Origin of the sequence: Planococcus dechangensis, assembly GCF_042654465.1 — a bacterium.
GTDB classification, from domain to species: Bacteria; Bacillota; Bacilli; order Bacillales_A; family Planococcaceae; genus Planococcus; species Planococcus dechangensis.
The window spans coordinates 56102-390330 of sequence record NZ_JBHSGL010000002.1 but is presented as its reverse complement, the minus strand read 5'-3'; the positions used below and the strand labels follow the sequence as shown (position 1 = coordinate 390330).

347 protein-coding genes, 7 tRNA genes, 1 rRNA gene, 1 pseudogene, 7 riboswitches and 2 other annotated features (1 of these 365 cut by a window edge) are annotated in these 334229 nt (G+C 48.9%); of the genes and pseudogenes, 270 read left to right on the top strand and 86 right to left on the bottom strand.

From position 1 onward, the window contains the following. From rrf to ACFO5U_RS02465, 22 genes are all read left to right on the top strand, one after another. A 5S ribosomal RNA gene (rrf, locus tag ACFO5U_RS02570) occupies positions 1-98 on the top strand; the annotation flags it as partial. A gap of 42 nt (positions 99-140) precedes the next feature. Then, a tRNA-Thr gene (locus ACFO5U_RS02565) sits at positions 141-213 on the top strand. Positions 214-246: 33 nt separating this feature from the next. Then, a tRNA-Glu gene (locus ACFO5U_RS02560) sits at positions 247-321 on the top strand. Positions 322-327: 6 nt separating this feature from the next. Beyond that, a tRNA-Val gene (locus ACFO5U_RS02555) sits at positions 328-403 on the top strand. Between the two features lie 28 nt (positions 404-431). After that, positions 432-515: transfer RNA gene (locus ACFO5U_RS02550), tRNA-Tyr, on the top strand. 14 nt (positions 516-529) lie between these two features. Beyond that, a tRNA-Gln gene (locus tag ACFO5U_RS02545) sits at positions 530-604 on the top strand. A gap of 10 nt (positions 605-614) precedes the next feature. Continuing rightward, positions 615-687 (top strand) — tRNA-Lys (locus tag ACFO5U_RS02540). A 31-nt stretch (positions 688-718) separates the two neighbouring features. Next, a tRNA-Ala gene (locus ACFO5U_RS02535) sits at positions 719-791 on the top strand. Positions 792-974: 183 nt separating this feature from the next. Continuing rightward, positions 975-1541 (top strand): GNAT family N-acetyltransferase, encoded by a 567-nt coding sequence (locus tag ACFO5U_RS02530; RefSeq protein ID WP_377276415.1) that lies wholly within the window; start codon positions 975-977, stop codon positions 1539-1541. Between the two features lie 67 nt (positions 1542-1608). Then, positions 1609-2517, top strand: a complete 909-nt coding sequence (gene rocF / locus ACFO5U_RS02525; RefSeq protein WP_377276414.1) for an arginase — start codon at positions 1609-1611, stop codon at positions 2515-2517. Between the two features lie 268 nt (positions 2518-2785). Further along, positions 2786-3349 (top strand): RNA polymerase sigma factor SigW, encoded by a 564-nt coding sequence (gene sigW / locus ACFO5U_RS02520; protein ID WP_377276412.1) that lies wholly within the window; start codon positions 2786-2788, stop codon positions 3347-3349. Between the two features lie 12 nt (positions 3350-3361). Next, the gene (locus tag ACFO5U_RS02515) at positions 3362-3997 is read left to right on the top strand and encodes a zf-HC2 domain-containing protein (RefSeq protein ID WP_377276438.1); all 636 of its coding nucleotides are present in this window, start codon (positions 3362-3364) and stop codon (positions 3995-3997) included. A gap of 100 nt (positions 3998-4097) precedes the next feature. Further along, a complete protein-coding gene (cdaA, locus tag ACFO5U_RS02510; RefSeq protein ID WP_377276410.1) occupies positions 4098-4934 on the top strand; it encodes a diadenylate cyclase CdaA in 837 nt (278 codons plus the stop codon). Next, complete coding sequence (locus tag ACFO5U_RS02505; protein WP_377276408.1) at positions 4927-5931, top strand: CdaR family protein; 1005 nt, start codon at positions 4927-4929, stop codon at positions 5929-5931. The genes cdaA and ACFO5U_RS02505 overlap by 8 nt, the downstream gene beginning before the upstream one ends. A 73-nt stretch (positions 5932-6004) precedes the next feature. Further along, positions 6005-7354, top strand: coding sequence for a phosphoglucosamine mutase (glmM, locus tag ACFO5U_RS02500; RefSeq protein ID WP_377276406.1), 1350 nt, complete (start codon positions 6005-6007; stop codon positions 7352-7354). Between the two features lie 1147 nt (positions 7355-8501). Beyond that, positions 8502-10304 (top strand): glutamine--fructose-6-phosphate transaminase (isomerizing), encoded by a 1803-nt coding sequence (glmS, locus tag ACFO5U_RS02495; protein WP_377276404.1) that lies wholly within the window; start codon positions 8502-8504, stop codon positions 10302-10304. A gap of 143 nt (positions 10305-10447) precedes the next feature. Further along, positions 10448-11320: an AraC family transcriptional regulator gene (locus ACFO5U_RS02490; RefSeq protein WP_377276402.1), complete on the top strand. Its 873-nt coding sequence runs from the start codon at positions 10448-10450 to the stop codon at positions 11318-11320. A gap of 146 nt (positions 11321-11466) precedes the next feature. After that, entirely contained in the window at positions 11467-12039 is a 573-nt protein-coding gene (locus tag ACFO5U_RS02485; RefSeq protein WP_377276400.1) for an NADPH-dependent FMN reductase, read from the top strand. A 216-nt stretch (positions 12040-12255) separates the two neighbouring features. After that, positions 12256-13086 carry a YitT family protein gene (locus ACFO5U_RS02480; protein ID WP_377276436.1) on the top strand — a complete coding sequence of 277 codons (831 nt, stop codon included), beginning with the start codon at positions 12256-12258 and terminating at the stop codon, positions 13084-13086. A gap of 20 nt (positions 13087-13106) precedes the next feature. Then, positions 13107-13496 (top strand): VOC family protein, encoded by a 390-nt coding sequence (locus ACFO5U_RS02475; RefSeq protein WP_377276398.1) that lies wholly within the window; start codon positions 13107-13109, stop codon positions 13494-13496. 234 nt (positions 13497-13730) lie between these two features. Beyond that, on the top strand, positions 13731-14714 hold the full coding sequence (locus ACFO5U_RS02470) for a ring-cleaving dioxygenase (RefSeq protein ID WP_377276396.1): 984 nt from the start codon (positions 13731-13733) through the stop codon (positions 14712-14714). Between the two features lie 13 nt (positions 14715-14727). Continuing rightward, positions 14728-15324, top strand: a complete 597-nt coding sequence (locus tag ACFO5U_RS02465; RefSeq protein WP_377276394.1) for an NADPH-dependent FMN reductase — start codon at positions 14728-14730, stop codon at positions 15322-15324. Between the two features lie 79 nt (positions 15325-15403). On the opposite strand, the gene ACFO5U_RS02460 is transcribed toward ACFO5U_RS02465, so the two are convergent. Further along, on the bottom strand, positions 15404-16447 hold the full coding sequence (locus ACFO5U_RS02460; RefSeq protein ID WP_377276392.1) for a hemolysin family protein: 1044 nt from the start codon (positions 16445-16447) through the stop codon (positions 15404-15406). Positions 16448-16813: 366 nt separating this feature from the next. On the opposite strand from ACFO5U_RS02460, the gene ACFO5U_RS02455 reads away from it, so the two are divergent. Both ACFO5U_RS02455 and abc-f read left to right on the top strand, forming a co-directional pair. Continuing rightward, entirely contained in the window at positions 16814-17575 is a 762-nt protein-coding gene (locus tag ACFO5U_RS02455) for a TerC family protein (RefSeq protein ID WP_377276390.1), read from the top strand. Between the two features lie 301 nt (positions 17576-17876). Beyond that, on the top strand, positions 17877-19517 hold the full coding sequence (gene abc-f, locus ACFO5U_RS02450; RefSeq protein ID WP_377276388.1) for a ribosomal protection-like ABC-F family protein: 1641 nt from the start codon (positions 17877-17879) through the stop codon (positions 19515-19517). A gap of 54 nt (positions 19518-19571) precedes the next feature. On the opposite strand, the gene ACFO5U_RS02445 is transcribed toward abc-f, so the two are convergent. The 4 genes from ACFO5U_RS02445 to ACFO5U_RS02430 all read right to left on the bottom strand — a co-directional run bounded on the left by ACFO5U_RS02445 (position 19572) and on the right by ACFO5U_RS02430 (position 23451). Beyond that, positions 19572-20243 (bottom strand): ABC transporter ATP-binding protein, encoded by a 672-nt coding sequence (locus tag ACFO5U_RS02445; protein WP_377276386.1) that lies wholly within the window; start codon positions 20241-20243, stop codon positions 19572-19574. Continuing rightward, positions 20240-21280 (bottom strand): ABC transporter permease, encoded by a 1041-nt coding sequence (locus ACFO5U_RS02440; RefSeq protein ID WP_377276384.1) that lies wholly within the window; start codon positions 21278-21280, stop codon positions 20240-20242. The genes ACFO5U_RS02445 and ACFO5U_RS02440 overlap by 4 nt, the downstream gene beginning before the upstream one ends. Positions 21281-21400: 120 nt before the next feature. Beyond that, complete coding sequence (locus ACFO5U_RS02435) at positions 21401-22780, bottom strand: sensor histidine kinase (RefSeq protein ID WP_377276382.1); 1380 nt, start codon at positions 22778-22780, stop codon at positions 21401-21403. Then, positions 22777-23451, bottom strand: a complete 675-nt coding sequence (locus ACFO5U_RS02430) for a response regulator transcription factor (RefSeq protein ID WP_377276380.1) — start codon at positions 23449-23451, stop codon at positions 22777-22779. The genes ACFO5U_RS02435 and ACFO5U_RS02430 overlap by 4 nt, the downstream gene beginning before the upstream one ends. Before the next feature lie 140 nt (positions 23452-23591). Here ACFO5U_RS02430 and ACFO5U_RS02425 point away from each other — a divergent pair, with 140 nt between their 5' ends. From ACFO5U_RS02425 to ACFO5U_RS02415, 3 genes are read left to right on the top strand one after another with little or no spacing between them, the layout of a single operon-like run. Continuing rightward, complete coding sequence (locus ACFO5U_RS02425) at positions 23592-24062, top strand: HIT family protein (RefSeq protein ID WP_377276378.1); 471 nt, start codon at positions 23592-23594, stop codon at positions 24060-24062. Positions 24063-24097: 35 nt separating this feature from the next. Continuing rightward, complete coding sequence (locus ACFO5U_RS02420) at positions 24098-24547, top strand: PaaI family thioesterase (protein ID WP_377276376.1); 450 nt, start codon at positions 24098-24100, stop codon at positions 24545-24547. 28 nt (positions 24548-24575) lie between these two features. Then, positions 24576-24944, top strand: a complete 369-nt coding sequence (locus tag ACFO5U_RS02415; protein ID WP_377276374.1) for an iron chaperone — start codon at positions 24576-24578, stop codon at positions 24942-24944. Between the two features lie 126 nt (positions 24945-25070). On the opposite strand, the gene ACFO5U_RS02410 is transcribed toward ACFO5U_RS02415, so the two are convergent. Further along, positions 25071-26069: an EAL domain-containing protein gene (locus ACFO5U_RS02410; protein WP_377276372.1), complete on the bottom strand. Its 999-nt coding sequence runs from the start codon at positions 26067-26069 to the stop codon at positions 25071-25073. Positions 26070-26288: 219 nt separating this feature from the next. Here ACFO5U_RS02410 and ACFO5U_RS02405 point away from each other — a divergent pair, with 219 nt between their 5' ends. The 7 genes from ACFO5U_RS02405 (at position 26289) to csrA (ending at position 31973) form a co-directional block, all read left to right on the top strand. Next, on the top strand, positions 26289-26750 hold the full coding sequence (locus ACFO5U_RS02405; RefSeq protein WP_377276370.1) for a DinB family protein: 462 nt from the start codon (positions 26289-26291) through the stop codon (positions 26748-26750). 143 nt (positions 26751-26893) lie between these two features. Then, entirely contained in the window at positions 26894-27721 is an 828-nt protein-coding gene (locus tag ACFO5U_RS02400; RefSeq protein ID WP_377276368.1) for an STAS domain-containing protein, read from the top strand. Positions 27722-27967: 246 nt separating this feature from the next. Beyond that, on the top strand, positions 27968-29113 hold the full coding sequence (locus tag ACFO5U_RS02395; RefSeq protein WP_377276366.1) for a GAF and HD-GYP domain-containing protein: 1146 nt from the start codon (positions 27968-27970) through the stop codon (positions 29111-29113). Continuing rightward, positions 29110-29454 carry a DUF3307 domain-containing protein gene (locus ACFO5U_RS02390; protein WP_377276364.1) on the top strand — a complete coding sequence of 115 codons (345 nt, stop codon included), beginning with the start codon at positions 29110-29112 and terminating at the stop codon, positions 29452-29454. Before ACFO5U_RS02395 ends, ACFO5U_RS02390 begins: the two co-directional genes overlap by 4 nt. Positions 29455-29466: 12 nt before the next feature. Continuing rightward, positions 29467-31272, top strand: a complete 1806-nt coding sequence (locus ACFO5U_RS02385) for an adenylate/guanylate cyclase domain-containing protein (protein WP_377276362.1) — start codon at positions 29467-29469, stop codon at positions 31270-31272. Positions 31273-31301: 29 nt separating this feature from the next. After that, positions 31302-31748, top strand: coding sequence for a flagellar assembly protein FliW (fliW, locus tag ACFO5U_RS02380; RefSeq protein ID WP_377276360.1), 447 nt, complete (start codon positions 31302-31304; stop codon positions 31746-31748). 3 nt (positions 31749-31751) lie between these two features. Further along, positions 31752-31973, top strand: a complete 222-nt coding sequence (gene csrA / locus ACFO5U_RS02375) for a carbon storage regulator CsrA (protein WP_377276358.1) — start codon at positions 31752-31754, stop codon at positions 31971-31973. A 311-nt stretch (positions 31974-32284) separates the two neighbouring features. Here the strand turns inward: csrA and ACFO5U_RS02370 are convergent, their stop codons facing one another. After that, positions 32285-32734 (bottom strand): PH domain-containing protein, encoded by a 450-nt coding sequence (locus ACFO5U_RS02370; RefSeq protein WP_377276356.1) that lies wholly within the window; start codon positions 32732-32734, stop codon positions 32285-32287. Positions 32735-32925: 191 nt separating this feature from the next. Between ACFO5U_RS02370 and ACFO5U_RS02365 the strand changes: the two genes are divergently transcribed. The 15 genes from ACFO5U_RS02365 to flgL all read left to right on the top strand — a co-directional run bounded on the left by ACFO5U_RS02365 (position 32926) and on the right by flgL (position 43659). Further along, the gene (locus ACFO5U_RS02365; RefSeq protein ID WP_377276354.1) at positions 32926-33651 is read left to right on the top strand and encodes a flagellin N-terminal helical domain-containing protein; all 726 of its coding nucleotides are present in this window, start codon (positions 32926-32928) and stop codon (positions 33649-33651) included. Positions 33652-33972: 321 nt separating this feature from the next. Continuing rightward, entirely contained in the window at positions 33973-34107 is a 135-nt protein-coding gene (locus ACFO5U_RS02360) for a flagellin (protein ID WP_377276352.1), read from the top strand. A gap of 441 nt (positions 34108-34548) precedes the next feature. Beyond that, positions 34549-34725 carry a YjfB family protein gene (locus ACFO5U_RS02355; RefSeq protein ID WP_377276350.1) on the top strand — a complete coding sequence of 59 codons (177 nt, stop codon included), beginning with the start codon at positions 34549-34551 and terminating at the stop codon, positions 34723-34725. 183 nt (positions 34726-34908) lie between these two features. Next, a complete protein-coding gene (locus ACFO5U_RS02350; protein ID WP_377276348.1) occupies positions 34909-35622 on the top strand; it encodes a glucosaminidase domain-containing protein in 714 nt (237 codons plus the stop codon). Between the two features lie 162 nt (positions 35623-35784). Continuing rightward, positions 35785-37278 (top strand): flagellar filament capping protein FliD, encoded by a 1494-nt coding sequence (fliD, locus tag ACFO5U_RS02345; RefSeq protein WP_377276346.1) that lies wholly within the window; start codon positions 35785-35787, stop codon positions 37276-37278. Further along, positions 37278-37658, top strand: coding sequence for a flagellar protein FliT (fliT, locus tag ACFO5U_RS02340; protein ID WP_377276344.1), 381 nt, complete (start codon positions 37278-37280; stop codon positions 37656-37658). Before fliD ends, fliT begins: the two co-directional genes overlap by 1 nt. Before the next feature lie 15 nt (positions 37659-37673). Further along, on the top strand, positions 37674-38048 hold the full coding sequence (gene fliS / locus ACFO5U_RS02335; RefSeq protein ID WP_377276342.1) for a flagellar export chaperone FliS: 375 nt from the start codon (positions 37674-37676) through the stop codon (positions 38046-38048). Positions 38049-38254: 206 nt separating this feature from the next. Next, entirely contained in the window at positions 38255-39052 is a 798-nt protein-coding gene (gene motA / locus ACFO5U_RS02330; protein WP_377276340.1) for a flagellar motor stator protein MotA, read from the top strand. Beyond that, positions 39042-39806, top strand: a complete 765-nt coding sequence (gene motB / locus ACFO5U_RS02325) for a flagellar motor protein MotB (RefSeq protein ID WP_377276338.1) — start codon at positions 39042-39044, stop codon at positions 39804-39806. Before motA ends, motB begins: the two co-directional genes overlap by 11 nt. A 10-nt stretch (positions 39807-39816) precedes the next feature. Then, positions 39817-40233, top strand: coding sequence for a flagellar basal body-associated FliL family protein (locus ACFO5U_RS02320; RefSeq protein WP_377276336.1), 417 nt, complete (start codon positions 39817-39819; stop codon positions 40231-40233). A 60-nt stretch (positions 40234-40293) separates the two neighbouring features. Further along, on the top strand, positions 40294-40722 hold the full coding sequence (locus ACFO5U_RS02315; protein ID WP_377276334.1) for a flagellar protein: 429 nt from the start codon (positions 40294-40296) through the stop codon (positions 40720-40722). Between the two features lie 18 nt (positions 40723-40740). After that, a complete protein-coding gene (flgM, locus tag ACFO5U_RS02310) occupies positions 40741-41013 on the top strand; it encodes a flagellar biosynthesis anti-sigma factor FlgM (protein ID WP_377276332.1) in 273 nt (90 codons plus the stop codon). A 40-nt stretch (positions 41014-41053) separates the two neighbouring features. Next, complete coding sequence (locus ACFO5U_RS02305; protein WP_377276435.1) at positions 41054-41530, top strand: flagellar protein FlgN; 477 nt, start codon at positions 41054-41056, stop codon at positions 41528-41530. Positions 41531-41556: 26 nt separating this feature from the next. After that, the gene (gene flgK / locus ACFO5U_RS02300) at positions 41557-42756 is read left to right on the top strand and encodes a flagellar hook-associated protein FlgK (protein WP_377276330.1); all 1200 of its coding nucleotides are present in this window, start codon (positions 41557-41559) and stop codon (positions 42754-42756) included. A gap of 24 nt (positions 42757-42780) precedes the next feature. Further along, positions 42781-43659: a flagellar hook-associated protein FlgL gene (gene flgL, locus ACFO5U_RS02295; RefSeq protein WP_377276328.1), complete on the top strand. Its 879-nt coding sequence runs from the start codon at positions 42781-42783 to the stop codon at positions 43657-43659. 198 nt (positions 43660-43857) lie between these two features. Here flgL and ACFO5U_RS02290 read toward each other — a convergent pair whose 3' ends face one another. Both ACFO5U_RS02290 and ACFO5U_RS02285 read right to left on the bottom strand, forming a co-directional pair. Then, entirely contained in the window at positions 43858-44667 is an 810-nt protein-coding gene (locus tag ACFO5U_RS02290; RefSeq protein ID WP_377276326.1) for a flagellar hook-basal body protein, read from the bottom strand. Between the two features lie 13 nt (positions 44668-44680). Beyond that, the gene (locus ACFO5U_RS02285; RefSeq protein ID WP_377276324.1) at positions 44681-45481 is read right to left on the bottom strand and encodes a flagellar hook-basal body protein; all 801 of its coding nucleotides are present in this window, start codon (positions 45479-45481) and stop codon (positions 44681-44683) included. A 215-nt stretch (positions 45482-45696) separates the two neighbouring features. After that, positions 45697-45783: riboswitch (cyclic di-GMP riboswitch) on the top strand. 84 nt (positions 45784-45867) lie between these two features. Between ACFO5U_RS02285 and flgB the strand changes: the two genes are divergently transcribed. The 26 genes from flgB to ACFO5U_RS02155 all read left to right on the top strand — a co-directional run bounded on the left by flgB (position 45868) and on the right by ACFO5U_RS02155 (position 66861). Then, the gene (flgB, locus tag ACFO5U_RS02280; protein ID WP_377276322.1) at positions 45868-46260 is read left to right on the top strand and encodes a flagellar basal body rod protein FlgB; all 393 of its coding nucleotides are present in this window, start codon (positions 45868-45870) and stop codon (positions 46258-46260) included. 5 nt (positions 46261-46265) lie between these two features. Beyond that, on the top strand, positions 46266-46718 hold the full coding sequence (flgC, locus tag ACFO5U_RS02275; protein ID WP_377276321.1) for a flagellar basal body rod protein FlgC: 453 nt from the start codon (positions 46266-46268) through the stop codon (positions 46716-46718). A 25-nt stretch (positions 46719-46743) separates the two neighbouring features. Beyond that, a complete protein-coding gene (fliE, locus tag ACFO5U_RS02270; RefSeq protein ID WP_377276319.1) occupies positions 46744-47040 on the top strand; it encodes a flagellar hook-basal body complex protein FliE in 297 nt (98 codons plus the stop codon). 22 nt (positions 47041-47062) lie between these two features. Then, positions 47063-48703, top strand: a complete 1641-nt coding sequence (gene fliF, locus ACFO5U_RS02265) for a flagellar basal-body MS-ring/collar protein FliF (RefSeq protein WP_377276317.1) — start codon at positions 47063-47065, stop codon at positions 48701-48703. A gap of 11 nt (positions 48704-48714) precedes the next feature. Beyond that, entirely contained in the window at positions 48715-49728 is a 1014-nt protein-coding gene (gene fliG, locus ACFO5U_RS02260; RefSeq protein WP_377276315.1) for a flagellar motor switch protein FliG, read from the top strand. Further along, positions 49721-50512 (top strand): FliH/SctL family protein, encoded by a 792-nt coding sequence (locus ACFO5U_RS02255; protein ID WP_377276313.1) that lies wholly within the window; start codon positions 49721-49723, stop codon positions 50510-50512. The genes fliG and ACFO5U_RS02255 overlap by 8 nt, the downstream gene beginning before the upstream one ends. Continuing rightward, positions 50493-51818: a flagellar protein export ATPase FliI gene (fliI, locus tag ACFO5U_RS02250; protein WP_377276311.1), complete on the top strand. Its 1326-nt coding sequence runs from the start codon at positions 50493-50495 to the stop codon at positions 51816-51818. The genes ACFO5U_RS02255 and fliI overlap by 20 nt, the downstream gene beginning before the upstream one ends. Continuing rightward, positions 51815-52276, top strand: a complete 462-nt coding sequence (gene fliJ, locus ACFO5U_RS02245) for a flagellar export protein FliJ (RefSeq protein WP_377276309.1) — start codon at positions 51815-51817, stop codon at positions 52274-52276. Before fliI ends, fliJ begins: the two co-directional genes overlap by 4 nt. Beyond that, positions 52273-53529 (top strand): flagellar hook-length control protein FliK, encoded by a 1257-nt coding sequence (locus ACFO5U_RS02240; RefSeq protein WP_377276307.1) that lies wholly within the window; start codon positions 52273-52275, stop codon positions 53527-53529. The genes fliJ and ACFO5U_RS02240 overlap by 4 nt, the downstream gene beginning before the upstream one ends. A 16-nt stretch (positions 53530-53545) precedes the next feature. Next, positions 53546-54007: a flagellar hook capping FlgD N-terminal domain-containing protein gene (locus ACFO5U_RS02235; protein WP_377276305.1), complete on the top strand. Its 462-nt coding sequence runs from the start codon at positions 53546-53548 to the stop codon at positions 54005-54007. A 32-nt stretch (positions 54008-54039) separates the two neighbouring features. Continuing rightward, a complete protein-coding gene (locus ACFO5U_RS02230; protein ID WP_377276303.1) occupies positions 54040-54822 on the top strand; it encodes a flagellar hook-basal body complex protein in 783 nt (260 codons plus the stop codon). Positions 54823-54850: 28 nt separating this feature from the next. Then, the gene (locus ACFO5U_RS02225) at positions 54851-55066 is read left to right on the top strand and encodes a flagellar FlbD family protein (RefSeq protein WP_377276301.1); all 216 of its coding nucleotides are present in this window, start codon (positions 54851-54853) and stop codon (positions 55064-55066) included. Between the two features lie 11 nt (positions 55067-55077). Then, positions 55078-56022, top strand: coding sequence for a flagellar motor switch protein FliM (fliM, locus tag ACFO5U_RS02220; protein WP_377276299.1), 945 nt, complete (start codon positions 55078-55080; stop codon positions 56020-56022). Further along, positions 56012-57064 carry a flagellar motor switch protein FliN gene (gene fliN, locus ACFO5U_RS02215; protein WP_377276297.1) on the top strand — a complete coding sequence of 351 codons (1053 nt, stop codon included), beginning with the start codon at positions 56012-56014 and terminating at the stop codon, positions 57062-57064. The genes fliM and fliN overlap by 11 nt, the downstream gene beginning before the upstream one ends. A gap of 25 nt (positions 57065-57089) precedes the next feature. Then, complete coding sequence (locus ACFO5U_RS02210; protein ID WP_377276295.1) at positions 57090-57698, top strand: flagellar biosynthetic protein FliO; 609 nt, start codon at positions 57090-57092, stop codon at positions 57696-57698. Beyond that, on the top strand, positions 57698-58381 hold the full coding sequence (gene fliP, locus ACFO5U_RS02205; protein ID WP_377276293.1) for a flagellar type III secretion system pore protein FliP: 684 nt from the start codon (positions 57698-57700) through the stop codon (positions 58379-58381). Before ACFO5U_RS02210 ends, fliP begins: the two co-directional genes overlap by 1 nt. Positions 58382-58398: 17 nt before the next feature. Further along, positions 58399-58668, top strand: coding sequence for a flagellar biosynthesis protein FliQ (gene fliQ / locus ACFO5U_RS02200; protein WP_377276291.1), 270 nt, complete (start codon positions 58399-58401; stop codon positions 58666-58668). 6 nt (positions 58669-58674) lie between these two features. Further along, the gene (fliR, locus tag ACFO5U_RS02195) at positions 58675-59454 is read left to right on the top strand and encodes a flagellar biosynthetic protein FliR (RefSeq protein WP_377276289.1); all 780 of its coding nucleotides are present in this window, start codon (positions 58675-58677) and stop codon (positions 59452-59454) included. A gap of 1 nt (position 59455) precedes the next feature. Beyond that, on the top strand, positions 59456-60547 hold the full coding sequence (gene flhB, locus ACFO5U_RS02190; protein WP_377276288.1) for a flagellar biosynthesis protein FlhB: 1092 nt from the start codon (positions 59456-59458) through the stop codon (positions 60545-60547). A 233-nt stretch (positions 60548-60780) separates the two neighbouring features. Beyond that, positions 60781-62820: a flagellar biosynthesis protein FlhA gene (gene flhA, locus ACFO5U_RS02185; RefSeq protein WP_377276286.1), complete on the top strand. Its 2040-nt coding sequence runs from the start codon at positions 60781-60783 to the stop codon at positions 62818-62820. Beyond that, positions 62817-63926: a flagellar biosynthesis protein FlhF gene (gene flhF / locus ACFO5U_RS02180; protein WP_377276285.1), complete on the top strand. Its 1110-nt coding sequence runs from the start codon at positions 62817-62819 to the stop codon at positions 63924-63926. The genes flhA and flhF overlap by 4 nt, the downstream gene beginning before the upstream one ends. Continuing rightward, positions 63919-64776, top strand: a complete 858-nt coding sequence (locus tag ACFO5U_RS02175; RefSeq protein WP_377276283.1) for a MinD/ParA family protein — start codon at positions 63919-63921, stop codon at positions 64774-64776. Before flhF ends, ACFO5U_RS02175 begins: the two co-directional genes overlap by 8 nt. Before the next feature lie 27 nt (positions 64777-64803). Continuing rightward, positions 64804-65562 carry a FliA/WhiG family RNA polymerase sigma factor gene (locus ACFO5U_RS02170; protein ID WP_377276281.1) on the top strand — a complete coding sequence of 253 codons (759 nt, stop codon included), beginning with the start codon at positions 64804-64806 and terminating at the stop codon, positions 65560-65562. 23 nt (positions 65563-65585) lie between these two features. Beyond that, positions 65586-65999 carry a DUF6115 domain-containing protein gene (locus ACFO5U_RS02165; protein WP_377276280.1) on the top strand — a complete coding sequence of 138 codons (414 nt, stop codon included), beginning with the start codon at positions 65586-65588 and terminating at the stop codon, positions 65997-65999. A gap of 49 nt (positions 66000-66048) precedes the next feature. Further along, positions 66049-66483 (top strand): YaaR family protein, encoded by a 435-nt coding sequence (locus ACFO5U_RS02160; protein WP_377276279.1) that lies wholly within the window; start codon positions 66049-66051, stop codon positions 66481-66483. A 27-nt stretch (positions 66484-66510) separates the two neighbouring features. Then, positions 66511-66861: a PilZ domain-containing protein gene (locus tag ACFO5U_RS02155; protein ID WP_377276277.1), complete on the top strand. Its 351-nt coding sequence runs from the start codon at positions 66511-66513 to the stop codon at positions 66859-66861. Between the two features lie 109 nt (positions 66862-66970). Here ACFO5U_RS02155 and ACFO5U_RS02150 read toward each other — a convergent pair whose 3' ends face one another. The 4 genes from ACFO5U_RS02150 to ACFO5U_RS02135 are packed head-to-tail and all read right to left on the bottom strand — an operon-like array spanning position 66971 to position 70021. After that, complete coding sequence (locus ACFO5U_RS02150; RefSeq protein ID WP_377276275.1) at positions 66971-67504, bottom strand: 1,2-dihydroxy-3-keto-5-methylthiopentene dioxygenase; 534 nt, start codon at positions 67502-67504, stop codon at positions 66971-66973. Positions 67505-67524: 20 nt separating this feature from the next. Continuing rightward, positions 67525-68139 carry a methylthioribulose 1-phosphate dehydratase gene (locus ACFO5U_RS02145; protein WP_377276273.1) on the bottom strand — a complete coding sequence of 205 codons (615 nt, stop codon included), beginning with the start codon at positions 68137-68139 and terminating at the stop codon, positions 67525-67527. Beyond that, positions 68136-68801: a 2-hydroxy-3-keto-5-methylthiopentenyl-1-phosphate phosphatase gene (locus tag ACFO5U_RS02140; RefSeq protein ID WP_377276271.1), complete on the bottom strand. Its 666-nt coding sequence runs from the start codon at positions 68799-68801 to the stop codon at positions 68136-68138. Before ACFO5U_RS02140 ends, ACFO5U_RS02145 begins: the two co-directional genes overlap by 4 nt. Continuing rightward, the gene (locus ACFO5U_RS02135) at positions 68798-70021 is read right to left on the bottom strand and encodes a 2,3-diketo-5-methylthiopentyl-1-phosphate enolase (protein ID WP_377276269.1); all 1224 of its coding nucleotides are present in this window, start codon (positions 70019-70021) and stop codon (positions 68798-68800) included. The genes ACFO5U_RS02140 and ACFO5U_RS02135 overlap by 4 nt, the downstream gene beginning before the upstream one ends. A 70-nt stretch (positions 70022-70091) precedes the next feature. Further along, positions 70092-70205, bottom strand: a riboswitch (SAM riboswitch). A 316-nt stretch (positions 70206-70521) separates the two neighbouring features. Continuing rightward, a riboswitch (SAM riboswitch) is annotated at positions 70522-70675 on the top strand. A 78-nt stretch (positions 70676-70753) separates the two neighbouring features. Here ACFO5U_RS02135 and mtnK point away from each other — a divergent pair. From mtnK to ACFO5U_RS02090, 9 genes are all read left to right on the top strand, one after another. Next, positions 70754-71944 (top strand): S-methyl-5-thioribose kinase, encoded by a 1191-nt coding sequence (mtnK, locus tag ACFO5U_RS02130; RefSeq protein WP_377276267.1) that lies wholly within the window; start codon positions 70754-70756, stop codon positions 71942-71944. After that, a complete protein-coding gene (mtnA, locus tag ACFO5U_RS02125) occupies positions 71941-73002 on the top strand; it encodes an S-methyl-5-thioribose-1-phosphate isomerase (RefSeq protein ID WP_377276265.1) in 1062 nt (353 codons plus the stop codon). The genes mtnK and mtnA overlap by 4 nt, the downstream gene beginning before the upstream one ends. After that, entirely contained in the window at positions 72999-74081 is a 1083-nt protein-coding gene (locus tag ACFO5U_RS02120) for a sugar ABC transporter substrate-binding protein (protein WP_377276264.1), read from the top strand. Before mtnA ends, ACFO5U_RS02120 begins: the two co-directional genes overlap by 4 nt. Positions 74082-74121: 40 nt before the next feature. Next, the gene (locus ACFO5U_RS02115) at positions 74122-75630 is read left to right on the top strand and encodes a sugar ABC transporter ATP-binding protein (protein ID WP_377276262.1); all 1509 of its coding nucleotides are present in this window, start codon (positions 74122-74124) and stop codon (positions 75628-75630) included. Next, positions 75602-76633, top strand: coding sequence for an ABC transporter permease (locus tag ACFO5U_RS02110; protein WP_377276260.1), 1032 nt, complete (start codon positions 75602-75604; stop codon positions 76631-76633). The genes ACFO5U_RS02115 and ACFO5U_RS02110 overlap by 29 nt, the downstream gene beginning before the upstream one ends. Before the next feature lie 94 nt (positions 76634-76727). Further along, positions 76728-77486, top strand: a complete 759-nt coding sequence (locus ACFO5U_RS02105; protein WP_377276258.1) for a hypothetical protein — start codon at positions 76728-76730, stop codon at positions 77484-77486. 21 nt (positions 77487-77507) lie between these two features. After that, on the top strand, positions 77508-77978 hold the full coding sequence (locus tag ACFO5U_RS02100) for a GNAT family N-acetyltransferase (protein WP_377276256.1): 471 nt from the start codon (positions 77508-77510) through the stop codon (positions 77976-77978). Continuing rightward, positions 77968-78594, top strand: coding sequence for an NUDIX hydrolase (locus ACFO5U_RS02095; RefSeq protein ID WP_377276254.1), 627 nt, complete (start codon positions 77968-77970; stop codon positions 78592-78594). The genes ACFO5U_RS02100 and ACFO5U_RS02095 overlap by 11 nt, the downstream gene beginning before the upstream one ends. Beyond that, positions 78591-79265 (top strand): haloacid dehalogenase type II, encoded by a 675-nt coding sequence (locus tag ACFO5U_RS02090; protein ID WP_377276252.1) that lies wholly within the window; start codon positions 78591-78593, stop codon positions 79263-79265. Before ACFO5U_RS02095 ends, ACFO5U_RS02090 begins: the two co-directional genes overlap by 4 nt. Before the next feature lie 101 nt (positions 79266-79366). On the opposite strand, the gene ACFO5U_RS02085 is transcribed toward ACFO5U_RS02090, so the two are convergent. The 4 genes from ACFO5U_RS02085 to ACFO5U_RS02070 form a co-directional block, all read right to left on the bottom strand. Next, entirely contained in the window at positions 79367-80137 is a 771-nt protein-coding gene (locus ACFO5U_RS02085; RefSeq protein ID WP_377276250.1) for a LamB/YcsF family protein, read from the bottom strand. Positions 80138-80139: 2 nt separating this feature from the next. Then, positions 80140-81114: a 5-oxoprolinase subunit C family protein gene (locus ACFO5U_RS02080; RefSeq protein WP_377276248.1), complete on the bottom strand. Its 975-nt coding sequence runs from the start codon at positions 81112-81114 to the stop codon at positions 80140-80142. After that, entirely contained in the window at positions 81098-81796 is a 699-nt protein-coding gene (gene pxpB, locus ACFO5U_RS02075) for a 5-oxoprolinase subunit PxpB (protein ID WP_377276246.1), read from the bottom strand. Before pxpB ends, ACFO5U_RS02080 begins: the two co-directional genes overlap by 17 nt. Positions 81797-81952: 156 nt before the next feature. Continuing rightward, positions 81953-82798: a transporter substrate-binding domain-containing protein gene (locus ACFO5U_RS02070; RefSeq protein ID WP_377276244.1), complete on the bottom strand. Its 846-nt coding sequence runs from the start codon at positions 82796-82798 to the stop codon at positions 81953-81955. 178 nt (positions 82799-82976) lie between these two features. Between ACFO5U_RS02070 and ACFO5U_RS02065 the strand changes: the two are divergent. The 4 genes and pseudogenes from ACFO5U_RS02065 to ACFO5U_RS02050 all read left to right on the top strand — a co-directional run. After that, a pseudogene (locus tag ACFO5U_RS02065) lies at positions 82977-83156 on the top strand (TetR/AcrR family transcriptional regulator); the annotation flags it as partial. A 12-nt stretch (positions 83157-83168) separates the two neighbouring features. Beyond that, positions 83169-83627, top strand: a complete 459-nt coding sequence (locus ACFO5U_RS02060) for a TetR/AcrR family transcriptional regulator (RefSeq protein WP_377276243.1) — start codon at positions 83169-83171, stop codon at positions 83625-83627. Further along, a complete protein-coding gene (locus ACFO5U_RS02055) occupies positions 83624-84529 on the top strand; it encodes an ABC transporter ATP-binding protein (protein ID WP_377276242.1) in 906 nt (301 codons plus the stop codon). The genes ACFO5U_RS02060 and ACFO5U_RS02055 overlap by 4 nt, the downstream gene beginning before the upstream one ends. Further along, entirely contained in the window at positions 84529-86130 is a 1602-nt protein-coding gene (locus ACFO5U_RS02050) for an ABC transporter permease (RefSeq protein ID WP_377276240.1), read from the top strand. Before ACFO5U_RS02055 ends, ACFO5U_RS02050 begins: the two co-directional genes overlap by 1 nt. A gap of 121 nt (positions 86131-86251) precedes the next feature. On the opposite strand, the gene ACFO5U_RS02045 is transcribed toward ACFO5U_RS02050, so the two are convergent. Then, entirely contained in the window at positions 86252-86941 is a 690-nt protein-coding gene (locus tag ACFO5U_RS02045) for an LrgB family protein (protein WP_377276238.1), read from the bottom strand. 2 nt (positions 86942-86943) lie between these two features. Beyond that, complete coding sequence (locus ACFO5U_RS02040) at positions 86944-87318, bottom strand: CidA/LrgA family protein (RefSeq protein ID WP_377276236.1); 375 nt, start codon at positions 87316-87318, stop codon at positions 86944-86946. Positions 87319-87653: 335 nt separating this feature from the next. Between ACFO5U_RS02040 and brnQ the strand changes: the two genes are divergently transcribed. Then, on the top strand, positions 87654-89024 hold the full coding sequence (brnQ, locus tag ACFO5U_RS02035) for a branched-chain amino acid transport system II carrier protein (protein WP_377276234.1): 1371 nt from the start codon (positions 87654-87656) through the stop codon (positions 89022-89024). A 50-nt stretch (positions 89025-89074) separates the two neighbouring features. Here the strand turns inward: brnQ and ACFO5U_RS02030 are convergent, their stop codons facing one another. Next, positions 89075-89737 (bottom strand): GntR family transcriptional regulator, encoded by a 663-nt coding sequence (locus tag ACFO5U_RS02030; protein WP_377276233.1) that lies wholly within the window; start codon positions 89735-89737, stop codon positions 89075-89077. A 163-nt stretch (positions 89738-89900) separates the two neighbouring features. Here ACFO5U_RS02030 and ACFO5U_RS02025 point away from each other — a divergent pair, with 163 nt between their 5' ends. Then, positions 89901-90260 carry a SpoIIAA family protein gene (locus tag ACFO5U_RS02025; RefSeq protein ID WP_377276231.1) on the top strand — a complete coding sequence of 120 codons (360 nt, stop codon included), beginning with the start codon at positions 89901-89903 and terminating at the stop codon, positions 90258-90260. Positions 90261-90266: 6 nt separating this feature from the next. Next, entirely contained in the window at positions 90267-90623 is a 357-nt protein-coding gene (locus tag ACFO5U_RS02020; protein WP_377276230.1) for a SpoIIAA family protein, read from the top strand. Positions 90624-91508: 885 nt separating this feature from the next. Here the strand turns inward: ACFO5U_RS02020 and ACFO5U_RS02015 are convergent. Further along, a complete protein-coding gene (locus tag ACFO5U_RS02015; protein ID WP_377276228.1) occupies positions 91509-91712 on the bottom strand; it encodes a hypothetical protein in 204 nt (67 codons plus the stop codon). A gap of 121 nt (positions 91713-91833) precedes the next feature. Here ACFO5U_RS02015 and ACFO5U_RS02010 point away from each other — a divergent pair, with 121 nt between their 5' ends. The 6 genes from ACFO5U_RS02010 to ACFO5U_RS01985 all read left to right on the top strand — a co-directional run bounded on the left by ACFO5U_RS02010 (position 91834) and on the right by ACFO5U_RS01985 (position 98780). Beyond that, complete coding sequence (locus tag ACFO5U_RS02010; RefSeq protein WP_377276226.1) at positions 91834-93024, top strand: class I SAM-dependent rRNA methyltransferase; 1191 nt, start codon at positions 91834-91836, stop codon at positions 93022-93024. A gap of 117 nt (positions 93025-93141) precedes the next feature. After that, a complete protein-coding gene (locus ACFO5U_RS02005) occupies positions 93142-94383 on the top strand; it encodes an MFS transporter (protein ID WP_377276224.1) in 1242 nt (413 codons plus the stop codon). Positions 94384-94416: 33 nt separating this feature from the next. Then, positions 94417-96156 (top strand): ABC transporter ATP-binding protein, encoded by a 1740-nt coding sequence (locus tag ACFO5U_RS02000; RefSeq protein ID WP_377276222.1) that lies wholly within the window; start codon positions 94417-94419, stop codon positions 96154-96156. A 61-nt stretch (positions 96157-96217) separates the two neighbouring features. Next, on the top strand, positions 96218-96979 hold the full coding sequence (locus tag ACFO5U_RS01995) for a MerR family transcriptional regulator (protein ID WP_377276220.1): 762 nt from the start codon (positions 96218-96220) through the stop codon (positions 96977-96979). Between the two features lie 91 nt (positions 96980-97070). Beyond that, positions 97071-97832, top strand: coding sequence for an endonuclease/exonuclease/phosphatase family protein (locus ACFO5U_RS01990; RefSeq protein WP_377276218.1), 762 nt, complete (start codon positions 97071-97073; stop codon positions 97830-97832). Between the two features lie 96 nt (positions 97833-97928). Beyond that, entirely contained in the window at positions 97929-98780 is an 852-nt protein-coding gene (locus ACFO5U_RS01985) for an endonuclease/exonuclease/phosphatase family protein (RefSeq protein ID WP_377276216.1), read from the top strand. A gap of 52 nt (positions 98781-98832) precedes the next feature. Here the strand turns inward: ACFO5U_RS01985 and ACFO5U_RS01980 are convergent, their stop codons facing one another. The 3 genes from ACFO5U_RS01980 to ACFO5U_RS01970 form a co-directional block, all read right to left on the bottom strand. Continuing rightward, complete coding sequence (locus ACFO5U_RS01980) at positions 98833-99465, bottom strand: queuosine precursor transporter (protein ID WP_377276214.1); 633 nt, start codon at positions 99463-99465, stop codon at positions 98833-98835. 12 nt (positions 99466-99477) lie between these two features. Continuing rightward, positions 99478-99972 carry a preQ(1) synthase gene (queF, locus tag ACFO5U_RS01975; RefSeq protein ID WP_377276212.1) on the bottom strand — a complete coding sequence of 165 codons (495 nt, stop codon included), beginning with the start codon at positions 99970-99972 and terminating at the stop codon, positions 99478-99480. A gap of 96 nt (positions 99973-100068) precedes the next feature. Beyond that, a riboswitch (PreQ1 riboswitch) is annotated at positions 100069-100116 on the bottom strand. 1289 nt (positions 100117-101405) lie between these two features. After that, positions 101406-102734 (bottom strand): cytochrome P450, encoded by a 1329-nt coding sequence (locus ACFO5U_RS01970; RefSeq protein ID WP_377276210.1) that lies wholly within the window; start codon positions 102732-102734, stop codon positions 101406-101408. Positions 102735-102942: 208 nt separating this feature from the next. Here ACFO5U_RS01970 and ACFO5U_RS01965 point away from each other — a divergent pair, with 208 nt between their 5' ends. The 4 genes from ACFO5U_RS01965 (at position 102943) to ACFO5U_RS01950 (ending at position 105362) form a co-directional block, all read left to right on the top strand. Then, on the top strand, positions 102943-103875 hold the full coding sequence (locus tag ACFO5U_RS01965; protein ID WP_377276209.1) for an aminoglycoside phosphotransferase family protein: 933 nt from the start codon (positions 102943-102945) through the stop codon (positions 103873-103875). A gap of 74 nt (positions 103876-103949) precedes the next feature. Then, entirely contained in the window at positions 103950-104498 is a 549-nt protein-coding gene (locus tag ACFO5U_RS01960; RefSeq protein WP_377276208.1) for a TraR/DksA C4-type zinc finger protein, read from the top strand. A gap of 56 nt (positions 104499-104554) precedes the next feature. Next, positions 104555-104920: a nuclear transport factor 2 family protein gene (locus tag ACFO5U_RS01955; protein ID WP_377276206.1), complete on the top strand. Its 366-nt coding sequence runs from the start codon at positions 104555-104557 to the stop codon at positions 104918-104920. Between the two features lie 40 nt (positions 104921-104960). Continuing rightward, on the top strand, positions 104961-105362 hold the full coding sequence (locus ACFO5U_RS01950; RefSeq protein ID WP_377276204.1) for a thiol-disulfide oxidoreductase DCC family protein: 402 nt from the start codon (positions 104961-104963) through the stop codon (positions 105360-105362). Positions 105363-105424: 62 nt separating this feature from the next. On the opposite strand, the gene ACFO5U_RS01945 is transcribed toward ACFO5U_RS01950, so the two are convergent. Further along, on the bottom strand, positions 105425-106618 hold the full coding sequence (locus tag ACFO5U_RS01945) for a DUF3238 domain-containing protein (RefSeq protein ID WP_377276203.1): 1194 nt from the start codon (positions 106616-106618) through the stop codon (positions 105425-105427). Positions 106619-106894: 276 nt separating this feature from the next. Here ACFO5U_RS01945 and ACFO5U_RS01940 point away from each other — a divergent pair, with 276 nt between their 5' ends. Then, positions 106895-107653, top strand: a complete 759-nt coding sequence (locus ACFO5U_RS01940; RefSeq protein WP_377276201.1) for an STAS domain-containing protein — start codon at positions 106895-106897, stop codon at positions 107651-107653. Positions 107654-107700: 47 nt separating this feature from the next. Here ACFO5U_RS01940 and ACFO5U_RS01935 read toward each other — a convergent pair whose 3' ends face one another. Continuing rightward, positions 107701-108201, bottom strand: a complete 501-nt coding sequence (locus tag ACFO5U_RS01935; RefSeq protein WP_377276199.1) for a metallophosphoesterase family protein — start codon at positions 108199-108201, stop codon at positions 107701-107703. Positions 108202-108327: 126 nt separating this feature from the next. Here ACFO5U_RS01935 and ACFO5U_RS01930 point away from each other — a divergent pair, with 126 nt between their 5' ends. The 3 genes from ACFO5U_RS01930 to ACFO5U_RS01920 all read left to right on the top strand — a co-directional run bounded on the left by ACFO5U_RS01930 (position 108328) and on the right by ACFO5U_RS01920 (position 110048). Then, positions 108328-108603 (top strand): hypothetical protein, encoded by a 276-nt coding sequence (locus tag ACFO5U_RS01930; protein ID WP_377276198.1) that lies wholly within the window; start codon positions 108328-108330, stop codon positions 108601-108603. A 38-nt stretch (positions 108604-108641) separates the two neighbouring features. Next, positions 108642-109175: a dihydrofolate reductase family protein gene (locus tag ACFO5U_RS01925; protein ID WP_377276196.1), complete on the top strand. Its 534-nt coding sequence runs from the start codon at positions 108642-108644 to the stop codon at positions 109173-109175. Between the two features lie 249 nt (positions 109176-109424). Continuing rightward, the gene (locus ACFO5U_RS01920; RefSeq protein ID WP_377276195.1) at positions 109425-110048 is read left to right on the top strand and encodes a cell wall hydrolase; all 624 of its coding nucleotides are present in this window, start codon (positions 109425-109427) and stop codon (positions 110046-110048) included. 302 nt (positions 110049-110350) lie between these two features. Here ACFO5U_RS01920 and ACFO5U_RS01915 read toward each other — a convergent pair whose 3' ends face one another. The 3 genes from ACFO5U_RS01915 to ACFO5U_RS01905 are packed head-to-tail and all read right to left on the bottom strand — an operon-like array spanning position 110351 to position 113314. Then, on the bottom strand, positions 110351-111160 hold the full coding sequence (locus ACFO5U_RS01915) for a carbohydrate ABC transporter permease (protein WP_377276193.1): 810 nt from the start codon (positions 111158-111160) through the stop codon (positions 110351-110353). Between the two features lie 17 nt (positions 111161-111177). Beyond that, positions 111178-112053, bottom strand: a complete 876-nt coding sequence (locus tag ACFO5U_RS01910; protein WP_377276192.1) for a carbohydrate ABC transporter permease — start codon at positions 112051-112053, stop codon at positions 111178-111180. Between the two features lie 7 nt (positions 112054-112060). Next, positions 112061-113314, bottom strand: coding sequence for an ABC transporter substrate-binding protein (locus tag ACFO5U_RS01905; RefSeq protein ID WP_377276190.1), 1254 nt, complete (start codon positions 113312-113314; stop codon positions 112061-112063). A 200-nt stretch (positions 113315-113514) separates the two neighbouring features. Beyond that, positions 113515-113716, top strand: a binding site (T-box leader). Between the two features lie 101 nt (positions 113717-113817). Here ACFO5U_RS01905 and trpE point away from each other — a divergent pair. Both trpE and ACFO5U_RS01895 read left to right on the top strand, forming a co-directional pair. Next, the gene (gene trpE / locus ACFO5U_RS01900; protein ID WP_377276188.1) at positions 113818-115170 is read left to right on the top strand and encodes an anthranilate synthase component I; all 1353 of its coding nucleotides are present in this window, start codon (positions 113818-113820) and stop codon (positions 115168-115170) included. Continuing rightward, positions 115167-115775 carry an anthranilate synthase component II gene (locus ACFO5U_RS01895; RefSeq protein ID WP_377276186.1) on the top strand — a complete coding sequence of 203 codons (609 nt, stop codon included), beginning with the start codon at positions 115167-115169 and terminating at the stop codon, positions 115773-115775. The genes trpE and ACFO5U_RS01895 overlap by 4 nt, the downstream gene beginning before the upstream one ends. 45 nt (positions 115776-115820) lie before the next feature. On the opposite strand, the gene ACFO5U_RS01890 is transcribed toward ACFO5U_RS01895, so the two are convergent. From ACFO5U_RS01890 to ACFO5U_RS01875, 4 genes are all read right to left on the bottom strand, one after another. Further along, positions 115821-116675, bottom strand: a complete 855-nt coding sequence (locus ACFO5U_RS01890; RefSeq protein WP_377276185.1) for a dimethylarginine dimethylaminohydrolase family protein — start codon at positions 116673-116675, stop codon at positions 115821-115823. A gap of 121 nt (positions 116676-116796) precedes the next feature. Further along, on the bottom strand, positions 116797-118020 hold the full coding sequence (locus ACFO5U_RS01885; protein WP_377276183.1) for a cation:proton antiporter: 1224 nt from the start codon (positions 118018-118020) through the stop codon (positions 116797-116799). Between the two features lie 158 nt (positions 118021-118178). After that, the gene (locus ACFO5U_RS01880; protein ID WP_377276181.1) at positions 118179-118556 is read right to left on the bottom strand and encodes a nucleotide excision repair endonuclease; all 378 of its coding nucleotides are present in this window, start codon (positions 118554-118556) and stop codon (positions 118179-118181) included. A 70-nt stretch (positions 118557-118626) separates the two neighbouring features. Beyond that, entirely contained in the window at positions 118627-119271 is a 645-nt protein-coding gene (locus ACFO5U_RS01875; protein WP_377276179.1) for an SDR family oxidoreductase, read from the bottom strand. 130 nt (positions 119272-119401) lie between these two features. Here ACFO5U_RS01875 and ACFO5U_RS01870 point away from each other — a divergent pair, with 130 nt between their 5' ends. Beyond that, positions 119402-119686 (top strand): DUF6509 family protein, encoded by a 285-nt coding sequence (locus ACFO5U_RS01870; protein WP_377276177.1) that lies wholly within the window; start codon positions 119402-119404, stop codon positions 119684-119686. A 66-nt stretch (positions 119687-119752) separates the two neighbouring features. Here ACFO5U_RS01870 and ACFO5U_RS01865 read toward each other — a convergent pair whose 3' ends face one another. Further along, complete coding sequence (locus ACFO5U_RS01865; protein ID WP_377276175.1) at positions 119753-120496, bottom strand: SurA N-terminal domain-containing protein; 744 nt, start codon at positions 120494-120496, stop codon at positions 119753-119755. A 230-nt stretch (positions 120497-120726) separates the two neighbouring features. Here ACFO5U_RS01865 and hisC point away from each other — a divergent pair, with 230 nt between their 5' ends. From hisC to ACFO5U_RS01830, 7 genes are all read left to right on the top strand, one after another. Continuing rightward, positions 120727-121830 (top strand): histidinol-phosphate transaminase, encoded by a 1104-nt coding sequence (gene hisC / locus ACFO5U_RS01860; RefSeq protein WP_377276173.1) that lies wholly within the window; start codon positions 120727-120729, stop codon positions 121828-121830. Between the two features lie 147 nt (positions 121831-121977). Further along, a complete protein-coding gene (locus ACFO5U_RS01855; protein WP_377276171.1) occupies positions 121978-122886 on the top strand; it encodes an NAD(P)/FAD-dependent oxidoreductase in 909 nt (302 codons plus the stop codon). Between the two features lie 71 nt (positions 122887-122957). After that, positions 122958-123257 (top strand): hypothetical protein, encoded by a 300-nt coding sequence (locus ACFO5U_RS01850; RefSeq protein ID WP_377276170.1) that lies wholly within the window; start codon positions 122958-122960, stop codon positions 123255-123257. A gap of 62 nt (positions 123258-123319) precedes the next feature. Then, positions 123320-123502, top strand: coding sequence for a hypothetical protein (locus tag ACFO5U_RS01845; protein ID WP_377276168.1), 183 nt, complete (start codon positions 123320-123322; stop codon positions 123500-123502). Continuing rightward, a complete protein-coding gene (locus tag ACFO5U_RS01840; RefSeq protein ID WP_377276167.1) occupies positions 123495-123863 on the top strand; it encodes a nuclear transport factor 2 family protein in 369 nt (122 codons plus the stop codon). The genes ACFO5U_RS01845 and ACFO5U_RS01840 overlap by 8 nt, the downstream gene beginning before the upstream one ends. Positions 123864-124100: 237 nt before the next feature. Then, a complete protein-coding gene (locus ACFO5U_RS01835; protein WP_377276165.1) occupies positions 124101-124832 on the top strand; it encodes an ABC transporter ATP-binding protein in 732 nt (243 codons plus the stop codon). After that, a complete protein-coding gene (locus ACFO5U_RS01830; RefSeq protein WP_377276163.1) occupies positions 124829-125578 on the top strand; it encodes an ABC transporter permease in 750 nt (249 codons plus the stop codon). The genes ACFO5U_RS01835 and ACFO5U_RS01830 overlap by 4 nt, the downstream gene beginning before the upstream one ends. A 36-nt stretch (positions 125579-125614) precedes the next feature. Here the strand turns inward: ACFO5U_RS01830 and ACFO5U_RS01825 are convergent, their stop codons facing one another. Beyond that, on the bottom strand, positions 125615-126685 hold the full coding sequence (locus tag ACFO5U_RS01825) for a saccharopine dehydrogenase family protein (RefSeq protein WP_377276161.1): 1071 nt from the start codon (positions 126683-126685) through the stop codon (positions 125615-125617). A gap of 177 nt (positions 126686-126862) precedes the next feature. Between ACFO5U_RS01825 and ACFO5U_RS01820 the strand changes: the two genes are divergently transcribed. Beyond that, a complete protein-coding gene (locus ACFO5U_RS01820; RefSeq protein WP_377276159.1) occupies positions 126863-127852 on the top strand; it encodes a S8 family peptidase in 990 nt (329 codons plus the stop codon). A 55-nt stretch (positions 127853-127907) separates the two neighbouring features. On the opposite strand, the gene ACFO5U_RS01815 is transcribed toward ACFO5U_RS01820, so the two are convergent. Continuing rightward, complete coding sequence (locus ACFO5U_RS01815; protein ID WP_377276158.1) at positions 127908-128114, bottom strand: hypothetical protein; 207 nt, start codon at positions 128112-128114, stop codon at positions 127908-127910. Between the two features lie 253 nt (positions 128115-128367). Between ACFO5U_RS01815 and coaW the strand changes: the two genes are divergently transcribed. After that, positions 128368-129171 (top strand): type II pantothenate kinase, encoded by an 804-nt coding sequence (gene coaW, locus ACFO5U_RS01810; protein ID WP_377276156.1) that lies wholly within the window; start codon positions 128368-128370, stop codon positions 129169-129171. 37 nt (positions 129172-129208) lie between these two features. Here the strand turns inward: coaW and ACFO5U_RS01805 are convergent, their stop codons facing one another. Then, a complete protein-coding gene (locus ACFO5U_RS01805; protein ID WP_377276433.1) occupies positions 129209-129766 on the bottom strand; it encodes a nitroreductase family protein in 558 nt (185 codons plus the stop codon). 139 nt (positions 129767-129905) lie between these two features. On the opposite strand from ACFO5U_RS01805, the gene ACFO5U_RS01800 reads away from it, so the two are divergent. Then, the gene (locus ACFO5U_RS01800; RefSeq protein ID WP_377276155.1) at positions 129906-131303 is read left to right on the top strand and encodes a protoporphyrinogen oxidase; all 1398 of its coding nucleotides are present in this window, start codon (positions 129906-129908) and stop codon (positions 131301-131303) included. A gap of 124 nt (positions 131304-131427) precedes the next feature. On the opposite strand, the gene ACFO5U_RS01795 is transcribed toward ACFO5U_RS01800, so the two are convergent. After that, complete coding sequence (locus ACFO5U_RS01795) at positions 131428-132501, bottom strand: C40 family peptidase (protein ID WP_377276153.1); 1074 nt, start codon at positions 132499-132501, stop codon at positions 131428-131430. 301 nt (positions 132502-132802) lie between these two features. Between ACFO5U_RS01795 and ACFO5U_RS01790 the strand changes: the two genes are divergently transcribed. From ACFO5U_RS01790 to ACFO5U_RS01780, 3 genes are all read left to right on the top strand, one after another. After that, complete coding sequence (locus tag ACFO5U_RS01790) at positions 132803-134359, top strand: fatty acid--CoA ligase (protein ID WP_377276151.1); 1557 nt, start codon at positions 132803-132805, stop codon at positions 134357-134359. 27 nt (positions 134360-134386) lie between these two features. Then, positions 134387-134788, top strand: a complete 402-nt coding sequence (locus ACFO5U_RS01785; protein ID WP_377276149.1) for a hotdog fold thioesterase — start codon at positions 134387-134389, stop codon at positions 134786-134788. A gap of 146 nt (positions 134789-134934) precedes the next feature. Then, positions 134935-135489: a TetR/AcrR family transcriptional regulator gene (locus ACFO5U_RS01780; protein WP_377276147.1), complete on the top strand. Its 555-nt coding sequence runs from the start codon at positions 134935-134937 to the stop codon at positions 135487-135489. 44 nt (positions 135490-135533) lie between these two features. On the opposite strand, the gene ACFO5U_RS01775 is transcribed toward ACFO5U_RS01780, so the two are convergent. Beyond that, complete coding sequence (locus tag ACFO5U_RS01775; RefSeq protein ID WP_377276145.1) at positions 135534-136037, bottom strand: methylated-DNA--[protein]-cysteine S-methyltransferase; 504 nt, start codon at positions 136035-136037, stop codon at positions 135534-135536. 128 nt (positions 136038-136165) lie between these two features. On the opposite strand from ACFO5U_RS01775, the gene ACFO5U_RS01770 reads away from it, so the two are divergent. The 10 genes from ACFO5U_RS01770 to ACFO5U_RS01725 all read left to right on the top strand — a co-directional run bounded on the left by ACFO5U_RS01770 (position 136166) and on the right by ACFO5U_RS01725 (position 145200). Then, on the top strand, positions 136166-136309 hold the full coding sequence (locus ACFO5U_RS01770) for a hypothetical protein (protein ID WP_377276143.1): 144 nt from the start codon (positions 136166-136168) through the stop codon (positions 136307-136309). 115 nt (positions 136310-136424) lie between these two features. Further along, positions 136425-137363 carry a hypothetical protein gene (locus ACFO5U_RS01765; RefSeq protein ID WP_377276141.1) on the top strand — a complete coding sequence of 313 codons (939 nt, stop codon included), beginning with the start codon at positions 136425-136427 and terminating at the stop codon, positions 137361-137363. Positions 137364-137490: 127 nt separating this feature from the next. Next, positions 137491-139155: a formate--tetrahydrofolate ligase gene (locus tag ACFO5U_RS01760; RefSeq protein WP_377276431.1), complete on the top strand. Its 1665-nt coding sequence runs from the start codon at positions 137491-137493 to the stop codon at positions 139153-139155. Then, positions 139155-139376, top strand: a complete 222-nt coding sequence (locus ACFO5U_RS01755; protein WP_377276139.1) for a hypothetical protein — start codon at positions 139155-139157, stop codon at positions 139374-139376. Before ACFO5U_RS01760 ends, ACFO5U_RS01755 begins: the two co-directional genes overlap by 1 nt. 130 nt (positions 139377-139506) lie before the next feature. Further along, positions 139507-140799, top strand: coding sequence for a DUF4139 domain-containing protein (locus tag ACFO5U_RS01750; protein ID WP_377276137.1), 1293 nt, complete (start codon positions 139507-139509; stop codon positions 140797-140799). Between the two features lie 18 nt (positions 140800-140817). Then, positions 140818-141315, top strand: coding sequence for a TspO/MBR family protein (locus ACFO5U_RS01745; protein ID WP_377276135.1), 498 nt, complete (start codon positions 140818-140820; stop codon positions 141313-141315). 216 nt (positions 141316-141531) lie between these two features. Then, the gene (locus ACFO5U_RS01740; protein ID WP_377276133.1) at positions 141532-142503 is read left to right on the top strand and encodes a proline dehydrogenase family protein; all 972 of its coding nucleotides are present in this window, start codon (positions 141532-141534) and stop codon (positions 142501-142503) included. 62 nt (positions 142504-142565) lie between these two features. Further along, positions 142566-142988 carry an acyl-CoA thioesterase gene (locus ACFO5U_RS01735; protein ID WP_377276131.1) on the top strand — a complete coding sequence of 141 codons (423 nt, stop codon included), beginning with the start codon at positions 142566-142568 and terminating at the stop codon, positions 142986-142988. Positions 142989-143040: 52 nt separating this feature from the next. Next, positions 143041-143142: riboswitch (purine riboswitch) on the top strand. Positions 143143-143284: 142 nt separating this feature from the next. Then, entirely contained in the window at positions 143285-143872 is a 588-nt protein-coding gene (locus tag ACFO5U_RS01730; RefSeq protein WP_377276129.1) for a xanthine phosphoribosyltransferase, read from the top strand. After that, on the top strand, positions 143869-145200 hold the full coding sequence (locus ACFO5U_RS01725; RefSeq protein WP_377276128.1) for a nucleobase:cation symporter-2 family protein: 1332 nt from the start codon (positions 143869-143871) through the stop codon (positions 145198-145200). Before ACFO5U_RS01730 ends, ACFO5U_RS01725 begins: the two co-directional genes overlap by 4 nt. 45 nt (positions 145201-145245) lie before the next feature. On the opposite strand, the gene ACFO5U_RS01720 is transcribed toward ACFO5U_RS01725, so the two are convergent. Continuing rightward, positions 145246-146241: an alpha/beta hydrolase gene (locus ACFO5U_RS01720; RefSeq protein ID WP_377276126.1), complete on the bottom strand. Its 996-nt coding sequence runs from the start codon at positions 146239-146241 to the stop codon at positions 145246-145248. Positions 146242-146444: 203 nt separating this feature from the next. Here ACFO5U_RS01720 and ACFO5U_RS01715 point away from each other — a divergent pair, with 203 nt between their 5' ends. Both ACFO5U_RS01715 and ACFO5U_RS01710 read left to right on the top strand, forming a co-directional pair. After that, on the top strand, positions 146445-147182 hold the full coding sequence (locus ACFO5U_RS01715; RefSeq protein WP_377276124.1) for a hypothetical protein: 738 nt from the start codon (positions 146445-146447) through the stop codon (positions 147180-147182). Positions 147183-147250: 68 nt separating this feature from the next. Next, positions 147251-148189 (top strand): ring-cleaving dioxygenase, encoded by a 939-nt coding sequence (locus ACFO5U_RS01710; protein WP_377276122.1) that lies wholly within the window; start codon positions 147251-147253, stop codon positions 148187-148189. A 52-nt stretch (positions 148190-148241) separates the two neighbouring features. Here the strand turns inward: ACFO5U_RS01710 and ACFO5U_RS01705 are convergent, their stop codons facing one another. Continuing rightward, positions 148242-149153, bottom strand: a complete 912-nt coding sequence (locus ACFO5U_RS01705; protein WP_377276121.1) for a proline dehydrogenase family protein — start codon at positions 149151-149153, stop codon at positions 148242-148244. A 375-nt stretch (positions 149154-149528) separates the two neighbouring features. On the opposite strand from ACFO5U_RS01705, the gene ACFO5U_RS01700 reads away from it, so the two are divergent. Together ACFO5U_RS01700 and ACFO5U_RS01695 are read left to right on the top strand one after the other, a co-directional pair. Then, on the top strand, positions 149529-150944 hold the full coding sequence (locus ACFO5U_RS01700; RefSeq protein ID WP_377276119.1) for a hypothetical protein: 1416 nt from the start codon (positions 149529-149531) through the stop codon (positions 150942-150944). 109 nt (positions 150945-151053) lie between these two features. Further along, positions 151054-152355 carry an acetamidase/formamidase family protein gene (locus tag ACFO5U_RS01695; protein WP_377276118.1) on the top strand — a complete coding sequence of 434 codons (1302 nt, stop codon included), beginning with the start codon at positions 151054-151056 and terminating at the stop codon, positions 152353-152355. A gap of 55 nt (positions 152356-152410) precedes the next feature. Here the strand turns inward: ACFO5U_RS01695 and ACFO5U_RS01690 are convergent, their stop codons facing one another. Next, complete coding sequence (locus ACFO5U_RS01690; RefSeq protein ID WP_377276116.1) at positions 152411-152965, bottom strand: shikimate kinase; 555 nt, start codon at positions 152963-152965, stop codon at positions 152411-152413. 138 nt (positions 152966-153103) lie between these two features. Here ACFO5U_RS01690 and ACFO5U_RS01685 point away from each other — a divergent pair, with 138 nt between their 5' ends. Beyond that, complete coding sequence (locus ACFO5U_RS01685; protein WP_377276114.1) at positions 153104-154141, top strand: lactonase family protein; 1038 nt, start codon at positions 153104-153106, stop codon at positions 154139-154141. 25 nt (positions 154142-154166) lie between these two features. Here the strand turns inward: ACFO5U_RS01685 and ACFO5U_RS01680 are convergent, their stop codons facing one another. Next, complete coding sequence (locus tag ACFO5U_RS01680; protein ID WP_377276113.1) at positions 154167-154496, bottom strand: hypothetical protein; 330 nt, start codon at positions 154494-154496, stop codon at positions 154167-154169. After that, a complete protein-coding gene (locus ACFO5U_RS01675; protein WP_377276111.1) occupies positions 154493-155083 on the bottom strand; it encodes an SCO family protein in 591 nt (196 codons plus the stop codon). Before ACFO5U_RS01675 ends, ACFO5U_RS01680 begins: the two co-directional genes overlap by 4 nt. Before the next feature lie 218 nt (positions 155084-155301). Between ACFO5U_RS01675 and glgB the strand changes: the two genes are divergently transcribed. From glgB to ACFO5U_RS01635, 8 genes are all read left to right on the top strand, one after another. Continuing rightward, on the top strand, positions 155302-157185 hold the full coding sequence (gene glgB / locus ACFO5U_RS01670) for a 1,4-alpha-glucan branching protein GlgB (RefSeq protein WP_377276109.1): 1884 nt from the start codon (positions 155302-155304) through the stop codon (positions 157183-157185). Beyond that, positions 157182-158327, top strand: a complete 1146-nt coding sequence (locus ACFO5U_RS01665; protein ID WP_377276107.1) for a glucose-1-phosphate adenylyltransferase — start codon at positions 157182-157184, stop codon at positions 158325-158327. Before glgB ends, ACFO5U_RS01665 begins: the two co-directional genes overlap by 4 nt. Beyond that, positions 158327-159349: a GlgC family sugar phosphate nucleotidyltransferase gene (locus tag ACFO5U_RS01660; RefSeq protein WP_377276105.1), complete on the top strand. Its 1023-nt coding sequence runs from the start codon at positions 158327-158329 to the stop codon at positions 159347-159349. Before ACFO5U_RS01665 ends, ACFO5U_RS01660 begins: the two co-directional genes overlap by 1 nt. Continuing rightward, positions 159346-160764, top strand: coding sequence for a glycogen synthase GlgA (glgA, locus tag ACFO5U_RS01655; protein WP_377276104.1), 1419 nt, complete (start codon positions 159346-159348; stop codon positions 160762-160764). Before ACFO5U_RS01660 ends, glgA begins: the two co-directional genes overlap by 4 nt. 16 nt (positions 160765-160780) lie before the next feature. Continuing rightward, the gene (locus ACFO5U_RS01650) at positions 160781-163165 is read left to right on the top strand and encodes a glycogen/starch/alpha-glucan phosphorylase (RefSeq protein ID WP_377276102.1); all 2385 of its coding nucleotides are present in this window, start codon (positions 160781-160783) and stop codon (positions 163163-163165) included. A gap of 20 nt (positions 163166-163185) precedes the next feature. Next, positions 163186-163995: an SDR family oxidoreductase gene (locus ACFO5U_RS01645; protein ID WP_377276100.1), complete on the top strand. Its 810-nt coding sequence runs from the start codon at positions 163186-163188 to the stop codon at positions 163993-163995. Between the two features lie 84 nt (positions 163996-164079). Continuing rightward, a complete protein-coding gene (locus tag ACFO5U_RS01640; protein WP_377276098.1) occupies positions 164080-165189 on the top strand; it encodes an MBL fold metallo-hydrolase in 1110 nt (369 codons plus the stop codon). 4 nt (positions 165190-165193) lie between these two features. Further along, positions 165194-165457 carry a DUF3006 domain-containing protein gene (locus tag ACFO5U_RS01635; RefSeq protein WP_377276096.1) on the top strand — a complete coding sequence of 88 codons (264 nt, stop codon included), beginning with the start codon at positions 165194-165196 and terminating at the stop codon, positions 165455-165457. 41 nt (positions 165458-165498) lie between these two features. Here the strand turns inward: ACFO5U_RS01635 and ACFO5U_RS01630 are convergent, their stop codons facing one another. The 3 genes from ACFO5U_RS01630 to ACFO5U_RS01620 form a co-directional block, all read right to left on the bottom strand. Next, complete coding sequence (locus tag ACFO5U_RS01630; protein ID WP_377276095.1) at positions 165499-165795, bottom strand: DUF3219 family protein; 297 nt, start codon at positions 165793-165795, stop codon at positions 165499-165501. Positions 165796-165897: 102 nt separating this feature from the next. Continuing rightward, positions 165898-166983, bottom strand: coding sequence for a YkvI family membrane protein (locus ACFO5U_RS01625; RefSeq protein ID WP_377276093.1), 1086 nt, complete (start codon positions 166981-166983; stop codon positions 165898-165900). 231 nt (positions 166984-167214) lie between these two features. Further along, positions 167215-167547 carry a YflT domain-containing protein gene (locus ACFO5U_RS01620; RefSeq protein ID WP_377276091.1) on the bottom strand — a complete coding sequence of 111 codons (333 nt, stop codon included), beginning with the start codon at positions 167545-167547 and terminating at the stop codon, positions 167215-167217. 117 nt (positions 167548-167664) lie between these two features. On the opposite strand from ACFO5U_RS01620, the gene ACFO5U_RS01615 reads away from it, so the two are divergent. The 4 genes from ACFO5U_RS01615 (at position 167665) to ACFO5U_RS01600 (ending at position 171208) form a co-directional block, all read left to right on the top strand. Beyond that, the gene (locus tag ACFO5U_RS01615; RefSeq protein WP_377276090.1) at positions 167665-168399 is read left to right on the top strand and encodes an MBL fold metallo-hydrolase; all 735 of its coding nucleotides are present in this window, start codon (positions 167665-167667) and stop codon (positions 168397-168399) included. A gap of 77 nt (positions 168400-168476) precedes the next feature. Then, entirely contained in the window at positions 168477-169493 is a 1017-nt protein-coding gene (locus ACFO5U_RS01610) for an LLM class flavin-dependent oxidoreductase (protein ID WP_377276088.1), read from the top strand. An 85-nt stretch (positions 169494-169578) separates the two neighbouring features. Continuing rightward, positions 169579-169848 carry a hypothetical protein gene (locus ACFO5U_RS01605; protein WP_377276086.1) on the top strand — a complete coding sequence of 90 codons (270 nt, stop codon included), beginning with the start codon at positions 169579-169581 and terminating at the stop codon, positions 169846-169848. Positions 169849-169918: 70 nt separating this feature from the next. Beyond that, complete coding sequence (locus ACFO5U_RS01600; RefSeq protein ID WP_377276084.1) at positions 169919-171208, top strand: purine/pyrimidine permease; 1290 nt, start codon at positions 169919-169921, stop codon at positions 171206-171208. 42 nt (positions 171209-171250) lie between these two features. Here ACFO5U_RS01600 and pepF read toward each other — a convergent pair whose 3' ends face one another. After that, positions 171251-173065, bottom strand: a complete 1815-nt coding sequence (gene pepF / locus ACFO5U_RS01595; RefSeq protein WP_377276082.1) for an oligoendopeptidase F — start codon at positions 173063-173065, stop codon at positions 171251-171253. Positions 173066-173720: 655 nt separating this feature from the next. Between pepF and ACFO5U_RS01590 the strand changes: the two genes are divergently transcribed. The 3 genes from ACFO5U_RS01590 (at position 173721) to ACFO5U_RS01580 (ending at position 175646) form a co-directional block, all read left to right on the top strand. Then, on the top strand, positions 173721-174200 hold the full coding sequence (locus ACFO5U_RS01590) for a PaaI family thioesterase (RefSeq protein WP_377276080.1): 480 nt from the start codon (positions 173721-173723) through the stop codon (positions 174198-174200). Between the two features lie 125 nt (positions 174201-174325). Beyond that, positions 174326-175276 (top strand): ATP-grasp domain-containing protein, encoded by a 951-nt coding sequence (locus ACFO5U_RS01585; RefSeq protein ID WP_377276078.1) that lies wholly within the window; start codon positions 174326-174328, stop codon positions 175274-175276. 160 nt (positions 175277-175436) lie between these two features. After that, a complete protein-coding gene (locus ACFO5U_RS01580; protein WP_377276076.1) occupies positions 175437-175646 on the top strand; it encodes a hypothetical protein in 210 nt (69 codons plus the stop codon). Between the two features lies 1 nt (position 175647). On the opposite strand, the gene ACFO5U_RS01575 is transcribed toward ACFO5U_RS01580, so the two are convergent. Continuing rightward, complete coding sequence (locus ACFO5U_RS01575) at positions 175648-175956, bottom strand: hypothetical protein (RefSeq protein WP_377276075.1); 309 nt, start codon at positions 175954-175956, stop codon at positions 175648-175650. Between the two features lie 128 nt (positions 175957-176084). Between ACFO5U_RS01575 and ACFO5U_RS01570 the strand changes: the two genes are divergently transcribed. After that, complete coding sequence (locus tag ACFO5U_RS01570; protein WP_377276073.1) at positions 176085-176762, top strand: hypothetical protein; 678 nt, start codon at positions 176085-176087, stop codon at positions 176760-176762. 52 nt (positions 176763-176814) lie between these two features. Here the strand turns inward: ACFO5U_RS01570 and ACFO5U_RS01565 are convergent, their stop codons facing one another. Beyond that, complete coding sequence (locus ACFO5U_RS01565; protein ID WP_377276071.1) at positions 176815-177084, bottom strand: GNAT family N-acetyltransferase; 270 nt, start codon at positions 177082-177084, stop codon at positions 176815-176817. Between the two features lie 97 nt (positions 177085-177181). On the opposite strand from ACFO5U_RS01565, the gene ACFO5U_RS01560 reads away from it, so the two are divergent. After that, positions 177182-178114 (top strand): catalase family peroxidase, encoded by a 933-nt coding sequence (locus ACFO5U_RS01560; RefSeq protein ID WP_377276070.1) that lies wholly within the window; start codon positions 177182-177184, stop codon positions 178112-178114. A gap of 15 nt (positions 178115-178129) precedes the next feature. Here ACFO5U_RS01560 and ACFO5U_RS01555 read toward each other — a convergent pair whose 3' ends face one another. The 3 genes from ACFO5U_RS01555 to ACFO5U_RS01545 form a co-directional block, all read right to left on the bottom strand. Next, a complete protein-coding gene (locus tag ACFO5U_RS01555) occupies positions 178130-179509 on the bottom strand; it encodes a Glu/Leu/Phe/Val family dehydrogenase (protein WP_377276069.1) in 1380 nt (459 codons plus the stop codon). A 98-nt stretch (positions 179510-179607) separates the two neighbouring features. Further along, positions 179608-181098 carry a glycine betaine uptake BCCT transporter gene (locus tag ACFO5U_RS01550; protein WP_377276067.1) on the bottom strand — a complete coding sequence of 497 codons (1491 nt, stop codon included), beginning with the start codon at positions 181096-181098 and terminating at the stop codon, positions 179608-179610. Between the two features lie 480 nt (positions 181099-181578). Continuing rightward, positions 181579-182142, bottom strand: a complete 564-nt coding sequence (locus tag ACFO5U_RS01545) for an SLOG family protein (RefSeq protein ID WP_377276066.1) — start codon at positions 182140-182142, stop codon at positions 181579-181581. Positions 182143-182258: 116 nt separating this feature from the next. Between ACFO5U_RS01545 and ACFO5U_RS01540 the strand changes: the two genes are divergently transcribed. The 11 genes from ACFO5U_RS01540 (at position 182259) to ACFO5U_RS01490 (ending at position 193389) form a co-directional block, all read left to right on the top strand. Beyond that, entirely contained in the window at positions 182259-183215 is a 957-nt protein-coding gene (locus ACFO5U_RS01540; protein WP_377276064.1) for a threonine ammonia-lyase, read from the top strand. 151 nt (positions 183216-183366) lie between these two features. Continuing rightward, positions 183367-184140, top strand: a complete 774-nt coding sequence (locus ACFO5U_RS01535; RefSeq protein WP_377276062.1) for an SDR family oxidoreductase — start codon at positions 183367-183369, stop codon at positions 184138-184140. A gap of 42 nt (positions 184141-184182) precedes the next feature. After that, entirely contained in the window at positions 184183-185940 is a 1758-nt protein-coding gene (locus ACFO5U_RS01530; protein WP_377276061.1) for an acyl-CoA dehydrogenase family protein, read from the top strand. 12 nt (positions 185941-185952) lie between these two features. Further along, positions 185953-186927 (top strand): quinone oxidoreductase family protein, encoded by a 975-nt coding sequence (locus ACFO5U_RS01525; protein WP_377276060.1) that lies wholly within the window; start codon positions 185953-185955, stop codon positions 186925-186927. Beyond that, entirely contained in the window at positions 186924-187919 is a 996-nt protein-coding gene (locus ACFO5U_RS01520; RefSeq protein WP_377276058.1) for an MBL fold metallo-hydrolase, read from the top strand. Before ACFO5U_RS01525 ends, ACFO5U_RS01520 begins: the two co-directional genes overlap by 4 nt. Continuing rightward, on the top strand, positions 187916-188842 hold the full coding sequence (locus tag ACFO5U_RS01515; RefSeq protein WP_377276056.1) for a ketopantoate reductase family protein: 927 nt from the start codon (positions 187916-187918) through the stop codon (positions 188840-188842). Before ACFO5U_RS01520 ends, ACFO5U_RS01515 begins: the two co-directional genes overlap by 4 nt. Positions 188843-188933: 91 nt before the next feature. Next, the gene (locus ACFO5U_RS01510) at positions 188934-190676 is read left to right on the top strand and encodes a carbon starvation CstA family protein (RefSeq protein WP_377276055.1); all 1743 of its coding nucleotides are present in this window, start codon (positions 188934-188936) and stop codon (positions 190674-190676) included. Positions 190677-190800: 124 nt separating this feature from the next. After that, on the top strand, positions 190801-191064 hold the full coding sequence (locus tag ACFO5U_RS01505) for a cory-CC-star protein (protein ID WP_101189361.1): 264 nt from the start codon (positions 190801-190803) through the stop codon (positions 191062-191064). A gap of 24 nt (positions 191065-191088) precedes the next feature. Beyond that, positions 191089-192021 (top strand): ArsA family ATPase, encoded by a 933-nt coding sequence (locus ACFO5U_RS01500; protein ID WP_377276052.1) that lies wholly within the window; start codon positions 191089-191091, stop codon positions 192019-192021. Positions 192022-192027: 6 nt separating this feature from the next. Beyond that, positions 192028-193011 (top strand): zinc-binding dehydrogenase, encoded by a 984-nt coding sequence (locus tag ACFO5U_RS01495; protein WP_377276050.1) that lies wholly within the window; start codon positions 192028-192030, stop codon positions 193009-193011. A gap of 69 nt (positions 193012-193080) precedes the next feature. Further along, complete coding sequence (locus ACFO5U_RS01490; RefSeq protein WP_377276049.1) at positions 193081-193389, top strand: magnetosome magnetite crystal formation protein family; 309 nt, start codon at positions 193081-193083, stop codon at positions 193387-193389. Positions 193390-194473: 1084 nt separating this feature from the next. Here the strand turns inward: ACFO5U_RS01490 and ACFO5U_RS01485 are convergent. Continuing rightward, positions 194474-194914, bottom strand: a complete 441-nt coding sequence (locus ACFO5U_RS01485) for a YtoQ family protein (RefSeq protein WP_377276047.1) — start codon at positions 194912-194914, stop codon at positions 194474-194476. Positions 194915-194985: 71 nt separating this feature from the next. Next, positions 194986-195207, bottom strand: a complete 222-nt coding sequence (locus tag ACFO5U_RS01480) for a transcriptional regulator (RefSeq protein ID WP_377276045.1) — start codon at positions 195205-195207, stop codon at positions 194986-194988. Positions 195208-195336: 129 nt separating this feature from the next. Here ACFO5U_RS01480 and ACFO5U_RS01475 point away from each other — a divergent pair, with 129 nt between their 5' ends. The 4 genes from ACFO5U_RS01475 (at position 195337) to ACFO5U_RS01460 (ending at position 201320) form a co-directional block, all read left to right on the top strand. Further along, positions 195337-196500, top strand: a complete 1164-nt coding sequence (locus tag ACFO5U_RS01475; protein WP_377276044.1) for an exonuclease SbcCD subunit D — start codon at positions 195337-195339, stop codon at positions 196498-196500. Further along, positions 196497-199586 (top strand): SbcC/MukB-like Walker B domain-containing protein, encoded by a 3090-nt coding sequence (locus ACFO5U_RS01470; protein WP_377276043.1) that lies wholly within the window; start codon positions 196497-196499, stop codon positions 199584-199586. Before ACFO5U_RS01475 ends, ACFO5U_RS01470 begins: the two co-directional genes overlap by 4 nt. A gap of 105 nt (positions 199587-199691) precedes the next feature. Then, entirely contained in the window at positions 199692-199901 is a 210-nt protein-coding gene (locus ACFO5U_RS01465; RefSeq protein WP_377276041.1) for a hypothetical protein, read from the top strand. Between the two features lie 150 nt (positions 199902-200051). Next, entirely contained in the window at positions 200052-201320 is a 1269-nt protein-coding gene (locus tag ACFO5U_RS01460) for an acetyl-CoA hydrolase/transferase family protein (protein ID WP_377276039.1), read from the top strand. A gap of 50 nt (positions 201321-201370) precedes the next feature. Here ACFO5U_RS01460 and ACFO5U_RS01455 read toward each other — a convergent pair whose 3' ends face one another. Continuing rightward, positions 201371-202141, bottom strand: a complete 771-nt coding sequence (locus tag ACFO5U_RS01455) for a 2-keto-4-pentenoate hydratase (RefSeq protein WP_377276037.1) — start codon at positions 202139-202141, stop codon at positions 201371-201373. A gap of 136 nt (positions 202142-202277) precedes the next feature. Here ACFO5U_RS01455 and ACFO5U_RS01450 point away from each other — a divergent pair, with 136 nt between their 5' ends. Next, positions 202278-203114, top strand: a complete 837-nt coding sequence (locus ACFO5U_RS01450; protein ID WP_377276035.1) for an STAS domain-containing protein — start codon at positions 202278-202280, stop codon at positions 203112-203114. Between the two features lie 45 nt (positions 203115-203159). Here ACFO5U_RS01450 and trhA read toward each other — a convergent pair whose 3' ends face one another. Further along, entirely contained in the window at positions 203160-203807 is a 648-nt protein-coding gene (trhA, locus tag ACFO5U_RS01445) for a PAQR family membrane homeostasis protein TrhA (RefSeq protein WP_377276034.1), read from the bottom strand. Positions 203808-203936: 129 nt separating this feature from the next. Between trhA and ACFO5U_RS01440 the strand changes: the two genes are divergently transcribed. From ACFO5U_RS01440 to ACFO5U_RS01405, 8 genes are all read left to right on the top strand, one after another. Then, positions 203937-204518 carry a DUF1836 domain-containing protein gene (locus ACFO5U_RS01440; protein ID WP_377276033.1) on the top strand — a complete coding sequence of 194 codons (582 nt, stop codon included), beginning with the start codon at positions 203937-203939 and terminating at the stop codon, positions 204516-204518. Continuing rightward, on the top strand, positions 204499-204933 hold the full coding sequence (locus ACFO5U_RS01435) for a YaiI/YqxD family protein (protein WP_377276031.1): 435 nt from the start codon (positions 204499-204501) through the stop codon (positions 204931-204933). The genes ACFO5U_RS01440 and ACFO5U_RS01435 overlap by 20 nt, the downstream gene beginning before the upstream one ends. Before the next feature lie 133 nt (positions 204934-205066). Next, a complete protein-coding gene (locus tag ACFO5U_RS01430) occupies positions 205067-205768 on the top strand; it encodes a type 1 glutamine amidotransferase domain-containing protein (RefSeq protein WP_377276029.1) in 702 nt (233 codons plus the stop codon). Positions 205769-205992: 224 nt separating this feature from the next. After that, a complete protein-coding gene (locus ACFO5U_RS01425; protein ID WP_377276027.1) occupies positions 205993-206274 on the top strand; it encodes a hypothetical protein in 282 nt (93 codons plus the stop codon). Between the two features lie 96 nt (positions 206275-206370). After that, entirely contained in the window at positions 206371-207450 is a 1080-nt protein-coding gene (locus ACFO5U_RS01420; RefSeq protein WP_377276025.1) for an AI-2E family transporter, read from the top strand. A gap of 128 nt (positions 207451-207578) precedes the next feature. Beyond that, a complete protein-coding gene (locus tag ACFO5U_RS01415; protein ID WP_377276023.1) occupies positions 207579-208364 on the top strand; it encodes a transporter substrate-binding domain-containing protein in 786 nt (261 codons plus the stop codon). Positions 208365-208419: 55 nt separating this feature from the next. After that, on the top strand, positions 208420-209064 hold the full coding sequence (locus tag ACFO5U_RS01410; protein ID WP_377276022.1) for an amino acid ABC transporter permease: 645 nt from the start codon (positions 208420-208422) through the stop codon (positions 209062-209064). Then, positions 209061-209789 (top strand): amino acid ABC transporter ATP-binding protein, encoded by a 729-nt coding sequence (locus tag ACFO5U_RS01405; RefSeq protein ID WP_377276021.1) that lies wholly within the window; start codon positions 209061-209063, stop codon positions 209787-209789. The genes ACFO5U_RS01410 and ACFO5U_RS01405 overlap by 4 nt, the downstream gene beginning before the upstream one ends. Positions 209790-210149: 360 nt before the next feature. Here the strand turns inward: ACFO5U_RS01405 and ACFO5U_RS01400 are convergent, their stop codons facing one another. Next, positions 210150-210590, bottom strand: coding sequence for a peptidylprolyl isomerase (locus ACFO5U_RS01400; protein WP_377276019.1), 441 nt, complete (start codon positions 210588-210590; stop codon positions 210150-210152). 75 nt (positions 210591-210665) lie between these two features. Beyond that, positions 210666-211457: an SDR family oxidoreductase gene (locus tag ACFO5U_RS01395; protein ID WP_377276017.1), complete on the bottom strand. Its 792-nt coding sequence runs from the start codon at positions 211455-211457 to the stop codon at positions 210666-210668. A gap of 155 nt (positions 211458-211612) precedes the next feature. On the opposite strand from ACFO5U_RS01395, the gene ACFO5U_RS01390 reads away from it, so the two are divergent. Further along, positions 211613-212599, top strand: coding sequence for an NAD(P)/FAD-dependent oxidoreductase (locus tag ACFO5U_RS01390; protein WP_377276015.1), 987 nt, complete (start codon positions 211613-211615; stop codon positions 212597-212599). Positions 212600-212658: 59 nt separating this feature from the next. Here ACFO5U_RS01390 and ACFO5U_RS01385 read toward each other — a convergent pair whose 3' ends face one another. Beyond that, positions 212659-214164, bottom strand: coding sequence for a BCCT family transporter (locus tag ACFO5U_RS01385; RefSeq protein ID WP_377276013.1), 1506 nt, complete (start codon positions 214162-214164; stop codon positions 212659-212661). Between the two features lie 310 nt (positions 214165-214474). Here ACFO5U_RS01385 and ACFO5U_RS01380 point away from each other — a divergent pair, with 310 nt between their 5' ends. The 10 genes from ACFO5U_RS01380 to ACFO5U_RS01335 all read left to right on the top strand — a co-directional run bounded on the left by ACFO5U_RS01380 (position 214475) and on the right by ACFO5U_RS01335 (position 222002). Beyond that, positions 214475-215308 (top strand): LysM peptidoglycan-binding domain-containing protein, encoded by an 834-nt coding sequence (locus tag ACFO5U_RS01380; RefSeq protein ID WP_377276011.1) that lies wholly within the window; start codon positions 214475-214477, stop codon positions 215306-215308. A gap of 188 nt (positions 215309-215496) precedes the next feature. Beyond that, positions 215497-216252: a gluconate 2-dehydrogenase subunit 3 family protein gene (locus ACFO5U_RS01375; RefSeq protein WP_377276009.1), complete on the top strand. Its 756-nt coding sequence runs from the start codon at positions 215497-215499 to the stop codon at positions 216250-216252. Positions 216253-216268: 16 nt separating this feature from the next. Continuing rightward, positions 216269-217981: a GMC family oxidoreductase gene (locus ACFO5U_RS01370; protein WP_377276007.1), complete on the top strand. Its 1713-nt coding sequence runs from the start codon at positions 216269-216271 to the stop codon at positions 217979-217981. Between the two features lie 19 nt (positions 217982-218000). Beyond that, positions 218001-218216 (top strand): twin-arginine translocase TatA/TatE family subunit, encoded by a 216-nt coding sequence (gene tatA / locus ACFO5U_RS01365; RefSeq protein WP_377276005.1) that lies wholly within the window; start codon positions 218001-218003, stop codon positions 218214-218216. A 10-nt stretch (positions 218217-218226) separates the two neighbouring features. Continuing rightward, entirely contained in the window at positions 218227-219105 is an 879-nt protein-coding gene (gene tatC / locus ACFO5U_RS01360; protein WP_377276003.1) for a twin-arginine translocase subunit TatC, read from the top strand. Between the two features lie 83 nt (positions 219106-219188). Beyond that, positions 219189-219650: a GNAT family N-acetyltransferase gene (locus ACFO5U_RS01355; protein ID WP_377276429.1), complete on the top strand. Its 462-nt coding sequence runs from the start codon at positions 219189-219191 to the stop codon at positions 219648-219650. Between the two features lie 142 nt (positions 219651-219792). Beyond that, complete coding sequence (locus ACFO5U_RS01350; protein ID WP_377276001.1) at positions 219793-220299, top strand: GrpB family protein; 507 nt, start codon at positions 219793-219795, stop codon at positions 220297-220299. After that, a complete protein-coding gene (locus ACFO5U_RS01345; RefSeq protein WP_377275999.1) occupies positions 220299-220712 on the top strand; it encodes an NUDIX hydrolase in 414 nt (137 codons plus the stop codon). The genes ACFO5U_RS01350 and ACFO5U_RS01345 overlap by 1 nt, the downstream gene beginning before the upstream one ends. Before the next feature lie 61 nt (positions 220713-220773). After that, positions 220774-220947, top strand: coding sequence for a hypothetical protein (locus ACFO5U_RS01340; RefSeq protein ID WP_377275997.1), 174 nt, complete (start codon positions 220774-220776; stop codon positions 220945-220947). A gap of 104 nt (positions 220948-221051) precedes the next feature. After that, positions 221052-222002 carry a magnesium transporter CorA family protein gene (locus ACFO5U_RS01335; protein WP_377275995.1) on the top strand — a complete coding sequence of 317 codons (951 nt, stop codon included), beginning with the start codon at positions 221052-221054 and terminating at the stop codon, positions 222000-222002. Between the two features lie 15 nt (positions 222003-222017). Here ACFO5U_RS01335 and ACFO5U_RS01330 read toward each other — a convergent pair whose 3' ends face one another. Both ACFO5U_RS01330 and ACFO5U_RS01325 read right to left on the bottom strand, forming a co-directional pair. After that, positions 222018-222329 (bottom strand): hypothetical protein, encoded by a 312-nt coding sequence (locus ACFO5U_RS01330; RefSeq protein WP_377275993.1) that lies wholly within the window; start codon positions 222327-222329, stop codon positions 222018-222020. A gap of 110 nt (positions 222330-222439) precedes the next feature. Further along, positions 222440-222772 (bottom strand): winged helix-turn-helix transcriptional regulator, encoded by a 333-nt coding sequence (locus ACFO5U_RS01325; protein ID WP_377275991.1) that lies wholly within the window; start codon positions 222770-222772, stop codon positions 222440-222442. A gap of 126 nt (positions 222773-222898) precedes the next feature. On the opposite strand from ACFO5U_RS01325, the gene ACFO5U_RS01320 reads away from it, so the two are divergent. After that, entirely contained in the window at positions 222899-223747 is an 849-nt protein-coding gene (locus tag ACFO5U_RS01320; RefSeq protein WP_377275989.1) for a VOC family protein, read from the top strand. Positions 223748-223783: 36 nt separating this feature from the next. On the opposite strand, the gene ACFO5U_RS01315 is transcribed toward ACFO5U_RS01320, so the two are convergent. Further along, entirely contained in the window at positions 223784-224029 is a 246-nt protein-coding gene (locus tag ACFO5U_RS01315; RefSeq protein ID WP_377275987.1) for a hypothetical protein, read from the bottom strand. A 126-nt stretch (positions 224030-224155) separates the two neighbouring features. On the opposite strand from ACFO5U_RS01315, the gene ACFO5U_RS01310 reads away from it, so the two are divergent. The 3 genes from ACFO5U_RS01310 to ACFO5U_RS01300 all read left to right on the top strand — a co-directional run bounded on the left by ACFO5U_RS01310 (position 224156) and on the right by ACFO5U_RS01300 (position 227420). Then, positions 224156-225223 carry an NAD(P)H-dependent flavin oxidoreductase gene (locus ACFO5U_RS01310; RefSeq protein WP_377275985.1) on the top strand — a complete coding sequence of 356 codons (1068 nt, stop codon included), beginning with the start codon at positions 224156-224158 and terminating at the stop codon, positions 225221-225223. 70 nt (positions 225224-225293) lie between these two features. Beyond that, positions 225294-226139 (top strand): DUF368 domain-containing protein, encoded by an 846-nt coding sequence (locus ACFO5U_RS01305; protein WP_377275981.1) that lies wholly within the window; start codon positions 225294-225296, stop codon positions 226137-226139. A gap of 147 nt (positions 226140-226286) precedes the next feature. Continuing rightward, positions 226287-227420 (top strand): CAP domain-containing protein, encoded by a 1134-nt coding sequence (locus ACFO5U_RS01300; RefSeq protein WP_377275980.1) that lies wholly within the window; start codon positions 226287-226289, stop codon positions 227418-227420. A gap of 46 nt (positions 227421-227466) precedes the next feature. On the opposite strand, the gene ACFO5U_RS01295 is transcribed toward ACFO5U_RS01300, so the two are convergent. Beyond that, positions 227467-228297 carry an undecaprenyl-diphosphate phosphatase gene (locus ACFO5U_RS01295; RefSeq protein ID WP_377275979.1) on the bottom strand — a complete coding sequence of 277 codons (831 nt, stop codon included), beginning with the start codon at positions 228295-228297 and terminating at the stop codon, positions 227467-227469. Positions 228298-228443: 146 nt separating this feature from the next. Between ACFO5U_RS01295 and ACFO5U_RS01290 the strand changes: the two genes are divergently transcribed. The 6 genes from ACFO5U_RS01290 (at position 228444) to ACFO5U_RS01265 (ending at position 235498) form a co-directional block, all read left to right on the top strand. After that, the gene (locus tag ACFO5U_RS01290) at positions 228444-229523 is read left to right on the top strand and encodes an AI-2E family transporter (RefSeq protein ID WP_377275977.1); all 1080 of its coding nucleotides are present in this window, start codon (positions 228444-228446) and stop codon (positions 229521-229523) included. 104 nt (positions 229524-229627) lie between these two features. After that, complete coding sequence (locus ACFO5U_RS01285; protein WP_377275975.1) at positions 229628-230071, top strand: MarR family winged helix-turn-helix transcriptional regulator; 444 nt, start codon at positions 229628-229630, stop codon at positions 230069-230071. A 3-nt stretch (positions 230072-230074) separates the two neighbouring features. Then, entirely contained in the window at positions 230075-232696 is a 2622-nt protein-coding gene (locus ACFO5U_RS01280; RefSeq protein WP_377275973.1) for an MMPL family transporter, read from the top strand. A gap of 116 nt (positions 232697-232812) precedes the next feature. Continuing rightward, on the top strand, positions 232813-233265 hold the full coding sequence (locus ACFO5U_RS01275) for a hypothetical protein (RefSeq protein WP_377276427.1): 453 nt from the start codon (positions 232813-232815) through the stop codon (positions 233263-233265). Next, positions 233265-233717: a GNAT family N-acetyltransferase gene (locus ACFO5U_RS01270; protein ID WP_377275971.1), complete on the top strand. Its 453-nt coding sequence runs from the start codon at positions 233265-233267 to the stop codon at positions 233715-233717. Before ACFO5U_RS01275 ends, ACFO5U_RS01270 begins: the two co-directional genes overlap by 1 nt. A 131-nt stretch (positions 233718-233848) precedes the next feature. Beyond that, positions 233849-235498, top strand: coding sequence for a serine hydrolase (locus tag ACFO5U_RS01265; RefSeq protein WP_377275969.1), 1650 nt, complete (start codon positions 233849-233851; stop codon positions 235496-235498). A gap of 1243 nt (positions 235499-236741) precedes the next feature. Here the strand turns inward: ACFO5U_RS01265 and ACFO5U_RS01260 are convergent. Beyond that, on the bottom strand, positions 236742-236942 hold the full coding sequence (locus tag ACFO5U_RS01260; RefSeq protein ID WP_058381906.1) for a cold-shock protein: 201 nt from the start codon (positions 236940-236942) through the stop codon (positions 236742-236744). A gap of 215 nt (positions 236943-237157) precedes the next feature. Between ACFO5U_RS01260 and ACFO5U_RS01255 the strand changes: the two genes are divergently transcribed. The 8 genes from ACFO5U_RS01255 to ACFO5U_RS01220 all read left to right on the top strand — a co-directional run bounded on the left by ACFO5U_RS01255 (position 237158) and on the right by ACFO5U_RS01220 (position 245723). After that, on the top strand, positions 237158-237679 hold the full coding sequence (locus ACFO5U_RS01255) for a P-loop NTPase family protein (RefSeq protein WP_377275967.1): 522 nt from the start codon (positions 237158-237160) through the stop codon (positions 237677-237679). 151 nt (positions 237680-237830) lie between these two features. After that, positions 237831-238487: a hypothetical protein gene (locus ACFO5U_RS01250; protein ID WP_377276425.1), complete on the top strand. Its 657-nt coding sequence runs from the start codon at positions 237831-237833 to the stop codon at positions 238485-238487. Between the two features lie 102 nt (positions 238488-238589). Beyond that, the gene (locus tag ACFO5U_RS01245; RefSeq protein WP_377275965.1) at positions 238590-240089 is read left to right on the top strand and encodes a UDP-N-acetylmuramoyl-L-alanyl-D-glutamate--2,6-diaminopimelate ligase; all 1500 of its coding nucleotides are present in this window, start codon (positions 238590-238592) and stop codon (positions 240087-240089) included. A gap of 82 nt (positions 240090-240171) precedes the next feature. Further along, positions 240172-241554 carry a class II fumarate hydratase gene (fumC, locus tag ACFO5U_RS01240; protein WP_377275963.1) on the top strand — a complete coding sequence of 461 codons (1383 nt, stop codon included), beginning with the start codon at positions 240172-240174 and terminating at the stop codon, positions 241552-241554. Positions 241555-241984: 430 nt separating this feature from the next. Then, positions 241985-242647, top strand: a complete 663-nt coding sequence (locus ACFO5U_RS01235) for a Dph6-related ATP pyrophosphatase (RefSeq protein WP_377275961.1) — start codon at positions 241985-241987, stop codon at positions 242645-242647. Positions 242648-242653: 6 nt separating this feature from the next. Next, positions 242654-243649, top strand: a complete 996-nt coding sequence (locus tag ACFO5U_RS01230) for a GNAT family N-acetyltransferase (protein ID WP_377275960.1) — start codon at positions 242654-242656, stop codon at positions 243647-243649. Positions 243650-243975: 326 nt separating this feature from the next. After that, positions 243976-244395, top strand: a complete 420-nt coding sequence (locus ACFO5U_RS01225; RefSeq protein WP_377275958.1) for a universal stress protein — start codon at positions 243976-243978, stop codon at positions 244393-244395. A 62-nt stretch (positions 244396-244457) separates the two neighbouring features. Further along, positions 244458-245723 carry an MFS transporter gene (locus ACFO5U_RS01220; RefSeq protein ID WP_377275956.1) on the top strand — a complete coding sequence of 422 codons (1266 nt, stop codon included), beginning with the start codon at positions 244458-244460 and terminating at the stop codon, positions 245721-245723. Positions 245724-245754: 31 nt separating this feature from the next. Here ACFO5U_RS01220 and ACFO5U_RS01215 read toward each other — a convergent pair whose 3' ends face one another. Further along, complete coding sequence (locus tag ACFO5U_RS01215) at positions 245755-246297, bottom strand: recombinase family protein (protein WP_377275954.1); 543 nt, start codon at positions 246295-246297, stop codon at positions 245755-245757. A 168-nt stretch (positions 246298-246465) separates the two neighbouring features. Between ACFO5U_RS01215 and ACFO5U_RS01210 the strand changes: the two genes are divergently transcribed. Beyond that, positions 246466-247926: a SulP family inorganic anion transporter gene (locus ACFO5U_RS01210; RefSeq protein ID WP_377275953.1), complete on the top strand. Its 1461-nt coding sequence runs from the start codon at positions 246466-246468 to the stop codon at positions 247924-247926. Positions 247927-248199: 273 nt separating this feature from the next. Here ACFO5U_RS01210 and ftsW read toward each other — a convergent pair whose 3' ends face one another. The 3 genes from ftsW to ACFO5U_RS01195 are packed head-to-tail and all read right to left on the bottom strand — an operon-like array spanning position 248200 to position 251162. Beyond that, positions 248200-249330, bottom strand: coding sequence for a putative lipid II flippase FtsW (gene ftsW / locus ACFO5U_RS01205; protein WP_377275951.1), 1131 nt, complete (start codon positions 249328-249330; stop codon positions 248200-248202). Between the two features lies 1 nt (position 249331). Beyond that, positions 249332-250516, bottom strand: a complete 1185-nt coding sequence (rodA, locus tag ACFO5U_RS01200) for a rod shape-determining protein RodA (RefSeq protein ID WP_377275949.1) — start codon at positions 250514-250516, stop codon at positions 249332-249334. A 34-nt stretch (positions 250517-250550) separates the two neighbouring features. Then, positions 250551-251162, bottom strand: coding sequence for a DUF1232 domain-containing protein (locus tag ACFO5U_RS01195; protein WP_377275947.1), 612 nt, complete (start codon positions 251160-251162; stop codon positions 250551-250553). 225 nt (positions 251163-251387) lie between these two features. On the opposite strand from ACFO5U_RS01195, the gene ACFO5U_RS01190 reads away from it, so the two are divergent. From ACFO5U_RS01190 to ACFO5U_RS01170, 5 genes are all read left to right on the top strand, one after another. Beyond that, positions 251388-251741: an ArsR/SmtB family transcription factor gene (locus tag ACFO5U_RS01190; RefSeq protein ID WP_377275945.1), complete on the top strand. Its 354-nt coding sequence runs from the start codon at positions 251388-251390 to the stop codon at positions 251739-251741. An 80-nt stretch (positions 251742-251821) separates the two neighbouring features. Then, positions 251822-253444 (top strand): Na/Pi cotransporter family protein, encoded by a 1623-nt coding sequence (locus ACFO5U_RS01185; RefSeq protein ID WP_377275943.1) that lies wholly within the window; start codon positions 251822-251824, stop codon positions 253442-253444. Between the two features lie 204 nt (positions 253445-253648). Beyond that, the gene (locus ACFO5U_RS01180; protein WP_377275941.1) at positions 253649-256813 is read left to right on the top strand and encodes a hypothetical protein; all 3165 of its coding nucleotides are present in this window, start codon (positions 253649-253651) and stop codon (positions 256811-256813) included. Positions 256814-257520: 707 nt separating this feature from the next. Further along, positions 257521-258477: a siderophore ABC transporter substrate-binding protein gene (locus ACFO5U_RS01175; RefSeq protein WP_377275939.1), complete on the top strand. Its 957-nt coding sequence runs from the start codon at positions 257521-257523 to the stop codon at positions 258475-258477. Positions 258478-258534: 57 nt separating this feature from the next. Next, positions 258535-259167, top strand: coding sequence for an O-methyltransferase (locus tag ACFO5U_RS01170; RefSeq protein ID WP_377275937.1), 633 nt, complete (start codon positions 258535-258537; stop codon positions 259165-259167). Positions 259168-259242: 75 nt separating this feature from the next. Here the strand turns inward: ACFO5U_RS01170 and ACFO5U_RS01165 are convergent, their stop codons facing one another. Beyond that, the gene (locus tag ACFO5U_RS01165) at positions 259243-259986 is read right to left on the bottom strand and encodes an alpha/beta hydrolase (protein WP_377275935.1); all 744 of its coding nucleotides are present in this window, start codon (positions 259984-259986) and stop codon (positions 259243-259245) included. A gap of 123 nt (positions 259987-260109) precedes the next feature. Here ACFO5U_RS01165 and ACFO5U_RS01160 point away from each other — a divergent pair, with 123 nt between their 5' ends. The 11 genes from ACFO5U_RS01160 (at position 260110) to ACFO5U_RS01110 (ending at position 269199) form a co-directional block, all read left to right on the top strand. Next, entirely contained in the window at positions 260110-260508 is a 399-nt protein-coding gene (locus ACFO5U_RS01160; RefSeq protein ID WP_377275933.1) for a PaaI family thioesterase, read from the top strand. A gap of 147 nt (positions 260509-260655) precedes the next feature. Next, positions 260656-261135 (top strand): MarR family winged helix-turn-helix transcriptional regulator, encoded by a 480-nt coding sequence (locus ACFO5U_RS01155; RefSeq protein WP_377275931.1) that lies wholly within the window; start codon positions 260656-260658, stop codon positions 261133-261135. Continuing rightward, positions 261132-262115 carry a ring-cleaving dioxygenase gene (locus ACFO5U_RS01150; protein WP_377275930.1) on the top strand — a complete coding sequence of 328 codons (984 nt, stop codon included), beginning with the start codon at positions 261132-261134 and terminating at the stop codon, positions 262113-262115. The genes ACFO5U_RS01155 and ACFO5U_RS01150 overlap by 4 nt, the downstream gene beginning before the upstream one ends. A gap of 146 nt (positions 262116-262261) precedes the next feature. Next, positions 262262-262561: a TIGR04104 family putative zinc finger protein gene (locus tag ACFO5U_RS01145; RefSeq protein ID WP_377275928.1), complete on the top strand. Its 300-nt coding sequence runs from the start codon at positions 262262-262264 to the stop codon at positions 262559-262561. A gap of 92 nt (positions 262562-262653) precedes the next feature. Continuing rightward, positions 262654-262784, top strand: a riboswitch (FMN riboswitch). 107 nt (positions 262785-262891) lie between these two features. Beyond that, a riboswitch (FMN riboswitch) is annotated at positions 262892-263022 on the top strand. A gap of 97 nt (positions 263023-263119) precedes the next feature. Continuing rightward, positions 263120-264205 carry a bifunctional diaminohydroxyphosphoribosylaminopyrimidine deaminase/5-amino-6-(5-phosphoribosylamino)uracil reductase RibD gene (gene ribD / locus ACFO5U_RS01140; RefSeq protein ID WP_377275926.1) on the top strand — a complete coding sequence of 362 codons (1086 nt, stop codon included), beginning with the start codon at positions 263120-263122 and terminating at the stop codon, positions 264203-264205. Positions 264206-264210: 5 nt separating this feature from the next. Then, positions 264211-264846 (top strand): riboflavin synthase, encoded by a 636-nt coding sequence (gene ribE, locus ACFO5U_RS01135; protein ID WP_377275925.1) that lies wholly within the window; start codon positions 264211-264213, stop codon positions 264844-264846. Positions 264847-264861: 15 nt separating this feature from the next. Then, positions 264862-266052, top strand: a complete 1191-nt coding sequence (locus ACFO5U_RS01130) for a bifunctional 3,4-dihydroxy-2-butanone-4-phosphate synthase/GTP cyclohydrolase II (RefSeq protein ID WP_377275923.1) — start codon at positions 264862-264864, stop codon at positions 266050-266052. A 13-nt stretch (positions 266053-266065) separates the two neighbouring features. After that, a complete protein-coding gene (gene ribH / locus ACFO5U_RS01125) occupies positions 266066-266533 on the top strand; it encodes a 6,7-dimethyl-8-ribityllumazine synthase (protein WP_377275921.1) in 468 nt (155 codons plus the stop codon). A gap of 407 nt (positions 266534-266940) precedes the next feature. Next, positions 266941-267126 carry a hypothetical protein gene (locus tag ACFO5U_RS01120; RefSeq protein WP_377275919.1) on the top strand — a complete coding sequence of 62 codons (186 nt, stop codon included), beginning with the start codon at positions 266941-266943 and terminating at the stop codon, positions 267124-267126. A 50-nt stretch (positions 267127-267176) separates the two neighbouring features. After that, positions 267177-267455 carry a DUF4212 domain-containing protein gene (locus ACFO5U_RS01115; protein WP_377275918.1) on the top strand — a complete coding sequence of 93 codons (279 nt, stop codon included), beginning with the start codon at positions 267177-267179 and terminating at the stop codon, positions 267453-267455. A gap of 64 nt (positions 267456-267519) precedes the next feature. Then, complete coding sequence (locus tag ACFO5U_RS01110; protein WP_377275916.1) at positions 267520-269199, top strand: sodium:solute symporter family protein; 1680 nt, start codon at positions 267520-267522, stop codon at positions 269197-269199. 99 nt (positions 269200-269298) lie between these two features. On the opposite strand, the gene ACFO5U_RS01105 is transcribed toward ACFO5U_RS01110, so the two are convergent. After that, positions 269299-270345, bottom strand: coding sequence for a GtrA family protein (locus tag ACFO5U_RS01105; RefSeq protein ID WP_377275914.1), 1047 nt, complete (start codon positions 270343-270345; stop codon positions 269299-269301). Positions 270346-270500: 155 nt separating this feature from the next. Beyond that, on the bottom strand, positions 270501-271058 hold the full coding sequence (locus ACFO5U_RS01100; protein WP_377275912.1) for a M15 family metallopeptidase: 558 nt from the start codon (positions 271056-271058) through the stop codon (positions 270501-270503). A 102-nt stretch (positions 271059-271160) separates the two neighbouring features. Between ACFO5U_RS01100 and nfsA the strand changes: the two genes are divergently transcribed. Together nfsA and ACFO5U_RS01090 are read left to right on the top strand one after the other, a co-directional pair. After that, entirely contained in the window at positions 271161-271892 is a 732-nt protein-coding gene (nfsA, locus tag ACFO5U_RS01095) for an oxygen-insensitive NADPH nitroreductase (protein ID WP_377275910.1), read from the top strand. A gap of 46 nt (positions 271893-271938) precedes the next feature. Then, positions 271939-272553 (top strand): NAD(P)-dependent oxidoreductase, encoded by a 615-nt coding sequence (locus tag ACFO5U_RS01090; RefSeq protein WP_377276423.1) that lies wholly within the window; start codon positions 271939-271941, stop codon positions 272551-272553. A gap of 44 nt (positions 272554-272597) precedes the next feature. Here the strand turns inward: ACFO5U_RS01090 and ACFO5U_RS01085 are convergent, their stop codons facing one another. Together ACFO5U_RS01085 and ACFO5U_RS01080 are read right to left on the bottom strand one after the other, a co-directional pair. After that, a complete protein-coding gene (locus ACFO5U_RS01085; protein ID WP_377275908.1) occupies positions 272598-273542 on the bottom strand; it encodes an ABC transporter permease in 945 nt (314 codons plus the stop codon). Then, on the bottom strand, positions 273520-274443 hold the full coding sequence (locus ACFO5U_RS01080) for an ABC transporter ATP-binding protein (RefSeq protein WP_377275906.1): 924 nt from the start codon (positions 274441-274443) through the stop codon (positions 273520-273522). The genes ACFO5U_RS01085 and ACFO5U_RS01080 overlap by 23 nt, the downstream gene beginning before the upstream one ends. A 145-nt stretch (positions 274444-274588) precedes the next feature. Here ACFO5U_RS01080 and ACFO5U_RS01075 point away from each other — a divergent pair, with 145 nt between their 5' ends. Then, positions 274589-275008: a hypothetical protein gene (locus ACFO5U_RS01075; protein ID WP_377275905.1), complete on the top strand. Its 420-nt coding sequence runs from the start codon at positions 274589-274591 to the stop codon at positions 275006-275008. Positions 275009-275431: 423 nt separating this feature from the next. Here the strand turns inward: ACFO5U_RS01075 and ACFO5U_RS01070 are convergent, their stop codons facing one another. Together ACFO5U_RS01070 and ACFO5U_RS01065 are read right to left on the bottom strand one after the other, a co-directional pair. Further along, positions 275432-275686, bottom strand: a complete 255-nt coding sequence (locus ACFO5U_RS01070; RefSeq protein WP_377275904.1) for a hypothetical protein — start codon at positions 275684-275686, stop codon at positions 275432-275434. Continuing rightward, entirely contained in the window at positions 275683-276840 is a 1158-nt protein-coding gene (locus ACFO5U_RS01065; protein ID WP_377275902.1) for a class I SAM-dependent methyltransferase, read from the bottom strand. Before ACFO5U_RS01065 ends, ACFO5U_RS01070 begins: the two co-directional genes overlap by 4 nt. 151 nt (positions 276841-276991) lie before the next feature. Between ACFO5U_RS01065 and ACFO5U_RS01060 the strand changes: the two genes are divergently transcribed. The 4 genes from ACFO5U_RS01060 to cydC all read left to right on the top strand — a co-directional run bounded on the left by ACFO5U_RS01060 (position 276992) and on the right by cydC (position 283416). Next, positions 276992-278632: an AMP-binding protein gene (locus tag ACFO5U_RS01060; RefSeq protein WP_377275900.1), complete on the top strand. Its 1641-nt coding sequence runs from the start codon at positions 276992-276994 to the stop codon at positions 278630-278632. 179 nt (positions 278633-278811) lie between these two features. After that, positions 278812-279426, top strand: coding sequence for an NAD(P)H:quinone oxidoreductase (gene wrbA, locus ACFO5U_RS01055; RefSeq protein ID WP_377275898.1), 615 nt, complete (start codon positions 278812-278814; stop codon positions 279424-279426). A 569-nt stretch (positions 279427-279995) separates the two neighbouring features. After that, positions 279996-281720, top strand: a complete 1725-nt coding sequence (gene cydD, locus ACFO5U_RS01050) for a thiol reductant ABC exporter subunit CydD (RefSeq protein ID WP_377275896.1) — start codon at positions 279996-279998, stop codon at positions 281718-281720. Further along, the gene (gene cydC, locus ACFO5U_RS01045; RefSeq protein ID WP_377275895.1) at positions 281713-283416 is read left to right on the top strand and encodes a thiol reductant ABC exporter subunit CydC; all 1704 of its coding nucleotides are present in this window, start codon (positions 281713-281715) and stop codon (positions 283414-283416) included. Before cydD ends, cydC begins: the two co-directional genes overlap by 8 nt. 62 nt (positions 283417-283478) lie before the next feature. Here the strand turns inward: cydC and ACFO5U_RS01040 are convergent, their stop codons facing one another. Further along, positions 283479-283709 (bottom strand): hypothetical protein, encoded by a 231-nt coding sequence (locus ACFO5U_RS01040; RefSeq protein ID WP_377275893.1) that lies wholly within the window; start codon positions 283707-283709, stop codon positions 283479-283481. Positions 283710-283902: 193 nt separating this feature from the next. Here ACFO5U_RS01040 and desA point away from each other — a divergent pair, with 193 nt between their 5' ends. The 3 genes from desA to ACFO5U_RS01025 all read left to right on the top strand — a co-directional run bounded on the left by desA (position 283903) and on the right by ACFO5U_RS01025 (position 286805). Continuing rightward, a complete protein-coding gene (gene desA / locus ACFO5U_RS01035; RefSeq protein WP_377275891.1) occupies positions 283903-284922 on the top strand; it encodes a Delta(5) desaturase DesA in 1020 nt (339 codons plus the stop codon). A gap of 159 nt (positions 284923-285081) precedes the next feature. Next, the gene (locus tag ACFO5U_RS01030; RefSeq protein ID WP_377275889.1) at positions 285082-286218 is read left to right on the top strand and encodes a sensor histidine kinase; all 1137 of its coding nucleotides are present in this window, start codon (positions 285082-285084) and stop codon (positions 286216-286218) included. Further along, positions 286215-286805, top strand: a complete 591-nt coding sequence (locus ACFO5U_RS01025; protein ID WP_377275887.1) for a response regulator — start codon at positions 286215-286217, stop codon at positions 286803-286805. The genes ACFO5U_RS01030 and ACFO5U_RS01025 overlap by 4 nt, the downstream gene beginning before the upstream one ends. 56 nt (positions 286806-286861) lie before the next feature. On the opposite strand, the gene ACFO5U_RS01020 is transcribed toward ACFO5U_RS01025, so the two are convergent. Further along, complete coding sequence (locus tag ACFO5U_RS01020) at positions 286862-287224, bottom strand: DUF2188 domain-containing protein (protein ID WP_377275885.1); 363 nt, start codon at positions 287222-287224, stop codon at positions 286862-286864. A gap of 109 nt (positions 287225-287333) precedes the next feature. Between ACFO5U_RS01020 and putP the strand changes: the two genes are divergently transcribed. After that, entirely contained in the window at positions 287334-288857 is a 1524-nt protein-coding gene (gene putP, locus ACFO5U_RS01015) for a sodium/proline symporter PutP (RefSeq protein ID WP_377275884.1), read from the top strand. Positions 288858-288925: 68 nt separating this feature from the next. Here putP and ACFO5U_RS01010 read toward each other — a convergent pair whose 3' ends face one another. Together ACFO5U_RS01010 and ACFO5U_RS01005 are read right to left on the bottom strand one after the other, a co-directional pair. Beyond that, a complete protein-coding gene (locus ACFO5U_RS01010; RefSeq protein WP_377275882.1) occupies positions 288926-289357 on the bottom strand; it encodes a VOC family protein in 432 nt (143 codons plus the stop codon). A gap of 248 nt (positions 289358-289605) precedes the next feature. After that, positions 289606-291156, bottom strand: coding sequence for a BCCT family transporter (locus ACFO5U_RS01005; RefSeq protein ID WP_377275880.1), 1551 nt, complete (start codon positions 291154-291156; stop codon positions 289606-289608). 197 nt (positions 291157-291353) lie between these two features. On the opposite strand from ACFO5U_RS01005, the gene ACFO5U_RS01000 reads away from it, so the two are divergent. The 7 genes from ACFO5U_RS01000 to ACFO5U_RS00970 all read left to right on the top strand — a co-directional run bounded on the left by ACFO5U_RS01000 (position 291354) and on the right by ACFO5U_RS00970 (position 299281). Next, a complete protein-coding gene (locus ACFO5U_RS01000; RefSeq protein WP_377275878.1) occupies positions 291354-292067 on the top strand; it encodes a VOC family protein in 714 nt (237 codons plus the stop codon). Positions 292068-292141: 74 nt separating this feature from the next. Then, positions 292142-293413, top strand: a complete 1272-nt coding sequence (hflX, locus tag ACFO5U_RS00995) for a GTPase HflX (RefSeq protein ID WP_377275876.1) — start codon at positions 292142-292144, stop codon at positions 293411-293413. A gap of 154 nt (positions 293414-293567) precedes the next feature. After that, positions 293568-294443 carry a DUF6612 family protein gene (locus ACFO5U_RS00990; protein WP_377275874.1) on the top strand — a complete coding sequence of 292 codons (876 nt, stop codon included), beginning with the start codon at positions 293568-293570 and terminating at the stop codon, positions 294441-294443. Between the two features lie 1416 nt (positions 294444-295859). Continuing rightward, positions 295860-296810, top strand: a complete 951-nt coding sequence (locus ACFO5U_RS00985) for an ABC transporter permease (protein WP_377275872.1) — start codon at positions 295860-295862, stop codon at positions 296808-296810. After that, positions 296803-297753: an iron chelate uptake ABC transporter family permease subunit gene (locus ACFO5U_RS00980; protein WP_377275870.1), complete on the top strand. Its 951-nt coding sequence runs from the start codon at positions 296803-296805 to the stop codon at positions 297751-297753. The genes ACFO5U_RS00985 and ACFO5U_RS00980 overlap by 8 nt, the downstream gene beginning before the upstream one ends. Beyond that, entirely contained in the window at positions 297750-298511 is a 762-nt protein-coding gene (locus tag ACFO5U_RS00975) for an iron ABC transporter ATP-binding protein (protein WP_377275868.1), read from the top strand. Before ACFO5U_RS00980 ends, ACFO5U_RS00975 begins: the two co-directional genes overlap by 4 nt. A 149-nt stretch (positions 298512-298660) precedes the next feature. Further along, the gene (locus tag ACFO5U_RS00970) at positions 298661-299281 is read left to right on the top strand and encodes a phosphatase PAP2 family protein (RefSeq protein WP_465264059.1); all 621 of its coding nucleotides are present in this window, start codon (positions 298661-298663) and stop codon (positions 299279-299281) included. A 101-nt stretch (positions 299282-299382) separates the two neighbouring features. Here the strand turns inward: ACFO5U_RS00970 and ACFO5U_RS00965 are convergent, their stop codons facing one another. Together ACFO5U_RS00965 and ACFO5U_RS00960 are read right to left on the bottom strand one after the other, a co-directional pair. Continuing rightward, positions 299383-300666 carry an ammonium transporter gene (locus ACFO5U_RS00965; protein ID WP_377275865.1) on the bottom strand — a complete coding sequence of 428 codons (1284 nt, stop codon included), beginning with the start codon at positions 300664-300666 and terminating at the stop codon, positions 299383-299385. Positions 300667-300678: 12 nt separating this feature from the next. Next, a complete protein-coding gene (locus tag ACFO5U_RS00960) occupies positions 300679-301020 on the bottom strand; it encodes a P-II family nitrogen regulator (protein ID WP_370668016.1) in 342 nt (113 codons plus the stop codon). A gap of 192 nt (positions 301021-301212) precedes the next feature. Here ACFO5U_RS00960 and ACFO5U_RS00955 point away from each other — a divergent pair, with 192 nt between their 5' ends. The 20 genes from ACFO5U_RS00955 (at position 301213) to ACFO5U_RS00860 (ending at position 320712) form a co-directional block, all read left to right on the top strand. Next, positions 301213-301851 carry a uracil-DNA glycosylase gene (locus tag ACFO5U_RS00955; protein WP_377275863.1) on the top strand — a complete coding sequence of 213 codons (639 nt, stop codon included), beginning with the start codon at positions 301213-301215 and terminating at the stop codon, positions 301849-301851. Between the two features lie 105 nt (positions 301852-301956). After that, positions 301957-302766 (top strand): zinc transporter ZupT, encoded by an 810-nt coding sequence (gene zupT / locus ACFO5U_RS00950; RefSeq protein ID WP_377275861.1) that lies wholly within the window; start codon positions 301957-301959, stop codon positions 302764-302766. 53 nt (positions 302767-302819) lie between these two features. After that, positions 302820-303764, top strand: a complete 945-nt coding sequence (locus tag ACFO5U_RS00945) for a DUF4003 family protein (protein ID WP_377275860.1) — start codon at positions 302820-302822, stop codon at positions 303762-303764. Positions 303765-303850: 86 nt separating this feature from the next. Beyond that, positions 303851-305068: an MFS transporter gene (locus tag ACFO5U_RS00940; protein ID WP_377275858.1), complete on the top strand. Its 1218-nt coding sequence runs from the start codon at positions 303851-303853 to the stop codon at positions 305066-305068. Between the two features lie 120 nt (positions 305069-305188). After that, positions 305189-306043, top strand: a complete 855-nt coding sequence (locus ACFO5U_RS00935; RefSeq protein WP_377275856.1) for a GNAT family N-acetyltransferase — start codon at positions 305189-305191, stop codon at positions 306041-306043. 53 nt (positions 306044-306096) lie between these two features. Next, a complete protein-coding gene (locus ACFO5U_RS00930; RefSeq protein ID WP_377275854.1) occupies positions 306097-307065 on the top strand; it encodes an ABC transporter ATP-binding protein in 969 nt (322 codons plus the stop codon). After that, positions 307062-307700, top strand: a complete 639-nt coding sequence (locus ACFO5U_RS00925; RefSeq protein WP_377275852.1) for an ABC transporter permease — start codon at positions 307062-307064, stop codon at positions 307698-307700. Before ACFO5U_RS00930 ends, ACFO5U_RS00925 begins: the two co-directional genes overlap by 4 nt. A gap of 85 nt (positions 307701-307785) precedes the next feature. Then, positions 307786-308679: a glycine betaine ABC transporter substrate-binding protein gene (locus tag ACFO5U_RS00920; protein ID WP_377275851.1), complete on the top strand. Its 894-nt coding sequence runs from the start codon at positions 307786-307788 to the stop codon at positions 308677-308679. 173 nt (positions 308680-308852) lie between these two features. Then, entirely contained in the window at positions 308853-310004 is a 1152-nt protein-coding gene (locus ACFO5U_RS00915; RefSeq protein WP_377275849.1) for a thiolase family protein, read from the top strand. A 28-nt stretch (positions 310005-310032) separates the two neighbouring features. Continuing rightward, entirely contained in the window at positions 310033-310803 is a 771-nt protein-coding gene (locus ACFO5U_RS00910; RefSeq protein WP_377275847.1) for a 3-hydroxyacyl-CoA dehydrogenase, read from the top strand. A gap of 25 nt (positions 310804-310828) precedes the next feature. Further along, positions 310829-311977: an acyl-CoA dehydrogenase family protein gene (locus ACFO5U_RS00905; protein ID WP_377275845.1), complete on the top strand. Its 1149-nt coding sequence runs from the start codon at positions 310829-310831 to the stop codon at positions 311975-311977. Then, positions 311978-312976 carry a CaiB/BaiF CoA transferase family protein gene (locus ACFO5U_RS00900; RefSeq protein WP_377275844.1) on the top strand — a complete coding sequence of 333 codons (999 nt, stop codon included), beginning with the start codon at positions 311978-311980 and terminating at the stop codon, positions 312974-312976. It begins immediately after the preceding gene. Positions 312977-313106: 130 nt separating this feature from the next. Then, positions 313107-313335, top strand: a binding site (T-box leader). 63 nt (positions 313336-313398) lie between these two features. Continuing rightward, positions 313399-314391: an anthranilate phosphoribosyltransferase gene (gene trpD / locus ACFO5U_RS00895; protein ID WP_377275842.1), complete on the top strand. Its 993-nt coding sequence runs from the start codon at positions 313399-313401 to the stop codon at positions 314389-314391. After that, positions 314388-315161 (top strand): indole-3-glycerol phosphate synthase TrpC, encoded by a 774-nt coding sequence (gene trpC / locus ACFO5U_RS00890; protein ID WP_377275840.1) that lies wholly within the window; start codon positions 314388-314390, stop codon positions 315159-315161. Before trpD ends, trpC begins: the two co-directional genes overlap by 4 nt. Continuing rightward, a complete protein-coding gene (gene trpB, locus ACFO5U_RS00885) occupies positions 315158-316966 on the top strand; it encodes a tryptophan synthase subunit beta (RefSeq protein WP_377275838.1) in 1809 nt (602 codons plus the stop codon). Before trpC ends, trpB begins: the two co-directional genes overlap by 4 nt. After that, the gene (trpA, locus tag ACFO5U_RS00880) at positions 316963-317733 is read left to right on the top strand and encodes a tryptophan synthase subunit alpha (protein WP_377275836.1); all 771 of its coding nucleotides are present in this window, start codon (positions 316963-316965) and stop codon (positions 317731-317733) included. The genes trpB and trpA overlap by 4 nt, the downstream gene beginning before the upstream one ends. Before the next feature lie 21 nt (positions 317734-317754). Then, complete coding sequence (locus ACFO5U_RS00875; protein ID WP_377275834.1) at positions 317755-318348, top strand: DNA-3-methyladenine glycosylase; 594 nt, start codon at positions 317755-317757, stop codon at positions 318346-318348. 70 nt (positions 318349-318418) lie between these two features. After that, complete coding sequence (locus ACFO5U_RS00870) at positions 318419-318937, top strand: type 1 glutamine amidotransferase domain-containing protein (RefSeq protein ID WP_377275832.1); 519 nt, start codon at positions 318419-318421, stop codon at positions 318935-318937. A 134-nt stretch (positions 318938-319071) separates the two neighbouring features. Continuing rightward, positions 319072-319401 carry an ArsR/SmtB family transcription factor gene (locus ACFO5U_RS00865; RefSeq protein WP_377275830.1) on the top strand — a complete coding sequence of 110 codons (330 nt, stop codon included), beginning with the start codon at positions 319072-319074 and terminating at the stop codon, positions 319399-319401. Between the two features lie 15 nt (positions 319402-319416). Next, complete coding sequence (locus ACFO5U_RS00860; protein ID WP_377275828.1) at positions 319417-320712, top strand: arsenic transporter; 1296 nt, start codon at positions 319417-319419, stop codon at positions 320710-320712. A 53-nt stretch (positions 320713-320765) separates the two neighbouring features. Here ACFO5U_RS00860 and ACFO5U_RS00855 read toward each other — a convergent pair whose 3' ends face one another. Continuing rightward, a complete protein-coding gene (locus tag ACFO5U_RS00855) occupies positions 320766-321572 on the bottom strand; it encodes a GNAT family N-acetyltransferase (protein ID WP_377275827.1) in 807 nt (268 codons plus the stop codon). Positions 321573-321794: 222 nt separating this feature from the next. Here ACFO5U_RS00855 and ACFO5U_RS00850 point away from each other — a divergent pair, with 222 nt between their 5' ends. The 4 genes from ACFO5U_RS00850 to ACFO5U_RS00835 all read left to right on the top strand — a co-directional run bounded on the left by ACFO5U_RS00850 (position 321795) and on the right by ACFO5U_RS00835 (position 326443). Beyond that, positions 321795-322721, top strand: coding sequence for a manganese-dependent inorganic pyrophosphatase (locus ACFO5U_RS00850; protein WP_377275825.1), 927 nt, complete (start codon positions 321795-321797; stop codon positions 322719-322721). Positions 322722-322831: 110 nt separating this feature from the next. Beyond that, the gene (locus ACFO5U_RS00845; protein WP_377275823.1) at positions 322832-323542 is read left to right on the top strand and encodes a DsbA family oxidoreductase; all 711 of its coding nucleotides are present in this window, start codon (positions 322832-322834) and stop codon (positions 323540-323542) included. Between the two features lie 96 nt (positions 323543-323638). Continuing rightward, complete coding sequence (locus tag ACFO5U_RS00840; protein ID WP_377275821.1) at positions 323639-324277, top strand: FMN-dependent NADH-azoreductase; 639 nt, start codon at positions 323639-323641, stop codon at positions 324275-324277. Between the two features lie 612 nt (positions 324278-324889). Next, on the top strand, positions 324890-326443 hold the full coding sequence (locus ACFO5U_RS00835) for an FAD-dependent oxidoreductase (protein ID WP_377275819.1): 1554 nt from the start codon (positions 324890-324892) through the stop codon (positions 326441-326443). Positions 326444-326524: 81 nt separating this feature from the next. On the opposite strand, the gene ACFO5U_RS00830 is transcribed toward ACFO5U_RS00835, so the two are convergent. Next, entirely contained in the window at positions 326525-327049 is a 525-nt protein-coding gene (locus tag ACFO5U_RS00830; RefSeq protein WP_377275817.1) for a YceI family protein, read from the bottom strand. Positions 327050-327251: 202 nt separating this feature from the next. Here ACFO5U_RS00830 and murB point away from each other — a divergent pair, with 202 nt between their 5' ends. From murB to ACFO5U_RS00805, 5 genes are all read left to right on the top strand, one after another. Next, complete coding sequence (gene murB / locus ACFO5U_RS00825) at positions 327252-328169, top strand: UDP-N-acetylmuramate dehydrogenase (RefSeq protein ID WP_377275815.1); 918 nt, start codon at positions 327252-327254, stop codon at positions 328167-328169. Between the two features lie 101 nt (positions 328170-328270). Beyond that, the gene (locus tag ACFO5U_RS00820; RefSeq protein ID WP_377276421.1) at positions 328271-329746 is read left to right on the top strand and encodes a potassium/proton antiporter; all 1476 of its coding nucleotides are present in this window, start codon (positions 328271-328273) and stop codon (positions 329744-329746) included. Positions 329747-329832: 86 nt separating this feature from the next. Further along, positions 329833-332187 (top strand): penicillin acylase family protein, encoded by a 2355-nt coding sequence (locus ACFO5U_RS00815; RefSeq protein WP_377275813.1) that lies wholly within the window; start codon positions 329833-329835, stop codon positions 332185-332187. A 32-nt stretch (positions 332188-332219) separates the two neighbouring features. Further along, positions 332220-332570 carry a fluoride efflux transporter FluC gene (locus ACFO5U_RS00810; RefSeq protein WP_377275812.1) on the top strand — a complete coding sequence of 117 codons (351 nt, stop codon included), beginning with the start codon at positions 332220-332222 and terminating at the stop codon, positions 332568-332570. Further along, on the top strand, positions 332567-332908 hold the full coding sequence (locus ACFO5U_RS00805; RefSeq protein WP_377275810.1) for a fluoride efflux transporter FluC: 342 nt from the start codon (positions 332567-332569) through the stop codon (positions 332906-332908). The genes ACFO5U_RS00810 and ACFO5U_RS00805 overlap by 4 nt, the downstream gene beginning before the upstream one ends. 47 nt (positions 332909-332955) lie before the next feature. Here ACFO5U_RS00805 and ACFO5U_RS00800 read toward each other — a convergent pair whose 3' ends face one another. Continuing rightward, entirely contained in the window at positions 332956-333942 is a 987-nt protein-coding gene (locus ACFO5U_RS00800; protein ID WP_377276419.1) for a P1 family peptidase, read from the bottom strand. 97 nt (positions 333943-334039) lie between these two features. After that, a protein-coding gene (locus ACFO5U_RS00795) for a universal stress protein (protein ID WP_377275808.1) crosses the window boundary here: on the bottom strand, positions 334040-334229 show its 3' end. 230 nt of this gene lie beyond the right edge of the window; the window shows 190 of its 420 coding nt (coding positions 231-420); its start codon lies beyond the right edge, outside the window; the stop codon is at positions 334040-334042.

Sequence of the window (334229 nt, the reverse complement as noted above, 5' to 3'; positions counted from 1 at the left end):
GAGGCCACACCCGTTCCCATCCCGAACACGGAAGTTAAGCTCTTTTGCGCCGATGGTAGTTGGGGGTCTCCCCCTGTGAGAGTAGGACGTCGCTGGGCACTTTATTTTTTTTGTTATACTGAGATTTCTTTTTTTACCTTGCTTCCATAGCTCAGTAGGTAGAGTGCTTCCATGGTAAGGAAGAGGTCACCGGTTCGAATCCGGTTGGAAGCTTTTGATTTTAAAGTTTCTTTCTATCTTTAGTATGGCCCCTTGGTCAAGCGGTTAAGACACCGCCCTTTCACGGCGGTAACACGGGTTCGAATCCCGTAGGGGTCACCATTATACGGAGGATTAGCTCAGCTGGGAGAGCATCTGCCTTACAAGCAGAGGGTCGGCGGTTCGATCCCGTCATCCTCCACCATGTGTTGTTTTTTTCATAATCGAATATCGGTGGGGTAGCGAAGTGGCTAAACGCGGCGGACTGTAAATCCGCTCCTTCGGGTTCGGCAGTTCGAATCTGCCCCCCACCACCAGTTTTTTTCTTTTTTGGGGTATAGCCAAGCGGTAAGGCAACGGGTTTTGATCCCGTCATGCCCTGGTTCGAATCCAGGTACCCCAGCCATTTTTATTACGAGCCATTAGCTCAGTTGGTAGAGCATCTGACTTTTAATCAGAGGGTCGAAGGTTCGAATCCTTCATGGCTCATTTCATTTTATTTTTTGCGCATATTTAGCGCGGGGCCTTAGCTCAGCTGGGAGAGCGCGACGCTGGCAGCGTCGAGGTCAGGGGTTCGAGCCCCCTAGGCTCCATTGTTCCATGTGCAATCCATGTGTAAAAATCCCGTATCCATTCAATTGGATACGGGATTTTTTTATCGCATTAATTTTATGAAATGAGTAACAGTCGGCAAATCATAGATTAATGGACAGATTTAGCAAAGATAGCGCTCTGTGTGTATGCACTGGTATACTGCAAATAAGGAGGGGACGATTATGTATATTGAACAGCGTAAAATTCGGCTTCGCTTATTGAAACGGGAGGATTTTGACGCCTTATGGGCTCTTCATACACCTGGGATTTTCGAGCATATGCTGACAAAAGTGGCGCGTTTTGAAGATATGGAAGCGTGGTTAACATCGGCGATGAATCAATCCAATGTGCTGGTGTTTGCAGTGGAAAACCCGGAAACCGGAGAAATTGTCGGAACGACGCGCATTTATGCGATTGATGAAGCGAATAAAAGCTGCGAAATCGGCGCAACGTTCTATAGCGAGAAAGCGCAGCGAACACATGTCAACACAGCGGTCAAGCATGCCCTTCTCGGGTATTGTTTTGAAGAGCGCGATATGATCCGTGTCCAGTTTAAAACAGATGCAGAGAATATTCGTTCCCAGCAGTCGATTGAACGGATCGGCGCAGTGAAAGAAGGCTATTTGCGCAATGAGCGGATCCGTTCAACGGGCGAGCCGCGCGATGCAATCGTCTACTCCATCATTGACCGGGAATGGCCGGAAGTGAAAAAATCCCTTGAAGAGAAAATGAATAAATATTCGGAATAATGTTAGGTTGAGCCAAGAGAACCTTAGGGAGTACAATGAATGTATCTTACTTAGGGGGTATAAAATCATGAATAAATTAAACGTATCTATTATCGGTGTACCGATGGACCATGGCCAAATGCGCCGTGGCGTCGACATGGGGCCAAGCGCTATCCGCTATGCCGGTGTAGTTGAACGCATTGAAGAGCTCGGCCATTCGGTGACGGATGAAGGCGATATCCAAATCCGAAAAGCGGATGGCAAAGTGGATGTAAACACCAATTTGCGCAATATGGATGTTATTACTGAAGCGACTGAAGCGCTTGGGGAAACGGTTTCAGGCGTCGCTAAAGCAGGCAACTTCCCGTTGGTGCTCGGTGGCGACCATAGCATCGCGATCGGTACACTTGCGGGCATTTCAGAGCATTACGAGAACTTGGGCGTCATCTGGTATGATGCGCATGCAGATATGAATACTAGCGAAACTTCGCCATCAGGCAATATCCACGGCATGCCGCTTGCAGCGAGCTTCGGCCATGGCCACGAGAAGCTGACGAACATCCGCGGCTATACACCGAAAGTGAAGCCTGAGAACATTGTTATCATCGGCGCACGTTCCGTCGACCCAGGCGAGCGCGAGTTGATCAAAGAGCGTGGCATTAAAGTATTCAGCATGCACGAGATCGATAAAATGGGCATGGACCATGTCATGCAGGAGTCGATCCGCTACTTGCGTGAAGAACGCAAAACAGACGGTGTCCATTTGTCGCTTGACCTCGATGGCATCGATCCGATGTACACACCAGGCGTCGGCACACCGGTTCCAGGCGGCATCAGCTACCGGGAAAGCCATTTGGCGATGGAAATGCTATTCGATGCTGGACTCATTACGTCAGCAGAATTTGTCGAAGTAAACCCGATCCTCGATGAAAAGAATCGCACAGCAGATGTGGCGGTCGCATTGATCGGTTCATTGCTTGGCGAAAAATTGGTATAAAGATGTAGGCTGTCCGGAAATTCCGGACAGCTTTTTCTATTGGAAGGAGATGTATAAGGGATTAGGGAGAAGGGTGCAGGACTGCTGAACAATGAAGTGCATGATTTTTACCAGCGGGCTAAAAAACTGATGAATTCGGCAGAATAGCTGGAAATTGACTGGTTTTTTCTGGGTATGGTTTGATACGATAGAAGAAGAGAAAAAATGAAACCTTTACGCAATTGAACCGTATATAAATGACAGCCGCATGGCGGAGGGAAATGAGATCATGGATGCGTTAGTCAATAAACGAATAAAACGAGTCATGAAGGGCGACCAAGACGCATTTGCCGAAATCGTGGAGCTGTACCAGCATCAATTGTTCCAGATTTGTTACCGCATGCTTGGCAATCGGCACGAGGCGGAAGATATCGCACAAGAAGCATTCACGCGTGCCTACGTGAATATTCACACCTTCGACCAAAACCGGAAATTCTCCACCTGGCTTTACCGCATTGCGACCAATTTGTGCATCGACCGGATCCGTAAAAAGAAACCGGATTTCCATCTAGATGCCGAAGTGAGAGGCACGGAAGGCTTGAATATGTATTCGAAGATTGCCAATGAAGAAGAGCTTCCGGAAGAAGAATTGATGCGCATGGAAGTACAAGAGCGGGTGCAATATGAGATAAGCCGCTTGCCGGATAAGTACCGTGCAGCGATTGTGTTAAAATATATCGAGGAATTGCCGCTGGCTGAAATCAGCGAAATCCTGGATTTGCCGCTTGGTACGGTTAAAACGCGGATCCACCGCGGGCGCGAAGCACTTCGCAAGCAGTTGAGCAATTTGTAGGAGGCGAGCATGATGAATGCGTGTCCGGAAAAAGTCATTCGCATGATGGACGATTACCTGGACGGGGAAATCAGTCCATCGGAAGAAAAGGAACTGAAAGATTACTTGCAGAGCTGCAGCGACTGCAGAAAAATATATCAAGAACTCACGAAGACGATCGCCTTTGTGCAAAGCGCTTCGCATGTCCAGGCGCCGGCAGGATTTGTCGAGAAGACGATGGCAAGCTTACCGAAAGAGCCGCAGCGCGCTGGCATCAAGCGCTTTATGCGACATCACCCGGTAATGATTGCGGCGGCGTTGTTCGTCATATTGATGAGTGCAGCGATGATGTCGAGCTTCAGCGACGATCAGCAGTTTGCTTTTACCAAGCAGGAGCACCTGGTTGTAGAAGGCGAAACGGTTGTAGTCCCTGCAGGTCAAACAGTTGTCGGTGATATCACAATCCGCAATGGGGATTTGCGTGTGGATGGTGAGCTCAAAGGCAATGCGACGATCGTCAACGGGCAGTATATGGCTTCAAGCGGAGTCATCAATGGGGAAGTCGAGGAAATCGATCAAGTATTCGAGTGGTTGTGGTACACCATCAAAGGAACATTCCGTGATGCGGTCAGCTTTTTTGGCGGCAGTGACCAATCAAACGATATGTAAAGCCTATCCTTAAGTGGATAGGCTTTTTCCATGCGGGCAGATGCCTCCGGATATGGTATACTAAAAACCATATGTACATGGAGAAAAGCGAGGGTTGCAGATGCCTTTTTTGGAAAACTTCAACGACCTGACGCCGCTGGAGATGGCTGGGAATCTCATCGACATCTTATTGGTCTGGTTCGTTATTTACAAATTAATTACTGTCATCAAGGGAACGAAGGCTGTCCAATTATTGAAAGGAATCTTCTTTATCATCATTGCGCGTCTTGTGACCCAGGCGCTGAACCTGGAAACACTCGGTTGGATCATGCAGCAAGTGCTCGAATGGGGCTTTCTTGCCATCATCATCATTTTCCAGCCTGAACTGAGACGTGCACTCGAACAGCTAGGGCGCGGAAAATTGTTCTCGAGCAGTACGCTTAATGAAGAATCCGAGCGCAACCGTTTGATCGAAGCAATGAGCAAATCGGTCAGTTATATGGCGAAGCGCCGCATCGGGGCACTCATTTCGATCGAGCGGGAAACCGGGCTTAGCGAATACATAGAGACGGGGATTCCGATGAATTCGGATCTCACCTCGGAATTGATGATCAATCTGTTCATTCCGAATACACCGCTGCACGACGGCGCGGTGATCGTCCAGAAAAACCGCATTGCCGCGGCTGCTTGCTATTTGCCGCTGTCCGAAAGCCCGTTCATCTCGAAAGAGCTTGGCACGCGTCATAGGGCAGCACTCGGTATCAGTGAAGTGACCGATGCCATCACGATTGTTGTATCGGAAGAAACCGGCGCCATCAGCTTGACGGCGAACGGCGACTTGCACCGCAATTTGTCGCTCGAAGACTTTGAAGTGAAGCTGCGCCGCATTTGGTTCGGTGCAGAACAGCAGCAGACGGCAACTTCCTGGTGGAATTGGAGGGGGAAAAAGAATGGATAAGATGATGGACAATCCGTGGTTTCTACGGATTATGGCATTGTTCCTGGCCTTTCTGCTCTTCTTTTCTGTCCAGGCGGAAAACAATAGTACAACTACGACTGAAACAGGAAGAGTCTCAGAAATGATCGAGGACGTGGAGCTGCAAGTCTATTACGACGACAGCTTAATGGTCAGTGGTGTGCCGGAAACGGTCGACCTGTATTTAAGCGGTCCGGCGAGCATCATCCAAACGACGCGTCAGCTGGACGATTATACTCTATTCATTGATTTGCGCAGCCTGCCTTTAGGCGAACATCAAGTGCCAATCCAGACGGAGAACTTATCGGAGCAACTGAGCGCCCGTGTCGATCCGGCGTTTGTGAATATCGTGCTCGAGGAGCGGGTCTCGCAAGAGTTCGAGATCGATGCAGAAATGAACGAACGCTTGCTAGCTGAAGGCTTTGTCTTGGACGGTTTGGAAGTAGAGCCGGATACAGTCACTGTCACAGGCCCTCAAAGCGTCATTGGCGCCATCAGCTTTGTTAAAGCGACTGTTACAGGAGAGCCGGGCATTAACGAGTCATTCACCGCAGAGGCCCGTGTAAGGGTTCTCGCAGAAGATTTGACGAAGCTCGATAATGTGACGATCGAACCGGAGTCTGTTGAAGTGGATGTGACTGTCGAAGAATATAGCCGCGAACTGCCGGTGCGTATCGAAGCGAACGGCGAACCGCTTTCCGGCATCACCATCAATTCGTGGACGCCTTCTAGTGAGCAGGTCCGTGTATTCGGGCCGCGCAGCGTGCTCGATGCAATGGAGGAATATGTCGTTGAAGTCGAGGCGAACAGCATCACAGCAGAAGACACGACTGTAACGGTAGAGTTGCCGATTCCGTCCGGGGCTTCTGGTGTATCACCGGGAGAAATGCAGCTGGAAGCTGATATTTCAGTAGATGAATCGGCTATTGTGCCTGATGAACTGGAAAATCCGGAAATCGTGGACAATGATAGTGAATGAATAAATTAGCTAAAAATGGTAGGTTAGGTTAATATAAACAAATCAGAATACAGTGATTGAAGGAGCGAAAAGAATGGGAAAATATTTTGGGACCGATGGAGTACGAGGGGTAGCGAATACCGAGCTGACGCCGGAATTGGCGTTTAGACTTGGGCGCTTTGGCGGCTACGTCTTGACGAAAAGCTCGAAAGAAAAACCGAAAGTGCTGGTAGGGCGTGATACACGCATTTCTGGAGAAATGCTTGAGCACGCACTTGCAGCAGGGCTTTTATCAGTCGGTGCAGAAGTGATGCGCCTTGGCGTCATCAGCACACCAGGAGTATCATATTTAACGCGCGTCATGAGTGCAGAAGCAGGCGTCATGATTTCTGCTTCTCATAACCCGATGGCAGATAACGGCATTAAGTTTTTCGGATCGGACGGCTTTAAATTGTCGGATGATCAGGAAGCGGAAATCGAAGCATTGCTTGATGCAGAAACGGATGACCTTCCGCGCCCAACAGGCGGCGATCTTGGCAGCATTACGGATTATTTCGAAGGCGGCCAAAAATACTTGCAATACTTGAAGCAGACAGTGGATGAAGAATTCGATGGCATCCATGTCGCGCTGGACTGTGCCCACGGTGCCACCTCCACGCTTGCAACTCATGTATTTGCCGACCTTGATGCCGATATCAGCTCGATGGGTGCTTCGCCGAACGGCTTGAACATCAATGACGGCGTCGGTTCAACGCATCCCGAAGCGCTGGCGAAACTGGTCACGGAAAAAGGCGCCGATATCGGCTTGGCCTTCGACGGCGACGGCGACCGCTTGATCGCAGTGGATGAAAAAGGGAACATCGTCGATGGCGATCAGATCATGTACATTTGTGCGAAGCATCTGAAGTCGGAAGGGCGTTTGAAAAAAGACACGGTCGTCTCGACGATCATGAGCAATATGGGCTTTTACAAAGCGCTTGAAGCGAATGGCATGCAGAGCGTGAAAACCGCTGTCGGCGACCGCTACGTAGTAGAGGAAATGAAGAAAAACGAATATAATTTGGGCGGCGAGCAGTCTGGCCATATTATTTTCCTGGATTACAATACGACAGGCGACGGCTTATTGTCAGGACTTCAATTAGTGAACATCATGAAGATCACCGGCAAGAAGTTGTCTGAGCTGGCGAATGAAATGACGGTCTTCCCGCAGAAACTGGTGAATATCCGCGTGACAGATAAACATGCAGTGACGGACAACGCGGTTGTCGCAGCGAAGATTGCGGAAGTGGAACAGGAGATGAACGGCAACGGCCGTGTCCTCGTGCGTCCTTCTGGAACAGAGCCATTGGTGCGTGTCATGGTGGAAGCTGTTTCAGTTGAAGCTTGTGAAGACTATGTAGAGCGCATTGCAGCAGTCGTGCGCGAAGAGATGGGCATGAAATAAATAAGATGGAGGCCGGAGCGGATGCTCTGGCCTTTTTTTGTGGACAATCGTATGCAAAGTTGAGAATAGATAAGCTGTGTGTGAAGGTTGCGCTTCAAGAGGACGCTTTCTGAGGGGGCCGGCTTCAGCCGCTTCCCTCGCTAACGCTCAGTCCAGGGTCTTCAGCTCGTCCTGATCCCTCCAGAGTCGCCTTTTTCCGCTCCACCTCTAGTTTAGAGAGGAAATGAAGTTCTTCCAACATTGATGCAACTGTGAAAAGCTTTAATGAGCTTGAGTTTTTTAAATTGTATTGCTGACAAAGCCCTCATAAATATCAAGTCCGGCTAAGCGTCTCAACTTGCGGATGCACCCGGTTAATAGCGATATAGCTTCGCCACGTAATGTCCAATGAAATCTCAAAGCCGAACCGCGCACACGGGCTAGCCGAAGCAATGAGACAAATGCTCTTCTTGGCTCATTGCGGGAGGCATGCCCAAAGCGGGAGGCAGCTGTTTGACGATGAGAGGGTCGATGAAAGCTTCTGCTCATTCGCTTGTCCGACTCACTCCACAATCTTTTCATTAGCGGAAACCTTTCCGGTTATTTCTCGTCATTTCAAGGGGCTGCGCCGTCAAAAGTTTATCAAGGAGTTCAAAAAGATAGGTTGCGGAACTTTTGGTGAAAACATCTTGTAAACAGGTACTGCAAAGTAGGCATGCTTGCCCTTATCGCTTTCGTTGACTGGAGAAATTTGAATGGAATTGAAAGAAGTTAGAAAACATGAGGAGCAATGAACCATCTGCTGGAAGATGACTGTGTGGATTGTCCTAAGTATAGCTATGCGTTGATTGACGGAATTGTTCGCAGCGGTTATGATTAGAGGGTCGGTTTAAACCGGTGCAAAAGGGGGATAGAGGTAAGTGCGAAGGAAACCAATTATAGCGCCTGTACTGAAGAACTCGGACGGACCAGTCAGTCTTCAGTAGACGAGGAGGAGGAGTATCGAGATTTCGGCGGATACCTCCCGGCCGCGAAGCCCGGTCGTTATGTCCAAGCTTAAAACAGTCGAGTGATCGATTGGACAACAAGCTTGGACGGGCTCATGAAAGTGTTTGCGAACGCAGCGGACACTTATTTTGACATTTATGAAATTGGAGGAATTTAAATTATGTGTGGAATTGTCGGGTATATCGGGGAGCAGGATTCAAAAGAGATTTTATTAAAAGGCTTGGAGCGTTTGGAATACCGTGGATATGATTCAGCGGGTATTGCAGTGCGCAACGGCGATGGCATCAAAGTATTCAAAGAAAAAGGCCGCATTGCCGATCTTCGCGGAGTAGTAGAAGAAAGCACGACAGGAAATACGGGAATCGGGCATACACGCTGGGCGACACACGGCAAGCCGAGCAAAGTCAATGCGCACCCGCATCAAAACACATCGGACCGTTTTACAATTGTCCACAACGGCGTCATCGAAAACTATCACCACATCCAGCGCGATTATTTGGGCGATGTGGAAATGGAGTCGGATACAGATACAGAAATCATCGTTCAATTAATCGGTAAATTTGTTGAAAATGGCCAGACGACGCAAGAAGCATTCAGCGAAGCGTTGAAATTGATGAAAGGCTCTTACGCAATCGCTTTGCTCGATGCCGATGAAGAACAGACGATTTATGTTGCGAAAAACAAGAGCCCGCTTTTGGTTGGTCTTGGCGACAGCTTTAACGTCGTGGCATCGGACGCGATGGCAATGTTGCAAGTAACGGACCAATTTGTTGAATTGATGGATAAAGAAGTCGTTATCGTCAAAAAAGATAGCGTCCAGATCTTGACGCTTGAAGGCGAAGAAGTGACGCGTGAGCCGTTCAAAGCAGAAATCGACATGAGCGATATCGATAAAGGGACTTATCCGCATTACATGCTCAAAGAAATCGACGAGCAGCCAGCAGTGATGCGTAAAATCATCCAAGCCTATCAGGACGAGAACGATCAATTGACGATCGATTCTTCAATTTTGGATGCACTTGAGTCTGCGGACCGTCTATACATCATCGCAGCGGGTACGAGCTACCATGCAGGATTGATCGGCAAGGAATACTTGGAGAAAATGGCGGGCATTCCGGTAGAAGTACATGTTGCCAGCGAATTCGGCTACAACATGCCGCTTCTTTCTGAAAAGCCGTTGTTCATCTTTATTTCCCAGTCCGGCGAAACAGCGGACAGCCGCCAAGTTTTGGTGCGCATCAAAGAATTGGGCCACTCATCACTAACGGTCACAAACGTAGCCGGCTCGACACTTTCACGTGAAGCCGACCATACGCTCTTGCTGTATGCAGGACCTGAAATTGCGGTCGCATCAACAAAAGCATACACGGCACAATTGGCTGTCTTGGCTATTTTGGCATCCGTCACAGCGGAACGCCGCGGCCGTGAGATCGGCTTCGACTTGATCCAGGAAATGGGCATTGTCGCAAACGCTATCCAAGCGCAAGTCGATATGAAAGAAGAACTGGAAAAATTGGCGGCAGACTTCCTGTCGACTACACGCAATTGCTTCTTCATCGGCCGCTTGATGGATTATTTCGTCGGTCTTGAAGGCGCATTGAAACTGAAAGAGATTTCTTACATCCAAGCAGAAGGCTTTGCCGGGGGAGAACTCAAGCACGGTACAATCGCTTTGATCGAAGAAGGCACACCGGTTATCGCGCTTGCGACGCAAGAGTCGGTCAACTTGAACATCCGCGGAAACGTCAAGGAAGTGGCGGCACGCGGTGCGCACACATGCATCATTTCGATGGAAGGCTTGAACGAAGAAGGCGACAGCCACGTCTTGCCGAAAGTCCACGAATTGTTGACGCCGATCGTTTCGGTCATCCCGCTTCAGTTGATCAGCTATTATGCTGCACTGCACCGCGATTGTGACGTCGATAAGCCGCGTAACTTGGCAAAATCCGTAACAGTTGAATAATCGATAAGCCAAACCCCGCATTCGTGCGGGGTTTTTTTATATTTTCCGGGGAATGTCCGGGCATCCGCCAAAAGCCGCATCGTTTATGTCGGATGGGGAAAGAAGCGGCCGTTTATAATGAAAGCAGGAAGGAGGCAGGGAGTATGTTAAAGCAGATGAACGAGGCGCTTGCCTATATTGAAGCGCATTTGGATGGGGAGATCGATGAAGGGGAACTGGAGCGGATTGCCGGCACATCCATTTATCATTTTCGCCGGATGTTTTCTTTCCTGTCAGGATTCACATTAGGCGAGTATATCCGAAAGCGCCGGCTGTCCAATGCGGTATCGGATTTACACGGTGGCATGGGCGTAATGGAGGCAGCGTTAACATATGGCTATGATTCCGCTGATGGATTTTCGCGCGCCTTCAAGGAATGGTCAGGGATCAGTCCTTCAGCAGTCCAAAAAAGCGGCATGCTGAAGTCGTTTCCGAAATTGTCTTTCCAATTAACTGTACAAGGAGGAGTAGAAATGGAATACCGAATCGAAGAAAAACAAGCTTTTAATATAGTCGGCAAGAAAAAACGGGTGGCGATTCAATTTGAAGGAGAAAATAAGGAAATCGCGGCGCTTGCGAACAGCATCACCGCTGAACAACGAGAAGAAATGCGCAGCTATGCAAATATGGAACCGCAGCAAATAGTTAATGCATCGTTCAATTTTGATGAAGGCCGAATGGATGAAAAAGGCGCTTTGGATCATATGCTAGGTTTTTTGACGACAAAAAATGAAGAGCCAGGAAACGGCCTCGATAAAATACAGGTGCCCGCACTCACTTGGGCGGTTTTTACAGCACAAGGGGAATTCCCTCGGGTCATGCAGGAGACTTGGGGGAAAATCGTCTCCGAATGGTTGCCATCGTCCGGCTATGAACTGGCCGAAGCACCGGAAATTTCATTTACCGGCGATTTGTCGGACCCTGCTCATGTGAAAAGCGAGATTTGGATGGCAGTGAAAAAGCCAAACCAAGGATGATGAGGAAATAAGCAATATTGAAGAATACATGAAGAAAGAATATTCAATCTTTTGTTTGTAAAAAATTATATTTTCTCCTATGATGAAAGAACATCGAGATCTGCATACATGCGGCATGGAAGATTCATCATAAGGGAGGCGGAGTTATGACGAAAATCGGCATCATTACAGGGAGCACACGGCCAGGGCGCAACAGTCCGCAAGTAGCAGAATGGGTTAAAGGGATCGCAGACAAACGAGGGGATGCCCATTATGAAATCGTAGACTTGGCGGAATTCAATTTGCCGATGTATGCAGAGCCGGTTTCAGCGGCGTACAGCCAGGATTACCAGACGCCTGAAGCGATTCCATGGGCGAAGAAAATCGCGGAGTTGGATGGCTATGTATTCATTTGCCCGGAATACAACCGCGGCGTCACATCGGCACTGAAGAATGCCATCGATTATTTGTATCTCGAGTGGAACAATAAAGCGGCGGGAATTGTCAGCTACGGTTCTGCGGGCGGCGTTCGTGCAGCGGAATCGCTGCGCATTACTCTGGCGGAACTTCAAGTCGCTTCAGTCCGCGCCCACCCGGCGATGTCCTTGTTTACGGATTTCGTAAAAATGAGCGAATTCAATCCTGCTGGCGTCCACGAAAAATCGGTCAATGCCATGCTCGAACAAGTCAATGCGTGGACGAATGCATTGGAGCCTTTACGAAAGAAAAAAAATGAATAAAACTGCAATTCCGAATCCTGAGTGGTGGACGCAAGTAACAGCGTCCGCATTCAGGATTTTATATTGAGGAAAAGTAACCCGTCGTTTTTGGGCTATTCTTTCAACCCGAATGAAAGAAAGTGTATGATTGGAAGGGGAAGTACATCGTTTAGCGGGAAAAGAGGAAGTTGAGTGGGAACGATAACAGAAAAAAGAACGAGCAGACGGGTTAATAAAATGCTTCGCGCGATTGCGGTCGTCATCGGCGGATTCATTACTGCGTATGGATTAGAGGCTGTGTTGATTCCGAATAATGTATCGGATGGCGGCGTGACAGGGCTGAGCATTGTCGGATCCCAATTGACAGGCGTACAGCTCGGAATTTTGATCGGCTTGTTGAATATTCCGTTCGTCTATTTGGGCTACAAACAAATCGGAAGAAGTTTCGCGATTTATTCGGTCATCGGCATTGCGGCACTGGCGTATGGCACAACGATCATGCACCATATTCCGCCGATTGTTGAAGGGGATTCGCTGCTCGTAACGGTAGTTGGAGGCATCATCATCGGTTTCGGCATGGGGCTTGCGTTGCGTAACGGCGGTGCATTGGATGGCATCGATATGCTGGCGGTATTGCTGTCGAGGAAATTGCCGTTCGGCACGAGCGACTTGATTTTATTCCTGAACTTATTCGTCTTTATCATCGTGTCGACTGTTTTCGGATTGCAGGGCGCGTTCTTGTCGGGGATCGCTTATTTTATTGCCTCCAAAGTGATCCATATGGTGGAGGAAGGCTTGAGCGGTTCGAAGACGTATAAAATTATCACGAGTGAACCTGAGAATATGGTCGAGACGATCCGCGACCGTTTGGGGCGCAGTGCTACATACAATTTGGTCAAAGGGGCGTATACCAATGAAGAGTATAAGGAAATCACGTGCATCATCAACCGCCTCGAAGACAGCAAGATGAAAGAAATCATTTACGAAATCGACCCGCAGGCATTTGTGGCGGTGTATGACGTCGCTGAAGTAAAAGGCGGCAATTTTAAAAAGCGCGATATCCATTAATGACACCGGGGGGATACGATATGATTATCGGATTGCATCATGTACAAATTACCATTCCAAAAGGAGCGGAAGCCGAAGGGAAGGCGTTCTATTGTGAAGTGCTCGGCTTGTCGGAGATTGATAAACCGGACGCTTTGAAAGGAAGAGGAGGCTTTTGGCTGTCAGTCGGCAATCAGGAAGTGCATGTCGGGACTGAAGACGGCTTCGACCGTTTTGCGACAAAAGCGCATTTGGCGTATCAAGTGGAAGACGTCGGTTACTGGCGCGAACGGCTGGAATCTCAGGGCGTCGAACTTCTGGAAGCGGTGCCGATTCCAGGATTTGTGCGTTTCGAATTCCGGGATCCGTTCGGCAATCGTGTGGAAATGATTTCAGTATCCACAGGTGTTGGAGACAAAAATCAAGTTTAGCAATTGTAATCTATGGAGGCCGGCCGATCTTGGCTGGCTTTTTTAATCGGAAAATATAATAGAAACGAAAAGCTTGACGGCAAAAATGAGCCATGGTATTATTATCTCGAATTAAAAATAAATTAATTCAAAGTAAATGAGGGATAAAACTTCATAGCAAAAGTAGATGTTTTTTATTTTTTTAATTATATATCTCGAATTCAAGATAATAACATTCAAAAGGAGCAGATAAAAATGAATGAATTAAAAGGCCTTCACCATGTCACTGCGATTACGAGCAGCGCAGAAAAGAATTATGAGTTTTTCACCTATGTGCTTGGCATGAGGCTCGTGAAGAAAACCGTCAACCAGGACGATATCCAAACTTACCACCTGTTTTTCGCAGATGACAAAGGGTCAGCAGGAACCGATATGACTTTCTTCGATTTCCCCGGAAGTGCAAAAGGCACGCACGGCACAAACGAAATCTACAAGACAGCGTTCCGCGTGCCGACAGACCAAGCGCTCGATTACTGGGTGAAACGTTTTGACAAATATGAAGTCAGCCATAAAGGGATTAAGGAAGTATTCGGCAAGAAGACCTTGTCGTTCAGTGATTTCGATGACCAGCAGTACATGCTCATTTCAGATGAACGAAATGAAGGAGTTGCATCTGGCACGCCATGGCAAAACGGTCCTGTACCACTCGAATATGCGATTACAGGACTCGGACCGGTCCATATCCGTGTCGCGCAGTTCGATAATTTAAAGCAAATACTTGAGACGGCATTGCTCATGCGCGAAATCGACAAGCAAGGTTCATTCCATTTGTTTGAAATGGGCGAAGGCGGGAACGGCGCACAAGTGATCGTCGAGCATAACGTATTGCTGCCGCCGGGTCGCCAAGGCTATGGAACCGTCCATCACGCGGCATTCCGTGTGTACGATACGAACGCTTTGCATGAATGGATCGACCGGATGAACGGTTTTGGCTTTAATACATCAGGCTATGTCGACCGCTTCTTCTTTGAATCACTTTACGCACGCGTCGCAGCAGGTGTGTTGTTTGAATGGGCAACAGATGGCCCTGGATTCCTAGGCGATGAACCGTACGAGACGGTCGGTGAAAAACTTTCCTTGCCGCCGTTTTTGGAAGTGAAGCGCGAGCAGATCGAATCAAAAGTGCGCCCGATTGACACTGTCCGCAGCACCAAGACATTCGACAAAGAGTATTTATAAGGAGCTGGATGGAATGGGATTTTTCAATAAACTATTTGGAGCAGAAAAAGAGGAGGAAACAACAATGACAAAACTGAACATCGGAATCATCTTAGGATCTACACGTGAAGGGCGCTTAAGCCCTCAAGTCGGCAACTGGGTCAAGCAATTGGCAGACGCGCGCGGTGACGCGAACTATACAATTATCGATATCGCGGACTATAAATTGCCGCTGCTCGGTGAAAACGGCAATGACGCATCAGGTGCTGCCGGTTGGTCGGAAGCGGTCGCCAAACAAGATGGCTTTGTTTTCATCACACAGGAATACAACCACTCGATCACCGGCTCGCTGAAAAACGCGCTCGATTATTTGCGCGAAGAGTGGAACAATAAAGCGGCTGGCATCGTCTCCTACGGTTCGGTCGGAGGAGCGCGCGCAGCGGAACATTTGCGCGGCATTCTCGGAGAGCTGATGGTCGCAGATGTCCGCGTTCATCCGGCATTGTCTTTGTTCACTGATTTCGAAAATGGTGCGGAACTGAAAGCTGCACCGGTTCAAGCCGATTCGGTCAATCAAATGCTGGACCAAGTGATTCCTTGGGCGACGGCATTGAAGACGATCCGCCAATAAGCGTAGGGTTTTACAATAATTTAATCGTTTAAAAATGGTGAAAAAGCTAATCGGAAACGATTAGCTTTTTTTTGCTGAATCAGCCGCGTGCGTCTTCACTCTGGATGTCGCCGACCAGTTCTTCCAGCAAGTCTTCCAACGTAATCATGCCGGAGGTGCCAGCGTATTCATCGAGCACGATCGCCAAATGGTTGTGGCTTTTCTGCATTTCCAGGAACACTTCATCGATTGCACGCTTTTCAAAAACGAAATGGGGCGCCCTCATGATTTTGCGTATATCGAAGGCTTGCCGCTGCGGATTTTCCCTGTAGCGGAACAAGTCTTTAATATGGAGTGTGCCGATTATATGGTCGGTATCTTTTTCATAAACCGGAAATTTGCTGAAAGGATAGTCGGTGACGAGCTGCACGACTTTCTCCAATGGGTCGTTGATGGAAATGGCGATCATGTCCGTGCGATGGACCATGACTTCTTCGACGATCTTGTCATTGAATTCAAAAGCTTGGGTGATGATGAAGCGCTCCATTTCTTCGATTGTGCCTTTTTCTTTGCCGGCATCGAGCATCAAGCGAATTTCTTCTTCGGTTTCTTCCGGCACAGGCTGATGCGGGTCGATGCCGAATAGGCGGATGACCCCGTTGGTTGACCATGACAGGATTTTGACAAAGGGGCTGGCGACAAATGCCAACAAGCGCAGCGGATGGATAAAAGCCATGGCGATCGGCTCGGGCTTTTGAAGAGCTAAGCGTTTTGGTACCAATTCGCCGAAAACGAGCGTGAAATAGGAAAGCACGAACGTGATTAAAATTAGCGAGCTGACTTGAACGATGGCTGGCGAAACGGGAAGCTCGGTCCCTTGGACATACAGCGACAGTTCGTCGGCAAAGCTGTCTGCCGCAAATGCGCTGGCCAAAAAGCCTGCCAGTGTAATGCCGATCTGGATGGTCGCGAGAAACTGGCTTGGCTGCGCCAACATGTCGTCAATCAGCTTGGCTTTTTTGTTTCCGGCAGCTGCCGATTTCTTGATTTTGTGGTCGTTCAAGGAAATCAATGCGATTTCAGACGCTGCAAACAAAGCATTAATGAAAATCAGGATAATCAAAATGCCCAGTGCCCATCCCATAAGTCCAGCTCCTTTACTAATCTATATTCACCAGTCAGAAAAAAAAGGTTGCGGCAATGTGGAAAGTTCCCAGTTTATCTACGTCTAGTTTAGCTTAAAGGAGGCCCGAGTGCTTTAGAAACTAGGCTTGGAATTTTCGATATATTATAGTAGCTTTTTAATTTTTCTGTGCTATACTTTTTTTAACAACTCAATAGACCTTGACATCACGTCAAAGGGGAGTAGCTATGGGGAAACCTATTTCACAGTCGTCATCACATGGACACGGTCCATCGGTTGTGATAGCAAAATCATTTTGCTTAGCAAGACCTTTGCCTTCTATAGGCAGAGGTCTTTTTTGTTGCCAAAAATTAGGGGGTTTTCCATATGGAAGCTATTTTATTGGAGTATTTATGGGTGTTGCTCGTACTTATTGCACTCGAAGGGTTGTTGGCTGCAGACAATGCAGTCGTCATGGCGGTCATGGTCAAACACTTACCGAAAGCACAGCAGAAAAAAGCTTTGTTCTACGGATTGTTCGGCGCATTCATTTTCCGCTTTGCAGCATTATTCATGATCACCTTGCTTGTCGACGTCTGGCAGATTCAGGCACTCGGGGCAGCGTACTTATTGTTTATCGCGTTCAAGCATATTTACGATCAACGAAAAGGCAAAGAGCATACGATCGAGCCGGAAGCGACAAAAGGTTCTGGTTTCTGGATGACGGTGTTGAAAGTGGAAATGGCGGATATCGCGTTTGCGGTCGATTCGATGCTCGCAGCAGTCGCGCTCGCGATCACCTTGCCGCATCTCGGCTCAATGGAAGTGGGCGGCATCAACGGCGGCCAGTTCGCCGTAATGCTGACCGGTGGATTGGTCGGGCTTGTCATCATGCGTTTTGCGGCGCATAAATTCGTTAAGCTGCTATCGGATTACCCGCAGCTCGAGACAACGGCGTTCGTCATTGTCGGCTGGGTCGGCGTGAAACTGACCGTATTGACTCTTGGGCACGAAGGCGTCGCCATTTTGCCGCACGATTTCGCTCATTCGACCGAATGGAAATTGATTTTCTGGGGCGTGCTGCTGACGATTGTTGCAGTGGGCGCGGTTATCAGCATCAAGAAAAAACGCGAGCAATCTGTCGCATAATCTATACGAAGAAAGAGAGCGGTTGTTGCAACGCTCTCTTTTGCATGATAAAATCAACTCAATTCTGAAATGAAACGAGCTGATGGGTGGACGATGGACAACTAACCTATTTTTAGTCATTTGAAATAACTAATTTCGAAGACCGAAACATAGGATTAGTCTGGCCATTTCACCTACTCGATGCCCCCAAGGAGCAATCGCTCTTTTGACGTATCTTTTAATGATCTGACTAATCCTTCCAAATCTTGATTTGGGAGGATTTTTCTATTCTCCCTGTCAACATAACAAGGAGTGGTTCTGTATGACGGAACTGATGAAATTAAACAAGGTGTCAGTAGAAATCGACCAACAGCCGCTGTTTGAAGAGCTGACAGCAAATATTGCGCGCGGCGACCGCATCGGCATCATCGGTAAAAACGGCGCTGGCAAAACGACTGTGCTGAAACTATTGAGCGGCGAGATCGCACCGGCAAGCGGGTACATCGAACAAAGCGCACCGGACCTTGGGATCAAAACAGGCGAGCAAGAAACGCAATGGCACGAATTTGAAGAAGTGACGACAGCTGAAGAGGCGCTGCTGCGCAAATGGCAGGTGCCGGTACGGGACTTTGCCCACTTGAGCGGGGGTGAAAAGCTGAAAGCACGTCTCGCGAAAGGCTTGGCACAGCCGGCGGATATTCTGCTATTGGACGAACCGACCAATCATCTGGACGCAAACAGCATGGAATATTTACGCGAAGAACTTCTGTCTTATATGGGAGCGGTCGTCATCGTTTCGCATGACCGCGCGTTTCTCGACCAGGTGGCGACAAAAATTTGGGCAATCGAAAACGGAACTGTGCACAGCTATCACGGTACTTACAGCGGTTATATGAAATTTCGCGAACAGCAGCGCAAGAGCCAGCAGCGGGCGTATGACAAACAGCAAAAACGCACCGAGCAAATCGAACGTCAGATGGCACAGCTGTCCGGATGGGCGGAGTCCGCGCATGCCAATTCCACAAAGCAGGAAGGCTTCAAGGAATATTACCGCGTGAAAGCCAAGCGCATGGATGCCCAAGTGAAATCAAAACAAAAGCGCCTGGAAAGGGAGCTGGAGAAGGAAAATATCGGTGCTGTCAAACCGGAATACGCAGTGGAATTCGCTTTCCGTGCCAATCCGAAAGTCGGCAAACGTTTTTTGGAAGTGAAAAATGCGGGCAAATGGTTTGACGGAGCGTCGCTGTTTCAAGGGGCATCGTTTACTGTCCAGCACGGCGAAAAGCTGGCGTTGGTAAGCCCGAACGGAAGCGGAAAGACGACGTTTTTGAAGATGCTGACAGGTGAAGAACCGGTGACGGAAGGGGAAATCTGGATGTCGCCGTCTGCTTCTATAGGTTATTTGACGCAAGATGTTTTTGACTTGCCGCTCGACAAGGCGCCTGCGGAACTGTTCGAGCAGGAAAACTTCGAACAGCGTGGCCGCGTGCAGAACCTGCTCAAGCATTTGGGTTTCCAAGCGGCTCAATGGTCCGAGCCGATCCGTGAGATGAGCATGGGCGAGCGGGTCAAATGCAAATTGATGAAATTCATTTTGGAGGACAAGGACGTTTTATTGCTCGATGAGCCGACCAATCATTTGGATTTGCCGTCGCGTGAACAATTGGAAGCGACTTTGGCGGAATACAAAGGCACATTGTTGGTCGTGTCTCACGACCGCTACCTGCTTGATAAAGCGACAGAGGGCAAGCTCCTCTTCGAAGGCCGCACGATCCGCAAGCAGCTTGGCGAAAAAGCGCCAGCCGAGCCGGCAAGCAATGCAGCGGAACTGCGGCTCAAGCTGGAGACGGAGCGTCAAGCGGTGCTCGGCAAGCTTAGTTTTATGCAGCCGAAAGATAAAGGCTACGCGGAACTTGACCGACGCTTTGTGGAATTGACCGAGCGGCTAAGGGAACTGGATTAAAAAGGATCATCCAAATGGATGCTATAGAAAAAAGAAGGCTGCGGCCTTCTTTTTTTATGCCAAGCGTCCGTCTTTCATGGAAATGATGCGGTCTGCGTAGGTGAGCATGTCTTCGTCATGGGTGACGATCAATGTGGAGATATTCAATGTTTTGGTGAGGCTTTGCAGCAATTTCATCACTTCGTGCGATTTGATTGAATCAAGGCTTGCGGTCGGTTCGTCCGCAAACAATAGTTTTGGCTGGTGGACGATGGCGCGTGCGATGGCAATGCGTTGCTTTTCACCGCCTGACATCGAGGCGGGGTAGGCGTTTTTCCGGTGGCCCATGCCGACCGAATCGAGTATTTTGGTCGCTTCTTCGCGCCGTTGTTTTTTCGAAAGCGCAGATTTGGCTGTTTCGAGCATGAGCAGCAATTGCTCTTCGGCGGTTAAAAATGGCACGAGGTGGGCAGCTTGGAACACGAATCCGAACGAACCCGCACGGATTTCGCGGATCTCTTCTTGGCTCATCGCACTCAAATCTTGTCCATTAAAATGAATTTCACCGGATGATGGCGATTGAAGCCCTGCCGCAATGGTTAGCAGCGTGCTTTTCCCGGAGCCCGATGCGCCGACGAGTGCGGTGATTTCACCTTCAGCGAGCGATAAGTCGATGCCTTTTAAAACTTCCTCTGAGACTTCACCGGTTTTGAAGGTTTTCTTGATAGCTTGTGTTGAAAAAATCATGCGGATCCCTCTCCTTGTTGAATGGCTTGAAGCGGTTTGACTTTGTGAATTTGAATGCCTGAAAGCGTAGCGCCGGCAAATCCGATGGCAAAGAACACCGCCGACAATTGAAATGTGATGCCGACCGGCAAATAAAACGGCATGCCGCCTGGTGCCAGGCTATGGAACAATTGGCTGATGGCAATCGATAAAGCGAGCGCGATTGCGGTAATGACGAACATTTGTGTCCAGATCATCCGGAACAAAGCGCTGGTCTTCACGCCGATCGCCTTTAAAATGCCGTACAAACCGAGCTTTTGGATGTTCATCATATAGAAGAAGATGGCGAACAGCATGCCGCTGATGATGACCAAAAACCAGACGATCATCGACAGCGATAATTGCTCTGCGTTATAGCTCGGCAAAGTGTTCAAGAACGCCTCATTGGAAAAGCTCTGCAAGCCGGCGATGGCAACGGGTTCTGCGGATTCTGGAACGAACAGCATTTGCATCTGTTCGGTCCGGTGCATCTCAGCGTAATTTTCGGGATGGATAAACGCGACAGGGGCGTGGCTGTATTTCGCGCCTCCCGTAAAGCCTGCCACGGTAAACTCACCGCTAAACTGGCTGTTGGTGAAGCGGTCGCCTTGCTGGATGCCTTCATCTTCGAGCGAGCTGTCGAGGATGATCTCGCCTTTTGAAACCTCAGGGAATTCGGCTGAATCGGTCGACGTAACGAATGCGACGCTTTGCTGTTCGTCCTGTTCATTCAATAAAAAGCCCATTTGGATGGAGAATGCGAAAGCGCCGTCGGTTTGCGACAGCACTTGTTCTTGTGAGTCTCCATCAATTGCCGACAAGGCATGGGTTTCTTTTGCCTCCGGTTCCATATAGATCTCACCGTCCGGCAAATTTTTGATTAAAGCGGCGTTGTCTTGTGACAAGCCATTCGCGAGTCCTGAGATGATAAAGGTCAACAAGCTGATCAAAAAGACGATTGAGCCGAGGATTATAAATTTCGTTTTGCTTTTCTTCATTTCTTTCCATGCTAAGTTCACGTGATTCGCCTCCGTTTTGGTATAGCTTTAGTGTATAGAGGCAAGATGAATGGAAGGTGAACGAGCGTTGACAATTCGGGTGAATGAAAAAAAGCCCACCAGTTGTGGAGGGCTTCGAGTCTAAATGGGTGGTGCGGCTGGAAGAATGACAGTCACGGTAGTGCCTACACCCGGTGTGCTGTCGAGTTCGATCCGGCCGCCGTGGAGTTCGATGATTTCTTTGGCGATCGATAGGCCAAGCCCAGAGCCTTTTTGGCCGCGGGTGCGGGCTTGGTCGGCTCGGTAAAAACGCTCGAAAGCATGTTTCGTCTCGTCCTCGGTCATGCCGATGCCGTGATCTCTCACCGTGACATGGACATGGCTCTCACTTTGCGTAAGGCTTATGTCGACCGAGCCGCCCTGTTTGCTGTATTTCACTGCATTGGTCAATAAGTTTTCCCAGACGGTTTGAAGCAGCACCGTGTTGCCTTTTGTATAGGCCGGGGTGAGCTGTGCGGAAAGCGCCAATTCCTTGTCGTCGAATGCATAGCGCAAATGGCTGAGCGTCGCGTGCAATTGTTCATGGAGCGCGACGGTCTCGAGCGGTTCCGGTGTTTCCTTGTCGACCGATGCCAAAGTGAGCAGCTGCGTCGTCAACAGCGATAGGCGCGCGGTCTCTTCGCGGATGATTTCGGCGTATTGCTGCTTGTCGGAATCAGGGATGTCCGGTTTTTCCAATAAGCCGAGATAGCTTTGGATCGTATGGAGCGGCGACTGGATATCGTGGGAGACGTTATGGACGAATTCCTTGCGCTTGACGGTCGACTGTTCAATGCGCGAGCGCATCAATAGGAACTGGTCGGCGAGACGGCCGATTTCATCCCGGCGGTCGATTGCGAGCGGCACATCGAACGTTTCCGTCGCCATCTTCTCGGTGGCCTCGGTCAGTTTCGTGATCGGCTGGATCAACAAACGCGCGACCAATAGCATGCCGAGAAAGCTCAGCAGCACGATTCCCACCGCCAAACCACCGAACAATAGATGCAGTTCCTGGAACAATAGTTCAATGTCGGGGCGCAGGAATAAAGCGTAAGGTTCGCCGCCGAGTGTCACCGGGACGCCGATGGAATTTTGCAGTTCATTGGCGAAAAATCCGGTGACGAACGTTTGACGCGGAAAATCTCGGATGCCGTTGAAGGTGTCTCCACCCAGCACGTGCTGAACGGTTTCTTGGGCAATCGTTTCATCGCGGAACTCACCGCCAAAGCGTGAGACATCACGGCCATCCGTCAAATACAATTGATAGCCGGCGATGCCGAGCACGTCGAGCGTATCTTCCACTTGGTTCGGCGGAAGGCTGTTCAAATGCCCGGCAAACGACTCGGCAATGGCGAGGTTTTTATCGTTATTGTCTTCTTTCAGGAACTGATGGTACAACGTGTTCATCGTGAAAAACGAAATGGCGCTGCTGATGAGCATCGTCAGGAACGTGAACCAGATGAATTTGACATACAGGCTCATGAGTCGGCCTCCAGTTTATAGCCGACGCCGCGCACCGTAATGATTTTGACATCCGGCGCAAATGGCTCGAGTCTCGTGCGCAGTCTTTTGATGTGGACATTGATGGTCTGTTCGTCCCCTTGGAAATCGAGCCCCCATACGCTTTCAATAATCGCGTCTCTCGTAAACACTTGGCGCGGCTTGGAGGCGAGCAGAGCGAGCAGTTCAAATTCCTTCAATGGAATGAGCAACAGGCCGTTCGGTGAGCGCAGTTCATAGCTTTTCAAGTCAATTGTCAAAGACCCTGCCGTAAGGGCATTGTTTTCAGGGTGATCGTATCGGCGCAAGATCGCTTTGACACGGAACAGCAATTCTTTGGACTCGAACGGTTTGACGAGGTAATCATCAGATCCGGCGAGAAATCCGCGTTCCTTGTCTTCGATATGGTGGCGTGCCGTCAGGAGAATGACCGGGATATCGTAGTCATTATGCAGGCGCTCCGTTAATTCAAAACCGTCGATTCCGGGCATCATGACATCAACAATCGCGAGGTTCACCGGTTGCTGTTCCAAGTGGGCGAGTGCCTGTTCACCGTTTTCAGCGGATATCACTTCGTAGCCGTTTTGCCGAAGCTCACCGGCGACAAACTTTAACATATGTAAATCGTCATCAACTGCGAGTATGCGGATCATCCGTAAAACCTCCTTGCTTATGACCATTATAGGACACTGCGTGAAAAGAGGTTAGATTTTCTTCCAATACACCTTGTATAATAGAAAGAAAGATCTGCAGCGCAATTAGGCATGAGGTGGATTGGGAAGGGGTCTAGAAGATGAGTGGAGTTGACCTACATAGAGAAAGCGATTGCTTAGGGTGCAAGTTGGCGAATGGTAAACTGCCGGTGCATATGGTATATGAAGATGAACGAGTGGCGTGTTTTCTGGACCACGACCCGTTTGGTGAAGGGCATGTGCTCATTTTGCCGAAAGCCCATTACCGCTTTATCGACGACATGGATGACGCGACGGCACTGGCAATGTTAAAGGCTTCGCAACTGATGAGCCGGGTCATCCGCGGGCTCTACACGCCGTTTGGCATCACGCAAGCGCAGAACGGCGGCGGGCCAGACGAGTTGACGCATTTTCATTTGCATCTCGTGCCAAGAGCGGAAGGCCAGCCTTTCGCCGCCTTCTATACAGATGATGAGTGGGATAATACGCATTTGAAAAGGAAGTTAGCGGAAACGAGAAATCAGCTAGCAGCGGGAGTTAATGGCCAACTTCCATCATTGCCCGGGAAATAATATGCGCTAAAAAACTTGAAGACAAAGGAGAACCTATGCGCAAACGAATCGACGAGCACGCACTCCATCAAAAGCATTACGCAGAAATCCGCGACACAGTATCAAATGATCCTTTTGCCCAGTCGCTCGGCATCCGTTTGACGAAGTTCGAAGAAACCTTGTCCGAGGCGGAACTCCTCGTGCAGCCCCATATGGTCAATGCATATGGCACCGTACATGGTGCCGTCATTTACGCACTTGCCGATCACGTGCTGTCGGTTGCGAGCAACGCCCACGGCAAAGCATCGGTCGGTTTGTCGACCAATGCCCAGTTTATCCAAGCGGCAAATCCAGGGGACCTGCTGACGGCGCGCGCCGTAGAGACGAAACGGAATTTCCGGGTCGGTTTTTACCGGGTTGATGTGCTGCGCGGCGAAGAGATAATGGCGACAGTCGATGCGGTGTCGTACAGGAAAGACCAATATTTCGTGGGGACAGAAGAATGAGCCCGATAACAAAAAGGAGGCGGAGGCCATGAATGAGTTTGTTGAATACTTATCGAAACTGGACGATCCGGATCACCGGGAGCGTGTAGAAGAGGTGTTGCAATGGGTGATGGAAACATACCCGCAGCTCGTTCCGCGAGTCGCTTGGAACCAACCGATGTTCACCGACCACGGCACGTTTATCATCGCGTTCAGCACCGCTAAAAAACACATGGCAGTCGCGCCGGAAACAGCTGCGATCGACCATTTTGCACAAGACATCAAAGCAGGCGGCCATTCGAGCACCAAGCAATTGATCCGCATGAGCTGGGACCGCCCTGTCGATTACGCATTGCTTGAAAAATTGATTGCATTCAATATCGAAGACAAAGCGGATATGACGAAGTTTTGGAGATGAATTGAAGGGTGATGTTAAGTGGGAGTTTGAATGTCTTCCCGTGATATTGACATAACAGGTGAGTAATAGCGGAGAAAACAACAAACCCCACCCTTTCCGTTTTGACGGAGAGGGCGGGGTTTGTTGTTAAACGGTTTTATATGCAAGCGGTGCGGCAGCCGGTTTGCCGAAATAATAGCCTTGGAACAATTCGTAACCTTGCGCTTTGAGCCACTGGAAATCTTCTTCGTTTTCAATGCCTTCAGCGAGCGGCGTGGAGCCGACGCCTTGTGCTTTTTTCAGGAAGCTTTGCGCCACGGCTTGTTTGGCCGTGTCAGTGGCGACGCCCTGGACGTATTGCATGTCCAGTTTCATGTAATGCGGTCGTAGTTCGGCGAGCACTTCTGCGGTACTATAGCCTTCACCTACGTCATCGAGTGCGTACTGGAAGCCTTTTGATTTGTAATAGCCGAGTATGCGCTTCAAATGTTCCAAATCATCGACTTTTTCGGACTCGACGACTTCAAAGACCAATTGTTTCGGGTCGACACCGGTTTCGTGCGCCAATTCAATCGTCGAGCGCAAGCAGAACTCCGGGGAGTAGATAGATGTCGGGATGAAATTGATGAATGCTTTTTCGCCGGATAATCTTGCGGCAGCACGTACGGCGGTCATGCGGCAAACCCGGTCGAGTGCATACAAGCGCCCGCGGCTTTTCGCTGCCGGGAAAATGGCGTTCGGGTAAATCATCTGTCCGTCGGCGTCATGGAAGCGCGCCAGCATTTCGTATGCATAAACAGCACCCGTGGCATCGACGATCGGCTGGTAATGGGAGACGATGCGCTCGTTTTGGATGACATCGTCAATCCATTCCATGTCGAATACTTGGTGCATCTGGCTGATCGGTTGGTAGCTTTGCTGGTTGATGCGGAACTCCGCAAGGTCGGTATCCAGCAAGTCTTGGCAAAAGCTCAAAAATTCGCGTGCGGCGAATTCGCCCATCCGCAAGCGCTTGTCTTTTTGCAAGACGTCCAAGCCTTGGCGTTCTAAATGATCTATAGCAATCGGGATAATCGAAAGGTTCAATTCACCGGTTAGGCGAATATCAAAAGTCAGTGCAGTAACAGAACAACCGTTGCAGTTCAAACATGTTCCTCCTAAAATTTGTGGTAATTAAAGTATATCGAACGTGACTAAATACACAAGAAAAATTTACAAGAATCATTTTTGGTAGTAAATACGATTGGAATTCATTATAAATTGGTTACTTATCTGATGCGAGCCGCCGGCAGGAGTGCAGAAGTTTTGCCTCGAAATGCCTATAAGCGCTATGATGGAAAGAGCAAATGATGGGGAGTGGATAGGATGAATGAAGACATAATGTTTCGGCAATGGAAAACGTGGCGCGGCATGATCATCAAACTGCTCGATAAAACGACCGAAGAACAAGCCGACCAAATGCCGGGGCCGTTTCGCAATTCGATCCGTTGGAACGCAGGCCATTTGGTGACGGGCATCGACAGTTTTGTCGCCAAGTCACTCGACACAAAACCGCTGTTGCCTGCGCGCTATGCGGAATTGTTCGCGAGCGGCACTTCGCCCGACAATTGGCAAGGGGATGTGCCGTCGCTTGAAGAACTCAAGCAAGTGCTGGCCGACCAGCCTGATCAGATCGAACACGCCACAGCCGGCAAGCTCAACAGCAAACTGCTTGAACCGTTTCTCGGGATGGAGACGCTTGGGGAAGTATTGGCGTTCATGATTGCGCATGATGCGCTTCACCTCGGGACGATGAGCGCCATCCGCAAGACGATCAAAACTCGATAAGCAGATGATAGCCCCGCCAGGAGTCATGGACGGGGCTTTATTACAGCGATATGTCATTGTCATTTCTATGGTTATATCGGCGTGCCTGATCTTATACAAAATGATATACTGAGAATAATTCATTGGAAAAGGTGGCAGGCAGAATGTCTTCATTTACGGAGTTTTGCGGTTATATCACAGCGAGCCCACGCATGCTCGCTGAACAAGTAGTAGACCGGGTGCTCGCGAAAGTGGAGCAGAGCATCCCGGCAGAAGAGAGGTTGCGTGCTGTGGAAATGTACGAGGAGCTGCTTAGCCATCTCGGCGAGACGATCGGCAATGAAACAGTTCTCGACGTGCCGGATGCATTGATCGAGTGGAGCAAGCAGAATGCTGAAATGCAAGCAAGCGGCAAAATTTCGGACATCGTCTTGCGCTATCCGCCGACACGCATCGTCATGGCGGAATTGTTCACCGAACTGAGCATCAAAGCAGGGCTCAGTCTGAAAGAAAATGCACGCGTCATCACGCATATCAACACCTTGCTCGATGTCAGCCTGAACGAAACCTTCTTTGCATTCGAGCGGCTCCAGGAAAAATACGAAGCGGAAATGCAAAGCGAACTCATTGCTTTATCGGCGCCGGTTGTCCCGGTGGCGGACGATGTCGTGGTCTTGCCGTTAATTGGCTATCTCGACAGCTACCGCGTCAACCACATTTTGACAAACGTCATCCCGCTCATAGCGGACATGCAAGTCAGCCACGTCATCACCGACTTTTCTGGCGTTTTGACAATCGACGACCAAACGGCACAAGCGATTCACCACATCGGCAGCACATTCAACTTAATGGGCATACACATCGCCATTGCAGGAATGCGCCCGGACTTGGTGCAGACCATCGTCCATTCTGGCATCGAGTTGTCATCTGCGGATGCCTATGCGACCGTCAAGCAAGCGCTGGAAAGTTTGGAGAAAATTGAATCACAATAAGTTGCGAACCGGGCCGGTGATAAGGCTCGGTTTTTTCTGTATATCAGTAAATATTTTAGAAAAACTGCCGATAATAGAAGTGGGATAGTTTAAACAAGAAGCTTAAAATAATGGATAACAAAATAAAAATGTAAATTATTTCATTTAAATACGTTTTGTCATATTGTACATTGCGTGATAATAAGCTATCGTTTTAACTAAATATTTTATCTTGTATTCGAAGTAAAAGATATGGCGGAGGCATTTATGGAAGATACCAAACAACTGGAACAGCGCATGCAAGAGCTCATGACTTTATGGGATGCGTCAAAACAACTCAACTCCCACCTGGAACTGGAGAAAGTATTCGACAATATTTTATGGCAAATGGTGCAAGTAATCGGCGCCGAAGCTGGGACACTGTGGGTAGCCGATACCGACGGAGCCAATTTACGCGCCGTCTCTGCCCACGGGCCAGCCGCATCGGAAATTTTGGATGTCGAGCTCCCGAAAGGCCAGGGTATTGTCTGGAAAGTGCTGGAGACCGGGCAGGCAGAGCGCATCGAAGACGCCGCAGAGCATCCGGACTGGAATCAACGCGTCGACCAACAGCTAGGATTTGTCACGCGTTCGCTTTTAACCGTGCCGTTGATGGTTAAGGATCAGCAGCTCGGTTCGCTGCAATTGCTCAACAAACAAGACGGCAAGTTTTTCACCGAACAGGATATGCGCCTGGCACAAGCTTTGGCACAGCAATCCGCACTCGCGCTTCACAATAGCCAAATGTACGACGAGCTGAACCGCATGCTCATCAGCATGATCCGCACCTTGGCAAGTGTGTTGGACGCACGGGATCCGTATACGGCCGGCCATTCCGAACGGGTGGCGGATTATTCCTTGTGGATCGCCCAGAAAATCGAGCTCGAGCAAAGCGAATGCGAAGAGCTGTATAAAGCGGCGCTGCTCCACGATATCGGCAAAATCGGCATTCGCGATGAACTGCTGCAAAAACCGGGACGCTTGTCGCAAGAGGAATTCGAGGCAATCCAAAAGCATACGACCATCGGCGCCGGCATATTGGCGAATATGGAACCGCGCCATGCGATGGAGCGCTCGGTCGAAACAGCGAAATCCCATCACGAGCGCATGGACGGCAGCGGTTATCCGGAAAGGCTGACAGGCGAAGCCATTCCGCTATTTGCGCGAATCGTCGGTGTGGCAGATGCGTTCGATGCGATGACCACAGCGCGTCCGTACAGCAAAGGACTAACGCAGCGTGAGGGTGCCGAAGAGCTGATGCGCTGCCGCGGCAGCTTGTTTGAAGACAGGATGGTCGATGCGATGATGTCGATTCTGGAAGAATGCGATTATGACACAAGCACGTATAAAACAGAGCGGAGATACCGGATATGAGCATGTTTGATTTTTTACTGCTGGGGCATTTGGTCGGCGACTTTTTGCTGCAGACGGCCTGGATGGCGAAACACAAAGCCACGAAATGGTTGCCGCTGTTGACGCACGTTACGGTCTATACCGCAGTGATCGCATTGTTCGGCTTGTTGGCAGGCGGCTTGTCCCTGTCAGCGATCGCTTTGATCTTCATCAGCCACGTCATCTTAGATAGACGCAGCTTTGTCCAGTTTTGGGTCAAGCGCGTTCAGATGACCACCGGGTCTGAAAGCAGGTGGCTGTCGATTGTGGCGGACCAGATTTTCCATTTATTGTTTCTGGCTTTGGCGATTGCGCTATCATAGGAGTGAATCTAGATGAAATTGAAACCAAAAAGCTATGTGCTTGAACAAGAATACCCGCTCGAGCGGGAAATGGCGTGGCAGTTGCTTGCCGATAACAATCGCATGAACGATGCAATCGGAATGTTTCCGGTGGCGTTTCAACCGGCAAAGACCGATGCGAACGGCGTGTTTTACCGGAAAGCGGCGGCCAAAGCGATGGGCTTTGTGCCGATGGAATGGCAGGAGTTTCCGTTCGAATGGCAAGAGCACGAGTTTTATACAGTCGAGCGGCGCTATTTGTCGGGCCCGCTTTTGTATTACGTGCTGAAGATTGAGCTTTTTGATGTACAAGAAGGTGCGCGAACGAAAATTCGGCTGACGGCGGAGTTCGCGCCGCGCAATGTGCTCGGCTATGCGGCGATCCAGACGACCGGGCTGCCGGCCGTCAAAAAAATCATGGGTTATTTGGACGGTTACGCAAAAGGTGGCGGTCTAACTGCCTCCGTGAAAAAGACGACCCCGAAAGTGAACTTTGGCGAGCTTGAGCGTTTGAGTGAAAAGCTCAACGTGTATCCGGTGAATCCGGAATTCACGGATTGCTTGGCCAGTTATTTGGCAGAAAGTGCCGACCAAGACGTGGCGGAAATCATGCCGAAACAACTGGCGAAACTGTGGGGAATGCCCCCAACTGAGGTGCTGAGAGGCTTATTATACGCAACGAAAACCGGCTTGCTGGACATGAGCTGGCACGTCATCTGCCCGAATTGCCGCGTATCAAAAGACGAACATCGCAGCCTGTCCGACCTCGAGCAGCAATTTCACTGTGATTTATGCGGCGTCGTGTATGATACGGAGTTCGACCAATCCGTCGAATTGCATTTTGCGGTTCATCCGACGATTCGCACAGCTTACGCAGAAGTGTATTGTGTGGGCGGCCCGGTCATCACGCCACACGTCAAAGCCCAGCAGATCATCGCATCAGGCGAGACGGCGGGCTTTGCTGCTGCGTCAGTCGAGAAGCCGCTGCGCTTGCGTGTGTTGCAGGCAAACGACCAAATAGCGGTCACACGCAGCGGCGCATTCCGTTATACACAAACCGGCTGGATTCAGGAGGCGGTCGATGCAGTAGGTTTTTCCGTCGCCAATGACAGCGATTCGGATATCGTCGTCGCACTCGAATACGCCGATTGGAGCGAAGACACGGTAACGGCGTCGAAAGTGACCGCCATGCAGGAATTCCGTGATTTGTTTTCATCGGAAGTGTTGGCACCGGGGCAGAAAATCGCCATCGGCCATGTGACGATCCTCTTTACCGATTTGAAAGGCTCAACCGCGCTGTACGAAGAAGCGGGAGACGCCAACGCTTACGGACGTGTGCGCAGTCATTTCGATTTTTTGACCGAACACATTAAGCAAAATTCCGGCAGCGTCGTCAAGACGATTGGCGACGCGGTCATGGCGGTGTTCTCAAAACCCGCAGACGGCGTCAAAGCAGCGCTCGCGATACAACAAAAACTAGACGCCTTTAACGAACAAACAAATGATACACTGCTACTAAGGCTCGGCCTGTTCAGCGGACCGGCGATCGCCGTCAACTCGAACGACCGGCTCGATTATTTCGGCCGAACGGTTAATTTGGCGGCGCGCGTGCAAGGCCAAGGCGACGCGGGCGAAGTGATCATCAGCGGAGCGCTTCTGGAGCAGCCGGACGTGGCGGCATTGCTCGCTTCTTCACAATTGTCCATCGAACCGTTCAGCGCTGAGTTAAAAGGCATCGAAGGCGAGCAAGCCTTGGTGCGTTTGCGCATGCAGGAAATCGCCCGTATAGAAGCAGGCTAAATCAAGTTTATAGAGAAAGGAAGTCAGCTATGAAAATCCATACAGACCAATTCGGCGAACTCGAACTCGCGGACGACCGTTTGCTCACATTCGAACGCGGCATCCCGGGATTTGAAGAGGAGACGAAATTCGTGCTCTTGCCGGCAGATCCATCAGGCGACTCGCCGTTCTTTTTCCTTCAATCAACGGAGCACGCGGCGATCAGTTTCTTTATGGCAGACCCATTCGTCTTTTTACCGGACTATGAAGTGAAGCTTGATGACGCTCTTACAGGGCAATTGAAGCTGGCAGATCCGTCCGATGCGATCGTGCTTGTGACCGTCACGCCGAATCAAAATATTGTGGAGGCGACAGCGAACTTGAAAGCGCCGGTCGTCATTAACAACAAGAAGCAGCTCGGCAAGCAGATTGTCCTCCAAAACCCGAACTACCAAGTGAAACATCCGCTGTTCCAACAAGCGGCAAGGCAGGTGTAAGCGATGCTCGTACTCGGACGCAAAGTCGGCGAATCGATCGTCATCGACGACAACATTGAAATCACCGTTACTTCTATCGAAGGCGACCTCATCAAACTAGGGATTTCCGCACCAAAAGAAATTCCGGTCCACCGGAAAGAGATTTACTTGGAGATCCAGGAAGAGAACAAGAGAGCTATCTCGAATGTGATTGATATTAGTGATTTCTTGAAAATGAAAAAATAAAACCTGAAGCGAGCTCGAACATGAGCTTGCTTCAGGTTTTTCAAACTATCAAGCAAAGCGTATTTTCCGAAGCTTATCGCTCGCTTTCCATGGGGCGGGAATCGAGCCTCCTCGATCGCTACGCTCACTGTGGGGTCTCTCAAACCCGCTATTCCCATAGGAGTCGAGCAAACGCTTCTCCAAATACTTAGACGTTTCTCGGTCTTTGGTGTAGTAAAAGTATCTATTTTCATAAATTAGCGTAAGTTATTAACTTATTCAACACACCGGAAGACCTGAGGGGGTATGCAGTTCGCTTCAGGTTTGTTGATTTACAGCAAGGAGCGATGAAACTTATCACGAGGCACCCGCTTCATTAATTCATCGAGGAATCGTCGTTGTTCGGCAGGAGAGATTTTGACGCTGTCCATGACAGCTTTGGGGTAAAAGATCTCGAGTGCGTCTCGTGAAGAAAGCATCCGCATTCCCGTAAGAATATCCGAAGTCGGTGAGATGAGCGAAATGTCCTCATACGCGATTTTTGTCCGCAGTGGCCCCGCCTTCACGAATATATGATCGTCACGGAATACATAGGAAATGCCGAGAATAAGCCATAACATAAAGGCGATAGTGCCGACGAAGATTGAAATGAGGATAGCGGCGGCAGAAAGTGGCATGTCATCATCGAAAAAGAATGGCCAAAAACAAGAAACAGCAATCAAGAGCGTCGCCGCGCCGTAAAGCATCAGAAATGGTCGGTCGATCTTGGAGCGGAATGTCACGGATAGTTCTTCCCTCCATCAAGGGATTACTACTAATACGCAAGAGAACAGAAGCGGCTTCAAAAAGTTTTTAGAATTTTTTTCAAAAAAGCTAAACATTTTAAAACGCCTACCGATAAATAGAGTGTAAGGCAGTCCAAACGGATTTGGGCGCTTGCAAAAACAAAAACATTACACGGAGGTAATACACAATGATTATCAATCACAATATCACAGCTCTAAACACTCACCGTCAGTTGAGCAGCGCAACTAATGCTCAAGCAAACAGCATGGAGAAATTGTCTTCAGGTCTTCGTATCAACAGCGCGAAAGACGACGCAGCTGGACTTTCAATCTCTGAAAAAATGCGCGGACAGATTCGCGGATTAGAGCAAGCTTCACGCAACTCGCAAGATGCAATTTCCATGATCCAAACTGCAGAAGGTGCATTGAACGAAACGCACGATATTCTTCAGCGCATGCGTGAACTTACTGTCCAAGCAGGTAACGATACGAACACTGCAGATGACCGTGAAGTAATCCAAGTTGAAATCGATGACTTAGTTGAGGAAATTGGGCGTATTGCTACAACTACTCAATTTAACGGACAGAACTTGTTGGATGGAACTGGTGGAGCATCTGGAGTTTTCACTTTCCAAATCGGGGCTAATACAGATCAACAGCTTGATGTGACTTTTGCTACAATGGATGCTGCTGGACTTGGAGTAGACGCACTTGATGTTAGTGATGCAGCGGCAGCTACTGCAGCTCTCACAACTCTTGACGATGCAATCAAACTAGTATCAGACGAGCGCTCTCAATTGGGTGCTAAACAAAACCGACTTGACCATACGACAAATAACTTGAACACATCAGCTGAAAACCTTACAGCAGCGGAATCACGTATCCGCGACGTTGATTATGCCGAAGCCGCGTAGGCGAGCAGAGGTACAGTCGTCCTAACTGGTAACGGTTAGAGATTACGACCGGGTGAATTGCTGGAAAGCCCTGATAGCTTTTATTGCCACAACGCAGTTGGAAACGGCAGACGTGACGGCTTGAGAAAATAAAAGATTGGGCAATCAGCAGCCAAGCTCCTGTCTCGAAAGAGTGGAGAAGGTTCAACGACTAGGATAGACCATCTAAGGCGAGAGCTATGGTGATGAAATCCGTAGGTGACGCAGTGTCCATCAGCACTGACCGATCCGAAGTGCCCGGCCCCTACTAGTTTAGAGGGTGAAGATATAGTCTAGTCATTTATGAAAGTAAATGTTCGCACGATGGCGAAAGAAATGATGGAACAAACAAAGAACTCGATTCTTGCACAAGCATCACAAGCGATGTTGGCTCAATCCAATCAAATCCCTCAAGCAGTTTTACAACTGTTGAGATAATTGATTCTAGGGCGTCTAACCGGGTAACGGGTTAGAGTATAACTGGGTGAATTGCTGGAACTTCCTAAAGCCCCATCAACCACAACGTAACTGGAAACGGTCGGCGTGATGGTCTGAAAATGACGGGGATGCACCAATGGATAATCAGCAGCCAAGCTCCTGTGAGGAAACTCTGGAGAAGGTTCAACGACTAGGATAGACCGTCTAAGGCGAAAAGCTATGGCGATGAAATCCGTAGGGCGGCAAGCGCCGTTCGAAGTGCCCAGCCCCTCGAGAATGAGGGTGAAGATATAGTCTATTCTATGATCGAAAGACATAGCGGCAAAGCAAGCCAACCAACAGCCACAAGCTGTTCTTCAACTACTTCGTTAATTTTAAGTTTGAAAAGGAGCCTGATTCTAGGCTCCTTTTTTATAAGCACGTTTACGAGGAGGAATTCAGATGGATATCGCAGCGTTATCGATGGCACTCAGCCAAATGAATGTTCGGCAAGAAGCGAGCGTTTCAATTATGAAGAAAGCGATGGATCAGTCCGAGACAAACAGCGCGAATGTCGTGAAGATGCTTGAGCAATCGGTTCAGCCGCATATTGGCGGTTCGCTAGATTTAAAAGGTTAAGACAACTCAAAAAACTTTCACAATGGAAGCTTCTTTTTCTTATACAGAAACGGTAAAAAGTCACAGATTCCATTCCAATTAAAACCTTCCTATCCCACCCTTACCCCCAATCCGCCTATTCTTTTTTCCAAAAGATTCTTGTAAACTAAACGAACAAATGGAAACGGAAGGTGTGGAAGAATTATGATGGGGCCGATCAATTCAAATTGGCTGTTTCAGTCGGCGATGAGTTCGCTTCAGCAGTCGACACCGATGAACGGAAGTGGATCCGCGAACAACCAAGCGTCAGGTATGGGAGGTCCGGGTTCGTTTTTGATGTTGTTGATGGCGGCGATGATGGAGAATGTCCAGCAGCCGCAAGGGCAAATGCAACAACAAGCACCAGCTAATGGATTGTCTTTCATGACACCAGGGAATTCCTATAACCCAGCTGTTGCGAACTTGACGATGGAGCATAAAGCCGTGGCGACAAGTGCTGCGGATAAAAGCGACTTGAAATTCCGTCCGGTACAGTTTTTGAAACTAGATGAGCAGCTCGCCGGGAAACTGAGCGGAGCGGCTGTGCATTTTATCGAAGCCGGAAAGAAATACGATATCGACCCGAAACTCCTGTCTGCGATTGCCGTGCATGAAACGGGAAATGGCACGTCACGTGCTGCGAATGAGAAAAACAATATCGCCGGCATGATGGGCAAAAACGGGCTGCGCAGCTACGAGACAGTGGCGGACAGCATTTACGATATGGCACGCAATTTGCGTCAAAATTACTTGAATCAAGGCAAAGAAAGCATCGCGCAAATCGGTGCGAAATATGCTCCCGTAGGCGCAGCGAACGATCCGACAGGACTCAACAACCACTGGACCACAGGCGTTCAGCGCTTTTACAATACTTTATAATCTTCAAAAGCCGATTCCCATATGGAGTCGGTTTTTTTATTTCTATGTCAAACTGGCGAACAGTTTTAACCTATATGTTAAAAAGATTCAATTTCCTGCTAAAAAAATCGCATATCTTGCCGATAGTAAGAGTAACAGGATTATGGAAATGGAGTGGATACTATGCGCGTAGGCGGATTAGCTTCAGGGATGGATACCGACTCCATCGTCAAACAAATGATGCAAATACAGAAAATGCCTTTGGATAAATTGATGCAGCAAAAAGTCTGGACCGAATGGCAGCAAGAAGCGACACGAAAGCAGAACCTAACGTTCTCGAATTTGCGCACGAGCGCGAGCAATTTGCGCCTGCAGTCGAGTTTTAATGCTTATAGCGCTCAAACAAGCGGATCCGGCAGCGCAAGCATCACAACGACGGCACAAGCAATGAACGGAACTTACGATGTACGCGTCAATTCACTCGCCACACCAGCGAAAATGACTTCCGGTGCACAGATTCTGAAAGCGAACGACCAACCGGCAAAATCGACCGACACAATCGGCGTCGCCGGGCAAATCACAGTACAAGGCACCACGGCAATCGAAGTGAGCATTACTGAAAACATGACCTATGCTGATGTCGCTAAAAAACTGCAGGACGCAACCGCAGGCAGTGAACCGGCATTGCGCGTCAATTTCGATAACACGACGTCGCGCTTTTTCATCACTTCCAAAGAACTGGGCGCCGCGCAGAACTTCACCATGAAGTTCACCAATGACGACGGCACAGACAATGTGGATCTGGGCCGCCAAATTACCGGCACCGCTCAAAGCTCCATCGCTTCGACTGTGGCGACAAACGGTTCGGTCACGATCGACGGCGTCACGGTCGACGGCTTGAAAACCGATAAGACGACCGTCAACGGTTTGACCATCCAATTGTTGAAAGTCGACGCGCCAGGTGCTTCAACGACAGTACGCGTCCAAGCCGATCCGTCCAAGCCGACGCAGATGATCAAAGACTTTGTTGACTCGTATAACAAAGCAATCGAAGACTTGCAAAAGCAGATCGTCGAGAAGCGTTATCCGAATTTCCAGCCGCTCTCTGATGACCAGAAAAAAGACATGAGCGAAAAAGAAATCGAATTATGGGAAGAAAAAGCGCGCAGCGGTCTGCTCCGCAACGACCCCGTCATGAAATCTGCCTTGCAGGATCTGCGGCGTGCGTTTATGGACCAGGTCGGAGGCGTTGCGCCAGGCAATTTGAACATGTTGTCGCAAATCGGCATCAATACCGGTGACTACCGCGAAGGCGGCAAGCTGTTTATTGATGAAGCGAAGTTGAGCGCGGCATTGACCGAAAAGCCGGATGAAGTGATGCAGCTGTTTACGGTCCGCAATGATGCCGGCAACGGCGTCGGCGCACGCGTCTACGATAAGCTTAACGACATCGTGCGGAGTTTAAGCGCACAAGCAGGCAGCCCGACGAGTTCGGTCGACAATAGCACGATGACCAAGAAGCTGCGCCGCATGGAATCGGAAATCACGCGTTGGCAGACCCGGCTAACCGGCATTGAAGATCGCTACTGGAGCCAGTTCACCGCCATGGAAAAAGCACTTAGTAAAATGAACTCACAAAGCGCCTGGATGCAGCAGAACTTATTCGGAGGCATGTAATGAACGAGAAAACCGACCTGTTAACTGAATTTCTGTCGCTGACAACAGCGATTTACACACAAGCAAGTTCCGTCGATTCGGACATGGAAAAAAACAATGTGGAACAGCTGGAAACCTTGCAGGATTTATTCGTTCAGCGCCAACAGACGATCGAAATCTTAGCCAGTCAAGCACCAGGCGAATGGAGCGCGGAACAACAGCATGTGATCGGGCAGATTCAGGTAATCGAAGTGGAATTGCAGCCGCTCATGGGCAAACTGCACGAGCAATTCTCCATCCAAATGAACCGCATCAGCCAAACCAAGCAAGCATCCGGCAAGTACGCCGGCGCTTACCGCCAAACTGCTAGCGGCGGTTCATTCATCGATCAGCGCAAGTAAGAAAGGGGAACCGAAATGGCCACGATCAATCCGTACGAAGCGTACCAGCAAAACTCCGTCATGACCGCAGCACCCGAAGAACTGACTTTGATGCTGTATAACGGCTGCTTGAAATTCATCAAACTCGCGAAAAAAGCGATGCAAGATAAACAATTTGAAGAAAAAAACAAAAATCTCCTGAAAGCCCAAAACATCATCCAGGAACTGCGCAGCACCTTGAACCCAGGGATCGCGCTGTCAAAAGAACTCGAACAGCTTTATGAATTCCAATACAACCGGCTGGTCGAAGCGAACATGAAAAATGACGCCACACTGCTCGACGCCACAATGGAAGACATAAAAGAACTGCGCAACACATGGAAGCAAGCAATGGTATTAGCCAAACAATGATTTATGTAAGCTGAACTGATTGTTTAGTTAATTAAGGAATTTATTGGAAATAAATATATTCGTTAAAGTTTATAACAATACGTATGGAGCAAACCCCCGGAGACTCCCGCGGGAAAGCGCAGCGGTTTTGCGGAATTTTTAAATAAGGAATTTATTTCTTCAACTTATAAAGTTCGAATGATTCAAAAGCGAAATGAGGTATGGACGTGGATAAGACATCTTGGTTAGGTATCATCATCGGCATGTTTGTGCTTATCGGCGGCATGGCGCTAAAAGGCTCGAGCCCGGTCGCCTTGTACAACCCGGCAGCACTCGTCATCATCTTTCTCGGCACGGCGGCATGCATTCTCATCGCCTTCCCGGCAGAAGAAGTCAAACGCATCCCGGGACTTTTCAAAGTTTTGTTCGGCGAGCAGAAAACGATGCCGATCAAAGAAATGATCCCAATGTTTACCGGCTGGGCGATGGTGGCCCGCAAAGAAGGCTTGCTGGCGCTAGAAGAGCGCGCAGAACAAGTTGAAGATCCGTTTTTGCAGCGCGGCTTGAAAATGGTCGTCGACGGGCAATCCCATGAGCATATCCGCGGCTTGATGGAAGAAGACATCGCGGCAATGGAAGACCGCCATGAACTCGGCGCGAAAATCTTCACGCAAGCGGGCACTTACGCACCGACACTTGGGGTATTGGGAGCGGTTATCGGGCTCGTTGCGGCACTCAGCCATTTAGATGATGTGGCATTGCTCGGGAAATCGATCTCGGCGGCCTTTATTGCCACATTGTTCGGGATTTTTACAGGTTATGTCTTATGGCATCCCTTTGCCAATAAACTCAAGCGCAAATCCGAACAGGAAGCGCGCACGAAACAAATTATGCTCGAGGGCCTGCTTGCCGTACAAGAAGGTTTGCCGGCGCGGACAGTGGAAGAAAAGCTTTTGACGTATTTGCCGGCGAAGGATCGTATACTCGAAGACGAACCAGAGAGTGGTGTTGGGGTTGAAGCGTAAAAAAAAGCATGAAGAACATGTCGATGAGTCGTGGCTCATCCCATATGCCGACATTTTGACGCTGCTTTTGGCGCTGTTTATCGTGTTGTTTGCAGCGAGTGAAGTGGACGCGCAAAAATTCAAAGCCATTTCCGAGTCGTTCAATATTGAACTTCAAGGCGGCACCGGCATACTTGACCAATCTGCGCCGGTTGAACTCGACAACAGTTCGCCGTTTGCGGAAATCGCCGAAGAAGGCGTGACCGAAGAATTGCTCGAAGAAGTACGGGCAGCGCGCGACCGCAAAGAATTGATGGAGTTTCAGGAAAAATTGGAATCCTATATCGCGGACAAAGGCTTGTCGCCGCGGCTTGAAACCGAATTGACCGACAAAGGCTTAATGCTGACGATCAACGAAGGCGTATTGTACCAGTCGGGCAGTGCCGATATTGACGAACAGGCGAATTTGATTGCAAGCGAATTGTCGGAGCTATTGGTCAGCGATCCGCCACGCATGATTTATATTGAAGGCCATACCGACAATGTGCCGACTGCCGGCGGGGAATTTGATTCGAACTGGGAACTCAGTTCAGCGCGCGCCATCAATTTCATGAAGATTTTGTTGGAAAACGGCGATTTGGATCCGCAGAAATTCAGCGCCACCGGTTATAGCGAATACCAGCCGATTGCATCGAACGACACCGCACAAGGGCGCGCAGAGAACAGGCGTGTCGAAGTGCTCATTTCTCCTTATCAGGAAGAAACCGAAGAGTAAGAGGTGGACCATGAAAAAAGTATTGATTGTTTTGTTGATCGCTTCACTTGTCGGTGCCGGCGGAGCGTTTTATTTTATCCAAAAAGAAGCGAAAGCTGATACGGATGCACCCCTTAGCGCAGAAGAAATTGCTGCGCTGAGCGTTAGCACCGAAGAAATCACCACCAATCTCGCGACCCCGTCTTCCTATGCTGTCGTCCAGTTCAATATTTTATTGGGCGATAAAAAAGCTAAAGAAGAAGTGGAGATGCGCCATCCGGAAGTGCGCGCTGCAGCGATTGCAACGGTCGCCGGCATGGAAAAAGAGGACTTGGTCGGCGCGGAAGGCATCAGTTCACTAGAAGCGCAGATGACCGAGCGGCTCCAGGAACTTGTAAGCGAAGGAACTGTTGAGCGTGTGCTCGTGACGGAATTTAAAGTGCAATAATCATAAATAACGCTAAACATTTACAACAACGAGCCGATAATAAGGTTATAGAGGAAACAGGTGATTAACTTGAGCAGCCCACAACTAGAAAATTGCCCCAGCTGCGGAGCGCTGTATTTACGTGATCAAATCGATTGTTGCCTTGACTGCTATCGTGAAAATGAAGCGGCATTTAAAAAAGTTGATGCGTTTCTGAAAAATCCGGAACACCGTAATGCTTCTATTGAAGATGTAAATGCATTCACCGGTGTCTCAGTGAATAAAGTTGTCGAGTTTTTGAAGGAGGGCCGCATTTTTGCTGCAGATTACCCGCTGTTGGGCTATCCGTGTGCACATTGCGAAACGCTCATCAGCCGGCAACTATTATGCGAAGGCTGCCAGCGTACATTCAGAAATGAAGTGCAAGCAATCTTGAATGATGCGCAACAGACGGAAACAGTGGACAAACGGCAGCTCGCTAACGCACAATATTGGAAGATGAAGAAATAACAAAGAGGCGGTGAAGGAATGAATATCGACAAAACGAATGGTTCTTCCTTTATACAATCCTATCAAAAGCAAATGCAGGTGACTCCGGCTGCGAAAGTGCGCCCGCTGCAACAAGAAGACCATCTGCAGATTTCAAGTGAGGCGAAGGCGATGTTCGAGAAAAACACGGAAGCGGATATCGCCCGGCAAGAGAAGGTCCAATTGCTGAAGGCGCAGGTCGCGTCAGGAGAATACCAAGTCGACAGTGGCAAAGTAGCTGACAAGCTCCATGAGTACTGGTTCGATAAATGAGAAATAAGCAGTGGGAAAAGAGGGAAGTCCGGTGCTGAAAATGATGACCGCGACACTTGATGAGTTGATCACGATTCAGCAGCAATTAATCCGTTATGCAGAACGCAAGCAAACGGTGCTGATCGAGCATAAGGTTGACGAGCTGACAGAATTAGTGAAAGAGGAAACGCGGCTTATCCGGCGCCTCGGCCAGCTCGAAGACGAGCGTCAGCGCTTGGTAACGGACGTACTCGAAGAACATCCCGGATTGAATTTCAGCCAGTTCGCCGATCAAATGTCGGATGAATCAGCCAAGCAAGCACTCAAGCAACAGCTGAAAACCTTGCAGCACTTGCTCGAGGAACTGCAGCAAAAAAATCGCCACAATGAAAAACTGGTGCTCGATTCGATGGGCTTCGTCCAGCAGATGATCGACCAGGTCACGGCCCCGAAACAGCAGCCGTTCAATTACCAGCCGCAATCGGGTGCTCAAAAACCACAGACAGATAATCGAGGCTTTTTCGATACGAAAGCATAAGCCTCAAGGGGAAAGCAGGGGATTACGTGTCAACTTTTCATGGATTGGAAATCGGCCGCCGCGGCTTGTCTGCCGGTCAGGCAAGCATTTCGGCGACGGGTCATAATATCGCGAACGCCAACACGAAAGGCTATTCGCGCCAACAAGTGAATACGAGTTCCTCGCCTTCTCTCGAGGTATGGACGGCAAAAGGCGCAGGCACCGGCCAGTTGGGCAGTGGGGTGTCGATCGATTCGATCATGCGTGTACGCGACAGCTTTCTCGACCAGCAATACCGGACCCATTCATCGGGGCTTTCGGAATGGCAAGCCAAAAGTGAAGCGCTTGGAAATGTGGAAACGATTTTCGGGGAGCCGGGGGATGCTGGGCTCAACGCATCGATGGACCGTCTGTGGAGCGCTTGGCAGGATCTTTCGAGTGACCCGCAAAATCCAGCGGCACAAGCCGTCGTGAAAGAACGGGCACAGGCATTTGCGGATGTCGCCAAGTCGATCGACCGGTCGCTTTCGGAGTTGACAGCTGAATTGAAAGAGCGCAGCATGGCAGCGGAAAGCGAAGCGAAAATTTTGCTTTCGCGGATTGCCGACTTGAACACCAGCATCGTCCGGACCGGGCCGCAAGCGAACGATTTGCGTGACGAACGGGATGTCGCTGTCGAAGAGCTGGCTAAGCTGATGGATATCAAAGTCAGTGAAAAGGCGGACGGCAGTTATGCGATTACAATAGCATCCGACAAAAGGGCACTCGGTGACGGAGAGTCGATTGAATTCGGTGCAGCAGCCGGGGGCAAGATCGGCGGCCTCGCACAAGCACTGGAGTCAGTCGAAAGTTACCAGCAGCAAATCGCCGGAACGGTCAGTGACTTTGCCAAAGCCAACGGCAATGTGTTCAACGGAACCGCAAATGGCCAGTTGGTTGTAGCAAAAGATGCGGTTCTGCAAATGCCGGAAGGGCTCGATGGAAACATGAAAAAGATTCAAGCCGATTTCCGCTCACTCGTCAGCGGGCTGGGCGCTAAAGCGCAAACGGCCGGATACGCCGTCTCGACGCAGCAGCAATTGCTGGTCTCGACGGAGAACCGCCGCCAGTCTGTAACGGGCGTCTCACTTGATGAGGAGATGGCGAACTTGGTGAAATATCAGCATGCCTACAATGCGGCGGCCCGTCTCGTATCGACGACCGACCAAATGCTCGATACGATCATTAACCGAATGGCAGCGCGTTGAGCCAGTAAACGGGGGACAAGACAAATGAGAGTGACACAACAAATGATGCATCAAAATTCCGTGCGCCATATGCAACAGAATTTGGGACGCTTTGAAAAAACCAATATGCAGGCGGCCAGCGGAAAAATGCTGCAGAAGCCTTCGGACGATCCGCAAGGTGTAGCCAAAGCAATGAGCTTGAAAAGCGCATTGTCTGCGAGCCAGCAGTTCGAACGCAATGTCGGAGAGGCCAAGTTGTGGCTCGACGAAACGGACCGCTCAGTCCAAGCGATGATCAATGTTACACAGCGCGTCCGCGAACTTGGTGTGCAAGGGGCAAACGGTTCTTTATCACCGGAAGATCGCCAAGTGATTGCCAGTGAAGTCGAAGTATTGAGCGAGCAGTTGCGCCAATTTGCCAACTCGAAAGTCGACGGCCATTATTTGTTCAACGGCGCCAACACAAAGCAGCAGCCATTCACGGCTCCAGCAGCTGGAGAAGCAGCGTTTTTCGGACAAGCTAAAACGGTGAAGCTCGGAGAAGGTTTGCAGCTGGAAGTCGGGGTCATGCCTGATGCGCTGATCGGCAAACAAGACGACGAAGGCAATTTGTTCCGCGTCGTCGAGCAGCTTGCTCAGAACTTGAAAACCGGCAGCGAAGTCAACCTCGCTGGAATCGACAGAGCGATGGAACGCCTGCTGACCGCAGCAGCGGAAAATGGCGCCCGCCAAAATCGTGTCGAAGCGACAGAAAATCGCCTGCTTGATGCCAAACTTTCTTTAGGCTCAGCGCTATCATCTATCGAAGATGTTGATTATGCTGAAATACTAATTAAATTAAAAAGTGAAGAAAGCATTTACCAAGCGAGCCTGTCATCTTCTGCGAAGATGCTGCAGCCGAGCTTGATGGATTTTCTTCGTTAAATCCACTGAAGCAGATGGCTGCCTTCGGTGGCTTTTTATACTATAGAAGGTTTTCAAGTGTTGGCTGCTATACTGCAAGTGACTTATCCATTGCGGAGCCACCGCCTCAAATTATCAGCAACTAGAAAAGCCGCAACACCAGTTGAACGACTGGTGTTGCGGCTTTTGTATTATTTCACAAAAATTTAGATGGAAAAATCAGGATTTCATCGAATTGACGAGACCCATCATGTCGTCGGCAAAGGAAATGGCTCGGCCTTGTGATTGCAACAGGCGCTGGGTAGCGATTAATTCGGTCATTTCGTCGGTCAGCTCGACGTTGGATGTTTCCAATGAGCCTTGCGCAATTGGGAAATCCACCAATTGCAGCGTGCCGTTTGTCAGCTGTTCCGCTTCAGTGCCTGGCAGGCGATAGCGATTATCGCCTGCTTTTTCCAATAACGCTGTCCGGTTTATTTGCGCAGTGCTCAGTTGAATCGTTTCAGAAGCTTGGTTGGGATAATTGATTGTCAAAACGCCGTTTGCCCCGATGACAATATCCTGGTACCCGGCGGCAATTGTAATCGGCGCATTGCCGGCGCCGAGCACCGCGTCGCCGCTCGCCGTGACGAGTGCGAGGCGGGCGCTTCCTGGAATCGGCTCGGTTTGGAACGAACCGTCTCTAGTGTAATAAGTGTTTTCGCCATCCGCCACGCGGAAATAGCCGTCCGGCGACTGAATCGCGAAATCAAGTTCACGGCCAGTTTCCTGGAACTGCCCTTGTGTATGGCGGGTAATGCCATGGGATAAAATCGCACCGCCTCCGATGCGCAAGCCGGGTGGGGTGCTGCGTCCGGCTTCACCCGTGCCGGCTTGCTTCGTGACGGTATGAAGCAAAGCATCGGCAAAATTGGCTTGTTGTTTTTTATAGCCCGTCGTATTAACGTTTGCGACATTATTAGAGATGATGTCGATTTTTTTCTGAAGTTCACTCATCGTGCTGCTTGCTGCGTTCATTTGAATGTTCATCTGCTGCTCCTTATCAGACCCGGCCGATTTCGTTAACTGCTTTTTCCATGCTGCGGTCATATGCCTGGATCACTTTTTGGTTGGATTCAAATCCTCGGTACGCCATCATCATATCGGTCATCGTGCGGGTCAAGTCGACATTGGATTGTTCGATAAAGCCTTGCTTGATGTAATTTCCTTCATCAGCAGCAAGTGCCGGCGCGTCCGCTTCCGCTCCTGCCCAGTTCAGCAGGTTATGGCCTTCTTTAACGAGTTGTGCGGGATCCGCCGTAGCGCCGATCCAAAGCTTCCCGCCATCCGTGCCGTCTTGCCTTGTAATTTGCCCATTTTCTTGGACAGTGAATCCGCTATCTTCGACTTGCACCGGTTGAAGATTTTCGCCGAGCACGCGCTGGCCGAAGCTGGTGGCGAGGAAGCCTTGTGCATCGACCGTGAATTGCCCGTTACGTGTATAGCGCACATCGCCATCGGCATTTTCCACCGCAAATAATAAACTGCCACGCTGACCGTCGGGGTCATCCGGTAAATTATCATCGACCAATGCGAAATCAGTCGAATGGCCGGTTTCCAGCAGAGGGCCTTGAAGAAACGATGGAATGGCTTCTTGAAGATAGACGCCGGTAGATAAGGTGCCGATCGGCGCAGGTTGATTGGTATTCATTGCCTTTATCAACTGTTCCGGAAATGACCGGATAGCACTATCGTCTTTTTTAAATCCAGGGGTGTTGGCGTTGGATAAATTATTGGTCAATACTTGCTGTTGCCTGTTTTGCGACATCATTCCTGAAGTTGCTGTATATAATCCGCGGAACATATTACCTACTCACCCTTTCAAATATAGTCTTAAGGACTATTCTTGCGAAAGCATATTTCTATTTTAGCAGAAAAACGAAGAATAATTGGAAAAAATAGTAGAATTTTTTTATAAAATAAAATATACAAAATAAATAAAGCATGATACTATACCGAGGTAATACAGAACAAAAATGATTCAAAAAGACGAGTTTAAAACAAAATATACCCATATCATAACGAAAATAGCAAACTTATTCGAAAGATAAGGACGCAAAACCACGGGTCTAAATGTCAGAGACATATGATCGCCGGGTTGCCGAAAGATGGTAGATTTGACTCAAATCCACCTTTTTCAAGGCGGATTTTTATTTTGGGGATAATTTACAGTAAAAGGGGCAGATGATCATGAATTTATTTCCGTCGAGCATTACACAAATGGAACAGGCACTGTCGACATCGACGCTCAAGCAGCGTGTGCATGCCGGCAATATCGCCAATGTCGACACCGCCAATTATAAAAGCAAGCAAGTGAATTTTCAGCAAGTGATGGCGCAAGCGAGTGCGTCGCGCATGAACAGCTACCGTACCGATCCACGCCATTTGGAATTCCAAAGCGGACAAGGCGCTTCACCGGTTACAGTCAACAACCATACGAAAATGACGCCGAACGGCAATAATGTCGACATGGATTATGAAATGGCAGAGCTCGCAAAAAATCAATTATGGTATAACGCCGTGACGGAGCGTGTGAACGGTAAGTTCTCCAGTTTGCGCTCGGTTATCAATGAAGGGAGATAAGGGCAATGTCTTTGTTTAATGGTCTGAATATTAGTGCATCAGGGCTGACCGTCAACCGCTTACGGATGGATGTCGTGTCTTCGAATATCGCCAACGCCAACACAAACCGCGCCCAACTAGTCGACGGGGAATGGATGCCGTATCGCCGCAAAACGGTGGAACTTTCTACTGCCGGCACTTCGCCATTCGCCAAGCATTTAACGGCTGCGATGGACAACCGGTCGGCAGGAGCAGGCGTGAAAGTTTCTGCCATACGGGAAGATCGGGCGCCGTTTCCGGTAACTTATGACCCTGAGCATCCGGACGCAGATGCGGAAGGGTATGTCCGCACACCAAACATCGACCCGATCCGAGAAATGGTCGATTTGATGTCGGCGACTCGCTCATATGAGGCCAATGTCACCGCAATGAACGCATCTAAAAGCATGTTTATGAAGGCGCTCGAAATCGGAAAATAACGAAGTTTAGTTGAGGAGGGGCAGCATGGAGAAAATTACACAGCTGCAGACACCATTTCTGCAAAATCAATTTTTGGAAAAAGTGCAACCGCAGCCAGTGGATGCTGGCTTTGGCGATATCTTTAAAAATGCATTGAAAGAAGTCAGCGCCGCGCAAAACGTGTCGGATAAAAAGACTGAACAACTATTGACGGGAGAAGTGCAAGACGTCCATGAAGTGATGATCGCTTCACAAAAAGCGAGCTTATCCTTGCAGATGACGATGCAAGTCCGCAATAAAGTGGTTGAAGCGTATCAAGAAGTGATGAGAATGCAAGTATGAGAAAAGTTAAGGTGTGCGTTCAATGAAAGAGAAGCTCGAATTGTATAAAACGAAAACACAAGAATCTTGGGGCAGTTTATCGAAATCGACGAAATGGCTGATGGCTGCTTCATTTTTCATCACGATGCTCGTATTGGGGCTTTTTATTTTCTTCAATAGCCAATCGGATATGTCTCCTCTGTATTCTAATTTGAGTCCTGCAGAAGCGGGAGAAATCAAAGCAGCTATTGAAAGCCAAGGAATTCCGGTGGAAGTGTCGACAGATGGCACGGTCATTTCCGTGCCGGAAGAGCAAGTGGCAGGCTTGAAGGTCAGCTTGGCGGCAGAAGGATTGCCGAAAAATGGCAACGTCACTTATGGCATATTCAGTGAAAACATGGGCCTCGGCATGACCGACCGACATTTTGATGTCGTCGAACGGGACGCGATGCAAAATGAGCTGGCGTATCTGATCAAGCAAATCGCCGGCGTTGCCGAGGCGAACGTGATGATTACCTTGCCGAAAGAAAATGTGTGGATTACCGACGAAGAACAAGTGTCGACGGCATCTATCGTCATCAAAAGTGATGGCACCTTGAATTTAGACCAAAAGCAAGTGAACGGGCTTTATCATTTAGTCAGTAAATCCGTTCCGAGCTTGCCGATGGAGCAAATTGTCATTATGGACCAAAACGGCCAAGTGTTCGACTTGCAGGATACCGGAGCACCGGATACCAATTTAACGATCTACCAACAAAACCGTGAAGTCCAGCAAGGCATCGAAAAAGATATCCAGCGCGAACTGCAGCAAATGCTCGGGCTATTGCTTGGGCAAGACAAAGTTGTCGTATCCGTTATGGCGAACATCGACTTTACGAAAGAAAAGCGCGAAGAGCAATTGGTCGAGCCAGTAAACATCGAAACTGGAGAAGGTATCGATATTAGCGTTGAACGCATTGTCGAAACTTACGCAAGTGAAGGCGTCGCGCTAGCGGATGATGCTGGCACCGGGGAATCGGAAATCGCCAATTTCCCGGCAGCTGATGGCACAGGAGTTAGTGAATCTGAGCGTACAGAAGAGCGCATCAACCGGGAAGTGAACCGCATCAGCCGGCAAATCGAGATGAGCCCGTACGTCATTGATGACATCACAATCAATGTTGGTGTCGAACCGCCGGTGCCGGACAATCCGGCAACCTTGACTGAACAGAACATGACCGATATCCGCAATTTATTGGCAAACACGATCAGCGCTTCACTAAGCATGAACGAATTCCGTCCGACACCGGCTGAACTCGATGAGCGCATTTCCATTTTCGCCACCGAATTCCAAGGCCGGCCGGAGTTGGTTGAAGAAGAGCCGGTAACGACGTTCTGGACAGGTGTTCCGCTACTTTGGGGTGTAGTGGCCGCAGTGGCCGTGATCTTGTTGACGGGAATCATTCTTTTCGTGATCAGAAGACGCAAAAAGCAGCAGGAAGAATTGGAAGCAGAGCTGGAGATGGATTATTTCGAGCGGATGGCAGCGAAAATGAAGCCTGCAGGAAACGAGCAAGAAGATGACATTGATTTGTCCGAATTTAATAGCCGGGCTAATCCGAAGCGCAAAACGATTGAAAAACTAGCAAAAGGGCGTCCAGATGATTTTACGAATTTATTGCGCTCGTGGATGGCGGACGATTAGGAGAGAGCTGAATGGTGGAACGCATAAAAGAATTAACGGGGATCCAAAAAGTGGCGGTGCTGCTGGTCGGGATGGGGCCCGACGTTTCAGTCGAAGTGTTCAAGCGCTTGTCTGAAAAGGAAATTGATCAATTGACGATGGAAATCTCCAATGTACGTCAATTGAAGAATAGCCAAACCGAACAGGTAGTGGATGAGTTTTACGAAATGGTGTTGGCACAAGATTATATGAACGAAGGCGGACTTAGCTACGCGCGCGACATTTTGGAAAAAGCGCTTGGCAAGGAAAAGGCGATCGACACGATCGGCCGTTTGTCGAACCGGCTTCAAGTAAAGCCGTTCAATTTCGCGAGACGCCTCGATCCGACCCGTATCGTCAATGTCCTGCAGCACGAACAAGCTCAGACCATTGCGCTGGTCTTGTCATATCTCGATGCGAAACAATCGTCCCAAATCTTGTCTCAGCTCCCGGCATCACAACAGGCGGAAGTGGCCAAACGGATTGCGTTGATGGAAAGCACGTCGCCGGATGTCATCCAGCAAGTCGAACAGATCCTCGAACGTAAACTATCCGCAAGCGGGTCGCAGGATTATACGGCGACAGGCGGCGTGGAAGCGATTGTCCGGGTATTGAACCAAGTCGACCGCGGAACCGAAAAGGCCATTTTGTCTGAACTCGAAAGCGGCAGTCCGGAACTTGTCGCAGAAATCAAAAAGCGCATGTTCGTCTTTGAAGATCTCGTCAAATTGGACGTGCGTTCGATTCAGCGCATCATCCGTGAAGTGAACGACCAGGATATGAGCTTTGCTTTGAAAGCGGCGAGCGATGAATTGAAAGAAAGTATTTTCAGCAATATGTCTTCCCGCCGCTCGGAATTGATCCGTGAAGAGATGGACGTCATGGGGCCAGTCAAACTGAAAGATGTGGAAACTGCCCAGACCGAAATCGTGGCATTGATCCGCCAGTTGGAAGAGAGCGGTGAAATTACCGTCACTCGCGAAGAGGGGGATGAAATGATTGTCTAAAATCATCCGCAGCAGCCCCGAACAAAGCGGCACAAAAATTATCCAGTTACGGAAAGTGGAAAGCCGGCGGCCGTTCGAAGCCCAAGCGGATCCGGACATCGAACAGTATGGGGCGCGTTTGAAGATGGAAGTGAGCGAACTCGAAGACCGGCTGCAAGCACTTCAAAAGCAACTGGAAGATGAGCAGCAGCAAGCGCACACCGAGCTGGAAATGTGGCGTGAACAACAGCGGCAACGAGCTGAAGAAGAAGCGCAACAACTCGCGAAAAGTGCTGCGCAAGAAGGATTTCAGACCGGATTCGAGCAAGGCCACCAACAAGCGGAAGCTGAGTTTCTCGAAAAGCGCGAACTGATGGAAGGCTTGATCGGTGCAACGTATGAGGAGCAGCAACGTATTATCCGAGGCTCTGAGCCTTTTCTATTGTCGCTCAGTACAGAAATTGCGCGGAAAATCATCCGCAATGAGTTGAAGCAAGACGAAGGCCAGTTATTATCGATCATCCATCACGCCCTCCGGCAAGTGGATGATGCGGAAGAAGTCGTTATTCACTTGGCACTCGAGGATTATCCGGCAGTGTTGCCGTTTGAAGACGAGCTGACCAGCTATATCCGTGCAGGCGCTACGCTTAAATTGATGCCGGTAGCGGGCCAGGCGCCATCCGGCTGCATGATCCACACGAAAAGCGGCTCGTATGACGCGACGGTAGATAGCCAAGTGGCTGAAATCAAAAAGCAATTGCTCATGTATTGTGAGGAGAAATCCAATGATGAAATTGAAAGATAGCGATTATTTGAGCTTGCTTGAAGAGATCGAGCCGGTGAAAAAACATGGCAAGGTCGTGCAAGTAATCGGGCTGACGATTGAAGCGCAAGGGCCGAACGCCAAACTTGGTGAGTTGTGTTTATTATATCCGAGCCGTTTTGACCCGCCGATCGAAGCGGAAGTGGTTGGCTTTAAAGAAAACAAAATCATGCTCATGCCGCTGCGTGATTTGGCGCAAGTCGGGCCGGGCTGTTTAGTTGTCGCGACCGGTGTTCCTTTGCAGATCAAAGTAGGGCCTGCGATTCTCGGGAAAATCTTGGACGGAACCGGCAAGCCGCTCGATGACAATAAATTGCCGAAAGGCTTAAAGAAATATTCCACGAACAATACACCGCCGAACCCGCTCAAGCGGCCGCGCATCGACAAGCCTTTGGAAGTCGGGGTGCGGGCAATCGACGGCCTGTTGACGGTCGGGCAAGGCCAGCGCATAGGCGTATTCGCCGGTAGCGGCGTCGGCAAAAGCACGCTCATGGGCATGATCGCCCGCAACACCGAAGCTGACGTCAATGTCATTGCGCTGATCGGCGAGCGCGGCCGCGAAGTGCGCGATTTTATCGAACGCGATCTCGGTCCGGAAGGCTTGAAGAATTCAGTCGTCATCGCGGCGACATCTGATCAGACGCCGATGCAGCGCATCAAAGGGGCATTGACGGCAACGGCCATCGCAGAGTATTTCCGCGACCAAGGAAAAAACGTCATGCTGATGATGGATTCCGTCACCCGTTTTGCCATGGCGCAGCGGGAAGTGGGCCTAGCAGTCGGCGAACCGCCGACCAGCAAAGGCTATACACCGAGTGTCTTCGCATTATTGCCGCGTTTGCTCGAGCGCTCCGGCACATCTGCCAAAGGGTCGATTACCGCATTTTACACAGTGCTCGTCGATGGCGACGATATGAACGAACCGATCGCCGACGCCGTGCGCGGAATTTTGGACGGCCACATTGTTCTTGACCGTAAACTTGCCCAAAAAGGCCAGTTCCCGGCGATCAACATCATGCAGAGCGTGAGCCGCGTCATGCATGAAGTGACAACGCGCGATCACCAACAAGCGGCAGGCGAACTGAAACGCTTACTGGCAGCTTACGATTCGGCCGAAGACTTGATCAATATCGGCGCTTATAAGAGCGGTGCGAATCACGAAATCGATGAAGCAATCCGTGCCTATCCGTTGATACGGGAATATTTGCAGCAAGATATTTACGAAAAGGCCGTCTTGACAGAAAGCGTTGACCGGCTGGCGCAACAATTTGGAGGTGTTAACCGATGACACGATTCAATTTCCGGTTTCAAAAAATTCTTGAACTAAAAGAAAATGAAACACAATTGGCGCAAGTAGAGATGGCTGAAGCTTTGAAACAAGAGCAGGCTGTGCGCGCACAGAGTAAAGCGCTCTACAGCAAAATCGAGCAAGTGGAACAAATGAAAAAATCAAAACAACAAAACGGCATCCCGATTTCAGAATTGCGCATGCTCGAAGAATACATCCATCAGCTATATGAGCAATCGTTTGCCGCGAACCGCGAAGTCGCGACGCACGAACGAAATGTCTCGAAAAGCCAAGACGCGTTAAAGGAAAAAGCCCGTGAAGAAAAAACCTGGGGCAGCTTGAAAGAGCAAAACTACGCAGCCCACCAAAAAGAACATCAAGCAGCAGAACAAAATTTCTTTGATGATTTGGCGGGGAGCCGTTTCTACCGGCTCGGCAAAACAGGTGGCGTACAGTGAATGTTTTGCAGTCCACTTTAGCGGTGCGAGCAGCAGCTCCACCAATGCTGTCAAAACAGTCCGATCATTCCGAAGTGGCCGCGCAGTTCGGGGAGTTGCTCGGCTCGCTGATCCCCGAACAACCGGATCAGCAAGCAAGCGAACAGCTGCCGCTTGCAGACATCACTTCCGCGCTCGCGCAATTGGCTGAGCTGCCTTCAGAACAATTGACCGAAAAACAAAAGGAATTGCAGTATGCGATTTTTCAACTGCTGGGTGACACGGACGGGGAACAGTTAGCAGCTGCAGTCAAAGAACACAGCTCGGATGAAAAAACGCAACAACGGCTATTGGCTTTGTTGGAACAAGTGAAATCGGTATTGCTTGCTACTAAAGAATTCGCGCAGCCGGGCCCATTTACGGGGGTCACGGAAAAAGAATTTCCTGCGGCTGAACAAACGCCCATAAAAGCTATGCGGCCGCTCGTTGAATTGCTTGAGCAGCTGGAACAGCCACTAGCGCTAACTGAGAAAATGATATTGCTGAAAGAATCGATTCCACAAAAGCCGGAAACGCGCCTTGCCTTTGCGCAAGCACCGCAAAGTTGGCTGCACATAACAACACGCGCAATGGCTGAAGCGGCTGACAAACCACTCGCACCGCTCGAGCAAGCAGAGCCTGCTTTGCCTGAACTCAACAGCAACATACAACCGGAACAACATGCTCAACCGGCAAAAGCAGAAATATTGCCTCAAGCGGCAATAATGCCCGCAAGCGTTCATGCAACCAAACCGGTGGACACCGCGGTTCGGCAAGTGCCGGTCCAAAAACTCGCGGATACGCTTTCTGAATGGATCGCCTCGCCTGCGCGTTTGTCTACAGCAGGCAATGAGACACGCTTGCGAATCAATATTTTTCCGGAACATCTGGGCCATTTAGAGATTTTAGTCAGTGTGGCTGGCGGCAAACTCACGGCCCAAATCACTGTAAGCCAAGGGGCCGCAAAAGAAGCGGTGGAGCTTCAGCTCAATCAATTGCGGTTATCGCTTGGGCAGCAGGGAGTTGAAATTGAACGGTTGGAAGTGCGGGAAGATCGCAGCCCGCAGGAATTCCAACAACAACCGCAGCGACGCGAACCCCGTTTCTCAAATCCTTCAGGAAGCGGCGGAGCTGGTTCCGGCAGTGGAGAACAGCTTGCGGATGACGTGGAACTGGCGAAACAACACACAAATAGACCTTCTGCAGCTACTGACCAAGTGAATTACACGGTTTAACAATAGGAGTGATCAAATGAATATCTCGGCAATGGGAGCGGCGACAGCGAATTCATCGGCGCAAGGTGCAGAAAAAAAGCCGAATGACTCGCTCGGGCAGGATGCTTTTTTAAAAATCCTCATCGCCCAATTAAAATATCAAGACCCGATGGAACCGCAAAAAGATGCGGAATTCATCGGCCAGATGGCGCAGTTCAGCAGCCTCGAACAATTGACGCAATTGAACAAGACGATGACCAATTTTGCAGGGGGCGGCGACAACGGTTCTCTTGCCGGGTCTGCACATTTGCTCGGGACGGAAGTCAGCTGGTCGGCGGATGGACAATCCGGCGCAGGCATTGTCAAAGCGGTCACGATGAAGAACGGTGAAATCATGGTCGAGCTAGAAGGCGGCGGCAAGAAAATCCCGTTATCCGCCATTGAGCGAATTGAACAGCAAGGCGAAAACAAAAACGAACAGGCGGCCGAGCAAGTCTAAACTTGCAGCCAGCTAAAAAGGGGAAATGACAAATGTTGCGTTCTATGTACTCCGGAATCTCCGGCATGAAAAACTTCCAAGTGAAATTGGATGTCATCGGTAACAATATTTCCAACGTCAATACAGTCGGATTCAAAAAAAGCACGATCACATTTCAGGATTTATTGAGCCAAAACATGTCCAATGGCGGGGCTAATCCGATGCAAGTCGGGCTAGGATCTACTGGTGCTTCACTCAACGTCAACCATAACGCGGGCTCTGCGATGTCTACTGGCGTCGGCACGGATCTGACGATTATGGGCGATGGCTTCTTCGTCGTACAAGACCCTGAAGCCCAGCCTGGAGAAGGACAATATTTGACGCGTGCTGGAAACTTCACAGTGACAGCAGCTGGAGATTTAGTGACGGCACAGGGCTATAACGTCCTAGGCTCTAATGGGCAAGCAATCAATATTGCCGGATACGACTCCTATGCGATCAACCGTCTGGGTGAAGTAATCGGCAAACAAGCGAACGGCAACGAAGTCACAGTGGCGAGTATCGGTATTTCCACTCCTGAAAATCCGTCTGGCCTCCGCAAATTCGGCGGTTCTTTATACCAAATGACAGCAATGGCAAGCCCGAATGGAATCAATATGCAAACCGCTGTACAGAAAAATACAGAAATCGGTTCAGGCATGTTGGAAATGTCCAACGTTGACTTAACGGAAGAGTTCACGGAAATGATCATCGCCCAGCGTGGTTTCCAAGCCAACTCACGGACCATCACCACTTCCGACGAAATATTGCAGGAAGTCGTGAACTTGAAGCGATGATGAACTTAGCTGAGCGGGGAGTGGTTGTATGATTCGCTTATCGCGGCTCAATCGCTCGGAAATCGTTTTGAATGCAGTTTATATTGAACGGGTAGAGGCGATGCCGGATACGGTCATCACATTGACGACTGGCAGAAAAGTGCATGTACTGGAGACTGTTGGCGAAGTGATCGACGAGGTGACTGCATATTACCGGGGCATCAACATCCTTCCCGCAATACATCTAGCGCCTACGGAAGAGTAAGGGGAGTCGGCATGGAAACAAATTTTTCGCAAAAAGGCTCGGAAGCCTCGAATAGCAAAAAGGTCCACACGTATGATTTCAAAAAAGCGTTGCGATTTTCGCAAGATCAAATCCGTACGCTTTCTCGGATTCATGAAAACTTTGCGCGTCTGTTAACTTCCTATTTTTCGACGCAACTGCGAACCTATGTGCAAATCACAGCAGAAAAAGTAGAGCAAGTATCGTACACAGAGTTTCTTCAGCAAGTGGAGAAAAAATCGATTCTCGGCGTTTTCGAAGCACAGCCGCTGACCGGCACCATGGTGATGAAGTTTTCGCCGGATGTGGCCTATGTCATGTTTGACAGATTACTTGGAGGTCAAGGCGATGTTTTACAGAAAAGCAGTGATTTGACCGAAATCGAAATCAGCGTCATCGACCGGATTTTCAGCAATTCCTTGAATTGTTTTCAAGAGGCATGGGGCTCGGTCATCGAACTAACGGCAGAGTTGAAGGAAATCGAAGTGAATCCCCAATTCCTGACGATGGCTTCACCAAACGAAACCGTTATTCTGGTGACGCTGCAGACGAAGGTCGGGGAAGTCGAAGGCGAAATCCAAATATGTTTACCACATCTTGTGCTTGAACAAGTGCTGCCGAAATTGTCTGCACGCCATTGGCTCGCCAACCAAAAAAAGGCGATTGAGCATCATGAAGTGGAAGCACTCGAGAAGCGCTTGCACGCAACGACCATGGATATTGCGGCCGTTCTCGGGCAAGTGACCGTCGATATCAAAGATTTTCTAGACTTGAAAACAGGCGACATTCTCCGTCTCGACGAAGCGGTGGATGCGCCAGTCAAACTGTATGTCGATCAAAAACAAAAATTTCTGGCGCAGCCAGGGATTTCAAAAGGCCGCTTGGCGGTTCAAATTACCGGGCTTTGTGCGGAAGGGACAGTTAGCGATGAAGGATGAACGTTTATCGCCTGAAGAAATTCAAGGCTTATTGAACTCGTCGGGCAACACAGCAGAGCCGCCCGCACTGAGCGAGAGTGAGCTGGTCGTGCTGAAGGAATTGTTTTGCACGGCACTCGGGGGCAGTGCTGCACTGCGCCATCCTTTGTTTCCAGCAACAGCCGCCATTACAGGCCCAACATGGACTGTCAAAAGCAAGGAAGTGTTGTTCACAGAGAACGAAACGCCTGTCTATATTGCACTCGGGGAATTCACCGGGCCAATAAAAATGCCGCAAATCGTCACGATGGACCAAGTAGCGGCTGATCAATTAGCCGCAGAACTGGGGAGTATCGAGCACAAGCCAACAGATTTGTTCGAGGATGTGCAGAACATGCTCACCCACCTATTCCACTCAGCTGCTGATGCATTATCGATGCTGACAGGTCAAGGGGCCGGGTATTCCTTATCGGGCATGGACATACTCGGGGCCGGGCAAACATTTCCGTTCACCCATTTCACGAAGGAACAATGGTTTGCCGAAGCGCTGTTTACATTGTCGCTTGGGGGCCATCAAAATGTATCGATCCGCATGTATTTACCGGCCGGCCCCTGTCGAGAGTTGGCCGAAGAGCTGGCCGGTTGTAAACGAGCGGAAGAAGCGGAGGAGACGCAAGCAATGGCATCAAATGAAAATCACGAAACGGGAAAAACCTCACAGCCGGAACGCACGGAACAAGCACCAACCGTCCAATCCGTCCAGTTTTCGAGCTTTGATGAAGTGGCGAGAGAGCAAACGGCGCCGAACAATTTGGACATGCTGCTCGATATTCCGTTGCAAGTGACAGTAGAGCTTGGCCGCACGAAACGGATGGTCAAGGAAATTCTTGAGATGTCCCAAGGTTCGATTGTCGAACTCGATAAGCTGGCAGGAGAGCCTGTAGACATCTTGATCAACAACAAACTCATCGCAGTCGGAGAAGTGGTCGTCATCGACGAGAACTTCGGCGTGCGCGTGACAGATATTTTAAGTACGGCAGAGCGCATTTCCAAATTGCGTTAATGCAAGGCGAAGGAGTACGGCAACTGTGAAGTTCAAAAAAATGGCTTATTTACTCATAGCGCTTGCGGCCTTTTGGTTGTTTGCCCCGTTGCCGGCATTCGCCGATACCGGCAATGTCGCCGACTGGCTAAAAGAAGGCCCAGCAAGTGAAGGGGCGCCGGAAGAGGCGGAGACAGCTCCGCCGCAAATCGAAGAGAAAAGTTTTGCAGCGATCATCGGCCAGCTGGTGTTCTATACCTTGCTCATCGCCGGCTTGATTTACGGCTTGATCAAATTTTTGGCAATGCGCCAAAGGGGCATTCAATCACACCGGGCTGTTCAGCTCATGGGAGGCACGCCGCTCGGCCAAAACAAATCTTTGCAGCTGGTCAAAGTGGGCGGCAGCTTTTATTTGATCGGGGTGGGCAATGAAGTGACGCTCATCAAGGAATTTTCGGAACAAGAGGAGATTGCGGCATTAGAAAGCGATTTGGAGCAACAGCTGCCGGCCGCTGCCGCATTGTTCGGCAAAACCGATAAAGTAAGCCCACAGTTCGCCAACTTCGAACAATACTTTTCCCGCAGCTTGAACAAACAAAAACAGCGGCGCTTATCATTCGGTGAGCAACAGCCGGAAGATAAGGAGAAGCGCTGATGTTCCCAGATTTACTGTTGGCCATTCCCGGCATCTCGCTCGATAATACAGATCCCGGCGATGTGTCGACCACACTGCAATTGTTATTGATGCTGACGGTGCTGTCGCTAGCTCCTGGCATTTTGATCATGATGACCAGCTTCACACGGATCATCATCGTCCTGAGTTTCGTCCGCACCGGGCTCGGCACACAGTCGATGCCGCCGAACCAAGTGTTGATCGGCTTGGCGTTGTTTTTGACTTTTTTCATCATGTCGCCGATTGCTATAGAAATGAACGATACGGCGCTGCAACCTTATTTGGATGAAGAATTGACACAAGAAGAAGCGCTCGATGCGGCGATTTTGCCGCTCAAGGAATTTATGGCGCAGCATACACGTGAAAAAGATTTAGCGCTGTTCTTCAAATATGCAGGACTCGAAAAGCCGGACAGCATTGAAGGCATTCCGCTCACTTCGCTCATCCCCGCATTTGCGCTCAGTGAGCTGAAGACAGCGTTTCAGATCGGCTTCATCATATTCATTCCGTTTCTGATTATCGATATGGTCGTCGCCAGCACGCTCATGGCCATGGGAATGATGATGCTGCCGCCGGTCATGATTTCACTGCCTTTTAAAATCCTATTATTCGTCCTGGTGGATGGATGGTATTTAATCATCGAATCGCTGCTTGTCAGCTTTTAGCGAGAGGAAGAATTCATGTGACGCCAGATATGGTCATCAAACTAGCAGAACAATCCATCTTCACCATCATTCTCATATCCGCCCCGTTATTGCTCATCGCACTGGGAGTGGGGTTATTGGTCAGTGTGTTCCAAGCCATGACCCAAATCCAGGAGCAAACTCTGGCATTCATCCCGAAAATACTGGCCGTTTTCTTGGCGCTCGTCTTTTTCGGCCCCTGGATGTTGACGATCCTTCTGGATTATACGCGCAATTTGTTTGAGCAGCTTCCGCGGTTTATTGGATAAGCCCAGATGTTGAATGACGTACTGGTTCTGCTGCCATTTTTCCTTCTCGTGCTCATCCGTTTGAGTGCATTTTTTCTCATTGCCCCTTTGTTTGCGATGAGGGGCGTGCCCAATCAATTCAAGATCGGCATCGCCGCTTTTCTGGCGCTGACAGCGACCACTGCTTGGGCGCCGGAGAGCGCACTTGTCATAGACGGAAGCTATACACTGTTGATTTTCAAAGAACTTGCCATCGGCCTTGCGCTTGGCTTCACGGCAGCGCTTTTACTCTATGCAGTGCAAATCGCCGGAGCATTCATCGACTTCCAGATGGGCTTTGCGATTGCCAATGTCTTGGATCCACAGACAGGTGCGCAAGTGCCGATCATCGGCCAATTCAAGTACACGCTTGCGCTCTTGTTTTTATTGACCGTCAATGGCCACCACATGATGCTCGACGGCATTATGCAAAGCTTGCGCCTGTTGCCGGCAGAAGAATTCCTATCGATTCCCCCGGAAGCGATCGCGCGCTTTATGACCAACCTATTTGTAGAGATGTTCATCATCGCCTTTCAGATCGCATTGCCGATTGTCGCCTCCTTGTTTTTGATTGATGTGGCGCTTGGAATCTTGGCGAAAACCGTGCCGCAGTTGAACATTTTTGCGGTCGGCCTGCCGCTGAAGATTTTTGTCGGCTTTATTCTCCTATTTTTGACGATGTCCGTCTTCTTCTATTTGTTACAAATTCTTTTTGAAAAAATGATGGTCAGCATGGGTGAGTTGATCAGCTTATTGGGGGGCGGATAGGATGACGCGCTATCCATTGAATCTGGATCTGCAATTTTTCGCTGCGGAAAAAACCGAAAAAGCGACGCCCCAAAAACGCCAGGAATCGCGCAAGAAAGGGCAAGTGGCGAAAAGCCCTGAAGTGGCAGCCGCGCTTATCATGCTCGGTGGTATTTTGTTGCTGAGCTTTCTCGGTGAATGGATGCTCGATCAATTATTGGCCATTTATCGCGTCAATTATATCCAATACATCAGTTGGGAGATTACGCCGGCGACCATTCGGCTCATGTTCGAGCAATTGGCCTTTGATGCGTTTTTGTTAATTGTGCCTATCATGATCATTGGCGCTGTCTTCGGCTTTCTAGGGAATTATATACAAGTAGGACCGCTTTTCACGGCAGAGCCATTGAAAATAAAACTCGAACGCCTCGATCCGATCAAAGGCGCCAAACGGATTTTCTCGGTTCGTGCCTTAGTGGAACTGGCGAAATCCTTATTGAAAATCGCCATCATCGGCGGTGCAGCGTTCGGCGTGCTTTGGCTCGGGCAAGAAGAGATTTTCTCGCTGTCCCGACAAAGTTTGCGTGATTCGCTCAGTATTGTCGGCGGACTCGTCGTCCAAATGGGGATGATCGCTTCCCTGATCTTGCTGGCGTTATCGGCGCTGGATTACCTGTATCAGAAATACGAATTCGAAAAAGGCATCCGGATGTCCAAGCAAGACATCAAAGATGAATTCAAAAAGGCGGAAGGCGATCCGTTGATCAAGCAGAAAATCAAAGAAAAGCAGCGTCAAATGAGTATGAACCGCATGATCCAGGACTTGCCGAACGCCGATGTCGTTATTACCAATCCGACGCATTATGCGATCGCCATCCAATACGATGCCGAAACGATGGAAGCGCCGAAGATCATTGCGATGGGAAAAGATTTCACCGCCCTCAAGATCAAAGAAAAAGCGAAAGAGCTCGGCATCGTGACGATGGAAAACAAACCGCTCGCCCGCTCGCTCTACGCACAAGTATCAATCGGCGACTCGGTGCCGGAAGAATTATTCCTCGCCGTCGCCGAAGTGCTCGCCTATATCTACGCATTGAAAGGGAAGCTTTCATAAGTTTTTATCAATGTGAATTCGCTGGTGGCGGACACTTTTTAAAAAGCGCAATGAAAGGATATTGAGCAAAATAGCGGAGACGCCTGTGGGAAAGCGAGACAGCCGAGACCCCGCAAGGAGCGAAGCGACTGAGGAGGCTTGGCGCTCGCCCACGGCAAGCGCAGCTATCTTGCGGAATATCCAGAATTAACGACTTACATAGCAAACCGCAACACGAAAGAGGAGGAAGTAGTTTGAAATTCAGAGATTATGCGATATTGGTATCGGTGATCATGATTGTCATCATGATGGTTATTCCGCTGCCGCCGCTGTTATTGGATATTTTAATCATGATCAATATCAGTTTGGCGCTGACCATCATCTTGGTGGCCATGAACACGCGGGAACCGTTGCAGTTCTCCATCTTTCCGACGCTCCTCCTACTGACGACCTTGTTCCGTCTCGGTTTGAACGTCTCGACGACTCGCTCGATTTTGACCAATCAAACCGGCGGGCAAGTGATTGAGACATTCGGGTCATTCGTTGTCGGGGGCAGTGCCATCATCGGAATCTTGGTGTTCCTCATTTTGGTCATCATCCAATTTCTCGTCATCACCAAAGGTTCGGAGCGGGTGGCGGAAGTCGCCGCCCGATTTACGCTTGATTCCATGCCCGGCAAACAAATGAGCATCGATGCCGATCTCGGAGCCGGCATGATTTCCGACCGTGAAGCCAAGACACGCCGTGAAAAAGTCAGCCAGGAAGCCGATTTCTACGGTGCGATGGATGGTGCGAGCAAGTTCGTCAAGGGCGATGCCATCGCCGGCATCATCATCACCATCATTAACATTATCGGTGGTTTGATGATCGGCGTCATCGTTCACGGCTTGCCGATCGGCGAGGCGGCACAATTGTTCACGCTATTGTCGATTGGAGACGGGCTCGTGAGCCAAATCCCGGCGTTGTTGATTTCGACAGCGATGGGGATTGTGGTGACGCGTGCAGTGTCGGATGGCAATCTTGGCTCCGACATCACACGCCAATTGTTCGCCTATCCAAAAATGCTTTACGTCGTCGCGGGCACATTGATGATGCTGGCATTTTTCACACCGATCAACCCGATGCTCATCATGCCGGTTGCGGGCGTCATTGCCTTTGCCGGATATAGGATGCAGAGGGCGCTGACGGCACAAGAAGCCGAGGACCCCCAAAGCGATCCGAACGAAAAAGAAACGGCTGAACTGAAAAGTCCGGAAAGCGTCACCGACTTGCTTCACGTCGACGCCATCGAATTTGAATTCGGCTACGGGCTGATTCCGATTGCCGATAAAAACCAAGGCGGGGATTTGCTCGACCGTGTCATTATGATCCGCCGGCAATGCGCGATGGAACTGGGCATCGTTGTGCCGGTCATCCGCATTCGAGACAATATCCAATTGCAACCGAATGAGTATGTCATCAAGGTCAAAGGCAACCGGGTAGCGCGCGGCGACATCATGCTCGACCATTATCTAGCGATGAGCCCCGGGGTGGAGGATGAAAACGTCATCGGAATCGATACGGTCGAGCCAGCGTTCGGAATGCCTGCGCTATGGGTCGATGAAGACATGAAAGAAGAAGCGGAGATGGCAGGCTATGCCATCGTCGATCCGCCGTCCGTTGTTTCGACACATTTGACCGAGGTCATCAAACGCCATGCACACGAGCTGGTCGGGCGCCAAGAAGTGAGGTCACTCGTGGAAAATATCCGCGAAACTTCGCCGGCGGTCGTTGAAGAGCTGATCCCGAACTTGATGAGCATCGGGGAAGTCCAAAAAGTGTTGATGAAACTATTAAAGGAAAAAGTATCGATCCGCAACCTGCTGGTCGTATTGGAAACTTTGGCCGATTACGCACCGCAGACGAAAGACGTCGATTTGCTGACGGAATATGTGCGCCAGGCACTCGCGAGGCAGATCACCCGCCAGTATGCGCCGGATAATGAGGCATTGAAAGTCATCACCGCAGGAGCAAGTTTGGAGAAAAAATTCGCCGACTCGGTCCACCGCACTGAACAAGGAAATTACCTATCGATCGACCCGGAATCATCCCAGACGATTTTCCAAAAGATTACCCAACAGGCAACGCAGCTGCAGCAGAGCGGCGTCCAGCCGATCTTGTTGACCTCACCGGCGATCCGCATTTATATGCGCCAATTCGTGGAACGTTTTGCGCCTGATTTGCCGGTGTTGTCCTACAACGAATTAGAACCTGATATCGAAATTCAAAGTGTTGGAGTCGTGAACATCCCATGAGATTAAAAACATACCGAGTGAAAACGATGACTGAAGCGATGGCGCTGATCAAGCAGCAGCTTGGGGACGATGCCCTTATCTTGAATACAAAAAAAATAAAAACCGGCGGCTTGTTCGGACTTTTCCAACAAGACCGCTTGGAAGTTACGGCAGCTATTGAAACGGCCGAAGAAGTTGCCCAAGAAGTAAAGCCGTCGGCTGGGACAGCGCCCGTTGCGGCGGTGAAAACAGCGACGCCAGTTCCCCCAAAAAACAAAGATGACATTATGGAAGAATTGCAAAGCTTGAAGCGCTTGATGATGCACGAGCTGCCCGAAGACCGCTTGCCGAAAAACTTGCGTCCGGTCCGCGACCAACTGATGCGTCAAGGTGTGGAAGAGGACGTGCAGACGGAACTGCTGACTCGGCTTTTGCCGAAAGCGGGCGACACTGAAAAGTTCACGGAGGAAACCTTCCACGCGGAAGTGGTCGGCTTTATCGAAGAACGCCAATTGGCAGCTAGTGAACGGATGCCCGCCATCGCCTGCTTTATCGGGCCGACGGGTGTAGGGAAGACGACGACCATCGCCAAAGTGGCCGCGGAACAATTGCTCGAGCATAAGCGCACAGTCGGTTTAATCACGGCGGATACCTACCGCATTGCGGCAGTGACGCAATTGAAAACCTATGGCGACATTCTCGAGGTGCCGGTCGAAGTTGTCGAATCGAGAGAACAATTGGCAAGTGCGCTGCAGTCACTAAATGCGTGCGACGTCATTTTAATCGATACGGCGGGACGCAATTATCAGCAACTGCAATATATTGAGGAACTGCAACAGCTCCTGCCCGAAGGCCAGCATATCCACACGACCTTGGTATTAAGCCTGACCGCGAAATTCGAGGACATGGTGCAGATTATCAAAAACTTCGAGATGCTGCCGATCGATGAGCTATTGCTGACCAAAAAAGACGAGACGGCTTCTGCGGGTGCCATTCTCAATTTATTGAACCGCTATCCGATTCCGCTGCGGCGCATCGCAACCGGACAGAACGTCCCCGATGATCTAGTAGCGGCGACGCCGGCGCGCATTGCCGATTACATTGTAGGGATACAGCGCCATGCGTGACCAAGCGGTACAGCTCCGGGAAAAGATGAATAAGAAACAAGCCAAGCCGGCCGCTAAGAATACGCGCGTGCTGGCGGTGACCAGCGGCAAAGGCGGTGTCGGTAAGTCGAATTTCACTCTGAATTTCGCCTTAGCGCTCATCGAACGAGGCAAATCGGTATTGATCATCGATGTGGATTTGGGGTTCGCCAATATTGATATTTTGTTTGGCCATGTACCGCGAAAAACGGTGGCCAATATGCTAGAAGAACAATTGTCTGTGCAGGAGGTAATCGAGACGGGCCCGCTCGGCTTGCAGTTGATTGCAGGAGGACAAGGCTTCTCGGGACTTCTTGAACTGGACGGCGAGAAAATGGCGCGCTTTATGGAAGAACTGGGAAGCCTGCAGGGACTGGTGGATTTTGTGCTGCTGGATACCGGTGCGGGATTGTCGGAAAATAATATGCGCTTTCTACTAGCAGCGGACGAGGTATTATTGGTGACGACCCCGGAACCGACATCCATCACCGACGCTTATTCCGTCGTCAAGATGATGCATGCGAAAGATTCGGAGCTTGCCATCCGGCTCGTCGTCAATCAATGCACCGACGGCAAGGAAGGACGGCAGGCAGCTGTGAATTTTGCAGAAGTTGCAGGGCGTTTCCTAGCTAAAGACATCCGTACGCTCGGCATTTTACCGGCAGATCCACTCGTGCCGCAATCAGTAAAAAAACAGCAAGCTTTTCTTTTGGCATATCCGAACTCGCTCGCAAGCAAAGCGCTGCGCCAGTTGGCGGGAGACTATCTAGAGATTCCGTCGCCTTTCAAAATCGGGTTAAAAGGATTCGTCATGAAATTATTCTTTAAATAGAAGCACAGCGGAAATGGGGTGGACAGCTTGGTCAATCAGAAATTGTCGGATGGAGAATTGCAGCAATGGGAAAACTGGCAGCAGCAACGGGATCAAGAGGCAGGGGATTACTTGGTCGCCAAATACTTGCCTTTGGTCGATTACGTGATTCAGCGCTTTCTGATCAACTTGCCGAAAACCGTCGACAAAGATGACGTTCGAAGCTATGCCTATGAAGGCTTGTTGGATGCACTCGATAAATTCAAGCCGGAAAAAGACTGGAAGTTCGAAACCTACGCTGCATGGAGAATCAAAGGAGCGATCATCGACGGCCTCCGGAAAAGTGATTGGTTGCCGCGCTCGCTCCGGGAAAAGGTGAAAAAGATCGAAAAAGCGTACGCCGAACTGGAGCAACAGCACGAAGAAAGTGTCAGCGATCAACAAGTGAGCGAATATCTTGGCATGACGACGGCTGAATTGAACCGGGCTGTCTCAGAAGCTGCTTTGTCAGCCATGTTGTCGATGGATGATGAAAACTTGAACTTGCAGGATCAAATGCCGCAGTCGGCAGCAGGCTCTCCTGATCGCCAGCTGACAGACCGGCTAATCAAAGAAGCATTGGCCAAAGCGATTGAGTCATTGCCGGAAAAAGAGAAACTGACTGTGTCTTTATGCTATTTCGAGGAAATGAAACTGACTGAAATTGCGGAAATTCTAGGGCTCAGCGTCTCCCGAATTTCACAATTGCATTCCAAGGCGATGCTGAGGCTGCATGCGGCGATCTTATCGGTTCACGAACATTATTAAAGAACAGAAGGCAGGGACAGCGCATGGCAAGTTTGCTTATAATAGTCAGCACCTTATTGTTGTTGATGAACATCAAATTGATGATGTCGAGGAAATGGATGATTGAAGAGGAATCCGAACGGCTGGAGGCAGCGATGGGGGAATTCGTCGAAGCTGTTGAACAGGAAAATGAGGCGCTTTACGACAAGTTGATGGAGCGGCTGCAGGAGACGGAAGCGAAACTAGAGCGCTTATCGAAGCCACAGCAGGAAACAACTGAGCCGCAAACGGCGCTTCATCTCGTCAGCAAACCTGAAGTGGAGGTGAGCCGCCGTGAAAAAATCCGCCAGCTCACTAAACAAGGATTTTCCACAGCCCATATTGCCAAGTTACTGGATGTGAAGATCGGGGAAGTGGAAGTTGCTGTCCAGATCGAGAAGAAAAGGCATATTCACTAAAATAAAACGTCAAATAGACCGTTAATGCGGGCTAACTGGAGGAACTCATATGCGCATAGATGCAACAAGGCCATTGGCTTCGGAACACCCGAATGCTGCAGCGGCCAAACCGGCCAGTGGCGCCTTTGCCCAAGCTATGAAGCAATCCCGTATCGAGCTGCGCCGCGATGCATTGGCGCCATTGTTCACGCATGTCGAAATCCAAGGCAGACGGCTTGCAGAACATCGGACATTGGAAAATCTGGTTGCTTATAAACAAGCTATCAAGCAGTTTCTAAGTGAATCGCTGCGCCACGGCATCCAATTGGCCGACCAGGCGCCGTCAGGATTTGGAAACAGTGCACCACCGCAGCAAATCATTAAAGTAATCGATGAAAAAGTGATTGCGCTTCAAGATCAATTGCTGGATAATGAAGTGGAATATATTGGGATACTGGATACGGTAGGGGAAATTAAAGGCTTGCTGCTTAATTTGTATATGTAACAGTAAAGGCAGAAAGGGAGAGACAACGTGGACGATAACCGCAGGGAATTTTTTCGGGTATCCTTTATCCGTGCCATCAGCGGAAAAGTGGTGGTGCCGGAACAAGAAGAAGTGCTCGTCGATATTGGCAATATGAGTGCGGGAGGATTGGTTTTTACTGCAAGCCTCGACTTTGCGCTTTATGAACAAGTGCTATGCAATTTTGAGTTGCTGGATGAAGAGTTTCAGCTAGAAGGGCGCATCGTACGGAAGCTGGTGAAAGAACCGTATTTTGAATACGGTGTGGAATTTAAGATCGGCCAACATATTTCCTCCAGGCTGTTCCAGCAATTGAATACATATCAAATCCGCAAACGCAAAAGTGTATTGAATGATTGAAACGCTTCTTTTTCAATAAATACTATTCTTTTCGATCAATCCAATGCCAAGCAACAGCAAAAAAGACATGCCCCCTTTAACAGGAGGCATGTCTTTTTTGCTTGTTTTGTTAGTTTTTGACGGTTTCGTCCTCGTAGACCGGAACCCATCCTTCCGTGGTGACGAAGATGCGCACGGCGACGACTTTGCGGTCTTCGGCGAGCGTGAAATAATGCGTGATGTTTTCCGGTACGGAAATCAAATCACCCGGAGTCAAATGGACTTCGAAAAAGCGTTGGTCTTTGCCTTGGATGATGAAGACGCCGTGGCCACTGACGATATAGCGCACTTCGTCATCTGTATGGATATGCTTGCGCTGGAAGTTTTTCAGCAGTTCATCGAGCTTCGGGTTCGAGTCGGACAAAGAGATGACGTCTGCTGCCTTGTAGCCGCGACGCGCCGAGATGTCATCGATTTCCGAACGGAATGCTTCAAGGATCTGTTCTTTTTCCTCGTCGCTCAAATCGAATTTCTCACGCAATGGCTCCGGCAATTTATTGATATCCCAATGCTCGTAGACGACTTCCTGGCTTTCGAGGAATACGGCAACCTCTTGTTGGGACTCAATCGTTTCGTCTGTTCCTTGGATTTTGATGATGGCCATGATAGATCTTCCTCTCTTGTTTAAGATTGCAATTGGCGGAGCGCCAACTGGTATTGGAATAGAAATTCACTTGCTTCTAGCAGTTTTTTTGCTTCAAAAGCATCTGTCCCCCACACGGTGATGCCGTGGTTGCGGATGAGGACAGCGCCTTTATCGGCGTTGACGAAGTTTCTGAACTCATCTGCAAGCTTTGGGATGTCGGCGTGGTTCGGGATGATCGGAATCGACAGTGTGGCATCTTGTTCCCATAAGCCGAACGCTTTGATGAGCTCCTGGCCTTGGAATTGGATGACTCCCTCATCACCATATAGTTCCGAGATGACGTTGTTGGCAACGGTATGGACGTGCAGGCTGCAGCCCGCTGATGTTTTTGAATAAATGGCTTGGTGCAGCAAAGTTTCGGCGGAAGGCTTGAGCGCGCTAGCTTGTGCGGGCTGTCCGTGTGCATCGACGAGCAGGAAATCTTCGTTTGTTTCCTTGTATTTGTCTTTGCCGCTGGCGGTGACGAGAAATTCAAGCGGCTCATCCGACACTTTAATCGCCAAATTGCCGCTCGTGCCCATGAACCAGTCGCGCGCGGCGAGTGCCCGTTTCACTTCGGCGAGCTCTTGCCAGCGGGTGTCGTAAGCGCTCATGAAATCACCCCTAGCTTGGCGTCGAGAATATCCGTCACGTCGTGGAAGCTTTCGAATGCTTCGTAGGCAATGCCGAGCTCCTCGCATTTGTCGACGAGGAAATCCCTGGCGATGACGAGATCCGCTTGCTTGGCGGCTTGCAGGTCGGTGATGGAGTCACCGATAACGATGCTCGTCGATGGCTCCGACATGATACGGCGCATGACGGACGGCTTGCAGCATCCGCAGCCTTGGCTGTCGCATTGGTCGTCGCATCCGTGCGGGAAATTAATGTGAATTGTATCGCCCGAGAAATCCGCTTCGTTGCAATAAATGCCAGCGAATGGACCGTATGGCTCGAGCAATGGGTAGATGAAAAAATCGATGCCGCCGCTAACGATATAGAGCGGAATATCATGGCGTTTCGTATAGGCGACGAAATCGGCGAAGCCTTCGCGGATTTCCGCTTGTTCGAGCGCATAGTTGATGATTTGTTGCTTGGTGGAAGACGGCAGCAAGGAAAACATTTGCTGGACGCCTTCGCGTATGGAAATTCGCTGATCTAAAATCTGATCTTTTATCGGCGCCCAACCCGGCGGATCGAACTCTTTCATAATGGCGATCAAATTATCGCGGGAAGTCACCGTTCCATCGAAGTCGCAAAATATTACTGGCTTGTTCATACGGTCTCACCCCATAGTACTAAAGCTTTTTGTAATTCTTCCTGTTGTTTGGCGGCTTCTGTTAAAGCCTGTCCTTGCAGTGCGGCGTCGATCGCTTGGCGGAACGCTTTGCCGCCGGCAGCAGCACCGTCCGGATGGCCGTGGACGCCGCCTCCAGCATTGATGATGCTATCGATGCCGTAATCTTCCAACAGCAGCGGCACAAGTGCCGGGTGGATGCCGGCGGATGGCACCGGGAAGCTGCGCTTTAATGGGCCGTCGCTGACCAGTTCACGCCCGAGCTGCAACGCTGTTTCTTTCTCGAGTGCCACACTGCCGTAAGGGGAGGGAAACAAGCTAAAGTCGGCCCCGGCCAAGCGTGTCAATTTGCCGAGTGCGAGCGCAGTGGAAACGCCGTAAAAATCGGATGAAGTATACGCTCCGCTGAACGCTGGATGCGCCATTAGCGGCAATGCTACTTCCGTATCTTCAGCCAGCTCCTGCAAGACGTCGAATCCGTAGGCATGGACATTAAACAGTAAAGCGTCCGCACCGAGTTCACGCGCCCGCCGCGCCTTATCTCGCAGGCTCGATGTCCGTCCGGATAAATTGACGGCATAGAGCGTGCGGTGGCCGGTTTCTGCGTATACTTCGTCTAATACATGACGCGCTGCGGCGATGCGCTGGTCAAACGGTGTCAGTGGATTGTCGAATAAAATTTCATCGTCTTTCACCAAATCGACGCCGCCGAGTGCCTGTTGGCGAAGCTGTGCCGATAAATAATCGAGATCGCGGCCGATGACGCCTTTGAAGATGCTCATGGCGAGCGGGCGCTCGCTGACGCCGAGCAATTCACGAATGCCGTCGATGCCAAAGCGTGGGCCCGGGAACTGGCGGAGCAAGGAATCTTCAAATTCCAAGTCGATCAATTTGATTTCGCCGTCGAGCGACAATTTACCGAAGACGGTTGTCAGAATAGCCGGCAGATCCGCTGAGAAATTGGCCGCCGGGTAATGGATTTTCAAATGGGCTTGAATGACGCCTGGACGTACGGGGTGGGTGATGTGCGAAAATTCTTCGACCGACACGACGCGCCCTTTATGTTGTTGCAATTGCTGTTGCTCGAGCAATGGCAGATCGGTCCACGATCCGACCGTCAGACCGAGTGCAATGGCTTCTGCTTTTTTTTCGAATGAACCGGCTTTGCCGAATAATTGATATGTCGCGATAACACCGCTCATGAATAACCCTCCTGCTTAGTGGACATAAAAAAACCTCTTCATAAACAAGAAGAGGTTAATGATTAACGCCTTCTTATTTCCCAGCCAATCAATTGCGTTGGCTGCAAGAATTAGCACCGTGTCCATCATTGGACCGGTTGCCGGGCTTCGTAGGGCTTGTCCCTCCACCTGCTCTGAATAAGAATAGAATATGGAATTGTGGGTGTTGCAAAGTAATTCTGATTATTTCATGATAGGCAGCATCTGTCAACGGACAATATCAAAAATATCTGAAAAATATCCTGACGTCATTTCGGGAAGTTTGTTCGTCCACTAATCGACGATCCAAGCAGTACGGCATATCAACGGAAGACCAAGTGGTGGGTTGGTTACATTGACAACCCGAGTAGCGGACTCGCCTTTAGCGGAAAGATTTTCATTTTTTCGAAATATTTTATTGACAATGAATTCAGAATCATGCTAGCATTCGTTTCAGAACTTCATAATGTTGCATAGTAGTACTCTTATCAAGAGCAGGCAGAGGGGAATGGCCCGATGACGCCCAGCAACCGACCGTAATACCGTTGTGAGACGGGGCGCTTTGGCGCCGGGATTTGATCCCCTTAAGGCACGGTGCTAATTCCATCAGAAATGTACATTTCTGAGAGATAAGAGGCATGGGATCTCTTATTCTGCGCCTCTTTCTTTCGGGAAAGAGGCTTTTTATTATTCTACAGAAAAGAGGCAAACCATATGACCATTACAGCACCGTCTACATATAAAGCACTGACTGAACAAGAAGCAATTGCGCTGGCACAGGAGTTGGAAGTCTTTGCGACATCCGCTTCTCTGTTATGCGAAGAAATCGGCGATGGCAACTTAAATTATGTATTCCGCATTAGCGATTCTGCCACTGGGCAAGGGCTCATCATCAAACAGGCCTTGCCTTATGCGAAAGTCGTCGGCGAAAGCTGGCCGCTGACGCTTCACCGCGCGACCATTGAAGCGAATGCCTTGAAGTTGCACGGCAAACTGGCGAAAGGCCGTGTGCCGGAAGTTTATGCGACGGATGCTGCGCTTGCTGTCACCGTCATGGAAGACTTATCGCAATTGACGATTTTACGCAACGGGTTGATCGACGCCAAGCATTACCCGAAGCTTGCGGAACATATCGGCGGTTATTTGGCGCACACCTTGTTCTACACGTCGGATTTCGGTTTGCATCCGTTTGAGAAAAAGCGGCTTGCGGCTGAGTTCTCCAATCCGGAGCTGTGCAAAATTACGGAAGACCTCATTTTCACCGACCCGTTTTTCGACCATGACACCAATGATTTCGAAGAGCCGCTGCGCGAAGCGGCACAGGAAATTTGGGACAACCAGCCGCTGAAATTCGAAGTGGCCAAACTGAAGCGCAGCTTTTTGACGGAAGCGGAAGCACTTTTACATGGCGATCTGCATACCGGCAGCATTTTCGTCGACGAACACGATACGAAGGTCATCGATCCGGAGTTCGCCTTCTACGGGCCGATTGGCTTTGATATCGGTTTGTTTCTCGCCAATTTGATCGTCCAGGCGATTACCCGCAGCGGCGAAGAACGTGAACTGATTGTGCAAGACATCACCCAAACGTGGCAAGTGTTCGAAGAGCAGTTTTCAAGCTTATGGGAAAGCGACGGAATCGAAACGTATAAAACGACGGCCGGCTACCGCGAATACGCCATCGAAAAAATCTTCCACGATGCGATTGGCTTTGCCGGATGTGAATTGATCCGCCGGACGATCGGCTTGGCGCATGTCCGCGACTTGGATGATATTGCAGATGAAGCGACACGAATCGACCGCAAGCGGCAAACCTTGAAAGCCGGTGAAACTTTGATTCAAACGCGCCGGAGCTATCAGTCCATTGCTGAGCTGGAAGCGGCGATTAAGGAGCTGAGCAAATGACCATTCCATTATCGGTCATCTGGAAAGATGAACAACTGGCCATTTTGGATCAGCGACTGCTTCCGCAGACGGTCCACTATGAAACGCTCGAGACTTTGGAACAAGTGCACGAAGCGATTTTCCAGCTGAAAGTGCGCGGAGCACCGGCGATCGGCATTGCCGCCGCTTATGGCTTGGCACTTGCGGCAAGGAGGCACCACACGATAGACATCGATTTATTCCGCCATTATGTAAAACAAGATGCAGCCTATCTTGTCGCCTCCCGCCCGACAGCGGTCAATCTGGCATGGGCGATCGGACGGTTAGTCAGTCGCATCGATCAGTCAAGAACAGTTGAGCAAGGAAAAGCGCAACTGATCGAAGAGGCGCAGCTGATCCGCGATGAAGACGAAGCGGCATGCCGCAGTATCGGCGAACATGCACTCGAGTTACTCGCAGAGAAAGAAAAAGTCATGACAATCTGCAATGCGGGATCGATCGCGACAGCCAAATACGGCACTGCACTCGCACCGTTTCATCTCGGCAAAGAGCGCGGCCGCGAGTTCGAAGTGTACGCATGCGAAACACGTCCGCTGTTCCAAGGGGCGCGCTTGACCGTTTGGGAATTGCAGCAGGCAGGAGTCGACGTCACGCTCATCACCGACAGCATGGCGGCACACACGATTGGCGCAAAAGGAATCGAAGCGATCATCGTCGGCGCGGACCGCATTACGGCAAACGGCGACACGGCTAATAAAATCGGCACACTCAATTTGGCGCTTCTCGCGCATGCATATGGCATCCCTTTTTATATAGCGGCCCCGGTGTCCACATTCGACCTCTCTCTTCAAACCGGCAGTTCTATCCCGATCGAAGAACGGGCGGCGGAAGAAGTGGCAGCGATCGGGACGCAACAAATCGCACCGGCCGGAACGAAAGTGTTCAATCCAGCTTTTGATGTCACACCGGCAAAGTATATTACGGCGATCATCACCGAACGCGGCGTCATCCGCCCGAATGATGAACAAACTATCGAGGCCCAGCTTTATGCGGTGCCATCAAAAGGAGAAACGATATGAAAAACAAATCAGCATGGTTCATTTTATTCGGATTAGTGTTCGCCATCTTGCTTTCAGGTTGTCAGCCCAAAGGGGAAGCGACCGCAGAAGAAACGGCTCCAGACGACCAGGAAGCGGCAGCGGACCATCCGCTTTCAGACAAGAAAGTCGCACTCATCATGCAGCAAAACCTCGGCACTTTTTCCGCGCAATACATTGCCGGCGTGGAAGAGCAGGTCGCCAAATTCGGCGGCAGCGTGACGGTCTTCACTTCAGACGGCGATCTCGCGAAAATGGCATCCAACTTGGATGCATCGATCAACCAAGGGTTTGATGCCATTCTGATCGACCACGGAACGAAAGAAGCCTTGAATCAAGGCGTAGAACGCGCAGTGGAACAGGGTATTCCAGTTGTCGCCTTTGATGCAGGCGTCGATGTCGACGGCGTGGTGTCGCTCGAACAGGGCGATCAGTTGATGGCGGAGTTGACGCTGGAAAAATTGGCTGCGGACCATGGTGGGGAAGCGAATATCGTCAAGATTTGGACAGCCGGTTTTGCGCCGATGGAACGCCGCCAAGTGGCATACGAACAGTTTCTCGCTGACAACCCAGGCATCCAGGAAGTGACGGCATTCGGTGCCGCGACACAAAACACGGCGCTCGATACACAAGCGCAGATGGAAGCGGTATTGAAACAATACCCTGAAGAAGGCGAGATTACAGCGGTGTGGGCAGCATGGGATGAATTTGCCAAAGGCGCAGTGCGTGCCATTGAACAAGCAGGGCGCACCGACATCAAAGTGTACAGCATCGATATGAGTGATGAAGATTTGCAGATGATCCAAAAAGACGGCAGTCCATGGGCTGCATCGGCTGCAGTTGACCCGGAGGATATCGGGCGCATCCAAGTGCGTTATGCATATCAATTGATCGGCGGGGAGACTCCGGAAGAGCAAGTGACACTCGAACCGATTTTCATCGATGCGGACAAACTGCCGGAGACAGCCGTGACGACAGAACAATTGGGCGAATACATCGAAGGCTGGGGCGCGAGTGAGCAAGGATACACACCCGCACTAGAAGAACTAGAAGGGCGCTGACGACGAGCGTTACTGATTTTCGGGGAGAGGAGGCGAGCGGATGGGCAGCCAGTTATTGGAGATGCGAGCGATCACGAAAAGTTTCGGTCCTGTCAAAGCCTTGGACGGAGCGGCATTTTCGCTGGAGCGCGGTGAAATTCATGCCTTGCTTGGCGTCAACGGCGCCGGCAAAAGTACATTGATCAAAGTGTTATCGGGCGTCTATCCGCAAGACGCCGGAAGCATCCGGCTAGATGGCACAGAACTCGGTTTCAATTCACCAAAAGCGGCGAAAAAGAACGGCATTTATTGTGTCTATCAGGAAGTCGATACAGCGCTCATTGCGGAGTTGAGCGTCGCTGAAAACATCTTGCTCGACAGCTTTGCAGCAGCCGGCCCCTTGTTTGTTTCCAAGCGGAAAATACAAGGACGAGCGCGGGAAGTGCTGTCGCGCCTCCAATCCGAACATATCGATGTGGAGCAGAAGGTATCGCAATTGAGCTTGGCGGACAAACAATTGGTGCTGATCGCCCGTGCGCTTGTCCATTCAGCGAAAGTCATTATTTTTGATGAACCGACTGCCCCGCTTTCGGTCTACGAAGCGGACAAACTGTTTTCGGTCATCCGCACGCTCAGCGCACAAGGCGTCGGCTGCATCTTCATCTCGCACCGCTTGCCGGAAGTATTCGAGCTGTGTAGCCGCATCACCATCATGCGCGACGGCCGCCATGTTGCTGCGTTCAATACAGCAGAAGCCGAACAGCAGCAAGTCGTCGAAGCGATGCTCGGGCGTGCACTGAGCCGTGAATTGCAGCACGTGGAACATGCCGTACAAGATACCTTGCTGAAAGTGGAAGCTTTGTCTGATAGAAGGAAACTGAAAGAGATTTCATTTACGGCAGCATCAGGTGAAGTCGTCGGCATCGTCGGGCTAGTGGGAGCGGGAAAAACCGAACTTGCCAAAGCGCTCTTCGGCGCCGCAGAAAACGTCTGCGGCAAAATCGCATTGGGCGGCCAATCGGTGCGCTTGAAGCATCCAGCTGACGCGATCAAATCCGGAATCGCGCTCATTCCCGAAGAACGGCGGAAAGAAGGGCTCTTCGTGCATGAATCGATTGAAACGAACGCCAGTTTTCCGAATTTGCGCAAGTTTTCTGGGCGTTTGTTCATGAAAAAAGCACAGGAACAGCAATTTGCCCAGTCGATTATTGAAAAACTGAAAGTCAAAACTTCCGATACGACAACACCGCTCATGCATTTGAGCGGCGGCAACCAGCAAAAAGTGGCGATCGGCAAATGGATGTCTTTGGATTCGCGCTTGTATTTGTTTGACGAACCAACAAAAGGCGTCGACATCGGAGCGAAGGTGGACATTTTCCATTTGATTCGCGAGCTGGCGGAAAGCGGGAAGTCCTGCTTATACTTCACGAGCGAAATACAAGAAGCGCTCGGCATCTCCGACCGCATTCTGGTCATGTGCGACGGCCGCATCGTCAAGGAATTAACAAGGGAACAAGCGACCCAGGAAAGGATTTTGTTATATGCAAGCGGTGGAGAAGAAGCTGTCTAAACAGCACACAACTCAAGAGAAAGTCATCGGATTTCTCTATAAATACGGAGCGATCGGTTTACTCGCGATCATCATTTTGTATTTCAGCTCCATTAGCAGCGCCTTTTTCAGCTATGGCAACTTCACCGACATCTTGCGTTCGATTTCCATCGTCACCTTGTTGGCGCTTGGGGTTACGTTCACTTTAGTTGTGGATGGTTTTGATCTCTCTGTCGGTTCAACGATGTCTCTGTCGACGGTGTTCACGGCTTCACTGATGGTCTGGTACGATCTGCCACTGTGGCTCGTTCTGTTGTTGCCGCTGGTGATCGGTGTGCTCGTCGGCTTGCTCAATAGTTTTCTGATCGTCATCATCGGCATTCCGGATTTACTGGCGACGCTTAGCATGATGTACATCGTCGCGGGGCTGCACCGGACGTATACGGAAGGCTATTCGATTTACAATTATATGCCGCTGACGTCTGGAGGCACAGCGCCTGGGGAGATGTCTTCTGCATTCTTGTGGATCGGGCAAGGGCATTTATTCGGTTTGCCGGTGCCGGTGTGGATCATGCTCGCTGTCGTTTTGGTCGCTTATGTGGTCCTCCAGCACACAAGATGGGGACGTGTGTTTTACATGACCGGAGGCAATCCGGAAGCGGCGACCTTATCGGGCGTCAATGTCAAGAAGGTCAAAACAATCGCTTATATCGTTTCCGGTGCACTGGCATCGATGGCGGGTATTTTGTTTACAGCACGCGTCGGCTCAGGTCAGATTGATGCAGGAGCGCCGCTGCTGATGGAAGCAGTGGCCGCGGTATTTGTCGGATACGCCGTACTTGGAGCCGGCAGGCCTAATGTGCTGGGCACGTTTTTCGGTGCAGCGGTGATCGGGATCTTGCTAAACGGGCTGACGATTCAGAACTTGCCTTATTATGCGTTCGACATCATTAAAGGCGGCGTGCTCGTCGCCGCATTGGCGGTAACCTATGTATACGCAAAAAGGCGATTCGCCAAAACTTAGCAAGGAAGGCTCTGGCCTTCCTTTTTTTCATGCAGGAATATAGATGTCTCGAATCGAAAGTAAAGGAAGATGGATGAGGAGAGGGGGTCGGGCGATGCGGGCTGGTGAAGATATCTTGGGTGTATGGCGGTGCTTTGACGGGCTGCCGATGGATAATTTAGTGAAGGCCTGGCATTACGAGCAGGCGGGTGTGAAAAAGCAGCGTAGCGTGGAAGAAATGCGCGAGCATCGCAAGGCATATGGGCTCGGTGGCAATTGCTTTGACCTCGCGTTGTGGTTGCTGACTGATTTTCGTGCGGCGGGTATCGAAGCCTATCCGATCGGGTCAAAACTTGGCACAGAACAAGGGCATGCAGCGGTGCTGGCCATTGATGAAAGCGGACGGCGTTTTTTATGTGACCTAGGGGACCAATGGATACAGCCGATTTTGGCGGAAACGCAAGATGAGGCATTTTTAGATGCGCCGCAACAAGGGTTTTTCCCCGGCGCGGCTGTTCAATTATCGGCTGAACCGGATGGATTGACCGTTATTTATCAGCGGCCGGGAGGCAAATTGTCGGTGCAGAAATATTCACTCGACCCCGTCGACTTATCAGAGTTTTGGCAGGCAGCAGAATATTCACAGCATCAGCTGGGCAAAACTCCGATGATTGAAGTGCGGGTTGCGCATGAAGGAGAATTGGCGCATTGGGAGTTCAACAGCTGGCAGAGTGAACTCAGCACAACGGCCGGCTTGATCAACGAAGAGCCTGCCCCGTCTTTGGATGCTTGGATTGAGCGCATTCACGCTCGCTCGGGTTATGACCGGGACATCGTGGAATTCGCGCTGGCATTTTACAAAAGCTTGGAATGAACAAGGCAAGGGGGAAAACGTATGAATACCAACTCGACTGCAAAAGAAATCCGGACAGAGCGGATGAAGCTCGTGCCGGTAACGGAGGAGTTATACCGTACGCTTTACGGCAGTTACGAACTGGGGCCGCATATCAGTCTGCATTTGCATGAGTTGAATCAGGATCCGCAGCTGCTTGGCTGGGGAGCGTGGATCGCTTTTGACGAAAGCGGCGCGCCGATAGGGGATATGGGGTTTAAAGGGCGATTCGATAAAGCCGGAAAAGTGGAAATCGGCTATAGCGTGAGCGACGATCGCCAAGGGTTGGGCTATGCGACAGAAGGCGTGAAAGGATTGATCGACTGGGCTTTTTCGTTTCCGGAAGTGCGCGAAGTGACGGCAGAATGTTATCAGGACAACGCCGCTTCGATCCGTGTGCTCGAGAAACTCGGCTTTGAACGGACGGCCCAAGCTGGCGATTTGGTTTTTTGGAGGTTGCGCGATGGCTATTGAAAAGATAGCGCATGTCGCAGAATCCGGTGCGCTTCTTGGCGTTGCAAGCCGTGAGGATATCCATGCCCGCGGCTTGTGGCATAATACTTTTCATTGCTGGGTGGTGACCCGTGAACTGGGTCGCCCATTAATCCATTTCCAATTGAGAAGCTCAGAGAAAACGGATTTTCCAGACCTTTTTGATATTACTGCAGCAGGCCATATCGCAGCAGATGAAGCGGTCGAAGACGGCGTCCGGGAAATCGAAGAGGAGCTTGGCTTATCGCTCAACCTTGCCGAACTCGCGCCGCTTGGAATCATCCATGACGAAATTTCGCTTCCTGGCTTCATCGACCGTGAACGTGCGCATGTCTATTTGTATCAAGCAACACAACTGGCGCTGGAGGAATACAGCCTGCAACAGCAGGAAGTGGCGGGCGTGGCGTCCGCTGAATTCCATGCATTTTTTGAACTCTGCACGAAGCGAGTCGAGCATATCCACATAAACGGTTTTTACGAAACGCCAACTGGCAGGAAAGTCTTCCGCAAGCGGATCGGCTTGTCTGATATGGTACCGCACGAAGCGGCATACTGGGAGCAAGTGGCGATTCGCATTCGAAAGGAATTGATGGCATGAACCACAAGGTAAAAGCATTGGTTTTTGATGTGTACGGCACATTGTTCGATGTCCATTCAGTTGCCGCAAAAGCACAAAGTTTATACGGAAGAAACGGCGCGGAACTCAGCCAGTTGTGGCGCAAAAAGCAATTGGAGTATTCCACCTTGCGCGAAGTCATGGGAACGTACAAGCCATTTTCCGAAGTGACGCGCGATGCCCTTGTTCATGCACTGCACGAACTGGGGCTGCCGACTGACCAAGCGCAGCAAGACGCGTTGATGGAAGAGTATAAAGCGCTGTCGTTATACGAGGAAGTGCCGGCGTTTTTAACAGAACATGGAGATAAGCGGCTCGCTGTCTTGTCCAATGGTTCTCGGGACATGCTCGAGCCATTGATTGCGGGATCTGCCATCCACGGGCAAATTACCGACATCTTCAGCGTCGACGATATCCGGAAATTTAAGCCCTCGCCTGCAGCGTATGAATATGCCCATGAGCAGCTCGGACTGGATCCGGGAGAAGTATTATTCTTGTCTTCTAACGGATGGGACATCGAAGGTGCGAAAAACATCGGATTTCAAACTGCCTGGGTCAACCGCAGCGGGCAAGCGAATGAAGAGCTCGACAATCGGCCTGATACCGTATGCGAAGATTTGAATGGTGTTTCGGAATGGTTGGAAAAACAATAACTTTACGTGAGTGTTGAGAAAAAACGCCTGCAACTGCACCGACTGGATTCGTTCCAGCCAAAGCAGTTGCAGGCGTTTTTTAGATTCAGCCAAACAAGGGGTTAGACAATTTTGTCGATGGGATGAATTTCGATGCCCGCTTCCTCCAATGAGATGGAGATGTGTCGTGCAAACTCTTTTGCTGTTTTGCCGTCTCCATGAATACAAATCGTGTCGGCTTTCAAGGCCGTCTCGCTTCCTGCCGTATTGATGACTTTTTGCTCTTTGACCATACGGATGACTTGATGGATCGCCTCTTGCGGATCGGTGATGAGTGCATTATCTTGGCTGCGCGGTGTAAGTGTTCCATCCGGTTGATAAGTTCGGTCGGAAAATACTTCGTTGGCAGTGCGCAAGCCGATCTTGCCACCGGCTTTGATGATTTCGCTACCTGATAATCCAAATAAAACAAGTTCGGGGTCAACTTTATAGACGGCTTCTGCAATGGCTTCAGAAATTTTTGCATCGGTCACGGCCATATTGTACATCGCTCCATGAGCTTTCACATGTTTCAAAGAGCCGCCTTCCGCTTTTACGAAACCATACAACGCGCCGATTTGGTAAATGATCAGGTCGTAAACTTCTTGAGGGCTTACGGCCATGTGGCGGCGCCCGAATCCGGCAAGGTCTTGAAAACCGGGATGAGCGCCGATGCCGACGTTTTTCTCAAGGGCAAGCTTGACGGTTTCGCGCATTGTTGTCGGGTCGCCTGCGTGAAAGCCACATGCGATGTTGGCGGAACTGACGTAATCGAGGATTATTTGGTCGTTGCCAAGCGTGTATGCGCCAAAGCTTTCTCCCATGTCACAATTCAAGTCTATTTTGTGGTTCATATCTATTCCTCCCGTTTTACTTGGATGGCGATTTTTAATCGTTGGATTTGCTGTTCTTGTTTGAGATAAAGCTGTTCGGCTTGATCCACGGTTATTTCGCGGAATTTCAGTGATTCGCCAGGCTTCAACTGACTGATCAGCGGCAAATCGACCGATGCGACTTGACCAATTTTCGGGTAGCCGCCGGTCGTTTGGCGGTCGGCGAGCAGGACAATCGGCTTGCCGTCTGCCGGCACTTGGACCGAACCGAACGCGACGGCTTCGGAAATCAATTCATTTGGCTTCTCGAGTTCAAGAGCAGGGCCTTCCAAACGGTAGCCCATGCGGTCTGAATCGACTGAGATGGTGAACGCTTCTTGGAAGATGTGCAGGCGGCTTTCTTCATTGAAAAGTAGGAACTGCCGGCCGGGAATCATCCGGATGACTGGCTGCGGATAGTAGCGAGCGGGGGGAATCAACCAGTCGGCTGTCTGGTCGTGCGAACGGACTAATGCGTCGAGACGCTCAGTGGACAGTGGAGTGATATGCAGTATGTCCCCATTTTTCAGTGCGCGCCCATTAAAGCCGGCAAGCCCTGCCCGTAAATACGTCGAGTAGCTGCCCATGACAGAAGGGACGTCGAAGCTGCCGGCAATGGCCAAGTAACTGCGGGCTCCTCGCTTTGGTTCACCGAAAGACAATATGCTGCCTTTTGGGACAAAGTGGCCGCGCCACATTCCAAGCGGCTGTCCATCGAGCGATGGCGACAAGTCACCGCCACAGATGGCGATAAAATGATCGGCTTCGAACTCAATGGTCGGTCCTGATAAAGCAATTTCCAAAGTCGGCGATGATTCAGCATTGCCGACCAACAAATTGGCGATGCGATGCGCAAACGGATCGGCGACACCGCTTGCAATGACACCGTAGCGCTGATAGCCGGTTCGTCCTAGGTCTTGGATGGATGTCTGCACTCCGCTTTTATGAATGTTCAGCATGTGACCTCGCCTCCTGTTCGCGGTAGTCGGCTTCAGTAATTTGCGTAAACCGGATCTTGTCGCCGGCGCGCAGCAAACTTGGAATTTCTTCGTTTGGGAGGAACAGGCGCAGCGGGGTGCGGCCGATCAATTGCCAACCGCCCGGTGTCTCTATCGGATAAACGCCTGTTTGTGTGCCGGCGATACCGACGCTGCGCTCAGGGATGCGCAGCCGCGGCGATTTTCTTCGCGGTGCGGCGATTTTTTCGGACATGCCGCCGATAAAAGGAAATCCGGGGGCAAAGCCGATCATGTGAACGCTATAAATGCCGGAGGTGTGAATGGCGATGACTTCATCTTCGGTCAAGCCGTTATGCTTCGCTACAAAGCCAAGATCCGGGCCGAACGTATCTCCGTAGCGGACCGGTATATCAATGGTGCGCGCAGCAGGCGCCTCGATCTCATCCAAATCAGCAAGCAGCAAGCGCAATTGTTGTTCAACTTGAGCGCGCCTGATTCGGCGCGGATCATAAAAAACGGTGACGGTCGTAAAAGCTGGGATAAATTCAATCATCCATTCCGGTGGATGGCTGTCCAATAATAATGTTAGTTTACGCACCGCTTGTTCGGTTTCTTTATCAATGATGGGCTTTGTTTCGATGACGATCGCGTGTTCACTCAAAGGGGAAAATGTGAATTCCAAAAGCTCACCTCATCTGCAGATTATTCTAAATAATTCTTTAGTATACTGCTTTTTTTTACTGAAATAAAGGTAAGGCGGATCAAGAGCCAATCGTTGAAATAAGGAAAAATCGCCGCAAACGAACCATTTTAACTGGCTGTCTGCGACGATAAGCATTTATTCTTCAATATCAATCGGTTCTGTTACATCGGCACCGGCGAAAAACTCGGCGGAAATGTCAGCGATGGTTCCGTCTTCGAGCATTTCCTCTATGACGCGGTTGACGTTCTCTACTAGTTCATCGTTGTCTTGGTTCATGACCATGCCGACTTCAGAAGGGCTGTACTTGATCGTCGGATGGATGACGATTTCGAGTTCAGGGAATGCTTCAATGGCAAGTGTCTGCAAATAATAATCGTTCAAAATAACATCTGTACGGCCGATTGCCACGTCGCGCAAATAAGTTTCGTTCGTAGCGTTGTCGTAGGTCACTTCTTCTGCACCGTATGAACGAGCGGTTTCCATATAGACGGAAGTCGAAGCGCCGGCGGCTTTTTTGCCTTCCAGATCTTCCAATGTCTCGATGCCTGACAGGTCGTCAGCACGGACGATAGCTGTGCCGTAAGAATATTTGAATGGGGTGGAAAACTGGAAATTTTCCTGGCGGCCTTCGTTGATCTCGATATCATTGGCGGCGATATCCACTTGGCCCGTCTGAACAGAAGTCAACATTTCGTCAAAGCCCAATTCCGTGAATTCGACTTCCAGCTCAAGGCGCTCTGCCGCTTCGCGCACGACTTCGACTTCAAAGCCGGTCAATTCGTCCGTGCCTTCCGCGCGGAATGAAGTCGGGTAAAGTGTACCGGACGTGGCAACGGTCAATATGCCTTCTTCTTGGATCTCGTCCCAGGCAGTGGTGCTGTCAGCAGTTTCTTCACTGTCGCTGCCGCAAGCGGACAAGGTCAGCGCAGCTGCAGCTCCAAGCGCGGCGACAGAAAACTTAGGTGTGAAATAATTAGTCAAAAGAAGTTCCTCCTGTCTTGTCATGTATATGTCAAAGATAGCACGGCAAGCGGTTTCAGGAAAGCACAGAAGCTGATTAATGGAAAGTTGGAATAATCAGACTTTTATATTGACCACATTGGTCGAAAGGTGTATATTTAAGTCGACCAGAGTGGTCCACCGATGCACCTGAAAGGAGCTGGAGACCATCATTACACGATTTGAAAGTTTAGAAGAAGACAAACAACGCACAATCCGTCAAGCGGCACTTGCTGAATTCGCCAGCCATGGCTACGCGAAAGCGTCGACCAACCGCATCGTTAAAGCAGCTGGCATCGGCAAAGGCATGCTGTTCTATTATTTCACCAGCAAGCAGGAGCTTTACGAGTATTTGGTGAAGTATAGCCTTGACTACATCCGCAGCCGTTTTTTGGATAAAGTGGATGCGAATGAACCCGATTTGATTGAACGGCTCACGCAACTCGCGCGTTTGAAAATGGAGGCTCAAATGAAAAATGAAGAAGTTTTCCGGTTCTCAGGCGTGTTTTTGCTCGAAACGGAAAACCGTTTGCCTGAACAGTTAGCGGGGGAGATAGAGAAAATGAAACAAGATGGCTATCGGCTGATGTATGAAGGCATCGACAAGAGCCGATTCCGGAAAGACGCCGATCCCGATAAAGTGTTTCATTTGATTCGTTGGGGAGTCGATGGGTATCAGCAGGAGTTGCTTGCGCGTCTTTCGGGACAAAAACTGGTGGACATCGATTTTGCCCCATATTGGGAGGAATTCTACGCATACTTGGCCATTTTGAAAATGAGCTTTTACGAAACGGAGGAGGATTCACGATGACAGTCGTCAAAACGCACGGGCTCAGCAAAAAATTCGGTGATTTCAAGGCACTCGATGGCGTGGATATCGAAGTGGAAGAAGGCGAAGTGTTCGGATTTATCGGACCTAACGGCGCAGGGAAATCGACGACTTTGCGTGTACTGCTCGGCATCTTGAAAGCTTCCGAAGGCAGTGCTGAAATTTTTGGGAAAGACGTCTGGAAGGATGCCGTCGATATCCATAAACGCGTTGCGTATGTGCCGGGGGATGTCAATTTATGGCCGAATCTGACAGGGGGCGAAGTGATTGATTTGTTCGGGAGGCTGCGCGGCGGATACGACAAATCTCGCCGTGATGAATTAATCCGCCGATTTGGCCTCGACCCGAGCAAGAAATGCCGCACCTATTCCAAAGGCAACCGCCAAAAAGTGGCGCTTATCGCAGCGTTTTCTGCCGATGCCGATTTGTATATTTTCGACGAACCGACATCCGGACTCGATCCGCTTATGGAGCGTGTCTTTGCCGAATATGTGCAAGAAGCGAAAATGCAGGGCAAGAGCATCTTATTGTCGAGCCATATCCTATCGGAAGTCGAAAAGTTGTGTGACCGTGTGGCGATCATCCGCAAAGGGCGCATCATTGAAACGGGAACACTCAAGGAAATGCGCCATTTGACCGGTTCCTTGATGTTTGTCGAAACCGAAAAACCGGTGCCGGAGCTGGACAAGCTGCCAGGCGTCCACCGCGTGGAAGCATTCGATGGCGGCTGGTCGTTTCAAGTGGATTCGTCTGAACTGGATGGAGTTATCCGTTATTTGAGCACATTCGGTATTAAACGGATGGAAAGCCGTCCGCCGACTTTGGAAGATTTGTTTATCCGCCATTACGAAGAGACGGAGACAGGAGCGGGAGGTGGCGTCTGATGAGCCAGCTTTTTGATCACACATGGAGTTTGATGCGTTTCATCCTGCGCCGCGACCGCGTCCGTTTACCGATTTGGATCTTGTCGTTTGTCTTTGTATCCGCAGGAATCGTTCTCGTGTTCGATAATTTATACGGAGATGATATCGAGCGGCAGGCCATTGCGGAAACGATGGAAAATCCGGCGATGGTCGCGATGGTCGGGCCCAATTACGGCGGGGCGGATTATACGACCGGCGCCATGACGGCCCATGAAATGCTGGTCATGACTGCGGCGATCGTCGCGTTGATGAACATCCTACTCGTGAGCCGCCATACGCGCGGTGACGAGGAGGAAGGACGGCTCGAGCTTGTTCGGGCACTGCCGGTCGGAAGGTTGTCCAGTTTGATGGCCTTGCTTCTTGTGCTGACGGGAGCCAATGCACTGCTTGCTGTTTTGACGGGGGTGTCGATGGCTGCGCTGCAAGTCGATAGCGTCGACCTGCACGGCTCGCTGGTATTCGGTGCCGCACTCGGTGCCACCGGAATATTTTTTGCTGCTATGACGGCCGTGTTTGCGCAGCTCACTCAAAATGCCCGCGCAACCACAGGGTTGTCGATTGCCGCTTTGCTAGTGTTTTACATGATTCGGGCGATTGGCGATGTCATGAGCGAACCGCTGGCACTCACTTCGCCACTCGGCTGGATTTTGAGGGCCAAGCCATTTGTGGAAAACCTATGGTGGCCGATTTTGCTGTCGGTCGGTTTGGCTATTACACTATCTTTTTTGGCACTGTATTTGAACAGCATCCGAGATCACGATTCCGGGTTCCTGCCGACCCGTGCTGGCCGCACTCAGGCTCCGGCAACGCTTCAAGGACCATTCGGGTTGGCTTGGCGCCTTCAGCGCACCGGCTTAATCGCATGGGCAGTCGCCTTGTTCATACTGGGTGTATCTTACGGTTCGGTGCTTGGTGAAATTGAACGCTTTTTTGAAAGCATCGACCTGTTCCAGCAATTGATTGTCGATCAGCAAGGATTCAGTTTGATCGAACTATTCATTCCAGTGCTGTCTTCAGTCATGGCAATCCTTGCCTCGATTCCGGCGATCATGGTGATGCTGAAAGTGAAAACAGAAGAAAAAAATGGCCGTCTAGAACACCTCATCGGCCGTGCCGTTTCGCGCTGGCGTATAGTGTTCAGCTATTGGCTGCTGGCTACTTTGACTGCCATGGTGATGTTGCTGTTCACGGGACTTGGGCTTGGATTGCTCGGGAATGCTGTAGTGGATGAAGCGATTCCGCTCGGCACATATATCGGTGCATCTTTCGTCTATTTGCCGGCGGTGCTGATCATGATCGGTGCGTCGCTGGTGTTCATCGGATTTATGCCGTCTTTTGCGAGCATAATCTGGATTTACCTCGGGTTCTCCTTTTTTGTCGTCTATCTCGGAGAGCTACTGCAATTGCCGGAATGGGTAGCGAAATTGACGCCGTATGGGCATATTCCAAGCATTCCGCTAGACGATGTGAACTATTGGCTGCTGGCGTTGCTAGTAGGCATTGCTATCGCGCTGGCTATTATAGGCGCGGTCGGTTTCCGCAGACGTGATTTGACCAATTGAATAACAAAGTGCCGAATCGAATGGACGGCCAATAGAAAATCCCTGGTGCTTATGCACCGGGGATTTTTTGTTGTGAGATCCTAGTAGAACGTGGCGTTTGCAGTGATCGAGCCGAATCGGTTTACATCAGCAGCCACGCTGCCAGAGGGCTGAGCAAGGCTCCGAGAACAGCGCTTAAAGTCATTGCGACAGAGCTCATCGAAGCGTCTTCCGGTCCGTATTCGAATGCTTTTGCCGTACCGAGTCCATGAGCGGAAGAACCGAGCCCAATGCCGCGCCCAATTGGGGAGTCGATGCCCAATAACTGCAATAAATAGGGTCCTAAAAGAATGCCGGTGAATCCAGCGACCATGACAAACACCGCGGCAAGTGAAGGGATGCCGCCGATCGTGGTGGCGACTTGCATCGCAACAGGGGTCGTCAGTGATTTCGGCAGCACCGTATAAATCAGCTCTTCGCTAAAGCCGAGCCAACGTGTAAACAATGTGCCGCTGACGAGACCGACGACTACACCAGCGACAATTCCGACGGCAATGGGCATTAAATTATCCTGCAGCAGTTTCCGGTGTTTATAGAGGGGAACGGCGAGAGCGACGACAGCCGGCCCGAGCAATGTAGCGATCCAGTCGCCTCCGGTCATATAAGTTTCGTAGGGAACATCAAACACGACCAGCACAAGAACGAGAGCGACAGTCGCTGTCAACACTGGATTCAAAGGTGTTTTGCGGAAGCGCAAATAAAAAAAGTTAGCGATGACGTAAACGACCACGGTCAATGCGGCAAAAAGAGCAGCAATTGGAGAAAACTCCATTGTTACATCTCCTCCTTCCGTGCAGAGCTGCGGTTTGCGATGGACTGACTAGCAAGCCCGGCCGCTGCCATCGTCAGCAGTGTACTGATGATGACGATAGGCAAAAGCAGCACGCCTTTTCCTGAAAACAATGGCCCGTACTCGACAACGCCGACGGTCGCGGGAATAAAATACAAGGACAGAAAACTTAATAAAAACGTCGCGCCTGCATCAATCCATTCGAGCGGATAAATTTTCAGCAATAAAACGGCAAATAATAGAAGAAAGCCGATGATGCTTCCAGGCATCGGCAAATTCAGTAAACTCTGAATGGCTTCGCCGATTAACAAAAAGCCATACAGCACTAGCAGCTGCAAAACAATACGTACAATCTTCATGGATACCTCCGCCTTCCGGTCATTTTGGGAAAACGATGGACGTCTTCATATATCTAGATATTGTACATCAATATTCTGGAAATGCGAGAGACAATTTCCGTCGGGACTTCCGGAAGAAATGACAGGAAAGGAAGAAAATGTTATAGCAAAAAAGCACTATAAGAAATGTTCTTTAAAGCGAAAGAGGAAATTTTCCGAAAATAACGTTTTATAGCTTGCATTTTTATTGGGATGTTGTATTATTACTTTATGCAATATATCGCACTTAATTATGCGCTTATAGTATTTGGAGATACAAAAGAATGATACTCATTAGAGTAAAGGAGATAGTAAGTATGGACAGCAAATTATCGATGAAAGCATATCTTATCATTGGGACAATGCTTTTTGCATTATTTTTTGGAGCGGGGAACTTAATCTTCCCGGCACAGCTCGGCCAATATGCAGGTGAGAACGTCTGGGTAGCAATGGCCGGATTTTTGACCACAGGTGTAGGTTTGCCGCTTCTCGGCATTCTGGCAATCGGCTTTTCGAAAAGCCGTGACCTGCAAGACTTGTCGAGCCGCGTACATCCAGTTTATGGCTTATTGTTTACAGCTGCGTTGTATTTGACGATCGGCCCGTTTTTCGCATTGCCGCGAACAGCGGCCGTTTCTTATGAAGTCGGCATTGTGCCGTTTCTCGGAGAAGGGTCGATGACAGCCGGATTGATTATCTTTTCGCTGGTCTTTTTTGCAGTGTCGTTCTTATTATCATTAAACCCGACTCAAATGGTCGAAAGCATCGGTAAATTTTTAGCGCCGGCAATTTTGCTGGTCCTCGGACTTTTGCTTGTCGCAGCATTTGTTTCTCCGATGGGAGAAGCAGGGGCGGCGCAAGAGGGATATTCGAGCGGTGCGTTTTTGACTGGTTTTACGGAAGGTTATAATACGATGGATGCGCTCGCGTCACTGGTCTTCGGCATCATTGTCATCTCCGCCGTACAGAAAATGGGCGTTACCTCATCTAGTGGGATATTGAAAGCTACACTCCGCAGCGGTGTGGTGGCTGCGGCCTTACTGGCGATTGTCTACACGGGAATCGCTTTCCTAGGCGCAACTAGCACGTCTCAGCTCGGGCTATTGGAAACAGGTGGGCCGGTACTGAGCGGCGCGTCCGCTCATTACTTCGGCACGTTCGGCGCATTGCTGCTGGCGGTGATCATCACATTGGCATGTCTTACGACTGCGGTCGGCCTGACTGTCGCCAATGCGGAATTCTTCCATAAGTTGACGCCGGGCATCAGCTACCGTACGTATGTCCTTATCTTCACGGTGTTCTCGCTTGTCGTGACCAATGCGGGACTTGCGAACATCATCACGTATTCGATTCCGGTCTTGATGTTCTTGTATCCGTTAGCGATTGTGTTGATTTTGCTGGCGTTCTTGTCTCCACTCTTCGGGCACGATCGTATTGTTTACGTATCGGCCATTGCGGTGACGTTCTTGATTGCCATTGTTGATGGACTGAAAACCTTGACTGGCTCACTCGGGGTGGCAAACCCTGCGTGGCTGCAAAGCATTATTGATGCATATGCCAATGTGTTGCCGCTTTACGGTGACGGTCTCGGATGGCTCGTTCCGGCACTCATCGCAATCGCCGTATCGGCAGCGGTGGTGCGGATTCGAAAAGGCGGAGAAGCGAAATCCCCAGCTTTCGACCGCTAACTAAAAAGCTGTTCCATGAAGTGCTTGTCGGCACTTTTGGAACAGCTTTTTTAAATGCCTTTGATTGTGGTCAGTTCTTCGATTGTCCGAACCCAGTTTGATTTCATCAAATGGGAGATCTTATCGCCATCGCCAGCTTTCAAAGTTTCGATGATTTCAATGTGCTCATCGTGGGAGCGCATCGTCAGGACAAGTGAATGGTGGAAAAATTGTCTGCGTACATGGGATTGAAGCTGTCCGAGCATCGAATCGATATATGGATTCCCTGCGGCATCGACAATGATTTGGTGGAATTCTTCGTCGATCTTCAAAGCTGAGAACGAATCGTTATTGCGTATCGCCCGTGCGAATTTCCGGTTGGTTTCTTCCAATAACCCGAAAATTTCCGGCGTTAAATTAGGAATGGCCAGTTCGCCGGCGAGTGCTTGCAGCACGGCGAGCGGAGGAAGAAGATCTTTGATGTCTTCAATATGGATATCCGTTACACGGGTGGCTTTGCCGGGGAACATTTCGATGAATCCTTGTACTTCCAAAAGTTGCAGGGCTTCACGGATTGGCGTTCGGCTCAGGTTAAGCGCTTCGGCAAGTTCCGTGTCGACCAACTTTTCCCCAGGCTGCAAAGTACCATCAATAATCCATTGCTGTAATTGATGATGGGCACTTGCTTTCGCGGACACGCGGACCGGGCGTGTGTGGTCTGTCGGGATAGGCATAGTAAATCTCCTTTCGAAATTATCTGACTCTATTATACACTAGTGAGGAAGATTAGAAAATGCAGAATGCGATATATCCAAGTTTGTGTCCAGACTAATTCAGTTTGAGGCCGTTAGAACAGGGAATAGCAAGACTAGCAGTAAATTTTAAGGAGGCGCCGCCATGCTAGAATTTGTCACAAGCAAAGATGAACAAACCCTCGCGCTAGAAGTCGAAGGAAAAGTGACCAAAGAAGACTTGGAGAAGTTCGACAATATCGTCTTCGAAAAATTTCGCAACGACCAAAAGTTCAATGTCTATGCGGTCATCGGCGATATCGATCGGCCTTCAGCAGGCGCTGTATTTCAAGAATTGGCAGTCGATGCCAAGCGCTGGAGCCAATACAATAAACTAGCAGTTGTCAGCGAACAGGATTGGCACGATAAACTGACCGGCATGATCGACAAGTTGCCAGGCGTCCAAGTGAAACATTTTCCGCTGGATCAAGCGGAGCAAGCTTGGGACTGGATAAAGGAGAGGTGAACAGAGATGTTGTCAATTGTACCGAGTAAAGATGAAGAAACGATTGCGATTGAAGTGGAAGGCCGCGCAAGCCAGGCGGATATTGAGAAACTTGATCACGTCATCCGCGATAAAGTAAACGACAAAGGGCATTTCAACATGTATGCGATCATTTACCAAGTGGAAGATTCGACTTTGTTCGAAGCGGCCGACGGTGCACAGATTGACCGTGAAAACTGGGGGCGCGCACGAAAGTTTGCCGTCATCAGCGAAAAGGATTGGACAAAGACTACCGAGAATTGGCAGAGCTTTGCAGGCGGACTGGAGACGCGCCATTTCAATCTAGACGAAATGAACGATGCATGGGACTGGATGCAAGAGTAAATGAGAGGCGTTCTGCTTTTTTGGCGGAACGCTTTTTTTGTTTTTTTATATAACGTAGACGTATGTTGGGTGAGATGTTCTTTGTCTTTTGATAAATAGGATGTAAGTAAAGTGTAGCAGACTTTTCAGTATACATTCATGCAGCTGATGCGACAGGACGTCGCGCATTTAACTGCATGAGAGGGGTATGTTTCAGACTTTTAAATTAAAATAGCTAGCGCTATTAGACTGCGCTGCAGGGGCACGCTTGCCGGGGGGCGGGCGTCGAACCCTCGCGGCAAGCCGCGTAGGTTTCGCCTGTCCCGCGCGGTCCCCCAGGCGTCGGCCCCTTGCGCTCCGTCTCTAGATTTAGAGTGGTTATAAAGTTTTTACAGCCTCTCACAATAGAGAGTAGCCATAATAGTGTTCTGTGGCAAAACGTCTTCTGTTCCATCACATGCGGTAATTTGAGGTGTGAAAATGTATTCATCACCCACTGAACAGGCAAAGTCGATATTCTGTTCAAGACGCTCCACCAAGGAAGCGATTCCCCAACCAGCGGACCAAACTACAAAGAAAGCACAATATTAACAGTCAAGTATCAAAGCAAAAGCAAAGCCGCCTAGCGCTCACGGGTGAGCCGATGCAGTGAGACAGGCGTTCTTCCTGGCTTGCTGCAAGAGGCCATCCCTAAGCAAGGCGGCGGCTTCTAACATGATGCCAGAAAAACGAGCGGCACAATTACACACATAATTTCCAGCAAGCTTCCTTCTGGCGCCAGAACAAAAAGTGTTACACTTCCACACCTAACTCCCAGCTCACTTTTCCGGTTCTGCTCGAAGGAAGCGATTTCGGTTCATTTTCTGCAAGCAGGTAAGAAAAAAGCGTCGCGAGGACGCTTTTTCTCTAGGCTTCTTCGATACGCTGCAGTTCGGCGCGGACGATGTGGAAGATGCTTAGGACGATGGTTTTTCCGTTGGCATCCTCTACAGGGAAGAAGCTGACGGCAACACCGGAGAAGTGATCTTCGAGCGCCCCTTCAACGCGGATGCCTTCAAGCATCTCCCCGTTCGTCAAGAGAATGTTATAAATGTGGAACTTCTTTTTCACGGCGGCTCCTCCTTTCTGTATCCATATCCATGAAATGGGCGGCTGAAAGTGGGCAGGCGAACAGATTTCCTTTACACTGATTATAATGCAAAATGCAGCAACATAGATAGGATGAGGAATTGTGAAAAACGAAATGACGGTCACTGTAAAAGATCAATTAAAAAATGAATTAGTGAAAGGCTCTCCGCTCATTACGAAAGAAGGCTTGAGGGGTGAGATCGATGCGCCGCAAGGGACCTTGCTACGTTTAGTGGATGAGGATGGGCAGTTTCTGGCCACCGGCTATTACGGCGAGCAAAACAAAGGTGTCGGTTGGGTGTTGACCCGCAACCAGGACGAAGCGATTGGCCAAGCCTTTATTGAACGCAAGTTTGAGACGGCCTTAAGCCGGCGCGAAGATTTTTTCAATAATCCTGAAACGACCGCTTTCCGTGTGTTCAACGGCGAGGGGGACGGTCTTGGCGGATTGACGATTGATTTTTACGCAGGATTTTACTTGCTGTCATGGTATAGCGAAGGCGTTTATTCGCTGCGAGATGAAGTGGTCGCGGCTCTGCAAAACGTAACAAACTGCATCGGAATCTATGAGAAAAAGCGTTTTGACACGAAAGGCCAATACATCGAAGATGATGATTATGTCGCGGGCGAGCGCGGAGAATTTCCGTTAATCGTCAAAGAAAACGGCATGAACTTTGCGGTGTATTTGAACGATGGTGCAATGACCGGGATTTTCCTCGATCAACGGGATGTCCGCCAAGCGATCCGCACAAAATACGCGGAAGGCAAGACGGTGCTCAATACCTTTTCTTATACAGGGGCATTCTCGGTTGCGGCAGCGCTTGGCGGTGCCGACAAGACGACCAGTGTGGATCTCGCGAAGCGCAGCTCAGCAAAAACCATTGAGCAATTCAGCATCAATGGCATTGATTTTGAGGAGCAGGACATTTTGGTGATGGACGTGTTCAATTATTTCAAATACGCCAAACGCAAAGGGCTGGCGTTTGATGTCGTCGTACTCGATCCACCGAGTTTTGCGCGCTCGAAGAAATTCATTTTCAGTGCAGCAAAAGATTATACCGGATTAATGAAGCAAGCGATCGACATCACCGCCCCGCAAGGATTGATCGTCGCGTCGACAAACAGTGCGTCGTTTAATATGAAGAAGTTCACGCACATGATTGAAAAGGCGTTTAAGGATACCGACCAGAAATATAAGATTGTGGAAACCTTTACGTTGCCGGCTGATTTTCACGTCGACCGGAGATATCAAGAAGGCGATTACTTGAAAGTGCTGTTTCTCCGCTTGCTGTAAGGCTCTTCATATAGAACGAAACGGAAGCGCGGATGGGCATTCAATTAAGAATGTGCATCTGCGTTTTTTGTCTGTTTACCGGAGTGAAAAGACTTGGTTTATAATGGTGTAATAAAGATGAAAAGTGAATCTGGAGGCGGCATGATGGCAAAAGCGATTTCTTCCGCTTCGCGCGCAGCGAATCCGGTTTATCCCGTGATGTTAGCGATCGGCGGAGTGCATTTACTAAACGACTCATTGCAGGCAGTAATTCCGGCGATGTTTCCGATTTTGGAGAAAGATCTCGGGCTGACGTTTACGCAGCTCGGCTTGATCGCATTTGCGCTCAATATGGTGGCGTCAGTTCTGCAGCCGGTCGTCGGGTTTATCAGTGATAAAAAACCGATGCCGTATGCGCTGCCGCTCGGCATGATTTTTTCGTTTATCGGCATTGCAGGATTAGCGTTCGCACCGGAATATTGGATTATTTTAGTGTCGGTCATTTTTCTCGGTTTCGGTTCGGCAATCTTCCACCCGGAAGGTTCACGGGTGTCGTATATGGCAGCCGGATCAAGGCGCGGTTTGTCGCAGTCAATCTATCAAGTCGGCGGCAATTCCGGACAAGCCTTGGCTCCGCTGATCAGTGCATTCATTCTTGTGCCGCTTGGGCAACAGGGGGCAGCGCTGTTTTTATTTGTAGCGGCTTTCGGGATTTTTGTCCTGACAAAAATCTCGGCTTGGTACAAAGCGCAATTAGAGCGAGACAAACTGGAAAAAGTGAAAAAAGTAATCTTGAATTCACTGCCGCCGTTGACGAAAAAGCAAGTCGGCACGGCCTTATCACTGTTGCTCTTGATCATTTTTGCGCGGACTTTTTACATAACAGCGATCACCAGTTTTTATATATTCCACTTAATGGATAATTATGGAGTGACAATCCAGCAAGGGCAGATGTTCATTTTCTTGTTTCTTGGCGTGGGCGCTTTCGGTACGTTTTTCGGCGGGCCGCTTGCCGATCGCATCGGGCGGAAATGGGTCATTATGGTATCGCTCATTGTGCCGATTCCACTTGCACTGGTGCTGCCTTATGTAGCGCTTCCGTTCGTAGCGGCAATTCTCGCTGTGCTCGGTTTTTTCCTCATGTTGAGTTTTTCGGTCATGGTCGTCTACGCGCAAGAACTTGTGCCGAGCAGAATCGGGACGATGTCCGGTTTAACGGTCGGTTTGGCATTTGGCATGGGCGCAATTGGTGCCGTTGTTATTGGGGTGTTGATGGACTCGATCGGTGTGCAAGAAACGATGATGGTGATTTCCGTTTTGCCGATTCTTGGGCTAGTCGGGCTCGCGTTGCCGAAAGACCGGAAAATTGCGGCTGCATAAGTAAGTGTAATTGGATAGATAGGAGATGGAGTAATGGAAGCCGTTCAGAAAAAAGAGGGAATTAAGCCGTTTTTCACGCTGCTCACCTCGATTCAAATACCGAAATGGGCGCTTGTGTTCGGTTTGGCGATGAGCCTTGTCACTACCATTGTCGGGTTGTTCGTGCCGCTTTTGACAAGGGAGTTGGTGGACGGATTTTCGGTGGAATCGTTGAGCGCGTCTTTAATTGCTGCGCTTGCGGCCGCATTTGTCGTGCAGGCGGTCATCAACGGCGTATCGATATACTTATTGAGCATGGTCGGTCAGCGCATCGTCGCAGGCTTGCGTGAGCGGATGTGGCTTCATTTGCTGCGCCTGCGCGTCAGTTATTTTGACCAGCACGCGAGCGGCCAAACCGTCAGCCGTGTCGTCAACGATACAGGCATCGTCAAAAACCTCATCACGGATCATTTCCCGAGTTTCGTCACCGGCATCATTACCATCATCGGTGCTGTCGCCATTCTCCTCATTCTCGACTGGAAAATGACCTTGATCATGATGATTGCCGTGCCGCTGACCATCGCGATCATGATTCCGTTAGGGCGGCAGATGGCGAAAATCTCACGCAACTTGCAAGACGAGACGGCTAATTTCACTGGGGACGTCCAGCAGACGCTGGGCGAAATCCGCTTGATGAAAGCATCTACTGCAGAACAAGTCGAGAAACAGCGTGGGCTTTTGGGCATCGATAAATTATATGGCCTTGGCATGAAAGAAGCGAAGGTATATGCGCTCATCGGCCCGCTTATGTATTTGGTCGTCATGGTCGTTATCGTAATGATTATCGGCTATGGCGGCATCCGTGTAGCCAATGGATCGATGACGACAGGCTCACTGGTCGCCTTTTTACTGTATTTGTTCCAAATTATCGTCCCACTCGCAACATTTGCGCGCTTTTTTACCGAGCTGCAAAAAGCAAAAGGGGCGACAGAACGCATCATCGACATTTTGGAATTGCCACAAGAAGAAGAGACGCCGGGTGCGGAAACGGATATTAGCGGCAAAACGTTGCGGTTAGAAAACGTCAGTTTCGCTTATGCAAACGGCGAGCCGGTGCTGCAAGGCGTGTCATTTGAAGCGCAGCCCGGTCAGATGATTGCATTTGCCGGGCCGAGCGGCGGCGGAAAGACGACTATATTTGGCTTGATCGAGCGGTTTTACGAGCCGACGGACGGTGCCATTACGATTGGGGGAGTGCCGATCAGCGAGGTGGCGATTGCCTCGTGGCGCGATCAAATCGGTTATGTGTCGCAGGAAAGCGCGATGATGGGCGGCACGATCCGCGCCAATCTCATCTACGGCTTGCCGATTGCACAACAGATTACAGATGAAGAGCTGTGGCAAGTAGCCCGCATGGCGTATGCCGAAGAATTTATTGCCGCATTTCCAGACGGGTTGGATACGCAAGTCGGCGAACGCGGCGTCAAGCTGTCGGGCGGACAGCGGCAACGCATTGCGATTGCTCGTGCCTTTTTGCGCGATCCAAAAATTTTAATGATGGATGAAGCGACGGCAAGTTTGGATAGCCAGTCGGAAGGAATCGTCCAGCAAGCACTTGGGCGTTTGATGCAAGGGCGCACGACATTGGTGATTGCACACCGCCTGTCGACGATCGTCGATGCCGATAAAATCGTCTTTATCGAAAACGGCCGTGTCACAGGTACCGGCAAGCATCGGGAACTGATCGATAAGCATCTATTGTACCGGGAATTCGCCGAACAGCAATTAACGTGAAGTATTGCTTGACCTTGACGCAGCGTCAAGGTTTACTGTGGAGCTATCAGGAGGTGAGGCCATGGGATACACTGTGCAGAAGTTGGCGTCGCTTGCAGGCGTCAGCGCCAGAACATTACGCTATTACGATCAGATCGGCTTATTAACTGCGCCAAAAAACGATTCCGGCTACAGGCTTTACGGGCCCGCGGAAGTGGACAGGCTGCAGCAGATTTTGTTTTACCGCGAACTCGGTTTCGGGCTCGGTGACATCGCTAAGCTATTGAATGATCCGCATTTCGATGAAGCGCAAGCCTTGTCCGAACATCGCAAGCAGCTGATTGATGAGCGCAGCCGGCTGGACCTCTTGATCCAAACTGTGGAAACGACGATTTCTGCTAAAAAAGGGGAGAGCGACATGAACGACCACGAAAAGTTCGAAGGATTCAAGCGCCAAATGGTCGACGACAACGAAACGAAATTCGGCGCAGAAGTGCGTGAAGCTTACGGCAATGAGCTGGTGGATGCATCGAACGCCAAAATGCTCAACATGACTGAACTGCAGTATCAGGCATTCCGCAAACTCGAGCAAGACATTTTAGACAAGCTCACCGCTGCTTTGCCACATGCCGACCCGGCAGGTGAAGCGGGGCAGGAGATCGCCGCTTTGCACCGGGAATGGCTGAGCTTCACTTGGGGCTCTTATAATCCCGAGGCGCACAAGGGGCTCGCAGAGATGTATGTTGCAGATGAACGGTTCACTGCGTATTACGACAAAGCGGGCGTCGGTGCTGCCCAATTTTTGCATGCGGCCATCGCAGTCTACACAGGAAAGTCATCATAGAAAACAGCTGGCCGCGGCCGGCTGTTTTTTCGTTGCGTCATGTTTCAGCCACTTTGCTCAGGGAATGCAGTAGAAAAAAGGGGGAACGGCTATGGCCTTGGAAACAATAAAAGTAATGAGTTTCAACATCGCATCCGGTCAGCGGTTTGATGGCGAGCTGGACCTTGAATTGACAGCTAAGGCGATTGAAGAAGGCGAGGTTGACGTCGTCGGCCTGCAGGAAGTGGACCGTAACTTCTCGGACCGCAGCGGCTTCGTGGACCAAGCGAAATGGCTATCGGAGCGGCTTGGGATGGAAATGGCTTACGGGCCGAATTTAATCCATCGCACGGGGAGCAAAGAGCAGTATGAACGCGAGTATGGCAACGCGACTTTAAGCCGTTATCCGATTTATTCATCGACCAACCATGATTTGAGTTCTGTCGAAGAACATCCCGAAGATTTTGAGCCGCGCGGGCTGTTGGAAACGGTGATTGACGCCGATGGTTTCCGTTTTTCGTTTTACAATACCCATTTAGCGCTGAGTGATGAGGAAGTAGAACGCAACTTAACGGAAATCTTGGCAATCACCGAAAATAATTCCTTGCCGAAAGTTTTGGTCGGCGACTTTAATGCTGCGCCAGAAAGTAAACATATCCAACGCTTTACGCAACATTTCCACACGGTGTTCGGCCACATGGGGCCTCACCCAGAAACGTATAAAAAGCAAGGCGACCACGGCAAGAAAATCGATTATATCTTCCATGAACCGCATTTTTCAGTCGAATATGCATGGACAGTGTCGAGCGAGGCTTCCGATCACGTCCCAATTGTGGCAAAACTCAAAAATTTACAAAACTCTAACAATTTTTAACCTATTTTTAACTTACAAAAGCGCCATCCTTGCTATAATTAGGAGAACAAATGCAACTGCCACTGATTCGTTTCATTATGAAAAGGAGAGGTTCGCATGCACAGCGAAGCCAACAGTAACAGACCAGTAGTTAAAGTGATGTCGTTCAATATTGCACACGGAATGGGTATGGACGGCAAAGTGGATTTGGAAAGAACCGCGCGCGTCATTGAAGAGTCGGGTGCCACGATTGTGGCATTGCAGGAAGTCGACCGTTATTTTTCAGACCGGAGTTTTTATATCGATCAGGTCGAATGGCTTGCTGAACGGCTCGGGATGTATGCTGCATACGGCGCCAATCTCAATCAGGCCTCGGATAACAATGAACGGCCGAACCGCCAATACGGCAATGCCACATTAAGCCTCTATCCGATCAAGTATGCAGAAAACCACTTTTTGACACAAGTCGTCACCGAAGTTTACAACAATGAACAACGCGGTGTGCTAGAGGCAGTTATTGAAGTGGATGGAACGTACCTCAAAGTATTAAACACTCATTTGTCGCTGAAAGATGAAGAGCTTGAAGTTAGTGTGCAGGAATTATTGGACATCTCCGGGAAAAGCCATTTTCCAAAAATCATTGCGGGCGATTTCAATGCGCCGCCGTCTCACCGGCATTTGCATTCCTTACACCGTTTGCTGACAGATGTCTTTTTGAAAGCGAAAAATGGCGATGCGAACACTTACCCATCTCCTTACGAAAACAATGAAACCGGTGAATCGTTCCGTCCGATGACAAGGATCGATTATATTTTTGCCGACCATGGATTCGAAGTGCATAGTGCGCAAACGATCGAAACGGCCGCATCGGATCATTTGCCGATTGCAGCGGAGCTTGCATGGACGAAGAAAAACAATCAGGCTGCTGTCTTACTGCCAGTTACACAGCCCTTTAATCAAAAAAACTAATATACGAAATGCCGCCATCCAGGAACGGATGGCGGCATTATTAGTTTTTAGGCTATTGAGCGAAGCTGTTTTGACTTGCAGTTTTCGATCGGCGTGCAAGTTTGACGAGCAAATAAACGAGCGGAGTATCGGCTGCTGCGACGGCCCACTTGAACAAATACTGCGTAAAAACCATCGCCACTAAGGCTGCGAGCGGCATCGTGCCGTAAAATGCGATGGTGATAAAAATGGCGGTGTCAACCAATTGGCTGACCATGGTCGACGCGTTATTACGCAGCCATAGCTTGGATTCGCCATTGCGTGCTTTCAACTTGTGGAATATGGTGACATCCAAGTTTTGGCTAATGAAATAAGATACCAGGCTTGCCAGCGTCACCCGAAACCCGGCGGAGAAAATCGATTCAAACGCTTCTTGGTCCGCGAAAAACGGCGCGGATGGCAAATGGATGGCGGAAAAGATGAACACCAATGCAGCGATTTGAGTGAAAAATCCAGCCATGACCGTCTGGCGCGCCGCTTCTTTGCCGTACACTTCGGCGATCGTATCGGTGATCGGGAATGTAAAGACGTAGACGATGACCGCAGCCGGCAGCACCGCCCATTCACTGATGGAGAACAACTTAACAGCAAGGATATTCGATAAAATGAGAAGACCGACAAAGGCGCCATTCAAATAAAGTAACATGAGCGGATCTCCTTAACGGTTGGTGATCGTTTCCGGGTTCATGTCGTGATTCATCATCCGGTACGTCGCCATTTCTTCGTATTTTGTGCCGGACTTGCCATAATTTGTATATGGATCGATCGACAAACCGCCGCGCGGGGTGAATTTGCCCCATACTTCGATATAGCGCGGGTCGAGCAATTCGATCAAGTCGTTCATGATGATGTTGACGACATCTTCATGGAAATCGCCGTGGTTGCGGAAGCTGAACAAATATAGCTTCAAGGCTTTGCTTTCGACGAGCTTTTTATCGGGGATGAAGCTCAAGTAAATCGTCGCGAAATCCGGCTGGCCGGTTTGCGGGCACAGCGAGGTGAACTCCGGGCAATTAAATTTAACGAAGTAGTCGCGCGTGTGGAGATTGTCGATCGCTTCTAGGATGCCTGGATCGTATTCGAATTTGTAGCGTGTGTTCTGGTTGCCGAGCAAAGACAAATGCTCGAGTGTATCTTCGTTTCTTCCTGCCATATGTGTGGCCTCCTTCAAAATGGCCGACTGGGGGAGAGCTATAAAAAATTCGGACAAACGAAAAGCCGAATCGCATGTGGATTCGGCTTGATTTCAAAATCCATAGTTTTTTATAGAGGGTGGAATGCTATGAACCTCTCCCGTTGCCGGGTTATTTAATTTCCTGCCTTATCGTATAAGATGGACGCGATTCTGTCAATTGTTGGTTTGTTGGAGCTTAGCATCTGCAAGTTGCGGATCATATAGTTAATAAGTTAAGACATGTGAAATGAAAAGAAGTGATTGAAAAAGCTTCCACTTTTCGACTGCGTTTCAGGAGGGCTGCTTGAGGCTCGCAGGATGCGAGTCATGCAACTGATGCGACAGGACGTCGCGCTTTCAGCTGCCCGGGTGTGGGGCGGGTGTTGAGCCAATGTGCGGCAAAGAGCATCGCACATTTGTCTCGCCAGCCCGCGCAGTCCCCCAGGCGTCGTCCCCTTCCACTCCGTCTCTAGTTTTAAAGTGGTGGATAATTTCTTTAATCCATTCAATGTCGAATGGAGAAAAGCATCCTACTTTGTAGCTCAAGTCATCTTGGCTATGAATAAAACCTAATTAGTTCTAATCCACTAACCAGATTTCTAGTTCAGGCACCAATTTGCTAGATACTGCGTCATAGGAAGCGATTCCCCCGCTAGCCGGCAACTCCATAAAGAAGCAGATCTAGCTACACGCACCCCAATCCATGAAATCTCTCAGCCGCCAAGCGCCACGGGTGAGCCGACGCCGGAAGACAGGCGTTCTTCCTGGCTTGCGGCAAGAGGCCAACCCAGAGCAGGGCGGCGACTACCAAAATCAAGCTCAATTAAAGAACAGGAACGATTCCACAAGCAAACCCTCGCTATCCTCACATTCGCCCGATCCGGGAAGCGATTCCCCCGCTAGCCGACAACTCCATAAAGAAGCAGATCTAGCTACGCGCACTCCAATCAATGAAATCTCCCAGCCGCCAAGCGCACACGGGTGAGCCGACGCCGGAAGACAGGCGTTCTTCCTGGCTTGCGGCAAGAGGCCAACCCAAAGCAGGGCGGCGACTACCAAAATCAAGCTCAATTAAAGAACAGGAACGATTCCACAAGCAAACCCTCGCTATCCTCACATTCGCCCGATCCGGGAAGCGATTCCCACACTAGCCGGAAACTTTATATAGAAGCAGATCTATCTACACGCACCCCAATCAATGAAATCTCCAAGCCGCCAAGCGCACACGGGTGAGCCGACGCCGTAAGACAAGCGTCCTTCTTGGCTTGCGGCAAGAGGCCAACCCGAAGCATGGCGGCGAATACTAAAATGAAGCTCAACTAATGAACAGGAACAATTTCACAAGAAAATCCTCGCTATCTTTTTTCCAGCAAATTAAAAAGGCTAGAGACAGAATCTCTAACCTTTCATTATCAATGGAACGGGCACCCTGATTGCACAGTTGTATTCTTCTGTTCATGATAGAACACATTGTCCGGGCGGGCTTTCACTTTCTTCACGTCTTTTAAAATCAAGCGGCTCTTCGGCATCGTCGGCATACGGGACATGTCGTAAGAGAGATCTTGTTCTGGAATGGTATAGTTCAAGTTTTCCGCAAAGTATTTGAAGAACGATTGCATGACCATGACAGTCATCCACTCACCTGCACAGCGGTGTCCGGTATGATGGTCGCCGCCGCCTTGCGGTACGAAGGAGAACGGGCTGCCATCCCATGTACTGAAGCGTTCCGGGATGAATTCGTCGGCGTTGTCCCAAGAATCCGGGTGGCGGTTTGTGCCAAACAAATCGAGGATGACGCGCATATCTTTTTTGAAATGAACGTCCTGCCATACGAAATCCTTTTTGACAATCGCTGCCATGACAGGCGCGAAAGGATAATAACGGCGCACTTCCTGCGCGAAGTTATGGCTGTAGTTGTCTTTATCCGCTTGTAGTTTGCCGCGTGTTTCCGGATGGTCGTTCATCGCCATGACACCGAAAACGATGAAATAGGCTGTCGCAATCATCGGGCGGTAAGCATTGTTCAAGTCGACCGCTGCGGTATTGAGGTCGAGCAATTTGCCATCAGGCGTGCGGTGATGGGCGATGATATAAGCTGCCGTGTAAGGCGGTGGATTGTATTCACCTTTGCGGATTTCTTTGATGATTTTCTTGAGCCACTCTTCATGGAGTTTGCGTGCTTTCATGCCTTCAAGATAGCGACCTTCTGTCAGCCCGAACGAATCGACCATGGTGACGAGCTCCCAAGTCCGTTGCTTGACCTCGCTTTCTTTCATTGGAAGGCCGGCCCAGTGAATCATGGAGCGGGTAAAGATTTCTTCAATCTCATCGAGCAAGACGACTTCGTCCATATGCTGCCATTGCTCCGCTTTTGCATCGAGTTCTTGAATCGCCATGCGCTTGGCGTCTTCCAAGCGCTCCGGCGTCATCATCGACAAGAACATGCGCTTTTGCTGATGATGGTCCTCGCCATCGCGTCCGTGGACTGCGCCTTTGCCGAACAAGGTCTGCTCAAGCGGCAGCGGAGCAGCTCCGCCGCGTTTAAAGAGATCGTTGTTGTAAAAGATTTCTGCGGCTTCCTCGCCGGCCATGCAGATGACTTTTTTGCCGAGCAAACGGGCTTCAAAAATATCTGAGCCGAGCTCTTTGCGGCGTCCTGGCAAGAAGTCGAACCCTTCGCCCATCAAGGACAAAGTATTATCCAGTTCTTTCGTTTTCGGTATCGGGTGCTTCACTTTCATGGATGTCAGCTCCTCTTGAATATATTCAATGCAGGAGAACTCTCCTGCTTGTCAATAAGGTCATTGTAAAAAACCATACCCTTCCACGGTTTTGATAAACGCCCTACATGCCTCTGGAATTATCAGAATAAGGCGTATCAAAAAGCTGGAGTAGGCGTTTTTTCATGGTACACTTAATGCAATAGATAGGCTGAAAGGAGCGTCAAGGATGACAGCAAACGTATTCGGCGGGTTGTCCCGCCAAGCACTCGACTGGGTTGAGTCGAACTGGCAAGGAGCAGTGCTTGAATATGCCAAGCCATTAGAAGGTGGGACTTCTTCACTGCTTTATGAAATTTTTGCGACGAAAGATGGGAAGCAGCATAGTGTCGTCTTGCGCCTTCACCATAAAGGGGAATGGCTGGACCAGGAGCCGGATTTGGCAAAGCACGAAGCGATGAGTTTGGAACTTGCAGCGGCGGCGGGAATTCCTGCGCCGCTTATAGTGGCGTTTGATGAAAGCGGTACCGCATGCGGCATGCCCGCTGTGTTGATGACTAAAGTTTCAGGCAGTGTCATCTTGCCACCCGCAAATGACCGCGCTTGGCTGGATGGACTTGCCAAAACTTTAGCTAATATTCATCGGCATGAAGCAAGCGGCTTTCCTTATGAATATTTCGCCTATAACGATGCCCGCCGGCTTGAGCGCCCGAAATGGTCACGCGTTGAAGGGGATTGGATGCGAGCTTTCTACATTGTCGCTGCAGGTGGCCCGCCGGCAGATTATCGCCTGATCCATCGCGATTACCATCCAGGCAATGTGCTGTGGGAGGATGGCCAAGTCAGCGCAGTCGTCGATTGGGCCAATGCTTGCCGTGGACCTGCAGGAGTAGATGTCGGGCATTGCCGCGTCAATTTGGCGCAATTGTATGGCACCCGAGTCGCCAATGAGTTTTTGTTGGCATATGAGTATTATGCAGGGCCTTCGTTCACCTACGATCCATATTGGGATTTATTGTCGCTCGTTGACACGCTGGACGGTTCGCCCGCCGTGTATCCGGGCTGGCAGGCGTTCGGAATGAGCGGCTTGTCTGATGAGCTGGTGCGCTTCCGCTTAGATGAATACTTGATGAGTTTGATGGAGCGCTTCGACGATTTCTAAACGGCACTGTGCAGGTTTGATTTCTCCCATTAAGGCAATATATATAGAAGCGAGTATTTAGAGGAGGAGTCATAATGACAGACCAACAAATGAAGCAATTAAAAGAGGAACTCGAATCCCAATTAAAGGCGATCGAGGGACGTTTGGAACATAAAGAAGAATTCGAGACCAGTGAATTATCCAACTACGATAATCACCCGGCCGACAATGCGACTGATTTGTATGACCAAGAACGAGGCATGGCGATGGATCATCTCAAAGAAGAAGAGCATGAGGACATCCTGGCTGCATTGAAGGCGATCGATGACGGCACTTACGGCAACTGCGCCGTATGCGGCAAGGAAATCCCCTTCGAGCGTCTGGAGGCATTGCCAACAGCCCTCACATGCATCGATCACGCGGACCATAGCTTGGACTTGGAAAGCCGCCCATCCGAGGAGGATATTCTTGGGTCATCGACGGACCGCCCGGTAAAGCCGGAAGACGACCGGATTCGTGATTATGACAATAGCTTTGAAGATGTGGAGAATTTCGGCTCTTCGGATGGCCCGCAAGACCAGCCCGGTGAAGACCAGGAAGATTTCTACAAAGACGATAAAGCAGATGATGATAACGAATTATAACAGTCCCGCCCCGGCAGTTGCTGGGGCTTTTGCATTTCTGGAAAGGGGGGAGAGCAGTGGAGAATGTGCGCGAGCAATTTCTATGTTTAGAAAAAAGCCATTTGTCGCCAGACGCTCGGCAATCAAACCAAAAAATCAGTGAAGTACTGGATGACGAGTTTTTCGAATTCGGCAGTTCCGGCGGCATAATCAAGCGTTCTGACTTTGATGAAGACGGTTCGCTGAATGATGATGAATACTATATTACAGACTTTGAGGTGCGTCCCCTTGGGCCTGAGGCGGTGTTGACTTTCTATCTATTGGAAAATCGGACAACCGCTACATGGAGCCATCGCAGCTCTGTATGGAAAAAGAGGCAGGGCGGCTGGAAACTGTATTTTCATCAAGGCACCAAAACGGATGGTTTCAACCTAAAGGAATAGGGAAAATAACATGTAAATGTGATTAAGAAGGAGTGCTATTATGGAGCATGCGATTATTTTATTCGATGGAGATTGCAACTTTTGCGATTCCAGCGTTCAATTCATCATCAATCATGACCCTGCAGGTTATTTCCAATTCGCTTCCCTGCAAAGCGAAATCGGGCAGGAACTGTCGAAAAAACACAATGTCCCGGAAGACGTCGATAGCCTTGTATTGATCCAAGACGGGCAAGCCTATGTAAAATCACAAGGAGCACTCATGATTTCCCATCATTTGACCGGACTCTGGAAGCTCGCATACCACCTGCAGCCATTCCCGCGCGTTGTTCGGGATGCCGCATATGACGTCATTGCGAAAAACCGCTATAAAGTCTTCGGCAAGCTCGACAGCTGCATGCTGCCGCCTCCACATATCCGCAAACGCTTTTTAGATCAAAATTAATTAAAGAAGAGCTGGCCCGAAATTCGGGCCAGCTCTTTTTTGCTCATATATCACGAAGAAAACTAGAGGAAATTCGAGATGCGCCAGTAGTGGGAGGCGATCGGATCGGCCATCCATGCCAAGCCTTCGGTTTCTGTCTGGTGGATTGGCTGCCAGATGCCGTCATCCCCAAGCTTCAAGTACACTTCGTGATTGGGGGCTTGGTCGTGCACACCGACAATGTCAAAAATTCCATTGCGGTAAAATTTGGCGGACATTTCGTAGTCAATGGTCGGCGATGGCGTTAGCGGGTTGCCGACGCTATGGGTGATGAGGATATTAGTCTTCTGGATAGTTTCAGCCGAAATTTCTGCATGGATGTCTTCGCTAGAGGCAACGTCGGCTTTACGGAACTTGCGCCGCCAATCATAAGCGATGCTAGTGCCGACGTCTTTATCAAAGTCGAATTCACTTTGTTCTTTGTTCAAATTGAGTATGCTGTTGGTTCGTGTGCGGTAATGTTTTGATTCAGGATCAAAGCCGCGGTTATCGCCTTGGAAATAGCGGTTAGGAGATGTCAGGTTCGGGTTGCTCAGTACATCGTCAGGCAAGAATGTCGAATAACGAACATGCCATTTCAGTTTCGGCGGTTCGCCGGCCTCTTTTTCAAGCAAATAATTCAATGGAGCGATTTTTTTCGTCATCCAGAATTTTTCCATTGCTGTTTCTTCTTTGGATGACTCTGTGTTTAAAATCCCAAAAGCTTTTGCTGCTAGCGATTTGACCGTGGTCAAACGGCCTTCGGTTTCCTCTACGGGCCGCTTGCCACGGATCCAATAGGTCAATTCACGGTCTGCGGGTGCATTGCGGTCTGTGTATTGGGTCTTGCTAGTGACAGTTTTAAGTTCGCCGTCGCAAAAGATCTCGTATTCCTCAATGCCCTCAATCACTCCCCATGCCAAGGTGACGCGATTTTCAGAGACAATGGTCGTCAAGGCGATTTGCTCGAGCTGATTGATGCTATCGGGATTGCGCTTTTCTGTTCCGGTCAATAGTTTGAGGGCTGGTACCCAAATACCATCCGGTGATTGCTGCTCGATGGAATAGCAGAACAATTCGCTAGGGCTCAGCCCTTCATCCCGAAATGCGTGTTGCGTTCCTGTATAAACCGTGTCACCGTCTTTTTTGACCCTGTACACTTCGCCTGTTGCTGTCCAAGCGAAGTGAATCATGCTATCGGATTGTTCCAGTAAGTCGATATCCAGTTTGCCACTCATTGCAGCACCTCCATTGCTCTTATTGTTACAGGTATACCCGCTTGCTGGAGGCTTCGAACATATAAGCGAGAAATGCGAAACATTTGTTACATAATTTATATATTTCAGATAATTAAGAAACGTTATAATAAACTTAGAGAAAAAAACAATCGGCTCCAGGAAGCTCAAACTGGACAAGAGGGGAGACGGCGGATGATGCAGGAAAAGCTCAGGAGTTTCGACGATTTCGATGAAGCAGCTTCATATATTCTCCAAATTCTTAGCAGGCAAGCAAATATGAACAGCCTCTACATCTCCAAGCAAGAAGCTGGCGTCAACAAAGTCTTCAAAGTGCACAATACAAAGCATCATTTAATCGACGAAGGGGACGTTTCTCCGATTTCTTGCACACTGTCGAGCTTGAGTATCGAGCACGGTGCGGAAGCATTGGTCATCGAACGTTTGGGTGCGCATGAACTGACCCGCTCGCTTGGCATTGTAGACGGATTTGAAGAAGGTTGTTTTATCGGGGTGCCAATTTTGTATAGAGACGGCACTGTGTACGGCAGCATTTGTGGACTTGACGACGGGCCATGCGACTTGCCGGAGGATTTACCGTGTGCGTTCGAGGCGCTCTCCGCGTTATCGACTTATGTATTAGAGCTCGAACGGGCAAATGGACAAATTGAAACCTTGGCTGCGCCGATGGTTCCGATCGTTGAAGATGTCGCAATTTTGCCGGTCATCGGTGAAATCAGCGCCTCACGTGCACGTGCCATTATCGATCAAGTGATGCACGCTTGTACAGAAAAAGGAGTAGAGGTATTGATAATTGATGTATCGGGAGTGTCGCAAATCAATTCGCAGGTCGGGGAGTATTTACTGAAGCTTGTCAACGTCTTGCGGCTGATTGGTGTCCAACCGGTTATTACCGGTATACAGCCTTATATGGCCATCAAAGTTCCTCATTTTGCGCAGGCACTGAAAGGAACAATGATAGAAGCGAATCTTGAAACGGCGCTCAAACGCCTCGGCTTCAGCTTTCAGAAAAAGTGAATAAAAAAGCCGCATCCTGATTTGACCAGGACGCGGCTTTTTTTCCATCATTGCTCTTTGTCGAAAAATACATGCTTGAGTTCCCAGGTGTCACCGATTTCCAATAAGCCGAAAGAATATTGGGGCGCCATGCGCTTGTCGGTCGGTGAACCTGGGTTGAATAATGTGACGCCTTCGGTTTCACGCATAAGCGGTTGATGGGAATGGCCGAAGACGATGATGTCTACCTTCTCGCCTTCAAAGCTATCGAGCGCACGTTGTTCAGTCGTTTTGCGCATGCCGTCTCCGTGGACGACGCCGATGGTCAACTCGCCGAACGAGAAAGTTTTTTTCCGCCCGAAGCGGTCGACGATATCCCACGGGTCGACATTGCCAGCCACGCCGTCCGTTTCGGCATAAGCCGATAGTTCATGGTAAACATCAAGCGTTTGCCAATCGCCTGCATGGATGATAAAGTCAGCCCCGTCACAGGCGTCAACTAGCGGCTGTGGGAGTTTTTTCGCGCGGTTTGGAATATGTGTATCAGATACGATGACTATTTTCTTCATCAAATCGCCTCCAGGAAGTTTTGTTTCACTTTACCAAACTCTTTCCCATTCGTCTAAAAGTTGTAAAGCTTAGGGCTGGGGAAAAAGGGGAAGATAGAATGAAAAGGTCAATTTGGAGGGATAAACATGGGCATCGACATGAAGAAATTTATTGCATCAGGGGCAGCACTCGGGGCAGGGCTGATCTTGTTGAAAGCTTACAACGGCAAGAAGCGCAATGTATGGGTATATGAAGACAGCGATATGCGCAATAGCCACGACATCGATCATGAAGAAAGCGTCAACGCACCATATGACCATGCAGAAGAAGGGCTCACACAATTGGATTCGATTTACCGATCTGAATGGCAAGCGAACGCATTTCCACAAACGAAAAAGCAATTGGAAGACCTGGAGTCCTGATTCGCTGATGAAAAAACAGTTGTAAGGAGGCGCGCCAAATGGATGAACGGAAAGTCGTCTGTTATATTGCGACAAGTTTAGATGGTTATATTGCAGATGTGGAAGAAACTCTGGATTGGCTGTTGCATGTGGAGATGGACGGAGACGGGGGCTATGGGGCTTTTATTGAAACGGTGGATGCGGTTGTTCTCGGAAGGCGCACATATGAATGGGTAATGGATTATGAAAATGACAACTTTCCTTATGTCGATCAGCAATCATATGTGGTCACATCCCGACCGGAAGCGTCAAAAGGCCGGCTGACTTTTACTTCTGAGGATCCAGCGAACTTAGTGAAACGGCTAAAACAACAAGCCGGCAACACCATTTGGCCAGTCGGCGGAAGCTTATTGCTAGATCGCTTGTTGCAAGAAGACCTGGTCGACGAATTTATCATTTCGGTGGCCCCCGTGACATTAGGAGACGGCATCCCGTTATTTCAAAAAACACAACGAAGGCTCGATTTCACACTAGAAAGCGTGACAAAGCATGGGCAAATGGCGCAAATGCATTATAAAAGGCACCGAACTTGATCAATAGCTTCAATCTCAGGCGAGCCATAAGCTCGTCTTTTTTGTTTTTTTAAAAATATTACAGCTGACAATTCCTTAATATTCCTTTTTTTAGGTCTAAAGAATTTTCAAAACATAGAAAGGCCTAGCGAGTTGATGGAAAAATTCGAAAACAAAGTAACTCTGTCATGTTGTTTTCAACTTTTTCCAACTATATACTTTAATAAAGAATCTATTGTCGATTCTTGCCAAAAGAAAAGGAGAGGAAGCATGAAAACATTTAAAATGCTCTTATTTAGTGTAGCAACCATTTTCTTTTTAACATTTTCTCATTCAGCTGTTTCTGCTCATTCGCCCGATCTGCATGAAGGCGTATCCGGAAACGATGTAAAGGAATTGCAAGTGAAATTGCAAAAACTAGGGTATTTCCAGGTGGCTCCAACAGGATACTATGGATCGATCACCAAAAATGCGGTAGTTCAGTTCCAACGTGATTTTGGAGTGAGCGCAACCGGCTTTACCGGTCCGCAAACCCGGGAAAAGATGAAACAAGTGGATATGATGGCGCGCACTGTATACGGGGAAGCCCGCGGTGAAAGATTTGAAGGGCAAGTCGCAGTGGCTGCAGTCATTAAAAATCGTGTGAAGTCCAACGCATTTCCAAACAGTACATACGGAGTCATTTTCCAGCGCAATGCGTTTACTGCCGTTAATGACGGCCAATACTGGTTGACGCCGAATGCTTCTGCTTACCGCGCTGTGCGGGAAGCAACAAAAGGGTCGGATCCATCAGCCGGAGCAACATATTACTACAACCCGGTTACAGCAACGAACCAATGGATCTTCACCCGCACGACAATCAAAAAAATCGGCAAGCACGTATTTGCCAAATAACATAAAAAAGCCTCCGGAATCGGAGGCTTTTTCCAGGCTGTCGAGAAACTCTTGGCAACCGTGTTTTCCGAAGCTTACCACTCGCTTTCCACGGGCGGGAATCGAGCCTCCTCATCCGCTTCGCGGCTTGCGGGGTCTCTCAAACCCGCTATTCCCGTTGGAGTCGAGCGGACGCTTCTTCAAACACTAGGATACTTCATTGATTTTTGATGTAGTAAAAGTAACTCCATCATAGAAACATAGAAGATTTTCTACTTAATTCAACACTCTGAAAAAAGCCTCCGGAATCGGAGGCTTTTTCTTTACCCTTTGACGGCACCAGCCGTAATCCCGGCGACAAAATAACGCTGTAGGAAGACGTAGGCGATGACCATCGGCGCTGAGGCAATGATGACGCCTGTAAAGAGCATCGGGTAATTGGTGGAATATTGCCCTTGGAACTCCAGCAGTGCGAGCGGCAAGGTTTTGTAAGCATTATCCGTGATGAACAGCAAGGGATACAATAAATCGTTCCAGTGCATAACGAACAGGAAGATTGCGGTAGCTGACAGTGACGGCAAGGACAAAGGAATGGCTACTTTCGCAAACATCATCCAATTGCCTGCCCCATCGATCGTCGAGGCTTCAAACAATTCTCTCGGCAAGGTTTTCATAAAGCCGGTCAAGATGAAGACGGCGATCGGCAAGGTCGTTGAAATATTGACCAGTATTAAGCCGAGCAGACTGTTGGTCAGGCCCAAATCCAGCATGAGCGAGTAGAGCGGCACCATAATGACTTGTGCGGGCACCATCATGCCGAGCGTGAACACGCCGAACAGCACATTGCCGATCCAATTGTTCATGCGGGTAATGCCGAACGCGATCATGGCCGCAAACAAAAGCGTCAGCGAGACTGAAAACAGCGTAACGATGGTACTGTTTACAAAATAGCCGGCCATCGTCTGTTCTTGGAAAATCGAGATATAGTTATCAAATTTAAAGCCGCCTTCGGGCAGGCCGAGTGGATTGCGGAATGTTTCCTGAAGCGTTTTAACAGACGTCAATAAGACGACCATTATGGGGATCAGGATCAGCAGTGCGTAGACGAGCAGTGAAAATTTCCTGAATAGCAAAGTTACCGCCCCCCTTTCTAGTAAGATACCCGATCTGAGCGTAATGCTTTAAATTGCAAATACGTAATCAAGGCGATAATGACCATGAAAATGACGGAAATCGATGAGGCATAGCCAAACTGATAGCTTCCAAAGGCCACTTGATAAATATAGGTGGCAATAATTTCTGTTGAGTTGTTCGGCCCGCCACCGGTCATCGCAAACACCAAATCGAACGCTTTGAACGATTGGATGGTCGTATAGGCAACGACGATTGTCGCAGAAGGCGCGAGGAGTGGCCATGTGACGCTTTTAAAGGTTTGCCATTTGTTGGCGCCTTCAATCTTTGCCACCTCATACAGCTCTTCAGGAATCGCCTGAAGGCCGGCTACAAAAATGATCAGCATCTGTCCTGCATGGAACCACACTTGTGTGACGGCCAACGAGTAGATGGCAATATTGGCGTTGCCGAGCCAGTTCTGGGCCAGGAAATCAAGTCCGACAAGCGACAGGATCTGGTTCAAGATCCCCATCGATGGGTCGTAGATGAATGCCCAGATAAACGCGACCGATACAGAGGAAAGAATGGTCGGGAAAAAATAAAGCGCGCGTAAAAATACGTTTGTTTTGGTGTTCTTGATGACGATCAGCGCGAAAGCGAGGGCCACCAATGTCTGGAATACGACGACCGTCAGCATGAATTTCAAGTTATTGCCGATCGCTTTGCGGAATATGGAGTCGCCGGTAAACGCGCGGCTGTAATTGTCGATGCCGACGAACTGGAACGCCGCACTTAAGCCATCCCAGTCCGTAAATGAATAGAACAAGGCGCTAACGGTTGGATAAAGAAAAAACAAGCTATAAAGAACAAGCCCCGGAAGAAAAAATAAATAAATGGATTTGGACGTTTTCATAAATCAGCTATTCCCTGTTTTCCTCTACAATTTGCTGTGCTGCTTCAGCCGCCGCCATTGGGTCTTCGCCGCCAAGAACGTTTTCGATCGAGCTGAGGACGGCACTTTCAATTTGGGCATTTGTAATTAGGAAGCGAGGCTGGAAGCGTGTCGTGCGTTCGTCGATCCAATAAGCGGTATTCTGCAACTCTTTGGATTCGTACTCGACGCCACTAACGGTCAAATGCTGTCCGGTTTCATTGGCGTATTTGGAAGCCACTTCCGGCTGGCTCAAATAGTCGATGAACGCTTTCGCTTGATCTTTCTTCTCTGAGTTGCTATTGACCGCAAGCATGAACGTTGCCGTATTGATGCCTTCATACGTCGCTTCGCTTTCTTCTACAGTAATCGGGGCGAGCAGGTCCAATTCAAGGTCCGGGTTCAAGGCCAAGAGGGAAGTCATATGATACGAGCCGGTTGCGATCATCGCGGCTTCTTCATTGGCTACCATCGCCATGGCGGAATCTTGATTGGTGCCGAGCGCATTGTCTTGGATATAGCCTTTATCTGCAAGAAGTTTAAAGTCTTCGAGCGTTTTGACCCACCATTCGTTCGTCAAAGATTCTTCACCGTTTTGAAGTTTTTCGAAAATGTCTTCATCAGGTGCGTTGTTCATCATCATGCTGTTCATAAATTGGTTCGGCCCGATGTCGGCGCCTGGGAAAGCAATCGGTGTAATATCGTTTTCCAACAATGTATCGGCCATTTCCTGGAACTCTGTCCAGCTTTTCGGCACTTCAAGTCCTAATTCATCGAACATGCCTTTGTTATAAACCGGCATATTAAAGACCAATTGGTATGGCAATGCATATTGCATGCCGTCACTTTGGCCGACAGTGATTAAGCTTTCATCAAAATTCGAGACAAATTCTTCTCCGCTCAAGTCTTCAAAAAAGCCTGCACGTGCAATTGACTCAAATTGCGCCCCTGGGAATGAAGTGAAGACATCGCCAGTCGATCCTTCTTGGAGCATGCGCTGTGCTGTCGCTTGATATTGGTCGGACGGATAAATATTTTGTTCTACGCGAATATCAGGATTAGCTTCCTCGAAATCGGCAATAATTTCATCAAGCACCGCTTTATCTTCTCCGCGCCAATGCATAAAGCTAATTTGTGTCGTGTCGCCATCCTCGGAAGAGCCTCCGCCGCTTTCGCCTGCACATGCGCCGAGTATGAGCCCGGCTCCCACTGCGCCTGCAGCTAGCCAAAGTTTCTGTTTCATCAATTCTGATACCCCCTTTGTATTTTTTACCATCCCTACATTATTATTTATAACCCAAAACAGCGCATAAATACAGAATAATCTAATTAAAGATTCTCTTTCAGTTGACAGAATGCCCTGAATTCCATAAGATGGTCACAAGCTTTAGATTGCGCGATGCCTGTAAATTCACGAGGCCGCGAACAATTAGCCCCCATTAATCCAAATCGTTGAGTAAGAAAAGTAACGCACAGATCGCTTCTGACAGAGAGCCGGTGGCAGCTGGAAACCGGTGTAGCATGTGCGCGAATGGACTTATGAGTGATTCTTCGAAAGAGGATCCGTCCGCCCCGCGTTACTGGGGTGCAAGTGGAAGCGTAGAGCTTCAAGATGAGGTGGCACCGCGGTCGATCCGTCCTCTGTACGAAATGATTTTATTTCGTGCAGGGGACTTTTTGTATTCCGTTTTAAAGGCACGAGCGGATCGGCAGCAGATGCCCACAAGAAAGAGGAGTTGAGCAGAGATGAGAAGAGACATGCAAATCCGCAAAGTAGAAGGAGATTCGTTGACGCCGATTATGGTGTTTAATAATTTGGAAGGTCCTTTTAAATGCTTGCTGGAAAGTTCGCTGAAAACGAGTGCCAGCGGCCGCTATTCATTTATCGGCGCAAATCCGTCAAAAGCGTTTATCGGCAAACAACAAAAACTCGAAGTGGTCGATTACCGCAGCGGCGAACGCTCGATGCAAACCGGGCGTCCGCTTGAGCTCATCAAAGAGCTCATGCCACAAGACGACAGAGATGTCGAAGGGCTGCCCTTTACAGGCGGTGCCATCGGTTATATCGGCTATGACGCCATTCAAGTCTATGAACCGGTCGAAAGTGCGCGCAAAGACAGCTTGAATATGCCGGACATTCACTTGCAGCTATACGAGACGATTGTCGTTTTCGACCATGTCCGCCACGATGTAACGGTCATCTCATTCGAAGGCCGGGCAGATGAAGTCGTCGCGCAGCTCGAGCAAACTAGTGAAAAAGAGCAGACCGACCAGCCGGAAACCTTGGCATTTCAGTCCGCAACAACAGCTGAGCGGTTCCGTGAGCAAGTCGAGCTTGCGAAAAAGGAAATCCGCAAAGGCGAGGTCTTCCAATTGGTGTTATCGCAGCGCTTGTCTGCCGATTACAAAGGCGATGCCTTTACGCTGTATCGGAAGCTGCGCAAGCAAAATCCATCTCCATACCAATTTTTCATCGATTTCGGCGACTATGCCGTAGTCGGGGCCTCGCCTGAAAGTTTGCTGACGATTCGTGGCGGTGAAATGGTTACCAATCCGATTGCCGGCACAAGAAAGCGCGGTAAAACGGAAGCCGAAGACACGGCGCTTGAAAAAGAGCTGCTGGCGGATGAAAAAGAGCGTGCTGAGCATCAGATGCTCGTCGACCTCAGCCGCAACGATGTCGGCCGCGTCGCCAAAATCGGTACGGTCGCAATTCCGAAATACATGGTCATCGAGAAATATCAGCACGTCATGCACATCGTCTCGGAAGTGACCGGAGAATTGGGTGTGGCGATGCATCCGCTTGATGCGCTCGTCTCCTGCCTCCCGGCGGGAACAGTGTCCGGTGCACCGAAAGTACGAGCTTTGCAGCTTATCCAGCAGTTCGAGGAAGAGCGTCGCGGCGTATACGGCGGGGCTGTCGGTTACCTTGCCTTCAATGGCAATCTAGACGTCGCTCTGGCTATCCGGACCTTTGTAGTGAAAGACGGTACGGTGCACGTCCAAGCGGGCGCAGGCATCGTCTATGATTCCGAGCCGCAAGCTGAATACGAAGAAACGCTCCACAAAGCACGTTCTTTGACGGAGGTGTTCGGATGATTCTCTTGATCGATCATTTTGATTCATTTACCTATAATATATATCAGTCAATCGCAGCACTCGGAGAACAAGTCGAAGTCGTCCGCTACGGTCAATTGAGCATCGAGGAAATCCGGGCGAAAAATCCAGAAGCCATCATTTTGTCGCCCGGCCCGGGACATCCGCGCGACGTGCCGGAATCGCTTGAGCTGATCCGCACAGGCTATCGCGATGTGCCGATTCTAGGCATTTGCCTAGGGCAGCAATTGCTCGGCGAAGCTTTTGGCGGAAACGTAACGGAAGCACCGGTCATTCGCCACGGAAAAGTGTCCGACCTCACTCATTGCGGGACGGATATATTTGCCGGCATGGCAAAAACCGTACCCGTGATGCGTTATCATTCGCTTGCACTGGAAAAGCCGTCTTTGCCGGAGTGCTTCGAGATTCAGGCCGAAGCGCTTGATGACGGTTCGATCATGGCGATCAAACATAAAGAATATCCGGTGTACGGACTGCAGTTTCATCCGGAGTCAATCGGCACGCCGGAAGGAGATCACATGATGGCGAGATTTATCGAGCTGGTCCGTGAAAACCGGCCGGCTAAACAATCCGCTGGAAACAAATAAACGACAGAAAAAGGCTGCCCACTCATGTGGGCAGCCTTTTTCTATTCAATCCCGTACTACCGGCATCGTACAGCAACGGAACGCGCCTCCGGATTTGATGATTTCCGAAAAGTCCACTTCGATGACAGCGAAACCATGATCCCGCAGTTGCGCATTGACTTTTTTGTTTTGCGGCTGGCTAAACAGGCGCCGGTTGCCGATCGATAATACGTTGGTACCGAGCTTGAACTGTTCGTCCGCATCGACGTGTATGAGTGTATAGCGCTTTTCGAGCATGGCGATGGTCTCGTCTTCAAGTGCTTCCGGGAAAATGAGCGCTTCTGTCGGAGACAGTACATTGAAAACGCAATCGAGGTGCAAGTATTTTTCTTTGAGATGAATAGGCATCACTTGGTAGTCCGGCACATGTCGTTGAAGCTCATGAATGGCTTCTTGGGATGTGCGGCTGCTGATACCGATATAAACGGTATCGCGATCGACTATGACATCGCCGCCTTCAATGCGGTGACCCGGCACGTGCTGAAACTGGATACGATGGTCGGTTAACCAGTTTTGCAAAACCTTCTCTTCTCCTTGCCGTACGCTTTCAGCCATTTCACTAATAAAGACGGTGTCTCCGATTGTAAAGCCGATATCTCGCGTGAATACTTGCTCCGGATACTGTTCAGCTGCTTCTAGGAAGGTCGTATTGACACCTGCTGCTGTCAGCGCGTCGACAAATACCGTATGTTGGCGGAGGGCTTCCGTTACGTCAATGTTTTCTTCTTTATAGCGTTTTTGCACATCATTGATCACATCAGTAATTTTCATAAAGCGTGGCGGGCACAGTAATACATGGCGCAAGGCATCATATTCACTGCGGCAATGGGCCGCTGGCAGTTGTTGGGCATCAGTCGACATAATGGGTTCCTCCAAAGAACATTATTTTACAGTTCTATTCCTTTTTCGCAACGACTCAAAACCTGAAAAAGCAAGAGTGGGCATATTTGTTTCACGGATAGCCGATTAAAGTCTTAGCTAGTCACTCTTCCGAAAAGCGGCGGACGGAAGGATCGGGGTGTGCAGCGACCCATTTGGACAATGGATAAATGAGCAGGCTCTGCAGCACAATTGACAAAATCACCGTACCAAATGCGATCGATAAAATATGTTCAAGCCCTTGTGCTTCCTGTGCTGCAAGGCCAAGTAGCAAGGATACAGCAACAGTTCCTTTGATGCCGGAAATGGTGATCAATAGCAGTTCGCTCCATTGAAAACGGCGTCGCCAGGTTGGGACTGTTTTTGCTGCTGCGGCGAGCAAGAGGAACCGTACCAGCAAGGTCAACAGGAATACCGTGATGATGATGGGCCACTGCTGCCATTGGATAAATGTTAAAAATTCCAAACCAATCAACAAGAAGATAAGGGCAATCAGCGCCGGTTCAACAACTTCCCAAAAACCGTCCAGGTGGTTTCTGTAAGCTTGTTCAAGCGACTCAGCACTTTTTTCAAGCTCATAGGACAAGGTTAAGCCGGCGGTTATAACCGCTAGTAGGCTAGCGAGATGAAGGTGTTCGGCGAAATAAAAGCTCGCATAGGCGAGCACGATGCTAAGCATCACTTGATAATGGCGGTCGTGGAGAAGGTGGATTGCTTTGGAAAACAGCCAGCCCAAAACGAGTCCGATTGCAGCGCCCCCCAGCACTTGCAGGAAAAAGTCACTCATGAAAACAAAGGGGTGGATGGCTTGCCCTGAAAAGAATAAAGCCGATGCGGCGGTGAACAAGGCGATGCTTGTCCCGTCACTGGCGAGCGATTCCCCTTCGACGAGCTCTTCAATTTGTTTATCTTGCCCACTTTTTTGCTGAACGGAAATCACCGTTACTGAATCGATCGGCATCAATAGCGCCGCCATCAATAAGGCACCGCCAAAAGAAAGCGAAACGAGTCCGATTGCGTGAATCGAGGAAGCCAATAAAAAGACACCGGCAATCAAGCCAACCGTACTGAGTACAACAATGAACCATTTATTCTTTTTCAAATGCTTCACGTCAAACTGATAAGCAGCCGTAAACAGCACCGCCGGCAAAAACCAGTCATGGATCAGTTCTTTAGAAGCCATGGTGCCTGAGAAAAAAGGCAGCAGCGATAAACAAATCCCGATAATCACCAGAACCATCGGAACCGGAAAGCGCTTTTTCTTTTTGTCGAGGGCAAACACTAAAAACCCAGTGAACAATAAAATGATGACGTGCAATAACTCCATAGAAAACCCTCCTCGGCAATAAAGCCATTAGTTGGGATTTTCCCGTTTTTCCTTGGGCTAAACGACAGCTGCAAACCAGGCGTGATAAATACGGTGCAATTTTTCCAATAATTTATGCGATAAAAAACGGACGCCCTGTTGGGGGCGTCCGTTTGATATTAGTCGCGATAAAAAACTTTATCGACATTGTATTTCGCTTGTCCGGTATTAATGAGGTAAGTCTCATAAATTTCCCGTTCCATCGGATCTTCTACGATGGAAACCGCAATGCGATGTACTTCATCGCGGTGGTTTTTCAAAGGCGATACATTGTCTTCAAAATGCTTTTTCACTCGTTGGCGCAGCTTGCGTGCTTTGCCGACGAACAATAATTCACCGCTATGGTTGAAAAATTGGATGATGCCGCCTTTGTCGCGAGGAATCTCATGCAAATCGATAAAACCGTACATCGGTTTAATAATCGCTTCGTCGCCTTTAACCTCTTGTTTGCGCTGAACGATGGTAATATCAGCTTTTGGTGGTTGAATATTAATCATGTTATCACGTCCTCTATTATCGTAAAGCTAGTCTACCATAGAAACGCCGTGAACGCCATCCGCCTCAGGGTTACAGGCGGTCGAGTTCTTGTGCAATTTCGGCTTCGCCTTGCAGGATTTCAAAGACTTTTCCGTAAGTGTTTTTGCGGTCGACGACTTCGGCGAGTGTTTTCGCGACGTCGGCACGCGGAATGGAACGGCCTTCGAAAGAGGTGAAATGTGCGTTTGCTTCTATATGGCCGGTTTTTTCTTCATCCGATAACGGACCTGGGCGCACGATTGTATAGTCGAGACCGCTTTGTTCGAGAAGGTCGTCCGCTGTGCGCTTTGCCACCAAATAAGGCTTCATGGCTTCTCCGCCAGCATCGGGATCGTCTGAACCGACCGATCCGAGTTGGACAAAACGTTTAACGCCTTTTTCCTTCGCGTACTCAGCCGCTTTAACAGAACCCCATAAATCGATGGTCAATGTTTTATCTGCGCCTGTTTTCGGACCGGAGCCTGCAGCGAAAATGACCGCATCCACATCTTCGAATGCATGGCTGAAATCCTTTTCCAAGTCGCCAAGGACTATTTTCTTCGCGCCGCGTTTTTCCATTTCTTCGCGCTGCTCTTCTTTGCGGATCATGGCTACCGCATCATGGCCTTTTTCCGTTAATTCTTTTACAATATTGCGGCCCACTTGGCCGTTTGCTCCGAGAACTAATACGTTCATTAAAATCCACTCCTAATATTATGTCTGTTCGTTGTTTTCCCGTATTTGTGCTGGCTAAACGCCAGTGAGTTGAGGCTGTGCTATCCAAATGGCCTTCGACAAGCTAAAATGGAACTATGGAGGTGTAATAATGGAAATCATAAATCATGAAGTTAGAAAATTGAATGACCCGACCGGAATCCTAGAAGGTGACCGCTACGAATACACCTTGGCAATCGAAGTCGAAGAAGACGATGAGCTATACCGTTCCGGCGGTTTGGAACTGCGTTTGATTCTGGCTGTAAATGAAGGGGAGGCGCGCATCGCTTCTTATCATTTCAACGATAAAGAAACCGAGCAGCCTTTGGATTTTGCTTTGGATGAAGAGGAAGAACAGGAAATCCTGGCGTTCTGCAAAGAGCGCACCGAAGCATAAACCGCAGGATTTCGGCATGGACGAATGAATATGAAAAAAACCCGCCGAAATCGGCGGGTTTTTGTATTAGATATTCACTTCAACTTCAGCGGCTTCGCGCAATTCTTCGACACGTGCAAAAGTCGCTTCTTGTGATTTCTGTTCTTCTAGCGATTGGCGGATGGTCGGTTCCATTTCTTCATAAGGCGGCGCTTCTTCTTCAGAGCTTTCAACGAAGCCATCATATGCGGTTTGAACTTCTTCGTCGGTTACTTCTGGAGTATCGATTTCTTCTGCCAAATAAGTTTCATAGACCAACTGCTCGCGTAATTGCTCTTCCATCTCTTCCATAGTAAATCCAGTTTCAGCCAAAGCTTCGTTCATCGCTTCTTCGTCTTCGAAATTGGCTTTCAACTCTTCCATACGCTCTTCAACAACCGCGTCATCTGCTTCATGTCCTTTTTCTTTTGCATCCTGCAACAGCACAGCATTGCCGATTACGACAGACATCGCTTCATCTTGGATCAATTGAAGATTCTCTTCTGTGGAAGGGTCTTGTCCTTGTGCGGCCAATGTAGATTCGAACTGGCGGGCAACGCTATTGTAGACTTTTCCTTGGATTTCTTCGCCGTTGACGACAGCAACTACCTCATCTTCAGCAGGCAAGTCGAGCGCCGATTCGGCTGGGGCAGCTTCTTCAGTTTCAGGTGCCTGTTCGGTCTCTGGCGCTTGCGTTTCTTCTCCTGCTGCGGGCTCTTCATTATCAGAACATGCGCCGAGCACTAGGGCGAGGGCGAATGGGGCAAATACAAACTTCATTTTTTTAATCATATGAAAAACTCCTCTTTCGTCAGTCTCGTTAAAGTAAACCACATTTACGGGAGGGTTTCAAATTGTAGGCCGTGGCCTTTTGCGCGAACTACATTTTCTGTAATAATGGAAGTTATTATTTTTTCTGATAAAAATGCTCGCGCATACAGAAAAATTGTACTTTAATGTTATGATTATTTTTGGCAACTACTATTCATTCAATAGAAAACAGATTAACGGAGGGCTTACATATGGCAAACTTGGAGAACATCAAAGCACGGAAAACCTTGGATCAAATCCAGCCTTATTCACCGGGGAAGCCGATTTGGGAAGTGCAGGAAGAGCTGGGCTTGGAGCGCGTCATCAAACTTGCTTCGAATGAAAACCCACTCGGCCCGTCCAAAAAGGCAGTAGAAGCGATCAAACAAGGTGTCCTTGGTCTGAACCGCTACCCGGATGCGGATGCAAGTGAATTGAAAAAAGCCATTGCAACGGAACATGGCGTTTCACCAACACAAGTCATCCCGACTAACGGGGCAGATGAATTGATTACGCTTATTTCGGAAGCGTTTCTCGAACAAGGCGATGAAATCGTTGTGCCGTACCCGTCATTCAGTGAATATGATTTCGGAGCGCACATCATGGGGGCGGAAGTAGTAAAAGTTCCATTTACAGATGATTTCGCGTTCGATGTGGATGCGATGATTTCAGCAGTCACTGACAAAACAAAAATCATCTACATCTGCTCTCCGAACAATCCGACAGGTACCTATATGAAAAAACAAGACGTTCAAAAATTATTGGACGCAGTCGGCGACACCCTGGTCGTTTTTGATGCGGCCTACAGCCACTATGCTGATGCTGAAGATTACACGGACGGTCTCGAATTTGTCCAAGCGGGATATCCGCTGCTGACCTTGAAAACTTTCTCGAAAATCTATGGCATCGCCGGCGTACGCGTCGGTTTCGGCATCGCTGCGGATTCGATCATCAAATCCATACTGAAAGTAAAAGAGCCGTTCAACGTTAATTCCTTGGCGCAGCTTGCTGCAACAGCGGCTGTTGGAGACCGGGAACACGTCACAGAGTCGCACGATGCGAATAGCCGTGGGCGCGAGTATTTGTACAATGCATTTGAAGAACTTGGCCTCAGCTATACAGAAAGCATGGCAAACTTCGTGCTGGTCAAATTAGGGGACGAAGGCGAAGCTTTGTACCATGATTTGATGAAAAAAGGCGTTATTGTCCGTTACGGAAAAGGATGGGGCCTTCCGGAATATGTGCGTGTATCGGTCGGTACAGAAGAAGAAAATGAGTTTTTCGTTCAAGCATTGCGTGAATTGATCCAAAAATAAAGTTCGCACTGTGAGGATTTGTGCGTGTAAGCCGTCTGGCTGGGTTATTCCCCGGCCAGGCGGCTTTTCTTTTTGCCTGCTGCTCTGTTTAACCCAGGAAAGCAGCGGGAAAGGGGAGGGAAAAGCAATTTGAAAAGGATGAATTCTATGATTTATGATTGTGCGATTATTGGAGGGGGACCGGCGGGCTTAAATGCTGCGCTGGTCCTTGGCCGCTCGAGAAGAAATACCGTCTTGTTCGATGACGACCATGGACGTAACCTGGTGACGCGGGAAGCCCATGGGTTTATTACGAGGGACGGCATTTGCCCGGAAGAGTTCAAGCAGCTGGCATTTGAGGATATTAGTAAATATCCGACGGTAAAGACAGAAAACGAGCGCATCGTCAAGGTCGACCAAATTTCCAAAACCCATTACGCATTGCAAACTGCCAGCGGCAAAACATTCCATAGCATCAAAATCATCATCGCCGTAGGCTTAAAAGAACAGTTGCCGAATGTGCCGGATATCGAGAAGTTCTATGGCACTAGTTTGTTCAGCTGCCCGTATTGCGATGGGTGGGAAATGCGCGATCAGCCGCTTGCGGTCATTGCGGACAAACAAGTATTTGCGATGGCGAAAAAAATTTACACGTGGAGTCGTGATTTAGCGATATTTACGAACGGCGAAGGACGCCTTGAAGATGAGGACAAGCAGAAGCTGCTCGCAAAAGGCATCCGGGTTTACGAGGATCCGATCGATGGGTTAGAAGGCGAGAACGGGGAGTTGCACGGCGTTCGGCTGGAGGACGGGACCTTAATCGACCGAAGCGGCGGGTTTGTTACGCCACTTTGGAGCCATGCCACTAACTTTGCTACGCAGCTCGGGTGCAAACAAAACTCACATGGCGGGATAATGACGGATGATTATGGGCGTACGAATGTCTGGAATGTCTACGCGGCCGGAGACGCTTCGCTCATCGTGCCTTCTCAGTTGATCATTGCAGCCGGAGAAGGCAGTGCGGCAGCGATCGGGGTATGCGGAGACTTGACGAATGAATATTTTGAGGACATGTAAGTTTCGTTTCAGTTGCACCGCATGCCTAAGATGCATTAGACTTTAGGAAAACAAGCCGGGAGGCGAACCGAATGGACTCGCAAAATCTATTGTCCTCGATCACTTATGTCGACACGGAACGTTCGATAGTAGCCGGCCAAATGAAAATCATCCACACCGAATATGAAATTTGCCTATATGCAGACAAATTGACCGCACAGACAACACAATTCAATTTGACGCACGTTTGGGATATCTCCTATAAAACCTTTTCGGATGATGCCAATCTCCTGTATCTCCATACGCATCGCGGCGTGTTGACGTACAAAGTTCCAAAAGATCCGGACCGTTTCGTCAAGACTTTCAAAAAACTGAAAAATGCCCATTACTGAGAAGCGAAAATTCCGCCTTCTCTTTTTTTTTCGAGTAAAATGGGAAGAAAGGGGGAATACAAATGGATAACGGATATGTAGTCGGATGGGGAACACTCGCATTGATCAATGCCGGATTGGCGCAAGGAAAAAATCGGAGCGGGCTCATGTGGTTTTTACTATCGCTCCTGCTAGGCCCCATTGCGACATTTATTTTGGTAGTGCTAGATAAGTTGGCAGAAGAAGGGAGCGGGCGTGATGATTGAACCGATCAAGCTAGCAGAACGCTTTACCGATTGCGTCAACAAGCAGGATGTTGAGGGCGTGTTATCGGTGACGGATCACAATGTCGAATTGATCAGTCCTGGAAAATCAGCTGCAGGTCACGAAACCCTTGCCGAATGGGTGAGAGAATCAGGGATTCAATTGACGACAGTCAGGCAATTCGCCAAAGGCAATCAAGTGATTTTTGAACAGCTCGCCAAAAAACAAGGACAGCACGGTGAAACCCACATTTTTAACTATTTTGAAATGGACGATAAGAAAATCCACCGCATCGGTCGCTTTGACGAACTCGATGAAGCGTTCGGAGAAAGTGGATTGAGCGACAGTGATCAAGTAGACTAAACAAATGCTCTCCTGGAAGTTCCCGCGTGGAATTTGTTGGAGAGCTTTTTGATGGCTCAAGTTCTTATTAATGATAATAATTATCGTTTAAAAAAGCTGTGAAAACGCATTAATTGATATGTATTCTCAATTATAATTAATTATTCTCAATTACTTGGTTCGGCATTAAAGTTGTGCTATGATATCCACATTATAATAATTATAAATAAGAAACTTGAGAATTTAGGAGGTGTGGGCATGAGCACCCAGTACAAACCTGCAATCCACTTTCAGCACGTGGACTTTCACATTGGAGATATAGAAATTTTAAAAGATATTACCGGTTCATTTCCACAAGGCCGAATCACCACTTTGGTAGGGCCTTCAGGCGCCGGGAAGTCGACACTGCTGAAATTATGCAATGGTCTTATTTCACCGGCAAGTGGGGAGATTTTCGTAAAGGATAAAGCGATCGGCGAATACGATCCGGTGGAACTGCGCCGCATGGTCGGAATGGCGTTACAGAGTGCGCCAATGATCAGCGGCACTGTATACGAAAACCTGAATTTGCCTTTGGAGCTGCAAGGGCAGCAATTGGCGAAAGAAGATGCGCTTGAATTGCTTGAAGATGTCGGCTTGAAAAGCGATCTTCTTGAGCGCAAAGTAAAAGACCTGTCAGGCGGGCAGCGGCAAAAGGTTTCCATCGCAAGAACACTCGTCAACAAGCCGGAGATTCTTTTGATGGATGAAATCACTTCTTCGCTCGACCGCGCTTCAAAGCTCGAGGTCGAGGAATTGATTAGCAAGATCAACCGGAAGTATAAGACAACAATTATCTGGATTACCCATAACCTGCAACAGGCGCTCGAAATCGGCGACTATACGTGGGTCATGATGGACGGCCAAGTGGTGGAGACAGGCGAAAGTTCGCTGCTTGAAGATCCAAAAGAACCGCGTGCCAAGGAATTCGTGAAAGGGGTGGTGTCATGAGTTATTGGGCTTTATCATTGACTCTCATCTTTGTCCTCATCCCGCTATTATTGTCGAAAACATTGAATTTAGGGCTCGGCCGCGATATGACGGTGGCAACAATCCGTTCAATTATCCAGCTGCTTGCGGTGGGATATGTGCTGAAATTCGTCTTCGACTCGGAGAGCTTGATTTACATCTTCTTGATGGTCGCGCTGATGATTGGCGCTGCAACCCAAAATGCGCAGAAAAAAGGAGCGGCCATCCAAGGCATTGCTTGGAAGATTGCCTCCACTTTGATTTTTGTAGAAGTGTTGACGCAAGGGATCTTGATCGGCTTTAACATCACGCCGGCCACCGCCCAATACATCATCCCGATCAGTGGCATGGTTATCGGCAACTCGATGGTGCTGTCGATCCTGTTCTTGAACCGTTTTACGGCAGAAGTCGAAGACCATCAAGACCAGACCGAATTGATCTTGTCGCTCGGCGGTACGCCGAAACAGGCCATTCACCGCCAATTGATCAATTCGATCAAGGCGAGCATGATTCCGACAATCGAGAGCCAGAAGACGGTCGGCCTCGTGCAGCTGCCGGGGATGATGAGCGGGCAGATCATCGCCGGTGCTGACCCGATACAAGCGGTGCAATTCCAGTTGCTCATCATGTTCCTATTATTGACCACAGCTGCTGTGACGAGCGTTTTCCTCGGGTATTTGTCGTATCCGACTTTGTTCAATAAACGCATGCAATTGTTAAAAGGCTGACGCAATGTCAGCCTTTTTGTTTTGGGCCCAATTTAATTAGTGAGTGGGTAATGGATAATAGCTGTCGATTTCAAAGCGACCGGAACCGGGCAGACTTTCAAGCAATTCAGGGCCAAAGAGCGCAGCGGGTGTCCAACTGCCGCCGGAAAAATCGCTTGTGAGTAGGCGTCCTGTCACTTCGAGTGCACCATAGACGGTCAAATCGTAAACGTTCGCGGTATCAATGCGGCAAGTTTTGACGACCCCGTCCGCATTTTTCGCTTCACCCCAAATATGGGCTGCGGTTGCGGCGCGCTCTTCCTTGTCGGGGCCTGCTACGCGCTGGTCAATGAGATTTAGCATGAGTTGTTTCACTTTTTCGGTAGATAATAAAGGCCCAGCTGCGTTCAGGAGTCGCGCGGCTTTGGCGGCCAATTTCGGCGTAGGAATCCATGTCGTGATGTTCGGTATTGCGGTCGTGTAATAAGCTGTAGCAACGTCGCCCCATGGAATTGCCATGGCTGATTTCTTTCCGCGCCCGAAGTCTATCATCCGCTGATGTTTGCCGATCGGCACCGGCGTCAAGCGACCGTTCTGGCGGATAACATTGCCACCGCCAAGTCCTTGCACCATCGTTTTGAATGTGCCGGGGGAGATGCCTGAATCCGAATCGAATCCAAGTGATAGTTCTGTAGCATCCGGCAAGGCTTGTTTCAGCTTCAATGCTGTGCAATCCGTCGGGATGATGTCAAAACCGACGCCCGAACAAAGAATGACATTTTTGCGCTGTGCTTCTTCGTGCATGGAATGGGTATAGTTGAATACGCTGATTTCTCCGGTGATATCCAAATAATGCGCTTCGGCTTCTAGGCAAGCCTGGATCATTGGCTTGCTCGTTTGTTCGAACGGGCCGGCACAGTGCAGCACGAGTCCGATTCCTTTCAAATGCTGTGCGGTGTCTTTACCGAGTTCAAATATGCGATAGTCGAGTTCCAATGATTCAGCCAGTGCTTGAACTTTTTCTTTGTTCCGCCCTGCTAACACGGGACTCATGCCGCGCCTTACTGCTTCTTGTGCAATCAATTTTCCGGTATAGCCAGTTGCTCCGTATAGCAGCCATGTTGTCATATGCTGAGCCTCCTCGATTTTTGGCATCTTTAACTTGTGTTCTTCAAGAAGCAGGAAATTCCTGTCTCTTTATTGAAAGTAATAAGAACAACTTTCCAGAAAAAAGCGAACAAACGTTTGATTTTGGTGCTACTATCACGTAAACTGAGTGAAACGATCTGAAGGAGGAATTCTTTTATGAAGAATATTCATTTGATCCCGTTTCGGGTAGAGCAAGTGACGGCTACACCTCCACACATTCCAGAAGGTGTGCGGATGATTCAGGCCCCAGAATTATGGGCCGGTGGCGAAAAAGGCAAGGGCAATGTTATCGCTGTATTGGACACAGGCTGCCAGACAGACCATCCGGATCTTGTGGAGCGGGTGATCGATGGACGCAATTTCACGCACGATGATGAGGGAAACCCGGAGCAGTTTAAAGATTACAATGGACATGGCACTCATGTAGCAGGAACGATTGCAGCTTCCTTGAGGGAAAATGAAGGGGTTGTGGGCGTGGCGCCTGAAGCAGACATGCTCATCGTAAAGGTATTGGACAAACAAGGCAGCGGAACTTACGAAGGAATCATTGCAGGGATTCATTACGCAATCGATTGGCGCGGCCCACAAGGTGAGAAAACGACCATCATGTCGATGTCACTCGGCGGTCCGGAAGACCATCCTGAGCTGTATGAAGCAATCAAACGGGCCGTGGATGCGGGCATCCCAGTCGTTTGTGCAGCAGGCAATGAAGGGGATGACATTCACGACACTGACGAGTTTGCTTACCCAGGCGCTTACGGGGAAGTCATCCAGGTCGGAGCTGTCGATTTCGATCGGCGCATTGCGCCATTCAGCAATACCAATAATGAAATTGATCTTGTAGCGCCAGGCATCGATATTTACTCGACCTATTTGGACAGCCAGTATGCAAGCTTATCCGGCACTTCGATGGCAACGCCTCACGTGTCTGGAGCTTTGGCACTGATCCGCAACATCTCAGAGCGCGACTTTGACCGCAAGCTGACAGAAGCGGAACTGTATGCACAGCTTGTGCGGCGCACCATTCCGCTCGGCTATCCGAAGACAGCGGAAGGCAACGGGCTTCTGGCGCTCGATATTTTGAATAAGTTCGAGCAATTGTTCAGGATTCTCGGCAATTCCTATGCAAACCGGTTGGACAGATAAGTCACAGCGATTCAAAAAACCCCCGGACGGGAAGTCCGGGGGTTTTCGTTGCATTTTAATCCATCACTAGTTCATCCGTTTTCCGCTGTTCTGCAATCCACCAATCAATGTAGGATTCATCGAACAGGATCATATCGCCATAAGGCCGGGCATGCGGAATCGTTCGTTCTGACAGGAGCTTTATTATCTGATCTTCTGTCATGGGGTAACTTTTATGCTCCAGATATTCGAGCAATTTCGGTATTCCCTGGATTTTCCCCATTTAATCACCTCCCACAAAAGCCTCCTTGCGATGCAAAGAAAATTCAGTACGAGTTATTAAACAGGCTCATAAAAAATCTTATTCCCAAAATGCTCATTGGTCAAACCTAAAATCAACTTTTTTTTTAGAAAGCATATTATCGGATTGCGGCAAACTCCTCCCGCTGAATGCGCTTATATGTTAGAATTTGCCCATATGAATAAAAAACCAATTCGTCATTAAATGTGTTTTTTAGAAGAGAAGGTGCAAATAGATGAAAGTCGGAATAGATGCGGGTGGGACACTGATCAAAGTGGCCTATGCCGATGGGGGAGCCACTCATTTTGCAAAATACCCGATTGCCGAAATCGGCCAAGTAGCGGAATGGATCAACGGGCTGCAAAATTGCGAAGTATGTTTAACGGGAGGCAAGTCGGGTGTATTGGTTTCCATGCTTGAAAAATCCGTCCAGGAAATGGTGGAATTCGAAGCAACTCATTTGGGGGTTCAAGTATTGCTAGAACGCATGGGGAGAACCGATGAAGCTTATTTGGTCACCAATGTCGGCACTGGCACATCGATCCATTGCGTGCAAGACAATGCGCAAGAACGGCTCGGCGGCACGGGCATCGGCGGCGGCACGTTGATCGGCTTGAGCCACCTGCTGACGGGGATCACAAGTTTTGACGAAATCGTTGAACACGCCAAGCGCGGCTCGCGTGAACGCATCGATTTGAAAGTAAAGCATATTTACGAAGGCAAAGAACCGCCGATTTCAGGAGAATTGACAGCGAGCAATTTTGGCCAGGACTTGTTTTCCATCTCCCACGAGCTGTCAAAAGAAGAGCTTCTTGCAACCGTTATCGGCTTGGTCGGGGAAACGGTGAGCACGGTCAGTGTTCATGCAGCACGCCAATGCCGCAGCTCGACAATCGTCTATATCGGTTCGTCGTTCATCGACAATGTTTTATTGAAAGAAGTGGTGACGAGCTATACCATCTTGCGCGGCTCGACGCCTTTGTTCCCGGATAACGGGGAATATTCAGGAGCGGTCGGTGCACTATCGGTCTTGAAATAGAAAAAGAGCATCGTCTTGATGCTCTTTTTCTTCGTGGTTATTGATCAATGATTTCCAGCTTTTCACGGATGTCTGTGCGTGCTTGTTTTTCGGGGACGTGAGCAGGGTATCCCATCATCATCGTGGCGACGATTTTTTCACCTGGGCCGACGCCGATCGCTTCGCGGAAGACCGGATCATAAATCCAGTCGTTCGAACGCCAAATCATGCCGATTCCGCGCTGCCAAGCAGCCAATTGGAAATTTTGCAGCATGGAACTAAGCGCGCCGTAATCTTCGTCCAAGCGTCGTTGGCGCGGGTCGACCGGCATGATCGCCACAAGGTGTAGCGGGATATCCCGGAAATATTGGGCTTTGTTCAATGCTTTTGGCGGAATCTCGCCATCTGAAGTTTTCATCGAATCGAGAAACGCCTGGACGAACTTTTCTTTGCCGGCGCCTGCATACAGCTGGAAACGCCAAGGTTCGTTCACTTTATGATTAGGCGCCCATTTCGCGATATTGAGCAGCTCGATGATTTCTTCAACATCGACAGTGTCAGTTTTGAATTTTTTGATCGATCTTCTTTCCATGATCAACTGATCAATCGGATTCATCAATTTGAACCTCTCCTATCTTTTAAATGCTTTCGGTTAAATCCTACCACGAATGGCAAAAATCGTGTTGAAAATGACATATTGTGGCCTTTGGAACGCGGGATTTCTTGATAAAATATATAGCAAGGAGTGATTCGGAATGAAAAAAGCTGTGGTTATTGGCGGAGGCATTACAGGCCTTTCGGCGATGCATTATTTAGAGCGCATGAAAAAGCAGCACAGGCTTGAGTTGGAATTGGAGCTCGTTGAAAAAGATGAACAATTGGGCGGCAAAATCCGCACGGTTCAAAAAGGCGGATTCACAATGGAAGTTGGTGCAGATTCCATCGTTGCACGCCATGCCAGCGTATTGCCGCTAGTGGAAGAACTTGGGCTTAATGAGCAGATGGTCTATAACGGAACAGGCATCTCCTATTTGTATACCGATAATCAATTGCATGCCATCCCTAAAGATACGGTGTTTGGCATTCCGATGGATCGGGAAGCGCTGTTCAGTTCGACGCTTGTGTCAGACGAAGGGAAACAAAGGGCTTTGAAAGACTTTGATACGGTGAATGACCGCTTTACAAAAGACAGCTCCATCGGCGAATTTCTCGAAGCATTTCTCGGCAAAGAACTTGTCGACCGCCAGATAGCGCCTGTGTTGTCAGGGGTTTATTCAGGATCGCTGCGTGAATTGACACTGGCATCGACATTGCCTTATTTGATCGATTATAAAAATGATCACGGCAGCATCATCAAAGGCTTCGAGGCAAACAAGAAGACTTTCCAAGGAGCGGCCAATAAAAAATTCATCTCGTTTGATAAAGGGATGACCGTATTGATTGACACTATGGAAGCGCAGCTCGAAACAGCGCGGATCCGCAAAGGCATAGAGACGACTGCCTTGGAGGAGCGGGAGGGGCGTTACACATTGAGCTATTCCGACGGGACGGCAAGCGAAGCAGATTATGTCGTGCTGGCGGTTCCGCATCAAGCAGCTCAAGCGCTGGTGAGTGATGAAACCTTGAACGGGGAATTCGATCAATTGCTGAATTCTTCGCTGATCAGCGTATACCTCGGATATGAACTTCCGGATGAGCAATTGCCGGAAGACGGGACAGGCTTTATCGTATCGGAAGGAAGCGACCTCGCCTGCAACGCTTGCACATGGACGAGCCGCAAGTGGCCGCATACTTCTGCGCAGCACAACTTATTAGTGCGATTGTTTTACAAGAGCTCGAACCCGGTATACAGCGAATTGCAAAATAGCCCGGACGCTGCAATCGCCAGTAAAGCAAAAGAAGACATTAAAAAAAGCCTAGGCATTGAAGCAGAGCCCTCGGTGATCGAAGTGACGCCATGGCACGAACTTATGCCGAACTATCACATGGGCCATAAAGCCGCCATCACATCGCTCGAAGCCCGTTTGGCGGGAGCTTATCCAGGCATTTACTTGGCCGGGTCTTCCTATTACGGTGTAGGAATCGGCGCCTGCATCCAAAACGGCAAAGACTTGGCGGAAAAAATTTCACAGGCAGTAGCCGCAGCACAATAAAAGCTTGCACGGATTTTCCGTGCAAGCTTTTTTATAGCCGAATATTTCTTTGCGCGAAATCTTCGGCTGTCATCAAATATCCGATGAAAGGCAAAAAGCCCCGGAGTGTCCCGGAGCTTTCTTTTTATCTCATAGCATTGAGGCGTTTAAAGCTGTCGAAATGCTTGCCCCAATAGCTATCGTTCAAATTGGTGATTTGGACGCGGTCTCCGCCGGCGTGGATGAAGCTATTGTTGCCGATGAAAATACCGACATGCGAGATGCCTGGGCGATATGTGTTCTTGAAGAACACAAGATCGCCCGGCTGCGGCGAGCTGACAGTGAATGAGCTTGCATAATAGCCGGTTGTGTTCGTGCGGGGGATCGTGATCCCAGCGCGGTTATAAACGTAGAACAGGTAACCGCTGCAGTCGAATCCGCTCGCTGTTGTTCCGCCCCAAGCATAAGGGACGCCAAGTTGTGACCTGGCGATGGAAATCACTTGGCCGGCTTTGGAGGCAACTGGTGCCGGATTGGAAACTTGCACAGGAGACGATGGTGAAACTTGCACAGGAGACGACGGTGAAACTGTCGCTCCGCCTTGCATTCTCAAGGTTTGTCCAACATGGATGGTGCTTGAATTCAAGTTGTTCCAGCTCATCAATTGAGCCACGGAAACATTATAGCTTCTGGAAATTTTGCTGAGCGTATCGCCGCCGACAACGCGGTATGTACTAGTCGCAGGAGCCGGTGCCGGTGCAGTTACGGTTGGAGCCGGTGTGGGTGCAGAGACGACGACTTGCGCAGTACCAGCTACTTTAAGCTTCTGGCCGGGGTGGATAGTGGATCCGCTAATATTATTCAACTGCTGGATTTTGGCTACAGTTGTTGAGTGGCTGCGTGCGATGCTGGATAAAGTATCTCCAGCTTTAATGGTATAGGTGCCTGTTTGTGCTGGGGCTGAAGCGGCTGGAGCAGAAGGTGTAGGTGCACTGGCGGCTGTAGATGAAGTCAAACGCAATACTTGGTTCGGATAGATGGCATCTGAATTTAATTTGTTCCAACTTTTCAAGCTTGCAACGGATACTTGGTTGGTAGACGCGACTTTCCATAATGTGTCGCCCGGTTTGATTGTATACGAACTGGCTTCTGTATCTGTAGCTCCAATAGCTAAAGACAATACCCCAGCCGTGATTGCCATCCCTATCAATTTCTTCATGCTCATTCCCCTTTTGTGGTCAGCGCCTGTAATATTCGTGCGCGGTTTTATCTAAGTGTATTCAGTTTCATAAATATAGGCAATAAGTTTTATATTACATTTGTGTTACAAAAACAAAAGTCTTAACAAAAAGTTTTATATTGGTTATAAAAACCTCAATGGAAATTATTTCTTTTCTATATTCACCAATGTGGTGAAATCGCTGCTCTATTAAAAGAATTGTTGAAATATTTGTTCTAATCTGACATCATTGAATCAGCAGTCTGGTGAACGCCCGTTCATTAAAGAGGAGGAAAAAACAATGTATGCAACACTTGGGAAGATATTCGACCATACCGTTTCCTTGCACCCTAACCGCGAAGCTTTAGTGGATTTACGTAGAAACAAGCGCTGGACGTACGCCGAGTGGCGGGAAGATGTACATCGCTTAGCAAATGCGTTGACGCAAGCAGGCATCACGAAAGGCGATCGTGTGTCTACTTATCTCTTTAATAATCATGAACTAGCGACGGCATTATTTGCCTGCGCTAAAATCGGCGCTATCTTCAATCCGATCAACTTCCGGCTGAAAGCGGAAGAACTAGCGTTTATATTGGAAGATGCCAAGCCGGAAGTGGTATTGTTCGAAGCCGTGCTAGATGGCGTGGTCGCAAATATAGCGCCGCAATTCCCAGCTATTCAGTTTTGGACTATCGATGAGAAAACGCCGGATTTCGCGAAAAATTATCATGAGCAAATCGAAGCAGCCCCTAGCGATGATCCTGGGGTCGAAGTGGATGAAATGGATACGTATGCGATTATGTATACAAGTGGAACGACAGGGCGACCGAAAGGGGTCATTCATAGGCACCGAAGTATGGCAGAACAGAGCATGATGTGCATCGCGATGCTTAATACGACGAAAAATGATATCGGTTTGGTGGCAGCGCCGATGTTCCACTGTGCGGAGCTGCACTGCAATATTATTCCACGCGTACAAGCAGGGGCATCGAGCATCATCATGCACCAATTCGATCCGTTTTTGGCAATTGATACGATTGAAAAAGAACGAGTGACGGTCATGTTTGCAGTACCGACGATGTGGAGCATGATCGCTGAAATCGACGGTGCTCAGCAAAAAGTCAGAAGCTTGACGCGCGGTCTTTACGGCGCAGCGCCAATGGCTCCAGTGCTTGTCAAACGTGTTAAAGAAGTATTAGGAATTGACCTGATCCAAGCGTACGGCCAGACAGAAATGGGCCCGGCAATTACATTTTTGCCGGAAGAAGATCAATTGACGAAAGCTGGATCTGCCGGACAGCCTGCTTATAACCATGAAATCCGCATCGTGCGGCCGAATGAAGATGGGCCATCGGAGCCGGAGGACATATTGGCGCCATTTGAAGTTGGTGAGATCATCGTCCGCGGCCCGAGCATGATGGCGGGGTACTTCCAGCGACAGGATGCCACAGAAAAAGCGCTTTATAAAGGCTGGTACCATTCCAGTGATTTAGGCTATATGGATGAGGATGGTTATTTATATGTCGCAGACCGAGTCGATGATATGATCATCAGCGGCGGTGAGAATATTTATCCGCGCGAAGTGGAAGACGTGCTCCACGGGCATGATAAGGTGCAGGATGTGGCGGTGCTCGGCATACCTGATGAAAAATGGGGCGAGTCGGTGTTGGCGTTTGTCGTGGCGAAAGATTCGTCGCTGACTGAACAGGACTTGGAAGAGTTTTGTATCAATAACGAAAATCTTGCCCGCTACAAGCGGCCGCGGACTTATCTTTTTGTGGAAGTACTGCCGCGCAATGCGAGCGGCAAAATACAAAAATTCCTGTTGCGTGAGCACTATAAAGAGTTGTCGTCTTGAACAGGCGCTGAGAAAAGAGGGAACACAATGGTTAATATGAAGCCACTGGAAGAAACCATCATGGGAGTGCTCGGGATTGAATTGACCGAGCAGTCGGACGAACGAATTGTCGCGACGATGCCTGTCCATGCAGCAACGCATCAACCCTTCGGACTATTGCACGGTGGTGCATCCGTCGTGCTCGCTGAGACGGTGGCAAGTTTCGGGACATGGCACGCGATCGACAAGGATAAGGAAATTGCGGTCGGACTGGAAATTAACGCCAATCATATTCGCGGAAAAAAAGAAGGCATTGTGACAGCTATCGGGACGCCACTTCACAAAGGGCGCACAACAATGATTTGGGACATCAAAATTGTCGATGAAGAAGAACGGCTTGTTTGCGTATCGCGCTGTACAGTCGCCATCGTTAAAAATCCAGCTGAGTGAATGAAAGGCCGTGCCTGAAATGAAGGCGCGGCCTTTTGTTCGTCTCCGTTTCAGGCCTGTCCGGAGCTGCTGTCATGCTATAATAGCCGTACATAATAGAAAGCCGGTTTTCAGAAAGGCAGTGACAGGGTTTGAAAAGGGAGATTATGCGGAAAAGTATCGCGTTATTTGTCGACAAAGGATATAGTGCGACATCCATACAAGATATTGTCGACGCTCTTAGCGTGACGAAGGGCTCTTTTTACTATCATTACAAAAGTAAAGAAGCGCTATTGATGGACATCCACCAGCAATATATTGATGAATTACTGACGCATCAGAAAGCAATCTTGCAAACCGATGCCGCAGCAACAGATAAATTGGCCGAGATCGTCCATTTACTGATCGGCGATATGGAAAAACAGGGACCGATTGCCAATGTCTATTTTCGCGAATTGCGGCATTTAAAAGAAGAGAACGCCCAAGTGATCCGTAAAAAAAGGGCCGAGTTTCGTGAACAGATCGAAGCGGTGCTGGCAGAAGGCATAGGCTGCGGAGAATTCCGCCGGGAGCTCAATCCGAAAATGATTGCTTTTGCGGTTCTTGGCGTAACCAATTGGAGCTATCAATGGTTCCAGCCGGGAGGAGATCTGTCGACTACTGAACTCGCCGAGTTGTATACCGATTTTATCCTTCACGGCATCCTGCCCCCTCAGAATTGAAAAAGCCCTCATCCGCCTGCGAGCGGATGAGGGCTTTTAGCTGTTCAGCGCTGTTCCATTTCCAATAGATGACGTTTTAATGGCATGCCGCCCCGAAAACCACTGACATCGCCGCTTTTACGGATTACGCGATGGCACGGGATGAAAATGAGCAGCGGATTGGCGCCGACAGCAGAACCTGCTGCGCGGACAGCTTGTGGCTTGCCGACGCTTGCAGCAAGCTCAGAATAGGAAATGGTTTGGCCGTGAGGGATTTGCTGCAAGGCTTGCCAAATCGCCTGCTGAAAATCGGTGCCTACTGTATCGAATGGCAAGGAAAAACTTGGTGGCGATCCCATTAGCAAATTTTCAAGAGACGCTGTGTAGTCTTTGAGTGCTTGCGGGTCATGGGAGAATTGGGCGCCCGGGAAGCGCTTTGTGCAATGGCGCTTGAGTTCGTCGAGCCCTTCTCCCGGAGAGCCGACATAACAAAGCCCGCGGCCGGTGCGGGCGAGCGCCAGCTGAAAGTCGTCTTGTCCGCCAAAAGCCCAGTGGATGGTTTCTGTCATCACAATCATCCTTCCGTATCTTTTGCCTTTATTATACGCGCGTTTCGACCGGATTTCAGCTGGCAGATTTCCTGTTTGAGCTTCTGGCGAACGGGAATACGAGGGATAAGACATAAGGAGGGATCTACATGGCAAGAGACAAAAACAAAGAAAGACTGGAAGAAGAGCGTCGCGAGCAAGAATTGCGTGAAGAACAACAGGCTTTTAAAGAAGATGCCGGAAACCTCGACGATCAGAATCGCATGACAGACACACAAAACCAGCAGAAATAAACCGTTCAGTACAACGAGCCTGCGCACTAGAGCAATCTGGTGGGCGGGCTTTTTTCACTATCCGTGCAGTCATGGTAGTATGATACATAATACTTTTAAAGAAAGAGTGGTTTTCATGTTTGACACCCTTGAACAATTGATGCAAGAAAAAAGTATAAGCAGCAAACGTTCGGTCGCGTGGAAAAAGATCAGCGAAGAAGAGCGTTTGTCGGAACGCTTCCTGACCGATAATGCCCGTCATGTATACTGGCAGCTTGTGTCGAAACATCAAGCTTTGTCGGAAGCGTTCATTCGACACAATAGCCAATTGCTGTACTGGGATGAGATTCTTCGCCATCAATCCGTGTCGGAACAGTTCTTGGAAGAATTTGCAGATTCCGCTAAATGGCAACCGGCACAAGAACAGCTATCTCCTAAGCAACTAAAAGCGGTCGAAACACATGAGCCGTTTGATGAAGGTGAATACTGGCGTATAGTTTCGGGGAAGAAATTATCGCCTCGTTTTATTGAACGCCATCAGGAGCAGTTGGACTGGGAAGTGCTCAGCAACAGCCAGGAATTGCCGATGTCGTTAATCAACCGTCATGCCGACAAAGTCGACTGGCTCGCTGTCACACGCGGCCAAACTTTGACCGAGCGCTTTATCGAGAAATTTAAGGGGCAAGTGGAATGGGGAACGATTTCATTTCATCAAGAGTTGTCGGAGCGCTTTATCAACCGCCACGGCGACAAGATGGCTGCCATTTCAGCAGAGCAGCCGCGCTCTCAGGCTTTTCTTTATATGCACTTGGAAAAAATGGATCCCGAAACGATTCTCGCATGCCAAAATATCGGCGAGGCAAAGCAATACGAAGCGTTTAAAGTGTACAGTATTTCCCGCAATAGCCGAAAAAAATACATCGTGGAATTCAATCAATACGACGGCCTGGACTTTCCTCGTTTTCTAAAGCTCGACGATGAAGGTTTATATGATTTATTGGAAGAGTATGGCCTAGAGGGGAATGTCGAAGAAGACTTCCCGGAACTCCTATTCATTGAAGAAATGCGCTTTTGATGGCGACGCACCTGAGAAATCAGGTGCGTTTTTGATTTGTCGGATGGATTGTGGCAACGTCAACCGGTTTGTGTTTTTTTGCAGCGGGGTTATAATGGGAAGAAAAATTGAAAGTTGGGGAAAATGCATGGCGATGACGGACTTGACGATTGCAAAACAGGCGGTTATCCGGCCGATTCAGGAAATTGCGCAGCAAGCAGGGATTGCGGATGATGCTTTAGAATTATACGGGAAAAATAAAGCGAAAATCGATATAACAAAATTGCCGAAAACGACTGCAAACGGCAAAGTCGTGCTCGTAACGGCGATTAGCCCGACACCGGCAGGCGAAGGTAAATCAACGGTCACAGTCGGCCTGGCCGATGCGCTAAAAAGAAGCGGAGAGTCGGTCATGGTGGCGCTGCGCGAACCTTCACTCGGACCGGTCATGGGCGTCAAAGGCGGCGCAACAGGCGGCGGCTTTGCCCAAGTGCTGCCGATGGAAGACATTAACCTCCATTTTACGGGTGATATCCACGCTATCACTTCGGCGAACAATGCACTCGCTGCATTGATCGACAATCATTTGCACCAAGGCAATCTATTGCGTATCGACCCGCGGCGCATCACGTGGAAGCGGGCTCTCGATATGAACGACCGGGCGCTGCGCCATGTGACGATCGGGCTTGGTGGCCCTGCTCAAGGCGTGCCGCGTGAAGACGGCTTCGATATCACAGTGGCTTCGGAAATCATGGCGGTGCTATGCCTCGCCACGTCGCGTTCGGATTTGAAAGAGCGCCTTGCGCGCATGGTCATCGGCTATACGTACGACCGCGAGCCGGTGACGGTCAGAGACCTAGAAGCCCAGGGGGCGCTTGCCCTACTCTTGAAAGAAGCATTCAAGCCGAATTTGGTGCAGACGATCGAAGGTACGCCGGCGATCATTCACGGAGGCCCGTTTGCCAACATCGCGCATGGCTGCAATTCCTTGATGGCGACCAATACGGCGAGAAGCTTGGCGGATGTCGTCGTCACGGAAGCGGGATTCGGCGCGGACCTTGGCGCCGAGAAATTCATGCACATCAAATCACGAAAAGGCGGCTTCCATCCGGATGCGGTCGTCATCGTTGCGACAGTGCGTGCGCTGAAAATGCACGGTGGTGTCGACAAGAAAGAACTTGGCGCAGAAGATGCAGATGCTGTGCGCCGAGGCATTGTCAATTTGGCGAAGCATGTAGAAACGATACGCCAGTTCGGCATTGAACCGGTCGTCGCATTGAACCGCTTCACGGCCGACAGCGATACAGAACTCGCCGAAGTGATAGAATGGGCAAAAGCGGAAGCGGTGGCCATTGCGCTGACGGAAGTATGGGCCAATGGCGGTGCCGGCGGGATGGAACTTGCAGAACTCGTCAAACGCCAACTCGACAAAGGGGCAGATTTCACTTATCTCTACGCTGAGGAAGATGCCGTTGAAGAAAAGCTGCGGACCATTGTCCAGAAAGTATACGGCGGTGCGGATGTCCAATTGTCGGACAAAGCACAGAAGCAATTGGCCGAGTTGAAGAAATACGGCTGGGACGCGCTGCCGATCTGCATGGCGAAGACTCAGTATTCTTTATCCGACCAGCCGAAACTGCTCGGGCGTCCGGAAGGGTTCACGGTGACGATCCGCGAATTGATTCCAAAACTCGGTGCAGGGTTCATTGTGTGCTTGACGGGTGACATCATGACAATGCCTGGGCTTCCGAAAGCTCCAGCTGCACTCAATATGGATGTGTCAGAAGACGGGCAAGCGCTCGGTTTGTTCTAATGAAAACGATGGTTCAAATTGTGGATTATGCAGAGCGGGGCCAATCGCTGTATATTCAGCTTGCTGTCACAGACGGTGAAACTGAAAAGCGCATTTCCGGCGAAGTACGCTTTCTCGGCGAATTGTTGTACGGCGAACTGGTTCATGACAAAAAGTCGCCGCTATCGGAGCAGGCACGCATGGATACGATTGCTTATTTAAAAGCCCATTTCGGAAGATGAATTCCGGAGGGGGCTTCTTTTATCTTTGGTGACTGAATATTCCATCTATATAGAGCGCATTTGCATTCGATGTGCTACTGTAAAAGAAATAATACAGGGTGGATAGCGATCCCAAAAAGGAGCGGTGGTCATGAAACTGCAGTCTACGCGGCGCCAGCAAAAAAACTTATCCGTGGCAGCTTATAACGGAGGATTTGCGCTAGTCCGGGAAATGAGGTATTTGAAATCGGAAGAAGCGATAGAAGAAGTGCAATTTTTGGACGTTGCCGAAAGAGTAGAGACAGATTCGATTGTCGTGAAGGGCCTGGAAATTCTGGAGCAGAATTACGATTATGACTTGGTCAGCAAAGGAAAGCTGTTGGAGCGTTACATTAACCAGAATGTCCGTGTACGCAATAGCGAAACGGGTGAGGAAATGGAGATGCGCTTGCTTAGTGTGGCGGAATGCATCATCGGCGAACGGGCCGATACAAAAGAAATCGTCATCGATCCTGCGGGAGAGCTGATCCTTCCGGCGTTACCGGAAGGACTGTTATTGAAACCTGCTCTTGTCTGGAAAATTGAGCCGGCCCTGCTGGATCAGGAAATTATTGTTTCATATTTAACGAAAAGCTTGGAATGGCACGCCCATTACACCTTGGAGCTTCGGGATAACGAGCTTCAGCTGTTCGGTTGGGTGAAAATCCTCAACCATAGCGGTGCGCATTATGAAAACGCGCAACTTGCGTTAGTCGCAGGGGATGTCCACCGTGAAGAGCTCATGCATAACGACGATTCACCGATTTTGTATTCGCGCATGCAATCGGCTCCGGTCGAAACGGAAGCATTGACGGACCGTTTTGTCTATCGGATCAATCGGCCGGTGACGGTAATGAACGAACAACTCAAGCAATTGTCGTTTTTATCGGTGACTGGAAGGGCGTTCAAACGGACTTATCATGTGCGCGCTGGTGATACCCATGCATCCGTCGAATTGGCGTTTCCGAATACGAAAGAAAACGGTTTGGGCATGCCGTTGCCGGAGGGGATCGTCAAAGTGTATGAATATGGGGATTCCGGTGAAGTGTTTTTCACAGGGGAGGATCAAATCGTCCATACAGCGACAGGTAAAACCGTACGAATCGAGATCGGCAAAACACTCGATATTCAAAGCGAAAGCTATGAAAAACTGCGCGAGAAGCATGGCGTCCACGAATACATTACTTATGTGTATAAGCTTGAAAACAGGAAACCGGACAATATCCGGATTTTCGTCAACCACTTTCTGTATGGCCAAGTGTGGGAGATGGAATCATCCAGCCACGACTACGAACGCAAAAACAATGCAGAACTGGAATTCATTGTGAATGTCCATTCCGATGCATCAGAGGAATTGGAGTTTACGTATAAAGTCGACAAGCGTGCTGAAACACGAGGCTATTAAAAAGGGGGAGGAAGCGTAATGGAAATTGCATCGGTTAACGGGCGGATCCACGCTAAAAATTTGGCTACGAGCATACTCATTCCAGTCGTCGGCGGTTCGATTGTTGGAGCGCTCGCAAACAGCAACACCCGGGAACAGTACAGGCGCTTAAAAAGCCCGTCGTTTGCGCCGCCCGGGTGGGTCTTCCCGGTCGTCTGGACGGGTCTTTATAAAATGATGGGCGTTGCGAAATACCGTGCACAAGAAAAAGCCAAAATCAGGGGGAACGAACAGGCCGTACTCGCTCCATATGAATTCCAACTCGGCTTGAACTTTTTATGGTCGTTCCTATTTTTTAAATGGGGTCTCCGCGGAACAGCGTTGTTGGAAATGGGAGCGCTTCTCGGAGCGATCATTTGGACGGCCTATCGATTTTATCAGGTGGATCATCTAGCCGCCGGGTTAATGGTACCGTATATCGTGTGGGTGGCGTTTGCGCTTGGGTTGAATTATTCATTCTGGCAGTTGAATAAATGATCGCCCGAAGTGTCGGAATCCCCAGTGATTTCGGCACTTTTGTCCATTTTTTGACCTGGTTTTAAAAAAGTATTTCAAACACTGCAAACTGTTAAAAAATTATGATGCATAGTGTTAGGAAAACGACTACAATGAAGGAAGTTGACAACGTTCGAGGCATGGCCTTTTTGGGACTGTTGAAATCAACGCAGTTGAATGGTAGCAGGAGGGAAATCAATGTTAAAAGATGTGTTTATCGGCTTGTCTCAAAACCGTCTCCTTACGGCTGCGGCCAAAAAGTACGGCTTGAAATTGGGTGCCCAAACCGTAGTGGCGGGGACCAATATTGAAGAGACCATTAAAAGTATCCGCAGCTTGAATGCGCAGGGAATCAGCGCGACTGTAGACAATTTGGGTGAATTCGTGTTCGAAAGGGAAGCGGCCCTCGAAGCGAAAACGAATATTATGGATATGATCGAAGCGATCCACAAAAACGGTGTCGATGCCCACATTTCCTTGAAACCGACGCAGCTCGGATTGGATATCGATTACGGATTCTGTCTGGAAAATTTGAAGGAAATTGTTGCACTCGCCCATAATTATCATATGCACATCAATATTGATATGGAAGATTATGGACATGTCCAGCCTTCATATGATCTTCTGAATGAACTTTCGAAGGACTACGATAATATCGGGACCGTCATTCAGGCATATTTCTTCCGTGCCATGGACGATTTGCAGGAACATAAAGACCTACGCTTGCGCATCGTCAAAGGCGCTTATAAAGAGCCGGCAGATGTGGCTTACCAGACGCGCGAAGAAATCGACGAAAACTTCATCAAACTGATTGAGTACCATTTGCTGAACGGCAAATTCACGTCGATCGCAACACATGACCACAACATCATCAATCATGTCGAAGCTTTCATCAAAGAGCATGACATTTCCTATGATAAATTTGAATTCCAGATGCTTTACGGCTTCCGCAAAGAATTGCAGCGCGAGCTTGCAGATAAAGGCTATAATTTCTGCACATACGTGCCGTTCGGCGATGACTGGTATGCATATTTCATGCGCCGTCTCGCAGAACGCCCACAAAACTTGAACCTTGTATTCAAGCAAGTGTTCACGAAAAAGAACAACATCGCCATCGGAGCGCTAGCCGGAGCATTTGTCCTCGGCCGTGCCACCAAAAAACGCAAGTAAGTAAAAGGCGTCTCTACTCGAGGCGCCTTTTTCTAATTCAGTACAAAGTAAGGAGTGGAAGCATGTACAAAACGATCATCACGCCGCGCGTATCCGAAACGGATGCGGTCGGGCATATCAATAACACGACGTTGCCGGTCTGGTTCGAAGCCGGGCGCAACCCACTTTTTGAATTGTTTACACCGGATCATGATTTTGCCAACTGGAAAATGGTCATCGTCAAAACGACGCTGGAATTTACCAAGCAAGTGTATTTCGGGAAAGATGCAGAAGTCCATACATGGATCGAACGTCTCGGGAACAGCAGCCTCGAGTTGTACGAGGAGTTATACCAAGAAGGCCGTCTATGCGCAAAAAACCGGGCCGTTTATGTCAATTTCAATATAGAAAAACAGCACAGCGAGCCGATTCCAGACGAGATCCGCGCTGAACTGAACAAGCATTTGCGTGACATAGACGAAAAACAATTGACAGATTCTGAATAGTTTTTTAATTAACGGGCCTCTTGAAAGGCCGTTTGGGCATGCTATAATAGGTCCATTCAAAAGAATATTCACTCATATAATAGCGGGGATATGGCCCGCAAGTTTCTACCGGTCCGCCGTAAACGGACTGACTATGAGAAGCAATGGAACGAAAAGAAACTGCCTATTTTTAGGGCGGCTTCCTTTTGCGTTTCCTTTCGGCGAAGCCCGGAGGACCTTGCTCCACTCATGGTTATGAATGGATGCGCGTCCTTCGGGCTTTTTTTCCGGGGGATGCGGGAAAAGGAGCGGAAAACATGAAGCAGTTGGAAGAGAAGATTATAGCGGATGGACGGGTTTTGTCCGAAGCCGTACTGAAAGTCGATTCGTTTTTAAACCACCAGATCGATCCGGTCTTGATGCAGGCGATTGGGGAAGAGTTCGCCTCCCGTTTTAAAGCAGCAGGAATCACCAAGATTTTGACGATTGAATCCTCAGGCATCGCGCCGGCGGTCATGACCGGCCTATCGCTTGGCGTTCCGATCGTATTCGCCAGAAAGCGCAAATCGCTGACTTTGAAGGATGGTTTATATACTGCGGATGTCCATTCATTTACCAAGAACGAAACGAATGAAATTTCCGTCTCCCGCGATTTTCTCGGGAAAAATGATGTCGTCATGATTCTCGACGATTTTCTCGCCAACGGACAGGCGGCGCTCGGATTGCTCGATATCGTCGAACAGGCCGGAGCCGAATGTGCAGGCATCGGCATCGTCATTGAAAAAGGATTTCAGCCCGGCGGGAAATTGCTGCGCGACAAAGGTGTCCGCGTGGAAACATTGGCGAATATTAAACGCATGGAACCAGGGCATGTCGAGTTTTATGGAGAGGTGCCGAACCGATGAAAAAAGCATTCGAAGAAGGCGCACTCGGGCTTCAACATGTACTGGCGATGTATGCGGGAGCGATTCTTGTTCCCCTGATCGTCGGGGCGGCGCTTGGATTGACATCGGAACAATTGACTTATCTCGTCTCAATCGATATTTTATTGTGCGGCGTAGCGACATTGCTGCAAATTTTCAATTCACGCTTTTTCGGAATCGGCTTGCCGGTTGTGCTCGGCTGTACATTTACTGCAGTCGGTCCGATGATCGCCATTGGCGGCCAGTACGGCATTTCCGCCATTTACGGATCGATTCTCGTCTCCGGGCTGTTCGTCATCCTTATTTCAGGATTTTTCGGAAGCCTCGTAAGGTTTTTCCCGCCGGTCGTGACCGGTTCTGTCGTCACTATCATCGGGATTACGCTCATACCGGTCGCCATCAATAATATGGGCGGCGGCCAAGGAGCGGCAGATTTCGGTTCGTTGTCCAATATCGCATTAGCGTTCGGGACCTTAGCATTCATTATTTTTCTTTATAAATTTACCCGCGGCTTTATGCGTGCGATATCCATTTTAGCTGGCTTGATTGCCGGAACGGTGGCAGCTGGATTCATGGGGAAGGTCGATTTTTCGCCCATTGGAGAAGCGTCGTATTTTCATATGGTGCAGCCTTTTTATTTCGGGATGCCAACATTCGAGTGGTCTGCGATTTTGACGATGATTCTGGTGGCGCTCGTATCGCTTGTTGAATCTACAGGTGTGTATTTCGCACTCGGCGACATCACGAAAAAAGAAATCAAAGAAAAAGATTTGGCAAAAGGCTACCGTTCGGAAGGACTTGCCATTTTCCTTGGGGGTATTTTCAATGCCTTCCCGTATACAGCCTATTCGCAAAACGTCGGCTTGATCCAAATGTCGGGCGTGAAATCGCGTAAAATCATCTTCATTGCGGCGATCATGCTAATCGTTCTCGGATTCGTTCCGAAAATCGGCGCCATGACGACGATCATCCCGACGCCGGTCCTTGGTGGGGCGATGATCGCAATGTTCGGCATGGTCATCGCACAAGGCATTAAAATGCTGAGCGGCGTCATTTCAGAATCGCAGGAAAACTCCATGATCGTCGCTTGCTCAGTGGGCATCGGTCTTGGCGTAACGGTCGTTCCGGAATTGTTCGCATTGCTTCCTGCAGGCGTCCAGATCTTGACGAGCAACGGCATCGTTGCCGGGAGCTTGACGGCGATCGGCTTGAACATCGTCTTTCATATGCTGCCTTCCCGCAACAAAAAGCGTGAGACGCAGGCCGTCCAACCACATCAGGCAGTCGCTTCTCATCTCATTAAACAATAATAGAAAAGCTGTCCCGTACGCCTAAACGGCTTACAGGACAGCTTTTTAGTTTTGCGGCTGGCTTTTTTCGCTCAGAAAATCAAGTGTTTTGCTGAGCGTTTCTTGTCCGTCGTTCGTATCTAGGGCATATTGATATTCGTGCTTTAAGTTTTTTCCCGTATCGCGGAAGAATACATCCGTGACATCAACGCCTTTTGAGCGCAAGCTATCAGAGAGTGCGACCGATTGCGGTTCGAGCGGGTCGGCATCGCCGGCTGAAATGAAGACATCAGGGTAATCCGCTGTCACGTGCTGGATGGTCGACATTTCGTGGATATTGCCGAATGCTTCAAAGCTTTCTGCACCGGTATAGGCGTTCAAGAAGAAATCAATGTTCGGAAATCCCGATTCGCGTACAGTTTGCATATCATACAAACCGCAAAACAAGATGGCGCCGCGCAATTGTTCCGAAGCAATTGCAGGGGCCAAATCCATCGTTTCAGCAAGGACGGGGTTGGATTGGATGGCGGCAAGCTGGCTGGCGATTTGGGCGCCGGCGGAATCACCACCGACGAAAATCCGCTCCATGTCACCGCCATATTGGGCTGAGACTTGCTGCAAAAACTTCAATGCCTCGTTCGCTTGAATAACAGGGCCTGGATATAATTGTCCAGGTGCTAGCGCATAGTCGATATTGGCGACCAAATAGCCGCCGTTCGCCAGCACCATGCCATAGTTTTGGCGGCTATCTTTGGAGCCTCCGATAAATCCGCCACCATGGATCCATAACACGACCGGCAACGGGCCGGTTGCATCTTTTGGATAGTAAAAGTCCATGAACGCATTGTCGGATTCGTGATAACGGACATCTTTCACCACTTCCACGTGGGAACTGACTTCCGCAATATTCGGAGGCGGGCTGTAAATGGCTGATCCAATGATTGGGGCGGCTGTTGGTGTTTCTACTATGACACGGTCTGCAATGACAAATCCTGCACAAACAAGCAATCCTGCTCCAAGCATACCGAGTATTTTTTTATTGAGCATTTTTTTCCGTTTCATGTTCCCCCACCCCTTTGTGCGGCAAATACGCCGGAGTTTCTAATAAGGTAAGTGCTATCTTATCACGTAGCCCATTGCGCCTCAAAACATAGCCTGTCATGAGACTGCAATGCAACTGTAAGGTGTAAAGGGTTCGCATAATGTTAAAGCGGGTATTTATACGAGAGGCCTGTTGGCTAGCAAAGCTTCTGAGGAGGGTTTCGATGTTTGGATTAAGTGATTTGGTAGCCTTAGTCATTTCTGCATTTATTATTTTACCTGTCGTTGTATTTATTCGAGAACTAGGCTATTTAATCGTCAGTTTCTTGCTAGGCGCTAAAAATCCGCGCTTGACGATCGGTTCAGGTCCGCGAATTTTTAAAGTCGGCATGTTTGATGTGAGAAAATACTATCATTTATATAGTTGGTTTGCCTATGATGATTTAAAAAGGCAAAGCAAATTCGCATATGTGTTGTTGTACGCAGGACCGATTTTAGCAAATATCATCGTGGCGCTCGTAGTCAACGCCATGCTCGCAAATGGATTATTGGACGATTACCGCACGTTTTGGGACCGTTTTGTATTTTATGGATTCTATTTTGTGTTATTCGATGCGATTCCGATGAAGACTGCGAATGGCATGCCGAATAATGGCATGATTATCTATGACATGCTGCGCTACGGCAGACGCACCGACCACAACGAAGAGCCGTTTTTGCCTTCGACCACACAAGTGGAAGAGCAGTATGAAGAGGAGATGGAAAAGGTAGAAGAACTAAAAGAGCAACAAAAAGAAGCGGTCGAAGATGATTCGGATTTTTCAGCGGCGCAGCAGGAGAAAGAGCTTCGAGAAAAAGCTAATATTGAAAGAAGTAAACGTAAAGACCAAAAAGAGTTGGAAGAAGCGGAAAAGTTGACGAAAAAACAGCGGAATGAGTGGAAGGACCAACGTCCGGACTGATTTGAGTCATTCAGGAAATGATTTCCATGATAAAATGGAGATATTAAAACATGAGGGAGAGAACAGCTATGGGCGAAAAATCAAAAGGCATACATCACATCACCGCTATAGTGGGAGAAGCTCAGGAAAACGCAGATTTCTACGCGGGTGTGCTCGGTATGCGGTTAGTCAAAAAAACGGTGAACTTTGACGATCCCGGCACTTATCACCTATATTTCGGCAACGACCAAGGCGCTCCCGGCACGATTATGACTTTCTTCCCTTGGGGCAAAGCTTATCAAGGAAAGATTGGCGACGGGCAAGTAGGGGTCACGGCTTTTGCGGTGCCGAAGGGCGCATTGGGGTTTTGGCGCCACCGCTTGGAAGCCCACAACGTTCCAGTGGATGAACAAGAGCGTTTCGGAGAGCGCTATCTGCGCTTTCCCGATCCTCACGGTCTCCAACTGGAGCTTGTTGAGCGCAGTGACGGAGACACAAGCGGCTGGACGGGTGATGGCATTACCGCTGAAACGGCGATAAAAGGCTTTGCCGGTGCTGTTCTCTTTACGGCAAATGCGCTGAAAACAGCTGAGCTGTTAGAAGAGGTTATCGGTTTCGCGCGGACAGAAGAGCACGGGGATTATATCCGCTTTATCTCTGATGGTGCAATCGGCAATGTACTGGACATCAAACAGAGCCGTGTTGGTGCCGGGCAGATGGGGGTTGGCACGGTCCACCACATCGCATTCCGTGCAGACGACGATGTGGACCAACTGGAGTGGAAAAACCGGGTGGAAGCTTACGGTTTGGGGGTCACGCCAGTGCAGGATCGGAATTATTTCCGTTCGATTTATTTCCGGGAATATGGCGATCTACTGTTTGAGATTGCGACCGATCCCCCTGGATTTGCCATTGACGAACACCATTCAGCGCTCGGGGAAGAACTGAAATTGCCGCAGCAATATGAGCAATACCGCAAGCGGCTATTGGCGGAGCTGCCGCCTGTATTTGCAAAGCCACTCAAATGACGAAAACAAAAAGCGGCTCAGGCGAAGATTGCCTGGGCTGCTTTATTTTGCATCATGAGGATTTTGAAACAGCGCCTTTTATGACCAGCTGTAAGTTTTGCGGGCGCTCGGCAAGCCTTCTCATGAAATAGCCATACCAATCTTCACCAAACGGGACGTACGATGTGACTTGATAATCGGCGGACAGTTTTTTCAACAGATCGGTACGGAACCCATAAAGCATTTGGAATTCGAAGCGGTCGGATGGGATGCCTTGTTCATCGGCATAAGCGATCGCCGCATCGATGATGTGGTGGTCATGTGTGGCGATGGAAGTGAACGCCGGCTGGTCAAGGCGCAGCTTGATCAGTTTCAGGAAGTTAGCGTCAATGTCTTCGATTGACTGCATCGCCACTTCTTCATGTTCTTGGTAGGCCCCTTTAACAAGGCGCAGCCTGACATCCTTCAATGCTTCCAAATCTTTTTCCGAACGGTATAAATAAGCTTGGATAACAGTCCCGACGCCGTCGAATTCTTTTCGTAAGGCGTGTAAGATGTCGAGCGTTGGCTGCAGCCGGTCGTAATTTTCCATATCCAGATTGACGAAAATATTATGTTCATCCGCTTCTTTGACAATGCGATGGATGTTTTCAAAACAGAACTGCTGATCAATATCCAGCCCGATCTGCGTTAACTTCACGGAAAGATGCGCATCGGTACCGGCAGTTGAGATGGTTTGAAGCGTTTCGATGATTTCAGTTGCTGCTTGCTGCGCTTCTTTGCGGCTTGTGACGAATTCACCGAGCCGGTCAATCGTCGCGGAAATGCCATTGTCGTTCAATTCCTGAACAGATGCCATCATATTTGGAATATCGGTTCCGGCGACGACTTTGGCAGCCCCAAGTTGAAAGCCCCATTTTTTTGCGCCGCTATTCAGTAGCCGATTATTGGATAATGCGATAAAAAAACTTCGTGTGATCCCCATTACAAGCCCTCCTGTTGAATAAAAAATCGATGATAATCCACCGAGTCGCAATGGTGGATCTATGCAGGAACTGCACACCCGAAATCGGCAATTGCCAAAATCTTATAGCAGGATCATTCTTCGCGTGGCTAGAGCAAATCGAATTCGTAAATGGAAATTATGTAGCTATTGAAATAGCTAGCTTCCTTATATACTCAACTTCCTCTTATTCGATGTCCGCAAACAAAATATCGAAAAAAAGTTTTTCTAAAAAATGAAAAAAAGACATATATATTAGAAATTGAAGCACATAAGCCGCAAGGGCAGCACAAAAGGTGTAAAATAGTGCGTATGTGAAAATGACAATTTGTCCATATTTGGAAGGAGGGCATGCAGATGAAGGCAATAGTCGCAAAAGGATTCACCTTGTCTGTGCTGATTTATGCCGTTCTTCATTTTATTCATTTCTTTGCTGCCAGCCCGCTGTCTGAAGCATTGCTGCCGATAGCTGGTTTTTTGAGTTTGGCGTTTGCTTTTGGGGTGTTGCCGCTGCGCAAACTGCAGTTGCAAATCTTTCTGGCTGTTACCGCAATCGGCGTCTTGGCAGCGACGAGTGAAAGCTTTGTGCAGGACCTGGCACTGGCGTTCGTGCAGATGAAAAGCTTGATCGCGCTGTTATTAATTGTGCCGATGATCAGCTGGGTGCTCAGGGAAGAGCCCTATATAGAAGAAATTATGAGCTTTGGCCATAAATGGCTGAATAAAAGCCAGACCTTTTACGTTGGCTTGATGGGGATGACCCAAATCATTTCCCATTTCTTGTTGTTCGGTGTCGTGCCGATGATGTACCGATTTATTGATTCGTTTCTGAAAGACTATAAAGACGAAGCCTGGGAAAATTACAAAGGCACCGCAATATTACGCGGCTTTGCATTGTCGACGATGTGGGTCATCAGCATTCCAAGTTTTATCTTTGCGGTCGTAGCACTCGACGCGACGCTTTGGAAATCGATGTTGCTTGGTCTCGCTGCAGCGATAGCCGGAACAATTCTATCCGTGGCGTTCGCCAAAGCTGAAGAAAAACGTTACGGCACTGATTTTTCAGCGGTACTCGCGAATGAGATTGATAAGGCGGTGGCGAATTCACGCAACCCTGGCCGTTGGAACAAAGATGTTGCCGAGTTTTCCTTTTTGTTCATTTCGCTGTTCGGGACGATTTTTGTTATACATGAATGGAGCGGCGTCGACTTCCTGGTCGTCATCCCGCTCGTCATTCTCGTCTGGACATTTTTGTATTTCCTAGTGAAAAAGAGAACGGGAAGCTACGCCATTCAAGCGGCGGCATATTATAAAGAAGGCGTCTCCAAACAAGCGCAGCAATTTAGCATTTTACTGTCCGCTGGTTTGCTTATTTATGCCCTGAACCAATCGGCTATGGGCAGCTATGTGATCGAATCGATGAATTACTTGACCGCTCACGTGCCATTTTTGAATTTGCTGTTTTTGATTCCGTTCATCGTCATCATTCTCGGCTTTATCGGACTTGGGCCGCTGCCGGTCATCGTTCTCGTCACTGGCGTTTTGGAGTCGGCGGTTCTGCCGTTTCCTCCGGAGCTTGTCGTGCTCGCAGTGACTTCAGGCAGTGTCATCTCGATCATCTTGTCGCCGTTTGTCATGCCGGTCATTATTTTAAGCAGCATCAACGGGCTTAACGGCATCCGCAACGGTTTGCGATTTAATTGGAAGTTCGCAGTCGCTTTCTATGTCATGACCCAAGTGTTTGTCCAAACTTTATTTATCTTCTCCAGTTAAAAACGCCCACAGAGCCTTACAGGTTCTGGGGCTTTTTTTGGCTCTTCATTGAAAGCATAGTATTTTTATCATATAATTTAGAAAATACAGAAAAAGAGGAGAATGCTGAATGCCTGAGAAAGCAGTCGATACCTTATTGGTCAACCGCTATGTCAATGGAGTGCTTGATCCTGAAAAGGAAATGCTCGGCCCTGTCAAAGATGGCGGGCATATAATCGCGCACACGGCACCAGGCTGTTGGGGACCGATGATCACTCCGTGCATCCGGGGAGGCCATGAAGTCACACAGCCTGTCTATGTCGAAGGTGCAGAGCCGGGTGATGCCATCGTCATCCGCATAAAGTCGGTGGAAGTGACCTCGCTTGCGACCGCATCCGGCAATGATAAGCCGATCGAAGGGCGCTTTCTCGGAGATCCGTTTGTCGCAGTGAAATGTCCAGGATGCGGCACCATGTATCCCGATACCGTCATCAAAGGCGTTGGAAGCGGCGCTATCCGCTGTGCAAATTGCGGCGAAGACGTCAGTCCATTCGAATTCACCAATGGCTATACGATGGCTTTCAGCGACCAAGGCAATGTCGGAATCACCGTATCGAAACAAGCGGCTGAACGGATTGCACAAAATGGCAAAGCATATATGAAAACGCCGGAGCATTCCGTACAAAATCCGATCGTCACTTTTGCGCCGCATGATTTGGTCGGCACCATCGCCCGCATGCGCCCGTTTCTCGGGCAACTCGGCACGACGCCTTCGCGTCCAACGCCGGACTCGCACAATGCGGGTGACTTTGGTTCGTTTTTGGTCGGGGCGCCTCACGAGTATACGAGTACGCAGGAAGAACTCGAAACGCATCGGACAGATGGCCATATGGATATTAGCCGCGTGCGCGCGGGAGCGGTGTTGCTATGCCCTGTCAAAGTAGGAGGCGGCGGCGTTTATTTAGGCGATATGCATGCGATGCAAGGTGACGGAGAAATCGCCGGGCATACTTCGGATGTTTCCGGTATCAGCCATTTGCAAGTGCATGTATTGAAGGGCCTCGGAAATGCCGGGCCAATCCTGTTCCCGAATGTTGAAGATTTACCGTATACGGCAAAACCGTTTACAGAAGCGGAGAAAGCGTCTGCCAAACAACTTGCGGAACGTTTTGGGATGGACAGCTTGGAAGAATCACTGCCGGTTTCTTTCATCGGTTCTGGGCCGACCTTGAATGATGCTACGGAAAACGGTTTGCAGCGTGCTGCCGATTTGTTCGGTGTTACAGTGCCTGAAATCATGAACCGCGCGACTGTCACGGGGTCGATCGAGATCGGCCGTCATCCTGGAGTTATCACGGTTACGTTTTTGGCGCCGGAAAGTTATTTGAAAAAAGCTGGCTTGTATGAATTGGCGAAAGCACAATACGGGTAAATGGAAAACCCCGCCATTCATCGGCTGAATGGCGGGGTTTTCACAAATAAAATCATTATTGCGGCGCGTGGATGTCCCATGACAGCTTTAGCGAGTCTGCTAAATATTCAGCTGCTTCTGGCGCTTCATAGTCGTCTACTTGAAACTGTGAGTGATTGGCTGAATAGATGATTTGGCGCTCGCGGAATAGCTGTTCCATCTCCTCGAGGGTCTTGTCTTTAAGGAGCGGGCGGTTCTCAGTAAGGATGTGGACGCGTTGTTTCCAAGAATCCCAAGAAATATCGAAGTGCAGCACGATGCCATTGGACAAGCAGATTTTGCGGTTTTCCTCTTGGAGAAAAGCTCCGCCGCCCAAAGAAATGACCAATAAGGGCTGTTGGGTGAATGCTCGAATCAATTCCCGCTCTTTTTCACGGAACGCTTTCTCTCCGTAAATACTGAAGATTTGGGGAATCGGCAAGCCGAATGCTTTTTCAATCTCTTCATCGATGTCGACAAAGTCTCGGCAAAGCCGGCGAGCCAATAATTTCCCGACTGTCGTTTTTCCAGCTCCCATAAAGCCGATGCACACGATACTTTTTTCACGGATGGACAAAGGAAATCTCAACACGACCACTCTCTTTCTGCTGTAAATTAAATCTCTTTCCACTTCACCACTGTAACGCACTGCATCGCTAAATTAAAGGGCTTGACCAAATTAAACAAATTGTCTCATGCGTGGCGCATGAAGCATAAAAGGGGGAATTGCATGACTAGTGCATACATATTGAGCGGCTCTTATGCAGCTGCCGAACAAGCAGGCATCACATTATGGGAACTGGAACTATCTTCAGGTGCTTTAACGAAAAAGGCTGCCATTGCCGGTGTTGAACGCCCGTCGTTTCTGGCTGTGCACCCCACAGGAAGAACTTTTGCTGCTGTCAGCGAAACCGGCAATGGCGAAGTGATCGCTTATTGGATCAACCCGCAATCGGGAGCCATTCAAGAGTTGAACCGTCAATCGGCCAACGGCGACCATCCGGCGCATGTGACAATCGACGAGGACGGACAATGGGCGCTGACGGTCACTTATTCCGGCGCGACTGTATCCGCCTATCCACTGCTCGCTGACGGGTCGCTCGGAGAGATGGCGGATTCCAAACGGCATGAAGGCACAGGAGCGGACACGGATCGCCAAGATGCCGCCCATCCGCATTCCATTTTCCAAATGCCTGGAACCAACCGCTTTTTCGTTTCTGATCTCGGCATGGATGCGATCATCCGCTACCGCCTCGATATGCATACAGGCAAGCTTGAACAGGAAGCGCTGGTGAAAACAGAGCCAGGGGCCGGGCCGAGGCATATGGCGTTCCACCCGAGCGCTTCTTTTGCCTACGGGGTGAATGAACTGAACTCGACAGTGTCTGTCTATAAGCTGGACGGCAATCAGCTTGAAGAAGTTCAAACACTGTCTACTGTGCCGGAAACCTTTAGCGGAAACAACACAGCAGCTGAAATCGTGGTGTCGGATGATGGGCAATTTGTTTACGTTTCAAATCGCGGGCATAACAGTCTAGCGGTTTTCGGGGTTGCTGAAGGTTTACTCAATGCGCTGGGGCATAGGGATGCAGGTGGAGCGGGGCCGCGGCATTTCACTTTGGTCAATAATAGCACTTGGATGATCATAGCGAATGAGCAATCCGGGACCATCTCTTCCAAAAAAATCGATGACAATGGAATGCCGGGTGAAACCGCCTATAGCGTACAAACGATCGAACCGGTGTGTGTGCGGCCGCTGAAATACTAATGGCAGAGCCGAAGCCCTGCCTATGTCACCAATCAGTTTGCGTTTTTGCCATCAGCCCGAGCTCTTTCATCAAACGGACGGCAGGGCTATCGTCATTGCTCTGGAATGCTTGTTCTGTACATTCGGAATGCGGCGGGTAGTTTAATTCCTGTGCGTGGCCAAGCGTCGACTCTTCCAAGAAATTGGTTGGCTCCGAATTCTCGAAACACGAAGGAGCAATATAGGTCCGGTGTGTATGTTCGAGCACAATGCGGGCTTCAGAAGACGGTTCGTTTTCCTGCGGCATAAAAAACCACACCACCGCAGCGCCAAGGACAAGGAGTAGAACGGCGATAAAAAGCCGGTTGCGTTTCATCCTTCCGCCTCCTCGAGCAGAATGGCGGCATCGCGCACAATATCATCGACCGGCGGGTTGAGGCCGTCATAATCTTTCATGATGACACCTTCATGGTTGACCAAGTAAAACGATGTGCCATGGATGACCTGTGATTCGTTCTCCGGCTTTTGTGCGATGGCTTTGAAGTTCTCCAGCGCAAAGTCAGCGATTTGCTGCTGCGAATAGCCAGTCAGCAAGTGCCAGCGGGATAGATCAACGTCGAAACTTTGTGCGTATGATTTCAAGGCTTCGGGGGTGTCAACGGTTGGATCCACGCTGAATGAAACGATTTCCACATCCAAGCCTTGTGACTGAAGCTCTTCTTGTACGCCTTTCATATTCGCCATCATCGGCAAACAGACGGTCGTGCAATTGGTGAAGACGAAATCAGCGAGCCAGACCTTTCCTTCCAGATCGCTCGATCCGAATTCCTCATTGTTATGGTCAGTAAATGAAAACTCTTCTGTCTCCCAATTTAATGGATTGTCAACACCTTGCCCGCAAGCGGATAAAAACACAGCGCCAATCAGCAAGAAGCTCAGTAATAAATAAGTTTGGGCTCGCAAAAAAACTCGCGTCCTTTCTTTAGTGAAACTAGTCTTACTTTAGCCTATTCCAAACAGCAGGCAGGAACAAGCGGTTTGTTTGGGGAAAATATGAAGACATTGCGACATTCGCTGGCGGTGTGGAATTTTTTAGGAGTTCCATAAGCTTAACAAGGATTTTACATTCTAAATGTAGAATAGAAACTAGACTTACGCTTTGGAAAAAGAGGAGGCGCTACATGGAATTTTTGTTAAGCACGTGGACTGATGAACGATTACAAGCTTTTCATGAAGGGCGACTGGTCGATGGTTATTTGTATTTCGGCGCACATGCCTCTGAATTAGAGACCAGCTTTTCCGTCTGGGCCCCTGATATCGCAGGCATTGATGTCGTCTGTGTGCATCCGGAAACCAAAGAAGTTTCCACATATCCACTCGAACAGCATCCAAACGACAACAGCATATGGGGAGTAAGCATCCCTAAAGACTTAACGGCTTGGCTCTATGAATATGCGCTCCGGACGGCAAAAGGCGAAGTGCTGTGGAAATCAGACCCGTATGCACGGCAAAGCGAGAAACGGCCGTTCACCAAATCGATCGTATCAGGGCTTGAGAAATACAATTGGCCGCTGGAGGTGCTGAAGCGCAAGCAAACGATAAACGACAATCATCTGGAACGCGCAATGGCTATCTATGAAGTGCATATCGGCACTTGGAGGCGCAAGGAAAACGGTGAATTTTATACGTACCGCGAGATTGCGGATGAATTGATTCCTTATGTCATCGACATGGGCTTCACGCATATCCAGATTTTGCCGATTACGGAGCATCCGCTCGATGAATCGTGGGGCTATCAGACGACGGGTTATTTTTCGCCGACAGGCCGCTATGGCTCTGCCGATGACTTGAAATATTTCGTCGAGGCTTGTACGCAACACGGGCTTGGCTTGTTCTTGGACTGGGTTCCGGGCCATTTTTGTGTTGACCAGCACGGCTTGGCGAATTTCAATGGCCAGCTGCTTTACGAGGAGCAACGGGAAGAACGCCGCATGAATCCGGATTGGGGCACTTTGAACTTTGATATCAACAAAGGCGAAGTGGTGAGTTTCATCTTGTCGAGCGCCCATTATTGGCTGGAGGAATTCAAGTTCGACGGCTACCGCATGGACGCACTGGTCAATTTATTGTTCATCCCGAACATCAAAGAGCGTCCGCATAACACGGAAGGGGCTGAGTTTCTTAAGAAGTTGACGTCCAGTTTGAAGATTCATTTTCCGGAGAAATTGCTCATTGCCGAAGATGCCTGGCATTATCCGAAAGTGACACACACCGTCGAAGATGGCGGCGTCGGCTTTGATTACAAATGGAATTTCGGTTGGATGCATGACACGCTCGAGTACATGAAAACGCCACCGGCAGAGCGATCGGAAGCCCATAGCAAAATGAATTTTTCAATGGTCTACCAATACGAAGAGCGCTATCAAGTGATTTTTTCACACGATACCGTAGCGGACGGCCGGAAATCCTTATTGAATAAACTACCGGGAACATTGCAAGAACAATTTCTTCAATTACGTTTGCTGCTTGGGTTTTGGATTGCGCATCCAGGCAAGAAATTATTGTTTATGGGCCAGGAGTTTGGCCATTTCGAAGAGTGGGAATTCCAGCCCGAACTGGATTGGGCATCCCTTGAAGATCCGGAACATAAACGGATATCCGATTTCATGAAGGAGTTGCTGGCATTTTATCGGAACGAAAAAGCGTTTTTCGAGCTTGATGATGAGCGCGACGGCTTTATGTGGCTCGATGCCGATAACCACGAACAGAGCGTGGCGACATTTGTCCGCAGAGGCTTTTTGCCGGAAGACGAATGCATCGTGCTGTGCAATTTTTCGGAGCGGCATTATGAAGACTTTCATGTCGGAGCGCCGCGAAAAGGCTGCTATGAAGAGATATTTTCCACCAATTCAGCACAGTTCGGCGGTACAGCTGCAGATTTGCAAGCAGTTGCAGAAACACTCGACGTTCCGTGCGACGGCCAGCATTTCTCATTGAAGCTTGATTTGCCGCCGTTCACGATGAGCATCTGGAAAAAAAGAAAAGATGGGAGTGACTTGTTGTGAATGAAAAAGTTGTCGCTATGCTACTCGCCGGTGGCCAAGGAAGCCGCCTCAAATCGTTGACTTATGATATCGCCAAACCCGCCATTCCGTATGGCGGAAAATACCGCATCATCGATTTCCCACTATCGAATTGCACCAACTCGGGAATCAGCACGGTCGGTGTGTTGACACAGTATCAGCCGCATGCGCTTCACCGCTATATCGGGCTCGGCACGCCTTGGGATTTGGACCGTCATCAAGGCGGCGTCACGATGCTGCCGCCTTACGCTGAAATCGACGGCATCAAATGGTATGCGGGAACGGCGAGTGCCATTTACCAAAACATCAATTTTTTGCAAAGTTGCGAGCCGGACTACGTACTCATTTTATCAGGAGACCATATCTATAAAATGGATTATGAAAAGCTCATAGAATACCATAAAGAAAAACAAGCCGATGTCACCATTTCCGTCTTGGAAGTGCCGTGGGAAGATGCGAGTCGTTTCGGACTTGTCGAGACTGATGAAGACATGAATGTGACAGAGTTTATCGAAAAGCCTGAAAACCCGACAAGCAATCTTGCGTCGATGGGCGTCTATGTATTTGATTGGAAAAAACTGGAGCGCTATTTGGAGGAAGACAACGAAATTGTCGAATCGTCACATGACTTCGGCAAAGATATATTGCCAAAAATGTTGTCGGACCATCAAAAGATGGTGGCATATCCATTCAAAGGCTACTGGAAAGATGTCGGGACGGTCGATAGTTTGTGGGAAGCCAATATGGATTTGCTCGATCCGTCAGCTGGACTCGTATTGCACGATTCAGCTTGGCGCATCTTCTCATCGAATCCCCAGCTGCCGCCTCAAGTCATTACAGAAACCGGCAAAGTGCAAGGGTCGATGGTCAATGAAGGCTGTGTCATCAGTGGAACGGTCAAACACTCGGTCATTTTCCAAAAGGTGAAGGTGGATAAAGATGCGCTTGTCGAAGACAGTGTGGTGATGAGCGGTGTCGAGGTCGGAGAAGGCGCTCATCTCACGCGTGTCATTGTTCCGCCGGACATTCACATACCAGCGGGCTACCGGTTAAACGATCCAGCTGAAGGCATCACGCTGTTGACGCAGGATCTCGTTGATTCTTGGAAGGAGAGTGGACAATAATGAGTTTGATGGCTGCAGTAGATGCTTCAGTGAAAGTTGCCGGGCTCCAAGATTTAACGCTTCATCGGTCGGTCTCGTCGATTCCATTTGCAGGGCGGTATCGGCTAATTGATTTTCCGCTATCCAATATCGTCAACGCGGACATTAATTCAGTCGGTATTTTCGCCTCAGCCCCTTTTGCTTCGTTGATCGATCATATCGGCGTCGGGAAAAGCTGGGACTTGGATCGCCGCAAGGAAGGCTTGTTCTTTTTGCCGACTAGCCACCAAAATGGCGGGATCGCCACGGTCGGTTCATTCCGTGATTTTGAAGAACATCTTCAGTTTTTTGAGAAAAGCCGTCAGACTCATGTAGTCGTCACGAGCAGCTTTGTTGTCGGCCAGTTGGATTACAAGGAAATGCTCGCCCATCATTTGGCTTCCGGGAAAGATATTACGGAAGCAGTCGGCGCAACCGGATCTTTGAAATCGTATATCCTTTCGCGCAAGCTGATGCTGGAGTTGATCCGCTCATACAGGGAAAAACGCATTCTTAGTGTAGAAGACTTGGTGAACTTGAAAAAAGCGCCATATACATATGGTGTGTATGAATATAAAGGGTATTTTGCCATTATCGACTCGGTTCAGCAATATTTTAAAGAATCACTTGGCCTGTTGGATGAAAATAACCGGCGCTTATTGTTTTTGCCCCAAGCTCCGATCTACACAAAAGTGAAAGATGAGCCACCGACCCGCTATCTTGACGGATCGAGCGTCTCGATGACGATGATCGCCAATGGTAGCACGATTTTGGGCAGTGTCAAAAATAGTGTCATCAGCCGGGCGGTCACGGTCGGGATCAACGCTAAGTTAGATAAATGCGTCATCATGCAGAAGTGCAATATAGAAGAAAACTGCGAACTCGCCTATGTCATTGCCGATAAAGATGTCCATATCGAAAAGGGTGTGCGATTGACCGGTACGCAGGAGCAGCCGATCGTGCTCCGGAAAGGCGAGCGGGTAACGAAGGAGGATTCCCGATGAAAATTGTGATGGCAGCTGCAGAATGCGCTCCTTTTGCCAAAGCGGGAGGTTTGGCTGATGTGATCGGGGCGCTGCCGAGGGAGTTGACGCGTCTTGGCCATGAGGTTCAAGTCATTCTCCCGAAATATAGTTTGATCCATGAGCGCTATCAGAAGCAGTTCGCATGGCAAGAGCAGTATCTGTTCGAGTTTAAAGGCGAACAGCAATACGGCGTATATGAATACGAAGCTCATGGAGTCCAGTTCTTATTCTTGGAAAATGATGCCTACTTCGAGCGCGACAGCATTTACGGGCCGGACGATGCCGAGCGCTATGCTTTCTTTAGCCGTGCGGTGCTCGATTTCTTGCTGCGTTCGAAAAAGCAGCCCGACGTGCTTCATGTCCACGATTGGCATACGGCCGTGATGCCGTTCCTATTAAAAGAAGATCCGCAGTATAGTGGACTCGCCACTCATGTGAAAACAGTGCTGACAATCCACAATCTCCAGTTCCAAGGCAATTTTTCAAAAGAGGTATTTTTGGAGCAATACGGCATGGATCCAGGTTATTTTGAAGAAGGGCACGTCGAATGGCGCGGCCAATTCAACTCTTTAAAGACGGGCATCGTATATGCCGACAAACTGACAACGGTCAGCCCGAATTACCGCAATGAAATTTTGACGGAAAACTACGGCGAAAACTTGGAAGGATTGCTGGCCGAGCGGGAATCCGATTTGCTCGGCATTCTGAACGGCATCGACATCGATGCGTACAACCCCGAAACCGATGAACTCATCGCCCAAACTTTCAGTGCCGACAATTTGTCGGGCAAACGGGCGAACAAGAGCGCTGTCCAAAAGCGTTGCGGGCTTCCTGAACAACCAGATGTCCCGTTATTGGTAATGGTGTCGCGCTTGTCTGGGCAAAAAGGAATTGATGTGCTGGAGCAAGTGTTGCCGGAGTTTTTGGAAGGCGATATGCAATTTGTGCTGCTCGGCTCAGGTGAAGCGCAATACGAAGAGTTTTTCCAGCGCTTGGAAGTGGATTACGCCGGGAAAGTGTCTGTCCATCTTGGATTTGATGAAGCATTTGCCCATCAACTGTACGCCGGAGCGGATATTTTCCTGATGCCCTCTCATTTTGAACCATGCGGCTTGAGCCAGTTGATTTCTATGCGCTACGGCACGATCCCCATTGCCAATCGGACGGGCGGGTTACGCGATACGGTTGACGAATACGATGAAGCGGCGCACAGCGGCACTGGCTTTTTGAGTGACTTCAAGCAAGGCGTCCCATTCGAGCGGGCGCTTTCAAAAGGACTATCATTCTATTATCAGCCGGAGCATTGGAACGCACTGGTCCAAAATGGCATGGCAAAAGATTGGTCTTGGTTCCGTTCGGCACGTGAGTACGAAAAATTATATACAAGCTTATGAAAAGGGTGTGTTGGGAATGTTTTACTCCAAAGAACAATTCAAAGAAGAATTTAACAGTCAACTAGTGAAAGAAAATGGGGATAAAACTGAGAGCACAGCCTATAAAATAATTGGTGATATGCTTCGTAAACAAGTAATGCATGACTGGGAAATCCAGCAAACGGTGCATCAGCAAAGCGGCGACAAACAATTGTATTATATTTCGATCGAGTTTTTGCTCGGACGTTTGCTCGGCCAGAATCTGCTCAACCTCGGCTTCTACGAAATGGCAGAGGAAGCACTTGGGGAGCTTGGCTATAAATTGTCCGAACTCGAAGAACTGGAACAAGAGCCGGGTCTTGGCAACGGCGGCCTGGGCCGGCTTGCGGCATGTTTCCTGGATTCCTTGGCTTCCACCGGTCTGCCGGGCCACGGATGCGGCATCCGCTACCGGGGTGGGCTTTTTACCCAGCATTTCATCAAAGGCTTCCAAGTGGAATTGCCGACCGACTGGATCAAGGAAGGCCAAGGAATTGAAGTGAGGCGTGAAGAACTCGCGCTTGAAATTCCTTTTTATGGAGAAGTGAGCATGAATGTGGAACAAGAAGGCGTCCGAACTGTTCATGAAAACGCAGTCTGGGTTAAAGCAGTGCCATATGATATGCCGATTGTCGGAGCTAAGGGCGGTACCATCAACACGCTGCGCCTATGGCAAGCGGAAACATCAGAACGCCCGCTGCCATACGGGCTCGGTTATTTGGTGCATGAACTGGAGACCGCCAAAATTTCCGATCGGCTATACCCTGATGACGCGCTCGATTCCGGGAAATTGCTGCGCTTGAAACAGCAGTATTTCCTATGCAGTGCTTCTATCCGGACGATACTTGCAACACGTAATTTTGAGATTGAGGAATTGCCGGAGAAAGTGGCGATTCAAATCAACGATACCCATCCGGCCTTAGCGGTCCCCGAATTAATGCGGGCATTATTGGACGATTATGGACTCGATTGGGATCAGGCTTGGGATTTGACGACGCGAACCATTTCCTACACGAACCATACGATTTTGGAAGAAGCAATGGAAAAATGGGAGAGCCGCCTTCTCAGCCAACTGCTTCCGAGGGTGTACTTGATTATTGAAGAAATCGACCGGCGTTTTAAAGCGGAATGGGCTTCGAAGAATTTCGATGAACATACCGCGCACAAACTGTCGATCATTGAGGGCGGCGTTGTAAAAATGGCCGTGCTGGCGGTCGTCGGCAGCCATAAAGTAAACGGAGTAGCGAAATTGCATACAGAGATTTTGAAAAAACGGGAAATGAAAGAACTGAACGAATATTTCCCGGGGAAATTCCATAATAAAACGAACGGCATCACGCATCGCCGTTGGCTGCTTGGCGCCAACCCTGAACTGTCATCGCTCATTACCGAAAACATTGGTTCCGAATGGATCCAGGAGCCCGACCACTTAAAGGAACTGGCGTATTTGGCGGACAGCCGGCCATTTTTGGAGTCATTCCAGGCAATCAAAAGACTGAAAAAAGATCAATTGATCCATCACCTCGAACGGGAACATAATGTCATCGTGGACACTGCATCGATTTTTGACATCCATATCAAACGAATCCATGGCTATAAGCGCCAGCTGATGAATATTTTGCACGTCCAGCAATTATACAAACGCATTAAAAATGATGCCAATTACCGGCCGTATCCGCGGACATTTTTGTTTGGCGGCAAAGCGGCGCCTAGCTATCATTTTGCCAAACAAGTCATCAAGCTGATCAATACCGTTGCCACGCGCGTCAACAATGACCCGGTCGCAAGGCGCCACCTGCATGTTGTTTTTGTCGAAGATTATAATGTCAGCCACGCAGAATACATGATTCCTGCAGCGGATATCAGTGAACAGATTTCCACTGCGTCCAAAGAAGCATCCGGAACGGGCAATATGAAGTTCATGATGAACGGGGCATTGACGCTCGGCACTTATGACGGCGCAAATGTTGAGATCTTCGATGCGGTCGGTGAAGAAAACGCCTTTGTTTTCGGTATGAGCTCGGAGGAAGTCATGCGCTTTGAACATGACGGCACCTATAATCCAATGGCGATTATCGAACAAGATGCAGGTATCCGGGAAACGCTTGAAGAACTCGCGCGCGGAGAATGGTCGGATGGGCCGCATAATTCCGATTTTATCGTCCGTCAGTTGACGAGTGAGCGTGATCCATACTTCATTTTGAAAGATTTGCCGGATTATGCCGCAGCCCATGAGCGTGTGCTCGATGCTTACAGCCGTCCGGTGGAATGGGCCGGCATGTGCGTGAAAAACATGGCCGCTTCAGGTGTATTCTCAAGTGACCGCACAATCCGTCAATATTCCGAAGATGTATGGGGATTGTCGAAAGTTCCAGCTAACTGAAACCGGCAGGAGGAATCGAAATGGTGCAAGAAAACTTCGATAACACTGACTTGCCAGAATACAAGGCAAGCGGCGCGTTAAAAGGCAAGGTAGCAATTGTGACGGGAGCGAGCAGCGGTATTGGTCAAGCGGTGGCCATCGCTTATGCGAAAGAAGGGGCGCGAGTGGTCATCGGCTATTTAGGTGATGATGAAGGCGCCGAAAAAACATTGCGTTTGATCAGTGAATACGGCGGCGAAGGGCGTGCGTTGAGTGGAGATCTCGGGGAATCAGCGAACTGCGACAAGCTCGTGCGCTTTGCACTCGACGAATTCGGCGCTTTGGATATCGTCGTCAACAATGCGGGTTATCAATACCCGCAAACTTCACCGCTGGATATAAGCGACGAACAATTGCTGAAAACTTTCGAGATTAAAGCGTTCGCGATGTTTTACTTGGTACGTGCCGCCTTGCCGCATTTAAAAAAAGGCTCACGCATCATCAATACCGCGTCTATCAACGCCTACAGGGGCCATTCGGATTTGATCGACTACTCTGGAGCGAACGGGGCGATGGTTGCAATGACCCGCTCGCTGGCCCGCCGCTTGGTGCGGGAAGAAATTGCGGTCAACGGCATTGCGCCCGGCCCGATTTGGACGCCGCTCATTACGAAAACTTTCGGGGAGCTGAATCCGAATGTCGGCGATGATTTTGGGGAAGACGTGCCGGCAGGGCGCCCCGGCCAGCCTTATGAGCTAGTGAAGGCTTATGTATTCTTGGCCGATCCCCAAAACTCCTATATGACCGGCCAGTTTTTGCATATAAACGGCGGCGACTATATGTCGACCTAAAAGCACGGGGAAACCCGTGCTTTTTTATATGAAATTTCCGCGTTGTTCATCGCTGTGGTAGAATTCCGGTAAGAGGTGGAAAGCATGAAAAGAATAATGTGGTTTGCTGTGTTGCTCGTACTGCTGCTGTCCGCTTGTGTGCCGCTTGGGGACAACGCGGAACCGCCGGCAAGCGAATCGACACAGCCCAAAACCGAACAGCCGTCAGCAGTCCAAGAGGACAAGGGCGCTGGGCTCGCCGTCCATTACATCGACGTCGGGCAAGGCTCTGCAGCTTATTTGGAATGGGATGGGTATTCGATGCTTATCGATGCGGGCGATTGGAATGCCAGTGATGTACTTGTCTATTTGGATAAACTGGAAGTCGAGAACATTGATATTGCTGTCGGCACCCATCCGGATGCAGACCATATCGGCCAATTGGGCCGCGTCATCGAAAATTATGATGTAGGGGAAGTATGGATGTCGGGAAATAGCAGTTCTTCGAATACCTTCATCCGTACCTTAGAAGCAATCGATGAAGCGGAAACCCCTTATGAGGAACCGCGCCGCGGCGACGTTTATGATATAGGGTCATTGGAAATCGAAGCGCTCCATCCCGGGCAGTTGAGCGGCGATTCTAACCGGGATTCTTTATCCTTCCGCATCAGCTACGGAGAGACGTCGTTTATCTTTACGGGCGATGCCGATATTCAGGCTGAGCAGGAGATGATCGATAGCGGATTAGAACTTGAAGCGGACGTTTTATTGATGGGGCATCACGGTTCAAATACGTCGACAGGGCAAGCGTTTTTGCAAGCCGTCCAGCCTGCTGTGGCGATTTACAGCGCCGGCGAAGGAAATTCCTATGGCCACCCGTATGCCGAGGTGCTCGCAGCCGCTGAAAATGCTGGGGCAGATGTTTACGGTACCGACGTCAACGGTACCATCATCGTCGAAACCGACGGCCAGGAATTTAGCGTAGAAACGACAAGGGAAGGCGTAGCTAAAGAAGGAAGCAACCGCTGCATCGATATCAATAAAGCGTCTTCTGCCGAACTTGCCGAACTCACAGGCATCGGTGCGGCATTGGCTGAAGCGATCATCGAGGAGCGGCCTTTTGAAAAGCTCGACGACTTGACGCGCGTCGATGGCATCGGTGAAGGAAAGCTCAAGGGGCTAAAAGATCAAGGACTAGCTTGTGTGGGGGAGTGAGCAGATGAAAGGTGTATTGGATCGTTTTGAAGATGGCGGCGTGGCCGTCATCATTGCAGAAGAAGCCGGGCGCGAATTCCATGTGCCGCTCCGCTACTTGCCGGAAGGCAGCAGGCGCGGCATGTGGTTCAGGCTGAGTCTAGACGAAGGGCGAGTCGTGGATATCGAAGCGGACGTCCCACAGACAAAAGAGCGCAATGAAAAAGCTGAAGAACTGATGATGCGGCTGCGCAGCAAAAACACAGGCAGCCGCTTTAAGCGGAATTGAAAAAGCGTATGGAAATTTTTCTCCATACGCTTTTCTTGTGCTTATTTTAAGTTGGAGGCGCGTTCGGTCAGCTCCAGGTGATATTCCGCTACTTCATTGCCTTTGTAGAGATTGGTCGTATCGGTGAAGTAATTGGAGATGGAAGCATCGAATTCGAGTTCTTTCTCCGGCAAGCCGACGCGGAAATTCATCTCATATAATAGAACAGCGATATCATGGTAGGCTTCGCTTGTCACTTTGAAATCGCAGGAAAGATGCCTGCGGCCATCTTCTAATTGATGCAGTTCGAGCTGGTCCGTTTCGATTTGGCGTCCGTTCAATTGAATGGTTTCAGTCATGTTCAATCCCCCGTTTCGTTTACTGGAAAGCCGGCTATTTGTAAAAGCCATCTTCTAAAAGCAATACATTCACGTTACCACGAAAAAAACACCAAAGCACAATCATGTGCTTTGGTGTCTGATTTTCTCTGCGCGTGTGGCTTCGCGCTTCGGTTTCTTGATATCGGCATAGATCAATGCCGCAACAAGGAACAGGCCTAAATAGCCGACGATCGGGTAGAACAGGCTGACGAGTTTCGTGAACCCGACAAAGCTTAGTACGTAAGCGACAACGCCGACGATGATGACGAAAATACGGAACTTCGCTGTCCCCATTTCGACAAAGCGTGCGGAGAACGAGAACAGCATGCTGACACCTGTATTGTAGATCATGCCGAACAATATGACCGACATGAAGATGCCGAGTGCGGGCGACAAGTCATTGGCGATTTGGAGCATTGGCATTTCTGCCGAGCCGACGACATCGACTTTAGAGAAAATCGCCAAATGGCTTAAGATGATCAAAATACCCAGACCAAGACCACCGAAAAAGCCGCCGCGTGCTGCAATCTTTTCATCTTTTTCCGTTCCGCCCATGACAATCGCCATCGAAGCGCCGACTGCAATGTTGAACGATACGTAGTTGATGGCAGAAAGCCACCAATTTCCGACAGCTGAAGCTTGTGCGTTAGCAGCTGATTCAAGTGCTGCAAATGAACCGTCCATTGTTACTAAGCTATAAGCTGCGAGGCCGACAACTGACAGAATCAAAAATGGCGTGATGCTGCCGATGATATTGATGACTTTTTGGACATTCAACATAATCGTCAAGATGATCAAAATGGCCATGACGGTGCTGCCAAGAGTAGCCGACCAACCGAATTGTTGCGAGAAAATCGAACCGGCTCCGGCGATCATGACGACACCTACGCCGAATAAAGTCAAAATGATGATGTAGTCGACAATCGTGCCAATTACACGGCCGCTGATACCGAAAATGGCTTCTTTATGGGACGTGGTGCGCATGCGGCTGCCGAGGCGCGTCAAGCTCATGCCGAGATAGGCAAAAAGTGCGGTGGCGATAACTGCTGCCACAGTCCCCATAATTCCAAAGCTAGTGAAATACTGCAGGATTTCCTGCCCGGAAGCAAAGCCGGCACCGACGATGATTCCGATGAAGGCGCTTCCCATTTTGATACTTTTAAACATCTTGCTCCCCCTCGTTTAGCGTGCAAATTTACTTATTTGAAAATTAACCTTTTTCAAATATAGCAAAAATGAAACGTTTTCACAAACGCATTATGAAAAACAAGAGTATTTTACTAGATAAATAGAAATGTCTCTATTCAGAATAGTGTTTTTAATATAACAATTCGTGTCTACTATTTAATAAAACTCCATAAAAAAACTCTGCGGGGTGTGACCCGCAGAGGTTTTCGTTTATTTGGAGTGGTCTTTGTTTGCGACAATGACCAATTTGCCTGTGTCGAGCACTTCTTCGTACTCTTCGGCTTCTTGTGTCGTTAGTCCTGCAGCAGCGAGTTTCGCTCGCAATTCATCGCCGCGTGAAGATGTCATGTTCTTCATGCTGTTCAGGAAGCCTTGTTCTTTCACTCCGACAGATTCCGTGTCGAGTGCTTTCGTGATGTCTTTCGTGCGTTTCGGGTCATGAGCGAAAATGTAGATGTCGTCATGTGTAAATCCTTGCGTTTCAAGCTTTTCAATTTCTGCTTTTGCTTGTACTGCGTTTTCAACTGATAGTTTAATTACCAAAACGAATCCCTCCAATATTTTCTACTTACTTCTGTATATACCACGTGTAGATACTCTTAAACTAACAGTGTTCATTTGAAATGATATACTGGGGAAAAACTAGAGGAGTGAATCCGTGTGAATATTACACCCATCGGCATTTGGGGCGGCTATCCGAATAAAAATGAAGCGACGTGTGCGTATTTGATCGAACAGGACGGATATCGCTGTCTTGTCGACTGTGGCAGCGGGGTCGTTGCTGCGGTTCAGAATTATACTGAACTGAAAGACATTGACGCAGTCATCATCAGCCATTACCATCCCGATCATGTGGCCGACATCGGTGTCTTGCAGCATGCCGCGATGGTCGGGATGCAGTTGAAAGAATGGGAAGTGCCGTTGCCGATTTATGCGCACGACCGCGACGCACAAGGATTTTCGGCGCTTTCTTATAAAGGCGTCACAGAAGGACGGGTGGTCCAAGCCAGTGACACACTCGAGCTAGGCCCGTTTCACGTGACATTTTGCGAAACCGACCATCCTGTTTATTGCCTGGCAATGCGCTTTACGAATGGACATAAAACTGCGGTGTTTACAGCAGATACCGCATGGAAAGACGAACTGGTCGATTTTTCGCAAAATGCCGATTTACTGGTAGCAGAATCCAATTTGTACGAAAAATACCTCGGCATCATCCAAGGCCATATGAGTGGGAGCCAAGCTGGGCAATTGGCGACGCAAGCTTCCGCCAAACAGCTGCTGCTGACCCATTTGCCCCAATACGGTGAACTGTCCGAAATCCTTACAGAAGCGAAGAAAACTTACAGTGGCGATGTGTCATTCGCTGAAATCGGCAAAAGCTATCAATTGTAGGTAAAGCAGATAGTTTGAATTTGAAGGAATTTCCTCCTATCCTTAAAGCATCCGAATGGATGAAAGGAAGTTGACCCATGACACAACAACACACGCTTTCGGTTTCCGTGCTGGACCTCGTTCCGGTGCGCCAAGGCCATACAGTACAACAAGCATTTGAAGATATGAAAGAGCTCGCGCAACATGCAGAACAGCTCGGCTATCAGCGGTTCTGGCTGTCTGAGCATCATAACACGCCGACGCTGGCGAGTTCTGCGACGTCGATTCTCATTTCGAAAGTGCTCGAAGCCACTGATACGATCGAAGTCGGCTCTGGCGGCATTATGTTGCCGAACCATACGCCGCTCGTCGTCGCCGAACAATTCGGTACGCTCGAGACGATGCATCCAGGGCGCGTTAATCTCGGTCTCGGCCGCGCGCCGGGCACCGATATGCAAACCGCCCGCGCGCTGCGACGGACGACACAGGAAACGGCATTCCAGTTTCCGGAAGACATCGAAGAACTGCAGCGTTATTTAGGGCCGGCAGAAGAACAGCATGCCGTCAAAGCACATCCGGGTGTCGGAACGGAAGTGCCGCTATTTATCCTCGGTTCGAGTACCTCGAGTGCTGTACTTGCCGCGAAGCTCGGCTTGCCGTATGCTTTCGCCGCCCATTTCGCCCCACAGCAGCTCGAATCGGCAATCGCCATTTACCGCAGCCGTTTTGAGCCTTCGGAAAAATGGCCCGAACCGTATGTTATCGCTTGCGTCAACGTCGTTGCGGCAGAAACCGCACAAGAGGCGGAACGATTGGCAACATCGGCGGAACAGTTTTATTTGAATGTTGTCCGCGGCACAAAAAATCCATTGATGCCGCCGGTCGACACAATGGATGGCCGCTGGAGCCACGCCGAAGAAGCGATGGTCAAATCGATGTCGCGTTATACATTCAAAGGCAATGCACAGCAGGTGGGCGAGGAAATCAGCCGTTTTGCAGGCCGCTTGCAGATCGATGAATTGATGGCTGTTTCCTATGTATACGATCAGGACAAGCGCAAACGCTCTTATGAAATCCTTAAGGATGCTGTATCGAACACCGTCCAATTGCCATGAAATGTTCACCGGAGAGACCGTAACTACTGATGAGGTTCATGTATAATACTATTGAAACTTGAAGTCTAAAGGTGGTAACAATTTTATGGAATTTCTCTATTTTCCTGAAGATAAATCAGAATATATTCCGGGGATCATCTCGATCATCATCATTTTCATCTTGTCGATCCTCATCGTTTGGCTGTTGATGAAAGCTTCGCGCAAGCAAGTGGACAGCTTGAATGACCAAGGCTACCCGATGGTTTACGACCGCGGCGAGACGCGTAAGAAACCCGGACAACAAGATGCAGCGGAAAATCCGAATACACCCCAGGAGCCGAATGAACCAAACGGCTCGCCAACGAAAAAGCCCTGATGCTTCAGGGCTTTTTCTCGTGCTGGCCGTGTATACTGGAAAAATACTTTAAATGAAAAGAGATGCACTTATGACTAAAAATTTAGCGGGCGGCGTACAGTGGGCGATCTTTTTGATCGCTTCTTCCATTGCTGCCCCAATCGCCATTGCAAATATTTTCGGCATGGATACAGCCGACACGGCGCTGTTTTTGCAGCGTACAATCTTTGTCCTCGGCATCGCTTGTTTGATTCAAGCGTTTATCGGCCACCGTTTGCCGATCAATGAAGGCCCGGCCGGATTGTGGTGGGGCGTATTCATCGTTTATGCCGGACTTGTCGGCGTGTTGTATTCGACGGCCGAAGAATCTTTGCAAGTGCTGCAAAGCGGCTTGCTCTATAGCGGGATTTTGTTCATCGTCTTCGCGGTGACGGGGCTTGTCGATAAGCTCAAACAGTTTTTCACTCCGACCATCACTTTCGTATACTTGCTGCTGCTTGTTTTGCAGATCAGTGAGTCAATCATGAAAGGGTTGTTCGGCATCGCTTCAGAAGGGGATTTGCTTGATGTGCGGGTGCTGTTGGCAGCGATTGCCGTCATATTGGCCACTTTTTACTTCATGTTTCACCGCTCAGCGTTCATCAGCCGGTATTCGGTCTTATTTTCGATCGCTTTCGGTTGGCTGTTGTTTTGGGCAATCGGCAAAGCGCCGAGCATTCCACAAACCGGTGGAGCCTGGATGACGTTTCCCGATATGCTTGTGTTTGGCCCGCTCGTGTTCGATGGAGGCATGTTCATCACCACGCTATTCTTGACGGTGCTGCTCATCGCTAATATGATGGCTTCGGTACGGGTCATGGAAAGCTTATTGAAAAACTCATTTTCCATTCAGGCAGAAGACCGCATGAAACAGGCATCGGTCGCATCCGGATTGAACCATTTGCTCGCCGGTTTGTTTTCGGCTGTCGGCCCGGTGCCGATTTCCGGTGCGGCTGGATTTGTCAGCGCGACGCGGACCCCGGGACTACGCCCGTTTATCGTAGGCGGTGTCATCGTCGCGTTCGTCAGTTTGTTTCCACAGTTGATGGCGGTACTCGCCGCTTTGCCGGCGCCGGTCGCATACGCTGTCATTTTTGCGATTTTCTCGAAGATGGTGGAGATGGCGTTCAATGAATTGGAGATGGAAGGCAACCGCAAACGTTCGTATAAGGTAGCGGCGTTCGGTTTAATGACAGGCGTCGGCTTGATGTTCATCCCGACCGACAGCATGGCTGAATTGCCATCAGCGGTTGCGGCGATTTTATCCAACGGATTGATCTCGGGCACGGTCATCGCGATCATCATCGAACAAGTGCTGATGCGCGTAAAGCGGTTGGCATAAAAAAATAGGCAGCAAAAGGAGTTTCCTTTTGCTGCCTGTTTGTTATTTTTGGCTGTCGATTTCTTCAGTCAAGCGCTCGAGTTCATTGATCAACTCGCCGATATAGGCGATGGTATCGCGTAGCGGTTGTTCTGTCGTAATGTCCACGCCGGCCATTTTAGCTAATTCCACAGGCGTTTTCGTGCCGCCTGCATTCAACACATCAATCCACTCGTCGACCGCCGGCTGGCCTTCTGCGAGGATGCGTTTGGACACTTGTGTGGAGATCGTCAAACCGGCGCTATACGTATATGGATAAAGCCCCATATAATAATGCGGCTGGCGCATCCACGTCAGTTCAGCGCCTTCGGTGATTTCCACATCGTCTCCCCAGAACTCTTCAAGCACGCCACGCTTCAGCGCATTAAGAGTGCCGGCATTGACGTTTTCGCCAGCATCGATCTTTTTGTACACTTCGCGCTGGTAAGCCGCTTCAAGCAAATGAGTGACGAAGTTATGGTAATACGTTCTCGCTACAATGGAAGAAATGACCCAGCGCTTGAATTTCGGATCTTCCGAACTCTTCAAGAGATGATTGGCCACGAGCATTTCGTTCATCGTCGAAGGTGCTTCGATAAAGTACAGTGAAGGGCGTGCATTGAACAAATTCTGTTCACGGTTCGCATGGTAGAAATGTCCGGCATGGCCCAGTTCATGGGCGAGGACAAACACTTCGTTCATGCGGCCGGTCCAAGAAATGAGGATATACGGGTGGTCGCCGTATGGGCTCGAACAGAAAGCACCAGTTGATTTTCCCTTGTTCTGGGCAAAATCGATCCAGCGTTCTTGATAAGAGCGTTCGACCATATCCAAATAATCCGGCCCCATGATTTTCAGCGATTCATTGATATACTGTTTTGATTCCTCGACCGTAATTTCCGGATCGTAGGACGGATCCAAGGAAATTTTCAAATCGGCAAAAGTCATTTTCTCCAAGCCGTGCGCTTTTTGCAGCAAGCGTGCATATTTGCGCATATGCGGCGCAAGTTCGGTTTTGATCAAATCGATTTGACGGTCATACAATGTACGATCGACTTCCTGATTGAATAGCAGGTAGTCGAAGATGTCTTCGTACCCACGCAAATCGGCTGTCGTTTTTTCGGTTTGCAATTGCATATCGTATGTTTTAGCCGTCGTATGTTGGTAGTCGCGCAGTTTGTCGGAAAACGCCTGGAAGGCGGCGCGACGAAGCTCGGTGTCGGTTTCCGCTTCCCAATCACCTTCAAATGATACGTAGCTGAGCGGATGAGACTTTCCGCCCGCTTCGAAATCAGGGAAGTTCATATCGACCATTTTCGTCGTATTGTAAAGTCCATAAGGCGCCTGGAAAACGGAAGAATAAGCAGCCAAGCTTTTTTCAGCAGCGGGATGCAGTTGATGCGGTTTTTTCTTCAGCAGTTTTTCCAAATAGCCTTTAAACTCTGTTGACTCGCCCATCGCTTGTTTCAAGGTTTCTTCGGGCAACTCCAATAGCTCGCTCGTCACAAATGCGAGGCGACTGCCGATTTTTGCGGCGAACGCGCTGTATTTCCCGGCACGCATTTGTGCTTCCGGATCGGTTTGGTCGGTGCTGTAGGACAAGCTCGCATAAGTACCGGGAGCAACCATTTTCTCGGCAAGTGCCAAATAGGCAGTCAACGCCTCGAGCGCAGTAGGGGCGTCGGTGATGTTGCCTTGGAATCGCTCTGCAAACGCAGCGGTTTCTTGGTCCAGTTGTTCCAAGGCGCTATCGAACGCTTGCGGGCTTTCCATCAAGCTATCGAGATTCCATGTTTCTTCTATTGATACTTCTGAACGCAACGGTAAGCTTTTAACCAATGTATTTTTCTCTCCTTTGTATTACGGATGTCGAACTAATTTTAAGTATAGAGCTCAAACAGCTAAAAGTAAAAAAAGTTTTAAAATAAATAAGAAAATTTTAAAAATTAGGTTTATTAAATTTGAAGCCGGGTATAGAATGATACAAGGCGGAATGACCGTCAGAAGATACGAACGGTTTTTACCGGAATCGCCTTCTGACGAGAAAATGCACAGCCTTGGCGGAAAATTTGCTTTACTGGCGATACAGCTCTTGTCAGGAACCAGATGAAAATGGTTCCACTCAAAACAAGTTTTCACAGTAACGGTTAGGTTTTTTGTGTAAGTGCAACTGAACGCCTGGCTGCAAAGTCTATTGATCACTGAGAAGTATATGTGAGAAATCCAAAGCCGGCCAGCGCCACTAAACTGCATAGGCGGGAGTATGATTCGCCAACATGTAAGTTTGTAGAAGAATTGAATAGAATTTTCCGCGTGCGAAAATCCTCCAAGGAATAAGCGGAGGACAGCAAAGAGAGAGCATGATCCGAGTAGTTGGGATCATGCTTTTTCTGTTGTCTCTTAATTTAAGCTAAAAGAAATTCGTGAAGCAGGCAGGCTTCCGGCAGGCAATGTGGAATGTAAAAAAAGACGACTGATAAGGGAGTGAGATCAATTGACCGAAACGATTGAACACGCAATCCAAGATGAGTATGCAGAAGATTTTGCCTGGTGCTATGGGTGCGGGAGGTTAAACGAAGACGGGCTTCAACTGCGCACCGGTTGGAAGGGAAATGACACCATCACATTGTACGAACCGAGAAAAGAACATACGGCCATCCCTGGTTTTGTCTACGGCGGCTTGTTGGCATCGCTTATTGATTGCCACGGGACGGGTTCAGCCTCATTGTTCCTGCACCGAAAAAATGGCCATGAACCTGGCAGCGGCGAAGAAACGCCGCGCTTTGTGACGGGTTCCTTGCATGTTGATTTCCTGAAGCCGACACCTCACGGAAAAACTTTAAAAGCGATCGGCAAAGTCGAGGAAATTCATCCGAAAAAATATAAAGTGATCGTCGAAGTGTTTGCTGAAGACATCAAAGTGGCTAACGGCGAAGTGGTTGCCGTACTTATGCCATCCACTTTCACCTCATGAAGAAAGCGCCGGTCATTCCGGTGTTTTTTTAATGGCTATTACTTTCAAAGTCTATAAGGCTTGTAGGGATTAAATGCATAAGGTATGCTCTATGTATTCAATGCTTAGGTGGAGGAGGAATTTCGATGACAGAAAAAGTATACGTCATTCATGAAAACGAAGAGTGGACTGTGCATTTATTCCGGCGTTTAGAAGAGCTGGAGGTACCTTATGAAGACTGGTTTACGGATAGAGGATCGATCGATTTGACAAGCGTCCCGCCGCAAGGGGTTTTCTATAATCGCATGAGTGCTTCTTCGCATACGCGAGGTCACCGCTTTGCGCCGGAAATGGCGGAAGCGAAGATTGCTTGGCTCGAACGCCACGGTCGGCGCGTCGTCAACGGCAGCCGCGCATTGCGCCTCGAAGTCAGCAAAGTGAATCAATACATGGCGCTGGATGCAGCTGGCATCCGGACGCCGAAAACGGTCGCCGTCAGCGGTAAAGAGCAGCTGCTTGGTGCAGCGGAAGCGTTCCGCTGCGAGTCGTTCATCACGAAACATAACCGCGCAGGAAAAGGGCTCGGCGTCCGCTTGTTCCATTCGATCGAAGCGCTGGAAGAATACGTCGGCGGCGATGAGTTCGACGCTTCTGTCGACGGCATCACATTGCTGCAGCAATATATTCAAGCGCCGGAACCGTTCATCACACGCTGTGAATTTGTCGGCGGCAAGTTTGTGTACGCGGTGCGCGTCGATACATCGGAAGGATTTGAATTATGCCCGGCGGATGCATGCCGCCTAGAAGACATCTCTTGCCCAGCCGACGGTGTATCCGAAACGCGGCCGAAGTTCCAAGTGGTTGAAGGCTTCAATGACCCGATTATCGCCAAATATGAACGCTTTCTCGCAGAAAACGGCATTGAAGTGGCCGGCATCGAATTTATCCAAAATGCTGGTGGTGAGCTCTTCACGTATGACGTCAATACCAATACCAATTATAATGCAGATGCGGAAGCAGCGAATGGAACATACGGCATGCTTGAACTGGCGAAGTATTTGAACAAACTGCGCCAACAAGATCGCGCGTTCGTTTAATGCGCAATGAATTCAATAAAAGGACGGAACGGCCGAGTGGGCTGTTCCGTCCTTTTTGTTTCCGCTATTTTCAAGCAGCACTAGCGCTGCCACGTTTACCTGCCGCTATTCAAGGGAACGGTTGGAAAAAGAGACTATTTGCTGAAGGGAGTGAAATGTGATGGAAAAGGAGACAAAAGAAACACCGGAAGCACAAGAGCGGACACCTTCTGAACCGGAAAGCGTAGTAGATGAGGAAAGCAAAGAGTTAAAAAAGGCTTCTAAATTTGATGGCATTTACAGCCGCGTTGCTTCGAACCGAATGGAGAATTTACGGACGACGCATATCGAGAACAAAGCGAAAGAGTTGGCGCGCAAAGGGAGACGTTAAGTCATGACTCTGCGTCGGGTTTAGGCAGCTTTTCCATTTCTTTGGCCACTTCAAACGCCAAATCATCATTGCCGAATGATTGGAGCACTTCGAGCAGGATGTCGCCGCCGATGTCGTATTCGAAAGCTTCGGTTTCTTCCATTGCGGTTTTCAGCAGCTGATTTTCAGCTTGTGACGGATATGCCGCCGTATAAAGTGCCAGCGGGTCGATTTTATGGTTGACGCACCATTGCACAAAGACGCGGACCATCGTTTCTTCATCTTGCTGGTATTTCTTGATGATGAAATCTTCACGGCTTTCGTATTCCATTCGGGTCACTCCTTTTACAGAATCTTGGGATGTTTTCACAATAGCAGATAAATCGTTCGGTTGCATGGACTTCCTGCATTGTTTGCTCTAAAATGGTCCATAGCACTGATAGTATCGGAGGGGAAAGAATGAAATTACTTCAAGTTCGAAAAGGCCAATTCGTCTATTATCAAAACGAATTGCACAAAGTTTATTCCGTCAAACCGCTCGCCAAAAAATCGGTCTTGATGTTCCGCGTCAAAGACATGGAGCAAGTGGCAAGCCGCGCGGAGGAAGTGACGTTTTACAAGCCGAAGCAAATGGATTCGTTCCTGTTCTTCGGGGAGCGTTACACATTGCGGGAGGATGTTCCGGCTGAAGAAGGCGGATATATCCTGATCGCCAAACCGGATCCGGATTATATGGATCATTATTCTTTGAACGAGTTCGAGAAAGTCGAGACGGTCGAAGGCAAGAACGTCATTACGTCGAGACAAAACACCGTGAAATCTAGAGAATTCTTTGTCATGACGCCGGGTGAAGAACAGGGCAGCAATGACATCGCATATTTCGACAAATCCAAAGTTTCGGAAGATCAAAAGCAGCGGGACGCGCAGCTTGCGGAAGACCTTCGCGACAAGAGTGCCATCCGTCCTTCCATCGGTGATGTCTATCTAAATCTAGATAATGCGGGGACAGCGATGATCGTCGCCATCATGGGCGAAGAAGTGACGCTTGGAACAGGCGATAAACTCACATTCCACGACCTTCATAAAGCGGATAACTGGAGCTATCTTTATAATGTAGCAGACGGGGATTTCCGATAAGAAAAATGGCAGCCATCCGGCTGCCATTTTTTGATTCCAACAAAACGCGTTTCTATTTGACCAGGACGTCTTGGTATTCTTCCGTCCGTTCGATTACTTTTTTGGCGTACGGACATTGCGGATCTACTGATTTGCCATCGTTACGGGCATGTTCGACCAATTGGCCGACGAGCTTCTTGCCCATACCTTTGCCGCTGAGTTCCGGTGCGACTTCGGTGTGGTCAATGGTCAATACATCCCCATTTTCTTGATAGCTGACAAAGCCGAGTTCATCAGAGCCATCCAGCAAGGTGATGCGGTTGTCTTGGTGTTGAAAATCCATTCCAGTTTCCTCCTTTATGGTAATTACTCTACAATTAAGTATTCCCGTTCTTTTCGATTGTATGCATAAAGGGTATGAAACAAACAGGAGGGATGATATGGAATCGAAAAAACTGGAACACCAGGCCGTCGATCGCATTGAAGACGTTTTCGGGGAACATACAGGATATCGTCGGGCCCATGCAAGAGGGGCAGGATGCAAAGGAGTTTTTCAAGGCAGTGGACAGGCGGCAAGGCTGACAGACGCAGCCCATTTTCAACAAGGGACAGTGCCTGTACTCGTGCGCTTTTCGCATTTTTCACCGGAACCGTCATGGACGGATGCAATGTCTCCGGTCAAAGGCATGGCGGTGCAGTTCGAACTCGGCCCGAAACAAGTGACGAATATCGTCTCGGTCACATCACCCGTGTTTTTCACCCGTTCACCGGAGCGGTTTCTGGAAATGCTCGAAGTGTCCAGATCGTTTCAGAAAGGCCTGCCGAAATTGGCCGAGCTGGCAGAGCTGATGACGGATTTTCCGGAAGTGCGTGCCATGTTGGCGAGCGTGCAGAAGATGACGGTCCCGGAAAGCTTTGCGACCGGCGTTTATCATTCCATCCATGCATTTTATTTTGAAAAAGGCAACGAGAGGCAAGCGGTCAAATACGTATTTGAACCAGAAAACGGAGCTGAAAAAATGTCATTGAAAGACATGAAAGATGTGCCATTCGGTTATTACGAAAACGAATTAGCTGAACGCATCGCGGGTGGATCAGTGTATTTCAAACTCTATGCCATTATCGGCGAACCGGATGATCCGACAGACGACCCGACGCGGGAATGGCCGAAAGAGCGTGAACGCGTGTATCTTGGGCGATTGCAAATTGAAACAGAAGACGATGAGGCGCAACAAGCGCTTTACGATCCGACTGTTATGACGGAGGGAATCGCCTGTTCGGACGATCCAATTTTGCAGTTCCGGCGCTCCGCGTACCGCTATTCACATGAAAAGCGCACGGCCGAAAACACAAAAGACAGCCCGCAGGATTGAGCGGGCTGTCTTTTGTTAATAGAGCATGCCTTGTTTATGAAGCACGGTCGATAAGCGGCGCACGGCATGGATAAAGCAATTCTCGCGAAGTGGATACGGATCTCCGAAATATTGCGGAAGAATCGTGTCCATTGTGTCTTTCATTTTTTCCAAAAGCAAACGGAACACTTCCGATTCTTCATGGTATTGCGTCTCGCGGCCTTGCAGCCATTCGAGGTAAGAGACGATGACACCGCCCGCATTCGCCAAAATGTCCGGAATGATGATGACGCCTTTATCGCTCAAGTAGGCGTCCGCATCGCGCGTGGTCGGTGCGTTGGCGCCTTCGACGATGATTTTCGCTTGGATATCCTGCATATTGTCTTTGTGAATTTGGTCTTCAAGTGCTGCCAAAATGAGCACATCGACAGGCAATGTCAATAATTCATCGCGTCCGCGAATTTCAGCCGTTACGCCAGCTTGCCCGAGCTGCTCTTGGTCAGTCGGCAAATCGCCCCGGTTGGTCGCGGTAAAGGCGATGAGAGTCGGGATATCGAGTCCTTCTTCATTATAAAGCGTGACATTGCGGTCGCTGACAGCAATGACCCGATTGTTCAAGGAATGGCATTGACTGGCTTCGAGAGCAGCTACAGAGCCGACATTCCCGAATCCTTGAACCGCCATTTTAAGTGGGCGTTCGGCGTGCGCTAATGCCGTTTGGGCAAACGGGTTGCCGGTCTCTTGAAGCGTTTGTTTATGTGCCAGCACATAATCGTGGATTAAATAGCGGAATGTGAAATAGACGCCTTTGCCGGTCGCTTCGCGACGCCCGAGCGAACCGCCATTGTCTACGCTTTTTCCTGTGAAACTGCCAAGATACGGTTTGCCATGGTGGATTTTCTTGTATTCGGCCATCATCCAATCCATCTCGCGTTCACCGGAGCCCATATCAGGGGCTGGAATGTCTTTGTCCGGGCCGATGACGTCCGCGAAATAGCGCACATACTTACGGGAGACGACATTCAGTTCTTTTTCACTGTAATTGCGCGGATTGATGACAATTCCGCCTTTGCCCCCGCCAAACGGCACTTGGTGCAAAGCGTTTTTCAAAGTCATCAAAAACGCCAAATTGACCACTTCTTCTTCGTTGACGCCTTCGTAAAAACGAATGCCGCCTTTATAAGGCCCTAAACTATCATTATGTTGGACGCGGTAGGCAGGAATGCGTTCAATCGTTCCATCTTCCCGTGGAACCCGTAAGAACGATTTGTGGATATTATTCGGCGTGGAGATAATGGCGCTTAACGAGGTGAACGCCTGCTCGCGCACCCCATCTGTCAAATCGGGCAGGAATTTTTTGTTTTCGTATAAGGCATCCAGCGAATCCTGGATGATTTGTTTTGTTTCTTCTTCCAATTCAAGCACCTCCAAAAGTCATTACTTCCCCTATACCCTTTCAGGACGTCAATATGCCCATAGAAAAAGCCCGCCATAAAATTATGGCGGGCGAGAAATTATTTTTTGCGTTGCATCAATTGATGTTCGGTGTTCAAAGCCTTGAACAATGCGATGACCATCAATATCATGACGAATGAAAACGGCAGCGCCGCGATGATGATGGTGTTCTGCACAGCCGTTAAGCCGCCGACCGACAATAGGATGGCGGCGACCATTGACTGGGCGATTCCCCATAAAATCTTAATTTGATTGCTCGGGAGCAACGAGCCTTTTGTCGACTGCATGCCGAGCACGAATGTCGCGGAGTCTGCAGACGTGATGAAGAATGTGCTGACAAGCAAAATGGCGATAATCGACATGATCATGCCGAGCGGCAAATTGCTAAATGTCGCAAACAAAGTTTGCTCCGTTGGGTAAGCAGTCAAATCAATGCCGCTTTTTTGCATATTGATGGCGGTCGTACCGAACGCGCCGAACCACAGTGAACCGAAAATGGTCGGGGCCAAGACGACACCGATCAAGAACTCACGGATGGTCCGCCCTTTGGAAACCCGAGCGATAAACATACTGACGAATGGCGCCCAGGAAATCCACCATGCCCAATAGAATATCGTCCAGCCGTCGAGCCAGCTGCGGTTTTCCGCATCAAGCGGGGCCGACTGAAAACTCAAGCCGATCAAGTTTTGGATATAAGCCCCGAACGTTTCCGTGAAGAGGTTCAAAATCAGGATTGTCGGCCCGAGAATGAGCACGAGGACCAGCAAAGTAATGGCGAGCACCATATTGGTGTTCGACAAATACTTGATGCCTTTATTCAATCCCGACCAAGCCGAGATGATGAACAGCAAGGTAACAACACCGATGATGACCATTTGTACCCAATATTCTTGAGGCGCACCGAACAGATAGGCAATCCCGCCGTTGATCTGCGCGGCCCCGAATCCGAGTGAAGTGGCAACACCGAATACTGTTGCGAAAACTGCCAAGACGTCCACCAATGTGCCGAGCGGGCCGTCCATGCGATCGCCGAACAACGGTCTGAGCGTCGTCGAGATCAGTGCCGGCTGCCCTTTGCGGAATTGGAAAAACGCTAGCGATAATGCGACCATACCGTACATGGCCCAAACGTGGATGCCCCAATGGTAATAGGTGCGCTGCAACGCTTCCTTGAATGCTTCATTGCTGCCTACTTCTGCTGTCGCGGGTTGAATGGCGAAATGCGATAGCGGTTCAGAAGCGCCGTAGAAGACCAGCCCGATTCCCATGCCTGCAGAGAACAGCATGGCAATCCATGTAAAGGTGGAGAATTCCGGGCGATCCGAGTCGCGGCCGAGGCGGATCTTACCGTAGGGGCTGACAATGATAACAATAACGAGAATCAACAGAAGTGCCATGATCGTTAAATAATACCAGCCGAATGCAGTGTTGATGTATGTGCGAATCGAGCTGGTAGCTTGTTCAAAGATTTGCGGGGCGATGACGCCGAAGCCCACAGTCAAAATGACGAGTGCGAATGCGATATAAAAAACCTTAGTTGCTTTGTTCATGGTTCCTCCTATGATGTTTTTTTAACATAGCTATTAAGGTTATAGGATGACGTATGAATAGTCAAATACATAGCTGAGGTGAAGGAGAGTTTTATATTCCTATATTGATCGCTAGAATCTGGATATTGGATAAAAAGCGTAGATAAAGTGAACAGAGCTAAAAAGTCTTTACCTCAATTCTAACCTCGTCCAGCGAAGTGATTTCCCAATCAGCGGACGAAACTTATCAAGTAAGCTCGATTTTAACCAGATAGAGCCAAAGGAAATGAAAAGCCCCCTAGCGTATACGGGTGAGCTAATGCAGTGAGGCAAGTGCTTTTCTTGCCTCACTGCAAGAAGCCAATCCAAAGCAAGGCGGCGAATCCAATCATGACGCTAAATCAATGAACCCCATTTTTCCGCACGCCGACGCCAGCTCACCTCCAATTCAACTAGACAAACCAAAACTGCCCTGAACAATTGTGTCAGGGCGGCTCCAGTTCACCAGTCATTCCACTCACTTTGCTGTTCTTCTTCCGCCACTATGCGAAGGTCGTCGCCGGAAATGATGAGGATCTCGTATTCGTTTTTCTCTGCATAACGCTCCGCTTCCTGTTTGATAAACTTCGGGGAGCCTTCCGTTTCTTCATCATAGACGAGCAGGATGCCGTCGGAATTGCGCAGGAAGAACTTGTTCTTCTCGACAAATTGCCAAGGCGCTTCATAAGGCTTGTTCGTCAAGCTGCGGTGAAAGTCAGCTTGGGATAACAGGAATTCGTATTTCTCCTGTTTTGTTTCGTTCCAGTTTTTCTCTTGATCCTCGAACGGCGTCAAGATGGCGAAATGCAATTGCGGAAACTCATCCTGTAACTCGATCACCACTTCCGCAGCCCAAGTCTCGACGCCGAGCTGTCCGCTCAAAATGACCCATTCGAGCCCTTCGTCTATGAGCACGCGGATTCGCGTTTCCAGCGCTTTTTTAATAAAGCGTACGCCGTCATGCTTATCATCGAAAATGCCCAGTTCATGTGGTTTATAGCCGGTGACGACTAAGCGTTTGAGCATAACGTCTCCTCCTTTATATAGAATCGATGTTCCCAGTTTACCGCATTTTGCCCGAAGATGGAGACTAGGCAGTTTGCTTTGAAATTATGATAGGATTTACAAAAAGGAGTGAGGCTATGGTCAAGCTGGAAAAGATTGAGCAGGCGCGGACGGTGATTCAAGAGGTGATTCATGAGACTCCGATTCTTCGAGTGCGTTCGCTAGAGGAATCGTGGAAACGCAAGGTTTGTTTTAAGGCGGAGCATTTGCAAAAAACCGGTTCATTCAAAATTCGGGGCGCGACCAATGCCGTGACTCATGCAGTAACACAAGGGGCGGAGTTGGTGACGGCCGCATCTTCCGGCAATCACGGTCAAGCCGTCGCTTACATCGCGTCCAAGCTCGGTATTTCATCGGTCATTGTGGTTCCGACAGATGCGAGCCCGGCGAAGGTGGCAGCAATTGAAGCATACGGCGGGCATGTGGAATACTGCGGGACGACCTCGGCGGAACGAATTCCAAGAGCGCAGCTTCTGGCAGAAGAACAAGGCGGCGTTTACATTCCACCTTACGACCATGAGGATGTCATCGCCGGACAAGGAACCATCGGGCTGGAAATTCTCGAGCAAGTGCCGGATGTGGAGATAATTGCTGTCCCGATTGGCGGCGGCGGATTAATTTCAGGAATCGTGACGGCGGTCAAGGCGAAGCGTCCGGACGTGTTGGTCGTTGGGGTGGAGCCGTCGCTCGCCAATGACACCGAGCTGTCTTTAAAAAACGGGGAAATCACGGCAATCGACCCGACGAAAACGATTGCGGATGGCTTGCGGACTTCGCAACCGGGCGATCTGACTTTCCCAATCGTGGCTAAGCTATTGGATGATTTGGTGACGGTGGAAGAACATGAAATCATCCAGGCGATGCGCGACCTAGCCGTGCGAGCCAAGCAATTGGTGGAACCGTCTGGCGCAGTGGCAGCAGCGGCTGTCATGGCCGGAAAAATAGGCGCTCCGGAACAGAAAATTGTGGCGGTGATTTCCGGCGGCAATATTGATTTAGCGCGATTAGCGTCGTTGCTTGCTGGAGATAAGTAGTCTTAAATGAGGAAAGATAGCTGGGCTCTCTTAAGAGGGTCCGGCTATTTATGGAGCGCTGTATTGCATATTTGCAATGAAAACGGTACCATAAAGTTTAAGTATTCTGAACATACCGACTGGTCAGTATAACAATCGAGGGGGAAAAATAATGCATGTAATGGAATTGTTCGATTTAACAGGCAAAACCGCGATTATCACTGGAGGCGGCAGAGGGCTTGGTGCACAAATTGCGGAAGGCTTCGCAGAAGCGGGTGCCAATGTCGTATTGTGTTCGCGGAAAGTGGAAGCGTGCCAAGAAGTCGCCCAACAGCTTGAAGGAAAAGGCGTCAAGACTTTAGCGCTTGCATGTGATGTGACCAATCCACAAGACGTTAAAAATGTAGTGGAGAAAACAGTTGCAACGTTCGGCACAATCGATATCCTCGTCAATAATTCCGGCGCATCATGGGGAGCGTCGGTATCGGACATGCCGCTCGAAGCATGGGAGAAAGTCATGGCGGTCAATGTCACTGGAACATTCCTTATGAGCCAAGCTGTCGGTGATGTGATGATTCCACAAAACAGCGGCAAGATCATCAATATCGCTTCAGTCGCCGGGCTTGGGGGCATCGATCCGCAGCTGATGGATGCGATCGGCTATAACACGAGCAAAGGAGCGGTCATTACATTTACAAAAGACTTGGCAGCAAAATGGGGCCGCCATAATATCAACGTCAACGCCATCGCTCCAGGATTCTTCCCGACGAAAATGTCGAAAGACGTGATGAAGCATGGCGAGCAAGGCTTGCTTGCGAGAACGCCGCTGAACCGCTTCGGAACAGACGAAGACTTAAAAGGCGCGGCGTTGTTCCTGGCGGCAAAGGCTTCGGATTATGTGACGGGTGACGTGGTAATGGTCGACGGCGGCATGCACGCCATGTAAAGAACAGATATGCAGATTCTAACAATAAAGGAGCTGGATAGCATGAAGGCGGAGGCGAATGTATACAAAGGTGCAGACTTTCTTGTCAAAAGCGCAGGACCGATCTTTGCACCCGAGCAGTTTAGCGATGAACATAAAATGATCGCGAAAACGGCGAGGCAGTTTTTACAGAAGGAAGTACACCCGCATAACGAGCGTCTGGAAAGCCAGGATTTTGAATTTGTCCAAGAACTCTTCCATAAAGCAGGGGAGCTAGGACTGCTCGCACATAGTATTCCTGAAGCGTACGGCGGGCTCGGGCTCGACAAAATTAGCAAAGGGCTGGTCGGGGAAGCGCTTGGTCCGGCGGGCGGCTACGGTGTGGCGCATTCGAACCATACATGCATCGCGACTTTGCCGATCACTTATTTCGGCACGCCCGAACAAAAAGAATACTACTTGCCGAAACTTGCAAGCGGAGAGTTTGTCGGCGCGTATTGCCTGACAGAACCGGGCGCAGGATCAGATGCACTGTCTGCCCAAACGACAGCCGTGTTGAACGAAGAAGGCACGCATTATGTATTAAACGGCACAAAAATGTACATTACCAACGCGGCCTTTTCGGATACATTCATCACTTACGCCAAAGTGGACGGCAAAGCGTTTACGGCGTTTATCGTCGAAAAAAAGCATCCGGGCTTGTCACTCGGGCCAGAAGAAAAGAAAATGGGCATCAAAGGATCGTCGACGCGCCCGGTCATTTTCGAAGACTGCGAAGTGCCAGTGGAAAACTTGCTGGGCGAGGTCGGGAAAGGCCATCTTGTGGCACTGAATGTGTTGAATCTCGGGCGCTTTAATTTGGGTTCAGCCTGCATGGGGGCAGCGAAATTCAGCTTATCGCTGGCGCTCGGCTACACGCAAGAGCGCCAGCAGTTTGGCCGTGCCATTGCAGAGTTTGCGGCGACGAAAGAAAAAGTGGCGTCCATGGCGCTGCGCATTTTCGCCTTGGAATCGCTGCAATACAGGACAGCCGGTTATTTGGAAGACGCGCTCGGCGGCTTGTACGAGTCACAAGACCACGCATTGATCGCAAAGCGGATGATGGAATACGCCACAGAATGCGCCATCTGCAAAGTGTACGGCTCGGAGACTTTGGATTTTGTGGCCGATGAGAGCTTGCAATTGTTCGGCGGCTACGGTTATATCCAGGAATACAAAATCGAGCAAGTGTACCGGGATTCGCGGATCAACCGCATATTCGAAGGGACAAACGAAGTGAACCGTTTGCTCATACCGGGTAATTTATTGAAGGCAGCAGCTAAAGGGACATTCGATTTGGAGGAAGCGTCAAAGCAGGCGTTTGCGGAAATGCAGTCGCCGCAAATTCCGTATATCGGGACGCTTGCCCGTGAGACAGAAGCGGTGCAGGCCATCCGGCGTGTTTTCCTCAGCTGTATGGGGCTCGCGGCTAAAGCCCATGGTGCCAAAATAGGCGAGGAGCAGGAGACGTTGATGAAGCTCGCAGACATTGCGATTACTTTGTATGCGGCCGAATCGGCAGTCGTGCGGGCACAGCAAGCGCAAGAAAACGGACAAGCAGCACTTAAAGTAGAGATGGCGCAAATGCTCATCGATGATTCCTTATTAGAAGTTGAAATGAAAGCGCGCCAGATCATTCAAGGAACTGCTGGCGGCGAGCAACTTGCATACTTCACGTCGGCAGTGACGGCTGAACTCGAACGCTTGCAGCGCGGCGGCACGATTGAGGCAAAACGCCGTTTGGCGGAAACGGTCTACGGGGCCGGACATTATATCAGTTGAGGGGGAAAAGAAATGAAAATCGTGAAATTCGAACAATACGGCGGCCCGGAAGTGCTTCATTACACCGATGCAGAACGTCCACAACCGAAGGACGGTGAAGTTCTCGTTGAAGTAAAGGCGGTCGGTGTCAATTATGCGGATACGGCGAGGCGTGAAGGGAAATACGTCGTGCCGACCAAATTGCCCTATGTGCCGGGATCGGAAGTGGCGGGTGTGGTCGTCGAGACAGGGTCTGGCGTGACCCGTTTTGAAAAAGGCGCGCGTGTCGTGGCATTGATTGAATCCTCGGGCTATGCGGAATACGTGGCTATTCCTGAGCAGATTTTAACGCCGGTACCGGAAGGCGTTAGTTTTGAAGAAGCTGTCGCCTTGCCTTTGCAAGGCTTGAGCGCTTATCACATTCTCAAAACGATGGGGCGCCTTGAGCCTGGCGAAACGGTGCTGATCCACGCGGCTGCAGGCGGCGTCGGCACCATTGCTGTCCAGCTCGCGAAAATATTCGGCGCCGGCAAAATTATCGCCACGGCAAGTACAGAAGAAAAGCTGTTCCATGCCGAGAAGATGGGGGCGACCCACTTGGTGAACTATAGCGAAGATGGATGGGTAGAGCGGATTAAAGAAATCACAGAAGGCAAAGGCGTCGATGTCGCACTCGAAATGGTCGGAGGCACAGTATTCAATGATACGCTGAAAACCTTAGCGCCATTTGGCCGTCTGGTCATTTTCGGAGCGGCAAGCGGGGAGCAGGCAACTTTTGCGCCCGGACAATTGATGAAGCGCAACCAATCGGTCATCGGCTTTTTCCTGCCGCAAATCATGCGCCATCCAGATTTATTCCAAAGGAGTTTTCAGGAGTTGCTCGAATACATGAATAGCGGTCAGTTGAAATTGACGATCGGCGGCACCTATCCGCTTGAGCAAGCGGCCGATGTACACAAACTGTTGCAAGGTAGGAAAACCATCGGCAAGCTGGTGCTGAAGCCATGACCAACGCACTCGAAAAAGCACAAGCGCAATCGGTGCTCGACGAGTTGGGGGTAAGGCTCGTCAGGCATAAATTGCCGTTTCGCTTGAACCATGTCAATTGCTTTCTGGCTGAAGGGGATGCTGGCTGGACAATCATCGACACCGGATTGAACAATGACGCTACAAGAGAGTTGTGGGATCATGAAATCGGCGATAACAGAGTAACGCATATATTGCTGACGCATTACCATCCGGATCATTTCGGCTATGCCGGCAGTTTGCAACAGAAGACTGGAGCGCGTGTTTCCATGAGTAAAACCGATGCAACAGCAGGCGTGAAGTCGTGGGACAATGAATTTTTACAACAATTGCCGGGCTATTATAGAGCGGCTGGCATTCCGCAAGCAGCTGCACAGGAAATGGCCGACAATACGAGAGATTTTCAACCGCTCATTTTTCCACTTCCGGAAGTAAATCATTATTTTGAAGAAGGGGAAACGGTCCGGATCGGGCACTTTGACTATGAAGTTTTATTCGTTCCTGGCCACTCGGATGGGATGGTATGTTTTTACCAGCGGGAGAAAAATGTGCTGTTGTCAGCGGACCATATTTTACCGCGCATTACCCCGAACATCTCGTATTGGTTCCACGGAGACCCGAATCCATTATTGACCTATATGACATCATTGAAAAAAGTACGGAAATTGGATGCAAGGTGGGTCATTCCGTCGCATGGTTCTCCGTTTCAAGGGGCTAACCGCCGCATCGATGAATTGCTCGCTCACCATGAAGAGCGCTTAGAGGCGACTTGGCAAATGCTCGAGCAGCCGTTAACGATTTTTGAAGTGCGCGAGCGCCTGTTCGACCGTCCGCTGACTGTTCATGAAATGCGTTTTGCCGTAGGCGAGACCTTGGCGCACCTTGAATACTTACGTGCCGATGGGCGCTGCACGAGAACGCAAGATAAAGGGCGCTGGATTTACAAAAAAGCAGAAAAGGACGTGACAGAATGAAAATGCTAATGGTAGGAGCAGGGGCAATCGGAGGCTATTTCGGTGCCCGTCTGCTTGAAAAAGGCGAGGATGTTACATTTTTGGTTAGAGAAGGACGCAAAGAAAAGATCGAGCGGCAAGGATTGAGCGTCAATAGCCGGCACGGAGACCTTCATCTCCAGCCGGCTCTTTTAACGAAAACGATGCATGCAGAGCCGTTTGAAGTCATCATTTTGACGACAAAAGCTTATCAGCTGGAGCAAGCGATTGAAGACATCCGTCCGTTTGTCGGCGAAGAAACGATGATCCTGCCGCTGCTGAACGGCATCGCGCATATTGATCAACTCGTTGCGGCTTTCGGCGAAGAAGCGGTCATCGGCGGCCTATGCTTTATCGAGTCTACAGTGGATGAGGATGGGGAGATTGTCCAGACAAGCCCGATCCATCAACTTGTCTATGGGGAACGCAGTGGGGAGCAGACAAAACGCATAGAAAAATTGAAATCACATTTCGATGGAACGATAGCTGATTTTGTTTTAAGCGGGAACATCAACCAGGATATGTGGCATAAATACATGTTTATCACGGCGATGTCGGGCATCACATCGCTCATGGAATCTCCGCTTGGCCCGATTCGCGAATTGCCTTCCGGCCAAACCGCCATCAAGACATTGCTTGAAGAACTCGAAGCGGCGATGACCGCGATGGAAGCACCGATTAAAAAAGGCATTGCGAGCATACAGCTCGACAAAATGAATAGCATGGACGCCAGCATGAAATCATCGATGCAGCGTGATATGGAGAAAGGGCAGGGAATCGAAGCGGATCATCTGCAAGGCTACCTGATCGAGAAAGCGCACGAAGCAAATGTCTCTGTACCGGTGTTGGAGACGGTTTACACCAAATTGAAGCTATATGAAGCAAACAGAAATGTAGCGAAATAAAAAACAGAACATTTACATTATTATATTCCTACTCTATGATTAAACAAGGAATGCAGAAATTTCTAAAAAAAGAAAAAGGGAGTTGGGAAATGTGAATGCAATTGCTTTAGCTGCTATGGGACTATTTATATTCGTTCTCGGATACCGGTTTTATTCCAAGTTTGTAGCAGAAAAAATATTCAAGCTCGATCCGAACTATGTCACACCAGCACACCGTTTTAAGGACGGCGTCGACTTTGTGCCGACCAATAAATTCGTCCTATGGGGGCATCACTTTACGTCAGTTGCAGGGGCTGCACCGATTCTCGGGCCAGCTATCGCCGTTTATTGGGGCTGGCTGCCGGCTGTATTGTGGGTTGTTTTCGGTACCGTTTTTGCAGCAGGGGTCCATGACTTCGGAACGCTCGCACTGTCGGTCCGCAACAAAGGCCAATCTGTCGGAACGCTTGCGCATCGCCTCATCGGCCAGCGCGGAAAGATTTTGTTCCTATTCATCATCTTGATTTTGGTTTTGATGGTCAATGCGGTATTCGCATGGGTTATCGCCAACTTGTTCATTTCCTACCCGGCAAGTGTCATTCCGGTCTTTATCCAGATTCCGCTCGCTATTTGGATCGGTTATGCTGCTTACAAGCGCAATATGAAAATGCTTATCCCTTCTTTGATAGCGCTTGCAGTCATGTACGGTGTAGCCGTTCTTTCCAGCCAAGTGGAATTTCTGCAAATTGACCTTGTCCGCTATATGGGCGGAGCAGAAGGAGCCGGGATATTTGGGCTCGGGGCCATTTCCAGCGCATTCTTTATCTGGATTGTCGTATTGATGGTTTACGTTTACATCGCATCTACATTGCCGGTTTGGAAACTTCTCCAGCCGCGTGATTTCATCAACTCCCACCAATTGATCGTTGGTCTTGCGATTTTGTATCTGGGGCTATTGTTCACAAACCCGGAAATTACAGCACCGGCCACAAACCCGGGGGCAGACGTTTCCTGGTTCCCATTGCTCTTTATCACCATCGCCTGTGGCGCGATTTCAGGTTTCCACGGGCTCGTTTCATCCGGAACATCTTCAAAGCAGCTTGATAAAGAAACCGATGCCCGTTTTGTCGGTTACTTGGGAGCTGTTGGTGAAGGGGTGCTTGCACTCATTTCGATCATCGCAGTCATTACGCTGTTCCCGAACCGCGAAGAGTTCAGCGCTTCATACAGCAGCTTTGCGGATGCAAGCGGCGGCGGTCTCGGAAACTTTATCGAAGGCGCAACAGTGCTTGCTTCTGGATTGTTGATTCCGGGATCTGTCGCATCGACAATCGTGTCGATCATCGTTGTTTCCTTTGCAGCAACAACTTTGGATACATCCGTACGCCTCATGCGTTATATCATTTCAGAGTTGGGCGTCGAATACAAAGTGCCTCAGCTGGAGAAAAAACACGTGGCGACGAGCATCGCTGTCCTTTCGAGCACAGCGCTTGTCATCTTGCCTGAAGGGCCGAACGGATTCGGTTCAGGCGGTTACTTATTATGGCCGCTATTCGGTACTGCCAACCAATTGCTTGCCGGAATCAGTTTGCTATTGATTTCGATCTGGCTCCGCAAGCTTGGGCGGAATTACATGATTACGATCATCCCGATGGTATTCTTGATGTTCATGACGCTATGGGCGATGTTCCAGCAAGTATTCCTGCAATGGGCTTGGTATAACGACCAGCCGAATACATTGCTCTTCGTCTTCGGTGCCATTATCTTCGTCTTTACGCTGTGGATCATCTTGACTGCTGCACAAGCGCTCATGAGCAAATCAAATCCTGGATTTTCAGACGAAGATTTGAAATAATAGCAGTAACGATAGACACCATTATTGCGCGTTCATCCACCGGACCGCTTATTATTATAGGAAGAAATGCCAAGGGATCATATTCATGTGATCCCTTGTACTTTTTTCAGAAAGAGGTGCTGTTATGCCGATCAGCGACAAACTGAAAAAACTAATCGACTGGTATGAGGCTGTGCTTGAACACCCGCACCGAACGGAAATTGCCCGGGAGCTCCGGAGCGAAGATGATTTATTTCTCTTGATGCTGTATTCGGAAATGCTTGGCATCCCGAACCCGGTCTATTACTACACGCTTGAGCTTTACCCATACATGATCGAAGAATTCCACGACTGGCATTTGCGTATGGGTATGGAAAAATCCCCGCTGTCAGGAATTCGCTGCTGTTAATCTTTAAGGAAACGAGGGAATCGGATGGACGTGTTATCGAAGAGCATTATTTTTGTCGGCGGCAAAGGCGGTGTTGGCAAATCAACATCCGCAGCTGCTATTGCGTGGCAGTCCGCAAAAGCTGGACACAGGACTTTGCTGGTCTCCACAGACCCTGCGCATAATGTCGGGGACATCTTCAACGAACAGATCGGCGGACGCACAAAAGAAATCGCCGAAAATTTATACGCGCTTGAAATCGATCCCGAAATCGAAACCGAAAATTATATCAAAGGCGTCAAAGAAAATATACGCGGTACGGTCCATACGAGCATGATGGAAGAAGTGAACCGCCAGCTCGATACGGCGAAAGCCTCTCCTGGTGCAGACGAGGCGGCGCTTTTTGACAAACTGATCCACATCATTCTCGAAGAACGCCAGCATTTCGATAAGCTCGTATTCGATACGGCGCCGACTGGGCATACGATTCGCCTATTGTCGCTGCCGGAACTGATGGGTGTGTGGATTGAAGGCTTGCTCGATAAGCGCCGCAAGACCAATGAGAACTATACCGCGCTGCTGAACGACGGCGAGCCTCGGGAAGACCCGATCTACGACGTCTTGCATGAACGCCAAGAACGCTTTTCGAAAGCGCGCGATATTTTATTGGACGCCAAGCAAACCGGTTTTGTCTTCGTGTTGAATCCGGAGCGCCTGCCAATTTTGGAGACCAAAAAAGCACTAGAACTGCTAGACAAATACCATCTTCACGTCAAGACTTTGATCGTCAACAAAGTGTTACCGGAAAAAGTGGAAGGCGCATTTTTCCAGGAACGCAAAAAGCATGAAACGAAATATATGGACATGATCAAGGAAACATTCCCGAAACAGCAGCTATTGTATATTCCGCTGTTTTCGCAAGACATCATCAGCAAAAAGCAATTGGAACAATTCAGCCAACATTTTCAGGAAGGGTGACGCAGTTTGAAAGCATTTGTTATGGAAGCAGGCCATTTTAAATCCAAGGATATGCCAGAACCGCAAGCGCAAAAAGGAGAAGTTGTGGTGAAGATCCGCGATGCCGGAATCAATCGCCGCGACCTCGGGCTTTTGAAGCGTTACGGCGATAACCCTGAAGCATTGATCATCGGCTCGGATGCGGCGGGTGTCGTCGAGTCGCTCGGTGAAGAAGTCACGGGCTTTGCGGTCGGCGATGAAGTGATCATCAACCCGGCGCTCCGTTGGGAAACAAACAGCGATGCACCGCCGGCCGGATTCGATATTTTAGGCATGCCAGACCACGGGACGTTTGCAGAGAAAATCGCCATTTCCGCAGAGCAACTGGAGAAAAAACCAGCACATCTTACTTGGGAAGAAGCGGGCGGCCTTGTACTGCCGGCCTTGACCGGTTACCGTGCATTGTTCACGAAGGGACAGTTGAAACAAGGCGATACCTTGTTCATTCCGGGTGCCGGAAGCGGGGTGGCGACATTCCTGATCCAGTTCGCGAAAAATGTCGGCGCGACCGTCATCGTCACATCGAGAAGCGAAGAAAAGCGCAAGCGTGCACTGGAAATCGGTGCCGACATGGCCATTCCGACCGATAGCGATTGGGAGAAAGAGCTAGAAGGCCAGACGATTGACCTGGTTATCGACAGCGTCGGCGGTGCAACGTTCAACCGCTCTTTGGAAGTATTGAAAAAAGGCGGACGCATCGTCATTTTCGGCGCCACGACTGCCGATAACGTCGATTTCAATTTGCGCAGCTTTTTCTATGGACAATATCAGCTGTTCGGCTCGACCATGGGCAGCCGCGAAGAATTGCGCGATATGATCAAGCATATTGAACAATACAAAACGCACCCCATCGTTGACCGTGCCTTTGATTTAGAGCAAGCCCATGAAGCGTTCGACTATTTGGCGGACGGCAAGCAGTTCGGTAAAGTTGTTTTGCGCGTTTCCGAATAAAGATTGAAACTTTTTTGATGGCCAGCCGTATATAAGGATATGAAAGTAATTTGACTGGAGGTTAACCTAATGGAGAATACAGGAATGAAAGTACTTGTCCACGCCAGTGCGTTTTTTGCTCCGTTTCTAGTGCCGGTGATTGTCTTTATCCTTGCGGCTGATCAGGAAGTGAAGAAGCTGTCGATTCAAGCTTTGCTGTTCCAATTGGTCATGGGCGCACTGATTTTCGTCTCGAGCCTGCTGACTGTCGTATTGATCGGGATTCCGATGTTGCTTGTGTTTGGCGCTATCGGCATCATCGTGCCGATCATGGCAATCATCAAAGCTTTGAACAACGAACCGTACGATTACCCAGTAGTCGGTTCTTGGTACCAATAATGGAATAAAAGCAGCATCACAAAACCCGCCGAGATTTTTCTCGGCGGGTTTTGTGTGGAATGGAGCATGTGAAGTGTGGAGGAATGATCAATTTCTGTTGAAGTAGAGTAGAGTCTCTAAATGTTTGTGCTATTAGACTATGCTTCAAGGAGCAAGCGTCGTCCCCGGTTTTAGAGTGGGAGATTGATCATACAGCTCCAACTAATGAAGAGTGAAGTTTATAGAAGTGAGTAGAAAAGCTTTCGCTTTTCGACTGCGTTGCAGGGGGCTGCTTGCCGTGGGGCGGGTGTTGAGCCAACGTGCCACAAAAGACGTGGCACGTTTGTCTCGCCAGCCCGCGCGGTCCCACAGACGTCAGCCCCCTTCCACTCCGTCTTTTAATTTTAGAGTGGAAGGTCGTTTCTTCGTTCTATTCAGCGAGAAGTGCAGAAATGTGTTATGCTTTGCAGCCTACTTCATGCAGATAAAAAATAGAGTGTCATTAGTTCTCGTCCGCTAAATAGAACAACAAGCTTTTGCTTCAACCACAGGCTTGTCAGATGCCTATCTCGGGAAGCGATTCCTCCACCAGCCGGCAACGGAATATAGAAGCAGATTTGCTTAAACAAGCTGTACACAATGAAATCTCCAAGCCGCCGAGCGTTAAGGGTGAGCCGACGCAATAAGACAGGTGCTCTTCCTGGCTTATTGCGGGAGGCCAACCCAAAGCCGGGCGGCGAATAGTAAGACGAAGCCCAAACCAAGGAACGAGAACATTTCCGCGCGATAACCCTCACTATCCCATCTACGCCGAACTTGGGAAGCGATTCCCCACCAGCCGGCAACGGAATATAGAAGCAGATTTGCTTAAACAAGCTGTACATAACGAAATCTCCAAGCCGCCTAGCGCCACGGGTGAGCCGACGCAATAAGACAGGTGCTCTTCCTGGCTTATTGCGGGAGGCCAACCCAAAGCCAGGCGGCGACTATCAAGACGAAGCCCAAACCAAGGAACGAGAACATTTCCGCGCGATAACCCTCACTATCTCGTCATTTAAATTCATGAACAATAAAAGTGCCACGGCCTAAGCCGCTGCACTTTTTGTTATTCAAAAATATAAGCCAAAGCTTTGATCGCCTGATCGCAGGTTTCGACGGTAGCATTCGCTTTTTGCGATAGCTCTTTTAGCGGATGGTGCAGTTTCTCCGGGCGGATGATGATGAGCGGCTTGCCGCTCGCTAAAGCAGCGCTTGCGTCCATTGCCGTGTTCCATTGCTTGTACTGTTCGCCGAATAAGGCGATGGTCAAGTCCGATTTTTCCATCAACACGCTCGTACGCAAATTATTGAAGCTCGAGGCAGCGGCGTCTTTGAAGATGGCGTTCGGCTGTTCGCCAAGGATTTCTTCACCGATATTGTCGGAGCGATCATGGTCTTCCATTGGGCCGACAAAATCGATCGGCAAATTGAGCGCCAAGGATTTCTTTTTGATTTCTTCACGCCATGTGCTGTGAATTTCGCCTGCAAGGTAAACGGTTAATCTCATTATACTCATCCTCCATTTTCCATTTCCTCTTAGTCTATCATAAAGAGAAAATTCAAACAGGGAGAGCGGCTTTAGACGATTTGGCGTTGTTTCGTCTGGAGGGGCATGAATGAAAGCACATGGCTGATTTTAAAATGGCGCTTTTCACGGCGCAAAAAGCAATACGCTTGAAACGAGTCTCCGCTGACTTTCAAGATTTTCACACGGCGTTTACTGATGGTACCGTCGTTTGCAATATACATCATTTCAATCATTTGCTGGTATTTGAATGCTTTCAATAGCTGTGCTTTCATTATAACCCTCCTCGAATAAGAACGTTTGTTCTCATTGTATACCGAACAGAGTAATGAAACAAGTGAAATGAATCGTGTATAATGGAACGAACGTATATTCTTTTGTGCAGGAAGAAAGGGGTTCTTTTCATGAAATTCATCCATACCGCCGACTGGCATCTGGGCAAACTAGTGCAGGGCGTACATATGACAGAAGACCAGCGATTTGTGCTGGATCAATTAATTAAAACAATCGAACAGGAGCGCCCGGATGCGCTCGTCATTGCAGGTGATTTATACGACCGCGCGGTGCCGCCGACAGAAGCGGTCCGTTTGCTGGACGATCTGCTCGCGAAAATCGTACTGGATTTGAATGTGCCGGTCATCGCCGTAGCAGGCAACCACGACAGTCCGGGGAGGCTTGATTTCGGAAGCCGGGCACTGAAGAATAATGGCCTCCATATCACCGGCCCGATCCGTGCAGAGTCCGAACCGGTTGTGCTAGTAGATGCAACAGGCGAAGTGCATTTTCATTTGGTGCCTTATACGGATCCGTCGATGGTGCGCCACGTGTTCGAAGATCCTGAAATCAGGACCCACGACGATGCGATGAAAGCAGTGACTGCACGCATTTCAGCTGATATGGATCCATCGGCGCGCCACGTATTCGTCGGTCATGCGTTCGTGACGCCCCGCGGTGAAGAAGAAGACAATACAAGTGATTCGGAACGGCCGCTCGCGATCGGCGGTGCAGAACACGTCAGCGCGCAGCATTTCCAACCGTTCCACTACACAGCGCTCGGCCATTTGCATAAAGCGCATTATGTATTGAATGAAACGATCCGTTATTCGGGGTCTCCGTTGAAATATTCGATTTCAGAAGAGCATCATCAAAAAGGATTCCATATCGTCGACTTGGCAGCAGATGGTTCAGTCGCTGTAGAAAAGCGCTTGTTCAGAGCAAAGCGCGATATGCGTTCGGTTGAAGGGACGATGGCAGAAATCCTGCAGCACGAAAGAAGTGAGGATTATGTGTTTGTCACTTTGCTCGATGAGAGGCCTGTGCTGTTCCCGATGGAAAAGGTGAGGTCGGTCTATCCAAATGCGATGCACGTACAACGTAAGACTTTTGCAAAAGAAGCAGGTGAATCTACACTCGGCTCGCGCCGGAAAATGGACCCGATGCAATTATTCCACGCATTTTACGAAGAAGTAAAAGGCGGTCAGCCAACGCAGGAAACGGCTGAACTGTTCGGCGAAGTGTTGCAGGAATTCCTGCAGGCGGACTCTGAGCGGGAAGAGGTGAAGTCATGAAGCCAATTAAACTAATATTGACCGCATTCGGGCCTTACCGCGACAGAGAAGAAATCAATTTCGAAGACCTAGAAGGCAACCGCCTGTTTGTCATTTCCGGCAGCACCGGTTCTGGCAAAACAAGCATTTTCGACGGTATTTGCTTCGCGCTCTATGGTTCAGCGAGCGGTTCGGACCGCAGCGAACCGAAAAACCTGCGCAGCGATTTCGCCAAGGATTCGCTCCACACTTCGGCAGAATTGATTTTTGAAGTGCACGGCACGACTTACCGCATCCTGCGGCAGATGAGCCATGTGAAAAAAGGCAATAAAAGCGCGACCGGTGAACGCTATGAATTTTTCGAAGTGACGGAGACGGGCGAAAAGCCTTGTGTCGAGCGGCAAATCGTCTCGGAGCTCAATCGCCGCATCGAGGAAATCCTCGGGCTGACCTTTTCCCAATTCAACCAAATCGTCATGCTGCCGCAAGGGGAATTCCGCAAGCTGTTGACATCTGAAACGGATAATAAGGAAGCGATTTTGCGGAAGATTTTCCGCACGGAGCCTTATCGTCTAGTTGCCGAGCGGCTCAAGCAGAAAAAAGACGAGGCGCAGGAACGCTTTAAAGCGCAACAGATGCTCTATAAAGAACAGGTGCAGGCGATTGCGGGCTCTTTGCCGCAGCGTGAATCGGCCCTTTCTGCCGTGTTTGCACAAGGTGATTTCCAGCGCAGCCAATTGCTCGAAGGGCTTAAAGAGGAAATCAGCCATTATAAAATGGAAAGTGAGAGATTGCAGGAGCGCTATCAGCAATCATACGATTTCCATCATAAAAAAATGGCCGAGTTCCACGAAGCAAAAGGCTGGAATGAGCGCTTTGACGAATTAGAAGCGAAAAAGTGCCATTTGCTGGAACTCGAACAACTACTTCCGACGGTCAAAGAATGGGAACAACAAGTCACAGCAGCCGATCAAGCAGGCATGATCACCGGTTTGGAGGAACAGCTGCTGGAACTTTCGGCCAACGAACGCAAAAAACGCGACGAGTTGGCTCAAGCCGAGACAGCTGAACGGCATGCGCTAGAACTGAAACAACAAGCCCGTCAAGCGATGAACGATGAAGAAAGCCGCCATGAACAGCGGCAGACTGCACAGCAAGCGCTACTCCGTTTGCATGATATGGAAGTAAGCGTAAAGGAACTCGAGCAGCAGCGTACAGCTGTCCAGCAATTGGAGAAAGCCGCCATTCACGCCAGAACGGCATTCCAAAGAATGGATGAACAAACAGCAAGCGCCGAGCAACAGCTGGCACAAACAAAATCATTGATTCAACAACTGGAAGAAAGCCTAGAGCATTTCGACGATAAGCGGGACCGCCAGAACCAGTTGGCCGAACAACAGCGCGTCTTGACGGAATATCTCCGAATGAAGCACAAGCTAGAAGGCTTGGCTGATCAGTCAGCAGTGGATAAGGACAGGTTTGAACAAGCGCTAAAAACCTATCAATCGATAGAACATGATTGGTTCGCCAACCAGGCGGCACTGCTCGCTTCGAAGCTGCACGACGGGGACGCGTGCCCGGTTTGCGGGAGCTTCGACCATCCAGCCAAACATACAGGCAATTCTGTAGCAGTGAACCAGGACGCATTGGAACAGGCCAAGCAAGTGTTGGCGCAAAGCGAACAGAAATTCCGCAAAACGGAAGCGGAAGTAGCCGCCCTTCAGGAGCAGGCGGCAGTGAAGCGCGAGGAACTGGACGGCATGTCGATAGCTGCTGTGCAAGCAGGCGCGCAATTGGAGAATATCCGCAATGAACGGGAATCATTGGATGGTGAACTTGAGCAATTGCAGTCCGATAAAGAGCGCCTACGAAAGCATAAGGTGAATTTCAGTGAACTGGAAGAACGACTATCCATTCTGAAGAAACAGCAGTCAGAAGCCCAGCACAGCGCCAATGAAAAACGCTCTGCTTACGAATCAGGGAAAGCAGTGCTGCAAAGCAAGCTCACAGCGATTCCCGAATCGCTCCGCGAACTGGGGGCTCTTCGAACAGAAATCACAACAGCGCAGCGTAAAAAAGAGCGTTTGGAAGCGGCTTGGCAACAAGCACAGGATGCCTTGCAAAAAGCCGAGCGGCAAGCATCAGAGTTGGCGGTGTCGCTTCGGTATGCGCAGCAGTCCGTGCAAGAATTGCAGGAAAAGCGCGGCCATGCAGAAAGCCGTTTCGAGGAAGCGCTCGTGAAATCCGCTTTCGCTTCGAAGGAAGCTTATCAACAAGCAAAACTCGAAGCGCCGCGTTACGAAGAACTAAAAGCGCACATCGAGCAGTACAAGCAAGACCGCCACACGACAGAACGGCAACTCGCAGAACTTGAAAGCTTGCTCGGCGATCGTGCGCGCATCGATGTGTCGGATGCGGAACAAGCGCTTGCCGAATTGAAAGCCGATTATGAAAAGGCACTCTCGGAACTGAATACATCCAAGGAATATAAGAAAAAAGTTCAGTCGTATTTTGATGCCGTTTCCGAGGCGTCTGTAAAAGAAGCAGCGGCGGAAGCGGAGTTCGCGCGCATCGTCGACCTTCACGATACGATCCGCGGTCAGAACGATTTAAAGCTATCGTTTGAACGCTATTTGCAGATTGAGTATTTGGAGCAGATTTTAGAAGCGGCCAATGAGCGGCTTAAGCATTTGTCGAATGGGCAGTTTTATTTGATGAGAAGCGACCGTCAGGAAGCACGCGGCAAACAAAGTGGCCTCGGCCTTGATGTATACGATGCTTATACAGGGCAAGCGCGTGATGTCAAAACGATGTCGGGGGGCGAGAAATTCAATGCGTCGCTGTGCCTCGCACTCGGCATGGCCGACGTCATCCAAAGCTTTGAAGGCAATGTTTCCATTGAAACGATGTTCATTGACGAAGGGTTCGGTTCACTCGATGAGGAATCCCTCAATAAAGCGATCGAAACTTTGATTGATTTGCAGCGCTCGGGCCGGATGATCGGGGTCATTTCGCATGTTCAGGAATTGAAAGCGGCGATTCCGGCAATTTTGGAAGTAGAAAAGACAAAAGAAGGCATTAGCCATACGCGCTTCCTATTGAAATGACGGGAAAAGTTTACAATTGCGCTAGAACGTGAATGATACAAGCAAAGCTTATTTTCAGCCGGTCTTGTAATCAAGGCAGATGAACGCCAAAAGGGGTTTTGACAGATGAAGAATTTCAGTTTCAAAGCCAGAATGATTTATTTCAGCATCATTACGCTGTTCAGCATCGGGTTTTTCGCGCTGCAATGGACCTCGGCTACGGAAGAAGGAGCAGGTTTCGGGTCGATGATGTTGCTCATGCTCTGGGGAATCATGACCTTGTTTGGCATTGGGGGATTGGTTTTCAGCTTGTGGGCACGTAAGAGCAATCAATGAAAAAAGCACCGCTGCAGTGGAGTCTTGGACTTTTCTGCAGCGGTGCTTTTGACTGAAAAAACAGAATAGCAATGGAAGTTTGCAAACTTAAGGATAGCGAAATCGTGTGATAGAGTGGAAAGAACAATAGAAAATCAGGAGTGAAGCGAGATGTCCAAACAACTGAGCCCGAAACAATTCATCGATTTGATCAAACCGAATGCAGATCTCATCATCCCGATCGCAAACGGCGAACCGATCCGCCTGCTCGATCTGTTAGAAGAACACGCGGCGCAATTGAACAATGTTAAAATCCACCAAATGCTGGCGCTTCGCGACCGCGCCTATATCCGAGGTGAACTCGAACAGCTGCGCCACGTCTCGTATTTTTTGAGCGGTGCTACTCGCCATGTCTATCAGCAAGCGAAGATGGACCTGGTGCCGAATAATTTCCATGAAATGCCGCGCTTACTGCAGAAGACGACGAATTTGTCGATGATCATGACGGTCGCATCCCCGATGGATGAACACGGCTATTTCACATTCGGCACACAAGCTGATTATGTTGCGGAATTTGTCGGCAAGGTACCGTTCGTTCTCGAAGTCAACGAACACATGCCAAGAACATTCGGCCGCAACCAAATCCACATCAGCCAAATCGCCGGCTATGTGGAACATCATGCGCCGCTCGCAGAAGAAAAAGCCAGCACCATCAGCGACAAGGACATAAAAATCGCTTCATCGATCATCGCGGATATTCAAGATGGCGACACGCTGCAGATTGGCATCGGCTCTGTGCCGAATGCGGTCATCAGCATGCTGAAAGATCATCGCCATTTAGGCATCCATACCGAAATGCTGCCGGACGGGGTGGCAAATTTGGTTAATTCAGGCGCCATCGACGGCACACGGAAATTTACCAATCCCGGGAAAATCGTCGCGACTTTTGCCTTCGGTTCGAAAAACTTATACGATTTCATCGACGGCAACCCGGCTGTTGAAATGCTGCCTGTCAGTCTGGTTAACGATCCGCGGGAAATCGCCAAGGAGAAAAATATCGTCTCCATCAACGCGACGACGGAAGTCGACTTATACGGCCAATGCGCATCGGAAACGGTTGGAGGAAAATATTATTCCTCAAGCGGCGGTCAAGTCGATTTTGCGCGTGGTGTGCGTTTTGCAGAAAATGGCAAAGGCTATATTTGCATGGCATCGACTGCAAAAAACGACAGCTTGTCGCGCATCAAACTTAATTTGTCCCCTCTGTCAGTCGTCACAACCGGTAAAAACGATGTCGACAACATTGTTACGGAATACGGTATGGCACGTTTGCACGGCGTCTCGATTGCGGAACGCGCCAAGCGACTGATCAACATCGCCCATCCGAAGTTCCGCGACGAATTGATGTTCGACGCCAAAAAGAATGGCTTTTTGCTATAATCAATGACTGGCTATAAAACAACCCCCAGCTGCAAATGCTGGGGGTTGTCTTATTGCACGGTAAGCTCGGCGCTGCCGATGCCTTCGTAACGGACTTTGTAGCGCCCTTTTTCCAATTTTTTCGGCAAGATGAACGTGCCGGAAGAGACTGCCATTCCCTTTTCAAGCATAAAGCCATGGCTATCGAGTTCTTCAGCAAGCCATTTGATAGCATGGAGCGGGTGTTCAAGCACTTCGGAAGAGCTTCCCGAAGCGATTGGTTCGCCGTTTAAGAACAACTCGCCGTGTATGTCATCCAATTGATCAAACGAGGCATCATTAATCGCCTCCCCGATGACAATTCGCCCGGCAACAGCGCTATCGGCAACGACTTGGCCGAGTGTGATGTTCGGAAACCAGTCGGTGAAACGACAATCCGGCACCTCGATTCCCGGTGCCACATTGGTTTTGCATAAAATATCGGCGAGTGAATCTGATGCGTGGATATCTTCTTGAATCAGAAAAATCAGTTCGATTTCGATGAGCGGGGACAGCATGGAAGCAAGCTCGATCGTGCCGTCTGACAAGGCGGGTGCAGTCAATGCCCCGTAAAGCGGTTTGTCGGAGTTGAATAATTTTTGTGTTTCCGGACTCGTCAAACTGATTTTATAGCCTTTCAACGGTTCTCCGTCCTGTGTTTTTCTGGAAGTGAGCGCATGTTGAATCGAATAAGCAGCAGACAATTCGAGCGTTGATGGAATCTGGTCTTTTTCGAGTGCGCGATTTGTTTTATAAGCTGTGTACAGGCGATCTGCCAGCTGTTCAGTGTGAAGTGGCCCCATTATTCAGTCTCCTTTCCTTTTTCTGTATCATACCATCTGGACCTTGTGTGCTGCACAGCAAGAAGGCAAATTTGCATTTGGGCTGGAGTATCTTATAAGATAAAGAAGACTCGTAAGAAAAGGGGCGGCAAATGATATGGCAGAGATTAGTAGACAGCTACATGATTTCATCCTAAAAAATGAACAACAAATGATTGAAGAATGGGTAGCCATGAGAAGCAATAAAACCAACTCGATCTATTCCACGAACGTATCTGCTGAAATGGCCGATCAACTGAAGGAAGAGACGGGTGGCTTTATTGAAGCGGTGACTGCAATTTTTGTCCATAATGAGGAAGAATCACTAGCTTATGTAGAAGACTGGGCTTCCACAGTGGCAAAGGAACGGGCGCAGCAATCGGTTCCGCTTTTTGAAGTGATGGAGCAACTCGGGCAGATCCGCAGGATATACTGGAGCCATGTCCGGAAATTCTTCGATGAAGTCGGACAAGCGACCAGCCAGGACGCACTGCGCTGGAGCGAAATGCTCAATGACATCTTCGACTTTATCATCGAAAGTTTTGCACGTCATCATCACGAAGCCCACCAGCGGATGTTGGCGAGCCAGCAGGAAGTGATCGATGAATTGAGCAGTCCGGTCATCCCGATACGCAAAGGCGTCGGCATTTTACCGCTAGTTGGCGGCATCGATACATACCGAGCCAAAGTGATACTGGAAACTGCGCTTGAAGAAAGTTCTAAACAGCAATTGTCGACACTGTATATCGATTTATCTGCAGTGCCGATCGTCGATACGATGGTTGCCCAGCAATTGTTCCAGTTGATGGACTCGCTGCGTATCATCGGTGTGGACTCAGTACTTTCCGGTATTCGCCCGGAAATTGCACAGACCGCGGTAACACTGGGGATCGATTTTAAAAATATCAAAGTATATGCCAATTTGATGCAGGCGCTTGACGCGCTCGAACATTAAGAAAAGAGCAGCTCTCTAAACTTTAGAGAACTGCTCTTTTTTCTGTTACAGCACATACATATAGACAGCAAGGAAGTGGCAAGTGCTGCCAAGCAAGATGAAGATGTGGAAAATTTCATGAAATCCTAGATACCGCGAGGACAGGAAGTCCGGCTTGAGCCAATAAATGACGCCCCCGACGGTGTACAGGATGCCGCCTGAAATGAGCAGCCACAACCCGGTAACCGAAAGACTGCCCGCAAGCGGCCCCGCTGCAAACACGATGATCCAGCCCATCAGAATATAGATGCCTGTCGACAACCAGCGCGGGGCGTGAAACCAAATCATTTTAAAGAAAATGCCGCTAATGCCGAGCGCCGCCACAATGCCGAACACTGTCCAGCCGAGTGCGCCTTCTAAGGCAATCAAGCAAAACGGGGCATAGGAGCCGGCAATCAATAGGAAAATCATCGAATGGTCGAGTTTGCGGAAAAAGGCGATGACGCCAGGGCGTGCGAGTACGGTATGATACACCGTAGAAGCCGTATAAAGCAACATCAAGCTGATGCCGAAGATCAGTACCGCTGTTATATGTAAAGCAGGCGCTTGCGAATAGGCTGCTTTAATGACCATTGCGAGCAATGCGATAAACGATAGAATCGCTCCTGTTAAATGGGATAAGGCATTAAATGGTTCGCGGATATAAGCCGTCATGAATCTAGACCTCCTAAGACGTAGTTATTGAAACTACTTATAATGATATATGTATCATTAATGCCAGTCAAGTTTGTCGACTTTTCACTCGTCGTGTAAGATAAGGACAGAGAAACAGAGGTGAAGTGAATGGAAAACATTGATAAACTCATTAGCCAATTGGCGCTCGATAGCCAAATTCATACGAACGATATCCCCAAAATTGATTTGTATGTGGACCAAGTCATCCAGTTGTTTGAAACGAGCTTTCAAGACACGAAGCGCTTTTCGGATGACAAGATCCTGACGAAAACGATGATTAATAATTATGCCAAAGGAAAGCTCTTCTACCCAGTGCAACAGAAAAAATATACACCTGAACACATCATGCTCATCAGCTTGATTTATCAGATGAAAAGCACACTCTCCATCAACGACGTCAAAAAAGTGTTGGAGCAAGTAAACGACAAAGCTCAATCACGAGAACTCGATCTATCCGCTTTTTATGAAACATATTTGACGCTGCAGCAAGACAATCACGCGGCGTTCCGGGAAGAACTTGAGCGTCAAGCAATTGCTGTCGAAGGGGCGCATGGCGAGTGGGACGGGGAACTTTCGAGAGTGCTGTTTATCGCATCACTCGTCCATAAAAGTAATTTATACCGCCGAACCGCAGAAAAGCTGGCCGATGAACTAGTGAGGGAGCAAGCCGATGGCAAAAATACTCATTGATGCAGATGGTTGCCCTGTCGTTGATTTGACGATCGGGCTAGCAAAGCGTTTCGGCTGGCCAGTGCTACTTGTGTGCGACACTTCCCATGAAATGCACCGGGAAGGCGCAGAAACACTGACGGTATCTAAGGGAGCGGACGCCGTCGATTTCGTCTTGGTGAATCGTGTCGATCCGGGTGATATTGTCGTGACACAGGATTACGGTCTCGCCGCCATGGTGCTTGCCAAGAGGGGCGTACCAATCGACCAGAACGGCCGCGTCTACCACGAAGGCAATATCGAGCAATTACTGCACGGCCGCCACGTCGCCAAAAAGATCCGCCAAGGCGGCGGGCGAATGAAAGGCCCAAAAAAGCGCCAGCAAGCAGATAACGATAAGTTTGAAGAAAGTTTGTCCCAAGTATTGAAAAGCTAAAGACCCGCATATATGTGGGTCTTTTTTGATGTCTAAAGAGAATGAACGGATAATTCGATTGGGTGTGCGAATAATTTTCCATCAATAGGGAATAACAGAACATACAAATGAACGCATGAGGAGGGTACGGGAGATGAAAAAACTATTGATCGTCGTAACAAACCACCAAGATCTGGGCGAGAACGGGAAAAAGACAGGGTTATGGCTGCGTGAACTGACGGATTTCTATCATGAAGTAAAAAATGATTTTCATGTGGACATCATGAGCACGCAAGCGAACAAAGTGCCGATCGATCCGAGGAGCTTGCCAGCCGCCGTCATCAACGGCAGGACTCGCCATTATTACTTGGATGAGTCGATACAGCGGCAACTGGACAATCCGCTGACACCAGAGCAAATCAATGCTGACGATTATGCCGGCATCTATTTCACCGGCGGGCACGGCACGATGTGGGATTTCCCTGATAACGAAGGGCTGCAACGGATAACTGCCCGCATCTATGAGAGGGGCGGCATCGTAGCCGCGGTGTGCCATGGCCCGAGTGGATTGTTGAATGTGCAGTTATCGGACGGAAGCCCCTTATTGGCAGGTCATTTAGCAACAGGATTTTCGGATTTCGAGGAAAAACTTCTCGGACTATACAAAGACATTCCATTTTCTTTGCAGCATGAAATGAAGGAGCGGGGCGCGCTTGTCCAAATTGCGCGTTTGCCGCTCGAAGCATGCGTCATCGAATCAGGACGATTGATTACCGGCCAAAATCCGGCTTCCGCTTCTGGGGTCGCCCAAAAAATGCGTGAGCAATTGAAATTTGCTGAACGCTATGCCCAGTAAAGCAAGCGGCCATCCTCACGGGTGGTTTTTTTTTGATTGAAAATAAATTATGGCAAGCGCGCGCATTCCTTTTTGCGCATTGTTTTCGAACGCCTTGTATAAAAAAATGCGCACGAGATGTTTGAAGGGCTGAAAAAAGTTTTTTATTTTCTAGTTAAAATCGCACATACAGGGTATACAGAAGAGTAGTGGCAGAAGCATGTATATAATTTGGAGGGATTTAGATGAAAAATTCAACGATGAATACTTTAATTGGCAGCGCACTCGCGGCAGCTGCAGGGATTTTTGTCTACAAAGCATATCAAGAAAAAACTACCGTCCGTGTAGAAGAAGACCATGATATGCGCAACAGCAGCGCCATCGATGAGCGCGAAAGTGTCTACGCCATCGAAGATTCCAGCGAACAAGGATTGTCGCAATTGGATTCCGCTTACCGCGAAGAATGGCAAGCGAATGCTTTCCCGCAAACACAAAAAGAACTGCGCGAACTCGAAGAAGACAAGTAATACCAGTTGTATAAGCGAAGGCAGAAGCAATTCTGTCTTCGCTTTTTTGGGTGCACTATTTTAAATCGAAATTAAAACAGTAAAGGACTGATCAATTTGTGGATCCGCAAGCCATTTTTTGAATACACGGCGGGCATACTGCTGCTCGCAATCACATTATACGTACTTAGTAAGTTGGACTTTATTTGGGAACCGATCCGCATCATTGTTGCCACACTTTTCGCGCCGATTGTTATTGCCGGCGTGTTGTATTACTTGTTGCGGCCACTGGTTGCGATTCTCGCCCGTCGTATGCCGAAAGTGGCGGGAATCGCAGTTCTCTTCGCAGGAATCGCATTGGTGATTGGCGGGCTTGTTTACTTATTTGGTCCGACTGTCATTGAACAAGGCAAAAGCTTAGCCGACCTAGCCCCGGAGAAAGTGGAAGAGATGAGTTCCGAATCCACGAACCTGATGGAAGGGTTTGAGTTTGGGGGAGTGTCAGGCCAAGAGATCAGCGACCGGATTTTTGGTTATGCCGAGAGTTTATCCAATCGGCTATTCGCAAATGTGCTCGATATTTTAACGATGCTCGTCAACGCGGCGGTTGTTTTAATTGTCGTGCCTTTCGTCTTGTTCTTTCTTTTGAAAGACGATTATAAATTTATGCCGCATCTCGTTAAACGCTTGCCAGAAGATCATAAAGCGGAAGGCCGTAAATTATTGAAGGACTTGAATGCGACTTTGTCGACCTTTGTTGTCGGTCAGGCGATGGTCGCTGCCATCACCGGATTTTTGATGTATATCGGTTATTTAATTATTGGTCTTGAATATGCTTTAACGCTCGCTATTTTTGCGATGTTTCTAGTCGTCGTCCCATTTCTCGGACCAATCCTCGGAATCATTCCGGCGATATTCATCGCCTTGCTGAACGATGGGCTGTTCATGGCGATGAAAGTCGTGCTCGTCTTGCTCGTCGTGCAACAGCTTGAAGGCAATTTAATCACCCCGAACGTTATGGGCAACCGCCTGAAAGTGCACCCATTGACCATTATCCTTTTATTGATGGTGTCAGGAGCACTTTATGGTTTTATCGGCATTTTAATTGCGATCCCGTTATACGCCGTATTGAAAACACTGATTCATGACTTCCGGTTATTTTATCGCCTGCATAAAAAGCGTGCTGTGAGTCAATAACTAGTTATTTAGGCATACGAAACTCTTCTGTTACCAACTTTATTTCAATCGAAAGGTTCAGAATTTGCAAATATTGTGATATATTAATCATTAGATTGACCAATAAAGATAGAGGGGGATGTTTATTAATGAAGAAATGGACATTATTGGCATTATTACTAGCCGTTCTTACAGTGCTTGCAGCTTGTGGCGGTTCTGAAGAAGAAACCGGCGGTGAAGAAGGCGGCGGCGAAGCGGCAGGGGAAACGTATCGCGTCGGTATTGATACGACTTATCCGCCATTCGAATTTGAAGAAGGCGGCGAATACAAAGGAATCGATATTGATTTGATCAATGCTATTGCAGAAAACCAAGGTTTTGAAATCGAATTTAACCCAATGGACTTCGGTGGCATCATTCCGGCGCTTCAGGCTGGACAGTTGGATATTGCAATTGCTGGTATGAGTATTACGGACGAGCGTAAAGAAGTCGTGGATTTTTCGGATCCATACTTTGATGCGGGCCTTTCGCTTGTAGTAGCTGAAGACAATAACGACATCACATCGCTTGAAGACCTAGAAGGCGCGACAGTGGCAGTGAAGAGCGGAACGACAGGAGCTCAATTCGCGCGCGATAACCAGGATGAGTATGGTTATGAAGTCGCTCAATTCGAAGACAGCCCATCCATGTTCCAGGAAGTTTCAAACGGCAATGCCGATGTTCTTCTTGAAGACTATCCGGTCATCGCTTATGCTATTGCAGAAAGCGGACTTTCTTTGAAAACTGTTGGTGATCGCTTAACGGGTGACCAATACGGCATCGCAGTCCTAAAAGGCGAAAATGCAGAAGTACTTGAGCAAATCAATGCAGGTTTGCAGGAATTGCGTGATAGCGGCGAGTACGATGAAATCTTGAACGAATACATCGGAGAGTAAAACTATGTAGCGCGCCAAAGCGCGCTGCATTTTTTTATGCAAGGGGGACCCAAGGGTGCAAACAATCATCAATGCTTTTCCGTATTTAATGGAAGGCTTGCAAGTTACACTGTATATTTTCGCTATTGCCATCGTCATCGGTTTCTTCATCGGGCTAATTGTCGCGTTGCTGCGCTTGGCGCCGCTCAAAATTTTGAATTGGATCGCTAAAATATTCGTCGATGCAATTCGCGGGACGCCGTTTATCGTCCAACTATTCTTCATTTATTTTGGATTGAACTCACTCGGGTTTATTTCTCTGGATAATACGACAGCAGGGATTGTCACTGTAGCGATCAACGCAGGCGCTTATTTCTCGGAAATCATCCGAGCAGGCATCCAGTCGATCGACAAAGGCCAGACAGAAGCGGCGCGCTCGCTAGGGCTCAATTCCACCCAGACGATGCGCTATATCATTTTGCCGCAGGCGTTCCGCCGCATGCTGCCGACCATCACCAACCAAGCGATCATTTCCTTGAAGGATACATCGCTCTTGTCGGTCATCGGGGTAGCGGATTTGACGCAGGAAGGGCGCATTCAGGCAAGTGCCACATTTGATGCGTTCAACGTATACTTGATCCTCGGCATCATTTACTTTGTCGTCATTTACTTGCTCTCTAGTCTGGCGAGCTTTGTAGAAAGGAAGTTTGTATTGCGATGAGTATGATCAGAGTAGAAAACCTTAAGAAATCATTCGGAAATTTAGAAGTTATCAAAGACATGAGCACGGTGGTCGAGGAAAAGGAAGTCATTTGCGTCATCGGGCCCTCTGGTTCCGGTAAAAGTACGTTCCTGCGCTGTTTGAACCGCCTTGAAGAAATCAGCGGCGGGCATGTTTATATTGAAGGAACGGATATTACCGACCCGAAAGTGGACATCAACAAAGTGCGCCAGGATGTCGGCATGGTGTTTCAGCAATTTAACTTATTCCCGCACAAAACGGTGCTGCAAAATGTTACCCTCGCGCCGATCAAGTTGAAAAAAGGCGACCAAAAAGCAGCCGAAAAGAAAGCTTATGAGCTGCTTGATAAAGTCGGCCTGCGTGAAAAAGCGAAGGCTTACCCGGGTGAATTGTCCGGTGGGCAGAAGCAGCGCGTCGCGATTGCGCGCGCGCTTGCGATGGATCCGAAAATCATGCTGTTCGATGAGCCGACTTCAGCGCTCGACCCGGAAATGGTCGGCGATGTGCTGGATGTTATGAAGCAATTGGCGCGAGAAGGCATGACGATGGTCGTCGTGACCCATGAAATGGGCTTTGCCGCAGAGATGGGCGACCGCGTTTTGTTCATCGACGGCGGTTATATCGTCGAAGAAAACGTACCGAAAGAACTGTTCGGCAACCCGCAGCATGAGCGGACGAAAGCGTTCTTGAGTAAAGTGTTGTAAAGAAGAGTAGAAAAGCGTGCCTTTTGGGTGCGCTTTTTTTATTTGGGACGGAGGGCTAGGCTTAGAAAGCGAGGGCTTGTTTGCGGAATTGTTCCGGGCTTCTATGTGTGCTTCGCTTTAGTAGTCGCCGCCCCGCTTAGGGATGGCCTCTTGCCATAAGCCACGATGAGCGCCTGTCTTACAGCATTGGCTCAACACCCGCCCCCCGGGAAGCGTGCCCCTGAAACGCAGTAGAAAAGCAGTCGCTTTTCTACTCTCTTTATTATTTGGCAATTGATCTTTTGTTAGTTTTTTATTACTGCACTGACTAAATTCCGTAAAAACAAAAAAGCGTGCCGCAGGGGCACGCTTTTTCATGGATTATTCAGCGTCAAAGACGTGGACTTTCTCCATTTTGTCGCCGTTTTTCATAGCTTTTGCAGTTTCGAGGCCTTTTGTTACTTGGCCGAATACTGTGTGCACGCCGTCAAGGTGCGGCTGTGAATCGTGAACGATAAAGAATTGGCTTGAACCAGTGTCTTTACCGGCATGTGCCATAGAAAGGCTGCCTGGCTGGTGCTTGTGCGGGTTGCCTTCTGTTTCACATTTGATCGTTTTGCCGCTGCCGCCTGCGCCAGTTCCAGTCGGGTCTCCACCTTGGGAAACGAAACCTGGGATGACACGGTGGAAAACTACGCCGTTATAGAAGCCGGAGTTTGCTAGCTCCTCAAAGTTTGCAACTGTGTTTGGTGCTTCATTCGGGAAAAGGTCGAATTCGATTACTTCGCCGTTTTCCATGTGGATGTGGCCTTTTTTCGCCATGTACAACATCTCCTTTTCGATTGGTTCATTCCTCAGTATATCTACTTTTTTCGAATCTGCCTACTAATAAGGGGCTTATAAAGCTTTCAAGAATCCGCCGTCGACAACGATGGATTGGCCGGTCACGTATGAGTTGGCAGAAGAAGCCAAAAAGACAACAGTACGGGCAAATTCTGCAGGTTCGCCTAGGCGTCCGCGGGGAATTTGGGCTTCGGTGTTCTTCAGCACTTCATCCGGAGTAATGCCTTGGCGATCAGCTGCTGCTTGATTCAGCTCGGCAATACGATCGGTGGAAATCTTGCCAGGGCCGACGGTATTGACCATGATATTGTCCCCTGCGACTTCGCGTGCAAGTGTTTTCGCGAACCCAACCATTCCAGCGCGCATCGTATTCGACAGGATCAAACCGTCGATCACTTCTTTTGTCGAAGAGGATGAGATATTGACAATGCGCCCGAATTGCTGTTCTTTCATATAAGGAAGAACTTCACGGCATGTACGGATATAGCTTAATAGGTTTTGATCAAATGCTGCATACCAATCGTCATCGCTCATTTTATCGAATCCGCCTGCTTTTGGCCCGCCGGTATTGTTGACGAGCACGTCGATGCGCCCGAACTGCTCAGAGACTTTTTGGAACATCGCTTTGATGTCTTCTGCTTTTGACATATCGCAAGCAAAAGCATGGACTTGATCGTTGCCGCTCTCGCTGCGCAACTCAGCAGCGGTTGCATCAACCGACTCCTGCCGGCGGCTGGAAATGATGACGACGGCTCCTTCTTTGGCAAACTCTAAAGCTGAAGCTTTGCCTAGCCCTTTGCTGGAGGCCGTGACGACGACTACTTTTTCTTTTAATCCAAGATCCATTTAAATCATCCTTTCCATTTGGTTCCTTGTTTCAGTTTACGATAGAATAGATTGAATGGATATGCTTGTTTCAAAATTCCGCCATAAGTCCAATGGCGGAAAACCTGTATAGATATGATAGGATATAGATATTGATTAGATTAGGAGTGTTAGAGATGGAAGAACGTGAAATTTTCGATATTACAATCATCGGCGGCGGCCCAACCGGCTTGTTCGCTTCATTTTATGGCGGTATGCGTAAAATGAAAGTAAAAATCCTCGATAGCTTGCCTCAGCTCGGCGGACAATTGATGGAATTGTATCCGGATAAATTCATTTACGATATCGGTGGTTTCCCGAAAGTATTGGCTAAAGACCTGGTGGACAACCTTGTTGAACAAGCCAAATACGGCGACCCCGAAATTTGCCTGGAAGAAACGGTAGCGTCTGTCGAGCGCGAAGAAGAATACTTCGTCATCGGCACCGACAAAGGCCTGCATTATTCGAAGGCGATTCTTTTGACGGCAGGCGTCGGCGCATTTCAGCCACGCAAACTGGCAGTCGACGGTACTGATGCGTACGAAGGCAAATCTTTGCATTACGGCGTCAAAGACCTGACATTGTTCAGTGATAAAAAAGTGGTCGTGCTCGGCGGCGGCGATTCTGCGGTCGACTGGGCGATGATGCTGGAGAATGTAGCATCACAAGTTACGCTTAGCCATCGTCGTGAGAAAATGACGGCGCACGAAGCAAACATCGACACGATGCTGCAATCGTCCGTCGAAGTGAAGAAGCCTTATAACGTTAAGGAACTTGTCGGCGAAAACGGCCAAGTTCGTGAGCTCGTGCTTGAAGACAAAGAAGGCAACGAAGAGCGTTTGGAAGTTGATCACGTCATCGTTAACTACGGCAATATCACTTCTCTCGGCCCGATTAAAGAATGGGGTCTTGAGATGGAGAAGAATTCAGTCGTCGTTAATTCCAAAATGGAAACGAATGTGCCAGGAATTTATGCAGCCGGTGATATCGCCACTTACGAGGGCAAAGTGAAATTGATTGCGGTCGGATTCGGCGAAGCGCCGACGGCCATCAACAATGCCAAATCCTATTTGGACCCGAAATCAAGAGTCCAACCTTTGCACAGCACCAGCGTATTCAAATAAATGAACGAAAAAATGCCCCGGAAGCTGATTCAGCTTCCGGGGCATTTTTTTGTGCCACATTATAGGCTTGTTTTTTTCTTTTTGATGACCAGTGGATCTTGGTTGGCGGCTTTCAAAAAAGCTGCACCCATGAGCAAGACGACGACCGAAAACGGCAAGGCTGCGATTATCAAAGAGTTCTGCAAACCTTGCGTACCGCCGCTGTAAACGACGATGGCGGCAACGGCTGACTGGATGAGTCCCCAAGTGATCTTCACCAAGTTCGGCGGGTTCAGTAAACCGCCGGTCGTTTGCATGCCGAGCACGAATGTCGCGGAGTCGGCAGAAGTGATAAAGAAGATGGCAACGACCAACAAAGTCAAAATGGACATGAGCGTACCCAGTGGGTAATGCTGGAGAACGCCGAATGTTGCTGTTTCTAAACTGTATTCGGAAATATTGGCGATGCCGTTCTGTTCGAGGTTGAGGGCAGATACTCCGAATACCGAGAAGAAAATAAAGCATACAAGGGAAGGGACGACAAGTACGCCGAGCATAAACTCACGCACTGTGCGGCCCCGCGATATGCGGGCAATGAAAATACCGACGAATGGAGCCCACGATATCCACCACGCCCAATAGAAAACGGTCCAGCCGTCGACCCAAGCACGGCGGTCTGCATTGAGCGGCTCCAAATGAAAGCTCATCGACAGGAAGTTGGCGAAATAGCCGCCGATGGAATCAGTGAACATATTCATGATGTAAAGCGTCGGACCCACAACGAGCAAAATCGCAAGCAAGATGAACGCGATGACCATGTTGATATTGCTCAGATATTTGATGCCCCGGCCAATGCCGGACCAAGCTGAAATGATGAACAGCAGCGTCGCGATAGCGAGAATCAATAATTGAAACGAAAATGTATTCGGGGTACCGAACAGGAAAGACATACCTTCATTCAATTGTGCCGAGCCGAACCCGAGCGTGGATGCTACGCCGATGACAGTTGCAAACACCGCGAGCGTATCAATCAATTTGCCAGGCCAGCCAGCCATGTGTTTTTTACCGAATAGCGGGATAAGCGTAGCGCTGATCAAACCGGGTGCGCCGTTATGGAATTTTGCATAGGCAAGCGATAATGCCACAAGGCCGTAAATAGCCCAGGCATGGATGCCCCAATGGAAAAAGGAAAATTGCATGGCTTCCTTAATGGCTTCATCAGAGCCTAGCTCCGAAAGCGGAGCACTGATGAAGGCGTGGGAGATGGGTTCAGCTGTTGTCCAAAAAACCAATCCCATGCCCATGCCCGCAGAAAAAAGCATCGCAAACCACGATACTAGGCTGAATTCCGGCTCGTCTCCCGCTTTTCCGAGTTTGATGTCGGCAAAGCGGGAGAAGATCAGATACAAGCAAAAGATGAGAATGAGGAAAACAGAAGCTAGATAATACCAGCCGAATGTGGCAGAAATCCACGAGGTAAGTGCGCCTGTTTGTAACTGAAATGTCTCAGGTGCGAAAAATCCCCAAGTGACAAGAGCCAAACAAATAGTAATAGAAATCCAAAAAACAATAGTGACATTTTTCAAATGAGTTCCTCCTAAACAAAAACAATGGACGAGATTGCGACACCGATGATGCTGCATTATTTTCTTATTCCCCAACTGGATAAGGCTAATCCTATACGGACTGATTAAAAATAGAAAAAAGCGGATAATTTCAAAATGAATCTACAAAAAAACTCTTTCTAAACAGAATGTTCTGAATTATTACAGTCTGTCATATTTAGAAGTCTCCCGTAATGTAATTGTTAAGTTTAAACCGGTGTCCTGTCATGTTCTTGAAATACGAAGGTGTTATGCTGTGTCTTGTGTTAGTGAAAAGGAGGAATTTCAATTTATGAAAAAGCAAATCGTTACACTAACTGCAATCGCAGCATTAAGTGTAGGCGCGGCAACTACAGCAAGCGCTAATTCATCGTATACAGTCCAATCAGGGGACACGCTCTGGGGAATTTCACAAGAAAAGAACGTTTCGGTACAAAACTTAAAGAGCTGGAATGATCTATCAACTGATTTGATCTTCCCAAGCGACGAGCTTTCTATTGAAGGCAAAGAACAAGCACCTAAGAAGTCATCTAACTCATCATCTACTTATACAGTTAAAAGCGGCGACACGTTATTCAAAATCGCCTCTGCACACGGCATCACGTTGGATCAATTGATGAACTGGAACAATGTTTCCGGCCACACAATCTTCCCTGGCCAAGAATTTGCAGTGAAGGCTGATGCAGCAAAAGCGGCAGCACCAAAAGCGGAAACTAAAGCCGCACAACCGGCAGCTAAAGCTCCAGCTAAAGAAGCACCAAAATCAACTCCAGCAGCTCCAACACCAGCAAGTGCACCAGCAGCAGCTGCACCGGCAGCGGCATCTACTCAGTCTGGTAAAGAAATGACTGTGTCTGCTACAGCTTATACAGCGTATTGTGCAGGATGCTCAGGAATCACTCGCACAGGAATCGACTTGCGTTCAAACCCGAACCAAAAAGTCATCGCAGTTGACCCGACCGTTATCCCACTTGGTTCAACAGTATGGGTTGAAGGTTACGGAACAGCAATCGCTGGCGATACTGGCGGAGCTATCAAAGGAAACAAAATCGATGTCTTTATCCCGACTCAAGGCGAAGCTTTGAACTGGGGCCGCAAAAACGTAAAAATCAAAGTTCTAGACTAATATCTTTAAAGCTACAAAGCCGAGGTGACCATTCCCTTGGCCTTTTTTATTGAAGCCGATGCATATATGCGTCGGCTTTTTGTTTGCTTATTTTTAGAAAATCATTGAAATCACAGTTAAGAGGCATATAATGAAGGGTATAGTTACTGAGTATTCATAATATTTACACAAATAAGGAGGCGCATGACATGGCAGAGAAGAAAAATGTTTCCAGGCGTGACTTTCTTAAGACTTCCGGTATTGCAGCAGGCGCTCTCGTCGGTGGAGGAATTATCGGTGGATTGATCGGAGCGAATACTCGCCAGGATACAATAGCACCGAGCGGCGGCGAAGCGGGCCATGGAGGAAACGGAGAAGCAGCAGCTGGGCCGCGCGGTTTACAGTTTTTCAAAAATCCAGTGGAGTTTGCTGTTCTTGAGCAAGCAACCGAGCGCATCTTCCCTGAAGACGAGCTTGGACCAGGAGCAATCGGTCTGGGCGTTCCTTTCTTTATCGATCATCAGCTTGCGGGAAGTTACGGTGAAAACTCCCGGGAATACATGCAGCCGCCTTTTGAAGTGGGCGAAGCTACTCAAGGCTACCAAAGCCGCTTGAAGCGCAACGAACTTTTCCGCCAAGGACTGCAGCGGATGCAGCAAGAAGCGCAAAGTCGCTTTGATGCCAACTTCGTTGATTTGGAAGGCGAGCAGATGGATGAAATTCTGACGGCTTTTCAAGATGATGAAATCGATATGCAAGGAACTAATTCGCAGTTCTTTTTCCGGCTGCTCCGGCAAGCGACGATAAACGGCGCCTATGCCGACCCGATCTATGGAGGCAACCAAAACATGGAAGGCTGGCGCATGAAAGGCTTTCCGGGACATCGGCCAGCTTACATCAATGAAATTGAAAGTGAAGACTTTGTCGAGATGGATCCGCATTCGGTGGGAGATATGTTGAACTAATTGAGGGGGAATAAGTATGGTCACTACACTGGATAAAGTGGATGTAGTAACAGTGGGAGTGGGTTGGACCGGCGGCATCATTGCGGTCGAATGCGCGAAGGAAGGCTTGAGTGTTATCGGTCTAGAACGTGGGCAAAGCCGGTCGACTGCGGATTTTTCAATGGTTCATGACGAATACCGCTACGCTATCCGCTATGAATTGATGCAGGATCTTTCAAAAGAGACGATTACCTTCCGCAATGGCCGAGGCCAGCGTGCATTGCCGATGCGTCAAATGGGTTCCTTCTTGTTGGGCGAAGGACTCGGAGGATCGGGTACGCATTGGAATGGCCAAAACTGGCGCTTCTTGCCTTATGATTTTGAAATCAAATCGATGACGGAAGCGAAATACGGCGCCAATAAATTGCCTCCGGAGTATACGATGCAGGACTGGGGCATCACATACGATGAGCTGGAACCTTATTTTGATAAATTCGAGAAGACTGCAGGTATATCGGGCGAAGACAAAAATCCGTTCTGGGGCCAGCGTTCAGCTGAATATCCGACCCCGCCGATGAAAAAGACGCCTTTGCTGGCAAAGTTTGAAACTGCTGCAAGTAATTTGGGTTATTCTCCGTTCATGATGCCCTCGGCGAATCTTTCAGAAGCATACGAAAATCCAGACGGGCAGCAAATCGCCGCTTGCCAATATTGTGGATTTTGTGAGCGCTTCGGCTGCGAATACGGCGCAAAGACCTCGCCTGAAATCACTGTTGTTCCGGCTGCGATGGAAACGGGCAACTACGATATCCGCTTTAATGCCAATGTCGTAGAAGTGATGAAAGAAGGCGACCGGGTGACCGGCGTGCGTTATTTTGATACGGTGACATTCGAAGAGTTTATCCAACCGGCAGAAGTTGTCGTCTTGACAAGCTATGTATTGAACAACGCCAAATTATTGATGGTGTCGGAAATCGGAGAGTTGTACGATCCGGAAACCGGCCAGGGTACACTCGGCAAAAACTATGCTTATCAAATTCTTCCGGGTGCATCTGGTTTCTTTGATGAACAGATGAATGTCTTTATGGGGGCGGGGGCCCTCGGCATGACCATAGACGATTTCAACGGGGATGCTTTTGACCACGGAGATCTTGACTTTATCCACGGTGCCAGCCTTTCCATGACTCAAACCGGGAACCGTCCGATCGCATCTAACCCGCTGCCCCCGGATACGCCGGCATGGGGTGCACAATTCAAAAAAGCTTCCATAGAAAACTATTCGCGGACACTTTCAATTGGCGGGCAAGGTGCATCAATCCCGCATCGCGATAATTACATGACTTTGGACGGAACGTATAAAGATGCTTATGGAATCCCGCTCTTGCAGTTAACTTATAATTTCACAGACCAAGATCGTGCATTACACTCTTATATTACCGAAAGAGCCGCCGAAATCATGCAGGAAATGGGTGCGAATACAGTGGTAGGCAGTAGCCCGATATCCGATTACGATATTGTGCCGTATCAGACGACGCACAATACCGGCGGAACTATTATGGGGGCAGACTCTGAGACGAGTGTCGTCAATAATTATTTGCAACATTGGGATATGGAAAATTTGTTTGTCGTCGGGGCCGGGAATTTTGCGCATAACGGCGGCTATAATCCGACCGGCACAGTAGGGGCGTTAGCATATCGTTGTGCAGAAGGAGTCATTAGATATAGCCGCGAAGGTGGCTCGTTAGTGTAAATAGTGAGGAGGAATTGATATGGGTGGAATAGCTTCTATTGGCGTACCGGGATTGATCATTATTTTGGTCATTGTGCTGATTATTTTCGGGCCGAAAAAGCTTCCGGAAATCGGCGGGGCAGTCGGCAAGACTTTCTCGGAGTTTAAGCGGTCAACAAAAGGGTTGATGGATGACGACGAAGACGAAAAAGAAACAAAAGAAGCGAAAGAAACGAAGAAAACCGATAGTTTGTGAAGGTGGTTAAATGGATCCGTATGGAGAACGCAAACTGATCAGTCCCTTGCATAAGAAAAAAGCGGACGAAAATTCAGCGGCATTAAACAAACCCGAGGAGAATACCAAAGCGGGGCCGGAATCAGGTGGCCCGAAAGATTCGGGAGGGGAACAAAAGCCACCTGCGGAAACGCAGGAAAGAGTGGAAACATTGATTGATCATTTAGGCGATTTGCGTAAACAATTGATCAAAAGCATTTTTGTGTTTGCTTTCTTCCTCGTGCTGGTCTTCTCAACCTTGAATTTTTGGTTTCCCTACATTGTAAAAGGCAACGAACTCGTGATCTTGGGACCGCTTGAAGTCATTAAATTTTATACGTCGATTTCTGCCACGATGGCGCTCGGTTTGTCCTTGCCTTTTCTGATCCACTTTCTCTGGCAGTTCGTCAAACCGGGACTTGAGGAGACCGAAGCACGGTTTCTCGGTTTGTATTCGCCGGCGATGCTCGTACTGTTCTTACTCGGCATCTCATTCGGTTATTTTATCGTCAACCCATTAAGCTATCAGTTTTTGATCGGTTTAGGGGCTGCGAATTTCGATGTGATGATCTCAGCAAATGAATACATTCACTTTTTGATCATGACGACGATTCCATTAGGCTTGTTGTTTGAAATGCCGATTTTGGCGCTGTTCTTGTCGTCGATCGGCGTATTGACCTCAGTCTCGATGAAAAAAGTGCGGAAATGGTCGTATCTTGGTTTGGCTATCGTTTCTGCACTCATCACCCCGCCTGATTTTTTAAGCCAATTATTAGTATTGGTGCCGATGGCGGGTTTGTATGAAGCAAGCATCTTTATCGTCAAGAAAATGGAAGCACGAAATGAACGTCTGGAAGATACAGCTGCGTGATGGCAAGAATAGGGGGTATCCAGCTATCAATGGATCGTTGGAAAGCCTTTGCTATTTCTGCCAATTCAAAGGGGGATTTGACTATGCCAATGGAAATTAAAACAATCGAGAATTTACATGATGTGAAAGTGGACGAGTTGGTCGAAGAAAGCGAAGCGGAAGGGTATCGTTTTTTAAGAAGACTGGTGGATCAGTATGAAGACGGAAGCAACCGCTTCGACAAAAAAGGTGAAGTGTTGTTCGGAGTTTTTGACCCGCGCGGAAAACTCCTTGCAATAGGCGGGCTGAACCGTGATCCGTATTCAACAAAAGAAGGGATCGGCAGGCTGCGCCGCTTTTATATTGCCAAAGCTGCAAGAAGAGAAGGAATCGGTACGAAGCTGCTTCAAAAGATCGTCGATTTTGCAAAAGATTATTTTGGGGAATTGGTTGTAAGGACAGACTCTTCTACAGCCGATGCTTTTTACCGTGCCAACGGGTTTACTGGGGATGTTAATTTACCCGATGTGACCCACCGGATTGTTTTGGAGAAACAAAAAGTTTAATAGTCGTTCAAAGCGACGCCAGATGAATCGATGAAAACAGCCGCCGATAAATCGCCTTTTCTTGTAAAATGGGAGTCAGAGGGCTACCATTTCAAGAAAGGTGATTTTTTGTTTGGGCTTCAAATATAGAAGGGGGAAAGGCATGCGAAAAGTGGAAGTCGTGGCATATGATGAAACGTGGCCGAAGTTATTCGATACGGAAGCTGATGAAATCCGGCATTTGTTAGGCAACCATTGCGTGTCGATTCATCATATCGGCAGTACGGCTGTTCAAGGCCTGGCAGCAAAACCGGTCATCGATATGCTTGCAGTAGTAGATGAAATCGAGACCGCAGAGCGTTTTGCAGAAGAACTTCAACAGCTCGGCTATAAGGCGAAAGGCAAGAACGGGCTGCCTGGAAGGCGTTATTTTGAAAAAGGCGGAAACGAACGGACTCACCATTTGCATTGCTATGAAAACGGCAGCCCGGAAATTTTCCGGCATCTTGCATTCCGGGATTTTCTCCGGGAACATCCGCAGCAAGCAGCAGCTTACGGCGACTTGAAGCTATCTTTAGCCAAACAGTATCCACTGGATATCGGACGCTATATTGATGGGAAACAGGCGATGATTCAAAGAATCGAGAAACAGGCGACAGGAGAGATTTGATGGAAATGGCAAATTGGCGTGGCGCTGCAGGCGTCTGCGTAAACGAACAAAATGAAATTTTGATGGTGCTTCAAAAAGCGCCGGAAGAAGATAGTAAATGGACCATACCGGCAAGTGGCATCGAAGCAGGTGAAACGCTGGAGCAATGTTGCGAGCGTGAGTTTCAGGAAGTCACCGGATTGACGGTGAAAGCACTCGATGAATTAAAAGTCAGGAGCGGCACGTATGAAAATTCGGCGGTGTCATTTGAATTGCATTATTTTCAAGTCGCGGCGACGGGGGGAGAACTTGTTGTTCCGGAAGAAGACTTCCTGATAGAAGATGTAGCGTGGAAATCAGTCAAGCAACTGGAGCAGCTTGAACTTGCTTATCCGGATGATTTGGAGCTCTTCAGGTCACTGATCAACCGCTAGGGATTCAAAAGTGCGAAACAGGGTAAAGAAATAAAAATGTACTATCAGGAGGGCTCAAAAAATGGATAAGGAACGGAAAAGCCAGGAAGGTGAAAAACTATTGCCGGAAGTGGAGCCGAGACGCCATCAGCCACCGAACAAAGAAATAGATCCGATGCCGAATAGAGAATTGGAATATAAAGAAAACTCCAATGAGAAATACAGGGACCAAACTGGTAACAAACAGCAGGAATGAGCAAAGTATGCAGCCGCTTGCAATCAAGCGGCGTTTTTTATATTGTTCAGGCGAATCCCACTGAATGGATGCACTTTTAGTCGGAAAGAAAAGGGGGGGCGGTTATGCCGCGACATCAATTCGCACGCACGGTGTGGCAAGAGGAAAATGTAATGGCGGCGGCAGACTTCAGTCCATTGTTGCAGGAGAATCCGAAGCTTCAACAATGGATCGACCGATCAGAAGGATTAATTGTCAATATTCTTCACACCGATACGTCAAAAGCCGGACATGAAGTGTTGTGGGGCTCGCTTATTTATAAACAAAGCAGAGAAGCCCGGAATGTCCGGGATGTGTTTCATTTTTACTTATCTCCAGAACTTTTGGTGACGAGCACCTTGGACTTCGAAGAAGATATGGACATGCCTAAACACTTGATGATCAAACAGATGGAACATGCTGAATCGTCGATTGAAGTGATGATGATTTTGCTGGGGGGCATGGTGGGTGCGGTGTTGCATAAAATCGATGGTTTTGAAGAACGGCTCCATCATTTGCTGTGGAATATTAAAGAGCAAAATAACCGCAAAACCTTGGAGCAGGTCGAGGAAGTGCGGCACGAAATACTTTTGTGGAAACATTTGATCATGGGATTTCGGGAAATCACCATGGCCATTGAAGAAACCTTCGGCAAAGCGGTGCGTGAACACCGGGAATATGAGCGAACGACTACGCGCATCGATCGCTGCGTCATGCTGGTGGAGTCTTATGAAGACGAAATTAACAACATGGTCGATATGGAAAATGTCGTGGCCAATTACCGGGGGAATGAAATCGTCAAGACTTTGACGGTGTTGACGACGCTCTTTACGCCTGCCATGGCTTGGGGAGCGCTTTGGGGAATGAATTTCAGGTTTATGCCGGAACTCGATTGGCGGTTTGGCTATGGCATATCCATTGCTATAATCGTCACGTCCACATTTCTATTGTATTTATACTTCAGGCAAAAAGGATGGACAGGCGATATCCTCCGATCATTTGATGACAGGAAAACGCCAAATAAAAAACAGGACTGATTGCAGTCCTGTTTTTTATTTTGGTTTGTCTTTTTTCAGTTCTTCTAGAAGCTCTGTATAGCGGTGCAAGTCTCGATCATCGTATTTACCGATGTAATTGATCAGCATTTCCTCGACGTCACGGCGATGCCTTTCTGCTGCAATGAGTTTTTCCTTCATTGATTTTTGCTTGTAGAGGATTGTATCTTCCACATCGTCCATTTTGTTCAACATATCAATTTCCGCGAGCAATACAAGTGCGGCGTTTTTCTTTTCCTCGTATTTTTTTAGCGCTTTGTCAATTTTTCGTGTGTCATTGTCATAGGTCAAATTTGAATACATGGACATAGTTCTACCCCCTCCTCGGTCGATTGTTAAGTTAACTTTAACAGATATTAGAATATTCTGTCTATAAAGAAAGGAAAAAAGTCACGGAAAACACCCTGTTTTTTAGGCAATCAGGAGTTTTCCGCTGGTTCTAGGGCGTCTATCCAATTTTTTGACCATTGTTCGATTTCAGTCATTACCGGCTTTAATGAAGCGCCTTTTTGGGTCAATGAGTATTCGATGCGTACAGGAGTTTCCGGGTGCACCGTGCGCGCTACTAATCCGTCGGCTTCCAAAGCTTTTAACCGTTCGGACAGGAGACGGCCGCTGATGCCGATTTCCTCGGTCAATTGACCGAAGCGCTTTGGTTCGTCCATCAATTGATGGATGATCAACCCTGTCCAGCGCTGACCCAGCAAGGAGATGGCCGCTTCAAAACGCGGACAGATTTCGGTATTTTTCATATGTTCACCGCTCCTTTTTCTTCATAATAGCATAATCTGTATCAGAATAAAAAACAGATGACTTGACGTAATTAAGTTATTAAAATAAAATAAGTTACAAATAGTAAGTTAGAAAGGGGAACAATAATGAATTTTCATGAAAAGCCGGTACATTACGTTGAAAGCTTAACCTTAAAAGTGTTGGATTTACCTAAAATGAGCCATTTCTACACGAAAGTATTAGGATTCGAAACCATCGAGGAACAATCCAATAAAACGATTCTCGGAGTCGGCGGGAAGGAAATCTTGATATTGGAACACACTCCTGAATTGGAGCCGAAAACTGGCCGCTATGCAGGGCTTTATCATTTCGCCGTTTTGCTGCCAAACCGTAAAGAGTTAGGGAAAATGCTCATTCATCTTCACCAGCAGCGCATTCCCGTTGGCTCTTCCGACCATCAGGTAAGCGAAGCTTTGTATTTGTCTGACCCGGAAGGAAACGGCATTGAAATTTACCGCGACCGCGAAGCGAGTGAATGGGAATGGCGTGGTGAGCATGTCCATATGACAGTCGATCCGCTTGATGTAGAAGCTGTCGCACAGGCTGCACAAGGGGAGAAATGGGGAGGTATGCCAAACGGCACGGTGCTCGGGCATATTCATCTCCACGTCTCGGATCTTCAAGCGGCTCGTGAGTTCTATACAGAAGTTCTGGGCTTCGGCCTTGTGGCAAATCTCGGAAACCAGGCGCTGTTCGTATCCGATGGCGATTACCATCACCATATCGGGTTGAACATTTGGAATGGGACAGGAATACCCGCCTTGCCGGATAATACGGCAGGTTTGTCCAATTACGTAATCCGCGTGCCGGATCAACAAGCGCAACGGCTGCTGCAGGAGCGCCTGCAAGCTTACGGAGCTGATCTTCATGAAGAAGGATTGGCAGTGATAACAGCAGATCCGTCCGGCAACAAAATCAAAATCATCTATGCTTAAAAAAATCCCCTCAGTGCAAATGCACTGAGGGGATTTTTAAGGTCCTGGACACGAACGGACAGATGCCGTATAAGCGATCGCTGGCTGTGGCGCTTCTGTCGTTTGCACATGTTGGATTTCGCCGAGGCGCGCAGGGACCGTGTTTTCTCTAGTTTCTGTATAGGCTTGAAGCCGTTCTTGGTTTTGCCAATTATCGAATGGTTCGCTATAAAAAGCCATAATGATCAGTCCGCAAAAAACGGTGATCAGTGTGACAGTGACTAATGAAAGAAAGCCTTTCATACTGGAATCCCGCCTTCTCCTAGATGCTGATATTAAGAACGCAGACGGCACGGAAAAGGTTCCCGGTTGAAGAAATCCGAAAGACTGGGATACTAATAAGTAACAAGATGAAAGGGAGGACAAGTCATGATTTCATTGAACACGGATATTTGCCGCTTGCTCCAGATCGAATTTCCAATCATCCAAGCCGGGATGGCGGGCGGGCCGACTACCCCGCAACTTGTAGCGCAAGTGTCGGAAGCAGGCGGCTTAGGGACGCTGGGCGCCGCTTATTTGACACCGGAAAAATTGCGGGCAGAAATTTTAAGCATTCAGCAACAAACAGACAAGCCTTTTGCAGTCAATTTATTCGCGGGTCATCCGCAAGATGATTTTTCTCGTCTAGAAGAAGTGCAACAAGCGCTGCGTCCTGCGTATACAGAACTGGGCATAGATCATCCAGCTGCATCGTTCGACTCTCCGGATTTTGGCGAAGAACAGTTTCGGATTTGTCTGGAACTGGCTGTGCCAGTCATCAGCACGGCGTTCGGCTGCTTATCGCCGGAACAAACAAAAGCTGCGAAAGCTCAAGGGGTATTGGTCATCACGATGGCAACGACGGTAGCTGAAGCGATAGAAGCGCAAGCAGCCGGGGTTGATGCCATCGTCGCACAAGGCAGTGAAGCAGGGGGGCATCGTGGCAGCTTTTCATATGAGCGGCATCCAATGGGTGCACAAGTCGGATTGATGGCACTCGTTCCGCAAATAGTGGACGCCGTGAGCGTGCCCGTCATTGCAGCAGGCGGTATTGTAGATGGCCGTGGCCTAGTCGCCTCACTGGCACTTGGCGCCCAAGCAGTGCAAGTCGGCACGCGCTTTGTCGGTGCGCAAGAGTCCGGTGCGCACGCTGCGTACAAGCAAGCGATTTTCAACAGCGATGAAGAAAGCACCGTCATTACAAAAAGTTTCTCAGGACGCCCGGCGCGCGGCATCAAAAACCGTTTCATCGAACAGTTTGAATCTACGGGAACCAATGCCTTGCCGTTTCCGTCCCATAATACAGTAACGAAAGAAATCCGCGGCGCTGCCGCAAAAAAGGGCAATCCAGAATTCATGTCATTATGGGCAGGACAGTCGACAAGGCCGTTGATACGCGAAGAACAGGCGGCTGACATCGTTCAGTCAATGATGACACAAGCGCAAGCACTCGTGTGACGCCGCTCGAGTTTCCGGTGAGCGCGTGCTATACTGGTACAAGTGATTTTGAGACGAGGAGATTATACGCATGGAATGGAAAAACATATACCGCGGTATTTTAATGGGCATCAGTGATTTGATTCCAGGAGTTAGTGGAGGGACAATCGCTTTTATTCTTGGCATATACGACCGTCTGCTTGAGTCGATCAGTGGCTTTTTCAGCAGACAGTGGAAAAAGCAGCTCGGCTTTCTCGTGCCGCTTGGCATGGGGATTGTCATTACCTTATTATTGTTCAGCCGCTTTATAGAATACTTGCTGTCGAATCATTACGAGTCGACGCAATTCTTCTTTATGGGCTTAATATTGGGCGTCCTGCCATACATCATGAAGCAGGCGGAAGTGAAAAAGAATTTCACTGCACGCCATTTGATCATTCTATTGGTCATTGGTGCAGCGCTCGCTTCTATGGCCTTTATCCAAACGAATGACAATGTAACACCTATCACCGAATTGAGCGTACCGACGTTCTTCTTGCTGTTTTTCTCTGGCTGGCTTGCCAGTATGGCGATGTTGCTGCCGGGCATCAGCGGTTCGTTCATTCTGCTGTTGATTGGCGTGTATTCGACGGCGATTAATGCGTTGTCGACCTTGAATTTGCCGATTGTCATGGCAATCGGTTCGGGCGTCATGGTCGGATTCATCATCAGCAGTAAAGCGATCAGCTATTTGCTTGAGCATTTCACTTATGTGACATATGCAGCGATTATCGGCTTGATTCTCGGCTCGCTATTTGTCGTGTTCCCGGGATTCTCGGCTGATCCAGTCGTGCTGTTCACTAGCCTGGCCACGTTTACGGTAGGTCTTGTGTTCACTCTATGGTTCAGCTCGCCGAAAAAAACAGACATTACCAGTGAACATAATGCACAAGTGTAAGAGCTAAGAGAATTTAAAAGCGGACAGTGAAAAGAATTTCTTTTCCTGTCCGCTTTTACTATTTATCTGTGGGGAATGGTCAAAAAAATGCTTTTTGCTTTTCGTATTTCCTTTTTGGCATTACACTGAAATGAAGAGAAAGAGGTGATGCGTGTGCGGAAATTGTTTGGTATTTTGCTGCTATTGGTCTTATTGTTTTTTACCCGTCCCATGTGGGAAGAGGCGGCAGGGAATTATATTGACCTGAGTTTTTTGGATACCGTCGATGAAGCCGTTGGAAAAGTTGCAGATGACACGGATGTTTCCAAAGCGTTCAATGAAGCCAGACATTTCACGACGCGCATCAGCCATCAGCTGCAAGCGATCGTGACAGAAAGTTCGGCAGTACTGCCGGAAGCGGTCGCAAAGCCCGATCTTGCCCAGACAGATTCTTTAGTGGCGGTCCATAATGTCACGCTCGGCATGAGCAAAGACGAAGCCCAGCAAAAGCTAGGGCTGCCGCTGCGCTTGATGGAAAATGAATATGGAACTGATTGGCATAGCTACCACCAGGATTACCAGAATTACGTGCTGCTGTCTTATGACGAGCAAGGCGAGGTCAATGGCATGTTCACCAACCAAGACCTCATTTCTTCTACAGAAGGCTTTTCGATGGATTCTTCGAAAGAGGAAGTGCGCGGTTTGTTCGGTACTCCGCTCAGCAGTTTGCAAAAAGGGCGCGTGCAATACATTCTCGATTCCCGTGACGAATACGACCTTTTCGAAACGGCGGATTCCTACACGACCGTTTTCTATGATGTCCACGAAGAGGATACGGTAACGGCTGTTCAAGTCATCAGCAAAGAGCTCGAAGACAACCGCGGCGAGATCTATGCGGAACCTTCCGCTGAAATAAAACAAGGCTACGAATTTTTGTTGTTTGAATTGACCAACTCCGCAAGGATACAGCGACAGCTGCCATTGCTGAAATGGGATGAGGCAACAATGGGAACGGCACGCAAGCATAGCCAGGACATGGCTGATCAACGTTATTTCAGCCATACCAACCAGCAAGGCCAGTCGCCTTTTGATCGGATGAAACAAGACGGCATCAGCTTTTTTGTCGCCGGTGAGAATTTGGCTTATGGGCAGTACAGTGCGGTGTTCGCGCATGAAGGGCTGATGAACTCGATGGGCCATCGCGAAAACATCGTCAAACCCGATTTCGGTTTTCTCGGGGTCGGAGTCGCCTTCAACTCAGACAAGCAACCTTATTTCACGGCGAAGTTCTTTAATCGCTGAAGATAAAAAATCCCTCTATTGCTATTGAGCAATAGAGGGATTTTCATTAGTTTAATAAGAACCAAGCAAGGACCACGAGCGGCCCGACGATAAAGCAATAAATCGCAAAATATTTCAGCTGGCCTTTTGCCATGACGTTCATGAACCATTTCAGCGAGAAATACGAAGCGACGAGTGAGCCGATAAATGCCATGATATACGGCACAGCCATTGTCGCTAGATTATCGTCGCGGAGAATATCGCTGAAGCTAAGAACAGCGCCGCCGAGACTGATCGGGATGAACAACAGGAAAGAAAAGCGCAGCGCCGTTTCCTGGTTGATGCCGCGTGTCATCGCGGCCACGATTGTGGCGCCGCTACGGCTGATGCCCGGGATCAAGGCAACCGATTGGGCTAAGCCGATGATTATCGCATCTTTCATCGTCATATTGCCGTCTTTTCGCTGACCGCGCATATTGCGGATTAACCACAAAGCGATACCGGTGATGACCAAAGTCACGCCGACCGTGACGACTGTTGAAAGATGCATATCAATAATATCTTGGAACAGCAAGCCGATGATGGCTGCTGGTATCGTTGCAACGACCAAATAAACGACAAACATGAAATCCCGGCGCGTTTCCGGGGTTTTCTCTTTGAAAAACTTCAGTCCGTTGATGACGAGTCGCTTGATGTCATCACGGTAAATGATCAGTACCGCGAGGAGTGATGCTGTATTGACAAGGAGTGCAAAAGTCGAAGTGCTGCCTTCTATCTCCACACCGAGAAAGTATTGCGCGATAAGCAAATGCCCGCTCGACGAAATCGGAATGGGTTCAGTGAGCCCTTGGAACAGCCCGAGTAATAAAAATTTAATCGTTAACCATAATGCTTCCATATGTATAAATCCTCCAAATTCTAGTCATTCACTTGCTACCAACATGGACGTTTCTAAAGTGAAAAAGTTCGCGCTATATAAAAACATATAATACCATATAAACATGATAAACTGGGTATACATGTGAAAGAAAGGAAGTGAACTCATTGACAAATAAATTATGGTTCCAAGCGGGCGTCGGAATTATCCTGACATTAGTCATCATTCGTCTATTTATTGAAGTCCAGGGGATATTCGATCCGCTCTTCATTATCGCAGGAACCATTTTCGTTCCATTGCTTCTTGGGGGAGTCTTGTTTTATTTGACGCGCCCGTTGCTGTATTTCTTGGAAAAGCGAAAATTTCCGAAATGGTCCGGGATCTTAATCATCGTCCTGCTGATTGTTCTTGTCTTTTATCTGCTGTCTGTAATGGTCGGCCCGATGGTGACGGACCAGGTTAATTCACTCGTTGACAATGCACCTGAAATTATTGAAGATGTGGAAGGCTATACGCAATACGTACTTGACCAGCGGGAACGTTTGCCGGCATCTCTAGAAGAGCAAATTAATGATATGAGTGGACAAATTGGCGAACGCATCGGGGATGTCGGCGGTTGGGTCTTGTCGTTTTTGACAAGCTTCATCTCCGGAGTCATCAGCCTCGTGCTTGTTCCGTTCTTCCTGATTTATCTATTGATCGACCATCGGAAATTCGTGCCGTTCGTGTCGGGATTCTTCAGCGGCCAGCGGAAACTATGGATCATCAAAACGCTGAAAGACATTGACCATACATTGCGCTCATACATACAAGGGCAGTTGTTTGTCAGTTTCTTGGTGGGCATCATGCTATTGATCGGATATTGGATCATCGGCTTGGAGTATGCTTTGCTATTGGCATTAATCGGCATGGCGACAAACGTCATCCCGTTTCTCGGGCCGTACATCGCAGTCATTCCAGCGATGATCATCGCATTGGTGCAAGATCCTATTATGGCTGTGTACGTCGCAATCATCATGCTCGTCGCCCAACAAATCGAAAGCAATTTCATCACGCCGAACGTTATGGGCAATGCATTGGATGTTCATCCATTGACTGTTATCACCTTGCTTCTTGCTGCAGGGAACATCGCCGGATTATGGGGAATCATTTTAGCGATTCCGTTCTATGCAGTAGTGAAGACGGTGGTGAAAAATGTTTATGCGCGAAGACGGGAAATCCGTTCCACCGCCACAAAAGAAGTATAAAGAAATCCCGCAGCCCAGGCTGCGGGATTTTTTAATGGCTATTGCTTGACGCTGGAAAGTTTACCCCCTAAACTATTAATGTTAGTTGAGGGGGTAAACCATTTATGGATAAACGCATTACAGAAGCAGTAGAATTATTTCAAGAAGTGTTATTTTACGGAACAGAACGAGTGATCCGTTCTGTCGACAACCCGATTTGGGAGGAGTTTTCCCCTGAGCAAATGCAGTCTTTGAAACTCATCAGCAAAGAAGGGCAGATTACATCTGCAAGGCTTGCCATTTTGCAAGGTGTACATAAAAGCGCGGTATCGAACCGTATAAAAAAGCTGTTGCAAAAAGAGCTGATCCAAGTCGTCCAAACAGCCGACAAGAGAGAAAAGCTGCTTGAACTGACCGATTTGGGGCGACAAATGCTCGAAGAATCGGACCGTATTTTAGCGGAGTATTTGGAAAAGCTTATGTCGGAGCAAGTCAATGATCAGGAAATCGATCAATTCCTTTCGATCTTCAGGAAGCTTCGCACAATCATGAAAACGGATGGAGTGTAAGGCATGCAAACGATATTGAAACTGAAATGGCCAATCATGATCGGCTTGATCATCTTAACAGCAGCGCTGTTTTTGTTGGCGCCGAATTTAACGGAACAGGCAGAAGAAGCAGGGTCATTCCAATTGTCTGAAGAAGCCGATTCACAGCGTGCGGCGACCATTTTAGAAGCAGAAGGCGTATCAGGACAGACAATTTCTTTGGTCATTGAGCTTGACTCACAGTTAGACGATGCAACAGAGCAACAAATCGAAGGCCTGATAACGGAAATTGAAGCACTGGATGATTCAGTGAGTTCGGTGTTAAATCCGTTCGAAAGCGCAGAGCTTGAAGAGCAATTGGTTGCGGAAGACCGGCGGACCTTGTTGCTTCCGGTATCTATTGAAGGCACCGATGAAGAAACTATCGCCATCGCCGATGAGATTCGGGAAACGATTGTTCCTGACGATTTAACGGTTTATTTGACGGGCGAGGCGATCATTAACCAAGACGTCAATGCCAGTGCGCAGGAAGGTTTGAAGCGGACTGAGATCATCACCGTTATCTTGATTTTCGGCTTGCTGCTGGGCGTATTCCGGTCGTTTGTAACACCGGTCATTCCGCTTGTTGCGGTCGGGCTCAGCTACTTGCTCAGCCAATCACTTGTGGCATTCTTTATTGAGTGGTTCGGATTTCCGGTATCGAACTATACGCAAATTTTCCTTGTGGCAATTTTGTTCGGCCTCGGAACGGATTATTGCATCCTATTGTTAAGCCGCTATAAGGAAGAGTTGACGGAAGGAAAAGAAGTGCAAGAAGCGATATTGAATACGTACCGGACAGCTGGGAAAACGCTGTTCATCAGCGGCTTTTCAGGATTCATCGCATTTGCGGCCATCGGCTTTGCCGAGTTCCCGATTTTCAAATCAGCCGTCGCGGTCGCAGTCGGCATCGCCGTGCTGCTTGTCGTGTTGTTTACGGTCATGCCGTTTTTCATGGCGGTATTAAAGGACAAACTGTTCTGGCCAAGCAAGCAATCAGCTTCGCATAAAGACAGCAAGCTATGGATATGGATCGGCAAATTATCGGTCAACCGCCCAATTTGGTCAATGCTGTTGGTGGCGTTGATTACCGTACCATTGCTGTTTTCATACAATAACGACTTATCCTTCGATACGGTAGACGAAATCAGTTCTGACTATGAATCGGTCAAAGGACTCGACGCGATCGAAGCCGCATTCGGAGCCGGCAATACGATGCCGGTGCAAGTGGTCATGAAAGCAGATGAAAGCTTGACGGCGGAAGAGACGATTCCGTATCTGGATGCGTTGGCACAGGATATGGTCAAAGTAGAAGGCGTCGAGATGGTTCGTGCAATTACGCGGCCGACAGGTTCAGTCATCGATGAATTTTTCGTCGATCACCAGCTCGGCCTCATTGCCGAAGGCCTTGAAGAGGCAAACGAAGGGCTAGGAGAAGTCCAGTCCGGGCTTTCGGAAATTGAAACGAATTTGACCGTCATCAGTGAACAAGCAGGCGGCGCAGGACTTCGCGAAACAGCAGAAGGGCTTGCGCAAGTGAATGGCCAGCTCGGACAAATTTCAGGTGGGCTGCAACAGACCGGCAATATTGAACAAACGGTCGGTGCTCTGGCTCAAGTGAATGCCGGACTTTCGGAAATTGAAGCGGGCCTTGCCGGCGGAGCTGCCCAATACGATGAACTCGCAGGGGGACTCGGTGAGCTGTCCCAAGGTGTCGGGGCATCGGCTGAAGGTTTAGCGGAGATCAGTGACGGCTTAACTGAAATTGCCGAAACGCTGATGGGCATCAGCGACAGCGAAGCGGTGCGTGGAACAGGTGTGTATCTTCCAGAAGGCATACTTGAGGAGGAAGAATTCGAACCATTGCTTGATCAGTTCACTTTTGCAGACGGGGAAGGCATGCTAATGGAAGTCGTGCTTGAAGAAAACCCGTATTCTCCGGAAGCGATTGATATTGTCACGGATTTGAAAGAAGCGGCGGCAAGAAGTACCAACGGCACACCTCTTGAAAATGTCGACATCGCATTTGGCGGCGTTCCGAGCATCAACAGCGATTTGAACGATATTTCCGCAAGTGACTTCACGCGAACGGTCAGCATTATGCTCGCCAGCTTGTTTGTAGTGCTCGCGGTGATGCTGCGTTCGTTCATTATGCCGCTCTATATGATCGGGTCGCTATTACTGACCTATTACAGTTCGATCGCCATTACGGAATTGATTTTTGTCGAAGCGCTCGGATATGACGGCATCACTTGGGCAGTTCCATTCTTTGGCTTTGTCATGCTCGTCTCGCTCGGTATCGACTACTCGATCTTCCTGCTTGACCGCTACCGTGAGGAAGCATGGACCGCTGCGGACTTCTCGCAGGCGATGCATCGCTCGATGGCGAAAATGGGCACAGTCATCATCACTGCGGCTATTCTGCTCGCAGGTACATTTGGGGCGATGTTGCCGTCCGGGGTATTGAGTTTAATGCAGATCGCCGCGATTGTCATCACGGGGCTCCTGCTTTATGGCTTGATCGTCTTGCCGCTTCTGGTGCCAGCTGTCACGGTATCATTTGCTGCCGGAGCTTGGTGGCCGTTCGGATTGAAAAAGAAGAAATAAATTAAGGGCTGCCTTTAAGGCGGCCCTTTTTCTATTATTTCGCAAACGAGGAAGCACTCGTGAAGCATGCTATAATGGAGATAGAAAATCAAAAGAAGAAATGGGGATGTCCAGTAGTGCTGACATTTGAACAAAAACTTGAAGTGATTGAAAAATTCCCGGAGCTGACACGTAAAGAAGTCTCGATGAAACGCGTCAATTTCCATTTTGAAGAAAGCCTTTATGATAAGAAAATCGTGGTCTATCACCTCCACCCGAACGGCAACGGCTTTGTATTCGTCGGCGATTTGCCGCATTACGAAGCGGACAACCGCGGCTTGGTCAACATCCGCGACTATTCCGCGAGCCAATTGCGCAGCATCGTCGCTGACTCGATCGACTATTTGTCGCAAGAAGCTGAACCGCCTTACGATAAACGCTGGACCAATGAAGATGGCGAAAAGCTGGATCTCGTCTTTGAAGAGCCGTTCTGGAACGTCTATACGGGCAAGAACCTGGAAGAAAGCTTCGGCACATTTGATGACGCTGAAGACTATTTGCTCGACCAAGGGTTCACCGAGCGCAAATAATGAAGATCCGCAAGCTGAAGGCAGGAGAGAGTTTGCCGCTCGAACTGTTGTTGGAAGCGGACCCATCTGAACGGCTCGTCTTAGCGTATTGCCGGGACGGCCATTGCTTTATTGCCGAACAGCAACAAGTCATCATTGGCGTATTCGTCTTGCTCGCACTTGATGACGAGACGGTGGAAATCAAAAACATCGCCCTTGCAGAAAAACAGCGCGGCAAAGGATTGGGGAAAGCTTTAGTGCTTGCCGCACTTGATGAAGCGCGGAAACTGGACTTTCAAAGCGTCGAGATCGGCACCGGCAATTCGAGTTTTTCGCAATTGACCTTGTACCAAAAATGTGGATTCCGCATGAAATCGATCGAGCGTGATTTTTTTGTGCGTCATTATGATGGACCGATTTTTGAAAATGGCCTGCCATGCCGAGATATGGTCAGGCTGGACTATGAGTTGTAAAAGCGAATGAGCTTACTGCATTCGCTTTTTTCTTTTGTTATAGAAATTTTTTTATTCGGGCTTTCGCAGAAGAGATGCAAAAAGAGGAAAAATTTGTTCATTTTCGGTATGCTGAAGAAAGAGGTGAGGACATGTTCAAGAAAGTGACATTGCATACGAACCGTTTGAATGAACTGAAAGGTTTTTACGAATACCAGCTGGGCTTCCGGATTGTGGAGGAAGATGAAACGAGTTTTGCGTTGGCCATCGGAAATTCCGTTTTGGAGTTCCAGGAATCGGACAAGCCGGCCTTTTATCATTACGCCATCAATATTCCCGGCAATCAGTTTACGCTTGCGAAATTTTGGGCGCGCGCACGAGTCGAGTTGAATCGTCAAGAAGGCATGGATGAAATGTATTATGCGAATTTCAATTCCGATGCTTTTTATTTCCAAGACCCTGCAGGCAATATCGTCGAGTTTATCGGTCGCCGCCACGTCGACATCATGGATGATTTCACCATCGACTCGCTGCTCGACATCAGTGAGGTGGGCATCGCCACTCCACACGTCAAAGAAGTCGGCGAACGGTTGGAAGCGATGGATATCCCAGTCCGCGGCAATAAAGGAATCGATCCGAAGGAATTGAATTTCCTCGGAAAAGATCCGCATTTCATCGTCCTGGTTCCGCCAAAACGCACATGGTTTTTTTCGAAATTAAAAAGTGAAGCGCATCCGCTGGCGATTGAGCTGACGGATGGCCGAACGATTGAAATTGATGAAGAGGGCTTGGTGAAGCAAAAAAAAGCAGTAAACCCAATCTCTGACCAGCTGGACAAACTGGCATTTTCAGGTGCTGCCCATATGAGTGGAAAAGAAAACTGGACGCTCGCCAAGGGCTACGCCAATCGTGCAGACGAACGGCCCAATGCGGTAGACAGCCGGTTCGGGATTGCTTCGGGCAGTAAAATCTTTACAGCGGTGGCGATTTTGCAGTTAGTCGAACAAGGCAAGCTTGAATTATCATCGACACTGTCAGAGTTGTTGCCGAAAACTTTCCCGAACTTCGATGTCACAATCCATCAATTGCTCAGTCACACGTCCGGCATGCCCGATTATTTCGATGAAGAAACGATGGAGGATTTCGAGCAGTTATGGCAAAGCGTCCCGATGTACCGGATGCAGACGCCGGCCGATTTTGTGCCGTTGTTCCGTGACCTGCCACTAGTGGAGGAACCGGGTACGCGTTTTCGTTATAACAACGCCGGCTATATTGCGCTGGGCCTTGTAGTGGAGCATATCAGCGGCCAGGAGTTTGCTGATTATGTAGAAACGGAAGTATTGGCGAAAGCAGACATGAAAGAATCCGGCTATTTCCGATTGGATCAATTGCCGAGAAACAGTGCATACGGCTATATTGATGAAGGCCCTTCTTGGCGCACCAATCAATATTCGATTCCAGTGCGCGGCGGCGCTGATGGAGGTGCGTTTACCACGGCGGGCGATATGGCGAAGTTCTGGGGACGTCTAGTGGAGGGCAGCTTGTTGTCGGAGCCGATGCGCGACCGCCTATTGACGGTGCATGCAACGGGCGACGATCAGGCATATGGCTACGGTGTATGGATTGACCGGAAGGATGAACAGCCGGTTAAGTATCACGTGATGGGCTATGACCCGGGCGTCAGTTTCCACTCAGGCTATTATCCGGAAGACAAAACCGTGTTGTCGGTCTTGTCTAATGCAAGTGAAGGCGCGTATGATATAGTAAAAGTCATCGAACGCGAGAAAAAACTGAGAGGGTGAGAGGATGGACGGAAAAAAACTGGCCATGAGCGTATTGGTCGGCACGCTCCTTTTGGTCGCGATCATTTTCCTGGTCTTCCAGCTATATTTTATCCTGAATTGAAAAAAGCTGCCCTTGGGCAGCTTTTTTCAGGCTGTCGAGAAACTCCAGAAAGTCGCATTTTCCGAAGCTTACCGCTCGCTTTCCGTGGGGCGGGAATCGAGCCTCCTCGTCACTTCGTTCCTGCGGGGTCTCTCAAACCCGCTATTCCCACAGGAGTCGAGCGAACGCTTCTCCAAATACTTAGACAGACCATTGATTTTTGAATGCAGAATAGCGACTACTATTTTTTGATGTGCAGCGGATTATAAACTTCTTCAATACTCTGGAAAAAGCTGCCCTTGGGCAGCTTTTTTCAGGCTGTCGAGAAACTCCAGAAAGTCGTATTTTCCGAAGCTTACCGCTCGCTTTCCGTGGGGCGGGAATCGAGCCTCCTCGTCACTTTGTTCCTGCGGGGTCTCTCAAACCCGCTAGTCCCACAGGAGTCGAGCGAACGCTTCTCCAAATACTTAGACAGACCATTAATTTTTGAATGCAGAATAGCGACTACTATTTTTTGATGTGCAGCGGATTATAAACTTCTTCAACACTCTGGAAAAAGCTGCCCTTGGGCAGCTTTTTTACGTTCTGTTACAGCCGAACGCTTTCGGGCCAACAGGATGTGGGTCGTACAGCTGGAGCGGCAGGACGTCGCGTTTTCAACTACCCGGCAAATGAGCTGCGAGTAACACAGCCCATTTGCCTTGTCAGCCCGCGCGGCCCCTTTCACTCCGTCTCAAGTTTTAGAATGGCGAATAATTTCTTTAATCATTCAATGTAAAATGTGAAAGAGCTTCTGAATGGATAGCTAGTATCTCTTTGAACATTGAAGATAAAGTTTTTAAATCTAATCTGCGAACAAAAATTCTTTGTTCAAGCACTTCACGATCAGATGCCTCATCCCAGGAAGTGATTCCCAGGCTAGCCGGTAAGTCATTAAAGAAGCAGATCCCTTTAAACTTGAAGTTATCAGCGGAATTTCTCAGCTGCCCAAAGCCAGGCAGCGAATACCAAAGCGACACTTAAATCAATACGCGGGAACATTTCCGCAAGCAAACCCTCGCTATCTCCACCTAAAGAACGCGCTCCATTGCATACACATATTTTTAGGCAATAAAAAATGGACTCTTCAGAAGAAGAGTCCATTGAAAGTTTAAAGGTTGATTAAGCTTTTGATACGTTAGTAGCTTGAAGACCGCGTTGGCCTTGCTCGATATCAAAAGTAACTTCTTGACCTTCGTCAAGAGTTTTGAAGCCTTCGCTTTGGATAGCTGAGAAGTGAACGAAAACGTCGTCGCCGCCTTCGCGCTCGATGAAGCCGAATCCTTTTTCTGAGTTAAACCATTTTACTTTACCTTGTTCCATGTGTGTATCCTCCTCGTATGCTATTGCATACATTGTATTACTATCCTTGCTCAAATCCTTCAGAATAAATCTGATACTTAGTGAAAAGCCATCGAACAAAAATAATTCTTCCTTAGAATAGCACGGTCTTATTCGGAATGCAAGCGCTAAGTTGAGATGGCATATTTTACGGCTATTCGATATGGTTAAAGAAACAGTAGAAACGGAGGGGTATCATGGATCGTATTATGGTGGTCGGTGTATCGGCAGGGGCTGGAAAGTCAAGGTTTGCAAGGGAATTAGGAAAGCTGTTAGAGTTGCCGGTGCATCATCTGGATGCGTATTTTTGGAAGCCGGGCTGGATTGAGCGCGACACAAAAGAATTTCGGGAGGCACAGGTGTACTTGGCGGCAGAGCCGCGCTGGATCATCGAGGGCAATTATGGCAGCACGATGGATATTCGTTTGCCGGCCTGTGATACCTTGATCCAGTTGGAGCTTCCACTGTGGCGCTGCTTATGGCGCGTCGTGAAAAGGCGGATTCAGTACCATAAAAAGATGCGGCCGGATATGGCGCCTGGATGTCCTGAAAAATTAGATCTCACGTTTTTGCATTATATAGTAACAACTTATCACCAACGCAAAAAATCACAGCGTGAAATAATGAAAGATTTTTGTGCGCAATATCCTGAAAAACAGGTCTACTGCCTCCGTTCGCCACGTGAAATCAGTCAGTTTTTAAGGGGTATCGATAAATAGTTTCAATTTTACAGTCAATTGAAAAAATTTAAAGACGATGGAAATGGAACATGGTATTCTGTAACTATGCAAGAGATGGGGGGAATGGGCTTTGAGAGACCGTCTATACGAAGGGACGCTGACCAACGTGCGCTTGCACAAACAGGTGCCCATGTACATGAAGCGCCTTTACCTGAAAGATTTAGAAGAGATTGAACGGGTTCAACAAACAGTGCTCGAGTCGCTGCCAGAAAAAAATACGTTGCAGCCATTATCGACTGAAGAATTTTTGTTTATTTTAAATGATCACGGTCTTATCGCCGGCGCATTTGTCGAAGGGGAATTGGTCGCTTTTCGCGCCTTGCTCGTTCCGGAGGTCGATGATGAGCACCTGGGTTTGGATATCGGCCTCCCGCAAGATGAACTCGGCAATATGGTGTATCAGGAAATTTCAGCAGTAATTCCAGATTATCGCGGGAACCGGCTTCAGCAGAAATTGGCCGAAGTGGTTATGAAAGAACTGGCTAAATTGGAGAAGAAGTTCCGCTATGTAGCATGTACGGTAGCACCGATGAACATTCCGAGTTTGAAGGACAAGTTCACCCAGCACATGCACATTGCTGCGTTAAAGACGAAATATGACGGGCTTGAACGTTATATTCTCGTAAAAGATTTGGAACAGCACCATGCAGATTACGGCAATCATGTGACAGCCGGCATCGATGATTTGAAAAGGCAAAAAGAGTTATTAGGTGAAGGATATGTAGGAATTGGTTTTCAGATGGTCAAAGGCTTTCATGCACTTCAATTCGCCAAACCTCTTAGTTGATGATAATTTCCGGAAAAGCGTACATGATGGTGGAACAATAAAGCGCTTTCCTGTAAAATTATCAAGAATTCACATAAATTTATCTTCAAGAGGAGTTACAATATGAAATTGCAATTTGCACAAATCCCTGGAGTGAGCGTGCTAAAATCTTTTGGCCCGGAGCCGACAGAGGTCGGGTCACTTGTATACAATTCCTCGGCAGCACGGAACGGTTCTGCTTTCTTCTGTGTTGTCGGAGAAAATACAGACGGCCATTTATACATAGAGCAAGCGATTGAAAACGGTGCGCAGGCGATCATTGGCTCCGATGCGGAAATTCTTTCAACGAAAGCGGAACTTTACCCGAATATCCGCTTTGTGTTGGTGGCAGACGTGCGCAATGCACTGGCACACATTGCGGATTTCTTTCATGGATCTCCGCAGCACGAACTATTCAAGATCGGGGTGACCGGCACGAACGGCAAGACGACAACGGCTACCTACGTACGGAACCTATTCAATTTGCTCGGTACGCCGTGCGGCTTTATCGGCACCACTGGCGTTGAGACAGCGGCCGGGAAAGTGCCTTTTGAAAAAAGCACGCCCACTACACCGATTGCTTCAGATATCCATCAAATTTTCGCCATGTTGCGCGATGCCGAAACAAAAGCGGTCGCGATGGAAGTGTCTTCTACAGCGCTCGATCAGCAGCGTGTGGGAGGCATTAAGTTTGATGTGGCGATCCACACGAATTTATCCGAAGAGCATTTGGAATACCATAAAACCTTCAAGCATTACCGCGAATCCAAGTTGAAGTTATTCGAGCGGGCAAAGTCGGCCGTCGTCAATTTGGATGACCCGGGGTTGAGCGGCAGCATTTTGGAAATCGCCGATTATCCGGTATTGACCTATAGCCACGAACCGGAGAGCGGTGCTGATCTAATTTGGCAAAACTACAGCACCTCTGCACAAGGCATGCGTTTTGAGCTTATCTATAAAGGGGCTGCGCATATCGTAGAAGCGCCGCTGTTCGGCGATTACAATGCCGCGAATTTAACGGCAGCAATTGGGTCCGCCCTTCATGCGGGCTATCCATTAGCGAAAATCATTGCTGTATTGACTGAAATGCCCCAAGTGGAAGGGCGCTTTCAAGTGATCAGGGCACCGCAAGAGCGGACAATCATTCTGGATTATGCCCATACCCCTGTCGCAATCGATGCGGTATTGACCGAAGCCCGAAAACTGCCTCATCGCCGTTTGATTGCTCTCATTGCGGGGATTGGCATTCGGGATTTTGCGAAAATGCCGAAAATGGCCAAGGCATCTGAAGGCAAAGCCGATGTGTTAGTAGTCACAGTTGACCATCCAGGCTTCCACGATCCCGATGATGTCGTCTCGGAAGTCATTAAAGGATTCAGCTTGCCGTATCAACAAAAGGTGTTGAGAGCGCCGACACGCAAAGAGGCAGTGGAAAAAGCGCTCGCAGAAAGCGAGCCGGAAGACATTATTCTACTGTCAAGCGGCTGTATCAATGGTGCTCAAATTATCAAAGGCGAATACATCCCCCATTCGGACGAAGACATTATCGAAGCATTCTTCTCCAGCAAAACCGGTGAGTTTTAACTGACGAATCGCTTTTTTCGAATGGAATGTGGTTATAATAGAAGAGAAGCTACTAAAAAGACTAAGAATTGGAGTGAATGGAATGCAGTATCGTACAGAAAAAGACACGATCGGTGAAATTCAAGTCGAAGCGGACAAAATGTGGGGTGCGCAAACACAGCGCAGCGTCCAGAATTTTGCCATCGGCACAGAACGCATGCCGCATGAAGTGGTCATGGCATTTGCCCAACTCAAAAAAGCAACAGCGAAAGCGAACCACAAGCTAGGCAAAATGTCTGACGCGAAAATGCGCGCTATCGAATCGGCTGCAGACGAAGTGATCGCAGGCAAATGGAACGATCATTTTCCGCTTGTCGTTTGGCAAACAGGAAGCGGCACTCAGTCCAATATGAACATGAACGAAGTATTGGCACGCCGCGGAAATGAAATTTTGGCTGAACAAGGATCGGACGAGAAACTTCACCCGAACGATGACGTCAATATGTCCCAAAGCTCGAATGATACATACCCGACGGCGATGCACGTTGCCGGAGTTCTTGCCGTCAACGAACAATTGGTCCCAGCGGTTCAGAAATTGAAAGCGACGCTTGATGAGAAAGCGAAGAAATTCGACGATGTCATCAAGATCGGCCGTACGCATTTGCAAGATGCTACACCACTTACTTTGGGCCAGGAAATCAGCGGCTGGCGCCATATGCTTGAGAAAAGCGAGCGCATGATCAAAGAAAGCGTCGAGCATATGCGTGAACTTGCAATCGGCGGAACAGCCGTCGGTACAGGCATCAACGCAGATCCGAAATTCGGCGGCTATGTCGCGGAATTCATCGCGGAAGCGGTGGGCACGGAATTCACTTCGGCTGAAAACAAATTCCACGCACTGACAAGCCACGATGAAATGGTTTATGTGCACGGAGCGGTTAAAGCACTCGCGGCGGATGCGATGAAGATCGCCAACGACGTGCGCTGGCTTGCAAGCGGCCCGCGCAGCGGCATCGGCGAAATCACAATCCCGGCAAATGAGCCAGGCAGCTCTATCATGCCAGGGAAAGTCAACCCGACACAAAGCGAAGCCTTGACGATGGTTTCGGCTCAAGTCATGGGCAATGACGCAGCGATCGGATTTGCGGCAAGCCAAGGGAACTTTGAACTCAACGTCTTCAAGCCGGTCATTGCGTATAACTTCCTGCAATCGGTCCGCCTGTTGACGGATTCACTGGTTTCCTTCAACGACAACTGCGCGATTGGCATTGAAGCGAACTTGGATGTCATCGAGAATCACGTGAAAAATTCATTGATGCTCGTCACTTCGCTGAACCCGCATATCGGCTACGAAAAAGCGGCCGCCATTGCGAAGCAAGCACATAACGAAGGCACGACTTTAAAAGAATCTGCGGTCAAGAGCGGCCATTTAACAGCCGATCAATTCGACGAATGGGTCCGCCCGGAAAACATGGTAGGAAAATAACACAAACAGCCGGGAAATATCCCGGCTGTTTTTTTATGCAACAAGGAGTTTGGTGGCAGGAAATAGAAGTAGAGGGAACAAGGAAACTTTATAAGTTGAACTGTAAAATTGGCAAGAGTAAATGAGAGTGATGAAATCGCTCCAGGCGGACGCTTTCGGGCCCACAGGATGTGGGTCATGCAGCTGGCGCGACAGGACGTCGCGTTGCCAGCTGCCAGGGCAAGGCTCATGTCGCTCCGTCGCGGTGCTCCGTCACTGCTCCCGCAGGAAGCGAATCGTGCCAAGCACGATTCGTTTGCGACGCAGTAGCGCAGCGATGCGGGAGCACATCTTTGCTCTTCGCCGCCTTCTACTCTTTCATCAGGATTTGTTCAGGATTATTGCTAAGAAGAGAATAGGTAGATAAAAGAAATTACAGAAGAGGTGCAGCATGCAGAAACCATTTATTACATCCTGGAGCGGAGGCAAAGATTCCGCTTTGGCCTTTTACCGGGCAGTGAAACAAGGACATGTGCCGATCGCTTTGTTCACCATGTTTGAAGAGGGCGGAGAGCGCTCGAAATCCCATGGGCTGAAAAAACAAATACTCGAAGCCCAAGCAGAACGGATGGGCTTGCCTTTGGTCATCGGAGAAGCAGATTGGGCAGGCTATGAGGAAGAATTCATCCATCACTTGAAAAATTTTAAAGCCCAGGGCATCGAACTGGGCGTATACGGCGATATCGATTTGGAGGACCACCGCTTATGGGTGGAAAAAGTCAGTAAACAAGCGGAGCTCGACGTGTTGCATCCGCTATGGCAGGAAATGCGCCGGTCATTGCTTACAGAACTAGTTGATGAAGAGTTCAAGGCAGTGATCACTGTAGTGGACACAAGCCGTGTCGGAGAAGAGTTTCTCGGGCGCGTCTTCACCCACGAGTTGATCGTGGAGTTAGAGGCGCTAGGCATCGATGCTTGCGGCGAAGAAGGGGAATTTCATACAACTTTGGTGGATGGCCCAATTTTTGTCGAGCCGCTGCCTGTGGAATTCGGAAATATTGAACGAAATGGCCAGTACGCGATGCTTGAAGTGAAACTTCAACCAGGGGAGTGATGGAAAATGATCCAGTTCACCAGTGTAGAAGAAAAGCATATCCGGCAAATGTCCGTGTTGTTGTCGAAGCGCCAAGAGCGTGAGCGGAAGATTTTCCCTTATTTGCCGGGTGAATTTGAGGAAATCGATGAAGCGGAAACGGTTATCAGGAAATTATTGGAGCGTCCGTATGTTGGAGGTATCGTCGCTGTCCGTGGCATCGACGTTATCGGCTATTTGGTTTATGAGTTCAAGGAAGAAGCTCACCGCGGCCGTTATGTATGGATGGATTATGAATCGATTGCCATCAGCGAACATGAGCATCCGCGCCTTTTGCGGTTATTGTATGCCGACGCAGGGGCTGAATGGATCAAGCATGGTTATTTTCATCACGTCTTGATGGCGCCGCTCGGAGATGAGATGGTATTTGAGCAATGGCAAGACCAAGGCTTTGCGTTCGAGCAGAAATATGGCATCTTGTCGCTCGATGATTTCGAAACGAAGAACGGCACTTTGCCGAAGCTTGAGTTTCGCCGCGGCACGAAGCAAGACGCCCCCTTGTTGAAAAAGATGGCCGTATGGAACAGCATCCACCAGGCGGCTGCTCCGTCATGGCATCCGATTACGCGGGAAACGATGCAGAATGTCCAGAAAAGCTATGAAGCGCTGACGGAAGATCAGGAAGCGTATTTATGGCTGGCCGACCAAGGCGAGCAAATCGCAGGGTTCCACGTCTATTTCCGTAAAGAAGAAGGTTTCAGTTTGGTGACGCCAGACAATTGTGTCGAACTGACTGCCGCTTCGACCAATCCGGATTTGCGTGGTCGAGGCGTCGGGCGCGCGTTGGCGAACCATTGCTTTAGCGAATTGAAGAAAGAAGGCTTTGATTATATTTTCGCCGACTGGCATACACCGAATCAGTTGGCATCGTATTTTTGGCCGCGCATGGGTTTTCAGCCGATAATGGTGCGCATGTCGCGCCAAATCGACCCGCGCATTTCGTGGGCGCACGGGCACGACTAAGAGCTGTATGGCTGAAAAACCTGCGCATGCTGTTGCGCAGGTTTTTCGTCCATATCGAACTGGAATGACATAGCAGCCATTATCGTATAGGCATGGCGGTGTGTAAAAAGAAAGATGGAGGGGATGGTGAACGGCAGCCGGTGCATTTAGTGGGCTTGTTGCCGAGTATGATTCTCCTTTGTTGTTATAGATGATTTCTGGACAAAACCGGTTGCAGCTGGAAGAATAAAGGTATTGTCATCGATTTTACTACCGCCTATATGTGCACAGGTTTTATGATGGGTGTTAGGGAGAAGCGCCGATTCAATGGAGGGGAGTGTTGAGATATGTACAAGAAAATTTTACTGGCTGGAGATGGTTCCGACCATTCACTCCGTGCGGCGAAAGAAGCTGTGAAAATAGCGAAAGCATCGGTCGATTCACAGATTACGCTTGTCTTTGTGGCGGACCATGACAGTGCAAAAAATGAAGTGCTCCATAGCGGCAGTTCAGCTGAGCTCGACCTTCAGCGCCGCAAAAAATTGCAGCCTGCAGAAGAAGCAATCGCTTCAGCCGGAATTAATTACCGTGTAGAAATCCTCCGTGGTACTCCAGGGCCAGCGATTGTCGATTATGCTAATAAGGAATCATTCGACATATTAGTCATTGGCAGCAGAGGGTTGAACTCTTTGCAAGAAATGGTGCTCGGCAGCGTCAGCCACAAAGTAGTCAAACGCGCGAACTGTCCGGTCTTGATTGTGAAATGAAAAAGGGCTCCCAAGCGGAGCCCTTTTTGCTGTATATGAAGATATGGGAGTAGGGGTAGAAAGTGAAGAAAGCTGCACCAATACATACGCCATTTTATTATGGATGGGTCATCGTCGGAATATCAGCGTTATCGTATTTCTTTTCGGGACCTGGCCAAACGTTTTCAAATGCCATTTTTATCGATTATTACATTGAGGAGTTCGGATGGAGCCGCTCTACGGTGTCGGGGATTTACTCGGCTGCGACCTTGCTCGCCGGTTTTTTGATTTTTATGGTCGGGCGTCTGTTCGATAGCCAGGGAGCACGCAAGATGGCGGTCATCATTTCCATCTTGCTGGGGCTTGCCTGTTTGTTCAACGGCTTGATCGTCAATACATTCATGCTCTTCATCGGTTTCTTTTTGATCCGCTTGCTTGGTCAAGGATCCATGTCGCTCATCCCCAAATCGCTAGTCCCTCAGTGGTTCATTGCGAAAAGGGGCCGGGCATTGAGTGTGGCGGCTCTTGGCGCTATGATCGGATCGGCTGTGTTCCCACTGTTGAATGTCTGGTTGATCGAGACGTTCAGTTGGCGCATCGCATGGGTGTTACTCGGCACGTTCGTACTGGTCGTTTTCACGCCGCTCGCTTTTGTATTGATCCGTAACAAACCGGAAGATATCGGGCAGCGTCCTGATGGGGAAGTGATACCTGAGGGGGAAACCGAGCACAAGAGCTTGTCGGCGGACATTAGTTGGACCGTAAAAGAAGCGCAAAAAACCCGCGCTTTTTGGCTGCTGCTATTTTGTGTTGCGACACCTGCTTTGGTGAATACAGGCATCACGTTTCATCTCGTGTCCATTTTCTCGCAGCAATCACTGACACCGGAAGCGGCCGCGACCGTGCTCAGTTTGATGGCGGTCATCGGATTTCCCGTCACATTCTTGGCCGGGTTTTTGTTGGATAAGATTGAAGTGCGCTGGATGCTCGTTGCATTGTTTGCAGGAGAAATCATTTTCATTTTACTGCTCCAGCAAGCGTCCGTGCTATCTTTAGCGATTCTGTTCGGCATAGTTTGGGGAATCGTCTCAGGAATCGAGCGAGTCACATTAAGCATCGTCTGGCCTAATTACTACGGGCGACAATACATCGGCAGCATCAGCGGCATCGCAATGGCGGTCATGGTCATCGGGTCGGCGCTTGGGCCGTTGCCTTTCGGGTTGTTTTATGACTTTCTCGGCGGCTATGACGAGGCATTGAGTTTTCTGCTGATCATCCCGGCTTTAGCAATCATCGCATCAGTTCTTGCAAAGCCTCCTGTAAAAGAAGAGTTGAAGGCTAGCCAATAAAAAAAGAGCGCTCAGGCGCTCTTTTTTGGTATCAATTTTCAAGGTAACGATACAATGTAGATTTGCTGATGCCGGTTTGCTCTTTGATCTCTGCTAAGCTATACGTTTTGCTTTTATACATCTCAATTGCTTTCTTGACATTGGCATCAGGCTTTCGTGGCCGTCCGGCATGCATGCCTTTTCGCTTGGCTTCCGACAACCCTGCTTTTGTGTTGGCACTGATTGCATCACTTTGGAAGTCAGCCAGAAATTTTAAGATTTCCTGAAAAGAATAGAAGTTTCCTTCCGCGGTATCGATTTGTTCTTGTGCAGATTGGAAGGAAGCTTTTTTTTCTTCCAACAGTTCCATCAGCTCGACCAATTGCCTTGTGGAATCTGCAAGCACATGCAACTTCCAGACAACGAGACGGTCGCCTCGTTCTAGGGTTTCGAGCATCTTATTCAATTCGGTCCGCTGTTTCGGGGAATTGTGGGATTCCACATATACAGCCTCACAGCCTGTCTCTTTAAATAAGGCATGTTGCTTCTGGCAGTCCAAGTCTTCTTCAATCGCTCTTGCATAACCGATGTGCACATGAAAAACTCCTCGCTGGCAAATTAATTTTATTATACCATATTTTTTTAGAATAAAAGGACCAAAAAGGTTCCATTAATGGAGCTTCGGTGCTAAACTGTTTTCATTGTGAAAAAAGGTTTCGGGGATACCGAAATTTTCAAATTGCTGAAAGAGGAGTACAACAACATGAAGCAAAGTCTTAAAACCCAATGGTTCGGAAATATCCGTGGAGATATATTATCAGGCATCCTAGTCGCGATTGCGCTTATTCCAGAAGCCATCGCCTTCTCGATCATCGCAGGCGTCGATCCAATGGTCGGATTATATGCCTCCTTCAGCATTGCAGTCATTATCGCATTTGTCGGTGGGCGTCCCGGCATGATCTCGGCTGCGACCGGTGCCATGGCGCTGCTTATGGTGCCACTTGTCCGTGACCACGGGCTGGAGTATTTGCTTGCGGCGACGATTTTAACGGGTGTCATCCAGATTTTGTTCGGCGTCTTCAAAGTCGCAAAAGTGATGAAATTCATTCCACGCGCTGTCATGATCGGCTTTGTCAACGCATTGGCAATCTTGATTTTCATGGCGCAAGTGCCTCATTTTCTCGGCATCAACACGATGACTTATGTATTCGTCGGCATTACCTTAGCGATCGTTTACATCTTGCCGCGCTTTTTCAAAGCAATTCCGGCTCCATTGATTGCGCTCGTTCTTTTGACGGCGGTGGCCATCTATTCAGGATTTGAATTGCGTACGGTAGGTGATCTTGGAACCATCAGCCAAACTTTGCCGACTTTCCTATTGCCGGACGTTCCGTTCAATTTGGAAACTTTGGCGATCATCTTCCCGTATTCTTTGGCGCTGGCGATTGTCGGTTTGCTTGAGTCCATGTTGACGGCGAATATCGTCGATGATATGACCGATACGACAAGCGACAAAAATAAAGAGGCAAGAGGCCAGGGCATTGCCAACTTCGTCACCGGTTTCTTCGGCGGCATGGCGGGCTGTGCGATGATCGGGCAATCGATCATCAATGTCAAATCAGGCGGCCGTGGCCGTCTGTCGGCACTCGTCGCGGGGACTTTCCTAATGTTCTTGATTATCGTGCTCGGCAACGTTGTCGTCCAGATCCCGATGCCGGTGCTTGTCGGCATCATGATCATGGTCTCGATCGGCACGTTTGATTGGTCTTCTTTCAATTATTTGAAGAAAGCGCCGAAAACCGATTCGATCGTCATGGTCGCAACTGTTGCAATCGTTGTTTACACACACGATTTGTCGATCGGTGTACTTGCCGGCGTCTTGCTCAGTGCAATTTTCTTCGTCTCGAAGATATCGAAAATCAAAGTGGAAAAGCGTTTGCTGGATGCGACGCAATACCGAGTGGAAGGACAATTATTCTTCGCGTCGGTGGAAGACTTCCTTGAGAAATTTGACTTTGATGTTGAAGGAGAAAAAATCGTCATCGACTTTACGGACGCCCATATTTGGGATGATTCCGGCGTCGGTGCGGTGGACAGGGTCGTGTTGAAATTCAGGGAAAATGCCAATGAAGTGGAAGTGACCGGGCTCGATGCCGGAAGCCGGAAGCTCATCGACCAATTGGCGATTTTTAAAAGCTCAAACGCAAAATTGCCGACCCATTAATAGGAATGAATAAAAAGCCAGCCCTTCGATTAATGAAGGGCTGGCTTTTTTATGGATTATTGCTTAGTCCGGATAACTAACAACAATTGTGTCAATAAAGCCAGCATAGGGAGTTCCAATAGCAGACCGACGATGAGTGCGAGTCTTGAAAAACGGCCAAGTACACGGATAGCAAAATTAGCTTTTTGTCATATCACAACCCTAAGCGTTGTTCGTTTTAGCGTATACGGAAACAGGAGACACGAACTTTCTCTTCAATATAGTGAGAGAGAGTTATAACACAGGCGTTTCCTGCTCTTTCGCTGAAGTTTTCACTACGCCTGAAAGGTTGACCAAGATTCCGGCAGCGGCCATAAGCAGGATGAGCGAAGAGCCGCCATAGCTGATGAAAGGCAAAGTGATGCCGGTGATCGGCAATAATCCGGTAATGGCGCCGAGATTGAAAATCGCCTGGATCATAATCATGAACGTCAGTCCGACTGCGAGCAGCTTCAAGAAGGGATCATTTCCTTTGATGGAGATGCGCACGCCTCGATACATAATGAACAGGTAGGACAAGACGACAACAAAAAAGCCGATCGTCCCGAGTTCTTCCAAAATGACAGCCATGATGAAATCGGTGTGGGCTTCCGGCAAGTAGCCGAACTTCTGGAAACTATTGCCGAGCCCATTGCCGGTAATGCCGCCTGAGGCGATCGCGTAATACGAATTGACCAATTGATAACCATCCCCGAGCGCATCTTCGAACGGATCGCGGAAAGACAGGATGCGTTTGAGCCGGTACGATTCACTGACGGCCAAATAAATGACGCCGGTTAATCCGACAATGCCAAGCCCGAGCAAATGCTTCAAACGAACGTTCGAACAAAGCAGGATGCAGCCGCATGCCAAAGCAAGGGATGTGGCTGTACCCAAGTCTGGCTGGATGAGAATCAATACAAAGACCAGGCCTAAAATGATGAGTGGGGGCAGCACCTCGGTTTTGAAATTGTGCAGACGGTGCTGTTTGCTGGCATAGACTTGAGCGAAATACACGACGATCGCGAGCTTGACCGCTTCTGACGGCTGGAACATGAGCGGTCCAAGCTGAAGCCAGCGCTGGGAATAATTGCGCTCCACGCCAATTCCCGGCACCAACACAAGCACCAAAAGGAACAGCGACACCAATACGAGCAACGGCGACAGCTTGCCGATTTTACGATAAGGAAAAATGATGGCCGTCAACAACAGCAGCAAGCCGAGGCCGAACGAAATCAATTGTTGCGAAAAAAAGAATTTGTCATCCCCGTAACGCAGCATGCCGAGCGGGTAGCTGGCACTATACACCATCAAAAGGCCGAATGCGCAAAGAAATAAAATGGCGCCAAGCAGCGGATAATCGATGTTTCTTAAATGATTTTTCATATTAAGCCCTCCTTGCGCTGTGCCATGCGGTGTCAGAAGCGAGGACAGAGTTGCTGCGCTGCTGGATGCTCAATACGAGCCCGAGCGCCATCATGTTCGTCAACAGCGCGCTGCCGCCGTAGCTGATGAACGGCAGTGCAAGGCCGGTGACCGGCATCAAGCCGATCGTCATGCCGATGTTCTGGAATACTTGGAAAGCGATGAGCACCGCTATGCCGCCGGCAACATATGTACCGAACAAATCATCCGAACGTATGGCGACCAGGACGATGCGGTAAATGAGCAGAAGAAACAACAGGATGAGCACAGCGCTTCCAGCAAAACCGAATTCTTCTCCGATAACGGAAAAGATAAAATCGGTATGTGCTTCCGGAATGCGACCGCTCTGCACTTGAGTTCCTTGTGCAAAGCCCGACCCGAACATCTGCCCCGATCCGATGCCTTGCTTGGCGCCGATCAATTGATAGCCGAGGCTTGAAGCGTGCTGCTCCGGCGCAAGCCAGCCGTAGATGCGATCGAGTTGATGCGGCTTGATGAACAAGCTGAACACATTAAAAAAGTATTGATGAAGCAAAACCAACACACCGATAAAAGCTGTTGCAAGCGCCAACAAGGCGGAAATCAGCTTTAAAGAAACGCCTGAAATCATCAGCACCGCGAAAAACGCGCTTACGACAACGAGTGCCGAGCCTAAATCCGGCTGCGCCAAAATGAAATAAAACGGGAGGGCGGTCGCTGCCGCAAGTTTCAGCGTCAGCATCAGCTGGATGCGCCGAGAATTGTTGCTTTTGTCGTGGCGGACAAGCACATGAGCCAAAAAGAGGATCAATCCGATTTTGACAAACTCGGAAGGCTGGAATTCAAAAAGGCGCAGGTCAAGCCAGCGCTGTGAACCGTTTCGGGACACACCGAAGAAATGGACGAGCATCAACAAAACGATGCCGGATATGTATATCGGCCAAACGAACTTCTGTAGCAAACGATAGTCCATTTTGGCAATGGCGAATAGCAGGCCGATGCCAATGGCGTACCAAATGACTTGTCGTTTGGCGAAATAAAACGGGTCGGATGCAGCGTATTGCCCCGAGCCGCTGTAAACAGTGAGCACGCTGAATAAAAACAGCGCAAGCAGAATATATAGAAAAGAATAATCAAGTGGGTAAGTTTGTTGGCGTAGTCTTCTCATGTTGCCCCCTTTAAGAAATTTCATGAAGTTGCTTCTATAGTTTGGACTGCAATAAAGACAAGACAAGTTGAACGGCCATCACGTCATCGACATAACCAAGAGGGAAAATATAATCTGGAATAACGTCGATCGGCGCAATGAAATAAAGCAGTGCCGCTCCGATCAAGGCGAGTTCTTTCGGGCTGCCGCTTTGGTTGCGAAACTTGTGATAGAAGTTTTTCAATTGGTCGATATGGGGGCCTGAGCTTTCGAGTTTCTCCACTTTCGCTTCGAATGATTCAGCAACTTGTTTTTTTCCGTCATCGGTTTTCGCGTGCTGCTCAAAATAATAGAGCTTGCGTCTCACTTGTTCCGGAGACGGAGGAGTTGTTAGCAAGACGTCGCTGAAAACCTCGGAATCGTTAGTGTTTTGATGGTCAGGAGTAGCAGGATATCCTGCTGCTTCTAAGAAATAGGCAAGGGGCACGCCGAAGCTTTGCGAAAACTTCTGCAGATGGTCGAGTGTCGGCTTGCGTTTGCCGTTGATGATTCTTGAAATGCTCGCTTTGTCAATCTGTGTCAAAACACTGAGGTGCCCCATCGACCAAGACCGTTCGGTGAGAAGATCGTTGATGAAACTGCCAATGGCAGGAAGAGAATTGTTCATAATTAAAGCCTCCGCAGCGAATCAATTTTATTTTTACTTTACTAAAATCGTTGACAAAGTGTCAACGACTTGCGAAGAAGAAGCCGCTAATGTTTACATTTCGTGAACAAATTCGCCACAAACCGCGAATAAATGTGAGACGCCTCTTGAACATATAAGCGCATGGTGATATGTTTATCGTGCTGTGCTTAAAATGATGAAAAAACCAGTCGGGGTGATGACTAGATGGCTGTAGAAATACAATCGATGGATATCGAAAAAGCGAGCCTTTTATTGAAACTATTAGGCGACAAAACACGTTTGAAAATGGTCAAACTTTTAGAAACAGATGATTTTTGCGTGTGTGAATTTGTGGAGATCTTCGGCATTAGCCAACCTGCCATCAGCCAACATATCCGCAAGCTGAAAGATGCAGGCATGGTGACAGAAAGCCGGAAAGGCCAATGGATATTTTATTCATTGAACCAAAGCGGGGAATGCGCGGAATTGATGATGGCGCTATTGAAATTTTTGCCGGACCAACAGGGGATAGCAGCCGAGTTGGAAAAGAAGGGCAAACGCATACACTGCGGAAAGTGAATAATGGACGAATAGACCGACAAGACAGTGCAAGTTCAGTTCATTAATACATAAGTCGATATGATTCAGGAGGAAATGGAATGGATGTTCAGCAGTTAGTGTTTTTATTCATAGGTGGACTTGGGATTTTCCTGTTCGGTATTAAGACCTTGGGAGATAACCTTCAAAAAATTGCAGGCGACGGGCTCCGCAATCTATTGGACCGCTTTACCACAAACCCGATCAAAGGGATGCTCGCGGGTATCTTCGTCACGATCCTGCTCCAGACAAGTACCGGGACGACGGTGTTGACAATCGGTCTGGTCAATGCTGGATTCATGACGCTGCGCCAAGCGATCGGTGTCATCATCGGTGCGAACATCGGGACGACGGCGACTGCATTCATCATCGGAATCAAAATTTCGGAATACGCGTTTCCGATTATTTTCTTGGGAACTGTATTGTTGTTTTTCTTCCATAATGAAAGAGTCAAAAACTATGGCCGTGCAATTTTCGGCTTCGGTGCGTTATTCCTTGGTTTGAACTTGATGGGCGACGGGCTGTATCCATTGCGCGATGCACCGTTGTTCCAGGAACTGACGATCAGCATGAGTAATAACCCACTGCTCGGCGTGTTGATCGGAACGGTCTTCACTGTAGCGGTCCAAAGCTCATCTGCAGCAATCGGTTTGCTGCAAACTTTGTTTGCACAAGGATCGATGACTTTAGATGCGGCTTTGCCGGTGTTGTTCGGGGATAATATCGGCACGACCATCACCGCTGTACTCGCAGCGATCGGTGCATCGGTAACGGCAAAACGGGCTGCCCTGGTCCACGTCATTTTCAATGTCGTCGGGGCTGTTGTGGTATTGCTTTTGCTCGTGCCGTTTACAGCGCTCGTTGAATGGATTCAAGCCACACTCAATTTGAATCCGGAAATGACGATCGCTTTTGCCCACGGCATATTCAATATCTCCAACGCGGCTCTTCAACTGCCATTCGTTGCAGTGCTTGCATGGATCGTCATCAAGGCCATCCCTGGCGATGACAAAGCCATCGCCCACACACCGGAACACTTGGACAACCGCTTTATCGAACAATCGCCTTCGATTGCCATCGGCCAAGCGAAAAAAGAAGTGCTGCGCATGGCGGATCTTGCCGGTGAAGGTTTGGAAGAAGTCATCATGTACTTCAACACAAAAAAAGACAAACATCGCGATATGGTTATCCAATACGAAAGTGCCATCAATAGTTTGGATGAAAGCATTTCAGAATACATGACCAAAATCTCGACTCATTCTCTGACACCGAATGATTCCAAGACGCATAGCGTGCTGCTAAACACGGTACGTGACTTGGAACGTGTCGGAGACCATATGGAAAACATTATGGAGCTGGTCGATTACCAGCGTGAAAACAAAGTAGTGTTCTCGGAAGATGCGATTTCCGATATAGAAGAGATGTTCACGCTGACACTGTCGACATTGCGCCAAGCGATTCACGCCCTTGATACGGATAATATCGAAGAGGCCAAAGAAGTAGCGAAAAAGGAAGACGATATCGACCGCATGGAACGCGTCTTGCGCAAAAAGCATATTTTGCGCGTCAATAACCGCGAATGTACAGGTACGGCTGGAATTGTCTTTACTGACATGGTCAGCAACCTTGAGCGTGTCGGCGATCACGCCGTCAATATCGCTGAAACAGTACTCGAAGTCGATTAATAAAGAGTGGCCACATGAGATGGCCCGACCAATAAAAGAAAACTGCCGGTACTCGTTCGAATGAGTGCCGGCAGTTTTTTGTGACGATATTATTGAAAAGTTATGGACAAATTTGGATTAAAGGAAAAAATTTCTATAGTATTAAGTATTTTCTATTATATAATAGCGGTAAATTAAATCTCCGGATATAAAGGTGGAGCTCCCATGAAAAAATTAATCACTGGCGTCGTTACTGCTGTTGTGCTGTTATCGTTACCGTTCATTGTGTGGTTGACACAACAGCAAAAACCGTTGGAAGTCGCCATCATCGATAAGACCGTGCCGTCTGAAAGTTACCGCGAACATAAAGGTCTAACATGGATATTGAACCATAACCGCTATGTAACGGGCAGTCAAACGAATTATGAGAAGGATTCGGGCTATTACGGTTTTATGCCAAATGAAGCCGAAGAAAGCTACGAAATAAAGGAAATCACGGAACTCGGGGAAAGCTATGACTTAATTTATTTGGCCGATACGTACGGCGTCTACAAAGAAGACTTGCCGTGGCAACCAGCTGATTCCGAACGCTCCGAGCTGATATACGGTGGCTTGCAGATGGCCGAGTGGCAGACAATCAAGCAACAAGTGATGGACAGCGGCACTGATTTGGTCGTCGAGTTCAATACATTCGCTTCTCCTACAGAACAAGCAGTAAGCGCCGATATGGAAGCTTTCTTGGGAGTCGAGTGGAGCGGTTGGACTGGCCGTTATTTTGCAGATCTGGAAAAAGGAACAGCGGTGCCGGAATGGATCGTCGAAAACTACGAAGGGGACGGCCAAGACTGGCAATTTGAAAAAGGTGGATTTGTCCTTGTGGAAGACGCAAGCGGAAAAATTGTCGTACTGTCTGAACAACAGGGCGATATTGAAGAAGGCGGACTTCATGTCAACTTTACGGATGGTGGGAAATCAGCCTTCGATTTAGGAAACAGTCCTTCATTCGACTATTGGTTTGATATTAACGAAGTCCAGCAAGCCGATGTGCTGGCTGAATACGAGTGGCAGCTTGCGGACAAAGGGCAGGCTTTGTTATCTGAGTATGGCATTCCGTCCAGTTTTCCAGCAGTTGTCCATAGAACCGTCAACGATGCGCAAGTGTATTATTTTGCTGGTGATTTTGTCGACGTAGAAGATGTGCCGGCAGTTTATCAATACAGCGGGCTGGCGAAATTGCGGTCGCTATTGTCATTGGATGCTTTTTCAGGCACCGACCATTTTTACTGGAAAACTTACGTGCCGATGATGCAGTCCATACTCGCCGGTACGGAAGAAAAAGAATTAGCGCCGGTTGAGCAGGCGTCCACTGCCGCCGAAAAGGAGGGCCTTACTTACCCTGCGCGCATAGCCGGTGAGCAATACGAAGTATTCGAGGACGGCGAATGGAGAGAATTCACCATCAAAGGTGTCAATATGGGCATGGCAAAACCGGGTACATTCCCAGGTGAAGCGGCGATCACACGCGAAGAATATGACCGCTGGTTTGAAGCAATCGGCGAGATGAACGCCAATGCAATCCGTGTCTATACGCTTCATCCGCCAGCTTTTTATGAAGCATTTGCCCAGTACAATAAAAACGCGGACACACCGCTTTATTTGTTTCATGGCGTGTGGATCGATGAAGGGCCTCTCGAAGAAACTTTGGACGCGTTCACCCCGGAAATTACGGAGCGCTTCCAACAGGAAATGAAAACAGTGGTCGATGCTGTCCATGGCGATGCGCAAGTCGAGCAAGAGCCTGGGCACGCGTTCGGCAATTACAAAGCGGATATTTCCGATTATGTCATTGGCTGGATGATTGGCATCGAGTGGTATCCACTTACCGTTGCCGAGATGGACAAAAAATATCCGGATCTCGGTGACTATAGCGGCCGTTTTATCGAAACGGAAGATGCCAATCCGATGGAGCACTGGCTTGCGGAGCAATTCGACGTCTTGGCAGAATACGAAGTCGATGCGTATGAAAGCATGCGTCCTTTGAGTTTTACAAATTGGGTAACGACCGATAACCTCGACCAACCCGCGGAGCCGAGTAACCAGGAAGATATGGCGACGGTCGACCCGAATCATATCCATACCAAAGGCGAATTTGAAGAAGTCGGCATGTTTGCTTCGTATCACGTCTATCCGTATTATCCGGATTTTCTCAACTTGGAGGAAAACTACACGGAGTTTATCGATCACCGGGGCAAACCGAATAATTACGCCGGCTATTTAAGGGATTTGAATGAGTCGCATGACATGCCGTTGCTCATTGCGGAGTTCGGTATTCCAGGTTCGCGCGGCATGACCCACAAAAATCCGTTCGGCTGGAATCAAGGCTTTATTTCTGAAAGTGAACAGGGAGAAATCGTCAGCCATTTGTATGAAGATATCCTCGAAGAAGAGTTGCTTGGCGGTTTGGTCTTCACGTGGCAAGACGAGTGGTTCAAGAGAACATGGAACACGATGGATTACGACAACCCCGATGAGCGCCCGTTCTGGTCCAATGCCCAGACCAATGAACAGCAATTCGGTTTGCTGAGCTTTGATCGCCACAAAGTAAAAGTCGATGGCGAAGACGATTGGCAAGAAGAATCCATCCTTTATGAAAAAACAGATGGTGCCTTGCGTACATTGTCGATGGATTCAGATGAACGCTATGTGTACGTAAAAGCCGATTTCGACCCAACAAAAGAATGGTGGGGGCAAGACGAGTTGCGCCTCTACTTTAGTATCCGCAACGACGCTGGCATTGAAATTGAGGATGAGTTCCTGGCCGATTTCGAGTTGTCGATTGACGGGGAACAAGCCGCATTGCGGGTTGCGGGTGATTACGATACTTTCTATTATGATTATCATGAACGGTTGAAGATGATTCCGGAAGAAAAGGATATTGAAGACACCTTCCATCCGATGCGCTTGGCGCTGAACAAAGAATTCACGCGGCCGGATACGGGGGAAGTATATCCGTTTGAGTATTACGAAACAGGGGAGATGCGCTTTGGGATGGCCAATCCGGAGCATGCTGAATACGATTCATTGAATGACTATTATTATTCAGAGGACACCGGCATACTGGAAATCCGCATACCGTGGATGCTGTTGAATTCCAAAGACCCGGCGAAAAAAGAGTTCACCGGTGATTTGCAAAAAGACGGCATCGAAGCAAGCGTAACGGTCGATGGCATCAAGGCAGCGGCGGTGCTAGGTGAAGGGCAAGAATTGGAGTCCCTTGGCTTGTCTGACAGCAAAATGTATTCATGGGAACCATGGGGAATGCCGCTATCAGAAGAACGACTCAAAGAATCGTATTATATTTTGCAGGAAACATTCGGAAAAGTTGAATAGAAAAAGATCTATAAGGGAATGATCCCTTAAAGTTAGAATGTTGGTTTATGCAGCTGATTGGCTGGTATGCGTCCGGTATTACACCGGGCACATGCCAGCCAATTTTTGTATGCTGCGTTCCTCGTAGTAAGAGATTAGAAAATAACTCTCTGAACTCGCTAATTAAATCGGATGCCTATATACCGCAATCTCCACTAGGGAAGCGATTTCCCCTCCAGCGGACGAAACCAACAGAAGCATTAAAAAATGTTCATCACACCAAACAATGAAATCCAACAGCTGCCTAGCGTATACGGGTGAGCCGAAGCAAGAAGACAAGTGGTTTTCTCGGCTTATTGCGTAAGGCCATAACCAAGCAAGGCGGCGAACCCGGTGGCGATGCCATGGACAAACAGCTGCAAATGTCCGCAAAAAAATTCTACTCACTGCTTTCTGATTCTCCACTAGGAAAGCGATTCCCATTATGGAAAATAAAACAACACACGAGCACCGAAAAACAATTGAAAATAATTCTCAATTAGAGCTTGAAAGCGAATTTTATTCTGCTATACTAATAAATGCAGGCAAGTGATAATGATTATCAGTATCATTAAGGTTTTCGAGAGGAGCGATTTATTGGAATTGGGTAAGGCAGGCGCGGAAAACACATATAGCTACTACATAAGCACATTCAAATAATTTCTTTACCAGAAAAGGAGACGGAAAAAATGAAGAAATGGATATTCGCAAGCGTACTTCTCATAATATTGGCGGTATTGGCGGCGTGTGGCTCAGCTGAAGAATCAACAGATAGCCAAACGGCAGAAGCGCAAACAACAGAAGCAGAAACGATGACGGTAACACATGAACTTGGTGAAACAGAAGTCCCGAAAAACCCTCAGAAGGTAGTTGTCTTTGACTTCGGTATTTTGGATACACTGGATAAATTGGGCGTCGAATCAATTGTTGGCGTACCTCAAGGAAACGTTCCGTCTTACTTGGAAAAATTCGAAGACGCTGACAAGTACGAGAATGTCGGCACATTAAAAGAAGCAGACTTTGAAACCATTCATGCGATGGACCCTGACTTGATCATCATTTCCGGACGCCAGGCAGAAATGTATAACGAATTCAACGATATCGCACCGACTATACATTTGGGTGTAGACACAAGCGACTACATGAATTCATTCACTACTAACATGACAACGGTCGGAGAAATCTTCGGCGAAGAAGCGCAAGTGGAAGAAGCGCTCGCAGCCATCAACGAACAAATCGAAGGCGTCCAAGCGAAAACTAAAACGACTGAAGGCAAAGGCTTGATCGTCTTGGCGAATGAAGGAAAAGTAAGTGCATACGGAGCAGCTTCACGCTTCGGCATCATTCATGATGTGTTCGGCGTAAAACAAGCTGATGAAGGCATTGAATTGTCGACTCATGGACAAAGCATTTCGTATGAATACATCCTCGACACAAACCCGGATATGATGTTTGTGGTGGACCGCAACGCAGCTGTCGGAAATGATGCAAGCGCGAGCGATACATTAGAAAATGAATTGGTGCAAAAAACCAATGCTTACAAAAACGAAAAAATCATCTATTTGGATCCAGACTATTGGTACCTATCAGGCGGTGGATTGCAATCTGTCAGCGAAATGGTGACGGCCATCGAATCTGCACTTTAATCGATCAACTTCCGGCATCGCCGGAGGTTTTTCATTAAACGTAGGAGGGAAATCGGAATGAAGGAAATCAATGCGTATATCGACAGCTTATTTGCAGGACAGGACGAATTGCTGATGGATGTACTCAAAACGATTGACGAAAAAGGGATGCAGCCAATTTCTGTGTCTCCGTCTTCGGGGAAGTTGCTGACCATGCTGGTTGCGATATCTGAAGCGGAGGAGGTATTGGAAATTGGTGCTCTTGGCGGCTATAGCGGCATTTGTTTAGCGCGGGGATTTGGTAAGAACGGTCATTTGACGTCCTTGGAGTTGGAGCAGGATTATGCTGAACTGGCCAAAGCACACCTTACACAAGCTGGATTTGGCGAAAGGGTGGATTATATGACAGGCCCTGCACTGGAAAGTCTCGAAAGGCTGAAACAAGACGGCCGGACGTTCGACTTCTTTTTCATTGACGCCGATAAAGAAAACTATGAAAACTATTTAAACGCCTGCCTGGAATTGGCTCAAAGTGGTGCGCTCATTGTGGCGGACAATGTACTGGCTCGGGGCACTGTCGCGGATCAGGGTAGTGGCAACCAGCATACGGAAACCATGAAGAAGTTCAATCAAGCAGCAGCAAACCATCCGCAAATGGAATCGATTTTATTGCCGATCGGCGATGGGCTCCTTGTGGCAACAGTGAAATAAAGAACAAAAGGACGAACCGCCAATGTGCAGTTCGTCCTTTTGCAGTTCTTGTACAGTTTTATACAACTATATAGCTCATTCGAATTTATGGAAAAATGCCAGTGTTTCGTCGATGATCCGTTGCTGATCATGGTCAAGTGTCGCTACGTGGTAGCTGTCTGGCAATTCGATAATGTTTTTTTCGTCGGACGAAATGTGATCAAAAATAATTTGTGAATTATTGGGCGGGACGACATGATCTTCAGGCGAGAACAAAATGAGCGCAGGGCAATGAATGGCATTTAAACTTTTATGGGTTAATTCCATAAAGTTCAAAATTTCCTTCACTGAAGCGACCGGAGTTTTCTCATAAGCCAGTTCGACGATGCCGGGTTTTTTAATATCGGAACCGATGGCATCCAAAAAGCGCACGTCCTGCAAGTCTTTCACGCCTTCCATTGCCGGGACTTCGACTGCGGCATTGATCAAGGAAATCGCACGGATTTCAGGATGGTTCGCAGCCATATAAAGCGCAAGTGTTCCGCCCATCGACAAGCCGGCCATGAAAATCTTGTCGCAGCGCTCACTTAGCCAGGCATATGCTTCTTCGACAGAAGCGATCCAGTCTTGATAACGGGTCTGTTCCATATCTTCGTAATGCGTGCCATGTCCCTTCAGGCGCGGAGCATAGACGCTATAGCCTTCTTTCGCAAAAGCTTCTGCCAAGGGCCGCATGCTTTGTGTCGTGCCGGTAAACCCATGGGAGACCAGAACGCCGACCTTTCCGCCCTCTTGGATAAATGGTTCAGCGCCTGGCAGTACATCGAAATTGGACATCATCAAAAAACCTCCTTTAAGGTAGTTCTGTAGTATTTCGCTATCGATAAGGAAAACCCTGCCAATGCACTTGGTTGAAAAAGAGAATGATATAATAGTGGAAAGCAAACAACTGGAGGGAATCACATGCAGCAAGTTCAAGAGTTCACACAACTGATCGAGCAGTTTGAAAGCGGCCAATATTTTCAGCTGCTTGGGTTTGAAATCGATAAAGTCGAGTATGGAGAAGCCATCATGCGTCTGAAGAGAAAACCGGATAACGACAATATGCAAAACATGCTGCATGGGGGTGCCATCATGTCGGGGCTGGACATTGCCATGGGACTGGCTTCACGTTCGTTAGGAAGTGATGCGGTATCGACCATCCAAATGGAAGTTCGTTTTGTTAAGAGCCTGGCAGAAGGAAACGCCACCTTCCACGCGCAAGTGCTGCATCAGACGAATAGCACTGTCATCCTGACTGGGCGTGTGCTTAGCGACGAAAACGAACTGCTGGCATACAGCACCGGCACGTTCAAATTATGAGTAAAAGATGCTTTTTTCTGCAAATTGCGGGAAGAGGCATTTTTGTTTGGATGTATATGGAATTCGAATTCTTGACCCGGGGATATAGGATTGATATAATTACTTTTAATTAAAGATATTTTAATTCGAAGTAAAGGGGTGAACGATATGATATTCCAAAATCAAAATTTAAAAGCTGTCACTGTATTGATCCGGGCAGCCGATGCGGTGCACGACGCCATCAAGCGCGACGTTGCTGGCTACGGTTTGAATGCCACCGAATTTTCGGTGCTCGAGTTGCTGTATCATCAAGGGCGCCAGCCAATCCAAGCTATCGGTAAGAAAGTACTCATTGCAAGCAGCAGCATCACCTATGTGGTCGATAAACTTGAACATAAAGGCTATGTCGAGCGCGAAGCGTGCAAAGAAGACCGCCGTGTTACATATGCGCTTTTAACAAAAGAAGGTCATAGCTTGATGGACCGGATTTTTCCCGAGCATGAGCTGCAAATGAATAAAGTGTTTGCCAGTCTTGCTGAAGATGAAGTGGCAGAATTGATCCAGAAACTGAAAAAAGTAGGCTACGAAGCACAAGAAAGCGACGGTGCGGAAAGCAGGAAAAATGAAGAAAAGGAGCGTTATGCATGAATGAGTTGAAAGGAATCCACCATGTAACGGCGATCACTAGCAGCGCCGAAAAGAATTATGAATTTTTCACGTATGTTTTGGGTATGCGTTTGGTGAAAAAGACGGTGAACCAGGATGATATCCAAACCTATCACCTGTTTTTCGCCGATGATAAAGGAACAGCCGGAACGGATATGACGTTTTTCGATTTTCCAGGAATTCCAAAAGGAACTCACGGCACGAATGAAATCTATAAAACAGCTTTTCGAGTGCCATCAGACGAAGCGCTCAGCTACTGGGAAAAGCGTTTCGATAAATACGAAGTCCAGCATAATGCCATTCGCGAGCAGTTCGGGGTCAAGACATTGTCGTTCTCGGATTTTGACGAACAGCAGTACATGCTTGTTTCGGATGAAAACAATAAAGGAGTCGCAGCAGGGACGCCGTGGCAAGATGGACCGGTTCCGCTCGAGTTCGCCATTACAGGTCTTGGGCCGATCCATATCCGCATCGGCCAGTTCGATTATTTGAAACAGGTGCTAGAACAGGCGATGCATATGCGTGAAGTCGCGAGTGAGGGCGATACTCACCTATTCGAAATGGGTGAAGGCGGAAACGGCGCGCAAGTCATCGTGGAGCACAATACAGCTTTGCCATCTGGTGTACAAGGGTTCGGCACGGTTCACCACGCGGCATTCCGCGTCGCTGACCGAGAAGCTTTGAATGAATGGATCAGCCATATGGAACAAACCGGATTTTCAACTTCCGGATATGTCGACCGTTTCTTTTTCGAGTCCTTATATGCGCGCGTCGCTCCTGGATTGTTATTTGAATGGGCCACAGATGGGCCCGGATTTTTAGGGGATGAGCCGTATGAAACACTTGGCGAAAAATTATCCTTGCCGCCGTTTTTGGAGCCGAAGCGAGAGCAGATCGAAAGCATGGTGCGGCCGATCGATACAATGCGCAGCACGCGAACTATCGAAAAAGAATATTTATAAACAGTGTGCGCGGCTCCCAAGTGAGCCGCGTATTTTTATTGTCAATGCGGAAGATAGTAAGAAATTTCACATTATGGATCTATTTTGGGAACTATAGCCCATGTTCTGCGTATGTATATATAGCTAATCGATTGGGGAGAAGTGCAATGCCGAAATGCCAAAACTGCGGAAAAAAGTGGACATGGGGACAAACTGCCTGCCGTTTGATTACACTCGGAGATAGTTTGCGATGCCCCCATTGCCGGAAAGAGCAATTTTTGACTGCTGCAGCCCGCAAAAAAACCGGGACATCCGTCTTTGCGGCGCCGCTTATCATGTTTATTTCAGTCGCCTTCGGCATTGATCCATTTGCATCTCTTGCATTGTTTGCAATATCTTTTTTGTTCATTCTTGGCATATCCCCTTTCTTTATCGAGCTGACAGATGAACGTGGCCCGATGTGGTAAACCGCAAACAATGGATCTAAGAAAACTGATTATGAGATTCTTTTCTGGACAGCCCCCTAGACCTTGCGCTAAACTTACAGGTAATCATTCATAGCGTTCTTCGGGGTCGGGTGAAATTCCCAATCGACGGTAACGGAGCAATCCGAAGCCCGTGAGCCTTTCGGGGCAGGATTTGGTGCAAGTCCAAAGCCGACAGTTAAAGTCTGGATGGGAGAAGAACCGTCAAGCAGCCTAATAGCATTCGCTAAGGCTTATTTGATATGCACTTTCAAGGCCCCTTTCTAAAATGGAAGGGGCCTTTTTTGCATATTATGGATGATCAATTGAATAGTATTCCTTCGGGGTCGGGTGAAATTCCCAATCGACGGTAACGGAGCAATCCGAAGCCCGTGAGCCTTTCGGGGCAGGATTTGGTGCAAGTCCAAAGCCGACAGTTAAAGTCTGGATGGGAGAAGGAAGAACACGGGAATTATAGTATCAACTATAGTTTTATTTCCAATTGTCTTCTAACCCATTGATCCATCAATGGGTTTTTATTTTTGTGAAAGGTGTGGTTGGGTGGACGAACAGCAGTATATGAAACAAGCATTAGGGTTAGCGCGAACAGCAGCTGGGCAAACATCCCCCAATCCGCTTGTTGGTTCAGTGATTGTTAAAGATGGCCGCATCGTTGGCATGGGTGCCCATTTGAAAGCCGGCGAAGCCCATGCAGAAGTCCATGCGCTCCGTATGGCGGGCAGTGCGGCGCAAGGCGCCGATGTATACGTGACATTAGAACCGTGCAGCCATCATGGGCGCACTGGCCCTTGCGCGGACGCAATCATCCGTGCAGGAGTTCGCCGCGTCGTCATTGCGGTGCTCGATCCGAATCCGCTCGTATCGGGCAACGGCGTCAGAAAGCTGGAATCTGCCGGGATTACTGTTGAAATCGGCGTCTGCGAAGCTGAAGCGCTCGAACTGAATCGGATGTTTTTTACCTTTATCCAAAAAAATCGACCTTTTGTCACATTGAAACATGCCATTACATTGGACGGAAAAATTGCGACTCATGGCGGCCGTTCCGAAAAGATTACAGGCGACGCCGTTCGTCAAGATGTCCACGAACTGCGCTTTTTGCACGACGCCATTTTAGTTGGCGCTCAAACTGTAGCGCTCGACAACCCACGCTTAACCAATCGGTTCGGCGACTCCAAAAAGCAACCGATTCGCGTGGTGCTGGATCACGATTTGCGGATTCCGCAAGAAAGCCACATCATCCAAGTGCCTGATGCCCCTACTTGGATCATCACCGGCTCGAATCCTGATATCCCAAATCGTGCAGCGCAATTCCCCGAGCATGTGAGGGTTTTGCAAGTGGAAGGCCCGCGCGTTGAAATCGTGTCGGCTTTGGAATTGCTTGCGCAACACCAGGTTTTGTCTGTCTTGGTGGAAGGCGGACAAAAAATCAATACGGCATTTTTAAAAAGCGGGCAAGTGGACGAAATTGCTACTTATATTGCCCCCATCATTCTCGGCGACGCCGGAACCGTTTCAGTATTTGGCAATCTGCAGACCAGTGCTGCAGAAAACGGCATCCGGCTGGAAACAAAGAGTGTGGACCGGATCGGACATGATTTGAAAATCACTTCCACTTTGAAGGAGTGACACAGATGTTTACAGGGATTATCGAAGAAAAAGGACAACTCGCAGGCACAAAGCGCAGCACATCCAGTATGGCAATGACCATCCGTGCAAAAGTGGTGCTAGAAGATACAAAAATTGGTGATAGCATTTCCGTTGAAGGGGTGTGCTTGACGGTGACATCTTTAGCAAGCGACCGCTTTACGGTGGATGTCATGCCTGAAACTTATCATGGAACTACACTTTCTTCTTTAGGCACTTCGAGTCCGGTCAATTTAGAACGTGCGATGGCAGCAAATGGGCGATTCGGCGGCCATCTCGTGGCGGGCCATGTCGATGGTGTCGGAAAGATTCTGCGGAAAAGGCCTCAAGAGAATGCGCTGTATATCGACATTGCAGCGCCGGCCGAACTCATTGCGCAGTCTATCGTCAAAGGTTCGGTGGCAGTCGATGGCATTAGCTTGACCATTTTTGAACTGAGTGAAAACCATTTGACGGTATCGCTCATTCCTCACACGGCTGGAGAAACGACCTTAGGCGGAAAAAAGGTTGGCGATTCGGTCAATCTGGAAACCGATATGTTCGGAAAATACGTGCAGCGCTTTATGGAACACGCGCCAAAACAACCGATGAATGCCGATTATCTGCGGCGTCACGGATTTTAAAGGAGCAAACAACCGATGGTACACTCAATCGAAGAAGCAGTAAAAGACTTGCAGTCAGGAAAAATCATTATTTTGGTTGATGATGAATCGCGGGAAAACGAAGGAGATTTCGTTTGTCTCGCGGAACATGCAACACCGGAAAACATCAATTTCATGGCGACTCACGGCAAGGGCCTCATTTGCACACCGGTCTCGCCAGATATTGCGTTGCGCTTGAAACTCGACCAAATGGTCAGCCATAATACCGACCATCACGAAACGGCTTTTACCGTCAGCATCGACCATAAAGATGCAAAGACCGGCATCAGTGCGTTCGAACGTTCCGATACGATTTTGCATATGCTTGATACAAAAGCCGTGCCGCAAGATTTCAAGCGCCCGGGCCATATCTTCCCGCTCGTCGCAAAAGCAGGAGGTGTCTTTCAGCGCCAAGGACATACGGAGGCGTCGGTCGATTTAGCCAGAATCAGCGGCAGCGATCCGGCGGCGGTCATCTGCGAAATCATGAATCCAGACGGTTCGATGTCGCGTATGCCCGATTTGGAAAAATTGGCGCTTGAGTTCGATCTGAAGCTCATCACGATCGAAGACTTGTATGCATATCGCGCGGAGAAAGATCCGCTCATCACACGGGAATCGAGTGTCCATATGCCGACTGATTTCGGCGAGTTCAGGATGGTCGGCTATTCCAATCGACTGGACAAGGAAGAGCACGTCGCTATCGTCAAAGGCAATCCGGAGTTGGAGCAAGCGCCGATTGTCCGCATTCATTCGGAATGTTTGACAGGCGACATTTTCCATTCCCGCCGCTGCGATTGCGGAGCGCAGCTGAGTAAATCACTCGAGCTGATCGAACAAGCAGGTGCAGGCATTGTCTTGTATATGCGTCAGGAAGGACGCGGCATCGGCTTATTGAACAAGCTGAAAGCGTACGAACTTCAGGAGCAAGGATTCGATACGGTCGAAGCGAACGAACAGCTCGGCTTTCCGGCAGAAATGCGTGATTATACGTTATGCGCGCTTATGCTGAAAGACTTAGGCGTCATGCGCGTCAGGCTGCTGACGAACAACCCGGCAAAAACCGACGCATTGGTCGAATACGGCATTGAAATAGAAGAGCGGCTTGCGTTGGTCATTCCGCCGACAGAAGACAACACGCAATACATGGCAACAAAAAAACATCGGATGCAACATATCATTGACTAGGGAGTGTTCATAAATGGAAACAGTATACGAAGCAAACTTAATCGGTTCGGATTTAAAAATAGCGATCGTCACGGGGCGGTTCAACGATTTCATCACATCCCGCTTGTTGGACGGAGCGGTCGATGGCTTAGTCCGCCATGGCGTCAGCAAAGAAAATATCGACACGGCGTGGGTGCCTGGAGCATTTGAATTGCCGCTCGTGGCGAAAAAGATGGCAGAAACGAAAAAATACGATGCGGTCATCGCGCTCGGTACCGTCATCCGCGGGGCGACAACTCATTATGACTACGTCTGCAGCGAAGCGGCTAAAGGCATTGCACAAGCGGGCATGTCTACAGGAGTTCCGGTCATATTCGGAGTGTTGACAACGGAAACGATTGAACAGGCCATTGAACGCGCAGGCACAAAAGCCGGAAACAAAGGCTATGAAGCGGCTGTTTCAGCAGTGGAAATGGGCAATCTAATGAAAGCATTCGACTGATCATTAAGTAGTTCCATGGGAAATCCTGCACAGGTTTCGTCACTGAGTTTCTAAGGAGGAAATAGTAGGATTTCTTCATTTAAATGGTTGTTCCACGAAACAATAAAAATAATAAAATATTAATGAGCGTGCATTCTTTTATGAATGTACGCTCATTTTTTGTCTGTTTTGCGCGTTAAGCCTATGTAAAAGTGAACTGTATCCAGAAAAAGTTTTGGCTTCAAGAGAAACTTTACTTGAAAGGTGTTATAAAAATACATTGACAATTAACAGAAGTTTTAGAATAATGAAAAAAGAAAAGCTACTATTATCCTAAAAATGGAAAGGAAGGAGGAGAGCTGTCGCAGGGCTGGAAATAGGCCAGCCGTATGATGTTTTGTTAACGTTTCCAAAAAAGGAGTGAGTCGATGATCTGGGTTCTTACATTGAGCCTTATTACCATCCTGTCTGTAGTCGCAGGGCTGAGAAAGCGGAAGGTCGTATATTTCTTTGTTCCTTTTGCTTCGATTTTTGCATTTATGCTCGTCAAAGTCATTATGGTGCCATTGCCTTTCCTGGATACGGTCCGTTTCATTTTCCAGTTGAGGGGGTGAACTTTGTACTAGGGTAACTCGAGTTCTAAACCGACAAAGGGGTGAGAAATTTGAGGAAAATCGATAAAAAGCAAGCGGATGCGTATTTTCGGACCCGGACGACATTGGTTGTCATTTACTTGCTAATCGGGTTTACGGCATCATTTGGCGTAGTTATGTTCGCGGAGCAATTGTCCGGATTCAGCGTTAATGGGATGCCATTCCATTATTTCATGGGAGCGCAAGGGGCGGTATTGACTTTCATTATTTTGCTTTTCGTGAATGCCATCGTCAATGACCGAATCGATAAAAAATTCGGCTTGGACCAGGATATAAACGATAAGAAATAGTGCAAGAGTTTGATCTGAGAATAGTTGACTATACAAATTGCGTAATTGACAAGGGGGAGAAGCAGTGGATTCACAATTTCTCGTATCACTTGTATTAATCTTAGCGACATTCGGATTGTATATCGGCATCGCTGTCTACAATATGGCCAGGCAAACATCTGATTTCTACGTAGCCGGGCGCAACGTTCCGGCAATATTCAACGGGATGGCGATCGGCGCCGACTGGATGAGTGCCGCGTCATTCATCGGTATGGCCGGGACGGTCATGCTGCTCGGGTATGACGGCTTAGCGTACATTATGGGCTGGACAGGCGGATACTTGCTTTTGACTTTCCTGTTAGCGCCTCAGCTCCGGAAATCCGGCCGCTATACGGTGCCTGAGTTTATCGGTGACCGTTACCGAAGCGACACAGCGCGATTGATTGCTGCAGTTGCCACTATCATCATCAGCTTTACATATTCCATCGGACAGCTTTCGGGTTCTGGCGTCGTCATCGGGCGACTGCTCGAAGTGCCTACAGCTGTCGGGACGATCATCGGTGTGGTATTGATTGCTTTTTATTCTGCACTCGGCGGGATGAAGGGGATTACCTGGACACAGGTAGCCCAATACCTCGTACTCATTACAGCGTATTTGATTCCTGTCATTTTCATGTCACTCCAACTGACGAGCAATCCGATTCCATGGCTGTCTTACGGACAGATTATCGGCGAGCTTCAGCTACTCGATCAACAACTCGGTGTTTCCGAGTATATTGTTCCGTTTACGGAAGCAACAAAATGGCAATTCCTTGCACTTATGTTTACGTTAATGGCCGGAACAGCCGGCTTGCCTCACGTAATTGTTCGTTTTTATACGGTTTCTACCATGAAAGCGGCTCGTTGGAGCGGTGCATGGGCACTTTTGTTCATCGGCTTGCTTTACTTGTCTGCTCCAGCTTATGCTGCATTTTCCCGTTTTATCTTGATGACGCAAGTGGCAGGATCTTCAATTGCAGACCTTCCCGCTTGGACGGCATCGTGGGTAAACACCGGCTCGCTATCGGTCGCTGATGCGAACGGCGATGGAATTCTCCAATGGGAAGAAATCGTCATCAGCAACGATATCGTCGTTATGGCGACTCCAGAAATCGCCAACCTTGGCGTTTTTGTCATCGGTTTGATGGCTGCCGGCGCGATGGCCGCGGCACTTTCCACGGCGGGCGGTCTGATGATCGCGATTTCCGCTGCCTTGTCACAGGATATTTACTACCGTTCAATCAACCCGCAAGCGACTGAGCGCAAGCGTCTGTTCGTTGGACGTGTATCGATCATCGTCGCTACCGTTGCCGCTGGTATTGTTGCCTTGAACCCGCCAGGCGCGATTACGCAAATCGTTGCATGGGCGTTCGCCCTTGCCTCAGGTACATTCTTCCCGGCGCTTATTCTCGGCGTGTGGTGGAGACGGGCTAACGGGCCGGGTGTTATTGCCGGGATGTTGGTCGGTTTGACTGTCACACTCGGCTATATCTTCGCCGCTAAATTTGGAGGCTTCACGATCCTTGGCATTATCGACACAGGTGCTGGTGTCTTCGGGGCGACTGCCGCGATCATTACCATCATTGTCGTGTCATTAGCGACGAAACCACCGACGAAAGAAGCACAAGAAGAAGTGCTGGACTTGCGCTATCCAGAAGGCATGACCTATAAAGATGGTGAAGTATGGCGCACCGATCCGGTTAAAACGAAGCGTCCGGAACATTAAGAAATCCGGAAAACAACGAGTTTCAAGGTTTCTCGATAAGATGAAAAGAGCGATAGCATTCGGCTATCGCTCTTTTTCTATGCATTTGCAATTGTGGTGCTATTCTTTACGGAACACCCAAGCGCGCTGGGCAACGAAGCCAAAGATGAAGAGTATGGTATCGACGATGACTTTCAAAATGACTTCGCCGCGGCCGAGCCACTCTGCGTATAGAAAATGAACTGAAGCGGCCGAGACGGCCATGATAAAGGCAGCCAAAATATAATAGCGCAGCAACGATTGTTTAGATCCTTGCTTAAACACTTTGTTGCGGTTGATGTAATAATTAAATAGCGATGACAAGATGCGTGCCACGACAGTGGCAATGATGATGAACATCTCGGGCGATTCATCGCGCAGCAGCTGCACGAACAGCCAGAACAATCCGATGTCGAGTAAGAACGAAGCCGCTCCCGAAAAACCATACAATAAAAATACTTTGTATATGTGGAATGAATCGCGGAGCGGATGGAAATGAGATGATTTATTATCATCCAAGTAGACCGTTTCGATGGTCACTTCCGACACCGGAATGTAATTTTTCTTCAGTGCGGCGAGCATATTCATTTCGTATTCAAAGCGTTCGCCGAGGACATCGAGCAGGCGCGGTAAGTACTTAACTGGAATTCCCCGAAGCCCAGTTTGGGTATCGGTCAATACCGCACCGGTCGACAGGCGGAACAGCAAACGTGTAAACCGGTTGCCGAAGCGGCTGCGAAAAGGGATATCGGCCTTGGAAAAATCCCGTGCCCCAAGCACAACGTGATTTGGTGAAGCTTCCAGTTCTTTGGTGATTTTCACCATATCCGTGACCAAATGCTGGCCGTCTGCATCAGCTGTCACGATAGCGTCAATCGGCAGTTTATGGTTCAGAATGTGATGGAAGACGGTTTTCAGCGCGCGTCCTTTTCCTTGATTGATGGCGTGGTGCAATAAGGTCACTTCCGGAAATTCGCTGATTTCGTCAAAAAAACCTTCAAATGCCGGTCCGCTGCCGTCGTTAACGACGATGACTCGGGAAAATCCGGCTTTAATTGCTTCTTCAATTGTAAGTTTGCAAGTCTCTTCCGGTTTATAAGCCGGAATGACCAAGGCGAATTGTTCCACAGGCAACCTCTTTCCATTTCTGGATTCAGAAATCGTTTTAATGCAAAAAAGACTCTATAAGCACATTACCCCAATTCCGGTCCTGTAGTCGCGCTGTTTTGGAATTCCAGGTCAATCGGTGCAAAGAACTGATGGGTTTCCGGGAAGACATGCGTTCAATCTGCTATGACATCTTCCGGCCGGTAGCCTTCCTGAAGTTGCCGGATGGATAAGCCGAAATCCATTTGGAAATGTGGATAATCTTTAAAGCGTACCCAATCGCCGCCCCATTCAAAGCCAAGCTCTTTTCCGATATCGGCGACTTCGAACCAATCAGGCCGGCCGCTACCGTTGCCGTCGCGTTCAATGTCCCAAATAACAGCGCCATCAGGCAAGCGCAATGCAAAATCGATCGCTAAGCCGTAATTGTGATACGATTCGCCGCCTTCTGCATAAGTGACGATGCTGCCGTCAGCGGAACGGCCTTGCTGGTGAAGCTGGTCCTGTTCATCGATTGAGCGGAATCCGTCGGTGATGACAATGTCGATGCCGATGTCGGCAGACCGTGAAATCAGTTCATCGCGTTTAGTTTCGACAATGGGGTGGAGGCCGGTTGGAAGCGGGCGCTCCGCTCGTTCTTTACGGAATTCAAGTTCCCGGTCGATCCAAATAAATAAAAAAGCACCTAGTATGAAAAGGAACAGCAGGGAAAAAACGGTGCGGAATGTTTTCAATGATTTCACCTCATAAAATAAGTGTAACAAAAAACCTTAAGCAAGTATCCAGCAGGAGTTTTTGGTACGATAGGAGAAACAGATTCTTTGGAGGGATACATAATGGTTATTGAGTTGATGAAATCACATGCATCGGTCCGCGATTATAAAGAACAGCAATTAACGAAGCAGCAAGTCAGCGAATTGGTGGAAGCCGCCCAATATGCGGCAACTTCCCATTTCGTGCAAGCGTATTCAATTGTCTGGGTGACTGATAAAGACAAGCGCAAGAGGCTTGGGGAATTATCCAAAAACCCGAAACAAATGGAAGGGGCGGGTGCTGTCTTCCTCATGTGTGCGGATTATAACCGCCTCTCTCATGCCGCTAAACTGCAAGGGCAAGACATCGTATTCGATCAGGCGGAAAACTTATTGGTCGCTGTAACGGATGTGGGCTTGCTTGCGCAGAATTTGGCATTGGCGGCTGAATCCAAAGGCTATGGAATCTGCTATATCGGCGGAGTTCGCAACAACATGGAAGAAATTAGCAAACTGGCCGGGCTGCCAAAAGGCGTCTTTCCTGTCTACGGATTGACTGTCGGTGTGCCGAATGAATCGAATGAAGTCAAACCGCGCCTTCCTGTAGAAGCCATTCTCCATGAAAATGAATACGACGAGGCAAAATACGCAGAATTGTTGCCGGCTTATGACGACACGATCACCCAGTACTACGCGGGACGTACAAGCAATCAAAAAGTTGCGACTTGGAGCGAGCAGATGGCGACGTTCCTGAAAAAGCCGCACCGTCCGGATTTGAAAGAAGTATTGGCCAAGCGCGGTTATTTATTCAAATAAAAATAAAAGCATATGAAGTTGTGACTATATTGGAGGCTGATCATTGATGAAACTCGCGTTATTCGGAGCAACAGGCAGAGTCGGTAGATATATTGTGAAAATGGCACTTCGGGATGGCCATGATGTCAAGGCGCTGGTAAGAACACCTGATTTCGATTCTCACCCCCATCTTGAAGTCATCGTCGGGAACGTGCGCAATGCAGAAGACATCCAGCGCACGATACAAGGTGCAGATGCTGTAATTAGCGCTATCGGGACAGATCGCACGACCACTTTGTCAGATGCCACTCCGCTCATTGCCAAAGCGATGGAAGCGGAAGGCGTCAAGCGCATTATCACTATCGGGACAGCCGGCATACTCAATAGCCGCTTGAGTCCTGGTCTGCTCCGCTATCAGGGCGGCGATTCCAAACGCCAATTGACATTTGCCGCAGAAGAACATGAAAAAGCCTATAAAACATTGGAGCAGAGCGGATTGGACTGGACCATCGTATGCCCCACTTACTTGCCTGACGGCGAGCCGAAAGGCTATTTCCGCTTTGAAGAAAATTACTTGCCGGAAGACGGCAAAGAAATAACTGCAGGAGATACCGCGCTGTTCGCGTACGAGCAACTGGAATCCGATGACTTTGTGAAAAGCCGCGTAGGTATAGCATATTAAATGAGAAAACGGCCCTTGAACATAAGTTCAAGGGCCGTTTTCTGTTAAGCGGTCACATCGCGTTTCGAGAATGTCCAATAGCTGATCACCATAAAGGTCAGGAAATAAGCTGCCAAAACAATGAGCGACATCGCCATCGTAATATCCGGTACCGGCATGAAGCCCGTATAGAATTGCGTCAAATCCGTATGCGTGAACAAATAGTATTTGACGATTTCAAAGCGCTGCAACAGGAAGACGACTTGCACGCCGACGAACATGAGGAAAATCGAGACGCCGATCGCCAGCGAACTCGAACGGAACACGGTCCCTAGCATGAATGCGAACGTGCCGATCATCCAAGTGCTTGCAAAGCTGAGTGCGAATAGCTTCAATGCCTCTATCCAGTAAGAGCCTTCAACGACTTGAGACCCGTTCCAAACGAGGAAGGTGCCGTCTCCGATCCCAAAGAAAATTAAGCCTGCCAAAGCAGTCGAGGCGAGTGTGATGATTGCAAATAATAGCGCAAACAACATCGTTGTGATGTATTTGGAGGTAAGTATTTTCCATCTCTTGACAGGCCGGGTCAACAGCATTTTAATCGTCCCTTGCGAGAATTCGGAAGCGACGATGCCTGCCCCGACGATGACGGTGAAAAGAGTCACCAGCGACAACATCATGTGGCCATCCAGCACTTGCTGCTGCATGCTTGCATATTCAAATGGCGCTGCATCGTTTGCCAGCCGGTATTCGTCAATCGCAACTTGCCGTTCATAATAATCGGTCTGCGCTGTACCAAGATCTGGATTTTGCAGTTGTTCCTGGTTCATCATCAGGTTCATTCCTGTGATTTCCTGCCAGTTTTCTTCCTCAGGCGCCGGTGTAGTGGAGTCCACCCATTTCGTGATTCCTGCTGACGCGAATAAAATAACGATGAGCAATACAGCCATCACCCAGGTCGCTTTTTTACTCCATAATTTCATCCATTCATTTTGTATGAGCTTGAGCAATTTCGCCGCCTCCAGTCATTTCCAGGAATTGATCTTCTAATGTCGTGCGATGCGGTTGAATCACGTACAAGTCGATACCGGCGGCGATAAGCAATTTGATGGCGCCTGGGATATGTTCTGCTTCGGTATCGATCAAATAGCCGTGCTCGTGGGGGTGCACAGTAAAACCGATTTCTTCAAGCACTTGCTTCGCCTGTTCGGCAGGCTTTGCCTCTATGTAGTAGCGTGATTTCTGGTGCTCGTTGACATTTTTGATGTCGATCAGCTCGCCATTTTGAATGATGGCAATCCGATCGCACAATAATTCGATTTCCGACAGCAAATGGCTAGAGACAAAGATGGCGACATCGTTTTCACGTGCAACTTTGCGCAAATACATCCGGAATTCGCGGATGCCTGCAGGATCCAGCCCATTTGTCGGCTCATCCAAAATCAAAAACTCCGGATTGTTAAGAAGCGCTTGCGCAAGACCAAGCCGCTGGCGCATGCCGAGCGAATAGGAACCGACTTTCTCCTTGATGCGGTTTTTCATGCCGACTTGCTCGATCACTTCATCGATGCGTTCTTTCGTTACACCCTTGTGCATGCGGGCGAAGTGCATCAGGTTTTTATAGCCGGACATGTATTTGTACATTTCCGGGTTTTCGACGATGACGCCGACTTTTTCGATGCTTGCTTCAAAATCATGGCGAACCGATTTGCCGCCGATGAGAACATCTCCTTCTGTGGGGCGCATCAAGCCGACCATCATCCGGATCGTCGTCGTTTTTCCGGCACCATTCGGCCCGAGAAACCCAGTGATCTCACCTTTATGAAGATCTAAATTCAAATTTTTGATGATTTGCTTGTTGCCGATTGTCTTCGAGAGCTTGCGAATCTCGACAATTTTTTCATTGCTCATGAGAGCCACCTCTTTCCGTTATATATCCTTCAGTACTAACGATTCACTGAGCAGAAAGTTTCGTTTTTCGAAAAATCCTCAATGCTTAACAGCTGTATAACGGGGAATGGAAAGAGTAACAAAAAATAATGGAGGGGTTAGCCTTATGAAGAATTTGCAGGAAAAAGAACAAGTGCTCATGGCATATTATGCGCAATATTATAAAGGAGCGACATTTCAGGAAGTGAAGCAGCTCGATTCGACCTTGTCCGAGGGAATCGGAGAAGAGCAGTACGGCAAGCTGATGGAAGAGTTGAAAGCAGAAGGCTTGGTGCGCGGATTGCAGGCTGTCGAACAGCAAGAGCAAGAAGGAGTCGACACGCCCATGGCGACTAACGAAGGCATGCTGTATATCAACAATGTATTGAATCTACAGTCGGATGCGGTAGAGGACCATCAATTGGATTATTTGCAAAAGCATTTGGAGACGAGCCATCTGGAGCTGACGCTTAGTCCGGTGAAAACTTATATCGAGTCGGTGGTCGAAGAGCAGGCACAAGAAAAGCCCAACGACAACACGCCTTAATCGATTCCCTGATAGAGAAAAAGCTGCCTTCTTTTAGAAGAGGCAGCTTTTTGAATGTGGAATAGTAGAGGATTTCACACCCAGCGGAAACTTTTACACAAGCAGATCTCCTTAAATCGAATGCACGTCCCAGGAAGCGATTCCCCATCCGGCGGAAAAACTTTCAGAAGCAGATCTTATTACACTACCAAGTTTTAATGGAAACGAACAGCCGCAAAGCGCCAAGGGTGAGCCGATGCCGGGAGACAGCGGGTTTTGCTGGCTCCTGGCAAAAGGCCATCCCCAAGCAGGGCGGCGAGTGCTATAGTGACGATTCACACAAAGACGTCGCATTCCCACACGTCAAATCCAACTCAACACACCTAAGGTTCTGCAATAAAAAAAGGAATCAATGCAATCATTGATTCCTTTTACGCATGGCATTTAAAGTTCCAGAACAAAGAATGCCAAAAATATGGTGATAATCACTAAAGTATTGGTGATATAGGACACCTTTTTGCTGACGGGTTCATCCAAAGCCGGAAAACGTTCGACGACCCGTATGCCTGCGTAGATCATAGCCATCAGCAACACCAGCGTCAAAATGAGCGGCATATCATAAACGCGGACATCGATAAAGCGGACAAGAATGACAGAAAAGGCGAGTATCATGCCGTTTACAAGATTTTTACGTTTCATAGTAGCTCCTTTAATTCGTTTTCAAGAAATGGTTTGGCGCTTAACAGCTTGGTGAATTCCCGGTAGCGCTCCAGCTGTCTATCCGCCGGTTTTTTATTCGTGCGGTATGCGCGGATCAAAATATTTTTCGGTGTATGTTCCATATCGATGAATTCCATCAATTGTGTTTCGTAGCCGACCATCGACAGGAGTTCTGCACGGATTGAATCGGTCGCAAGTGCACTGAAGCGTTCTTTGATCAAGCCGTGCTGGAGCATGATATCGAGCGGCGATGACTGAATCTGGCTGTTCAGCTCATGCTGGCAGCACGGGACACTCAAGATGACGCCGGCGTTCCATTTGACGGCGCGGGCAAGCGCCATATCCGTTGCCACGTCACAAGCGTGGAGTGTGACGACCATATCGACAGCGGTAGCTTTATCGTAATCGTTGATATCGCCGACGAGGAATTCGAGTTGCCCATAATCCAGATCACGGGCGATTTGCTGGCATTCTTCGATGACGCTTTTTTTCAAATCAAGCCCGGTGACGCGCAAATCGAGTCCTTTTTCGATGCGCAAATAATGATACAGCGCAAAGGTCAAATAGGATTTTCCCGAGCCGAAATCGAGTATGCGAATCGTCCGATCTTGTGGCAAATGCTCAAGCGCGTCGTCGATAAACTCGATAAAGCGGTTGATCTGGCGGAATTTATCGTATTTCTGTTTCTTGACTTTGCCGTCTTCTGATTGAACGCCAAGCCGCACGAGAAAGGGATAAGGAACGCCGTCTTGGAGCAAATAATCTTTTTTCCGGTTATGGGACAAATCGGCAACTTGTTGTTCGCTGGCTTCGGATTTATAGCTTATTTTAAATTTCTTGGTCAATTGAATCTGGACTTTTTCATCGGTGAACTGGAACAAGCCTTGCCGAAATTCAGTGAATAGCCGTTCGAGTTCAGCGAGGGCTTGGTCGATTGACAAGTTTTGGTGCTTCAAAATCTGTTCATATTGATATTCGAACTGGATGCGGTAGCCTTCTTTCAGTTCGACCGGTTTTAGTTTGATTCGTTTCAAGTCGCTCGACTTTTGCCGCGGCTGGCTGATGGTGGCAGTGACGAGTGAGTGGCTTTGCAGTTTTTCTGCAAGTTGGACGTGCATAGTTTGGAGTTCCATGGAAAATCCCTTCCGTTCTTTATGATAGCTCCATTTTATCATGCCTCGCCTTCAGGGGCGAATCCATCAGTTGAAGAAGCCGCTTTCCTTTTATTTGGAATTTTGAGATAATAAAATAGGTGAAACCGTTTTCAACAAGGGGGACAAAGAAATGGCAATTCTCGATCAAACAGTAGGGGAAATCGTACGCGAGCAGGCGAAAAATTTTCCGCAGACAGAAGCATATGTCTATCCTGAAAAAGGCATCCGCAAAACCTATGCCGAATTCGACCAGGAGACCGATGCACTGGCGAAAGCGTTTATGGGGCTTGGTATTGAAAAAGGCGAACATATCGCCATTTGGTCCGATAATAAACGGGAGTGGCTGCTGAGCCAATATGCCACAGGCAAGATGGGCGGCGTCTTGGTCACCGTCAACACAAGTTATCAGGCGAATGAGCTGGAGTATCTGTTGAAGCAATCGGATTCCACGACTTTGATTCTGGGGGAAGAATTCAAGGGGACGGATTATATCGAAGTGTTGAATCAAGTATGTCCTGAACTGGAACATGCAGAAAAAGGGCAGCTCCATTCGCCCAAACTGCCGCAGCTGAAGCGTATCATTGCGATGAGCGAAAATAGCTATCCGGGCATCTATACATGGAGCGAATTTAAAGCATTTGCTGAAAAAGTAGCGGATGAGCAGCTGGAACAGCGCTTCTGTTCGATGAATCCGGATGACGTCATCAACATCCAATACACGTCCGGGACGACGGGCTTTCCGAAAGGTGTCATGCTGACGCATCGCAACGTCGTCAATAATGGGCGGCTGGTCGGCGATATGATGAATTTGGATGAAACCGACCGCTTGTGCATCCCAGTGCCGTTTTTCCATTGCTTTGGCTGTGTGCTCGGTACGCTTGCAGCAGTGACGCACGCGACGACGATGGTCATCGCGGAACAATTCGAGCCAAAGCGCGTGTTGCAGATGGTGCAAGATGAGAAATGCACCGCACTTCACGGTGTGCCGACGATGTTCATCGCCGAACTCAACCATCCGGAATTCGACTCTTTCGATACGTCGACATTGCGCACCGGCATCATGGCGGGATCGACTTGCCCGATCGAAGTGATGAAAAAAGTTATCAGCGATATGGGGGCAAGTGAAATTACGATTGCATATGGGCAGACGGAGTCATCGCCGGTCATCACCCAGACCGGCAAAGATGACGCCATTGAAAAGCGCGTGGCGACGGTGGGCAAGCCGCACGATGACGTCGAAGTGAAAATCATCGACCCTGCGACCGGCGAACGAGTGGTGAAAGGCATGCCTGGCGAATTGTGCACGCGCGGCTATTTGATCATGAAAGGCTATTACAAAAACGAAGAGGCTACAAAACAAGCGATCGATACGGAAGGCTGGCTGCACACCGGCGATATCGCGGTAGAAGACAAAGACGGCTATATTTCCATCACCGGCCGCATCAAGGATATGGTCATCCGCGGAGGCGAAAACATCTACCCTCGTGAAATCGAGGAGTTTCTATACCAGCATCCGTCTGTCCAAGATGTCCAAGTGGTCGGCGTACCTGATTCGAAATACGGGGAAGAGCTGATGGCATGGGTCATTTTGAAAGACAGCGAGTCTTTAACCGCAGATGAATTGCGCGCTTATTGCAAAGGGAAGATCGCTCATCACAAAATTCCGCGTTATATCGAGTTCATCAAAGAATATCCGATGACCGCTTCCGGGAAAATCCAGAAGTTCAAGCTGCGTGAATTGTCGGAAGAGATCGCAGAGCAAGTCCAATAAGTAATAAACAGCCAGATGAAGAGATTGTTCATCTGGTTTTTTATTGCGCTGAATCAAGGATATTCAGAAAAGAACGTTTAACGTCTTTCCTAATAGGGCAGACAAGTAACAGAACTTATCTTGAATGTAGGATATTTTGCATAAGCCACGGAGCAAATTGATAAAGGAGAGGTTATGACATGAGCAACGTAAACTTGGCGATTATTTATTACAGCTCGACAGGAACCAATTATCAGATGGCGCAATGGGCAGAATCGGCGGCAAAAGAAGCAGGGGTACAAGTGAAAGTGGCAAAAGTGAAAGAAAATGCACCACAGGCGGCAATTGAGTCGAATCCTGCATGGAAAAAGCATTTCGAAGCGACCCAGCATGTGCCGGAAGCGGATAATGATCTGCTCGAGTGGGCAGACGCCATCATCTTCAGCGTGCCGACGCGTTTTGGCCATGTATCTTCACAAGTACAGCAATTCTTTGATACAACAGGCGGCTTATGGGCACAAGGCAAGCTGGCGAACAAAGTGGTCAGCGCCATGTCTTCTGCGCAAAACCCTCATGGCGGACAAGAAGCGACGGTATTATCGGTTTATACGACGATGCATCATTGGGGTGCAATCATCGCGGCTCCGGGTTATACCGATCAAGCGCTATTTAAGGCAGGCGGGAACCCTTATGGAACAAGCGTTACTGTCGACCAAGACAATAATATGGTAGAGGACGTGCAAGATGCAGTCGTGCATCAAGCGAAACGCACTGTCCAAGTAGCTGGTTGGGTAAAAAATGGCTTAAACGGCTAACTGAACACTGAGTTGAAACACAGAAACGATTAAAACAGCCAGGCAAATTTGTCTGGCTGTTTTTAATGTGGTAACTGAAAAACTCATTTACTATGCGGTTTTTTGTTCATTTAAACAAAAAAATAATAGGAAATGTAGAAAAATGAGTAAGTTGTGCCAGAATGGGGTATAGCATTGGGGACTAAAGCATATTTGGTTCTGCATATGCTGAAGGTGAAAGGTGATGTGATTAATATGATCACAAGAGAAGAAAAGTTGATTTTTGAGTACGAAATCAAGAAATTGACGGATGAGTACCAGAATTGTGCGGAAAGTCGGTTAAAGAAACGAATTAAGGAAGACGCGTTATGGTTAAAGTCGATTATATTATAATTTTCGGCTGACAATAGTGTAGTCGCCTATCATTTGAAATTACAGCCTTGCAGGCAAACTGCCAGGCTTTTTTTTATGCGAAATGTGAACCGATTTGTAACAATTGCGCCGGAAAACTTACGTCGGATGGGCATCCCGAAAGGAATCTGCAAGCCCCTCCTTTATAATGGAATTAAGTGAAAGAAAGGGCGATGGGAATGGAGAATTTAAAGCAATTGGCCTACCGGCAAAACACCCGCATCCGCTTGTTGTTCCTTGCGTCATTCGCGAAGGGGCTTGCGATAATAGGCCAGGCTTTGTTTTTTGTTTGGGTGGCAGATGCGGTCTTCCTGAAGGCGGCATCTTTTGATGAAGTGCTGCCGTTGCTCGGCGCCTTGCTATTGGTGATTTTGCTGAGGGCAGGTGCGAGCTATTGGATCGGGCGACTAGGCATTACACTGTCGACACAAGCGAGGCGCAATCTGCGCAGTGATATCATCCAATCATACAAAGAAAATCCGCTGCAAGCATCGATTGCCGGGCAGTCGGGCAGACGGATTGGCTTGTTGCTCGAAGCGATTGATGATACGGACGGTTTTTTCAGTAAATACATTCCGCAAATGATTCAAAGTTATACGATTCCTCTTATGTTGCTGGGAGTCATTTTCTACTTGAATTGGACAACGGGTCTTATCATTTTAATTACGGCACCGTTCATTCCATTATTCATGGCAATCGTCGGGAAGCGCACTAAACAAAAGGCAGATGAGAAAGTCGAACAGCTGGCAAACTTTTCCGGTACTTTCCTCGATGTTTTGCAAGGTTTGACAACATTGCGATTGTTCGGGCAAACAAAGCGCCAAAGCCAGTTGATCCGAGACAATAGCTTGAAGTTCCGCGATTCGACGATGGACGTCTTAAAGTCGGCGTTCTTATCTTCGTTGACACTCGAGTACATCTCGATGCTCAGCATCGGCATCGTGGCGCTTGAAATCGGGATACGGCTTGTCGTATTCGACAGCATCACTTTTTTCCCGGCTTTCCTCGTGCTCTTGCTCGTGCCAGACTTCTTTAATTTATTGAAGGATTTCGGCAGCGCCTTCCACACTGCAAGAGGAAGTATCGCTTCTTCAGAGTTGATCCAATCAGAACTCGCAGAGCAGCATGAACCGGTGAAATGGGGCAGTGCTCCTGTACAAGCGCCTGTCCATTTGGCGCTTGATGGAGTCGGCTTTCAATACGGCAACGGTTTTCAACTGTCGCCAATCACTTTTGATATCCGAGCGGGCGAAACAACGGCACTGATCGGTGCCAGTGGTTCTGGGAAAAGCACTTTGATGAATCTCATGTCTGGCTTGCTGCCGGCAAGCGAAGGGCGTTTATTGATCAATGGCATGCCTCAACTACAAGTGAGTGAAATCGAGTGGTATCAAAATTTGAGCTATATCACCCAAGATCCGTACGTGTTTTCGGGGACCATCAAAGAAAATATCATGATAGGGGCAGCCGGAAAAGTGCCCGAAGAGGAACTGGAGAGGGCCGCACACAAAGCGGGAATTCTGGAACTCGTGGAGTCGCTTCCGGAAGGTTTCAATACCTTGGTGGGAGAAGCCGGGCGCGGTTTGTCGGGCGGCGAAAAGCAGCGGCTTGTTCTGGCGCGTGCTTTTTTGAAAAAGCCGTCGCTCGTGTTTTTCGATGAGCCGACTGCCGGACTCGACCTTCAGACAGAAAAAGTGCTGCAGCGGGCGATTGCAGAGCTTTCGCAAAAAGCAACGGTCATTACGATCGCTCACCGTCTTCACACAATCCAACAAGCAGACCGGATCATTGTTATGGATAGCGGAAAGGTTTCTGCATCTGGTACGCATGAAGAACTGCTGACGAATTTCGAACCTTATCGCCTCATGATCGAGGCTCAGCAAGGAGGTAAAATCCATGAGTGATTTAAAGGATGTTTTTTGGCTGACGCTAAAAGAAAAACGCGACATCGCCCTTGCTGTGTTGTTCGGCTTCCTAGCAGGGCTCGCCGGAGTGGCATTACTCGGAGCGAGTGGATATTTGATTTCGAAAGCCGCATTGACCGCACAAATGACGACTTTGGTTGTCATGGCGGCGACACTGAAACTGTTCGGTTTTGCCGCAGCCATCGCCCGCTACGGCGAGCGGTTATTTTCGCACCGGGCGACGTTCACGATGCTTGGCCATTTACGCGGTAACTTTTTTGAACGCTTGGCGCCGTTAGCGCCCGGCATTTTCCAGCGCCATAAAAGCGGAGACTTGTTGTCCCGGATCGTCGGCGATGTCGAGAGTTTGCAGAACTTTCTTCTGCGCGTTCTCTACCCTCCGATTGTGGCGGGGCTGGTCTTGCTGGCGACAGTGTTCTTTACATCTTTCTACTCGCTGCCGGTCGCTTTCGTTATTTTAGGAGGGGCGATTTTCTCGGTCGTCATCCTGCCGATTTTCTTCGCTTACCGGAGACGCAACAAAGCCCATACAACACGGGTAAGCCGCGGGGAGTTTGCGTCAGCGTCCACCGAGTTTCTTTACGGTTTCCGGGATTTGAAAATCCATTTGGCACTTGACCAGAAAAGTGAGGATTTGCGAGCGCAGGCAAGGCGCTATGAACAAGCGCAGCAACGCGAGGGGCTCGAAGAAAACCGGGTCCAATCGATTAATGCATTATTTGCTTTTTTGACTTCCTTTTTGGTCTTGGCGCTTGGCGCGTATTTTGTTTCCATAGGAGAACTCTCCGGCTTGTTTCTAGCGATGCTTGTCATGGTGTCGCTCGGGGCATTTGAAAATACAGGGCCGCTTGCTGCGCTGCCGGCTTATTTTGAGGAAAGCCGCATTGCCGCACGTCGCTTGGAAGAAGTCGTCGATCGGTCTCCGGACGATAGCACCGGGGTGATGCCTGAAGGCTTGCCCGACATTGTGGCCGATGATTTATGCTACCACTACCCGAGTGATGGACGCTTGGCGCTTGAAAACATCAGCTTCCATTTGCCGGCAGGTTCTAAAACGGCGATTGTCGGGCCGAGCGGTTCAGGGAAATCGACTTTATTGTTGCTGTTATTGAAAGTCATCGAGCCGGATACAGGCAGTGTGCATATTGGCGGTTCGGAGCTTGCAACGATGAAGCCTGAAAGCTTGTGGCAACGCATGAATGTCGTATTGCAAGACAACCATTTCTTTGCCGGAACGATCGAAAGCAATTTGCGCATCGCAAACGAACAAGCAGGGCCCGATCAAATGTTACAAGCACTTGAATTGGTCCATCTCGGACATGTTGAATTGTCCGCTCCCGTTCTCGAAAAAGGACGCAATCTGTCGGGCGGTGAAAAGCAGCGTTTGGCGATGGCGCGCGCGTTTTTGAAAAGTGAGCGGCTATGGTTGCTTGATGAGCCATTTTCATCGGTTGATGGATTGACGGCACAGGCCATCTACCGGGAATTGTTCACGGGTCGTCCGGAGGATAGCTTTGTCATCATCAGCCATGACTTAGCGGGGCTCGAGGCGATAGATCAAATTCTCGTGCTCGAAAACGGGCGGTTAATCGAAAACGGTACCTATAAAGAGTTGATGAAGCGTCGAGGCTATTTCTATGGATTGAAAAAAATAGAAGAAGAAATATTCGTTTAGGCCGTTTCAATTTGCTTATGAGGCAATAGAAAAAGGCGCATCTAACCTGATGCGCCTTTTTGTCATTCTATGAGCCGTTTGTGCTGCTTTTTGGCGTCTTCAAGCTTCATTTGTTCCAGTTCGAGACGCATTTTCTGTGTTTCGATTACATAATTATCATGTTTTAATTTCTCGAGCTCCAACTCTGTCTCCAGTGCTTTTTGCTTCATTTTCTTCTGCTTCAGTGCGAAATCCGTCAAGATGGCGACGATGGGGATTGAAAAGATCATTACGACAGCAATCAGTCCCGTCATGAGTTACACCCCTGTTCTGAATGTTCTGTGTATAAACAAGTATACACAAAGCGCTTGCTTTTAGAAAGTAGCGAGAAAATCAAATCCATGACAACTGTCATGCCGAGAAACAGACGTTTGTGTCTTATGAAGAGAGCCATCCGGGCGTAAGATGTATTTAACAAGTACATTTCGTTTAGGAGGAAGGCAACGCATGACTAGAGAGAAAACAGCGCAATTACGTAAATTTGTCGCCCCTTTTGAGAAAGCTGACGTTAAAGCCAGCATTCAACAAATGGCTAATACAATTCCACCATTTTTAATTTTATGGTTTTTAGCTTATCAAGCACTGAGCGTGTCGGTCTGGCTAACGGTCGGAATTTCGATCATCGCTGCAGGATTTGTCGTTCGCATGTTCATCATATTCCATGATTGCACACACGGTTCATTCTTTAAAAACAAAAAAGCGAATGCGATCGTCGGGACCATTACCGGCATCTTGACACTTTTCGCTTATGAAAAATGGAAACGCGAGCACGCAATCCACCATGCATCAAGCGGCAATTTGGACAAGCGCGGTGTCGGCGACATTTGGGTCATGACAATCGACGAGTATGTAGAAGCTTCCAAATGGGAACGTTTCAAATACCGCATGTACCGCAACCCTCTTGTCATGTTTGGATTAGGGCCGTTATTCCTAGTCTTGATCTCAAGCCGTTTCAACCGTAAAGATGCACGCAAGAAAGAACGCAACAATACGTATTTGATCAATATTTCATTGGTCGTCCTTTACACAATCATGATCATGGCGATTGGCTGGCAGGCATTCCTGCTTATCCAGGGAACGATCATGTTCACAGCGGGTGCACTCGGCATCTGGTTGTTCTACATCCAGCACACGTTTGAAGATGCTTATTTTGAAGACGAAAGCGACTGGGATTATGTGAAAGCGGCAGTAGAAGGCAGCTCGTATTATGAATTGCCAAAAATGCTGCAATGGGTTACTGGGAACATTGGCTTCCACCATGTGCACCATTTGAGCCCGCGTGTTCCAAACTATAACTTGGAAAAAGCGCATGTCTCTACACCGCCTCTTCAGCAAGCAACGAAGATCAACTTGAAGACGAGCTTGAAATCCTTGAAATATAAAGTATATGACGAAGAAAATAAAACATTCGTCACGTTCGGTGCCATCAAGCATTTGCTTGGCAACTCACGCGCCGTGCAACAATAAGAAATGCTTCCCCTCGAGGAGAATCGGGCGGGAGCTTTTTTTTATTCCAATATTTCGAGTGATAGCCCCAACGACAGCCACGAAACAGAATGGCCATGTGTTTTCTTTTTCTGTATCAGCTTTGGTATGATGAAAGCAAAGAAACTCTAGGAGGCAGTTATGCAAAACTGGTATCAAATTTTCCCTCGCAATACATGGCTCAGCATTTATGCATGGACGATATTTTGCGTGTTACCGTTCTTTTTCATTTTTCGTTCTTCGTCTTCAACCGAGATCATTGCCGGCATCTTCTTGCTCGGAGCCTTTTTTGTCGCATACCGGTTCTCCTTTAGCTCGAAATCTTTCCTTGTCTACCTGTGGGTAAGCGTGGAAATGGCCATCAATATGGCGATGATTTTCTTGTTCGGTTACGTGTATCTGGCGATTTTCCTGGCCTTTTTTGTCGGTAATATCCGCAGCAAAGTCGGATTTTTTATTATCTACGGCTTGCATATCGGAACGACCATCGCCGCAATCATCTATGGGATGTTGATTGATTTTGAGCTATACATCACGCAATTGCCGTTTATCATCTTAAGTGTGCTCGGCGTCATCCTATTGCCGTTCAATACGTATAACCGGCATAAACGGGAGAAGCTTGAAGGAGCGCTTGAAGACGCCAACAAACGCATTTCCCAGCTCGTCTTGATCGAGGAGCGTGAGCGGATTGCGCGTGACCTTCACGACACACTCGGCCAGAAATTGTCATTGATCGGCTTAAAAAGTGATTTAGCGGGAAAACTATTAAATAAAGACCCAAAACGGGCAGCGGCAGAAATTCAAGACGTTCGCCAGACGGCCAGGACCGCCCTGAAAGAAGTGAGGGAATTGGTGACGGATATGCGCGGCACAAAACTCGAGGATGAGATTTTACGCATCCAGCAAATTTTAAAAGCGGCCGATATCGATTTTGTTTTTTATGGCAGTGCCAAACTTGATAATACGCCTTTATTAATGGAACACGTGCTGAGCATGTGCTTGAAAGAAGCGGTGACAAATGTGGTCAAGCATAGCGGGGCATCGCGCTGTACGGTACTGATCAAGCAGTCGCCAAGTGAAATTCTCGTGCAAGTGCAAGACGACGGCATCGGATTTCCGGATGGCAACCCGCTCATTCAAGGGCATGGGCTTGCCGGCATGAGGGAACGGCTCGAATTCGTCAATGGCCAAGTGGACATTGACGTCATGGATGGTACGACATTGAATATTCGGGTGCCGAATGTCATTCTTTATCAAAAAGCGGAGGGGAGAACATGATTCGAATTGTACTAGCGGAAGACCAACGCATGATGCTTGGTGCGCTCGGTTCACTATTGGACTTGGAAGACGATTTGGAAGTAGTCGGCATGGCACAGAACGGGGAAGAAGCGATTAGGCTTGTGCAGGAGCTTAACCCGGACGTCTGCGTGATGGACATTGAGATGCCGGTAAAAAGTGGATTGGACGCTGCGGAAGCGTTAAAAGACCATCCGTGCAAAACGATCATTTTGACGACTTTCGCCCGGTCCGGTTATTTTGAGCGGGCGAGAAAAGCGGGCGTCAGCGGTTATTTGCTGAAAGACAGTCCGAGCGAGGAGCTGGGAACGTCGATCCGCACCATTATGGACGGACGCCGTATTTATGCCCCAGAACTTGTAGATCTTGCTTACGCAGACATCAACCCGTTGACGGAGCGCGAGAGGCAAGTGATGGAGCTGATTACGGAAGGACGCAGTACGAAAGAGATCGCAAAAGAATTATTCATCACAACCGGCACTGTGCGGAATTATATTTCCACGATACTCGACAAGCTAGAAGCGAGCAATCGCATCGAAGCCATCGCCCGCTATCGTGAAAAAGGATGATACATGCAAAACGGCAGGACGGAAAAGCGCATGCTTTTCCGTCCTGCCGTTTTGCCTCAATCATAAAGCTTTTCCTGAAGCGAACCATCTTCAGCGTAAATATGCAGTTCACCGTTATGGCGATTGACGTAGCGTTTCGCTTCATTCATCAATTCATCTTTCGTTTCTTCGATGAGGATGGCTTTTTTGCTGTCTTTTTTCTTTAGCTGCCACCCCTCTGAATGCTTGCGGATTTCATAAATCGGCGACTCGTCGTCACTGCCCACAGTTTCCCGTGCCTGTTCGAGTGCAATCGGAATCGCCCGGCCTTCTTCGTAACCGTCCCGTAAAAGTGCGTTGGCGATTTCAATCGCTTTATTGCGGACTTTGTCATCCAAATTTTTGAAAGAATCCGGGTAATCATTCTTATTCCACGGCATAGTTATCGCCTCCTTGCCTCTCTATGCCCATTTAAATAGGAAATAAAACGTAAAGCCCCCTTTTCATATCTACTCAATATGTTACAGTGTTTTATAAGGAGGAGATGTCATGACAGATACAACTTATCAAATCATAGCTTTACTCGTTTACCTTGCAGCTATGTTATTCATTGGCTGGTATGCGTATAAGAAGACAGATGACTTATCCGATTACATGCTTGGAGGAAGAGGGCTGGGGCCGTCTGTAGCTGCGCTCAGCGCCGGTGCCTCGGATATGTCCGGATGGCTATTGCTCGGATTGCCGGGAGCCATTTATCTTGGGGGCCTAGTAGAAGTCTGGATCGCTATCGGGCTTACAATCGGTGCTTTCTTAAACTGGTTCTTCGTAGCACCACGCCTGCGAATCTACTCATTTGTCACCAGTGATTCCATCACTATTCCAAGCTTTTTAGAAAATCGCCTGAAAGACAGTTCACGTCTTTTGCGAATCGTTGCCGGTATTATTATTTTGATTTTCTTCACTTTTTACGTATCATCCGGTATGGTCGCTTCTGGCCTATTCTTCCAGAGCTCATTTGGAATGGATTATCATCTCGGCCTCGTTATCGGTTCGGTGGTAGTTGTTGCTTATACTTTATTTGGTGGATTCCTCGCCGTTAGTTATACGGACTTTGTGCAAGGGATTATGATGTTCCTGGCGCTTATCGCAGTTCCGGTCGTCGGGATTTTCGCTACCGGCGGATTGGGCGAAACTGCAGCGAGCATTCGTGAAGTCGACCCGAACATGCTGAGCTTGGTTTCAGGAGCTTCCACTATCGGTGTCATTTCTGCCGCAGCGTGGGGTCTTGGTTACTTCGGGCAGCCACATATCATCGTCCGTTTTATGGCCATCAAGACTTTGGGGGAAGTTCGTTCTGCCCGCCGCATCGGCATGGGCTGGATGATTCTTAGCCTTCTTGGAGCGACCGGTACGGCGTTGGTTGGTATTGCTTATTTCCAGCAAAATCCTCAAGCGACACTAGTCGACCCGGAAGCAGTATTCTTGGACATGAGCCAAATATTGTTCCATCCGCTAATCGCAGGTTTCGTTTTAGCAGCGGTTCTAGCGGCGATTATGAGTACGATTTCGTCTCAATTGCTCGTCAGCTCGTCTGCTTTGATCGAAGACTTATACAAAATCGCATTTAAGAAAGAATCAAGCCAAAAAGGCTATGTCATGCTCGGGCGTATTGCGGTAGCAGTCATTGCCGTTATTGCAGCCTCACTTGCATGGGAGCAAAACAATACGATCCTCGGATTGGTTGCTTATGCATGGGCAGGGTTTGGTGCGGCATTCGGACCGATCATCTTATTGTCCTTGTTCTGGCGCAAACTGACATCTAAAGGTGCACTAGCCGGGATGATTATTGGTGCCGTTACGGTGATCATCTGGGATTTGATTGGCACGGCGTCTGACGAAGTAGGAGCCACTGAGTTCACGACTTTCGTCGGCAGTGTCTACGAAATCATCCCTGGATTTATCCTCTGCTGGTTGGCCGCTTGGCTTGTCAGCTTGATCACCTACAAGCCAAATGCTGAAATCGAAGCAGAATTCGATGAAACAGTCCGCTTGATTCAAGAAGATAAAGAGTAACACTAAAAAGCAGGCTGCCCTGAAACTCAGGGCAGCCTGCTTTTTGTTTTGACCGTTTTTCGCATGGGCTAGGCTCTTAAATCGTGTCCGTCGTCATGGCTGAACATCCATTCAATTCCGAATTTGTCCTGAACTATGCCGTAACCTGAACTCCAAAATGTTTCTTGCATGTCCATGCGAACCTTGCCATCCCGCGCAAGCTGATTAAATTCTTTCGTCATCTTTTCGAGGTCGTCGGATAGGACGGTCACGTTAATATTGCTGCCGGCAGTGACTGGGGAATCCATCATGCCGTCCGAGAACATCACTGTACTGCCATGGATGTCGAGGCTCGTGTGCATGATGCGGTTTTTCATCTCCTCCGGCATTTCGTAGCCGGGCTCAGGAGGCATGTCCCCGAAGCGGGAGATTTCAGCTGGCTCTGCACCGAATACTTGTGCATAGTACTCCACGGCTTCTTGGCAATTTCCGTTAAAGATCATATAGACGTTAATTGACACATGAAAAACTCCTTTCCACTTGTTTATGTAAATCATATGATAATACGAACAAACATTCCCTTCCTTACATTATAATCATTGATGATTAAAAGTAAAGTCAGTAGAGTCAATTTTCAGATTTCTTTTTGCTTTTACTAGTTTAACCATCAAACTGAGGAGAAACGGAAGTTCGGGTGAAATTAGTCCCCTGTCCAAATAAAAAAGCTGATCCAAAAGCTAGGAGCTTTTGGATCAGCTGATTTCTAAGCTTATTTATTTTGCTGTTTTTTCGCTTCCCGCTCAAGGCGCTTAAAGCGGCGCAATTCCGATTTGCGGATTGGCGGCGCTTCGTCCCGGATAAGCTTAGTGAATGACCAAACCATCAGCAGCAGCAAGACGGTAAATGGCAAGGCTGATATGAGTGAGGCAGTCTGCAAAGCTTCAAGTCCGCCTGCATACAGAAGGACGGCTGCGATAGCAGACATCAAAACACCCCAGATGACTTTGAACAAAGTCGGAGGGTTCAAGCTGCCGAAACTCGTCATCGTCGCTAGAATATACGTAGCGGAGTCAGCTGAAGTCACTAGGAATGTGAATATCAGCAAAATCGCCAGAATGGACATGATCGAAGAAAGCGGCAATACATCAAAAGTTTGGAACAAAGCAGAAGTCAAATCGTTGTTGACGGCTTCTGCAATTCCTGTTCCTTGGTTCAAGTCGTACCAAAGGGCAGTTCCGCCAAAGACGGCGATCCATACACAAGCGATTGCCGGGGGAATGACCAATACACCGAAAACAAATTCACGTATGGTGCGCCCGCGGGAAACCCGTGCAACAAACGCGCCGACAAATGGCGACCAGGCAATAGCCCATGCCCAGTAGAAAATCGTCCATCCCAGAACCCAATCACCGCCTGTATATGGCTCCATGCGCAAGCTATACTGAACGAAATTGGTGATGTAATCGCCAAGTGCAAGGACAAATGTCTCCATAATAAAGACGGTTGGGCCGGCGAAAAAGACAAAAATCATTAAAAGAAGTGCTAACCCTAAGTTCAAATTACTCAAATAGGCGATTCCCTTGTGAAGGCCTGTAGAAGATGACAAGGTATATGCGGCGAACATGACGCCAATGATTGCCAATTGAATAGGGAACGCGTTATCGATGCCGAACACCGAATTCAATCCGCCGTTCATCTGAAGCACGCCGAGTCCGAGTGAAGTGGCAATCCCCATGACAGTTGCAATAACAGCTAATGAATCAACTGCATGCTTGACGATCGGTCTTGACCCCATGACAGGCTCAAGTGCAGTGGAGACAAGTCCTGGCTTTTTCTTGCGAAATTGCAAAAAGCCGATAACCAAACCAACGATTGCGAACACTGACCATTGGCTGACGCCCCAGTGGAAGAACGAGTAGCCCATTGCAATGCGTGCCGATTCAGCTGTTTGCGCTTCGTTGCCGAATGGCGTCGTAAAGAAATGGCTCATCGGTTCTGCCACACCCCAAAAAACGAGGCCAGCCCCAAATCCGGCGGAAAACAGCATGCCGATCCAAGTAAAGAACGGGAACTCCGGACGGTCGGAATCTGCTCCGAGCCGGATGCTTCCGTATTTGCTAATCGCTATAACAAAGAGGAAAATAACGATAATGAAGACGGCTAATAAGTAGAACCAACCGAAGTTAAATGTAGTGAAGTTGAATAAGGTGCCGGCCACTTCACCGAAACGAACCGGCATAAATGCCCCAGCAATAACCAACAGCAGGATCACGGCTGTCGATACGATGAACACGGGGTTTTTCAGTAATTTTCTGTCCATGATGCCCTCCTTTAGGTAATGAGATTTAGTTTTCCTATACCTTAGCCTATCGAAAATAAGACCTAAAAACCACCCATTTCCCAGAAAAACATCATGAATAAGGAAAAAGTGACCATTTGCACAGCAAATAATACAAAGCGGGAAAGCTTATCAAATTAAGGCAAACCACCAAATAGCAAAAGAGGAGTGTGTTGAAGATGAAATTAGATCATATTGTCCACTTTACGAAACAGAGCCCTTTAAAAAGCAGTGAATACTGGAATGCTGCCGGGTTCCATGCAGTCGTCGGAGGCAGCCATAAAAACTGGGGCACCCATAATGCCTTGATGTATGGGCCCGATTATTATATCGAATGGCTGACATCCGAGGATGAAGAGCTTGCAGCTCGGTCCAGCCATCCCTTGGTTGAACATTTGCGCTATGACCAACAAGGGTTTGGAACAATCTGTCTGAGGTCGGACAATCTGGAACTGCTGTCGAAACAGCTCGAATCTCGCGGGTTTCGGACGATCGGGCCTACAGATGCTGAGCGGCAGACCGAAACAGGCGAACTGATCCGCTGGAAAATGCTTTTTATTGATCAGGAGATTTCAATGGCATTGCCGCTGCCTTTTTTTATCGAATGGGAACAAGAGGATAAGGGACGTTTTGCTGCTTTGAAAAGCAATGGAACAATTCAAGCCGTAAACGAGCAGTTGCAATTGGACACTTTGTTTTTTTCAGTAAACGATAAAGAACAAAGTGAAACCCAGTGGAAGAAACTGCTTGGCGGTTCGCTGGAACTCGGAAACTGCCGGCTTTCTTTCGAGGAGGGCGAGGGGAAAGAACGGCTGTCCAAAGTCTGTTTTGCGTCAGCTGAACGAGAGCTTTTATTTGAGCACGGTCTCTACCAGGTCCCGCGTTTTGAATAGGTTTAGGTGTGGTATTGTGATAGGATAAAGGGATCAGGTGGAACGGCAGTTCTGCTGAAGGGGGCAACAGAATTATGGAACCATTAAATGAACGAGCAATTATCGTAGGTGTCCAATTACAAAAAGACACTCATTTCGAATACAGCATGGAAGAGCTAGAGAATTTAGCGGGAGCGCTCGGAGTTGAAGTAGTCGGCGAGCTGAACCAAAACTTGGACCGCATCAATCCAGCCCATTATATCGGCAGCGGAAAAGTCGATGAACTCAAGGCACTCTACGAAGAAGTGGACGCCAATTTGATCATTTTCAATGATGAATTATCGCCTTCGCAGATCCGCAATCTTGAAGAAGATTTAGAGTGCAAAGTGATCGACCGGACCATGCTCATCTTGGATATTTTCTCAAGACGTGCCCATACACGGGAAGCGCAAGTGCAAGTGGAATTGGCGCAATTGCAATACATGCTTCCGCGCCTTGTCGGTCTACGTGCATCGCTCGGGCGCCAAGGCGGCGGCAGCAGTGGCGGTCTTGCCAACCGTGGTGCGGGTGAGACGAAGCTCGAACTCGACCGTCGGAAAATTGAAGACCAAATCACCAAGCTCAGACGTGAGCTCGAACAAATAAAAGAACAGCGCACCACACAGCGTAAGCAACGCTTGAAAAAAGGCATGGCGAATGTATCGCTCGTCGGCTACACGAATGCCGGCAAGTCGACGATCATGAACGGCCTACTGAACAAAACAGGGCAAGATGACGACAAGCAAGTGTTTGAAAAAGATATGCTGTTTGCGACACTCGATACGTCCATCCGCCAAATCCGACTCGAAGACAACAAAACATTCTTGCTGTCCGATACGGTGGGATTTGTTAGCCGCTTGCCGCATCACCTCGTCAAGGCATTCCGCTCCACTCTAGAAGAAGCGCGCAACGCGGACTTGCTGCTTCACGTCGTGGATGTATCGAACGACGAGCATAATTACATGATGCAAGTGACCGATGCCACGCTTCAGGAAGTGGGTGTCGAAAATGTGCCGACTTTATACGTCTATAATAAATCGGACCTTGCTGGTGTAGCCTATCCGAAAGCCAGCAAAGACAGTGTTTGGATCTCTGCGAAAGAAGGCGTAGGTCTGGATGAACTGTTGGAAAGCATACGTGAACGATTGTTTTCAGACCATGTAACATGCCGGATGGAAATTCCGTTCGATCGCGGAGATGTGGTTGCGTATTTAAACGACCATACCACTATTAAAGAAACCGAATACGGGGAAGCCGGCACGTTGATGACGGTAGAACTGAGCCGGGCAGATTACGACCGCTACGAACAATTCGTGGTCGGCAAATAACAACAAGCTGGAGGATCGTTCTCCAGCTTTTTATTATGGCTGTTTGAACAATGGATACCGTTTCATAATTAAACGCTGGCAAATTGGGTAAACTGTGAGTATGGTGCATATACTGTATAATGAATCCCAAGTCTTGAAAAGGAGTGTGAACGCCATGACCAAATGGATGGCAGTCATAGGTTCTGGAGTTGTCGCGGTCGGCCTCAGCGCTTGCAGTGAAACCCAGGCTCCTACGACACAAGAAGACATCGAAACCTCTCCAGAGGAAACTCCGGAAGAAACGCAAAGTGCTTCTGAAATATACGTGGAAGCGGTGGGTGCGGCGCAGCAAACAGAAAGTGTGCGGGCACAATCGATCACTGAACAAAATATGAAAATGCTGCCGGACGGTATGGAGATCGACATGACCATTGATTCCGATATGGAGATGACATACGCGCCATTGGCATTTCACCAAACAGGGGAAACGAGCATCGTTTCAGAAGACATCGAAAATACCAATCCCATGCTTTCGGAAATGTATTTGACGGAAGATGGCCTATTCATGCATGAGACGTCTGTCGATATGTGGTTGAAGATGCCGGAAGAAGTGCACGAAGACATGGCGGCGCTGGCCGGACAGAAATCAGCCGATCCCGCTCGCCAGTTGGAAGAGCTCGAAGGCTTTGAAGAAGAATTCGTGCTGGAAGAAACGGAAGAGGCATACGTATTGACCTTGGATGCTTCGGGAGAGCAGTTCCAAAGTTTGATGGATGAGCATTTGCAGAAAACCTTGGGCCAGATGGAAATTGAAGCACCGTTGTCTCCGGAAGATCTGGAAGTTCATTCGGTGAATTATGTGATTACGCTCGATAAAGAAAGTTATTTAGCGGATCGGATTGAAGTCGACTTGGCATTGGATGTGGACGTGCGAGGCGACATGATGGCAATCGAATCGCAGATGCAAGTAGACTATAGCGATTATGATGCCATCGAGCCGATTGAAATCCCGCCTGAAGTCTTCGAACAAGCGCAGGAAATCGAGTTTTAATAGCATGAAACAACAAGCAGAGGGGTTCTTCCCTCTGCTTTTTTTGTATTGGGATAAATGTTGTGTCGGTATTTAACTAGCTTGTGCTATAAGACTCCGCTCCAAAGGCTGCTTTGGGCTTGCAGCTGATACGAAAGGACGTCGTATCCAATGTGGAGCAAAAGGAGAGATGAGTCAGGAAGGGTGTTTTAGGCTTTTTATGTATAAATAGCTAGTGTGATGAGACTGCGCTCCAGTGGCTGCTTTGGGCCTGCAGGATGCAGGTCATGCAGCTGATGCGACAGGACGTCGCGCTTTCAGCTGCCCGGGGATGGGGCGGGTGTTGAGCCAATGTGCCAAAGTGCGCGGCACATTTGTCTCGCCAGCCCGCTCGGTCCCCCAGGAGTCAGCCATTTCCGCTAGGTCTCTAGGTTTCGAGTGGTTTCGAATTTCTGTCCGTTTCATTAGCTAGCAAACTGTTGAAGACATCTCTCTGTTGCCAAGATACGTGTCGCACATTTCTTCTCAAAAATTGGAGAGGTAAAAACCGTTCTCAACTTCAACTGAACGAGTCAAGCTAGTTTTCTGTTCAAGACAGCCCACTGAGGAAGTGATTCCCCATCCAGCGGATGAAAGCTTCAGAAGCGCATAACGATTTAACAATCTACACCAATGAAATCTCCTAGCCGCCTAGCGCAAAGGGGTGAGCCGAAGCAATGAGACAGGTGCTCTTCCTGGCTCATTGCAAGAGGCCATCCCAAAGCAAGGCGGCGAATTTATGCGTGACGTCAGAACAAAAAGTGTCACACTTTCGCACCTAACGTCCAGCTCACTTTCCCGACACTATTCCAAGGAAGCGATTTCCCCACCAGTGGACGAAAATTACGGAAGTACATAAAAAACTAACATTCTCCATCAATGAAATCTACCAGCCGCCTAGCGCAAAGGGTGAGCCGGTGTAGTGAGTGAAAAGTTGCATTCAAGCATCTTACCAAAAACCTTGCTCCCACATCTGCCAGCAGATGCGTCGCAAATGAATCGGCTCAACTTCCTTTCACCAATTCATTGGCTCATTGCGAAAGGCCAACCTAAAGCAAGGCGGCGACTCCAACCGTGATGCCCGGAAAATCTGCGATACATTTCCGCACCTAACTTCCAGCTCACTTTGCCACGCCAAATCATAACAAAACAACAATTGCTATATTTCAAAACAGCCACGTGAAGTTTCATGCCCCCACATTTGCAACGGCTGAATAGTATCAAGCCCCACAAATCCGAATAAAACGTGAACATTTTGGGTGAACAAAAATCCAATTGAAAGTAATTCTCAATTATCCCTTGACGCTAATTTTTATACTGCTATACTAAAAATCAGTGAACAACTGATAATCATTATCATTCTCAATTAGAATGAACAGCAAATAGGGAGCGTCATGTATGAAAAAACGCATTTTAATACCCATATTGATCGTCCTATCATTTGTCTCCCTGTTCGTCGGAGTCAGCAGCATCAGTCCGGTCGATCTCCTGGATTTTAATTCAGAAGAAACACAGATTTTTCTCGTCAGCCGCTTTCCGAGGCTAGTCGCCATTTTGTTGGCGGGGGCCGGCATGAGCATGGCGGGTCTTATCATGCAGCAATTGAGCCGCAATAAATTCGTTTCGCCGACGACTGCCGGAACACTCGATGCGACGCGGCTCGGCATTCTCGTATCGATGCTATTGTTTGCCAACGCCTCGATGATCGAAAAGATGGCGGTGGCATTTCTCTTTGCTTTAGCCGGGACGTTTTTGTTCATGCAAATCCTTAACCGCATCAAATTCAAAGATGCCATCTTTATCCCGCTCATCGGTTTGATGTTCGGCAATATTTTGTCTTCGATCACAACGTTTTTCGCATACCGTGCCGACGTCATCCAGAATATGTCCGCTTGGCTGCAAGGGGATTTTTCGATGGTCATGAAAGGCAGCTACGAACTTCTGTACATAAGTGTACCGGTCTTCATTATCGCTTATATGTATGCCAACCGCTTTACAGTGGCGGGAATGGGTGAGGATTTCTCGAAAAACTTGGGGCTGAAATACCGCAGTGTCGTCAATATCGGTTTGGTGCTGGTTGCGCTCATTACGGCTACAGTGGTCTTGACGGTCGGCATGATTCCGTTCCTCGGTTTGATTATCCCGAATATCGTCTCCATCTTCAAAGGAGATCACCTTCAAAAAACTTTGCCGCATACGGCGATGCTCGGGGCGATTTTCCTATTGATCTGCGACATTCTCGGGCGCGTATTGATCTACCCGTATGAGATCACGATCAGCCTGATGGTGGGCGTCATTGGAAGCTTTATCTTCCTGATCCTGTTGTTTAGGAGGAAAGCGTATGCGTGATGTACATAAATTATGGCTGCTTGTCGGCTTGGCAGCGGCAGCTTGTGGATTGTATTTGTTCCACGGTTTAAATGGCAGCTTTGATTACGCGCTTCCGAGAAGGGGCGTCAAAGTGTTTGCGATGGTGATGACTGGTATCGCAATCGCTTATGCAACGGTCGTGTTCCAGACCATCACCCATAACCGCATTTTGACGCCTAGCATTATGGGCTTGGATTCGCTGTATTTGTTATTGCAGACGGTGCTCATTTTCTTTTTAGGCTCAGGGCATTTTACGATCATCAATAAACAAGTGAACTTCCTATTGTCGATTGCTGTCATGGTCGTCTTTGCATTGTTGTTCTACAAATTGCTCTTTAAGAAAGGCAATCAGCCGATTTACTTCCTTCTATTGATAGGCATCATTCTCGGGACGTTTTTCGGCAGTGTGTCGACCTTCCTGCAAGTGCTGATCGACCCGAATGAATTCCAGATTATCCAAGACCGCATGTTCGCCAGCTTCAATAACGTCAATGCGGAGCTTGTATGGATCTCGCTATTGTTTATTGTCGGATTGATTGGTTTGGCGTGGCGCGATAATGCGAAGCTGGATGTGTTGTCGCTTGGGCGCGATACGGCGGTCAATTTAGGTGTCGAATATGATGCGCTCGTCAAGAAAATGCTTGTGCTTGCGGCGGTGCTCATTGCGATTGCGACAGCGCTCGTCGGGCCGATTACATTTTTCGGTTTGATCGTCGCGAATTTGTCTTACCAGTTTTTCAAATCGTATAAGCATTCCGTGTTGATCACGGGAGCGAGCATCATCAGTATTTTCGCGTTAGTCGGCGGTCAATGGGTCGTGGAGCGCGTCTTCACCTTCAATACAACGCTCAGCGTCATCATCAATTTCATCGGCGGGGTGTATTTCATCTATCTGCTATTAAAGGAGAGTCGATCTAAATGATCCAAGTTCGGGAATTGACAAAATTATATGGCAAGAAGCAAGTCGTGGAAAACGTCTCGGTCGATATTCGGCAAGGGCAGATTACTTCGTTTATCGGGCCGAACGGGGCTGGGAAGTCGACTTTGCTGTCGATGGTCAGCCGGCTGTTGGATGCCGATACCGGTGAAGTGGTAATCGATAAAACCAATACGAAAAAAATGAAGTCAAACGAGTTCTCGAAGCGCGTCTCCATTTTAAAGCAGTCGAATTATATGAATGTACGGCTGACGATTCGGGAGTTGGTGTCGTTCGGGCGTTTTCCATATTCAAAGGGGCGCTTGAATGCAGAAGATGAACAAATGGTCGACCAAGCGATCGATTATATGGACCTTGTCGACATGCAGGATTCTTATTTGGATGAACTGTCAGGAGGCCAGCGCCAACGCGCCTTTATCGCGATGGTCATCGCTCAAGATACTGATTACGTATTGCTTGATGAGCCCTTGAACAATTTGGATATGAAGCATTCGGTGCAGATCATGAAAATTTTGCGCCGTCTGGTGGATGAACTCGGTAAGACAGTGGTCATCGTGTTGCACGATATCAATTTTGCCTCCGTGTATTCGGACCGGATTGTCGCATTGAAAGAAGGGCGCGTCGTCAAAGATGGGCCGACTGAAGAAATCATTCAATCGGCTGCATTAAAGGAGATTTATGATATGGACATCCCAATTCAGCAAATGAATGATTGCCGGATTTGTGTGTACTTTAATTCCTGAAGCCCTATTGGCGATTTCGACAAGGATATATACAATCTGTGTGGAAGATTACTTCTATGCAGGTTTTTTAATTTTCTGAAGGGTATGGATATAGAAAGACTTTCCAATAAGCGCAACGCGATATCGCGCTAAGGAAGAAGGTGCAAGTGATGAAACGTGTTTTTTATCCGTTGGCAATGGCTACGCTGCTCGGGTTTTTCGGCATTTTGTTCTATTATCAACAGGAGCCGGTACGTGAACTCGACGAGCGGGGGGGTTCTTTACTTGGCGGAATTGGGTGGCTCGATGCGATGTCCATTATCGGCGAACAATGGATGATTTTCAGCATCAGCTTTCTGTTGCTGGTCTTCTTGTGGATCTTCCGGAAAAACTATAGGGGAATGCTGTTTGTGTTTCTCGCGGTTGGAGCTGGGAATGTGCTCAATCATTTGATGAAAGAATGGTTCGAGCGTCCAAGGCCGAATTTCCCCCAAGAGCTCGCAACTTATAGTTTTCCGTCCAACCACGCCATGGTCGGGCTTTTGTACTTGTTCACCTTGGCTTATTTTATCGGGCAATCTGCCACGAAGTCTATGCGTCTATTGGTTTGGTGCGTTGCTATCGCGCTCACGATACTGGTGGCTTTGTCGCGTGTGGCGGGTGGCGAGCATTATATCTCGGACATCTTGGCGGGAATGTTCCTCGGCTATACATGGTTTGTGCTGGTTGCCATTTGGTACGAAATGCGGGAGCGGCAATTTCGCAAGCGCAGGCCGGTGCAAAGCGAATAGGCGAGTGCAGCAGAATAATAAAAAACCGAACGGAGAAGGACGCTTCTCCGTTCGGTTTTTATTTGTATGAAGACCCCTAAGTTTTTCTCTCTCTAGCTAAACTATACTTTGCCGGAGACCGGCCGTTCGTCTCCCAGTTGATTGAGCCGGTCGGCGAAATTGTCTGCACGTCCCGATGAACCGCGCAGCACATCTTGCATCGAGTAAGCTTGCGAACCGTGCTCTGAAAAATCCAATCCGATCTCTTCTTCTTCAGCTGTCACGCGCAGCGGCGTTACAACATTGATGAGCAAGAGCACAGCGCCTGTGGTGACGGATGCCCAAGCAACTACAGCCAGTACGCCGACTGCTTGGATTCCTAGGATTTCAGCACCACCTCCATAGAGGAGGCCGCCATTGACATCGAAAAAGCCGATTGCGAGCGTTCCCCAAATCCCGGCAATACCGTGAACAGAGACAGCCCCCACTGGATCGTCCACGCGAATTTTAGTATCCAATATATGGACAGCTTCAGTCATAATGATCCCGGCTAGCAATCCGATAATGATCGCACCGAGGAAGGAAACATTGGCAGCTCCTGCAGTGATTCCGACAAGGCCGGCAAGCGCGCCGTTCATTGTCAAGGTACCGTCAATGCGTCCATAGCGGAAGCGGGTATACAAGGCAGTTGCCAAAACACCGGCAGATGCAGCGAGTAAGGTGTTAGCGATGACTGGCGGCACGAGCGCAGGGTCGGCAGCGAGCGTGCTGCCTCCGTTAAAGCCGAACCAGCCAAGCCATAGGATGAAGACGCCGAGTGCTCCGAGTGGCAAGCTGTGGCCAGGGATCGAATTGACGGTCTTCCCGGAATATTTGCCAAGGCGCGGACCGATTTTCCATGCGGCGACAAATGCTGCGACAGCGCCTGTCAAGTGGACGACAGTAGATCCGGCAAAGTCAATAAAGCCGATTTGTGACAACCAGCCGCCGCCCCATACCCAGTGGCCAACAATGGGATAAATGATGGCTGTCATTGCGATAGTCAATAAGATGTAAGCGGTCAGGTGCATGCGCTCTGCCACGGCACCAGAGATGATTGTTGCGCATGTTGCAGCGAAGACGGCTTGGAAAACGAAGAATCCGATATCCGTAACGCCCGATAAAGCGAATCCTTCTGTTCCGATCAACCCGAATGATGATGGACCGAACATGATGGCATATCCGACAATGAAATAAAGAATCGATCCAAGTGAAATGGTGATCATGTTTTTCATTAATATATTCAGGGTATTTTTAGAACGGGTAAATCCGGTTTCCACCATGGCGAATCCGGCATGCATGAAGAACACGAGCATTGCGCCGAGCATGACCCACAACATATCAACTGAACTTTGTACAGCTTCCATAATAATCTCCCCTTATCCAATCGCGACAGCGCCGCGTTCTTTTGTTCGGATGCGAATGGCTTCTTCGACGGGCAAAATAAAAATCTTTCCATCTCCAACTTCGCCGGTGGAGGCGTAATCGAGCAAGGCTTGAATGATGTCTTCGACTTTTTCATCTTCGACCACCATCTCTAATTTTAGTTTCGGTGAGAATTCCATGCGATAAGCATTCCCCCGGAACAAGCCGACGCGCCCTTCCTGCTTGCCGATTCCGGCGATTTCCGTTACGGTCAAGCCATCGATTCCTTCTAACGCTAAAGCTTGCCGAACATCCGCAAAAACCGAAGGACGGATTATAGTCTCAATCTTTTTCATACGCTTTCCTCCTTATGTCAGGTTTTCTAACATCTACTTCTTGTTAGGTTTGTTAACATATTAATCAATATTTTCTGACAATGCAAGTATTATTTTAACTTGTGTTAGGTTTCCTTACGTGTAAACGCTTGCAAATGGCGTGGGTTCTAGCGAACTAGAAATTTAGACTTTTAAAAGAAAAAGGTGATAACGATGTATCGAATTCCAGAAGAGTTGGCGGAGTGGGGCAAGCAGCGCATAGCCGAATATCCTTGCGAAGGGTTCGTTTGGGGCAGCGGCCCTGAAAAGCCTGCTTTAATGTTGGTCGGAGAAGCGCCGGGTGAAAACGAAGTGGAGACGGGTATTCCGTTCACTGGACGAGCTGGGAAAGAATTAATGGATTCGCTTGCGGGCGTCGGTTTGACGAGAGAAGATGTCTATATTACGAGTGCGGTTAGGAGCCGTCCATATAAATGGGGAGAAAAACGCAAACGCGATGGCGAAGTGGTAGAAAGGAAATACAACCGTACGCCGAATAAAAAAGAAATCATAGCCCATGCGCCGATATTGGATGAAGAAATTCGGGCGGTGAAGCCGCCATTAATTGTGACGCTAGGCAATATCGGCTTGCAGAGGCTCATCGGCCCACAGGCGAAAATTACACAATTGCACGGCACCTTAATTGAGACGCCCGTTCTCTATTGGGATGAAGAAAAGCTTTGTTTTGAAGAAACGGCTGAGAGCTATCATATTTTTCCGACCTTTCATCCAGCAAGTGTCTTTTATAATCCTGCTGTCCGCGAACACCGGGATGCAGATTGGCAGAAACTCGGGAGATTGATCCGTCCGTAATATGCTTGAATAATGGAAAACCTTTCCTCGTTAAAAAAAGTTGCGCTAAGGAAACTTTTAACGTAGAATAACCTTATTCATTAGAAACGGAAGGAAGTTTGGTTTATGGACAGTACGGTATTATTCGCGCTAGGCTTAACTGTTTTCGCGGGTCTTGCGACAGGGGTCGGCAGTTTTATCGCCTTTTTTGCTTCGCGCACAAATACGAAATTCCTGTCTGTGTCGCTCGGTTTCTCGGCAGGTGTCATGATTTATGTATCAATGATCGAGATTTTCTTTAAATCCAAAGATTCGTTGACGGCAGCGCACGGCGAAACCAATGGCTATTGGCTGACGCTCCTCGGCTTTTTCGGCGGTATGATTTTCATGGCGGCATTAGACCGTGTGTTGCCTCAGTTGGGAAATCCGCATGAAGTGAAAACGGTGGAAGACATGGATGAAGGCCCAACGAACGATGAGTATGCCCGGTTGCGCAAAATGGGGATTTTCACGGCGCTGGCGATTGCCATCCATAACTTTCCCGAAGGAATCGCAACGTTCATGTCGGCAATGCAAGATCCAGCGCTCGGCATTGCGATTGCGATTGCCGTAGCAATCCACAATATTCCGGAAGGTATCGCAGTTTCTGTACCAATTTATTACGCGACAGGGAGTAAGAAAAAAGCATTCAAGTACAGTTTTCTTTCGGGCTTGGCCGAGCCGGTCGGTGCAATTGCGGCATGGTTATTCTTGATGCCGTTCCTCAGCGATACTTTGTTCGGCATTGTCTTTGCGGGTGTAGCAGGCATCATGGTCTTCATCTCGCTGGATGAATTATTGCCTGCAGCGAAGCGTTATGATGAAGCGCATCTGTCGATCTACGGATTAATTGCCGGAATGATTGTGATGGCTATGAGCTTGGTTCTTCTTGCGTAACTTGAAACTTTGCGCCTCCTTGACCGTACAAACGGTCAAGGAGGCGTTTTTCTATGGAAACTAAAAAAATCGAAGAAACGTTTGAGCAGGTGTCCAAAACACTTGGTTGGGCAACGGACAAACAAGTCTCGCTCGCTGTGACAATGATTTACTTGAGCCGCGGCCGCGCATTCGATGCGGCTATACATACGGAAGCTTCTCGTATTGTCAAAAGTTCAGAAAGCTTTGCTTCGCCGCTTCGCGCACATCTTCATCACATCGCCGTTGCATATCTTGTATTGGGAGATGAGCCGGTAGTTGAAGGGCTAGCGCGCCTAAACGTCCACCAGCAAGCCTTGACTGCAGAGAAGTTTTGGAAAAGCGGATATACGTATCTTGGCGGCTTGATCATGGAGGCGCCTGAAGAAGCGGCTCGTGCGAGAGAGTTGTATGATGCGATGAAAGCCCACCATCCGTTTTTGACATCAAGCGAGGACATTCCGTATGTCGTGCTATTGGGGAGGCGTGAAGGGGATTTGAAAGAACGGGCCGAGACGATGAACCGCTACTATAGTGAATTGAGGCCGCAAGGATTTTCCCCGGGCAATCACTTGCAATGGCTTTCTCAAGCGATGACATTCGACTCGCCTCAGTTTCAGCCGGAAGTCGCTGGACGCGTATTGGCCATCCGGGATTTTTTCAAGGCGGAAAACATAAAAATTCGTTCAGCGCATTATCCGGTACTTGGCTTTTTGGCGATTGCCAAAGCGGATGGGGCTGCGTTGAAGTCCATTGCGGAATTGATGCGCACGCTGGAAAGTTCGAAGCTATTCCGTTGGTACAAGCAATGGGCATTGCCTTCAGCGGCACAACTAGTGATGGCGGAATCGGCGGAACTGCGCGGCAGCAAAGCGGCAATGTTTGCATCATCTGTTGAAATGCTGATGCAAGCGCAGCAAGCGGCAATGATGGTCAGTGTGAGCGCTGCGGTAGCAGCATCGAACAATTCAGGAACTTGAAACGATTGCTTGTCACCTCTTGCTCATAGGCGTATAGTGAAAACTGTAAATAATTCGTGACAACTGTCAAGACAAGGGGAAAGCATATGGCTACAGCAACTGAAAAAACACCAAAAACAATCTCGCAACGCAAATTACTAGGAGTAGCAGGTCTCGGCTGGTTGTTCGACGCCATGGATGTCGGGATATTGGCCTTTATTATTGCGGCGCTTCATGCGGATTGGGGCCTCACTTCTGAAGAGATGGGCTGGATCGGCGCCGTCAACTCGATCGGTATGGCAGTCGGGGCTTTTGTCTTCGGCATTTATGCTGACCGTGTCGGCCGCAAAAGAATTTTCATCATCACCTTACTGTTATTTTCGATCGCTAGCGGAATTTCCGCTTTTACTACAACGCTTGCCGCTTTCTTGATTTTGCGTTTCTTTGTCGGCATGGGGCTTGGCGGGGAACTGCCGGTTGCAGCGACTTTGGTATCTGAAAGCGTACCGGCCAAAGACCGCGGACGGGTCGTGGTGTTGTTGGAAAGCTTTTGGGCAGCCGGCTGGTTGGTCGCTGCTATCATTTCGTACTTCGTCATTCCGGCGTATGGATGGCGTGTCGCGCTATTATTGACGGCATTACCGGCATTTTATGCGCTTTATCTGCGCATCAATTTACCAGACTCGCCGCAATTCACCGCGAAAAAGAACGTATTGCGATCGGTTTCGACGAATATCCGTGAAGTTTGGTCGAAAACATATCGGCGTCCGACTTCAATGCTATGGATCGTTTGGTTTACCGTCGTCTTTTCCTATTACGGCATGTTCTTGTGGTTGCCGAGTGTCATGGTGATGAAAGGATTTCCGTTGATTCAAAGTTTCCAATACGTTTTGATCATGACGTTGGCGCAGCTGCCGGGTTATTTCTCAGCGGCTTGGCTGATTGAGCGTGCGGGGCGGAAGTTCGTCTTGGTGACGTATTTAATCGGAACTGCGGGATCTGCTTTGGCATTCGGCAATGTCGAAACTGTCACGGGACTTCTCATTTCAGGCGGATTATTATCGTTCTTTAATCTGGGCGCATGGGGAGCGCTTTACGCTTATTCCCCTGAGCAATATCCGACTGTCATACGGGCGACAGGAACAGGTATGGCGGCGTCATTCGGGCGTATCGGCGGTATTTTAGGGCCGCTCTTGGTCGGCTCGATGCTGACAGCTGGATTTGGCATCAACGTTATATTCGCCATTTTTTGCATATCGATTTTAATTGGTGCGGCTGCGGTTGCTTTTCTTGGAACCGAAACAAAACAAATGGAGCTCGACTAACAAAACGCAGGCCGAATAGGTCTGCGTTTTTGTTTTCTCACAAGCTAAAAGAGGAAATGTCCGGAATTTAGCCAATTATTTATAGTAGCAAATGAATTTAATGGAAACGAGTGAGGAATTATGGAGTGGGAATGGTATCAAGATAGCGGAGAGTTCGCACAAGCAGCGTGGCCACTATTATCGAAGCAAGAAGATCGTTATAGCTTATTTCTCGGCGTTCTGGCACAGATAAAAGAAGGGCGTTATGAAAAATTTGTGATCGGGATTGCGCGAGATGCTCAAGGTTTTGCGGCGTTCGCTTTAATGACGCCTCCCCATCCGCTGCAATTGATCGTCTTGCGGGAATCGGCTGGATTGGAAGCGCTGGTCGCACAGAAATTCCTTGAGACCGGACTTGCTGTTCCCGGTGTCATCGGGGACAAAGTGGCGGCGCAACAATTTGCGCAAGCCTGGAATGGACTTACAGGCGAGCAAGTCTATGTCGCGATGGATCAAGGTTTGTACCGCATCGATGCGGTGCGGAAAAAACTTGCGAAAAGCCCCGGCAGCTGGCGTGTGGCCAATCGCTTCGATACTGAGCTGCTGATCGGCTGGTATGTGCTGTTCAGTGAAGAAACAGGTATCGGCACGCCTTCGCCGGCAGAAGCCAAAGAGCGAATCGCGGATTTCATTAACCGGAAAGAAGTGTTTCTGTGGGAGCATGACGGACGCGCGGTAGCATGCATGAAAAAAGCCCGCCCTTCAAAACACGGCGTTACCGTTTCTTTCGTATTTACGCCAAAAGCATGGCGGAAAAAAGGTTATGCACGGTCATTGGTCGCCGAAGTGACCGAAGAGCTGTTAGAAGAATATGATTTTGCCATGTTGTATACTGATTTGAGTAATGGCACATCGAATAAAATATACCAGGAAATTGGCTACGAACAAATCGCCAATCCGATTCACTTGAAATTTGAAGCAAACATGCGGGAGTAAAGCCCTGTGTAAAAGGGTATAGAAAAACGATTAATATAAAGGGGGAGAGGCGAATGATTCGCTTTGATAAGGTCACGAAAAAATTTCCGGACGGCACCGAAGCGTTGAAAGATATTTCGCTCATCTTGCCAGCGCGGCAGCTGACCGCCATCATCGGCCCGAGCGGCTGCGGCAAAACAACTTTGATGAAAATGGTCAACAAGCTAGAGAACCCAACCTCTGGAGCTGTATACATAGACGAAGAGCCGATCACGGGGATGGATGAAGTAAAGCTGAGGCGGTCGATCGGCTATGTGATTCAACGGATCGGTTTGTTTCCGCATATGACCATTAAGGAAAATGTCTCACTCGTTCCCAAGCTATTGGATTGGCCGGCAGACAAGACGGAGCGGCGTGCAGAAGAACTATTGAAGTTGGTCGGGTTGGACCCAGCCACTTTCATGGAGCGCTATCCATTGGAGCTGAGCGGCGGCCAGCAACAGCGTGTGGGCGTGGTCCGTGCGCTTGCGGGCGATCCGAACATCGTCTTGATGGATGAGCCTTTTTCGGCGCTTGATCCAATCAGTCGCGAACAATTGCAAGACGAGCTGCGCCATTTGCAGCAGGAAATCCATAAAACGATTGTTTTTGTTACGCACGATATGGATGAGGCATTGAAAATTGCTGACACCATCGTAGTGATGCGGGATGGACGGATTGAACAAATCGGTTCTCCTCAGCAATTGATCGATGAACCCGCGAATGAATTTGTCCACAATTTTATCGGCGCCGAGCGCATCAATCAAAAACGTTCGTTCGGGGATCGCCGCTTGAAAGAATTTTCGTTCTTGCTGGATCTTTCAGGGACCGGAGAAGCGCATCAAGTGGAGTCAGAAACGACCATCAGCGAAGCCCATCAATTACTGGAGAGTAGCGGGAAACCGCGTCTTGCAGTCGTCGAAAACGGTCAAGTGATCGGTTTTGCCGGGGAGCGGGAATTATTAAAAGCAGCGCTTCATGAGGAAAAGGAGACGATTGTATGAGGGCATTCATCGATACGCTCATCAGCCGCCAAGATATGATCCAAAATGCATTTCTTGAACATATTTATTTGTCGTTTGTGGCGGTGGCGATCGGCATTGCAATCGCCTTGCCGACGGGCATTTTAATTGCCCGCTATCGCCGTTTTGCCGAGCCGATCATTGGAGTTACCGCCATCTTTCAAACAATTCCAAGTTTGGCGTTGTTCGGTTTTCTCGTGCCGATTCTTGGTATCGGGTCGCCGACTGCTTTAATCGCTCTCATCATCTATGCGCTCCTGCCGATTTTACGCAATACGTATGCCGGCATCGTCGGGGTAGACGGCTCGACAATTGAAGCCGGACGCGGGATGGGCATGACCCGAACGCAAATTCTGAGACAAATCGAATTGCCGCTGGCGCTGCCGTTCATTATGGCCGGCATCCGGACGGCGACGGTATTGACGGTGGGGATCGCTACACTCGCAACCTTTGTCGGGGCTGGCGGATTAGGCGATATTATCTACCGCGGGCTGCAATCGTATAATAACTCGCTAGTGCTTGCCGGTGCCTTGCCGGTTGCCTTGCTGGCCATCGGTTTTGATTTTATTTTGAAAATGATCGAAAAACGCGCAACGCCAAAAGGCTTGAAAACCTAAAGCTGGAATGGAGCCTTGGCTGGACCCGGCTGTATGATGAACAAGCGGCTTTAAAGAATCGCCAATTATTGAGGGGGAATTATTGATGAAAAAAACAGCAGTTGGAATATTATTCGGCACGTCTGCATTGCTTGCCGCTTGCGGCGGGAGTGGAGATTCGGATCCGATCGTCATCGGAGGAAAACCGTGGACAGAGCAGTATATACTACCGCATATTATCGGCCAGTATATCGAGTCGAATTCGGATTATAGCGTATCGTATGAAGAAGGATTAGGGGAAGTGTCGATTTTGACGCCGGCACTCGAGAATGGCGATATCGATTTATACGTCGAATATACCGGTACAGGACTGAAAGACGTTTTGAAGCGCGAGACGACTCCTGGCCAGTCGTCTGAAGAAGTATTGCAGGAAGTGCGGGAAGGCTATGAAGAGGAACTGAATGCGACATGGCTCGAGCCGCTCGGTTTTGAAAATGGCTACACGCTAGCATATACAAAAGATTACGATGCAGAAACGTACTCAGACCTTGCGGAAATTTCGCAATCGGAAAACATGAGCTTCGGTGCGCCGCATCCATTTTACGAACGCCAAGGGGATGGCTTTGATGACTTAGTGGCGACCTATCCGTTCGAGTTTTCCGCAATGGAAAGCTTTGACCCAGCCATTATGTACGAGGCGGTCAATAGCGGTGATGTCGACGTCATTCCTGCCTTCACGACAGACAGCCGAATTCAATTGTTTGATTTGAAGACGACAGAAGACGATCTGTCCTTCTTCCCGAAATACGATGCCGTACCGGTCGTTCGAATGGAAGCGCTAGAGGAGTATCCAGAACTTGAGGAACTGCTAAACAATTTGGCTGGTCAGATTACAGAAGAAGAAATGCTTGCGATGAACGCGCGTGTGGATGTGGATCAGGACGTTCCGAACGATGTAGCACGCGAATTCTTATTGGAAAAAGGGTTAATCGAAGAATAACAAAGAAACCTCTGCCGCAATTGCCGCAGAGGTTTTTTCATGTGAAAATCATGTGCTGCCAGACACTTTTTTCAAGTAGTATTCCATGGCAAGTTCTTGTACAATAAATAAAGGTGAATGAATAGTCATTCAATTCAGTTTAATGAAAGCGATTTCAGGAGGAGTGGGAATTTATGAGAGAAGTAGTCATTGTAGAGGGTGTGCGTTCGCCTGTTGGTAGAAGAAAAGGGCAATTTCGAAATATGCGTCCCGACGAGCTGGCGGGTGTAGTGCTTGCCGAGTTGGTGAAGCGCGCCGGCGTTGAAAAAGCGGATGTGGAAGACGTCATTCTCGGTTGCGTATCGCAATCCGGCGAACAAGGGGGGAATATTGCGCGGACCGCAGCGTTGATTGCGGGGTTTCCGGATTATGTGCCGGGCGTAACCATTGACCGCCAGTGCGGGTCGAGCCAGCAGGCCGTCCATTTCGGTGCGCAGGCGATTCTTTCCGGCGACATGGATATTGTCATTGCCGGAGGTGTAGAAAGCATGACGCGCGTTCCGATGTTCTCCAATATGCAAGGAGCGCAACCGAGCGAAAAACTGACTGAACAGTACGAAATCATCAATCAAGGTTTATCGGCAGAACGCATTTCCGCCAAATGGGGCTTTAGCCGCGAGCAGTTGGATGCATATGCAGTACAGAGCCATAAACGGGCGCAGCAGGCAATAGATGACGGACATTATGACAGGGAGATCGTGCCGGTCGAAACGGTGGATGAAGAGGGGCATGAACAGACTGTGCAAAAAGATGAAGGGCCAAGACCCGGAACGACAGAGGAAGTGCTCGCAGGATTGAAGCCTGCTTTTGATGAAGCCGGTGTCATTACGGCAGGCAATGCCAGCCAAATGAGCGACGGAGCGTCCGCCGTTTTATTGATGTCGAAAGAAAAAGCGGAGGTGCTGGGATTAAAGCCGAAAGTTCGCATTCTTGCACGCACCGTTGTCGGATCGGATCCGACTTTGATGCTGACGGGGCCGATTGCCGCCACGCAAAAAGTGTTGGAGAAAGCGGGTCTTTCTATTGAAGATATGGACCGCTACGAAGTGAACGAAGCATTTGCGCCGGTGCCGCTAGCGTGGCTTGCGGATATCGGAGGAGACCCGGAAAAGCTCAATGTCAACGGCGGTGCAATTGCACTCGGGCATCCTTTAGGTGCGACCGGCACAAAATTATTGGTATCGCTTATGCATGAACTGGAGCGTTCAAATAGCCGCTATGGGTTGTTGGCGATTTGTGAAGGTATGGGCATGGCCAATGCGACCATTATCGAACGGCTCACGTAAAAAAGCGTTACGCAAAGGGGGGGACGGGATGGATTTTTCTGAGGTGAAAGCAATTGTTACAGGCGGCGCATCTGGACTCGGTGAAGCGACGGTGCGGCATATCGCAAGCCGCGGAGGCCGGGCTGTGATTTTCGATTTGAACGAACAGCGTGCCCAAGAGGTGATCGGCGATTTTGCAGACGGGCAAGTCCGTTATTTCGAAACGGACGTGACAGACGCTTCCCAAGTGGAGCGAAATGTCGCGCGAGTGGTGGAAAGTTTTGGCGGCATCAATCTGGTCGTCAATTGCGCCGGCATCGGAACGCCTGGAAAAGTCGTTTCAAAAGGTCAGCCGCTTGCGCTCGACCGATTTGAAAAAGTCATTCAAGTGAATTTGATCGGCAGCTTCAACGTCTTGCGGGTTGCCGCAGCGGCAATGCAAGAAAACGCGCCGAACGAAGATGGCGAGCGCGGTGTCGTCATTTCGACTGCCTCTGTGGCGGCTTTTGAAGGCCAGATCGGGCAAGCGGCCTATAGCGCGTCAAAAGGCGGCATCGTCTCGATGACTTTGCCGATAGCGCGCGAATTGGCACGTGACGGCATCCGCGTCATGGTCATTGCGCCTGGCCTCATGAAAACGCCGATGTTCGACGGCTTGCCGGAATCCGCGATTGAGTCGCTTTCTGCGACAGTGCCGTTTCCGGCGCGTCTTGGAAAACCTAGTGAATACGCCAAACTAGTCGAAAGCATTGTGGAAAATCCGCTATTGAACGGCGAAGTGATTCGCCTCGATGGCGCAATCCGCATGCAGCCGAAATAATATAGGGAAAAGGGGAGTGGGAGAAATGGCAAGATACCGTTTTGAAGAAGAAGAACATACGATGTTCCGCAAATCTTTGCGCAAGTTTTTGGAAAAAGAAGCAGTGCCGCATTACGATCAATGGGAAAAAGACCGCCTCATCCCAAAATCATTTTGGAGGCAACTCGGCGATATGGGCTTTTTATGTCCGCAAGTGGAAGAGCAATACGGCGGCCTTGGCCTGGATTTTCGCTACGGCGTCATTATCGGGGAAGAGATGGAACGCGTCGGAGCAAGCCTAACCGGCGTCGGATTGCACAATGACATTACGGTTCCTTATGTGGAGGCATACGGCACAGAACAGCAGAAACAGGATTGGCTGCCGGGCTGCATCAGTGGCGAGTATATTACCGCGATTGCGATGACAGAACCAGGGGCTGGGTCCGACCTCGCCAATATTTCCACGACAGCCGTAAAAGACGGTGACCATTATATCGTCAACGGACAGAAAACTTTTATCACCAACGGCATCAACTCGACCCATGTACTGGTTGTCGTGAAAACAGACCCGAAAGCAGAACCGAAACATAAAGGAATTTCGCTATTGATGGTTGAAGAAAACACGCCTGGCTTCACGAAAGGGCGCAAGCTCGATAAAGTCGGGCTCCATGCACAGGACACGTCCGAACTGTATTTCGAAGATTGCAAAGTGCCGGTGGCAAATCTCGTCGGTGAAGAAAACAAAGGTTTTACATACTTAATGGAAAAATTGCAGCAGGAGCGACTCGTCGTGGCACTTGCTGCGCAAATCGCCTCGGAAGATATGCTGGAGATGACGATCGATTATGTAAAATCCCGCAAAGCATTCGGTAAGCCGATCAGCGCCTTTCAGAACACCCAGTTCAAACTGGTGGAAATGGCGACCGAAATCGAACTTGGTAAAGCATTTCTCGAATCCTTGGTCGAAGAGCACATGGCAGGAAAAGACATTGTTTCGAAAGTATCAATGGCAAAATACTGGCTGACGGATACGGCGAAGAAAATCTCAGGGGAGTGTATGCAACTGCATGGCGGCTACGGGTATATGGAAGAATACAAGATTGCCCGGCGTTACCGCGACATTCCGGTGGCGGCGATTTATGCCGGCTCGAATGAAATCATGAAAACCATCATCGCCAAGCGAATGGGGCTTTAAATGAAAGCGGCATTGACAGGCATTCGCGTGTTGGATGTGACCTATTACGTGCCGGGGCCATTTACCGGAAAGCGCCTCGCCGAACTCGGTGCGGAAGTCATTAAGGTTGAACCGCCAAGCGGTGATCCGTCGCGCGGTATGGGCGGCGGCATTGTCCACCGCGCGCATAATGCCGGTAAACACATTATCCAACTTGATCTAAAGTCGAAAGAAGGCAAGCGGGAAATGCTCGAATGGGTCGGCTCTGCCGATGTAGTGGTTGAAACCTTCCGCCCGGGAGTGATGAAAAAGCTTGGTTTGGACTATGAAACCGCAAAACAACTAAAGCCGGATATCGTCTATTGTTCTTTGTCGGGGTACGGACAAAGTGGGAGACTTGCAAATCTTGGCAGCCATGACCTCAATTATTTGGCGCTGTCAGGTGCACTTGATCAGCTGCGGGATGATAAGGGGCGGCCGGTCCACCCGACCAACACGCTTGCTGACTATACTGGCGGTTTGCTCGCCTGTGAACAAATTCTGGCCGCGTTGATCCGCAAGTTCCGCACCGGCCAAGGAGTTTATTTAGATATCGCACTGGCAGAAGTGATGGCGGAATTTTTGCCGAATCATGATGCCTACCATGCGGCGGGCTTATCGGACCATGGCGTTCCGGAAATTGGCGGCGGGCGCATCAGCTATGCGATCTACGAAACAAAAGACGGCAGGTATGTGACGCTCGGTGCGCTTGAAGAAAAGTTTTGGCGGAATTTCTGCGCGCTCGCGGGACGCCCGGATTGGGAATCGTGGGCAGGCCTTATGCCGGGTACTCCGCAACATGCGGAAGTATCTGCATTTTTCAAAACGAAAAGCTGGCGACGATGGTACGAGCTATCGCTCGATCATGATTGCTGCCTAGCGCCGGTATTAAGTGCGGATGAACGCCACGCTCATCCGTTTTTTCAGGACCGGGTGGCGCAATTACACAGAAGCGCAGCTAACTTGAGTTGTTTCGAGTAAGCTGGCCGATAACAAAGATCATGTGTAACACTTGACAGAATATACAAAACCTTTTAGTATGAAGGACAACTTGTTGAACGAGCGGCAAGTCTATTCGAGAGCAGAGCAAGATGAGATGAGAACAGAACAGTGCAAATCGAGGAATGAGACGAGTAGGCAGTGGCATCCATTTAGAGAGTCAGCGGTTGGTGGAAGCTGATTGGGTGCGCTGTGCGAATGGACTTATGAGAGCCAGCCGGAAAGCGAAAGTGAGTATGGCGGACGTATCCCCTGCGTTAAAGGGAAAGGCGAAAGCCTTTTGAGTGAGTGCAAAATTGCATTAATGCGTGGTGGTACCGCGGTTTAAAACCGTCCCCGCAACCGGAATAGATTTCCGGTTGCGGGGATTTTTGCATTCAAAAACGAGACGAGGAGAGATTGAGATGAGCAGAGTAGACAATATGAACGAACAAACAATGAAAAGACAGGCACTGGAATTGCTTGAAGGGCGTATGAACCCGGAGCAGATGAAGCAGTTTTTAAGTGCATTGCATACAAAAGGCGAGACGGCTGATGAACTGGTCGGTATGGTTCTCGCCATGCGGGAAAAGGCAGTGAAGCTTCCTGAAATTCATGGTGAGCTGGTCGATGTTTGTGGCACGGGCGGCGATAAATCGAATAGTTTTAATATCAGCACATTGACGGCGTTTGTGTTGGCAGGCTGCGGCATGAATGTCGCTAAGCATGGCAACCGCAGTGTGTCGAGCAAAACCGGCAGCTCGGATGTACTTGAAGAGCTTGGGATTTCGACAGAACTGTCGGTGATGGAACTTCCGGCACTCGTCGAACAGACCGGCATCGCCTTTTTGTTTGCGCCGGCCATTCATCCGGCACTTGGGGGGTTGCGTCAAGTGCGCAAGGACATCGGCACGCCAACCATCTTTAATCTAGTCGGCCCACTCGCCAATCCATTGCCGATCGCCATTCAAATCAGCGGTGTTTACCGTCCGGATATGATGGAGCCGATGGCTGATGCACTAATGCGGCTCGGCAGAAAAAGAGGGGCGATTGTTCATGGTGCAGGTGGATTGGATGAGTTGTCGCTTGTCGGCACAAACCAGTTGATCGTTTTTGACGAAAATGGCAAACGCAGCATGACGGTTCATCCGCATGAAGTCGGATTGGATACGGCTCCAGTCGAAGCCATTCTCGGAGGGGATTCAAAGCGCAATGCGGAGATTTTTGAACAAGTTATCAGCGGCATACCGAGTGCATACTTGGATACAGTGGCACTCAATGCCGGAGCCGGCCTTTATGTGAGCGGCCGTGCAGAAAGCATCGCGCAAGGCGTGCAACAGGCGAAACAATCGATTCACTCCGGGGAAACGGCGCGCGTGTTCGAGTTGCACCGCCTGGCATCGGGGGTGCTCGTATGACGATATTGGATAAAATCATGGAAACAAAAAGACAGGAAATCACCACTTTCGATCAAGCGTATCCGGCGACCGAACAGTATCCGGAAAAGCCGAAACTAATCGATAACTTACGCGCAAGCCGTGGGGTCATTTCAGAAATTAAACGTGCATCCCCGTCAAAAGGGGCGATCCGCATGGAAGTGGATGTCGAAGAACAGGCACGAAAATACGAAAGCGCCGGAGCTGCCGCCATTTCAGTTTTGACGGATGAACAATATTTTAAAGGCTCAATCGAGGATTTGCGGAAAGTGGCGCGCATAGTGTCGGTGCCGGTGTTATGCAAAGATTTCATGGTCAGTGAAATTCAGATCGAACGGGCGAAAGCGGCTGGAGCGACGATCATTCTGTTGATCGTCGCAGCGCTTAAAGACGAGGAGCTCGAGCGGCTATTCCGTTATGCAGATTCGCTTGGCTTGGAAGTTCTGGTGGAAGTGCATGATGCAGCAGAGCTGGAAAAAGCCATCTCGCTCGGTGCACAATTGATCGGCGTCAACAACCGCAATTTGAAAACATTTGAAGTATCGCTCGAGCGCACTGCGGAACTGGCGGCGCAATTTCCGTTTGGTGGCAGCGCGGTGTTGATCAGCGAAAGCGGCATGAACAGCACGAAAGATGCGCATTATGCTTATAAACGAGGGGCACAAGGTGTCTTGGTCGGCGAAGCACTCATGCGCACGGAAGATCCGGCAAACTGGATCCGCCAGGCAAGAGGGCAGGGGGCAGCACAATGACGCGTGTGAAAATTTGTGGATTGATGGAAGAACAGCACGTAAAGGCAGCATCTCCGGCGGATGCCATCGGGTTTGTTTTTGCGCCGAGCAGACGCCGCGTGTCGGTGGAGCGTGCAGCGGAATTGTCCCGATTTGCTCCAGAGACGACAGAGCGGATCGGCGTGTTCGTCAACGCTTCTTTCGAGGAAATCGCAAAAGCTGTGGAGATGGTGCCGTTGACGATGGTGCAATTGCATGGTGACGAACCTGATGACTTGATCAAACGGATCGATGTACCGGTCATTCAAGCCTTTTCGATCCGGACGCAGGACGATGTCAAAAAACTTGAAAACTCGGTTGCTGATTATGTATTGGTCGATGCGCCAGGCACCGAATACCGAGGAGGCAGCGGGCATGTGTTTGACTGGAGCCTTCTCGAAAATGCCAAATTGGATAAAAGCCGCTTGATTTTAGCAGGCGGATTAAATAAAGAGAATGTACAAGCGGCCATCCGCCAAACCGATCCGTTTATGGTCGATGTATCGAGCGGCGTAGAAACGGACGGCAGAAAAGATGAAGAGAAAATCCAGCAGTTCATATTACAAGCAAAGGGTGATTCGATGGAGAGAACAAAAGAAAAAACAATAGACCCGGTAGGATTTTTCGGGCGTTACGGCGGCCAATTTGTACCGGAAACTTTGATGAAAGCGGTCAAAGAGCTAGAGGCAGCATACGAGGAAGCAAAGAACGATCCAGCATTCCAGGAAGAATATCATGAGTATTTGCGTGAATATGTCGGCCGTGAGCAGCCGTTGACCTTTGCGGCGCGCATGACAGAAGCGTGGGGCGGGCCGAAGATTTACTTGAAGCGCGAAGACTTAAACCATACCGGCGCGCACAAAGTGAACAATGCTATCGGCCAAGCCTTGCTTGCACAGCGCATGGGTAAGCGTAAAATTGTCGCAGAAACCGGAGCCGGCCAGCATGGTGTAGCGACAGCGACGATCTGCGCGTTGTTTGACCTGGATTGTGTCGTCTTCATGGGTGAGGAAGACATTAAACGCCAATCACTTAATGTGTTCCGCATGAAACTATTGGGTGCGCGTGTGGAAAGTGTCTCAAAAGGCAGTGGCACGCTGAAGGATGCGGTGAACGAAGCGCTGCGCTACTGGGTCACCAATGTCGAAGACACGCACTATTTGATTGGCTCAGCACTCGGGCCGCATCCATTCCCAACGATGGTGCGTGATTTCCAGAGCGTCATCGGGCTCGAAACGAAGCGCCAGATCCTTGATAAGGAGGGACGTTTGCCGGATGCCATCGTAGCATGTGTCGGCGGCGGTTCCAATGCGATCGGCATGTTCCATCCGTTCGTCGGCGATGAAGGCGTGCGTCTGATCGGCGCTGAAGCGGCAGGGGAAGGCGTCGATACCGACCGCCACGCTGCGACCTTGACGAAAGGTTCAGAAGGCGTGCTTCACGGAGCGATGATGAAGCTGTTGCAAGACGATGCTGGCCAGGTGCAGGAAGCGCATTCGATTTCCGCAGGACTTGATTATCCGGGCATCGGGCCGGAACATGCGCATCTCGCTGATACCGGGCGCGTTGTTTATAAGGCGATCACCGATGACGAAGCGCTCGCTTCCGTTGTTGAAATGTCCCGTCTAGAAGGCATCATCCCGGCGCTCGAATCAGCTCACGCTGTAGCGGAAGCGAAAAACCAAGCGCAGTCCATGGGCGAGGAAGACATTCTAGTCATTTGTGTCTCCGGCCGCGGCGATAAGGATATGGCGACATATGCCGAGAAATTGGAGGGATTGTCATGAAGCGGTTAGCGCAATTAAAAGAATCAGGACATAAAGCGTTTGTGGCATACATCATGGCAGGTGACGGCGGGCTCGATAAATTAGGCGAGCAGATCCAATATTTGCAAGAGCGCGGGGTGACCGCCATTGAAGTCGGCATCCCGTTTTCCGACCCTGTGGCGGATGGGCCGACAATTGAAGCGGCCGGAAACCGTGCACTTGCACAAGGCGTGACATTGGAGAAAGTGATCGCGACGATGAAGGCATTCGACTTTGAAGTGAAAGTGCCGCTCATCATCATGACTTATTTAAACCCGGTTCTGCGCTTCGGAGCAGAGCGTTTCGCAGAAGAAGCCAAAAAAGCAGGCGCAACGGGTGTCATCATTCCGGATTTACCGTTTGAACACCGTCAAATCATCGAGCCGTTCGCTAAGCAGCAAGAACTTGTGCTTGTACAGCTCGTGACTTTGACAACCATCGACAGCCGTTTGGAAGAAATTTTGAAAGAAGCTCAAGGATTTGTTTATGCTGTGACGGTCACGGGCATTACCGGAAGTCGTGACGATCTGGCAGAAGAAGTCGGTGCGTTCACGCGCAAAGTTAGAAACTTGAGCCCTGTGCCGGTCTATGCCGGATTTGGGATCTCAAAAGAAAGCCATGTCGACATGTTGCGTGAAGATGTAGATGGATTTATTGTCGGCAGCGCCATTGTCCAGGCTTTTCATGAAGACCGCATTGCAGACATTGAACCCTTGATTGATGCAGTGACCGCTCCTCATTCGGTATAATGCCGTATAGGAGGGATTGTCATGTTTAAGCCTTTAGGTGCTAATTTTTTTGAAGCGCCGACACTTGATTTGTCGCGCGATTTATTAGGGAAAATATTGGTTCATGAACTGCACGGCGGCATCGTCGCAGGCCGTATTGTCGAAACCGAAGCCTATATGGGTGCGGAAGACCGTGCGGCCCACAGCTTCGGCAATCGCCGTACGAAAAGGACGGAAATCATGTTCGGAAAAGCCGGACTTGTTTATACGTACCAAATGCACACCCATACACTGCTGAACGTTGTCAGCGGCCCGGAAGATACGCCGCGCGCCATCCTCATCCGTGCCGTCGAGCCGGTTGAGGGGATTGATTTCATGGCGGAGCAGAGAGGGCAGCACATGCCGATGAAGCAATGGACAAGCGGTCCCGGCAAACTGACGAAAGCGATGGGCATCACGATGGATTATAATGGCCATCATTTCACTGAACGTCCGCTTTATATCGCGGATGGCGATGCCGTGCATGCGGTGTCTACAGGGCCGCGCGTCGGCATCGGAAACTCGCAGGAGGCGGTCCATTACCCGTACCGCTTTTGGGAATCGGAAAACCCGTTCGTCTCCAAATTCCGTCCTTGATCCAGATGTTTAAGCTTTCCAATTCGTGGAATATAGATAGGGAGCATTTAAACAAAAGGAGTGAAGGAAAGTGGCAAAAATTGCAACGTTAATTACAGACATGTTTGAAGATGTGGAGTATACAGAACCGGCGAAAGCCTTTAATGAAGCAGGCCATGAACTGATCAATATCGAAAAGGAAGCCGGCAAGAAAGTGACCGGCAAACAAGGCGAAGCAGTGGTCACTATCGACAAAGGCATTGACGAAGTCAGCCCGGAAGAGTTTGACGCATTGCTATTGCCTGGTGGATTCTCGCCGGACCAATTGCGTGCAGACGACCGTTTCGTGAAATTCACGAAAGCGTTCATGGATGCGGACAAACCGGTCTTCGCAATCTGCCACGGGCCGCAGCTATTGATTTCTGCAAAAGCTTTGGAAGGGCGCGATGCAACAGGGTACAAATCGATTCAAGTTGATATGGAGTATGCTGGCGCCAAAGTCGTCGACAAAGAAGTGGTTGTGTGCCAAAACCAATTGGTCACAAGCCGCCAGCCGGATGACATCCCAGCATTCAACCGCGAGTCGCTGAAATTGCTCGAAAAGAAATAAAGGCAGATTAAAACCGCTCCTATATAAGGAGCGGTTTTTGTATGGAAAAATTTAAGAAACATTTACAAATGACCCCTTGCATACATAAGCGATCGCTTATATAATAAATCCATTGCCGAAAAGAGGTGTCTTGCATGGACTATAAACAAATGGAACAAAGCTTGAAAGCGTTAAGCGATGAAACCCGTATGCTGATTTTGAAATATTTATCGAAAGAGGCATTGTGCATTTGTGAATTCACGGAATTGCTCGAGATGACACAGCCGGCCATCAGCCAGCATATGCGCAAACTCAAGCAAGCTGGGCTGATTTGTGAAGAAAAGCGTGGGCGTTGGACAATTTGGTCGCTAAATAAAGACCATGCGCTGTTCAGCGTGCTGACAGCATTGCTGGACATGTTGCCGGAGCCGGAGCGCACGGTGGAATCACTCATTGCCGAAGGGAAGAAAGTGAACTGCAGCTAAGGAGATGGAATGTAAATGGATGTTTGGTTAGCAATTATTATTTTTCTTATTACACTGCTTTTTGTCATTTGGCAGCCACGCGGATTGTCGATCGGCTGGTCGGCCATTGCCGGTGCCATTGTGGCATTGTTGTTCGGAGTCGTTGATTTTGGCGACGTCTGGGACGTAACGGGGATTGTGTGGAATGCGACATTGACCTTTGTTGCGTTGATTATCATCTCGTTGATATTGGATGAAATCGGCTTTTTCGAATGGGCTGCGCTGCATATGGCGCGGTTCTCGAAAGGCAGCGGGTTGCGCATGTTTTTGCTTGTCACATTGCTTGGTGCAGTCGTGGCGGCGCTTTTCGCCAATGACGGGGCGGCGCTGATTTTGACGCCGATCGTTCTCGCCATGGTGAGGGCGTTGAAGTTTAGGGATACGATGATTTTGCCGTTTATCATGGCTTCTGGATTTATTGCGGATACCGCGTCACTTCCGTTTATCATCAGCAACTTGGTCAATATTGTCTCGGCTGACTTTTTCGGCATCGGCTTTACGGAATACGCGCTGCATATGTTCGTGCCGAACTTGTTCAGTATACTTGCCAGTATGATCGTATTGTTTTTGTTCTTCAGAAAAGACATTCCGGGGCGCTTTGATCCGAGTGTGTTGAAGAATCCCGCATCGGCCATCAAAGACATCCGTATGTTCCGCTTGTCCTGGGTCGTGCTCGCGGTGTTGTTGATCGGTTATTTCATGAGCGAGTCACTCGAAATCCCGGTCTCCTTCATCGCCGGCTCGATCGCCATCATCTTCTTGGCCATTGCGCGTAGCAGCAAACACGTCGAGACGATGACGGTCCTGCGTGGTGCACCATGGGCGATTGTCTTCTTCTCGATCGGCATGTACGTCGTCGTCTACGGCTTGCGCAATGTCGGCCTGACTTCTGTACTCGCGCAAGCGATTGAGTGGACGGCGGGACATGGCTTGTATGCCGCGACGATCGGCATGGGCTTTATCGCAGCGATCTTATCTTCAGGCATGAACAATATGCCGACTGTTATGATCAATGCACTCGCGATCGCCGAAACCAATACCGATGGCGTCATGCGAGATGCTTTGATCTATGCCAATGTCATCGGTTCTGACCTTGGCCCGAAAATCACGCCGATCGGCTCACTGGCGACACTTCTGTGGCTACATGTATTGAAAACCAAAGGTGTGGAAATCAGCTGGGGCTATTATTTCAAAGTCGGCATTATCCTCACCGTCCCTACTTTGTTCATCACACTGACCGGCTTGTATTTCTGGCTGACGGTGCTGAATTAATTCCATGACAAAAAGCGTCCGTCATTCAACTAGGAATGGCGGACGCTTTTATTTTAATTTAAAAACTTGGCTAAGTAGATCTCGTTATGCTCTTTTCCGTTGATGACCAAGGAGCGGCGGCGCGTTCCTTCCGCTTCAAATCCGGCTTTTTCATACAGCTTGCGGCCTCGTTCGTTGCCTTCAGCGACAGTCACTTCCAGGCGGGTGATGCCTTTTTGTTTTGCCCAGTCCTCTGCTTTTTCGAGCAATGACTTGGCAATGCCTTTGCCCTGTGCTTCTTTTAATAAGCCTAGAACTAATTCTGCCCGGTGGGAAGCACGCTGTGCGTCACTGCCGATGACCATCAAATAACCGACATGCTGCCCATTTAAAATGGCAATGATGATTGCTGAATGGCCATTTTGCTTCCATTCGATGATTTGTTTTCGGACGCGTTGTGTAGATAGGGAGCGCTCATCTTTGCCGTATAGCATAAAATCGGATTCGGCTTCCACGGTTTTTTGCAGCATCGCCAGCGATCGCGCATCTCCGTGTTCAGCGGTTCGAATCAATAAGATATCTTTGTCTTCTGCGTCTTTATCCGCGGCTTTATTATCGGCATCCACTTTTTCGAACACCACGAAACGGTCAGGTTCAACTTCTGAAACGCGATAGCCTGCGTCCATCCATGCATGAAAATGTTTGGCGGGGGGTTTTGACTTTTTCCACCAGCTTTTGTTCAAGTAAGCCGCGTTGGGTAAGTTCTGACCCATGATCTGCTCAATTTCTGAGAAAGTCAGGCGGATGCTGGAATTTGTAGCAGATTGAAAGTAATGGGACAAGGGAATGTATTTCTTTTCCAGTAATATAGTCACAAGCATCTCTTCCTTCCGAAAACATAGAATTAGTTAGTCATATAATACCATTCCTATGTGCTAAAGTACATAGTTATTTATAAAATTACTGATAATTCTAAAATCATTTCTATATATTGTTGTTGTTATGCTGTTTTTGTGTAGGTTTTCAGTCGCAGGTTTTTTCTAGTCAGGCAACTTGTGATAGAATAATCACAGAAACTACCACAAGCCAGGAGGCTATTATCCATGTCAAAAGTTTTTGTATTAGGCCATAAAAATCCAGATACTGATTCGATCTGTTCGGCAATTGTCTACGCCCATTTAAAGAGAGAACTCGGTATGGATGCTGAAGCGATCCGCCTCGGTGAGCTGAATAATGAAACGCTGTATGCACTCGAGCAGTTCAAAGCATCGACACCGCGTCTTGTAGAGCGCGCAGCAAGTGAAGTCGAGCAAGTCATTCTCGTCGATCATAATGAACGCCAGCAAAGCATCAATGATATTGACGAAGTGCAAGTGATTGAAGTCATTGACCATCACCGTATTGCCAATTTCGAGACAGCAGACCCGGTTTACTTCCGTGCAGAACCTGTCGGCTGCACAACGACAATTCTTCTGAAACTTTACAAAGAGCATGCGGTGACTGTGCCAGCAGAAATGGCTGGCTTGATGTTATCTGCCATTATTTCTGATTCCTTGCTTTTCAAGTCGCCGACGTGCACAGAGCAAGACGTTCAAGCAGCGAAAGAACTGGCGGAAATCGCCGGCGTCGACGCACAAGAATACGGACTCGCCATGCTGAAAGCAGGGGCGGACCTCAGCAATAAAACATTGGAAGATTTAGTATCACTCGATTCGAAAGAATTCGAAGCGGGCGGCCACCGGTTTGAAGTGGCACAAGTGAACGCTATCGATGTATCTGAAGTAATGAATCGCCAAAAAGATCTGGAAGTTCTGATCGGTGATATCGTAGCGACAAAAGGGTTGGACTTGTTCGTGTTTACGGTTACCGATATTTTAAACAATAATTCTGAAGCCATCGTCCTCGGACGCCGCACGGATATTATCGAAGGAGCTTTTGGCTCCGAAGTGACGGACAACCGTGTGCTCATGCCCGGCGTCGTCTCCAGAAAAAAACAAATCGTTCCGGTTATTACCGAGGCTTTAAGCTGATTCCCATTTGGGGAATCAGTTTTTTTGGATCCAATTGGCAATTCTTTTCAAGCATAAAAATTGTGGCGTTCACCCGTTCATTGCTATAGTAAGTGGCGAGGTGAATAGATATGAAAATTGAAGTTTGGTCAGATTATGTTTGCCCATTCTGTTATATAGGGAAACGCACGCTGGAACAAGCACTCGAGCGCTCCGGCTATGCGAGTCAAGCGCAAGTTACTTTTAAAGCATATGAGCTGGATGCTCAAGCTCCAGTAGATTCCGATAAACTAGCGTATGAACATTTAGCGGAAAAAATGGGGCAAAGCCTCGAACAAGCGAAACAAATGACGGCAGGTGTTGCAGAGCACGCCAAAGCTTTCGACTTGCACTATGATGTGGAAAATATGCCCCACGCCAATACGTTTTCGGCGCACAGGCTGGTCAAGTGGGCCGAAACCCAAGGCGGGGACCGTCAGATGACAGAGCTGTTGATGCATCATTATTTTGAAAAAGCCCACAATATCAGCAATACAGAAACATTGCTCGTGATTGTAGAAAAAGCAGGGCTTGACCGTGAGCAAGCCGCAGCCGTGTTGACGTCAGATCAGTTCCAAGACGAAGTTGAAAAAGATATCCAAGAAGCGCAACAAATCGGTGTGCAAGGCGTTCCGTTTTTCGTTGTCAACCGCAAATACGCTATTTCTGGTGCCCAGCCGCTTGAAGCGTTCATCGAAGCGCTGGAGCAAATCGGGGAAGAAGAAGGTGTCCGGCCGGCCCTCAAGCCAGTCGGCAAAAAACAAACGAGTTTCTGTTCAGGAGACTCTTGCGATGGGGGTTAAGCCAAGCAAGCCCGTTGACTTTAATAAGTTAATTACTTATAATTGAAAAGTCTTGAATTAAAGAATAATAATAATAGCGCAAAAGGAGTTTTACAGTTGAAAAATATTTTAGTCGTAAAAGCTAATAACCGTCCAGCTTCTGAGGGCGTTTCAAGTAAAATGCACGAAGTCTTCATGAAAAACCTAGAAACAGATGCAGTGGTCAATACATTCGATGTATTCCAAGAAGACATGCCGTATTTCGGTCAAGATTTCTTCGATGCTATGCAAAAATCCGCACAAGCTGAAGAGTTAACGGATTTGGAGCAGCGCATTTTGACAGCTGCCAATAAAGCAATGGACGCATTCATGGATGCAGACGTTATTGTGTTTGCTTTCCCGCTATGGAATATGACGATCCCTGCACCGTTGCAGACATTTATCGATTATATCTACCGGGCAGGCATGACGTTCAAATACACAGCTGAAGGCCCGGTCGGCTTAGTTCCTGAGAAAAAAGTCATCATCTTGAATGCACGTGGCGGCGTCTACTCGACTCCAGAAATGGCACCAAGAGAAATGAGCGTCAACTATGTTCGCGCCATCATGAACTTCTTCGGCATCATGGACATCGAAGAAGTAATCATCGAAGGACACAATATGTACCCGGACCGCGCTGAGCAAATCATCGCAGACGGTATGGATCGCGTAAAAGATTCTGCAGAGTCACTTTCTAAAGTAAGCGTAAACGCATAAGATTGAATTGGAAAGACGGAAACGCCACGGCGTTTTCGTCTTTTTTGTTTTGGGGAGAAATATGGATGATTGATTAACGAGCGGATGATAGATGAGAGAAAAAATATGAATCCGTTATAGATTAAGAAAAACAGTATTTTTTGCTATGAAATATCCAATCCATAGCACGAAACCACTCTTTAATCAAACTAGGTTAACTCCTGAGCTACATGTAATGATCCAAACCACCCGCCCCCTAGGATGCAAGCATCAGCGAACAAAAAAGCAGCCCCGCGTAAACGGGTGAAGCGAAGCAATGAGACAAGCGGTATTCCTAGCTCATTGCGGAAGCTCAACCTAAAGCGGGGCTGCGACTTCGTTGCAGATGAAAAAGTGAATGGGCTTTCTTGTGGCTGACAACTCCAATAATCTTCATCTTCATTTATTTGCCCGACTCTCACTATGTTCAAGCCTCGCAAGGCAAAGCCTCGTGCATTCGTTTGCTCCCACATCTGCTATGCAGATGCGTCGCAAATAAATGAACTCAGCTGCCCTTCGTTCATTTATTGATTACCATTTTCCCTATAAGGGTAGACAAACAATAAGCAAAACATTCCATAAAGGAGGGGCAGCATGCCGCATAATGAACAGCAAAGCCGTATACCTGAGTCGAAGGAATCTTTTTGGAGAGCGTACAAGGAGTTGCCGGACTACCCGGCTTTTACAGGCAATAAAACCACAGAAGTCGGAGTGATCGGGGCAGGTATTGCCGGAATCATCACCGCTTATTTGTTGGCGAAAGAAGGCAAAAAAGTGACCTTGCTGGATGCCGGAAAATTAATCGATGGCGTCACGGGCTACACGACCGCAAAAATATCGGCACAGCATGGGTTGTACTATGCGCAGTTGATAAAAACAGCCGGTGAACAGCAAGCGAAACTTTACTATGAAGCCAATATGGAAGGTTTGAAGTTTATTGAGGAGACCTCAAAAGAACTGGGCATCGACTGTGATTTCTCACACCAAGACGCATTTATATATTCAACGCAAGATTCTAGTGCCAAACTCGTGAGAAAAGAAGCGGAAGCCTACCAGCAACTGGGCATAGATGGTGGATTGGCGCGTGAAGAATCAGAGCTGCCTTTTCCTGTGACAGAAGCGCTGGTTATGCGCAACCAGGCGCAATTCCACCCGGTGAAGTTTTTGACGGGATTGGTGAAAGAGCTGGAGAAAATGGGGGTCGACATTCACGAACAAAGTCGTGTCGTAAAGATTTTAAGCAAAAAAGATCCTGTCATCCAGACTGAAAACTTATCGCATTTGTCATGCGACAAAGTGGTCGTTGCCACGCATTATCCGTTCAATGATTTTGACGGTATGTATTTCTCACGCTTGTCTGTCAACCGCTCCTACGCGATTGCGGTCAAGGCGGAAGGGAAAATCCCACAAGGCATGTACATCAGTGCCGACAGCCCGTCCCGCTCGATTCGCTTTACGCCGGGCGAAAACGGCGAAAAGCTGTTGCTGCTTGGCGGCGATGGACATGCGGCTGGCCAAAGTTCAGTCGATACGATGGAACATTACGAGAACTTGGCGAAGTTCGGTGAGGATTATTTCGGTCTGACGGAAATTCCTTATCGCTGGTCATCACAGGATATGACGACTTTGGATAAAATACCATATGTCGGCACGATCACTGCCGGCTATGAGCATATTTTAGTCGCGACCGGGTTCCATAAATGGGGGATGTCAAACGGAGCTGCGGCAGCACGAATTTTGACGGACCAGATTGTCGGCCGTGAAAATCCTTATGCCGCACTGTTTGATCCGACACGCGCGAAAACGAAAACCGCCGATGCGGCAAGCTTCCTGAAAGACAATGCATCGGTGGCCAAAGAGCTCGTGACCGGAAAGCTGAAGAAACCTTCGAAGACTGTCGACGATCTGGAAAAAGGAGAAGGCGGCCTTGTGAAAGTGGATGGCAAAAAAGCGGGCGGATTCCGCGACGAGTACGGTCAAGTGCATCTCGTCAAACCGACATGTACACACATGGGCTGTGACGTAGCTTGGAACCATGCGGAAACATCCTGGGATTGCCCGTGCCACGGCTCGCGCTTTTCATATACAGGAGAAGTATTGGAAGGCCCTGCGGTGAAGCCGTTGAAGAAATTAGAGGGCGGAATGTAATCCAGTACAACGCAAAAACTGCCGAGGTTTCTCGGCAGCCTGCAAAAAAGAAGCAGCCAAGGCTGCTTCTTTTTTTACGTTTTATGCTGGGTTTGCTTGAATTTCCAAGTTTAGCTTGATGTCTTCGCCGACAAGTACGCCGCCTGTTTCAAGTGCTTGGTTCCATGTCAAACCAAAATCTTTGCGGTTGATTTTGCCGTTGACGCTGTAAGCTACAACTTCCACACCCCAAGGGTTTGTTCCTTTGCCGCCGTACTCAGCTTCGAATGTAACTGGGCGTGTAACGTCTTTAATCGTCAAGTCGCCGACCAATTCATACTCATCGTCGTCTTTTTTACGGATGTTTGTCGCGTTGAATTTGATATGTGGATGCTGTTCAGCGTCGAAGAAATCTGCCGAACGCAAGTGGTTGTCACGGTCAGTGTTGTTTGTATCGATGCTAGTCACATCAATTTGGAAATCGATCAATGCATTTTCCAGGTCACTTTCGTTTGCTTCCACCTGTGCTTCATATGAAGCGAAAGAGCCTTTTACTTTTGAGATCATCATGTGTTTGACGGAAAATCCGATTTCTGAATGCGCTTGGTCTACTGTCCATTTTTTCATGTGTAATTCCTCCAATTTCTAATGTGTTACCCTTACTATAAAGAGTTAATATCTCGAAGTCAATACTTTTTAATTAAAATAGTTTTAATTAAAGATAAAATTTATAAAGACTTTAGTCCTTAACAGCACAATATCGCTTGTCAAAACATGATGAAAAATGGATACTATTAAGAGTGAAAAGTTTAGAAGGGATTTGCTTGGAATGATGAAAGAGAATTGGTTGACGGATTTGCGCCGCTTTGTGGCAGAAGATCACGTCAAAATGGATGAGCCGCTGCACTTGCATACATTGACGAAAATGGGCGGGCCGGCCGATATATTTGTAGCACCGACAACTGAAGATGAAGTAGCTTATACTGTAAAATATGCATATGACAATGATATCCCGCTATTGATGCTTGGGAATGGCTCCAATATGGTCGTCCGCGATGGTGGCGTCCGTGGAATCGTGCTGACGTTCAAGAAGTTGAACGGTATCATGATCAATGGAACAACTGTAATTGCACAAGGTGGCGCCGACATTAAGAAAGTATCGCGCGCAGCAGCAGACCGCCAGCTGACTGGTATGGAGTTCGCGTGCGGAATCCCGGGCTCGATCGGTGGCGCAATGGCAATGAATGCCGGAGCATACGGCGGCGAGATCAAAGATGTCATCGTCCAGGCGACAGTCTTGACGAAAGAAGGGGAAAAGCTGGTCTTAACGAAAGACGAGCTGGAACTCGGCTACCGGAAAAGCATCATCACGAAAAAAGGCTTTTACGTCCTGTCTTCCGAGTTCGGTCTCGAAATCGGGGAGCAGCGGGTTATTGATGCGAAAATGTCTGATTTGACTTTCCAACGGGAAAGCAAGCAGCCGCTTGAATTCCCGTCTGCTGGAAGTGTCTTCAAACGGCCGCCTGGAAATTTTGCAGGCAAGCTGATCCAAGAAAGCGGATTGCAGGGCAGAGGATTTGGCGGAGCGGAAGTTTCCACGAAGCATGCCGGATTTATCGTCAATAAAAACAACGCGACAGCCAATGATTATATCCAAACCATCGAAATGGTGAAGAAAGCGGTGTTCGAAAAATTCGGCATCGATTTGGAGCTTGAAGTAAAAATCGTCGGCGAAGATATGGCTTGAGTTTAGCGGCAGCACTCCTTTTCGGGAGTGCTGCTTTTTTAAATAGTGCCATTATTATGGTATAATGAATTCAAAGTAATTTTCGGGGGTAGGTGGTCAATATACAAGGTTTTACTGTAGATGGCGTGATTCTCTTCGGCGGAATTTTCCTCTTAGCCGGAGTCTTGATGACGAAAGTATCGGCTCGTGCCGGTGTCCCCTCGCTTGTCTTGTTTATGTTCCTCGGTATGCTCTTAGGCAGTGATGTTTCCGGACTTATTTATTTCTCCAACGCAGAAATTGCGCAAATGGTTGGAATTGTTGCCCTCATTATCATTCTCTTCGAAGGTGGTCTCCAAACCCAGTGGAAGCATATCCGTCCGGTTCTCGGCGGTTCGCTCGTCCTGGCAACGCTTGGGGTATTGATTACGACAGGGATTGTCGCTGTAGCAGCTTATTACGTCTTCGATCTGACGTGGCTCCAAGCACTGCTGCTCGGTTCGATTGTCGGATCGACAGATGCAGCAGCGGTGTTCTCGGTTCTTGCGGGCCAGAACATCAAATCGAAGATTTCCTCAACACTCGAAGCGGAGTCAGGAACGAACGATCCGATGGCGATGTTTTTAACGATTGCTTTCGTTCAATTGATTATGATGCCGGAAACTTCGGTCTGGTCCATGTTCGGCAGCTTCCTTCTTCAAATGGGTCTTGGTGCAGTGCTTGGGCTTGCGCTTGGTCTTTTTGCATCGTGGACCATCAACCGGATACAGCTTGATGCATCCGGGCTTTATGCGGTGCTCGCTGCGGGTTTTGCAATATTTATCTATAGCTTTACAGCTGTCTTGGGCGGGAGCGGCCTGCTTGCAGTCTACTTAGCGGCACTTGTGATTGGTACGCGTGATTTGACGCATAGTTACTCGATCGTCAGCTTCCACGAAGGATTTGCTTGGTTGATGCAGATTCTCATGTTCATCATTCTCGGGCTGCTTGTTTTCCCGAGTCAGTTGGCGGATTGGGAGCTCATCTGGAAAGGGCTTGTGTTATCATTCGTGTTGATTTTTATCGCGCGGCCAGTTGCTGTATTTATCAGCACAGCATTCTTTGATTACGATCTGAAAGAAAAATTATTCATGTCATGGGCAGGACTTCGAGGAGCGGTCCCGATCGTCTTGGCGACGTTCCCGATGCTCGCCGGTGTGGAAAACAGCATCCTGTTTTTCAACATTGTTTCCTTTATCGTTTTAACCTCTGCGTTGTTGCAAGGTTCGACGATTCCGTTTATTGCCGAAAAGCTCGGATTGAACGGCCGTCCGGTTCCGAAACGCATTCATTCACTTGAATTGGTGTCGATGGACCGTGCCAACGCGGAAATGCTCGAAGTGGAGTTATCGGAAAAATCACCGTTCGCCGGCCAATTGGTCCAGACGATCGGCCTTCCGAACCAAACCTTAATTAGTGCTATTATCCGTTCCGGAAAACTGGTTATGCCGACCGGAACGACGCGTCTGAGAAAAGGGGATGTGTTGTATGTCCTTACCGAAAAGAAACAAGTGCCGAAAGTGAAACTGGTGCTCGGCGAAGAAGATTTCGTCAACTAAGCTTGCCTTATGGGCAAGCTTTTTTTGTGTAGAGGAAGGATTTTCCACCGACTCAGTCGAATGGAAAGCAAAAAGGGGGAGTCAAGATGAAACGACAGAAGTGGGTGAAATGGCTGCTCGTTGCAGTCGGTGTGTTGTTGGTGTTATCGGCGGGTGCGCTCGTTTTTGCAAACGCTTACATAGCGAAATCAAAACCGGTGATTGAAGGGGAAGTTGCAGTGCCGGTGTTGGATGAAGAAGTGACAGTGACACGGGATGAGGTGGGGGTGCCGCATATTCAGGCGGAAAATGATGCCGACCTGTATCGTGCGCAAGGTTATGTCCAAGCGCAGGACCGCTTGTTTCAAATGGATTTATCGAGGCGACAGGCAAGCGGTCGTTTAGCGGAAGTTATTGGAGAAGCAGCAGTGGATACCGATAAGTATTTCCGTACATTCAGCTTGCGGGAAGCTGGAGAGGCGTCTTGGCAAGGCTATGGCGATGAAGCCAAACGAGTGTTGGAATGGTATGCACAAGGCGTCAATGCGTATATCGAGGAAGCGAAAGAAGGCGGGCGCTTGAGTTATGAGTTTGCATTGCTTGGTTACGAGCCGGAGTCGTGGACACCTGTAGATTCATTGGCGATCGGCAAATTCATGGCGTACGACCTTGGCGGCAATTGGAATTCGTTGGCAGTGCGCCACTGGGCATTGAATGAATTCCCGGAAGCAAAAGCGCGTGAACTGTTCATCCGCTATCCGGAAGAGGCACCGACCATTTTGGAAGCCAATAAACAGCAACCGGTTAACATTGCAGGTGCCTTCGACCCGGCGCTGATCCCGCCTGAATTCAACGGCAGCAACAATTGGGTCGTCTCAGGCGACAAAACCGAGAGCGGGTTGCCGCTGCTTGCAGACGATCCGCATCTCGGGCTCAGCACACCGTCGATTTGGTATCAAATGCATCTGCAATCGCCGGAGCAAAATGTCAGCGGCGTCATTTTCGCCGGCATCCCGGGAATTATTCTCGGCCATAACGAAACCATTGCGTGGGGCGTGACAAATGTCGGACCGGACGTGCAGGATCTCTACATCGAAACGCCAAATCCGGATAATCCGACAGAATTCCGGTATGACGGCAAATGGGAGCAGGCGGAAGTGCGCAAAGAGCCGATCGGAGTGAAAGATGGGGAAACAATCGATTTTGAAGTGCTCGTCACACGCCACGGTCCTGTCGTATCTCCTGTTTTATACGACGAGGAAGCACCCGGCGCTGTATTTTCCATGCAATGGACCGCGCTGGAGCCAACACTTGAACTGCAGGCGGTGTTAAACTTCAATAAAGCGCAAAACTGGGAGCAGTTTGAAAACGCATTGGAAGACTTCCAGGCGCCTGCCCAAAATTTCGTATTCGCTTCTACTGATGGAACCATAGCGTATAAAGCAAATGGCCGCATCCCGATTCGCAAACAAGGCGATGGGCAATTGCCGGTGCCGGGCGATTCAAGTGATTACGGTTGGGATGGCTATGTGCCGTTCGATGAATTGCCGCGTTCGGTCAACCCTGAATCCGGATTTATTGCGACAGCCAATAACCAAGTGGTCGACGACAGCTATCCTCATCACATTACGGACTTTTGGGCTCAGCCATACCGCTACGAGCGCATCGCGCAAGTACTAAAAAGCAGCGATAAGTTGACGGCGCAAGACATGATGGAGCTGCAGATGGACCAGCATAATCTGTACGCCGCTGAATTTCTCGAACCGATGCTGGCGGAAGTGGAGAATGTGACAGATGCGCATGCAGAGTTGTTCGGGATGCTGAGAGAGTGGGATCAGGTGGATGGTGCCGACCAAGCAGCGCCATTCGTTTTCCATAAGTGGATGAGGCAGTTGCCGCACACTTTATTCGAAGAACAATTCCCGGAAGATGTCTATGGCATGCTGTCCGGAAAAAACCATATTACCGATGAATTATTGCGCCGTGCTTTCCGAGGTGACGAAGGGGCATGGGTCAGTGAATACGGCGGCACCGGCAAATGGCTGGCGGACTCGCTTGATTTGGCTCTTGCCGATATTCAAGAAGAACAAGGGAGCGACCCAGATGATTGGGCATGGGGAGAGTATCACCAATTGACATTCCCACATCCGGTTGCCGGTGCATCGCCTATTCTCGAACGCTTTTTGAATCCGGGCAAAGTGCCGGTCGGCGGCTCGAACATCACGGTCCAAGCGGCAGCTTTCAATGATGACGGTGATGTTGACCACGGCGCATCTTGGCGTTTTGTAGCAGATCTTTCCGACCTGTCGAAAGCGTATCATATTGTCGGTCCGGGACTCAGCGGCCACATCAAATCCGACTTTTTCCATAACCAAGTCGATAAATGGGCGCAAGGCGATTTCCATGAAACGCAAATTACCGGTGATATTGATGGGGCGACATTAACGTTGAGCGCTGAGTAAGGTATACTGGGGAAAAACATTCGGGGGATCTTATGAAAAATATACTCGCTGTAGGATTTGGCGGGATGGTCGGCTCATTGCTCCGCGCGGCGGTGTTTCAAGTCGCCGGTGCCGGGCTCGGCTTATGGGTTGTAAATATTTTGGGCAGTTTGCTTATCGGCATTGCTGCGGCCCTCCTGTTGAAGCACTCTGCACCAACTCGATTATTTGTCTCGACTGGTTTGATCGGATCTTTTACGAGTTTTTCTGCATTTTCAGCACAGTGGTTCACTCTGCTGGAATCGTCTTTGCCCGCAGGCATTTTGTATGCAGTCGGTATGACAGCGGCTTCCATTTCCGCAGCTGGGCTTGGGCTGTGGATCGGCCGTAAGGAGACTGTATGATGATTGGCATCGCGATGTTTGGTTTTTTGGGCGCTGTTGCGCGTTATTTATGCTATGTGTTTGCTGAAAGCCGCGCAAGGCAGCCGAAGCTTGCCACTTGGTTTGTCAATAGCAGCGGCTCATTTGCGATTGGGCTATGCCTAGGAGCGGGGACTACAGAGCCTTCGGGAATTCTCGGCTTCCTGGGCGCTTTCACGACTTTTTCAACGATGGCGCTCGATTGCGTCAAAGACGCCGAAGATGGCAAATGGAGGCAGGCGCTTGTCTATATTGCCGCTACGCTGCTCGCCGGCTTGCTGTTGTTTACGATCGGATATTACACGGCGTCATCATTTTAAAAAAAGCCATTCCGCTAGTTTGCGGAATGGCTTTTTTGGTTTAGGCATTACAGAAATTTTCCTTTTTCCACAATGCGCCCCATGCGTCCGACTGTTGTCGCCGCACGGAAAAGTGACTGGTAGATGGCCTCTTCGGTTGCTTCGATGACGCCTTGAAACAGCTGCGCCATCAATTCGTGGTCATCACGCAAAACGCGCGTTTCAGTAAACGGCGATTGTTGTCGATGCGCAACGGTATAGGCGGTGGAAAAGGCGATGATGATATCGCCAGAGCCATTATGTATGTGGGTTCCGGTGCGGCCGATCCCGATGGCGGCGCGCTTCGACAGCCGTTTTAGCTGCCGGCTGTCGAGCGGGGCATCGGTCGCCACGATAATGATGACCGAACCGTCCGGCCGTTTTTCCGGCGACTGTTCCGCTTGCCAGTTGGCGATGGCGATTTCTTCTTTGCGTCCGAAATTCGTCAATGCGAGCACACCAGCCGTGAATTGTTGGTCTTCATATTCTGCAATGCGGGAAGAAGAACCGATGCCTCCTTTCACGCCGTAGCAAATCATTCCTTTGCCGGCACCGACAGCCCCTTGCGCAAAGTCAGCCGAAGCTGACTGTATCGCCTGTGCGGCGTGGCCAGGTTCCACCGCCATCCGGCGCATTGAATTCAAATAGCTGTCATTGCATTCACCGACCACCAGATTCAAGGAACTAGTGGAGTCGCCAATCGCTGGATTTTCAGCGAGCATATAGTCCAGCGTTCCTTGCAGCACCGCCGCTACGCTGAATGTATTCGTCAGCATGATCGGGGATTCAAGCACTCCGAGTTCATCGACTTGGACGAGCCCGGCGGTTTTGCCGAAGCCATTCAACACGAACGATGCGGCAGGCACCTTTTGTTCGAACCAGTTGCCGGCATGCGGCAAGATTGCGGTGACACCGGTGCAAACCGATTCCTCTTCATTGATCTTTTCGTTGAGTGTGACATGGCCGACTGTGACGCCCGGCACATCGGTGATGGAATTGCGTTTTCCTTTATGCATCATGATCCCCATTTCCGTTTTCCTGCATGTTAGGCTACAAATCCTGATTTTATTTATAACTGTGGAATCGAATAGCTCGGCAGAATGCAGTTTTTCTTTACTTGATAATCAAGACTGGAGCTTTGACACGTTTTGCAACCTTATGGCTAACACTGCCGAGCACGAATTCCTGAACAGGATTCAAGCCGCGGCTGCCGATAACGACCAAATCGTATGGATGTGCGTTCGCGTGAGAGACGATGGCTGGTCCCGGTGCCCCGTGTACAATGACGCTTTTCACACGGACG

What these genes read in the sequence shown, in the direction of transcription:
- ACFO5U_RS01435 (WP_377276031.1), top strand. Translation starts at nt 204,499, where the DNA reads ATGGCAAAAATACTCATTGATGCAGATGGTTGCCCTGTCGTTGATTTG.
- ACFO5U_RS01885 (WP_377276183.1), bottom strand. Translation starts at nt 118,020, where the DNA reads ATGGAGTTATTGCACGTCATCATTTTATTGTTCACTGGGTTTTTAGTG.
- ACFO5U_RS01195 (WP_377275947.1), bottom strand. Translation starts at nt 251,162, where the DNA reads ATGAACAATTCTCTTCCTGCCATTGGCAGTTTCATCAACGATCTTCTC.
- ACFO5U_RS01375 (WP_377276009.1), top strand. Translation starts at nt 215,497, where the DNA reads ATGGCAGAGAAGAAAAATGTTTCCAGGCGTGACTTTCTTAAGACTTCC.
- ACFO5U_RS02085 (WP_377276250.1), bottom strand. Translation starts at nt 80,137, where the DNA reads ATGAACCACAAAATAGACTTGAATTGTGACATGGGAGAAAGCTTTGGC.
- ACFO5U_RS02120 (WP_377276264.1), top strand. Translation starts at nt 72,999, where the DNA reads ATGAAAAACAAATCAGCATGGTTCATTTTATTCGGATTAGTGTTCGCC.
- csrA (WP_377276358.1), top strand. Translation starts at nt 31,752, where the DNA reads ATGCTCGTACTCGGACGCAAAGTCGGCGAATCGATCGTCATCGACGAC.
- ACFO5U_RS02475 (WP_377276398.1), top strand. Translation starts at nt 13,107, where the DNA reads ATGATTATCGGATTGCATCATGTACAAATTACCATTCCAAAAGGAGCG.
- ACFO5U_RS01540 (WP_377276064.1), top strand. Translation starts at nt 182,259, where the DNA reads ATGGTCAAGCTGGAAAAGATTGAGCAGGCGCGGACGGTGATTCAAGAG.
- murB (WP_377275815.1), top strand. Translation starts at nt 327,252, where the DNA reads ATGATGAAAGAGAATTGGTTGACGGATTTGCGCCGCTTTGTGGCAGAA.
- ACFO5U_RS00910 (WP_377275847.1), top strand. Translation starts at nt 310,033, where the DNA reads ATGGATTTTTCTGAGGTGAAAGCAATTGTTACAGGCGGCGCATCTGGA.
- ACFO5U_RS01355 (WP_377276429.1), top strand. Translation starts at nt 219,189, where the DNA reads ATGCCAATGGAAATTAAAACAATCGAGAATTTACATGATGTGAAAGTG.
- ACFO5U_RS01190 (WP_377275945.1), top strand. Translation starts at nt 251,388, where the DNA reads ATGGCTGTAGAAATACAATCGATGGATATCGAAAAAGCGAGCCTTTTA.
- ACFO5U_RS00835 (WP_377275819.1), top strand. Translation starts at nt 324,890, where the DNA reads ATGCCGCATAATGAACAGCAAAGCCGTATACCTGAGTCGAAGGAATCT.
- ACFO5U_RS01770 (WP_377276143.1), top strand. Translation starts at nt 136,166, where the DNA reads ATGGCAAGAGACAAAAACAAAGAAAGACTGGAAGAAGAGCGTCGCGAG.
- ACFO5U_RS01300 (WP_377275980.1), top strand. Translation starts at nt 226,287, where the DNA reads ATGCGTGTGCGGAAATTGTTTGGTATTTTGCTGCTATTGGTCTTATTG.
- ACFO5U_RS01740 (WP_377276133.1), top strand. Translation starts at nt 141,532, where the DNA reads ATGTTAAAAGATGTGTTTATCGGCTTGTCTCAAAACCGTCTCCTTACG.
- ACFO5U_RS01210 (WP_377275953.1), top strand. Translation starts at nt 246,466, where the DNA reads ATGAAGCAAAGTCTTAAAACCCAATGGTTCGGAAATATCCGTGGAGAT.
- ACFO5U_RS02175 (WP_377276283.1), top strand. Translation starts at nt 63,919, where the DNA reads ATGCGTGACCAAGCGGTACAGCTCCGGGAAAAGATGAATAAGAAACAA.
- ACFO5U_RS00935 (WP_377275856.1), top strand. Translation starts at nt 305,189, where the DNA reads ATGGAGTGGGAATGGTATCAAGATAGCGGAGAGTTCGCACAAGCAGCG.
- ACFO5U_RS02420 (WP_377276376.1), top strand. Translation starts at nt 24,098, where the DNA reads ATGCGCAAACGAATCGACGAGCACGCACTCCATCAAAAGCATTACGCA.
- ACFO5U_RS01315 (WP_377275987.1), bottom strand. Translation starts at nt 224,029, where the DNA reads ATGAAAGGCTTTCTTTCATTAGTCACTGTCACACTGATCACCGTTTTT.
- ACFO5U_RS01465 (WP_377276041.1), top strand. Translation starts at nt 199,692, where the DNA reads ATGAAGAATTTCAGTTTCAAAGCCAGAATGATTTATTTCAGCATCATT.
- ACFO5U_RS01880 (WP_377276181.1), bottom strand. Translation starts at nt 118,556, where the DNA reads ATGATTAATATTCAACCACCAAAAGCTGATATTACCATCGTTCAGCGC.
- wrbA (WP_377275898.1), top strand. Translation starts at nt 278,812, where the DNA reads ATGAGCAACGTAAACTTGGCGATTATTTATTACAGCTCGACAGGAACC.
- ACFO5U_RS01295 (WP_377275979.1), bottom strand. Translation starts at nt 228,297, where the DNA reads ATGGAAGCATTATGGTTAACGATTAAATTTTTATTACTCGGGCTGTTC.
- ACFO5U_RS01935 (WP_377276199.1), bottom strand. Translation starts at nt 108,201, where the DNA reads ATGAAGAAAATAGTCATCGTATCTGATACACATATTCCAAACCGCGCG.
- fliN (WP_377276297.1), top strand. Translation starts at nt 56,012, where the DNA reads ATGAAGGATGAACGTTTATCGCCTGAAGAAATTCAAGGCTTATTGAAC.
- ACFO5U_RS01390 (WP_377276015.1), top strand. Translation starts at nt 211,613, where the DNA reads ATGGAAGAACGTGAAATTTTCGATATTACAATCATCGGCGGCGGCCCA.
- ACFO5U_RS00945 (WP_377275860.1), top strand. Translation starts at nt 302,820, where the DNA reads ATGGAAACTAAAAAAATCGAAGAAACGTTTGAGCAGGTGTCCAAAACA.
- ACFO5U_RS02080 (WP_377276248.1), bottom strand. Translation starts at nt 81,114, where the DNA reads ATGCTGAACATTCATAAAAGCGGAGTGCAGACATCCATCCAAGACCTA.
- ACFO5U_RS01985 (WP_377276216.1), top strand. Translation starts at nt 97,929, where the DNA reads ATGCACAGCGAAGCCAACAGTAACAGACCAGTAGTTAAAGTGATGTCG.
- ACFO5U_RS01065 (WP_377275902.1), bottom strand. Translation starts at nt 276,840, where the DNA reads ATGGAACTCCAAACTATGCACGTCCAACTTGCAGAAAAACTGCAAAGC.
- ACFO5U_RS00815 (WP_377275813.1), top strand. Translation starts at nt 329,833, where the DNA reads ATGAAACGACAGAAGTGGGTGAAATGGCTGCTCGTTGCAGTCGGTGTG.
- ACFO5U_RS01730 (WP_377276129.1), top strand. Translation starts at nt 143,285, where the DNA reads ATGAAGCAGTTGGAAGAGAAGATTATAGCGGATGGACGGGTTTTGTCC.
- ACFO5U_RS01505 (WP_101189361.1), top strand. Translation starts at nt 190,801, where the DNA reads ATGCCGATCAGCGACAAACTGAAAAAACTAATCGACTGGTATGAGGCT.
- ACFO5U_RS02390 (WP_377276364.1), top strand. Translation starts at nt 29,110, where the DNA reads ATGAGCATGTTTGATTTTTTACTGCTGGGGCATTTGGTCGGCGACTTT.
- ACFO5U_RS00925 (WP_377275852.1), top strand. Translation starts at nt 307,062, where the DNA reads ATGAGGGCATTCATCGATACGCTCATCAGCCGCCAAGATATGATCCAA.
- ACFO5U_RS01725 (WP_377276128.1), top strand. Translation starts at nt 143,869, where the DNA reads ATGAAAAAAGCATTCGAAGAAGGCGCACTCGGGCTTCAACATGTACTG.
- fliM (WP_377276299.1), top strand. Translation starts at nt 55,078, where the DNA reads ATGGAAACAAATTTTTCGCAAAAAGGCTCGGAAGCCTCGAATAGCAAA.
- ACFO5U_RS01480 (WP_377276045.1), bottom strand. Translation starts at nt 195,207, where the DNA reads ATGAAAGCACAGCTATTGAAAGCATTCAAATACCAGCAAATGATTGAA.
- glgA (WP_377276104.1), top strand. Translation starts at nt 159,346, where the DNA reads ATGAAAATTGTGATGGCAGCTGCAGAATGCGCTCCTTTTGCCAAAGCG.
- fliF (WP_377276317.1), top strand. Translation starts at nt 47,063, where the DNA reads ATGAAAGAGAAGCTCGAATTGTATAAAACGAAAACACAAGAATCTTGG.
- rodA (WP_377275949.1), bottom strand. Translation starts at nt 250,516, where the DNA reads ATGAGAAGACTACGCCAACAAACTTACCCACTTGATTATTCTTTTCTA.
- ACFO5U_RS02095 (WP_377276254.1), top strand. Translation starts at nt 77,968, where the DNA reads ATGGCTATTGAAAAGATAGCGCATGTCGCAGAATCCGGTGCGCTTCTT.
- ACFO5U_RS02040 (WP_377276236.1), bottom strand. Translation starts at nt 87,318, where the DNA reads ATGAAGATTGTACGTATTGTTTTGCAGCTGCTAGTGCTGTATGGCTTT.
- ACFO5U_RS01890 (WP_377276185.1), bottom strand. Translation starts at nt 116,675, where the DNA reads ATGTCGACTGATGCCCAACAACTGCCAGCGGCCCATTGCCGCAGTGAA.
- mtnA (WP_377276265.1), top strand. Translation starts at nt 71,941, where the DNA reads ATGACCATTCCATTATCGGTCATCTGGAAAGATGAACAACTGGCCATT.
- ACFO5U_RS02235 (WP_377276305.1), top strand. Translation starts at nt 53,546, where the DNA reads ATGAATATCTCGGCAATGGGAGCGGCGACAGCGAATTCATCGGCGCAA.
- ACFO5U_RS01760 (WP_377276431.1), top strand. Translation starts at nt 137,491, where the DNA reads ATGGCGATGACGGACTTGACGATTGCAAAACAGGCGGTTATCCGGCCG.
- ACFO5U_RS00900 (WP_377275844.1), top strand. Translation starts at nt 311,978, where the DNA reads ATGAAAGCGGCATTGACAGGCATTCGCGTGTTGGATGTGACCTATTAC.
- ACFO5U_RS02355 (WP_377276350.1), top strand. Translation starts at nt 34,549, where the DNA reads ATGGATATCGCAGCGTTATCGATGGCACTCAGCCAAATGAATGTTCGG.
- glmS (WP_377276404.1), top strand. Translation starts at nt 8,502, where the DNA reads ATGTGTGGAATTGTCGGGTATATCGGGGAGCAGGATTCAAAAGAGATT.
- ACFO5U_RS02430 (WP_377276380.1), bottom strand. Translation starts at nt 23,451, where the DNA reads ATGATCCGCATACTCGCAGTTGATGACGATTTACATATGTTAAAGTTT.
- ACFO5U_RS02045 (WP_377276238.1), bottom strand. Translation starts at nt 86,941, where the DNA reads ATGGAGTTTTCTCCAATTGCTGCTCTTTTTGCCGCATTGACCGTGGTC.
- ACFO5U_RS01150 (WP_377275930.1), top strand. Translation starts at nt 261,132, where the DNA reads ATGAATGAGTTGAAAGGAATCCACCATGTAACGGCGATCACTAGCAGC.
- ACFO5U_RS01400 (WP_377276019.1), bottom strand. Translation starts at nt 210,590, where the DNA reads ATGGCGAAAAAAGGCCACATCCACATGGAAAACGGCGAAGTAATCGAA.
- ACFO5U_RS00940 (WP_377275858.1), top strand. Translation starts at nt 303,851, where the DNA reads ATGGCTACAGCAACTGAAAAAACACCAAAAACAATCTCGCAACGCAAA.
- ACFO5U_RS01155 (WP_377275931.1), top strand. Translation starts at nt 260,656, where the DNA reads ATGATATTCCAAAATCAAAATTTAAAAGCTGTCACTGTATTGATCCGG.
- ACFO5U_RS01525 (WP_377276060.1), top strand. Translation starts at nt 185,953, where the DNA reads ATGAAAATCGTGAAATTCGAACAATACGGCGGCCCGGAAGTGCTTCAT.
- fumC (WP_377275963.1), top strand. Translation starts at nt 240,172, where the DNA reads ATGCAGTATCGTACAGAAAAAGACACGATCGGTGAAATTCAAGTCGAA.
- desA (WP_377275891.1), top strand. Translation starts at nt 283,903, where the DNA reads ATGACTAGAGAGAAAACAGCGCAATTACGTAAATTTGTCGCCCCTTTT.
- ACFO5U_RS01370 (WP_377276007.1), top strand. Translation starts at nt 216,269, where the DNA reads ATGGTCACTACACTGGATAAAGTGGATGTAGTAACAGTGGGAGTGGGT.
- ACFO5U_RS00905 (WP_377275845.1), top strand. Translation starts at nt 310,829, where the DNA reads ATGGCAAGATACCGTTTTGAAGAAGAAGAACATACGATGTTCCGCAAA.
- ACFO5U_RS01310 (WP_377275985.1), top strand. Translation starts at nt 224,156, where the DNA reads ATGATTTCATTGAACACGGATATTTGCCGCTTGCTCCAGATCGAATTT.
- ACFO5U_RS01515 (WP_377276056.1), top strand. Translation starts at nt 187,916, where the DNA reads ATGAAAATGCTAATGGTAGGAGCAGGGGCAATCGGAGGCTATTTCGGT.
- ACFO5U_RS01855 (WP_377276171.1), top strand. Translation starts at nt 121,978, where the DNA reads ATGATTTATGATTGTGCGATTATTGGAGGGGGACCGGCGGGCTTAAAT.
- ACFO5U_RS01790 (WP_377276151.1), top strand. Translation starts at nt 132,803, where the DNA reads ATGTATGCAACACTTGGGAAGATATTCGACCATACCGTTTCCTTGCAC.
- ACFO5U_RS01005 (WP_377275880.1), bottom strand. Translation starts at nt 291,156, where the DNA reads ATGGACAGAAAATTACTGAAAAACCCCGTGTTCATCGTATCGACAGCC.
- ACFO5U_RS01170 (WP_377275937.1), top strand. Translation starts at nt 258,535, where the DNA reads ATGAAGGAAATCAATGCGTATATCGACAGCTTATTTGCAGGACAGGAC.
- ACFO5U_RS01090 (WP_377276423.1), top strand. Translation starts at nt 271,939, where the DNA reads ATGAAACTCGCGTTATTCGGAGCAACAGGCAGAGTCGGTAGATATATT.
- ACFO5U_RS02135 (WP_377276269.1), bottom strand. Translation starts at nt 70,021, where the DNA reads ATGAGCGGTGTTATCGCGACATATCAATTATTCGGCAAAGCCGGTTCA.
- ACFO5U_RS00965 (WP_377275865.1), bottom strand. Translation starts at nt 300,666, where the DNA reads ATGGAAGCTGTACAAAGTTCAGTTGATATGTTGTGGGTCATGCTCGGC.
- ftsW (WP_377275951.1), bottom strand. Translation starts at nt 249,330, where the DNA reads ATGAAAAATCATTTAAGAAACATCGATTATCCGCTGCTTGGCGCCATT.
- trpA (WP_377275836.1), top strand. Translation starts at nt 316,963, where the DNA reads ATGAAGCGGTTAGCGCAATTAAAAGAATCAGGACATAAAGCGTTTGTG.
- ACFO5U_RS00930 (WP_377275854.1), top strand. Translation starts at nt 306,097, where the DNA reads ATGATTCGCTTTGATAAGGTCACGAAAAAATTTCCGGACGGCACCGAA.
- ACFO5U_RS01805 (WP_377276433.1), bottom strand. Translation starts at nt 129,766, where the DNA reads ATGAATCCGATTGATCAGTTGATCATGGAAAGAAGATCGATCAAAAAA.
- ACFO5U_RS02115 (WP_377276262.1), top strand. Translation starts at nt 74,122, where the DNA reads ATGGGCAGCCAGTTATTGGAGATGCGAGCGATCACGAAAAGTTTCGGT.
- ACFO5U_RS01765 (WP_377276141.1), top strand. Translation starts at nt 136,425, where the DNA reads ATGTTTGACACCCTTGAACAATTGATGCAAGAAAAAAGTATAAGCAGC.
- ACFO5U_RS01145 (WP_377275928.1), top strand. Translation starts at nt 262,262, where the DNA reads ATGCCGAAATGCCAAAACTGCGGAAAAAAGTGGACATGGGGACAAACT.
- trpE (WP_377276188.1), top strand. Translation starts at nt 113,818, where the DNA reads ATGAGAAGAGACATGCAAATCCGCAAAGTAGAAGGAGATTCGTTGACG.
- ACFO5U_RS00855 (WP_377275827.1), bottom strand. Translation starts at nt 321,572, where the DNA reads ATGCTTGTGACTATATTACTGGAAAAGAAATACATTCCCTTGTCCCAT.
- zupT (WP_377275861.1), top strand. Translation starts at nt 301,957, where the DNA reads ATGGACAGTACGGTATTATTCGCGCTAGGCTTAACTGTTTTCGCGGGT.
- ACFO5U_RS01950 (WP_377276204.1), top strand. Translation starts at nt 104,961, where the DNA reads ATGGAGCATGCGATTATTTTATTCGATGGAGATTGCAACTTTTGCGAT.
- ACFO5U_RS02350 (WP_377276348.1), top strand. Translation starts at nt 34,909, where the DNA reads ATGATGGGGCCGATCAATTCAAATTGGCTGTTTCAGTCGGCGATGAGT.
- cydC (WP_377275895.1), top strand. Translation starts at nt 281,713, where the DNA reads ATGAGTGATTTAAAGGATGTTTTTTGGCTGACGCTAAAAGAAAAACGC.
- ACFO5U_RS01550 (WP_377276067.1), bottom strand. Translation starts at nt 181,098, where the DNA reads ATGAACAAAGCAACTAAGGTTTTTTATATCGCATTCGCACTCGTCATT.
- ACFO5U_RS01920 (WP_377276195.1), top strand. Translation starts at nt 109,425, where the DNA reads ATGAAAACATTTAAAATGCTCTTATTTAGTGTAGCAACCATTTTCTTT.
- ACFO5U_RS01800 (WP_377276155.1), top strand. Translation starts at nt 129,906, where the DNA reads ATGAAAAAAGCTGTGGTTATTGGCGGAGGCATTACAGGCCTTTCGGCG.
- fliE (WP_377276319.1), top strand. Translation starts at nt 46,744, where the DNA reads ATGGAGAAAATTACACAGCTGCAGACACCATTTCTGCAAAATCAATTT.
- ACFO5U_RS01875 (WP_377276179.1), bottom strand. Translation starts at nt 119,271, where the DNA reads ATGAACGTATTAGTTCTCGGAGCAAACGGCCAAGTGGGCCGCAATATT.
- ACFO5U_RS00955 (WP_377275863.1), top strand. Translation starts at nt 301,213, where the DNA reads ATGTATCGAATTCCAGAAGAGTTGGCGGAGTGGGGCAAGCAGCGCATA.
- ACFO5U_RS02530 (WP_377276415.1), top strand. Translation starts at nt 975, where the DNA reads ATGTATATTGAACAGCGTAAAATTCGGCTTCGCTTATTGAAACGGGAG.
- trpB (WP_377275838.1), top strand. Translation starts at nt 315,158, where the DNA reads ATGACGCGTGTGAAAATTTGTGGATTGATGGAAGAACAGCACGTAAAG.
- ACFO5U_RS01700 (WP_377276119.1), top strand. Translation starts at nt 149,529, where the DNA reads ATGAAGGCAATAGTCGCAAAAGGATTCACCTTGTCTGTGCTGATTTAT.
- trhA (WP_377276034.1), bottom strand. Translation starts at nt 203,807, where the DNA reads ATGACGGCTTATATCCGCGAACCATTTAATGCCTTATCCCATTTAACA.
- ACFO5U_RS01870 (WP_377276177.1), top strand. Translation starts at nt 119,402, where the DNA reads ATGGAAATCATAAATCATGAAGTTAGAAAATTGAATGACCCGACCGGA.
- ACFO5U_RS01585 (WP_377276078.1), top strand. Translation starts at nt 174,326, where the DNA reads ATGACAGAAAAAGTATACGTCATTCATGAAAACGAAGAGTGGACTGTG.
- ACFO5U_RS02145 (WP_377276273.1), bottom strand. Translation starts at nt 68,139, where the DNA reads ATGAGCGCTTACGACACCCGCTGGCAAGAGCTCGCCGAAGTGAAACGG.
- fliD (WP_377276346.1), top strand. Translation starts at nt 35,785, where the DNA reads ATGCGCGTAGGCGGATTAGCTTCAGGGATGGATACCGACTCCATCGTC.
- ACFO5U_RS01000 (WP_377275878.1), top strand. Translation starts at nt 291,354, where the DNA reads ATGAAATTAGATCATATTGTCCACTTTACGAAACAGAGCCCTTTAAAA.
- ACFO5U_RS00830 (WP_377275817.1), bottom strand. Translation starts at nt 327,049, where the DNA reads ATGAAAAAATGGACAGTAGACCAAGCGCATTCAGAAATCGGATTTTCC.
- ACFO5U_RS00915 (WP_377275849.1), top strand. Translation starts at nt 308,853, where the DNA reads ATGAGAGAAGTAGTCATTGTAGAGGGTGTGCGTTCGCCTGTTGGTAGA.
- ACFO5U_RS01980 (WP_377276214.1), bottom strand. Translation starts at nt 99,465, where the DNA reads ATGTTACTTTATTTGAATGGCGCCTTTGTCGGTCTTCTCATTTTATCG.
- ACFO5U_RS00845 (WP_377275823.1), top strand. Translation starts at nt 322,832, where the DNA reads ATGAAAATTGAAGTTTGGTCAGATTATGTTTGCCCATTCTGTTATATA.
- ACFO5U_RS01330 (WP_377275993.1), bottom strand. Translation starts at nt 222,329, where the DNA reads ATGTCCATGTATTCAAATTTGACCTATGACAATGACACACGAAAAATT.
- ACFO5U_RS01610 (WP_377276088.1), top strand. Translation starts at nt 168,477, where the DNA reads ATGACACAACAACACACGCTTTCGGTTTCCGTGCTGGACCTCGTTCCG.
- ACFO5U_RS01120 (WP_377275919.1), top strand. Translation starts at nt 266,941, where the DNA reads ATGATCTGGGTTCTTACATTGAGCCTTATTACCATCCTGTCTGTAGTC.
- ACFO5U_RS01710 (WP_377276122.1), top strand. Translation starts at nt 147,251, where the DNA reads ATGGGCGAAAAATCAAAAGGCATACATCACATCACCGCTATAGTGGGA.
- ACFO5U_RS01175 (WP_377275939.1), top strand. Translation starts at nt 257,521, where the DNA reads ATGAAGAAATGGATATTCGCAAGCGTACTTCTCATAATATTGGCGGTA.
- ACFO5U_RS02490 (WP_377276402.1), top strand. Translation starts at nt 10,448, where the DNA reads ATGTTAAAGCAGATGAACGAGGCGCTTGCCTATATTGAAGCGCATTTG.
- ACFO5U_RS01020 (WP_377275885.1), bottom strand. Translation starts at nt 287,224, where the DNA reads ATGCCGTGGAATAAGAATGATTACCCGGATTCTTTCAAAAATTTGGAT.
- ACFO5U_RS01030 (WP_377275889.1), top strand. Translation starts at nt 285,082, where the DNA reads ATGCAAAACTGGTATCAAATTTTCCCTCGCAATACATGGCTCAGCATT.
- ACFO5U_RS02305 (WP_377276435.1), top strand. Translation starts at nt 41,054, where the DNA reads ATGATGACCGCGACACTTGATGAGTTGATCACGATTCAGCAGCAATTA.
- ACFO5U_RS01565 (WP_377276071.1), bottom strand. Translation starts at nt 177,084, where the DNA reads ATGGATTTTCAACACCAAGACAACCGCATCACCTTGCTGGATGGCTCT.
- cydD (WP_377275896.1), top strand. Translation starts at nt 279,996, where the DNA reads ATGGAGAATTTAAAGCAATTGGCCTACCGGCAAAACACCCGCATCCGC.
- ACFO5U_RS00860 (WP_377275828.1), top strand. Translation starts at nt 319,417, where the DNA reads ATGGATGTTTGGTTAGCAATTATTATTTTTCTTATTACACTGCTTTTT.
- ACFO5U_RS01575 (WP_377276075.1), bottom strand. Translation starts at nt 175,956, where the DNA reads ATGGAATACGAAAGCCGTGAAGATTTCATCATCAAGAAATACCAGCAA.
- ACFO5U_RS01545 (WP_377276066.1), bottom strand. Translation starts at nt 182,142, where the DNA reads ATGCTCAAACGCTTAGTCGTCACCGGCTATAAACCACATGAACTGGGC.
- ACFO5U_RS01825 (WP_377276161.1), bottom strand. Translation starts at nt 126,685, where the DNA reads ATGACAACATGGCTGCTATACGGAGCAACTGGCTATACCGGAAAATTG.
- ACFO5U_RS01645 (WP_377276100.1), top strand. Translation starts at nt 163,186, where the DNA reads ATGGTGCAAGAAAACTTCGATAACACTGACTTGCCAGAATACAAGGCA.
- ACFO5U_RS01320 (WP_377275989.1), top strand. Translation starts at nt 222,899, where the DNA reads ATGAATTTTCATGAAAAGCCGGTACATTACGTTGAAAGCTTAACCTTA.
- ACFO5U_RS01560 (WP_377276070.1), top strand. Translation starts at nt 177,182, where the DNA reads ATGGAATCGAAAAAACTGGAACACCAGGCCGTCGATCGCATTGAAGAC.
- ACFO5U_RS00810 (WP_377275812.1), top strand. Translation starts at nt 332,220, where the DNA reads ATGAAAAATATACTCGCTGTAGGATTTGGCGGGATGGTCGGCTCATTG.
- ACFO5U_RS00800 (WP_377276419.1), bottom strand. Translation starts at nt 333,942, where the DNA reads ATGCATAAAGGAAAACGCAATTCCATCACCGATGTGCCGGGCGTCACA.
- trpD (WP_377275842.1), top strand. Translation starts at nt 313,399, where the DNA reads ATGAGCAGAGTAGACAATATGAACGAACAAACAATGAAAAGACAGGCA.
- ACFO5U_RS01735 (WP_377276131.1), top strand. Translation starts at nt 142,566, where the DNA reads ATGTACAAAACGATCATCACGCCGCGCGTATCCGAAACGGATGCGGTC.
- ACFO5U_RS01225 (WP_377275958.1), top strand. Translation starts at nt 243,976, where the DNA reads ATGTACAAGAAAATTTTACTGGCTGGAGATGGTTCCGACCATTCACTC.
- ACFO5U_RS01340 (WP_377275997.1), top strand. Translation starts at nt 220,774, where the DNA reads ATGGATAAGGAACGGAAAAGCCAGGAAGGTGAAAAACTATTGCCGGAA.
- ACFO5U_RS01070 (WP_377275904.1), bottom strand. Translation starts at nt 275,686, where the DNA reads ATGAAACGTAAAAATCTTGTAAACGGCATGATACTCGCCTTTTCTGTC.
- ACFO5U_RS02050 (WP_377276240.1), top strand. Translation starts at nt 84,529, where the DNA reads ATGAGCCAGCTTTTTGATCACACATGGAGTTTGATGCGTTTCATCCTG.
- ACFO5U_RS01820 (WP_377276159.1), top strand. Translation starts at nt 126,863, where the DNA reads ATGAAGAATATTCATTTGATCCCGTTTCGGGTAGAGCAAGTGACGGCT.
- ACFO5U_RS02395 (WP_377276366.1), top strand. Translation starts at nt 27,968, where the DNA reads ATGGAAGATACCAAACAACTGGAACAGCGCATGCAAGAGCTCATGACT.
- ACFO5U_RS01075 (WP_377275905.1), top strand. Translation starts at nt 274,589, where the DNA reads ATGAAGAATTTGCAGGAAAAAGAACAAGTGCTCATGGCATATTATGCG.
- ACFO5U_RS01530 (WP_377276061.1), top strand. Translation starts at nt 184,183, where the DNA reads ATGAAGGCGGAGGCGAATGTATACAAAGGTGCAGACTTTCTTGTCAAA.
- ACFO5U_RS01705 (WP_377276121.1), bottom strand. Translation starts at nt 149,153, where the DNA reads ATGGGGATCACACGAAGTTTTTTTATCGCATTATCCAATAATCGGCTA.
- cdaA (WP_377276410.1), top strand. Translation starts at nt 4,098, where the DNA reads ATGCCTTTTTTGGAAAACTTCAACGACCTGACGCCGCTGGAGATGGCT.
- ACFO5U_RS00970 (WP_465264059.1), top strand. Translation starts at nt 298,661, where the DNA reads ATGAAACGTGTTTTTTATCCGTTGGCAATGGCTACGCTGCTCGGGTTT.
- ACFO5U_RS01460 (WP_377276039.1), top strand. Translation starts at nt 200,052, where the DNA reads ATGTCCAAACAACTGAGCCCGAAACAATTCATCGATTTGATCAAACCG.
- ACFO5U_RS01785 (WP_377276149.1), top strand. Translation starts at nt 134,387, where the DNA reads ATGGTTAATATGAAGCCACTGGAAGAAACCATCATGGGAGTGCTCGGG.
- ACFO5U_RS02290 (WP_377276326.1), bottom strand. Translation starts at nt 44,667, where the DNA reads ATGAACATTCAAATGAACGCAGCAAGCAGCACGATGAGTGAACTTCAG.
- ACFO5U_RS01130 (WP_377275923.1), top strand. Translation starts at nt 264,862, where the DNA reads ATGGTACACTCAATCGAAGAAGCAGTAAAAGACTTGCAGTCAGGAAAA.
- ACFO5U_RS01430 (WP_377276029.1), top strand. Translation starts at nt 205,067, where the DNA reads ATGAAAAAACTATTGATCGTCGTAACAAACCACCAAGATCTGGGCGAG.
- fliP (WP_377276293.1), top strand. Translation starts at nt 57,698, where the DNA reads ATGTTCCCAGATTTACTGTTGGCCATTCCCGGCATCTCGCTCGATAAT.
- ACFO5U_RS02055 (WP_377276242.1), top strand. Translation starts at nt 83,624, where the DNA reads ATGACAGTCGTCAAAACGCACGGGCTCAGCAAAAAATTCGGTGATTTC.
- ACFO5U_RS02005 (WP_377276224.1), top strand. Translation starts at nt 93,142, where the DNA reads ATGAAAAGTGAATCTGGAGGCGGCATGATGGCAAAAGCGATTTCTTCC.
- ACFO5U_RS02140 (WP_377276271.1), bottom strand. Translation starts at nt 68,801, where the DNA reads ATGAACAAGCCAGTAATATTTTGCGACTTCGATGGAACGGTGACTTCC.
- ACFO5U_RS01025 (WP_377275887.1), top strand. Translation starts at nt 286,215, where the DNA reads ATGATTCGAATTGTACTAGCGGAAGACCAACGCATGATGCTTGGTGCG.
- ACFO5U_RS01640 (WP_377276098.1), top strand. Translation starts at nt 164,080, where the DNA reads ATGAAAAGAATAATGTGGTTTGCTGTGTTGCTCGTACTGCTGCTGTCC.
- ACFO5U_RS01490 (WP_377276049.1), top strand. Translation starts at nt 193,081, where the DNA reads ATGGAGAATACAGGAATGAAAGTACTTGTCCACGCCAGTGCGTTTTTT.
- ACFO5U_RS01720 (WP_377276126.1), bottom strand. Translation starts at nt 146,241, where the DNA reads ATGAAACGGAAAAAAATGCTCAATAAAAAAATACTCGGTATGCTTGGA.
- ACFO5U_RS01945 (WP_377276203.1), bottom strand. Translation starts at nt 106,618, where the DNA reads ATGAGTGGCAAACTGGATATCGACTTACTGGAACAATCCGATAGCATG.
- ACFO5U_RS00975 (WP_377275868.1), top strand. Translation starts at nt 297,750, where the DNA reads ATGATCCAAGTTCGGGAATTGACAAAATTATATGGCAAGAAGCAAGTC.
- ACFO5U_RS01280 (WP_377275973.1), top strand. Translation starts at nt 230,075, where the DNA reads ATGCAAACGATATTGAAACTGAAATGGCCAATCATGATCGGCTTGATC.
- ACFO5U_RS02160 (WP_377276279.1), top strand. Translation starts at nt 66,049, where the DNA reads ATGCGCATAGATGCAACAAGGCCATTGGCTTCGGAACACCCGAATGCT.
- ACFO5U_RS02285 (WP_377276324.1), bottom strand. Translation starts at nt 45,481, where the DNA reads ATGTTCCGCGGATTATATACAGCAACTTCAGGAATGATGTCGCAAAAC.
- fliG (WP_377276315.1), top strand. Translation starts at nt 48,715, where the DNA reads ATGGTGGAACGCATAAAAGAATTAACGGGGATCCAAAAAGTGGCGGTG.
- flgB (WP_377276322.1), top strand. Translation starts at nt 45,868, where the DNA reads ATGAATTTATTTCCGTCGAGCATTACACAAATGGAACAGGCACTGTCG.
- ACFO5U_RS01695 (WP_377276118.1), top strand. Translation starts at nt 151,054, where the DNA reads ATGCCTGAGAAAGCAGTCGATACCTTATTGGTCAACCGCTATGTCAAT.
- ACFO5U_RS02385 (WP_377276362.1), top strand. Translation starts at nt 29,467, where the DNA reads ATGAAATTGAAACCAAAAAGCTATGTGCTTGAACAAGAATACCCGCTC.
- ACFO5U_RS01970 (WP_377276210.1), bottom strand. Translation starts at nt 102,734, where the DNA reads ATGAAAGTGAAGCACCCGATACCGAAAACGAAAGAACTGGATAATACT.
- ACFO5U_RS00805 (WP_377275810.1), top strand. Translation starts at nt 332,567, where the DNA reads ATGATGATTGGCATCGCGATGTTTGGTTTTTTGGGCGCTGTTGCGCGT.
- ACFO5U_RS01830 (WP_377276163.1), top strand. Translation starts at nt 124,829, where the DNA reads ATGAGTTATTGGGCTTTATCATTGACTCTCATCTTTGTCCTCATCCCG.
- ACFO5U_RS01845 (WP_377276168.1), top strand. Translation starts at nt 123,320, where the DNA reads ATGGATAACGGATATGTAGTCGGATGGGGAACACTCGCATTGATCAAT.
- mtnK (WP_377276267.1), top strand. Translation starts at nt 70,754, where the DNA reads ATGACCATTACAGCACCGTCTACATATAAAGCACTGACTGAACAAGAA.
- fliW (WP_377276360.1), top strand. Translation starts at nt 31,302, where the DNA reads ATGAAAATCCATACAGACCAATTCGGCGAACTCGAACTCGCGGACGAC.
- fliT (WP_377276344.1), top strand. Translation starts at nt 37,278, where the DNA reads ATGAACGAGAAAACCGACCTGTTAACTGAATTTCTGTCGCTGACAACA.
- ACFO5U_RS01680 (WP_377276113.1), bottom strand. Translation starts at nt 154,496, where the DNA reads ATGAAACGCAACCGGCTTTTTATCGCCGTTCTACTCCTTGTCCTTGGC.
- ACFO5U_RS02515 (WP_377276438.1), top strand. Translation starts at nt 3,362, where the DNA reads ATGAATGCGTGTCCGGAAAAAGTCATTCGCATGATGGACGATTACCTG.
- ACFO5U_RS01380 (WP_377276011.1), top strand. Translation starts at nt 214,475, where the DNA reads ATGAAAAAGCAAATCGTTACACTAACTGCAATCGCAGCATTAAGTGTA.
- flhF (WP_377276285.1), top strand. Translation starts at nt 62,817, where the DNA reads ATGAGATTAAAAACATACCGAGTGAAAACGATGACTGAAGCGATGGCG.
- ACFO5U_RS01160 (WP_377275933.1), top strand. Translation starts at nt 260,110, where the DNA reads ATGCAGCAAGTTCAAGAGTTCACACAACTGATCGAGCAGTTTGAAAGC.
- ACFO5U_RS02230 (WP_377276303.1), top strand. Translation starts at nt 54,040, where the DNA reads ATGTTGCGTTCTATGTACTCCGGAATCTCCGGCATGAAAAACTTCCAA.
- ACFO5U_RS01415 (WP_377276023.1), top strand. Translation starts at nt 207,579, where the DNA reads ATGAAGAAATGGACATTATTGGCATTATTACTAGCCGTTCTTACAGTG.
- ACFO5U_RS02415 (WP_377276374.1), top strand. Translation starts at nt 24,576, where the DNA reads ATGAATGAGTTTGTTGAATACTTATCGAAACTGGACGATCCGGATCAC.
- ACFO5U_RS01080 (WP_377275906.1), bottom strand. Translation starts at nt 274,443, where the DNA reads ATGAGCAATGAAAAAATTGTCGAGATTCGCAAGCTCTCGAAGACAATC.
- ACFO5U_RS02100 (WP_377276256.1), top strand. Translation starts at nt 77,508, where the DNA reads ATGAATACCAACTCGACTGCAAAAGAAATCCGGACAGAGCGGATGAAG.
- ACFO5U_RS01780 (WP_377276147.1), top strand. Translation starts at nt 134,935, where the DNA reads ATGCGGAAAAGTATCGCGTTATTTGTCGACAAAGGATATAGTGCGACA.
- ACFO5U_RS01930 (WP_377276198.1), top strand. Translation starts at nt 108,328, where the DNA reads ATGGGCATCGACATGAAGAAATTTATTGCATCAGGGGCAGCACTCGGG.
- ACFO5U_RS01795 (WP_377276153.1), bottom strand. Translation starts at nt 132,501, where the DNA reads ATGAAGAAATTGATAGGGATGGCAATCACGGCTGGGGTATTGTCTTTA.
- ACFO5U_RS01520 (WP_377276058.1), top strand. Translation starts at nt 186,924, where the DNA reads ATGACCAACGCACTCGAAAAAGCACAAGCGCAATCGGTGCTCGACGAG.
- ACFO5U_RS01715 (WP_377276124.1), top strand. Translation starts at nt 146,445, where the DNA reads ATGTTTGGATTAAGTGATTTGGTAGCCTTAGTCATTTCTGCATTTATT.
- ACFO5U_RS01625 (WP_377276093.1), bottom strand. Translation starts at nt 166,983, where the DNA reads ATGTTTAAAAGTATCAAAATGGGAAGCGCCTTCATCGGAATCATCGTC.
- ACFO5U_RS01425 (WP_377276027.1), top strand. Translation starts at nt 205,993, where the DNA reads ATGAAAAATTCAACGATGAATACTTTAATTGGCAGCGCACTCGCGGCA.
- fliJ (WP_377276309.1), top strand. Translation starts at nt 51,815, where the DNA reads ATGACACGATTCAATTTCCGGTTTCAAAAAATTCTTGAACTAAAAGAA.
- ACFO5U_RS01500 (WP_377276052.1), top strand. Translation starts at nt 191,089, where the DNA reads ATGGACGTGTTATCGAAGAGCATTATTTTTGTCGGCGGCAAAGGCGGT.
- nfsA (WP_377275910.1), top strand. Translation starts at nt 271,161, where the DNA reads ATGGTTATTGAGTTGATGAAATCACATGCATCGGTCCGCGATTATAAA.
- ACFO5U_RS01650 (WP_377276102.1), top strand. Translation starts at nt 160,781, where the DNA reads ATGTTTTACTCCAAAGAACAATTCAAAGAAGAATTTAACAGTCAACTA.
- ACFO5U_RS00990 (WP_377275874.1), top strand. Translation starts at nt 293,568, where the DNA reads ATGACCAAATGGATGGCAGTCATAGGTTCTGGAGTTGTCGCGGTCGGC.
- ACFO5U_RS01865 (WP_377276175.1), bottom strand. Translation starts at nt 120,496, where the DNA reads ATGATTAAAAAAATGAAGTTTGTATTTGCCCCATTCGCCCTCGCCCTA.
- ACFO5U_RS01570 (WP_377276073.1), top strand. Translation starts at nt 176,085, where the DNA reads ATGAAATTACTTCAAGTTCGAAAAGGCCAATTCGTCTATTATCAAAAC.
- ACFO5U_RS01255 (WP_377275967.1), top strand. Translation starts at nt 237,158, where the DNA reads ATGGATCGTATTATGGTGGTCGGTGTATCGGCAGGGGCTGGAAAGTCA.
- ACFO5U_RS00865 (WP_377275830.1), top strand. Translation starts at nt 319,072, where the DNA reads ATGGACTATAAACAAATGGAACAAAGCTTGAAAGCGTTAAGCGATGAA.
- ACFO5U_RS01635 (WP_377276096.1), top strand. Translation starts at nt 165,194, where the DNA reads ATGAAAGGTGTATTGGATCGTTTTGAAGATGGCGGCGTGGCCGTCATC.
- ACFO5U_RS01755 (WP_377276139.1), top strand. Translation starts at nt 139,155, where the DNA reads ATGAAAACGATGGTTCAAATTGTGGATTATGCAGAGCGGGGCCAATCG.
- ACFO5U_RS01535 (WP_377276062.1), top strand. Translation starts at nt 183,367, where the DNA reads ATGCATGTAATGGAATTGTTCGATTTAACAGGCAAAACCGCGATTATC.
- ACFO5U_RS02435 (WP_377276382.1), bottom strand. Translation starts at nt 22,780, where the DNA reads ATGAGCCTGTATGTCAAATTCATCTGGTTCACGTTCCTGACGATGCTC.
- ACFO5U_RS02470 (WP_377276396.1), top strand. Translation starts at nt 13,731, where the DNA reads ATGAATGAATTAAAAGGCCTTCACCATGTCACTGCGATTACGAGCAGC.
- ACFO5U_RS01840 (WP_377276167.1), top strand. Translation starts at nt 123,495, where the DNA reads ATGATTGAACCGATCAAGCTAGCAGAACGCTTTACCGATTGCGTCAAC.
- flhB (WP_377276288.1), top strand. Translation starts at nt 59,456, where the DNA reads ATGACGCGCTATCCATTGAATCTGGATCTGCAATTTTTCGCTGCGGAA.
- ACFO5U_RS01910 (WP_377276192.1), bottom strand. Translation starts at nt 112,053, where the DNA reads ATGAAAACGTCCAAATCCATTTATTTATTTTTTCTTCCGGGGCTTGTT.
- ACFO5U_RS00980 (WP_377275870.1), top strand. Translation starts at nt 296,803, where the DNA reads ATGCGTGATGTACATAAATTATGGCTGCTTGTCGGCTTGGCAGCGGCA.
- ACFO5U_RS01250 (WP_377276425.1), top strand. Translation starts at nt 237,831, where the DNA reads ATGTACATGAAGCGCCTTTACCTGAAAGATTTAGAAGAGATTGAACGG.
- ACFO5U_RS02405 (WP_377276370.1), top strand. Translation starts at nt 26,289, where the DNA reads ATGAATGAAGACATAATGTTTCGGCAATGGAAAACGTGGCGCGGCATG.
- ACFO5U_RS01325 (WP_377275991.1), bottom strand. Translation starts at nt 222,772, where the DNA reads ATGAAAAATACCGAAATCTGTCCGCGTTTTGAAGCGGCCATCTCCTTG.
- ACFO5U_RS01660 (WP_377276105.1), top strand. Translation starts at nt 158,327, where the DNA reads ATGAGTTTGATGGCTGCAGTAGATGCTTCAGTGAAAGTTGCCGGGCTC.
- hflX (WP_377275876.1), top strand. Translation starts at nt 292,142, where the DNA reads ATGGAACCATTAAATGAACGAGCAATTATCGTAGGTGTCCAATTACAA.
- flgM (WP_377276332.1), top strand. Translation starts at nt 40,741, where the DNA reads ATGAATATCGACAAAACGAATGGTTCTTCCTTTATACAATCCTATCAA.
- fliS (WP_377276342.1), top strand. Translation starts at nt 37,674, where the DNA reads ATGGCCACGATCAATCCGTACGAAGCGTACCAGCAAAACTCCGTCATG.
- ACFO5U_RS02480 (WP_377276436.1), top strand. Translation starts at nt 12,256, where the DNA reads ATGCTTCGCGCGATTGCGGTCGTCATCGGCGGATTCATTACTGCGTAT.
- ACFO5U_RS02020 (WP_377276230.1), top strand. Translation starts at nt 90,267, where the DNA reads ATGTTGTCAATTGTACCGAGTAAAGATGAAGAAACGATTGCGATTGAA.
- ACFO5U_RS01995 (WP_377276220.1), top strand. Translation starts at nt 96,218, where the DNA reads ATGGGATACACTGTGCAGAAGTTGGCGTCGCTTGCAGGCGTCAGCGCC.
- ACFO5U_RS01905 (WP_377276190.1), bottom strand. Translation starts at nt 113,314, where the DNA reads ATGAAACAGAAACTTTGGCTAGCTGCAGGCGCAGTGGGAGCCGGGCTC.
- ACFO5U_RS01185 (WP_377275943.1), top strand. Translation starts at nt 251,822, where the DNA reads ATGGATGTTCAGCAGTTAGTGTTTTTATTCATAGGTGGACTTGGGATT.
- ACFO5U_RS01350 (WP_377276001.1), top strand. Translation starts at nt 219,793, where the DNA reads ATGCGAAAAGTGGAAGTCGTGGCATATGATGAAACGTGGCCGAAGTTA.
- ribE (WP_377275925.1), top strand. Translation starts at nt 264,211, where the DNA reads ATGTTTACAGGGATTATCGAAGAAAAAGGACAACTCGCAGGCACAAAG.
- ACFO5U_RS01850 (WP_377276170.1), top strand. Translation starts at nt 122,958, where the DNA reads ATGGACTCGCAAAATCTATTGTCCTCGATCACTTATGTCGACACGGAA.
- ACFO5U_RS02320 (WP_377276336.1), top strand. Translation starts at nt 39,817, where the DNA reads ATGAAAAAAGTATTGATTGTTTTGTTGATCGCTTCACTTGTCGGTGCC.
- ACFO5U_RS01165 (WP_377275935.1), bottom strand. Translation starts at nt 259,986, where the DNA reads ATGATGTCCAATTTCGATGTACTGCCAGGCGCTGAACCATTTATCCAA.
- ACFO5U_RS01925 (WP_377276196.1), top strand. Translation starts at nt 108,642, where the DNA reads ATGGATGAACGGAAAGTCGTCTGTTATATTGCGACAAGTTTAGATGGT.
- ACFO5U_RS01895 (WP_377276186.1), top strand. Translation starts at nt 115,167, where the DNA reads ATGATTCTCTTGATCGATCATTTTGATTCATTTACCTATAATATATAT.
- coaW (WP_377276156.1), top strand. Translation starts at nt 128,368, where the DNA reads ATGAAAGTCGGAATAGATGCGGGTGGGACACTGATCAAAGTGGCCTAT.
- ACFO5U_RS01235 (WP_377275961.1), top strand. Translation starts at nt 241,985, where the DNA reads ATGCAGAAACCATTTATTACATCCTGGAGCGGAGGCAAAGATTCCGCT.
- ACFO5U_RS02400 (WP_377276368.1), top strand. Translation starts at nt 26,894, where the DNA reads ATGTCTTCATTTACGGAGTTTTGCGGTTATATCACAGCGAGCCCACGC.
- ACFO5U_RS01485 (WP_377276047.1), bottom strand. Translation starts at nt 194,914, where the DNA reads ATGAGATTAACCGTTTACCTTGCAGGCGAAATTCACAGCACATGGCGT.
- ACFO5U_RS02225 (WP_377276301.1), top strand. Translation starts at nt 54,851, where the DNA reads ATGATTCGCTTATCGCGGCTCAATCGCTCGGAAATCGTTTTGAATGCA.
- ACFO5U_RS01260 (WP_058381906.1), bottom strand. Translation starts at nt 236,942, where the DNA reads ATGGAACAAGGTAAAGTAAAATGGTTTAACTCAGAAAAAGGATTCGGC.
- glgB (WP_377276109.1), top strand. Translation starts at nt 155,302, where the DNA reads ATGGAATTTTTGTTAAGCACGTGGACTGATGAACGATTACAAGCTTTT.
- ACFO5U_RS01580 (WP_377276076.1), top strand. Translation starts at nt 175,437, where the DNA reads ATGGAAAAGGAGACAAAAGAAACACCGGAAGCACAAGAGCGGACACCT.
- ACFO5U_RS01455 (WP_377276037.1), bottom strand. Translation starts at nt 202,141, where the DNA reads ATGGGGCCACTTCACACTGAACAGCTGGCAGATCGCCTGTACACAGCT.
- ACFO5U_RS00875 (WP_377275834.1), top strand. Translation starts at nt 317,755, where the DNA reads ATGTTTAAGCCTTTAGGTGCTAATTTTTTTGAAGCGCCGACACTTGAT.
- putP (WP_377275884.1), top strand. Translation starts at nt 287,334, where the DNA reads ATGACAGATACAACTTATCAAATCATAGCTTTACTCGTTTACCTTGCA.
- ACFO5U_RS00850 (WP_377275825.1), top strand. Translation starts at nt 321,795, where the DNA reads ATGTCAAAAGTTTTTGTATTAGGCCATAAAAATCCAGATACTGATTCG.
- ACFO5U_RS02030 (WP_377276233.1), bottom strand. Translation starts at nt 89,737, where the DNA reads ATGCCTATCCCGACAGACCACACACGCCCGGTCCGCGTGTCCGCGAAA.
- tatC (WP_377276003.1), top strand. Translation starts at nt 218,227, where the DNA reads ATGGATCCGTATGGAGAACGCAAACTGATCAGTCCCTTGCATAAGAAA.
- ACFO5U_RS02425 (WP_377276378.1), top strand. Translation starts at nt 23,592, where the DNA reads ATGAGTGGAGTTGACCTACATAGAGAAAGCGATTGCTTAGGGTGCAAG.
- ACFO5U_RS01395 (WP_377276017.1), bottom strand. Translation starts at nt 211,457, where the DNA reads ATGGATCTTGGATTAAAAGAAAAAGTAGTCGTCGTCACGGCCTCCAGC.
- ACFO5U_RS01940 (WP_377276201.1), top strand. Translation starts at nt 106,895, where the DNA reads ATGAACAGCCTCTACATCTCCAAGCAAGAAGCTGGCGTCAACAAAGTC.
- rocF (WP_377276414.1), top strand. Translation starts at nt 1,609, where the DNA reads ATGAATAAATTAAACGTATCTATTATCGGTGTACCGATGGACCATGGC.
- ACFO5U_RS01345 (WP_377275999.1), top strand. Translation starts at nt 220,299, where the DNA reads ATGGAAATGGCAAATTGGCGTGGCGCTGCAGGCGTCTGCGTAAACGAA.
- ACFO5U_RS02485 (WP_377276400.1), top strand. Translation starts at nt 11,467, where the DNA reads ATGACGAAAATCGGCATCATTACAGGGAGCACACGGCCAGGGCGCAAC.
- ACFO5U_RS02460 (WP_377276392.1), bottom strand. Translation starts at nt 16,447, where the DNA reads ATGGGATGGGCACTGGGCATTTTGATTATCCTGATTTTCATTAATGCT.
- ACFO5U_RS01245 (WP_377275965.1), top strand. Translation starts at nt 238,590, where the DNA reads ATGAAATTGCAATTTGCACAAATCCCTGGAGTGAGCGTGCTAAAATCT.
- ACFO5U_RS02365 (WP_377276354.1), top strand. Translation starts at nt 32,926, where the DNA reads ATGATTATCAATCACAATATCACAGCTCTAAACACTCACCGTCAGTTG.
- ACFO5U_RS00960 (WP_370668016.1), bottom strand. Translation starts at nt 301,020, where the DNA reads ATGAAAAAGATTGAGACTATAATCCGTCCTTCGGTTTTTGCGGATGTT.
- sigW (WP_377276412.1), top strand. Translation starts at nt 2,786, where the DNA reads ATGGATGCGTTAGTCAATAAACGAATAAAACGAGTCATGAAGGGCGAC.
- ACFO5U_RS02150 (WP_377276275.1), bottom strand. Translation starts at nt 67,504, where the DNA reads ATGGCCATCATCAAAATCCAAGGAACAGACGAAACGATTGAGTCCCAA.
- ACFO5U_RS01470 (WP_377276043.1), top strand. Translation starts at nt 196,497, where the DNA reads ATGAAGCCAATTAAACTAATATTGACCGCATTCGGGCCTTACCGCGAC.
- ACFO5U_RS01270 (WP_377275971.1), top strand. Translation starts at nt 233,265, where the DNA reads ATGAAGATCCGCAAGCTGAAGGCAGGAGAGAGTTTGCCGCTCGAACTG.
- ACFO5U_RS01440 (WP_377276033.1), top strand. Translation starts at nt 203,937, where the DNA reads ATGGAAAACATTGATAAACTCATTAGCCAATTGGCGCTCGATAGCCAA.
- glmM (WP_377276406.1), top strand. Translation starts at nt 6,005, where the DNA reads ATGGGAAAATATTTTGGGACCGATGGAGTACGAGGGGTAGCGAATACC.
- ACFO5U_RS01745 (WP_377276135.1), top strand. Translation starts at nt 140,818, where the DNA reads ATGGAAATTGCATCGGTTAACGGGCGGATCCACGCTAAAAATTTGGCT.
- ACFO5U_RS02455 (WP_377276390.1), top strand. Translation starts at nt 16,814, where the DNA reads ATGGAAGCTATTTTATTGGAGTATTTATGGGTGTTGCTCGTACTTATT.
- ACFO5U_RS01285 (WP_377275975.1), top strand. Translation starts at nt 229,628, where the DNA reads ATGGATAAACGCATTACAGAAGCAGTAGAATTATTTCAAGAAGTGTTA.
- ACFO5U_RS02105 (WP_377276258.1), top strand. Translation starts at nt 76,728, where the DNA reads ATGCGGGCTGGTGAAGATATCTTGGGTGTATGGCGGTGCTTTGACGGG.
- ACFO5U_RS01835 (WP_377276165.1), top strand. Translation starts at nt 124,101, where the DNA reads ATGAGCACCCAGTACAAACCTGCAATCCACTTTCAGCACGTGGACTTT.
- ACFO5U_RS01600 (WP_377276084.1), top strand. Translation starts at nt 169,919, where the DNA reads ATGACTAAAAATTTAGCGGGCGGCGTACAGTGGGCGATCTTTTTGATC.
- ACFO5U_RS02025 (WP_377276231.1), top strand. Translation starts at nt 89,901, where the DNA reads ATGCTAGAATTTGTCACAAGCAAAGATGAACAAACCCTCGCGCTAGAA.
- ACFO5U_RS01750 (WP_377276137.1), top strand. Translation starts at nt 139,507, where the DNA reads ATGAAACTGCAGTCTACGCGGCGCCAGCAAAAAAACTTATCCGTGGCA.
- queF (WP_377276212.1), bottom strand. Translation starts at nt 99,972, where the DNA reads ATGGCAGGAAGAAACGAAGATACACTCGAGCATTTGTCTTTGCTCGGC.
- ACFO5U_RS01965 (WP_377276209.1), top strand. Translation starts at nt 102,943, where the DNA reads ATGACAGCAAACGTATTCGGCGGGTTGTCCCGCCAAGCACTCGACTGG.
- fliI (WP_377276311.1), top strand. Translation starts at nt 50,493, where the DNA reads ATGATGAAATTGAAAGATAGCGATTATTTGAGCTTGCTTGAAGAGATC.
- ACFO5U_RS01060 (WP_377275900.1), top strand. Translation starts at nt 276,992, where the DNA reads ATGGCAATTCTCGATCAAACAGTAGGGGAAATCGTACGCGAGCAGGCG.
- ACFO5U_RS01775 (WP_377276145.1), bottom strand. Translation starts at nt 136,037, where the DNA reads ATGACAGAAACCATCCACTGGGCTTTTGGCGGACAAGACGACTTTCAG.
- ACFO5U_RS01180 (WP_377275941.1), top strand. Translation starts at nt 253,649, where the DNA reads ATGAAAAAATTAATCACTGGCGTCGTTACTGCTGTTGTGCTGTTATCG.
- ACFO5U_RS01630 (WP_377276095.1), bottom strand. Translation starts at nt 165,795, where the DNA reads ATGACTGAAACCATTCAATTGAACGGACGCCAAATCGAAACGGACCAG.
- hisC (WP_377276173.1), top strand. Translation starts at nt 120,727, where the DNA reads ATGGCAAACTTGGAGAACATCAAAGCACGGAAAACCTTGGATCAAATC.
- ACFO5U_RS00985 (WP_377275872.1), top strand. Translation starts at nt 295,860, where the DNA reads ATGAAAAAACGCATTTTAATACCCATATTGATCGTCCTATCATTTGTC.
- ACFO5U_RS02505 (WP_377276408.1), top strand. Translation starts at nt 4,927, where the DNA reads ATGGATAAGATGATGGACAATCCGTGGTTTCTACGGATTATGGCATTG.
- brnQ (WP_377276234.1), top strand. Translation starts at nt 87,654, where the DNA reads ATGGACAGCAAATTATCGATGAAAGCATATCTTATCATTGGGACAATG.
- ACFO5U_RS01605 (WP_377276086.1), top strand. Translation starts at nt 169,579, where the DNA reads ATGGAATTTCTCTATTTTCCTGAAGATAAATCAGAATATATTCCGGGG.
- ACFO5U_RS02000 (WP_377276222.1), top strand. Translation starts at nt 94,417, where the DNA reads ATGGAAGCCGTTCAGAAAAAAGAGGGAATTAAGCCGTTTTTCACGCTG.
- ACFO5U_RS00920 (WP_377275851.1), top strand. Translation starts at nt 307,786, where the DNA reads ATGAAAAAAACAGCAGTTGGAATATTATTCGGCACGTCTGCATTGCTT.
- ACFO5U_RS01450 (WP_377276035.1), top strand. Translation starts at nt 202,278, where the DNA reads ATGGCAGAGATTAGTAGACAGCTACATGATTTCATCCTAAAAAATGAA.
- ACFO5U_RS02465 (WP_377276394.1), top strand. Translation starts at nt 14,728, where the DNA reads ATGGGATTTTTCAATAAACTATTTGGAGCAGAAAAAGAGGAGGAAACA.
- tatA (WP_377276005.1), top strand. Translation starts at nt 218,001, where the DNA reads ATGGGTGGAATAGCTTCTATTGGCGTACCGGGATTGATCATTATTTTG.
- ACFO5U_RS01265 (WP_377275969.1), top strand. Translation starts at nt 233,849, where the DNA reads ATGTTCAAGAAAGTGACATTGCATACGAACCGTTTGAATGAACTGAAA.
- ACFO5U_RS01305 (WP_377275981.1), top strand. Translation starts at nt 225,294, where the DNA reads ATGGAATGGAAAAACATATACCGCGGTATTTTAATGGGCATCAGTGAT.
- ACFO5U_RS01475 (WP_377276044.1), top strand. Translation starts at nt 195,337, where the DNA reads ATGAAATTCATCCATACCGCCGACTGGCATCTGGGCAAACTAGTGCAG.
- ACFO5U_RS01230 (WP_377275960.1), top strand. Translation starts at nt 242,654, where the DNA reads ATGATCCAGTTCACCAGTGTAGAAGAAAAGCATATCCGGCAAATGTCC.
- trpC (WP_377275840.1), top strand. Translation starts at nt 314,388, where the DNA reads ATGACGATATTGGATAAAATCATGGAAACAAAAAGACAGGAAATCACC.
- ACFO5U_RS01815 (WP_377276158.1), bottom strand. Translation starts at nt 128,114, where the DNA reads ATGGGGAAAATCCAGGGAATACCGAAATTGCTCGAATATCTGGAGCAT.
- ACFO5U_RS02445 (WP_377276386.1), bottom strand. Translation starts at nt 20,243, where the DNA reads ATGATTTTTTCAACACAAGCTATCAAGAAAACCTTCAAAACCGGTGAA.
- ACFO5U_RS01960 (WP_377276208.1), top strand. Translation starts at nt 103,950, where the DNA reads ATGACAGACCAACAAATGAAGCAATTAAAAGAGGAACTCGAATCCCAA.
- ACFO5U_RS01990 (WP_377276218.1), top strand. Translation starts at nt 97,071, where the DNA reads ATGGCCTTGGAAACAATAAAAGTAATGAGTTTCAACATCGCATCCGGT.
- abc-f (WP_377276388.1), top strand. Translation starts at nt 17,877, where the DNA reads ATGACGGAACTGATGAAATTAAACAAGGTGTCAGTAGAAATCGACCAA.
- fliR (WP_377276289.1), top strand. Translation starts at nt 58,675, where the DNA reads ATGTTGAATGACGTACTGGTTCTGCTGCCATTTTTCCTTCTCGTGCTC.
- flgL (WP_377276328.1), top strand. Translation starts at nt 42,781, where the DNA reads ATGAGAGTGACACAACAAATGATGCATCAAAATTCCGTGCGCCATATG.
- ACFO5U_RS02090 (WP_377276252.1), top strand. Translation starts at nt 78,591, where the DNA reads ATGAACCACAAGGTAAAAGCATTGGTTTTTGATGTGTACGGCACATTG.
- ACFO5U_RS01040 (WP_377275893.1), bottom strand. Translation starts at nt 283,709, where the DNA reads ATGACGGGACTGATTGCTGTCGTAATGATCTTTTCAATCCCCATCGTC.
- ribH (WP_377275921.1), top strand. Translation starts at nt 266,066, where the DNA reads ATGGAAACAGTATACGAAGCAAACTTAATCGGTTCGGATTTAAAAATA.
- ACFO5U_RS02165 (WP_377276280.1), top strand. Translation starts at nt 65,586, where the DNA reads ATGGCAAGTTTGCTTATAATAGTCAGCACCTTATTGTTGTTGATGAAC.
- ACFO5U_RS01685 (WP_377276114.1), top strand. Translation starts at nt 153,104, where the DNA reads ATGACTAGTGCATACATATTGAGCGGCTCTTATGCAGCTGCCGAACAA.
- ACFO5U_RS01335 (WP_377275995.1), top strand. Translation starts at nt 221,052, where the DNA reads ATGCCGCGACATCAATTCGCACGCACGGTGTGGCAAGAGGAAAATGTA.
- ACFO5U_RS02110 (WP_377276260.1), top strand. Translation starts at nt 75,602, where the DNA reads ATGCAAGCGGTGGAGAAGAAGCTGTCTAAACAGCACACAACTCAAGAG.
- ACFO5U_RS01405 (WP_377276021.1), top strand. Translation starts at nt 209,061, where the DNA reads ATGAGTATGATCAGAGTAGAAAACCTTAAGAAATCATTCGGAAATTTA.
- flgC (WP_377276321.1), top strand. Translation starts at nt 46,266, where the DNA reads ATGTCTTTGTTTAATGGTCTGAATATTAGTGCATCAGGGCTGACCGTC.
- ACFO5U_RS02360 (WP_377276352.1), top strand. Translation starts at nt 33,973, where the DNA reads ATGAAAGTAAATGTTCGCACGATGGCGAAAGAAATGATGGAACAAACA.